419 protein-coding genes, 3 tRNA genes and 4 pseudogenes (2 of these 426 only partly in view) are annotated in these 456,570 nt (G+C 63.3%); 210 read left to right on the top strand and 216 right to left on the bottom strand.

Annotated features, from left to right (window positions below):
• Positions 1-120: the start of a protoporphyrinogen oxidase HemJ gene (gene hemJ, locus ACVWVY_RS06325; RefSeq protein ID WP_456625568.1), read on the bottom strand. The gene continues 327 nt to the left of window position 1, outside the view; only the first 120 of its 447 coding nucleotides appear in the window; the start codon lies at positions 118-120; its stop codon lies off the left edge, out of view.
• Between the two features lie 454 nt (positions 121-574).
• On the opposite strand from hemJ, the gene ACVWVY_RS06320 reads away from it, so the two are divergent.
• From ACVWVY_RS06320 to dnaQ, 4 genes are read left to right on the top strand one after another with little or no spacing between them, the layout of a single operon-like run.
• On the top strand, positions 575-1,414 hold the full coding sequence (locus ACVWVY_RS06320) for a pyruvate, water dikinase regulatory protein (protein WP_456625567.1): 840 nt from the start codon (positions 575-577) through the stop codon (positions 1,412-1,414).
• 10 nt (positions 1,415-1,424) lie between these two features.
• Entirely contained in the window at positions 1,425-2,033 is a 609-nt protein-coding gene (locus ACVWVY_RS06315) for a Maf family protein (RefSeq protein ID WP_456625566.1), read from the top strand.
• A gap of 27 nt (positions 2,034-2,060) precedes the next feature.
• Entirely contained in the window at positions 2,061-2,660 is a 600-nt protein-coding gene (coaE, locus tag ACVWVY_RS06310; RefSeq protein WP_456625565.1) for a dephospho-CoA kinase, read from the top strand.
• Positions 2,661-2,690: 30 nt separating this feature from the next.
• Entirely contained in the window at positions 2,691-3,389 is a 699-nt protein-coding gene (gene dnaQ / locus ACVWVY_RS06305; protein ID WP_456625564.1) for a DNA polymerase III subunit epsilon, read from the top strand.
• 44 nt (positions 3,390-3,433) lie between these two features.
• Here the strand turns inward: dnaQ and secB are convergent, their stop codons facing one another.
• Positions 3,434-3,910, bottom strand: a complete 477-nt coding sequence (gene secB / locus ACVWVY_RS06300; RefSeq protein ID WP_456625563.1) for a protein-export chaperone SecB — start codon at positions 3,908-3,910, stop codon at positions 3,434-3,436.
• A 440-nt stretch (positions 3,911-4,350) separates the two neighbouring features.
• Here secB and ACVWVY_RS06295 point away from each other — a divergent pair, with 440 nt between their 5' ends.
• Genes ACVWVY_RS06295 through ACVWVY_RS06285 form a run of 3 tightly spaced genes read left to right on the top strand, consistent with a single transcriptional unit; the run spans position 4,351 to position 7,224 of the window.
• Complete coding sequence (locus tag ACVWVY_RS06295; protein ID WP_456625562.1) at positions 4,351-5,055, top strand: Tim44/TimA family putative adaptor protein; 705 nt, start codon at positions 4,351-4,353, stop codon at positions 5,053-5,055.
• Positions 5,033-6,634 carry a murein transglycosylase A gene (gene mltA / locus ACVWVY_RS06290; RefSeq protein ID WP_456625561.1) on the top strand — a complete coding sequence of 534 codons (1,602 nt, stop codon included), beginning with the start codon at positions 5,033-5,035 and terminating at the stop codon, positions 6,632-6,634. Before ACVWVY_RS06295 ends, mltA begins: the two co-directional genes overlap by 23 nt.
• Positions 6,631-7,224, top strand: coding sequence for a Smr/MutS family protein (locus ACVWVY_RS06285; RefSeq protein ID WP_456625560.1), 594 nt, complete (start codon positions 6,631-6,633; stop codon positions 7,222-7,224). The genes mltA and ACVWVY_RS06285 overlap by 4 nt, the downstream gene beginning before the upstream one ends.
• Here ACVWVY_RS06285 and ACVWVY_RS06280 read toward each other — a convergent pair.
• The 6 genes from ACVWVY_RS06280 to hslV form a co-directional block, all read right to left on the bottom strand.
• Positions 7,221-8,345, bottom strand: coding sequence for a hypothetical protein (locus tag ACVWVY_RS06280; protein WP_456625559.1), 1,125 nt, complete (start codon positions 8,343-8,345; stop codon positions 7,221-7,223). The genes ACVWVY_RS06285 and ACVWVY_RS06280 overlap by 4 nt on opposite strands.
• 179 nt (positions 8,346-8,524) lie before the next feature.
• Complete coding sequence (hslU, locus tag ACVWVY_RS06275) at positions 8,525-9,826, bottom strand: ATP-dependent protease ATPase subunit HslU (RefSeq protein ID WP_456625558.1); 1,302 nt, start codon at positions 9,824-9,826, stop codon at positions 8,525-8,527.
• Between the two features lie 43 nt (positions 9,827-9,869).
• Positions 9,870-10,952 (bottom strand): hypothetical protein, encoded by a 1,083-nt coding sequence (locus ACVWVY_RS06270; RefSeq protein ID WP_456632118.1) that lies wholly within the window; start codon positions 10,950-10,952, stop codon positions 9,870-9,872.
• 66 nt (positions 10,953-11,018) lie between these two features.
• On the bottom strand, positions 11,019-11,630 hold the full coding sequence (locus ACVWVY_RS06265) for a DUF2585 domain-containing protein (protein ID WP_456625557.1): 612 nt from the start codon (positions 11,628-11,630) through the stop codon (positions 11,019-11,021).
• Positions 11,627-12,115 carry a GNAT family N-acetyltransferase gene (locus tag ACVWVY_RS06260; protein WP_456625556.1) on the bottom strand — a complete coding sequence of 163 codons (489 nt, stop codon included), beginning with the start codon at positions 12,113-12,115 and terminating at the stop codon, positions 11,627-11,629. Before ACVWVY_RS06260 ends, ACVWVY_RS06265 begins: the two co-directional genes overlap by 4 nt.
• Before the next feature lie 13 nt (positions 12,116-12,128).
• A complete protein-coding gene (gene hslV / locus ACVWVY_RS06255; RefSeq protein WP_214488186.1) occupies positions 12,129-12,680 on the bottom strand; it encodes an ATP-dependent protease subunit HslV in 552 nt (183 codons plus the stop codon).
• 244 nt (positions 12,681-12,924) lie between these two features.
• Between hslV and hisB the strand changes: the two genes are divergently transcribed.
• The 7 genes from hisB to coaA all read left to right on the top strand — a co-directional run bounded on the left by hisB (position 12,925) and on the right by coaA (position 17,641).
• On the top strand, positions 12,925-13,518 hold the full coding sequence (gene hisB / locus ACVWVY_RS06250) for an imidazoleglycerol-phosphate dehydratase HisB (RefSeq protein ID WP_108520057.1): 594 nt from the start codon (positions 12,925-12,927) through the stop codon (positions 13,516-13,518).
• Between the two features lie 39 nt (positions 13,519-13,557).
• Positions 13,558-14,091, top strand: coding sequence for a DUF2628 domain-containing protein (locus ACVWVY_RS06245; RefSeq protein ID WP_456625555.1), 534 nt, complete (start codon positions 13,558-13,560; stop codon positions 14,089-14,091).
• Positions 14,088-14,738: an imidazole glycerol phosphate synthase subunit HisH gene (gene hisH, locus ACVWVY_RS06240; protein WP_456625554.1), complete on the top strand. Its 651-nt coding sequence runs from the start codon at positions 14,088-14,090 to the stop codon at positions 14,736-14,738. The genes ACVWVY_RS06245 and hisH overlap by 4 nt, the downstream gene beginning before the upstream one ends.
• Complete coding sequence (gene hisA, locus ACVWVY_RS06235) at positions 14,726-15,475, top strand: 1-(5-phosphoribosyl)-5-[(5-phosphoribosylamino)methylideneamino]imidazole-4-carboxamide isomerase (protein WP_456625553.1); 750 nt, start codon at positions 14,726-14,728, stop codon at positions 15,473-15,475. Before hisH ends, hisA begins: the two co-directional genes overlap by 13 nt.
• Positions 15,476-15,485: 10 nt before the next feature.
• A complete protein-coding gene (gene hisF / locus ACVWVY_RS06230) occupies positions 15,486-16,262 on the top strand; it encodes an imidazole glycerol phosphate synthase subunit HisF (protein WP_456625552.1) in 777 nt (258 codons plus the stop codon).
• An 83-nt stretch (positions 16,263-16,345) separates the two neighbouring features.
• On the top strand, positions 16,346-16,669 hold the full coding sequence (locus tag ACVWVY_RS06225; RefSeq protein ID WP_456625551.1) for a phosphoribosyl-ATP diphosphatase: 324 nt from the start codon (positions 16,346-16,348) through the stop codon (positions 16,667-16,669).
• A 15-nt stretch (positions 16,670-16,684) separates the two neighbouring features.
• The gene (gene coaA, locus ACVWVY_RS06220) at positions 16,685-17,641 is read left to right on the top strand and encodes a type I pantothenate kinase (protein ID WP_456625550.1); all 957 of its coding nucleotides are present in this window, start codon (positions 16,685-16,687) and stop codon (positions 17,639-17,641) included.
• Positions 17,642-17,819: 178 nt separating this feature from the next.
• On the opposite strand, the gene ACVWVY_RS06215 is transcribed toward coaA, so the two are convergent.
• From ACVWVY_RS06215 to rsmI, 15 genes and pseudogenes are all read right to left on the bottom strand, one after another.
• Positions 17,820-20,054 (bottom strand): ATP-binding protein, encoded by a 2,235-nt coding sequence (locus tag ACVWVY_RS06215; protein ID WP_456625549.1) that lies wholly within the window; start codon positions 20,052-20,054, stop codon positions 17,820-17,822.
• A gap of 139 nt (positions 20,055-20,193) precedes the next feature.
• Entirely contained in the window at positions 20,194-20,661 is a 468-nt protein-coding gene (locus tag ACVWVY_RS06210) for a hypothetical protein (protein WP_456625548.1), read from the bottom strand.
• A gap of 255 nt (positions 20,662-20,916) precedes the next feature.
• Positions 20,917-21,609: a cytochrome c3 family protein gene (locus ACVWVY_RS06205; protein WP_456625547.1), complete on the bottom strand. Its 693-nt coding sequence runs from the start codon at positions 21,607-21,609 to the stop codon at positions 20,917-20,919.
• Positions 21,610-21,618: 9 nt separating this feature from the next.
• Positions 21,619-22,116, bottom strand: coding sequence for a nitrate reductase cytochrome c-type subunit (locus ACVWVY_RS06200; RefSeq protein WP_456625546.1), 498 nt, complete (start codon positions 22,114-22,116; stop codon positions 21,619-21,621).
• Positions 22,089-24,584 (bottom strand): periplasmic nitrate reductase subunit alpha, encoded by a 2,496-nt coding sequence (gene napA, locus ACVWVY_RS06195; RefSeq protein ID WP_456625545.1) that lies wholly within the window; start codon positions 24,582-24,584, stop codon positions 22,089-22,091. Before napA ends, ACVWVY_RS06200 begins: the two co-directional genes overlap by 28 nt.
• Before the next feature lie 3 nt (positions 24,585-24,587).
• The gene (locus ACVWVY_RS06190) at positions 24,588-24,851 is read right to left on the bottom strand and encodes a chaperone NapD (RefSeq protein ID WP_456625544.1); all 264 of its coding nucleotides are present in this window, start codon (positions 24,849-24,851) and stop codon (positions 24,588-24,590) included.
• Entirely contained in the window at positions 24,848-25,129 is a 282-nt protein-coding gene (locus ACVWVY_RS06185; RefSeq protein WP_456625543.1) for a 4Fe-4S binding protein, read from the bottom strand. Before ACVWVY_RS06185 ends, ACVWVY_RS06190 begins: the two co-directional genes overlap by 4 nt.
• A 5-nt stretch (positions 25,130-25,134) precedes the next feature.
• The gene (locus ACVWVY_RS06180; RefSeq protein ID WP_456632117.1) at positions 25,135-25,338 is read right to left on the bottom strand and encodes a nitrate reductase; all 204 of its coding nucleotides are present in this window, start codon (positions 25,336-25,338) and stop codon (positions 25,135-25,137) included.
• A 303-nt stretch (positions 25,339-25,641) separates the two neighbouring features.
• The gene (locus ACVWVY_RS06175; protein ID WP_456625542.1) at positions 25,642-27,180 is read right to left on the bottom strand and encodes a YifB family Mg chelatase-like AAA ATPase; all 1,539 of its coding nucleotides are present in this window, start codon (positions 27,178-27,180) and stop codon (positions 25,642-25,644) included.
• 183 nt (positions 27,181-27,363) lie between these two features.
• Positions 27,364-27,573, bottom strand: coding sequence for a hypothetical protein (locus ACVWVY_RS06170; protein WP_456625541.1), 210 nt, complete (start codon positions 27,571-27,573; stop codon positions 27,364-27,366).
• A gap of 232 nt (positions 27,574-27,805) precedes the next feature.
• Positions 27,806-28,777, bottom strand: coding sequence for an MBL fold metallo-hydrolase (locus ACVWVY_RS06165; protein ID WP_456625540.1), 972 nt, complete (start codon positions 28,775-28,777; stop codon positions 27,806-27,808).
• A gap of 218 nt (positions 28,778-28,995) precedes the next feature.
• A complete protein-coding gene (locus ACVWVY_RS06160) occupies positions 28,996-29,877 on the bottom strand; it encodes a hypothetical protein (protein WP_456625539.1) in 882 nt (293 codons plus the stop codon).
• A 206-nt stretch (positions 29,878-30,083) separates the two neighbouring features.
• Positions 30,084-31,032: pseudogene (gshB, locus tag ACVWVY_RS06155) on the bottom strand (glutathione synthase).
• A 32-nt stretch (positions 31,033-31,064) separates the two neighbouring features.
• Entirely contained in the window at positions 31,065-31,478 is a 414-nt protein-coding gene (locus ACVWVY_RS06150; RefSeq protein ID WP_456625538.1) for a YraN family protein, read from the bottom strand.
• Positions 31,465-32,418: a 16S rRNA (cytidine(1402)-2'-O)-methyltransferase gene (rsmI, locus tag ACVWVY_RS06145; protein ID WP_456625537.1), complete on the bottom strand. Its 954-nt coding sequence runs from the start codon at positions 32,416-32,418 to the stop codon at positions 31,465-31,467. Before rsmI ends, ACVWVY_RS06150 begins: the two co-directional genes overlap by 14 nt.
• 224 nt (positions 32,419-32,642) lie before the next feature.
• Here rsmI and ACVWVY_RS06140 point away from each other — a divergent pair, with 224 nt between their 5' ends.
• Positions 32,643-33,851: a penicillin-binding protein activator gene (locus tag ACVWVY_RS06140; RefSeq protein ID WP_456625536.1), complete on the top strand. Its 1,209-nt coding sequence runs from the start codon at positions 32,643-32,645 to the stop codon at positions 33,849-33,851.
• Positions 33,852-33,887: 36 nt separating this feature from the next.
• Here ACVWVY_RS06140 and hemW read toward each other — a convergent pair whose 3' ends face one another.
• The 3 genes from hemW to rph are packed head-to-tail and all read right to left on the bottom strand — an operon-like array spanning position 33,888 to position 36,407.
• Positions 33,888-35,060: a radical SAM family heme chaperone HemW gene (hemW, locus tag ACVWVY_RS06135; RefSeq protein WP_456625535.1), complete on the bottom strand. Its 1,173-nt coding sequence runs from the start codon at positions 35,058-35,060 to the stop codon at positions 33,888-33,890.
• Complete coding sequence (rdgB, locus tag ACVWVY_RS06130) at positions 35,053-35,682, bottom strand: RdgB/HAM1 family non-canonical purine NTP pyrophosphatase (RefSeq protein ID WP_456625534.1); 630 nt, start codon at positions 35,680-35,682, stop codon at positions 35,053-35,055. Before rdgB ends, hemW begins: the two co-directional genes overlap by 8 nt.
• Positions 35,683-35,693: 11 nt before the next feature.
• The gene (gene rph, locus ACVWVY_RS06125; protein ID WP_456625533.1) at positions 35,694-36,407 is read right to left on the bottom strand and encodes a ribonuclease PH; all 714 of its coding nucleotides are present in this window, start codon (positions 36,405-36,407) and stop codon (positions 35,694-35,696) included.
• A gap of 282 nt (positions 36,408-36,689) precedes the next feature.
• On the opposite strand from rph, the gene hrcA reads away from it, so the two are divergent.
• Entirely contained in the window at positions 36,690-37,778 is a 1,089-nt protein-coding gene (hrcA, locus tag ACVWVY_RS06120; protein ID WP_456625532.1) for a heat-inducible transcriptional repressor HrcA, read from the top strand.
• A gap of 118 nt (positions 37,779-37,896) precedes the next feature.
• A complete protein-coding gene (gene grpE, locus ACVWVY_RS06115) occupies positions 37,897-38,502 on the top strand; it encodes a nucleotide exchange factor GrpE (RefSeq protein ID WP_456625531.1) in 606 nt (201 codons plus the stop codon).
• Between the two features lie 16 nt (positions 38,503-38,518).
• Here the strand turns inward: grpE and ACVWVY_RS06110 are convergent, their stop codons facing one another.
• The 4 genes from ACVWVY_RS06110 to ACVWVY_RS06095 form a co-directional block, all read right to left on the bottom strand.
• The gene (locus ACVWVY_RS06110; RefSeq protein WP_456625530.1) at positions 38,519-38,944 is read right to left on the bottom strand and encodes a VOC family protein; all 426 of its coding nucleotides are present in this window, start codon (positions 38,942-38,944) and stop codon (positions 38,519-38,521) included.
• A 75-nt stretch (positions 38,945-39,019) separates the two neighbouring features.
• Complete coding sequence (locus ACVWVY_RS06105; protein ID WP_456625529.1) at positions 39,020-39,862, bottom strand: helix-turn-helix domain-containing protein; 843 nt, start codon at positions 39,860-39,862, stop codon at positions 39,020-39,022.
• Positions 39,863-39,889: 27 nt separating this feature from the next.
• Positions 39,890-40,603: a bifunctional nicotinamidase/pyrazinamidase gene (gene pncA, locus ACVWVY_RS06100; RefSeq protein ID WP_456625528.1), complete on the bottom strand. Its 714-nt coding sequence runs from the start codon at positions 40,601-40,603 to the stop codon at positions 39,890-39,892.
• Positions 40,604-40,704: 101 nt separating this feature from the next.
• Positions 40,705-41,664, bottom strand: coding sequence for a hypothetical protein (locus ACVWVY_RS06095; RefSeq protein ID WP_456625527.1), 960 nt, complete (start codon positions 41,662-41,664; stop codon positions 40,705-40,707).
• Positions 41,665-42,286: 622 nt separating this feature from the next.
• On the opposite strand from ACVWVY_RS06095, the gene dnaK reads away from it, so the two are divergent.
• From dnaK to ACVWVY_RS06055, 8 genes are all read left to right on the top strand, one after another.
• A complete protein-coding gene (gene dnaK / locus ACVWVY_RS06090) occupies positions 42,287-44,188 on the top strand; it encodes a molecular chaperone DnaK (protein WP_456625526.1) in 1,902 nt (633 codons plus the stop codon).
• A 144-nt stretch (positions 44,189-44,332) separates the two neighbouring features.
• Positions 44,333-45,466 (top strand): molecular chaperone DnaJ, encoded by a 1,134-nt coding sequence (dnaJ, locus tag ACVWVY_RS06085; RefSeq protein WP_456625525.1) that lies wholly within the window; start codon positions 44,333-44,335, stop codon positions 45,464-45,466.
• Positions 45,467-45,675: 209 nt separating this feature from the next.
• On the top strand, positions 45,676-46,278 hold the full coding sequence (locus ACVWVY_RS06080) for a class I SAM-dependent methyltransferase (protein ID WP_456625524.1): 603 nt from the start codon (positions 45,676-45,678) through the stop codon (positions 46,276-46,278).
• 47 nt (positions 46,279-46,325) lie between these two features.
• Positions 46,326-46,904 carry an NADPH-dependent FMN reductase gene (locus ACVWVY_RS06075; protein WP_456625523.1) on the top strand — a complete coding sequence of 193 codons (579 nt, stop codon included), beginning with the start codon at positions 46,326-46,328 and terminating at the stop codon, positions 46,902-46,904.
• A gap of 6 nt (positions 46,905-46,910) precedes the next feature.
• Positions 46,911-47,621, top strand: coding sequence for an orotidine-5'-phosphate decarboxylase (gene pyrF / locus ACVWVY_RS06070; RefSeq protein ID WP_456625522.1), 711 nt, complete (start codon positions 46,911-46,913; stop codon positions 47,619-47,621).
• Between the two features lie 27 nt (positions 47,622-47,648).
• Positions 47,649-47,951 carry a DUF1330 domain-containing protein gene (locus tag ACVWVY_RS06065; RefSeq protein ID WP_456625521.1) on the top strand — a complete coding sequence of 101 codons (303 nt, stop codon included), beginning with the start codon at positions 47,649-47,651 and terminating at the stop codon, positions 47,949-47,951.
• Between the two features lie 77 nt (positions 47,952-48,028).
• Positions 48,029-48,844, top strand: coding sequence for a 4-hydroxy-tetrahydrodipicolinate reductase (dapB, locus tag ACVWVY_RS06060; protein WP_456625520.1), 816 nt, complete (start codon positions 48,029-48,031; stop codon positions 48,842-48,844).
• Between the two features lie 25 nt (positions 48,845-48,869).
• Positions 48,870-49,493 carry a 2,3-bisphosphoglycerate-dependent phosphoglycerate mutase gene (locus ACVWVY_RS06055; RefSeq protein ID WP_456625519.1) on the top strand — a complete coding sequence of 208 codons (624 nt, stop codon included), beginning with the start codon at positions 48,870-48,872 and terminating at the stop codon, positions 49,491-49,493.
• A 102-nt stretch (positions 49,494-49,595) separates the two neighbouring features.
• Here the strand turns inward: ACVWVY_RS06055 and ACVWVY_RS06050 are convergent, their stop codons facing one another.
• Both ACVWVY_RS06050 and ACVWVY_RS06045 read right to left on the bottom strand, forming a co-directional pair.
• Positions 49,596-50,492 carry a methylated-DNA--[protein]-cysteine S-methyltransferase gene (locus ACVWVY_RS06050; protein WP_456632116.1) on the bottom strand — a complete coding sequence of 299 codons (897 nt, stop codon included), beginning with the start codon at positions 50,490-50,492 and terminating at the stop codon, positions 49,596-49,598.
• Positions 50,493-50,667: 175 nt separating this feature from the next.
• Positions 50,668-51,189 carry a DUF2244 domain-containing protein gene (locus tag ACVWVY_RS06045; RefSeq protein ID WP_456625518.1) on the bottom strand — a complete coding sequence of 174 codons (522 nt, stop codon included), beginning with the start codon at positions 51,187-51,189 and terminating at the stop codon, positions 50,668-50,670.
• A 22-nt stretch (positions 51,190-51,211) separates the two neighbouring features.
• Here ACVWVY_RS06045 and nth point away from each other — a divergent pair, with 22 nt between their 5' ends.
• The 6 genes from nth to ACVWVY_RS06015 all read left to right on the top strand — a co-directional run bounded on the left by nth (position 51,212) and on the right by ACVWVY_RS06015 (position 58,146).
• On the top strand, positions 51,212-52,012 hold the full coding sequence (gene nth / locus ACVWVY_RS06040) for an endonuclease III (RefSeq protein WP_456632115.1): 801 nt from the start codon (positions 51,212-51,214) through the stop codon (positions 52,010-52,012).
• Positions 52,013-52,078: 66 nt separating this feature from the next.
• Positions 52,079-53,230 (top strand): HlyD family secretion protein, encoded by a 1,152-nt coding sequence (locus tag ACVWVY_RS06035; protein ID WP_456625517.1) that lies wholly within the window; start codon positions 52,079-52,081, stop codon positions 53,228-53,230.
• Complete coding sequence (locus ACVWVY_RS06030) at positions 53,217-54,842, top strand: MFS transporter (protein WP_456625516.1); 1,626 nt, start codon at positions 53,217-53,219, stop codon at positions 54,840-54,842. Before ACVWVY_RS06035 ends, ACVWVY_RS06030 begins: the two co-directional genes overlap by 14 nt.
• A 180-nt stretch (positions 54,843-55,022) precedes the next feature.
• Positions 55,023-56,075, top strand: a complete 1,053-nt coding sequence (locus ACVWVY_RS06025; protein ID WP_456625515.1) for a type III polyketide synthase — start codon at positions 55,023-55,025, stop codon at positions 56,073-56,075.
• The gene (locus ACVWVY_RS06020; RefSeq protein ID WP_456625514.1) at positions 56,072-56,587 is read left to right on the top strand and encodes an isoprenylcysteine carboxyl methyltransferase family protein; all 516 of its coding nucleotides are present in this window, start codon (positions 56,072-56,074) and stop codon (positions 56,585-56,587) included. The genes ACVWVY_RS06025 and ACVWVY_RS06020 overlap by 4 nt, the downstream gene beginning before the upstream one ends.
• Positions 56,584-58,146 (top strand): DHA2 family efflux MFS transporter permease subunit, encoded by a 1,563-nt coding sequence (locus ACVWVY_RS06015; protein WP_456625513.1) that lies wholly within the window; start codon positions 56,584-56,586, stop codon positions 58,144-58,146. The genes ACVWVY_RS06020 and ACVWVY_RS06015 overlap by 4 nt, the downstream gene beginning before the upstream one ends.
• Here the strand turns inward: ACVWVY_RS06015 and ACVWVY_RS06010 are convergent.
• Complete coding sequence (locus ACVWVY_RS06010) at positions 58,143-58,895, bottom strand: sulfate transporter family protein (RefSeq protein WP_456625512.1); 753 nt, start codon at positions 58,893-58,895, stop codon at positions 58,143-58,145. The genes ACVWVY_RS06015 and ACVWVY_RS06010 overlap by 4 nt on opposite strands.
• A 140-nt stretch (positions 58,896-59,035) precedes the next feature.
• On the opposite strand from ACVWVY_RS06010, the gene ACVWVY_RS06005 reads away from it, so the two are divergent.
• On the top strand, positions 59,036-59,980 hold the full coding sequence (locus ACVWVY_RS06005; RefSeq protein ID WP_456625511.1) for a hydroxymethylglutaryl-CoA lyase: 945 nt from the start codon (positions 59,036-59,038) through the stop codon (positions 59,978-59,980).
• A gap of 100 nt (positions 59,981-60,080) precedes the next feature.
• Here the strand turns inward: ACVWVY_RS06005 and ACVWVY_RS06000 are convergent, their stop codons facing one another.
• Positions 60,081-62,483: a heavy metal translocating P-type ATPase gene (locus tag ACVWVY_RS06000; RefSeq protein ID WP_456625510.1), complete on the bottom strand. Its 2,403-nt coding sequence runs from the start codon at positions 62,481-62,483 to the stop codon at positions 60,081-60,083.
• A gap of 50 nt (positions 62,484-62,533) precedes the next feature.
• Between ACVWVY_RS06000 and ACVWVY_RS05995 the strand changes: the two genes are divergently transcribed.
• Positions 62,534-62,809, top strand: a complete 276-nt coding sequence (locus tag ACVWVY_RS05995; protein ID WP_426530364.1) for a metal-sensitive transcriptional regulator — start codon at positions 62,534-62,536, stop codon at positions 62,807-62,809.
• A gap of 26 nt (positions 62,810-62,835) precedes the next feature.
• On the opposite strand, the gene ACVWVY_RS05990 is transcribed toward ACVWVY_RS05995, so the two are convergent.
• The 5 genes from ACVWVY_RS05990 to nikR form a co-directional block, all read right to left on the bottom strand.
• Positions 62,836-63,054 (bottom strand): DUF2933 domain-containing protein, encoded by a 219-nt coding sequence (locus ACVWVY_RS05990; protein ID WP_456625509.1) that lies wholly within the window; start codon positions 63,052-63,054, stop codon positions 62,836-62,838.
• A 68-nt stretch (positions 63,055-63,122) separates the two neighbouring features.
• On the bottom strand, positions 63,123-63,806 hold the full coding sequence (locus ACVWVY_RS05985; RefSeq protein WP_456625508.1) for a hypothetical protein: 684 nt from the start codon (positions 63,804-63,806) through the stop codon (positions 63,123-63,125).
• The gene (locus tag ACVWVY_RS05980; protein ID WP_456625507.1) at positions 63,722-64,204 is read right to left on the bottom strand and encodes a saccharopine dehydrogenase NADP-binding domain-containing protein; all 483 of its coding nucleotides are present in this window, start codon (positions 64,202-64,204) and stop codon (positions 63,722-63,724) included. Before ACVWVY_RS05980 ends, ACVWVY_RS05985 begins: the two co-directional genes overlap by 85 nt.
• A gap of 33 nt (positions 64,205-64,237) precedes the next feature.
• Positions 64,238-64,891 carry an L-2-amino-thiazoline-4-carboxylic acid hydrolase gene (locus ACVWVY_RS05975; RefSeq protein WP_456625506.1) on the bottom strand — a complete coding sequence of 218 codons (654 nt, stop codon included), beginning with the start codon at positions 64,889-64,891 and terminating at the stop codon, positions 64,238-64,240.
• Between the two features lie 87 nt (positions 64,892-64,978).
• Positions 64,979-65,425 (bottom strand): nickel-responsive transcriptional regulator NikR, encoded by a 447-nt coding sequence (nikR, locus tag ACVWVY_RS05970; RefSeq protein ID WP_456625505.1) that lies wholly within the window; start codon positions 65,423-65,425, stop codon positions 64,979-64,981.
• A gap of 185 nt (positions 65,426-65,610) precedes the next feature.
• Here nikR and ACVWVY_RS05965 point away from each other — a divergent pair, with 185 nt between their 5' ends.
• Positions 65,611-67,761 (top strand): TonB-dependent receptor, encoded by a 2,151-nt coding sequence (locus tag ACVWVY_RS05965; RefSeq protein WP_456632114.1) that lies wholly within the window; start codon positions 65,611-65,613, stop codon positions 67,759-67,761.
• A 139-nt stretch (positions 67,762-67,900) separates the two neighbouring features.
• Here the strand turns inward: ACVWVY_RS05965 and ACVWVY_RS05960 are convergent, their stop codons facing one another.
• A complete protein-coding gene (locus ACVWVY_RS05960) occupies positions 67,901-68,884 on the bottom strand; it encodes a lipo-like protein (RefSeq protein WP_456625504.1) in 984 nt (327 codons plus the stop codon).
• Between the two features lie 189 nt (positions 68,885-69,073).
• Here ACVWVY_RS05960 and ACVWVY_RS05955 point away from each other — a divergent pair, with 189 nt between their 5' ends.
• Both ACVWVY_RS05955 and ACVWVY_RS05950 read left to right on the top strand, forming a co-directional pair.
• Positions 69,074-70,468 carry a flavin monoamine oxidase family protein gene (locus ACVWVY_RS05955; protein WP_456625503.1) on the top strand — a complete coding sequence of 465 codons (1,395 nt, stop codon included), beginning with the start codon at positions 69,074-69,076 and terminating at the stop codon, positions 70,466-70,468.
• On the top strand, positions 70,468-71,145 hold the full coding sequence (locus ACVWVY_RS05950) for a Dph6-related ATP pyrophosphatase (protein WP_456625502.1): 678 nt from the start codon (positions 70,468-70,470) through the stop codon (positions 71,143-71,145). The genes ACVWVY_RS05955 and ACVWVY_RS05950 overlap by 1 nt, the downstream gene beginning before the upstream one ends.
• A gap of 98 nt (positions 71,146-71,243) precedes the next feature.
• Here ACVWVY_RS05950 and ACVWVY_RS05945 read toward each other — a convergent pair whose 3' ends face one another.
• The 5 genes from ACVWVY_RS05945 to rpmI form a co-directional block, all read right to left on the bottom strand.
• Positions 71,244-72,014, bottom strand: coding sequence for a sulfite exporter TauE/SafE family protein (locus ACVWVY_RS05945; RefSeq protein ID WP_456625501.1), 771 nt, complete (start codon positions 72,012-72,014; stop codon positions 71,244-71,246).
• On the bottom strand, positions 72,011-74,419 hold the full coding sequence (gene pheT, locus ACVWVY_RS05940; protein ID WP_456625500.1) for a phenylalanine--tRNA ligase subunit beta: 2,409 nt from the start codon (positions 74,417-74,419) through the stop codon (positions 72,011-72,013). The genes ACVWVY_RS05945 and pheT overlap by 4 nt, the downstream gene beginning before the upstream one ends.
• Positions 74,416-75,498, bottom strand: a complete 1,083-nt coding sequence (gene pheS / locus ACVWVY_RS05935; RefSeq protein WP_456625499.1) for a phenylalanine--tRNA ligase subunit alpha — start codon at positions 75,496-75,498, stop codon at positions 74,416-74,418. Before pheS ends, pheT begins: the two co-directional genes overlap by 4 nt.
• Positions 75,499-75,696: 198 nt before the next feature.
• Positions 75,697-76,056, bottom strand: coding sequence for a 50S ribosomal protein L20 (rplT, locus tag ACVWVY_RS05930; protein ID WP_456625498.1), 360 nt, complete (start codon positions 76,054-76,056; stop codon positions 75,697-75,699).
• A gap of 78 nt (positions 76,057-76,134) precedes the next feature.
• Positions 76,135-76,335 carry a 50S ribosomal protein L35 gene (gene rpmI / locus ACVWVY_RS05925; protein ID WP_008539890.1) on the bottom strand — a complete coding sequence of 67 codons (201 nt, stop codon included), beginning with the start codon at positions 76,333-76,335 and terminating at the stop codon, positions 76,135-76,137.
• Between the two features lie 261 nt (positions 76,336-76,596).
• Here rpmI and ACVWVY_RS05920 point away from each other — a divergent pair, with 261 nt between their 5' ends.
• Entirely contained in the window at positions 76,597-77,028 is a 432-nt protein-coding gene (locus tag ACVWVY_RS05920) for a hypothetical protein (RefSeq protein ID WP_456625497.1), read from the top strand.
• 106 nt (positions 77,029-77,134) lie between these two features.
• On the opposite strand, the gene infC is transcribed toward ACVWVY_RS05920, so the two are convergent.
• Positions 77,135-77,674: a translation initiation factor IF-3 gene (infC, locus tag ACVWVY_RS05915; RefSeq protein ID WP_426538373.1), complete on the bottom strand. Its 540-nt coding sequence runs from the start codon at positions 77,672-77,674 to the stop codon at positions 77,135-77,137.
• Positions 77,675-77,898: 224 nt separating this feature from the next.
• Here infC and ACVWVY_RS05910 point away from each other — a divergent pair, with 224 nt between their 5' ends.
• Positions 77,899-78,693, top strand: coding sequence for an alpha/beta hydrolase (locus ACVWVY_RS05910; protein ID WP_456625496.1), 795 nt, complete (start codon positions 77,899-77,901; stop codon positions 78,691-78,693).
• Between the two features lie 137 nt (positions 78,694-78,830).
• Positions 78,831-79,301, top strand: a complete 471-nt coding sequence (locus ACVWVY_RS05905) for a nuclear transport factor 2 family protein (RefSeq protein ID WP_456625495.1) — start codon at positions 78,831-78,833, stop codon at positions 79,299-79,301.
• A gap of 9 nt (positions 79,302-79,310) precedes the next feature.
• Here the strand turns inward: ACVWVY_RS05905 and ACVWVY_RS05900 are convergent, their stop codons facing one another.
• The 3 genes from ACVWVY_RS05900 to ACVWVY_RS05890 are packed head-to-tail and all read right to left on the bottom strand — an operon-like array spanning position 79,311 to position 82,004.
• Positions 79,311-80,120 carry an acyl-CoA thioesterase domain-containing protein gene (locus ACVWVY_RS05900; protein ID WP_456625494.1) on the bottom strand — a complete coding sequence of 270 codons (810 nt, stop codon included), beginning with the start codon at positions 80,118-80,120 and terminating at the stop codon, positions 79,311-79,313.
• Positions 80,121-80,154: 34 nt separating this feature from the next.
• Positions 80,155-81,363: a tRNA epoxyqueuosine(34) reductase QueG gene (gene queG / locus ACVWVY_RS05895; RefSeq protein ID WP_456625493.1), complete on the bottom strand. Its 1,209-nt coding sequence runs from the start codon at positions 81,361-81,363 to the stop codon at positions 80,155-80,157.
• Complete coding sequence (locus tag ACVWVY_RS05890; protein WP_456625492.1) at positions 81,312-82,004, bottom strand: glutathione S-transferase family protein; 693 nt, start codon at positions 82,002-82,004, stop codon at positions 81,312-81,314. Before ACVWVY_RS05890 ends, queG begins: the two co-directional genes overlap by 52 nt.
• Positions 82,005-82,182: 178 nt before the next feature.
• Here ACVWVY_RS05890 and ACVWVY_RS05885 point away from each other — a divergent pair, with 178 nt between their 5' ends.
• Positions 82,183-82,989 carry an undecaprenyl-diphosphate phosphatase gene (locus tag ACVWVY_RS05885; protein ID WP_456625491.1) on the top strand — a complete coding sequence of 269 codons (807 nt, stop codon included), beginning with the start codon at positions 82,183-82,185 and terminating at the stop codon, positions 82,987-82,989.
• 117 nt (positions 82,990-83,106) lie between these two features.
• On the opposite strand, the gene ACVWVY_RS05880 is transcribed toward ACVWVY_RS05885, so the two are convergent.
• On the bottom strand, positions 83,107-84,087 hold the full coding sequence (locus ACVWVY_RS05880) for a complex I NDUFA9 subunit family protein (RefSeq protein WP_456625490.1): 981 nt from the start codon (positions 84,085-84,087) through the stop codon (positions 83,107-83,109).
• A 149-nt stretch (positions 84,088-84,236) separates the two neighbouring features.
• On the opposite strand from ACVWVY_RS05880, the gene ACVWVY_RS05875 reads away from it, so the two are divergent.
• Both ACVWVY_RS05875 and ACVWVY_RS05870 read left to right on the top strand, forming a co-directional pair.
• A tRNA-Leu gene (locus ACVWVY_RS05875) sits at positions 84,237-84,323 on the top strand.
• 88 nt (positions 84,324-84,411) lie between these two features.
• Positions 84,412-86,070: a tyrosine-type recombinase/integrase gene (locus tag ACVWVY_RS05870; protein ID WP_456625489.1), complete on the top strand. Its 1,659-nt coding sequence runs from the start codon at positions 84,412-84,414 to the stop codon at positions 86,068-86,070.
• A 99-nt stretch (positions 86,071-86,169) separates the two neighbouring features.
• On the opposite strand, the gene ACVWVY_RS05865 is transcribed toward ACVWVY_RS05870, so the two are convergent.
• The gene (locus ACVWVY_RS05865; protein WP_456625488.1) at positions 86,170-87,078 is read right to left on the bottom strand and encodes a hypothetical protein; all 909 of its coding nucleotides are present in this window, start codon (positions 87,076-87,078) and stop codon (positions 86,170-86,172) included.
• A gap of 120 nt (positions 87,079-87,198) precedes the next feature.
• On the opposite strand from ACVWVY_RS05865, the gene ACVWVY_RS05860 reads away from it, so the two are divergent.
• Positions 87,199-88,203 carry a hypothetical protein gene (locus ACVWVY_RS05860; RefSeq protein WP_456625487.1) on the top strand — a complete coding sequence of 335 codons (1,005 nt, stop codon included), beginning with the start codon at positions 87,199-87,201 and terminating at the stop codon, positions 88,201-88,203.
• Between the two features lie 135 nt (positions 88,204-88,338).
• Here the strand turns inward: ACVWVY_RS05860 and ACVWVY_RS05855 are convergent, their stop codons facing one another.
• Entirely contained in the window at positions 88,339-88,767 is a 429-nt protein-coding gene (locus ACVWVY_RS05855) for a hypothetical protein (RefSeq protein WP_456625486.1), read from the bottom strand.
• A 118-nt stretch (positions 88,768-88,885) separates the two neighbouring features.
• Here ACVWVY_RS05855 and ACVWVY_RS05850 point away from each other — a divergent pair, with 118 nt between their 5' ends.
• From ACVWVY_RS05850 to ligD, 3 genes are all read left to right on the top strand, one after another.
• Complete coding sequence (locus ACVWVY_RS05850; protein ID WP_456625485.1) at positions 88,886-89,128, top strand: helix-turn-helix domain-containing protein; 243 nt, start codon at positions 88,886-88,888, stop codon at positions 89,126-89,128.
• A gap of 98 nt (positions 89,129-89,226) precedes the next feature.
• On the top strand, positions 89,227-89,454 hold the full coding sequence (locus tag ACVWVY_RS05845) for a hypothetical protein (RefSeq protein ID WP_456625484.1): 228 nt from the start codon (positions 89,227-89,229) through the stop codon (positions 89,452-89,454).
• Between the two features lie 303 nt (positions 89,455-89,757).
• Positions 89,758-90,663 carry a non-homologous end-joining DNA ligase gene (ligD, locus tag ACVWVY_RS05840; RefSeq protein WP_456625483.1) on the top strand — a complete coding sequence of 302 codons (906 nt, stop codon included), beginning with the start codon at positions 89,758-89,760 and terminating at the stop codon, positions 90,661-90,663.
• Between the two features lie 69 nt (positions 90,664-90,732).
• Here the strand turns inward: ligD and ACVWVY_RS05835 are convergent, their stop codons facing one another.
• From ACVWVY_RS05835 to ACVWVY_RS05795, 9 genes are all read right to left on the bottom strand, one after another.
• Entirely contained in the window at positions 90,733-92,319 is a 1,587-nt protein-coding gene (locus tag ACVWVY_RS05835) for a hypothetical protein (RefSeq protein WP_456625482.1), read from the bottom strand.
• 161 nt (positions 92,320-92,480) lie between these two features.
• A complete protein-coding gene (locus tag ACVWVY_RS05830) occupies positions 92,481-92,945 on the bottom strand; it encodes a hypothetical protein (RefSeq protein ID WP_456625481.1) in 465 nt (154 codons plus the stop codon).
• A gap of 430 nt (positions 92,946-93,375) precedes the next feature.
• Positions 93,376-94,575, bottom strand: a complete 1,200-nt coding sequence (locus ACVWVY_RS05825; protein WP_456625480.1) for a hypothetical protein — start codon at positions 94,573-94,575, stop codon at positions 93,376-93,378.
• Between the two features lie 221 nt (positions 94,576-94,796).
• Positions 94,797-95,543, bottom strand: a complete 747-nt coding sequence (locus ACVWVY_RS05820) for a hypothetical protein (RefSeq protein ID WP_456625479.1) — start codon at positions 95,541-95,543, stop codon at positions 94,797-94,799.
• The gene (locus ACVWVY_RS05815; protein ID WP_456625478.1) at positions 95,543-95,920 is read right to left on the bottom strand and encodes a hypothetical protein; all 378 of its coding nucleotides are present in this window, start codon (positions 95,918-95,920) and stop codon (positions 95,543-95,545) included. Before ACVWVY_RS05815 ends, ACVWVY_RS05820 begins: the two co-directional genes overlap by 1 nt.
• Positions 95,921-96,121: 201 nt before the next feature.
• On the bottom strand, positions 96,122-96,820 hold the full coding sequence (locus ACVWVY_RS05810) for a recombinase family protein (RefSeq protein WP_456625477.1): 699 nt from the start codon (positions 96,818-96,820) through the stop codon (positions 96,122-96,124).
• A gap of 372 nt (positions 96,821-97,192) precedes the next feature.
• A complete protein-coding gene (locus tag ACVWVY_RS05805; RefSeq protein ID WP_456625476.1) occupies positions 97,193-99,709 on the bottom strand; it encodes an Hsp70 family protein in 2,517 nt (838 codons plus the stop codon).
• Positions 99,709-100,065 (bottom strand): hypothetical protein, encoded by a 357-nt coding sequence (locus tag ACVWVY_RS05800; RefSeq protein WP_456625475.1) that lies wholly within the window; start codon positions 100,063-100,065, stop codon positions 99,709-99,711. The genes ACVWVY_RS05805 and ACVWVY_RS05800 overlap by 1 nt, the downstream gene beginning before the upstream one ends.
• Positions 100,066-100,079: 14 nt before the next feature.
• Positions 100,080-103,010: a peptidoglycan-binding domain-containing protein gene (locus ACVWVY_RS05795; RefSeq protein ID WP_456625474.1), complete on the bottom strand. Its 2,931-nt coding sequence runs from the start codon at positions 103,008-103,010 to the stop codon at positions 100,080-100,082.
• A gap of 225 nt (positions 103,011-103,235) precedes the next feature.
• Between ACVWVY_RS05795 and ACVWVY_RS05790 the strand changes: the two genes are divergently transcribed.
• Positions 103,236-105,383, top strand: a complete 2,148-nt coding sequence (locus ACVWVY_RS05790) for a hypothetical protein (RefSeq protein ID WP_456625473.1) — start codon at positions 103,236-103,238, stop codon at positions 105,381-105,383.
• A 379-nt stretch (positions 105,384-105,762) separates the two neighbouring features.
• On the opposite strand, the gene ACVWVY_RS05785 is transcribed toward ACVWVY_RS05790, so the two are convergent.
• Complete coding sequence (locus ACVWVY_RS05785) at positions 105,763-106,413, bottom strand: GntR family transcriptional regulator (protein WP_456625472.1); 651 nt, start codon at positions 106,411-106,413, stop codon at positions 105,763-105,765.
• 206 nt (positions 106,414-106,619) lie between these two features.
• Between ACVWVY_RS05785 and ACVWVY_RS05780 the strand changes: the two genes are divergently transcribed.
• The 3 genes from ACVWVY_RS05780 (at position 106,620) to ACVWVY_RS05770 (ending at position 110,985) form a co-directional block, all read left to right on the top strand.
• Positions 106,620-107,999, top strand: coding sequence for an SLC13 family permease (locus ACVWVY_RS05780; RefSeq protein ID WP_456625471.1), 1,380 nt, complete (start codon positions 106,620-106,622; stop codon positions 107,997-107,999).
• An 81-nt stretch (positions 108,000-108,080) separates the two neighbouring features.
• The gene (locus ACVWVY_RS05775) at positions 108,081-109,454 is read left to right on the top strand and encodes a malonyl-CoA decarboxylase (protein WP_456625470.1); all 1,374 of its coding nucleotides are present in this window, start codon (positions 108,081-108,083) and stop codon (positions 109,452-109,454) included.
• Positions 109,455-109,464: 10 nt separating this feature from the next.
• On the top strand, positions 109,465-110,985 hold the full coding sequence (locus ACVWVY_RS05770; protein WP_456625469.1) for a malonate--CoA ligase: 1,521 nt from the start codon (positions 109,465-109,467) through the stop codon (positions 110,983-110,985).
• A 54-nt stretch (positions 110,986-111,039) separates the two neighbouring features.
• On the opposite strand, the gene ACVWVY_RS05765 is transcribed toward ACVWVY_RS05770, so the two are convergent.
• A complete protein-coding gene (locus tag ACVWVY_RS05765; RefSeq protein WP_456625468.1) occupies positions 111,040-111,273 on the bottom strand; it encodes a hypothetical protein in 234 nt (77 codons plus the stop codon).
• Positions 111,274-111,476: 203 nt separating this feature from the next.
• Positions 111,477-111,722: a hypothetical protein gene (locus tag ACVWVY_RS05760; protein WP_456625467.1), complete on the bottom strand. Its 246-nt coding sequence runs from the start codon at positions 111,720-111,722 to the stop codon at positions 111,477-111,479.
• A gap of 175 nt (positions 111,723-111,897) precedes the next feature.
• Between ACVWVY_RS05760 and ACVWVY_RS05755 the strand changes: the two genes are divergently transcribed.
• Positions 111,898-112,056, top strand: coding sequence for a hypothetical protein (locus ACVWVY_RS05755; RefSeq protein ID WP_456625466.1), 159 nt, complete (start codon positions 111,898-111,900; stop codon positions 112,054-112,056).
• A gap of 114 nt (positions 112,057-112,170) precedes the next feature.
• On the opposite strand, the gene ACVWVY_RS05750 is transcribed toward ACVWVY_RS05755, so the two are convergent.
• Entirely contained in the window at positions 112,171-112,755 is a 585-nt protein-coding gene (locus tag ACVWVY_RS05750) for a TetR/AcrR family transcriptional regulator (protein WP_456625465.1), read from the bottom strand.
• Between the two features lie 128 nt (positions 112,756-112,883).
• Between ACVWVY_RS05750 and ACVWVY_RS05745 the strand changes: the two genes are divergently transcribed.
• The 9 genes from ACVWVY_RS05745 to ACVWVY_RS05705 all read left to right on the top strand — a co-directional run bounded on the left by ACVWVY_RS05745 (position 112,884) and on the right by ACVWVY_RS05705 (position 121,883).
• Entirely contained in the window at positions 112,884-113,273 is a 390-nt protein-coding gene (locus ACVWVY_RS05745) for a DUF4267 domain-containing protein (protein ID WP_456625464.1), read from the top strand.
• A 169-nt stretch (positions 113,274-113,442) separates the two neighbouring features.
• Complete coding sequence (locus tag ACVWVY_RS05740) at positions 113,443-114,057, top strand: ribonuclease D (RefSeq protein ID WP_456625463.1); 615 nt, start codon at positions 113,443-113,445, stop codon at positions 114,055-114,057.
• 142 nt (positions 114,058-114,199) lie between these two features.
• The gene (gene lptC / locus ACVWVY_RS05735) at positions 114,200-114,928 is read left to right on the top strand and encodes an LPS export ABC transporter periplasmic protein LptC (RefSeq protein ID WP_456625462.1); all 729 of its coding nucleotides are present in this window, start codon (positions 114,200-114,202) and stop codon (positions 114,926-114,928) included.
• Positions 114,925-115,626, top strand: a complete 702-nt coding sequence (locus tag ACVWVY_RS05730) for an LptA/OstA family protein (protein WP_456625461.1) — start codon at positions 114,925-114,927, stop codon at positions 115,624-115,626. Before lptC ends, ACVWVY_RS05730 begins: the two co-directional genes overlap by 4 nt.
• A gap of 193 nt (positions 115,627-115,819) precedes the next feature.
• Positions 115,820-116,812, top strand: a complete 993-nt coding sequence (lptB, locus tag ACVWVY_RS05725) for an LPS export ABC transporter ATP-binding protein (RefSeq protein WP_456625460.1) — start codon at positions 115,820-115,822, stop codon at positions 116,810-116,812.
• A 196-nt stretch (positions 116,813-117,008) separates the two neighbouring features.
• Positions 117,009-118,664: an RNA polymerase factor sigma-54 gene (gene rpoN, locus ACVWVY_RS05720; RefSeq protein ID WP_456625459.1), complete on the top strand. Its 1,656-nt coding sequence runs from the start codon at positions 117,009-117,011 to the stop codon at positions 118,662-118,664.
• Between the two features lie 135 nt (positions 118,665-118,799).
• Positions 118,800-119,387 (top strand): ribosome hibernation-promoting factor, HPF/YfiA family, encoded by a 588-nt coding sequence (gene hpf, locus ACVWVY_RS05715; RefSeq protein WP_456625458.1) that lies wholly within the window; start codon positions 118,800-118,802, stop codon positions 119,385-119,387.
• 228 nt (positions 119,388-119,615) lie between these two features.
• Positions 119,616-120,077, top strand: coding sequence for a PTS IIA-like nitrogen regulatory protein PtsN (gene ptsN / locus ACVWVY_RS05710; RefSeq protein WP_108512713.1), 462 nt, complete (start codon positions 119,616-119,618; stop codon positions 120,075-120,077).
• A gap of 117 nt (positions 120,078-120,194) precedes the next feature.
• Entirely contained in the window at positions 120,195-121,883 is a 1,689-nt protein-coding gene (locus ACVWVY_RS05705; RefSeq protein WP_456625457.1) for a methyl-accepting chemotaxis protein, read from the top strand.
• Between the two features lie 211 nt (positions 121,884-122,094).
• Here ACVWVY_RS05705 and ACVWVY_RS05700 read toward each other — a convergent pair whose 3' ends face one another.
• The 8 genes from ACVWVY_RS05700 to ACVWVY_RS05665 form a co-directional block, all read right to left on the bottom strand.
• Positions 122,095-122,361 (bottom strand): BQ00720 family protein, encoded by a 267-nt coding sequence (locus ACVWVY_RS05700; protein WP_456625456.1) that lies wholly within the window; start codon positions 122,359-122,361, stop codon positions 122,095-122,097.
• Between the two features lie 49 nt (positions 122,362-122,410).
• Entirely contained in the window at positions 122,411-122,836 is a 426-nt protein-coding gene (locus ACVWVY_RS05695; RefSeq protein WP_027538067.1) for an Hsp20 family protein, read from the bottom strand.
• A gap of 194 nt (positions 122,837-123,030) precedes the next feature.
• A complete protein-coding gene (locus ACVWVY_RS05690; RefSeq protein ID WP_456625455.1) occupies positions 123,031-124,122 on the bottom strand; it encodes a sn-glycerol-3-phosphate import ATP-binding protein UgpC in 1,092 nt (363 codons plus the stop codon).
• A gap of 7 nt (positions 124,123-124,129) precedes the next feature.
• Positions 124,130-124,978 carry a sn-glycerol-3-phosphate ABC transporter permease UgpE gene (gene ugpE / locus ACVWVY_RS05685; protein WP_456625454.1) on the bottom strand — a complete coding sequence of 283 codons (849 nt, stop codon included), beginning with the start codon at positions 124,976-124,978 and terminating at the stop codon, positions 124,130-124,132.
• Positions 124,978-125,859 (bottom strand): sn-glycerol-3-phosphate ABC transporter permease UgpA, encoded by an 882-nt coding sequence (gene ugpA, locus ACVWVY_RS05680; RefSeq protein WP_456625453.1) that lies wholly within the window; start codon positions 125,857-125,859, stop codon positions 124,978-124,980. The genes ugpE and ugpA overlap by 1 nt, the downstream gene beginning before the upstream one ends.
• An 80-nt stretch (positions 125,860-125,939) precedes the next feature.
• Complete coding sequence (ugpB, locus tag ACVWVY_RS05675; protein WP_456625452.1) at positions 125,940-127,253, bottom strand: sn-glycerol-3-phosphate ABC transporter substrate-binding protein UgpB; 1,314 nt, start codon at positions 127,251-127,253, stop codon at positions 125,940-125,942.
• A 336-nt stretch (positions 127,254-127,589) separates the two neighbouring features.
• A complete protein-coding gene (locus ACVWVY_RS05670) occupies positions 127,590-128,795 on the bottom strand; it encodes a CaiB/BaiF CoA transferase family protein (protein WP_456625451.1) in 1,206 nt (401 codons plus the stop codon).
• 181 nt (positions 128,796-128,976) lie between these two features.
• Positions 128,977-129,402: an organic hydroperoxide resistance protein gene (locus tag ACVWVY_RS05665; RefSeq protein ID WP_456625450.1), complete on the bottom strand. Its 426-nt coding sequence runs from the start codon at positions 129,400-129,402 to the stop codon at positions 128,977-128,979.
• Between the two features lie 165 nt (positions 129,403-129,567).
• On the opposite strand from ACVWVY_RS05665, the gene ACVWVY_RS05660 reads away from it, so the two are divergent.
• Positions 129,568-130,026, top strand: coding sequence for a MarR family winged helix-turn-helix transcriptional regulator (locus ACVWVY_RS05660; protein WP_456625449.1), 459 nt, complete (start codon positions 129,568-129,570; stop codon positions 130,024-130,026).
• Between the two features lie 76 nt (positions 130,027-130,102).
• On the opposite strand, the gene ACVWVY_RS05655 is transcribed toward ACVWVY_RS05660, so the two are convergent.
• Together ACVWVY_RS05655 and ACVWVY_RS05650 are read right to left on the bottom strand one after the other, a co-directional pair.
• Positions 130,103-130,178: transfer RNA gene (locus ACVWVY_RS05655), tRNA-Ala, on the bottom strand.
• 65 nt (positions 130,179-130,243) lie between these two features.
• Positions 130,244-130,669 carry a TIGR02300 family protein gene (locus tag ACVWVY_RS05650; protein ID WP_247782187.1) on the bottom strand — a complete coding sequence of 142 codons (426 nt, stop codon included), beginning with the start codon at positions 130,667-130,669 and terminating at the stop codon, positions 130,244-130,246.
• Between the two features lie 143 nt (positions 130,670-130,812).
• On the opposite strand from ACVWVY_RS05650, the gene aroA reads away from it, so the two are divergent.
• Entirely contained in the window at positions 130,813-132,150 is a 1,338-nt protein-coding gene (gene aroA / locus ACVWVY_RS05645; protein WP_456625448.1) for a 3-phosphoshikimate 1-carboxyvinyltransferase, read from the top strand.
• A gap of 20 nt (positions 132,151-132,170) precedes the next feature.
• On the opposite strand, the gene ACVWVY_RS05640 is transcribed toward aroA, so the two are convergent.
• Complete coding sequence (locus ACVWVY_RS05640) at positions 132,171-133,160, bottom strand: Bug family tripartite tricarboxylate transporter substrate binding protein (RefSeq protein ID WP_456625447.1); 990 nt, start codon at positions 133,158-133,160, stop codon at positions 132,171-132,173.
• Between the two features lie 158 nt (positions 133,161-133,318).
• On the opposite strand from ACVWVY_RS05640, the gene cmk reads away from it, so the two are divergent.
• Positions 133,319-133,960 carry a (d)CMP kinase gene (cmk, locus tag ACVWVY_RS05635; RefSeq protein ID WP_456632113.1) on the top strand — a complete coding sequence of 214 codons (642 nt, stop codon included), beginning with the start codon at positions 133,319-133,321 and terminating at the stop codon, positions 133,958-133,960.
• Positions 133,961-134,005: 45 nt separating this feature from the next.
• Here cmk and ACVWVY_RS05630 read toward each other — a convergent pair whose 3' ends face one another.
• Positions 134,006-134,176, bottom strand: coding sequence for a hypothetical protein (locus ACVWVY_RS05630; protein WP_456625446.1), 171 nt, complete (start codon positions 134,174-134,176; stop codon positions 134,006-134,008).
• 488 nt (positions 134,177-134,664) lie between these two features.
• Here ACVWVY_RS05630 and rpsA point away from each other — a divergent pair, with 488 nt between their 5' ends.
• The 10 genes from rpsA (at position 134,665) to ACVWVY_RS05580 (ending at position 144,703) form a co-directional block, all read left to right on the top strand.
• Positions 134,665-136,365 (top strand): 30S ribosomal protein S1, encoded by a 1,701-nt coding sequence (gene rpsA / locus ACVWVY_RS05625; RefSeq protein ID WP_212417156.1) that lies wholly within the window; start codon positions 134,665-134,667, stop codon positions 136,363-136,365.
• Between the two features lie 191 nt (positions 136,366-136,556).
• A complete protein-coding gene (sppA, locus tag ACVWVY_RS05620) occupies positions 136,557-137,537 on the top strand; it encodes a signal peptide peptidase SppA (RefSeq protein WP_456625445.1) in 981 nt (326 codons plus the stop codon).
• A gap of 170 nt (positions 137,538-137,707) precedes the next feature.
• Complete coding sequence (locus tag ACVWVY_RS05615; protein ID WP_057837498.1) at positions 137,708-138,013, top strand: integration host factor subunit beta; 306 nt, start codon at positions 137,708-137,710, stop codon at positions 138,011-138,013.
• Between the two features lie 136 nt (positions 138,014-138,149).
• Entirely contained in the window at positions 138,150-138,542 is a 393-nt protein-coding gene (locus tag ACVWVY_RS05610; protein WP_456625444.1) for a lipopolysaccharide assembly protein LapA domain-containing protein, read from the top strand.
• Between the two features lie 90 nt (positions 138,543-138,632).
• Positions 138,633-139,292, top strand: coding sequence for a phosphoribosylanthranilate isomerase (locus ACVWVY_RS05605; protein WP_456625443.1), 660 nt, complete (start codon positions 138,633-138,635; stop codon positions 139,290-139,292).
• Entirely contained in the window at positions 139,289-140,506 is a 1,218-nt protein-coding gene (trpB, locus tag ACVWVY_RS05600; RefSeq protein WP_456625442.1) for a tryptophan synthase subunit beta, read from the top strand. Before ACVWVY_RS05605 ends, trpB begins: the two co-directional genes overlap by 4 nt.
• A complete protein-coding gene (trpA, locus tag ACVWVY_RS05595) occupies positions 140,503-141,339 on the top strand; it encodes a tryptophan synthase subunit alpha (protein WP_456625441.1) in 837 nt (278 codons plus the stop codon). The genes trpB and trpA overlap by 4 nt, the downstream gene beginning before the upstream one ends.
• 83 nt (positions 141,340-141,422) lie before the next feature.
• Complete coding sequence (accD, locus tag ACVWVY_RS05590; protein WP_456625440.1) at positions 141,423-142,364, top strand: acetyl-CoA carboxylase, carboxyltransferase subunit beta; 942 nt, start codon at positions 141,423-141,425, stop codon at positions 142,362-142,364.
• A complete protein-coding gene (locus ACVWVY_RS05585) occupies positions 142,361-143,701 on the top strand; it encodes a bifunctional folylpolyglutamate synthase/dihydrofolate synthase (protein WP_456625439.1) in 1,341 nt (446 codons plus the stop codon). Before accD ends, ACVWVY_RS05585 begins: the two co-directional genes overlap by 4 nt.
• Positions 143,702-143,962: 261 nt before the next feature.
• On the top strand, positions 143,963-144,703 hold the full coding sequence (locus tag ACVWVY_RS05580; protein ID WP_456625438.1) for a metallophosphoesterase family protein: 741 nt from the start codon (positions 143,963-143,965) through the stop codon (positions 144,701-144,703).
• 56 nt (positions 144,704-144,759) lie between these two features.
• Here the strand turns inward: ACVWVY_RS05580 and trxA are convergent, their stop codons facing one another.
• From trxA to ubiE, 11 genes are all read right to left on the bottom strand, one after another.
• On the bottom strand, positions 144,760-145,080 hold the full coding sequence (trxA, locus tag ACVWVY_RS05575) for a thioredoxin (RefSeq protein WP_016847387.1): 321 nt from the start codon (positions 145,078-145,080) through the stop codon (positions 144,760-144,762).
• Positions 145,081-145,185: 105 nt separating this feature from the next.
• The gene (gene addA / locus ACVWVY_RS05570; protein WP_456625437.1) at positions 145,186-148,683 is read right to left on the bottom strand and encodes a double-strand break repair helicase AddA; all 3,498 of its coding nucleotides are present in this window, start codon (positions 148,681-148,683) and stop codon (positions 145,186-145,188) included.
• Positions 148,677-151,823, bottom strand: coding sequence for a double-strand break repair protein AddB (gene addB, locus ACVWVY_RS05565; RefSeq protein WP_456625436.1), 3,147 nt, complete (start codon positions 151,821-151,823; stop codon positions 148,677-148,679). The genes addA and addB overlap by 7 nt, the downstream gene beginning before the upstream one ends.
• A 193-nt stretch (positions 151,824-152,016) precedes the next feature.
• A complete protein-coding gene (locus ACVWVY_RS05560) occupies positions 152,017-152,739 on the bottom strand; it encodes a nucleotidyltransferase family protein (RefSeq protein ID WP_456625435.1) in 723 nt (240 codons plus the stop codon).
• Positions 152,740-152,866: 127 nt separating this feature from the next.
• The gene (locus tag ACVWVY_RS05555) at positions 152,867-153,190 is read right to left on the bottom strand and encodes a PilZ domain-containing protein (protein ID WP_456625434.1); all 324 of its coding nucleotides are present in this window, start codon (positions 153,188-153,190) and stop codon (positions 152,867-152,869) included.
• Positions 153,191-153,280: 90 nt separating this feature from the next.
• A complete protein-coding gene (gene tsaE / locus ACVWVY_RS05550; RefSeq protein WP_456625433.1) occupies positions 153,281-154,801 on the bottom strand; it encodes a tRNA (adenosine(37)-N6)-threonylcarbamoyltransferase complex ATPase subunit type 1 TsaE in 1,521 nt (506 codons plus the stop codon).
• Entirely contained in the window at positions 154,798-157,317 is a 2,520-nt protein-coding gene (locus ACVWVY_RS05545) for an ATP-binding protein (RefSeq protein WP_456625432.1), read from the bottom strand. The genes tsaE and ACVWVY_RS05545 overlap by 4 nt, the downstream gene beginning before the upstream one ends.
• Before the next feature lie 173 nt (positions 157,318-157,490).
• Positions 157,491-157,949, bottom strand: a complete 459-nt coding sequence (gene dut / locus ACVWVY_RS05540) for a dUTP diphosphatase (RefSeq protein ID WP_456625431.1) — start codon at positions 157,947-157,949, stop codon at positions 157,491-157,493.
• Positions 157,946-159,370, bottom strand: a complete 1,425-nt coding sequence (coaBC, locus tag ACVWVY_RS05535; RefSeq protein WP_456625430.1) for a bifunctional phosphopantothenoylcysteine decarboxylase/phosphopantothenate--cysteine ligase CoaBC — start codon at positions 159,368-159,370, stop codon at positions 157,946-157,948. The genes dut and coaBC overlap by 4 nt, the downstream gene beginning before the upstream one ends.
• A gap of 58 nt (positions 159,371-159,428) precedes the next feature.
• On the bottom strand, positions 159,429-161,003 hold the full coding sequence (gene ubiB / locus ACVWVY_RS05530) for a 2-polyprenylphenol 6-hydroxylase (RefSeq protein ID WP_456625429.1): 1,575 nt from the start codon (positions 161,001-161,003) through the stop codon (positions 159,429-159,431).
• Positions 161,000-161,761: a bifunctional demethylmenaquinone methyltransferase/2-methoxy-6-polyprenyl-1,4-benzoquinol methylase UbiE gene (ubiE, locus tag ACVWVY_RS05525; protein WP_456625428.1), complete on the bottom strand. Its 762-nt coding sequence runs from the start codon at positions 161,759-161,761 to the stop codon at positions 161,000-161,002. The genes ubiB and ubiE overlap by 4 nt, the downstream gene beginning before the upstream one ends.
• A gap of 80 nt (positions 161,762-161,841) precedes the next feature.
• Between ubiE and mutM the strand changes: the two genes are divergently transcribed.
• The gene (gene mutM / locus ACVWVY_RS05520) at positions 161,842-162,723 is read left to right on the top strand and encodes a bifunctional DNA-formamidopyrimidine glycosylase/DNA-(apurinic or apyrimidinic site) lyase (RefSeq protein ID WP_456625427.1); all 882 of its coding nucleotides are present in this window, start codon (positions 161,842-161,844) and stop codon (positions 162,721-162,723) included.
• Positions 162,711-163,277, top strand: a complete 567-nt coding sequence (locus ACVWVY_RS05515) for a GNAT family N-acetyltransferase (protein ID WP_456625426.1) — start codon at positions 162,711-162,713, stop codon at positions 163,275-163,277. The genes mutM and ACVWVY_RS05515 overlap by 13 nt, the downstream gene beginning before the upstream one ends.
• A gap of 84 nt (positions 163,278-163,361) precedes the next feature.
• On the opposite strand, the gene ACVWVY_RS05510 is transcribed toward ACVWVY_RS05515, so the two are convergent.
• A complete protein-coding gene (locus ACVWVY_RS05510; RefSeq protein ID WP_456625425.1) occupies positions 163,362-164,132 on the bottom strand; it encodes a nucleotide-binding protein in 771 nt (256 codons plus the stop codon).
• Between the two features lie 245 nt (positions 164,133-164,377).
• Here ACVWVY_RS05510 and ggt point away from each other — a divergent pair, with 245 nt between their 5' ends.
• Positions 164,378-166,057 (top strand): gamma-glutamyltransferase, encoded by a 1,680-nt coding sequence (gene ggt / locus ACVWVY_RS05505; RefSeq protein WP_456625424.1) that lies wholly within the window; start codon positions 164,378-164,380, stop codon positions 166,055-166,057.
• A 205-nt stretch (positions 166,058-166,262) separates the two neighbouring features.
• A complete protein-coding gene (locus ACVWVY_RS05500; protein ID WP_456625423.1) occupies positions 166,263-168,365 on the top strand; it encodes a HAMP domain-containing methyl-accepting chemotaxis protein in 2,103 nt (700 codons plus the stop codon).
• Positions 168,366-168,385: 20 nt separating this feature from the next.
• Here the strand turns inward: ACVWVY_RS05500 and ACVWVY_RS05495 are convergent, their stop codons facing one another.
• Positions 168,386-169,765, bottom strand: a complete 1,380-nt coding sequence (locus ACVWVY_RS05495) for a serine protease (protein ID WP_456625422.1) — start codon at positions 169,763-169,765, stop codon at positions 168,386-168,388.
• 128 nt (positions 169,766-169,893) lie between these two features.
• Between ACVWVY_RS05495 and ACVWVY_RS05490 the strand changes: the two genes are divergently transcribed.
• On the top strand, positions 169,894-170,697 hold the full coding sequence (locus ACVWVY_RS05490; protein WP_456625421.1) for a HesA/MoeB/ThiF family protein: 804 nt from the start codon (positions 169,894-169,896) through the stop codon (positions 170,695-170,697).
• Here ACVWVY_RS05490 and ACVWVY_RS05485 read toward each other — a convergent pair.
• Entirely contained in the window at positions 170,685-171,323 is a 639-nt protein-coding gene (locus ACVWVY_RS05485) for a TetR/AcrR family transcriptional regulator (RefSeq protein ID WP_456625420.1), read from the bottom strand. The two genes, ACVWVY_RS05490 and ACVWVY_RS05485, sit on opposite strands and share 13 nt — an antisense overlap.
• A 106-nt stretch (positions 171,324-171,429) precedes the next feature.
• Here ACVWVY_RS05485 and ACVWVY_RS05480 point away from each other — a divergent pair, with 106 nt between their 5' ends.
• A complete protein-coding gene (locus tag ACVWVY_RS05480) occupies positions 171,430-172,506 on the top strand; it encodes a hypothetical protein (RefSeq protein WP_456625419.1) in 1,077 nt (358 codons plus the stop codon).
• Between the two features lie 66 nt (positions 172,507-172,572).
• On the opposite strand, the gene ACVWVY_RS05475 is transcribed toward ACVWVY_RS05480, so the two are convergent.
• Positions 172,573-173,580 (bottom strand): aldo/keto reductase, encoded by a 1,008-nt coding sequence (locus ACVWVY_RS05475; RefSeq protein ID WP_456625418.1) that lies wholly within the window; start codon positions 173,578-173,580, stop codon positions 172,573-172,575.
• A gap of 118 nt (positions 173,581-173,698) precedes the next feature.
• Between ACVWVY_RS05475 and ACVWVY_RS05470 the strand changes: the two genes are divergently transcribed.
• Positions 173,699-174,613, top strand: a complete 915-nt coding sequence (locus tag ACVWVY_RS05470; RefSeq protein ID WP_456625417.1) for a LysR family transcriptional regulator — start codon at positions 173,699-173,701, stop codon at positions 174,611-174,613.
• A gap of 170 nt (positions 174,614-174,783) precedes the next feature.
• Here ACVWVY_RS05470 and ACVWVY_RS05465 read toward each other — a convergent pair whose 3' ends face one another.
• The gene (locus tag ACVWVY_RS05465) at positions 174,784-175,785 is read right to left on the bottom strand and encodes a 2-hydroxyacid dehydrogenase (protein WP_456625416.1); all 1,002 of its coding nucleotides are present in this window, start codon (positions 175,783-175,785) and stop codon (positions 174,784-174,786) included.
• Positions 175,786-176,131: 346 nt separating this feature from the next.
• Here ACVWVY_RS05465 and ACVWVY_RS05460 point away from each other — a divergent pair, with 346 nt between their 5' ends.
• A complete protein-coding gene (locus ACVWVY_RS05460; protein ID WP_456625415.1) occupies positions 176,132-176,659 on the top strand; it encodes an SH3 domain-containing protein in 528 nt (175 codons plus the stop codon).
• Between the two features lie 139 nt (positions 176,660-176,798).
• Here ACVWVY_RS05460 and irrA read toward each other — a convergent pair whose 3' ends face one another.
• Entirely contained in the window at positions 176,799-177,290 is a 492-nt protein-coding gene (gene irrA, locus ACVWVY_RS05455) for an iron response transcriptional regulator IrrA (RefSeq protein WP_057854836.1), read from the bottom strand.
• A 335-nt stretch (positions 177,291-177,625) separates the two neighbouring features.
• Here irrA and fabA point away from each other — a divergent pair, with 335 nt between their 5' ends.
• The 3 genes from fabA to fabV all read left to right on the top strand — a co-directional run bounded on the left by fabA (position 177,626) and on the right by fabV (position 180,688).
• Positions 177,626-178,147, top strand: coding sequence for a 3-hydroxyacyl-[acyl-carrier-protein] dehydratase FabA (gene fabA, locus ACVWVY_RS05450; RefSeq protein ID WP_456625414.1), 522 nt, complete (start codon positions 177,626-177,628; stop codon positions 178,145-178,147).
• 63 nt (positions 178,148-178,210) lie between these two features.
• Positions 178,211-179,434, top strand: coding sequence for a beta-ketoacyl-ACP synthase I (fabB, locus tag ACVWVY_RS05445; RefSeq protein ID WP_456625413.1), 1,224 nt, complete (start codon positions 178,211-178,213; stop codon positions 179,432-179,434).
• An 84-nt stretch (positions 179,435-179,518) separates the two neighbouring features.
• Complete coding sequence (gene fabV / locus ACVWVY_RS05440; RefSeq protein ID WP_456625412.1) at positions 179,519-180,688, top strand: enoyl-ACP reductase FabV; 1,170 nt, start codon at positions 179,519-179,521, stop codon at positions 180,686-180,688.
• A gap of 69 nt (positions 180,689-180,757) precedes the next feature.
• On the opposite strand, the gene ACVWVY_RS05435 is transcribed toward fabV, so the two are convergent.
• The 3 genes from ACVWVY_RS05435 to ACVWVY_RS05425 are packed head-to-tail and all read right to left on the bottom strand — an operon-like array spanning position 180,758 to position 182,785.
• Entirely contained in the window at positions 180,758-181,354 is a 597-nt protein-coding gene (locus ACVWVY_RS05435; protein WP_456625411.1) for a glutathione S-transferase family protein, read from the bottom strand.
• Entirely contained in the window at positions 181,351-181,815 is a 465-nt protein-coding gene (locus ACVWVY_RS05430; protein ID WP_456632112.1) for a GNAT family N-acetyltransferase, read from the bottom strand. Before ACVWVY_RS05430 ends, ACVWVY_RS05435 begins: the two co-directional genes overlap by 4 nt.
• 43 nt (positions 181,816-181,858) lie before the next feature.
• Positions 181,859-182,785: a LysR substrate-binding domain-containing protein gene (locus ACVWVY_RS05425; protein WP_456625410.1), complete on the bottom strand. Its 927-nt coding sequence runs from the start codon at positions 182,783-182,785 to the stop codon at positions 181,859-181,861.
• A 100-nt stretch (positions 182,786-182,885) separates the two neighbouring features.
• Here ACVWVY_RS05425 and katG point away from each other — a divergent pair, with 100 nt between their 5' ends.
• Positions 182,886-185,036: a catalase/peroxidase HPI gene (gene katG, locus ACVWVY_RS05420; RefSeq protein ID WP_456625409.1), complete on the top strand. Its 2,151-nt coding sequence runs from the start codon at positions 182,886-182,888 to the stop codon at positions 185,034-185,036.
• A gap of 75 nt (positions 185,037-185,111) precedes the next feature.
• On the opposite strand, the gene ACVWVY_RS05415 is transcribed toward katG, so the two are convergent.
• From ACVWVY_RS05415 to rimP, 9 genes are all read right to left on the bottom strand, one after another.
• The gene (locus ACVWVY_RS05415; protein ID WP_456625408.1) at positions 185,112-185,861 is read right to left on the bottom strand and encodes a superoxide dismutase; all 750 of its coding nucleotides are present in this window, start codon (positions 185,859-185,861) and stop codon (positions 185,112-185,114) included.
• A gap of 222 nt (positions 185,862-186,083) precedes the next feature.
• Positions 186,084-188,237: a polyribonucleotide nucleotidyltransferase gene (gene pnp / locus ACVWVY_RS05410; protein ID WP_456625407.1), complete on the bottom strand. Its 2,154-nt coding sequence runs from the start codon at positions 188,235-188,237 to the stop codon at positions 186,084-186,086.
• Positions 188,238-188,555: 318 nt separating this feature from the next.
• Positions 188,556-188,825: a 30S ribosomal protein S15 gene (gene rpsO, locus ACVWVY_RS05405; RefSeq protein WP_074272228.1), complete on the bottom strand. Its 270-nt coding sequence runs from the start codon at positions 188,823-188,825 to the stop codon at positions 188,556-188,558.
• A 2-nt stretch (positions 188,826-188,827) separates the two neighbouring features.
• Positions 188,828-189,943 (bottom strand): tRNA pseudouridine(55) synthase TruB, encoded by a 1,116-nt coding sequence (gene truB, locus ACVWVY_RS05400; protein ID WP_456625406.1) that lies wholly within the window; start codon positions 189,941-189,943, stop codon positions 188,828-188,830.
• Positions 189,943-190,356: a 30S ribosome-binding factor RbfA gene (rbfA, locus tag ACVWVY_RS05395; RefSeq protein WP_456625405.1), complete on the bottom strand. Its 414-nt coding sequence runs from the start codon at positions 190,354-190,356 to the stop codon at positions 189,943-189,945. The genes truB and rbfA overlap by 1 nt, the downstream gene beginning before the upstream one ends.
• Positions 190,357-190,546: 190 nt before the next feature.
• Positions 190,547-193,204 carry a translation initiation factor IF-2 gene (gene infB / locus ACVWVY_RS05390; protein ID WP_456625404.1) on the bottom strand — a complete coding sequence of 886 codons (2,658 nt, stop codon included), beginning with the start codon at positions 193,202-193,204 and terminating at the stop codon, positions 190,547-190,549.
• Between the two features lie 77 nt (positions 193,205-193,281).
• Positions 193,282-193,962 (bottom strand): RNA-binding protein, encoded by a 681-nt coding sequence (locus ACVWVY_RS05385; protein ID WP_456625403.1) that lies wholly within the window; start codon positions 193,960-193,962, stop codon positions 193,282-193,284.
• A gap of 75 nt (positions 193,963-194,037) precedes the next feature.
• Positions 194,038-195,648: a transcription termination factor NusA gene (gene nusA / locus ACVWVY_RS05380; protein ID WP_456625402.1), complete on the bottom strand. Its 1,611-nt coding sequence runs from the start codon at positions 195,646-195,648 to the stop codon at positions 194,038-194,040.
• 3 nt (positions 195,649-195,651) lie between these two features.
• Positions 195,652-196,440 (bottom strand): ribosome maturation factor RimP, encoded by a 789-nt coding sequence (rimP, locus tag ACVWVY_RS05375; RefSeq protein WP_456625401.1) that lies wholly within the window; start codon positions 196,438-196,440, stop codon positions 195,652-195,654.
• A gap of 341 nt (positions 196,441-196,781) precedes the next feature.
• On the opposite strand from rimP, the gene ACVWVY_RS05370 reads away from it, so the two are divergent.
• Entirely contained in the window at positions 196,782-197,852 is a 1,071-nt protein-coding gene (locus ACVWVY_RS05370; protein ID WP_456625400.1) for a DUF2336 domain-containing protein, read from the top strand.
• Positions 197,853-198,050: 198 nt separating this feature from the next.
• Positions 198,051-198,899, top strand: coding sequence for a phytanoyl-CoA dioxygenase family protein (locus ACVWVY_RS05365; RefSeq protein WP_456625399.1), 849 nt, complete (start codon positions 198,051-198,053; stop codon positions 198,897-198,899).
• A gap of 131 nt (positions 198,900-199,030) precedes the next feature.
• Here ACVWVY_RS05365 and trmB read toward each other — a convergent pair whose 3' ends face one another.
• From trmB to miaB, 8 genes are all read right to left on the bottom strand, one after another.
• Positions 199,031-199,771 (bottom strand): tRNA (guanosine(46)-N7)-methyltransferase TrmB, encoded by a 741-nt coding sequence (gene trmB / locus ACVWVY_RS05360; protein ID WP_456632111.1) that lies wholly within the window; start codon positions 199,769-199,771, stop codon positions 199,031-199,033.
• Entirely contained in the window at positions 199,771-200,898 is a 1,128-nt protein-coding gene (locus tag ACVWVY_RS05355) for a M20 family metallopeptidase (protein ID WP_456625398.1), read from the bottom strand. The genes trmB and ACVWVY_RS05355 overlap by 1 nt, the downstream gene beginning before the upstream one ends.
• A gap of 99 nt (positions 200,899-200,997) precedes the next feature.
• On the bottom strand, positions 200,998-201,414 hold the full coding sequence (locus tag ACVWVY_RS05350) for a helix-turn-helix domain-containing protein (protein ID WP_456625397.1): 417 nt from the start codon (positions 201,412-201,414) through the stop codon (positions 200,998-201,000).
• Between the two features lie 249 nt (positions 201,415-201,663).
• Positions 201,664-203,250 carry an apolipoprotein N-acyltransferase gene (lnt, locus tag ACVWVY_RS05345; protein WP_456632110.1) on the bottom strand — a complete coding sequence of 529 codons (1,587 nt, stop codon included), beginning with the start codon at positions 203,248-203,250 and terminating at the stop codon, positions 201,664-201,666.
• A 20-nt stretch (positions 203,251-203,270) separates the two neighbouring features.
• A complete protein-coding gene (locus ACVWVY_RS05340; protein WP_456625396.1) occupies positions 203,271-204,389 on the bottom strand; it encodes a hemolysin family protein in 1,119 nt (372 codons plus the stop codon).
• Position 204,390: 1 nt separating this feature from the next.
• Positions 204,391-204,915, bottom strand: coding sequence for an rRNA maturation RNase YbeY (gene ybeY / locus ACVWVY_RS05335; protein ID WP_456632109.1), 525 nt, complete (start codon positions 204,913-204,915; stop codon positions 204,391-204,393).
• Between the two features lie 62 nt (positions 204,916-204,977).
• The gene (locus ACVWVY_RS05330; RefSeq protein ID WP_456625395.1) at positions 204,978-206,033 is read right to left on the bottom strand and encodes a PhoH family protein; all 1,056 of its coding nucleotides are present in this window, start codon (positions 206,031-206,033) and stop codon (positions 204,978-204,980) included.
• A gap of 4 nt (positions 206,034-206,037) precedes the next feature.
• Positions 206,038-207,474, bottom strand: a complete 1,437-nt coding sequence (gene miaB, locus ACVWVY_RS05325) for a tRNA (N6-isopentenyl adenosine(37)-C2)-methylthiotransferase MiaB (protein WP_456625394.1) — start codon at positions 207,472-207,474, stop codon at positions 206,038-206,040.
• Positions 207,475-207,662: 188 nt separating this feature from the next.
• Here miaB and ACVWVY_RS05320 point away from each other — a divergent pair, with 188 nt between their 5' ends.
• Complete coding sequence (locus tag ACVWVY_RS05320; protein ID WP_456625393.1) at positions 207,663-207,989, top strand: hypothetical protein; 327 nt, start codon at positions 207,663-207,665, stop codon at positions 207,987-207,989.
• A gap of 2 nt (positions 207,990-207,991) precedes the next feature.
• Here ACVWVY_RS05320 and ACVWVY_RS05315 read toward each other — a convergent pair whose 3' ends face one another.
• From ACVWVY_RS05315 to tsaB, 6 genes are all read right to left on the bottom strand, one after another.
• Entirely contained in the window at positions 207,992-208,741 is a 750-nt protein-coding gene (locus tag ACVWVY_RS05315; RefSeq protein ID WP_456625392.1) for a mannosyltransferase YkcB-related protein, read from the bottom strand.
• Entirely contained in the window at positions 208,742-209,935 is a 1,194-nt protein-coding gene (locus ACVWVY_RS05310) for a glycosyltransferase family 39 protein (protein ID WP_456625391.1), read from the bottom strand. It abuts the gene before it with no gap.
• 165 nt (positions 209,936-210,100) lie between these two features.
• On the bottom strand, positions 210,101-210,775 hold the full coding sequence (locus tag ACVWVY_RS05305) for an HAD family hydrolase (protein WP_456625390.1): 675 nt from the start codon (positions 210,773-210,775) through the stop codon (positions 210,101-210,103).
• 5 nt (positions 210,776-210,780) lie between these two features.
• A complete protein-coding gene (locus ACVWVY_RS05300; RefSeq protein ID WP_247782117.1) occupies positions 210,781-211,230 on the bottom strand; it encodes a Fur family transcriptional regulator in 450 nt (149 codons plus the stop codon).
• A gap of 52 nt (positions 211,231-211,282) precedes the next feature.
• Positions 211,283-211,765 carry a ribosomal protein S18-alanine N-acetyltransferase gene (gene rimI / locus ACVWVY_RS05295; protein WP_456625389.1) on the bottom strand — a complete coding sequence of 161 codons (483 nt, stop codon included), beginning with the start codon at positions 211,763-211,765 and terminating at the stop codon, positions 211,283-211,285.
• A complete protein-coding gene (gene tsaB / locus ACVWVY_RS05290) occupies positions 211,762-212,466 on the bottom strand; it encodes a tRNA (adenosine(37)-N6)-threonylcarbamoyltransferase complex dimerization subunit type 1 TsaB (RefSeq protein ID WP_456625388.1) in 705 nt (234 codons plus the stop codon). The genes rimI and tsaB overlap by 4 nt, the downstream gene beginning before the upstream one ends.
• Positions 212,467-212,873: 407 nt before the next feature.
• Here tsaB and ACVWVY_RS05285 point away from each other — a divergent pair, with 407 nt between their 5' ends.
• Positions 212,874-214,559, top strand: a complete 1,686-nt coding sequence (locus ACVWVY_RS05285) for a methyl-accepting chemotaxis protein (protein WP_456625387.1) — start codon at positions 212,874-212,876, stop codon at positions 214,557-214,559.
• Between the two features lie 108 nt (positions 214,560-214,667).
• Here the strand turns inward: ACVWVY_RS05285 and ACVWVY_RS05280 are convergent, their stop codons facing one another.
• The 4 genes from ACVWVY_RS05280 to murJ form a co-directional block, all read right to left on the bottom strand.
• Positions 214,668-215,237, bottom strand: coding sequence for a NifU family protein (locus ACVWVY_RS05280; protein ID WP_456625386.1), 570 nt, complete (start codon positions 215,235-215,237; stop codon positions 214,668-214,670).
• 115 nt (positions 215,238-215,352) lie between these two features.
• A complete protein-coding gene (locus ACVWVY_RS05275) occupies positions 215,353-215,847 on the bottom strand; it encodes a universal stress protein (RefSeq protein WP_456625385.1) in 495 nt (164 codons plus the stop codon).
• A 138-nt stretch (positions 215,848-215,985) separates the two neighbouring features.
• Positions 215,986-217,038 carry a tryptophan--tRNA ligase gene (gene trpS / locus ACVWVY_RS05270; protein ID WP_456625384.1) on the bottom strand — a complete coding sequence of 351 codons (1,053 nt, stop codon included), beginning with the start codon at positions 217,036-217,038 and terminating at the stop codon, positions 215,986-215,988.
• Between the two features lie 80 nt (positions 217,039-217,118).
• Positions 217,119-218,663, bottom strand: a complete 1,545-nt coding sequence (gene murJ, locus ACVWVY_RS05265) for a murein biosynthesis integral membrane protein MurJ (RefSeq protein ID WP_456625383.1) — start codon at positions 218,661-218,663, stop codon at positions 217,119-217,121.
• Between the two features lie 92 nt (positions 218,664-218,755).
• On the opposite strand from murJ, the gene ACVWVY_RS05260 reads away from it, so the two are divergent.
• The gene (locus tag ACVWVY_RS05260; RefSeq protein WP_456625382.1) at positions 218,756-219,757 is read left to right on the top strand and encodes an adenosine kinase; all 1,002 of its coding nucleotides are present in this window, start codon (positions 218,756-218,758) and stop codon (positions 219,755-219,757) included.
• Positions 219,758-219,914: 157 nt separating this feature from the next.
• Here ACVWVY_RS05260 and ACVWVY_RS05255 read toward each other — a convergent pair whose 3' ends face one another.
• A complete protein-coding gene (locus ACVWVY_RS05255) occupies positions 219,915-221,609 on the bottom strand; it encodes an AMP-binding protein (RefSeq protein ID WP_456625381.1) in 1,695 nt (564 codons plus the stop codon).
• A gap of 194 nt (positions 221,610-221,803) precedes the next feature.
• Positions 221,804-222,997 (bottom strand): serine hydrolase domain-containing protein, encoded by a 1,194-nt coding sequence (locus tag ACVWVY_RS05250; RefSeq protein ID WP_456625380.1) that lies wholly within the window; start codon positions 222,995-222,997, stop codon positions 221,804-221,806.
• A gap of 344 nt (positions 222,998-223,341) precedes the next feature.
• Here ACVWVY_RS05250 and ACVWVY_RS05245 point away from each other — a divergent pair, with 344 nt between their 5' ends.
• Both ACVWVY_RS05245 and ACVWVY_RS05240 read left to right on the top strand, forming a co-directional pair.
• On the top strand, positions 223,342-223,662 hold the full coding sequence (locus ACVWVY_RS05245; protein WP_456625379.1) for a hypothetical protein: 321 nt from the start codon (positions 223,342-223,344) through the stop codon (positions 223,660-223,662).
• A gap of 176 nt (positions 223,663-223,838) precedes the next feature.
• On the top strand, positions 223,839-225,332 hold the full coding sequence (locus tag ACVWVY_RS05240) for an NAD-dependent succinate-semialdehyde dehydrogenase (RefSeq protein ID WP_456625378.1): 1,494 nt from the start codon (positions 223,839-223,841) through the stop codon (positions 225,330-225,332).
• Positions 225,333-225,479: 147 nt separating this feature from the next.
• Here ACVWVY_RS05240 and ACVWVY_RS05235 read toward each other — a convergent pair whose 3' ends face one another.
• From ACVWVY_RS05235 to ACVWVY_RS05220, 4 genes are all read right to left on the bottom strand, one after another.
• Positions 225,480-226,283: a crotonase/enoyl-CoA hydratase family protein gene (locus ACVWVY_RS05235; protein WP_456625377.1), complete on the bottom strand. Its 804-nt coding sequence runs from the start codon at positions 226,281-226,283 to the stop codon at positions 225,480-225,482.
• Complete coding sequence (locus tag ACVWVY_RS05230) at positions 226,280-226,717, bottom strand: VOC family protein (protein ID WP_456625376.1); 438 nt, start codon at positions 226,715-226,717, stop codon at positions 226,280-226,282. Before ACVWVY_RS05230 ends, ACVWVY_RS05235 begins: the two co-directional genes overlap by 4 nt.
• Positions 226,718-226,770: 53 nt before the next feature.
• Entirely contained in the window at positions 226,771-227,688 is a 918-nt protein-coding gene (locus tag ACVWVY_RS05225; protein WP_456625375.1) for a phosphoribosylaminoimidazolesuccinocarboxamide synthase, read from the bottom strand.
• 69 nt (positions 227,689-227,757) lie between these two features.
• Entirely contained in the window at positions 227,758-228,675 is a 918-nt protein-coding gene (locus ACVWVY_RS05220) for a pirin family protein (protein ID WP_456625374.1), read from the bottom strand.
• 230 nt (positions 228,676-228,905) lie between these two features.
• Between ACVWVY_RS05220 and ACVWVY_RS05215 the strand changes: the two genes are divergently transcribed.
• The 3 genes from ACVWVY_RS05215 (at position 228,906) to ACVWVY_RS05205 (ending at position 232,191) form a co-directional block, all read left to right on the top strand.
• The gene (locus tag ACVWVY_RS05215; RefSeq protein WP_456625373.1) at positions 228,906-229,472 is read left to right on the top strand and encodes a GNAT family N-acetyltransferase; all 567 of its coding nucleotides are present in this window, start codon (positions 228,906-228,908) and stop codon (positions 229,470-229,472) included.
• Positions 229,473-229,549: 77 nt separating this feature from the next.
• Entirely contained in the window at positions 229,550-230,611 is a 1,062-nt protein-coding gene (locus ACVWVY_RS05210) for a helix-turn-helix domain-containing protein (RefSeq protein WP_456625372.1), read from the top strand.
• A gap of 149 nt (positions 230,612-230,760) precedes the next feature.
• Complete coding sequence (locus ACVWVY_RS05205) at positions 230,761-232,191, top strand: serine hydrolase domain-containing protein (protein WP_456625371.1); 1,431 nt, start codon at positions 230,761-230,763, stop codon at positions 232,189-232,191.
• A gap of 64 nt (positions 232,192-232,255) precedes the next feature.
• On the opposite strand, the gene ACVWVY_RS05200 is transcribed toward ACVWVY_RS05205, so the two are convergent.
• Positions 232,256-233,626: an MmgE/PrpD family protein gene (locus ACVWVY_RS05200; RefSeq protein ID WP_456625370.1), complete on the bottom strand. Its 1,371-nt coding sequence runs from the start codon at positions 233,624-233,626 to the stop codon at positions 232,256-232,258.
• Positions 233,627-233,762: 136 nt separating this feature from the next.
• On the opposite strand from ACVWVY_RS05200, the gene ACVWVY_RS05195 reads away from it, so the two are divergent.
• Positions 233,763-234,878, top strand: a complete 1,116-nt coding sequence (locus ACVWVY_RS05195) for an FUSC family protein (RefSeq protein ID WP_456632108.1) — start codon at positions 233,763-233,765, stop codon at positions 234,876-234,878.
• Positions 234,879-234,958: 80 nt separating this feature from the next.
• Here the strand turns inward: ACVWVY_RS05195 and ACVWVY_RS05190 are convergent, their stop codons facing one another.
• Genes ACVWVY_RS05190 through gyrB form a run of 4 tightly spaced genes read right to left on the bottom strand, consistent with a single transcriptional unit; the run spans position 234,959 to position 240,636 of the window.
• Complete coding sequence (locus tag ACVWVY_RS05190; protein ID WP_456625369.1) at positions 234,959-235,432, bottom strand: DUF2867 domain-containing protein; 474 nt, start codon at positions 235,430-235,432, stop codon at positions 234,959-234,961.
• Positions 235,429-236,835, bottom strand: a complete 1,407-nt coding sequence (locus tag ACVWVY_RS05185; RefSeq protein ID WP_456625368.1) for an MATE family efflux transporter — start codon at positions 236,833-236,835, stop codon at positions 235,429-235,431. The genes ACVWVY_RS05190 and ACVWVY_RS05185 overlap by 4 nt, the downstream gene beginning before the upstream one ends.
• Positions 236,836-236,890: 55 nt before the next feature.
• The gene (murA, locus tag ACVWVY_RS05180; protein WP_456625367.1) at positions 236,891-238,186 is read right to left on the bottom strand and encodes a UDP-N-acetylglucosamine 1-carboxyvinyltransferase; all 1,296 of its coding nucleotides are present in this window, start codon (positions 238,184-238,186) and stop codon (positions 236,891-236,893) included.
• Between the two features lie 14 nt (positions 238,187-238,200).
• A complete protein-coding gene (gyrB, locus tag ACVWVY_RS05175) occupies positions 238,201-240,636 on the bottom strand; it encodes a DNA topoisomerase (ATP-hydrolyzing) subunit B (RefSeq protein ID WP_456625366.1) in 2,436 nt (811 codons plus the stop codon).
• A gap of 312 nt (positions 240,637-240,948) precedes the next feature.
• Between gyrB and ACVWVY_RS05170 the strand changes: the two genes are divergently transcribed.
• Complete coding sequence (locus ACVWVY_RS05170; protein WP_456625365.1) at positions 240,949-242,835, top strand: acyltransferase family protein; 1,887 nt, start codon at positions 240,949-240,951, stop codon at positions 242,833-242,835.
• Between the two features lie 8 nt (positions 242,836-242,843).
• On the opposite strand, the gene ACVWVY_RS05165 is transcribed toward ACVWVY_RS05170, so the two are convergent.
• The 5 genes from ACVWVY_RS05165 to rpsT form a co-directional block, all read right to left on the bottom strand.
• Positions 242,844-245,021 (bottom strand): hypothetical protein, encoded by a 2,178-nt coding sequence (locus tag ACVWVY_RS05165; protein ID WP_456625364.1) that lies wholly within the window; start codon positions 245,019-245,021, stop codon positions 242,844-242,846.
• Between the two features lie 133 nt (positions 245,022-245,154).
• The gene (gene recF, locus ACVWVY_RS05160) at positions 245,155-246,294 is read right to left on the bottom strand and encodes a DNA replication/repair protein RecF (RefSeq protein WP_456625363.1); all 1,140 of its coding nucleotides are present in this window, start codon (positions 246,292-246,294) and stop codon (positions 245,155-245,157) included.
• Between the two features lie 220 nt (positions 246,295-246,514).
• Entirely contained in the window at positions 246,515-247,633 is a 1,119-nt protein-coding gene (dnaN, locus tag ACVWVY_RS05155) for a DNA polymerase III subunit beta (RefSeq protein ID WP_334391842.1), read from the bottom strand.
• Positions 247,634-247,910: 277 nt separating this feature from the next.
• Entirely contained in the window at positions 247,911-249,341 is a 1,431-nt protein-coding gene (gene dnaA / locus ACVWVY_RS05150; RefSeq protein ID WP_456625362.1) for a chromosomal replication initiator protein DnaA, read from the bottom strand.
• 1,325 nt (positions 249,342-250,666) lie between these two features.
• Complete coding sequence (gene rpsT / locus ACVWVY_RS05145; protein ID WP_456625361.1) at positions 250,667-250,933, bottom strand: 30S ribosomal protein S20; 267 nt, start codon at positions 250,931-250,933, stop codon at positions 250,667-250,669.
• 373 nt (positions 250,934-251,306) lie between these two features.
• Here rpsT and ACVWVY_RS05140 point away from each other — a divergent pair, with 373 nt between their 5' ends.
• The 4 genes from ACVWVY_RS05140 to ACVWVY_RS05125 all read left to right on the top strand — a co-directional run bounded on the left by ACVWVY_RS05140 (position 251,307) and on the right by ACVWVY_RS05125 (position 254,606).
• Positions 251,307-251,624, top strand: a complete 318-nt coding sequence (locus ACVWVY_RS05140; protein WP_456625360.1) for a hypothetical protein — start codon at positions 251,307-251,309, stop codon at positions 251,622-251,624.
• Positions 251,625-251,751: 127 nt separating this feature from the next.
• A complete protein-coding gene (gene msrA, locus ACVWVY_RS05135; protein WP_456625359.1) occupies positions 251,752-252,408 on the top strand; it encodes a peptide-methionine (S)-S-oxide reductase MsrA in 657 nt (218 codons plus the stop codon).
• Positions 252,409-252,541: 133 nt separating this feature from the next.
• Positions 252,542-253,282 carry a polysaccharide biosynthesis/export family protein gene (locus ACVWVY_RS05130; protein WP_456625358.1) on the top strand — a complete coding sequence of 247 codons (741 nt, stop codon included), beginning with the start codon at positions 252,542-252,544 and terminating at the stop codon, positions 253,280-253,282.
• A 316-nt stretch (positions 253,283-253,598) separates the two neighbouring features.
• Positions 253,599-254,606, top strand: coding sequence for a Bug family tripartite tricarboxylate transporter substrate binding protein (locus tag ACVWVY_RS05125; protein ID WP_456625357.1), 1,008 nt, complete (start codon positions 253,599-253,601; stop codon positions 254,604-254,606).
• Between the two features lie 60 nt (positions 254,607-254,666).
• On the opposite strand, the gene ACVWVY_RS05120 is transcribed toward ACVWVY_RS05125, so the two are convergent.
• From ACVWVY_RS05120 to ACVWVY_RS05110, 3 genes are all read right to left on the bottom strand, one after another.
• Positions 254,667-255,338, bottom strand: a complete 672-nt coding sequence (locus tag ACVWVY_RS05120; protein ID WP_456625356.1) for a dienelactone hydrolase family protein — start codon at positions 255,336-255,338, stop codon at positions 254,667-254,669.
• 61 nt (positions 255,339-255,399) lie between these two features.
• On the bottom strand, positions 255,400-255,744 hold the full coding sequence (locus tag ACVWVY_RS05115) for a hypothetical protein (protein ID WP_456625355.1): 345 nt from the start codon (positions 255,742-255,744) through the stop codon (positions 255,400-255,402).
• Positions 255,741-256,529, bottom strand: coding sequence for an alpha/beta fold hydrolase (locus tag ACVWVY_RS05110; RefSeq protein WP_456625354.1), 789 nt, complete (start codon positions 256,527-256,529; stop codon positions 255,741-255,743). The genes ACVWVY_RS05115 and ACVWVY_RS05110 overlap by 4 nt, the downstream gene beginning before the upstream one ends.
• A 306-nt stretch (positions 256,530-256,835) precedes the next feature.
• Here ACVWVY_RS05110 and ACVWVY_RS05105 point away from each other — a divergent pair, with 306 nt between their 5' ends.
• The 4 genes from ACVWVY_RS05105 (at position 256,836) to ACVWVY_RS05090 (ending at position 262,505) form a co-directional block, all read left to right on the top strand.
• Positions 256,836-257,327 carry a (2Fe-2S)-binding protein gene (locus ACVWVY_RS05105; RefSeq protein WP_456625353.1) on the top strand — a complete coding sequence of 164 codons (492 nt, stop codon included), beginning with the start codon at positions 256,836-256,838 and terminating at the stop codon, positions 257,325-257,327.
• Positions 257,324-259,606, top strand: a complete 2,283-nt coding sequence (locus tag ACVWVY_RS05100) for a molybdopterin cofactor-binding domain-containing protein (RefSeq protein WP_456625352.1) — start codon at positions 257,324-257,326, stop codon at positions 259,604-259,606. The genes ACVWVY_RS05105 and ACVWVY_RS05100 overlap by 4 nt, the downstream gene beginning before the upstream one ends.
• A gap of 349 nt (positions 259,607-259,955) precedes the next feature.
• Positions 259,956-261,053, top strand: a complete 1,098-nt coding sequence (locus tag ACVWVY_RS05095) for an HD-GYP domain-containing protein (protein ID WP_456625351.1) — start codon at positions 259,956-259,958, stop codon at positions 261,051-261,053.
• Between the two features lie 156 nt (positions 261,054-261,209).
• On the top strand, positions 261,210-262,505 hold the full coding sequence (locus tag ACVWVY_RS05090; protein WP_456625350.1) for a cytochrome P450: 1,296 nt from the start codon (positions 261,210-261,212) through the stop codon (positions 262,503-262,505).
• Positions 262,506-262,616: 111 nt separating this feature from the next.
• On the opposite strand, the gene ACVWVY_RS05085 is transcribed toward ACVWVY_RS05090, so the two are convergent.
• The 3 genes from ACVWVY_RS05085 to ACVWVY_RS05075 form a co-directional block, all read right to left on the bottom strand.
• Entirely contained in the window at positions 262,617-264,311 is a 1,695-nt protein-coding gene (locus tag ACVWVY_RS05085) for an amidohydrolase (RefSeq protein WP_456625349.1), read from the bottom strand.
• A gap of 126 nt (positions 264,312-264,437) precedes the next feature.
• Positions 264,438-266,018, bottom strand: a complete 1,581-nt coding sequence (locus ACVWVY_RS05080; RefSeq protein WP_456625348.1) for an AMP-binding protein — start codon at positions 266,016-266,018, stop codon at positions 264,438-264,440.
• 203 nt (positions 266,019-266,221) lie between these two features.
• The gene (locus ACVWVY_RS05075) at positions 266,222-266,641 is read right to left on the bottom strand and encodes a VOC family protein (protein ID WP_456625347.1); all 420 of its coding nucleotides are present in this window, start codon (positions 266,639-266,641) and stop codon (positions 266,222-266,224) included.
• A 150-nt stretch (positions 266,642-266,791) separates the two neighbouring features.
• Between ACVWVY_RS05075 and ACVWVY_RS05070 the strand changes: the two genes are divergently transcribed.
• The 6 genes from ACVWVY_RS05070 to ACVWVY_RS05045 all read left to right on the top strand — a co-directional run bounded on the left by ACVWVY_RS05070 (position 266,792) and on the right by ACVWVY_RS05045 (position 270,225).
• Positions 266,792-267,769, top strand: coding sequence for a Bug family tripartite tricarboxylate transporter substrate binding protein (locus tag ACVWVY_RS05070; protein WP_456625346.1), 978 nt, complete (start codon positions 266,792-266,794; stop codon positions 267,767-267,769).
• 95 nt (positions 267,770-267,864) lie between these two features.
• Positions 267,865-268,107 (top strand): DUF3551 domain-containing protein, encoded by a 243-nt coding sequence (locus ACVWVY_RS05065; protein WP_456632107.1) that lies wholly within the window; start codon positions 267,865-267,867, stop codon positions 268,105-268,107.
• Positions 268,108-268,263: 156 nt separating this feature from the next.
• On the top strand, positions 268,264-268,731 hold the full coding sequence (locus ACVWVY_RS05060; RefSeq protein ID WP_456625345.1) for an ArsR/SmtB family transcription factor: 468 nt from the start codon (positions 268,264-268,266) through the stop codon (positions 268,729-268,731).
• Entirely contained in the window at positions 268,614-269,075 is a 462-nt protein-coding gene (locus ACVWVY_RS05055) for an SRPBCC family protein (protein WP_456632106.1), read from the top strand. Before ACVWVY_RS05060 ends, ACVWVY_RS05055 begins: the two co-directional genes overlap by 118 nt.
• Before the next feature lie 24 nt (positions 269,076-269,099).
• Complete coding sequence (locus tag ACVWVY_RS05050) at positions 269,100-269,840, top strand: DUF899 domain-containing protein (RefSeq protein WP_456625344.1); 741 nt, start codon at positions 269,100-269,102, stop codon at positions 269,838-269,840.
• A gap of 28 nt (positions 269,841-269,868) precedes the next feature.
• On the top strand, positions 269,869-270,225 hold the full coding sequence (locus ACVWVY_RS05045; protein WP_334512970.1) for a DUF1428 domain-containing protein: 357 nt from the start codon (positions 269,869-269,871) through the stop codon (positions 270,223-270,225).
• A 12-nt stretch (positions 270,226-270,237) separates the two neighbouring features.
• Here the strand turns inward: ACVWVY_RS05045 and ACVWVY_RS05040 are convergent, their stop codons facing one another.
• On the bottom strand, positions 270,238-272,505 hold the full coding sequence (locus ACVWVY_RS05040; protein ID WP_456625343.1) for a patatin-like phospholipase family protein: 2,268 nt from the start codon (positions 272,503-272,505) through the stop codon (positions 270,238-270,240).
• Positions 272,506-273,027: 522 nt separating this feature from the next.
• Here ACVWVY_RS05040 and ACVWVY_RS05035 point away from each other — a divergent pair.
• The 3 genes from ACVWVY_RS05035 (at position 273,028) to ACVWVY_RS05025 (ending at position 276,778) form a co-directional block, all read left to right on the top strand.
• Positions 273,028-273,270: a hypothetical protein gene (locus ACVWVY_RS05035; protein WP_456625342.1), complete on the top strand. Its 243-nt coding sequence runs from the start codon at positions 273,028-273,030 to the stop codon at positions 273,268-273,270.
• A gap of 255 nt (positions 273,271-273,525) precedes the next feature.
• The gene (gene dctP, locus ACVWVY_RS05030) at positions 273,526-274,551 is read left to right on the top strand and encodes a TRAP transporter substrate-binding protein DctP (protein ID WP_456625341.1); all 1,026 of its coding nucleotides are present in this window, start codon (positions 273,526-273,528) and stop codon (positions 274,549-274,551) included.
• Positions 274,552-274,651: 100 nt separating this feature from the next.
• Positions 274,652-276,778 carry a methyl-accepting chemotaxis protein gene (locus tag ACVWVY_RS05025; protein WP_456625340.1) on the top strand — a complete coding sequence of 709 codons (2,127 nt, stop codon included), beginning with the start codon at positions 274,652-274,654 and terminating at the stop codon, positions 276,776-276,778.
• Between the two features lie 62 nt (positions 276,779-276,840).
• Here ACVWVY_RS05025 and ACVWVY_RS05020 read toward each other — a convergent pair whose 3' ends face one another.
• Positions 276,841-277,962 (bottom strand): amino acid ABC transporter permease, encoded by a 1,122-nt coding sequence (locus ACVWVY_RS05020; RefSeq protein WP_456625339.1) that lies wholly within the window; start codon positions 277,960-277,962, stop codon positions 276,841-276,843.
• Between the two features lie 4 nt (positions 277,963-277,966).
• A complete protein-coding gene (locus tag ACVWVY_RS05015; protein WP_456625338.1) occupies positions 277,967-279,154 on the bottom strand; it encodes an amino acid ABC transporter permease in 1,188 nt (395 codons plus the stop codon).
• Between the two features lie 102 nt (positions 279,155-279,256).
• Here ACVWVY_RS05015 and ACVWVY_RS05010 point away from each other — a divergent pair, with 102 nt between their 5' ends.
• The 5 genes from ACVWVY_RS05010 to ACVWVY_RS04990 all read left to right on the top strand — a co-directional run bounded on the left by ACVWVY_RS05010 (position 279,257) and on the right by ACVWVY_RS04990 (position 284,505).
• A complete protein-coding gene (locus ACVWVY_RS05010; protein WP_456625337.1) occupies positions 279,257-280,132 on the top strand; it encodes a MurR/RpiR family transcriptional regulator in 876 nt (291 codons plus the stop codon).
• Positions 280,133-280,137: 5 nt separating this feature from the next.
• A complete protein-coding gene (locus ACVWVY_RS05005) occupies positions 280,138-281,487 on the top strand; it encodes an aspartate aminotransferase family protein (RefSeq protein ID WP_456625336.1) in 1,350 nt (449 codons plus the stop codon).
• A gap of 13 nt (positions 281,488-281,500) precedes the next feature.
• Positions 281,501-282,514 (top strand): amino acid ABC transporter substrate-binding protein, encoded by a 1,014-nt coding sequence (locus tag ACVWVY_RS05000; RefSeq protein ID WP_456625335.1) that lies wholly within the window; start codon positions 281,501-281,503, stop codon positions 282,512-282,514.
• 55 nt (positions 282,515-282,569) lie between these two features.
• The gene (locus tag ACVWVY_RS04995) at positions 282,570-283,211 is read left to right on the top strand and encodes an aspartate/glutamate racemase family protein (protein ID WP_456625334.1); all 642 of its coding nucleotides are present in this window, start codon (positions 282,570-282,572) and stop codon (positions 283,209-283,211) included.
• 91 nt (positions 283,212-283,302) lie between these two features.
• Positions 283,303-284,505: a serine hydrolase domain-containing protein gene (locus ACVWVY_RS04990; protein WP_456632105.1), complete on the top strand. Its 1,203-nt coding sequence runs from the start codon at positions 283,303-283,305 to the stop codon at positions 284,503-284,505.
• Between the two features lie 15 nt (positions 284,506-284,520).
• Here the strand turns inward: ACVWVY_RS04990 and ACVWVY_RS04985 are convergent, their stop codons facing one another.
• Positions 284,521-284,835, bottom strand: a complete 315-nt coding sequence (locus tag ACVWVY_RS04985; protein ID WP_426530037.1) for a hypothetical protein — start codon at positions 284,833-284,835, stop codon at positions 284,521-284,523.
• Between the two features lie 213 nt (positions 284,836-285,048).
• Between ACVWVY_RS04985 and ACVWVY_RS04980 the strand changes: the two genes are divergently transcribed.
• Positions 285,049-286,746, top strand: coding sequence for a methyl-accepting chemotaxis protein (locus tag ACVWVY_RS04980; RefSeq protein WP_456625333.1), 1,698 nt, complete (start codon positions 285,049-285,051; stop codon positions 286,744-286,746).
• 51 nt (positions 286,747-286,797) lie between these two features.
• On the opposite strand, the gene ACVWVY_RS04975 is transcribed toward ACVWVY_RS04980, so the two are convergent.
• Positions 286,798-287,898 carry a transporter gene (locus ACVWVY_RS04975; protein ID WP_456625332.1) on the bottom strand — a complete coding sequence of 367 codons (1,101 nt, stop codon included), beginning with the start codon at positions 287,896-287,898 and terminating at the stop codon, positions 286,798-286,800.
• A gap of 389 nt (positions 287,899-288,287) precedes the next feature.
• On the opposite strand from ACVWVY_RS04975, the gene ACVWVY_RS04970 reads away from it, so the two are divergent.
• Positions 288,288-288,812, top strand: coding sequence for a copper chaperone PCu(A)C (locus tag ACVWVY_RS04970; protein ID WP_456625331.1), 525 nt, complete (start codon positions 288,288-288,290; stop codon positions 288,810-288,812).
• Positions 288,813-289,387: 575 nt separating this feature from the next.
• Positions 289,388-289,609, top strand: a complete 222-nt coding sequence (locus tag ACVWVY_RS04965; protein ID WP_456625330.1) for a hypothetical protein — start codon at positions 289,388-289,390, stop codon at positions 289,607-289,609.
• A gap of 309 nt (positions 289,610-289,918) precedes the next feature.
• On the opposite strand, the gene ACVWVY_RS04960 is transcribed toward ACVWVY_RS04965, so the two are convergent.
• Positions 289,919-290,146, bottom strand: coding sequence for a hypothetical protein (locus ACVWVY_RS04960; protein ID WP_456625329.1), 228 nt, complete (start codon positions 290,144-290,146; stop codon positions 289,919-289,921).
• 68 nt (positions 290,147-290,214) lie between these two features.
• On the opposite strand from ACVWVY_RS04960, the gene ACVWVY_RS04955 reads away from it, so the two are divergent.
• Genes ACVWVY_RS04955 through ACVWVY_RS04945 form a run of 3 tightly spaced genes read left to right on the top strand, consistent with a single transcriptional unit; the run spans position 290,215 to position 294,203 of the window.
• On the top strand, positions 290,215-290,883 hold the full coding sequence (locus tag ACVWVY_RS04955; protein WP_456625328.1) for a TetR/AcrR family transcriptional regulator: 669 nt from the start codon (positions 290,215-290,217) through the stop codon (positions 290,881-290,883).
• Positions 290,884-290,899: 16 nt separating this feature from the next.
• Positions 290,900-292,774, top strand: coding sequence for an adenine deaminase (locus ACVWVY_RS04950; protein ID WP_456625327.1), 1,875 nt, complete (start codon positions 290,900-290,902; stop codon positions 292,772-292,774).
• 22 nt (positions 292,775-292,796) lie between these two features.
• Positions 292,797-294,203 carry an NCS2 family permease gene (locus ACVWVY_RS04945; RefSeq protein ID WP_456625326.1) on the top strand — a complete coding sequence of 469 codons (1,407 nt, stop codon included), beginning with the start codon at positions 292,797-292,799 and terminating at the stop codon, positions 294,201-294,203.
• A 199-nt stretch (positions 294,204-294,402) separates the two neighbouring features.
• Here the strand turns inward: ACVWVY_RS04945 and ACVWVY_RS04940 are convergent, their stop codons facing one another.
• From ACVWVY_RS04940 to ACVWVY_RS04930, 3 genes are all read right to left on the bottom strand, one after another.
• A complete protein-coding gene (locus ACVWVY_RS04940; protein ID WP_456625325.1) occupies positions 294,403-296,031 on the bottom strand; it encodes an FAD-dependent monooxygenase in 1,629 nt (542 codons plus the stop codon).
• A 71-nt stretch (positions 296,032-296,102) separates the two neighbouring features.
• On the bottom strand, positions 296,103-296,264 hold the full coding sequence (locus ACVWVY_RS04935) for a hypothetical protein (protein WP_456625324.1): 162 nt from the start codon (positions 296,262-296,264) through the stop codon (positions 296,103-296,105).
• A gap of 208 nt (positions 296,265-296,472) precedes the next feature.
• Positions 296,473-296,549, bottom strand: a tRNA-Arg gene (locus ACVWVY_RS04930).
• Positions 296,550-296,722: 173 nt separating this feature from the next.
• Between ACVWVY_RS04930 and ACVWVY_RS04925 the strand changes: the two genes are divergently transcribed.
• Entirely contained in the window at positions 296,723-297,199 is a 477-nt protein-coding gene (locus ACVWVY_RS04925; protein ID WP_456625323.1) for a universal stress protein, read from the top strand.
• A 20-nt stretch (positions 297,200-297,219) separates the two neighbouring features.
• Here the strand turns inward: ACVWVY_RS04925 and ACVWVY_RS04920 are convergent, their stop codons facing one another.
• Entirely contained in the window at positions 297,220-297,627 is a 408-nt protein-coding gene (locus tag ACVWVY_RS04920; RefSeq protein ID WP_456625322.1) for a YccF domain-containing protein, read from the bottom strand.
• A gap of 139 nt (positions 297,628-297,766) precedes the next feature.
• Here ACVWVY_RS04920 and ACVWVY_RS04915 point away from each other — a divergent pair, with 139 nt between their 5' ends.
• Together ACVWVY_RS04915 and ACVWVY_RS04910 are read left to right on the top strand one after the other, a co-directional pair.
• On the top strand, positions 297,767-298,846 hold the full coding sequence (locus ACVWVY_RS04915; RefSeq protein WP_456625321.1) for an LLM class flavin-dependent oxidoreductase: 1,080 nt from the start codon (positions 297,767-297,769) through the stop codon (positions 298,844-298,846).
• A 160-nt stretch (positions 298,847-299,006) separates the two neighbouring features.
• Positions 299,007-300,941, top strand: a complete 1,935-nt coding sequence (locus ACVWVY_RS04910) for a patatin-like phospholipase family protein (RefSeq protein ID WP_456625320.1) — start codon at positions 299,007-299,009, stop codon at positions 300,939-300,941.
• Here the strand turns inward: ACVWVY_RS04910 and ACVWVY_RS04905 are convergent.
• The 3 genes from ACVWVY_RS04905 to ACVWVY_RS04895 form a co-directional block, all read right to left on the bottom strand.
• Positions 300,857-303,964, bottom strand: a complete 3,108-nt coding sequence (locus tag ACVWVY_RS04905; protein ID WP_456625319.1) for a bifunctional diguanylate cyclase/phosphodiesterase — start codon at positions 303,962-303,964, stop codon at positions 300,857-300,859. The genes ACVWVY_RS04910 and ACVWVY_RS04905 overlap by 85 nt on opposite strands.
• Positions 303,965-304,141: 177 nt before the next feature.
• A complete protein-coding gene (locus tag ACVWVY_RS04900) occupies positions 304,142-305,917 on the bottom strand; it encodes a putative bifunctional diguanylate cyclase/phosphodiesterase (protein WP_456625318.1) in 1,776 nt (591 codons plus the stop codon).
• A gap of 205 nt (positions 305,918-306,122) precedes the next feature.
• Entirely contained in the window at positions 306,123-307,085 is a 963-nt protein-coding gene (locus ACVWVY_RS04895; RefSeq protein WP_456625317.1) for a sensor histidine kinase, read from the bottom strand.
• A 224-nt stretch (positions 307,086-307,309) separates the two neighbouring features.
• Here ACVWVY_RS04895 and ACVWVY_RS04890 point away from each other — a divergent pair, with 224 nt between their 5' ends.
• On the top strand, positions 307,310-307,804 hold the full coding sequence (locus tag ACVWVY_RS04890; RefSeq protein ID WP_456625316.1) for a cupin domain-containing protein: 495 nt from the start codon (positions 307,310-307,312) through the stop codon (positions 307,802-307,804).
• Positions 307,805-307,954: 150 nt separating this feature from the next.
• Here ACVWVY_RS04890 and ACVWVY_RS04885 read toward each other — a convergent pair whose 3' ends face one another.
• Positions 307,955-309,331, bottom strand: coding sequence for a cytochrome P450 (locus tag ACVWVY_RS04885; RefSeq protein ID WP_456625315.1), 1,377 nt, complete (start codon positions 309,329-309,331; stop codon positions 307,955-307,957).
• A 245-nt stretch (positions 309,332-309,576) separates the two neighbouring features.
• Between ACVWVY_RS04885 and ACVWVY_RS04880 the strand changes: the two genes are divergently transcribed.
• Positions 309,577-310,392 (top strand): DUF4886 domain-containing protein, encoded by an 816-nt coding sequence (locus ACVWVY_RS04880; RefSeq protein ID WP_456632104.1) that lies wholly within the window; start codon positions 309,577-309,579, stop codon positions 310,390-310,392.
• Positions 310,393-310,465: 73 nt separating this feature from the next.
• On the opposite strand, the gene ACVWVY_RS04875 is transcribed toward ACVWVY_RS04880, so the two are convergent.
• Positions 310,466-311,707 (bottom strand): LLM class flavin-dependent oxidoreductase, encoded by a 1,242-nt coding sequence (locus ACVWVY_RS04875; RefSeq protein WP_456625314.1) that lies wholly within the window; start codon positions 311,705-311,707, stop codon positions 310,466-310,468.
• A gap of 173 nt (positions 311,708-311,880) precedes the next feature.
• Here ACVWVY_RS04875 and ACVWVY_RS04870 point away from each other — a divergent pair, with 173 nt between their 5' ends.
• From ACVWVY_RS04870 to ACVWVY_RS04855, 4 genes are all read left to right on the top strand, one after another.
• Complete coding sequence (locus tag ACVWVY_RS04870) at positions 311,881-312,045, top strand: hypothetical protein (protein WP_456625313.1); 165 nt, start codon at positions 311,881-311,883, stop codon at positions 312,043-312,045.
• Between the two features lie 59 nt (positions 312,046-312,104).
• Positions 312,105-312,584, top strand: coding sequence for a VOC family protein (locus ACVWVY_RS04865; RefSeq protein ID WP_456625312.1), 480 nt, complete (start codon positions 312,105-312,107; stop codon positions 312,582-312,584).
• Positions 312,585-312,714: 130 nt separating this feature from the next.
• Positions 312,715-314,121: an MFS transporter gene (locus tag ACVWVY_RS04860; RefSeq protein WP_456625311.1), complete on the top strand. Its 1,407-nt coding sequence runs from the start codon at positions 312,715-312,717 to the stop codon at positions 314,119-314,121.
• A 141-nt stretch (positions 314,122-314,262) separates the two neighbouring features.
• Positions 314,263-315,465: an extracellular catalytic domain type 1 short-chain-length polyhydroxyalkanoate depolymerase gene (locus ACVWVY_RS04855; protein ID WP_456625310.1), complete on the top strand. Its 1,203-nt coding sequence runs from the start codon at positions 314,263-314,265 to the stop codon at positions 315,463-315,465.
• Positions 315,466-315,491: 26 nt separating this feature from the next.
• Here the strand turns inward: ACVWVY_RS04855 and ACVWVY_RS04850 are convergent, their stop codons facing one another.
• Positions 315,492-316,166, bottom strand: a complete 675-nt coding sequence (locus tag ACVWVY_RS04850; RefSeq protein WP_456625309.1) for an MBL fold metallo-hydrolase — start codon at positions 316,164-316,166, stop codon at positions 315,492-315,494.
• A gap of 170 nt (positions 316,167-316,336) precedes the next feature.
• On the opposite strand from ACVWVY_RS04850, the gene ACVWVY_RS04845 reads away from it, so the two are divergent.
• Complete coding sequence (locus ACVWVY_RS04845; protein WP_456625308.1) at positions 316,337-317,947, top strand: alpha-amylase family glycosyl hydrolase; 1,611 nt, start codon at positions 316,337-316,339, stop codon at positions 317,945-317,947.
• Here ACVWVY_RS04845 and ACVWVY_RS04840 read toward each other — a convergent pair.
• Entirely contained in the window at positions 317,935-319,635 is a 1,701-nt protein-coding gene (locus tag ACVWVY_RS04840) for an alpha-amylase family protein (RefSeq protein WP_456625307.1), read from the bottom strand. The genes ACVWVY_RS04845 and ACVWVY_RS04840 overlap by 13 nt on opposite strands.
• A gap of 234 nt (positions 319,636-319,869) precedes the next feature.
• Here ACVWVY_RS04840 and ACVWVY_RS04835 point away from each other — a divergent pair, with 234 nt between their 5' ends.
• A complete protein-coding gene (locus ACVWVY_RS04835; RefSeq protein WP_456625306.1) occupies positions 319,870-320,685 on the top strand; it encodes an RMD1 family protein in 816 nt (271 codons plus the stop codon).
• Positions 320,686-320,744: 59 nt separating this feature from the next.
• Here ACVWVY_RS04835 and ACVWVY_RS04830 read toward each other — a convergent pair whose 3' ends face one another.
• Positions 320,745-321,866, bottom strand: a complete 1,122-nt coding sequence (locus ACVWVY_RS04830) for a vWA domain-containing protein (RefSeq protein ID WP_456625305.1) — start codon at positions 321,864-321,866, stop codon at positions 320,745-320,747.
• A gap of 157 nt (positions 321,867-322,023) precedes the next feature.
• Here ACVWVY_RS04830 and ACVWVY_RS04825 point away from each other — a divergent pair, with 157 nt between their 5' ends.
• On the top strand, positions 322,024-322,512 hold the full coding sequence (locus tag ACVWVY_RS04825; protein ID WP_456625304.1) for an MmcB family DNA repair protein: 489 nt from the start codon (positions 322,024-322,026) through the stop codon (positions 322,510-322,512).
• Positions 322,513-322,564: 52 nt separating this feature from the next.
• A complete protein-coding gene (locus ACVWVY_RS04820; protein WP_456625303.1) occupies positions 322,565-322,861 on the top strand; it encodes a hypothetical protein in 297 nt (98 codons plus the stop codon).
• Positions 322,862-322,973: 112 nt separating this feature from the next.
• On the opposite strand, the gene ACVWVY_RS04815 is transcribed toward ACVWVY_RS04820, so the two are convergent.
• Positions 322,974-323,528, bottom strand: coding sequence for an ActR/PrrA/RegA family redox response regulator transcription factor (locus tag ACVWVY_RS04815; RefSeq protein ID WP_057837596.1), 555 nt, complete (start codon positions 323,526-323,528; stop codon positions 322,974-322,976).
• 110 nt (positions 323,529-323,638) lie between these two features.
• Entirely contained in the window at positions 323,639-324,964 is a 1,326-nt protein-coding gene (locus ACVWVY_RS04810; protein ID WP_456625302.1) for an ActS/PrrB/RegB family redox-sensitive histidine kinase, read from the bottom strand.
• A 233-nt stretch (positions 324,965-325,197) separates the two neighbouring features.
• On the opposite strand from ACVWVY_RS04810, the gene ACVWVY_RS04805 reads away from it, so the two are divergent.
• The 6 genes and pseudogenes from ACVWVY_RS04805 to ACVWVY_RS04780 all read left to right on the top strand — a co-directional run bounded on the left by ACVWVY_RS04805 (position 325,198) and on the right by ACVWVY_RS04780 (position 331,593).
• Positions 325,198-325,995, top strand: coding sequence for an ABC transporter ATP-binding protein (locus ACVWVY_RS04805; RefSeq protein WP_456632103.1), 798 nt, complete (start codon positions 325,198-325,200; stop codon positions 325,993-325,995).
• Between the two features lie 47 nt (positions 325,996-326,042).
• Positions 326,043-326,810 carry an ABC transporter permease gene (locus ACVWVY_RS04800; RefSeq protein WP_456632102.1) on the top strand — a complete coding sequence of 256 codons (768 nt, stop codon included), beginning with the start codon at positions 326,043-326,045 and terminating at the stop codon, positions 326,808-326,810.
• A 126-nt stretch (positions 326,811-326,936) separates the two neighbouring features.
• Entirely contained in the window at positions 326,937-328,307 is a 1,371-nt protein-coding gene (locus ACVWVY_RS04795) for a polyhydroxyalkanoate depolymerase (protein WP_456625301.1), read from the top strand.
• A 197-nt stretch (positions 328,308-328,504) separates the two neighbouring features.
• Positions 328,505-329,355: pseudogene (locus ACVWVY_RS04790) on the top strand (M48 family metallopeptidase).
• Positions 329,356-329,652: 297 nt separating this feature from the next.
• Entirely contained in the window at positions 329,653-330,684 is a 1,032-nt protein-coding gene (locus tag ACVWVY_RS04785; protein WP_456625300.1) for an amino acid ABC transporter substrate-binding protein, read from the top strand.
• Between the two features lie 18 nt (positions 330,685-330,702).
• On the top strand, positions 330,703-331,593 hold the full coding sequence (locus ACVWVY_RS04780; RefSeq protein WP_456625299.1) for a L,D-transpeptidase: 891 nt from the start codon (positions 330,703-330,705) through the stop codon (positions 331,591-331,593).
• A gap of 39 nt (positions 331,594-331,632) precedes the next feature.
• Here ACVWVY_RS04780 and ACVWVY_RS04775 read toward each other — a convergent pair whose 3' ends face one another.
• Complete coding sequence (locus ACVWVY_RS04775) at positions 331,633-333,858, bottom strand: transglycosylase domain-containing protein (RefSeq protein ID WP_456625298.1); 2,226 nt, start codon at positions 333,856-333,858, stop codon at positions 331,633-331,635.
• Positions 333,859-333,999: 141 nt separating this feature from the next.
• Here ACVWVY_RS04775 and ACVWVY_RS04770 point away from each other — a divergent pair, with 141 nt between their 5' ends.
• On the top strand, positions 334,000-334,425 hold the full coding sequence (locus ACVWVY_RS04770; protein WP_456625297.1) for a DUF1330 domain-containing protein: 426 nt from the start codon (positions 334,000-334,002) through the stop codon (positions 334,423-334,425).
• Between the two features lie 169 nt (positions 334,426-334,594).
• On the opposite strand, the gene ACVWVY_RS04765 is transcribed toward ACVWVY_RS04770, so the two are convergent.
• The 3 genes from ACVWVY_RS04765 to ACVWVY_RS04755 form a co-directional block, all read right to left on the bottom strand.
• Positions 334,595-335,821, bottom strand: coding sequence for an ABC transporter substrate-binding protein (locus ACVWVY_RS04765; protein ID WP_456625296.1), 1,227 nt, complete (start codon positions 335,819-335,821; stop codon positions 334,595-334,597).
• 283 nt (positions 335,822-336,104) lie between these two features.
• Complete coding sequence (locus ACVWVY_RS04760) at positions 336,105-337,331, bottom strand: ABC transporter substrate-binding protein (protein WP_456625295.1); 1,227 nt, start codon at positions 337,329-337,331, stop codon at positions 336,105-336,107.
• A 130-nt stretch (positions 337,332-337,461) separates the two neighbouring features.
• Positions 337,462-337,824, bottom strand: a complete 363-nt coding sequence (locus ACVWVY_RS04755) for a DUF1304 domain-containing protein (protein ID WP_456625294.1) — start codon at positions 337,822-337,824, stop codon at positions 337,462-337,464.
• A 96-nt stretch (positions 337,825-337,920) separates the two neighbouring features.
• Between ACVWVY_RS04755 and ACVWVY_RS04750 the strand changes: the two genes are divergently transcribed.
• Positions 337,921-338,472, top strand: a complete 552-nt coding sequence (locus ACVWVY_RS04750) for a methylated-DNA--[protein]-cysteine S-methyltransferase (RefSeq protein ID WP_456625293.1) — start codon at positions 337,921-337,923, stop codon at positions 338,470-338,472.
• Positions 338,473-338,636: 164 nt separating this feature from the next.
• On the opposite strand, the gene ACVWVY_RS04745 is transcribed toward ACVWVY_RS04750, so the two are convergent.
• The 4 genes from ACVWVY_RS04745 to ACVWVY_RS04730 all read right to left on the bottom strand — a co-directional run bounded on the left by ACVWVY_RS04745 (position 338,637) and on the right by ACVWVY_RS04730 (position 342,093).
• Entirely contained in the window at positions 338,637-338,822 is a 186-nt protein-coding gene (locus ACVWVY_RS04745) for a hypothetical protein (RefSeq protein ID WP_456625292.1), read from the bottom strand.
• 350 nt (positions 338,823-339,172) lie between these two features.
• The gene (locus ACVWVY_RS04740; RefSeq protein WP_456625291.1) at positions 339,173-339,562 is read right to left on the bottom strand and encodes a response regulator transcription factor; all 390 of its coding nucleotides are present in this window, start codon (positions 339,560-339,562) and stop codon (positions 339,173-339,175) included.
• Positions 339,563-339,655: 93 nt separating this feature from the next.
• Positions 339,656-340,333, bottom strand: coding sequence for a response regulator transcription factor (locus tag ACVWVY_RS04735; RefSeq protein ID WP_456625290.1), 678 nt, complete (start codon positions 340,331-340,333; stop codon positions 339,656-339,658).
• A complete protein-coding gene (locus ACVWVY_RS04730) occupies positions 340,330-342,093 on the bottom strand; it encodes a PAS domain-containing sensor histidine kinase (RefSeq protein ID WP_456625289.1) in 1,764 nt (587 codons plus the stop codon). Before ACVWVY_RS04730 ends, ACVWVY_RS04735 begins: the two co-directional genes overlap by 4 nt.
• A gap of 747 nt (positions 342,094-342,840) precedes the next feature.
• Between ACVWVY_RS04730 and ACVWVY_RS04725 the strand changes: the two are divergent.
• The 7 genes and pseudogenes from ACVWVY_RS04725 to ACVWVY_RS04695 form a co-directional block, all read left to right on the top strand.
• Positions 342,841-343,012, top strand: a pseudogene (locus tag ACVWVY_RS04725) (MGMT family protein); the annotation flags it as partial.
• 91 nt (positions 343,013-343,103) lie between these two features.
• Entirely contained in the window at positions 343,104-343,514 is a 411-nt protein-coding gene (locus tag ACVWVY_RS04720) for a BlaI/MecI/CopY family transcriptional regulator (protein WP_456625288.1), read from the top strand.
• Positions 343,514-346,054: a M56 family metallopeptidase gene (locus tag ACVWVY_RS04715; RefSeq protein ID WP_456625287.1), complete on the top strand. Its 2,541-nt coding sequence runs from the start codon at positions 343,514-343,516 to the stop codon at positions 346,052-346,054. The genes ACVWVY_RS04720 and ACVWVY_RS04715 overlap by 1 nt, the downstream gene beginning before the upstream one ends.
• A gap of 221 nt (positions 346,055-346,275) precedes the next feature.
• On the top strand, positions 346,276-347,718 hold the full coding sequence (locus ACVWVY_RS04710) for a DUF1800 domain-containing protein (RefSeq protein ID WP_456625286.1): 1,443 nt from the start codon (positions 346,276-346,278) through the stop codon (positions 347,716-347,718).
• Positions 347,719-347,720: 2 nt separating this feature from the next.
• Positions 347,721-348,971 (top strand): DUF1501 domain-containing protein, encoded by a 1,251-nt coding sequence (locus tag ACVWVY_RS04705; RefSeq protein ID WP_456625285.1) that lies wholly within the window; start codon positions 347,721-347,723, stop codon positions 348,969-348,971.
• 212 nt (positions 348,972-349,183) lie between these two features.
• The gene (locus tag ACVWVY_RS04700; protein WP_456625284.1) at positions 349,184-349,390 is read left to right on the top strand and encodes a hypothetical protein; all 207 of its coding nucleotides are present in this window, start codon (positions 349,184-349,186) and stop codon (positions 349,388-349,390) included.
• 11 nt (positions 349,391-349,401) lie between these two features.
• A complete protein-coding gene (locus tag ACVWVY_RS04695) occupies positions 349,402-349,554 on the top strand; it encodes a hypothetical protein (protein WP_456625283.1) in 153 nt (50 codons plus the stop codon).
• Positions 349,555-349,709: 155 nt separating this feature from the next.
• Here the strand turns inward: ACVWVY_RS04695 and ACVWVY_RS04690 are convergent, their stop codons facing one another.
• Positions 349,710-352,505 carry a [protein-PII] uridylyltransferase gene (locus ACVWVY_RS04690; RefSeq protein WP_456625282.1) on the bottom strand — a complete coding sequence of 932 codons (2,796 nt, stop codon included), beginning with the start codon at positions 352,503-352,505 and terminating at the stop codon, positions 349,710-349,712.
• A 197-nt stretch (positions 352,506-352,702) separates the two neighbouring features.
• On the opposite strand from ACVWVY_RS04690, the gene ACVWVY_RS04685 reads away from it, so the two are divergent.
• The 6 genes from ACVWVY_RS04685 (at position 352,703) to ACVWVY_RS04660 (ending at position 357,812) form a co-directional block, all read left to right on the top strand.
• Entirely contained in the window at positions 352,703-353,677 is a 975-nt protein-coding gene (locus tag ACVWVY_RS04685) for an aliphatic sulfonate ABC transporter substrate-binding protein (RefSeq protein WP_456625281.1), read from the top strand.
• A 193-nt stretch (positions 353,678-353,870) separates the two neighbouring features.
• Positions 353,871-354,722: an ABC transporter permease gene (locus ACVWVY_RS04680; RefSeq protein WP_456625280.1), complete on the top strand. Its 852-nt coding sequence runs from the start codon at positions 353,871-353,873 to the stop codon at positions 354,720-354,722.
• Positions 354,722-355,507: an ABC transporter ATP-binding protein gene (locus ACVWVY_RS04675; protein WP_456625279.1), complete on the top strand. Its 786-nt coding sequence runs from the start codon at positions 354,722-354,724 to the stop codon at positions 355,505-355,507. The genes ACVWVY_RS04680 and ACVWVY_RS04675 overlap by 1 nt, the downstream gene beginning before the upstream one ends.
• Positions 355,508-355,565: 58 nt before the next feature.
• A complete protein-coding gene (locus ACVWVY_RS04670; protein WP_456625278.1) occupies positions 355,566-356,075 on the top strand; it encodes an OsmC family protein in 510 nt (169 codons plus the stop codon).
• 161 nt (positions 356,076-356,236) lie between these two features.
• The gene (locus ACVWVY_RS04665) at positions 356,237-357,046 is read left to right on the top strand and encodes a hypothetical protein (protein ID WP_456625277.1); all 810 of its coding nucleotides are present in this window, start codon (positions 356,237-356,239) and stop codon (positions 357,044-357,046) included.
• Positions 357,047-357,104: 58 nt separating this feature from the next.
• Positions 357,105-357,812, top strand: a complete 708-nt coding sequence (locus tag ACVWVY_RS04660; protein WP_456625276.1) for a GrlR family regulatory protein — start codon at positions 357,105-357,107, stop codon at positions 357,810-357,812.
• An 18-nt stretch (positions 357,813-357,830) separates the two neighbouring features.
• Here the strand turns inward: ACVWVY_RS04660 and mutS are convergent, their stop codons facing one another.
• Positions 357,831-360,566 (bottom strand): DNA mismatch repair protein MutS, encoded by a 2,736-nt coding sequence (mutS, locus tag ACVWVY_RS04655; RefSeq protein ID WP_456625275.1) that lies wholly within the window; start codon positions 360,564-360,566, stop codon positions 357,831-357,833.
• A gap of 238 nt (positions 360,567-360,804) precedes the next feature.
• Between mutS and pcaF the strand changes: the two genes are divergently transcribed.
• From pcaF to ACVWVY_RS04580, 15 genes are all read left to right on the top strand, one after another.
• Complete coding sequence (gene pcaF / locus ACVWVY_RS04650; RefSeq protein WP_456625274.1) at positions 360,805-362,013, top strand: 3-oxoadipyl-CoA thiolase; 1,209 nt, start codon at positions 360,805-360,807, stop codon at positions 362,011-362,013.
• 137 nt (positions 362,014-362,150) lie between these two features.
• A complete protein-coding gene (pcaH, locus tag ACVWVY_RS04645) occupies positions 362,151-362,852 on the top strand; it encodes a protocatechuate 3,4-dioxygenase subunit beta (RefSeq protein ID WP_456625273.1) in 702 nt (233 codons plus the stop codon).
• Complete coding sequence (gene pcaG / locus ACVWVY_RS04640; RefSeq protein ID WP_456625272.1) at positions 362,853-363,458, top strand: protocatechuate 3,4-dioxygenase subunit alpha; 606 nt, start codon at positions 362,853-362,855, stop codon at positions 363,456-363,458.
• A gap of 22 nt (positions 363,459-363,480) precedes the next feature.
• Positions 363,481-364,374, top strand: a complete 894-nt coding sequence (locus ACVWVY_RS04635) for a dioxygenase family protein (protein WP_456625271.1) — start codon at positions 363,481-363,483, stop codon at positions 364,372-364,374.
• Positions 364,375-364,403: 29 nt separating this feature from the next.
• On the top strand, positions 364,404-365,270 hold the full coding sequence (locus tag ACVWVY_RS04630; protein ID WP_456625270.1) for a sugar phosphate isomerase/epimerase family protein: 867 nt from the start codon (positions 364,404-364,406) through the stop codon (positions 365,268-365,270).
• 99 nt (positions 365,271-365,369) lie between these two features.
• Entirely contained in the window at positions 365,370-366,308 is a 939-nt protein-coding gene (locus ACVWVY_RS04625; RefSeq protein WP_456625269.1) for a LysR family transcriptional regulator, read from the top strand.
• 126 nt (positions 366,309-366,434) lie between these two features.
• Entirely contained in the window at positions 366,435-367,325 is an 891-nt protein-coding gene (locus ACVWVY_RS04620) for a shikimate dehydrogenase (RefSeq protein WP_456625268.1), read from the top strand.
• Positions 367,326-367,432: 107 nt separating this feature from the next.
• A complete protein-coding gene (locus ACVWVY_RS04615) occupies positions 367,433-368,569 on the top strand; it encodes an ABC transporter substrate-binding protein (RefSeq protein WP_456625267.1) in 1,137 nt (378 codons plus the stop codon).
• A gap of 93 nt (positions 368,570-368,662) precedes the next feature.
• Complete coding sequence (locus ACVWVY_RS04610; protein WP_456625266.1) at positions 368,663-369,538, top strand: branched-chain amino acid ABC transporter permease; 876 nt, start codon at positions 368,663-368,665, stop codon at positions 369,536-369,538.
• Positions 369,535-370,533, top strand: a complete 999-nt coding sequence (locus tag ACVWVY_RS04605; RefSeq protein ID WP_456625265.1) for a branched-chain amino acid ABC transporter permease — start codon at positions 369,535-369,537, stop codon at positions 370,531-370,533. The genes ACVWVY_RS04610 and ACVWVY_RS04605 overlap by 4 nt, the downstream gene beginning before the upstream one ends.
• Entirely contained in the window at positions 370,530-371,273 is a 744-nt protein-coding gene (locus tag ACVWVY_RS04600) for an ABC transporter ATP-binding protein (RefSeq protein ID WP_456625264.1), read from the top strand. Before ACVWVY_RS04605 ends, ACVWVY_RS04600 begins: the two co-directional genes overlap by 4 nt.
• 11 nt (positions 371,274-371,284) lie before the next feature.
• Positions 371,285-372,025: an ABC transporter ATP-binding protein gene (locus tag ACVWVY_RS04595; protein ID WP_456625263.1), complete on the top strand. Its 741-nt coding sequence runs from the start codon at positions 371,285-371,287 to the stop codon at positions 372,023-372,025.
• On the top strand, positions 372,022-373,893 hold the full coding sequence (locus ACVWVY_RS04590) for a bifunctional sugar phosphate isomerase/epimerase/4-hydroxyphenylpyruvate dioxygenase family protein (RefSeq protein ID WP_456625262.1): 1,872 nt from the start codon (positions 372,022-372,024) through the stop codon (positions 373,891-373,893). Before ACVWVY_RS04595 ends, ACVWVY_RS04590 begins: the two co-directional genes overlap by 4 nt.
• Positions 373,894-373,929: 36 nt before the next feature.
• A complete protein-coding gene (locus ACVWVY_RS04585; RefSeq protein WP_456625261.1) occupies positions 373,930-375,759 on the top strand; it encodes a tannase/feruloyl esterase family alpha/beta hydrolase in 1,830 nt (609 codons plus the stop codon).
• A gap of 54 nt (positions 375,760-375,813) precedes the next feature.
• Positions 375,814-376,734 (top strand): DMT family transporter, encoded by a 921-nt coding sequence (locus tag ACVWVY_RS04580; RefSeq protein WP_456625260.1) that lies wholly within the window; start codon positions 375,814-375,816, stop codon positions 376,732-376,734.
• 22 nt (positions 376,735-376,756) lie between these two features.
• Here ACVWVY_RS04580 and ACVWVY_RS04575 read toward each other — a convergent pair whose 3' ends face one another.
• The 3 genes from ACVWVY_RS04575 to ACVWVY_RS04565 are packed head-to-tail and all read right to left on the bottom strand — an operon-like array spanning position 376,757 to position 379,962.
• Positions 376,757-378,313 carry a DHA2 family efflux MFS transporter permease subunit gene (locus tag ACVWVY_RS04575; protein ID WP_456625259.1) on the bottom strand — a complete coding sequence of 519 codons (1,557 nt, stop codon included), beginning with the start codon at positions 378,311-378,313 and terminating at the stop codon, positions 376,757-376,759.
• Between the two features lie 4 nt (positions 378,314-378,317).
• Positions 378,318-379,490 (bottom strand): HlyD family secretion protein, encoded by a 1,173-nt coding sequence (locus ACVWVY_RS04570; protein WP_456625258.1) that lies wholly within the window; start codon positions 379,488-379,490, stop codon positions 378,318-378,320.
• Positions 379,483-379,962 (bottom strand): MarR family winged helix-turn-helix transcriptional regulator, encoded by a 480-nt coding sequence (locus tag ACVWVY_RS04565; protein ID WP_456625257.1) that lies wholly within the window; start codon positions 379,960-379,962, stop codon positions 379,483-379,485. Before ACVWVY_RS04565 ends, ACVWVY_RS04570 begins: the two co-directional genes overlap by 8 nt.
• Before the next feature lie 154 nt (positions 379,963-380,116).
• On the opposite strand from ACVWVY_RS04565, the gene ACVWVY_RS04560 reads away from it, so the two are divergent.
• Positions 380,117-380,602, top strand: a complete 486-nt coding sequence (locus ACVWVY_RS04560; protein WP_247521939.1) for a Fur family transcriptional regulator — start codon at positions 380,117-380,119, stop codon at positions 380,600-380,602.
• 34 nt (positions 380,603-380,636) lie between these two features.
• Complete coding sequence (locus ACVWVY_RS04555; protein ID WP_456625256.1) at positions 380,637-381,575, top strand: DMT family transporter; 939 nt, start codon at positions 380,637-380,639, stop codon at positions 381,573-381,575.
• 53 nt (positions 381,576-381,628) lie between these two features.
• Here the strand turns inward: ACVWVY_RS04555 and ACVWVY_RS04550 are convergent, their stop codons facing one another.
• Entirely contained in the window at positions 381,629-382,504 is an 876-nt protein-coding gene (locus tag ACVWVY_RS04550) for a sulfurtransferase (RefSeq protein ID WP_456625255.1), read from the bottom strand.
• Positions 382,505-382,769: 265 nt separating this feature from the next.
• Here ACVWVY_RS04550 and ispG point away from each other — a divergent pair, with 265 nt between their 5' ends.
• The 3 genes from ispG (at position 382,770) to ACVWVY_RS04535 (ending at position 386,529) form a co-directional block, all read left to right on the top strand.
• A complete protein-coding gene (gene ispG, locus ACVWVY_RS04545; protein ID WP_456625254.1) occupies positions 382,770-384,056 on the top strand; it encodes a flavodoxin-dependent (E)-4-hydroxy-3-methylbut-2-enyl-diphosphate synthase in 1,287 nt (428 codons plus the stop codon).
• 107 nt (positions 384,057-384,163) lie between these two features.
• Complete coding sequence (locus ACVWVY_RS04540; protein WP_456625253.1) at positions 384,164-385,057, top strand: TauD/TfdA dioxygenase family protein; 894 nt, start codon at positions 384,164-384,166, stop codon at positions 385,055-385,057.
• Between the two features lie 131 nt (positions 385,058-385,188).
• A complete protein-coding gene (locus ACVWVY_RS04535) occupies positions 385,189-386,529 on the top strand; it encodes a Rieske 2Fe-2S domain-containing protein (RefSeq protein WP_456625252.1) in 1,341 nt (446 codons plus the stop codon).
• 136 nt (positions 386,530-386,665) lie between these two features.
• Here ACVWVY_RS04535 and ACVWVY_RS04530 read toward each other — a convergent pair whose 3' ends face one another.
• Positions 386,666-388,273, bottom strand: coding sequence for a Na+/H+ antiporter (locus tag ACVWVY_RS04530; RefSeq protein WP_456625251.1), 1,608 nt, complete (start codon positions 388,271-388,273; stop codon positions 386,666-386,668).
• Positions 388,274-388,459: 186 nt separating this feature from the next.
• Here ACVWVY_RS04530 and ACVWVY_RS04525 point away from each other — a divergent pair, with 186 nt between their 5' ends.
• The gene (locus tag ACVWVY_RS04525; protein WP_456625250.1) at positions 388,460-389,824 is read left to right on the top strand and encodes an NAD(P)/FAD-dependent oxidoreductase; all 1,365 of its coding nucleotides are present in this window, start codon (positions 388,460-388,462) and stop codon (positions 389,822-389,824) included.
• Positions 389,825-389,828: 4 nt separating this feature from the next.
• Here the strand turns inward: ACVWVY_RS04525 and ACVWVY_RS04520 are convergent, their stop codons facing one another.
• Positions 389,829-390,206 (bottom strand): nuclear transport factor 2 family protein, encoded by a 378-nt coding sequence (locus ACVWVY_RS04520; protein ID WP_456625249.1) that lies wholly within the window; start codon positions 390,204-390,206, stop codon positions 389,829-389,831.
• A 102-nt stretch (positions 390,207-390,308) separates the two neighbouring features.
• Between ACVWVY_RS04520 and ACVWVY_RS04515 the strand changes: the two genes are divergently transcribed.
• Both ACVWVY_RS04515 and ACVWVY_RS04510 read left to right on the top strand, forming a co-directional pair.
• The gene (locus ACVWVY_RS04515; RefSeq protein WP_456625248.1) at positions 390,309-390,737 is read left to right on the top strand and encodes a GFA family protein; all 429 of its coding nucleotides are present in this window, start codon (positions 390,309-390,311) and stop codon (positions 390,735-390,737) included.
• Between the two features lie 241 nt (positions 390,738-390,978).
• Positions 390,979-392,742: a caspase family protein gene (locus tag ACVWVY_RS04510; protein ID WP_456632101.1), complete on the top strand. Its 1,764-nt coding sequence runs from the start codon at positions 390,979-390,981 to the stop codon at positions 392,740-392,742.
• 98 nt (positions 392,743-392,840) lie between these two features.
• On the opposite strand, the pseudogene ACVWVY_RS04505 reads toward ACVWVY_RS04510, so the two are convergent.
• Both ACVWVY_RS04505 and ACVWVY_RS04500 read right to left on the bottom strand, forming a co-directional pair.
• Positions 392,841-393,522, bottom strand: a pseudogene (locus ACVWVY_RS04505) (DUF1345 domain-containing protein).
• Between the two features lie 19 nt (positions 393,523-393,541).
• Complete coding sequence (locus ACVWVY_RS04500) at positions 393,542-394,462, bottom strand: polyprenyl synthetase family protein (RefSeq protein ID WP_456625247.1); 921 nt, start codon at positions 394,460-394,462, stop codon at positions 393,542-393,544.
• Positions 394,463-394,639: 177 nt separating this feature from the next.
• Here ACVWVY_RS04500 and mtgA point away from each other — a divergent pair, with 177 nt between their 5' ends.
• The 3 genes from mtgA (at position 394,640) to ACVWVY_RS04485 (ending at position 396,496) form a co-directional block, all read left to right on the top strand.
• Positions 394,640-395,311 (top strand): monofunctional biosynthetic peptidoglycan transglycosylase, encoded by a 672-nt coding sequence (mtgA, locus tag ACVWVY_RS04495; protein ID WP_456632100.1) that lies wholly within the window; start codon positions 394,640-394,642, stop codon positions 395,309-395,311.
• Positions 395,312-395,462: 151 nt separating this feature from the next.
• The gene (gene rpmF / locus ACVWVY_RS04490; protein ID WP_028347701.1) at positions 395,463-395,645 is read left to right on the top strand and encodes a 50S ribosomal protein L32; all 183 of its coding nucleotides are present in this window, start codon (positions 395,463-395,465) and stop codon (positions 395,643-395,645) included.
• Positions 395,646-395,779: 134 nt separating this feature from the next.
• The gene (locus ACVWVY_RS04485) at positions 395,780-396,496 is read left to right on the top strand and encodes a hypothetical protein (protein ID WP_456625246.1); all 717 of its coding nucleotides are present in this window, start codon (positions 395,780-395,782) and stop codon (positions 396,494-396,496) included.
• 1 nt (position 396,497) lies between these two features.
• Here the strand turns inward: ACVWVY_RS04485 and ACVWVY_RS04480 are convergent, their stop codons facing one another.
• The gene (locus tag ACVWVY_RS04480) at positions 396,498-396,782 is read right to left on the bottom strand and encodes a hypothetical protein (RefSeq protein ID WP_456625245.1); all 285 of its coding nucleotides are present in this window, start codon (positions 396,780-396,782) and stop codon (positions 396,498-396,500) included.
• 233 nt (positions 396,783-397,015) lie between these two features.
• Here ACVWVY_RS04480 and ACVWVY_RS04475 point away from each other — a divergent pair, with 233 nt between their 5' ends.
• A complete protein-coding gene (locus ACVWVY_RS04475) occupies positions 397,016-398,707 on the top strand; it encodes an EAL domain-containing protein (RefSeq protein WP_456625244.1) in 1,692 nt (563 codons plus the stop codon).
• A 207-nt stretch (positions 398,708-398,914) separates the two neighbouring features.
• Here ACVWVY_RS04475 and phaR read toward each other — a convergent pair whose 3' ends face one another.
• A complete protein-coding gene (phaR, locus tag ACVWVY_RS04470) occupies positions 398,915-399,514 on the bottom strand; it encodes a polyhydroxyalkanoate synthesis repressor PhaR (protein WP_212416920.1) in 600 nt (199 codons plus the stop codon).
• A 305-nt stretch (positions 399,515-399,819) separates the two neighbouring features.
• Between phaR and ACVWVY_RS04465 the strand changes: the two genes are divergently transcribed.
• From ACVWVY_RS04465 to yddG, 3 genes are all read left to right on the top strand, one after another.
• Positions 399,820-400,998: an acetyl-CoA C-acetyltransferase gene (locus ACVWVY_RS04465; RefSeq protein WP_456625243.1), complete on the top strand. Its 1,179-nt coding sequence runs from the start codon at positions 399,820-399,822 to the stop codon at positions 400,996-400,998.
• A gap of 207 nt (positions 400,999-401,205) precedes the next feature.
• Positions 401,206-401,931 carry an acetoacetyl-CoA reductase gene (gene phbB, locus ACVWVY_RS04460; protein WP_456625242.1) on the top strand — a complete coding sequence of 242 codons (726 nt, stop codon included), beginning with the start codon at positions 401,206-401,208 and terminating at the stop codon, positions 401,929-401,931.
• Positions 401,932-402,114: 183 nt separating this feature from the next.
• A complete protein-coding gene (gene yddG / locus ACVWVY_RS04455) occupies positions 402,115-402,981 on the top strand; it encodes an aromatic amino acid exporter YddG (protein ID WP_456625241.1) in 867 nt (288 codons plus the stop codon).
• Positions 402,982-403,068: 87 nt separating this feature from the next.
• Here yddG and ACVWVY_RS04450 read toward each other — a convergent pair whose 3' ends face one another.
• Both ACVWVY_RS04450 and gloB read right to left on the bottom strand, forming a co-directional pair.
• The gene (locus ACVWVY_RS04450) at positions 403,069-403,500 is read right to left on the bottom strand and encodes a cupin domain-containing protein (protein ID WP_456625240.1); all 432 of its coding nucleotides are present in this window, start codon (positions 403,498-403,500) and stop codon (positions 403,069-403,071) included.
• On the bottom strand, positions 403,500-404,267 hold the full coding sequence (gene gloB / locus ACVWVY_RS04445; protein ID WP_456625239.1) for a hydroxyacylglutathione hydrolase: 768 nt from the start codon (positions 404,265-404,267) through the stop codon (positions 403,500-403,502). The genes ACVWVY_RS04450 and gloB overlap by 1 nt, the downstream gene beginning before the upstream one ends.
• Positions 404,268-404,420: 153 nt before the next feature.
• On the opposite strand from gloB, the gene ACVWVY_RS04440 reads away from it, so the two are divergent.
• Positions 404,421-405,167, top strand: a complete 747-nt coding sequence (locus ACVWVY_RS04440) for a class I SAM-dependent methyltransferase (RefSeq protein WP_456625238.1) — start codon at positions 404,421-404,423, stop codon at positions 405,165-405,167.
• A 175-nt stretch (positions 405,168-405,342) separates the two neighbouring features.
• On the opposite strand, the gene ACVWVY_RS04435 is transcribed toward ACVWVY_RS04440, so the two are convergent.
• The 5 genes from ACVWVY_RS04435 to ACVWVY_RS04415 all read right to left on the bottom strand — a co-directional run bounded on the left by ACVWVY_RS04435 (position 405,343) and on the right by ACVWVY_RS04415 (position 412,592).
• Positions 405,343-406,092 carry a DUF4167 domain-containing protein gene (locus ACVWVY_RS04435; RefSeq protein ID WP_456625237.1) on the bottom strand — a complete coding sequence of 250 codons (750 nt, stop codon included), beginning with the start codon at positions 406,090-406,092 and terminating at the stop codon, positions 405,343-405,345.
• 488 nt (positions 406,093-406,580) lie between these two features.
• A complete protein-coding gene (gene prmC / locus ACVWVY_RS04430) occupies positions 406,581-407,507 on the bottom strand; it encodes a peptide chain release factor N(5)-glutamine methyltransferase (RefSeq protein ID WP_456632099.1) in 927 nt (308 codons plus the stop codon).
• Positions 407,508-407,613: 106 nt separating this feature from the next.
• On the bottom strand, positions 407,614-408,693 hold the full coding sequence (prfA, locus tag ACVWVY_RS04425; protein ID WP_456625236.1) for a peptide chain release factor 1: 1,080 nt from the start codon (positions 408,691-408,693) through the stop codon (positions 407,614-407,616).
• 54 nt (positions 408,694-408,747) lie between these two features.
• Entirely contained in the window at positions 408,748-411,015 is a 2,268-nt protein-coding gene (ptsP, locus tag ACVWVY_RS04420; RefSeq protein WP_456625235.1) for a phosphoenolpyruvate--protein phosphotransferase, read from the bottom strand.
• 323 nt (positions 411,016-411,338) lie between these two features.
• Positions 411,339-412,592: an aspartate kinase gene (locus tag ACVWVY_RS04415; RefSeq protein WP_456625234.1), complete on the bottom strand. Its 1,254-nt coding sequence runs from the start codon at positions 412,590-412,592 to the stop codon at positions 411,339-411,341.
• Positions 412,593-412,765: 173 nt separating this feature from the next.
• Here ACVWVY_RS04415 and ACVWVY_RS04410 point away from each other — a divergent pair, with 173 nt between their 5' ends.
• The 3 genes from ACVWVY_RS04410 (at position 412,766) to ACVWVY_RS04400 (ending at position 415,073) form a co-directional block, all read left to right on the top strand.
• The gene (locus ACVWVY_RS04410) at positions 412,766-413,245 is read left to right on the top strand and encodes a PH domain-containing protein (RefSeq protein ID WP_456625233.1); all 480 of its coding nucleotides are present in this window, start codon (positions 412,766-412,768) and stop codon (positions 413,243-413,245) included.
• 3 nt (positions 413,246-413,248) lie between these two features.
• Positions 413,249-414,016, top strand: coding sequence for a bifunctional 2-polyprenyl-6-hydroxyphenol methylase/3-demethylubiquinol 3-O-methyltransferase UbiG (gene ubiG / locus ACVWVY_RS04405; RefSeq protein WP_456625232.1), 768 nt, complete (start codon positions 413,249-413,251; stop codon positions 414,014-414,016).
• Between the two features lie 157 nt (positions 414,017-414,173).
• Positions 414,174-415,073, top strand: coding sequence for an EamA family transporter (locus ACVWVY_RS04400; protein ID WP_456625231.1), 900 nt, complete (start codon positions 414,174-414,176; stop codon positions 415,071-415,073).
• A 115-nt stretch (positions 415,074-415,188) separates the two neighbouring features.
• On the opposite strand, the gene ACVWVY_RS04395 is transcribed toward ACVWVY_RS04400, so the two are convergent.
• The 4 genes from ACVWVY_RS04395 to ACVWVY_RS04380 are packed head-to-tail and all read right to left on the bottom strand — an operon-like array spanning position 415,189 to position 417,644.
• On the bottom strand, positions 415,189-415,662 hold the full coding sequence (locus ACVWVY_RS04395) for a DUF1178 family protein (RefSeq protein ID WP_456625230.1): 474 nt from the start codon (positions 415,660-415,662) through the stop codon (positions 415,189-415,191).
• On the bottom strand, positions 415,659-416,537 hold the full coding sequence (locus tag ACVWVY_RS04390) for a carbon-nitrogen hydrolase family protein (RefSeq protein ID WP_456625229.1): 879 nt from the start codon (positions 416,535-416,537) through the stop codon (positions 415,659-415,661). The genes ACVWVY_RS04395 and ACVWVY_RS04390 overlap by 4 nt, the downstream gene beginning before the upstream one ends.
• A complete protein-coding gene (gene grxC / locus ACVWVY_RS04385; protein ID WP_456625228.1) occupies positions 416,534-416,806 on the bottom strand; it encodes a glutaredoxin 3 in 273 nt (90 codons plus the stop codon). The genes ACVWVY_RS04390 and grxC overlap by 4 nt, the downstream gene beginning before the upstream one ends.
• Positions 416,807-416,834: 28 nt before the next feature.
• Positions 416,835-417,644: a ComF family protein gene (locus tag ACVWVY_RS04380; RefSeq protein WP_456625227.1), complete on the bottom strand. Its 810-nt coding sequence runs from the start codon at positions 417,642-417,644 to the stop codon at positions 416,835-416,837.
• Positions 417,645-417,722: 78 nt separating this feature from the next.
• Between ACVWVY_RS04380 and ACVWVY_RS04375 the strand changes: the two genes are divergently transcribed.
• Complete coding sequence (locus ACVWVY_RS04375; protein ID WP_456632098.1) at positions 417,723-418,568, top strand: methyltransferase domain-containing protein; 846 nt, start codon at positions 417,723-417,725, stop codon at positions 418,566-418,568.
• Between the two features lie 123 nt (positions 418,569-418,691).
• On the opposite strand, the gene ACVWVY_RS04370 is transcribed toward ACVWVY_RS04375, so the two are convergent.
• Positions 418,692-419,636 (bottom strand): LysR family transcriptional regulator, encoded by a 945-nt coding sequence (locus ACVWVY_RS04370; RefSeq protein ID WP_456632097.1) that lies wholly within the window; start codon positions 419,634-419,636, stop codon positions 418,692-418,694.
• A 140-nt stretch (positions 419,637-419,776) separates the two neighbouring features.
• Between ACVWVY_RS04370 and ACVWVY_RS04365 the strand changes: the two genes are divergently transcribed.
• Both ACVWVY_RS04365 and ACVWVY_RS04360 read left to right on the top strand, forming a co-directional pair.
• On the top strand, positions 419,777-420,352 hold the full coding sequence (locus tag ACVWVY_RS04365; protein WP_456625226.1) for a hypothetical protein: 576 nt from the start codon (positions 419,777-419,779) through the stop codon (positions 420,350-420,352).
• 55 nt (positions 420,353-420,407) lie between these two features.
• On the top strand, positions 420,408-420,623 hold the full coding sequence (locus tag ACVWVY_RS04360) for a hypothetical protein (protein WP_456625225.1): 216 nt from the start codon (positions 420,408-420,410) through the stop codon (positions 420,621-420,623).
• A 22-nt stretch (positions 420,624-420,645) separates the two neighbouring features.
• Here the strand turns inward: ACVWVY_RS04360 and ACVWVY_RS04355 are convergent, their stop codons facing one another.
• From ACVWVY_RS04355 to ACVWVY_RS04345, 3 genes are all read right to left on the bottom strand, one after another.
• A complete protein-coding gene (locus ACVWVY_RS04355; protein WP_456625224.1) occupies positions 420,646-421,056 on the bottom strand; it encodes a (deoxy)nucleoside triphosphate pyrophosphohydrolase in 411 nt (136 codons plus the stop codon).
• Positions 421,057-421,071: 15 nt separating this feature from the next.
• The gene (argJ, locus tag ACVWVY_RS04350; RefSeq protein WP_456625223.1) at positions 421,072-422,313 is read right to left on the bottom strand and encodes a bifunctional glutamate N-acetyltransferase/amino-acid acetyltransferase ArgJ; all 1,242 of its coding nucleotides are present in this window, start codon (positions 422,311-422,313) and stop codon (positions 421,072-421,074) included.
• Positions 422,314-422,474: 161 nt separating this feature from the next.
• A complete protein-coding gene (locus ACVWVY_RS04345) occupies positions 422,475-423,395 on the bottom strand; it encodes a peptidylprolyl isomerase (protein ID WP_456625222.1) in 921 nt (306 codons plus the stop codon).
• 348 nt (positions 423,396-423,743) lie between these two features.
• Here ACVWVY_RS04345 and secA point away from each other — a divergent pair, with 348 nt between their 5' ends.
• Both secA and ACVWVY_RS04335 read left to right on the top strand, forming a co-directional pair.
• Entirely contained in the window at positions 423,744-426,581 is a 2,838-nt protein-coding gene (secA, locus tag ACVWVY_RS04340) for a preprotein translocase subunit SecA (RefSeq protein ID WP_456625221.1), read from the top strand.
• A gap of 283 nt (positions 426,582-426,864) precedes the next feature.
• Positions 426,865-429,297: a hypothetical protein gene (locus ACVWVY_RS04335; protein ID WP_456625220.1), complete on the top strand. Its 2,433-nt coding sequence runs from the start codon at positions 426,865-426,867 to the stop codon at positions 429,295-429,297.
• A gap of 256 nt (positions 429,298-429,553) precedes the next feature.
• Here ACVWVY_RS04335 and ACVWVY_RS04330 read toward each other — a convergent pair whose 3' ends face one another.
• From ACVWVY_RS04330 to ACVWVY_RS04300, 7 genes are all read right to left on the bottom strand, one after another.
• Entirely contained in the window at positions 429,554-429,889 is a 336-nt protein-coding gene (locus ACVWVY_RS04330; protein WP_456625219.1) for a GYD domain-containing protein, read from the bottom strand.
• Positions 429,890-430,368: 479 nt separating this feature from the next.
• A complete protein-coding gene (locus tag ACVWVY_RS04325) occupies positions 430,369-431,838 on the bottom strand; it encodes a L,D-transpeptidase family protein (RefSeq protein WP_456625218.1) in 1,470 nt (489 codons plus the stop codon).
• Between the two features lie 271 nt (positions 431,839-432,109).
• Positions 432,110-433,072, bottom strand: coding sequence for an acetyl-CoA carboxylase carboxyltransferase subunit alpha (locus ACVWVY_RS04320; protein WP_456625217.1), 963 nt, complete (start codon positions 433,070-433,072; stop codon positions 432,110-432,112).
• Positions 433,073-433,319: 247 nt separating this feature from the next.
• On the bottom strand, positions 433,320-434,084 hold the full coding sequence (locus ACVWVY_RS04315; protein WP_456625216.1) for a siderophore-interacting protein: 765 nt from the start codon (positions 434,082-434,084) through the stop codon (positions 433,320-433,322).
• 1 nt (position 434,085) lies between these two features.
• A complete protein-coding gene (locus ACVWVY_RS04310) occupies positions 434,086-434,694 on the bottom strand; it encodes a PadR family transcriptional regulator (RefSeq protein ID WP_456625215.1) in 609 nt (202 codons plus the stop codon).
• Positions 434,695-434,829: 135 nt separating this feature from the next.
• Positions 434,830-435,795, bottom strand: a complete 966-nt coding sequence (xerD, locus tag ACVWVY_RS04305) for a site-specific tyrosine recombinase XerD (protein ID WP_456625214.1) — start codon at positions 435,793-435,795, stop codon at positions 434,830-434,832.
• Positions 435,796-435,862: 67 nt separating this feature from the next.
• Positions 435,863-436,009 (bottom strand): hypothetical protein, encoded by a 147-nt coding sequence (locus tag ACVWVY_RS04300; protein ID WP_057860584.1) that lies wholly within the window; start codon positions 436,007-436,009, stop codon positions 435,863-435,865.
• Positions 436,010-436,152: 143 nt separating this feature from the next.
• Here ACVWVY_RS04300 and ACVWVY_RS04295 point away from each other — a divergent pair, with 143 nt between their 5' ends.
• From ACVWVY_RS04295 to ACVWVY_RS04285, 3 genes are all read left to right on the top strand, one after another.
• On the top strand, positions 436,153-436,788 hold the full coding sequence (locus ACVWVY_RS04295; protein WP_456625213.1) for a shikimate kinase: 636 nt from the start codon (positions 436,153-436,155) through the stop codon (positions 436,786-436,788).
• On the top strand, positions 436,785-437,927 hold the full coding sequence (gene aroB, locus ACVWVY_RS04290; protein ID WP_456625212.1) for a 3-dehydroquinate synthase: 1,143 nt from the start codon (positions 436,785-436,787) through the stop codon (positions 437,925-437,927). The genes ACVWVY_RS04295 and aroB overlap by 4 nt, the downstream gene beginning before the upstream one ends.
• A gap of 67 nt (positions 437,928-437,994) precedes the next feature.
• Positions 437,995-439,347: a hemolysin family protein gene (locus ACVWVY_RS04285; RefSeq protein WP_456625211.1), complete on the top strand. Its 1,353-nt coding sequence runs from the start codon at positions 437,995-437,997 to the stop codon at positions 439,345-439,347.
• A gap of 28 nt (positions 439,348-439,375) precedes the next feature.
• Here the strand turns inward: ACVWVY_RS04285 and pyrF (ACVWVY_RS04280) are convergent, their stop codons facing one another.
• The 3 genes from pyrF (ACVWVY_RS04280) to ACVWVY_RS04270 all read right to left on the bottom strand — a co-directional run bounded on the left by pyrF (ACVWVY_RS04280) (position 439,376) and on the right by ACVWVY_RS04270 (position 441,333).
• Complete coding sequence (gene pyrF, locus ACVWVY_RS04280; protein WP_456625210.1) at positions 439,376-440,278, bottom strand: orotidine-5'-phosphate decarboxylase; 903 nt, start codon at positions 440,276-440,278, stop codon at positions 439,376-439,378.
• 159 nt (positions 440,279-440,437) lie between these two features.
• Positions 440,438-440,881 (bottom strand): hypothetical protein, encoded by a 444-nt coding sequence (locus ACVWVY_RS04275; protein ID WP_456625209.1) that lies wholly within the window; start codon positions 440,879-440,881, stop codon positions 440,438-440,440.
• A 173-nt stretch (positions 440,882-441,054) separates the two neighbouring features.
• The gene (locus ACVWVY_RS04270; protein ID WP_456632096.1) at positions 441,055-441,333 is read right to left on the bottom strand and encodes a BolA family protein; all 279 of its coding nucleotides are present in this window, start codon (positions 441,331-441,333) and stop codon (positions 441,055-441,057) included.
• A 110-nt stretch (positions 441,334-441,443) separates the two neighbouring features.
• Here ACVWVY_RS04270 and ACVWVY_RS04265 point away from each other — a divergent pair, with 110 nt between their 5' ends.
• Positions 441,444-442,091, top strand: a complete 648-nt coding sequence (locus ACVWVY_RS04265) for a J domain-containing protein (protein WP_456625208.1) — start codon at positions 441,444-441,446, stop codon at positions 442,089-442,091.
• 172 nt (positions 442,092-442,263) lie between these two features.
• Here the strand turns inward: ACVWVY_RS04265 and ACVWVY_RS04260 are convergent, their stop codons facing one another.
• Positions 442,264-443,355 (bottom strand): citrate synthase/methylcitrate synthase, encoded by a 1,092-nt coding sequence (locus tag ACVWVY_RS04260; protein ID WP_456625207.1) that lies wholly within the window; start codon positions 443,353-443,355, stop codon positions 442,264-442,266.
• A gap of 73 nt (positions 443,356-443,428) precedes the next feature.
• Here ACVWVY_RS04260 and ACVWVY_RS04255 point away from each other — a divergent pair, with 73 nt between their 5' ends.
• A complete protein-coding gene (locus tag ACVWVY_RS04255; RefSeq protein ID WP_456625206.1) occupies positions 443,429-444,646 on the top strand; it encodes a citrate synthase family protein in 1,218 nt (405 codons plus the stop codon).
• Here the strand turns inward: ACVWVY_RS04255 and ACVWVY_RS04250 are convergent.
• A complete protein-coding gene (locus ACVWVY_RS04250; protein WP_456625205.1) occupies positions 444,604-445,263 on the bottom strand; it encodes a DedA family protein in 660 nt (219 codons plus the stop codon). The two genes, ACVWVY_RS04255 and ACVWVY_RS04250, sit on opposite strands and share 43 nt — an antisense overlap.
• A gap of 302 nt (positions 445,264-445,565) precedes the next feature.
• On the opposite strand from ACVWVY_RS04250, the gene cobS reads away from it, so the two are divergent.
• The 7 genes from cobS to ACVWVY_RS04215 all read left to right on the top strand — a co-directional run bounded on the left by cobS (position 445,566) and on the right by ACVWVY_RS04215 (position 453,405).
• Positions 445,566-446,564: a cobaltochelatase subunit CobS gene (cobS, locus tag ACVWVY_RS04245; RefSeq protein ID WP_456625204.1), complete on the top strand. Its 999-nt coding sequence runs from the start codon at positions 445,566-445,568 to the stop codon at positions 446,562-446,564.
• A 3-nt stretch (positions 446,565-446,567) separates the two neighbouring features.
• The gene (locus ACVWVY_RS04240) at positions 446,568-446,978 is read left to right on the top strand and encodes a GNAT family N-acetyltransferase (protein WP_456625203.1); all 411 of its coding nucleotides are present in this window, start codon (positions 446,568-446,570) and stop codon (positions 446,976-446,978) included.
• Positions 446,975-448,876: a cobaltochelatase subunit CobT gene (gene cobT, locus ACVWVY_RS04235; RefSeq protein WP_456625202.1), complete on the top strand. Its 1,902-nt coding sequence runs from the start codon at positions 446,975-446,977 to the stop codon at positions 448,874-448,876. The genes ACVWVY_RS04240 and cobT overlap by 4 nt, the downstream gene beginning before the upstream one ends.
• A gap of 4 nt (positions 448,877-448,880) precedes the next feature.
• On the top strand, positions 448,881-449,951 hold the full coding sequence (locus ACVWVY_RS04230; RefSeq protein WP_456625201.1) for an esterase-like activity of phytase family protein: 1,071 nt from the start codon (positions 448,881-448,883) through the stop codon (positions 449,949-449,951).
• 56 nt (positions 449,952-450,007) lie between these two features.
• A complete protein-coding gene (locus tag ACVWVY_RS04225; protein ID WP_456625200.1) occupies positions 450,008-450,970 on the top strand; it encodes a Bug family tripartite tricarboxylate transporter substrate binding protein in 963 nt (320 codons plus the stop codon).
• A 92-nt stretch (positions 450,971-451,062) separates the two neighbouring features.
• On the top strand, positions 451,063-452,175 hold the full coding sequence (locus tag ACVWVY_RS04220) for an NADH:flavin oxidoreductase/NADH oxidase (RefSeq protein ID WP_456625199.1): 1,113 nt from the start codon (positions 451,063-451,065) through the stop codon (positions 452,173-452,175).
• Between the two features lie 129 nt (positions 452,176-452,304).
• The gene (locus ACVWVY_RS04215; protein WP_456625198.1) at positions 452,305-453,405 is read left to right on the top strand and encodes an LLM class flavin-dependent oxidoreductase; all 1,101 of its coding nucleotides are present in this window, start codon (positions 452,305-452,307) and stop codon (positions 453,403-453,405) included.
• 127 nt (positions 453,406-453,532) lie between these two features.
• Here ACVWVY_RS04215 and ACVWVY_RS04210 read toward each other — a convergent pair whose 3' ends face one another.
• The 3 genes from ACVWVY_RS04210 to ACVWVY_RS04200 form a co-directional block, all read right to left on the bottom strand.
• Positions 453,533-454,657, bottom strand: a complete 1,125-nt coding sequence (locus ACVWVY_RS04210; protein ID WP_456625197.1) for a DUF2336 domain-containing protein — start codon at positions 454,655-454,657, stop codon at positions 453,533-453,535.
• A gap of 349 nt (positions 454,658-455,006) precedes the next feature.
• On the bottom strand, positions 455,007-456,293 hold the full coding sequence (locus ACVWVY_RS04205) for a DUF2235 domain-containing protein (protein ID WP_456625196.1): 1,287 nt from the start codon (positions 456,291-456,293) through the stop codon (positions 455,007-455,009).
• Positions 456,294-456,412: 119 nt separating this feature from the next.
• Positions 456,413-456,570, bottom strand: partial view of a transcriptional regulator gene (locus ACVWVY_RS04200; protein ID WP_456625195.1) — the final stretch only. The gene runs 169 nt beyond the window's last position; 158 of the gene's 327 nt are visible here — the last part of the coding sequence; its start codon lies beyond the right edge, outside the window — the gene reads right to left on this strand; its stop codon occupies positions 456,413-456,415.

Raw genomic sequence — 456,570 nt, 5'->3', positions numbered from 1 at the left:
CTCGCAATGGTAGACGAACAGCCGCGGCAAATAGAGCATGCCGGCCATCCAGGAGATTACCGCGATCACGTGCAGCGCCTTGATCCACGGATACGCCGTGATCGTGATCCACTCGTACATCGCAGTCGCCCGACCTTGCTCGTCCCTGAAACTTTCCGGCCCTCGCAGCGTTGCGAAGAAGCGCTGCCAGAGAGGGGACGCAAGACATATCCGCAAAGCACCGCTTCTCTAAACTAATAATTTTAGAATCTTAGGTTTGAGTCTAAGTGACGGTGATTATGACTCACACAAAACGATCCCGCATGTTTGCGAGGCTTGTTCACAACCTTCCCCAATTCCGGCGGAACATTGCCTCATACTGATAATGCCACGTGCATCAATTGCTTGCGCCGTTTCGTGGTCAGCTTATGAAGAGACAAATCCACACCTTCCCACTATCATGGCGATGAGCAGGCGGACTTGTCCTCTCGCGAGGCCCTGTGAAGAAAAGTCCGGGTTATCCCTGACGTGACGACCCAGGGCCAAATATCTTGGTTAAGCTCCACAGGGATTCACAGGATACACAGGGGTTCTGGTGCCCACGATCGGCAATTATTTTCATCTTCATCTGGTCTCCGACTCGACCGGCGAGACGCTGATCACGGTGGCGCGCGCGGTGGCCGCGCAATACGCCAATGTGACCGCGGTGGAGCACGTCTATCCGCTGGTGCGCAGCCAGAAGCAGCTCGACCGCGTGCTCGACGAGATCGAGGAGGCGCCGGGCATCGTGCTCTTCACGTTGCTGGAAAAGGATCTGGTCGGCCGGCTGGAGGGCAAGTGCAGGGACATCAACATCCCGAGCCTGTCGATCATCGGCCCGGTGATGCAAATGTTCGAGGCCTATCTCGGCGCGGCAACGACGGGCAGGGTGGGGGCCCAGCACGTTCTGAACGCGGAATATTTCAAGCGCATCGACGCCTTGAACTACACCATGATTCATGACGACGGCCAGCACGTCGAAGGTCTGGAAGACGCCGACGTGGTTCTGGTCGGCGTGTCCCGTACGTCGAAGACGCCGACCTCGATCTATCTCGCCAACCGCGGCGTCCGCACCGCGAACGTGCCGCTGGTGCCGGGCATTCCGCTGCCGCACCAGCTGGAGACGTTGAAAAAGCCATTGGTCGTCAGCCTTCATGCGACGCCGGAGCGGTTGATCCAGGTCCGGCAAAACCGGTTGCTGAGCATGGGCGCCGATACCCCAAACGATGAGTACATCGATCGTCAGGCGGTGACCGATGAAGTCGCCTACGCCCGGAAACTGAGTGCCAAATTCAGTTGGGCGCAGCTCGACGTGACGCGCCGCTCGATCGAGGAAACCGCCGCGGCTGTGCTCAAACTGTTCACCGATCGCCAGCGGCAGCGGCTTCCGGAATGATGTTTTCGCGATGACCATCTGGCGCGGAAAAGATCCGCTGATCCTGGCCTCGCAGAGCCGCGCGCGGCAGATGCTGCTTGCCAATGCCGGCGTTTCCTTTGAGGCCGTTCCAGCCGATATCGACGAACGATCCGTGCAGAAAAATTCCGGCCTTTCCGCGCCCGGCGAAATTGCGGGCCTCCTGGCGCGCGAGAAGGCGTGCTTCGTATCGTCAAAAAATCCCGGCCGTTATGTCGTCGGCGCCGATCAGACGCTGGCTTTTGGAAACCGTCTGTTCAGCAAGCCGGCCGGCCGCGCCCAGGCCGCGGATCAATTGCGCCTGCTTGCCGGCGGAACGCACGAACTGCATTCCGCCGTTGCAGTTGCCCGCGACGGCAAGGTAGTGTTTTCCGATGTTTCGGTCGCCCGCCTGACCATGCGCGCACTGACCGGGTCGGAGATCACAGCGTATCTGGACGAGGTTGGCGAGGCCGTGACTTCGAGCGTCGGGGCCTATCAGCTCGAAGGGCTCGGCGTACATCTCTTCGATCACTTCGAAGGCGATCACTTCACGATCCTCGGCCTGCCGCTGCTGCCACTACTTGCATTCCTGCGCCGCGAGCAATTGCTGGGAATTTGAGAGCATCCCTAAAGAGCAACAAACAACATGCGGATACTTGGACTGACCGGCTCGATCGGGATGGGAAAATCCACCACCGCAAAGCTGTTCGCAGAGGCGGGCGTGCCGGTTTACGACGCCGATGCGGCCGTTCACAAAATCTATGAAGGCGAGGCGGCGCCTGCGATCGAGGCGGCATTTCCCGGCACGACCGTCGATGGCAGGGTTGATCGCGCAAAGCTGTCCGCCAAGGTGGTGCACGATCCCGCGGCCATCAAGCAGCTCGAGCAGATCGTTCATCCGATGCTCGGCGCCTCCCGCCAGAAATTCCTCGCAGAGGCCGAAGGCGCCGGCGCGCCGGTCGTGGTGATGGATATCCCGCTATTGTTCGAAACCGGTGGCGAGAAGCGCGTCGATGCCGTCGTGGTGGTCACGACGTCTCCCGAAGCTCAGCGCGAGCGAATATTGGCGCGCGGCACCATGACGTCAGAGGCGCTCGACGGCATTCTGGCGCGGCAATTGCCCGACGCCGAAAAGCGCAAGCGGGCGGATTTCGTGGTGGATACGTCGCATGGATTGGACCCGGTGCGCACAGCCATCCGCGACATTCTGGCCGAGGTCGTTAAGATGCCGCAGCGGCGAACCTGATTCGCTTAAACCTCCGGTCTTAGAAGCTCCATGCGCGAAATCGTTCTCGATACCGAAACCACGGGCCTCGATCCGCTGCGCGGCGACCGGCTGGTCGAGATCGGCTGCATCGAGATCTACAACCGCATGCCGACCGGACAGACCTTCCACCGATACATCAATCCCGAACGCGACATGCCGGCGGAAGCATTTAACGTGCATGGCCTGTCCAGCGAGTTCCTTTCCAGCAAGCCGCTGTTCACAGAAGTGGTTGAGGAGTTCCTGGAATTCATCGCCGACGCGCCGCTGGTGATTCACAACGCATCGTTCGACATCAGCTTCATCAATGCCGAACTCGACCGCACCAAGCGGCAGCCGATTTCGCGCGATCGCCTGGTCGATACGTTGTTGTTGGCCCGCCGCAAGCATCCCGGCGTGTCGAACCGGCTGGACGATCTCTGCTCGCGCTATGCGATCGACAATTCCCGCCGCACCAAGCATGGCGCGCTGCTCGACGCCGAGCTGTTGGCCGAAGTCTATATTGACCTGATCGGGGCGCGGCAGTCGCAATTGATCCTGGCGTCGGAAACCCGCGTCACTGTCAGCAACGGATTTGGCGAAACGCCGCGCCGGCAGCGCGAGGTGCCGCTGGCGCCGCGAATCACCGACGCGGACCGCGAGGCCCATCGCGCCTTCATCGCCACTTTGGGCGACAAGCCGATCTGGAACGATTTTCTCGGAGCCGCCTAGCGGCGTTTGGCCGCTGGGCTGTCCTTGATTCGGAATCCCAGGATTTAGCTCGGCTTTGCGCCGGAAGCGGCCTGCCGTTCCATGTTCTGGCGGTACAGACCGACGAAATCGACGGGATCGAGCATCAGCGGCGGGAAACCGCCATCGCGCACCGCGGTGGCGATGATCTCGCGCGCGAACGGGAACAACAACCGCGGGCATTCGATCATGACCAGCGGATGCAGGTTTTCCTTCGGGACATTGACGATGCGGAACACGCCAGCATAGGCCAGCTCGAAGCTGAACATCACCTTGCCGGCGTTTTCAGCCTTGCCCTCGATCGAGAGCGTCACTTCGAACTCGTTTTCCGAGAGATTGTTCGCGGAAACGTTGATCTGGATGTTGATGGCTGGCTGCTGCTCTTGCGGCGCCAGGGAGGAGGGGGCGTTCGGATTCTCGAACGACAGATCCTTGGTGTATTGCGCCAGCACGTTGAGCTGGGGAGGGGCCTGTTCGGGAGGCGCGCCGTTGCCGTTGGTCATGAAACTCTCTCCTGAAGCTGGCGAGCGGAGCCCGTTTTCGTCTGAATTCGCTCGATGGGCGGGATGCCATTTCCGGGCGAGTGGCTATCATAGCCCCGCCACTTTCCACAAGGACGACGGTCCGGCCGACGCGACCCTCGGCGAAATGTGGCAGATATGCCTAATACGGTCCCGCCAGCAGCCCAGTACGTACCCTAAATAATTGAATACGCGTGATTTCCGGACAGGATCGGGTTTCCCCTCGACCCCAAAACGCGCTACAATTCACCCGCGCCAAAACGCGCCATTGGCCGGGCGTAGTTTCATGCCTACATGCTGCAGTCTCGATCGATGATGTAATCTCTGCCGTTCTCAGGGAAAACTCGTAAGAGAGCTTCTTGTCAGGGAACGCTCGACCGCCGGGCCCGTTGCCGGCGTTAGAACCAGAAAGCGAATACGACGTGGATATTTACACCATCATCTTCCTGGCGCTGGCGGTCTTTATCTTCCTGCGCCTGCGCAGCGTCCTCGGACAGCGCACCGGCAGCGAACGGCCGCCCTACGATCGCGCCGCGCCCAACGTCGTGCAGCGTACGCAGGATAACAATAATGTCGTTCCGATGCCGGGTGCGGTGATCGATCAGGCGCCGCTGGCGCCGAGCGCGGATGTCGCGCCGAACGACCGCTGGAAGGACGTTGCCGAGCCGGGCACCCCGCTTGCCGCAGGTCTTGACGGCATTGCGGCCCAGGACTCCTCGTTCGATCCCCGGCATTTCATCTCCGGCGCCCGCAGCGCCTATGAGATGATCGTGCTGGCTTTCGCCAATGGCGACCGCCGCGCGCTGAAGGATCTGCTGTCCAGCGAGGTCTATGACAGCTTCGATGCCGTGATCAAGGATCGCGAAAAGCACGAGCAGAAAACCGAAACGCGGTTTGTTTCGATCGACAAGGCCGAACTGGTGAGTGCGGACGCACGCGACCGGTCGGCGCAGCTGACCGTTCGTTTCGTGTCGCAGATGATCTCGGTCACCCGCGACAAGACCGGCGCCATTGTGGATGGCAATCCCGATAAGGTCGCCGATATCACCGATGTCTGGACATTCGCCCGCGACACGAGCTCTCGCGATCCGAACTGGAAGCTGGTTGGCACCGGAAGCGCGGCCTGACGCGCGACGCCTTGCGGGGCTCGCGTTTGGCGTGATCGCTTTGGCGTGTTCGCTGGCTCCGGTGGAGGCCCTTGCGGCACGTCGTGCGCGTTCGCAAAAGCCTGCGTATCCGCCGGCCGTCCGTCACCTGCCATATCCCGAGCTTGAATCCCCGTTTCAGATTAACGGCGGCCAGTATGCGCCGGTCGCCTGGTCCGAGATCGCAGGCTGGCGCGAGGACGATCATCTCGCCGCCTATAACGCGTTTCGAGTGAGCTGCAGGCCGATATCGGCGCAACGAACGCCGCCGGCCGATCCGAAGGCGCTCGGCACCTCGCTACGCGATCCCTGCCAGATCGCAAAAGGTCTCGAATTATCCGATGGACTGAAGGCCAAAGCCTTCTTCGAGGACCATTTTCTTCCCCTTCGTATTTCGCGGCTTGGCGAAGGCGAGGGCTTTGTCACCGGCTATTATGAGCCGATCGTCGACGGCTCGCGGACGGAGAACGAGGTCTACAAGGTGCCGGTCTATCGCCGGCCGTCCAATCTGTTCGTCCGCGGCACTACACAGGGCTCGGCCGGCTTGCCCAACAAGGGCCAGGTGTTCCGCAAGATTGGCCGCCGCAAGCTGGTGCCCTATTACGATCGCGCCGAGATCGAGGACGGCGCGATTGAAGGCCGCGGGCTCGAAATCTGCTTCCTGAAGGAACAAACCGACCTGCTGTTCTCGCAGATCCAGGGTTCGGCGCGGGTCAGCCTCGACGACGGCTCGACCGTTCGCATCAATTACGATGCCCATAATGGCTATCCCTATACGGCGGTCGGCCGCATCCTGATCGAGCGCAACATCATCCCCAAGGATCAGATGTCGATGCAGAAGATCCGGGAGTGGATGGAAGAGAATCCCAATGAGGCCGACGAGCTGCGGCGGCAGAACAAGTCCTACGTCTTCTTCCGCGAGGTGCAGCTTTCCGACAAGGACGAGGCGGTCGGCGCCCAGGGCGTGCCGTTGACGCCGGGCCGCTCGATCGCGGTCGATAAATCGCTGCATGTCTATGGCACGCCGTTCTTCATCGAAGGCGAGCTGCCAATCGAAACGGCTACATCAAAGACGCCGTTCCGCCGCTTGATGATCGCGCAGGATACCGGCTCCGCCATCGTCGGTCCCGCGCGCGCCGATCTCTATTTCGGCGCCGGTCTCGATGCCGGCAAGGTCGCCGGCCGCCTCCGCCACAATGCGCGCTTCGTCATGCTGGTGCCGAAGAGCCTCGATCCGCTGGCGCGCGGCCGCAAGATGCCGGTGCCCGACGCGCGGCCGTCGGAACAGATCGCAAAACTGTTCCCGCAAACCGCGCCGTTGAAAGATCCGTCCAGGGAGCAGGCGAACGCGGCGAAGCCGCCCGAGGTGACCGCGGCGACCAACGCCAGGCCTGCAGCTCAGGCAGCACCGCCTTCGCCAGCAGCGGCGCCTTCGCAAGCCCCGGCGGTCCAGGCTGCTGTGGCGAAGCCGGTGCCGCTTCCCGAGCCGCGGCCGAAAGTTGAAGCGGTTTCGGCAAAGCCGCATCAGCGTCATTTGCGCCGGTATCGCCATCCCCGATGAAACGCCGGTCGTCGAGCCTGATTCCCGAATTGCCGGAGCCGCCCCGACGCAAGCGCGGTCTGAGCGAGGAGGACCGCGCGCTGTGGGAGAGCGTCGTCAAGCAGGTCAAGCCGCTGCGCAAGCGGCGCGCCTCGAAATCGTCGGTCGCCTCGGCGGAGGTCGATACCAAAGCGGCGCAAAAACCCGCCGCTTCACCGAGGCACGTCGCGCCGGCGCGAATCGTCGCTCCCTCAAAACCAGAACCGCCACCGCTGGCGCCGATCGGCCGCCGCGAGCGGTCGCATCTATCGCGCGGGCGGAAGGAGATCGATGCCCGGCTCGACCTGCATGGCATGACGCAGACGAGGGCGCATCGGGCGCTGTTCGGCTTCCTGCAGCGCGCCCATCATGACGGGCTGACCTTCGTGCTGATCATCACGGGCAAGGGCAAGATCGGGCCGGAGTCCGAGCGCGGCGTGTTGCGCCGTCAGGTGCCGCAATGGCTCGGCCTGCCGGAATTCCGCTCGATGGTTGTCGGTTTTGAGGAAGCCCACATCGGCCATGGCGGCGAGGGCGCCTTGTATGTCAGGGTCCGGCGGTCAAGGCTCTAGAAGGGGCGCACGATCCCGACGCGCGGGATCAGAGTTACGATCCAGCCGAACACAGTCGTCTTCCGATCATCCGTCAGTATCGGCGGCGTGTCCTTTGCAGCCGGCAGCGCTTTCACCGCATGCAGGATCAGGAACAGGCACACCGCCCAGTTCGAAATCCAGCGAGAATAATCAAACACGATCGCGAACATGACGAGATAGCCGAGGCTGACCATCACGATCGCGGCGGTGACGATGTGGCGATGGGCATCAACGGAAAGCGCTGTGATCAGGCCGCGAAAATATCGCCAGAGCGGCGTGTGCAGCCAGATCAGGAGCGCAAACACCGGCACGCCGAGCAGGTTGTGCGGCAGGCGGGCCCAGGTATCCCAAATTTCCTTCGAGAGCGGCTGGTACCAGATGTATCCAAAGCTCAGCAGGTTCGCTTGCGATGGGTCCGCCATCCGGCTGTGCAGATGCGCGACAAACTCCGTCTCCGGCACGGGAACGGTACCGTAGAACTGCGCGGCAAGGAAAAGCGTACCCACCGCCCCGAGCGATGCAATACCGACGGCGACGTTCTGCCGATCGGCTCCGCGAACGAGATAATGCCGCAACACCACGATGACGGCGATCGTCGGCACGTACATCAAGAGATGAATGTGGTGGATCAGAACGAGTACGACCGAGAACACCGCGGCAAGCAGCACATAGGCGAGCGAGCGCGCTGGAATCAGCAGCAGGCAGATCGCAAACAGGCATCCGCAGATGTCGAAATGCCCGAGCGTATGCATAAAATTCTTCAGGAAGAACGGCGAGCCCGCCATGAACACGAACAGCGGCAGATGCTCTTGATCAAAACCAAACGTCCGCCGGAACAACTGGACGAACAGCGCTGCCGTGACCAGCCACACCGTGCCGGCCAGCGCGAACACCAGCCACACCGGCACCTTGGCCGTAAACAGCGAGACGATCGCGCCGATCAGGGCGCGCTTGGTGAAGCCGAAATGATAGTCGACCAGCAGATGGATGTAGGGAACGTAAGGCGGCAGCGCGATCTTGTGCCAGAACACCCCGATCAGCACGGCAGCATTGACGACCAGCATCAACCGCCAGGGGTTTTCCCATAGCCGCGAAATCATTCAGCACCCCGTCGTCCCTGCCTAGTGCGCAATTGCGCACGGGGCGCAGGGACCCATACCGCGGGATATATCGATAGGTCGCGGTGTGGATACCTCATAACACAACAAAGGCCGGTGGTTATGGGTCCCTGCGCCCGTGCGCAATTGCGCACTAGGCAGGGACGACGAGCGATCGGGGCCTACAAAATAAACCGGCTCAAATCGGCGTTCTTGGCGAGGTCGCCGACGTGCTTCTGCACGTAATCGGCATCGACCTTGATGGTCTCGCCATGGCGGTCCGGCGCGGCGAACGAAATCTCGTCGAGTACGCGCTCCATCACGGTCTGCAGCCGCCGCGCACCGATATTCTCCACCGTTGAATTGACGGCGACCGCGACGTCGGCCAGCGCGTCGATCGCGCCGTCGGTGATGTCCAGCGTCACGCCTTCAGTCTGCAGCAGCGCGACATATTGCTTGATCAGCGATGCTTCCGGCTCGGTCAGGATGCGGCGCATGTCGTCGCGCGTCAGCGCTTCCAGCTCGACGCGGATCGGCAGCCGCCCCTGCAATTCCGGCAACAGGTCCGAGGGCTTTGCGATATGGAACGCGCCGGACGCGATGAACAGGATGTGGTCGGTCTTGACCGCGCCGTGCTTGGTCGAGACCGTGGTGCCTTCGATCAAGGGCAGCAGGTCGCGCTGCACGCCTTCGCGCGAGACGTCGCCGCCGGCACGGCCGTCGCGCACGCAGATCTTGTCGATTTCGTCGAGGAACACGATGCCGTTGTTCTCGACCGCGCTGATGGCTTCCAGCACCAGCTGATCGCTGTCCAGCAATTTGTCGGATTCCTCGTTGACGAGAAGCTCATGTGAGCCTTCGACCGTCAGGCGGCGGGTCTTGGTTCGTCCGCCCATCTTGCCGAAGATGTCGCCGATCGAAATCGCGCCCATCTGCGCGCCGGGCATGCCCGGGATTTCGAACATCGGCATACCGCCGGAAGACTGTGTCTCGATCTCGATTTCCTTGTCGTTGAGTTCGCCGGCGCGCAGCTTCTTGCGGAAGGAGTCGCGGGTGGCGGGGCTCGACGCCGGTCCGACCAGCGCATCCAGCACCCGTTCTTCGGCGGCCTGCTGCGCGCGGGCCTGCACGTCCTTGCGCTTGCGCTCGCGCATCTGGACGATCGCGACCTCGACGAGGTCGCGGATGATCTGCTCGACGTCACGGCCGACATAGCCGACTTCGGTGAACTTGGTGGCTTCGACCTTGATGAAGGGCGCGTTGGCCAGCTTCGCCAGCCGCCGCGCGATCTCGGTCTTACCGACGCCGGTCGGCCCGATCATCAGGATGTTTTTCGGCAGCACCTCCTCGCGAAGCGAGCCGGTGAGCTGCAGCCGCCGCCAGCGGTTGCGCAGCGCGATCGATACCGCGCGCTTGGCGTCGGCCTGGCCGACGATGAAGCGGTCGAGTTCGGAGACGATTTCACGGGGAGAAAAGTCGGTCATACGCTTTGTACCATGGAGAGTGTCGTCCTATCGGGCGGTTCAATCATGCGAATTGAGTTGAGCGTGGCAGATACCGGGTGAGCGTCGACGGCACGATGCTCAGAATTCCAGCGCGCAGCGGCTTCCAGCCGGCGCTCAGCAACAGGACGAACGCACCGAGCACCAGTATGGTGAGCGGGATTGTCATGTCGGAAATGCCTGACTGCCGAATCAACGCCCAGAAGGCCACGCCAGCGTAGGAAAGACCTGAAACCAGCATCGCGCGACGGTCGATCAGAATGGCGACAAAGCTCAGTGCCAGAAACAGCGCCAGTATCAAGACGGCTGTGCCCTGATCGAGCTTTGAGGCTTGCGTCACCAGGCCACGGGTCACGGAGTGGACGATCAGCGGTGCGGCCAGCAGGTGCAGCCAGAACGCGACATCGGTTCGCCGTGTCCGCCGCTCCAGGTCGGCCATGTCGAACTGCATCGCCAAAGCGAAAACGGCAAGACCGCAAATCAAGATGGCCGCGTTATAGGCAATGGACGGCAGGTTCGGCGCCAGTCCGTAAAACAGGCTGAGCACGGTGGCTGTCAGGGCGGCGCAGCCGGCAGCAATGGTAATTGGCACTCGAAATCGCCAATAATGCAACGCGACCAGCAGCACGGTAATGAACGCAGCGCTGGCCACGATATTCGGTCGACTGAAGTAGATGTCGAGTAAGCGGCCCAGGCCGTGATAAGAAAAAGCAGTAGTATCGGTATCGATCGCATCGATCGCATGGCTGGCGGCGCAAAAGACTGCACACGCAAATACGACCAGAAGCACGATGCTGGGCAAGGCCATGCGCCGGATCCGGGTGAAGAACTCGGCAAGCAGCCACGCTGCAGCTGCTATTGCGGTGCTGGCGCCGAGCCCGCCTGCGGCCCGCGTCGCGAAAAATCCGATTGCGCCGAGAAACATGGCGAGGCCAATGGTGACGAAGACATCGCTGAAGCCGCCAATGAACCGAAGCTGCTCGTCGTCGGGCGAGGCGGGCAATTCAGGCGGACCGCCGGCATTTTCCAGCGCGCGCAGGCGCTCGGCCTGTTCGGCCGTGATAATGCCGCGCTCAACGCCTCTTGCCAAAATCTCGCTTGCAATCATCGACACGGAACCTCTGGAGTTAAGTAAGCCGGATCGGTGCTGTCGCAAGCAGCCGATGCCATCGCCTTAGATGATCGGCGGCCCACCTTGCCAAACCTTAATCGCCTCGAAGGGATGAATCAGCATGATGATGTTGAGCGTCAGATTGTCGCGAATGTGAAGCGCCAATATTAGCTCGAACAGGAACACGATCGCGACGGTGGCGACAATTGGAAGCCGCTTCGCCAGCAGAAAGCCGCCGATCATCGCAAGATTATCGGAGATTGAATTGACGATGCTATCGCCGAAATAATCCAGCGAGATCGTTCCGGCGCGGTAGCGGTTGATGATCCAGTCGGAATTCTCGACCAGTTCCCAGCCGCCTTCCAGCAGCATGGCGAGGATCAGGCGGCCCTGCCAGGCGAGGCGCGGGAACGCGAGGAAGGCTGCGCCATAGAACAGGATGCCGTGCAGGATGTGGGACAGCGTGTACCAGTCGGCGATGTGCTGCGAGTTTTCCGAACTCTGCACCACGCCGTGCCAGAGTTTTACGTAGCCACAGGCGCAGATCGGCAGGCGGCCCATCCCATACAGGATGGCGGCCTGGGTCGCGAGAATGCCGGCCGCAATCAGCAGCCAGTGCCAGGTCGAAAGCGTACGAATGGCGAGGGCTTTGCCGGCAAGATTGTCTGAGGTCATGCGTCACGCACCATCAAGAGCGCCGTACCATCGGGGGTGTCGACCAGATGCTGGCGGCGAAATCCAGCCTTTTCATAAGCGCGTATCGCGCGGCCGTTGGCTGGATCCGGATCGGTGATGACGCGTGGCGCACCGGTGGCCAGCAGCCGGTCGATGAAGGTTCGAATGAACGCGGATCCGTGACCGCGGTCGACCATGTCCTGCTCCCCGATAAACTGGTCGATTCCCCGCGTACCCCGGGGATGGGCGCCCAGTCCGTTTTCCGGCCAGACATCGGGATCGTAGCACTGCAGATAGCCGAAGGGGCGATCGTTCATCGCCACGACGAACTGCTCCATGGCTTCGACTTCGAGATCACCGCTGACGAGTTCGAATTGTTCTAGCGTATTGCCCCACCATTGCACGACATGCGGCTCCGCCAGCCAGCGTCGGACCAGCGGTAGATCGCTTGTCGTCATCGGGCGGAAAACATAGTCCGGCGCCATGATCGGGGCTCCCTCAGAGCGTTTCGATCGTGACGTTGCGGTTGGTGTAGACGCAGATGTCGGCGGCGATATCGAGCGCGCGGCGCACGATGGTCTCGGCGTCCTTGTCGGTATCGACCAGCGCGCGGGCGGCGGCGAGCGCGTAATTGCCGCCAGAGCCGATCGCCATCACGCCCGATTCCGGCTCCAGCACATCGCCGGTCCCGGTCAGGACCAGCGAGACGTCCTTGTCGGCGACGATCATCATGGCCTCGAGCCGGCGCAGATAGCGGTCGGTCCGCCAGTCCTTGGCGAGCTCGACCGCCGCGCGGGTCAATTGCCCCGGATATTGCTCGAGCTTGCTCTCCAGCCGCTCGAACAGGGTAAAGGCGTCGGCGGTGGCCCCGGCAAAGCCGCCGATGACGTCGCCCTTGCCAATTTTGCGGACCTTTTTGGCGTTGGCCTTGATGACGGTCTGGCCGATCGAGACCTGGCCGTCGCCGCCGATCACCACCTTGCCGCCCTTGCGGACCGTCAAAATCGTGGTGCCGTGCCAGATCGGCAGGTTGTTTTCAGATGCTTGCATGAATGGCCCTCGTTCCCGTCAGATTTAGGGGTTGGCGGGGAGGGTTACAATCGTAGCGTTTTCGAGCGAAGTGGGGACCGGTTCGCGTAAAGAAAACGCGTCAGAACAGATCGAGCCGGGATTCCGGTCACCATAGGTCGAAGTTCAGCCTCCAAAAGCGTCATCCCGCAGTAGCGAAAGCGACATCCGCCTGTTAAAAGGGCCGCGTTTTCGGCCCCCAGGCGGCCCAAGGGAAGCAGTTTTCATGCGCACAGCGTCCATCAAGCGCAAGACCAAGGAAACCGACATCGAGGTCGCGGTAAACCTCGACGGCACGGGCGTGTCCAAGGTTTCGACCGGCATCGGCTTTTTCGACCATATGCTCGACCTGCTGGCCCGGCATTCCCGCATCGACATCACGGTGAAGGCCGACGGCGACCTCCATGTCGATCATCACCACACCACCGAGGACGTCGGCATCGCGCTGGGGCAGGCCGTGAAGCAGGCGCTCGGCACCATGGCCGGCATCACCCGCTACGCCTCGATCCACATGCCGATGGACGAGACGCTGTCGCGCGTCGTGATCGACATTTCGGGCCGGCCGGTGCTGGTGTTCAAGGTCGATTTCCCGCGCGACAAGGTCGGTCAGTTCGATACCGAGCTGGTGCGTGAATGGTTCAACGCCTTCACGATCAACGCCGGCGTGACTTTGCACGTCGAGACCCTATATGGCGAGAACAGCCATCATATCGCCGAATCCTGCTTCAAGGGTCTGGCGAGGGCGCTTCGTGCCGCGGTCGCGATCGATCCGAGCGCGGCCGGCGAGGTGCCTTCCACCAAGGGTCAGCTCGGCGGCTGATTTCTTGTTCGCGTTTTTCGTTCGCGGCGGAGAGGTTCGATGCCGGTCTACACAGTGCATGCTCCCGTAGCCAACGGCGCCGATCTCGCGGCGACCGACAAGTTCGTCTTTGTCCGTGACGGCTTCCATTTCTGGGCGGCGGTCGCGAGCGTGATCTGGCTGTTGTGGCATCGGTTGTGGCTGGCGCTGATCGGCTGGATCGTTCTGATGGTCGCGATCCAGTTCGGGATGTCGGCGCTGGGCGCCAGCCGCGGCACGATCTTCGCCGTTGACGTCCTGATTGCGATCCTGATGGGCTTCGAAGCCGCCAGCCTGCGGCGGTGGACCTATTCGCGGCGCAAATGGCGCCAGCTCGATATCGTGGTCGCCGACGACGAGGAATCGGCCGAACATCGTTTCTTCGAGCGCTGGACTGCCCGGCAGCGTGGCTCGACCAACGACCAATGGGCGGTCGATCGCGGCGCACCCCCGCCGACCCGCAACATTCCGGGCCAGCCGTTCTCCAAGCCGCCGCCGCCATTGCCGCAGGGCGGGATCATCGGTCTGTTTCCAGAGCCGGGAGCGCCGCGATGAGCGTTGCGATCGTCGATTACGGCTCCGGCAATCTTCACTCGGCGGCGAAAGCGTTCGAGCTTGCCTCGCGGAGCATGCAGGATCCGCAGAAGATCATGGTGACGCGCGATCCCGAGGCTGTGTTTCGCGCCGATCGCATCGTGCTGCCGGGCGTCGGCGCCTTCGCCGATTGCCGCCGCGGGCTCGACGCGGTGGATGGCATGCTGGAAGCGATGACCGAAGCGGTGCGCGTCAAGGCGCGGCCGTTCTTCGGCATCTGCGTCGGCATGCAGTTGATGGCGACGCGCGGCAAGGAGCATGTCGTAACCGAGGGCTTCAACTGGATTGCGGGCGATGTCGAAAAGATCGCGCCGCGCGAGGAAAATCTGAAAATCCCGCACATGGGCTGGAACACGCTCGACATGATCCGCGAGCATGCAGTGCTGGAGCGGCTGCCGCTCGGGCCGAAGGGCCGCCATGCCTATTTCGTGCACTCCTATCATCTCAACGCCTCCAACGAGGCGGACGTGCTGGCGCGCGCCGATTACGGCGGGCCGGTGACGGCGATCGTCGGCAAGGACACCGCGATCGGCACGCAGTTTCACCCCGAGAAGAGCCAGCGTTTCGGCCTGGCCCTGATCTCGAATTTCCTGAAGTGGAAGCCGTGATTCTCTTTCCCGCCGTCGACCTGAAAAACGGCCAATGCGTGCGCCTCGAGCAGGGCGACATGGCGCGCGCGACCGTGTTCAACCTCGATCCCGCGGCGCAGGCCCGGTCCTTCGCCGAGCAGGGGTTCGAATATCTGCATGTCGTCGATCTCGACGGCGCCTTTGCCGGCAAGCCGATGAATGCGCTCGCCGTCGAGGCGATGCTCAAGGCCGTCACCATGCCGGTGCAGCTCGGCGGCGGCATTCGCGATCTCAAGACCGTGGAAGCCTGGCTCGACAAGGGCATCGCGCGCGTCATCATCGGTACCGCCGCGGTGCGCGATCCGGAACTCGTGAAGAACGCCGCGAAAAAATTTCCCGGCCGTGTCGCGGTTGGGCTCGATGCGCGCGACGGCAAGGTCGCGGTGGAAGGCTGGGCCGAAACCTCGCAAGTGACCGCACTCGAAATCGCACAGCGCTTCGAGGATGCCGGCGTCGCCGCCATCATCTTCACCGACATCGCCCGCGACGGCCTTTTAAAGGGCCTCAACCTCGATGCGACGATTGCGCTCGCCGAGCGCATCTCGATACCCGTGATCGCCTCCGGCGGTTTTGCATCCATGGAGGACGTCAAGGCACTGCTGCAGCCGCGCGCAAGAAAGCTCGCCGGCGCCATTGCCGGCCGCGCACTCTATGACGGCCGGCTCGATCCCGCCGCCGCGCTGACGCTGATCCGCAACGCACGCGCCGCGGCGTAGGAGTTTTCCCATGTTCAAGGTCCGCGTGATCCCCTGCCTCGACGTGAAAGACGGCCGCGTGGTCAAGGGCGTCAACTTCGTCGACCTGCGCGATGCCGGCGATCCCGTCGAAGCGGCGATTGCGTATGACGCGGCCGGCGCCGACGAATTGTGCTTCCTCGACATCACCGCCACCCACGAAAACCGCGGCACCATGCTGGATGTCGTGCGGCGCACGGCGGAAGCCTGCTTCATGCCGCTGACGGTCGGCGGCGGGGTGCGCACCATCGACGACATCAGGACGCTGCTGCGGTACGGAGCCGACAAGGTCTCGATCAATTCGGCCGCGGTCTCTAACCGGGAGTTCGTCAAGCAGGGCTCGGAAAAATTCGGCGAGCAGTGCATCGTGGTCGCGATCGACGCCAAGCGGGTCAAGCGCGCCGGCGGCGGCGAGCGCTGGGAGATTTTTACCCATGGCGGGCGCAACTCCACCGGGATTGACGCCATCGAATACGCGCAGGAAGTGGTATCGCTCGGCGCGGGCGAAATCCTGCTGACGTCGATGGACCGCGACGGCACCAGGCAGGGGTTCGACCTGCCACTGACGCAGGCTATCGCCGACAGTGTCCCCGTACCGGTTATCGCCTCCGGCGGTGTCGGCAATCTCGACCATCTGGTCGACGGCATCCGGCAGGGCCACGCCACCGCGGTGCTGGCGGCCTCGATATTCCACTTCGGCGAATTTACCATACGCCAAGCCAAGGAGCACATGGTGCGCGCCGGGCTGCCGATGCGGCTCGATCCCTGACGACTCCCCGTCACAAAAGTGCTAAGTCCTTGATCGGGACGGCGCCGCGGCCTTCGGCCGGGTGCGAGTGTTGAGTTCAGTTGATGCCGCGTTTCACGATCCATGATCTGGCCGCCACCATCGATGCACGGGCCGCATCGGGAGGAGAGGCGTCCTACACCCGCAAATTGCTCGACAAGGGTGCGGAGCACTGCGCCAAGAAGCTGGGCGAGGAAGCGGTCGAGACCGTGATCGCGGCGGTCGAGAACGATCGGGACCACCTGATCGCTGAAAGCGCTGACCTGCTGTTTCACCTGCTGGTGCTGTTGAAGGCGCGCGGCATCAAGCTCGACGAGGTCGAGGCCGCGCTGGCGCAGCGGACGTCGATGTCCGGGCTCGAGGAAAAGGCGTCGCGCAAGCGCGACTAGCTGAAGGGGCAGTTCATGGACATCCGGACCACCGAACAGCAATACAATCCCTACCGTATCTTCACCCGCGAGCAGTGGGCGCGATTGCGCGACGATACGCCGATGACGCTGGAGCCGGGCGAATTCGAGCGGCTGCGTTCGATGCACGACCGCCTCGACATGCTGGAGGTCGAGGACATCTACCTGCCGCTGTCGCGGCTGTTGTCGATCTATGTCGACGCTACCCACAGGCTCTACCAGGCGCAGCGCCAGTTCCTCAACATCCGGGACCGCAAGGTGCCCTACATCATCGGCGTCGCCGGCTCGGTCGCGGTCGGCAAATCGACCACCGCGCGCGTGCTGCAGGCGTTGCTGGCGCGCTGGTCGCCGCGGCCCAAGGTCGACCTGGTGACGACAGACGGTTTTCTGTTTCCCAATGCCGTGCTCGAGCGGCAGGGCCTGATGCAGAAAAAAGGCTTTCCCGAGAGCTACGACCTGCCGATGCTGCTGTCGTTTCTCTCCGACATCAAGGCCGGCCGCCGGCCGGTGCGGGCGCCGGTTTATTCGCATCTGGTCTACGACATCGTGCCGAACGAGTGGATCGAGGTCGATCGCCCGGACATCCTGATCGTCGAGGGCGTCAACGTGCTGCAGACCGGCCGCCTGCCGCGCGACGGCAAGGCGGTGCCTGTGGTATCCGACTTCTTCGACTTCTCGGTCTATATCGACGCCGAGGAGTCGGTGCTGCGCGAATGGTATGTGCGGCGCTTCCTCGCGCTCAGGGACACTGCGTTCACCAATCCCAAATCGTACTTCAATCGCTACGCCGTGTTGTCGGACGAGGAGGCCACGGCGACCGCGATCGCGATCTGGGAACGCACCAACCTCGCCAATCTCGAGGACAATATCTTGCCGACCCGGCCGCGCGCGACGCTGATCCTGAAAAAGCGCGCCGATCATCTGGTCGAGACGGTGGCGCTGCGGCGGCTGTAAATTTTCGTTCGTACGTGGCAAGCATTCGACCCTCATGGTGAGGAGCGCGAAGCGCGTCTCGAACCATGAGGCCACAGTGGGGCCTTCATCCTTCGAGACGCCGCTTCGCGGCTCCTCAGGATGAGGTCTGGCAGGAGCTGGTGGGCACGCTTCGCTTTGCCCACCCTACAAATTCGCTTCACGCTGCGATGTGCCGTGTCGCGACGAGGCCGGCGAGCGCCTCGGCGAGTTTTTCGCGGTCGAGCGGCTTGATCAAAAATCCGTCCATGCCGGCTTCGAAGCAGGCGTAGCGGTCTTCCACCAGCGTGTTGGCGGTGAGCGCGAGGATCGGCGTCCGGCCGCCCGGCTCGCCGGCCTCGAGGGTGCGAATTCGCTTGGTGGTTTCGATGCCGTTGAGCTGCGGCATCTGGATGTCCATCAGGACGAGGTCATAGGGGGTCCCGGCGGCTTTCGCCGACAGCCAGGACTCCAGCGCCTCGGCGCCGTTGGTGGTGATGACGGCGTCATGGCCGAGCCGGCCGAGCAGCGAGCGGATCAACAGCGCATTGATCTGATTGTCCTCGGCAACCAGGATCGACAGGCCCTTGGCCGACGGCGCGGCGGATGTCTCGATCGAGTCGATGGCCGGCTCCAGGCTCGGCGCCGCGACTTCCGGCGCGGTCGTCAGGCGGGCGGCGAGCGAAGCCGCGCGCAGCGGCTTGACCAGATAGCCGGTGAGGGCAGAGGCGGCGGACGGCTGTAATTCCTGCCGCGTCGCCGGCGTGAACATCACGATACGTTGCGTGGCATACAGGCGCGCGGCTTCGCCGAGCCGTTCGATATCGGCATGCCCCAGCGCGTGATCGATCAGCACGGCGTGCCAGGGCCGCTCGGGCAGCAGGGCTTCCGCGACATCGGCGTCCGATACCATGCAGGTCTGCCCGCCCCAGCGCTGCAGCCGCCGCGCGGTCAGCGAGGCCTCGATGCTCTGCGGCGAGACCAGCATGATCGACTGGCCGGAGAGATCGGGCACTGCGAAGGAGGTCTGTTCGCCGGCGGCGGCGGTGAGCGGGATCGACACTTCGAAGGTCGAACCGGCACCCGGCTGGCTCTCCAGCGTGATGCGGCCGCCCATGCGCTTGACGATGCGGTCGGAGATGCTCAGCCCAAGCCCGGTGCCGCCATAGCTGCGGGCGATCTTGTCGTCGGCCTGCTCGAACTCGCGAAAAATCCGCTCGCGGGCCTCGGGCGCGATGCCGATGCCGGTGTCGCGCACCAGGAAACTGACCTCATTGGGCCAGATGCCGGGCTCGACGATCAACGCGACGCCGCCGGTGGAGGTGAACTTGATGGCGTTGCCGGCGAGATTGAGCAGCACCTGCCGCAACCGCGCCGCGTCGCCGACCACGTGCATCGGCAGCCGCTCGTCGACATAGGCGGCGATCTCGATTTTCTTGGCCTCGGCGCGCGGCGCCAGCAATTCGGTGATGTCCTCGATCATGCCCGACAACGCGAACGGGCGATGTTCGAGATCGATCTTGCCGGCCTCGATCTTGGAATAGTCCAGCAGCTCCTCGATCAGCGAGAGCAGCGCGTCGCCGGAAGTCTTCACCGCCTTGACATAGGTCGCCTGTTCCAGGGTCAGCGGCGTATCCATCAACAGCCCGCTCATGCCGATGATGCCGTTCAGCGGCGTGCGGATTTCATGGCTCGCCATCGCGAGGAAGCGCGATTTGGCGCGGCTTGCCGCGTCGGCCTGGTCGCGGGCCTCGGCCAGCGCGCGCTCGCTTTCGGTGCGATCGGTGACGTCGCGGCCGACGCTTTGCATTTCCGCCGGTCCCCCGGCGTCGTTGCGGACGAGGCCCTCGCGCCACGCGATCCAGCGCGGGCCGAGCGGACCTGCGACCTGCTGGTCGTGAACGCGGGTGCCGTTCGGTTCGAGTGCGGTGTCGCCCTGTTCGAGAACTTCAAGCGCGAAGCAGGTGCCGATCAGCGCGTCGCTCGGCCTTTGCGCGAGTTCGCAATAGGCATCGTTGGCATAGGTGATGCGGCCCTCGGCGTCGCGCAGCACGATCAGATCGCCCTGCGATTCGAACAGGCGGCGGGCGCGCTGCTCGGCTTCCTGCAATTCCCAGTTCCGGTCGGCCAGCGCTTCATTGTGCAGGGCGACCTTGCGCATCTTCTTGCGCATCAGGCGGAGCCGGAAGCTGAAAGTGGCGAGCGCGACGCAGGCGAGCGCAAACAGGAAAGCGACGCCGATCGCAAACGCGTGCGGGTCATAGCCGGAATTTTCCGTCTTGCTTCCGGCAATGAATCCATAGGCGCCGCCGAACACGATCGAGAAGATCATGAAGGAGCGAAGCGTGAAGGTCAGCCAGGGATGCCGGCGGCCGAAACGGCGAAAGCGAAGTTTGATCCGGAAGGTCCGTCCCATCGCCAATGACCCTGAGATTGCTGTTGAACCAAGCCGGCGGCCGCCGTTTGTCTTGGACAGACGATGCGTCGCCGACATTGCAAAGTGCTTGAGGTTAACCGCGGTTGTCGGCCGCGATGAGAACATGGTGAATGAAGTGCTAAAGCGACGCCGCTTCGACGCGGTGGCGCTCGCCGCGGGCGCCGACGATCAGGGCTGCGGCATCGAGCAGCGAAAAGCTCTTCGAGGACACGAAGATCCGGTAGTCGGCCGGTCCGTCCCGCGAAAGATAGATCACGGGATCGGAGGGCGAGGGATTGCGGGAGATCGCGACCAGCCGCGGCGGGGCGCTGCTCTCGCAGGCGCCGGCCTCTGCCGTATCGACATCGTCGATCACGGTGAAGTCGGCCGCTTCCGCGCTGTCGGAAATCTGGACCCGCACCGTCGCGCGGGAAGGATCGCTGGTGAACCCGACATGCCGGTGCGCCTGCCAGGAGAGGGCGGCAATCTGGACGGGTGTGCCTGCGATCTCGATGCAGGCCCGGGGACCCGCCAAAAACTCGCCGCGTGCGAACAGGGCAACAATCGCCAGCGGGACAACCGAAGCCAAAATCTTCAAACGCAACATGACACGCTACCCACTCACCATAGGCCCGCGACAGGGGGCTTATGGTTGGCAGAGGGTAAAGGAAACTAGTTACCGAGGTGTTGACGCCGGTTGTTTTTGTGGAGCTCGGCAGCCTCGTGGCGAGTCCAGCGAAGCGATCCCTCGCCGCTTGCTCGATGATGGATGGTGGGCACGTCGCTTGCGCTCCTTTGCCCACCCTACGGATCCATATCGCAATGACGGCGTCGCTCGGTGCGAGCAACGCGCTAACGCGTATTACCGCTCCGACCCGGTCGCTGCGAGATATCGCATCAGTTCATCGCGCGGATTGTCGCGGAAGGTCTGGCGGTCCCGCATTTCCGGCGGGGCGCGCCAGCCCGGTTCGATGCCGGTCATGTCGGGGAGTTCATGCGCGATGCCCTTGTGGCAGTCGATGCAGGTCTTTTCGCCGGGGATGAGAAATTTGCCATGGATTTCCGCCGCCCGCCGCGTCTGCTTGGTGAAATCCATCGCTGCCGAGGAATGGCAGTTGCGACACTCGAGGGAATCATTCGCCTTCAATCTCGCCCACTCGTGCTTGGCGAGTTCGAGCCGATGATCCAGGAACTTCTGCCTGGTATCGATCCACCCGAAGATCTTGCCCCAGACTTCCTTCGACGCCTGCATCTTGCGGGCGATCTTGTCGGTCCAGTCGTGCGGAACGTGGCAGTCGGGACAAGTGGCCCGGACTCCCGAGCGGTTCGTGAAATGGGGGGTGCGCTGCAATTCCTGAAACACGTTGGCGCGCATTTCGTGGCACGACGTGCAGAACTTCTCGGTGTTGGTGATCTCGAGCGCGGTGTTGAAGGCGCCCCAGAACAGCACGCCGCAGACGAAGCCCCCGAGCGCGAGAAACCCCAGGCTCAAATGCGCGCTTGGACTGCTGGCGATGCGCCAGAACCAGATCAGGAGTGCCTTGAGCCGCTGCATTGAAGCTTCTCACTTCTTCTCGGGGCCGACGAGAAGCATATCCTTGAAGGTGCTCGGGACGAGCGGCTGTGCATCGGTTTGCTGGACGTGGCAGGCGGTGCAGAAATAACGGCGAGGCGTGACGTCGGCGAGAACCTGGCCGTTGCGATCCATGAAATGGGTGACACTGATCATCGGCGCACCGGAGCCTTCGGTGAACTGTCGCCGGTGACAGTCGAGGCAGCGGTTGGCTTTCAACGTGAGCTGATAATTATCGATGGAGTGCGGGATGATCGGCGGCTGTTCCGGATAGTTGCGCATCAGCCGCTTGTCATCGACGATCGGCCGCGCCAGAGGTGAGGCCGGCACGTCGCCCATTGGTGCTGCGGCGCCGGTCACCCGCGGTACGATCTGGGGCGCGTTCTGCGCGTAGATCGCGCCGCAGACGAACACCGGCAGGCCGCCGAGCAGCGCGCCCGCCAGCGCCAAGCGAAATCTCTTCAGACCGGGATGATTTTGACCGCGCATTTCTTGAAGTCCGTCTGCTTGGAAATGGGATCGGTTGCGTCGAGCGTCACCTTGTTGATGAGTTGGCTGGCATCGAACCAGGGAACGAAGACGACGCCGCGCGGCATCCGGTTGCGCCCCTTGGTGTCAACCCGGGTTCGGATTTCGCCGCGCCGCGACACCACCCGGACCTCGGCGCCCTGATTGATGCCTCTGGCGTAAGCGTCCTCGGCATGCATGAAGACCTGGGCGCCGGGATAGGCCTTGTAGAGTTCCGGCACGCGCATGGTCATGGAGCCGGAGTGCCAATGTTCGAGCACGCGGCCGGTGACCAGCCAGATGTCGAATTCCTTGTCGGGGGATTCGGCCGGCGGCTCGTAGGGCACCGCAATAATCCGCGCGCGCCCATCCGGCTGGCCGTAGAAGTCGACGCCCTTGCCCGCCTTGACGTAGGGATCGAGGCCTTCCCGGTAGCGCCACTTCGTTTCCTTGCCGTTGACGACAGGCCATCGCAGCCCCCGCACCTCGTGGAGGGTGTCGAAGTCCGCGACGTCGTGGCCATGGCCACGGCCGAACTGGGCGTATTCCTCGAACAGCCCCTTCTGCACGTAGAAGCCGAAAGCCTTCGCTTCGCGGTTTTCGTACTCGGCGGGAATTTCGGTGGCCGGGAATTTGTCCACATTGCCGTTGCGGAAGAGAACGTCGAACAGCGTCTTGCCGCGGTAGTTGGGATTCGCAGCCAGTATTTGCTCCGGCCACACCTCATCGGTGGTGAACCGCTTGGAAAACTCCATCATCTGCCAGAGATCGGACCGCGCCTCGCCGGGCGCGTCGACGAGCTGACGCCACACATGGGTGCGGCGCTCGGCGTTGCCATAGGCGCCTTCCTTCTCCACCCACATCGCCGCGGGCAGGACGAGGTCGGCGGCCATTGCCGTGACGGTCGGATAGGCGTCCGAGACGACGATGAAGTTGTCCGGATTCCGGTAGCCGGGATAGGTCTCGCGTGAACTGTTCGGCGCGGCCTGCAGATTGTTGTTCACCTGGATCCAATAGAAGTTCAGCTTGCCGTCGCGCAGCATCCGGTCCTGCTCGACCGCGTGGTAACCCGGCTTCTCCGGAATGATGCCGTGCGGAACGCGCCAGATTTCCTCGGCGTGCTTGCGATGCTCCGGATTGGTCACGACCATGTCGGCGGGCAGGCGATGCGCGAAGGTGCCGACCTCGCGCGCGGTGCCGCAGGCGGACGGCTGCCCGGTCAGCGAGAACGGCGAGTTGCCGGGTTCGGAGATCTTTCCGGTCAGCAGGTGCAGATTGTAGAGGAGCTGGTTGGCCCATACGCCGCGCACATGCTGGTTGAAGCCCATGGTCCAGAGCGACATCACCTTGCGCTTCGGATCGGCGTAGAGCTCGGCAAGCTCTTGCAGGAAACCGCGTTCGACGCCGGTGAGCTCGGAGACCTTCTCGAGCGTGTAGTCCTTCACAAAGGCGGCATAGGCGTCGAAGTCGATCGGCTGGGTCGCGCCTGCTGTCGCCGCGCCCTTGGCTTTGACCTCTAGCGGATGGTCCGGGCGCAATCCGTAACCGATGTCGACCGTGCCCTTCACGAAGGTGGTGTGGTTCTTGACGAAGTCCTGATTGACCCGCCCGGTCGTGATGATGTGGTTGGCGATGTAGTTCAGGATCGCCAGATCGGTGCCTGGCTTGAACACGATCGGGATGTCGGCGAGGTCCGAGCTCCGGTGTGTAAAGGTAGAAAGCACCGCGACCTTTACATGCGGATGGCTGAGGCGCCGGTCGGTAAGTCGCGTCCAAAGGATCGGATGCATCTCGGCCATGTTCGAGCCCCACAGCACGAACGCATCCGCCGCCTCGAAATCGTCATAGCAGCCCATCGGCTCGTCCATGCCGAAGGTGCGCATGAAGGCGACCGCCGCCGACGCCATGCAGTGGCGGGCATTGGGATCAAGGTTGTTGGAGCGAAAGCCGGCCCGCATCAGCTTGGTGGCGGCATAGCCTTCATAGACCGTCCATTGCCCCGAGCCGAACATGCCGAGCGCCGTCGGGCCCTTGTCCTTCAGCACCGCCTTGGCGCGTGCGGCCATGGTGTCGAAAGCCTCGTCCCAAGACACGGGCGTCAGTTCGCCGTTCTTGTCGAAGGCGCCGCCCTTCTTGCGCAGCAGCGGCGTGGTCAGTCGGTCGCCGCCATACATGATCTTGGAGAGGAAGTATCCCTTGATGCAGTTCAGTCCGCGATTGACCTCGGCGAGCGTGTCGCCGTGGGTCGCAACGACCTTGCCCGCCTTGACGCCGACCATCACCCCGCATCCGGTGCCGCAAAAGCGACAAGGCGCCTTCGACCATTTGAGCTCCAGCGATCCGATGCCGCCCGCCACCGGCTGCGCAGCCGCGGGAACGGTGATTCCGGCAGCCGCGGCGGCGACGGCGGCGGCCTGGGCCTTCAATAGTTCGCGTCGCGAGAGTGACATGTTCTAGTCTCCGATCTCGACGGGCCCATCGACCTGCTCGAACACCATGTTGGCCGACAGGACGCCTTGCCAGGATGCGATTTCGGCGAGACGGCCGCCGAGAATTCCGCTCTCGGCCGCCTCCATCACGATCACGATTTTCGACGCATCGCGTTGATGGACCTCAACGCCGGGCAGCGCAGCGAGCGTGCGCAGCACTTCGTCACGACGTTCCGGCAACACGGATACGACCGCGCTCGAAATGTGAATGGTGGCTTCCGCCGTCATGAAGCGTCTCCCTGACGCGCGGCGCCCAGCGTGATGGCCTCGCCCGGGCATGCGCCGACGCATTCGCCGCATCCCGTGCAGGCGGTTTCATTGACGATGGCCCGGGGTGGCAATCCAATGCGCGGAAGAAAGCGAATGGCTGAAGCAGAGCAGGCATCGCCGCAGGAGCGGCAGACGATGCCGGCTTCGGCGAGGCAGTCGCCGTTGATGATGGCGACCGGCCTGGAAAGGAGTTGACCGCGAAACAGCGCGCGGCGTGAGGGGCCTAAGCTTTCCATGGCGCTCATCCTCCCGGAGGGCCGGGAGGCCCCACGATCAGCTGGGTCATCCAGATGAGAAAGCCATATCCGCCGACCACGCCAACGGCGACAATCGGCCAGATGAAAGCGGCGATGATGGCGAACACAAAAAATTCCGCACGCCGGCTGGTCCCAAATGCGGACTCATGCGTCGGCTGCGTATCAAGCTTGCTTGACGTGTCGCCCATATAACGACCTGCCACTTTCAAAGTCGAACAGTGTCGAGCCGGCCGCACGCTCCCGTGCGGTACCAGTCAAACCTGTCATCTGCAATCGGATGGAACGCGCCATGCCTGCTCCATTGCAGGAAATGTCATTGCGCATGCGCAGCATAGATGCTGGCCGGCCAAGCCTTCATTGATCTGGATCAAACGCGAAGAACACAGGCTTGATGATTCGATGATATTTTTGCCGCACCGCAAGCAAGCGACAGTGCGACGCACTTGCTTCTTGCTTTACGCAAATGCGATCCTTCGGGTCTGGATCGAGCGCTATGCCGCGCGCCGCAAATCTTCAGCCAGCGCGCGATAGGACAGCGCCTCTGCCAGATGCAGCCGGCCGATCTTTTCCGCACCGTCGAGGTCGGCGAGCGTGCGCGCGACGCGCAGCACGCGGTGATAGCCGCGCGCCGTCAGCTTCATGGTCTCAGCCGCGTCGCGCAAAAGCTTTTGTCCCTGCGCATCCGGTTGCGCGATCGTCTCCAGCAGCGAGGCCGGCGCTTCGGCGTTGGTGCGGATATGCGGCATGCCGGCGGCAGCATAGCGCGCGAGCTGGAGGTCGCGGGCGGCCGCAACGCGGGCGGCGACTTCCGCCGATCCCTCCGAAGGCGGCGGCAGGATCAGGTCGGCGGCGGTGACCGCCGGCACCTCGATGCGCAGATCGATGCGATCCATCAGCGGGCCGGAGATGCGCATCTGGTAATCAGCAGTGCAGCGGTCGAGCTGCGCGCGCTTGCAGGAATAGCCGGGCTCATAGGCATGGCCGCAGCGGCAGGGATTCATCGCCGCGACCAGCATGAAGAGGGCCGGGTAGGTGACGCGGTGATTGGCTCTGCTCACCGAGACCTCGCCGTTTTCCAGCGGCTGGCGCAGCGAATCCAAAACGCGCGGATCGAACTCCGGCAGTTCGTCAAGGAACAAGACGCCCTGATGCGAGAGCGAAATCTCGCCGGGTTTGGCGCGCAGGCCGCCGCCGGTCAGCGCGGCCATGCTGGCGGAATGATGGGGCGCGCGGAACGGCCGCCGCGCGGTCAAGGCGCCGTCGCGGATTTGGCCGGCGACGGAGGCGATCATCGAGACTTCCAGCAATTCGGACGGCGACAGCGGCGGCAGGATCGACGGCAGCCGCGCCGCCAGCATCGATTTGCCCGCGCCGGGCGAGCCGATCATCAGCAGATGATGCCCGCCCGCCGCGGCGATCTCCAGCGCGCGCTTTGCACTCTCCTGGCCCTTGATGTCGCGCAGGTCGAGATGCGTCGCCTCCGGCTCGTGCACTTTCGGCTGCGGGCGCGACAGCACCTGCGCGCCCTTGAAGTGGTTGGCGATCTGGATCAGTGATTTTGCGGCGATGATCTGGATATCGGGGCTGGCCCAGGCGGCTTCCGTTCCGCACGCCGCCGGACAGATCAAGCCTTCCTCACGCGCATTCGCGCCGATCGCGGCCGGCAATACGCCGGCCACGGGCGCGATCGAGCCGTCGAGCCCGAGTTCGCCGAGCACGGTAAAGCCGTTGAGCGCGTCGGGCGGGATCGCGCCGATCGCGGCCATCAAGCCGAGCGCGATCGGCAGATCGTAATGGCTGCCTTCCTTTGGCAGATCGGCCGGTGCGAGGTTGACGGTGATCCGCCGCGCCGGCAGCGCCAGGCCAGAGGCGATCAGCGCCGAACGCACCCGCTCGCGCGCTTCCGACACAGCTTTGTCCGGGAGGCCCACGATCGCAAACGCCGGCAAGCCGGGTGCGACCTGCACCTGCACGTCGACCGCGCGGGCCTCGATTCCCTCAAAGGCTACGGTAGAAACCCGCGCAACCATGCCGCCCCTCGTGATGCAATCGAAGGTAGCGGGGAACCGGAGGGCAAGTCAAGAACATTAAGAGAACATAGTTGGTAGGTTTTAATTCCGCGTGTATGAACAGCGCGTCGCCACAACTTCTAGCCGTCAACAAATGCACGCCACGCGGTCTCCGAATAAGAGCTTCGGAGACCGGGTGTCCCCTCAATTCAGCTTCCCCGCCGCAATCGCAGCGGTGCTGCCTTGCGGCTGCTCCAGCATCTTCAATGCTGCATCGAGGCCGTTGCGCAGATTGATGGCGGCGTTGGCGTTGCAGCGCAGGCGGCCCGAGGAGATGAATTTGACCTCGGTCGATCCGTCAGGTTTCGGCACCAGAATGCGGGTCGCCAGCTCGACCTCGACCGCACCGTTCATGGTGCCGTAGGCGCCGACGATATCGAAATAGACCAGCGGGGCCGCGGCTCCGGTGTCCTCGTAGATCAGGTCGGACGGCTTGGCAGGCGGTTAGTCGGTCAATGGCCTTCTCCCGGATCGTGCGCAGAGGGTGATTCGCTGATCAAGACTTACGCGACCGGCCGTTCGATCCCTAACGAGAGAGGGGACATCCGGGGCCAGCCATGTCGACCGGCCCCGGAAATTCATTTCCTTAGAGCTCCATCTTCATCGGCTCGGGATAATAATGGAATCCATCGCCGGCCTTGGCGACGTGGCCGTAGCCGGGCCAAGCAAAGTGATAGGACATGACCGGGGTCTTGTTGGCCGCGATCGTGTCGAGCAACTTGACCCGGCTCGCGGCCGCCTGTTTCGGATCGGTGTCGTAGGAAAACTCCATCCGCGGCTTTTCGAGCAACAGCACAGCGTGGTGCGTGAGATCGCCGAGGAAGGCGAAGGATTTACCTGCCGACGTCACCATGAAGATGGTGTGACCCACGGTGTGGCCGGGGGCCGCGATCGCCTGCACGCCAGGCAGGAATTCCTGGCCGTCCTTGATGAATACGATGCGATCGCGCACCGGCAGCAAATTCTTGCGGGCGTGAACCACGAAATCCTTCAAGTCACTGCCGAGCTTGCCTTCATCGGTCCAGAATTCGAAGTCGCTCTGGGTGATGTAGTATTGCGCGTTGGGGAACAACGGCTTGTCGTCGGCGCCGACGATGCCGCCGATATGATCGATATGGGCGTGCGACAGCACCACAGCGTCGATATCGCCGGGCTTGATCCCGGCTTCCGCCATGCTCTTCTGCTGGCGACCGGTGGTCGGCCCGAACAATTTCGACGTGCCCATGCCGGTATCAAACAGGATCAGCTTGTCGCCGTTGTTCACGATCGGCGAGTTCTGCTCGAGCACGACATTGTCGGGATTGAGGAAGTTGTCGGAGAGCATCTTGCGCACTTCTTCATCGGGCACGCCAACGAAGGTGCCCTTGGGAGGGCCGAGCGGCAGCGTGCCGTCGGAGACGATGGTCACTTCGGCGTCACCGAGAACGAGGCGGTGCCAGTAGGGCGTCTGCGTGCCGAGTTTTGGCGCTTTCGCCAGCGCGCCGCCACCGAGAACGGTCGATGCGCCCAAACCGGCGCCAAGCGCAAGCAAAGACCGTCGTGAAACGTTCATCGTCATACGTCTTCCTCCAGTGTTTTTATGATTGTAGTTCGTCGCCCGGACGGATTCATCCGCAACTACAGGCTGCTCCCGCTTCCTGAAATTGGCAAGTGGGATGAGACCGCAGAGGTGAGATGCGTGAATGAGGTGACTGCGGATCGCCCGCGCAACGCGGACATCACGTCAAGCCGCGATGCCGCGACGCGCCATAAGCGCGATGATCACCGAATCGACGGCTACCAGTCGTCGTAGATCCACTCTCTTCGGAATCGAGGCCGCGCTCTCGCCCGCGGCCGCTCGACCAACCGCTCGGGCTTGCGCACGGTTGGAGCCGGCTGCGTCGTAGACTGTGACGAAGGCTGTGAAGACGGCTGTGAAGTAGGCTGTGTAGTCTTGGGCGGGTTCGGCTCGGAAACCGTCGCGAGCGCGCGTTTCATCTCTTCCTGGCTCGCCTTGAGCTCCCCGATGGCCTTTGAATTGTCGCTGGCGATTTGCTGCTGGCTCGCCTTGAGCTGTTCGATGTTTCGCTCCAGATTCGCGAGATCGCGCACGATCGTTTGCAGCAACTGCGTCTGATCGGGAGGCGCTGCGGGTGCCGTCGGCGCGGCGCCTTGCGGGGCGGCCTGAGCCAGGAGTGTTGCTTGCGGCGGTGTTGCTTGCGCTGGTGCTGACTCCGCCGCGGCCACTTGGAAGGTGGATGGAGCGGGTTGCGCGGGAGACGACGGATTTTCCGGCGGCAATGTTGGCGTTGAAGCGGGCTGCGGCGCCCAACGGGCGACGATCAGCGTGGGCCCGTCGCCATAGGATAACAGCAAAACCAGAAGGGCAACGACAGTGATGCACGCCGCCAGGGACAAGCCGACGAGCGTGAGGAGCGCCGGCCTTCCTCCCGGTGGAGGTTGCGGGCCAGGTTCGTGCGGGCCAAATTCGTGCGGGCCAGATCCTGCCGAAGGTGGACGCGCGTCATCACGCTCCATTTTTGCAAGCTGTTCAGTCAGACGCGTGAGCTGTTCGTCCGCGCGCTTGATCTGTTCGTGGGCGTGCGTGAGCCGTTCATCGGCGCCCGCGATCAGGGCGTCGTGGGGTTTGGTTTCTTTCGGATCAGGCGTGGAGTTCATTGGCGTTTCCCCTTTCCGTCCAATGTCATCCGAAGGCGGCGGTCGACTATAGCGCCCTGGAATCGGGCTGGCCACTGCCGGCGGCGCAGCGGCTCTCCCCTTCGGTTCCATTCAGCCGGCAGGAGGCGCACGCAATTCATCCCGCCCAGGTCAGGTCGCGTGAGGGCGCGCGCTGCGAATGAGGTGGCCGACAGGGCGCGAGGGAATTATTTTCCGCCGCGCTTCTTCTCGATGGTGTCCCAGATCATTCCAGCGACGTCCGGCCCGCCGAGCCGGGCAATCGCGCGAATGCCCGTCGGTGACGTCACGTTGATCTCGGTGAGGTTGCCGTCGATCACGTCGATGCCGACGAACAGCAGCCCGCGCTCGCGCAGCGCCGGACCCAGCGTGTCGCAGATTTCGCGCTCGCGCGGAGAGAGTTCCGTGGCCTGCGCGGCGCCCGCCGCGAACCATGTTGGAGCGCAGATCGTCCGGGGCCGGCACGCGGTTGACGGCGCCGGCGAATTCACCATCGACCAGGATGATGCGCTTGTCGCCGTGCTTCACCTCGGGAAGGAAGCGCTGGATCACCCAGGGCTCGCGGAAGGTGACCGAAAACATGTCGAACAGCGAGCCGAAATTCATGTCCTGCGGCATCACGCGAAACACCGCCGCGCCGCCATGGCCGTGCAGCGGCTTCATGACGACGGCGCCGTGCTGATCCCTGAACGAATTGATCTCGTCGAGGTCGCGCGAGATCAGCGTCGGCGGCATCAGATGCGGAAAATCCATCACGAACAGTTTTTCCGGCGCGTTGCGCACGGAGGCCGGGTTGTTCACCACCAGCGTCTTGGGGTGGATGCGCTCGAGGAAATGGGTCGAGGTGATGTAGGCGAGGTCGAAGGGCGGGTCCTGCCGCAGCAGGATGACGTCGAAATTGGTCAGCGGCTCGCGCTTCGCTTCGCCGAGCGTAAAATGGTCGCCGACCTCGTCGCGCACGGTGAGCTTTTGCACCGGCGCGATCAGCTCCTCGCCGCGCAGCGAGAGCTGGTCCGGCGTGTAGTAGGAAAGGCTGTGGCCGCGCTTTTGCGCCTCCAGGAGCAGCGCAAAGGTCGAATCGCCGCGGATGTTGATACGCGCGATGGGGTCCATCTGGACGGCGACATTCAGGTTCATGGGGAGGTCCGGGTCTCTGGAGGGAATTCTTTTTAAGGGCTGGCGTCGAATGCCGCTAACAGATGGCGTGGCAGACGCCGTGGCGCAATCAGGATGGCGTCAAATCGCAGCTCAAATTCGGCATGCTCGGGATGCGCCATCAGCCACCCTTGCGCGGCATCGATGATGCGCGCCTGCTGGCGCGGCGTCACGGCGTAGGCGGCGTCATCCAGGGTGGCACGGGCCTTGACCTCGATGAAGGCAATCAGATTGCGCTTCTTCGTCACCAAATCGATCTCGCCATAGGGCGTGCGGAAGCGCTTTGCCAGGATGCGGTAGCCCTTGGCCATCAGAAAGGCGGCGGCGCGGCTTTCGGCCGACAATCCGGTGCGGAAGGCGGCGACCCGCTCGGGCGCGGCAATCTTGCCGGACGCTTCGGGCGGCATGGCGCCGTCAGTCTTCGCCATGCTCGCCTCTGGCTTCTTTCGCGAGCTCCAGCGCGCGGGCGTAGACCTCGCGGCGCGGCCGCCCGGAAAGCTCGACCGCGTGCGCGACGCTGTCCTTGACGCTGTCGCGCGAAAGCGATGCACGCAGGAGGTCGTCGAGGTCGTGCTGCGTCATGACATGGGCATCCGCGCGCGGCGGGCCGACCACGAGGACGAACTCGCCGCGGGTTTCCAGTCGATCGGCGGCCTTCGCAAGATCTGATATCGGCGCGCGCGTGATCTCTTCGTGCAGTTTTGTGAGTTCGCGGCAGATCGCGGCGTCGCGCCCGGCCATGATGTCGGAAAGATCCGCCAGCGTCTCCTGCACGCGGTTGCCGGATTCGAACATCACCAGCGTGGCGTCGATCCGGGCAAGTTCCGTGAGCCGCGTCCGCCGCGCGACTTGCTTGGCCGGCAAGAATCCCTCGAAGAAAAACCGGTCGGTGGGCAGGGCTGCGACCGAAAGCGCCGTCAGTACCGAGGACGCGCCCGGCACCGCGATCACGGCGTGGCCGGCGGCAGAGACCTCGCGCACCAGTTTGAACCCGGGGTCCGAGATCAAGGGCGTGCCGGCGTCCGACACCAGCGCAATCGAGGCGCCCTGCGCCAGCTTTTCCAGGATTTTCGGCCGCGCCATCGCCGCGTTGTGCTCGTGATACGGCTTGAGCTCCGCCGAGATCGCATAGCGCTCGGTCAGCCGGCGGGTGATGCGGGTGTCCTCGCAGGCGATGATGTCGACGCCCGCCAGCGTCTCCAGCGCACGCAAGGTAATGTCGCCGAGATGGCCGATCGGGGTTGCCACCAGATAGAGGCCGGGAACCGGCTTCGGGGCATTCAGGACGTGGCCCTGAATCAAAAATGTTCTGTTGGCCGAACCCGGCTCGGTGTCAGACCCGTAGTTCGAACTGGGTTTTGCGCGCATAATGCCAATCTAAAGGGGTCTTGGTGCGAGCGCTATATCCGGCGGGATGGCGGCAAGACTGAAGTTCCCGCGACGTGCGGCGCGGTGGTAATCCTTTTGTTTTGGTTAACTAATTCTCGACAATATTGCAGAATCCCGCATTCGGGTTCAGTAGCGGTTCAGGTGCCTTGGCCCAGAAAGCCGGAATCCTGGCCGACGGCGGTCGGTCAAGAGATAGAGACAAGATGGTAGGCCCGCTCAATCGCAAGCCTGGATCCGCGGATCCTTGGCCGTCAGGACTGACCCGGCGGACGGCAGTCGGGCTTATTCTCGGTGCCCCGCTGCTCGGCGCCTGCGCCGGCGGGCCGATCTCGAACCCGTTCGCTACTCCCCAGCCGGAGGGACCCGCAGGCCCGCAGCAACAGCCGCTTGCCGTCGGCGACGGGCAGGTCAAGGTCGGGCTGATCCTGCCGCTCTCGGCCGCCGGCAATGCCGGCGTCGCCGCGCAATCGATGAAGAACGCGGCCGAGATGGCGTTGGCGGAATTCCAGAATCCGAACATCCAGCTTCTGATCAAGGATGACGGCGGCAGCCCGCAAGGCGCCCAACAAGTCACCCAGCAGGCGCTCGCCGAAGGCGCGGAAATCATTCTGGGTCCGCTGTTCGCAGCTTCAGTGCCGGCGACCGCGCAACTGACGCGCGCGCGCGGCGTTTCGGTGATCGCGTTCTCGACCGACTCAAGTGTGGCCGGACGCGGCGTCTATCTGCTCAGCTTCCTGCCTGAATCCGACGTCACCCGGATCGTCGATTATTCCGCCAGCATCGGAAAGAAATCTTTCGCGGCGCTGTTGCCGGACAACGCGTACGGCAATGTGGTGGAAGCAGCGTTCAAGCAGGCCGCCGGCCGCAAGGGACGCGTCGTCGCCTTCGAAAAATACAGCGTCGATCGCTCCGCGGCGGCGCGGACGGTGGCGCAGTCGCTGGGATCGGCGGACGCGCTGTTCATCGCCGACGACGGCGAATCCGTCGTGGCCTCGGTGGATGCCTTGGCCGCGGCGGGCGCCAACTTGCGCAACATCCAGTTGCTCGGCACCGGGCTGTGGGACAATCCGCGCGTCTATGCGAGCTCCGCGCTGCAGGGCGGGCTCTATGCCGCGCCGGACCCGTCGGGCTTCCGCGCCTTCTCCGGCCGCTACCGCGCCAAATACGGCGCCGACCCCGTGCGCACCGCAACGCTGGCCTATGACGCGGTCGCTCTCGTTGCCGCGCTGTCGAAGCAGGGCGCCCAGCGTTTTGCGCCGGAAACGCTGACCAACCCGTCGGGCTTTGCCGGCATCGACGGCCTGTTCCGATTCCGCTCCGACGGCTCCAACGAGCGCGGGCTTGCGGTAATGAAGGTCGCCAGCGGCGGCAGCACGCCGGTTGCGGGATCGCCGAAGAGCTTTGGGGCGTAGTTGTATGGGTTCCTGCTTTCGCAGCAACGACAGCCTTTACGCCGCGAGATCCGCGACCACCGCATCGAGCACGGGGAAACCGTCTTTGGTCACGCGCAGCCTGCCGTCGGCGTCGACGATGATGGCGCCTTCCTCGCGGAGCACGGCGATCCGGCTCGGGTCGAGCGCGCGGCCGGACAAGGCGGCATAGCGTTTGGGGTCGATGCCCTCGGCGAGGCGCAATCCCATCAGCAAAAATTCGTCGGCGCGTTCTTCGCTGTTGAGAAAATCGTCGGTGACGACGCCATGGCCGTTGGCCTCGACGCGCATCAGCCAGGCCTCGGGACGTTTTTCGGTCGCGATCGCGTGCCTGGTACCATCGATGTCCAGCCGCCCATGCGCGCCCGGGCCGATGCCGGCATATTCATCGCCGCGCCAGTAGACCAGATTGTGCTGGCATTCGGCGCCTGCGCGCGCGTGGTTGGAAATCTCGTAGGCCGGCAAGCCATGATGCGCGCAGACTTCCTGCGTCACGTCGTAGAGCGCACGGGCAACCGCCTCATCAGGTGTTTTCAATTTGCCCGCCGCATGCAGGCCGAAGAACGGCGTGCCTTCCTCGATCGTGAGCTGGTAGAGCGAGAGATGCTCGGCAGCTTCCGAAATCGCGAGCTTCAATTCGTCCGCCCACATCTGCGGCGTCTGGTCGGGACGGGCGTAGATCAGGTCGAACGAGTAACGATCGAACGCGCCGCGTGCGATCGCGACCGCATCCAGCGCTTCGCGCGCGCTGTGCAATCGTCCCAGCGCCTTCAGCGAGGCGTCATCCAGCGCCTGCACGCCGAGCGAGACACGGTTGACGCCGGCTGCGCGATAGCCGCGAAACCTTGTTGCTTCCACGCTGGTCGGATTGGCCTCCAGCGTCACCTCGACATTGTCGGCGACGCGCCAATGCTTGCCGATCGAATCCAGGATGGAGCCCACGGTTTGCGGCTGCATCAGCGATGGCGTGCCGCCGCCGAGAAAGATCGATGTGACGGTTCGACCAGGCGTGCGCGCCGCTGTGGTCTCGATCTCGCGCGCAAACGCACGGGCAAATCGCTCTTCGTCGATCGGCGCGTGACGGACGTGGCTGTTGAAATCGCAATACGGGCACTTCGACAGGCAGAACGGCCAGTGCACGTAGACGCCGAAGGCGGTCCGCTTCGGATAGTGGCGTTCGGCGCTAGCCAAGACAGATCTCCGCCAGTTTGACGAAGGCACGCGCCCGGTGCGACAGGCCGAGGCCTATCGGCGGCAGGCCGTGCTTTTCGATCGAGGTCATCTCGCCAAACGTCCGCGTGTGCCCATCAGGCTGGAACGCCGGATCATAGCCGAATCCGGCGGTGCCGCGCGGGGGCCATACCAAAGTTCCATCGGCGCGGGCCTCGACCTCCTCAAGATGGCCATCGGGCCAGGCGACGCACAGCGCGGACACGAAATGCGCCTTTCGCTTGTCCGGCGTGGTCGCGCCACGTTCCTGCAACAGGCGCTCGATCCGGCTCATCGCCGCCATGAAATCCTTGCCCTCACCGGCCCAGCGCGCCGAGTAGATTCCAGGCGCGCCGTCCAGCGCATCGACCACGAGGCCGGAATCGTCGGCAAAGGCCGGCAATTGCGCCGCCTGGGCGGCCGCGATCGCCTTGATCGCCGCATTGGCGCGAAACGTGTCTCCGGTTTCCTCGGGCTCGCCGAGGCTCAATTCGCCCGCGGAAACGGCGTCGACGCCATGCGGCGCCAGCAGTTCCCGCATCTCGGCGAGCTTGCCGGGATTGTGGGTCGCGATCACGAGCCGGCCGGTGATTCGACGGTGCATATGCGATCAGACTACGCGACGGCCATCTTCTGCAAGTCCACCAGACGCGCGACACCCTTGCGCGCCAGTTCCATCAGCGCGAGGAACTCGTCCTGCGAGAACGGCGTCTTTTCGGCGGTGCCCTGCACCTCGATGATGCGGCCGTCGCCGGTCATGACGAAATTGGCGTCGGTTTCGGCCTCGGAATCCTCGGCATAATCGAGATCCAATACCGGCGTACCCTGATAGATGCCGCAGGAGATCGCCGCGACATTGTCGCGCAGCACGTTGGCCTTCAGCATGTTGCGGTTTTTCATCCACGCGATGCAGTCCGCCAGAGCCACCCATGCGCCGGTGATCGAGGCGGTGCGGGTGCCGCCATCGGCCTGGATCACGTCGCAATCGACCGTGATCTGGCGCTCGCCGAGCGCTTCGAGGTCGACGGCTGCGCGCAAGCTGCGGCCGATCAGCCGCTGGATCTCGACGGTGCGGCCGCCCTGCTTGCCGGCGGCGGCCTCGCGGCGGGTGCGTTCCAACGTGGCGCGCGGCAGCATGCCGTATTCGGCGGTGACCCAGCCGCGGCCCTGGCCCTTCAGCCACGGCGGCAGCCGTTCTTCCAGCGTGGCCGTGACCAGCACATGGGTGTCGCCGAACTTCACCATGCAGGAACCTTCGGCATATTTGACCACGCCGCGTTCCAGCGACACGGGGCGCAGCTGATCGGGCGCACGGCGGCTTGGCCGCATGGGAAATCCTTTCGAAATCGAGCGAAAATTCGTTCGCGGTGCTTGTAGGAGGGGGCGTGCGCAGCGGCAAGGGGCTTTTGGCCCGGTTTGGGATAGAGGTCAGAACCGAACCTCTATCGCCTCGTTTTGACGCGTTTTCTGCGCAGATAAGTCTACGCAATCTGCGTAAACTTGATTGCTATGCGAACCGGCGGCCACTTCGCTCGAAAACGCTATCGTTAAACGGACGCTTGTCATTGGTCCCCTGGATCGACAAATTAGGGTGTTGGGAGGAAGTACTGAGTGGCCCACCACGATCCGATTGGCCTGATCGCGCCGCATGCCGGGCTCGCCCAGCTCAACGAGCGTTCACGCGACATTTTTCGTCAAATCGTCGAGAGCTATCTCGCGACCGGCGAACCCGTCGGCTCGCGCAATATTTCTCGCCTGATCGCGCTGCCGCTGTCGCCGGCCTCGGTCCGCAACGTGATGTCGGACCTCGAGCACCTGGGGCTGATCTATGCACCACATACCTCTGCCGGCCGCCTTCCGACCGAACTGGGCTTGCGGTTCTTCGTCGACGCGCTGATGCAGATCGGAGATCTCACCGAGCCCGAACGGGAATCGATCAAGAGCCAGCTCGCCTCCGTCGGGCGCGCGCAATCGGTCGAGGCCGCGCTCGGCGAAGCTTTGACGCGGCTCTCCGGCCTGACCCGGGCCGCGGCCGTGGTGCTGACCGCCAAATCCAATTCGCGGCTGAAGCACATCGAATTCGTGCGGCTGGAGCCGGAGCGCGCGCTGGTGGTGCTGGTCGGCGAAGAAGGCCAGGTCGAAAACCGCGTGCTGGCGCTGCCGCCCGGCGTTCCCTCCTCGGCGCTGACGGAAGCGACCAACTTCCTCAATTCGCGGATTCGCGGGCGGACGCTTGCCGAAGCGCGTCTCGAACTCGAAACCGCGCTGACGCAAAGCCGCGTCGAGCTCGATCAGCTGACGCAAAAGGTGATCGCGGCCGGCATCGCAAGCTGGTCCGGCGGCGACAACGACGACCGGCAATTGATCGTGCGCGGCCATGCCAATTTGCTCGAAGATTTGCACGCGCTGGAGGATCTCGAACGCGTCAAGTCGTTGTTCGACGATCTCGAGACCAAGCGCGGCGTAATTGACCTGTTGGGCCGGGCAGAGCGCGCCGAGGGGGTGCGGATTTTCATCGGATCCGAGAACAAGCTGTTCTCACTGTCCGGTTCCTCCACCATCATCGCCCCCTATAGCGACGCCGCGGGCCGCATCGTCGGCGTTCTCGGCGTGATCGGGCCGACGCGGCTGAACTATGCCAGGGTGATTCCGACGGTGGATTATGCCGCCCGGATCGTCAGCCGGATGCTGGGCGGCTAATCCGCCCCAAATTGACCCCAATCCGGTGTGGTTGCGCTTGATTTTCGGCCACTAAAGCACGATATCCGGCCCAGCAAATCCCCATCGAACCCAATACGTTTTTTGAGAAGGCAGTCTTATGACCGATCCCAACCGGCCGAGTGATGATGCGGTGAAACCGGCCCAGACCGGCGAGCCCGTGGTCTCAAAACCCTACATCATGCCCGACGATCCCGAGGAAGGATCGAATGAGGCCCTGACCAAGGAACTGGCCGAGGCGCGCGACAAGATGCTGCGCACGCTGGCGGAAATGGAAAACCTGCGCCAGCGCACCAGGCGCGAGGTGGCCGATTCCAAGATGTACGGCATCACCGGTTTTGCGCGCGACATTCTCGATATCGCAGACAATCTGCAGCGCGCGCTCGACGCGATTCCGGCCGAGGCCAGGGAGACCGCCGATGCCGGCATCAAGGCCTTCATCGAGGGCGTGGAGCTGACCGAGCGTTCGCTGCTCAACACGCTGGAGAAGAACGGCGTCAAGAAGTTCGATCCGTCGGGCGAGAAGTTCGATCCCAACTTCCAGCAGGCGATGTACGAAGTGCCCGACCCGTCCGTTCCGTCCGGGACGGTGGTTCAGGTCGTGCAGGCCGGCTTCATGATCGGCGAGCGCGTGCTGCGCCCGGCTCTGGTTGCCGTTTCCAAGGGTGGCGCAAAGGCCGCACCCGCGGCCGACGTCACGAACTAAGCCGGATTTACCAGGCCTACGGCTTATCGTCTGCCTTCGGCCAGTAGGTGCCAAAGCTCCAGAGATGGCCTTCCGGGTCCCGGCAGGCGAAGTCGCGGCTGCCGTAATCCGTGTCGTGCAGCGCCATCTCGATCCTGGCGCCGGATGCCTTGATCCTGGCGTGCAGCGCGTCGGGATCGTCGACGGCGACGTAGAGCGCGTCGGTGCGGCGGCCGCCGATATCGCCGACAAGTTTGCCGTATTCGTCATCGCGGCATTGGCCGAGCATCAGCAGCGAGGGGCCGTAGGCAAGTTCGGCATGCTGGATCGTGTCGCCGTTGCGATAGACGACGCGCTCGGTGAAGCCGACCACATCCTTCAGCCAGCCGATCATGGCCTCGGTATCCCGGCAGCGCATCGTCGGATAGATGCGCGGCGCTTCGGTTTCGCTTTGATGGGGCACGGAAAACCTCCTTTGTCAGATGCCGCGCCACTATGCGCAAGCGCGGCAGCGCCGGCTTGAAGATTTGTTACCCGGCTAAACGTCCAGCGATCGCACCAGACGGCTGTCTGTCAGCGCCAGCCGCCTAGCCCAGACCGTTGGCGACTCGCCGGCAAGGGTTGAAAATTCGCGGGCGAGATGCGCCTGGTCGGCATAACCGCTCTCGGCGGCAACCCCGGCCCAGCCGCGGGCTTCTCCTGAATGCGCCAGCCGACAGGCTTGATGGAAACGCATGATGCGGGCAACCGGCTTCGGCGCCAGACCGAGTTCAGATCGAAAACGGTTCACCAGGTGCTTGCGGCTCCAGCCGATCTCTTTCGCAAGCTCGGTTATGCGCGCGCCGCCCGCCGTTCGCGCCAATCGTCGATAGGCGAATTCGATTTCGGGTGACGGCAGGTGGTTGGCGCGATCAGCAACAAAATCCTCGACCAGATCGAAACGGTTTTGCCAAAGGGGCGTCGCGCCAAGCCGTTCGCGCAGTTGCCGGCCTTCGCGGCCCAGCACGTCTGACATGTCGACCATGCGCGCGGCGAGATCGACGACGGCGCTGCCAAAGAAGCGGTAGGCGCCAAGCGGCGTGAAATCCACCTGCACGCATTCGGCGCCGCCATCGGATTCGATCAGCACCGGGCCGGCATAAAGCCCGGCGGCGAAGCTCGGCTGTCGGTCGGCGGCATCGGGCTCGCGCCCGAGCGCGATCAGGAACGGCGTGCCGAAGCTGATGATCAGGGGTACCACCAGCGAGGCGGTTTCGCGCTGGGAAAACCGGCCACGCGCCGTTTCACGGTAACCGGTCATGCCCGAAACAAGCCCCGTCGTGCGTTGTGACGGCGCACGACGGGCTAACTCGAACGCGGACGGAGCCGTCAGGTCGGACATCCCTGACCTCTGCGAGAGGTGACAGCGTTAAGCCGCGATATCGCTGGACTTGATCCGCTTGACGCCAGCCTTGGTCATGTCGGTCCAGGCTTTTGCGAGCGAGCCCTGGGTATCGATGCCACGGCAGGCGTCTTCGATCACGTAGGTTTCAAAGCCCGCCTTGCGCGCATCGAGCGCACTCCATGCCACGCAGAAATCGGTGGCGAGGCCGGCGAGGAATACCCGCTTCACCTTGCGTGCCTTCAGGTACGCGGCGAGCCCCGTCGTGGTCTTGCCGTCAGCCTCGGTGAAGGCCGAATAGCTGTCCACGTTCTTGTTGAAACCCTTGCGGATGACGAGCCCGGCATGCGGGATCGCGAGGTCCTTCGACAGCGACGCACCCTCGGTCCCCTGCACGCAATGATCCGGCCAAAGCACCTGCTTGCCGTAGGAGAGATCGACGGTTTCGAACGGTTTTTTGCCGGAATGCGATGTCGCGAACGAGACATGGCCCGCGGTGTGCCAGTCCTGCGTCATCACCACATTGGCAAAGCCCTTGGCGAGCTGGTTGATGATGGGGACGACCTGTTCGCCGTCTTTGACCGCGAGGCTGCCGCCAGGAAGGAAACAGTTTTGCACGTCGATGACGAGCAGCGCGGAAGCCTCATCGGGCTTGATCGGTGCGGCCCAAAGCGCAGATGGCGCGAGGGCAGCGACGGACGTCGCGCCAAGAGCTGTCAGAACCAGCCTGCGAGTAAACATGATGCTCCTCCCCGGTTGTTGAAATTCGACGGGGAAAAGCTAGTTCCATTTGTGTACGAACGAAAGCCCGAAAATTCGGCGCGGCTGGCAAATTTCGAACATCAGCCCCGCGGATGAATTCCGTCGCGCACCGCGCGGAAGCGCGGAAAGGCCTTGGTCCAGTCGTCGCGCGGCGAAGAGCCGATGATGCGCATCGAGGTCTGGGCGCCGAACCGCAGCCACTGCACGATCGTAACCGGCGTATTGTCCTTGCCGCTGGTGGCGTCGATCCGCGTCTCGTAGCCGGGCTGGCCGTCGATGCGGACCGGCTCCGACATCGTGATCCTGCCGTCGCGCACGCCGGGAATGGTGGTCGCAATCTGCTGGGCAAAGCGGCCGCGATCATCGGGCGAGCCGGCCGTCGAGCCGATCAGGCCGATGATCATGAAGGGCGCGGCTTCGAAGCCGGCCTTTTCGTCGCTATCGGCGAGGATGAGGGCGGCGCCCGGCGCCAGCGTGCGGATGTTCTTGAAATTCGAGAGCTCGCTCATCTTGAACGGCATCAACCCGAGCTGCTCCTCGAGCGGCACCTCGGTACGGATCACGGCGGAAGCGAACATCTGGCGCACGGCGTCGTCGGTGTAGATCTTGGAAGCGTTCTCGGGCACCTGCACGGCGACATAGCCGGAGAAGGTGGGGCCGGGCAGGATCATCGAGTAGCGGCGCACATTGGCGCCGTCCTTGGCGTTTTCCTTGCCGTTTTCGACGGTGTAGTAGGCGAGCCCCGCCGCGGTCTCGATGCTCTCCGGCTTGATGCCGCCGGTGCCGCCCGGGTTGGCCTTGAAGGCATTGGCGACCTCGCCATAGGCTTCGGCGGGCAGGTCGGTGACCAGCACCTTGACGCCTTGGTCCTCGGTCTCGAAGCCGATGAAATTTCTGGCCTTGTTGAGGCCGACCAGTGGCGTCATGCCCACCCTGGCGCCCGGCGGGAAGACCGGGTCGGCGGCGAACGCGGACGAAAATACCGTAGAATTGGCGGCAAAGATCAGGGCAACCGCAGCGAAGTATCGAAGTAGCGTCATGAAGGATCTACCGGGTTTGCATGGGGGCCGCTCGGCGGTCCGACGATGCAGCTAGGAATCTCTCGTGGAATCTTGGAGCCAACCTTGGAGCCAACCTTGGAGCCGACCTTGGAGCCTTGGGGCACGACAGGGGTCGTTCCAGTCGGCCCGCTTTTAGCGGTTTTGATGTCCCTGCAACAGGGCAGGTTAGGGGATCGTTCCACCGTTACATTCCAATATGTCGGCCCTTTTGCAGGATTTGGCCCGGTATCCGAGCTCTTTTTGAGGCGCTTACAGCGGCCAAATACCGCTCCCCTTCCACGGCCAGGCCCTCGATGGGGAGGATTCCGCATGGCTGCGCAGCGCTCCGACGGCGCGCGCGAGGAGCGGCCTTGGATCACGGGCCTTGCCGATTTCTTAACGCCGCGCCAGGCACTGATGCGCCCCCGCCTCGGGCTGACACAATCTTTCAAACGTCAGCCTTTTCAGGCCCTAAGCTTGCGTTCGGTCCTTGCAGGCCCAACCCCCCCTCCTATATGAGGCTCACCGTCGCAATATCGCGAGTATTTGATAGTTGGGGGTTCGGTTAGGTGCGCCGTCCAGGGCCCAGCCAACCTGCCGCAACAAGAAGGATATGAGGACCATGGGAAAGGTCATTGGGATCGATCTCGGCACCACGAACTCGTGCGTCGCCGTAATGGATGGCAAGACTGCAAAAGTCATCGAGAACGCGGAAGGCATGCGCACGACGCCTTCGATCGTTGCCGTCACCGATGACGGCGAGCGCCTCGTCGGCCAGCCCGCCAAGCGCCAGGCGGTGACCAATCCCGAGCGAACGTTCTTCGCAGTGAAGCGCCTGATCGGCCGCCGCTATGACGACCCGATGGTCGAGAAGGACAAGAAGCTCGTCCCCTACAAGATCGTCAAGGCATCGAACGGCGACGCCTGGGTCGAAGCCGACGGCAAGACCTATTCGCCCTCGCAGGTCTCGGCCTTCATCCTGCAGAAGATGAAGGAGACCGCGGAAGCCCATCTCGGCCAGAAGGTCGAGCAGGCCGTCATTACCGTTCCCGCCTACTTCAACGACGCGCAGCGTCAGGCCACCAAGGACGCCGGCAAGATCGCCGGTCTCGAAGTGCTGCGCATCATCAACGAGCCGACGGCGGCAGCACTCGCCTACGGCCTCGACAAGACGAAAGCCGGCACGATTGCGGTGTACGACCTCGGCGGCGGCACCTTCGACGTCTCCATTCTTGAAATCGGCGACGGCGTGTTCGAGGTGAAGTCGACCAACGGCGACACGTTTTTGGGCGGTGAAGACTTCGACATGCGGCTCGTCAGCTATCTGGCCGATGAGTTCCAGAAGGAGCAGGGCATCAACCTGCGCAACGACAAGCTTGCCTTGCAGCGTCTGAAAGAGGCTGCCGAAAAGGCCAAGATCGAGTTGTCCTCGACCACGCAGACCGAAATCAACCTGCCCTTCATCACGGCCGACCAGACCGGGCCGAAGCATCTGACGATGAAGCTGACCCGCGCCAAGTTCGAAGCGCTGGTCGACGATCTCGTCCAGAAGACCATTGAGCCCTGCCGCAAGGCCTTGAAGGACGCAGGCCTCACCGCCGCCGAAATCGGCGAAGTGGTGCTGGTCGGCGGCATGACCCGCATGCCGAAGGTCCAGGAAGTGGTGAAGCAGCTGTTCGGCAAGGAGCCGCACAAGGGCGTCAACCCGGACGAAGTCGTCGCCATCGGCGCAGCCATTCAGGCCGGCGTGCTGCAGGGCGACGTCAAGGACGTGCTGCTGCTCGACGTGACGCCGCTTTCGCTGGGCATCGAGACGCTGGGTGGCGTGTTCACCCGCATCATCGACCGCAACACCACGATCCCGACCAAGAAGAGCCAGGTGTTCTCGACCGCCGAGGATAACCAGAACGCGGTCACCATCCGCGTCTTCCAGGGCGAGCGCGAAATGGCGGCTGACAACAAGGTGCTCGGCCAGTTCGACCTGATGGGTATCCCGCCGTCGCCGCGCGGCATGCCGCAGATCGAGGTGACGTTCGACATCGACGCCAACGGCATCGTCAACGTGTCCGCCAAGGACAAGGCGACCGGCAAGGAGCAGCAGATCCGGATTCAGGCCTCCGGCGGCCTGTCGGAAGCCGACATCCAGAAGATGGTCAAGGACGCCGAGGCCAATGCGGCCGAGGACAAGAAGCGCCGGGAGGCGGTCGACGCCAAGAACCATGCCGACGCGCTGGTGCATTCCACCGAGAAGGCGCTGGCCGAACACGGTTCGAAGGTCGAGGAAAGCGAGCGCCGCGCCATCGAGGATGCCGTCAGCGACCTGAAGGAAGCGCTGAAGGGCGACGATGCCGAGGCCATCAAGGCCAAGACCAACACCGTGGCGCAGGCTTCGATGAAGCTCGGCGAGGCCATGTACAAGCAGCAGGCCGAGGCGGACGCCAAGCGGGACGCTGCCAAGGATGACGTGGTCGACGCGGAGTTCACCGAGGTCGACGACGACAAGAACAACAAGAAGTCGGCGTAAGCGGGCTTTCGATCATGACCCTCATCCAAAAGAGCGCGCAGGCAGCGTTCGATGGGTGGGGGTCATTTTTCTTTAAGCCGAAGGCTGCATCTTTCGATTGAGCGTGCCTGCGGCATGAAGACGAATTTCGGGCGGGTTTGACTGATGTCCACCAAGCGCTGCTACTACGAAACCCTGGAAGTCGAACGGAACGCGGACGACGGTAAGCTCAAGGCGGCGTTCCGCAAGCTCGCGATGAAATGGCATCCGGACAAGAATCCGGGCGATGCCTCGAGCGAAGTCCGCTTCAAGGAAATCAACGAAGCCTACGAGGTCCTGAAGGACGGCGATAAACGCGCCGCCTATGACCGCTATGGCCATGCCGCATTCGAGCAGGGCATGGGCGGCGGCGGTCCCGGCTTCGGCGCCGGCTTCGCCTCGTCATTCTCCGATATTTTCGAAGACCTGTTCGGCATGGCCGGGCAGCGCGGGCGCGGTGGCGGACGCGAGCGCGGCGCCGACCTGCGCTACAACATGGAAATCACGCTGGAGGAAGCCTTTCTGGGCAAGACCGCGCAGATCGAGATCCCGGTCTCGGTCACTTGCGAGCCCTGCTCGGGCACCGGCGCCAAGGCCGGCACCAAGCCGAAGACCTGCTCGCACTGTGGCGGCGCGGGCCGAGTGCGCCAGGCCCAGGGCTTCTTCACGCTGGAGCGGACCTGCCCCAGCTGTCAGGGCCGCGGCCAGATGATCGAGGACGCCTGCCCGAACTGCGCTGGGTCAGGACGGGTCACGCGCGACCGGACGCTGTCGGTCAACATCCCGCAGGGCGTCGAGGACGGCACCCGCATTCGTCTGGCCGGCGAGGGCGAGGCCGGCGTCCGCGGCGGACCGCCCGGCGATCTCTATATTTTCCTGTCGCTGGCCACCCACGAGTTCTTCCAGCGCGACGGCGCAGATCTGCATTGCAGGGTTCCGATCTCGATGGTCGCAGCAGCCCTCGGCGGCGAATTCGAGGTCCCGACCATCGACAAGGGCAAGACCAAGGTCAAAGTGCCGGCCGGGACGCAGTCCGGCCGCCGTTTCCGCATTGCATCAAAAGGCATGCCGGTGCTCCGCTCGCGCCAGACCGGCGACATGTACGTCCAGGTCATGGTCGAAACGCCGCAAAATCTGACCAAGAAGCAGCAGGAATTGCTGTCCGAGTTCGAAAAGCTATCGTCCGGCGCCACGCAGCCGGAAGCGGCGGGCTTCTTCACCAAGGTCAAGGACTTCTTCGGCAACCGCGCGGGCTCCTGACCCCGCGCGAAGGCGAGCTGCGCAAAGCGCAGTTCTCGCCCGTCAGTCATGATTCATTCAGCTTGCACAGGGTCTTATCGCCGGATCGCGGGCACGTTGGCAGACCTAGCGTGTTACCGTTTGGCTTGACCATATCGCCGTCGACCTATACGTGTTTATGACTGTTTTCTGACATTCCCGCGCGTCAAGCGGGTCCCGCTGGTAGCGACATGCCTTTGCAATCGTCCGTGCGTGCGTTGAAGAAGCCTCTCCGTCTGGACGATGAGGTTCGCTTCCTTCGTTCATGGATCGAAAAGCCGCTGCACATGGGTGCGGTGATGCCGTCAGGCAAGTTGCTCGCCCGGACCATGGCGCAATATGTCAACGTCGATTCCAAGGGACCGGTGATCGAACTTGGTCCCGGGACCGGCGCGATCACCACCGCGCTGATCGAACATGGCGTCGACCAGAAGCGGCTGGTGCTGGTCGAATACAATCCCGGCTTCTGCGCGTTGCTGCGCGACCGCTATCCGCAGGCCAAGGTCGTGCAGGGCGACGCCTATGCGCTGCGCGACTCGCTCGGCGAGGTGCTGGGCGCGCCGGCCTCCGCCGTGGTCTCCGGCCTGCCGCTGGTGACAAAACCGATGCTGACGCGGCTGAAACTGATGCGCGACGCCTTCCTGGCGCTCGCGCCCGGCGCCCCCTTCGTGCAGTTCACCTATTCGGTCGCGCCGCCGATTCCGAAATCGCTGCCGGGCGTGTCCACAGAAGCCTCCGAGCGGATCTGGATGAACCTTCCGCCCGCGCGGGTCTGGGTGTATCGCAAGGGCTGATGCCACGTATTCGCGTGGCAGGATTTGCCCCGAATACGAATTCAAATATGTCCGCGCTGAAAATCCTCGTGATCCCGGGATCGCTCCGATCAGGCTCGCTCAATGCGAAGCTGGCCGCCGTTGCCGCGCATGCGCTGGCGCAGGAAGGCGCCGAAATCACCCGGATCTCGCTCGGTGATTTTCCGCTGCCGATCTATGACGGCGACCTGCAGGCCAAGTCCGGCGTGCCCAAGCACGCGGTCAATCTGAAGCGGATGATGGCGGCCCATCATGGCGTGCTGATCGTGACGCCGGAGTACAATTCCTCGGTGCCGGCGCTGGTCAAGAACACCATCGACTGGGTGAGCCGGGTGCAGGATTTGCACGAGACCCGTGGGCAGGTGTTTCGCGAGCGGGTGTTTGCGATCGCCTCCGCGTCCGGCGGGCGGCTCGGCGGCGCCCGCGCGCTTGCCGCGCTGCGGCTGATCCTGTCGGCCTGCCATGCCCAGGTAATCCCGAACCAGTTCGCGCTGTCGTTCGCCGACGACGCCTATGACGAGATGGAGCGCTTGAAGAATTCCGCTGATGCCGAGGCGCTGAAAGCGCTGGTGCGGCAGTTGATCGACATTTCCCAACGCATGATGTGAGGTGACATGCAGCCAGCCGATATCGCGCCGAAGGACCGCCTGATCGTCGCGCTCGATCTGCCCGGGGTGGCAGAGGCGGAAGCGCTGGTTGCGCGGCTCGGCGACAGCGTGAGCTTCTACAAGATCGGCTACCAGCTCGGCTATGCCGGCGGGCTGCCGCTGGTGCAGCAACTGGCGAAATCAGGCAAGAAGGTTTTCGTCGATCTCAAGCTGCACGACATCGGCAACACGGTGGCGCGCGGCGTCGAGAGCGTCGCCAAACTCGGCGCCACCTTCCTCACCGTGCACGCCTATCCGCAGACCATGAAGGCCGCGGTCGAGGCGCGCGCCGGATCGGGCCTGAAGATTCTCGCCGTCACCGTGCTGACGTCGTATGACGATGGCGACCTGCATGCCGCGGGCTATCGCCTCAACGTTTCGGATCTCGTCGAAGCGCGCGCGCAGCAGGCGCAGGTGCTCGGCGTCGACGGGCTCGTCAGCTCGCCGGAAGAGGCGGCCAGCTTACGCAAGATCGTCGGTCACCAGATGAACCTGGTGACGCCGGGCATTCGCCCGGCGGGGGCTGCGACCGGCGACCAGAAGCGCATCATGACGCCGGCGCGCGCCATCGCCGCCGGCGCGGACTATCTCGTGGTCGGACGCCCAATCACGGAAGCCGCTGACCCCAAGTCGGCGGCGGATGCCATTCAGGCGGACATCAAGCAGGCGTTGGCATAGTAGCGAAACAAAAAAACGGAGATTGAGATGGCCAAGGGATACTGGATCGCGCGCGTCGACGTGCACAATGACGAAGGCTACAAGGCCTATGCGGCGGCCAACCCGGCCATCTTCAAGAAATTCGGCGGGCGCTTCGTCGTGCGTGCGGGCAAATTCACGGCCATCGAAGGCCAAAGCCGCTCACGCAATGTGGTGATCGAATTTCCCGACTATGAGACCGCGCTGGCCTGCTACCACTCGCCGGAATACCAGGAGAACATCAAGGTGCGGCTGCCGCATTCGGTCGCCGAGCTCATCATCATCGAGGGCTATGACGGCCCGCAGCCCTGAGGGGCCGGACGAGTGGCCGGCCGTGCTTGGTTGCCGGAACAGCCTGCCCCGGCTATACCCCGTAAAGAGGTAAAGCCATGTCCGATATGCGATTGATCGTTGCGGGGGCCGGCGGCCGGATGGGCCGCGCGCTGGTGCGCGTCATTTCGGAAACGCCGGGTGCGCTGCTTTCCGGCGCGCTGGAAGCGCCGGGTTCGGAACTGCTGGGCAAGGATGCCGGCGTGCTCGCCGGCCTGCCGGAAAATGGCGTCAAACTTTCGGCCGACCTGTGGACGCTGTCGGCCAATGCCGACGGCATTCTGGATTTCACCGTCCCCGGCGCCACCATCGCCAATGTCGCAATCGCCGCCGAGCGCGGGCTGGTCCATGTCATCGGCACCACCGGTCTGTCGGCGTCGGACGATGCCGTCATCAAGAGCGTCACCTCGCGCGCGATCGTGGTGAAGTCAGGCAATATGAGCCTCGGCGTCAACCTGCTGGCGGCGCTGGTGAAGCGGGTCGCGCAATCGCTCGACCAGAGTTTCGATATCGAGATTCTCGAAATGCATCACAAGGCCAAGATCGACGCGCCGTCGGGCACGGCCTTGATGCTGGGCGAGGCCGCCGCCGCCGGCCGCGGCGTCGATCTCTATACCCATTCGGCGCGTGGCCGCGACGGCGAGACCGGAGCGCGGCGTCCCGGCGACATCGGCTTTGCCGCACTGCGCGGCGGTACTGTCACCGGCGATCACAGCGTGATCTTCGCCGGTGCCATGGAGCGGATCGAACTGACCCACCGCGCCGAGGACCGGACGATGTTTGCCCAGGGCGCCGTCAAGGCGGCACTATGGGCGCGGGGCAAGACGCCCGGCTTCTATACGATGACCGATGTGCTCGGGCTTGCCGACTTCTAGAAATCGAAAAACGGAAATCCTTTCAATGAGCGACCGACTTCTCGTGCTCGTGCGGCACGGCCAGAGCGAATGGAATCTGAAAAACCTGTTCACCGGCTGGAAGGATCCTGGTCTCACCGAACAGGGCATTGCCGAGGCCAAGGAGGCCGGCCGCAAACTAAAGGCCCAAGGACTGACGTTCGATGTTGCCTTTACCTCGGTGCTGACCCGCGCCCAGCATACGCTCGATCTGATGCTCGCCGAGATCGGGCAGACGGGATTGCCGACGACGAAGAATCTCGCGCTCAACGAACGCGACTACGGCGATCTCTCCGGCCTCAACAAGGATGACGCCCGCAAGAAATGGGGCGAGGACCAGGTGCTGGTCTGGCGCCGCTCCTACGACGTGCCGCCGCCCGGCGGCGAAAGCCTGAAGGACACGCTGGCGCGCGCGCTGCCCTATTACGTGCAGGAGATTTTGCCCGGCGTGCTGCGCGGCCAGCGCACGCTGGTCGCCGCCCATGGCAATTCGCTGCGCGCGCTGATCATGGTGCTGGAGAAGCTGACGCCCGAGCAGATTTTGAAGCGCGAGCTCGCCACCGGCGCGCCGGTGATCTATCGGCTCAATGCGGATTCGACGGTCGCGACGAAGGTTGATTTGGCGGCGTGAGATCAGAAGTAGGGTGGGCAAAGCGAAGCGTGCCCACCATTCAGTCGTCACCGGGATAGATGGTGGGCACGGCGCAAGAGCGCCTTTGCCCACCCTGCGAAGTCAATGCAGCCCGACCTGTCCCGCTTCCCAGCCGAGCATCGCCTGCTTGCGCGTGACGCCCCAGTGATAGCCGGTCAGCGCGCCGCCCTTGCCGAGCGCGCGATGGCAGGGCACCACGAACGACACCGGGTTACGGCCGACCGCGGCGCCGACGGCGCGCGACGCCTTCGGGTTTTTGATCTTGTTGGCGATGTCGGAATAGCAGACCGCGCGACCCATCGGGATTTTCAAGAGCGTCTCCCACACCCGCACCTCGAAATCGGTGCCGATCAGGACCACCCGCAACGGCTGGTCCGGCCGCCACAGGCGCGGATCGAAGATGCGTTGCGCGAGGCCGGCGGTGCCGTCGTGGTCCTCGACATAGGTCGCGTTCGGCGAGCGCCGCTTCATATCGGCGAACGCGACCGGCTCCTCGCCGGGATCGGCGAAGGCAAGCCCCGCCAGCCCGCGCTCGCTGGCGATCACGATCGCGGTGCCGAAGGGGCAAGCATGGAAACCGTAGCGCAGCGTCATGCCGGCGCCGCCGTTCTTCCATTCGCCCGGCGACATCGCTTCATGGGTGACGAACAAATCATGCAGCCGGCCCGGGCCCGACAGGCCTGAGTCGAGTGCGGCATCGAGCACACTGGCGGAATCGCGCAGCAGGCCCTTGGCGTGATCCAGCGTCAGCGCCTGCATGAACGCCTTTGGCGTCAGCGAAGCCCAGCGGCGGAACAGGTGGTGCAATTCATCCGGCGTCACCGCGGCGGCGTCCGCCATCGCCTCGATGGTCGGTTGCGCGCGCCAGTGCTCCGAGATGAAGGCGATGGCGCGGCGCACCGAGTCGTAATCGCGCAGCGCGGCGTTCTGGGGGCCCGACTTGGTCAGGCGCTGTTCTTGTATGGCTGTGATCATCATGGGGTCTGATTTAGGGCTCATGCGCGGTCCAAACCACCCGATTTCCGACAAGCCAAATTAGCGTTTTCGAGCGAAGCATGCCCTCGGACTTGATCCGGGGGTGGGAACCGGTTCGCAAGCTTGCGCAGATTGCGTAGACTTATCTGCGGTAGAAAACGCGTCAAAAAAGAAAGCCTTACGCGACCGGATTATATGTGATGCCGCGCTTGGCGGTCTGCAACGCCGCCAGTAAGGCTTTGGCAAAGCTCGCTTTTTCGTCCGGTCCCAGAAAATGGCCGATCGAGACCCGGCGGCCGCGGGAGACCAGATAAAGGTGCTCGATGCCGAATTCGGGGTCGCCGGTCTGTTCAAGCTGCACCCAGAGCGGATTGAACGACCATTCGATCAGACGGCCGCGATGGCTGACCCGCCGCACGCGCAATTCCGAGGGCGTTACCACGATATCCTCGGTGGCGTCAGCGCTGCGAAAATTGATCCTGAACGCCCAGTAGATGACAAGCACGTCGAGGCCGAAAAAGCCGAGCACCGGCCAGGCACCCATCAGCAAGAAGGCGATGCCGGCGACAAAGCTCACCGTGCCGATGAATGCCATCAGCACCAAAAAGCCGGTTCGGTTGAGCGAGCGATGCGGCGTCACCCGCGCCGAAAACAGTGTCGGCTGGTCGAGCGCCGGATCAAAGTCGTTGCCTGCGGTCATCGCGTATCAGTATATCCCGATCATGGCCAAAATCATCCGCTCACCCAGCGCAAAAAAATCGGGCATTCCGTTGGTGCCGAAGAAACCGGCAAAGCAGGTCGCCAAGAACGCCGTCAAGAAAGCCGTCACGTCTTCGCCCAAGCCGCCGGCGAAGAAGTCCCTGAAGCCGAAGCCTCTCAAGCCGAAACCCTGGACAGCGGCCGAGGTCCACGAGGCATTCAGTCGGTTTCGCAAAGCCAATCCGGAGCCGAAGGGCGAGCTCGAACATCTCAATCCCTATACGCTGCTGGTGGCGGTGGTGCTGTCGGCCCAGGCAACGGATGCCGGTGTCAATAAGGCGACGCGCGCGCTGTTTGCGGTCGCCGATACGCCGCAAAAGATGCTTGAGCTCGGCGAAGAGAAAGTGCGCGAGTACATCAAGACCATCGGGCTCTATCGCAACAAGGCCAAGAACGTCATCGCGCTGTCCGAAAAGCTGATTGCCGAGTTCGGCGGCGAGGTGCCGCGTACGCGGGCTGAGATCGAGACGCTGCCCGGCGCCGGGCGCAAGACCGCCAATGTCGTGCTCAACATGGCCTATGGCGAACACACCATGGCGGTGGATACCCATGTGTTCCGCGTCGGCAACCGCACGGGGCTGGCGCCCGGCAACACGCCGCTCGAGGTCGAGCTCGGGCTGGAAAAGGTGATCCCGTCCGAGTTCATGCTGCACGCCCATCACTGGCTGATCCTGCACGGGCGCTACACGTGTCTCGCGCGCAAGCCGCGCTGCGAGGTATGTCTGATCAACGATCTTTGCCGGTGGCCGGAAAAGACGGTCTGAGGCATGATCCTTTTCATATCCTGAGGGTCTTATTCGGCTCGCGGGAACGTGATTGAGGGGATTGCCGTGAGCGAACAGGATCAAGCGAGTCCGCCACCCGCAAGTCAGGCCCCATCGCCGCCGCTAGCGCCGGGTCCGAAGCCGCCGCCGGCGACAGGCGGCTTCTGGGGCCGCTTCACGATTCCATTGTTCGCGGTGCTGACGGCGTTTGCCTTTATCACGGCGGCGACGCTGCACTGGGATGCCTGGGTTGGCAGCGCCAAGATCCAGACCACCAACGACGCCTATATTCGTGCCGAGCTCACGCGGTTGAGCAGCCGGGTCGCCGGCGAGGTGATTACGGTCGCAGTGAAGGATTTCCAGCGCGTCAAGGCCGGCGATTTGCTGGTGCAGATCGACCCGGCCGACTACGCGGCCCAGGTCGCGCAGGCCGAGGCCAGCGTCGCCGCCGCGCAGGCAGCCCTCGACAATCTGAGCAATCAGGTCGAACTGCAATACGCGACGATCGCACAGGCCGAAGCACAGCTCGTATCCGCGGCGGCCCAGGAGGTCGAGGCGCGTCAGGAACAGGAGCGTCAGCAGTCGTTGTCGCAATCCGAGTCCGGAACGCGCCAAAGGCTTGAACAGGCGACCGCGGGGTTTGCCAAGGCGCAGGCCGACGTGCGTGCGAGCCGCGCCGTCATCGCCGCGCAACGTCACCAGCTCGAAGTGCTGTCGGGCACCAAGAAGCAGCGGGCAGCAGACCTCGAGGGCGCCAAGGCGACGCTGGCCGCGGCCAAGCTCAAGCTCGGCTACACCAAGATCGTAGCGCCGTTCGACGGCGTCACCGGCGAGCGGCAGGTGCAGCCGGGCGATTACGTCAATATCGGCACCAACCTCATCAATGTCGTGCCGCTGCCGAACGTCTATGTGATCGCCAATTACAAGGAGACGCAGTTGACGCGGGTCAAACCCGGACAACCGGTCGAGATCGCCATCGATAGTTTCCCGAACGAAAGACTACATGGTCGCGTCGAGCGGATTGCGCCGGCGAGCGGTTCGCAATTCGCGCTGCTGCCGCCGGACAATGCCACCGGCAATTTCACTAAGGTCGTTCAGCGGGTCCCGGTTCGGATCCAGTTCGACAAGAACCAGCCGCTGCTGGAACGCCTGCTGCCCGGTATGTCCGTCTTCACCCATATCAATACCGGCGAGGCGGGTACGGATGGCGGAAAATGACCGAGATCGCGGACCGATTTCGCGCGGCGGGATCGCGCCGCAGCCGCTGTTTGCGGTCGGCGCGGTGCTGCTCGGCGCGTTTCTGGCGAACTTCGACAGCCGGCTGACGACGGTAGGCTTGCCTGATCTGCGCGGCGCATTTTCGCTCGGCTTCGACGAGGGCGCCTGGCTCTCCACCGCGGGCATCGGCTCGCAGATATTCGTCGCACCGGCGGTGGCGTGGCTTGCGACCGTATTCGGGATGCGCCGCGTGCTCGGCATTCCGGCTCTGGTCTATTCCCTGATCTCGCTGCTGATCCCGTTCGTGCACAATTACCCTACGCTGATCACGCTTAGCATCGTGCATGGCATGCTGCTCGGCACCTTCGTGCCGGCGACACTGATGATCATCTTGCGCAATTTGCCGATCAAATGGTGGCTGCCGGCGATCGCGATCTATTCGATCAGGGTGGGATTCGCGCTCGACAGCTCTACCTCGCTGGTCGGCTTCTATGTCGATCATCTGGGATGGCAGTGGCTGTATTGGCAGGGCGTGGTGATAGCGCCGCTGATGGGCCTGATGGTCTATCTCGGTACGCCCAATGAGCCGATCAACCGTGACCTGCTGAGGCACGCCGACTGGGGCGGGATGCTGCTGCTCGGGGCCTCCGTCTCGATGATCTATGCCGGTCTCGATCAAGGCAATCGTCTGGACTGGCTGGAGTCGGGTACGGTGATGGCGCTGTTGCTCGCCGGCGGCGCGCTGCTCATCGCCTTTCTGATCAACGAGACGCTGGTTCACCAGCCCTGGGCCCACGTCAATGTGCTGTTCTCGCGCAATGTCGGGCTCTCGCTGGTCGCCATCCTGCTGTACACCCTGACAAGCCTCTCCAACTCGTCGCTGGTACCGAATTTCCTAAGCGTTGTTGGCCTGATGCGGCCCGAACAAAGCGGCGTGCTGCTCCTGACTTTTGGCGCCTTGCCCATGGTGGGGCTGGTGCCGTTCTCGATCATCCTGCTTCGGCATTTCGATGCACGCGCCGTGGTGGTCCTCGGCTTTTCGGCGTTCGCTGCCGCCAATCTGTGGGGAACGCAACTGACCCATGACTGGGCGCGCGGCGATTTCGCCGGCATCGTGATGCTGCAGTCGATCGGGCAGTCGCTCACGCTGTTGCCGATCATCATCCTCGCGCTGTCCAATGTGGATCCAACCCGCGCGACGGCATTCGCCGCCTATATCCAGATCATGCGGCTCGGCGGGGCTGAGATCGGCGTCGCGCTGATGGGCACATGGCTGCGCGTGCGCGAGCAGATCCATTCCAATTATCTGGGATTGCACGTCCAAAGCGGCGGCTTCGACGTGACGCGCCTGCTCAGTCAGCTCGGGGACTATTTTGCCAGCCACGGCGCGGGCGCCGCCCCGGCGCGGGCACTGGGGACATTGTCGGCGCGGGTCCAGCGCGAAGCCAACGTGCTAGCCTATATCGATGGATTTTGGCTGTGCTTCTCGCTGGCGATGGCGGCGCTGTTCTGCGTCGCCCTGATCACCCGCGCGCCACCCGGCCCCTTCACGCCGGCACCGTTCGGTTTCGCGAAAAATGTGCTGCGGAAGTGCGGGGTGGCCGTGTCGTAGTGGGTGACGCCGATCAACGCACCGACAACGCCTGCCGCCGCGCTGGCTCGATTGCGACATCAAAGGGCTGCATTCAAATTATAGTGAATGCCGAAAGCCGTTCGATCGCGGCAGTCGATGAAATATTCGCATGATCGCGCGGTTCTCACATGTTGGAGCACCGAAGGCGGGGACAGCGATATGAACCACACGGCCGCGCTGGTTTCGCTGGCGACTTCGATTCCGCCATATCAATTCCATCAGAAGCAAATCCTCCAGGCCGCGCACGACCTGCTCGCGGATCGTTACCCGCAGTTCGAGACGCTTTCGAGCCTGTTTGCCAATACCGGCATCCGCCATCGCTATGGGGTCAAACCCATCGAATGGTATCTCGAACGGCGCGGCTGGCCGGAGCGGACACAGGCTTTCCTTGAAGGCGCGGAATCCCTGTTCGTCGACGTCGCGCGCAAGGCCATCGCGCGTGCCGATCTCTCGGCTGGCGATATCGACACCGTCGTCACGGTATGTTCGACCGGCATCGCGACGCCGACGCTGGAGGCGCGCGTCGCCGGCAAGCTCGGCTTGCGTACTGACGTGTCGCGCGTGCCGGTTTTCGGTCTGGGGTGCGCCGGTGGCGTGTCGGGACTGTCGATCGCGTCGCGCCTGGCGCAGGCGCGGCCCGGTACAAACGTGCTGCTGGTCGCGCTCGAACTCTGCACGCTTGCGGTGCGCCACGATGAATTGACCAAGGCCAATATCGTCGCCGCCAGCCTGTTCGGCGACGGTGCGGCGGCCATTATTCTTCGCGCCGGTGACGGCGGCGCGACCCGGATCGAGGCGACAGGCGAAAAGCTGTGGCCCGACACGCTCGACATCATGGGCTGGAGCGTCGATCCCGAAGGATTCGGCGTTATCTTCCAGCGCACGATTCCCGATTTCGTTGCCGAACATTTCGGTCCCGCTGTGATCGAAATGCTCTCCCGGATGAAACTTTCTGCCGGCGATGTCGATCGCTTCATCTGTCATCCCGGCGGGACGAAAGTGATTGCCGCGCTCGAGCGCGCGCTATCGCTGGATCAGGGTACGCTCGATCACGAGCGCGAGGTCATCGCCGACTACGGCAACATGTCGGCGCCGACCGTTCTTTTCGTGCTGGAACTTGCCATTGAGCGAGGGTTGCCGGCGCGCTCGCTGCTGACCGCGCTCGGTCCCGGCTTCACCGCAAGCTGCGTCGCGTTGCGGCACGCCGCGTGAGCCTGGCGTCAACCATTCTCCTGCTGGTCACGCTGCAGCGATTGGGTGAACTCGTTCTGTCTCGCTACAACACAAGTCGGCTGCTGGCGCGCGGTGCGGTCGAGGTCGGCGCCAATCACTATCCGCTGGTGGTGTCGGTCCATGCGGCGTGGCTGATCGCCCTGTGGATCTGGGGCCGCGATCAGGACGTCATTCTCCCGGCGCTTGCGGGCTTCATTGTGCTGCAGGGCTTGCGGCTGTGGATCCTTGCCACGCTGGGACCGCGATGGACCACGCGCATCATCGTGCTGCCAGGTGAGCCGCTGGTTGTGTCGGGGCCCTACAGATATCTTGCGCATCCCAACTATGCGGTCGTCGTCGGAGAGATCGCGCTGCTTCCGCTTGCGCTGCATCTACCCCTGTTGGCGCTGATTTTTACCGTGCTCAACGCCGCGGTGCTCGCAATTCGGATTCGTATCGAAGCCCACGCGCTTTCCTCGACCGGCGGCCGGCTCGCACGCCGAGCCCAATGAGTAATCGGCAGGAGCCCCCGTCCGGCGCCCCGGTCGTCACGCCTTCGATCGGAACCTGGGCCGCCTTCCTACTGATGTGCCTTGGCATGTTCATGGCGATCCTCGACATTCAGGTGGTGGCGACGTCGTTGCCGGCTATCCAGCACGCGCTTGCGATTTCCCCCGATGCGATGAGCTGGGTCCAGACCGCCTATCTGATCGCGGAGGTGGTCGCGATTCCCCTGACCGGCCTGTTCACGCGCGTCCTGACCTTGCGGTGGCTGGTCGCCTCAGCGGTGGCGCTCTTTACCCTTGCATCGATCGGCTGCGCCTACAGTGGTGGCTTTGCCGTGCTGCTTGTATTCCGCGTGCTGCAGGGATTTGCCGGCGGCGTGCTGATCCCTGCGGTCTTCACCGCGGTATTCCTGCTGTTTCCACACAGGCTTCACGCCGTCGCCACCACGATCGGTGGGGTCGTCGCGGTGCTGGCGCCGACGGTTGGTCCGGTGGTCGGTGGCTGGATCACGGAGACGTGGTCATGGCCATGGCTTTTCCTGATCAACGTCATCCCCGGGCTGGTCGTGACCTCGGTAACGCCGTTCCTGCTGCCGCGCCAGGATACGGATTTCGCTGAGCTTGCGAAACTGGACAGCGGCTCGCTCGTGCTGCTGGCCGCGGCCCTGGTGGCCCTTGAGATCGGGTTGAAGGAAGCGCCTCATCATGGGTGGTTGTCACCAACCTGCATGGCCTTGCTGGCGGGAAGCGCGGTCGGCCTGGGCACTTTTGTTCATCGCAGCCTGGGCGCCGGGCATCCGGTGGTGCGGCTTGTTACACTGCGGCGGCGTTCGTTTGCGGTCGGCTGCGCGTTGAGCTTTTGTCTTGGCGTCGGTCTGTTCGGCTCGGTCTATCTGATGCCGGTCTTCCTCGCCTTCGTGCGTCGTCACGATGCCTTCGAGATCGGCACCATCATGCTGGTGACCGGCATCGCGCAACTCATTGCCGCCCCCATCGCCGCAATCCTGGAAAGCCGGATCGGCGCGCGGGCGCTTACCGGTGCCGGTTTCGCCCTGTTCGCGCTGGGGCTCGGCTTGAGTGCCTTTCAGCCGCGCACCGCCGATTTCGACGAGATGTTCTGGCCGCAGATCGTCCGCGGTGTCGCAATCATGTTTTGTTTGTTGCCGCCGACGCGCATCGCCCTGGGCGCGCTGCCCGAAAGTGAAGTCGCCGACGCCAGCGGGCTGTTCAACCTGATGCGAAATCTCGGCGGCGCCATCGGCATCGCGCTGATCGACACGATCCTGTATGGCCGCGTCGCAATGTATGCCGAGGATTTTCGCGTCCGCCTGCTGGCGGGAGACGTCAGCGCGGCGAAGGCGATCGGACTCGATCCGGCGCTGCTCGCCAACCGGCCGCCGGGTCCGCCCGACGCCGCCGCCGTCGCGTTCGTGCGGCCGATGGTCGAGAAGGCATCGCTGGCGCTCTGTGTCAACGAAGCCTGGTTGATGCTCGCCTGCGTGGCGATTGCGGGTGTGCTGCTGGTTCCGTTTGCGCGCGACAGGGTGGATCCAAAAGATAGTTAGATGGTGGGAACGCCGGTCCGCCGCGCCGGCTCGATCAGCTCGGGCCGCGGACCCGACAGCCGCTTGTGCATGTGGACCATGAAGGCCATGCCGAACACCGGCGTCGCCAGGTTGACGATCGGGATCGAGACGAAGGCCGCGATGAACAGGCCCGCGGTGAACACGGTGGCGGCATTATCCTTGCGCATCGCCTTGGCTTCCGCGGGCGAGCGGAAGCGCATCGCCGCGAGTTGGAAATATTCGCGGCCGAGCAGCCAGGCGGTGGCGATGAAGAAGATCAGAAAGCCCGCGCCTGCGAACAGCACGAATGGCAGCGCGATCAGATAGACCAGGATCGTCAGCAGCGCCGTCTTGATGCCCTCGGGGATCGCGACGCCGAGCGGCAGCGCGTCGCCGGGTCGCTCCGCCGGATAATGCTCGCGCTCGACATGCTCGGCGACGTCGTCGACGAATACGCTCGCAATCAGCGAGGTGACCGCCGGCATCAGGAAAATGCCGCCGAGCACGACACCGAGCCCGGCCGCGATCGAGATGATCCAGGCAAGGATGTTGAGCGTCGTGTGGAAGCCCGGCCCCAGCATCGCCTCGGCCCAGACTTCGCCTGACACGGCAAACCAGCTCAACAGCCGCTGCAAGCCGATGGCCAGCACCGTGATCAGCACCAGCGCCAACCCGATCGAGCGCCACAGGATGGTGCGCATCGGCGGCGACAGGATCTGCGAAATCGCCTTGACGGCGGCGTCCAACATGGCGGTTCTGCCTCTTGTGAAAAAGCCCTCGCGAGAGGTAGATACCGCCAAGGGTTTCGACAAGGGTTTCGACAAGGGCTTCGACAAGCGCCTGCCGGCCCCCCGGGGAAACAAGACTGCCGCCAAAAAAAGAGGTTGCCATGACCCGCGTTCAGGAACTCTATCCCGACAGCAAAATCATCCTGCGCGAGGTCGGCCTGCGCGACGGCCTCCAGCTCGTGAAGGCATTTCCGTCCACGGAAGCCAAGCAGCGCTGGATCCGCGACGAGTATGCCGCGGGCGTGCGGCACTTCGAGGTCGGCTCGTTCCTGCCGGCAAAGAACTTTCCGCAATTCGCCGACGTGCGCGGCATCATCGGGACCGTGGCCTCGCTGCCCGGCGCCTACGGCATCGCGCTGACGCTGAACGAGCGCGGGGTCAACGAGGCGCTGGCTTCCGGCGTCGCCGAGGTGGCGACGGTGGTCTCGGCCACGGAAGAGCACAGCCAGGCCAATGCCAACCGCTCGCGCGAGTCGGCGATTGCCAACGTCAGGCGGCTCTGCGAACTGCGCGACGCCAGCGCGCACAAACCGGTGGTGAACTCCGCGATCTCGATGGCGCTGGGCTGCTCGATCGTGGGGGCCGTGAATCCTGCGGAAGTCTTGCTGCTGACGGAAAAGCTGTTCGAGGCCGGCGTCGACATGGTCGCGATTGCCGACACCGTCGGTTATGCCGGGCCGAAGCAGGTCGGCGAATTGACCGCGGCTGCCGTGAAGATCGCAGGCTCAAAGCCGATCTGCATTCACCTGCACGATACAAGGGGCATGGGCATCGCTAACGCCTCCGCGGCGCTCGATGCCGGCGCTCGGGTGCTCGACGGGTCGCTCGGCGGCCTCGGCGGCTGCCCGTTCGCACCGGGCGCGACCGGGAACGTGGTGTTCGAGGACCTCGTGTTTCTCTGCGAGAGCAAGGGATTCAAGACGGGCATCGATATCGAGAAACTGATCGCGGTGCGCTCGATATTGAAATCGGAGATGCCCGGCGAGGCGCTGTATGGCGGACTGGCGCGCGCAGGCTTGCCGGGCGGGAGCGCGAAGGCAGCGTGATTTCTCTCCGTCATGGCCGGGCTTATCCCGGCCATCCACGTTCTTGATACAGAAGCAAAGTCGTGGATGCCCGGGACAAGCCCGGGCATGACGACCTTAATTACAATCTCGTCATCCGCAGCCGCAACGCGTTGCCGACGACGCTCACCGACGACAGCGCCATCGCGGCCGCAGCGATGATCGGCGACAGCAGTACCCCGAACGCAGGATAGAGGATGCCCGCGGCGATCGGGATGCCGGCGGCGTTGTAGATGAAGGCGAAGAACAGGTTCTGCCGGATGTTGCTCATGGTCGCCTGCGAGAGCCGGCGCGCACGGACGATGCCGACCAGATCCCCCTTCAACAGCGTGACTCCAGCGCTTTCCATCGCGACGTCGGTGCCAGTTCCCATGGCGATGCCGACTTCGGCGGCCGCGAGCGCCGGCGCGTCGTTGACGCCGTCGCCGGCCATCGCGACGATCCGTCCGGCCTTCTGCAGTTTTGCGACGACCGCGCTCTTCTGATCGGGCAGCACCTCCGCTTCGACGTCGGCAATTCCAAGGCTGCGCGCGACGGCGTTCGCCGTGGTCCGGTTGTCGCCCGTGAGCATGATGACCTTGATGCCTTCGGCCGCCAATGCCTTCAGCGCAGCCGGCGTTGACGCCTTCACGGGATCGGCAATGGCGAATAGCCCTGCGAGCTTGCCGTCGATCGCAATGTTGATGACGGTTGCGCCGTCCCCGCGCAGACGCTCGCCCTCGTCGTTCAGGGATCGGGCCTCGATGCCGAGCGACTGCAGGAAATTCGTGTTGCCGAGAACGACGGTCCTCCCGTCGACCTTGCCAGTGGCGCCTTTGCCGGTCGGCGAGTCGAACTCTTCCACCTTGCCGAGATCGAGATTGCGCTCCTTGGCCGATCGCACGATGGCGTCGGCCAGCGGGTGTTCGCTCGCCCGCTCGACGGTCGCAGCCAGCCGCAGAATTTCAGTCTCCGCGAATCCCGAGGCCGGAACGATTGCAACCACCTTCGGCTTGCCCTCGGTCAGCGTGCCCGTCTTGTCGACCACCAGCGTGTCGACCTTCTCCATGCGCTCCAGCGCTTCGGCGTTCTTGATCAGCACGCCGGCCTGCGCGCCGCGCCCGACGCCCACCATGATCGACATCGGCGTGGCAAGGCCGAGCGCACAGGGGCAGGCGATGATGAGGACGCTGACGGCCGCGACCAGGCCGAATGCCATGCGCGGTTCGGGTCCAAACCAGGCCCAGGCGCCAAACGCGATCAGCGCGACGACGATAACGATCGGCACGAACCAGCCGGAAACCTGATCGGCCAGCCGCTGGATCGGCGCCCGCGAGCGCTGCGCGTCCGCCACCATCTTGACGATCTGGGACAGCAGCGTGTCGCGCCCGACCTTGTCGGCGCGCATCACGAATCCGCCGGATTGATTGAGCGTGCCCGCAATGACCTTGCTGCCGGGCTCCTTGGTGACGGGCATGGATTCGCCGGTCACCAGCGATTCATCGAGCGAGGAACGGCCTTCGAGGATGACGCCGTCGACCGGCACCTTTTCGCCCGGCCGCACCCGCAGATGATCGCCGACGACCAGCGCGTCGATTTCCACCTCGTGATCGGCGCCATCGTCGCCGATCCGGCGCGCGGTTTTCGGTGCGAGCTGGAGCAGGGCCTTGATCGCGCCTGAGGTCGCCTCGCGCGCGCGAAGCTCGAGCACCTGGCCGAGCAGCACGAGCACGGTGATGACGGCGGCCGCTTCGAAATAGACCGCAACCGCACCGCCATGGCCGCGGAAGGTGGCCGGGAAGCTCCCGGGCGCGACGGTGCCGATGACGCTGTAGACATAGGCTACGCCGGTGCCCATCGCGATCAGCGTGAACATGTTGAGATTGCGCGTGACGAGCGATTGCCAGCCGCGCACGAAGAATGGCCAGCCGGACCACAGCACGACGGGCGTCGCGAAAGCGAACTGGATCCAGTTCGACAGCGTCTGATCGATCCAGCCATGGCCGCCGACGAGATGGCCACCCATTTCGAGGACGACCGCCGGCAGTGCGAGCACAAAGCCGACCCAGAAGCGGCGCGTCATGTCGGCGAGTTCCGGATTGGGCGGCGCATCGAGGCTCGCAACCTCCGGCTCCAGCGCCATGCCGCAGATCGGGCAGCTTCCGGGGCCGACCTGGCGGATCTCCGGATGCATCGGGCAGGTGTAGATCGCGCCTTCCGGCACCGCGGCTTTCGGCTTGCTGTCCTTTTCCAGATAGGAGACGGGGTCGGCGGCGAATTTGGTGCGGCAGCCGGCCGAGCAGAAATGAAAGGTCTCGCCGCGATAGTCGAAGCGATGCTTGCTGGTCGCGGGGTCGACGCTCATCCCGCAGACGGGATCGCGAACGGTTGCAGCGGCGTGGTCGGAATGGCTGTGACTGGCGTGGTCTTGCCCTGCGTGGCTGTGGCCGCCGCAGCAGGCACCCTTTGGCGCGCCGTTTCGGTCGGCGTTTTCATTCTTGTTCATCACTCGCTCCGGCGCTTGTAACCTATACCCTGTAGGGGTATATAGGCCCCATGCGAAAAGACATCAAGGCATCCTGTCAAAAACGTCTCAGCCGGATCGAGGGTCAGGTCCGCGGCCTCTCAAAAATGGTCGACGAGGACCGTTACTGCATCGACATCGTCACCCAGATCTCGGCGGTGCGGGCCGCGCTGCGACGCGTCGAAGAAGAGGTTTTGAAGGATCACGTGTCGCATTGCGTCGAACACGCGATCACCAGCGGCAACAAGGCGGATCAGCGCGAGAAAATCGCCGAGCTGATGGCCGTGATCGGCCGCTCCGACAGGTAGCATCGGCGGCATTTCATGTTGACGCGTCAACGAGGTTCAGTGGATCGGCTTGTCTCCGATCCGTGACCGGAATGATGGCGATGTCCGAAAAGATGCATCAACGGACATGCAAGCAGCAGCAAATAGGGCAGCGCGGCAAGGGCGTGACCCGTATGCGTCGCCAGCAAGTAGACGCCAAGTGCGGCCACCACAAGCGTTACAGCCAACCCCGACCTGGAGCCGAGAAAACCATTGAGCGCATGCATGGGCTTTTCCAATTATCGGTTTGCGCTCACCTGAATACCTTGCGGCGCTCGAGCTGATTTGAGCCAGATCAAGTGACGGACCATTCGACCTTCAGTCCACGCGTCGCGAGCCGCGACAGGAACGGGCCGGGATTGATCACCTGCTCGGGCATCCAGGCGCCGGGCTCCTTGATTTCTCCCTCGATCAGCGCACGCGCCACGCCAGCGGCTCCCGCGGCGGCGGCGTCTGCCTGAGTTTGACCGAACAACGTTGCATGCCGCGAATTCTGGCCGCGCCTGACATCGACGCGGAGCGCGAAAGGCGCGCCCTTGTCCGAAGGCGCTGCCTTGCGCTGCCGCACGATGGCACGGCGGATCGCTCTGCTCGCGAGGAGGTGCGAGATGCCGGTGTGTGCAACGACGGACAGTGCCTTCGATAGCCACCCGGGTTCGATCGCCAGCCTGGTGACGGCCGTCCTGACGCCCAGGGTGCTGGGATAAAGAACCTGATCCGAAAACGGAAACAGGTATGAGAGCCGGGCGCCAGCCGGCGGGGGGTATTCGACCAGACGGGGCGCGCTGAACGCGCCTACCGTGTGGTCCTTCCCGTCCACGTGGATATCGAAGGGCATCTCCAGTTCCTGGAGAAAATAGTCGAACGACGCGGGGCCGCTGACATCTCCAGCATTCAGCAGCAGCGACGTCTCGATCTCATCGACACCGCCGAGCGTATCGGCGAGCGCTCGCACGATGACATTCGAGATGCCGGGCACGAGTCCGTGCCCAGCACCAGCCGGGCTCCGGATGCGCGTGCGGCGGCATCAATCGTTTTATACCCGGCGCGGCGCCCAAGTTCGGTCAGGTGCGGCGTTATGTCGGTATACCGCAGCCCGCGCTCGATCGCGGTCCGGAGCAATGGTCGGCCCGGCTGATCGATGCAACTCACCACGACGGCAACACCCTCCAGCGCTGCGGCAATTGATGACGGCACGGTGACGTCGATGCTTCGTCCACGCGCGCCATGACCGATCGCGGCTGCGGCCTCGCCGGCCAGCGCCTGACGGCGGCCTGCGACAAGGACGCGGCCCGGATAGTCCGGCCCGAGCTCGGCCGCGATGCGCCGCCCAACGACGCCGTAACCGCCGGCAATCAGAATATCCCGATTATGCAAGCCGCGACTCCATCAGGTTTCGGGCCGTCCAGATCATCCGATGAAGTCCCACTTGAAAGTGCATTGCCTCGCGCCGTCCGCGATCCGATGCCCGGGGCCGTCGCGCGTGAAGATGACCTGATCCGGGAGATACGAATTGAAGGCGGCATTATCGATCTGGCAGATGACCGGCGTGAGTTCAGGGACTCCCATCGCGGTCGTGAGTTCGTGATAGAGGCACCGCGTGATCCTGATTTCAAATCGCCGCTCCGTCCGCTCCACTACTTCCAGGGTGTTCCAGCGTGTGGGCCCGCTCTGATTGACGACGATCTCTTCATCGCAGAGGTTCTGGAACGTGCGCTCTTCCTCCGTGGCGCGATAGGCGAAATTCCACTGCGCAATACCCCCGGTCAGGATCGCAACGCGCATGATCTCAAACGCCGGCTTCTGGCCGAGCTTCTCCTTCAAATTGATGTAGACCCACAGCAGCAGCGCAGACATGTCGACCAATTCGGCGGGAAAGCGCGGATCAATGGTTTTCCGGAACCGGTTGACCGTTAGTTTGCACTTCACGAGGAATAGCCAAGGGAAGCGGACCTTGCCGCGTAGCAAATGCAGCAAAATCGGCGTGGTAATCTTCCGCAGATCGAAATGAGCAGGGGGGTTGGTTGTTCGCGGCTTTACGGAGCCAACCTCGGTAAGCGCCATGTTGCCCTCCTCCGAACGAAGCGCAGGAATTTGCGGCTCAGAAAGCTATCTCGGGCGGGAGGCGGGCAGTTTGATCCAGATCAGCCGTCAGTCGTGGTGATGGCCGTGCTTGCGCACTTTCGGCTTCTTGTCGGATGCCGTCGGGATCATCACCACGCGGCCGTAGCGCACACCGCGCTCGGCGATGATGTGATCGGCAAAATGTTTCACCTCGCCACTGGCGCCCTTCAGCGCGGTAACTTCCATGCAGGAGTCATCGTCGAGATGGACATGCAGCGTCGCCAGCGACAGATCGTGGTGGCCGTGGAAATTCTGTATCAGCCGTTTCGACAGATCGCGCGCGGCATGATCGTAGACATAAACCAGCGCGGCGACGCATTGGCCTGAAGGCGTGGCATCTTCAGCGCCCTGCTGCAGCCCGGCGCGGGCGAGATCGCGGATGATCTCGGAGCGGTTCTGATAGCCGCGCACTTCCGCCGCCGCGTCGATCTCGGCGAGCAGGTCGTCTTCGATGGTGATGGTGATCCGTTGCATCCCAAATTTCCGTCCTGGCCTGGTATGACATTTCTATTGTATCATCATACCGGGCTTGCTAGCGTGATACCGGGCTAAGTTGAACTGATGCGGTCGCGCGGCGACTGTAGCAATTATCGTGCGAGGGCATGGCATTGCGTAAGGCTGTTTGGCGGATATTTTCCGCCGCCGCATCGCTGATTGTCATGGCGCCACCAGCGGACGCTCAGAGCGACGCGGCCGCCACGCCCAGCCATCTTCCCGCTGTGACGGTGAATCCTCCCGAGGCGCGGCCGCGCAGTCGGCCCAAGCCGCCGCGGCGTCTGCAGACCGCGCGAAATCCATCCGCGGTTCAGCCGAGCGCGCCGGTCCCACCGCAGGCCAGTGGCGGCGTGACGTCGGGATCTGCGACGGCAGGGCCGGCATACATGCAACCTACCGCGGCCAGCGCCATGACCATCAGCGGCGCTGAGGTGAACGCCCGGCCTTTCTCGCGCCCCGGCGAGGCGTTGGAGGCGGTGCCGGGGCTGATCGTCACCCAGCATTCCGGCGAAGGCAAAGCCAACCAGTATTTTCTGCGTGGCTTCAACCTCGACCACGGCACCGACCTCGCCATCAAGGTCGACGGCATGCCCGTCAACATGCCGACCCATGGCCACGGGCAGGGCTATGCCGATATCAATTTCATGATCCCGGAGCTGATCCAGTCGGTCAATGTCCGAAAGGGGCCGTACTTCGCCGACGTCGGCGACTTCGGCTCCGCCGGATCGGTCGCAATCGAATACGTCAGCAAGTTGCCAAAGAATATCGCCGAGCTGACGTTCGGCAGCTTTGGCTACCGCCGCGCGCTGGCGGCGGGATCGACGGCCGTGGGCGCGGGCACATTGCTCGCCGCCTTCGAAGGCGTTGCGTCCAATGGTCCGTGGGACGTGCCTGACAATGTGCGCAAGCTGAATGGCGTGCTGCGCTACAGCCAGGGCACCGCCACTGACGGGTTCACGCTGTCGGCGATGGCCTATTCCAACGGCTGGAATTCGACCGACCAGGTGGCGCAGCGCGCGATCGACCAGGGACTGATCGGCCGGTTCGGCTCGCTCGATGCAACCGATGGCGGCGTCTCGAGCCGGTTCTCGCTGTCGAGCAACTGGGCGCAATCGAGCGAACACGGGCAGAGCAAGATCAACGCCTATGTGATCAACTCGTCGCTGCGGCTCTACAACAATTTCACCTGTTTTCTCGACGATCCCGTCAATGGCGATCAGTTCAGCCAGATGGACCGGCGCACGGTCTATGGACTCAATGCCAGCCACGCCTTCGATGTGCGCGTCGGCGGCATTGAAACCCAGACCCGCGTCGGGCTGCAGACACGTGGCGACGACATCCGTGTCGGGTTGTTCAAGACCTTCCAGCGCGAGACGCTCTCGACTGTGCGCGAAGACAGCGTGCGGGAAGGCAATGTCGGCCTCTGGGCCGACACGACGGCGCGCTGGACCGACTGGCTGCGCACCACGGTCGGCATCCGCGAGGATTATTTTGCGGGGAGGGTCTTGAGCGACACGCCGCAGAATTCGGGAAACGCACAGGCGTCGATGACGAGTCCCAAGGCCGGAATCGTGCTGGGGCCCTGGTACAAGACCGAATTCTACGGCAATGCCGGCTACGGCCTGCACTCCAACGATATCCGGGGCGCGACGATCACCGTCGATCCGATCGACAAGGTGACGCCGCAGGATCGCGTGCCGCTGCTGGTTCGCTCGAAGGGCGCCGAGCTCGGCATTCGCACCAGGGCGGTCGAAGGCCTCACCAGTTCGCTCGCACTGTTCGTGCTGGATTTCGATTCCGAATTGCTGTTCGTCGGCGACATAGGCACGACCGAAGCCAGCCGGCCGAGCCGGCGCGTCGGCGTCGAGTGGACCAACCAGTACCAGGTGCTGCCGTGGATGCGGCTCGATCTCGATGTCGCCTATACCCGCGCCCGCTTCACCGATTTCGATCCGGCCGGCAACTTCATTCCGGGCGCGCCGGCGTGGGTGGCGAGCGGCGGCGTGACGTTCGGCGGTGACAGCGGCTGGTTCGGCGCGCTGCGGGGGCGCTATTTCGGTCCGCGTCCCCTGATCGAGGACGACAGTGTTCGTTCGCAGGCGTCGCTGATCTTCAATGCGCGGGCGGGTTACAAATTCGACAACGGCCTGCGGTTGCAGCTCGACGTGCTCAATCTCTTCAACGCGCGGACCAACCAGATCGAGTACTACTATCTGTCGCGGTTGCCGGGCGAGCCGATCGGCGGCATCGCCGACCGCCATGTGCATCCGGCCGAGCCGCTGGCGGTGCGGCTGACGCTGGCGGGAAGGTTTTAGCTTGTAGGGTGGGCAAAGGCGCGCAGCGACGTGCCCACCATCTATCCGGGTTGTTGGCGTGAAATGGTGGGCACGCGGAGCCTGTCATCGGGCGCGCATTCGCGCGACCCGGTGGCTTTGCCCACCCTACGAATCGTATCTACGCCACGACCTCCCGCGCCTTGTCGCGCGGCTTCATGCGGCGCTCCGGCCGGTGAACCGGGACATATTCGACGGCGAGATAATGTTCCGACACGGTGACGCGTTCGATCATCGTGGCTTCAACCGTCACTTCTTCAGCCGGAAGCGGCGCCTCTTCGTCAATCTCTTCAGGAGCAAGCGGCGGCGATTTGACCTCTGGAAAGATACCGAATTCGCCCGCTACCTCCGGGAGCGGCTTCTGCTTGTCGGCCCAGTGCAGCGCCGTGTAGTCGAAGCCGTGCACGATGGTGGGTTTGACGATTTCGAAATAGGGCGAGATGTCGAAATCACGCGGCATGTACAGCGAGGAATCGCGGATATGCAGGATCTCGCGCCGGGCCTTTCGCGAAGCGGCGCGGGTGATCTTGGGCAGGATCGGGTAACGCACGGCGTCGAACGCCTGCGCGATCAGCGCCGAGCAGATGATCTTGGTGGGATCGCCGGAACCGAACGCGATCATGCGGCGGCGCCAGCGCTGCGGCACCGGCAGCGGGATCAGAAAGCGCATCAGATCGACGATATTCTTGGTGTCGTAGCCGAAACCGATCCGGTTGATGGCGTAGCGGCACACCGTGGTGCGGTCCTCGTAGGACAGGCCGATCGGGCGGCAGATGCGGGTGTGATAGGGATAATATTTCGACAGCGGCGCCGAGGTCACGCCTTCGCCGATATTGGCCTCGATCAGGACATGCGGCTCGCCGTCGGGTTCGCAAGCGCCATCGACCGGGCCGACATAGAGCGCGCCGTGCGACCAGGTGGATTGCGTGAGGTATTTGATGATGCCGGAGATGCGGTTGTTGCCCTCGACCAGCAGCACATCGCCGGGCTCGATGACACCGCGCAGATGCTCGGGATCGCTGGGGGTGAACGGCTCATAGCCCGGGACTTCCTTCTGCAGGTAGCCCGCAATCAACTGGCCGATGGTGTCGAGCATTACGCCCATGAAACTCCCCTAGGGCGGGTTTTCTTCCGCTTTTTTTGTTTCCTTATCATGGTCGCAAGCCGTTTCAATTTAGTTCATGCTCCAAACGGATCAATCATGATTGATTTACCATGAGTGTTGCTGCGTCACGTGAGATGCGGCACAGTTCGCTAGCTGTTCTCGCTTTTTTCAGGCCCCGGAAACCATGACATGACAATGACCCGCCGCACCTTCCTGTCGGCGTCCGCAGGTCTGGCAGCGGTTCCGGTTTTTTTCGGGGGGCGAGCGGGCGCAGCACCCTTGCCGCGCGAGGCCGACATCGTCGTGATCGGCGCGGGTGCGGCCGGCATTGCTGCGGCGCGGCGGATCATGGCGGCGAACCGCAAGGTGATCGTGGTGGAGGCGGCGAGCCAGATCGGCGGCCGCTGCCAGACCGACGCTTCCACCTTCGAGGTGCCGTTCGACCGCGGCGCGCGCTGGATGCACAACCCCGAGACCAATCCGATGATCAAGCTGGCGCGTGCGGCGGGCCTCGAGATTACGACCGCGCCCGCGGGCCAGAAAATCCGTATCGGCCGCCGCAACGCCCGTGCCGGTGAGACCGAGCAATTTCTTGCAGCCCTCGTGCGCGCCAACCGCGCCATCGATGAAGCCGCGCGGCGGTTCGACGTCTCCTGTGCCTCCGTGCTGCCGAAGGATCTCGGCGACTGGGCCGACACGGTGGAGTTTGTGCTGGGTGCCAGTTTTTCGGGCAAGGATCTGAAAGACGTCTCCGTCGGCGACAAGTCCCGCGCGCAGGATCGCAATATCGCGATCGGCTGTCGTCAGGGATTGGGCGCGCTGATCGCGAAGCTCGGCGAGCAGGTGCCGCTGTCGCTGTCGACACCGGCCAATCGCATTGTCTGGAGCAACCGCGATGTCAGCGTGGAAACGCCGGCGGGCAGGATCGCCGCGCGTGCCGCCGTGGTCACCGTGTCGAGCAATGTGCTGGCTGCCGGCAATATCAAGTTCGCACCTGACATTCCGAAGCGCACGCTCGACGCCGCCTCGAAGCTCAGCCTCGGCAGCTATGACCGGATCGCACTGCAGATGGCGGGCAATCCGCTCGGCCTCGCCCGTGACGACGTCGTCATCGAGCAGAGCAATTCGACCAAGACGGCGCTGATATCAGCCAATATAGGCGGCTCGTCGCTCTGCACGATCGACGTCGCCGGCTCGTTCGGTCGCGAGCTTTCCGCGCAGGGCGAGAAGGCCATGGTGGCGTTTGCGATGGAATGGCTGACGAAGCTGTACGGCAGCGAGGCGGCGGCCGCGGTGAAGAAGTCGAGCGCGACGCGCTGGAACGCCGCGCCGTTCGCGCTAGGCGCGATGTCGGCGGCCGGTCCCGGCGGACAATCGTCGCGAAAGGTTCTGAGCGAACCGATCGGTTGCATGTATCTCGCCGGCGAGGCCACCCATGAAACGCTGTGGGGAACGATCGACGGCGCCTGGGAGAGCGGTGAGCGCGCGGCGGAAGCGGCGTTGCGGCGGATCGGAGCCTTGAAGGATCCGGAGCCGGAGGCGCGACCGGCGAAACAGCGGCGGCGAGGGTCCTCGACCAACTGATGTCACGCCCGAAAGCACTGATCTCCTGGTCGAGCGGCAAGGATTCGGCCTTCGCGTTGCACGAGGTGATGCGCGCGGGTGAATTCGAAGTCGTCGGCGCGCTGACCACGGTGACCGAGACGTTCGGCCGGGTATCGATCCACGGCGTCCGGCAGGAGATATTGCAGGCGCAATGCGAGGCCGCCGGCTTGCCGCAGCGGATCGTGCCGATTCCCTATCCCTGCCCGAACGAGATTTACGAGGCGCGGATGGGGGAAGCGGTCGCGCAGGCCGCGGCTTGCGGCATCACGCACATGATCTTTGGCGATCTGTTTCTCGCAGATATTCGCGCCTATCGCGAACAGAAGCTGGCAGGCACCGGCATCGCGCCGGTGTTTCCGCTGTGGGAGCGGCCGACGGCAGAGCTGGCGCAGGCGATGATCGCGAGCGGGCTGGAGGCGCATATCGCTACCGTCGATCTGCAGAAGCTGCCGGCGGAGTTCGCCGGCCGAAAGTTCGATGCAAGGTTGCTGGCCGATCTGCCCGAAGGCGTCGACGCTTGCGGCGAGAACGGCGAGTTTCACACCTGCGTGGTGGCGGGGCCGATGTTTTCGCGGCGGCTTGCGGTGACACCAGGCGAGCGCGTCGAGCGTGATGGTTACGCGTATTGCGATCTGGTGATGGGGACAGTGCCGTAGGGTGGGCAAAGGCGCGCTTGCGCCGTGCCCACCACCATACGCGCTACGCGTGAAATGGTGGGCACGCTTCGCTTTGCCCACCCTGCGCAGCTCACTCGTCAGCGCAGCACGCCATCCAGCGCCGGCAGGCCGAAGATGACGGCGGCGGCGATCAGCGCGTAGCAGATCGCGCGGAATACGGCTTCGCTGGCTTTGCCGAACAGCGAAGCGCCGAACCAGACGCCGATGCCGTAGATCGGACCGACCACCACTGCGAACTTGATCGCATCCATCGTGATCAGTCCCACCGCGGCGTAGCTGACGGCGGAAAAGAAATCCGACGCGCCGAAGAACAGCAGAATATTGGCGCGGGCAATCACGGACGGAAGCGGGCGGCCGAGCCAGTAGCCGACGATCGGTGGGCCGCCAGTCTGGGCCAGCCCGCTGCAAAAGCCGGCTAGTCCGCCGATTCCGACCGAGATCGCCGCGTGGTCCTTGCCGCGGTAGCGCCAGCCCGACAGCAGCAGCAACAGCAGCGCGAAGACGAAGGCGGAAATGATCAAGCGCGTCGTCACCGGTTCGAGCCGGCTCAGGAAATAGGTGCCGATGGGGACGCCGATCAGCGCGCCTGTGACCATGACCGCGGTCGCCTTGCGGTCGGCCTTTTCCCACGCGCCCGGCAACAGAGGCGCGGCGGCGATGAAATCGATGATCAGGAGCAGTGCCGCGACCAGCCGCGGGTCGGCGATCGAGCTTGCGAGCGGCATGAAGATCAGCGCCGAGCCGAAGCCGGAAAAACCCCGCGCCGTTCCCGAGACGAAGGCGACCGCAGAGATCGCGAGGGCGGCATTCAGGCTGACGTCGGAAGGGATGAGACCGAGAGGGCTCATCCCCGCAGCGTGCCGCCGGTTTTCTTCGTCACTTCGGCCACGATCTTCGCCGCTACCGCGTCGATCTCCTGATCGGTCAGCGTCTTCTCGCGCGGCTGGATCGTTACGGCGATCGCGATCGATTTCCTGTCGGGATCGATGCCCTTGCCTTCGTAGACGTCGAACACGGTCACGTCCGTGATCAACTTCTTATCGACGCTCTGTGCTAATCGCACGATGTCACCGGCCTTGACGCCGCGATCGACGATGAAGGCAAAGTCGCGTGACACCGGCTGGAACGCGGAGAGGTCGAGCACCGGCTTGGCCCGGGTCGGCTTCTTCTTGGCGTCGGGAATGCGGTCGAGGATGACTTCGAACGCCACCAGGGGGCCATCGGCGCCGAGCGCTTCCAGCGTGCGCGGATGCAGCTCGCCGAAATAGCCCAGCACATTCTGCGGGCCGATCTGGATGGTGCCGGAACGCCCGGGATGTAGCCAGCTTGCGCCGCCCGGCACAATCTGCAGCGCCTGCATCGGCGCGCCGGCGGCCGCGAGCACGGCGAATGCATCGGCCTTGGCGTCGAGCGCATCTGATATGGCAGAGCCCGACCAGTGCCGGCCCATGCCCTTCGAGGATGCAAAGCCGTGCCGCACGCCGGAGGCCGCGACGAACTGGTTCTCAGGCCTATCGCCCTTGAAGATCTGGCCGACCTCGAACAGCGCGACATCCTGATAGCCGCGGTTGGCGTTGGCCTGCGCGGCGGCGACCAGGCCCGGCAACAGACTCGGCCGCATGTCGGAGAGGTCGGAGGCGATCGGGTTGGCGAGCGCCAACGCGGCCTGTCCGCCGCCGAACAATTCAGCATGCGGCTTGGAAATGAACGACCAGGTCACGGCTTCCACCATGCCGCGCGCCGCCAGCGCGCGCTTGGCGCGGCGGGTGCGGAGCTGGATCGTGGTCAGCACCGGTTTGCGGGCGTCGACGCCGCGCCCGAACGGGGTCATCGGCACCTTGTCGACGCCGACGATCCGCACGACTTCCTCGACGATATCGGCCTTGCCGTGCACATCGGTGCGCCAGGAGGGGACGGCGACCTTCACCACCGGGCCGCTGCCGGCGACCATGAAGCCGAGATGGCCGAGAATGCGCCGCATCTCGACCAGCGAGACTTCGATTCCCGCCAGCCGCTTGACCTCGCTCAGCGGGAAATCGATGATGCGGTCTTCGCCGAAGGCATTGCCGACGACGATGTTTTCCGACGGCGTGCCGCCGCAGAGCTCGATGACGAGTTTCGTCGCGAGCTCGAGGCCCGGCACCATGAAGGCCGGATCGACGCCGCGCTCGAACCGATATCGCGCATCCGAATTGATGCCGAGCTTGCGGCCGGTCTGCGCGATGTTGATCTCATTCCACAGCGCCGATTCGATCAGCACGTCGGTAGTGTTTTCATCGCAGCCGGACGTCTCGCCGCCCATGATGCCGGCCAGCGATTCGACGCCGTGCTCGTCCGCGATCACGCAGATTGCGGGATCGAGCGTGTAGGTGCGCCCGTCCAGCGCCAGCAGGCTCTCGCCGTTCTTGGCGCGGCGCACCGTGAGATTGCCGTTCACCTTCTTCGCGTCGAACACATGCAGCGGTCGGGCGCGGTCGTAGGTCATGAAATTGGTGATATCGACCAGCGCGTTGATGGGGCGCAATCCGATCGACGTCAGCCGCTTCTGCAGCCACTCAGGGGAGGGGCCGTTCTTGACGCCGCGCACCAGCCGCAGCGCAAAGCCCGGGCACAGCGTGGCGTCCTCTACCGTCACCTTCACCGGGCAGGGGAATTCACCCTTGATCGGCTTGATGCCGGGGTCGATGAACTTACCCATGTCGGCGGCGGAGAGGTCGCGCGCGATGCCGTGCACGCCGGTGCAGTCCTGGCGGTTCGGCGTCAAATTGATTTCGAGCATGGGATCGCCGAGGCCGGCCCATTCGGCATAGCCCTTGCCGATCGGTGCATCGGCCGGCAACTCCATGATGCCGTCATGGTCCTCGGAAATCTGCAGCTCGGCGGCCGAGCACAGCATGCCGCGGCTCTCGACGCCCCTGATGGTGCCGATGCCGAGGGTGATGTTCTTGCCGGGGATGAAGGTGCCCGGCGGAGAGAACACGCTGACGAGGCCAGCGCGCGCATTCGGCGCACCGCAGACCACCTGCACCGGTGCGCCACCGTCGCCGGTATCGACCATGCACACCCGCAGGCGGTCCGCATTCGGATGCTGCTCGGCCGAGATCACCCGCGCGATGGAGAACGGCGAAAGCGCCTTCGCCTTGTCTTCGATGTTCTCGACCTCGAGCCCGATCATGGTGAGCTTGTCGGCGAGCTTTTCCAGCGGCTCGTCGGTGTCGAGATGTTCCTTCAGCCAGGAGAGGGTGAATTTCACGAGCTCAGCCCTCCCGCCAGCGTCGGGACGTCGAGCGGCTTGAAGCCGTAATGCGACAGCCAGCGCACGTCGTTCTCGAACAGTTGGCGCAGATCGGCGATGCCGTATTTCAACATCGCGATGCGGTCGATGCCCATGCCCCAGGCAAAGCCCTGATAGACGTCAGGGTCGATGCCGCAGGCGCGCAGCACGTTCGGATGCACCATGCCGCAGCCGAGAATCTCGAGCCAGTCCTCGCCTTCGCCGAACCGGATCTCGCCCTTGTCGCGCCGGCACTGGATGTCGACTTCGAGCGAGGGCTCGGTGAACGGGAAGAACGATGGGCGGAACCGCATGTTGATGTGGTCGACCTCGAAGAACGCCTTGCAGAACTCGTGCAGGATCCATTTGAGATGGCCGAGATGTGAGCCCTTGTCGATGACGAGGCCTTCGACCTGATGGAATTGCGGCGTATGCGTCGCATCGGAATCGATGCGATAGGTGCGGCCCGGGCAGACCACGCGGATCGGCGGCTTTTGGTTCAGCATCGTGCGCACTTGCACGGGCGACGTATGCGTGCGCAGCAGCATGCGCGAACCGTCTTCTCCAGGGTTGAAGAAGAAGGTGTCGTGCATCTCCCGCGCCGGATGGCCCTCGGGGAAATTCAGTTTGGTGAAATTGTAGTCGTCGGTCTCGATATCGGGACCTTCGGCGATCGCAAATCCCATGTCGGCGAAGATCGTGTTGACCTCCTCGAAGACCTGGCTGAGCGGATGGATACGGCCGGCTTCCGCGGGCGCCTCGCGCAACGGCAGCGTGACGTCGATGGTCTCGGAGGCAAGCCGGGCATCGAGTGCCGCCGATTTCAGGATGTCGCGGCGCGCGGAGAGCGCTAGGCTGACCTTGTCCTTGGCGAGATTGATCGCGGCGCCTTGCGTCTTCCGTTCGTCCGGCGACATCTTGCCGAGGGTCGCGAGCAACGCGGAGATCGAGCCCTTCTTGCCGAGCGCTGCGACGCGTACGGCTTCAAGGGCCGCTTCATCGCCGGCGGCGGCAATATCAGCGAGAATGTGGGATTCGAGTTGAGCTAGGTCGGTCATGGCGATCCTTTTGACTAGGATGCTAAAGCCGATGCTCCTAGCCCGTCATGCCCGGGCTTGTCCCGGGCATCCACGTCTTACAGCGTTTGCGAGAAGGAGGCGTTCGATGGCCGGGACGTCCAGCGCGAAGACGCGCTTCGCGCTTTTACCCGGCCATGACGACCTCAAAACATCGCAGAAGAACCGAGGGGCGACGGCTCAGGCCGCCAGCGCAGCCTTGGCCTTCTCGGCGATCGCCTGGAACGCCGCCGGCTCGGTGATGGCGAGATCCGACAGCACCTTGCGGTCGACCGTGATGCCCGACCTGGACAGACCGTTGATAAAGACGCTGTAGGTCATGCCGAACGGACGCACGGCCGCATTGATGCGCTGGATCCAGAGCGCGCGGAACGTGCGCTTCTTGCGCTTGCGGTCGCGGAAGGCATATTGGCCGGCCTTCTCGACCGCGGCCTTGGCGGTGCGGATGGTGTTCTTGCGGCGGCCGCGGAAACCCTTGGCGGCCTTGTAGACTTTCTTGTGCTTGGCGTGAGAGGTCACACCGCGTTTGACGCGAGACATGACTGCTATCCTTGAATTTTAAATCTGTGAGGGAACGCCGCGCGTGCGCGGCCGGCTGGAGCGTGAACGCGAGCGCGATCAGGCGTTCGGCAAGAAGTACTTCTTGACGTTGTCGCCGTCGGTCTTGAACAGCACGCGGGTGCCGCGGAGCTGACGAATCTGCTTCTTCGTCCGCTTGATCATGCCGTGGCGCTTGCCGCGCTGGGCGTGCATCACTTTGCCGGTAGCAGTCACCTTGAAGCGCTTTTTAGCGCCTGACTTGGTCTTCAGCTTGGGCATTTGGCTCTCCTATCGGCCACAGAAAAATGCGCCGGAGGGGCGCTTTTGCGGCTTAAAATGCTCGTTAGAGCGTTGAAAGTGCTCAGGTTTTCTCAAAACCGAGATAACCCGCACGGACATCGACACGGCAGCCCTTGATCAGCCGGGCGATGAAGGTCGGGCTTATGGCAGAGGAAGCGCCAATTGGCAATGATGAACCGCGGAGGGCCGTGCTGCTACCTACCGGATGACGTCATTAGCATCCGTCCGGAGGATGAACAAATGGCCCGTTTTCATCGATCGATTGCCCTTTTTGCTGAGTTCCCCCGCCTTCGCACCCAGCGCTGGCTTCCCCTGTTCGCCGCGCTGGCCGTCATGGCCGCGCCTGATGTCGCCGAGGCCGCGGCGAGGGGCGGCAAGGCCGTCAGAGCCTATGACGGCACCTGGAACGTGGTCTTCGCCACCACGCGGGGCAATTGCAGTTCCGGCTACAGCGTCCCCTTCACCGTCACGGGCAGCCGCGTTTCGTCGGCCGGCGGCGGCAGGGTTTCGGGTTCGGTCAATCGCGCCGGGGCGGTTGCGGTGAACGTTTCGGTCGGCGCATCCAGGGCGAGTGGCGGTGGCCGCCTCGCCGGCGCCTATGGTGCGGGCGCATGGCACGGCATCATCACCGGTGACCGCTGCAGCGGCACTTGGCAGGCCACGCGGAATTGAGCGTGGATGCCGTAGCCCGGATTGCGCTTCGCTTCATCCTGGCTACGGAAACGAAAAAGGCCCGCCGGATCATCCGACGGGCCGTTCTCAAATTCCAGTAACTCAATCAGCGCGGCGCCAGCACCATCACGACCTGGCGGCCTTCGAAACGCGCGTCCTGCTCGACCTTGGCGAACTCGGCGACGTCGGCCTTGACCTTGTCCAGAAGCTTGGTGCCGATTTCCTGGTGCGCCATTTCGCGGCCACGGTAGCGCAAGGTGATCTTGACCTTGTCGCCTTCCTCGAAGAACCGCTGCATCGCGCGCATCTTAACGTCGTAATCGTGATCGTCGATCATCGGCCGCAGCTTGATCTCCTTGATCTCGACGACCTTCTGCTTCTTGCGGGCTTCGGCGGCTTTCTTCTGCGCCGAATACTTGAACTTCCCGTAGTCCATGATCTTGCAAACGGGAGGATTGTTGTTCGGCGAAATCTCGACGAGATCCATGCCCGCTTCGAGGGCCATCTTGACGGCAACCACGGTCTCGACCGTTCCATGGTTGAGGCCGGTCTGATCGATCAGCTGGATCTGTGCGTTGCGGATTTCATCATTGGTGCGCGGCCCGTCTTTGGTTGCGGCGGGCGGGGCTCTGTTGGGACGGCGAATGGGTAACTCTCCAAAGTTGTGAAAGGAAGGCCGCAGTTTGAAGCAATACGCTGAGAACAGCAAGCGAACTCGCGGTCTGCGCCCGAAAACCGTCAAATGCGAGGCATTTCGGTCACGTCAGGCAAATATAGCTCGCAGGCCTGATGCGCAAGCAAAGTCCGGCCGCGCGCTTGACCGACGAAGCGGGCTCGCGGACAAAGCGGCAGGGCGGGAGTGACCGATCCATGACCAATTCAGCACCAATCGACCAGGAACCGACCTTTATCGAGGTGGGGGAGGGCAATGGCGGCCGCCGGATCGCGGTGCGCGCCCGTGCCGGCAGCGGGCCCGGGCTGTTCTGGCTCGGCGGCTTCAATTCCGACATGCGGGGTACCAAGGCGCTGGCGCTGGACGCCTGGGCCGCGGAACATGGCCGGGCCTGCGTCAGGTTCGATTATTCCGGCCATGGCGAATCGGGCGGCGCTTTCGTCGACGGCACCATCGGCCGCTGGCTGGAAGAGGGCGTCGCCGTGTTCGAGCAGTTCTGCCGGGGGCCGCAGGTCGTGATCGGCTCGTCGATGGGCGGCTGGATGGCGCTGTTGCTGGCGCGCGCCATCGCCAGCCGCGATGCGAAGGAGGCGACCCTCGCCGGGCTGGTGCTGATCGCGCCGGCGCCCGATTTCACCGAGCAGTTGATGTGGAACGCTTTCTCCGACGAGGTCCGCGAGGAAATCAGGACCAAGGGCGTGTGGATGCGGCCGTCGGAGTATGGCGACGGCGCGCCCTATCCGATCACACGTGCGCTGATCGAGGAGGGCCGCAACCATCTGTTGCTCGGCAGCGCCATCGAAGTCGGATGCCCGGTGCGCATCCTGCAGGGCGCGCAGGACCCTGACGTGCCCTGGCAGCATGCGTTTGCGCTGGCGCACCGGCTGCCGGCCGAGGACGTGGTGCTGACCATGATCCAGGACGGCGACCACCGCCTGTCGCGACCGCAGGATATTGCGCGGATCATGGCGGCGGTAGCTGAGATGGGGTGATCTGGCAGCATCATCCATAGTGTCATCATCCGCGAAAGCGGATGATCCAGCACGCCGCGCCCTCTCGATCAAAGTCGCCGTCTCTGGAATACTGGATTCCCCGCTTACGCGGGGAATGACGACCCGGGAGGCCTGCCATGAACCCATCCACCATGCTCCGCGCGTTCTGCGATGCCGTCGAGCAGCGCAACGGCAAGGCTTTCTCGGAACTGTTCACCGAGGGCGGTGTCTATCACGACGTGTTCTACGGCGCGTTCGAAGGCCGCGCGAACATCGCAGGCTTGATCGACGACTGGTTCTATCGCACAGCCACAGATTTCCGCTGGGACATGCACGATCCCGTCAGCGACGGACATACGCTGTACGCGCGCTACACCTTCAGCTACCGCTCGACGCTACCGGAGGCAGAAGGGGCGCGCGCGATGTTCGAGGGCGTCGCGATCATGCGGCTGCGCGACGGCAAGATCGCCGAGTACCATGAAGTGGCCAACACTGCGCCGGCGTTCGTCGACATCAAGTTTGCGCCGGAGCGGATCGCCAAGATCGTGGCGAAACAGGGCGCGGCGCTAAAGGCGCGGCCGGAGATGAAGCGGCATCTGGTGGAATGACGGATACGACTACGGCGGCGGCGGTACGTTGGTCATCGGCTTGCGCTGCGCCAGCGCCGCCACCGTGGAGGTCCCGATCGGGCCCTGCTCGTCATAGAGCCAGCATTCGCCGATCGCGATGCCGTCAGTGGCGTGATGGTTGACCACTTCGAAGCCGACCCATGGCGTTGCCGGAAGCCGGTGCAGATAGAGCGTGACGTCGCTGTTGATGTAGCCGAGCCCCTGATCGCCCGCATTGGCGAACGGGCTGGCGAAATCCGCGCCCGTGGCGACGTGCACGAAGGGCGACATCGGCACGCCCTCGACGAGTTCGCGCACCTCGCTCATCCACAGCCGCCGCGGCCCGAGCGAACCCATGTGGCCGACGATGGGCCGCGTGGTCCATTTGCCGTTCATGCCGAGCTTGGGATCGGTGGGCTTTGGAATTTCCGCGGGCTTCGGCGCATCCCAGTTCGGCGGCGACCAGACATTGCCCGGCGCGTTTTCCGTCTTGCGCAATAACTGGCAGGACGCGCGCGCCATGCGGGTGCCGCCACTGACAAACTCGGCTTCCACCACTTTGATGCGCAAGCCGTCGCGGACCAGCTTGGTCGTGACCTCGATCGGCGTCGTGGTGTTCGGCAGGCGGAACATGTCGACGGTGAGCCGCGCCGGCACGAAATCGTCGGAGCCGTGGCGCTGCTCGATCCCGTGGGCGAGCAGGCCGACAACGACGCGGCCGTGCAGGGAGTTGACGTCCCACGGACCGTTCGAGACGGGCGTGGGCATGAAGGTATCGCTGGTGCGATCGTGGGTGAAGAACGGCTGGTTTTTTGTCATGGCGTGCGACCATGGCGGATTTGGATGCGTGGAATCAAGGGCCAGCGCCTTGCAGATTCCTCATGCGACACCACTCCACGCGCACGTCGTCATCCGCCTCGGCGCCCAGCGCCTTCGCCGCCAGCGCTTCAAACCTCTCCCGCTCCACCAATTGCGACAGCGCCCATACCGCCGCGCCGCGAACCAGCGGGCTTGCATCATCCAGTAGTCGTTCGGCTTCAGCCGCCAGCGACGCGTCGTCGGCGTTGCCGATCGCGATCAGTACGTTGCGGACAAAACGGTCGCGGCCGACGCGCTTGACCGGCGATTTCGAAAACAGCGCACGGAATGCGGCGTCGTCGAGCCGCGCCAGCTCCGCCAGCGACGGCGCACGCAATTCCGCGCGCGCGGCCAGTTTCGCTTCGCGGCCTTCCTGCGCGAACTTGTTCCACGGGCACACGGCGAGACAGTCGTCGCAGCCATAGATGCGGTTACCGATGCTTTTGCGGAATTCGTGCGGGATCGGTCCCTTGTTCTCGATCGTCAGGTACGAAATGCAACGCCGCGCATCGAGCTTGTAGGGCGCGGGGAATGCCGCGGTCGGGCAGATCTCCTGGCATGCATTGCAGGAGCCGCAATGATCGCGGTCGGCGTCGTCGCGCGGCAGGTCGGATGCGGAAAAGATCGCGCCGAGAAACAGCCATGAGCCGAATTCGCGCGAGACCAGGTTGGTGTGCTTGCCCTGCCAGCCCAATCCCGCCGCCTGCGCCAGCGGCTTTTCCATCACGGCTGCGGTATCGATGAAAACTTTCACCTCTTCGCCTGATGCCGCCACCAGCCATCGCGCCAGCATCTTCAGCCGCTTCTTGATGACGTCGTGATAGTCGTCGCCCTGCGCGTAGGCGGAGATCGCGCCGCGCCTGCGTTGTGCGAGAAGCGCGAGCGGATTCTCGTCCGGCCCGTAGTTGAAGCCGAGCATGATGATCGAGCGCACGCCCGGCCACAGCACGCGCGGGTCCATCCGCCGTTCGGGCTGCGCCGCGAGCCAGTCCATGTCGCCATGCGCGCCGGCATCGAGGAATTCGCGGAAATATTTGCCGGCGTTGCCGATCGAATCGGGATCGGTCACGCCGAGGCAATCGAAGCCGAGCGTCTCCGCTTCACGCCGGAGCGCGGCCTTCAGATCGGCAGCGGAGAGTTTGGCGGCCTGGTTCAGAAGTCGAGGTCCACGTAGGTCCGCGACGCCGGCACGCCCGCCAGCCATTCGCTCAGCAGCGGGCGGAACGACGGTCGGGATTTCACCCGCGCGTACCACGCCTTTGCCGCCTCGTCCTCGTGCCATGGCACATCGCCCAGATAGTCGATCGCCGAAAGATGCGCCGCGGCGGCGAGATCCGCGTAGGTCAGCCGGTCGCCGGCGAGGAAATTCCGCGTCTGCGCCAGCCAGCCGATATAGGCCAGATGATAGCGTACATTGACCTTGGCCGCGCGGATCACGTCGGTTGAGGGCGCCCCGCCGCCATTCTCCTCGCTCATGAAGCGCTTGTAGATGCGCTCGGTCACCAGCGGGTTCGAGACCTCCTCGAAGAATTTCTCGTTGAACCACGCCATCAGCCGGCGCACCTCGACGCGCTCGGCCATCGAGGCCGGTAACAGCCGCCGCTCGCCCGCCTCCAGGCCGTGCGTCTCGTCGAGATATTCGGCGATGATCCCGGCGCCCGGAATCGGCGGAAAGCCGTCAGCCAACAACACCGGTGTGGCGGCCGCGGGATTGAGCACGAGAAACCCTTCGCGCCGCTCCCAGCCCCGCTCTTCCACCAGGCGCAGGTCGAGGCCGTGTTCGCCCAGCACCAGGCGAATGAAGCGCGAATGCGGACAGAACGGGTGATGATGGAGCGTGTACATGAAATCCCAAGGGTAAAATCGCGGCGACTAAAGGAACCCTCAAACCGCGTCAAGCGAATCGGGACACTAGCCAAGCAAACGCGCGAGACAATGGTGTTCTGACGTTTTTTTGCGATTGCGGCACGGGGGCGAATAGGCGAGAAGAGCGCGGCTTTTCCAGTCAAAATGGACCAACACCATGATGTCGGATGCAGTGAAGGCGGTGATTCTCGGCATCATCGAGGGTATCACGGAATTTCTCCCGGTTTCCTCCACAGGCCATATGCTGCTGGCGCAACGCTTCTTCGGCCTCGGCGAGGGTGCTTTCTGGCAGAGTTTTGTGATCCTGATCCAGCTCGGCGCGATTCTTGCGATCGTCGTGCTGTATTTCGCCAAGCTGTGGCGCGTGGCGCTCGGCATGTTCAGCAATCCGGACGACCGCCGATTCGTGATCGGCGTGCTGGTGGCGTTCCTGCCGGCAGTGGTCGTCGGCCTGGCTGTCGGCAAGTACATCAAGGAGCTGTTGTTCAATCCGTGGGTGGTGTGTTTCACGCTGATCGTCGGCGGCGCGATCCTGCTGTGGGTCGATCAGCTCGATCTCAAGCCGCACGAGGACGACGCCACGCGGTATCCACTGTTGATGTATCTGTGGATCGGCATCGCGCAATGCGTCGCAATGATCCCCGGCGTATCGCGCTCCGGCGCCAGCATCGTGGCGGCCATGCTGCTCGGTGCCGACAAGCGTTCGGCGGCGGAGTTCTCGTTCTTTCTCGCGATCCCGACCATGGTCGGCGCGTTCGCCTATGATTTCTACAAGAACCGCGGCGAGATGACGATCGATCACATCGGCGTCATCGCGATCGGATTCGTGGTGTCGTTCATCACGGCAATCATCGTGGTGAGGACGTTTTTGAACTACGTCACGCGCCACGGGTTCAAGTTCTTTGCGTGGTGGCGCGTCATCGTCGGCACGCTCGGCCTGATCGCGCTGGCGCTGGGGCGGTAAGCCCCAAAATTCGTAGCATTCGTAGGGTGGGCAAAGGCGCGCTTGCGCCGTGCCCACCATCTATCCCTTGGCGAGGTGAACGGTGGGCACGCTGCGCTTTGCCCACCCTACGAAAAGCTACGCGCTCTTGCGCTGAAACTGCCCGGCGGCGCGGAAGCGCCAGAGATATTGCGGGGCGACCGCTTCCATCGAATCGGGCGTGATGCCGAGGCCTTCCAGCGTTAGCCCGGCGGCCTTGGCGGCATCCGACACCACATTGTCCGATTGCAGCATCGCCACCTGGTCCGGCGTCAGCTTGAACGGCCCCGGCGCGAATTGCAGGAAATATGCCTGCAGCCGGGCCAGTCCGAACGGCAGCGACACCAGCATGCGCTTGCGCTCGGTGATCCCTAGAATGATTTCCATGATCTCGCGCATGGTCAGCACTTCCGGTCCGCCGAGCTCGTAAACCGCGCCGGGCTTCGTCTTGCCGTCGACGGCGTCGGCAACCGCACGGGCGACGTCGCCGACATAGGCCGGCTGCATCCGCGTCTCGCCGCCGCCGATCAACGGCAGGAAGGGCGATATCTGGGCCAAGCCTGCAAAACGGTTGGTGAATTGATCCTCGGGGCCAAACAATAGCGACGGTCGCAGGATGGTGGCCGAAGGCACGGCCGCCAGCACGGCCTGCTCACCAGCCGCCTTGGAGCGGCTGTAGGCCGAGGGCGCGTTCTCGTCGGCGCCGATCGCCGACACATGCACCATCCGCGCGCTGGCGGCGGCGGCGGTCCTGGCGATCGTCTCGGCCCCCTTGGCCTGTACCGCGTCGAAGGTCTGCGCACCGCTTTCGGCCAGGGTGCCGACCAGGTTGATCGCTACCTGCGAATCGCGCATGGCCGCCTCGACCGAAGCCGGATAGCGCAGATTGGCCTGCACGGCGTGGATCTGGCCGACCCGGCCGAGCGGCTGCAGGTACCCGGCCAGTTCCGGCCGCCGCACCGCCACCCTGATCCGGTAGTCGCGCTTGGCCAGCGCCCGGACCACGTTTCGCCCCAGAAACCCCGATCCGCCAAAAACCGTGACGAGCGTTTCCAGGTTCGATGCCGGGTACGATGTCATTGGTGTCAATTCCTGCCGGTCGAATTCGAGAGATTTCGGTGAAATTCAGCGGATTCGCGATACGCCAACCCGGCTCCGCTGTACAGCGGATTTGGTCGGCGCTGAAGCAATTTGACAAGCGTGCGACCGATCCTTACTAACCCGCCCGGGCCCAGGTGGCGGAATTGGTAGACGCGCTGGCTTCAGGTGCCAGTGGCTTAACGGCCGTGAAGGTTCGAGTCCTTTCCTGGGCACCACCCATCTATGGAAATTAAGCATTTCCAAATAGATCAGCCCAAACAGAGTGTTGCGTCGGCCCCGACTGTGTAACAATGGGGTGTAACATTGCTGTTCAGGGTTGTTCGGCCAATGCGCCGCGATGGGTCTCGATTTCCGTTTTTCGCACAGCGAATCCCTGCCGACGTTCGCGACAAGGCGATAGGCAATCCGCTCGCGATTCCGCTCGGTGATGGCTTCGTTTTCGTAACGCCTAGCGAGGGCGCTCAGGCCGTCCGATTCTCCATCCGCACGGCAGAGCCCAGCGAGGTCAAAACGCGTCAGGCGCTCGCAGCGGCCTATCTGGAGACCGTCTGGGAGGCGCTCCGCAACGACGCCCCCGCGCATCTAACGCACCGGCAGGCGACGGCCTTGGCTGGTGAACTCTATCGGGTCTGGGCAGACGGCGAGAGCCGTGCCCGGAGTGTTGCCATGGTTCACACGCCCGGGGTCGGCTGGGCACCGGACATAGATAGCCAGGACGAGCAGGAGGCCCATTGGGCTGCCGTCGTGGCAATGTGGGAGAAGGTCGGCAAGGACGGCGACCCCAAGCGACTGGAGAAGCCACTGGGGCCGATAGTGGACCGCCTCCTGCTGACAAAGGGCATCCGCCGCGTAGACAGCGAATCACGAGCCATGCTGCTCACCGCCTTTTGGATGGCGTTGCGGGACGCCTTCACGAGCCGCCAGCGCAATGCCGGAGGTGACTACTCGCCCGACCCGCAAGCGACCCGCTTCCCGGAGTGGCGGGCTCCGGCAGAGGCGACGAAGGACAAGCCCAAGAGTGGCGCCTCCAAGGATTCGCTCACCACCCTGGTGGAGGATTGGTGGAAGGAATCCAAGCTCGCTGGTCGTAAGCAGAGCACCTATGAGAGCTATCGCAACACAATGGCGAAGCTAGTGGCGTTCCTGAAGCACGACAAAACGAGCCGGGTGACGCCGGAGGACATTGTTCGCTTCAAGGATCACCGGCTTCAGGGCGGCGCCAGTGCGAAGACCGTGAAGGACAGCGACCTCGCGGGTCTAAAGACGGTTTTCGGCTGGGCCGTGATGAATCGACGGATGGCCAGCAATCCTGCAGAAGGGCTCACCATCAAGGTCGGCAAGTCGCGCAAGCTCAGGTCGAAAGGGTTCTACGACCAAGAGGCATCCGCCATTCTCAAACACGCCCGGAGTTTCATAGCGGGCAGGGAGGCTCCGAAGCTGGCGGCAGCCAAACGGTGGGTGCCGTGGTTGTGCGCCTTTACCGGGGCGCGGGTTGGAGAGATGCTTCAGCTCCGTAAAGCCGACGTTCGGCGCGAGGGCAAACATTGGGTTGTGCACGTGACGCCCGAAGCTGGCCCTGTGAAGACGGACGAGGCGCGGGACGTTGTGCTGCACCGGCAAGTCATCGAGATGGGCTTTCCGGAATTCTATGAGAGATCCAAGGGCGGCTATCTGTTCATTGACCCCAAGGCCGGTGAGCTTGGCGTCCGCAACGCGGTGAAGACAGCGCGTAACAAGGTCAACGCTTTCGTCCGAGAGGTAGTGAAGGACCCGAACGTTGATCCAAGCCATGGCTGGCGGCATCGGTTCAAGACCGTCGGTATCGAGCAAGAGGTCGCGATGCGCGTGCTTGACGCCATACAGGGGCATGCGTCGCGCAACGCCTCGGAGGATTATGGAGACGTGACGATCAAGGCGAAGGCGAATGCCATCGCGAAGTTTCCTAGCATTGACGCGAGATAAGGCGCCCTATTCGCAGCCAACGCAATGTCCCGATGTTGTCCACATCCTGTCGTCGTAATCCTAGCTGCAGATCAAACTGCCGGCGCCGCTTTGACGACTTTATGGAGCTATGAACGAGAAGCCCTCGCCGCTTTTGTAGTACACGCCCATATTGGCGGAACGGATCAAATGAAGAAGGTCTTGTCGCGGCATTGATGGCAGCAGAAGCGCCTTATGCTCTACGTCTCCGAATCTGCTGTAGTCAATCAATTGACCAATAGCCATGCGTATGGAGCCGCGCTCCACGGTACCCTTTGCTTCAATCAAAAGCTTCTTGCTCTTTATATAGAGATCGCAGAACAGCGGCTTGGCTTCGCCTACAGGTGTAATCTTGAGGCGGCGGGCCTCAAGGCCTTCAGCGTGAAGTAGAAAGTTGCAAAACTCCTCTACCAGGTTTGCTTCAACCTTCTCTGCTTCGTAGGGCTCACGACTGGGATTTACAAAGAACTTTTCTGAATTTGAAGCCTCGCGATCAACCTCGTACACGGAGTCGAAAGTCGGCAGAGCTGGACCAGTCTCTCCAAGAGGAGGCTGAACATCAAGAGGTCGGAGCCGGAATACGATCACGGCTCGTATGGGGCCGCCGCCTGTCTCCGGCGCGTCGTCCATATAAAACGGTAGTTCGTCAGAGACTTCGAACTCGCCGACGTAAATCACGAGTCCGCCCACACCTCGAAACAGTCGCAGATGGCGTCCCGTCTTCCGATGCTCAAGGATGGTTAGATTTCCCGACCGCATGCGCTGGTCGCCTTTTTGACCCTCGCCCGTGTAATGGTAACACCCGTCCGACTTCCAATCATCGATGTAGCCGTGTCGCCTGCCGACTTCCGGATCGGAAAACAGGAAAATATTAGGACTTTGAACAGACGGCCCGATCCCGCCCTGTTTTCTGCCTCCGAATGCGAGATGAAGCTCTTTGCGAACGATCGTTTCTCCTGGCGCCAGGGACCAGATTGGTTGCTCGGGCATTTTCCCTCTTGCATATTAGTTGGCAGATAACGTTCAACGGCTCTGGCTCGATCAAGCAAAAGCGAATCAAGCAGATTCGGTGCATGCTCGGTAAGCATAGTTCGCCTTCCGGAACTCATCATGAACAATCCAATTACGTTCGAAATAAAGAAGAACCCCATAGTCTACGGGGGAGGGCACACATTCACTTCCCAAGGGGGGATGGATAGAGGCGTCGCATACATTGAGAATGGCTTCTTTGTCTGCCTGTATGGATATCGTTCAGGGCTGCGAGGCATTGCCCCAGGCATCTCCTTCACGCAAAAGGCGGTAGGTCAGATTTCTGATTGGGTGAAGGAGACTTTCGGCGCTCACGGCATCAAAGAGATGAAACGGCGTCCGGGTGAGTGCACTAAATTGCTCTGGCGCCCCGGCATCGACGGTCGGGACCAAGTGTTAGAGACGTTGGTGCCTGACGTTGCCTTAATGAGTGAGGCCGGCGTTTCCCTTTCGCTCCTATTCTCTCGCTTCGAGGAAATCGCGCTTTTCATTCAGCCGGACGCGAACAATCTAGACACTTTCGGCCACCAGCTGCGGGAATTGCTCATCTTGGCATGCACTGAAGTAGAGTCGTCCCTAAGGGCCGTGTTTACGAGCGCAGACTCTTCTATATCGACAGACAGTCGATTAACGACACGAGACTACTATAAGCTTTGCGAGCCGCTCTTTCTGAAAGAGTACGAGCTCGAGTTGAGGCACTATCCTGGACTTCCAAAGTGCCGTCCGTTTTATGGTTGGGATGCTAGCAAGCCAACGCAGTCATTGCCTTGGTACGACGCCTACAATGCTGTAAAGCACGACCGCGCAAACATGCTGCATCGGGCATCGCTCCGGCATTGTATCGAAGCACTTGCAGCGGCAACGGCGATGTATTGTGCTCAGTTCTCAATTCCATCAGGGTTGGACTGGATGCATGATGCTGCGTTTGAACTGAACGATTGGTTCAAAGTTGAACTCGTCAACCCTGACCCTGCTTCGTTCTATATTCCACCGGTGCACGTGCCCTCGGAACGCGTAGCCGAGCTATGGTCCTTCGATGGTCGCAACACTGGCACTTGGAATCCAACCGCTCTCGACGTCGGCTGACGTTCTGGCTTGTTTAGTACGAATCTTTGGGGTCGGTAGCGCCGTTGCAAATCTCTATGCCGCGAAAGGGAGAAGTAGTACCGCCTTGACGATAGTAAGAATTTGCCTACGGTTTGAGCCGAGGTAGGTGGTCCGCTATCGGGTGTTGGCGTATTGAGCCGCTGATTCCTTGCACGCCGCAATCTTGGCACAAGCGAGGACGGCGCCGTCGCGTAGATAACTGTCATGCGACTGATCTTTGTGGTTCGCGTGAAGGTAGGCCCCGAGCAGGCCCGCGACGGCCAAGATGACGACGTAGCGGATGCGCTCAACGAACATCCTAACCCTCGGGTCCTTTTTGAAGCGATGGACCACAAGCAAAAAGATAGCCGGTGTGCTCACCAGTAGGATGATCATTTTGACGCTTCCTGAAGGAACGTCCAGATTGGTTAGCGCTCGCTGTTCGAGCCAAAGGCAGAGCCCGACAAATCCCCAAATGGTTGCCCAATAGCTGGCTAAGTCGAAGAGGGCCTTGATGGGGTCGGCCTCGTGTGACTTCGGGGCGGTGCTTTCGGTTGTGGCCATTCCAGCATTCCTCGGCAGACGGATCGAACAATTGTAGACGATAGTCATCACAACTCAACGGAAAAATGGGACTCATAGTCCGTAGACCGAAAGTCATCATCACGGCCTGCTTCGGTGGATGGAAGACGAGACAGGCATCATTGATGTAGTGGCAACGGCCGTGCGGAAAGCCCGCAAGGGTCTCCGGCTGTCCCAAGAGGATTTGGCCTTAGAGGCCGGCTTAGATCGCACCTACATCAGCCAGGTCGAGCGCGGCACCCGTAATTGCACAATAGTTGTTCTGGCCCGCTTGGCTCGTGCGCTGAAGACCACCCCAGACCGGCTTTTGCTGCCGCAAAAGAAAACGCGTGGCTCACAATAGAATTCGCCCGGTGTCATCCCCGTCACTTTCAACGCTGGCAACGAGCCTTGACTCAATGTTCTTGTTTCGTTCTTATGACGTCTCATCGTGAGTCGGCCATGGGACTTGATCCTATCCGTTTGGAAATCGAGCACATGCGCGTGCAGGTGGGGCGGCAGCGCAAGGAAATCTTGCAGCTCCAGCGGGCGGGAATTCCGATCGCCTCGGCCGAAGCTCTGCTACAGCGGATGCTGGATAAGATTGACCGGCTGTGTGCCGAACGGGATCGGCTAAAGGCTGAACTTCCAAAGACGAAAGGCAAAGTTCTCGGAGGTCGCAAGTGGTAGAGCGGCGTTACTACTCTGACACCGCTGACCATCCACCATGGATCAAGCGCACTAGCAGAGGTCCGGCAGAGGGCGATGCGGGAGGGCTGGTGCTATCAGCATGTCCAAGCGATCGCGGTCGCCATCGACCAATACGCCGAAGCTGCATTCGGTAACCGGGATTACTTCTTGAATAAACCTTACAGCATTGGTGGTGGCAGGAAGCGGCAAGTCCCCTAGATTGTTCGGGATTTCTGCGAAGTCGGTAAGAATGCTCGCCGTCGCCCTCCAAGCACGGCGGGCATTTTTATTTGTGAGCTTGCGTTGTCGAAGCGTATTTCCATGCCGGGGTTCATAAAACCTCAGCTAGCCATGTTGAAGTCGAAGGCACCGAAGGGCGACCAGTGGCTTCACGAGATCAAGTACGATGGCTATCGCGTCCAGGTGCACCTCAATCGCGGACGGAAGAAGGTCTATACCCGTAACGGACTCGACTGGACCAAGCGTTTCACTACCATTGCCGGTGCGTTGGACATCCCCGGCGAAGCCATTATCGATGGAGAGGTGGTGGTCGTCCATGAAGGCCGCACCAACTTTTCCGAACTACAGGCCGAGCTAGCAGCGGGCAGGCAGGACCGACTGGTCTACTACGCCTTCGATCTCCTCTGGAGAGATGGCGACCTACGCAACTTCCCGCAGAGTGAACGCAAGCAGGCGCTGCTGGACTTGCTCGGAGAGAACGGCATTGAACTGCCTGTCCTGTTCTCCGAACATCTGATCGGCGACGGTCAAAAGATGTTTGAACATGCTGCCAAGTTGAGCTGGGAAGGCATCATCTCGAAGCGGGCTGACGCACCGTACCGTTCGGAGCGGAATGAGAACTGGCTGAAGATCAAGGCCGTGCAGAAGGGGAAGTTTCCCGTCATCGGGTTTGTCAAAGACCCAAGTGGTGTTGCGGCGCTGTACCTCGGCAAGCAGGAAGGCAGTGAACTGGTCTACATGGGTAAGGTAGGTACTGGGTGGTCTCGCACCATCTCCAGCCAGATCAGAAAACAACTCGACACAGTGGTCAGCCCCAAGTCAAAGCTGACCCGCCCCATCAGGAAGCCGAAAGCGACTTGGGTCGAGCCAGAGTTCTACGCCGACGTGGAATACCGGGACATCACGTCGGAAGGCTTACTGCGGGCCAGTTCGTTCAAAGGGCTGACCAAAGGAACGGGCCGCACCTGACAACGTTCGTTCGCCATGAGCGAGACGACGCAATCCATCTTCGCGAACTCCCACAGCTCGAGACAGAAATCAAGCTGAGCTATCTATACTGCCCTCGCCAATGGACTTCAGCTCAGTCGGTGCCTCCGCAATGATCGAATTGTCCAACTTCGCTTTTTGTTTTGCTCGATCGACGAAGCGCTCGTATTCGATCGGGAAGTCGCGCACAAACGTGATCTCACATGGTGTCAGGGTCTTCGATTTCCATATGATTCGTCCCTCGCTGCTCTGTGGTACCATCTCGGCCACCGAGGAATGTACGAGCGTGATGTCTTCCATCTGGACGAAATTGACGCACAGGAAATCTACCTTGTCCGGAACCGGCCGCCCCGGTGGCCAATCTACAACGAAGCCGATTGGGTCCGCATCGGTAGGACTTGCAAACATTTTATCCAGTCTGACTAGTTCCGGTGCGATGCCTTCAAAGCCCTCGATGCCTACAACGGGTTCGGGAGCGCCAGCGAGCTTTAGCAGCCGTTGAGTTGCCTCGAGAGCGGCTTGTACCCTCTCGTATTCAAGCTGGCGAGCAGCATCGGGAAATCTCATGGGAAAAGATACTTCCGTTAGACGCTCCGGCTTCAGGCTCATCTCGGCACCGCGGCATAACGCAATGAGCATCCGGAAGAAATTGCGCCAGTCGTCAATCTTCAGGCGCGTCGCGCTGATAGCCTGCTCGTCCGTCGTAAATTGAATCTTTTTGCCGTGGATCAACAGTCGAAACAGTGGATTCTGTACCAATATCTTCAAGTGTTCCTTCGGCAAATTCGCCATAGGAGCGACCATTATGTCCGCTGAAAATGTTGCCGGGGGTGCCAGCGGCGTCTCTCTGACCGTCACGATGCAGGTGTCAGCCTTCCCAGGTTTCACACGCATGACTGACTTTGCGAAGTTCGGCTCGTTCAGCGACAGCTTGATGCCGAATCGAGTCTCGAACGCCCGACTAGCCGTGACTTCCAGTTCTCTCAAACCCAACAGCCCATCGACGAGCCCGTCCATGCTTTCGACTTTGAACGTCGTCGTCGCTTGAAATCGTCCCGGTTCGAAACCGAGATCTTGAAGTTGCTTCCGCTTCCTAGCGATATATTCGCCAAGATCGGGACCGCAGAACTCCGAAATGGCTAGCCTGAGTGCCTTTCCGGTCGGTTCGACCTTGCGACCCGACGTCGACGCTTTGAATGAAATGTATTTTTTATTGAGTTGGTAAGGCTTCGTGCCCTTGGCCTGCTCCCTCCGAAGGCGTTTGAGAATCGTCGCCAAGTTGTCATCCAGAATATGAACAAGATGTGCGGATACGAAATCTAGTTTATCGTTGACCTTGAAGACGTACACGAACGCCGGCTTTGGCTCCTTGGCCAGCCGCTCAGCGGCGGACAGGCGCATGCGAAATCGATCGTTCTTGTTCCACATCGTCTTGACCTGAACGTGGGCCGAGAGCGGCGTACGACGCGTATCAAGAGTCTCGCTGCCGCTTGGCGGCTGCTGCTCGAATTCGACGATATAGTCCCAGCCTGTCCGGTCGTGGTCGATCGAGGGATTACGGACGAGTTTTGTGTCGCTGCAGATTTCGGAAAAGCGCGCTTCGCCCTTCTTGCCGAGTTCGTCCGCGTTCAGTGTCAAAGCGATTGTTCCTGTCGATTCTGGTCGGGGATAATAGCACGACGATGGATGCTGTCGGCCTTCAGTGGACATCCCGGGACTGCGGGTTATGCCAGCTCATAACCCAAAGCTTATCTTCTGGGCCGGGTACACCAATGGCAGCTTTTGATCCAGAACGGACTTCAGCCTGCGATCTCGTATTCGAGCACAGTCCGCCGGACTTGATGTTCAGCACAGGCGGTGAATGCGGTGGATCGCCTTACGTATTCTCGAAATTCTGGCAGCTCCAATAAGGAATGACACCATTTGTTGCCATTACCTAACGACCTCAGCTCATCGTCCGCTTCGAACTCGAACGTGAGACTCAGTTGCCAAATGTCTTCGTCCTCAGCGTTCTCGTACACGATGATTTGCCGCGTCAGGTTGAAGGCAAACTGCTCACCCGTTCCCCAGTCGAAGGTCCCCCACTGGAAAAGAAGCATATCCGCGTCTTCATGTTGCTCAAATACACGCCCGCTTGGCCTCTGGTCCCGGTAGAAATCGAAAACCGCCTCACAGCCGTCGATCAGGTTAAGGTCATGCTCATGCAAGCCCCTGCTGCGCAAGATTGCTTCGAATTCCTGGCGAGCATTCTGTGGGTTAAACATCGGAGCACTCCTTCCTACCATTGTGGACGTCCGCCCTTGGCCTTAGCGGACTGTCCATTGCGCCAGTAAAAGTATCGTAGCGCCATCGTCGCATCGTCTGATGGCTCTCGAGCCTTCGTGCCCGGGGGATGGAGGTCATCCCCTGACGTCCCGACCTGCGGGTGCTTTGGGTTATCCCCTGCGAGGGACAACCAGGGACGGTGGATGGCGCCGCATCCCCTTCCTCAATGATTGCCTTCGGGTTGGAGCCTGTTGGGCGAGGGGAGCCCTTCGAGGGGGGACATTCAGGCGTTCCTTTAGGGGGAGGTGATTGTCATTCACCATTCCCAAAGGCGGCTCCTTAGAGGCCGCCCTTAGAGCCGCCCTTACTCAGTTTCCTCCCTCTACGTTTCTCCCTCCATTAGCGGAGGCGTAAGGGCCTATGTTATTGTTATTTTGGGGCTTTTTCGACTGAAACTATCGCGCAGCGTGAGCCCGTCCACTTCTCAAAAGCCGCCTGCATAGTGTGCGCGGCAAAGTCAGTCTTCGATTCGGCGACCAGGACTGCGTCATGGAGCGGCAACGCGGTAACTCCGGCGCCAAAAAGATGAGTGATGACCTCAATCAGCATATCGCTTTCAATGCGCATCAATTGGAAGCCAAGCCCAGTGCCGAACAGGTGCGCGACAGGGGCGTGCTTCGCGGCGAGCATCTCGACTGCCTTCCGAATCGTTGTGCCATCTGGAAAATGCTGACGCGTGTCCTCGGGCCAGTTCTTTAGCGGACCTTCGGAAAACAGCATCGCGTTCATAAGCTTTTTCCAGCCATCCCGGCCGGTTCCGTCTCCCGCCACATTATAGATGTCGCCTTCGGGCTGCTCTTCGCCCGCCCGCACATAGGCAAGACGCGGGAAGAGCTGTCGGTAATCAACGTCGGCAACATGCTCGCCATCGATGCGGATGCGCTCGAAGCGCTCCGCCCGCTCCATTGACATCCAAAAGCCGCCCGCGAGGCGGCCACCGTGCTGCCACTTGGCATTGTTGAAGATGCGCCGGAGAGAGCGTCGGTAGGGCGCAACGATCTGCCCGTCCTTGCCCAGCGAAAGGCCGGAGCTTGATCTCGTGATCTCGATATCGGCATCCCGTAGGAATTTGTTGATGCGGCGGACTTGTCCTGCCAATCGCTTTGTTCGGTCGCTCGCCTCGTATGGGATGGCGGCGGCACGCCCATCTTCGTCCTTGCCTTCTTTCAGGATGATCAGCGTTTGGGCGTCTATCTGATGGACGCTGCGCCAATCTGGCGGTGCAAGTGGAAGATGCTCCCCAAGACTGTCTGACGGCTGAATGAGCGAAGGCATCTTCGTTCTCTCGGATACCCTGTAGCCGCGCCGGTCTTCCTCGATCAGGCCACACGACGCCATGAGGTCAATCGCCGTCAAGAAGTGCTTGCCATAGACCGGATTCGCGGTGGCGTATAGGAAATCGTGCGACCGAGGCACGGCAAGCTTAGCATCAGAGCCGGTGGCTTTGAGCAGGAGGAGATTGCAGGCTAGCGCCTCAACCGCGACGTAGAACTTTTTCTCGTCAGCATCCTTCCGCGCTCGCTGCCTGCGGCCGCTCACGGACTCATGATCTAACAGAACATCGCCCATCCTTTTGACCGTAGAACGAAGATCAGCAGTCCCCGCGCGAAATTGCGGGTCGAACCACATTGGCCTGGGCGGAGGGGTCATCGGCTGTCGGAGGGCTTACTTGTCGTCCGTGTTCAAAGTGACCGGCCTAAACGTTGAATATGTGCGCACCGTCACCATCCGACCTGATGTCTCGCGAAAGATATCGTGCCTCGTGAATACTGAAGTAGGAATTTGCTCGCCTAAGGCAACGCCGGATGGCGGCCATATCGCTTGATCTTGAGCGCAAGAACGCCCGCAAGGTGCTTCTCAACGACCCACTCGCAAGGTTCTTCGAGCATCCGACCCATCGCTCTCAGTACAGGCCCAGAGGACCTAGGAAAGGCGTGGAGTTCGGTCCGTCGCGGGCGGCCTTGGTGATCCTGAAATTCCCAAACCTTATGAGTGCCGCTCGCAAGTCGGTGAATGGCCTTGCAAATCTGGACTGTCCGAAACTCCTTCGTCCGATGCGACTTGGGATCTTCCTCGATGAGCGCGGTGACAGCCAGGACAATCGAAACAATGCGCTCAGGCATAATGCCCGCGACCCGCAGCCGCGCCAAACCGATTTTCGCCCGCTTGGCTGCCGACATGCCCTTGAGCCGTGTGGCAATCTCCACCGCGCCAGCTTCCTCTGAGGCTGCGCCCACGGCGGCTAACGCTGTCGCGATGAATTTGTCTGCGCCTGCACGGGAGCGGACATACGAGGTTGCTGCCGCAAGATACGGCTTCAACTCCGCAGCGCTGTAGGTGCCGTGCCAATGACTGCCATGACGGGCGCGATGCTCGACATGCCGCCTGCAAAAGTGGGTAGCAAGCCCGACACCGGCCGCCCGCATGGTGGGGGCACCGCAAGCTCGCCCGGAGACCGGGTCGGGAATCGTGCAGCGAAGGGCGAAGGCCGAACCATCACCCAATCGCCGCTTCATGAGAGAGGCAGAGCGTTGCATCACAGTTCTTCTTGCCGAGCGATCTTCAGTTTGCCCGACAAGCCCAGCTTCTGTCTCAGCTTGTGGAGTTGATCTCGCTTCTGCCGGAACGCGTGCCGCCGATTAGTCAACATCCGGCCTGCGACGAGGTTCTCTAGCGTGACCAGTTCCTTCCCGACGAGCACCAACTCATACTGAAGTCTCTTTGAGTCGCCGCGATTGTCGAACGGTCCTGTGGGTCTCCGATCGATGGCCAGAATCGAGCGGATCACTTCGAGGCGATCCAGATACGCTGTCTTGAAGCGCACGAACATCGTGTTCTTCTTGATGCCTACTTGCCCGAAGCATTCCATCATTCCGGCAAGATGTCTTACGTCACCATCAGTCACGTTAAGCATTTTCATCGTCCTATTGTTTAGCGCGACTTAAGCGGAAGACACGTGACCTCCTATCGCGACAGAGCAGCGACAGTGCTGCACCGAAGATATGGAGATTCGATCGCGCAGTGCCAATGGATGCGGAGATAAAATGCACTCTGATTATAGTAAGTTCGACTTCCTGATTCCAAAATCGTGCCAACAGTTGAGCGCCGTGCGATGCTAAGCTCTGCCGGTCAACCGTGCTTGTATGCGGACCACCTGCGGTGCTGACCACGTGCTTCCCCCACGCGCCGTGGGTATGCCTCTTGCTGTAAGTGCTCGTGCTAACTCAGTAGGAGAGGATGCACCATCGGCACGTAGCTCTTCGAGTACCTGAGCTAGGTCGTTCGCCCTTCGTTGCGCCTGCATTACTTGGACCTGCCGTCCTCTCGCCTTAGCCGTGGTGGATAGATGGGTCCCGCGATTGCCTCCAAGCCGTTGCCCCCGTGCCTTAGCTGCGGAGAGAGCAGCCTTGGTACGTGACGAGATCAGTCCGGCCTCTAGCTCCGCGACCGCCGCCATTTGTTGGAGCATGAAGCGCCCCGTAGGTCCCTCGATGGCGGGGAGGTCTGCGAACCTCACATCAACTCCTGCCTCCAAGAGCCGCGACAAGAAGCCTACGGAGCGGGTGAGCCGATCTACCTTAGCCACCACCAGGGCGGCTTGATGCACTCGCGCTGCGGTTAGAGCTTGGCCTAGGGCTGGCCTATCACTCCGCTTCCCGCTCTCCACCTCCGTGAACTCAGCTACCACCCTCGCTCTGCGATCACCGAGATAATGAGCTACGGCCGTCCTCTGTGCTTCGAGGCCTAGGCCGGATGCTCCCTGCTTCCGCGTAGATACTCGGTAGTAAGCGACAAACCGTCCCTTCGCCTTCATGTCTTCCACCCTCGCTACCTCAAAACCACTTAGTCAACGTCCGTTGACACCATTGTTAGTGACGCCAGATTCGGCCGCCAACTGGAATTGAGTGCGTCCTATCGACTCAGGACAGGCATCGTGAGCAGCGACAATTTGCTCCCACCGCGCGACACTTAGAGGGGCCGGAGCGTAGCTAGTGTGTGAGGTGAAGGACGCTTCAGAAGTTGGCTCGGGGTATGGGGGGAAAGCTGCAAGCCGCCGCCACGAGGTCACCTCTTAGATAAGGTACCCCTAACGCATTTCGGCCGGGCCCCCGCCATTGATTTGAAATGTTATCCAGGACGCCGCTAAGGCGAGGGGTCTGATTCCCATGTCCCTTGGATGGCCGAGTCAATCACGCGCTATGCCGGAAGGGATTTCGCCCCTTCCGACTTCCGACGCGACAACCATATTGTCAGATAGCCTGAATGTGATCTCGCGAAGAGTGTCCGGATCGCTTTTTTGAAGCGCCGCAACTCCCTGTCGGACAAGGTCATCATGCAGTTGCTTGTCGATGGCAGATTCGCGGTCATCAGCGAGTGACTCAAAGCGAACGATCCAAAAGTCAGGCAGCTTTGCTAGCGAGCCGAAGACAATGCTTCTCGCCTCGTCAAGAGAACGTTGAGCGTCAACTATCGCGTGAGAGCCGGGCCGAGTAAGCGCGTCTCTAGCCAATGCTGCTAGGCGCTGAACTTGTGTATTCGTACGTTCGTCGAGAACAGAGGAGACACTAAGAGCAAATCCCTCAATGAATTGATCGATATCAGCACGCACACTATTGCGGATGAACTCCGGCCTATTCCTTATTCTTGCCACCTCTTGTCGTACCAGACGGGCGTCCTCCGAGACGTTTCTGCGTGTATCTGCATCGATAGCCAGCTCAAGCGTCCCGCGAAGTTTCCCCATCCTTGATCGCAAGTCTCGCGAAAGATCTGAAACGTCGGGTCCGAGCGCTCGTTCGAGGCCGTCTATATCCTCACGCGCCTTTACTAGTGACTCGGATGCAAGTCGTTGTCCCTCAGAACCATCGTAGCTGCGATGGCCCTCAGCTGAGACATACATCTTCCCGGTCTCGTAAGTTTGACTAATCTTTGAGAATTCGAGTTTGCAGTTGAACAAACCGTTCTCGTCGATCGACCAATGAATGATAACTGGGTCGCCTCGTCGAATTATATCACCGGCCGCCAAGTCGGACGCAAGAATCCGGATGCCGCCAACCGCTAGGTTTAGCGATGGATCGAAAACATCATCGGCCTGCTCATATACTTCGAAGTCAAGATAATCGTCACTTCCAGACCGTAAATCCTTTGAAGCGCGGAATTGCTCTGCGCCTTTCTTTGGCAGAACGGTTCCTCGTTTAACGAGTGTATGAAGCCTGTTCTGATCAAGGCCCGAAGCGTTATCTAGTACTTTCACCGCAAGATTGTGTGTCATAGGCATGCCCGCCGCGCTCGCGTCGGACCGAAACACCAAAATATCAGTATGGGCAGTGTTTCCCCTGGAATCCGTGACTTCCGCGATAAAGCGGTTCTCCCCGCGCTGAGCCAGCGGTATGTCGCGAATTTCCGTAGTGCTCTGCAAGTCGTAGTTTCCGGAAGCCCAGCCGCTCTCACTTTTCAACTGCAAACGCGAGCCAGAAAGTTGAGCCGAATCTTCCACGCGAACTCGAAGTCGAAAGTTGGAAGATGAAATGCGCGCCGGATAATCGAACCGTACGTCGCTGACTTTTGCCACGGCGCGGCTTCCTTTCGGACTGGCACCGTCCTTCGTCCATTCACGACTCTCCGCAAAAATGGCGGCGCCTACGGCAACTGACGTCATGGGGTCGGTGTCAAGGTCGACCCGAAGTCCAAGCTGCGAGGCAATCCTTTCGCGAACGATCGGCATGCGACTGGGACCGCCAATAAGTACTATTCGGTCGATATCATCCAGGCCGTATCCCGCATCCTTGATCAAAGTCCGGCATAGTTCGATTGAGCGATCAACTTCATCGACGACAATTGCTTCAAGTTGACTTCGGTCAATTTCAACATCGAGATAGATGTCCGTTCCATTGCGATCTCTTGCGCCAATCTGGCTTTCATCAGCGAAGATTCGATCTTGCGTTTGGGTGGACAGAGCGATCTTCGACATCTCGGCCCGATAGTGCGCTACCCGAATGAGGCGTTGGTGCTTCTCATCACGCTGGAAGTCGTCGGCCAAGGAAAAGTTTGTGAGAAGCCACGGCCTCACAATCGAATTGACGATGGCTCTGTCAAAGTCTCGGCCGCCAAGCATATTGATGCCAGCATGCGCAATCACTGTGGCAGAACCTGATATGGTCTGAACGATCGCCGCATCGAAGGTGCCCCCTCCCAGATCATAAACAAGGAACTGACCATTCTTGTTCGAAGAGCGAGCTATCGAAGCCATGGCTGCCGCAATTGGCTCTTGCAGCAGTGCGACTTGAGAGAGGCCCGCGCTCGCGGCAGCACGCATGGTTGCTTCAAACTGCATTTGATTGAAGGCGGCGGGAATGGTCACGACAGCGCCTTCGATGTTGAAATCACCGGCGCTCATTCGAGCCTGAGCCAGCAAAGCCTTTATGACCTCACAGCTAGCTTCTTCAGGCGTTATCGCGGTGCCGTTGGCAAACCGAATCGGGCTCGATGTGCCCATCAGACGCTTAAAACCTTGGGCCACACTTTCTGGCGAAAAGGCTGCTTGATCATAAGCTCTCTTGCCGACCAGCATCCCACCCCGACGATCCACCATAATCGCGCTAGGAAGCACGTCGGTGCCTTCGGGTGTCTTAAAGTGGCGAAGCTCTCCGCGGCTATTGCCAACTATCGCCGAGTTAGATGTACCTAAATCAATGCCCAAATACATTATTGCTGATCCTTCTTCTCAACGAGAAAAACTTTCCCCGTAAGCACGACTTGGTCATTCAGGATTACAGTCGGCTCTAAAGTGCGCTCTATAATGCACAGCGCGTCGGAATTCACGTCCTCCGCGTTCACGGCGGTGACTGGAAGATTGATCTCAAACTCTGCACCGTCGAAAGTAGTGATCTTGATTCCTGCGCGGTCTAGAATTGTGTCGAGCTTACCGTTGGCGTATCGAGCTTGTGCATGGAGGCGATTGTGATGCGCTTCCGGCGTTAACGCGATACTCCGCTCGAAAGCTCGCACAAGCTTCCAATATTCCGATGCAAGTTCGGCAACGTCATGCTCGCGGAGCAGCATATCAGATGATCCTCTCAGCCAGGGCATCGCAAATACTTGGTCGAGCCTTTGACACTAGACCACGTTAGAACTTCGTTCAGGCGAATAAGGGTGATGTTTGTTTTTCGGACTTCTCCAGCGATGGTGCACACGGCCGCGACTTTCCAGCTGACACCGGAGCCAGAGAACGATTGAAACTCACATCGTGAACCGTCTGTTTCCGCGCCCTTCGTCGTGATCGTCACGACAAGCGCATCTGAGCCTGCGGAAGCACCTTGACACGCTTTGGCATCGGTCGTCCAAGCGCCCGCTACGCTTGCCGAAAATGCAGCCTCAATATCGGCCGGGGTGCTCGGCGCGGCGGCTGCCATGAGGGTTTGTTCGGTTATGAAGTCCCACACGTCGTCAGCGGCAAGCCCGTTCCTTGTCTTGAATTCCTTCAAGGCATCCCGCGAGGCCGCGCTCCAAAGGTTATTATTATTGGCCCTGTAATATCCAAGCTCCCGCAGCTTATTGTGTAGGCGAGCAGCATCGTTGCGGTTCAGTGGATTGATGGATGTGCCTGCTCGCGGCGCGTAATAAGATTCTTGGCTGGGGTCGGCACTTGGTTTTGCTCCTGGAGGAGCGCGGAGGGCTGCTGCCGAATGCAAACGTTCAGCCGAAGAACCATCATAGTTATCGTCTGGAGACAGGCCGTTTGCTGATTTAAACGCCTTTAATGCGCTACGAGATTGAGGGCCCCAGACACCATTTATCGGTCCGCGGAAGAAGCCCAAGTCAAGTAGGCGTTTCTGGGCTGCGATAGCTATATCAAGATTGAGTAGGTCTGTGGCGGAATCGTCTTGCATTCGGGCTTCAGGCTTAGCCACGGGCGCTCCCATTATTTCGGGCGGAAGCTGAGCCAGCGGGGGCGATTGGCCACTAGGTCGTGCCTCAAACGGTGAGGATGATCCGATGCCAGGAATGATAGGAGGTGGAGGACGTGATCGCCAAGAAGACGTTATGCGGCGACCATCTTGGCTTAACAGAGTTGCTTTGCTTCTCACTTCTTCTTCAACGACACGCAAGTCGCTTTCCTGATATCGAAAGTTCGAGCAACGCGCGTTGTAGTCGTCGGCAAGTTTATTGAATTCGTCGGTCTCGTATGGGCCCCGTAAGTCTCCTTCAATGCTTTTCAGTCTAGCTTTCTGATAGCGGCAGTACCTGATATTCGCACGTGAAAGGAGATTGCCCGACCCGATAGGGGGCTTGATTTCCGACGTATCTACCGGTTCAGTTTGCGGGGTCGGAATTCTGATATTAGAAAAATTGTCTGCGTTTGTGCGAGGCGGGGTCGATGGGAAACTCGGCTGAACAGGACGAGATGAAGAACTTGAGCCGGAACTAGAGGGACCCGAATTGTTCGAAATACTCGCGACTAGTAACACGAGGCCTATCACGCCAAAGAAGCCCCACTTAATGTATCGACCGTTTCTTTGACTTTGTAATTTGAGCTTGAGTTGATTGTAGACCGCCCGGTCTTCCGCTGAGAGATCGATCTTCAACAAGTCGTCTAACGCAGCTAGAGCAGTTGAAGTCTCCCCAGCTTCTACCAGTTTCAACAGTCGCTTTTCTTTTGCATTCTTTGTGGCAGCGAAAAGGTCTTCTCGGAGGGTCCCAGCAAGTTCGGCGGAGATGCCCCCGTCGCTTGCCAAACGCAGTAGCTGCTCGATGATTACCTTGGCGGCAACCGGCGAGTTCTCTTCATTGTTCAGATTGATTGCGAGGCCGCGTAACAATATCCAAGGGAGGTCCGCGAACTTCGTTTGGCTGAGTCCGTCCAAGGCTGTAGAAAAGAGAAGCCATAGATCGCGAGCTTCTCCTTTCGCAGAGGGACCGAAACCACCACTTTCTAGGTCCGCTGCGATGGTCCATTTCGAAACGCGATCAACGAAATCCTTCAGCGGGACTATTCTTCTTTCGGTAATTCGGTCTCTGAGTACCTCGTCGTCCTCGGCCAACTGCTCAGAGGCTCTTGGGAGCGATTCAAATGCTTTGGAGGCGACTTCTGAAATGGCAAGCGCCGAAATAAAATCCTCATGCTGATTAGCGCGATCGAGGCAAAGAGTCCGTATTGTGAAGTAGAGCTGACGAGAGCGAGGCTCGTCGCGCCCTTTGCTCGCCTCGGATTCAATGAGTGGCCGAGCTAAATTGATCCACTTTTGCAGATAATTTGACAGCGTGTTGATATCGTCTTTCGTCGCCGGCCTCGATTTCAAATCCGCAACACTAGCGGCTATGTGCTCTTCAACTTCTCCTAACTCAGAGGATGCAAACTGGGCGTACGATCTCAACAGCCTATCTAGCGCGTGCAGCCGGTCTTCGTCGGGTTGGGCTAAAATTCGTCTGGTACAATCGCGAAGTGGTGCAGCGGCTGCCTTGGCACTCTTCAATCCCCCTAGCAGCGCTTTGACGTGTTGCTCGTGGAGCGTTTCGAGCGCCTCCTTGACGGTTTCCAAAGATGGGCTCACGACGCCAGCTTGCCGTCTGACCGATTGGATTTTCGTGAAGATGTCGGCCGGCGCCGTGTGAGCTTGGGCGTCCAGAATCGAAAAGAGGATGTCGCTCGATGCCGGCGAGCGAGAAGCTAGTTCTGTCAGAATGTTTGACCTTGAGAGCGGGGCCGCTCTTTCGGCTTCTTTGAGAAGTGTATTCGGCGAGGCTTTCAATGCCGCCACGAGTCGAGCGACTTGATTCGGCGGGCTATCGAAAAGATAAGAAAGCTCCGCGTTGGTGCGCTGCCGAGGATTGATTAGGGCCTCACGGGCTTCTGCAATGACACCTTCCGATATCTCGGCATCAGCTAGGGCGTCCTCGACCGCCTCTGTAATTCGATCCAAAGACGTGCTCGGGTCGACCTTAAGAACAAAGAACGGATTTTTGAGCAACTGAAATGTTCTAACGTCACCTTCCAGAATGTCGGTCATGCTCTGGCCCCCGCCCGTGAGCGTATGCAACCGGAAGGCGTTTTTGAAGTTAAACTTTCAGCCCAGCGACTCCGAAGGCGTCTAGCGACAGGCACGAGGTAACATCTCTGGTTTGACACCCCAAAAGCTTTCCGTCCCGGCAAGGCCGCCGTCCACAGATCTTAGATAAAAGGCAATATTGGTCTACAATGACCGGTTGAGTGAGTCGGGCACAGGGAAGCTGGGATGAGCAATGTCACTCGTCGTGCATTAAGGGTCTACGCCGCGCTTAATGAGCTGAAGGGCAAAGAAAACGATGACGTGCTTGACGCGCTCATTCCATTCTTTGAGCCGATTTTGGCGGTCATGGACGGGAAAGTGTTTGACCCGCACCTTTTCTCAGCAGGTGTCCGAAGGCTTTATCGCTGGCGCTTCACAGGTGATATTGCCGCTACATTCATCCCCCGACTTGAACGACGGGGCTTTCTTAAGCAACAGGCTCGTTCCGCCGCCGGCGTCATCTACTTAGTGCAGTACAGCGAAAAGCCCGTTGAGGCATCGCCAGCGCTTTTGACCGCCTTCGAAAAAATCATAGATGAGTTCGAAAAGTTTCCACCAAAGGTCACGGACCTACTTTCCTATACAAAGACAAGAGAAGAACTCAAAGACATACTCATTCGATTTTTGGTCATGATGGATGCTCCGGGACAAGGGGCGTTTGCACCTCAGTTAGGAGAACTGGAGCCCGGTGGAGCCGCGGTGGAGGTTTTGGCGGGTCTTGAAGAGGGCGGGCATCCTTTAGATTCCAATGACCGTTACATGTGCGCCAAGTTCGTGCAGCAGCTTATGAAACGAAGGCCAGAATTTGTCCCTCACTTGACCCGGCTCAGCTCGATTGGCCTGCTTGCTGAAGTGGTCGAAGATTTTTTGAAACCCACGCACGTAGAAACTAAGACTGACTTGACGGTTATCCTAGATGCACCAATCGCATTGGATTATCTCGGTTGCTCGGGCAAAGCGCTCAAGGATGACATTGCTACAATCGTCTCCGCATTAAAAGACGTGGGCGCTACGTTTGTCGTGCTCCCGGCAAGCTGCGTGGAGATGCAGCACAATCTAAAAAGCATGCTGTCGTTGCCTCCTGAGCTTCGGCGAGGCTACACCCACAACGCAATGCTACGCAAAGAGGTCGCTGGAGATTTCGTACGGGCCGTTATGAACCAGCCCGAAACCGCGCTCAGTAGCGCTGGGATTACGGTTCGACAAATATCGCTCGACACCTATCACCATGCACATAAGTATTTTACGCAGGAACAATTCGATGACTTTCTCGGAAGCATCACATGGGGCAACAACATAAATGCTCGCGAGCATGACGCTACTTGCGCTGCCATTGTGATGCGGCTGCGGGAGGGGCGACAGAGCGCAGACGTGTTCAAGACGCGTCACGTCTTGGTCACTCGCAATCCATCCTTTGTGAGGCATGCCAGAAACTACTGTCTGCAAAGCCGGATGATCAATTCGCTCCAAGAGGGACCTGTAATTCACGCTCGTGAGCTTGCGACGACGGCCTGGTTGAGAACGGGCTTGGGCGCAAGCGAAACGATCCCGCGAGGCCATCTCATCGCAACGTGCGACCGGGTCCTACAAGTTCGCCCCGAAGTCAGAAACGCTCTCGCAGCCCAACTAGCCATCGTAACTCCTGATCGGATCGAACAACTCAATCTTCTAATGCAAGATGCCCGCAGCGTTCAGAAGCTGGCGGACGAGACGCTGAATAATGAAAGTGTTGTGACGGCGGACAACGCGGAGCGCCTTCTAGACGTTATGCGCGAAGCTACGGCCGAGGAACTACGCCAACAGCATCAAGCAGAGATTTTACGGCTCAAAACGGAGAGCGCTGCTAACGTGGAGGCGTATAAAGAGGCGTCGCGCTCAGATTCGGAGCGGGTTAACTCCCAGTTAGATCGCTTGACCACTGAAGTTGCCGCCCTTCAGCAGCGCAATGCTGACGCCGAGGCCCTCGTCAATTCTCAAGTGCGCGGTGTGGTGGCGGCCGTAAACCGCAGAGCGATAGCTATCGAGATTGTCATCGGCGCAATTCTCCTTGCGCTTGGAGCGGTCGGTCTTTTGAACGTGTTCACTGGCGCGCTCCACGAAAATGTTGTTTGGGGAGCGGTATTGCTCGCCTTCGGTGCGGTTGGCTTTGTGAGGGTGTTCTTCGCACTATTGGAACGGCCGATGCCGGCGCTGGCCACGGCCCTCAATTGGTATTGCCGCCGTAAGGTCAGGAAGCAGCTCCTGCAATTAGGCCTTTCGGACGCCGGTGCTTCGCTCACCTACAAAGGAGGGCGCATCGTTGACGTAGAGGGCAGCAAAAAGCCCGCCTCCTAACAGCGGGCTCCTCACCTGACGGATGACCGTTTACGGGTCAGCCCTCATTCTCGGTCAACTAGATCGAAACCTGTTAGTTCCAGCAGCGCCGAGAGATGCTGTAACAGGACTGTGTAACAACGTCTCGACAACGAACCAAAAAGGTGATATAAATCAATCTCTTGCAGATCGGACCCGCCAATCCTTTCCTGGGCACCAAGTGCCCTTGCCCATGATTCGCGAAAAATGCGGGCTCTTGATCCGCTGACCGGTAACACAAACCGGGACTCAGCGCGCACGAGCCATCGAATGTCGGGCAAAGGCTCGACTTTCGAAGTTGTTGCGCAAAACGTTGCGTCTAGCCCTGACACCCTGCTGCAGACCGGGTGCGCTCGCACCGTCAGGCGACAGCGGCATCGAAGCTCGTAATGAAGTCGGACAGACGCTCGCCCTGGATCAGTATGTGATCCCGCAGGCATTGCTCCGCCCTCGCAGAGTCGCCAGCGACGATCGCATCGACGATATTCTGGTGCTCGTTAAATGAATGCGCGACACGTTGGCGAGCGCGCAGTTGCAAACGGCGATATGGCTTCAGGCGATTGTGAAGCTGACGGGCCTGCTCGGCGAGATAGCCGTTATGGCAGGCCTCATAAATCGCGTCGTGGAAGCGCTCGTTGGCGTAATAGTAGGCATCCGAGGCTCCGTTCTTCGCTTCCTCGGCGCACGCTCGATGAGCCTCGAGCAGCCTGCTGCGCTGTTCATCCGTGATTCTTCGGGCGGCGAGGGCGCCGCACATGCCTTCGAGCGCGGCCATCGTCTCGAACCGCTCAACAACTTCCTTGAGGCTAAGGCTCACGACGAACGCGCCGCGGCGGGCGTGCAGTTCGACCATACCAATCGAGGCGAGTTGCATAAGCGCTTCGCGGATCGGGGTACGTGACACCCCGAACCGATCCGCCAAGCTCTGCTCATCAAGACGGTCGCCCGGCTTGAAGTGCCCCGTGACGATGTCCTGCTCAAGTTGATCTCTCAAAGTTTCAGCGCGGCGCATGTCCTTCCCCGAAAACAGGTTTTGCATTCTAGCGGGACCGTCGGTGATTTTTCAATCCCATTATTGTATGCAAGACTGTTGACTTATAACACAAGACGACGTATCCGGTGTGCAACGATAAAAAGCCGGCCTTACGCCATCCGCCGCCGGGGACACCTCGGCCAAGGGCAGGGCCTTCCTCAGGAAACGTTCACGGGAAACGCCAAATGACAGCACAGATGGTTTCGATCTACGCGCTCTGCCTGATGTTCGTGGTGGCCACTATCTGGCCCGTGAACATGGGCGTGCTGGCCTTTGTCGGCGCTTTTCTGGTCGGCACACTCGCAGCCGGTATGTCCAGCAAGGACATCATCGCTGGCTTTCCCGGCAGCTTATTCTTGACCCTGGTCGGCATCACCTTCTTGTTCGCGATCGCGCAGAACAACGGCACCATCGACTGGCTCGTCCGGCTGGCCGTCAAGGCGGTGCGCGGCCGGATCGCAGCGATCCCGTGGATCATGTTTGGCATAACAGCCGCCCTCACCGCAGTCGGCGCAGTGAGCCCGGCTGCAGTGGCAATCGTCGCGCCCATCGCGCTGGGCTTCGCAGCGAAGTATCACATCAACCCGCTGCTCATGGGTCTCCTGGTGATCCACGGTGCGCAAGGCGGCGGCTTTTCCCCGATCAGCATCTACGGCGGCATCACCAACACCATCGTGATGCGGGCCGGGCTCCCCGTCGACGAACTGTTTACGTTCTTCGCGAGCCTCGGCGTGAACTTCGCAGTGTCCCTGCTCCTGTTCTTTCTCATGGGTGGACGCAAACTGCTTTCCGTAAGAGCTGACTTTGCCGAGGCCGGCACCGTCCCCTCCGTCCGGGTGGCAGTCGCACAGCAGGGCCCGCAAGCCTTCGGCGATGCGGAGGCGGAAGCGCTCACAGAAGAGCGGATGCTTGAAAAGGGACGCGGTGATCCCTTGGTGGAAGTTGGTGCCGACGAGGAGCCCGATAACAGCTCCCAGACCTACCGAATGCTCACGTTGGCCGGTCTCGTCGCGTTGGCCGTTCTCGTGCTGGCATTCAATCAGGACATTGGCTTCGTCTCGCTCACAATCGGCCTTGGGTTGTCGCTTATCGCGCCGAACCTGCAGAAGCGCGCTATCGGCCAAGTGAGCTGGCCCGAGATCATGCTGATCACGGGCGTCAGCACGTATGTGACGGTTCTGGAAAAGATGGGGACGATCGCCCTTGTCGGTGACAGCGTCGCGGGTCTCGGCTCGCCTCTATTTGCAGCTTTGCTACTTTGCTTCATCGGCGCAGTAGTATCGGCGTTCGCCTCTTCGACAGCGGTCCTGGGTTCGCTAATTCCACTCGCGGTGCCACTCCTGCAAGCAGGCACGGGCGTGAATCCGGTCGGCTTCGTCGGTGCGATGGCGGTATCCTCGACCATCGTTGATGTCAGTCCGTTCTCGACGAATGGCGCCATAGTACTCGCGACCGCGAAGGGCATCGACCCTCAAGCGTTCTTTCGCAAACTGCTGGGTTACGGAGCCTTGGTGACGGTCGTGGCACCAATTGTTGTCTGGCTAATCTTCATTCTGCCCGGTTAGCGCATCGGCCTTTCGACACCGAGGCCGGCCTTAAGCCGTCCTCATGATTGCTGACGTAGCACCAGTAAGGATCGAGGTCCCATGAGCACGAGATTCTTTCAAGACATGTTGGGCAGCATCGCCGAGCGTGGTCGCCAACTCATCGACCGCTCGTCCGCGCGAGACGTCGGCAAAAGCAGCCGCAAGGGTTCGGAGAGACCATCTGACAGCATCGAGGAGCTGTCCCGGGCCCTGCTGTCTGGAAGGGGCGAAGCTTCCGGCGTCGCCCTGGCTCGGCAACTGCTCGATCGCTACACGGGCCTTCCCGTATCCGACCGCATCAAGTTCTTCCAGCTGCTTGGCCGCGACTTCGGACCCGACCAGCCAGCGCTTCGCGCGGCCTGGAACGAGTACGACAAGAACCCGAGCCCGAAGAGACTACGCGAACTCCTCCGCGCGGTCGAACCGCCGCGTCAGGAGTTATTCCGACGCCTGAACCTCGCTCCTGGGGGCACCAGTGCACTGGTCCAGATGCGCCTTGACCTCGTCGAGCACGGCGGCAAGGCCCCAGAACTCGCCAGCGTTGACGATGATCTCGTCCACCTTCTGTACTCATGGTTCAACCGCGGCTTCCTGATGATGCAGCGCATTAGCTGGTCGTCACCCGCCGACATCCTCGAACGGATCATCCGCTATGAGGCGGTGCACATGATCCAGGGATGGGACGACCTCCGCCGGCGGCTCCAACCGCCCGATCGTCGGTGTTATGCTTTCTTCCATCCCTCACTGGTCGACGAGCCGCTGATATTCGTTGAGGTGGCGCTGGCGAAGGAGATCCCGTCATCCATCCAGACGATACTTGCGGACGATCGCCAGGTCATTCCCGCTGAAGAGGCGACGACAGCGATCTTCTATTCGATCAGCAACTGCCAGCCCGGCCTGCGTGGCATCTCGTTCGGCAACTTTCTGATCAAACAGGTGGTGGAGGATCTTTCTAGCGATCTGCCGTCGCTCAAGACGTTCGTCACGCTCTCACCGGCGCCTGGTTTCGGTTCCTGGCTCAAGCGTGTCGCCCAGAATCCACGTGAAGCCGATCTCGAGGGGATCGACACTGCGGCGATGGCCCGCCTCGAGGATCCGGATTGGCATCGGGAGCTGGCCTTTGCCGAACGTCTTCGCCCGCAACTCATGGGCTTGGCCGCGACCTATTACTTGAAGGCCAAAGCGAAGAACGGGCAGCCGCTCGATCCCGTCGCCCGCTTCCATCTTGGCAACGGCGCCCGATTGGAGCGTCTCAACTGGCTCGGCGATACATCGCCCAAAGGCCTGCAAGAGGCGGCTGGCCTGATGGTCAACTACCTCTACGACCTGAACACCATTGAGGCCAATCACGAGGCCTATGCCAACCAAGGCGCGGTTGCGGCATCGCCCAGCGTCGAACGTCAACTCCGCGAGTTCACATCCACTGCCGCTTGAGAGGTCCGTCATGTCTGGGAATCTGTTTACGATCTTCAAGAATCGTTTTCCTGCCGATCTGTCGAAGGTCTTCTTGTGGCGGCCGGACGGCTCCGCGCTCAGCTATGCGGACCTGGCCGAACTCTCCGGACGCTTCGCAAACGCACTCAAGAGCCTTGGCGTAAAGCCGGGTGACCGTGTGGCGGCACAGGTGGAAAAAAGCGCCGAGGCACTACTGGTCTATCTCGCGGCGTTGCGGGCAGGCGCTGTCTACTTGCCACTCAATTCAGCGTACACCGCGAGTGAAATCCGGTATTTCCTTGGCGATGCCGAGCCGACGCTCTTCATCTGCCGACCCGAGTCCGCCGCAGAGATGCAAGTTGTTGCGACTGAGGTGGGCGTGCCACGGATCGAGACACTCGGATCGAACGGAGAAGGCAGCCTGATGGAGGCCGCCCGGGCACAATCGCCCGCGTTCGAGGATGTCGAGCGTACGCGCGACGATCTTGCCGCCATCCTCTACACCTCCGGCACGACCGGTCGCTCGAAGGGCGCTATGCTCAGCCATGGCAATCTCGCCTCGAACGCTGAAGTCCTCCGCGATCATTGGCGCTTCACGCCCGAGGACCGGCTGCTTCACGCCCTGCCGATCTTCCACACCCATGGCCTCTTCGTCGCGACCAACGTTACGTTGATGACGGGCAGCTCGCTGATCTTCCTTCCAACCTTCAATGCGGAGGAAATCGTACGCCTTCTGCCACAAGCAACCGTCATGATGGGGGTGCCGACGTTCTACACGCGGCTTCTGGCCCGCGACGACTTCGGGCGAGACCTCGTCGCGCACATCCGCCTCTTTGTGTCCGGCTCGGCGCCACTTTCCGCCGAAACGCATAAGGAGTTCGGGGAGCGCACCGGCCACGCCATTCTTGAGCGCTACGGGATGACGGAAACGAACATGAACACGTCAAACCCATACGATGGGGATCGTATTCCCGGCGCCGTTGGGCTGCCGCTCCCCGGTGTCGAGATCCGCATCGCGGACCCGCAGACCGGCCAAGCGATGCCCGACGGAGAGGTGGGCGTGATCGAGATTCGCGGACCCAATGTGTTCAAGGGCTACTGGCAGATGCCGGAGAAGACGCGTGATGAATTTCGCGAAGACGGCTTCTTCATATCCGGCGATCTCGGACGCATCGACGATCGCGGGTATATTTGGATCGTGGGGCGGGCCAAAGACCTGATCATTTCGGGAGGTTTCAACGTCTATCCGGCTGAGGTAGAGGCTGCCATCGAGGCCTTACCGGGCGTGACCGAATGCGCGGTCATCGGCGTGCCTCACGCGGACTTCGGTGAAGGCGTGGTCGCCGTTGTCACGCCGAAGCCGGGGGCGATCCTTGAGGAAAAAGCCATTCTCGCAGCGCTTGCCAATGAACTCGCCAAATTCAAGCAACCAAAGCGAGTTTTTATTGCGACCGAGCTACCCCGCAATGCAATGGGCAAAGTTCAGAAAAAGGATTTGAGAGAGCAGCACGCGAAGACGTTCGATCGCTAGTCTCAAGCGGCGCAGCCGGTCGCAGATCGGTGACCGGCTGCGAGGTGAACGTGCCTAGCGTACCGGAACACCAAAGCGCCATGAGAACTGGTGATCGAGATCTTCGTCCACGTCTCCGCGGAAGCGCGTGTAACGGGCGACTTCGAAGTTCTTCGTATCGTGGCAGGCACTCCCCAGAGCGGCCAATGCATGCCGCAGAAGTCCCTGCCTGGCGTCGTACATGGGGTGCGTTGGTCGGTCTTCGCGCGGGGAATTGCTCGCCAAATCGGCGGGACGTTGAGTAGTCATGGTGATCTCCAAGGTGTCGAGCCTTGGGCGAGCCTCCAAATGTTCTTTCCATTAACGTAAGGACGATTTGCTGCACTGCAAGCGATTCGCCGTGGAATTGGTCGCTGTGAGGTGCGCTGGGTTCGGGGCGCCGGACCACCATGTCTGCGGGCGGACATCTTCTGAAGCGTGAGCGCGCTTGCGATGACGCGCTGGATCGGCGGCTATGCCGCCGGATCCTGATCGGAGTCGTGCGTGTGTCCGTCCGGGCCGCGGCTGAACACGCCATAGTTGCTGGATTTCATCCCGCCGCTGCCGTCGGCGGCAATGACCGTCAGGCCCATCTTCAATAGCTCGCGCACCGCCGCTGCCCGCGTCGGCATCCGGTGTTTGAAGCGGAAATCGTCGATCGCCGTCAGCTCTTCCGGCGAGAGCATCACCTGTAGTCGCTCACCGCGCATGTCGGACATCGAAAAAACTCCAAATGAGTTCATTGAGTAGTTTACTCAACACTTGTCCTTGGCGCTGGTTCCATCAAACGAGATTCAAGCGTCAAGTTAGCTAAATACTTTAACAAAAACAATAAGTTAATGGTTGATTTATGATTTGCGGGAGCGCATGATTTCGGGTGTGGAGTACGCCCCCATGACCGAGAACATCAAGTTGCCGCGCAAGCTGTCCGAAGAGCGGAAGCCGCCGCCTCCGCGACGGCCGAGCCATGCGGACGTCATCGAGCATCTCGACCGCTGGGCCAACAGCCCGGGGCTTCAGCCGCCGACATCGTCCGAAGAGAAGAGGGCCTGAGCCTTGAAAGCAGGCTGAACTCTCCATGATCCGCGAGCAGGAAGTCTCAAGCGTAGGCGGCCATCACTTCACGCGCTCATTGAAAATGGGCTCGATACAAAACAATCGCGGGATTCAATTCGCGCTCTTTGCCGCGAACGCCAGCAGCCGCACCGCTTCTTCCGCGCGCTGGATCGGCACCAGGCTACGATAGGTTCGCGCCAGTAGCAGCGCGCCTTCGAGCTGGCTGAGGACCATCGTGGCGACCAGATCCGCGTCGCCCGACGTCAGGCCGAAGCGGAACAGCCCGCGTTTGATCTCCAGCTCCCATTTCTGGAATGCGGTTCGGGTCGCTGCGCCCAGCACCTCGGATTGCGCGGCTGTTTCAAGTGCCGTGGTCGCGATCGGGCAACCCTCCCTGTAATCGGAGCGTTCAAGGTCCGATGCCATGGCGCGGACGATGCGGACCAGAAAGCTTTCGGCGCTGTCGGATTTTTCCGCGGCCTGCACGATGGCCTGGCGCACGGCTTCGCCGGCAAGCGACAATGCGCCTGCGCCAATCTCCTCCTTGCCCTTTGGGAAATGAAAATACAGCGACCCGCGCGGTGCACCTCCGGCCGCCAGGATGTCGTGCAGCGCGGTGCCGTGATAGCCCTGCTGGCGAAACAGCTTGACCGCGGCGGTCAGTGTTTTCCCTTTGGAATCATCAGCTTTTGCCATGCGCGAAAATATCAATTGCAAATAAGTATGTCGACCTTCATAGTATGTATATCAACATATATATTCCGAAAAAAGCTGATCCACCCGTGGCTTCAGCAATTTTCCGACTGCGGACGGGAGGGATCGATATGAAGAGGTCGCTGGACGTTGCGGCAATCGTACTGACCGCACTGCTGTTACTCGCATTCGCGGCCCTGTCATTGCGCGGCCTGATCGCGCCGGAACAGGCGTCGGCCCGTTTCGGCGCGCCGGTTGCCGATGCCGCCGGCAGCCTGTTTTATCGGGTCTACCTGTCACGCAATCTCGTCATCGTCATTACCGGCGCGATATTCCTGCTCACGCGACAATGGACACCGCTCGCCATTCTTCTGACTGTGACGACGGCCCTACCGGTGTTCGACATGACGGTACTGTCTTCGAACGGCGTGACCCCGCCGGTCTTTCACCCGCTTGCGTTGGCGCTGATCGCAATCACCGCCGCGCTGGCGTGGCGAAGGGTGGCCGCCGGCAAGGGCTAGTGTCCGCGCCATCGAAGGGCGCTTCCGGCAAAATAGCCATCCGCCTGAGGCCAAAAACCGCTGCGAAAAGCCGGTCTTTGCGGTTTTGGTGGCAGCCAGCCGCTCGCCTCGCGCGGTTTTGGGCGCTAGTGTTTCGGTCGAATCGACTGATGACACGAGGCTTTCCTACATGACCATCCGCCTGCATCGCGGCGATCTGCCCGATTTGTCCCGCTACAAGGATTCGGTGGCGATCGATACCGAGACCATGGGGCTCAACCCGCATCGCGACCGGCTCTGCGTGGTGCAGATGTCGAACGGCGACGGCAGCGCCGACGTCATCCAGATTCCCAACGGCCACACCGACGCGCCGAACCTGAAGGCGCTGCTGGCCAATCCGAACGTCACGAAAATCTTTCACTTCGCGCGGTTCGATCTGGCCGCACTTTACAACGCGTTCGGCGTGATGCCGCAGCCGGTCTATTGCACCAAGATCGCTTCGCGGCTGACGCGCACCTATACCGACCGGCACGGCCTGAAGGATCTGGTGCGCGAAGTCCTCAACATCGACCTGTCGAAGCAGCAGCAGTCGAGCGACTGGGGTTCGGCGAGCCTCAGCGAGGCGCAGCTCGCTTATGCCGCGTCCGACGTGCTGCATCTGCACGGCTTGCGCGAGCGCCTCGATGCCATGCTGGCGCGCGAAGGCCGCAACGAACTGGCGCAGGCCTGTTTCGACTTCCTGCCGACCCGCGCCAAGCTCGATCTCGGCGGCTGGGAGGCCGAGGACATCTTCGCGCATTCGTGACCGGGACCATTTGAAGCGGTACGGCTGCCCGCTTCCGCCCCGTTTCGGTCACACTCATCGCGCGTGTTCGGGCTGCATAATCCTGCGATTGCGGGTAGAATGACGCTTCCTTGGCGTCATGGCGCCCCCTCTTGGAGCCCCGGTGAACTCGGTACAGAACCCAGCCTATGTCACCGGAATGGAGGCCCGCTTTGCGGCGGCCGCCCGCCACAGCCGGATGGTGCGGATGCTGCGGGTCGCGGTCCCGGCGGCCGTGTTGCTGGCCCTGGCCAGCATCGTCCTGATCCAGGTCTTCGTGAACCCGTTCCAGACGGGGCTGAAGTTGCCCGTCGACATCAGCAATCTCGTGGTGTCAGGCACCAAGATCACCATGGAAACGCCGCACCTTGCGGGTTTCTCGACCGATCAGCGTCCCTACGAAGTGTGGGCCAAGTCCGCGATCCAGGATCTGACAGACCCTGACCATGTCGAACTCAGGACGCTGCGCGCCAAGGTCATGATGGAGGACAAGAGCACGGTGACGATGGATGCGCGCACCGGATTTTTCGACAGCAAGCAGCAGATGCTGGACCTGCGCAAGGACATCTTCCTGCAATCCTCCACCGGCTACGAGGCCAAGCTTTCGCAGGCCTATATCGACATCAACAAGGGAACGGTGACGTCGGACGAGCATGTCGACGTCAAATTGCTCAACGGGACGCTCACCGCCGACCGGCTCAGGATCATCAACAGCGGCGAGATCGTTCGTTTCGAAGGCAATGTCGTGATGAACCTGATCATGGAAAGCCCTGCGGCGCCCGAGCCCGAGCCTGAACCGGCGCCACCACCGAGGACACGGTCCGTCACCGGCAAGTCGTCAAACACGAAATGAAATTTATGATGCAGTTCCTCTCGCGCAGTTTTGCGGACGCGGCGCTTGCGCTCGCGTTGATCGCCTCCGGCGACGCCTTGGCGCAAGGCGCCATGTCGGGCGTGCCGAACGCGATGCAGGGCTTTTCGCAGAACCGCGACCAGCCGATTCAGATCGAGGCGGCGTCGCTCGAAATGCGCGACAAGAAAAAGGAGGCGACCTTCTCCGGAAACGTTAAGGTCGTGCAGGGCGACACCACCATGACCTCGAAATCGCTGGTGGTGTTCTACGATTCCGGCCCGGCGCCAGCGACGCCTGCGCCGGCCGCGCCCGCCGCACCGAAGGGATCGAAATCCGGGCCGATGCAGTCCGCAACCCCCGGCCCCGGCGGCAGTTCGTCGATCCGCCGGCTGGAAGCCAGGGGCTCTGTCGTGGTCACGCAGAAGGACCAGGTCGTGACCGGGGATACTGCGATCTTCGACACGCGGGCCAACCTCATCACCATGGCCGGTGGGGTCGTGCTCACCCAGTGCAAGAACGTGCTCAAAGGCGACCGCCTCAAGGTCGACATGACGACCGGCGTGTCGCGCGTCGAATCCGACGGCGGCAAGGTGCAGGGCATGTTCATCCAGGGAGAGAATTGCGGGTCGGGATCGGGCGGGTCGAAGCAGGCTCCGGCTCCGGTACAGATACCGTCGCTGATCCCTGGTAAAAAATAATATAGATCAATGCCTTGAAGAATATTTGGGGCCGCTACGGTTGAAGCCGGTAGCGCGAGCCTGTATCTACTGGGCAGGGCGCACGGCGGGTGTTTCGCTGGGCAGGGGACATCCATTCATTCATGTTCGCCAGCGAAGCGATTCGCCGTCGGACGCGTCGCGGAATCACCGTGAAAGGCGTAAGCGAAGCGGGATGGTGGATTTATTCGGCATGTTCCGTCGACGCCCCGCGAAACGCGGTGCCCCCGGGTTTGCGCGTTCGCGCGACGACATCACCACGCTCGGCGATTCCTTCGGCGACATGCTGACGAGCCCGGTGCGTGATGCGCCGTCGAAGGCGCGTTCCGCCGCGCTGCCTGGGCTGGAATTGCCGCCTGACGTCGAACCGCCGCGCGAACCGCGTCCACGTGCGCAACCCCGTCCCAAGGCCAATGGCGGCGAAGCGCCGCGCCCGGTCAAGCGGCCCGGCTTCCTCGCGGTGCATAGCGTGGAAAAGAGTTTCGGCACGCGACAGGTGGTGCGCGGCGTCAGCATCTATGTCCGCCGCGGCGAAGCCGTCGGCCTGTTGGGTCCGAACGGCGCCGGCAAGACCACGGTGTTCTACATGATCACCGGGTTGATCAAGGCGGATCGCGGCGCCATCGAACTCGACGGCCACGACGTGACCAGGCTGCCGATGTATCAGCGCGCGCGGCTCGGCATCGGCTACCTGCCGCAGGAAGCCTCGATCTTCCGCGGCCTCACCGTCGAGCAGAATATCCGCGCCGTGCTCGAGGTCGTCGAGCCCAACAGGAAGAAGCGCGAGGCGGAACTCAATTCGCTGCTCGAGGAATTCAACATCACGCGGCTGCGCAAGTCGCCATCGATCGCGCTGTCCGGCGGCGAGCGCCGCCGCGTCGAAATCGCGCGCGCGCTGGCGACGCGCCCGAACTACATGCTGCTCGACGAGCCCTTCGCCGGCATCGACCCGATCGCGGTCGGCGACATTCAGGATCTGGTCCGCCACCTCACCAACCGCGGCATCGGCGTCCTGATCACCGACCACAATGTGCGGGAAACGCTCGGCCTGACCGACCGCGCCTATATCGTCTATGCCGGGCAGATATTGACCGAGGGCAGTCCGGAAGAAATCGTCAACGATCCGGATGTACGCCGCCTTTACCTTGGCGAGGAATTCCGGCTTTAGCCAAACGGTGCGACGGTTTGGCGATAAAGTATTGCTTTCACTTGTGAATTTAACGCGCGGCCGACCTGAACCCGGGTTCCCATTTTAGCGGATCGCGCTATAGCCCAATTTTTGCATCCGTCAAGCCGTGTACAAGGGCCTGGGACTAATATAAGCAAGAATCGGACCAACTTTCAGTGGATCGGTTCTTGGCTTCATGGCGCTAACGCAGAGATTAGAGTTCCGTCAGTCGCAGTCGCTGGTGATGACGCCGCAACTGATGCAGGCGATCAAGCTGCTGCAATTGTCGAATCTCGACCTGTCGGCCTTCGTCGAGGAGGAACTGGAGCGTAATCCGCTGCTGGATCGGGCCAGCGACGGCCCCGAAGCCCCGGTGGCGGGCGAGCCGGCCACTGAGCGTGCCGAATTCTCCGATTCGGGCGATTCCGGCAGCTATGGCGACGAGGGCGGGGATACCTTCGATATGGCGTCAGGTTCCGCTGGCGAGGCCTTCGAGCCCGGCCAGGAGGACTGGCTGAACCGCGACCTCGGCAGCCGTACCGAGATAGAGCAGACGCTGGACACCCCGCTCGACAACGTTTTTTCCGAAGAGCCGGCCGAAGCCGCCGCCCGCGTGGCGCAGGATGCGGCACCGACCGCCTACACCGAATGGGGCGGCGGCGCCTCCAACGACGACGACTACAATCTGGAAGCCTTCGTTGCCGCCGAGGTGACGCTCGGCAGCCACCTTGCCGAGCAGCTCGCGGTGGCGTTCAGCGGGCCGGCGCAGCGCATGATCGGGCAGTATCTGATCGATCTCGTCGACGATGCCGGCTATCTGCCGGCGGATCTGGGGCAGGCCGCGGAGCGGCTGGGCGCCTCGCAGGCGGACGTCGATGCCGTGGTCTCAGTGCTGCAGAAATTCGATCCGCCCGGCGTCTGTGCGCGGAATCTGAGCGAGTGCCTCGCAATCCAGCTCCGCGAACTCAACCGCTACGACCCCGCCATGCAAGCGCTGGTAGAAAATCTCGATCTCCTGGCCAGGCGCGACGTCGCCTCGTTGCGAAAATTGTGCGGCGTCGACGACGAAGACATCACCGACATGATCGGTGAAATCCGCCGCCTCGATCCCAAGCCCGGCCTGAAGTTCGGTTCGGCGCGGACGCAAACCATGGTGCCGGACGTCTATGTGCGGCCCGGCCCGGACGGCGGCTGGCATGTCGAACTCAACAGCGACACGTTGCCGCGCGTGCTGGTCAATCAGGTCTATTACACCGAGCTGTCGAAGACGATCCGCAAGGACGGCGACAAATCCTATTTCAGCGACTGTCTGCAGAACGCCACCTGGCTGGTCCGCGCGCTCGACCAGCGCGCCCGCACCATCCTGAAGGTCGCCACCGAAATCGTGCGTCAGCAGGACGGCTTCTTCACGCATGGCGTCGCGCATTTGCGGCCGCTGAATCTCAAAGCGGTGGCGGATGCGATCCAGATGCACGAATCGACGGTGTCGCGGGTAACCGCCAACAAATATATGGCGACGAATCGCGGCAGCTTTGAATTGAAATATTTCTTCACCGCCTCGATCGCGTCGGCCGACGGCGGCGAGGCCCATTCGGCGGAGGCGGTCCGCCACCACATCAAGCTGTTGATCGACGCGGAAGCGCCCGCTGCGATCCTCTCCGACGATACCATCGTGGAACGATTGCGCGAATCCGGCATTGATATTGCCCGCCGCACGGTCGCGAAATACCGCGAAGCCATGCGCATTCCTTCCTCGGTGCAACGCCGCCGCGACAAACAGAGTATGCTCGGTAACGCGCTTTCAGCCCCTGCCACCTCCTCCGACCGGTCCCGCGATACGGCCCCGGCCTGATTGCGTTCGTCCCAAATCGCGATAATCTCGGTTCCCCGCCAGCGCAGCTCCAGGAAAGGGGGCACCGGTTCATCGAAAGGACTCACCCTCCAACATCAACAGCCTGAGTAGTCGAGGAATCAAGCGAGGCATCAAATGACCCTTCGAATCTCCGGGAAAAGCATCAGTGTCGGCGACGCGCTTCGTTCGCGCGTCAGCGATCGCACCGATGAGGTCCTGCGAAAATATTTCGACGGCAACTATTCCGGTCACATCACGCTGAGCAAGGATGGTTTCGGCTTCCGCACCGACTGCGCACTGCACTTGGATTCCGGGATTACGCTGGAGGCCGATTCGAACGCAACCGATGCCTATGCCAGCGCGGATCAGGCGCTCCTGATGATCGAGAAGCGGCTGCGCCGCTACAAGAGCCGGCTGAAGGACCGTTCGGCCCGCAAGACCTATGCCGCCAACGCGGCGCTGGCGGATATCGACGCGCCGAGCTACGTGATCGAGGCGCCGGCGGAAGGCGACGAGGAGGTCACCACCTACAGCCCCGTCATCATTGCCGAGGCGACCACCTCGCTGAAGCGGCTTTCGGTCAGCGAAGCGGTCATGGAGCTGGATCTGACCGGGGCTGCCTGCATCGTGTTCCAGCATGGCTCCAGCGGCCGGGTGAACATCATTTACCGGCGCACGGACGGCAATGTTGGATGGGTCGACCCCCCGGCGGTTACCCCTTGAGATATATGCCGGCAAGAATTGACGCCCATGGCCGCCCTCCCTATGGTCCGTCGCCCGTAAGGTTAGAGTGCAGGAACCCATCGTGGGAGTTGGCACCGGCCATGGGTTGGAGTAGAAGCCCACCAAATCGGGACCCGGGCCTAAACCCGCCTCCCGTCTCACCTTCTTGAAGCCTCGGCTCTAGAACCTATCTCGCAACCTGACGGTTAATTCACCTCGGAACGCCCCATGACGATTACCGATCTGGTCGCACCCGAGGCGATTCTCCCCGCTTTGAAGGTCATCAGCAAGAAGCAGGCACTGCAGGAGCTCGCGGCGCGCGCCTCCGCCTTGACCGGACAGAACGAACGCTCGGTGTTCGAGGTGCTGTTGCAGCGCGAGAAACTGGGCACCACCGCAGTCGGCTACGGCGTCGCCATTCCGCACGGCAAGCTGCCAAAGCTGGAAAAGCTGTTCGGGTTCTTTGCCCGGCTGGAACGCCCGATCGATTTCGAGGCGATGGACGGCCAGCCGGTCGACCTGATCTTCCTGCTGCTGGCGCCGGAAGGCGCGGGCGCCGATCACCTGAAGGCGCTGGCACGAATCGCGCGGCTGTTGCGCGACCAGGACGTCGCCAAGAAGCTGCGTGCCTCGCGCGATGCCCAGGCGATCTATTCGGTGCTCGCCCTGCCGCCGGCGAGCGCGGCCTAGTTCCTTCGGCTGGAGCAGGCGATTCCCCGCCGGGTAGTACGCCGGGTAAACGCAATTTTAAGCTAAATGGCAGTTATTGCGTTCGCTGGGATTTTTATTCACCCGGAGAACATTGCCATGACGCAGCGGCTGACGATTTCGCGCGCGATATTGATTTTTGGACTGGTTACCGCATTAGGCCTCGGTGCCGTGATTGCCACCAGTGTTTACGGGCTGTCGCAGCTCAAGGTCGGCGGCCCGCTCTACAACCAGCTCAAGCTCGGCAACGACCTCATCGCCGACATCCTGCCGCCGCCGGAATACGTCATCGAAGCCTATCTCGAGGCTACCCTCGTGCTGCACGATCCGGCGCAGCTTGCGGCGCACCGCGACAGGATAGCGCAGCTCAAGAAGGAATATGACGAGCGCCACGAATTCTGGGTGAAGTCCGATCTCGAGCCGACACTGAAGACCAAGCTCGTGGAAAAATCCCACAACCAAGTGCAGCGCTTCTGGACCGCGATTCAGGAAGGCTTGCTGCCCGCATTATCCAAGGCCGACAGTGCCGCGGCGACGAAATCCTACGCGGAGATCGCCGCACGTTACGCCGCGCACCGCGCCATCATCGACGACATCGTCAAGCAAACCACCGATCAGAACGCGGCGACGGAGGTTGCTGCGACCGATCGCGTCAGCATGTTCACCCTGCTGCTGTGGGGTGTTTCCGCGGTGGTGTTTCTCATCATCGGTGCGGGCATCTTTGGCGTGGCATTCGGCGTGATTCGTCCGATCGCGGCGATGACTGCCGTGATGAAGGGGCTGGCCGGCGGCGACCTCGATGTTTCGGTCCCGGCGCTCAGCCGCGGCGACGAAGTGGGCGCCATGGCGCGCGCGGTCCAGGTCTTCAAGGACAACGCGCAGCGCGTTCAGTCGATGGAGCAGGCGCAGGCCGGCTTGAAGCTGAAGGCGGAAGGCGATCGCAAGGCCGCGATGCAGCAGATGGCGGACGGTTTCGATTTCGCGATCGGAAAAATCATCCAGACCGTATCGACCGCCTCGTCCGAACTCGAATCATCGGCCGGACAGCTCACCAAGACTGCCGAAGTGACCCAGGTGCTTTCGGCAACCGTCGCCTCCGCATCGGAGCAATCCTCGGCCAACGCGCAGTCCGCCGCGGCGGCCGCGGAAGAGATGGCCTCGTCGGTGTCGGAGATCAGCCGCCAGGTGCAGGATTCGCACAAGATATCGCGCGAGGCGGTGAGCCAGGTCGAGCAGACCAATGCGCGGATTGCCGATCTCGCCCAGTCCGCCAGCCGGATCGGCGAAGTGGTCAAGATGATCAGCGCGGTCGCCGAGCAGACCAACCTGTTGGCGCTGAACGCGACGATCGAGGCGGCGCGCGCCGGCGAGGCGGGACGGGGATTTGCCGTCGTCGCCTCCGAGGTCAAGGCGCTTGCTGCGCAGACCGCGAAAGCGACCGAGGAAATCTCGGAGCAGATCGGCCAGATGCAGTCGGCGACCAATCAGTCGGTATCTGCGATTGCCGAAATCGGCGGCACGATCGGCCGCATCGCGGAAATCTCGCAGGCGATCGCGGCAGCCGTGGAAGAGCAGGGCGCCACGACGCAGGAAATCTCGCGCAACGTGCAGCAGGCCGCGCAGGGCGCCACCCAGGTCGCGGGCAGCATCACCGACGTCAACCGCGGGGCGACCGATACCGGTTTGGCATCGACGCATGTGCACGGGCTGGCCCGGTCCCTGCTGGGGCAGAGCAATCATCTCAAGGGCGAGGTGGAGAAATTCCTCTCGACCGTGCGCGCGGCGTGAGGTTCTCGGCGAGCGCTCTCGCGGCGAATGCATCTCCGTATTCAAAGCAGGCAAGTCTTGAAGCGCAAAAAAATACGCGGGCCGATCCCAAGGATCGTGCCCGCGTATGATGAACTCTCGTTGCGGCCTCAATCAGCCGTCAATTCAACGACTGCCGAATTGATGAAGCAGCACGCGCTGCGTTAGCGACGACAGCAGCACGCGCCGCGTGTCAGTGCACGCTGACGGCCTGAAGCTCGTTGCTCCATGCATTGGCGATCGCAGCCTCACGGCTGTCGGTCAGCATGATCGGGGTGCCGTCGGCGGCATGCAGCGCGAACAGCTTCAGCCCTGGCGCGATTTTCGGCGCCTGCGGAAACAGCCCCGGCACGTCCTCGGAACGGACTTGCTTCACATAGGCGATGTGGCCTTCACCAAGATGGGCCAGCGCCTCGACGGAAACCTTTTCAGGTTCGAACGTAACACTCACTTCACTCATGGTCTCGACTCCTTCTGGGTCTAAGCGGTCGAGTCCGCTACTTGTTCCATTATTCGTGCTCATTGATAGCAATTGTCTTAACGACCCTTTCAGGCTCTGGCCTGGCGAGGTCGATGGACAACAGCCCGTTCTTCAGATCCGCGCCCAACACATGCATCCCCTCCGCCAGCACGAAGGTGCGCTGGAAGTGGCGCGCGGCGATGCCGCGATGGATGTACTGCCGGGCCTTGTCGTCCTGCTGGCGGCCCCGGATCACGAGCTGGTTTTCCTCAATGGTCACATCGAGTTGGTCGCGGGTAAAACCCGCCACCGCGAGCGTGATGCGCAAGCGCTCGGGCTGGCCGTTGGCACGGTCACACCGCTCGATGTTGTAGGGAGGATAACCGTCGGCGCCTTTGACGACGCGATCGAGCGCACGCTCAATTTCGTCGAACCCAAGCAGGAACGGACTGGATAACGAAGGAACACGAGACATTACAAAGTCCTCTCGAAGCGACTTTGAGGGGCCCTTGCGGCGCCCCATTCAACCGGCCGGCCGACTTGCCGTCCGGTCACCAGGGAATATGGGGGTGATTTGGGGTGGGTTCAAGCGCCTCTGAAAGCTGCGTAAATCGGCCGCGGCGGGCTCTTTCGGCGCCAATACGGCCGGTTCGCTTCCCGGAGCGCTACTCAGGAACCAACCCGCTTGCGGCCGTCGGCGGTAAATAGATGCAGCTTGTCGCTGGCGGCCACCGCCCTGATTCGCTCGCCGATGGCCGGGCCGACGGCGCCGGGAATGCGCACGATGATCTCGCCTGGCGGCAGTTCGCCGGGGTTGGCGGCGACGCCCTGAACTTCCTGCTGTCTGGCGCCGTAAATAAAAGTTTCGGCGCCGACGCGTTCGATCGCTTCCACGGTGAGCCCGAGCGCCACGCCGCCGGAAACCGTTTCGTTCGTGATGACGAAATCCTCAGGGCGAATGCCGAGGATGCCGGCCTCGTTGATTCTGATGTCGCCGGCCAGTTGCGATTTGATCTCGTCGGAGCGCAACGGCATCAGATTCATCGGCGGAGCGCCGATGAAGGAGGCAACGAAGGTAGTGGCGGGCTTCTGGTAGATGTCGAGCGGATTGCCGATCTGCTCGACCTGACCGCCGTTCATCACCACGAGAATATCGGCCAGCGTCATCGCCTCGAGCTGGTCGTGGGTGACGTAGATCGAGGTCGTGGAGAGGCGGCGCTGCAGTTTGCGGATTTCGACGCGCATGGCGATGCGCAGCTTGGCGTCGAGGTTCGACAGCGGCTCGTCGAACAGGAATACTTTTGGCTGCCGTACGATGGCGCGGCCCATCGCCACGCGCTGACGCTGGCCGCCGGACAATTGCCGCGGCTTGCGCTCGAGCATCGCGCCGAGTTCGAGAATGCGCGCGGCCTCCTCCACCCGTGTCTTGATCTCGGGCTCGGCCATGCCGCGGTTGCGCAGGCCGTAGGCCATGTTGTTGTAGACGCTCATATGCGGGTAGAGCGCGTAGTTCTGGAACACCATCGCGATGTCGCGATCGGCCGGCTCGATCTGGTTGACGACGCGGCCGCCGATATCGATCTCGCCGCCGGTGATGGTTTCCAGGCCCGCGACCATGCGCAGCAGCGTGGACTTGCCGCAGCCGGAGGGGCCGACCAGCACACAGAACTGGCCGTCGCCGACACCGAAATCGATGCCCTTGATGGCTTCAAAACCGCCGGGATAGGTTTTTCTGACTTTGCGCAGCGTGACGTTGGCCATGACTACCTTACTTCTCCGTCTCGACCAGGCCGCGCACGAACAGCCGCTGCATGAACACCACGACCGCGACCGGCGGCAGCATCGCCAGGATGGCGGTGGCCATCGCGAGCTGCCATTCGGCGAGTTCGTCGGTCGTGTACAGCATCTTCTTGATGCCGGTGACGATGGTCTGCATCGAATCCTGCGTGGTGATCAGAAGCGGCCACAGATATTGATTCCAGCCATAGATGAACTGGATCACGAACAGCGCGGCGATTGTCGTCACCGACAGCGGCAGCAGCGTATCCCAGAAGAAACGAAAGGGACCGGCGCCGTCGATCCGCGACGCCTCCAGCAGTTCTTCGGGGATGGTCATGAAGAACTGCCTGAACAAAAGCGTGCCCGTGGCGGATGCGATCAGCGGCAGGATCAGCCCGGCATAGGTGTCGAGCATCTTCAGGTCGGCGATCACCTTGTAGGTCGGATAGATGCGCACCTCGACCGGCAGCATCAGCGTGATGAAGATGATCCAGAATGCGGTCTTGCGGAACGGAAAGCGGAAATACACCACGGCGTAGGCCGACAGGATCGAGATGAAGATCTTGCCGACCGCGATGCCTATCGCCGAGATGAACGAATTCAACAGCATCTGGCCGACCGGCTCGCGTATGGCGCGCGCACCGCCGACGAAGATGGCGCGGTAGTAGTTCTCCAGCGCATGGCCGCCTGGCGCCAGCGGCATGTTGCCGCCGACCACGGTGGCGGCGTTATGGGTGGAAGCAATCAGCGCCAGATAGACCGGAAAGGCGACAATGAAGATGCCGAGCGTCAGGATCGTGTAGGCGATGATGTCGCTGAGCGGGCGGTGCTCGACCATCAGTACTGCACCTTGCGCTCGACATATTTGAACTGGACCGCGGTGAGCGCGATCACGATCACCATCAGCACCACCGATTGCGCGGCCGAGCCGCCGAGATCGCCGCCCAGGCGTCCGTCGGCGAACACCTTGTAGACCAGCGTGGTGGTCGCGCCGGCCGGGCCGCCGCCGGTGACCGCGTCGATGATGCCGAAGGTGTCGAAGAAGACGTAGACCACGTTGACGACCAGGAGGAAGAACGTGGTCGGCGACAGCAGCGGAAAGGTGATGGTCCAGAACCGCCGCATCGGGCCCGCGCCGTCGATCGCGCCGGCTTCCAGCACGCTTTTGGGGATCGATTGCAGGCCCGCCAGGAAGAACAAGAAATTGTAGGAAATCTGTTTCCACACCGCGGCCATCACCACCAGGCACATGGCGTGGTTGCCGTTCAACAGCGGATTCCAGTCGAAATTCATCCAGCGCAGCGGCCGCGCCAGGGTCCCGAGGGTCGGATGGAACATGAAGATCCACAACACGCCGGCGACCGCTGGCGCCACCGCATAGGGCCAGATCATCAGCGTCTTGTAGGTGCCGGCGGCTTTCAGGTTCTTGTCGGCCTGGGTCGCGAACAGCAGGGCAATCGAAAGCGACAATGCGGCGACCAGCGAGGAGAAGATCACCGTCACCAGCATCGCTTTGTAATAGGCGGGATCGGCGAACAGGCTCTGGTAATTTTCCAGCCCGACAAATTCGGAATTAAGTCCGAATGCGTCCTCGCGCAGGAAGGATTGCCAGACCGCCTGGCTCGCCGGCCAGTAGAAGAATACGAATGTGATGATGAGCTGCGGCACGAGCAGCAAATATGGCAGCAGCCTGTTGTTGAAGACGACCGACTTTTCCATCTAGGGCGCTTTACAGCCTTCCGCGCTTAGGTGGCAGACCGGCTCCCCTTCCAGGGTGGAGGGGAGCCAATGCCGATTGTCTACTTTGCCGTCTTTTCGAATGTCCGCAACATCGCATTGCCCTTGGCGACGGCATCGTCAAGCGCTTGCTGCGCGGTTTTTTGTCCGGCGAGGGCGGCTTCGATCTGCTCGGCCCAGACGTCGCGCATCTGCACCATGTTGCCGAAGCGCAGGCCGCGCGAATTCTCGGTCGGCTCCTTGTTGGTGAGCTCCTTTAGCGGGGTCTGCAGGGTCGGGTTCTTCTCATAGAATCCGTCCTTGATTGACTTTTCATAGGCCGCCTTGGTGATCGGCAGGTAGCCCGACTTCTGGTGCAGGTCGGCCTGGCGATTGGTGTCGGACAGGAAGGTGAAGAATTTTGCCACGCCCTTGTATTCGTCCGGCTTCTTGCCGCCCATCACCCACAGCGACGCGCCGCCGATGATCGAGTTCTGCGGGGCGCCCGCGGCGTCCGGATAATAGGGCATCGGCGCCGAGGTGAAGTCGAACTTCGCCGTGCTCTTGGCGGTGCCGTAATAGCCCGACGAGGTCAGGAAGATCGCGCATTCGCCGGAAGCGAAGCGGGCTTCGCTTTTGTTCTCGCGACCGGAATAGTCGTAGGTCTTGTCTTTCTGCAGGTCGATCAGGTTCTGCAGATGCTTCACATGCAGCGGCGAATTGAAGGACAGGACCGTGTCGAAACCGTCGAGGCCGTTGGCCTTGGTGCCGATCGGCACGTTGTGCCACGCCGAGAACTGCTCGATATGCGCCCACGACGCCCAGGCGTTGGAAAATCCGCAGGTCTCATGACCGGCGGCTTTCAACTTCTTCGCGGCGGCGAACACGTCGGGCCAGGTCTTCGGAATGTCGGTGATGCCGGCCTTCTTCAATTCGTCCTTGTTGATCCACATCACCATCGAGGAGGAATTGAACGGGAACGACAGCATGTCGCCCTTGGCGGTCGAGTAGTATCCGGTGATGGTCGGCAGATAGGCCTTCGGGTCGAACGGCTCGCCGGCATCCTTCATCAACTGGTAGACCGGCTTGATGGCACCGGTGGCGCTCATCATGGTGGCGGTGCCGACTTCGAACACCTGAATGATGTGCGGCGCCGTGCCGGCGCGGAACGCGGCGATGCCGGCGTTCATGGTGTCGGGATAGCTGCCTTTGAAGGTCGGGACGACCTTGTAGTCGGACTGGCTGGCGTTGAACTCTTCGGCGAGCTTGTTGACGACATCATTGTTGGCGCCGGTCATGGCGTGCCACCACTGGATCTCGGTCACGGCGTAGGCGGGCGTCGCGAGAGCCAGTGCAACCGTCACTGCCGCCGCTGCGCCGAATTGTCGAACTGCCATTGAATTCCTCCGGGTTGGGACCGCCACCTTCGTTTCGCGCGATAACAGCGCCGGATGACGTGCAAATGACCGTATATGCGAAAGGATGGTATCGGGGAAGCGTGCGTGGAGGGAAGCAGGAAAATAGGCGAAGGCCACCACGCTCGTCGCCCCTGCGAATGCAGGGGCCCATACGCCGCGGCCTTTGTGAGGGGCTCACGGGGAGACGGTTCTCGAACAAGTTCGCGGTGGCGGTCGACCGGGGAAAACGTCAAGCACCACGCGCCATCGATGGATCACGCGGTATGGGCCCCTGCTCCCGTGCGCAATTGCGCACTAGGCAGGGGCGACCAGAGGTTACCGCTTGCGTTCCGACCCGCAGACCGCGCCCTTGGCGACCAGCGCTTCGATCTCGCTCTTCGAGTAGCCGAACTCGCCGAGCACCTCTGAAGTGTGCTGGCTGAATTTCGGCGGCGTGCGGCGCAGGCTCGGCTTGGTCCGCTCCAGCCGGATCGGCGAGGCGACGCCCTTGTACCAATCCTTTTCGATGATATCGCCGCGATGCAGCGTATGCGGATTGGTCAGCGCCTGATCGATCTTCTGCACCGGGCCCGCCGGCAGTCCGGCCGCCAGCAGCCGGTTGCAGAGCGGTTCGGCCTCGTGCTGGCTGAATACGGCCGCGAGTTCGGCGCGCAACGCATCGCGGTTGGCGATGCGGTCCTTGTTGCGGGCAAAGCGCGGATCGGTGCCAAGCTCGGGCTTGCCGATTTCCTTCGCCAGCTTGCGGAAGGTGCCGTCATTGCCGACGCCGATGAAGATGTTGTCGGTCCTGGTCGGAAAGATCGCGTACGGCACGAGGTTGGGATGTTCGTTGCCGGTCAATCCCGGCGGCTTGCCGTGCATGAAATAATTCGCGGTGTGCGGATGCATGATCGCAAGGCCGGTTTCATACAGCGTGGTTTCGAGAAACTGGCCGAGACCCGAACGCTGCCGCTCCGATAGCGCCATCAGGATGCCGATCGCCGCATAAAGCCCGGTGGTGATGTCGACCAGGGGAACGCCGATCCGCATCGGGCCGCTTTCGGGCGAGCCGGTCGCCGCGATCATGCCGGTCATGGCCTGAATGATCGCGTCATAGCCGGGATTGCCGCCGCGCGGGCCGTCGGCGCCGAAGCCGGAAATCCGGCAATGCACCAGTTTCGGGAATTTCGCGCGCAGCACGTCGTTGCCGATGCCCCATTTGTCGAGCGTGCCCGGCTTGAAATTCTCGATCAGGACGTCGGCCGTCTCCAGCATCTTCATCAGCACCGCGCGGCCGGCTTCGGAGGCGAGGTCGAGCCCGATCGAGCGCTTGTTGCGGTTGATGCCGACGAAATAGGCCGCGTCTTCCTCGTGGAACGGAGGTCCCCAGTCACGCACTTCGTCGCCGGCCGGCGGTTCGACCTTGATGACGTCGGCGCCGTGGTCGGCGAGGATTTGCGTGCAGTAGGGGCCGCCGAGCACGCGCGTGAGATCGACGACGCGCAGGCCGGTCATTGCGCCGGGAGCGGCTACAGGACTCATGGACAAGAACCTTCGCTCAAGGAGAAAATCGAAGTCTTGAGCTAGCGGTCTTCAGGCGCGGCGGCAATGGCGTCCCGCGCACAGGCGCATGACGCCACCGCCGTAGCAAAGCTTGCGGAAAATTCCGTGAGGCGCGCGAACGGCCCGCCGGCATCAGCGGCGGGCCGTTCGAATCCCCTCGTCAGACGACGGTCAGGCGGACATCGATGTTGCCGCGGGTGGCGTTGGAATACGGGCACACCTGATGCGCCTTCGCCACCAGCGCTTCCGCTTCGGCCTTGGGAACGCCTGGAAGTGACACGGCGAGTGCGACGTCCAGTCCAAAGCCGCCCTCCGAACGCGGGCCGATGCCGACGGTCGAGGTGACGGTGGCGTCCGCGGGTACCTTCGGGCCGCCCTGCGAAGCGACGAATTTCATCGCGCCGATGAAGCAGGCGGCATAACCGGCCGCAAACAGCTGCTCGGGATTGTTGCCGGCGCCACCGCCGCCGCCGAGTTCCTTCGGGGTCGCGAGCTTGACGTCGAGGGCGCCGTCGAGGGTGGCTGCGGTGCCATCACGGCCGCCGGTGGCCTTGGCGCTGGTCTTGTAGAGCACGTTCACGGACATGTGGTTCTCCCTTGGGTTTGCCGTTTTGACGAACGATGTATTGCACACAATTCGATTGTGCGCAATCTAAATTATTGCAGGCTGCACGATTTAATTGTATGCAATTGAAATCAAACGCTTAGCCACCATATCAGTGTCTGGGCGCTGCTCGTTGACGAGGACGTGATGGCCAGGAAATCTTCAGCGGACTTTCCGCTCCGGCTCGATAATCAGATTTGCTTCGCGGTGTATTCCACCGCGCACGCGTTCAACCGCGTCTACAAGCCGTTGCTCGACAAACTCGGCCTGACCTATCCGCAATATCTGGTCATGCTGGTGCTGTGGGAGCGCGACGGCGTGCCGGTGAAGGACATCGGCGAGCGGCTGCTGCTGGATTCCGGCACGCTGACGCCGCTCTTGAAGCGGCTGGAGGCGGCCGAGCTGGTCAGGCGCACGCGCAGCACCGAGGACGAGCGGCAGGTGCTGATCGCGCTGACGCCAAAGGGCGAGTCGCTCAGGGAGAAAGCGAGAGCGGTGCCGCAATCGATTCTCGCAGCCTCAGCCTGCACGGTCGGAGAACTCGTGGGGATGAAGAACGAGATCGTCGCGCTACGCGATCGGTTGAATGCGGTGTTGGGGGAGTAGGCGAGGGCACCAAGTCCCGCCGAGGCCCGCCGTCGCCCTTCGGGCTATGGTGAGGCAGCCTTCGCTACGCGAAGGCTGGTGGAGCCAGGCGGGATCGAACCGCCGACCTCTTGCATGCCATGCAAGCGCTCTCCCAGCTGAGCTATGGCCCCGTAGAATCGCAGCGCCTCAAATCAGCGTGCGGGCAATGACCCTGAACCACAGTTCAGGGCCGATCTCAAGTCTCTTCGTCACCTCCGACATCACCGATGATGTCAGTGACGTCCTCATCGCCCTCTTCCTCGTCGGGAATGAAGGTGGAATCGTCGTCGTCATCGCCTTCGATGGTCTCGTCGATCTCGATGTCGTCTTCCGATTCGGGAACCACGGCCTTGACCTTGCCGGTATTCTCCTCGGCGTCGGCCTCCTCGAGCGAGACCAACTCTTCGGCCTCTGCGGCCTCCGGCTGATCGGCAGCGGCGGTGGCCGAAGCGGCAGCCGCGGCGCGTGCGGCATCGCCACGGGCGGCCCGCGGTGGCGCAATCGGCGCAATCGGCACGACCTCGCCAGTGTAGGGCGAGATCACCGGGTTCTTGTTGAGATCATAGAATTTCTTACCCGTCGTCGGGCAAATGCGTTTGGTTCCGAGATCGGATTTGGCCACGTGTGGATCCTGGGAAATTCTGAAAAACGGTGCTTCACTTGGCTAGTTGAGAGGCCGGTGTCAATAGCGGTTTGTCGCATTTGACGGCAGCGTGACGCCGTGGGGCCCATGTGGTACTGCCGCCCCCGCAGAGGACCCCAATCTTGACCCATTCGGCCACCCAAACCCCGCTGGAATCCCGCGCAAGCGGCCCTTTGAGCGGTAAAGCCCGCGTTCCCGGCGACAAGTCGATTTCGCACCGCGCCCTCATCCTGGGGGCGCTTTCGGTCGGCGAAACCAGGATTTCGGGCCTGCTCGAGGGCGAAGACGTCCTAAATACCGCCAAATCGATGCAGGCGCTGGGCGCCAGGGTCGAGCGAACAGGGCCGTTTGCCTGGCTGGTCGCCGGCGTGGGCGTGGCGGGCTTCGCCCAGCCGGCCTCCCCGCTCGATTTCGGCAATTCCGGCACCGGCTGCCGGCTGGTGATGGGGGCGGTGGCGGGTTGCCCGATCACTGCCGTGTTCGACGGCGACGCCTCGCTGCGGTCCCGCCCGATGCGCCGGATCCTCGATCCGCTGGAACTGATGGGGGCCAAGGCCGGTGAGGCCAAAGAAGGCGGCCGTCTGCCGCTGACGCTGCACGGCGCCCGCGATCCCGTGCCGATTCTCTACCGGACACCCGTGGCCTCGGCCCAGATCAAGTCGGCGGTGCTGCTGGCGGGACTTGCCGCGCCCGGCGTCACGACCGTCATCGAACAGGAAGCCAGCCGCGACCACACCGAGCTGATGCTGAAACATTTCGGCGCAGAAATCGTCTCCGTCAATGAAGGCAGCCATGGCCGCAAGATCGCGCTGACGGGCCAGGGCGAACTGCACGGCGCCGACGTCGTGGTGCCTGCCGATCCGTCATCTGCGGCATTCCCGATCGTGGCGGCGCTGGTCGTCGAAGGCTCGGACGTGACTTTTTCCGATGTCATGACCAATCCGCTGCGCACCGGCCTGTTCACGACGCTGCGCGAGATGGGCGCTTCGATCGAGGAAAGCGAAGTCCGTGGCGATGCCGGCGAGCCGATGGCCCGCTTGCGCGTGCGCGCGTCCAAACTGCGCGGCGTCGAGGTGCCGCCCGAGCGCGCGCCCTCGATGATCGACGAATATCTGGTGCTGGCCGTGGCAGCTTCCTTCGCCGAAGGCACCACCATCATGCGCGGCCTGAAGGAATTGCGCGTCAAGGAATCCGACCGGCTGGAGGCCACCGCCGACATGCTGCGCGTCAACGGCGTCAAGGTCGAGGTCGCGGGCGATGATTTGATCGTCGAGGGCCGCGGCCATGTGCCCGGCGGCGGCCTCGTCGCCACCCACATGGATCACCGCATCGCGATGTCCGCGCTGGTGATGGGTTTGGCCGCCGACAAGCCGGTCAAGGTCGACGACACCGCCTTCATCGCCACCAGCTTTCCGGACTTCATCCCGATGATGCGCTCGCTGGGCGCGGAGTTTTCGTAAGACGCCGGTGCTTGCGGGGTTCAGGACGGCGCAAGCCCGAGGCTCGTCACCGCCTCGAGCCAGACCGGCCATTCTTCCTTGTACAATTTTTGCGTCTCCTCGAACGTCATCGCGGTATCGTCGACGCCGAATGATTTCATGAGCTGTTGCACCTTTTCGGTCTTGCCGCCGGCGACGAGAAGCTTTGACAGCTTCTGAATGACGGCTGCCGGCGTGCCGGTGGGCACGGCGCAGCACTGGAAGCCGGTCAACTGGAAGATTCGCGATGTTGCGCCCTGCTCCTTGAAAGAGGGGACATCCGGCAATGTCGACATGCGTTTGCGCGAGACGGCGACAGCGTGGCCGCGGCCGCTCTGCAGGACGGACAACGCCGCGGAGTAGCTGCCGTGGGCGCCGTCGATGAATCCGCCGGCAAGGTCGGTCCACATCGGCGCTTCGCCGCGATAATGGACCGCTTCCATCTTGAGGCCGTACTGCTTGTTCATTTCGGCGACGGCCATGTGCGCGTATGAGCCCGCGCCGTAGGTGCCGACGTTGACCTTCTCGGCCTTCTTCGCGTAGGCGACAAATTCGGCGAGGGTCCTGGCGCCGGTCTTCTCGCCGGCCACGAACGGCAGGCTGCCCGCCGGCATGATCGAGACGAGGACGAAATCCTTTTCGGCGTCGTAAGGGATGTCCTTGATCAGCACGCGGTTCATGATCATGGTCGTCGAGATCGTGAACATCAGCGTGTAGCCGTCGGGCGCCGCACGCTTGGCTTCAGCCGCCGCGACCGATCCCGAGGCGCCGGCCTTGTTTTCCACCGTCACGCTCTGGCCGGTCTCGGACCGGATATGTTCGCCATAGGTGCGCGCGAACAAATCGGTCTGCCCTCCGGCCGGATAGCCCGCGATGATCTTGATGGGCTTGATTGGCCAGTCGGTCTGCGCATGCGCCGAAGACCCGATCAGCGGGATCGCGGAGGCGGCCGCGGCACTGCCGATAAAACGACGTCGTGAAATGGCGCTCATCGTATCCCTCCAGCCGGTGCTATTTCTGCAGATCCTTGGACGGAATTCCCGGGCAGGTTTCAGAATAGAGGCGGCCGACGGCCGGGGCGAGGAACATTTGGACGCATCTGCGTCTCCGCGGCCTTGACCGCTTGGCCGCTCTGTCGCACATGGCTCCCATGATCATCGCCATCGACGGACCGGCGGCATCCGGCAAGGGCACGCTCGGCAAGCGGCTCGCCCACCATTACGGCTATCGTCACCTCGACACCGGGGTGATCTATCGCGCGGTGGCGAAAGCGCTGCTGGATGAGGGGTTTGAGCTCACCGATGAGGCGCGGGCGGTGGCGGTTGCCATGGAGCTCGATCCCGAAAAATTCGGACATCCCGAGTTGAAGTCGCAGCGCATTGGCGACGCGGCGTCAGTCGTGTCGGCGATTCCCGCCGTCCGCGAGGCGCTGGTCAATTTTCAGCGCCAGTTCGCGGCCGATCCGCCCGGCGCCGTGCTCGACGGGCGCGACATCGGAACCGTGATCTGCCCGAATGCCGAGGTGAAGATCTTTGTCGTGGCCGACCCGCATGTGCGGGCCCGCCGTCGGACGCTGGAAGCGCTGTCGCGTGGCGAAGCCGCCGATGAGGCGATGGTGCTGGCCGATATTCTCAAGCGCGACGAGCGGGACAAGAACCGCGCCGCTGCGCCGCTCAAGGCGGCCGAGGACGCCCATATCCTCGACAACTCAAATCTCGACATCGAGGGCGGCGTTCGGGCTGCCATTGCGATCGTCGAGGCGGTCCGCGCCGGGCGGGGAAGTTCTCGGTAGCCCGCGTCAATCCGCGGTGGCTGGCCCCCGAGCCAAAATCTTCGATCAGTTCTTTGAGCGCGCGCGGTCGAACGGCAATTGCTGTTCGGCCATCATGACGGGCTTCGACTTGGCAGCGGCAATCGCCTTGTCGGTCGCAAAAGCGCCCGGCTTGCCGGCAACGGCCGTGGCGACGGTAAAGACGGCGATGGCGGCCACAGCGATCAAGCTCTTCATGGGGCACCCCTGTTTCTGGACGGTGCCATCCTTTGGGGCGGCGCTTAAGGCGGGGTTCCATCCCGCCGAGGGCAGCGGAGCTTTCGCTTCATGCAGTCAACAAGGCGTTGAAAGCGCGGGCCGATGGTTGGCGTCCGTAATCCTTAAGAGCCCGTAAATGGGGCATTTCCGGCTTGCCGAGAATGGCCCTTGGGGCTATATCCACGCCCATCCGGGCCGCCATCGATAAGATCAGGGCTGTCCGAGCGGGCCGGCGGGAGGTTTGAACCCCCGCCGTCATTGGAGGAAAGCCCGCTCCAGGTTCTTGAAGTCGATACGCTCGTTTCAGGCTCCGGATAAATCATACGTATCGAACGTGCAGGCTTGCTGCCGGCCCGCTGTTGCGCCTCCCGCAAACAGCGGTCGTCAGGATTTGCGGACCCCTGACACTTCACGCGCGATGCGCCCTTTAACCCGGACGGCCGGCAATATCCCGCATTGGAGAACAAATGGCTTCGACTGCTGCTTCTTATAATCCTACCCGTGACGATTTCGCTGCAATGCTGGACGAGTCCTTCGCCGGCGGCAATCTGCAGGAAAGCTCCGTCATCAAGGGCAAGGTAGTTGCAATTGAAAAGGACATGGCCGTCATCGACGTCGGCCTGAAGACCGAGGGCCGCGTCGCGCTGCGCGAATTCGCCGGCCCCGGCCGTGAAAGCGATCTCAAGGTTGGCGACGAAGTCGAGGTGTTCCTCGACCGGATCGAGAATGCGCTCGGCGAAGCCGTGCTGTCGCGCGACAAGGCGCGCCGCGAGGAAAGCTGGGGCAAGCTCGAGAAGGCCTTCAACAACAACGAGAAGGTTCACGGCGTCATCTTCAACCAGGTCAAGGGCGGCTTCACGGTCGATCTCGACGGTGCCGTTGCCTTCCTGCCGCGCTCGCAGGTCGATATCCGCCCGATCCGCGACGTCGCGCCGCTGATGAACAACTCGCAGCCGTTCCAGATCCTCAAGATGGATCGTCGCCGCGGCAACATCGTGGTGTCGCGCCGCACGGTTCTCGAAGAGACCCGCGCCGAGCAGCGCCAGGAACTCGTGCAGAACCTCGAAGAGGGTCAGGTGATCGACGGCGTGGTCAAGAACATCACCGATTACGGTGCGTTCGTTGATCTCGGCGGCATCGACGGCCTGCTTCACGTCACCGATATCGCCTGGCGCCGGGTCAACCACCCGACCGAGGTGCTCACCATCGGCCAGACCGTGAAGGTCAAGATCATCAAGATCAACCACGAGACCCACCGCATTTCGCTCGGCATGAAGCAGTTGCTGGACGATCCGTGGCAGGGCATCGAGGCCAAGTACCCGCTGAACGCGCGCTTCACCGGCCGCGTCACCAACATCACCGACTACGGCGCGTTCGTCGAACTGGAGCCGGGCATCGAAGGCCTGATCCACGTCTCGGAAATGTCGTGGACCAAGAAGAACATGCACCCCGGCAAGATCGTTTCGACCTCGCAGGAAGTCGAAGTGCAGGTCCTCGAAGTCGATTCGGTCAAGCGCCGCATCTCGCTTGGTCTCAAGCAGACCATGCGCAACCCCTGGGAAGTCTTCGTCGAGAAGTTCCCGGTCGGTTCGACCGTCGAAGGCGAGGTCAAGAACAAGACCGAGTTCGGTCTGTTCCTCGGCCTCGACGGCGACGTCGACGGCATGGTCCATCTGTCCGACCTCGACTGGAAGCTTCCGGGCGAGCAGGTCATCGACAACTTCAAGAAGGGCGACATGGTCAAGGCCGTGGTGCTCGACGTCGATGTCGAAAAGGAGCGCATCTCGCTCGGCGTCAAGCAGCTCGAAGGCGACCCCTTCGCCGAGCCGGGCGACGTCAAGAAGGGCGCGGTCGTGACCTGCGAAGTGCTCGAAGTGAAGGAAGCCGGCATCGAGGTGAAGATCTCGGGCACCGACTTCACCACCTTCATCAAGCGCTCTGAACTGGCCCGTGACCGCAACGATCAGCGCGCCGAGCGGTTCGCCGTCGGCGAGAAGGTCGATGCCCGCGTGATCCAGTTCGACAAGAAGGCCCGCAAGGTGCAGGTCTCGATCAAGGCGCTGGAAGTCGCTGAAGAGAAGGAAGCCATCGCGCAGTACGGCTCCTCCGATTCGGGAGCGACGCTGGGCGATATTCTCGGCACCGCGCTCAAGAACCGCGACAAGTAAGCGTTCGCTTATCTCGCTGCGACATCAGGCCCCGGTTTCGACCGGGGCCTTTTTCTTCTTCCCTTCTCCCACAAAGGGAGAAGAGAGGCAGGGCCTTGTTTTCTTCAAATTGGGTCGCAATTGATGTAATCAGATAACGCTTCGATAGCGCTGCGGATGCCAAACGCGCGGGACACTTCAGGAGAATTTCGATGTCGCTCGATTCGGACGTGATCGTCGATCGCCGCAGGATCCGCCGCAAGCTGACCTTCTGGCGCGTCGCGGCTGGCCTGGTTGCCATCGCGGCGATCGTTACCGTCGGCGCGATCGCGACAACGAGCGGGCCAACGGCGCTGGCGGCATCGGGATCGATCGCGCGGGTCAACATCGACGGGCTGATTCGCAGCGACCAGCAACGGGTCGAGGCGCTGGAGCGGCTGGAGAAGTCGAACCACGCCGCCGTCATCATCCACATCAATTCGCCGGGCGGCACCACGGCCGGCTCCGAGCAGCTCTATGACGCGCTGGTGCGGCTGAAAGCCAAGAAGCCGTTGGTGGTGGTGGTTGAGGGGCTCGCCGCGTCGGGTGGTTACATCACGGCGATCGCCGCCGATCACATCGTCGCCCGCCAGAGTTCGCTGGTCGGTTCGATCGGCGTGCTGTTCCAGTTTCCGAATTTCACCGAGCTGATGAAGACCGTGGGCGTCAAGGTCGAGGAGGTGAAATCATCTCCATTGAAGGCTGCGCCCAACGGTTTCGAGCCGACCAGTCCCGAAGCGCGCGCTGCGCTCGACGCGTTGGTGAAGGATTCCTATGCCTGGTTCCGCGGTCTGGTGAAGGAGCGGCGTGGCATGGACGACGCGCTGCTCGAAAAGGTCGCGGACGGGCGGGTCTTCACCGGCCGTCAGGCGGTCGAACTGAAGCTGATTGATCAACTCGGCGATGAAAAAGCCGCCGTTGCCTGGCTGATTGCTGAAAAGAAGATCAAGAGCGACCTGCCGGTGCGCGATTTCAAACTGACACCGCAGTTCGGGGACCTGACGTTCCTGCGCGCGGCAGCTTCGATCACGTTCGATGCCCTCGGCTTGGGTTCCATCGCGCGCCAGATCGAGCAGGGCGGCGTCGCACAGGCAGTCGATCAGCTCGCGCTCGACGGCATGTTGGCGCTGTGGCGCCCCGCAGCCGCCAACTGAGCCGCGCCGGCTGCGCTTCGTCACATTCTCCCGCACTGCGGGTGTTGCCGCATAGCCTCTTTGCGCCCTTTGTGACGTGGTCTGCGATGCCCAAAAGTGATTTAGCGTCTTGACAGATCAAGGTATTTTCACGGAAATGGATATCCGCACGATCCCGGATCCCAACTTCGATGATCAAATCCGAACTTGTTCAGCGCATCGCCGAGCACAACCCGCACCTCTATCAGCGGGATGTGGAGAACATTGTGAACGCGATTCTCGATGAGATCGTGGCGGCCCTGGCGCGCGGCGACCGTGTCGAGCTGCGCGGCTTCGGCGCTTTCTCGGTCAAGCATCGTCCTGCCCGTGCAGGGCGCAATCCTCGCACCGGCGCGCATGTGCCGGTCGACCAGAAGAGCGTGCCGTTCTTCAAGACCGGCAAGGAAATGCGCGAGCGGCTGAACCGCGACGACAGCTCGCCCGAGGCCGGCGCGTAATCATCGCGTTTTCAAGCGAAGTGGACCCGGTTCGCGTAAAGAAAACGCGTCACTGAAAAACTCTTCGGATTTAACTAGTTGTAGCCGTGTTGCAGGGTTTGATCCCTGCCGTTTCCCATCACTACGAGAGATGGTCATGCGAAAGTTTCTCACGGCGCTGGTCGTCATTCCCCTGGGCCTCATCTTCATCGTCTTTGCGGTCGCCAACCGCCATTTCGTGACGGTGTCGTTCGATCCCTTCAATTCGACCGATCCGGCGATAGCGGTGTCGATGCCGCTGTTCGCCGTGATCATTGCGGTAGCCATTCTGGGGGTGGCGGCGGGCGGCATGGCGACCTGGTTCCGCCAGCGCCACTGGCGGCGCGCGGCCCGCCAGCACGAGGCCGATGCCCGCCGGGCAAGGGCGGAGACGGCCGATTTGCGGGCTGCGGCGGCGGTTTCCCGGGTCGGCCAGCAGCGGCTTCCGGCGCCGTCCCAGTACGGCATCTATGGGGCCGCAGGGCGAGACAAGCAGGGCGCGACGTTGTAGAACCCGCCCCGCCAGCTTGTTCCAATTTGCCTGTTCCAATTCGCCTGTTCCAGTTAGTCCTGGCGGCACTGGATCCGCCCCTGAGAGACCATGTCCCTGCTCGTCAAAATTTGTGGCCTGTCCACGCGCGAGACGCTCGACACAGCGCTCGAGGCGGGTGCCGACATGGTGGGATTCGTGTTCTTCCCGCCGTCGCCGCGCCACCTCAGCCTCGAGACCGCGCGCGAGCTGGGCCAGCAGGCGAAGGGCCGCGCGACCAAGGTGGCGCTGACCGTCGATGCCGATGACGCGACGCTTGAAAACATTGTCGAGACGCTGCGGCCGGATCTCCTGCAATTGCACGGCAAGGAAACCATCGCGCGCGTACGCGACATCAAGGCGAAGTTCGCGCTTCCGGTCATGAAGGTGATTGCGGTCGAGACGGCGGCCGATCTCGCCGTGCTGCCGGGCTATGCCAGCGTCGCCGATCGCATCCTGTTCGACGCCCGCGCGCCCAAGGGCGCCACCCGCCCCGGCGGGCTGGGGGCCGTGTTCGACTGGCACGTTTTGGAAAAGCTCGATCTCCAGCTGCCCTTCATGGTTTCGGGCGGGCTTAGCGCCGACAATGTCGCCGAGGCCATTCGCGTGACCCGCGCCGGCGGCGTCGATGTGTCCTCCGGCGTCGAAAGTGCGCCCGGCATCAAGGATCCCGAGATGATCCGCAATTTTGTTCGCGCTGCGCGCGCCACCGAAGAATTGATGGTCCGATGAATCCAAACCTGCCCAATTCATTCCGCACCGGCCCCGACGAGCGCGGGCATTTCGGCATTTTCGGCGGACGCTTCGTCGCCGAGACGCTGATGCCGCTGATCCTCGATCTGGAAAAGGCCTATGCCGATGCCAAGGCCGATCCGGCGTTTCAGGCGGAGATGAACGGCCACCTCAAGAACTATGTCGGCCGGCCGTCGCCGCTCTATTTCGCCGAGCGACTGACCGAGCACCTCGGCGGTGCAAAAATCTATTTCAAGCGCGAGGAGCTCAACCACACCGGCTCGCACAAGGTCAACAATGTGCTCGGCCAGATCATGGTGGCGCGCCGCATGGGCAAGAAGCGCATCATCGCCGAGACCGGCGCGGGCCAGCACGGTGTTGCCACCGCGACGTTGTGCGCGCGGTTCGGGCTCGAATGCGTGGTCTATATGGGCGCGGTCGACGTCGAGCGTCAGCAGCCCAACGTGATCCGCATGGAAATGCTGGGCGCCAAGGTGGTTCCCGTTCAGTCCGGCGCGCGCACGCTGAAGGATGCGATGAACGACGCGCTGCGCGACTGGGTCACCAATGTCCACAACACCTTCTATTGCATCGGCACGGTGGCGGGTCCGCATCCCTATCCGATGATGGTGCGCGACTTCCAGTCCATTATCGGCATCGAGACGCGCCAGCAGATGCAGGAGGTAGAGGGCCGCCTGCCGGATTCGCTGGTCGCCTGCATCGGCGGCGGCTCCAACGCGATGGGACTGTTTCATCCCTTCCTCGACGATTCCTCCGTCGAGATTTTCGGTGTCGAGGCCGCCGGCCACGGGCTGACACAGCTCCACGCCGCCTCGATCGCCGGCGGCCGTCCCGGCGTCCTGCACGGCAACCGCACCTATTTGCTGATGGACGAGGACGGCCAGATCCAGGACGCGCATTCGATTTCGGCAGGACTGGATTATCCCGGCATCGGCCCGGAGCATTCCTGGCTGCACGAGACCGGCCGGGTCAATTATCTCTCCGCGACCGACGAGGAAGCGCTCGCGGCGTTTCAGTTGCTGACGCGGCTTGAAGGCATTCCTCCGGCATTGGAGCCGGCACACGCGATCGCCAAGGTGATGGAGCTTGCGCCAAAACGTCCGCGAGATCACCTGATGGTGGTCAATCTTTCCGGCCGCGGCGACAAGGACATTCCGCAGATCACGGAAATTCTGAAGGGCAGGAAGAAGTGACCACCCGTATCGACGCAAGATTTGCCGAACTCGCCAAGCAGGGCCGCTCGGCGTTCGTCACCTTCGTGATGGCCGGCGATCCGGACCCTGCGACGTCGCTCGACATCCTCAAGGCGCTGCCGAAGGCCGGCGCCGACGTCATCGAGATCGGCATGCCGTTTACCGATCCAATGGCGGACGGGCCGTCGATCCAGGCGGCCGGCTTGCGCGCGCTGAAGGCCGGCATGACCCTGAAGAAGACGCTGGAGATGGTCCGCGGCTTCCGCACGGACGACAACACCACGCCGCTGGTGCTGATGGGCTACTACAATCCGATCTACATCTACGGTGTCGACAAGTTCCTCACCGATGCCAAGACCGCCGGCGTCGATGGGCTGATCATCGTCGACCTGCCGCCCGAGGAAGATACCGAGCTTTGCATTCCGGCGATGAAGGCGGGACTCAATTTTATCCGCCTGGCGACGCCGACGACCGACGACAAGCGCCTGCCGGCGGTGCTCGCGAACACCTCGGGCTTCGTCTACTACGTCTCCATCACCGGCATTACCGGCAGCGCCAGCGCCGACACCAAGGCGGTCGGCGAGGCTGTCGCCCGCATCAAGCGGCACACCGAGCTGCCTGTCTGCGTCGGCTTCGGCATCCGCACCCCGGATGCGGCGCGCGCGATCGCGGAGAATGCCAATGGCGCCGTGGTCGGCACCGCGCTGGTGGATGCGCTCCGCGCCAGCCTCGATACCGAGGGGCGCGCGACCCCCAGGACCGTTGGCGCCGTAGCCGATCTGGTGGCCGCGCTGGCGCAGGGCGTGCGGGGAGCAAAACAGGCTGCGGAATAGGCCACAATTGCGGCGGCTTGCCGGGCTAGGTCCGGATCGCCATATGAATCAGCTGATGCGTTAACCGCATTTCGGAGCGAACCATGAATTGGCTCACCAATGTCGTCCGTCCAAAAATCCGCAGCATCCTGCGCCGCGAGACGCCGGAGAATCTGTGGATCAAGTGCCCGGATTCCGGGCAGCTCGTGTTCTACAAGGACGTCGAGGCCAACCAGTTCGTCATCCCCGGCTCGAACTACCACATGCGCATGGGCGCGGCGGCGCGGCTGAAGTCGATCTTCGACAACGAGACCTGGTACGACATTGCGCTGCCGGAAGTGACGGCCGATCCGCTGAAGTTTCGCGACGAGCGCAAATATGTCGATCGCATCAAGGACGCGCGCGCCAAGACCGGGCTGAACGACGCGATCAAGGTCGGCTACGGCAAGCTGGAGGGCGCCGGCGTCGTCGTCGCGGTGCAGGATTTCGACTTCATGGGCGGCTCGCTCGGCATGGCCGCGGGCGAGGCGATCGTGCGCGGGCTCGAGCTTGCGGTGGAGAAGAAGTCGCCGTTCATCATGTTCGCGGCCTCGGGCGGTGCGCGGATGCAGGAAGGCATCCTGTCGCTGATGCAGATGCCGCGCACCACCGTCGGCGTGCAGATGCTGCGGGAAGCGAAGCTGCCCTACATCGTGGTGCTGACCAATCCGACCACCGGCGGCGTCACCGCCTCCTACGCCATGCTGGGCGACGTGCAGATCGCCGAGCCCGGTGCGCTGATCGGCTTTGCCGGCGCGCGCGTGATCGAGCAGACCATCCGCGAGAAACTGCCGGAGGGATTCCAGCGCGCCGAATATCTGCTCGATCACGGCATGATCGACATGGTCGTGCATCGCCACGAGATGCGCCCGACACTGGCAAGGCTGTGCCGGCTCTTCACCAAATCCCCGGCGCCCGAAACAGCTTCAAAGCCTTCGCCGCAGGTTACGGACCCGGCCCAGATCGTCTCGGCGCCGGAAGCCGTGCCGGCTGCGCCCCACGCGTGAACCTGCCTGCCGCCAAACCCCGGCCGCTCGGTGAATTGATCGCGCGGCTGTCTGCCTTGCATCCGAAGCGCATCGATCTCAGCCTCGATCGCATGCACCGCCTGCTGGCGCGGCTCGATCATCCGGAAGCCACGTTGCCGCCGGTGATCCATATCGCGGGCACCAATGGCAAGGGTTCGACCATCGCTTACCTGCGCGCGATCCTGGAGGCCGCAGGCCTGTGCGTGCACGTCTACACCTCGCCCTATCTGGTGCGGATCAACGAATGCTTCCGCATCGGCGAGAAGGGCGGCGGTCGGCTGGTAAGCGATACCGAGTTGCGCCGGGTGCTGGAGCATTGCGAGCAGGTCAATGCGGGCGAGCCGATCACGATTTTCGAGATGGAGACCGCGGCGGCGTTTTGCCTGTTCGCGGAGCATGAGGCCGATGTCGTGCTGTTGGAAACCGGCCTTGGCGGGCGGCTCGACGCCACCAATGTCATCGCCCGGCCGATTGCGACCGTCATCACGCCGGTCAGCATGGATCACACGGAATTCCTCGGCAACTCGCTGACCGCCATCGCCGGCGAGAAGGCCGCCATCATCAAGCGTGGCGCACCGGTGATTTGTGCCGAGCAGGCGCCCGAGGCGATGTCGGTGATCGAGGCGGAAGCGAAGCGCATGCGCGCGCCGATGCATGCGGCGGGACAGCAATGGCATGTCGGCGTCGAGCGCGGGCGGCTGGTCTATCAGGACGAGCGTGGCCTGATGGATCTTGCGGCGCCAAAGCTGTTCGGGCGGCATCAGTTCGACAATGCGGGTCTTGCCATCGCAACGTTGCGAGCGATCGAGACGTTCAAAATCGGGATGCCGGCTTTCGAGGCCGGCATCGTCGGCGCCGAATGGCCGGCGCGGATGCAGCGGCTGGTCGCGGGCGCGCTGGTCGATCAGGGGCCGAAGGGGGGCGAGATCTGGCTCGACGGCGCGCACAACGCAGAAGGCGGACGCGTCACGGCTGCGGCGCTCGGCGATCTCGAAGAGCGGGTATCGCGCCCGCTGGTGGTGATCGCGGGCATGATGGCGAACAAGGATGCGGGCGCGTTCCTCGCCAATTTCGCCGGGCTGACGCGCCACATCGTAGCGATACCGATTCCCGGCCGCGACAACGCGATGCCGCCGGACCGGCTGGCAGATGCGGCGCGCGCACTCGGCATGCGGGTGGAAAATGCGGCAAGCGTCGAAGCCGCGCTACAGGCGCTGTCGCGGCTGGCCTACGAAGTGCCGCCGCGTGTCCTGATTACCGGTTCGCTCTATCTCGCCGGCCATGTGCTTGACATCAACGACACACCGCCGGGATAGCGTGCGAAGAAAATAAATGGCCGCTGAAATTGCTTCCAGCGGCCGCCCGGGAAGAAATATCGATTGTTTATGAATTCTCCAGCCCCGGTCACCTCAAATTCTAGCCAAGACGCGTGTGCGCCGCGAGTCGGAACCCGGGTTCCGTCACATAACCAAAGGGGTATGTTGCAGGTTGGCCTCACCCAAATGAGGTAGATCGCCATAGCATCGTTCTTGCTGGTTGCATGACGTCCCTCATCGAAAGCTGGAATGGAAATCAACATGCGTTTTGCCGCCATTGCCGATGTGCACGGAAACTATCTCGCGCTGGAAGCCGTGCTGGCCGATATCCGCGCACAGGGAATCAGCGACATCGTCAACCTCGGTGACATGGCGAGCGGGCCGCTCGACGCGCGGCGAACCATGGACGCGCTGATGGCGCTCGACGCTGTTCACGTGCTCGGCAATCACGATCGCTATCTGATCGACCGGCCACCGGAGAAGATGGGATCATGGGATCGGCCGGCGCATGCGCAGCTCGAACAGCGCCATCTCGATTGGTTGCGCGCGGTGCCGAAGACCGCCGTGTTTCGCGATCAGGTCTTTCTCTGTCACGCCACGCCTGACCATGACGAAGTATACTGGCTCGAGACGGTTTTGCCCGGTGGGGTCGTGCGAATGTCATCGCTGGATGCAATCGAGAATCGTGCGCACGGCATCACACGGTCTCTGATCCTCTGCGCGCACACCCATCTCGCCCGCGCGGTCAGGCTTGGCGATGGCCGATTGATCGTCAATCCCGGCAGCGTTGGCTCGCCCGGCTATCGCGATACTCATCCGTTTCCGCATGTCATCGAGGCCGGCACGCCGGACGCGCGCTACGCCATCCTCGAACTTGTCGATGGCGTCTGGCGCGTCACGTTCCGGCATGTGCCGTATGACCATGATGCGATGGCGGCACTGGCGCGGCAGAACGGTCAGCCGGAGCTGGCGTCAGCGCTGGCGACGGGGTGGATACACTGAAAACAAAACGGCCGGCTATTCGCCGGCCGTTGTCGAAAAAATTCTCAGAGAAACTATCAGACCGCAGCGGTGATCCACTGCTGCAGCTTTGCCTTCGGCGCGGCGCCGACCTGGCGGGAGGCCATCTCGCCGCCCTTGAAGATCATCAGGGTCGGGATCGACATCACGCCGTATTTCGAGGCGGTCTTCGGGCTTTCGTCGACGTTCAGCTTCACGATCTTGACCTTGTCGCCCATGGCGCCGGAAATCTCGTCGAGCGCGGGCGCAATCATGCGGCAGGGGCCGCACCATTCGGCCCAGAAATCGACGACCACTGGCCCGGTCGCCTTGAGCACTTCGGCTTCGAAATCGGCGTCAGAAACCTTGCCAACGGCCATGGGAATTACCTCGTTCAGTTAGGAATTAAGGGGCGCGGGATGAGAATCGCGCCGTGGATGATAGGGTCAAACCTATGAACGCGATCCTGCCGGGTCAAGCACGGCTCACGTCGAGATGATGGATGCCCGCTCGGCTTCCAGCGCGGGGGTGGAAATCTCCATCAATTCAGCGATTTCGGTCCAAAGCAGCGCGGTTCGAACCACCCGCTGGGGATAAAGCTTGGCGAGCACCGCCCGGTACAGCGCGAGCTGGCGGACGTAGCCCCTCGGCGCCTCGTCAGGCCGGCGCGGGGGAGCATGGTTGGTCTTGAAATCGACGATCAGGACCTCGTTTTCGGTGACGACGAGGCGGTCGATCTGCCCGGATACCAGCACCGGCCGGCCGCCCGGCCGCTCCAGCCGGCCGACGATCGAGACTTCAGCGCGGCTACCGGGGGCGAACACCGGCGCGAAACGCTCGTCTGCGATCAGGCTCAGCGTGCTTTCGGCCAGCGCCTGCCGTTCCGCCTCGGTCCAGCCATCGGCGTTGCGGGCCAGATAGGCCAGCGCGGTCTCGCGGCGGCGCGGGGCCGCGATATCGGGCAGCGATTGCAGCAGCCGGTGCACCAGCGTGCCGTGCTGCAGGGCGCGCGCGCGTTGCGTGAGCGATTCGGCCGTGCGTACTGGATGGCGCTCGCTGTCGGCGGGGTCCGAGGGCCGCAACAGACTTTCCGGGGAAATCTCCGGCTGGGCCGGGGTCAGCAGCCAGCTGGGCAGCACCAGCGGCATTGGTGGAGACGGCTCCGCAACAGGAGCGGCCGACGGCGCGGCCTCCTCGGGGCGCGCATAGCGTTTCACCCGTCCTATGGCAGTCTCGATCTCCTGAAGCTGCAAGGTGGAACCGGCGAGCCCCTTGGTGATCAGATCGTACCAGGACTGCGGCCGGACGCTCCTCATGTTGCCGGGCAGGCAACCGCCGACGATCAGGCGGTCGGCGGCGCGCGTCATCGCGACATAGAGCAGGCGGCGGTATTCATCCTCGGTATCGCCGAGCATCGCCGCGCGAGCCGCGACGACGGCCGGCGGATCCTCAGCCTTGCGGCCGGCCCAGACCACGACACCGGGCGCATGCGGACCGGCATTGCCCTGCGGCAAATGGATGAGCTTCAGCCGCTGCGTATCCGAGGGCGAGGTCGTGGTGTCCACGAGGAAGACGACGGAAGCCTCCAGGCCCTTGGCGCCGTGCACTGTCATGACGCGGACCTCGTCGCGCGAGATTTCCATGTCGCGCTTCACTTCAAGGTCGGCCGTGCGCAGCCACGCCATAAAACCCTGCAGCGAGGCCGGCGCCTTGCGTTCGTAGTTCAGCGCCAGTTCCAGAAATTCGTCGAGCGCGTCGTTTGCCTCATGTCCGAGCCGCCGCAGGATTCGCGCGCGGCCGCCGTCGCCGCCGAGCAGCCAGGCATAGAATGCAAATGGCGTCTCACTGGCGAAGCGGCGTTCGCACTGTTCGAGCCGCCACAGCGCGTCCCGCAACCGGCCATCGGCCGCGGCGCGCGCGCTCAGTGCCGCGCGCAACGATCCCTTACGCTGCCAGGCGACCTTGAACAGGTCGTCGTCGCCAAGGCCGAACAGCGGGCTCTTCAGCGCCACCGCCAGCGCCAGATCGTCCTGCGGCAGCAGCAGCGCGTCGGCGAGGTTCATCAGGTCGATGATCGCGATGTGCTCGGTCAGCTTGAGGCGATCGGCCCCGGCGACCGGAATGCCGGCGTGCTTGAGCGCCTGGATCACGGCATCGAACGCATTGCCGCGCCGGCGCACCAGCACCAGCATGTCGCCATAGCGCAGCGGCCGACGGTCGCCTTTGCTGCCGGTCATCACACCGCTGCCGACCAGCGTCTTGATCTCGGCCTGAATGCGCCGGGCAAGCTTCACCTCGGGGCTGGTCGCGGCGACGCCGTCGAACGGCGCGCGCCAGCCTTCGATGTCCTGCCTGTCGTCCGTTTCAGCGAGTTCCCAGAGATCGATCTGGCCCGGGCCAGCGTCGGCCAGCGCGTGATGGATCGGATTGCCGATATCGACCGCATGAATGCTGCGAAAAATGTCCTGCTCGCGAAACACCTGATCGACCGCATGCAGGATCTCCGGCCCCGACCGGAACGAATAAGTAAACGACACCGGATCGAACTTCAGTCCGGCGCCCTCGAACTTCCGCTGCAATGCCCGGCGGCGAAGGTCGAATTCGCGTGGCGCGGCGCCCTGAAACGAAAAGATCGACTGCTTCTCGTCGCCGACCGCGAATACCGTGCGTACCACGCCGTCGCGCGCGCCTGCGCCCGAGGTGAATTCGGAGATGATGTGCGCGACGATGTCCCATTGCCGCGGGCTCGTATCCTGCGCCTCGTCGATCAGCACATGGTCGACGCCGCGGTCGAGCTTGTAATGCACCCAGCCGGAGGAGACGCGGTCGAGCATCTCCAATGTCTTGTCGATCAGGTCGTCGTAGTCGAGCAGGCCGCGTTCCTGCTTCTCGCGGCGATAATTGGCAGCCGCGGCCGTGGCGATATGCAGCAGCGCCTCGGTGCGGTCGCGCGCCACCACCGCGCGGCGGCGTTCGATCAGGGGCAGGATTCGGCGGGCTTCCGATTCAACCAGCCGGCCTATGGCCGGATTGTTGTCACAGAATTTCTTGGTCACCACCGATTTGCGGGGCGTGCGATCGGCGTCTGTGAGGAATACGCCGAGATACTCGTCGACCTGCGCCGCGCCGGTGAACACCAGCGCGCCGCGCAGCCGCGCCGCCTGGTCCTGATCGGTCTTGCTTCCGGTTTCCAGAACCAGGGCGATGTCCTGCCATCGCGATCGCGCCAGGTTGGGGCCGTCGAGGATATCACGCTCGACATCCTCGATCCGATCGCCGGGGTTCACGCCGAGAGCCGCGGAGATCTGCGCGGCAGCGGCGTGCGCGCTGCCGGCGGCGTCGGTCCACGCCATGAAGTGATCGCGGCTGAGGCAGGCCTCGCGCACCACGTCCTTGAAGGTGACGTCGGCCGCGCTCGCCATCGCCGTCATCAGCGCGCGGCCCGTCGCGCTGTCCGGATGGCGCGACGCCTCGAGGAAAACCCCGAGATTGGCGCGCTCCATCATCTCGTTCTGGTCGCGGTCGTCGAGCACGGCGAAGCGCGCCGGCACATTGGCCTCGAACGGGAACTGCTGCAGCAGCCGCGTGCACAGCGCATGGATGGTCTGCACCTTCAGCCCGCCCGGCGTTTCCAGCGCGCAGGCGAACAGCTTGCGCGCCGATTTGCGCAAGCGCGCGCTGGGATTGGGAATGCCGGCATCGCGGATCGCCGCGTCCAGTGCGTCGTCGTCAAGCGTCACCCAATGGCCCAGCGTGGTGAACACCCGCTCTGCCATGTTGGCGGCGGCTGCTTTTGTAAACGTGATGCAGAGGATCTTCTCCGGCGCCACGTCGTTGAGCAGCAGCCGGATCACCCGCTGCACCAGCACATGGGTCTTGCCCGATCCTGCATTCGCCGAAACGAAGGCGGAAGCCGCTGGATCGGACGCGCGCGCCTGCGTGGCGCGGACGGCGTCGGGAATGATGCGGGCAGCCTTCACCATTCCTCGATCCCCAGTCCGCCGGCCGCCGACCATTCCTTGATGCGGGCGAGATCGTCATAGGCGCCGTAGCGGTTCGACCACATCGACAGGTTCAGCGAAGTGTAGGCGGTCTCCTCGTTCTCGAATTTGCGGATCAGCGCTTCAAGCTGTTCAAGGGCGTAATCGGCCGCTTCGTCCGGCCGCTGCGGCGTATCGTTGTTCCTGATTTTCAGCTCCAGCGAGCGCTGCTCGCCGGGTGGATTGTTGCCGCTGAGCCTGACATAGACGAGTTCGCCGACGGATGAGCCGGCATGGATATTCTCAAAGCCGCCTTCGCGCAGGATCGCGGCCTCCAGCGTCAGTTGCGGCGACAGGCCCATGCGCACCTGCTTGCCGGTCGGCGGTTGGCCGGTCTTGTAATCGAGGATCGCAAAGCTGCCGTCGTTGCGCTGCTCGATCCGGTCGGCGCGCGCCGAAAGCGTGAAGATGCGCTCGTTGTCGAGCGGAATCTTGATCTCGCCCCTGATCTCGGCGGCGATTTTCTCGATCTCGTCGCGCCGCGCCACCTCCCAATCGGCAAACCATGCGGCGATGCGTTGAAACCGCGGCCACCACAGCGCCCGCGCTTCGGGACGCTCCATCAGCGGTGCAAAGTATTTTTCGCCGATGCCGCGCAGCACCAATGCGGGGTGTGGCGGAAGCGCGTCCGCGAATTTTTGCGTGAACTCGCCGAGCGCGCCATGGATTGCCGAGCCGCGATCCGCCGCCGACAGCGGCATGTCCACGGGGTCGAGCGGATCGAGGCGCAGAATATATTTCGCGTAGATCGTATAGGGATCGCGCAGCCAGTCCTCGATCGCCGTGACAGACAATTTCAGCGGCCGCGTCGCGACCGGCGGCTTCGGCGCGGGCTGCGCGATCGGCTCGACCGCATCGGGCTGGTCCAGTTCGGCGGCGAAGCGGACGTAATTTTCACCGGCACTTTTGGCTGCGTCCCACCGCGCTTCGCCGGCGACGGCCTCCAACCGGTGCAAAAAGCGCGAGGCGACCGCCGGCGCGCCGCCGACCTTGGCCGAATGGGTCAGGATCACATCGTCCGTTCCCAACAGTTGCGCAAAATCGTGCGCGGAGAGGCCGATGCGCCGTTCCGGCAGATCGAGGCCGAGTTCATGGCGCATCGGCCGGCTCAGCCACGGATCGACCCGCGGCGCCGGCGGCCATACGCCCTCGACCAGTCCGCCAAGGATGACGCGGTCGGATTCAGTCAGCCGCGCTTCGAGCTGGCCGTAGATGTGCAGTTGCGCGCTCGACGATTCCGGCCGCCGCACCATGCGATCGGCATAGGCGGTCTGGAACACATCGGGGTAATCGCCGAGCTGGACCATCAGGCCGCTCGGCTTCTGCTCGGCAAGCAGGTCGTCGAATGCCGCTGACAATGCCGCGCCTTGCGCTTCCTCGAAGACGATTGCAACGCCGTTTTGATCCGAAGACAGCGCGGTCAGTATTTCGCGATGGCGTTGCGCCAGTTCGGCGAAATCGAACGGTTTTGACGAACCCATGACTTCCAGCGGCGCCAGTGCCTTCTGCAAAGCCGCGATCAGCGCCTGCGCCGCGTCGAGTTCGTCATCCCTCAACTTCGCGCGTGGCTCGGAGGCGTGAAGCGAGGAGGTCTCGTGGCTCCGGAGTTTTTTGAGCTCGACACGGAAGCGATCGAAGTCGCGCGCCAGTCCACCAGTTCCTGCTTGCGGCCGGGTGCCGCGCAGCAGCGCCAGTTCGAGGATTTCGATGGCGTGCTTGAATGCGCCGAATGCGCCGCCGAGACGAAACAGCGGATGCTTCAAGAGCGCGAGCAACGTCGGCGGCTCCAGCCCCTTGCTGGCTGCTTCCGCGGCGAGGCGGGCAAAAATGCCGCTTGGCGTGTCCATCAGCGCGTCGCCGCCGGAATCGTCGAATTCGAGATTCCAGCGCCTCAGCGCCGCCATCACCCGCCGCGCCAGCGCGCGATCCGGCGTCACCAGTGCTGCCGATTTGTCCAGATGCCGCGCCTCGCGCATCGCCACCGCGATCGCCAGCGCCTCCATCTCCGAGTTGGGGGCCTCGACGACGGCAAGCTTCGTCATGCCGCCTGCAATCTTTAGCGAGACATCCGGCTGGGCCAGACGATCGTGCCATTGTTCGGTCGCGCTCGACGGCCGCATTGTCTCGGACACCAGCACGTCGCGCCCGTGCTGTGCCGGCGTACCCAGGATTTCGACGTCGCTTCGCTTGATGCCGAAGCGGTCGAGCAATCCGTGCATCGCAAATTGCGGATGGTTCGAGGAGGGCTGCGTGGTGAACTTGCCCTGCGCGTCCCTGACGCCGCCGATGGTCTGCCAGGCTTCCTCGTCGAGATCGGTGTCGAGCCCCGGCAGCACCACCGCGCCCTGCTTCAGGCCGGCCACGGCGTTGAGGAATTTTGCTGTCGCCGGCATCGAACCGGTCGAGCCGGCTGCAACCACCGGCCCCTGGTGATGCGCGGTCAGGCGCGCGGCTTCCGCCTCGATCAGGCGGTCGCGCCGTTCGGCGGGCTCGATCCTGCCGATCTCCTTCAGATGCTCCGGCCATGCCTTGCGCGCGATGCGCAGGAATTCGAGTGAGTGCTGCCAGTATTTGTCGAACTGGTCGGGCACCAGCCTGTCGAGCGCTTCCCAGGCGACGCCGCGCGTCACGATGTCGTCCATCAGCCGTGCCAGGTCGCCGGCCAGCGCCAGTGTCGAGGCCGGGCCGCCGACCACGAGCGGCGCCGAGACGGGGCTCTTCGCCCATGCCGCGACCAGATGCGCCAGCGTCAAGCGGCGCTCCAGTTCGCCAAGCCGCGGCGGAATGTCGAGGGGCGCTACGCCGCTGAATTGTTCGGCGCCTTCCGCAAACGCCAGCTCGTCCTCGTCGATGTCGCCGAGCGCCACGATGCGCGGCAGGATCGCGGCGTCCGTCTTCAATTCATCGAGAAAGATTTCCCGCGCCAGCCTTCCTGCGCGCCGGGTCGGCAAATAGAGCGTCGCCGTGGCCAGATTGAGAGGATCCCGGCGCGCCTCGAAGCCCTCGACCAGCCGGCCGTCGACCAGCGCCGCGATGACGGTGCGCAGGAACGGCACGGATACGGGAACGCTGAAAACGAGCATGGGCTTCCTGATTCGAGGTCAGGCGCAATATAGGGAGGTAATCAGGGAAGGTCATGCGGGTGAGGGCGCCAGCCGCCCCAAATACACATCGTCGGTACCCGCGAAGGCGGGTGACCCAGTATTCCAGAGACAGTAGTGAAGAATCGAGAAGCCGCGGCGTACTGGATGCCCCGCCTTCGCGGGGCATGACGACCTAAGCCACGCTTTCCAGAAACGCCTCTTCCGCGGCCTGCACCGCGTCGGGGGTTCCGACATGCATCCAGACGCCGTCGAGCCGCAGGCCGAACAGCCGTTCCTGCCCGTTGGCGCGGTCGAACATCTTGGTCAGGGAAAACTCGCCGGCGGGCGCGTCGGCAAACAGCGAGGGCGACATGATCGCCGCACCCGCATAGACGAACGGCACCACCTGGTGTTCACGCCGCTTGCGCAGTGCGCCGTCCGGCAGCATGGCGTAGTCGCCGCGGCCGGCATAGCCGATGCTGCTGGTGGTCGGCGCCATCAAGAGCAGGATGTCCATCCGATCGGGATCGAAGGCTTCGGCGAGCCGCGCCAGATTGGGGCGCACGCCGTCGATCCACATCGTGTCGGCGTTGAGATGGAAGAACGGCTCCTGGCCGAGCAGGGGCAGCGCCTTCACGACAGCGCCGCCGGTGCCGAGCACGACGTCGCGTTCGTCGGAAATGATGATGCGGGGCTGGGCACGGCTCGCGGTGTGCTGGATGATCTGGTCCGGCAGGTAATGCACGTTGACCACGGCTTCGCTGACGCCGGCACCGGCGAGCTTGTCCAGCACGTGATCGAGCAGGGGCTGACCGGCCACGCGCACCAGCGGCTTCGGCATATGGTCGGTCAACGGGCGCATGCGCAAACCGAGACCGGCGGCAAGGACCATGGCTTTGGTGGGCGTAACGGACATTCTTGGGATTTCTCTTGGAATTTCTCGAACCACGGATCATACCACGGCGACTGGCTTGAACCAGCAATCATGAGGCCTTAATGGCCGCACATGACGGCCGTACGACGGCCGCCGCCGCTGCCAAACCTCAGACTTCGGCGTCCTCGGCCCCGCGCTTGGCCGCCCGCTTTTTCTTGTCGCCCTGCTTCAGGAAGTTGACGCCGATCTGATCGCCATTGACCCAGGCCAGCTCGCAACGCCGATAGGCCAGCCCCGTGGACGACAGCAGCAGGAAGAATTCCTTCAGATGCAGCCCCTCGACCGAGCCTTCGACTGTCAGCTTGGCGCCGGTCTCGGAAACGTCTTCCATCACGCAGTCACGCCGCCAGGTGCCGTCGATTCCCATCATGTGCGCCGCAAAGCCGCGCTCGAATACGACTCGATCTCCCTTGCGCCGTTCCGCCGTCGCCATGGCTGTTTTCCCGTGTCCAACTGACTGCCCCATGCCTCCGCTGCATGGGCCCGTTCCAGATTAGATGCGGGGTGGCTAACAGGAGGTAAATCAGGGAACCGGCGGCGGCACGTTGGCGGCATACCATTGGCGAAATGCCGATAGCGCCGGATGCGCCAGCGAGCGGCTGAGGTAGGTCCAGATCCGGGGCTGGTGGCGCAGATATTGCGGCTTGCCGTCGCGCCGGTTGAGCCGGGCGAAGGTGCCGAGCAGGCGGGTATTCCGCTGCGCCGACATGATGGCGTAAAGCTCGGCGAAGCTGGCCGGATCGAACCGACCGTCCGCCGCGCGGCGCGCCTTGATGTAGCGGGTCAGCAGCGTCAACTCGAGCTGTTCGGCAACGTCGAGCCGCGCGTCCTGCAGCAGCGACACCAGATCGTAGGCGGCGGGGCCAAGCACGGCATCCTGGAAGTCGATGATGCCGACGCGCAAGATCCCCGTGCGCTCGCCGAGCCAGATGATGTTGGGCGAATGAAAGTCCCGCATCACCCAGGTTCGCGGCGCAGCCGCCGGCTTCTCCAGCAGCGTTCGCCACATCGTGACGAATTCGTCGCGCTGTTGCTGGCTGACTTCAGCACCGCGGTCCGGCAGATACCATTCGAGCATCAGGCTGATCTCGACCAGCCATGTATCGATATCGTAGACCGGAATCTGGTATGAGCCCTGCGGCCCCAGCGGCGCGGTTTCGGGCAGCGCTTTGCGATGCAACTCCGCCAGCATGTCGGTCGCCGCCTCGTAGCGCTCGACGATCGGCTGCGGCGGATCGCCTTCGACGACGCCGGCGGTGCCAAAATCCTCGGTGATCAGGAAACCGGAATTCAGATCGGCGTGGCGGATCGCGGGCGCGGAGAAACCGTGCGCGCGCAGGCCGTTGTCGATGGCGACGAACGGCTTGACGTCCTCGGCGAGATGAACGGCTGCGCTGTAGGATTTTCCGCCATAGATCGCCGGCCCATCCGGACGGCGCGGCGAATTCATCAGGATCGAGGTGCCGTCGTCGCGGATCAGCCGCGCATAGGAGCGTGTCGAGGCGTCGCCCGGCATGCGTTCGCGCGCCGCATCCAGGAAGCCGGCATCGCCAAGAAACTTTCGCAAGCCCTGCAGTCGCGTTACCTGCGCCGCTGCCTTGCCATAACCGGTGATCTCGGCGGCGCGCGCGGTGGACCCGAGCGCCGGGCGATGGCTGAAGGCGATGTCGATGCGGTCTTCGGGCAGTGCATCGGGCGCGCGCTCCGGCCATTCGATCAGCGCCAGCGTGCCCTCCGGCAGCGGCGACAATCCGATTTCCTCCAGCTCGCTCGAATCATTGATCCGGTAGAGATCGGCGTGAAGAAGCGGGAACGGCAAATCGTAGCTCTGCGCCAGCGTGAATGTCGGGCTTGGCACTTCGAGCACGGGATCGTTGGCGAGATAGCGGATCATGGCGCGCGCCGCCGCGGTCTTGCCGGCGCCAAGATCGCCCGAGAGCGTGATGACGTCGCCAGGGCCGACCAGCAGCGCGAGGTCGGCCATCAGATGCGCCGTCGCAGTCTCGTTCGCCAGCGCCACCGTAAATGTCACGGGCGCGGTCATTCGGCGGCGTTGCGGTGCGCGTTCTGGTCGATCGGAAAGTCGCAAGTGACCGTCGTGCCCTTGCCGACCACCGAATCGACACGCACCTTGCCGCCGTGCAGTTCGACGAAGGAACGCACCAGCGACAGGCCGAGGCCGGCGCCGCGGTGACGGGAGCCGTGGGAGTGGCTCTCGAACCAGTTGAACACCTTGTCTTTCACGTCAGCCGGAATGCCGGGGCCGGAATCGCTGACGGTGAAGATCACGCGATGCTCGGTCCGCCGCGCGCTGATCGTGACCGCGGCATCGTGCGGCGAGAATCCGACGGCGTTGGCGAGCAAATTATAAAGCACTTGCACCACGCGCCGCTCGTCGCCGGTGAAGTTGCCGATATTCGAATCGATATCGACCTTGAGTTCGATGCGGTCGGTCGCCAGCCGGTCCTGAATGCCTTCGGCTGCGGCCTGGATGGCTTTTTCGATATTGACCGGGCCGAGCTCGAGCTTCATGGCGCCGGCATCGATGGTGGCGAGATCGAGGATGTTGTTGGTGAGCGCCAGCAGCGCGTTGGTCGATTTGGTGACGTAGTCGAGATACTCGGCCTGCTTCGGCGTCAGCGGACCGGTCGAGGGGTCGCTGAGGAAATGCGCAAAGCCGATGATGGTGGTGAGGGGGGCGCGCAGTTCGTAGGAGACGTGGTGGACGAAATCGACCTTCATCTGGTCGGCGGCTTCCAGCGCCTCGTTGCGTTCGCGCAGCGCCCGCTCGACATTCTCGGTGTCGGTGATGTCCTGCAAGGTCAGCATGGTCGCGCCGTCCGGCAGCGGCATGGTCGCGCAATCAAGCACGCTGCCGTCCTTGCGCTCGAGCTTCAGCGATACCTGCGCGCGGTTGTCGATTCCCGTGATCGCTTCGCGCAGCGCCCGCCAGGTCAGCGCGTCGTCGAACAGCGGCTTGCACCAGGCCTCCACCGCCTCGATATGCGGCTGTTCCTTCAGCGCTTCCGCCGACAGCTTCCACATTTTTTCAAAGGCGGGATTGAACAGTTCGACCCGGCCATTGCTGCCGAACACCGCGACGGCTTCGGCCAGATTGTCGAGCGTTTCATGCTGAACCCGGGTCAGCCGGTCGAACCGCCGTGCCAAATCGAGGCTCTCGGTGACATTGTCAAACAGATAGGTGACGCCGCCTTCGAGATTAGGCGTAGTGACGACGCTGAGCGCGCGACCGTCGGGCAGGAACCAGGTGTAGTTCTCCGGTTCGACAGCGCTGTAGGCTTTGTGCAGCTTGGCCTTCCAGGCCCGGAAATCCGGCTGCTCCGGCAGTTTACGCGCCGCGCGCAAGCGATCGAGCACGCTTGAATCGTCGGGATTGGAATCGAGGAAGGCCTGATCGAGGCCCCACAGCCGCCGGTAGGATTCATTGTAGAAGGCAAGCCGCCGCTGGCCATCGAACACGGCAACCCCCGAGGACAACTGGTCGAGGGTGCGGCGATGGGCTTCCGCCATCCGCTCCATGGCGTCGCGCAACGCGGTCGCCTCGCTGGCGTCGATGGCGATGCCGGCGCTGCCGCCGCTGAGCTTGAGCGCCTGCACGTCATAGATGCGCCGCTCGCCGCCGACTACGATCGGCAGCCGCGCGCTGAAGGTGGCATTGTCGTTCAGCACCCGGCCCATCTCGGCGCGCTGGTCGTTCTCCAGGAGTTCGAGGCTGCGGTAAATCGTATCCGCGAGGCTTGCGCCCTCGGTCGCCCGCACATAGGCCGCGTTCGCGTAACGCAGATTGCCTTCTGCGCTCTTGGCCCAGATCGGCCAGGGCGCCGCGGCGGCGAAGTCGCGCAGCAACTCGGTCTCCTCCAGAAGCGTCCTGTAGCGGAGATTGGACTCGGCGAGGTCGCGGCGCAACCCGCCGAGTTCGCGAATCCGCACAATGGCTTGCCCGCCTATGGCGCGGCCCATCGCTTCGATGGCGCGGCCGTTCGAGGTGGAGAGATTGAGCAGAAAACCTTCGCCGGCCTCGCGCAGCGCGTCGACCGCATGGTCCATCTGCAGCGCCGGTTCCGGCGGCAGCCAGGTTCCAAAGGCGAGGATGCGTTGCGGCGAATTCGACAGCGCGTCCTGCGAGACCAGAAGCGAGGTGTCGCCGCTGATCTGGGGCCGGTTGTCGCCCGCGGCCCAGGCGATCAAGATCTGGGGCTCGGCGAACAGGAGCGCGCGCAGCCGGTCGGCCTGCACCTGCAGGTCGGCGATGTCGGAGCGCAGGTTGAGTTCCATTCGGGAGGCCCGAATCCGCGTGCGCATCAGCAGGATCGCAGCCAGCACGGTAAAGCAGAGCAGCGATAGCGCCGTCGTCAGTACCGCAAATTCCTGGTGATTGAGGTCGAACAGGGCGGAAATCGTCTGCGTGATGGTCAATTCAGTGGCCAGCGCGGATTCCGGCGAGGCGGAGAAGGTGGTGGCGAGCGCAATCACGCCGCAGCGCGCCAGTGAGGTGCACGACAGCAGGGTTCGACGCATCGCCGCGACTACGCCCGACATTATTTGCCCCAAAAACGCACGACTATGGGCCCGGCGCTACCCCCGCCGTGCACACGAATCGGGTCGAGAGTATCCCCTTCGGGAGTCGACCGGTAAGAGTCCAGACCGTGAACGCAAATTTGGCTGTGAAGAAATCGGCAGGGTGCCGTTGAGAATCGTCTCCACTAAACGATTCAGCGTCCAGTCGAGCCGAAACCGCCGCTGCCGCGGTCGGTTGCTGCAAGCGAGGTCACCGGCACCAGTTCCGCCTGCACGACCGGCGCAATCACCATCTGCGCGATGCGTTCGCCGCGGCGGATCGGAAACGGCGCATCGCCATGGTTTATCAGCAGCACGTTGATCTCGCCGCGATAATCCGCATCCACCGTGCCCGGTGAATTCAGCACGGTAACGCCGTGCTTGGCGGCAAGCCCGGAGCGCGGCCGAACCTGCGCCTCATACCCGGACGGCAGCGCGATCGTGAGCCCGGTCGGTACCATCGCGTATTTGCCCGGAGGCAGGATCAACGGCGTGTCCGCCGGCACTGCCGCGAGCAGGTCGAGCCCGGCGGCATCAGCGCTTTGATAGGCCGGCAGCGCGAGGCCTTCGGCGTGCTGCAATTGACGGATGTCGACCCTCACTGTCGCGCTCACGAATTCTTCTCCATGCTCTTCGCAATCTTCGCCACCAGTTCGGCGGCGACCTGCTCTTTGGTCATCACGGGCCAGGAGTCCACCTTGATATCCTTGCCCTCGTGCGTCAGCAGATGAACGGTGTTGCGATCGCCGCCCATCACGCCGGTTGCGGGCGAGACGTCGTTGGCGACGATCCAGTCGCAGCCCTTGCGTGCGATCTTGGCCTTGGCGTTGTCGATCAGATGCTCGGTCTCGGCCGCAAACCCGATTACCAGCGGCGGGCGCCTGTCTTTCAGTTTCGAAATCGTCGCGAGAATGTCTGGGTTTTCCACCAGTTGCAGCGGCGGCATCCCGGCTGCGGTCTTTTTCAGCTTCTGCTCGCCTTCATTGACGACGCGCCAGTCGGCAACGGCGGCGGCGAAGATTGCGATATCGGCCGGCAAGGCGGCGTCCACCCGATGCAGCATGTCGCGCGCCGACTCGACACGGATCACGGTTACACCCGGGGGATCACGGAGTTCGACGGGCCCGGAAACCAGCGTGACGTCGGCGCCCGCGGCTTGCGCGGCGGCGGCGATGGCAAAACCCTGCTTGCCGGAGGAGCGGTTGGCGATATAGCGCACGGGGTCGATCGCCTCATGCGTCGGCCCGGCTGTGATCAGCACGCGCTTGCCCGCCAGCGGGCGCGGTCGCGGCGGGCGGAGAATGTCGACGGCGGCGGCCGCGATTTCGATCGCCTCCGACATCCGCCCGACGCCGGCCTCGTTGGACTCAGCCATTTCGCCGGCGCCGGGGCCGATCATATGGATGCCGTCGCGCCGAAGCTGCAGCACGTTGCGGCGGGTGGCGGCGTTGTTCCACATCAACGGGTTCATTGCGGGCGCCAGCAGGATCGGCCGGTCGGCGGCCAGGAGGATTGCGCTGGCGAGATCGTCGGCGTGGCCCTGCGCCATCTTCGCCATCAGGTCGGCGGTCGCCGGCGCCACCACGATCAGATCGCATTCGCGGGCGAGGCGGATGTGGCCGGCGTCGAATTCGCTGCCGGGGTCGAACAGATCGGTGTAGACGCGCTCATGCGACAGCGCGCTGGCCGAAAGCGGCGTGACGAATTGCTGCGCGGCCTTGGTCAGCACACAGCGGACGTCGATGTGGCGCTCCTTCAGCCGCCGGATCAGCTCCAGCGATTTGAAGGCGGCAATGCCGCCGCCGATGATTAAAGTGATGCTGGCCTGGCCGATCGCGGGGGCGTTGCGCGGTACCGGGCGTTCAGCCGGAGTGGATGACGAGGTCAATGACGCGGTTGGCGCCGGGCTACCCTCGCAATATTCGCGCAGGATCACCCGGACTTCCTCCTCGACCGAACGGCCGTTCTTGGCCGAGCGGAGCCGCAGGTAGGACTTGATGGCGTCGTCGAGTTTTCGGATGGTCAGGCTGGCCATCGGCGGCCTCCCAGCAAGGATTGCCATCAATGATAGCAAATCCGTGCTGTCATTGCAATCATAGCTGCCGGATAGCGACCAGAATTCCGATAAAGGTCGCGGCGATGACCCAGAGCGCCACCGTCCTCCAGCGGCTCTTGCGGCCCTCGGCGCGCCCCATGGCTGCGATCGTCTCCGGCGACAGCGTCAGGCCCTCCCGGGTCATCTTCTCCATGTTCTCCAGCACTGCAACCGCCCGTGAGGCGATCGTCGGCAAGCCCGACATCACGCGGCCGAGTTCGCCCGCGCCGGACATCGCACCCTGAATCCGACCCAAGGGACCGAGATTGCGCTCGATCCATTCGCGAACCACGGGATCGGCGACCTTCCAGATATCGAGTTTCGGATCGAACCCCCGCGCCACGCCTTCAACCACCACCATCGTTTTCTGCAGCAGGATCAGTTCAGGCCGGGTCTGCATATCGAACAACCCGGTGACTTCGAGGAGAAGCGTCAGCAGCTTCGCCATCGAGATTTCTTCGGCGGTACGGTTGTGGATCGGCTCGCCGATGGCGCGGATGGCTTGCGCAAAATTCTCCACCGAGTGATGGCCCGGCACGTAGCCTGCCTCGAAATGGACTTCGGCGACGCGGCGATAGTCGCGCGTGATGAAGCCCAGCAGAATTTCGGCGAGGAACCGCCGCTCCTTCATGCCGAGCCGGCCCATGATGCCGAAATCGACCGCCACCAGCCGGCCGGCTTCATCGAGGAACAGATTGCCGGGATGCATATCGGCATGGAAGAAGCCGTCGCGCAGCGCATGGCGCAGAAAACTCTGGATCACCTTGCGGCCGAGGTCGGGCAGGTCGACATGCGACGCTGCGAGGCGGGCGTGGTCGTTCAGCGCGATGCCGTCGATCCACTCCATCGTCAGCACGTTATGGGTGGTGCGGTCCCAGTCGACGACAGGCACGCGGAAATCCGGATCGTCGGTTGTGTTCTCCGCCATCTCCGACAAAGCGGCCGCCTCAAGCCGCAGGTCCATCTCCATCGCGACCGAGCGCGACATCGTGTTGATGACCTCGATCAGCCGCAGCCGCCGCGCTTCCGCCGAATGCGCTTCCGCACTGTGCGCGACGAAGAAGAAATCGCCGAGGTCGCGGCGGAAACGCGAGGCGACATTGGGCCGGAGCACTTTCACCGCGACCGATTTACGAACGCCGTCCCGTTCGGTCTCGCCGCGATGCACCTGGGCGATGGAAGCGGCGGCCACCGGCGGGCCGAGGCTGACAAACGCCTGCGCCACAGGGCGTTCCAGCGACTGCGCGATGACGGCCTCGGCTTCACTTTGCGAAAACGGCGGCAGCCGGTCCTGCAGGCTTTCCAGGTCGCGCGCCATCGCGACGCCGACCACGTCGGGCCGGGTCGCCAGAAACTGCCCGAGCTTGAGGTAAGCGGGGCCGAGCCGCGTCAGCGCGCGCGTCAAACGCGGGCCGGATTTGGCGCCGGGACGTTCGATCAGCCGCGCCAGCCGCAGCGCCAGTTGTCCGGGCGGCGGCACGAGACTTGGGTCGACGACGCCGAACACGCCTTCGCGCGCGAACACGTAAGCGGCGCGGACGAGCCGCGCGATGTGAGTCGCCGCAGAAATCACAAACGCCAGCCTGAATGCAACGCCACGATGCCGCCGGAGAGGCTCTCCCACTTCACCCGCGAAAAGCCGGCGTCGCGGATCATCTCGGCAAATGCATTGGGCCGGGGGAATTTCCGGATCGATTCGACGAGGTACTGATAGGATTCCGCATCGCCCGTCACGGCGCGGCCGAGCGGCGGGATCACCTTGAACGAAAAGAAGTCGTACAGCCGATCGAGCCCGGGGACGTCGACGGTGGAGAATTCCAGGCACAGGAAGCGGCTGCCGGGCCGCAGCACGCGATAGGCCTCGCGCAGCGCGGCATCGATCCGTGGCACGTTGCGGATACCGAACGCGATGGTGTAGGCGTCGAAGCTGCGGTCGCCGAACGCCAGCGCCTCGGCATTGCCCTCGACGAAGGAAACCTGCTGGTCGAGATGGCGCGCCACGGCCCGGTTGCGGCCGACGTCGAGCATATCGGTGTTAATGTCACAGACGGTGGCCCCGAAGCCTGTGCCTGCCGCCTCGGCCGCGCGGAAGGCGATGTCGCCGGTGCCGCCCGCGACGTCGAGCAGCGCAAACGGCGCATCGTCCTTTGGCGGGTTGAGCGTATTGATCATGATGTCCTTCCAGACCCGGTGCAGGCCCGCCGACATCAGATCGTTCATCAGGTCGTAACGGGAGGCCACGCTGTGAAATACGTCGTTCACCAGCGTCTGCTTATCCCCCAGGGGCACGTCCCTGAAGCCAAAATGGGTGGTTTGACCCGGCCGATCCATCAACTTTACTCCACTACCCGGACCATAGCGCGCCCGCCGCAATGGCGCTATCACGTCACCTCCATAAGGTGAATGCCTGCATGCCTGAATTGCCCGAAGTTGAGACCGTCCGCCGCGGCCTGCAGCCCGCCATGGAGGGGTCGAAAATCCTCAAAGCGGAAGCCCGGCGCAAGGATTTGCGGTTTCCCTTTCAAAAAGACTTTATCGCACGGCTGGAGGGCCAGACCGTGACCGGCCTCGGCCGCCGCGCTAAATACCTGATGGCCGATCTTGGCTCCGGTGACGTGCTCTTGATGCATTTGGGCATGTCCGGCTCGTTCCGGGTGCTGGAAGGCGGCGGCAACAACACGCCGGGCCAATTCCACCATCCGCGCAGCGAGGATCGCGCGCACGACCATGTGGTGTTTCACATGTCATCGGGCGCGGCGATCGTGTTTAACGATCCGCGCAGGTTCGGTTACATGAAGATCATCGCCCGCAACGCGCTGGAGGACGAGCCGCTCTTGAAGGGTCTCGGCCCGGAGCCGCTCGGCAATGAATTCGACGCCGCGATGCTGGCGCGCTCGTGCTATAACAAGAAGACCAGCCTGAAGGCCGCGTTGCTCGACCAGCGCGTGGTCGCTGGCCTCGGCAATATCTATGTCTGCGAGGCGCTGTTCCGGTCGCATCTGTCGCCGCGACGGCTGGCGGCGACACTGGCGACAAAAAAGATAGAGCCGACCGATCACGCGGTGCGGCTGGTGAATGCGATTCATTCGGTGCTGAATCAGGCGATCAAGGCCGGCGGCTCCTCGATCAGCGATCATCGGTTGACCTCGGGCGAACTCGGCTATTTCCAGCATTCCTTTCAGGTCTATGACCGGGAAGGCGAGAAGTGCCAGACCGCCCGTTGCGGCGGCATCGTCCGGCGCTTCGTTCAAAACGGCCGCTCGACCTTCTGGTGCCCGAAATGTCAGAAATAACCATCACGCCGACGTTGCAGACGGAGCGACTTATCTTGCGGCCGCTCGCGCTATCAGATGCGCCGGCGATCCAGCGCCATTTCAACAACTGGAACATCATCCGGCATCTCGCGCAGGTCGTTCCCTGGCCATATCCGGAGGACGGCGCGGAGACTTTCATCGCGAGGGAGCTGGAGAAAGTCGCCGCGGGGGAAGAGATCTATAATTGGATGCTGGTGCTGCGCGGCGGCGATGGCGAGGCGATCGGGAATATTCGCTTTCGCCCCGGGGCGGACGATGCGAAGGGCAACCGCGGCTTCTGGCTCGCGGAGCGCTATTGGAATCAGGGCCTGATGACCGAAGCCGTCTCGGCGGTGAACGATTTTGCCTTCCGCACGCTCGGGATCGAGCGCTTCCACGCCTGCAACGCGGCGACCAACGTGGCGTCACGCCGGGTCAAGCAAAAGACCGGCGCCGAACTTGTCGGCTACATCGAGCTTGCCCATCACAGTGGTCAGACGCTCGCGGAAAAATGGCGCGTGACACGGGAGAACTGGCTGCGCCGAAATCCGTAGCGAAGCGAAGCAATCCAGCCGGGGCTGGTGGTCTGGATTGCTTCCGCCTTCGCCTCGCGCATTTACCTTGCGCGAAGCGGGATGTCAGACGCGAGCGGGGGTTCTCAGGAAGAGTGCGCTGTCGGCGTCGAAAGACGGGAGCGCAGCCCATTTAGGAATAATTGCGGGTATTTCCACGAACTCCTCGATGATCGGTTCGTCAGTAGCCGCAACCGCATTGCCCAGCCGCGATTCGGTCCACTGCCACAGGGCGCGCATTTCCTCCGCGGAATTGCCGCCCGGCGCATGTTCGCAGACGGAGAGGCCGGCGCTCAGCGCGTCCTGGTGATCGTTGCGCATCACTATGAGGGGTTTGGCAACGATATCGGCGGCGTCGAGCGCAGCCTCGTTGCCCAGCGCATTTTCCGCGCCGGCGAGGCGGGCCGCGGCCCGGATCGGGGTCTGGTTCAGGACGTAGGCGAACGGCTTGTGCCAGGCCCTGATGACGCGGAGCGTCGCGGCGGTCGCCTCGATATCGGCGATGCTTGGTCGCGTCGGAATCAGGCAGAAGTCGGAATAGCGGATGGCCGAATTGGTCGCGGCGCTTTCGCCGCCGGCGGTATCGACGATCGTCACCGCAGCGCCGTCCTGCGCGAGCGATTGCAGGCGCCGTTCGAGCTCCCGGGCGGCATAGATCGGCTCGACGATCGGCGCGGCATAGGGACGGCGGCGCTTCCAGTTCGAAACGGTGCCCTGGGGGTCGGTCTCGATCAGTCGGACATTGTGGCCGGCCCGGATGGCGGCGAGTGTAAGGCTGATGGCAAGCGTGCTTTTTCCCGAACCACCCTTCTGGGTGGTCAATACGATCGTCGGCATTTCAGGTCCTCTGGATGGCTTTCAGGCATTTGGATTACGCCACACGAGCTGCGCCGCATTCTGCGACGCCGAGTTACGCGCTCGTTCAGACGTGCCCAGCCCGATCCAAAGGTCAGGGGATCGCGGTTGTCCGAATCAGTCAGGTTGCAATGATGCCCGATTCTGGAATTGTGGTCATCCGGGCAAATACTGCCGGGCGGTGCATTTGTGCCCGGTGAAAACCACAGCAAGAAGCGGGAAACAGCATGACGGGTTATTGGCGGGATCGCGCGGCCACCGGTTTTCAGTGTCAGAAGCGGCCGGCAACCGGGAGCCGCGGCATGGTGGTCAGCAATCATCCGCTGGCATCGAATGCAGGCGCGGAAATGCTGGCGGCCGGCGGCAACGCCATCGATGCGGCGATCGCGACGCTGTTTGCGCTGACGGTGGTCGAGCCGATGATGGTCGGCATCATCGGCGGCGGCATGGCACATGTCCGGCTGGCCGACGGCAGCCATCGCTTCGTCGACGGCCAGAGCACCGTGCCGCTGGCGGTCAGGCCCGATAGCTACACGTCGAAACCCGGCTCGGCGCATGACGTGTTCGATACAACAGGCGACGAAAACCTGACCGGCCCGAAAGCCGTCGCCGTGCCGGGCTCGCTGAAAGCCTGGTGCGAGACGCTGCGGCAATTCGGCACCATGTCGCTCGCCGACGTCATGCAGCCCGCGATCAAGCATGCTGCGCGGGGTTATGCGGTGACGCCCTACCTGCACGAATGCATTTCGGACAGTGCCCGGGAGATGCTGAAGGACAAGGCGATCTCGGCGATCTATCTGCCCGAGGGGACGCCGCTGAAAACCGGCGAGCGCGTGGTGCAGTCGGAATATGCGGAGACGCTGCGCTACATTTCGCAGCATGGCGAAGCGGCGCTGTATCACGGACCGCTCGGCGACATTCTCGTCGATTACATGAAGAAGAACGGCGGCTTCATCGCCCGCGAGGATCTGGCGACCTACAAGACGGTCGAGCGCCAGCCGATCCGCGCCGATTATCGCGGTTGGGAAATTCTGGGGCCGCCGCCGCCCGCGGCCTCCGGCGTGCACATCGCGCAAATGCTCAACATTCTCGAAGGCTATGATATCGCAAAGCTCGGCTTCGGCTCGGCCGCCACGATCCATTACCTCGCCGAGGTGCTCAAGATCGCCTTCGCCGACCGCGCGGCCGCAAGCGGCGATCCCGACTTCATCAACGTACCGGTCGAGCGCCTGACCTCGAAAGCCTATGCCGACGAACGCCGCCGCGCGATCGATCCAAACCGCGCGCAGGCATGGAGCGCCGGCGTGGCGCAGCTCGAAAGCGCTGATACCACCCACATGACCGCGGCGGATGCGTTCGGCAACGTGGTCGCGACCACCCAGACCATCAACAATCTGTTCGGCGCCAAAATTCTGATTCCCGGCCTCGGCGCTATCCCGAACAATTACATGAACCTCTACGATCCCCGTCCCGGCCACGCGCTGTCGCTGGCGCCGGGCAAGCGTGTCACCACCTCGATGTCGCCGATGATGGCGCTTCGCGACGGCAAGCTCGTCTATGCGCTCGGCCTGCCCGGGGGAAAGCGGATCTTCCCGAGCGCGATGCAGGCGTTGATCAACCTGATCGACCACGGCATGAGCCTGCAGGAGGCGGTCGAAGCGCCTCGGGTATGGACTGAAGGCAACGCGCTCGAAGTCGAACGAGCGGTGCCCGACGCCGTTCGCGCCAAACTTGTCTCGATGGGTCACAAGGTGCTGGCGGTGCCGACGGTTGCCGGCGGCATGAACGCGATCCAGTTTCACGAGGACGGAACGATGTCGGGCGCGGCGTGCTGGCGCGCGGACGGCACGCCGATCGGAATCGCCGGCGGACTTGCGCGCGCTGGCGTGAGGTTCGGGCTTGCATGATCGCAGCATCCGCATCCACTGCTCCGCGCGGCTTTGTGTATTCCACGTAGCAGTCTTAACTCCGTTGTTTTGCGGGAGATCGCGCGCTTGTCGTGAGGGAATTGCGTACTAGTACGGTTCGTCTATTTGTTTTTTGTTCACGGTAACGGCGGAACCTTGATGTGCTTCTCAGCACTGGCGCTGACGCATCGAAAGGGATCGAGCCGTGACACTCCTGAATCTGAACATTCGAGGGCGTTTGATTCTGGGTTTCAGCGTGCTCTGCGCGCTGCTGGCCATCGTGGTCGGTACCACGATCGTCAAGGTTGGCGCGGTCAATGAATCCACCAACCGGAACGTCAACCTTCGCGTACCGACCGCGATGGCCGCAAGCGACGTGGTGGCGGGGGTCTATGCCTCGCTCGCCTCGCTGCGGGGCTGGATGATCACCGGGAACGATTCGTTCAAGACCGAGCGCACGATGCTGTGGAAGGAAATCCAGCGTCATGGCTCCAGGATGGACAGCCTGTCAAGCCACTGGACGGTCGAGCAGAACAAGGCGGACTGGAAGCAGGCCAAGCCGCTGCTCGATGAACTGCGCAGCGCGCAGGACAAGGCCGAAGCGATTGCCCACACTATCGACGAACAGCCGGCCGCAAAATTGCTCGCCACCGAAGCCGCGCCGCTGGCCAAGATCATGCTGCAGAAGGCGACCTCGATCATTGATGAGGAAGGTAGCATCACCTCGACCGATGCGCGCAAGAGCCTGCTGATCGGCTTTGCCGACCTGCGCGGTAGCATGGCGATGGCGATCGGTGCGATCCGCGCCTATCTCCTGACCGCGGACCTGGTCTTCAAGAAGGAGTTCGAGGAACTCTGGGCGCTCAATCAGAAAAAGTTCGAGGCGCTCGCGACGCGGCGCTCGGAAATGACGAGCGCCCAGCAGAGCGCCTTCGACGCGCTGGTTGACGCCCGCGCCAAATTCTCGCCGCTGCCGCAGAAGATGTTCGATATCCGGGCGTCGGACCGCTGGAACATGGCGCAGTGGTTCCTGACCAACGAGGCGGCGCCGCGCGCCAACAAGCTTCTCGATATTTTCGCGGGCGCAAAGGACGCCGCCGGCGCGCGTTCGGGCGGTATGGTTTCGCGGCAGCAGGACAATCTGAACCGGGATGGCGATGCCGTGCTCGCAGAGACCAGCTTCCTGATGACGCTGCTCTGGGTGCTGCTTGGTGTTGGCCTCGGCGTCGCGGTGACGGTCGTGTACCTGACCAATCGCTCGATCGTTCCGCCGATCCTCCAGATGGTCGGCGCCATGGGGCAGCTCGCCGGCGGCGATCATTCGGTCGCCATCCCCGCCACCGACAAGAAGGACGAGATCGGCCTGATGGCGAGAGCGGTCCTGATCTTCAAGGAGAACATGATCAAGGCCAAGGAGCTTGCCGACAAGGAAGCCGAGGCGATCAAGGCGCGCGTCGTGCGGGCGGCGCGGGTCAACGAATTGACCCAGGCGTTCGACGCCAGCATATCGACCGTGCTGCGCTCGGTGGCATCGGCCTCGACCGAGCTGCAGGCGACGGCTTCGTCGATGACGGCGACGGCGGAAGAAACTTCCAGCCAGGCGACCGCCGTGGCGGCTGCGACCGAAGAGGCTTCCACCAACGTGCAAACCGTCGCGGCGGCTTCCGAAGAGCTGGCGAGCTCGGTGACCGAGATCAGCCGCCAGGTGGCGCAATCGGCTGCCATCGCGCAGAAGGCCGTCGAGGAAGCCGATCGCACCAACACCACGGTGCAAGGCTTGTATGACGGTGCGGCCAGCATCGGCGACGTCGTCAAGCTCATCAACGACATTGCGTCGCAGACCAACCTGCTCGCGCTCAACGCCACGATCGAGGCCGCGCGTGCCGGTGAGGCGGGCCGCGGATTTGCCGTGGTGGCGTCCGAGGTCAAGAGCCTCGCCGAGCAAACGGCGAAGGCAACGGAACAGATCGGCGCGCAGATCGCCGCGATTCAGAATTCGTCCAGCGACGCCGTGACCGCGATCCGGGGGATCACGTCGACGATCTCTGAAATGAACGAGATCGCTTCCGCGATCGCCAGCGCCGTCGAGGAACAGGGCTCGGCCACGCAGGAAATCGCCCGCAACGTGCAGCAGGCGGCGCTCGGCACCGGTGAAATCTCGGCGAATGTGGTTGGCGTCCAGCAGGCCGCCGGTGACACCGGCGCCGCCGCACATCAGGTGCTGCAGGCGTCCAGCGAGCTGTCGAGACAGTCCGAGACGATGCGCGGCGAGGTCGAAACCTTCCTCAACAACATCAAGGCTGCTTGATCCCCGACATTTGCGGGCGCTTATTTCCTGACGCAGATCACGCGAACGACCGACGCCTTGGCGTCGGTCGATCCCCCGGCCACATTCACGCCATTGGCCTTGAGAAAGTCGCGCAACGTTTCGGCGGTCACCAGCACCGCCTGCGCCGCCGGTGCGCCATTGGCGAGCCCGGCGACCTGAACCGGCTTCAACAGCGCGACGCCGGCGAACCTGCCGTCGTCATCCTGCGCGGGTGCGCCGGAAAAGCCGAGCGACGGGGCGGGCGTCAGCGCGATATTGCTGCCGCCGCCAAGCTGGGCGACCGAAGCCTTGAGGCTGGTCACCGCGGCGCCGCCGCCCTGGTTCTGCGGATCGGCAATGCCGGTAAGGTCGAGCGCCGTCTTGGTGGCGACGTTGGCGAGATTGAGCGCTTTCAGCCCGCGCGCACCATAGATGCGCAGCAGCGCGAGATCGTGCTGCTTGTCCTCGGCGACGCGATCGGCATTGCCAAAACCCGCAATCGCGACCGTGAGGCAGCCGTCGGTGATCTGGCGGTCGGCAATGATCGCGCCGTCGTCACCGACGACGAGGCCGGTGCCGTATTCCACCGTCTTGCGCGGCGGAGGCCCGGCCATTTGCACGGCAGCCGGAAACGCATTGAACGCGCTCGACATCGCGATCACGACCGGTTCCACGGTATTCTCGGTCGCCTGGTCGTAGAGGATGGTGAGGATGCGGACTTCGTCGCCCTTGAACGTGCCGCGCAGATAGAATTTCTTCAGGCCCTGCAGGCCCGACAGCACGAAGAAGTCCGGCTTGACCACGGTGTAGTCGATGTTGCGCCCCGGCTCTTTCTTCTCGCGCTCGGCGAGCTTCGCCGTGACCGGGCCGGCTTCCTTGCGCCGCGCCAGTTGAATCTGGATCGTGCCGGTCGGCGAGGTCCATTTGGTGCCGTTGGCGTCGCTGGCCTGCTGCGGCACCAGCTTGGTGGGGATGCCCAGCCGCACGCCGGTGCCGGGATCGGTGACGATCTTCCAGCCGACGCTTTCCTGCTTTTTCCTGGCGGTATCCGCCAAGGTGCCGCGCTCCTGCGGATTGAGCACGCCGGTCTGCTTAGCCCCGAGCGATTTCTGGAATTCCTTGATCGCATTGACCATGCGCTCGCTGACGTCGCCCGTGAGGGCGCCATTATACTGCCCCACCCAGGCGAGGTCCGACTGCAGCGCCAGCCGCTCGGCCTGCGCCATGGCATTGGCGGTTTCCTCCGGCTTCTGCAGCGCGGGACGGATCGGTATGGTCGTGACCGTTTTTGGCTTGGCGCCCACTGTCGCGGGCGGCGTCATCTGCGCCTGCGCGGAGACCTCCGAGACGGCAAAAACCGCGGCGGCCACCATCAATGTTGCCGAAAGCACCGATCTCATGACAAATCCAGAAGAATTCAGGAGTGGAGTATAGGAGCGCTCATTGACGTCCCGCCAATTAAGCACATCTGCTTGGTCGGCAACAACCGCGCCCCGGTTCAGGAACCGCGCCAGGAAATAGATCGACCATGCTGACGGCCGACGAACTCGAACGCTACGCCCGCCATATCGTGCTGCGCGAAGTCGGCGGCCCCGGGCAAACCGCGCTGAAGGAGGCGTCTGTGCTGGTGATCGGCGCCGGCGGCCTCGGCGCGCCTGTCCTGATGTATCTGGCCGCCGCCGGTGTCGGCACGCTCGGCGCGGTCGATGACGACATCGTCTCGCTGTCCAATTTGCAGCGCCAGATCATCCACACCACGCCCGACGTCGGACGGCGCAAGGTCGACAGCGCCGCCCAGGTCATTCACGCGCTCAATCCGCATGTTCATTTCGAGGCGCATCCGGTGCGTCTCGACGCAAAGAATGTGATGTCGCTGATCGGCGGCTACGATCTCGTGCTCGACGGCTCCGACAATTTCGAAACGCGCTATCTGGTTTCCGATGCCTGCTTCTTTGCCGGCAAACCGCTGATCACGGCGGCGCTGGGCCAGTTCGACGGATCGCTGACCACGATCCGCGCGCATGAACATGGCGCCGACGGGGAGTTCAATCCGACCTATCGCTGCCTGTTTCCCGAACCGCCGCCGCCCGGCACCGTACCGGCTTGCGCCGAAGCCGGCGTCATGGGCGCGCTGGCAGGCATGCTGGGCTCGATGATGGCGCTGGAGGCGATCCGCGAGATCGTCGGCTTCGGCGAGAGCCTGGTCGGACGGCTGGTGATGGTGGACGCCCGCGCCATGCGGTTTGAAACCTTGCGCTACGCGCGCGATCCGCAAAACCCGCTCAACGGCGATAAGCCCACGATCACTGATTTGAGCGGCTACGCAGCATAGGCACGCATCAGGCGCGTCACGGCTCGCCTGGCGTGCCGATCGATCTCCTCGCGACCCGGAGCGGGGATCGTGCCCAGCAGCGCGCGCATGAAGAGTTCGCCCTGCAACAGTCCGATAAAGCTGTGTCCGAATTCGGCGCGGTCGTCGATCTCGATCAGCCCCTGCTTCAACAGCCGCGCCACGATCGCGCGGACGCGCTCCATGCCGTGATCCCGGGTGAAGGCGCTGTAGGTGCGGCCGACCGCGGACAGCCGGTCGCCCTCCGCGACCGCGATTCGGAACAGCGCCAGCTTCTTCGGCTGCAGCATCAGCGCGAGCAATTGCGCGGCAAAACGATGCAGCGCGGTCAAGGGATCGAGCGTTTCGTCCGCGGCAATGGCATCCAGCGCATCGGTGCCCTGCCGGGTCGCCCAGGCCATCAGCGCTTCGAACAGCGCCTCCTTGCTGGGGTAACGCGCATACAATGTTGCCTTGGACGCGCGCGCCCGGCTCGCGACGTCGAGCATCGTCGCGCCATAAAAGCCTTTTTCCGTGAAGACGTCGAAGGCGGCCCGCAGGATCTCCTCCTCGCGCGCCGGAGTTTCCTCCGGCGGCTTCGCCACCGCCGCTCCAGCCGAACGCTTCATTCTCGTAGCCTGCCTTGACTGAGTACCCATGGGTACTGTATAGCCAGTACCCATGGGTACTCAAACCGATTACGCACGATTATCGCGCGGCGAAGGGTGGAGTTTGATGAGTACGGATCCGTGTGCCAGCGAGGCGGGCATCGTTCTGCCTCCCGGCCTGTTGCAGCCCTTCCTGCTTCGGTTTCGGCGCGAAGACCTGCACATCATGGCGTTCTTCAGCGGCCATCCCGACTATGAGGCGGTGGAAGCCATGATCAGCTGTCGCGCCGATGGCACGCCCTCGATCCGTGCGATCCTGACGCGTCACGACCAGAGCCAGATCGATCACGTCAACGACGACGATCTGTCCGCTGAGGGACATGGCGTTGCCCGCCAGACCTGCCGCCGCGACATCGTGCTAGCCGTCGACGCCCCGCCGGGAAGGCGGCACGCGCGGCTGGAATTTCGCTCGCATGCCGATGAGCCTGTTGTGCTCGACATCACGACCGTCGACGAGCCGGATTTCAAGCGCGGCGGCGTCTCCGATCCCGGCAGCCACTCGCCCAACACCAGCCTGCCGCTGATGCGGCGGCGCGCCAGTACGCTCGCAGGACCGCAGACCGCGGTGTTCGTCGGCGACAAGCGTTTTGAGGTTCCCGTCAAGATCAGCGCCGGGCCCTTCGTCGCGCATGAAGGTTATTTTACCGAAGGACACTTGTTTGGGGCCATACGCGCCGGAACGATCAGCTATCGCCTGAAGACAAGGCCCGCCCGAATGTCGGTCGGAGAGCAATGGATTCTCGAGGGCGATGGCCGGGTCATCATCTATCGCATCGAGAGCAATAAGCCGGATGGAAGGCTGCGCATCGCGCGAATGGATACGCCCGCCGAATCAATTGAAGCCTTCGCGGCCGGCGACGGGTTGCGGATCACCCGGATCGGCAGTCTCGCGGATGGGAAGCCTCAGGGCGGGCTCGATCTCGCATTCGATGAAGCCGGGCGCTTCAGCCTCGCGATGGAAGGCGAGACGATCGTATCGGGATCGGCAGCGACGAAGCGAGAGGCTGGGGCGGCCATCATCACCCTTTCACCAACGCAGCCGGATTGGGCCGTGGCGAGACAAGTTCGCGTTGCCTGCTCCCGCGACGGCGATCTCCTGACCGCGGTGACGACGATCGGCCGCAGCCAGCCCGCTCAACCCTAACGCTCCGGGGCGTCGTCGATTTGAGCGGGCCTCGCCGGTCAGGATGCCTTGATTAAGAAGCCTTGATTAGGAAGCCTTGGCCGGCTTCTCGCTATCCATGTGTGCAAGCTGCGCCTCGGGATAGCGTGCCCCTGCCGCGGCGCCTGGCGGAAAAGCCTTGGCGAGCGCGGCAAGGTGCGCATCCGTCAATTTGATGTCGAGCGCGCCGAGCGCCTCGGAAAGGCGGTCGCGGCGGCGGGCGCCGACCAGCGGCACGATATCGTTGCCCTGCGCCGCGACCCAGGCAATCGCGACTTGCGCCGGCGATGCAGCAATTTCGGCTGCAATGGCGCGCAGGGAATCCACCAGTGCAAGATTTGCGTCGAGATTGGAGCCCTGGAAGCGCGGGCTCATCTGACGAAAATCCTGCACGGCGGAGCGTTCCTTCGACCAGTGGCCGCTGATCAGCCCGCGCGCCAGAACGCCGTAGGCGGTGATGCCGATTCCGAGTTCGCGGCAGGTCTGGAGGATGTCGCTCTCGATCCCGCGCGCGACGAGCGAGTATTCGATCTGCAGGTCGACGATCGGATGCACCGCGTGCGCCCTGCGAATGGTGTCGGAGCCGACCTCGGAAAGCCCGATATGCCGGATCCAGCCGGCCTTCACCATGTCGGCCATCGCGCCGACGCTCTCTTCGATCGGCACATCCGGATCGAGCCGCGCCGGCCGATAGATGTCGATTGTCTCGACGCCGAGCCGCTGCAGCGAATAGGCGACAAAATTCCTGATCGCCGCCGGGCGGCTGTCGTAGCCGAGAAAGCCCTTGTTGGGATCGCGCAGCGCGCCGAACTTGACGCTGATCTGCAGACTGTCGCGATTGCGCCCCGTGAGCGCTTCGCGGATCAGCATCTCATTGTGGCCCATGCCGTAGAAATCGCCGGTATCGAGCAAAGTGATGCCGGCATCGAGCGCGGCATGGAGGGTGGCGATGCTCTCGCTGCGGTCGGCCGGTCCGTAGAAATCCGACATGCCCATGCAGCCGAGGCCGATGGCCGAGACGGCTGGACCTGTCATGCCGAGTTTGCGCTTTTCCATGGTGGTTCTCCTCGTAATCGGCAGCGAATTCGCGCCGGGGTGACGAGGCTGATATGCGCCCTTTCCGATAAAGCGATAAGCTGGACAATCGTAAATAGCTTGTTCAGGATATCGAACAATGAAGAATTTCGACCTCCGCGACCTCGATGCGTTCGTCGCCGTGGCGCGCACCCGGAATTTCCGGCGCGCCGCGACCGAGCAGGGCGTCTCCGTCTCGAGCCTCAGCCAGCGGCTGCGTGACATGGAGGAGCGGCTCGGCGTCCGCCTGATGAACCGCACCACGCGCAGCGTAGCGCTCACCGAGGCCGGTGAATTGCTGCTGGCCCGTGTCGGCCCTGCCATGTCGGATGTCGGCGCGGCGCTGGATCAGGTGCGCGGCCTGCGGGCCGTGCCGTCGGGGCGTCTGCGCATCAATGCGCCGCCGCCGGCGATCGATCTGGTGCTGGCGCCGATGGTCGCGCCGTTTCTTGCAGCCCATCCCAAGATCGATCTGGAGATCGTCGGCGAGAGCTCGTTCGTCGATATCGTGGCCGGAGGCTTTGACGCCGGCGTTCGCTATGGCGAGCATCTGGCGCAGGACATGATCGCCGTCTCGCTCGGCGCGCCGCAGCGCTACGCGGTGGTGGCGTCGCGCGAATACGTCGCGCAGCATGGCAGCCCGAAACATCCGAAGGACCTGCTGGAGCATTCCTGCATCCGCACCCGCTTCGGCAGCGGCGCGATGCTGGATTGGGAGTTCGAGAAGGGAGGGCGTGTCGTAAAGGTCTCGCCGCCGGCCAAGCTGATTGCGACCTATCTCGGCCTGGCGCTGCGCGCGGTCCATGACGGCACAGGATTCTGGCTGACGTTCGAGGGATACGTTCGCTACGGCATCAAGTCCGGCGCGCTGGTCAGCGTGCTCGACGATTGGTGCGCGCCGTTTCCGGGACCGTTTCTGTATTACCCGAGTCGCCGACAACCGCCGCCGGCGCTCGCCGCGTTCGTGGCTTTCGTTGCGGAATGGCGGAAGCGGGAGCGGCGGAAGAGCAAGTAATTCGTCGGCTCACTCCGGCCATCTCGCCGCTCCGGCTCTGCGCCTCATCCTGAGGAGCGCGTCTTCGCGCGTCTCGAAGGATGAAAGCCCGGATGCAGCAGCGGGGGCTACATGGTTCGAGACGGCGCTGGCGCGCCTCCTCACCATGAGGATTGGGTGCGGTGCCCGATCTAGAGCATGCTGGGCAGCACGCGGTCCGGCGGCTTGTGGTTGTCGAGGAAGGTCCGGATATTGATGATCACCTTCTCGCCCATCTCGACGCGGCCTTCGACGGTAGCCGAACCCATGTGCGGCAGCAGCGCTGCCTTGCCGGCCTTGGCGAGCCGCACCAGCTTCGGATTGACCGCGGGTTCGTGCTCGTAGACGTCGAGGCCGCAACCGGCGATGTCGCCGCTTTCGATCAGCTTGATCAGCGTGTCCTCGTCGACCACTTCACCGCGAGCGGTGTTGACCACATAGGCGTCCTTGCGGATCAGCTTCAGCCGCCGCGCCGAAAGCAAATGGAACGTCGCCGGCGTATGCGGGCAGTTCACCGAGATGATGTCCATCCGCGCCAGCATCTGGTCGAGGCTTTCCCAATAGGTCGCACCGAGTTCTTCGGCGATGACGGGCGCCACGGGGCGGCGGTTGTGATAGTGGATCTGCAGGCCGAAGGCGCGCGCCCGGCGGGCCACGGCCTGGCCGATGCGGCCCATGCCGATGATGCCGAGGCGCTTGCCGCCGATGCGGTGGCCGAGCATCCAGGTCGGCGACCAGCCCGGCCAGTGCTTGCCCTCGGTCAGGATCGAGGTGCCCTCGATCAGCCGGCGCGGCACCGCGAGAATCAGCGCCATGGTCATGTCGGCGGTGTCTTCGGTCAGCACTTTCGGCGTGTTGGTCACCGTGATGCCGCGCGCATGCGCCGCCGTAACGTCGATATTGTCGACGCCGTTGCCGAAATTGGCGATCATGCGAAGCTTGCAGTCGGGATGCTTGAGCATCTCCTCGTTGATCATGTCGGTGACGGTCGGCACCAGCACGTCGGCGGTGCTGACCGCGTCCGCGATCTGTTCCCGCGTCATCGGCGTGTCGTCGAGATTCAACCTCGCATCGAACAGCTCGCGCATCCGGGTCTCGATCGAGTCCGGGAGCTTGCGGGTGACGACGACGAGAGGTTTTTTCTTAACCGACATTTCCTGCTCTCATGAGACAACGGCTCGCCGGAGCTCTCCGTTCAGACCTCATTAACCCGGTTGTTCGACACTGCTGACGCCACGCGGTCCCGATGTCCCGCTGCATCTTAGGTAAGTCCTTGGGTTCCCAAATACTTGCCTCGGATTTTCAGCGGAAAATTCGGGCGTTCTTGTTCTCAACGTTCTGTCCTCTCTACCAGAAGGCCGGGCCAAGACAAGAACCCCTCGGAAGTCACAATCCGGAGATGGACCAAGCGGGGGCACGGGGTTTGGGGTTTTCGGGCGTTAGCGAGCGGTTTCAACTCGAGGAATTTGGGTTGTGACTATCTCGGCAGGAGACGAGTTGATGGCGTTGGGGCGTTTCTGTTCGGTGGCGGTGCTGGCGGGGTGCTGGCTTTTGGCATCGGTCAGCACAGGGTTTTCGGCCAAGGATTCGGCCATCACCACAAGCGGCCTGCCGGTGCCGCGATATGTCAGCCTCAAATCCGACCATGTGAATGTCCGGGCCGGTCCGACCAAGGATAACGATGTCGCCTGGATCTATACCCGCTCGGGCCTGCCGGTCGAAATCACCGCCGAGTTCGAGAATTGGCGCCGCGTGCGCGATTCCGAGGGCTCTGAGGGCTGGGTCTATCATTCGCTGCTGTCCGGCCGCCGCACTGCGGTCGTCACCATGAAGACCAAGGACGAGCTTGCGTCGCTCTATGATCGTCCCGATCCGACCAGCGCGATTGCGGCCCGCCTGCAGGTTGGCGTCGTTACCCAGGTCAAGAAATGCTCCAATGGCTGGTGCCGCGTGATCGGCAACGGCTTTGACGGCTGGATCGAACAGCAGCGCCTGTGGGGCGTCTACGCGGATGAGAAGGTGGAGTGAGACGCGCTAGCGCGTCTTGCGCAGTCATTCGTAGGGTGGGCAAAGCGAAGCGTGCCCACCATTTCTTTCGACGGTTTTAAATAGACGGTGGGCACGGCGCGAACGCGCCTTTGCCCACCCTACAAATTTTATACGGAGATCAGCGCTTCTTGCGCAGGCGCACGACCATGTCAACGCGCGCGATTTCGTAGCCTTCCGGCACGTCCGGCATCTTCGACAGCACCAGGTGCGGATCGGGGATGTCGACGAGCTCGTGGTTGTTCTCAAGATAGAAGTGGTGGTGCGCGGTGACGTTGGTGTCGAAATAGGTCTTGGTGCCGTCGACCGAGACCTGGCGCAAGAGACCCGCATCGGTAAGCTGATTGAGCGTGTTGTAGACGGTCGCCAGCGACACCGGAACCTTGGCCAGCGTCGCTTCCTCGTACAGCATTTCAGCGGTCAGATGGCGGGCGCCCTTGCCGAACAGCAGCCAGCCCAGGGCCATGCGCTGGCGCGTCGGCCTAAGGCCGGCGGCCTGCAGCATTTCATTGACGTCGTGCCAGGGACAACCGGTCAACGCCGGCTGATGTCCGGCGGCTCGGGCGGCCGGATCGATACCGTCGTCGTTCGGGGTCGGGGCTTGGTCGTTCATGTCCACTTCTGGTACCACGCGCTAACTTGGGCAATATTCTTGCCCAATATAAAAGGAAATCAGGTACATGCAAGTTTTTCGCAACTAGAACCGGCCCAAGGTTAAGAGGAACCAGCGTGCAAACACGGCGTTTTAGCCCGTTCCAGTGCTTTGCCGGGCCCCGGTGCCTATGTTACAGAGCGCGCGGACCACATATGCGAATTCGGCAGAGGCTAATGCCGATTGCACCCTAAGTAGCGCCAATTTGCGGGAAACAAGAGTTCTCCCGTAGGGAAACGGGTCCGGTTCGCTCAGAAAGCGCTCCATCGGGACATCTAAGGCAGAGGCGGGATACGATGCTGGATCGGCGCAGCGGTTATGAATTCGAGGACTTGCTGGCCTGCGGCCGTGGCGAGATGTTCGGCCCGGGCAACGCGCAACTGCCGCTGCCGCCGATGCTGATGTTCGACCGCATCACCGAAATCTCTGAAAAAGGCGGGGAATTCGGCAAGGGTCTGATTCGGGCCGAACTCGATGTGAAGCCGGACCTGTGGTTTTTCGGCTGCCATTTCAAGAACGATCCGGTCATGCCGGGCTGCCTCGGCCTGGACGCGATGTGGCAGATGGTCGGCTTCTACCTCGGCTGGAGTGGCGGCGAGGGGCGGGGCCGGGCGCTGGGGCTGGGGGAATTGAAGTTCTCCGGCCAGGTGCTGCCGAATGCCCGTAAGGTTGTGTACAACATCGACATGAAACGCGTGATGCGTTCAAAGCTGGTGCTTGGCGTTGCCGACGGCTGGCTTTCCATGGATGGCGAGATTATCTATCGCGCCAAGGATCTGAAGGTCGGGCTGTTCAAGCAGGGCACCGCGCCTGTCTGAGCGACGCGATCACGTATTCAAAATATCTTCACGGACAAACGGAAACGGCAGGGCGAGGCGATCATGAAGCGGGTTGTCATAACGGGGATGGGCATTGTCTCGTCCATCGGAAATAACACCCAGGAAGTGCTTGCGAGCCTTCATGAGGCGAAATCCGGGATCACGCGCTCGGCTAAATACGCCGAGATGGGCTTCCGTTCGCAGGTGCAGGGCGCGCCGACGCTCAATCCGTCCGACGTTATCGACCGGCGCGCGATGCGCTTTCTCGGCGAGGGCGCGGCGTGGAATCACATCGCCATGGAGCAGGCGATCCAGGATTCCGGACTGTCGCCCGAGGAAGTTTCCGACGTCCGCACCGGCATCATCATGGGCTCTGGCGGACCGTCCGCCCGCACCATCGTCGAAGCGGCCGACATCACGCGAAGCAAGGGCCCCAAACGCGTCGGACCGTTCGCGGTGCCGAAGGCGATGTCGTCGACGGCGTCGGCCACGCTTGCGACCTGGTTCAAGATCAAGGGCGTGAACTACTCGATCTCCTCGGCCTGCGCGACCTCGAACCATTGCATCGGCAACGCCTATGAGACGATCCAGATCGGCAAGCAGGATGTGATCTTCGCCGGCGGCTGCGAGGAGCTCGACTGGTCGCTGTCGGTCTTGTTCGACGCCATGGGCGCGATGTCCTCGAAATACAACGACACCCCCGCCACCGCCTCGCGCCCTTACGACATCAGCCGCGACGGCTTTGTCATTGCCGGCGGCGCCGGCGTGGTGGTGCTGGAAGAACTCGAACGTGCCAAGGCGCGCGGCGCGCGCATCTATGCCGAAGTGGTCGGCTACGGCGCGACATCGGATGGTTACGACATGGTCGCGCCGTCGGGTGAGGGCGCCGAGCGCTGCATGCGCATGGCGATGTCGACCGTGAAGACCCCGATCGATTACATCAACCCGCACGCGACCTCGACGCCCGCCGGCGATCCCCCGGAAATCGAGGCGATCCGAAAAGTGTTCGGCACCGGCGACAAGTGTCCGCCGATCTCCGCGACCAAGGCGCTGACCGGCCACTCGCTCGGCGCGACCGGCGTGCAGGAGGCGATCTATTCGCTTCTGATGATGAACAACGGCTTCGTCTGCGAGAGCGCCAACATCACCGAGCTCGATCCGGTGTTTGCCGACATGCCGATCGTGCGCAAGCGCATCGACAACGCCAAGCTTGGCACCGTGCTGTCGAACTCGTTCGGCTTCGGCGGCACCAACGCCACGCTGGTGTTCAAGCGGATGGATGCGTGATTTCGTTCTTGCCTCTTCTCGCTTGCAGTGAGAGCTCGGCAGGCAGCGGATGGTGACTTTGCAACAATCCGAAACGGGGTGGGCATGATTATCGAACCGCGCGTGCGAGGCTTCATCTGCACGACCGCACATCCCGTCGGCTGCGCCACAAATGTCCGCGAGCAGATCGCTTATGTTCTCCGCCAGGGGGCTATTCCCGAGTGTCCGAAGCGCGTAGCCGTGGTGGGCTGCTCGACCGGTTACGGCCTCGCCAGCCGTATCGTCGCAACCTTTGCCGGCGGCGCGGACACCATCGGCGTGTCGATGGAGCGCGAGCCTTCCGCGACCAAGAGCGGCAGTGCCGGCTGGTACAACAACCGCGCCTTCGAACTCGAGGCCGGCAAGATCGGACGTGCTGCCGTCACGCTAGAGGGCGATGGTTTCTCCGACGAGTTGAAGAAGGCCTTCATCGAGCGCGTGCGCGAAAAGTTCGGCCAGCTGGATATGCTGGTCTACAGCATGGCCGCGCCGGTCCGAACCGACCCCGACACCGGCAAGACCTGGCGCTCGGCGATCAAGCCGCTCGGCGCTCCCGTCGAGATCAAAACACTCAACACCGAAACCGGCGAGGTCTTCGAGACGACCATTGCGCCGGCGAGTGAGGATGAAGCGACCGCCACGGTGGCGGTGATGGGCGGCGATGACTGGAAGCGCTGGATCGACCAGCTCGCGGACGCCGGTGTCCTGGCGCCCGGCTTCCGGACCCTCAACTACACCTATATCGGCAGCGAACTGACCTGGCCGATCTACTGGAATGGCACTCTGGGTCGCGCCAAGGTCGACCTCGACCACAAGGCGGAAGCGATCCGGGCCCGGCTCGGCCAGGACGCGGCCCGCGTCGTGGCACTCAAGGCCGTGGTTACCCAGGCGAGCTCAGCCATTCCGGTGGTGCCGCTCTATGGCACGGTGCTGTTCAAGGTCATGAAGAAGCTCGGGCTCCACGAAGGATGCATCGAACAGATCGATCGCCTGTTCCGGACGCGCCTTGGCAAGGGTGTCGACGTTGACGAAGCCCAGCGCATTCGCGTGGACGATTGGGAGCTTTCGCCCGAAGTCCAGGCGGAGGTGTTGCGACGATGGCCGCTGCTCTCCACGGAAACGCTCAGCGAACTGGCCGACCTTCCGGAATACCGGAGCCAGTTCCTTCGCCTGTTCGGATTCGGCATCGACGGCGTCGATTACGCGCAGGACGTGGACCCTCGCGTCGTGACGTGAACCGTTCGGGAAGCGGCTCTACTTTGCATGGGGTTGTTTTCGCGATTTTCTGTCCGGGCTACGTTAACTTCACCCCGCCGCGATTTTCTCCGCGCGCTGGAACGCCGGGCGCGCCACGCAGCGGTCGATATAGGCGTCGAACGACGGCCGCGGCGGCACCATCTTGAACATCCGCACCGCGAAGTTCAGGCCTGAGCCCAACATGATGTCGGCGGCGGAAAACTTCTCGCCGAGAATCCATGGGCCCTTCTGCACGGCGGCATCGAGCACGTCGAAGGTCTGCGTCGCACTGCCCCACGCCGCCGTGCTCGCCGGCACTTCCAGCTTGGTGAAGAGCTGGATCAGCGCCGGCTCGATGCAGCTTGGCGAAAAGAACAGCCACTGCAGATATTTCGCGCGCAGTGGATCGGTTGCGGCCGGCGCAAGATTGGTTTCCGGATAACGGTCGGCGATGTAGGCGCAGATCGCGGCCGCCTCGCCAAGCGCAGCGTCGCCGTCCTTCAAGCCCGGCACCTTGCCCATCGGGTTGATCGCGAGATATTCCGGCGCCTTCTGTGCGCCGGTCGAAATGTCCGTCAGCACGCGCTCGTAAGGCAGCCCGGTTTCTTCGAGCAGCCAGATCGCGGAGATCGAGCGGGAGCGGGGCGACCAATAGAGTTTTATCATCGTGCGATTCCTTTTTTCTTCCATCGATAATACTTCATCACGCGGCCCATCCTCGGCTCGACCTGCTCCTTCTCGAACACAAATCCCTCGCGCTCGTACCAGCGCCATGCCTTTTCATTCTCGCGCACGCAGCGCAGCCAGATTTCATCCGGTAATTGTTGTCGTGTGAAGGCAAGCAAACGCCGCCCGAGTCCGTCGCCCTGATATTCCGGCGCGACGAATAGCATGTCGAGATAGCAGTCAGGCAAATGTAGCGCGAGCATCGCCGCCAATTTTCCGTTGTCGTCGGCGACGTAAAGGCTCCAGCCCCTCTCGACTTCCATCGAAACACGCGCGCGCAATTTTGCCAGCAGGGCGTCGCTGGCGTCTTCCAGCCCGGTCGAAACCCAACTGTCCATCCAGACGCGCGCGATCTGGTCATACTCGTCGGGTCGGGCGGGTCGGATGATAGTTTGTGGCAAGGTCAGTATCTCCCGAGGCACTTGCCTCGTCAGGCCCGTCATTTCATTTCCGCGCTGGCGATTTCGCCTTGCGCTGTTCGCGCAACGCGTCGGCTGCGAGGCAAACCACTTCGGAGATCTGCTGAAGTTGTCCGGCCAGCGGACTTGTCCTGCGCCAGACCATGCCAATGGTTCGCGACGGCTGCGGATTCCGGAAGCGCGCGACCGAGACCGTCGCCGAGCGTGTTTCCACCGCGACCGCCATTTCCGGAATCAGCGTGACGCCGATGCCGGCGCCGACCATTTGCACGAGCGTCGACAACGAGCTTGCGTCCAGCACTTCCCGTGGCGGCGACTGCATGTTGCAGAACGACAGCGCCTGGTCGCGGAAACAATGTCCCTCTTCGAGCAGCAAAAGCCGCATCTCGCGCAGCGTCTCGTGGCTCGGCACCGGCGTTCCCTCGTCTTCGCCCGGCCGCACCAGCAGGAAATTCTCCGAGAAACACACGACTTCGGTCAGCGAAGGTTCGGATACCGGGAGTGCCACGATCGCCGTATCCAGCCGGCCTTCGACGACTTCCTTGATCAGCTTGGGCGTTAGCGTCTCACGGACATGAATGTCGAGTTCCGGATGCATGCGCGCGAGGTTTTCGATCACCTTCGGCAGCAGATAGGGCGCAATGGTCGGGATCATGCCGATGCGTAAGCGGCCCGCGAGCCGGTCACGCGAAGCGCGCGCGAAGTCACCGAGTTCGTCGACCGAACGCAGGATGTCGCGGACACGCTGCACGATCTCTTCGCCGAACTTCGTCAGCGTGACCTGCCGCGCGCTTCGCTCCAGCAGCACGCCGCCGAGGATTTCCTCCATTTCCTTGATCTGCATCGACAGCGCCGGCTGCGAGATCGAACATGCCTCCGCCGCGCGTCCGAAATGGCCGTGACGTGCCAGCGCATCGAAGTAGCGAAGCTGTCTGAGCGTCGTCTGGATCATCAGGTCATCTTATCGGTTCGATCATTAAAATCAACTTTACCTGATGGTATGCGGTGCTTAGATTGCCTCCAATCCGACCAGGAACCATCAGGAGACGACCATGGATGATAAAACCAAATGCCCGTTCACGGGTGCACGCGGACGTGCGAACCGCGACTGGTGGCCGGACGCGCTGGACGTTTCGGTTCTGCACCGTAATTCCACTCTGTCCGATCCAATGGGCGAAGCCTTCGACTACGCCAAGGAGTTCAAGACGCTCGACCTCACCGCCGTGGTCAAGGACCTGACGGCGTTGATGACGGAATCGCAGGACTGGTGGCCGGCCGATTTCGGTCACTATGGCGGTCTGATGATCCGGCTGGCGTGGCACAGCGCGGGCACCTACCGCATCACGGATGGCCGCGGCGGCGCCGGCGCGGGTCAGCAACGCTTCGCGCCCCTGAACAGCTGGCCTGACAACGCCAACCTCGACAAGGCGCGCCGGCTGTTGTGGCCGATCAAGCAGAAGTACGGCCGGAAACTCTCGTGGGCCGACCTGATGATCCTCGCAGGCAACGTCGCGCTCGAATCGATGGGCTTCAAGACCTTCGGCTTCGCCGGCGGCCGCGCCGACGTCTGGGAGCCCGAAGAGTTGTTCTGGGGTCCTGAAGGCACGTGGCTCGGCGATGAGCGCTACAGCGGCGAACGCCAGCTCGCCGAACCGCTCGGCGCCGTGCAGATGGGCCTCATCTACGTCAATCCGGAAGGGCCGAACGGCAATCCGGACCCGCTCGCGGCGGCCAAGGACATCCGCGAAACCTTCTTCCGCATGGCGATGAACGACGAAGAAACGGTTGCCCTGATTGCTGGCGGCCACTCCTTCGGCAAGACCCACGGTGCCGGCGATCCGTCGCTGGTGGGCGCGGACCCGGAAAGCGGTGCGCTGGAGGATCAGGGCCTCGGCTGGAAGAGCAAGCATGGCACCGGCGTCGGCGCCGACGCCATCACCGGCGGCCCGGAAGTCACCTGGACCCAGACGCCGACCAAGTGGAGCAACCTGTTCTTCAAGAACCTGTTCGAAAACGAATGGGAGCTGACCAAGAGCCCGGCCGGTGCGAAGCAGTGGAAGGCGAAGGGCGCTCAAGCCACGATCCCGGACGCCTACGACACGTCGAAGAAGCATGTGCCGACCATGCTGACGACCGACCTGTCGCTGCGCTTCGACCCGGCCTACGAGAAGATCTCGCGGCGCTTCCTCGAGCATCCGGACCAGTTCGCGGACGCGTTCGCACGCGCCTGGTTCAAGCTTACGCACCGCGACATGGGCCCGATCGCGCGCTACCTCGGCCCGCTGGTGCCGAAGGAAACGTTGATCTGGCAGGACCCGATTCCGGCGGTGGATCATCCGCTGATCGGCGAGGCTGACATCGCTGCGCTGAAGGCGAAGATTCTTGGCTCCGGCCTGTCGGTGTCCCAGCTCGTCTCGACCGCATGGGCGTCGGCGTCGACGTTCCGCGGCTCCGACAAGCGCGGTGGGGCGAATGGCGCGCGCATTCGTCTCGCGCCCCAGAAGGACTGGGACGTCAACCAGCCGGCCGAGCTCAAGACGGTCCTGCAGAAGCTCGAAGCGATCCAGAAGGAGTTCGGCAAGAAGGTTTCACTTGCCGACCTGATCGTTCTCGGCGGCAGTGCTGCGGTCGAAAAAGCCGCCAAGGACGCCGGTGTCGATGTGAAGGTGCCCTTCACGCCGGGGCGCGCGGATGCGTCGCAGGACCAGACCGACGTCGAATCCTTCGCGCCGCTCGAACCGCGTGCCGACGGCTTCCGCAACTATGTCAACGGCAAGAAGCATCAGTTCATGGCGCCTGAGGAGGCGTTGGTGGACCGGGCGCAATTGCTGCGGCTGACGGGACCTGAGATGACGGCTCTCGTCGGCGGCCTGCGCGTCCTCGGCGGGAATACGGCTAACTCCAAGCACGGCGTGTTCACCAACAAGCCGGGCACGCTGACGAACGACTTCTTCGTCAACCTGCTCGACATGGGCACGCAATGGCAGCCCGCCGGCGCCGACGGCGCGTATGAGGGCCGCGACCGCAAGACCAATGCGGTCAAGTGGACCGGCACCCGCGTCGATCTGATCTTCGGTTCACACGCGCAGCTCCGCGCCTTCGCGGAGGTCTATGGCTGCACGGACTCGAAGGAGAAGTTCGCCAAGGATTTTGCGGCGGCATGGACCAAGGTGATGAACCTCGATCGGTTCGACATCGCCTGAGCACTTTGCGGAAACGCAATGATCAAAACAAAGGGCGGCCGAAAGGCCGCCCTTTTTCGTGGTGCTAAATCCTGATCACGTGCCGAGCGTGCCGGCCTTCGCCGCCGCATAACGCTCGGCGATCTTGGCCCAGTTCACCGTATTCCACCACGCCTTGAGGTAATCCGCGCGGCGGTTCTGGTAGTTCAGATAATAAGCGTGCTCCCAGACGTCGTTGCCCATCAATGCCCGCTTGCCGTCCATCATCGGGTTGTCCTGGTTCGGGCGGGTCTCGATCGCGAGCTTGCCGTCCTTGGTGACCGTCACGAACACCCAGCCCGAGCCGAATTGGCGGCCGCCGGCGGCGTTGAAGTCGTTCTGGAATTTTTCCATGCCGCCGAGGTCCTTGTCGATCGCGGCCAGCACCTCGCCCTCGGGCTTGCCGCCGTTCGGGCCCATGATCTCCCAAAACATGGTGTGATTGGCGTGGCCGCCGAGATTGTTGCGGACGGTGAATTTGATGCTGTCGTCCAGCGCATTCAGATTGCCGAGGACGTCCTCGATCTTCGCCGTTCCCAACTGCGGGTTGGTCTTGGCGACATTGTTGAGGTTGGCGACATAGGCCGCGTGGTGCCTGTCGTGATGGATTTCCATCGTCTTGGCGTCGATATGCGGTTCGAACGCATTGGTCGGATACGTAAGCGGCGGCAGCGTGAACGGCCCGGTTGCGGCGGCTGGCGCCGGGGCCGGAGCCGCAGCCTGCGCGAAGACGATACGCGGCGCTGCTGCCGCGGCAGCTATTCCGGTTGCAGCCAGCATCAGATGGCGCCGGGACATGGATAACATCGGTTTTCTCCTTAACCTGTGAATGAACTGGTTGGGTATCTGTGACGAGACGCCGTTAGGCCGCTGCGCGCGACAAGCTACGGGCGACCGCCGGGATCGGGTTCCAATTTCTGTCACCTGCGGCGGAATGGCGCAGGTGCCTCAATACTCCCAGTGTAATGCAAGCAGATAACAAAAAAGGGCGGCCTTTCGGCCGCCCTTTGTTCACATTCCAGCGATGCCTTACTCGCCGGCAGCTTCGCGCTGCGGCGCTTCCGCCTTCTGCTTGGCCTCGAGGTCCTCGCCGGTCGCCTGATCGACCACCTTCATCGACAGCCGCGTCTTGCCGCGGTCGTCGAAGCCGAGCAGCTTGACCTTGACCTTGTCGCCTTCCTTGACGACATCGGAGGTCTTCTGCACGCGCGCCGAAGCGAGCTGGCTGATGTGGACCAGGCCGTCCTTGGCGCCGAAGAAGTTCACGAACGCGCCGAACTCCATCACCTTGACCACCGTGCCTTCGTAGATCTGGCCGATCTCCGGATCGGAGGCGATCGACTTGATCCACTTGATCGCGGCCTTCATCGCCTCGCCGTCGTTGGAGGCGACCTTGACGGTGCCGTCGTCCTCGATGTTGACCTTGGCACCGGTCTTCTCGACGATCTCGCGGATCACCTTGCCGCCGGTGCCGATCACTTCACGGATCTTGTCGGTGGCGATCTTGAAGGTCTCGATGCGCGGCGCGTATTCGCCGAGCTCGGCGCGGGCATTAGTCAATGCCTTGGCCATTTCGCCGAGGATGTGGATACGCCCGTCCTTGGCCTGGCCGAGCGCGACCTTCATGATCTCCTCGGTGATGCCCTCGATCTTGATGTCCATCTGCAGCGAGGTGATGCCCTGGTCGGTGCCGGCCACCTTGAAGTCCATGTCGCCGAGATGATCCTCGTCGCCGAGGATGTCGGACAGAACCGCAAAGCGCGAACCTTCCAGGATCAGGCCCATCGCGATACCTGCGGTCGGCCGCTTCAACGGCACGCCCGCATCCATCAGCGCCAGCGAGGCGCCGCACACCGAGGCCATCGACGACGAGCCGTTGGATTCGGTGATCTCGGAGACCACGCGCACCGTGTAGGGGAATTCGTGGTGCGGCGGCAGGACGGGGTGGATCGCGCGCCAGGCGAGCTTGCCGTGGCCGATTTCACGGCGTTTGGTGCCGCCCATACGCCCGGTTTCACCGACCGAATAGGGAGGGAAATTGTAGTGCAGCAGGAACTGCTCCTTGTAGGTGCCCGACAAGGAGTCGATGTACTGCTCGTCCTCACCGGTGCCGAGCGTGGTCACGACCATCGCCTGGGTTTCACCGCGGGTGAACAACGCCGAGCCGTGGGCGCGGGGCAGGATGCCGACTTCGGCGATGATGTTGCGAACCGTTTTGGAATCGCGGCCATCGATGCGCTTGCCGGTGTCGAGGATGTTCCAGCGAACGATCTTCGATTCGAGTTCCTTGAACACGCCGGCGATGCGCAGCTTGTCGTATTTCGGCTCCTGCCCTTCCGGGAAGTAGTGCGCCATCACCTTTTCTTTGGCCTTGCCAACCGCGGCATAGCGGTCCTGCTTGACCGGGATCGCGTAGGCTGAGCGCAGGTCCTGCTCGATCAGGCCGAGCATTTCCTTCTCGATCGCGCTTTCGTCGATGATCTTGACGTCGCGCGGCTCCTTGGCGGCCTTCTCGGCGAGATCGATGATCGCCTTGATCACCGGCTGGAAGTGCCGGTGGCCGAACATCACGGCGCCGAGCATGATGTCTTCGTTGAGCTCCTTGGCTTCCGATTCGACCATCAGCACGGCGTCGGCGGTGCCGGCGACGACCAGATCGAGCTGGGTCTCGACCATCTCGTCGAGCGTCGGGTTGAGGATGTATTCGTCGTTGCTGAAGCCGACGCGCGCGGCACCGATCGGGCCCTTGAAGGGCGCGCCGGATATCGTCAGCGCGGCGGAAGCTGCCACCAGCGCCAGGATGTCGGGATCGTTCTCCATGTCGTGCGACAGCACGGTGACGATCACCTGGGTTTCATTGCGCCAGCCTTCGACGAACAAGGGACGGATCGGACGATCGATCAGGCGGGAAACCAGCGTTTCCTTTTCGGTCGGACGCCCTTCGCGCTTGAAATAGCCGCCGGGAATGCGGCCCGCGGCATAGGTCTTTTCGATGTAGTCGACGGTCAGCGGCAGGAAGTCGACGCCTTCGCGCGGCGCCTTCGCGGCGACGACAGTGGCGAGCACGACGGTCTCGCCGTAGGTGGCGAGCACGGCGCCGTCGGCCTGACGGGCGATCTTGCCGGTTTCCAGCTTGAGGGGACGTCCACCCCAGTCGATCTCGACGGAATGCTTATTGAACATATCGGTTTCTTTCATGGGTTCACGAGAGAGCGGGGCCCAAAAACACAAAGACCATGCGCAAGATTGCGGGACGCTGATCGCAATGCGAGATCAGCGTCCGGCGATCCTGCCATGGTCTTCATCTTTCGGATGGCGTCCATCCTCTCGGCAGTCACGGGCACCTTGCCCTGCCCAGCGGCCGGATTGCTGCTGGACGTTGTCGAGCATGATCCTTTCGGGATGATGCTCTTGCGCATGATCGTCTCCGAATAATTCGGAGTCCGTTTGTTCGGAAGATCATGCGAAAACGCGCGCAAGCAGCGCGCGTACACTCTCAAATCAACGACGAATGTTATGCTTTTCGAGCAACGCCTTGTAACGCGCCTCGTCCTTCCGCTTGATGTAATCGAGCAGAGAACGGCGTGTTGCGACCATTTTCAAAAGACCCCGGCGCGAATGATTGTCCTTCACGTGGGATTTGAAGTGCCCGGTGAGATTGTTGATGCGTTCCGACAGGATCGCAACCTGAACCTCGGGCGAGCCGGTGTCGCCGGCCTTGTTGGCATTCGTCTTGATGACTTCCGCTTTGCGTTCGGCGGTAATCGACATCGTCAAACTCTCTCATTGCTGCGACCGGGACTGGCAGTCAGCCCGGTCAGGTTGAACACGCGCTTGGGGATGAGTTCGCCATTGCCAATTTCAGCAAGCGCCAAAAGACGGCCTGCCACCGTGACATAGACTGTGCCGCTACTATTGGGCGCATCCCGTCCGCGCAACAAAACGGCCTGGCCCCGGTGGAGCCTTGCCGCATCAGCCCGTGTGACGGCCAGTGCCGGGATGTCGTCCAGCGCGGTCTCAACGGGCAAAAGCGCGTCGGCGAGGCTTCCCCCGCCAGACGCGGCTCTATTGCATAAAGCCTCCAACTGTTCCAGCGGAATCATGTCCGCCTCCCGGAATGGGCCCACCAAGGTCCGCCGCAACGCGCAGATATGGCCGAAACAGCCCAGAATCCGGCCGATATCGCGGGCCAGCGCCCGGACATAGGTTCCCTTGCCGCACTCCGCCTCGAACACTGACTGTCCGTTATCCTCATGTTCTACAAGGGTTAATTCGTGAATCTCGACCGGGCGGGGCTTCAGTTCGACGGTTTCGCCGTCCCGCGCCAGGTCATAGGCACGTTCGCCCTGGACCTTGATCGCCGAATATTGCGGCGGGATCTGCTCGATCGGGCCGGTGAACTGCGGCAGCAGGGCCCGGATAGCGTCGGCCGACGGCCGGAGCTCGCTGGTTCGGGTTACCCGGCCCTCGGTATCGTCGGTATCGCGCTCCTCGCCCCAGGCCACCGTGAAGCGGTAGCGCTTGCGGCCATCCATCACGAAGGGAACCGTCTTGGTGGCCTCGCCGAGCGCGATCGGCAGGCCGCCGGACGCCAGCGGGTCGAGCGTGCCGGCGTGGCCGGCGCGCTTGGCCTGGAACAGCCGCTTGAGCACGGCAACCGCGTGCGTCGAGGTCATGCCGATCGGCTTGTCGAGCACCACCCAGCCGTGAACGTCGCGCTTGTCGCGCCGCGGCTGGTTGTTCTGGCGCGGCTGCTTGTTGTGGCGCGGATCATTGTTGGCGCGACGTTCGTCGCCGCCGCGCGATTCATCTGAAAAAATATTTTTTTCGGCGTCGTGCGAATCGGCAGTTTGCTCCGCGATCACGCCGTTGGCGGTGGGCATCGTCATCACTTGTCGTCCGAATCGGGTGCGATATCTCTTTGCACCGCAGGTGTTCTCAGTAATTTCTCGATCCGTTCCGCTTCATCGAATCGTTCGTCGACGCGAAAGCGAAGGTCAGGGGCAAATTTCAGGTTAACGCGGTGAGCAATCTCGCCGCGCAGGAATTTCTTGTTGCGCGCGAGCGCCGCGAGCACGACATCGGTATCGCGGCCGCCGAGCGGCATCACGTAAATCGTCGCTAGCTTCAGGTCAGGCGACATCCTCACCTCGGGAACGGTGATGATGTGGCCCTCAAGGTCGGGGTCGTGCACGTTACCCTGCGACAGAATATCGGCGACGGCATGGCGCACGGTCTCACCGACGCGCAATTGCCGTTGCGAGCCGCCGGGCGCGGAACCTTTGGTATGATGGCGAGGCATTTTCGTCTTTCAAAGCCGTTATGCCCGCGCCGCAGCCAACTTTAGGCAGGCTGCGTAAACTTGCCTGCGCGCGAGCAATCACGTTTTTGCTTTTGTCTATCAAGGTCAGGACGTGGATGGCCGGAACAAGTCCGGCCATGACGCCTCATTTTCAGTCAATAGGATCCGAGGCTCTTCGCAAGATTTGGACTTACAAAGAGCGCTGGATGGTCTCCACGCGATAACACTCGATCACGTCGCCGGGACGCATGTCGCCGTAATTCTCGAACGCCATGCCGCATTCCTGACCGGACTGCACTTCCCTTACTTCGTCCTTGAAGCGCTTCAGCGTCGAAAGCTTGCCTTCGTGCACGACGACGTTGTCGCGGATCAGGCGCACATTGGCGCCGCGTTCCACGGTGCCGTCGGTGACGCGGCAGCCGGCGACCTTGCCGACCTTGGAAATGTTGAACACTTCCAGGATCTGCGCATTGCCCAGCATGGTTTCGCGCAGTGTCGGCGCGAGCAGGCCGGACATCGCCTTTTTGATGTCGTCGACGAGATCGTAGATGATGTTGTAGTAGCGGATCTCGATGCCGTTGCGCTTGGCGGCGGCCGCGGCTTCCTTGTTGGCTCGCACCGAGAAGCCGATGATCGCGGCGTTGAAACCTTCCGCCAACGTGACGTCGGATTCGGAGATGCCGCCGACGCCCGCATGCAGGATACGGGCGGCAACTTCCTCGGTGCCGAGCTTCTCCAGCGATCCCAAAATGGCTTCGAGCGAACCCTGCACGTCGGCTTTCACGATCAGCGGGAATTCCTTGCGGCCCGCGGTCTTGAGCTGCGACATCATCTGCTCGAGCGAGCCGCGCATGCCGGAAATCGAGGCGGCGGCGTTCTCGCGCTTCTGGTGGGCGCGGTAGCTTGTGACCTGGCGGGCGCGGGCTTCGTTCTCGACCACGGCGAGGCGGTCGCCGGCTTCCGGCGGGCCGTTGAAGCCGAGCACTTCCACCGGCACCGAAGGTCCGGCCTCGTCGAGGTTCTCGCCCTGGTCCGAAATCAGCGCGCGGACGCGGCCCATTTCGGCGCCGGCCACGATGATGTCGCCGACCTTGAGCGTGCCGCGCTGAACCAGCACGGTGGCCACCGGACCACGGCCGCGATCGAGCTTGGCTTCGATCACGGTGCCTTCTGCGGGGCGCTCCGAATTGGTCTTGAGGTCGAGCAGTTCGGCCTGCAGCGCGATCATCTCGAGCAGCTTGTCGAGATTGGTCTTGTTCTTGGCGGAAACCTCGACGTCGACGACTTCACCGCCGAACGATTCGACCTGCACCTCGTGCTGCAGCAGTTCGGTGCGCACGCGTTCCGGCTTGGCGTCCGGCTTGTCGATCTTGTTGATCGCGACGATCATCGGAACCTTCGCCGCCTTGGCGTGGTTGATCGCCTCGATCGTCTGCGGCATGACGCCGTCATCGGCCGCCACCACCAGGATCACGATATCGGTGACCTTGGCGCCGCGCGCGCGCATCGCGGTGAACGCGGCGTGGCCGGGCGTATCGATGAAGGTGATCTTCTTGCCGCTTTCCGGCGAGGTGACCTGATAGGCGCCGATATGCTGGGTGATGCCGCCGGCTTCGCCCGACACCACGTTGGCGTGGCGAAGCGCGTCGAGCAGCGAGGTCTTGCCGTGGTCGACATGGCCCATCACGGTGACGACCGGCGAGCGCGGCTCGGTATCGGTGGAATCGTCGACCACGTCGAACAGGCCCTCTTCGACGTCGGACGCGGCGACGCGCTTGACGGAGTGGCCCAATTCCTCGGCGATCAGCTGCGCGGTATCGGCGTCGATCACGTCGGTGATCTTGTGCATCGCGCCCTGCTTCATCAGCATGCGGATGACGTCGACCGCGCGCTCGGACATGCGGTTGGCGAGTTCCTGGATCGTGATCGCTTCCGGGATCGTCACCTCGCGGATGAGCTTTTCCTTCGGCTCGTTGGCGGCGTGTCCCTTCAGGCGCTGGGTGCGGCGGCGGAACGAGGCGATCGACCGCTCACGGACGTCGTCGGCGTTGAGCGCGGTGACCAGCGTCAAGCGACCGCGTTCCTTCGCGGGTGCCGGCTTGTGGGTGGTCTTGGGGGGCGTGACGGGGCGCATGGCGCCGCCGGGGCCGCGGCGAATCTGGCGCGGGCCTTCGTCTTCATCGGAACCGTCGGCAGCAACGCCCGGGGCGCGCGCGGGCGGCACCGCTGCAGCCGGACGGGCGCCAGCCGGGCGGGCTGCGGCCGGTCGGGCCGTAGCGGGCGCCGTCGCCGCCACCGTCGCGGGCTTGGCCTCGGCCTCGCCAAATCGCTTCTTGGCCTCGACTTCGGCCTTGCGCTTGGCTTCCTCTTCCACGCGGTGCCGTTCTTCCTCGGCCTTGCGGCGGGCTTCGGCGGCCTCGCGTTCGGCCTGTTCGATGCCTTCACGGCTGGCGCGGCGCTTGGCTTCTTCCTCGGCCAGCCGCCGTTCCTCGACTTCGCGCACTTTGGCGTCGGCCAGCGCGCTGGCGCGGGCGGAACGCTCGTCTTCCGTCAGCGTGCGCAGCACTACGCCCGAACCGCTGCGCGGCGCGGCCGGCGCTGCGGGGCGGGAAAGGGGGGCCTTTGCAACTGGCGCCGCCTTGGCGACGACCGGCTCGGGCGCATGCGTTTCGGTCGCGGGCGCATCGCCGCCGACGCGACGCTTGCCACGCTTTTCGACCACGACCTGCTTGGTCCGGCCATGGCTGAAGCTCTGGCGCACGGTGCCCGTCTCGACCCGCGGCTTCAGCGTCAAGGTCTTGGTCGGAACACTCAGAGTCTTGTCGCCAGGCGTTTTGGTATCAACCATTCAGCAGTCCTAATCTCGTTACGCTGTGCGTATCCGCACATTCATTGAAGCAAGGCTTCGGAACCAATCGTCGTCAGTCAGAATTTCTGGCCGCCATCCCCGGTCTTGTCGTCGTCGTCCATCCGGTATCGAACCAGGATCTGGCAGCGCGACAGGAACGTTTTGCTCGCCGGGCCCGCGAGCAGGGCTGCATGTATCACATTTGCCCGCCCCAGTGCCAAATCCAATTGTGCCGAGGTTAAAGCGGTAATGATCGGTAAACCTCGCGATTCACCGATATTTCCGGTCCTTTGCCCGGCGATAGCGTCCAATTTGCGGATTCCGTCGGCGGCGCCGTCGGAAGCGTGAATCAGGGCTCCGGCCCTGCCCTGTTCGAGCAGGCCCTCGACCTTGGCAAAGCCGGAAATGACCTGACCGGCCTTGGCCGCCATGGCCAGCGCCTCGGTGCAGCTTCGTTCCAGCAGGGCCTCGGTATCGGCGGGAAGGGTCGCCGCGGCGCGAACGTCGCGCTTGAACCCTCGGCTAAATTGGTGACGCCGTACCGCTTCCGCAACGGTCCGGCGCGAGGCCTGGACCCACAGGCCGCGGCCGGGCAGCTTGCGCTTCAAGTCGGGGATTACTTCACCCGACGGGGCGACCACAAACCGGATCAGCTCGTCAATCGGGTGCACCTCGCGACTGACCGCGCACATCCGCATGGTCGCGGACTTGTCGGTCCGCGGCCCATGGTCGAGATCGGGGTCAGCCAAAGCGAGCATGCCTGTCTAGTGGCTCCGGTCATCTGCGCACGGTCGGCGCGCAGAAAGGATCTTCGTTTCTGCGGAACACCCGCATTACGCCGTCTGGTCTTCGGTGGTCTCGGCCGTCTCGGACTGTTTGGCGAGTTCGGCCTCGGTGATCCAGCCGGCAATGACGCGGGCCTGCATAATCAAGCGTTCGGCATCGTCGCGCGAGATCTCGTTGGGGTCGAGAATGCCGGGGAACTTGGTCGGCTCGCCGCCTTCCTTGCGCTCGGTCCACCCGACCAGATCGTCGGTCGCGCAGCCCGCCAGATCCTCGACGGACTTGATGTCGTTCTCGCCGAACTTGACCAGCATCTTCGAGGTCACGCCGGGCACCGTCTTCAAAGCATCATCCACGCCGAGCTCCTTACGCTTGTTTTCCAGCTCCGTTTCGAGCTGTTCCAGGTATTCTCTCGCCCGGCTCTGCAGCTCGTTGGCGGTTTCCTCGTCGAAGCCTTCGATCCCGGCCAGTTCCTTGGCGTCGACCAGCGCGAGTTCCTCGACGGAGGTGAAGCCTTCAGACGCCAGCAACTGGCCGACGACTTCGTCGACATTCAGCGCTTCCATGAACACCCGCGTGGAGTTCTCGAAGTCGGCCTGTCGGCGCTCGGATTCTTCCTGCTCGGTGAGGATATCGATATCCCAGCCGGTCAGCTGCGAGGCGAGGCGGACATTCTGGCCGCGGCGGCCGATCGCCAGCGAGAGCTGGTTGTTGGTGTCGGGAACCACGACCTCGATCCGCTCGCGGTCCTCGTCGATCACGACCTTGGCGACTTCGGCAGGCGCCAGCGCGTTGACGACGAAGGTCGCGATGTCGGGCGACCACGGGATGATGTCGATCTTCTCGCCTTGCAGTTCGTTCACCACGGCCTGCACGCGCGAGCCGCGCATGCCGACGCAGGCGCCGACCGGATCCACCGAGGAATCCCTTGAAATCACGCCGATTTTCGCGCGCGAGCCGGGGTCGCGGGCGACCGCCTTGATCTCGACGATGCCGTCATAGATTTCCGGCACTTCCTGCGCGAACAGTTTGGCCATGAATTGCGGATGGGTGCGGGAGAGGAAGATCTGCGGTCCGCGGGTTTCGCGGCGGACATCGAAGATGTAGGCGCGGACGCGGTCGCCGTTGCGGAACACCTCGCGCGGCAGCATTTCGTCGCGGCGGATGATGGCTTCACCGCGGCCGAGGTCGACGATCACGCTGCCATATTCGACGCGCTTGACGACGCCGTTGACGATATCGCCGATGCGGTCCTTGAATTCCTGGTATTGCCGGTCGCGCTCGGCCTCGCGCACCTTCTGCACGATCACCTGCTTGGCGGATTGCGCGGCGATGCGGCCATATTCCAGCGGCGGCAGGGTGTCGGCGATGGTGTCGCCGACCTGGGCGCCCGGGTTGGCGCGCTGCGCGTCCGCCAGCGAAATCTGGTTCGAGGAGTTCTCGACCTGCTCGACGACAAGCATGTGGCGCGACAGCCGCAGCTCGCCCTTCTTGGCGTCGATCTCGGCGTGAACGTCGGTCTCGCTGCCGTAACGGGCGCGGGCCGCCTTGGCGATGGCGTCTTCCATCGCAGCGATCACGATCCCACGGTCGATCGACTTCTCGCGGGCGACCGCGTCTGCGATCTGCAGCAGTTCGAGTTTGTTGGCACTGACGGCCATGGCCTAGTCTCCTTCAGTAGGATCGAAGTCGCCCCTGCGCAGCCGTTCTGCGGCGAGGCGGTGTTTCTTTGTATTGGTCGGCTCCGGCTTCTTGCCGGGCTTGTTATCAGACTTGTTATTAGACTTGGGCTTCGGCTTGTTGCTCTTGGCCGGATCGCTCTTCTTTGCGTGCGGCGGAGATGGCGGCGCCAGCCCGAGATTCTGCTTCAATTCGCGCTCGGCCTGCTTGCCGCGCCGCATCGATTCCGCAATCAATTCGTCGGTCAAAACCAGTCGCGCGTCGGAGATGTCCTCCATCACCAGCAGCACATCGGCATCTTCGCCCGCGCGTATGTCATCCCGATGTAGCCGCACGGCCTCGCCTTCGACGCCGGCAAGGAGCCCGCGGAAACGCTTGCGGCCCTGATGGGCGACCGCCATTTCGATTTTCACGAGATGACCGCTGAAACGCTCGAAATCGGAACGACGTACCAGCGGGCGATCGATGCCCGGCGAGGATATCTCAAGCCGGTAGGCGCGCTCGATCGGGTCGGCGACGTCGAGCACCGGCGACAGCGCCCGCGAGATCGCCTCGCAATCCTCGATCTGCATCGTGCCATCGGGCCGTTCGGCCATGATCTGGACGGTGCAGCCAGCCTCGCCTGAAATCTTGATCCGGACCAGCCGGTAGCCCATTCCCTGCAAAACCGGTCCGGCCACCGCCGATACCCGCGCGGCCGCGCCCGGCTCGACGACGAGACGGGGCTCGGCCAAGAGGTCGGCATCCACGGAACCAGCAGTTGGATCGGTCATGTCCAGGGTCAAAAGCGTCTTACTTGCATGGGTTTAGGCCGGGCCTTAACCGGCGGTCCAGCCGGTTCCCCGAACCGGGCCTTGAAGACCCTTCTGGGCCAGGCTCGTTCAGGTAATAAAAAAGAGCGGGTCCCGGGGGGCCCACTCTCAATACGCGATCGTATGAGAACCATAAGTTGCCGCGGATATAGCGGTTTTTGCGCAATCCGACAAGGCCCGAGGGTCGCGTTAAGTCCGATTTTGCCAAGCTTTGAGAGGGGAGGCAAAATCTAACCCTTCATTCACGAACGCTACCTAGATTTCCCGAAAATCAGCCAATTCGGCCGGTTTGGATGGGGTTTATGATAATTTCACCGTCGCTGATCCCGGAACTCGACGACATTGTCAGTCGTGGCGACCCGAAGCGCCGCGCCGATGCCGCGCGCCGTATCAGCGAGCTGTTCCTGCAGGGCGCGGCGAGCTTCCGCCCCGATCACGTCGACCTGTTCGACGGCGTCCTGACCAGTCTCGTCCCGCATGCTGAGATCGCCGAGCGCGCCGAACTGGCCGAGCGGCTGTCGGTGCTGGCGAACGCGCCGCGAGGTCTGGTCGGCCAACTCGCCCATGACGATGAAATTGCCATTGCCGGCCCGCTGCTGCGACATTCCCCGGTCGTCGACGAAAAGATGCTGCTCGAAATTGCGTCGATGAAGGGCCAGGGTCATCTGCTGGCGATGGCGGAGCGGCCCACACTCTCGACCGATCTCACCGACGTCATGGTCGCCCGCGGCGACCGCGCCGTCGTCAGGCGCGCCGCCGGCAATGCGGGCGCAGCCTTCTCGGAGGATAGCTATTCCACGCTGATCAAGCGCGCCGGCCAGGATGGTGTGCTGACGATCAGGCTTGGCCAGCGCGACGATCTGTCGCCTACGCAATTGAAGGATCTGCTCTCCGGCTCCATCGACGTCGTTCGTCGCCGCCTGTTCCAGGTCGTCAAACCCGAACGGCAGGCCGACATCAAGCAGGCGATGACGGCCATCACCGGCCCGTCCGAACGCGAGGAGCGGCGCGACTTCATGGCGGCGCAGCGCACCGTGCTGAAGCTCCACCGCGAAGGCATGCTCGGCGAAGGCGCGTTGCTCAATTTTGCCAGGGCCTTCAAGTACGAAGAGTCGGTCGCCGCGTTGTCGGCGATGACCGGCGTCAAGGTCGAAACCCTCGACCGCCTGATCTCTGGCGACCGCTACGATCCGATCCTGATCGCCGGGAAATCCATCGATGTCGAATGGGCGACCGTGCGCGCGCTGATCCTGCTTCGGCTCGGTCCGAACCGGACGGCGTCCCCCGCCGACATCGAAAATGCGCGGGTCAATTACGTCCGCCTGATGCCCGCGACCGCCCAGCGCGTCGTCGCGTTCTGGAAGACGCGATAATCCGGACCTGACGCGTTCTCTCCGTCATTGCGAGCGAAGCGAAGCAATCCATGCCTAAACGCGGGGGAAGATGGATTGCTTCGCTTCGCTCGCAATGACGGCATGAGCGGAAACCATTTCCCAAACATCGAAACAGCGGTCTATCCTGCGTACGGAAGGCGCGGCACAGCGTACGACAATGTACTTCGGGAGCCCGACATGCTGACGGACGCGGCGGTTCAAGCCCATGCGGACAGGATCCGCGGCGACGGTTTCACCGTCATCGAAGCTGCGGCGAGCGCCGAACTGGTCGAAGGCTTGATAACGGCGCTGCAGCACGTCGAGCGCGAGCATCGTCTCGGTCCCGCCAGAACGTCGTTCGAAGGTTTCAAGACCGTCCGTATCAACAACCTCCTCACCTATGACGATTTGTTCTGGAAAGTGCCGCTGCACGACAACGTGCTGCCGGTGGTGGAGCGCGTGCTGGACAAGGAGTGCCTGTTGTCGTCGTTCTGCTCGCTGGTGCTGGGACCCGGGCAGGAGGCGCAGCCGATCCATGAAGACACGCAACTGATTCCGCTGCCGCGCCCGCACATTCCGATCACCATCAATGCGATCTGGGCGTTGTCGGATTTCCGCGCGGACAATGGCGCGACGCGGATCATACCGGGCAGCCACAAATATGAATCCTCGCCGGAATACGGCCGGGAATACGACGCGGTCACCGCGACGATGAAGGCGGGCAGCGTGATGCTGTTCGACAGCGCGCTGTGGCACGGCGGCGGCGCCAACGACAGCGACGAGCGGCGCTTTGCGTTTTCCTGCGCCTATTGCTGGGGCTGGATGCGGCAGCAGGAGAATTTGCAGCTCGGCATTCCCCAGGAGACGGCAAAGCGCTTTCCGCGGCGCTTGCAGGAATTATGCGGCTACAGCGTCTACAAGGGACAGTTCGGCCACATCGACAACCACGACCCGATCGAACTGTTGGGCCGCGAGCGGGGAAAGCGGATGGTGTGGGAAGCCACCGACGCGAGGAAGGCGAAGATGGAGGAAGCGGCAAAGCGGTGACGGTTGCCACAGCGCGGCCTCGTGGTTCGAGACGCGCGGCTTTGCCGCGCTCCTCACCATGAGGATTTCGGACCTCATCCTGAGGAGGCGCGCAAGCGCCGTCTCGAAGGATGAAGCCACCGAATTGTCCCCTAGCCCATCCGCCGAAACCGCAAATACGCCGCCACAAGCCCCTCGCGTTCGGCTTTGCGGCCGTAGCGCGTCATGGTGTAGCCGTCCCACGGTTGTCGCCAGTCGATTGCGCGCTCCGCGGTCCAGAGAAAATCGGAGCTGCGCATCAGATGCGCCAGCGTCCAGGCGCAATAATCGTCGATGTCGCTGACGAAGCGGAATTCGCCGCCATCTTTCAAGACGCGCGCCATCGCGTTGACCGTAGCGTCCTGCACGAAGCGCCGCTTCCAGTGCCGCCGCTTTGGCCAGGGATCGGGATGGATCAGGTCGATTCGAACAAGCGAACGCGGCGGGGCCCATGCCAGCAATTCCGCGGCGTCGCCGGCATAGAGTCTGACATTGCTGATGTTGTGCGTCTCGATCTGCGTCAGGATCTTGGCCATGCCGTTGACATAGGGCTCGCAGCCGATGAACCCGATGTTGGGAAGGGCTTGCGCCTCCGCGATCAGATGTTCGCCGCCGCCGAATCCGATTTCGAGCCTGACATCCTCGATGTCGCCATCGAACAGGTCGGCAAGCCGCGCCGGTGCGGGCGCGGCGATGTCGAGCGCCAGATGCGGCAGCAGATTGTCGATCAGGTCGGCCTGATGGATGCGGAGCTTGTGACCCTTGCGGCGGCCGAAGAACGAGCCATGCGCATGTGCCGATGCGCCGTCATCCGGCGGCGTGTCGCGGTCGCCGGTATCGCGCGGGGCAGTCATCATCGCAGCGTCTGGTACAGCCGGTACAACAGCCGTGCCCTCGGCTCGATCGAGGAGATGTACATCTGCTCGTAATGGGTATGCGCGCCCTGGCCGTCGACGCCGAGCCCGTCGAGGGTGGCCGTGTGTGGCGCGGTGAAATTGCCGTCGGAGCCGCCGCCGGTCGATGTATCGACCAGGTCAAAACCGATCTCCGCCGCAATCGTCCTGGCATGCTCGTAGAGCGCCGCGCCGGCATTGCTCTTTTCGTAAGGCGGGCGGTTCAATTCGCCGATCACCTTGACGGTGACGCCCTCGGTGCGCGATTTGAGATCGAGGATTTTCGCCGTGAGCTCCTCCGAATCCGAGATCGTCGGCACGCGCAAATCGACCTCGGCATAGGCCTCTTCCGCAATCACGTTCGGTTTGGTGCCGCCGCGGACCACGCCGACATTGACGGTGATGCCGCGCGCCGGATCGTTCATCGCCTCCAGCGTTTGAATGACATTGCCGAGTTCGCGGATGGCGCTGCGGCCGTCCTGCGGCCTGGTGCCGGCATGCGAAGGCACGCCCTTGATGAAGACCTCAAAGCGCCCGACACCCTTGCGTCCGGTCACGATCTTGCCGCCGTCGCGCGCCGGTTCGGTGACCAGCACATATTTCGCCTTCCGCCCCTCGCTCTCAATCAGCCCACGCGACGTCGGGCTGCCAATCTCCTCGTCAGAGACATAGAGCTGGGTGATGCCGAGCGGCGGGCGCGCGCCCTCGGCGCAAACCTGCCGAAACGCATGATAGGCGAGATAGGCGCCGCCCTTCATGTCGTAGATGCCCGGGCCGAAAGCGCTGTCGCCCGAAATCCGGAACGGCAGGCGTTCGATGAAGCCAAGCGGATGCACCGTATCGAGATGGCTCAGCACCAGGATTCCCGGTGCGTCCTGCCCCCATGATGAGCGCGCCACCAGATGATCGCCGCAGCCGGAGTGACCGGCGATCCGCTCCACGGTCGCAGCCAGGCCGCGATAGCCTTCAGCGACGAGGTCGGCGAGCTGGTTGACCTGCCCGGGCGCTTCGGTCGGGGTCTCGATCTCGACCCAGCGGCGGATGCCCTCGAGGATCGGCGTGGCATCGAACGGGTTGGCTGTCGTCATGTCGTATCCGATACCGCGTCATTTCGCGATGCGCAATTTCGCAGCGGGAAATAATGGCATATTCCAGAATACGAAATTCTCAACCGGTGCTGATGAAAATCAGCGCTGGTCGGGGCCGTCGCGCGATGCGATCTGCTCGACCAGTTCGACGATCGAGCGCCGCATTTTGGAATCGCCGATGCGCGTGAACGCGCGCGTCAGTGCGAGACCCTCTGACGTGGCGAGGAAATCTGACACGTAGGCCGGGGAGGCGCCTTCGCCGAAGCCGTTGCCATTGATCGCGCCACTCGGCCCGCCATCGAACAGAAACGACACAGGTACCTGCAATATCTCGGAGATTTGCTGCAGGCGGCTGGCGCCGACCCGGTTGGTGCCTTTCTCGTATTTCTGCACCTGCTGGAAGGTAAGGCCGAGCGCTTCGCCCAGCTTTTCCTGGCTCATACCCAGCATGATGCGGCGCATCCGAACGCGGCTCCCGACATACTTGTCAACGGGATTGGGCGCTTTGGTGGACATCTGCATCGCTCCTGGGATCGCGCGCCGGGAAAGAGGCAGTGGAAGGACAATGCCTCAGACGCGCTGCTGTGACCGTCATATCCTGCTCGGAGGATCGGGTAGAATTGCGGACGATCTGAGCAGCGGAAGTGACTGGTTGTTGTTCTTAGCTTGCAACCGCAGAAAGCGAATCGCAGGCTGTCTGTCAACTGGTGGAACCACGCAGTTAGCGTTTTTTAGTAAACCAGCAACAACTAGCGATGCGGAATCTCAGGCAGTGTGCTTTGCGGAGCGGCGTCTGACGACGAGCAGCAGGGCGGCGGCCACGATGAGGGCAGCCGGGATATCTCCAAGGCGAGCATAAACCGTCGGCGGCAGCGCCGTCGGCAGGCCGGCGTCCAGCACGCCTTCGATGCCGAGGCCGAGCCGTGCGACAATACGCCCCGAGGGATCGATCACCGCGGAGATGCCGGTGTTGGCGGCGCGCACCATCGGCAGCCCTTCCTCGATCGCACGCAGGCGCGCCTGCTGCAGGTGCTGGTAGGGACCGGTCGAATTTCCGAACCAGCCGTCATTGGTCAGGTTGACGATCCAGCCGGGGCGATCGTCGCGCGCTGCCACATTTCCGGGAAAAATCGCCTCGTAACAGATCAGCGGCAGCGCGCGCGGCGCATTCGGTATCTCCATCGTGCGGCGCCGCGTGCCCGGAATGAAGCCGCCATGCACCTTGGTCAGCTGCACGAAGCCGAGCTTTTCCATCCACTCCTGAAACGGTAAATATTCGCCGAACGGCACCAGATGCAGCTTGTCGTAGACCGACAGCACGCCACCGTCATGGTCGATCGCATATATCGAGTTGTAGGCACGGGTGACGCGGGCGCCGGGCGGTCCGTCCGGGGCGCGCACCGAGCCGGTCAACAGCACCGTGCCCTTGGGCAGCAGCTCGGCAATCTGCGCCATCGCATCGGCCTCCCGCGCCAGGAAGAACGGGAAAGCCGATTCCGGCCAGATCAGGATCTGCACGTCGCGCACGCCGGTGGATTGCGGTCCCGAAGCGCGGTCGGACAGCGCAAGGTATTTCTGCATCACCTCCGCCTTGGCGGCGTAGTTGAATTTGACGTCCTGCTGCAGGTTAGGCTGCATGATGCGCAGCTTGACCTTGGTCAATTCGGTCGGCTGCAGCGACAGCCGAACGGCGCCGTAGACACCCATCGCGACCAGCAGCGACAGCGCCGCCACCGGGGCGATCCAGGGCTTTCGGCCGCGTGAAGACCCGTCGATCAGCGCCGCAGGGCTGGCAAAGATGGCAACGCTGAGGAAGGTCATGCCCCACAGCCCGATCAGCGAAGCCGTCTGCGCCAGCGCCAGCGGCTCCGACAGCGCGTAGCCGAAGGCATTCCAGGGAAAGCCCGACAGCACATAGCCGCGCAGCCATTCGCTGACCGTGAGCCCGATCGCGAGCGCCAGCACCCGCGAGGCATCCCGCGTCCAGATCAGCCGCGCCAGTGCGAAGCCGAGCGCCGGAAACAAGGCAAGATAGGCCGGCAGGCCGAGCACCGCGAACGGCATCAGCCAGGCAAAGGTCGCTGCATCGACCAGGAAAGCGTTGCCGGTCCAGTAAAGCCCGGGCACGAAATAGCCGAGCCCGAACCAGAAGCCCGACATCGCCGCCGCCGGCACACCGCGCCGTTTTCCGGCCGCCGCTCCGTCGATCAGCCAGACTGCGACCGGAAAGGTCACGAACAGCACCGGCCAGGCATTGAACGGCGCCATCGCAAGCGCCGACAAGGCGCCCGCGACCAGCGCGATGATCGCGCGCTTCCAGCCCCAGGCAAGGATGATCGAAAGTCCCGCCATGCGGAATTTACTGGTCGGGATCACTGCGAGCCGGCTCCATCGCCAGGAGTCGGCGGCGTATTGTCATTGGTCGGCGGCACGTTGGTATCGGGTGCGGCCTCGCGGCGGCTTCGCTCGCGCGTCGCGCGCGTCGCCGGACGCTCTTTCCGAATCCCGATCCGCAGGCGCTTGACCCGCCGCGGATCGGCATCGAGCACCTCGATCTCGAAATTGCCCGGGCCCGCAATGACTTCGCCGCGCACCGGCAGGCGGCCGACCTGTGACACCAGATAGCCGCCGAGAGTGGCCACTTCCTCGCCGGCCTCGCCGGTGACGAATTCCTCGCCGATCATCTTGCGGGCATCCTCGAGGCTGGCGCGGGCGTCCGCGATGAATGCATTGTCGCCCTGCCGGATGATCGACGGCGGCTCGTCGCTGTCGTGCTCGTCGTCGATCTCGCCGACGATCTGCTCGACGATGTCCTCGATCGATACCAGCCCGTCGGTGCCGCCATATTCGTCGACCACCAGCGCCAGATGGATGCGCGAGGCCTGCATCTGCGCCAGCAGGTCGATCGCCCGCATCGACGGCGGCACATACAACAGCTTGCGGATGATGTTGGCCTCCGCCAGCGGCAATGCGAGGTCGACCGCGCGCAGGTCGAGGCCCGCCGGGAACGGCTTCTTGCGCTTCGGCTTGGTGGTGTCGCCGACCCGCGCCTTTGCGGTCATGAACGCCAGGAGGTCGCGGATGTGAACGATGCCTTCGGGGTCGTCGAGCGTTTCGTCGTAGACCACGAGCCGCGAATGGGCCGCGCTTTCGAACAGGCTCATTAGTTCGCCAAGCGGAATATCCCGCTTGACCGCGACGATGTCGGCGCGATGCACCATCACATCGGCGATCCGCCGCTCGTTCAGGCCGAGGATGTTGCGCAGCATGGTGCGCTCGATGGCGGAAAAGCCGACCTCGTCCGGCGTGGAGGCGTCGAGCACGACCTGAAGATCGGCGCGGACCGAGCCGGCCCTCCAGCCGAACAGCGTGCGGATCGCCCGCAGCAGCCAGTTGTCGGCAGCCGGGCGCAGCACCTCGCCTTCCTTCACCACCGCCGGCAGGTTGGGCGTGTCGCGCGGATTGTCCTGAACTGGGTCGGAGTCCGGCATTTCAGTCCACCCGCTCCCGGTCCGAATACGGATCGGGAATGCCGAGCTGGGCGAGAATCTCCCGTTCGAGACCTTCCATGGCTTCGGCGTCATCGTCGTTCTCGTGGTCGTATCCGATCAAATGCAGGAACCCGTGGACCGCAAGATGGCTCAGGTGATGATCGAACGGCTTCTCCTCGTCATCGGCCTCTTTGCGTGTGGTCTGGTAGGCGATGGCGATATCGCCGAGCATCCGCGGCGCGTCGGCAGGCGCGCCCGCGGTCGGCTGCAGCGCCGGAAACGACAGCACGTTGGTCGGCTTGTCGATGCCGCGCCAGTTATTGTTGAGCGTGCGGATGCCGGCATCGTCGGTCAGCATGACCGCGAGCTCGGCGTCGCCGACATCGGCATCGGCGATCTCGGCCGCCGCATGGATGGCGCGATGGATCACCGCCTCGGCCTCCGGCTCGGTCTGCCAGCAATCGGCGACGACGAGAACTTCGGTGAAGGGAAGTACGGACGACACGAGCGTTCCAGCGCTTTGCATTGCAATGTTCGGGTTGCGGCCCGGGCCTGCCTGCGGCAGGTCCAGCGCCGACGATTTCTGGGTCAAGATTTGTTGGTTGCCGGTTTTTGCGGCAATCCCTCATAGGCGGCGACGATCCGCGCCACCAGTTCATGGCGGATGACGTCCTCCGCGGTGAATTTCACCTGCGCAATGCCCTCGACGCCGTCGAGCAGCTTGACCGCTTCGGCAAGCCCTGAGGCCTGTCCGTTCGGCAGGTCGACCTGCGACGGATCGCCGGTGATGATCATGCGGCTGTTCTCGCCGAGCCGGGTCAGGAACATCTTCATCTGCATCGAAGTGGTGTTCTGCGCTTCGTCCAGGATGATGACCGCGTTGGTCAGCGTCCGGCCACGCATGAACGCCAGCGGCGCGATCTCGATCTCGCCGGCCTGCAGCGCGCGTTCGACGATGCGCGAATCCATCAAGTCGTAAAGCGCGTCGTAGATCGGCCTCAAGTAAGGATCGACCTTTTCCCGCAAGTCGCCGGGCAGGAAGCCGAGCCGCTCGCCGGCCTCGACCGCGGGCCGCGTCAGGATGATGCGATCGACTTCCTTGCGTTCGAACAATTGCGCGGCATGCGCCACCGCAAGCCAGGTCTTGCCGGTGCCGGCGGGGCCGACGCCGAACACCATTTCGTGGCGCTTCAACGCGCGGATGTAGGAATCCTGCGCCGCCGTGCGCGCCCGCACCGGACGCTTGCGCAGGTTGATGGTCTCGAACGAGGTCTTGGCGGCCTTGGGATCGAACTCGAACAGCGAGCCCTGTGCCAGCACAGCGCGGATCGCGCCTTCGACTTCGCCCTGCGACAGGTCGTGTCCCTGCACGGCCTGCGCATAGAGCGTCTCCAGCACGCGCCGCGCGGCGTCGCAGCCGTCACGGGAACCGGCGATGGTGATGTGGTTGCCGCGGGAATCGACCACGATGCCGAGCCGCCGTTCGACCAGCGCCAGGTTTTGACCGTAGGGGCCGACGAGCGCGGAAGCGGCGCGGTTGTCGTCGAAGTCGATGACGACCTGGGTTTCGGGCGGAACTTGCATGTCGCGGTCAAATTTGCGGCTAGGAGCGAGCGAAGGCGAATCCGATGCGCTTTTGGGCAAGGGTTCAGGCTCCCTGGGTTTCTTGAGATGAACTGGTTTCGTGAGAAGAATGGGTCATGGTGGAATGCGTTGAAGACACTGGCCGCGCCGCAGCGCCGGCGAGTTCGCCGAGCAGGCTGTAGCGCTCGAGGCTCTCGATTTTGACCGGCAGCACCTGTCCGATGATGTCAGGTGAGGCAAAGACATGCGCCGGCTGGAGATACGCGGTGCGGCCGACGATCTGGCCGGGATTGCGGGCCGCGCGTTCGAACAGCACATCGACGGTGTTACCAATCATGGCCTTGTTGAAGGCCGATTGCTGGCTGTCGATCAATTCCTGAAGCCGCACCAATCGCTCGTCCATTTCAGCCGCTGACACCGTCTCCTGCATGTCCGCCGCCGGCGTGCCGGGCCGAGGCGAATATTTGAACGAATAAGCCCCAGCGTATCCGATTTGCATGACAAGCGCGAGGGTCGCCGCGAATTCTCCCTCGGTTTCGCCGGGGAAGCCGACGATAAAATCCGATGAAAAAGCAATATCTTGGCGCGCGGTACGAAAACGGTCGATAACGCGGCGATAATCATCGGCGGTATGCTTGCGGTTCATGGCTGCCAGGATCCGGTCGGAGCCGGACTGCACCGGAAGATGTACAAACGGCATCAGCGCGGCGAGATCGCGATGGGCTGCAATGAGCGAATCGTCGACATCGCGGGGATGGCTGGTCGAGTAGCGCAGCCGCACGATACCTTCGATTTCGGCAAGCCGATGCAGAAGCCTGCCGAGCGGCCAGCTCCGTCCGTCCGGGCCTTCGCCGTGATAGGCGTTGACGTTCTGCCCAATGAGGGTGATCTCGCGCACGCCGTTGTCGGTGAGCCGCTTCACGTCGTCGACGATCTTCGCCACCGGGCGCGAGAGTTCCGCGCCGCGCGTATAGGGCACGACGCAGAAGGTGCAGAACTTGTCGCAGCCTTCCTGCACGGTGACGAAAGCGGAGATGCCGCGCGCGCGGATCGCATCCGGTTTGGGGGCGGGGAGGAAACCGAATTTGTCCTCGACCGGGAATTCGGTTTCCAGCGCACGGCCTTCGCTCTTCGCGCGCGCCAGCAATTGCGGCAGATGATGATAGCTTTGCGGCCCGACCACGACGTCGACCGTTGGCGCGCGGCGGATGATCTCCGCGCCTTCGGCCTGCGCGACGCAGCCCGCGACCGCGATGCGCATATCGCGCCCCTGGCGCGCCGCCTCATCCTTGGCGACCCGCAGCCGCCCGAGTTCGGAGTAGACCTTTTCGGAAGCCTTTTCCCTGATGTGGCAGGTGTTGAGGATCACCAGATCCGCATCCTCGGCGCTATCGGTCTCGACAAAGCCCTCGCCCGCCAGCGTGTCCACCATGCGTTGCGCATCGTAGACGTTCATCTGGCAGCCATAGGACTTGATATGCAGCTTGCGCGGCGGATTCATGGAACCTTGGGTGCTGGGGGCGCCAATCCGGCGTCAGGGGTCAATTATAGGCTAAGGAGCTGGAAATCCAGCGCCATAGCCCTCATTCCGAGGCGAAAACCTTGCGCTTGCTGGCGCGATGGCCTGTTATCCATCTCGTTTTGGAACAAGAATAGTCGCGCAAATTAGCAAACCGGGGGAATTGCATCATGTCTCGTTTCGCCGCAGCTCTATTGACGTGCATCACCGCCGCGGCACTTGCCGGTAGTGCTGCGTTGATGCCCACGACCGCCGAGGCTGCGCCTGGGAAGCCTGCGCCCGTGTCCAAGGCTGACAAGGCCGCGCTGAAGACGGCCATTGGTGCATGCAAGGCGCGGGCGAAGGGCGAGAAGGTGAAGTGGCTCGCGCGCCGGAAGTACGTCAACAATTGCGTGACCGAGGCGCTTAAGGGCCATCCCCACATCGACGTCATGGATGTGCTCAAGAATCATCCCGATATGAAAGATCTTCCGACGGAGAAATACGACGCCAGCTAGATCTATCGGGGGTTCTGACGAGCGGCCTCTCCCGGCAGGTTCCCGCTTGCGTTATCCCAGAGGTCGAACAGTTCGGGCGGCGGAACCTCCACCCATTCATTGCCGAGGTTGATGCGGTAGGGGGTGCCGGCCGATGCGGACAGGCGCCACAATTTTGGATCGACGGGACGGCCGTTGGTGCGGACCCATCGCGCGATCGGATCGAGCGCCGCCGCCTGCTTTGCAGGCGCGAGGGTAAATCCGCCGAGCATCACGAAACGCAGTTGCCTGTCCGAGGCCAGCCGTTCGACGTCCGAAGGCGTCAGAATTGGATCGTCGCCGAGATAGCCGCCGATGGCCATGACGGGCAGGCCGGTTGAGATAATGAGCGGCGCAGCGACGTTGGCGTTGGGGACCGCGACGAGAAATTTTTCCGCGTCGCGATTGGCCACCAGGTAGCTGGAGAGCTTCTGGCGGGCGGCGTCCAGCCGCGATGTCCTCAATGCCTGACGCTCGGTATCCGACGGCGCGAGCAAAACGGTCATGTTGGCGACCGGCGCCGCGATGTTCGGGCGCCTCAGGACGACGCTCGCGGCGGTCAGAACCGGCGCAACGAGCAGCGCGCCGATGGAAGCGCCCGCGAACAGTTTTGCGAAGCTGCTGCCCCGCTGCGGCAATGCATAAAGGACGGTCGAGCCTATCACGGCGATTCCGATCGACGTCAGCCATGTCAGGCTGAGCCAATCGGATCCGATCGTGGCGGACGGCGCCATTCAGAGATAGAACTGCCAGGCGGCCGTGGCTACGACGGCGAGCGGCAGGTATATCCGCCCCGGTCTGCCCGCTTTCCACCTCGACCAGAGCCTGGCGACAGCGATGCCGGAAAACACGGCGAGCGGCGGACCAAGCACGGCGACGTAGTAGGTATGGATCAATCCGCCCGCAAAGCTGAGCACGATCCAGTACATCACAAGCCAGCCGCTCCACACGCCGGCGCTGATGCGGCGTGACACGGGCGCGCCCGGACCCCATGCATCCGACCAGGCGAGAACAAGGCCCGCGAGCGCGAGCGGCAGCAGCCAGGCGAACTGCGCCGCCGCCCGCGGCCGAAACAGGCGGAGCGGGCCGGTCGGCGAGTCGTCGGTCATAACAGGCTGTCGGACTTCCGTGCTTGCAGGCGTCGTCTGGTCGATGGCGGGTGCGGAAATCGCAACGAAGCGGGCCGCGCCATTGTGCACCAATGCAAGCTCCAGCATGGAGTTGTGTTTGGTACTGCCCGCATAGGGCCGGTCGCGAGCCGGCGTGAGATCGAAGAAAACAGCCCATGACAGCGAGACGGCGACGAGCACGAGGCCCGCGATGGCTTGTCGAGCGAGATGCCAGGTGACGGGAGCGCCCGGCCGCGCGAGGCTGAACGTCAAGGCCAGCACCGGCGCGAGCACCAGCGCAGCACCCATCTTGACGTTGAAGCCGATGCCGATCGCGGCCATCGCGGCGCACAGCAGCGCGAGCCGACCGGTTTCGGCTGCCCGCATCGCGAGCCACACGCCGGCCAGCAGCACCAGGATGAGACAGCTCTCTGTATTGTTGGAACGGTCGATGGCGACATTGACCGGGCTCAGCGCGAGCGACAGCGCGGCGATGGCCCCGGCCGTCCCGCCCCAATATTTCCGCACCAGAACGTAAACCAGGAGGACCGCGGCCAATCCCGCCATCACCTGGGCGAACAGGATAGAAAGCGCGGAAAAACCGAGCAGCTTGGCGCTGGCGACCTGCAGCCAGATCGCCACGGGCGGCTTGTCGATGGAAACAAACCCTGCGGGGTCGAACGCGTTGAAGAGGAAATTGTGCCAGCTATCCAGCATGCTGCGCACGCCGGCGGCGTAGTACTGCCTTCCAAAATCGTTCTGCGAAAGCTGCCAGGTTCGCGCAAGCGCAGCCACCGCCACGATGAGCGAGAGTGGCAAGACCGTCTTCAATATTTGGCTGTGGGTTAATTTCAGGTGCGCCGCTCCCCTCGCGCAGGGTCACCTGAAAATATCACCAGCGGGTTTCGCGGCCAGTTAACTCGCGGCAAGATTGTTTGACCTGATGCCTGCAGCGACGCCGGACTTCAACTCTGCGGTGCGAAGCTAGTCGGCCTTTCGACCGATGCGCACAATCAGATCGGGCAGTGTTCGCATATCGTCGAAGGTCAAGGCGGCCCCGACTGCGCGCAGACTCTCGCCGTGGCCGGAGCGGCAGTGGCTGCCGCCGTGAAAACCGAGCACGGTCATTCCCGCGGCGACAGCACCCGAGATGCCGGCGACGCTGTCCTCGATCACGATGCAGCGTTCCGGCGCAACGTTCATCTTGCTGGCCGCAAACAGAAACAAATCCGGCGCGGGTTTGCCGTTCACGACCTGCGAGGACGAGAAGATATTCGGCGCAAATCGATCGTAAAGGAGAGTGCGGCCAAGGGTGAGGCGCATGCGTTGCTGCGATCCGCTCGACGCGACGCAGACCGGCTGGACGATGGCATCGAGTGCGGCGTGAATGTGCGGCACAGCTTCCAGGTCGGCTTCGAACGACCGGAATTGCTCGTCCTGCAATTGCACATGAAAATCGTCGGGCAGGGCGCGGCCGAGTTCGGCCTCGACTTCCGAATTCGCCTGGCGCGTCGAGCGGCCGAGGAAGCGGTCGAACACCTGTTCCTGCGTGATCGGATAGCCGTGGCGGCTGAGAACTTCGGCATGCGCGCGGCATGAAATGGCTTCGCTGTCGACCAGCACGCCGTCGCAATCGAAGATGATGAGATTTGGCGTCACGAAAATCAGGTTTTGTCTTCGTCGAGCGGGACGCAATACAGTTCCAGCCGGTGATCGACCAGCTTGTAGCCGAGTTTGCGGGCGATCTCGGCCTGCAATTTCTCGATCTCCTCGGAGGTGAACTCGATCACCTTGCCGTCGCGCAGATTGATCAGGTGGTCGTGATGGCTGTCGGGCATCTGCTCGTAGCGCGCCCGCCCCTCGCGGAAATCGTGCCGCTCGATGATTCCGGCATCCTCGAACAGCTTGACGGTGCGGTACACGGTCGAGATCGAGATCTTGTCGTCGACCGCGACACAGCGCCGGTAAAGTTCCTCGACGTCGGGGTGGTCGACCGAATCGGCCAGCACGCGCGCGATCACCCGGCGCTGTTCGGTCATGCGCATGCCGGTGGCGGCGCAGCGGGCCTCGATACCGGTATTTTTATGCGCAGGCGGCGATTTCAGTGCGGGCATGGTCTCAGGGCCTTCGGACGCAGGTCGGGGGTCTTTTGCCACCCAGCGCATGTTACGACAAGTCACGCCGCATCAGAAGTGCATTCAATTGCTCGCCGCCGGGCTGCTGATAATAGCGTTCCCGGCGGCCAACGACCTCAAATCCGGCCCATTCATACAGGCGCCGCGCCGGCTGATTATTTTCTTCGACCTCGAGGAACACCTTGCGTACGCCGCGGCCCGCGAGATGACCGAGATGCGTCAGCAATAGGTTACGCGACAAGCCACGGCCACGTTGGGTCGCATCGATGGCGATTGACAATAACTCCGCCTCGTCGGCCGCCATGCGCGACACCGCAAAGCCGATGATCTTGCGCCCACGTCTCAGCCGGTGAACGAGCGTGTTGCGCTCGGTCAGCATGACCTCGAATTCGCCTTCGCCCCAGCCGCGGTGAAACGATGCGCCATGCAGTTGCGCCAGACGGAGGGCGTCGCGTTGATTCGCCGGTTCGATCACGGCCGTGCCGCCGCGCCACCACTCGGAGAGCCATGTCATCGCGATGCCGGCGGCTGGGCTGCGCCGGACAGCGGATCCTTTGGCGGCTTGGCATCGGGCGCGCGCAGATAATAGGGCCGTGCCGGTGAGCTCTCGGGATTGACGGCGGCGCCCAGCCACGCCACCCAGGCGATATCGGGCGCGGCCTGCTGATCGATCTTGCAGGGCGGCGCTGCATCGGCCGGCCAGCGGTCGGCCAAAATCTTCGCCGCATTGCCGACCAGATGTGGCGCATCAAGGCGCGCCGCGTCGAGCGCTTCCGCGATCGGCGCGACCTTCGGCTTGATCAATGAACTGCCGTCGCCGCCGATCACCTGGAAATAGACATGATCATGCCGCGCATCGATTGCGGCGAGCACAGGATGAGGTCCGCTATTCTCGCTGACGATGGGGGCGGCAAAAGCGGTCAGTGTCGTCACGCCGACGACCGGTTTGCCGGCTGCGAGCGCAATGCCACGGGCTGCGGAAAGGCCGACGCGCAATCCGGTGAAACTGCCGGGGCCGGTCGTCGCGGCGATGCGGTCGAGCGCGGCAAAGGCAACGCCTGACGCCTTCATCACACGCGCGATCAGCGGCATCAGCGCTTCGGCATGGCCGCGCTTCATCGCCTGCGATTCTAACGCGATCACGCCGCCTGCGCTGGTGTCGAGCACGGCCGCGGCGCAGGCATCAAGCGCGGTATCGATGGCGAGGATGAGCATCGGGCTACCTATAGCGTTTTCGAGCGAAGTGGACACCGGTTCGCGTCAGGAAACGCGTCAAAACAAGAATCCAGAGCCCGGTCCTGATTCGATCGGAACCGAAAAAAGGGCTCTCGAGATTCTCCCGCTGACTGGAAGATTTCGTCGCCGGTTTTGCGTGCTTTCAGAATGGCTTCTCCGCAATTCCGCTCGGCGCCCCGGTGGCCGGTTTGCGCGCCCCATTTTGGAAACCTGACCGGGCCAATACAACTTCTGGGAGACTAACCCATTGAAAATAAAGGGAATTAACAAAGAATTAGCCATCCGATGCGACAATCTTCCACGTGGAAAATACGGGTCAATGGCGATCCGGACGATGCACCTTCGGCAGATCAAGCCACGCTCGTTTCCAGAACGGAGAATTTTTTATGCGTTTGTTGAAGAGCAATTCCGCCGCGCGTGAGGCGCTGGCGCAGGCGATCGCCATGAGCAGGTCGCAGGCGGTGATCGAGTTCAATATGGACGGCACGATCGTCACCGCTAACCAGAATTTCCTCGACACGATGGGATATCGGCTCGACGAAATCGTGGGCAAGCATCACCGGATGTTCGTGACGCCGGAACAGCGCGACAATCCGGACTATCATGCATTCTGGGCGAAACTGAATCGCGGCGAATATCAGGCCGCCGAATACAAGCGTGTCGGCAAGGGCGGCCGCGAAGTGTGGATTCAGGCGTCCTACAATCCGATCCTGGACAGCGCCAACAAGCCGACCAAGGTGGTCAAGTTCGCCACCGACATCACCGCGCGCAAGATCCGCAACATGGAAGATGCCGGCAAGATCGCGGCGATCGCCCGGGCGCAAGCCGTGATCGAGTTCAATCTCGACGGCACCATCATCACCGCAAACAATAATTTCCTTGGCGCGCTTGGTTACTCGCTCGCCGAGATCCAGGGCAAGCATCATCAGATGTTCGTGGCGCCGGCCGAGCGCGACAGCGCGGCCTACCGCGAATTCTGGGCAAAGCTCGGCCGCGGCGAATTCCAGTCGGCTGAATACAAGCGCTTCGGCAAGGGCGGCAAGGAGATCTGGATTCTTGCGTCCTACAACCCGATCCTCGACGACACCGGCAAGCCGTTCAAGGTGGTGAAGTTCGCTTCCGATATCACCGAACAAAAGTTGAAGGCGGCGAATTTCGCCGGACAGATCGAAGCGATCGACAAGTCGCAGGCGGTCATCGAGTTCGGTATGGACGGCAAGGTGCTGACCGCGAACCAGAACTTCCTCGGCGCGCTCGGCTACACGCTGGCCGAGATCGAGGGCGAGCATCACAGCATGTTCATGCCGCACGATCAGCGCGACAGCGACGGCTATCGCGCGTTCTGGGCCGCCCTGAACCGCGGCGAATTCCAGTCGGGCGAGTATGAGCGGGTCGGCAAGGGCGGCCGGCAGATCTGGATTCAGGCTTCCTACAACCCGATCCGCGACCTCAACGGCAAGCCCTACAAGGTCGTGAAATACGCCACCGACACCACGGCGCAGGTGATTGCGCGGATGCGCGGCGAGAAGGTTCGCGGCTTGATGGAGACGGTCGCCGCCGGCGCCGAGGAACTCAACGTGTCGGTGCGCGAAATCTCCGACGCCATGGCGAAATCGAAAGAAACCGCGCATACGGCGGTCGGTCGCGTCGACGCTGCCGACCGGCAGGCGCAGCGCCTGACGGAGGCGTCGGAATCGATGAGCAGCATCGTGCAGCTGATCGGCGCGATCACCGGCCAGATCAACTTGCTGGCACTGAACGCCACGATCGAATCGGCGCGGGCCGGTGAAGCCGGCCGCGGCTTCGCCGTGGTCGCGTCCGAGGTGAAGGGTCTCGCCAACCAGGCCAAGCAGGCTACCGACAAGATCGAGCAGGAGATCGGCAATCTCAACGGCATCTCCGGCGATGTCGTTGCGGCTCTCACCTCGATCAAACAGGCGATCCAGGATGTCAGCGAGTACGTGACGTCTACGGCCGCGGCCGTTCAGCAGCAGAGCGCGGTGACCAGCGAAATGTCCGAGGGCATGCAGCGCGCGGCCGCGGAGGCCGCCGGCATCGGGCAGGCGGCGTAGCGAGACGCTTCGTAGGGTGGGCAAAGCGGAGCGTGCCCACTACTACCTGCGTCACTCTTGATGGTGGGCACGGCGCAAGCGCGCCTTTGCCCACCCTACGGCACCGACTCACATCGGCCGGACTTCGACCACGTCGGGCACGAAATGCTTCAGCAGGTTCTGAATGCCGTGCTGCAATGTCGCTGTCGATGACGGACAGCCGGCGCAGGCGCCCTTCATGTTGAGGTAGACGACGCCGTCCTTGAAGCCGCGGAAGGTGATGTCGCCGCCGTCATTGGCGACGGCGGGGCGCACCCGCGTCTCGATCAGATCCTTGATGGTCGCGACCGTATCGGCGTCGGCCTCGCTGAAGAACTCGCCTTCCTCGTCGGTGGCCTCGTCATTGCCGGCAATCCCGTCCGCCAGAAGCGGCGCGCCGGACATGTAGTGCTCCATGATGGCGCCAAGGATCGAGGGCTTGAGGTGCTGCCAGTCGCCATCCGCCTTGGTCACGGTGACGAAATCGTAGCCGTAGAACACACCGGATACGCCGGGAACGTCGAACAGCCTTTCGGCGAGCGGCGAGCGGCCGGCGGCTTCGCGGTTGGCGAATTCCATCGTGCCGGTGTCGAGCACGGTGCGGCCCGGAATGAATTTCAGGGTGGCGGGATTGGGCGTGGCTTCGGTCTGAATGAACATTGTTTTTCTCCGGCGTCGCCGGTTCAAGGCCGGCGCGTGAGCTTCCCTTAGCAGATGGCGACCGCGGACGCACGGTCAAGGGGGGCAATCAGAAATTCCTTAAGCCCATCAAGCCTTAAGACAGGGCGTCGATGTCAGGATCGCTGAGATCGCCGGGCACGATGACGACCGGAATCGGGAACGAACCGGTGACCTGCGCCACCATGCTGATCAACGGGCCGGGGCCCTCGGGGCCCGGATTGGCCGCCAGCACCAGCATCGAAATATCGACGTCCTTGTCGATCACGTCGAGGATCTGGGCGGTCGGGTCGCCCTCGCGAATCACCCGTTCCGGCGTGATCGCGGCAATGCCGTTGGCGCGCCCTGAAGCGCGGTCGAGCGCCTCATTGGCGGCGTCCTCGGCCTCGGCGCGCATCAAATCGGCGACCCCCAGCCATTGCTGGTTCTGGTCCTCGATTTCGATGATGCGCAACATCACCACCCCGCCGCCGACGCGGATCGCCCAGCGGCTGGCGTAGTAAACCGCGCGATCCCATTCCGCGGTGTCGTCAACGATGACAAGGCATTTTGGCTTGTGACCCGTCTCGTAGCTTCGTCGCTGGGTGGTCATGCATGTCCCGGTGCTGCGCCAAACCGCCGCATGCTGCCACGGCGCAGCCGCCTTCGACAAGCGGCGTCGCGGTGCCTCAGTCGCGCGGCGATGGAATCTTGCCCTCCAGGGGAGGGTAAACACCACCTCGGATACGTTCTAGCTCTTTCGGATGAACCCGACGATGTCCCTGGCCGCACGCATGGTTTCGTCGGCGATGACGCGCGCCCGGTCGGCGCCGTCGACCAGGATTTTGTCGACATGGCCGGGGTCGGCGACCAGCCGTTTCATCTCGGAAGCGATCGGCGAGAGCTTTGCGACGCAAAGTTCCACCAGCGCGTTCTTGAAGCTGGAGAACTGCCCGCCGCCGAATTCCTTCAAAACGTCGGCCTTGCTGCGCTCGGAAAGCGCCGCATAGATGCCGACCAGGTTGTCAGCCTCGGGCCGGTTCTCCAGGCCCTTTTCTTCCGACGGCAGCGGTTCCGGATCGGTCTTCGCCTTGCGGATTTTCTGCGCGATGGTGTCGGCGTCGTCGGTCAGGTTGATGCGCGAATTGTCCGACGCGTCCGACTTCGACATCTTCTTGGTGCCGTCGCGCAAGGACATCACCCGCGTCGCGGGGCCGACGATAAAGGGCTCCGGCAGCGGAAAGAACAGGCCGTCATTGGAGCCATGGCTGCGGATCGAATCGGCAAAGTCGTTGTTGAATTTTTGCGCGATGTCGCGCGACAGCTCCAGATGCTGCTTCTGGTCCTCGCCGACGGGCACATGCGTGGCGCGATACAGCAAAATGTCCGCCGCCATCAGCACCGGATAATCGTAGAGCCCAACGGACGCGTTCTCGCGGTCCTTGCCGGCCTTCTCCTTGAACTGGGTCATGCGGCTGAGCCAGCCGACGCGCGCGACGCAGTTGAAGATCCAGGCCAGTTCGGCATGGCCGGAAACCTGGCTCTGGTTGAACACGATGTGCTTCTTCGGGTCGATGCCGGCGGCGATGAAGGCTGCTGTCACCTCGCGGGTGTTGCGGGCGAGCTCCGCCGGGCCGCCCCAGACGTCGACGCCTTGCGTGATCGCGTGCATGTCGACGACGCAGTAGATGCAGTCATGGGTTTCCTGCATCTTCACGAAGTTGACGATCGCGCCGAGGTAATTGCCGAGATGCAGATTACCCGTCGGCTGGACGCCGGAAAAAACCTTTTCAACAAAAGCCATAGTCAGCTTCCTCAAGGATCCAATTTCGGATGCCTGTTTCGCGCTGTCGTTTGCCACGCAGGGGCTGTTGGCGCAAGCGGCTAGGGGGCGGATTGCCTGAAGGCGTTAACCGCCTCGCGCCAGCCGGTGACGCCGAAAAGCCGCAAGAACAGGCCGTAAATCGCAATTCCCACCGCGATCACGGCAAGCAACAGGACGGCCTCCACGAGGCCGTGCGCGCCGGAGGCGAGAGCCGGCAGCGACCGTGTCGCCAGCCACAGCATCGCGCCCATGGCGAGTGCGGCGAGCGCGATGCGCGGCAGCCGCCGCAGCGCTTGGCTATCGATCGAAAACCCAAACGTCTCCGCGCCACGGCGGATCAGGCTGAACGCCATGCCCCACGCGCCAAACGCAATCGCGGCTGCGATGCCCTCGGTGCCGTACCAATGGCTGAGCAGGAAGGCTGCCGCGACCGCCAGCACGACGCCCTTCAGCGCCGACACCAGCGGCGTCATCGTGTCCTCGCGCGCGAAGAACGCCGGCGACAGCGCTTTCACCAGCACATGGGCCGGCAGCGCCAGCGTCAGCCACATCAGCGCGCGGGCCGTCGCTGCGGTATCGTCAGCGGCGAAGGCGCCGTGCTCGAACAGCAGCCGCACGATCGGCTCGCTGAGCACGATGAGCCCCAGCGTTGCCGGCAGCGCCAGGCCGACCGCGAGTTCGAGGCCGCGCGATTCCGCGTGCGCGACGGCGGCGTGATCCTCGGCCCGTACTGCGCGCGATAATTCTGGGATCAGCACGGTGCCCATGGCGACGCCGACGATGCCAAGCGGCAGTTCGACCAGGCGGCCCGCGAAATAGAGCCACGACACCGCCGATGGCGACGCCGACGCGATGATCGCGCCGGCGACCATCAGCAACTGCGGCGCGCTCGACGCCATCATGCCGGGTGCGGCCTTGGCGAGAAAGCCGCGTATTTCCGGATCGAATGAAATCCGCAAGGGGGCGGCGATGTTGCCGCCACGGCGCAGCACCAGCACCGATAGCTGAAGCAAGCCGGCAACACCGACGGTCGCTGCGACGATTTGCGCGGCTTGCACCGCATCCGGCCGTATGGCGAGCAGTGCGACCATCACCGCGATCAGCGCGATGTTGAACAGCAGCGGCGAAAACGCCGTGATTGCAAAACGGCCTTGCGCGTTCAACAGCGCCATCATCACGGTCACGGGACCGGCAAAGGCGAGGTACGGCAGCATCAGGCGGGCGTTGTCGGTGGCGAGCTGCAGCGTCTCGCTCCCGGCAAACCCCGGCGCCAGCGCGGTCATGACGAGCGGCATCACCAGCGCGAGCACCGCTGTGGCTGCGATCAGCGCTGTGGTCACGGTGCCCAGCACGCGGCCGGCGAACGCCGCCGCGGCCACCGGCCCATCGTTTTCACGCACCCGCAACCATGCCGGCACCAGCGCCGCGTTCAGCCCGCCCTCGGTCAACAGCCGCCTGATGACATTGACCAGCTGAAACGCCGCCAAGAACGCATCCGCGACGGCGCCCGCGCCGAGCAGCGCGGCAAGCGCCGAATCGCGTACGAATCCAAGCAGCCGCGAGGCCAGCGTTCCGGAGGATACCGTGAGAAAGGAGCGGATCATTCGTACCCTATAGCAGCCGCATAGCTTGCTGGCGCGGGGCCGATCTGGTAGGCCGCAGCCTTTCGCACAACGCCGTAAACAGGACGCATTCGATGACTGACGCAAAATACGACGTTCTCGGGATCGGCAATGCGATTTTCGACGTGCTGGTGCAGACCGACGAGGGGTTTCTCGCCCGCCACGGCATGACCAAGGGCGGCATGGCGCTGATCGACGAGGCCCGCGCCGCCGCGATCTACAAGGACATGGGCCCGGCGACCGAGATGAGCGGCGGCTCCGGGGCCAACACCATCGTCGGCCTTGCCAGTTTCGGCGCCCGCGCGGCCTTCATCGGCAAGGTCAAGAACGACCAGATCGGCGGGCTCTACACCCACGACATCCGCGCTGCCGGCGCAGCCTTCGAGACCAGGGCGGCGGAAAGCGGCCCTGCCACCGGCTGCTCCTACATCCTGGTGACGCCGGACGGCGAGCGCACCATGAACACCTATCTCGGCGCCGCGCAGGACCTTAACCCCTCAGACATCGATGAAGCGCAGATCGCAGCCTCCAGCATCGTCTATCTCGAAGGCTATCTCTGGGATCCGAAGAACGCCAAGGAAGCCTTCGTCAAGGCCGCGGGCATCGCGCACGGCGCCGGCCGCCAGGTGGCGCTGACGCTGTCGGATTCGTTCTGCGTGGATCGCTATCGCGATGAGTTTCTCGACCTGATGCGCAAGGGCACGGTCGATCTCGTGTTCGCCAACGAAGCCGAACTGCATTCGCTGTACCAGACCTCGGATTTCGACGGCGCGCTGAAGCAACTGCGCGCGGATACCAAGCTCGGTGTCGTTACCCGCAGCGAGAAGGGCTGCGTGGTGGCCGCGAAGGATGGCGTCACGTCAGTACCGGCCCTCCCGATTCAAAAGCTCGTCGACACGACGGGCGCCGGCGACCTCTTCGCCGCCGGCTTCCTGTTCGGCTTGGTGCGCAACGCCGGCTATGAGGCGGCGGGCCGGCTAGGGGCGCTGGCGGCGGCCGAGGTGATCCAGCACATCGGCGCACGGCCGCAGGTGTCGCTGAAGGAGCTGGCGCAGCAGAACGGGTTGCCGGTTTAGAGCGAAGGTTTCTCAGTTCGTCATGGCCGGGCTTGACCCGGCCATCCACGTCTTCCTGACTGATAGTCAAGACGAGGATGCCCGGGACATCCAGCGCGAAGACGCGCTTCGCGCTTCAGCCCGGGCATGACGGATAGTTGTTGGCTGGGCCCGCGCCTTACGCCGTCTTCGCCGCTTTCAGCCCCAGCTTCGTTTCCACTGTTTCCCGCATCAGAAACTTCTGGATCTTTCCGGTCACCGTCATCGGAAACTCATCGACGAACTCGACATAGCGCGGGATCTTGTTGTGGGCGATCTGGCCGTGGCAGAAGGCGCGGACGTCCTCAGCAGTGAGCGTTTCGCCCGGCCGGGTGCGGATCCAGGCGCAGAGCTCTTCGCCGTAGCGATCATCGGCGACGCCAAAGATCTGCACGTCCTGGATTTTGGGATGGCGATAGAGGAATTCTTCGATCTCTCTGGGATAGAGGTTTTCGCCGCCGCGGATCACCATGTCCTTGATGCGGCCGACGATGTTGCAATAGCCCTCGGCGTCGATGATCGCGATGTCGCCGGTGTGCATCCACCCCTGCGCGTCGAGCACGTCGGCGGTCTTTTCGGCCTCGTCCCAATAGCCCAGCATCACGCTGTAGCCGCGGGTGCAGAGTTCGCCGCGCATCCCCCGCGGCACCACGCGCCCTTCGAGATCGACGACCTTGACCTCGACATGCGGATGAATGCGGCCGACGGTGGAGACGCGGCGTTCCAAGGGATCGTCGGTCGAACTCTGAAAGCTGACCGGCGAGGTCTCGGTCATGCCGTAGGCGATGGTGACTTCGCCCATGTTCATCTCGTTGTTGACGCGCTTCATCACCTCGATCGGGCAGGGCGCGCCCGCCATGATGCCGGTGCGCAGCGATTTCAGGTTGAAGCGCGAAAATTCGGGGTGATCGAGTTCGGCGATGAACATGGTCGGCACGCCGTAGAGCGCGGTGCATTTTTCCTTTTCGATCGTCTGCAGCGTCGCCAGCGGATCAAAGCCTTCGCCGGGATAGACCATGGTCGCGCCGAGCGTGACGGAAGCGAGATTGCCCATCACCATGCCAAAGCAGTGATAGAGCGGCACGGGAATGCAGATGCGGTCCTTCTCCGTCAGGCGCATCGCGCGGCCGACGAAATAGCCGTTATTGAGGATGTTGTGATGCGTCAGCGTCACGCCCTTCGGCGAGCCCGTGGTGCCGCTGGTGAACTGGATGTTGACCGCATCGTCGAACTGCAGCGTCCTGGCAAGTTCGGCAAGCTGCTCGCGGTGTCGCGCGCCGCCCATTTTCGTCACGTCCTCGAAGGCGAGGGTGCCCGGACATTTGGGGCCGCCGATCTGGATCACCGCGCGCAGCTGCGGCAGCCGCGCCGCCTGCAATTCGCCCGGCCGCGATGCCGCGAGCTCCGGCAGCAGCGTGTTCAGCATCTCCATGTAGTTCGAGGTCTTGAAGGCGGTCGCGGTGACGATCGCGGCGCAGCCGACTTTAGCCAGCGCGAATTCGAGCTCGCTCAGGCGGTACGCGGGATTGATGGTGACGAGAATGAGCCCCGCTTTGGCGGCAGCAAATTGCGTCAGCGTCCATTCCGGGCGATTGAGCGACCACACCCCGATCCGCGCGCCGCGCTCGAGGCCGAGCGCGAGAAAGCCCACCGCCAGCGCATCGACGCGTTGGGCAAACTCTTTCCAGGTCCAGCGCACGTCATGGCTCGGCGAAACCAGCGCCTCGCGATCACTCCAGCGCGCGGCGGCCTGATCGAGGCAGCGCCCGATGGTGTCACCGAGCAGCGGCGCGTTGGCGGTGCCGCAGACGTAGCTGTTGGTGGTGTCGGTCAAGGCGGGGTTCTCCGGGTATGAGATCTATAATTACGAGCTTAGCAAGGTTGGGAATCTGCAAGTGTGAGGTGGGCACTTGCGAGAGAAAAAATGCGCCGCGCCCTCTCGCTGACCCTCCCCCGCGAGGGGGAGGGAACGGAGGGAATGCGCCGTGACGCCCGAAGAGGAGGGACGGATCACGGCGCTTTTTGCGATCACGCCGCGCGCTGGCCGCTGCCCGCATCGAGCCCGGCATAAACGCCGCGTTCAAACCCCGCAAAAGCTTCCAGGGCCTTGCCATCGACGAACGGCAACAGCTGCATCAGGATCACGCCGGCGACGTTGCGCGCCGGATCGATCCAGAAATAGGTGTTGGCGAGGCCGGCCCAGGCGAGGCTGCCGGCGCTGCGGCCTTCCGCCGTCTTGGCGGTGTTGATCAGGAAGGAGAGACCCCACTTCTTGACGATATCCGGATAGAGATCGACATCGTTGGTGTACATGGGCGCCATCGTCGTCATCTTGCCGATGGTGAGATCGCCGATGTGGTTCTGGCTCATCAGCGCGACCGTCTCGGGCTTCAAGAGCTGGTTGCCGTTGCCGCGGCCCTTGTTGAGGATCATCTGGGTGAACTTGATGTAATCGGCTGCCGTGCCGTAGAGGCCGCCGCCACCCATGTGAAATTCCGGATTCTGTTCCAGCTCGAACGGAATCGGCGCCAGCGATCCGTCCTCGCCGCGCGCATGCATGCCGACCAGCCGCTGGCGCATCGAGTCCGTGATCTTGAAGCCGATGTCGTTCATGCCGAGTGGCGCGAAGATGTTATCGCGCAGGTAAGCGTCGAGCCGCTTGCCGCTCGCGGCTTCCACCGCCTTGCCGACGAAATCGATGTTGATGCCATATTCCCAGCGCGTACCGGGATCGGACATGATCGGCCCCTTCAGCGCAGCGTTCAGGCAGGAGAAGATGTTCGGGGTTCCGGTCTTCTCCTGGTATTTCCCCATGTCGCCGTTCCACACGTCGTAGCAGAAGCCCGCGGTGTGGGTCATGAGATGACGCAGCGTGATCGGCTTCGTGGCGGGACGCAGCTTTGGCTCGCCGCTGGCGTCAAAACCTTCCAGCACTTGCGGCTTGGCCAAATCAGGCAGCAGCTTGCCGATCGGCTCGTCGAGCGAAAGCTTGCCTTGTTCGACGAGTTGCATGCCGGCAGTGCTCGTAATCGCCTTGGTCATGGAGGCGATCCAGAACGCGCTGTCGGCGGTCATCGGATCCTCCTTCGACAGGTCGCGCTTGCCGAACGCGCCCTGATAAATCACCTCGTTGCCGGTCGCCGCCATCGCGACCACGCCGGGAATCTCCTTGGCCTCGCATTTCTGACGCAGCATCTGATCGATCTGGGCTTTGCTTTGCATAGGTCACCTCCCGCTTTGTTTTTTATGGAAGTGGAACGATCTTCCTCCCGGCCGCCTTATCCCGCAAGCGGCCACGCGATCTCGTGATCGGCAAAGGGGGCTTGGCGTGGCGTGGGCAGGGGTCGCAATCCATCCGACACAAAACTGCAACACCCGGCCGCAATCCGCGGTGGATGAATTGCAATGGCGGTGACCGGATTAACCATCCACGATATCGTGATTTCGCCACGATTCCCGTCGCCGATTTTTTGCAGTAAAGCGTTCAGATTCCAGCACAAACGTTGCTCGTTGGCTGGATCAATTGACGAAAATTGTCTTATTTCCGACGTTCTTGAAGGTGCGCAATGATTTCGACTTGGAGTGAATGGAGGCGCTATCCCCGTCCCGGGCGTGGCGAAAATATCGAAGCGCCGATTACACCCGGCCTCTACGAAGTCCGCTATGCCGGCACCGGCGCGCTGCACTCCTTCGAGGCGGTCGATAACGTCGCCCAGGCGCTGGCGCAGCTATCGGTCGGGTCCAAATCCTGGTTCGGCCGCCGCGACAATGCGAAGCTGCCCGACCTCGAATACCGGACGTGCGCGACCTCTTCGAAGGCCGATGCCAAGGCCGCCGCGCAACGCATGATCGGCCGCCGCGAAACCTATATGAGCGGCGCGGCCTGATACGTCGCGTTTTCCAGCGAAGTGGCTCCCGGCTCGCGTCAGAAAACGCGTCAAATACCGGGCTGGCGCCCGTCCTCGACATTGGTTGAAGCAGGGTTGCCTCGGCCGGCGGTGCATTGCTGACGATACGGGCCTATACTCGGATCAATATCCCAGGAAAATCCGAGGAGTACGCCATGAACCCGCCCGTCGCCGCTCGCGCTCAAGCCTCGCAGCCCTCGCTGCACGACCGCCTCAAGGACCCCTCGCTGCTGCGAGACCGCTGCTACATCGACGGCGCCTGGGTCGGCACGCCATCGCGTCCCGTCACTAACCCGGTCAACGGCGTGGAACTGGCAAAGGTGCCGGCGTTGAGCACCGCCGAAGCCACCCAGGCGGTGGAAGCCGCCGGAGGCGCGTTCCCGGCCTGGGCCAAGCTCACGGCAAAACAGCGCTCCAATACCTTACGAAAATGGTTCGACCTGATCATCGCCAACCGCGAAGACTTGGCCCTGATCCTCACCTCGGAGCAGGGCAAGCCGCTGGCGGAAGCGCTCGGCGAAGTCGATATCGGCGGCGCCTATGTCGAATTTTTCGCCGAGGAAGCCCGCCGCGTCTATGGCGAAACCATCCCGACCCAGCGTCCCGATGCGCGCCTGCTCGCGATCAAGCAGCCGATCGGCGTCTGCGGCGCGATCACGCCGTGGAATTTCCCGTGCTCGATGATCACCCGCAAAGTCTCGCCGGCGCTCGCCGCGGGCTGCACGGTGGTCCTCAAGCCCGCCAACGAAACCCCGCTGACGGCGCTGGCGCTGGTGGCGCTCGCCGAAAAGGCCGGCGTGCCGAAGGGCGTGTTCAATATCCTGACCGGCAATTCGTCCGCGATCGGCAAGGTGCTGTGCGAACATCCGGCGGTACGCTTCGTCGGCTTCACCGGCTCGACCGAAGTTGGAAAAATCCTCTACAGCCAAGCCGCGGTCGGCGTGAAGAAGCTCGGCCTGGAGCTCGGCGGCAACGCGCCGTTCGTGGTGTTCGATGACGCCGATATCGATGCCGCGGTCGAAGGCGCGATCGTCTCGAAATACCGCAACATGGGCCAGACCTGCGTTTGCGCCAACCGGCTCTATGCCCAGGACAAGATCTACGACCAGTTCGTCGAAAAGCTTTCCAAGAAAGTCGCGGCGATGAAGATCGGCGACGGCACCGAAGCGGGTGTGGTGCAGGGCCCGCTGATCAACATGGAAGCGGTCGACAAGGTCGAGAAGCACATTGCGGACGCGGTCAAGGGCGGCGCGAAAATCGTCACCGGGGGAAAGCGCCATGCGCTCGGCGGCAGCTTCTTCGAGCCGACGGTGCTTTCGAATGTGAAGCCGGATGCACTGGTGGCGCACGAGGAAACCTTTGGCCCGCTGGCGCCGGTGTTCCGCTTCAAGGACGAGGCCGACGTGATCGCGATGTGCAACAACTCGCCGTTCGGCCTCGCCTCCTACTTCTACTCCCGCGATCTCGGCCGCGTCTGGCGCGTCGCCGAAGCGCTGGAATCGGGCATGGTCGGTGTCAACACCGGCCTCATCACGACGGAAGTCGCGCCCTTTGGCGGCGTCAAGGAGAGTGGCCTTGGCCGCGAAGGCTCCCATCACGGCATGGAAGAATATGTCGAGATCAAATACGTGATGATGGCGGGGGTGTAGCTCTCTGTCGTCCCGGACAAGCGAAGCGCGATCCGGGGCCCATAACCCCAGGCTGTAGTTGTTTAGAAAAGCTGGAGCCACAGCCTGGTGTTCAAAACAGGCAACGGTGGTTATGGGTCCCTGCGATCGCGGGGACGACCGCTCGCATCAATCGCTTGCGTCACTCGCAAACGCGCCGTGGCGGCCCACGCCGGAGGCAAACCGCGTCGCGCCCGACAGCGTTTCGCCCGAGGCGATCACCTCCAGCCCGCCGCGCATTTCGTTGGCGATCGCCTCTTCCTCGGAAAGGTCCCATTGCCGCAGCGCCGACAGCCGGTCCGCGCGCAGGCACTTTTGCGGAAACTGCGCAATCTCCCGCGCCAGCGCGATGGCCTGCGCCGTCGCTTCGCCCCGGCCTACGACGCGATTGGCGAGACCCGTGCGCAGCGCCTCCTGTGCGCCGACCGGCCGGCCGGTGAGGATCAGGTCGATCGCCTGCGAATGGCCGATCAGCCGCGGCAGGCGAATGGTGCCGAGGTCGATCAGCGGCACGCCGAAGCGGCGGCAGAAAATGCCGAAGGTGGCGTCATCCGCGACCACGCGCATATCGGCCCACAGCGCCAGCTCCATGCCGCCGGCCACCGCAAAGCCCTCGACCGCCGCGATCACGGGTTTTGACAGCCGCAGCCGGCTCGGCCCCATCGGCGCAATCGAGCCGTGGCCGCCGAGCTCGCGCTTCTTGTTGGGATCGCCGGCCGCCACCGCCTTGAGGTCGGCGCCCGCGCAGAAGTAGCCGCCGGTGCCGGTGAACACCGCAACCGACGCCGCATCGTCGGCATCGAATGCCAGGAACGCATCATAGAGCTTGCGCGCGGTGGCGCCGTCGACGGCGTTGCGGCAATGCGGACGATTGATGGAAACGATGGTGATGGGACCATCGCGTTCGACCAGCACGCTGTCGGTCTCGGTCATGTCTGCACTCCCGCGTTAGGTTGAAGTAGATCCCAGAGGTTGCCGTAGAGATCCCTGAAGACGGCAACGGTGCCGTAGCCTTCTACCTTTGGCTCCCGGACAAAGATGACGCCTTTGGATTTGTAGGTGTGAAAGTCACGCCAGAAATCGTCGGTTTGGAGGAAAAGAAATACGCGGCCTCCAGTCTGATTTCCAATGCGAGACGCCTGCACGTCATCTACCGCCCGCGCAAGCAGCAGCCGTGATCCGGTCGAACCCCGCGGGGCCACGACGACCCAGCGTTTGCCTTGCGCGGGAATCGCCGTGTCTTCGATCAGGGCAAATCCGAGTACATCGACATAGAAATGAATTGCCTCGTCGTAATCGCGCACCACGAGAGCTATTTGGCCAATTGTCTGCCCCGCTACGACGGGCTGATCGTCTGCTCCGGTCATATTCATCCTCAATCACGGGATGATGATTTTCGTTGGCTCGGATCGGTTGGTGTTCAGGGGATTTTGAGTTCCGTCCCCGTGACCCGCCGATACGCCTCCAGATAACGCTTGCTGGTGGTGTCCACCACGCTCTCTGGCAACGGTGGGGGCGGGGCGTCGCCGTTCCAGCGGCCCGCGCGGCGCTCGGCGTCGAGATAGTCACGCAGCGGCTGCTTGTCGAAGGAGGGCTGCGGCCGGCCGGGCTTGTAGACGTCGGCGGCCCAGAACCGCGAACTATCAGGCGTCATCACCTCGTCGATCAGGATGATGCGGCCGTCGGCAGCCCTTCCGAACTCGAACTTGGTATCGGCGATGATGATGCCCTGATGGCGCGCGATCCGCTCGCCGAAATTATAGACCGTGCGCGCCATGCTCTCGAGTTTTTCGGCGACGTCGTTGCCCAAAATCTCGCGCACCCGGGCGACCGTGATGTTTTCGTCGTGGCCGGTCTCGGCCTTGGTGGCCGGGCTGAAGATCGGCGCGTCGAGCTTTTCGCTTTCGACGAGGCCGTCTTTCAGCTGCTCGCCGGCGAGCGTGCCGGACGCGGCATATTCCTTCCAGGCCGAGCCCGAGATGTAGCCGCGGATCACGCATTCCACCGGGAATACGGTGGTGCGCCGGCACAGCATCGCGCGGCCGAGAATGTCGGCGCGATGATTTTTCAGCTCGGGCACCTCGCGGATGATCTCGTCGGCATCGGCGCTGATCATGTGGTGCGGCACCACGCCTTCGAGCTGGCGGAACCACCACGCGCTGATCTGCGTCAGCACCGCGCCTTTCATCGGAATGGTCTCGGCCATCACGACGTCGAACGCGCTGATGCGGTCGGTGGTGAGCAGCAGCACGCGATCGTCGCCGACGGCATAGATATCGCGCACCTTGCCGCGGCCGATCCGTGGCAAGGGCAAATCGCTGGCGAGCATCGCGTTCATTCGGTCAGGCTTTCGAGCGGTCGTCCTCGCGCAGGCGCGGGGGTGCAAATTGGTAAACGGAGCAATAGCTCACTCCGGCAGCGGAATGAACTCGTGTTCCTGCGGAACAGCTGCAAACCGGCCGGTTTTCCAGTCCTGTTTGGCCTGCTCGATCCGCTCCTTGCTGGAGGAGACGAAATTCCACCAGATATGCCGCGGCCCCTCCAGCGCGTCGCCGCCCAGAAACATCATCCGCGTCGGCCGCACGGCTTTCACGGTGATGCGGTCGCCGGGCCGGAATATCAGCAGTCGCGGCCCCTCATAGCGCTCGTTGGCAATTTCGACCTCGCCATCGACCAGATAGATGGCGCGCTCTTCATGGTCGGGGTCGAGCGGGACGCTGGTCCCGGCCTGCGCCGTCACCTCGGTATAGAACCACGGCGACACCATGCTGACCGGCGATTTCACGCCAAAACCACTTCCTGCGATGATGCGCGCGGTGAAGCCGCTCTCCGTCACCGTCGGCAGCGCCTCGGCGGCGTAGTGCTGGAAGGACGGCGCGATCTCTTCCGACCCCGCCGGCAGTGCGATCCAGCTTTGCAGGCCCAGCATCTTCTGGCCATCGCGACGCTGGACGTCGGGCGTGCGCTCGGAATGCGCGATGCCGCTTCCTGCCGTCATCAGGTTCATGGCGCCGGGCTGGATCTCCTGGATGTTGCCTTCGCTGTCGCGGTGCATGATCGAGCCGTCGAACAGATAGGTGACAGTGGCAAGGCCAATATGTGGATGCGGGCGCACGTCCATGCCCTTGCCGGCCAAGAACTGCATCGGACCGAAATGATCGAAGAAGATAAAGGGGCCGACCATCTGCCGCTTGCCATGTGGCAGCGCGCGTCGCACCACGAAGCCATCGCCGAGGTCGCGGGTGCGCGGCACGATGATGAGGTCAAGCGCGTCGCAGGTCTTGGGATCGCCGAGCACGGGATCGTTGGAGGGTTGCCAGCTCATGGGGGACTCCTTCAAGTTTGTGCGATCATAGCAGAAACTGCGGAATGGACTATGGGCGACGAACCTCTCCACGTCATTGCGAGCGAAGCGAAGCAATCCATAGCGCCGCTTGCCGAGAGATGGAATGCTTCGTCGCTTGCGCTCCCTGACGCAAACGCTACGCGTTTGTCGTAGGCAATGACGGCAGTAAGCACCTGAGTAAAGAACAGAGAAAATAAGGCAGGAAACCCATGATCCCTCCACTCAAGCCCGGCGCCAGGCTGTTGAAGGTCGACGGCCCCGTCATCGAGACCGCGCGCCTGATCCTGCGGCCATGGCGCAGCAGCGACGTTGCCGCGAATACGACGATGCTGTCCGATCCCGGTACCGCGCGTTACATCACGTCCGACGGTGTCGCGATCACCACGGAAATCGGAGGCTGGCGCAACGCCGCGGTGATTTCGGGGCATTGGGCACTCCATGGTTTTGGCATGTTCGCCGTCGAGGAAAGATCGAGCCGCCGCTATATCGGCCGCGTCGGTCCATGGTGCCCGCCGGGCTGGCCGGGTTTCGAGGTCGGCTGGGGTATCGACCGCGAATACCGCGGCAAAGGTCATGCGGTAGAGGCGGCGCGGGCGTCGATCGACTGGGTGTTCGCGACATTTGAGATCGACGAGATCATTCATTGCATCGAAGCCAGTAACGAGCCGTCAAAGAGCGTCGCACGGCGGCTGGGAGCAAGGCATGATGGCGAAGTTGATCTATCCGGCAAGGTCAATGAGCGCTGGGTGACCTCGCGGGCCACATGGAAAGGCTGATCGGCGTAAATTGAACGACGCGAAGATTCGCACTAGATTGACGATGCGCGGATGACCGCGCGAACGGACCCGATCGGATGATGCTTTCCACCATCGACATTGCCTTGCGCGGCGCCACCGTGGCGCTGCTGCTGGTGTTGGCGGCGTCGCTGTTTCGTGGTTTCGGAACCGTGCTTGCCGGACGGCTCGCAGCCGCCTTCGCCTTGGGCGCGGCGGCGCATGCCGTGAGCTATTCGATCGGTGCAACGCCTCCAGTGTCGCCAGCGCGTGCGCCTCTGATCGCGCTATCGACAGGCAATGTCGTGGTGTTCTGGCTGTTCACGCGGGCGCTGTTCGATGAAACGTTCAAGCTGCGCTGGTGGCATGCGCTGGTTTGGGTGGCGGTCGCCGTCTTCAGTTTCGTCAATTGCATGTGGCTTGCGCCGGCATCCGGCGCACGGCTGTCCATCATCGCGATCAATCTGATTGCGCTTGGCTTCATTGCGTTGGCCGTTACGCAGACCGTCGCCTCCTGGTCGTCCGATCTGGTCGAACGCCGCCGCAGCGTTCGTGTGTTTATCGTCAGCGCCGCGGCCCTCTATGGCGGGCTGAACGCGGTGCTGCAGATCGCGATGTCCGGCAGCGGCAGCGCTGAAATCGCCAACACGGTGAATTTGGCCGTTCTGGCCGGTGTGGTGGCCGCGATCTGCTATGCGATGATGCGCGTCGATGGCGCGGATCTGTTCCCGGCCGCGCCTGAAATTCAGGCCGATGTCAGCGATGTAACGATCGTCGAATCCAGCGCCGCCGACCGGAAACTCATCGACGCGCTGATGCGGTTGATGGCCGACGAGCGCATCTATCGTCACGACAACGTCACCATCGGCACGCTGGCGACCAAGCTTGGGATCCCCGAATACCGGCTGCGGCGGCTGATCAACCAGCGGCTCGGCTACCGCAATTTCAATGTGTTCCTCAACGAGCACCGGATCGCCGAAGCCAAGGCCGCGCTCGCCGACCCAAGCCAGGCCGAAGTCCCCGTGATTACGATCGCGATGGATGCCGGCTTCCAGTCGCTCGGGCCCTTCAACCGTGCGTTCAAGGCCACCACGGGCGTCACGCCCACCGAATACCGACGGCTCAAGGCCTCGGCGGCCTGATCTTTATGTAATTGTAATTACGTCATTATTTTGGAATCGGCGAGCCGCTTCCAGGTTCGGCCAAGGCGATTTCCAAATCCGGCGAGCCGCGATCGATGCGCTCGCCATCATGCCCGGCACGCGCTGATGCGTCATGCCGGAGGCCCCCCGTGAAACGACGAAATTTGATCCTCATCCTTGCCAGCACCACTGCGCTGAGCGCGCTCGCGCTAACGGCTGCCCGCGCCCGCGACGTGCCAAAGGTCGCGACCGGCTTCGTCGCCAACGTGGTCTGCACCGAGGCCTTCGTCTCCGGCCTCGACCCCGCGCGCGTGTTCGCCGAGACCACCTCGGCCATGCCCGGCACCGGGCTGATCTCCTGGGCGCTCGATTATCGCGTCGACCGCGCGCGCAAGGACGTCACGGTGACGCTGTTCGGGCTGGGCCGGAGCCGCGCGGTCTACCGCGGCGAAGGCCTAGGGTGCTATCTCGATCACGGCGGGGCGGTCGCCGACATCTCGGGGTCGGCGCCCGATGCGAAGGCGGCGCTGCTGCCTGACATCGCTGGTCCATCCATTGTCGCGCCGCAAACGCAACAACTGGCTGCGGCGCTCGACCGCGCCTTTGCCGAGCCGGACAAGTCGACGCCGCGCCATACGCGGGCGATCGTGGTCATGAAGGACGGGCGTGTCGTTGCCGAGCGTTATGCCGACGGCGTCGGCATCGAGACGCCGCTGCTCGGATTCTCCGCCACCAAATCGGTGATCTCCGCGCTCGCCGGCGTCCTCGTGCGCAAGGGCGCGCTGAAGCTGCACGAGCCGGCGCCGATCGCAGCGTGGCAAGGCGCCGATGATCCAAGGCGCGCCATCACGCTCGATCATCTGATCCGCCACACCGCTGGCCTTGCCCTCGGCAGTTCGTTGCAGGCGTCGCTGGCGTCCGCGCTGGAGCCGGTCAACCGCATGAAGTTCATGGAGCCGGATATGGCCGCCTATGCGGAGAGCATGCCGCTGCAGTCAGCGCCGGGCACCGCATGGAATTATCACGACGGCAACACCGTGATCCTCGGTCACGTGATCCGTCAGGCTTCTGGCGGCAGCGCATCCAAAATGATGCGCTTCGCGCGGCAGGAATTGTTCGATCCGCTCGGCATGCGCAACGTGACGATCGAGTTCGACGCGTCGGGCAATGCGGAAGGGTCGAGCCAGATGCTGGCAAGCGCGCGCGACTGGGCGCGTTTCGGCCAGCTCTATCTCAATGATGGCTTCGCCGGCGGAAAACGCATCCTGCCGGAGGGATGGGTAAAATACTCGGCAACGCCGACGCCGAACGCCTGGGTCGGCCAGGGCGCGGGTTTCTGGACCAATCTCGGCGACAGCTTTGGCGCGACCTACCGCACCGAGCACGGCTGGCCGCGCGATGCGTTCTTCGCCAAGGGCACGATCGGGCAATATGTGATCATCGTGCCGTCCGAACGGCTGGTGATCGTCCGGCTCGGCCGCTCGCCGAATTGGCCACCGGAGGCTGACGGTGTGTTCGAGTTGGTGCGCGACGTGGTTGCGGCGACAGGCACCAAGGGAAAGCTGGCGGGAGCGAATTGAACATTACTCGGCGAACCCTCCCTCTCCCACAAGGGAAGAGGGGGACAGCGCCGATGCGGCGCTCTTACTGCCGCCCCAACTGCGTGGCCTTCTCGACGCGATCGAATCTCTCCAGCGACAGGATCGCGTCGGCGAGCTGGTCAGCGCGGCCATTCAGCACGGGGCGGGCGAGGGTGAGGAATTTTTGCTGCATCGCCTGCGCGTCTGGAAATGAGTTCGGCTCCCCGGAGGGATCGGCATAGAGCCGCTCATGCACGCCGTCGTCGGTGGTGATGGAAACGCGCGCGCCAAACGGATGCGTGCGACCGATCTCGAGGCGATCGTCCTGCACCACGTCGAACTTGTCGGCGAGCGCATTGACAGCGGCATCGCCGAGCCGGTCGTAATCGTCCCAACCAAAGCTGCCCTGGTCGAGCGCCAGCGCGCCGGTGAAGAACATCGAAAACTGCCCACCGACGATCGAGGTCGGATGGCGCTTGGTGGCGGCGTCGCCGGTCAGTGTGATGCCGTTGCGATGGAGACCGATTTCGACGCGCTTGATCTGGTCCGGCGTCAGATTGTGCTCCCGCCGCATCGCGATCAGCGCATCCAGCGCCGCATGGGTATAACGGCAGCTCGGATACGGCTTCACGCCAATCTTGAGCGTCTCATAGGTCTTGCCGAGTCCGGCGACAGCCTTGTCGGGATGCGCGTCGTCGCTGTAGCCGACCAGAAGGCCATGCTTGCCCTCGACCGATTCGCTCGAACCGACAAAATCGTTGCGCGCCAGCGTGGCGGCGATGACGCCGTTCATCGCGGCGGCACCGACCTGATAGCGCTTGTTCCAGGCGCCGTTGACCAGGAACTGCAACGAGCCGGCGGCCTGGCTGCCGGACACGCCGAAGGCAGATATGATCTGGTCCTTCGACAGGCCGAACAATTTGCCGGCGGCTGCCGCTGCGCCATAAGTTCCCGCCGTCGCGGTCGGATGAAAACCGCGCGCATAATGCGAGGTCGGATCGAGCGCGTTGCCGAGCCGGCAGCACACCTCATAGCCGGCCACGATCGCGGTCAGTACTTCGCGCCCCGACGCGCCGACCATTTCGCCGACCGCAAATGCCGCCGGCACCACGGGCGCGCTCGGATGCAGCGAGGAGTCCGCATGCGTGTCGTCGAAATCAAGCGAATGGCCGAGCGCGCCGTTGAGCAGAGCGGCGACCGCGGGCGTCCAGGTTTTGCTGTCGCCGAACACGGTGGATTCGCCCTTGCCGTCGAGCGCCAGCGCCTCCAACATCCCGAGCAGCGACGCCGTGGACTCCGCATCGCGCCGCGCCCGGATCGCGCTGCCGAGGAAATCGAGCGTCAGCACCTTGGCGCGCTCCAGCACCTCGGGCGGGATGTCCGCAAATTTCAGGTCGGCGACATAGGCTGCGAGCGTTGCGGTTTCGTTGGCCATCGTGTTTCCTCGTATTTGCCGGGCAGGGTAGGCGGGCTGATTTTGGCTTTCAAGCCGCCTTCCGGCCGCGGGCATCAGCTATGCTCGGCGCCGTCTAGCACAGGGGCGGTCTACAGATTCCGGAATGCGGCGCATGATGGCCTTCGTAAAACGCATGCTTGGATCGTTCCGCGGCCGCAAAACGCAATTGTCGCTGGCGGTCCGGCTCGCCGTCGCCGCGGTCGCGGCCTATGCGATCGCCAGAGCGCTGCATCTGATGTTGCCGCTATGGGCGGTGCTGACTTCACTCATCGTCACCCAGATGAGCGTCGGCCGCTCCTTGAAGGCGACCCGCGATTACATGCTCGGCACGATCGGCGGCGCGGTCTATGGCGGCGCCATCGCGATGCTGATCCCACATTCCGGGGAAGGTGGACTGCTGGCGCTGCTGGTGCTGACGGTGGCGCCGATGGCTTTCATCGGCGCGATCAATCCCAGCCTGAGCGCCGCCACGGTGACGGCCGTGATCGTGCTGCTGGTTCCGGCGATGAACCACGCCAATCCGCTGGATTCTACGCTCGACCGGCTCTTCGAGGTCACCGTCGGCGCGCTTACCGGGCTGGTGGTCTCATTCCTGGTGCTGCCGTCGCGGGCGATCAGCCAGATCCGCGTCAATGCGGCGCAGATTCTGGAACTGCTGGCTGCGGCATTCGCCGAATTGCTCGCGGGCCTGACACGCGGGCTCGACAACGACGCCCTGCACCGCATCCAGAGTGGGCTCGGCACCGCGCTGACCAACCTCCATGCGACCGGGCTGGAAGCCGAGCGCGAGCGTGCGGCGCACCTCTCCACGGGACCGGATACCGGTCCATTGCTGCGCACCCTCCAGCGCCTGCGCCACGATGTCGTGATGATCGGTCGTGCCAGCGTCGTGCCGCTGCCGGCCAATGTGCAGGCAAGGCTGGCGCGGCCGCTGTCCGATGTCAGCAGCGCGATCGTCGACTACATGCGCGCGGCGGCCGCATCCCTGCGAAGCGGCAGCGGTGCCGTGGATATTCGGCCCGTCGATGCGGCGTTGCAAGCGTATGCCGCCGAAGTCGCCGCGCTGCGGAGCGAGGGCTTGATCCGCGGCGTGCCCGTCGATGTCGCGGAGCGGTTCTTCGCGCTGGGATTTTCGCTGGACCAGATGCGGCAGAACCTGAACGATCTCGATCGCTGCCATGCCGATTGGTGCGAGAAGCCGGCTACAACGGCGGCCAGTGCGAAGGGCTAGTCGACCCAGTTGGCAAGAAAACGGGGATCGCGGTATCGCGCGCTGTGGGTCCGGATAGTGCTAGCAGACCTTCCCGCGTCTCAGCCCGCCACCTGGCGCAACAGGGCCGGCACGATCAGCCGGTGAAACGGCACGATGATCGCGAGATAGGTCCGGCCGAACCAGTTGTGCGTCTTCACGAGCGTCGTCGCGGTGACCTGCCTGACGCCGCCGGGCGCCGTCACGTCGACGACGACGCGAAAATCCAGATGGCGATCGTTGAAGCCGGCGATGAGGCGTTCCGGCGTTTGGCTCACGACCGGAAATATTCCGATCATGTCTTCGGGCGGGACCAAGCCCGCACCCGACGTTTTCAGCCCCAGCGGCGCTACCAGCAGATTGCGCAACGACAACAGCGCCTCGGCCCACCGCGGCTGACGCGCCAACATGCGCTCTGCTGCACGCCGCGCGTCGAGATCGCGATCCCTGACTTCAACGCGGAAGGTGTCGGCGAACTGCGCGCCGGCCAGCAGCGCACCGGTGTCGGCAGGCGGGGTGATCTCGTGGACTTTCATTGCAATTTGAGCCTGTTTGCGAGTGAGCGGAAGCGTAGCAGCAGAAGGACGGCATAGATGGCGGTTCCGATCGACAGCCCGATCCAGACGCCGACGGCGCCTGACGATGTCCAGAAGCCGAGCCAGCAGGCGCACGCGAAACCGATCAGCCAGTAGCTGAGGATCGCGAACAACAGTGGTATTCGCGTGTCGTTCATGCCGCGCAACGAGCCGGCGGCGACGGTCTGGATGGCGTCGGCGATGAAGAAGGTCGATCCGACCAGCAGCAGCGTCGCAGAGAGTTCGGCGGTCGCGTCGGTGCTTTCGCCCAGGAAAATCTCCGCAATGCCAAAGCGGCTGACGATCACGGCGACGGTCAGGACCGCGGCGAGAACGATGCCGAGCCAGGTGGCGACGTAGCCGGCGCGCCGGACCGCGCCGGCGTCGCCGCGGCCGATGGCGTGGCCGACGCGCACGGTCGCGGCCATGCCGATGCCGAACGGCACCATGAACAGGATGGCCGCGACCTGAAGCGCGATCTGGTGCGCCGCCAGCGCGGTGGTGCTGATCAGGCCCATCAAAAGGCCAGCGGCGCCGAACAGGCCGTATTCAAGCAGGAAGGAGAGCGAGATCGGCGCACCGATGACGATGAGTTGCCACATCAGTTTCCAGTCGATGCGCCAGAAAAAGCCGAACACATGATACTTCCGGAACGGCCGGCGGTACGCGGCAAACCACACGGCGGCCAGGAACGTGCCGAGATTGACGATGGAGGTCGCCAGCCCCGCGCCGAACAGGCCAAGCTCGGGCAAGCCGAACGCGCCATACAGCAGGAGATAGACCAGCAGCGCATTGGCGGGGATCGCGGCCAGCGTGATCCACAGGATCGGTTCAGGGCGGTTGATCGCGCTCATGAAGCCGCGGATCGCGAGGAACCACAGGGCAGGCAGGATGGTCCAGACCAGACCGGCCAGATATTCCTGCGCCAGATGCGCGGTCATGGGGGCCTGACCCAGCATCAGCAGGACCTGCTCGGCCCAGAACCGCAGCGCCATCAGCGGCAGCGAGATCAACAGCGCGGCCCAGAGGCCGACGCGGAGCGAACGGCGGATCAAATGCGGCTTGCGCGCGCCAAAAGCCTGCGCCGCCAGCGGCGCGACCGCCGACACCAGGCCCATGCCGAAGGTGAAGCTGACGAACAGCACGGTATGCGCCAGCGACGCCGCAGCCACGGCCTCGGCGCCGAGGCGCCCGATCATGGCGATGTCGGTCGTCATCATCGCGATCTGCCCGAGCTGCGTCAGCGCGATCGGCACCGCGAGTTTTAACGTCTCGGCGAGTTCGATGGCGAGATGACGGCCGGGTACGGCCGCAGAGGCTTGCGGCGCTACGGATGCGCGTTCAATTTTTTCGATCGAGGTCATTGCAACAGTCTAACACGGCCGAGGGTCGAAAAGGTGACGCCGCGGCTGCGGCCTATCAACCGGTTCGCGCCGGAACGCGGGTGATCCTGGCGCCCAGCGCATTGAGCCGTTCCTCGATGCGCTCATAGCCGCGCTCGATCTGGTCGGCGTTGTTGATGGTGGAGGTGCCTTCAGCGGCGACCGCTGCCAGCAGCATGGCCATGCCGGCGCGGATGTCGGGGGAGGTCATCGGCGCGCCGCGCAGCCGGCTAGGGCCCGCCACGATCGCGCGATGCGGATCGCACAGCACGATGCGGGCGCCCATCGAGATCAGCTTGTCGACGAAGAACATCCGCGACTCGAACATTTTTTCGAACATCAGGATGACGCCGTCGCATTGCGTTGCGGTGACGATCGCAATCGACATCAGGTCGGCCGGGAACGCCGGCCAGGGCTGGTCCTCGAGTTTCGGCACATGGCCGCCGAAATCGTCGTGAATCTTCATGGTCTGGCCGGAGGGCACCACGAGGTCGTCGCCCTCGACGCCGCAAACGATGCCGAGCCGTTCAAATCCCATCCGGATCGAGCGCAGATGCTCGACGCCGGCCTTCGCGATGCGCAGCGGCGAGCGCGTCACGGCGGCGAGCCCGATCAGGGAGCCGACCTCGATATGGTCGGGCTGGATCGAATAGCTGGTGCCGCCAAGCGTCGCCGGGCCGTGCACGATGATGGTGTTGGTGCCGATGCCCTCGATCTTGGCGCCGAGTGCGACCAGGAAATGCGCGAGGTCCTGCACATGGGGCTCGGAGGCGGCGTTGCGCAGAAAAGTGGTGCCGTGGGCGGCGACGGCTGCGACCAGCGCATTCTCGGTGGCTGTGACGCTCGGCTCGTCGAGGAATACGTCGGCGCCCCTCAATTTGGTCGCGCGGAATTCCAGCCGGTGCGTCGCGGTGACGGTGGCGCCCAACTGCTCGAAGGCGAGGAAATGCGTGTCCAGACGCCGCCTGCCGATGACGTCGCCGCCGGGCGGCGGCAGCGCCACCTCGCCGCAACGGGCCAGCAGCGGCCCGGCCAGCAGGATCGAGGCGCGGATCCGCGCGCAGAGTTCGGGGTCGAGATCGGCGGCGCTGATGTCCTTGGCGTGGATCGCAAGCGTGTTGCGTGCTGTCCATTCGGCCGAGGCGCCGACCGAGCGGATCAGTTCGACCAGCGTCTCGGTGTCGCGGATCCGCGGCACGTTTTCCAGCGTGACCGGATGCTCGGTGAGCAGGGCGGCGGCGATGATCGGCAGCGCGGAATTCTTGTTGCCGGACGGCTCGATCGTTCCCGCGAGCCGGTGGCCGCCTTCAACGATGTATTGAATGGGCGACACGGGTACTCGATGCCTCACACGTCGACGTTGGCGCTGAGCGAATTATCCTGGATGAATTCACGGCGCGGCTCGACCACGTCACCCATCAGCTTGGTGAAGATGTCGTCCGCCTCGTCGACCTCCTTGATCTTCACCTGCAGCAGCGAGCGTTCGTTGGCGTCGAGCGTGGTTTCCCAGAGCTGGCCGGGGTTCATTTCGCCGAGGCCTTTGTAGCGCTGCAACGCCACGCCCTTGCGGCCGGCGTCGGTTACCGCCTCGAACAGGCTGACCGGCCCGTGGATCGCGGTCTCCGCATCCTTGCGGCGCAACAGGCCGGGCTTCGGGTAGGCCTCCTGAAGCCTGGCCGCGTAGTCGTCGAGCTTGCGGGCGTCGGCGGAGCCGAGCAGGGCGTCGTCGATGATGGCGACGTCCTTGACGCCGCGGATGGTGCGCTCGAAGGCGAAGCCTTCGCCTTCGGCAAAACGGCCGACCCAGCCGCGCTCGACCTCGTCGGCCAGCGCATCGAGCCGCTTGGCGATGTAGTCGGCGGCGGCATTGGCGGTGGCGATATCGCCGGTGATCTTCGGGCTCAGGACGCCGGCGATCGCCGCCTGCTCGACTACCTTGCGGTTATAGCGGCTGTGCAGATTGTTCAGGATGCCGCGAATGATGCGCGCGTCTTCCACCAGCGACAGCAGGTCGCGGCCGGCGCGATCCGATCCCGCCGCCGGCTTGAAGACGCAGTCGTCGAGGCCGGTTGAGATCAAATAATCTTCCAGCGCGCGCTCGTCCTTCAGATACTGTTCGGACTTGCCGCGCGTCACCTTGTAGAGCGGCGGCTGCGCGATATAGAGGTGGCCGCGGTCGATCAATTCGCGCATCTGCCGGTAGAAGAAGGTCAACAGCAGCGTGCGGATATGGGCGCCGTCGACGTCGGCGTCCGTCATCACGATGATCTTGTGGTAGCGCAGCTTGTCGGCCGAGAAGTCGTCGCTGATCCCGGTGCCGAGCGCGGTGATCAGCGTGCCGATCTGCTCGCTTGACAGCATCTTGTCGGTGCGGACGCGCTCGACATTGAGGATCTTGCCGCGCAGCGGCAACACCGCCTGGAATTCACGGTTGCGGCCCTGCTTGGCGCTGCCGCCTGCCGAGTCACCCTCGACGATGAACAATTCCGACTTGGCCGGGTCTTTCTCCTGGCAGTCGGCGAGCTTGCCGGGCAGCGAGGAAATGCTGAGCGGGCTCTTGCGGGTCAGCTCGCGCGCCTTGCGCGCGGCTTCGCGGGCGGCGGCCGCCTGGATCACCTTGCCGACGATGACCTTGGCTTCGCTCGGATGCTCCTCGAACCAGGCCGCCAGCGCCTCGTTGAGGACGTTCTCGACCACCGGGCGCACTTCCGAGGACACCAGCTTGTCTTTGGTCTGCGAGGAGAATTTAGGGTCGGGCACTTTCACCGACAGCACGGCAGTGAGACCTTCGCGGCAATCGTCGCCGGTCAGCGCGATCTTTTCCTTTTTCGCGTTGCCCTCGGCATAGCCGTTGACCTGGCGCGTCAGCGCGCCGCGGAAGCCGGCAAGATGGGTGCCGCCGTCACGCTGTGGGATGTTGTTGGTGAAGCACAGCACATTCTCATGGTAGCTGTCGTTCCACCACAAGGCGGCTTCGACGCCGATATCGTTCAATTCCGCCCGTACCATGATCGGGGCGGGCACGATCGCCTTCTTGTTGCGATCGAGATATTTGACGAATTCCTCGACGCCGCCGGCATATTGCATCACCTCGCGCTTTTCGACCGCGTGGCGCATGTCGGACAGCTGGATGTTGACGCCGGAATTGAGGAACGCGAGTTCGCGCAGGCGATGCTCGAGCGTGGCGAAATCATACTCGACATTGCTGAAGGTTTCAGGCGAGGCGAAGAACGTCACCTCGGTGCCGCGCTTGCCGTTGGCGTCGCCGACGATCTCGAGCGGGGCGACCGCATCGCCATGGGCGAATTCGATGTAGTGCTCCTTGCCGTCGCGCCAGACACGAAGCTGCAGCCTGCTGGACAGCGCGTTGACGACGGAGACGCCGACGCCATGAAGGCCGCCGGAAACCTTGTAGGAGTTCTGGTCGAACTTTCCGCCGGCGTGGAGCTGGGTCATGATGACCTCGGCCGCGGAGATGCCTTCGCCCTTGTGAATGTCGACCGGAATGCCGCGGCCGTCGTCGCGCACCGTCACCGAGCCATCGGCATTGAGGATGACTTCCACGGCTGTAGCGTGGCCCGCGAGCGCCTCGTCGATGGCGTTGTCGACGACCTCGTAGACCATGTGGTGGAGGCCGGAACCGTCATCGGTGTCGCCGATATACATGCCCGGCCGCTTGCGCACGGCGTCGAGCCCCTTCAGCACCCGGATCGATTCCGCGCCATATTCGACCGGAATTGGATGCTCAGTATCGGCAGGTTGCTGCCGGGCAGGTTCTGTCATGTGAGGCCTTCGAGAGTGTCCCGAATCAGCTGCGCAATATGAGGCGCTGATTGATCTATTTGTGCCATGAAAGAGGCATTGCGCCTAGCGCAATATCTCAGTCCGCAAGTTATTGAATAAATGGCGATTTTTTACCCTTTTTCAAGGTCTCCGAGGGGCGATTCTGGAGGCTTCGAAAAGCGCGATTCGGGGCTGATTCTGTGGTCCCAGCCGTCGGATTTTTGGCTGCCGCCGCGGACCTGCTAGAGAGAGACGGCGCGGCACCTGTAGTCGTTGTCCGCCGTTCACAGCGATCCCGAGCCAGTGTCTCCATTGTCCTCGCCTTCCCCAAAATATCGGCCCGATGTCGACGGCCTGCGGGCCATCGCCGTGATGCTGGTGCTGAATTTCCACGCATTCCCGGATGCCATGCCGGGCGGCTTCATCGGCGTCGATGTTTTCTTCGTGATTTCGGGCTTCCTGATCACGGGCCTCATTACGCGCGAACTGGAACTCGGTCGTTTCAGCCTGGTCGAGTTCTACAACCGTCGGATCCGGCGCATCTTCCCGGCGCTGATCGTGGTGCTCTGCGCGACATTGGCGCTGGGCTGGTTCTGGATGCTGCCGCAGGCCTTTGCACAGCTCGGCAGCGACAGTTTCGCCAGCGCGGCGTTTTTGGCCAATATCGCGCTGTGGCTGCAGTCCGGCTATTTCGACGTCGAATCCGCCAAGAAGCCGCTGCTGCATCTGTGGTCGCTCGGCATCGAGGAACAGTTCTATCTGGTCTGGCCGCTGCTCCTGATGCTCGCAGCCCGACAGCGAATGAGCATTATCGCAATGGCTGCGATGCTCGGCATCGCCTCGTTCCTGCTCAACGTGGCATTGATCGGCTCAAATCCGATCGCGACTTTCTATCTGCCGTTCACGCGCGCGTTCGAATTGCTGACCGGTGCGGTGCTGGCCTGCGGCTGGATCAACATCAATCAGTCCAGCGCGGCGAGCAGCCGGCGCGCCTGGATCGGTGTGGCGCTGATTGCCGCGGCGGCCGTCATTCTCGACAGCCAGCGCGCCTTTCCGGGCTGGTGGGCGGTATTGCCGGTCGCCGGTAGCGCGCTTCTACTGTCCGCGCCGTCGGCATGGGTGAACCGGGTGGTGCTGGCAAGCCCGCCCATGGTGTGGATCGGGCTGATCAGTTATCCGCTCTATCTCTGGCACTGGCCGCTATTGGTATTCGCAGGGATTATCAAATTCGGTCCGCTGACGCTGCTGGAGCGCCAATTGATATTGCTCGCGAGCGGGCTCTTGGCCTGGGCGACCTATCGATTTGTCGAAATACCGTTCCGCTTCGGCGTCCCGACCCGACGCAAGATGCTCAGCCTCGGGGCCGGCATGGCGATGGTCGCGGTCGCAGGGTTTGCCGTCATTTCGGGGCGCGGCTTCGACTTCCGGCTGCCGCCGGAAATCCGTGCCATGGCCAGCGTGCCGACCGAGAGCTTCAAGTGGCGGGTTCATGAATGCCTGCTCGACCTGAGCAAGGAAACAAATTTTGCCGACACTTGCGTCGAGCGCGATCGGCGCCCGCTGGTTCTGATTTGGGGCGATTCGACTGCCGGGGCCCTGCTGCCCGGTCTGCGCAAGGCGCAGGAGACGCGAAATTTCGGCATTGCGCAGCTGACCTCCAGTTCCTGCATTCCGGCGCTGAACGCCGACATTGTGAGCACGCCCGGCTGCCGCGCGATGAATGACAAGGTCTTTTCGCTCATCCGGCAGATCAAGCCGGATATCGTCTTGCTCCACGGGACCTGGGAAAAACATCTCGACAATGTGGCTGAGTCGGTGGTCGCGCTGAAGAAGGAGACGAATGCGCACGTCGTTGTTCTCGGAGGGGTGCCGGCGTGGAGACGCGGGCTCCCGTCCGAGGTGCTGAGGTATTTCATCCTCCATCGCACGCTGATCCCGCAGCGTTCGCCCGCTGCCGCACAATCGTCGGCCTACGACGCGGTCATGCGCGCCAGGCTCGAGCCGCTCGGTGCGGAATTCATCTCTGCGTCGGACGTCTTTTGCAACGCGCAGGGTTGTCTGACCCGCATCGGCGATGCGGCAGCGGACATCACTGTCAGCGATCAGGTCCACATCACTGAAAAGGGATCGGTGTTTCTGATCGCATCCATCATCGACCGCCTGCTCGCCGGCGCGGCGCCTGTACCCAAGGCGCGTTGAGGACTGTATCAATACATCTGCAACGGCAGCACGTCGCCCATGGGCCCGATCATCACGCCCCAGGTATCGCCGGCGCCGATCTCGATCTGGTTGTTGCGCGCGGGGCCGCCCGCGATCTTCAGCGCATACTGATATTTGCCCGGCGGCAGATCGATCATCGGAGGTCTTAGCGATTGCGGTCCGCCGGCGCCGGCCGCGATCTTGATCGTCTGCTTGTTGATTGAAACCGTGGCGTCGCTCTTGCCGACATTGCCGAACAGCAGCTTGGACTGGCCGGGCTTCGGTACCACGTCGGCCTTGGCGGCTGCGGCCGGATATTTCTGGGCGAGATTGATCGAGGTCTCGTCCTTGCTGCGGCTGAGTTTCAGCGTCGCCGGTCCGTCGGGCGAGGTGAACGCCAACTGCACCTGGTCAGGTTTCACGATGGCGCCTTCCGCCGTCTCCTGCCAGCCGCGTTTGCCGAGTTCGCTGCGGTAGAAGACCAGCACCGAATTGAGCGTGGCGGGAACGCTGGCCTCGAGCTCCCTGCGGAATGGTGCGTCGCTGCCGGGCATCTTTCCGGTTCCGATCGCGCGCATGGTGCGCTTGCTCGGCACCGGCAACGGCGAATCGGGTTCGGCTTCGAGAACCTCGTCGGCAGCCTTGGCGGGTTCATTGGAGGCCGAAGCGCCCGATCCGTCGGCCTTGGCGGCCACTTTTTGGTTCGCCATCACCAGGCCGGCACCATCGGCGCTGACCTTGACCTTGGGGCCCATCTGCATGGCGGTGAGCGAGAACGCCTTGCCGCCTTTGGAAAAGTCCATCACGACCATGTTGGCCTGATTGATGACCGAGGGGCGCTCCTTCCAGCCCTGCGACTTCAGCGCGCCACGATAGAATGCGGCGATCGCCTTCACGCTGGAGGCGGAATCGAATCCAAGCCTGCCGTCGGCGCCGTCGAATTCCACGTTTTCCGCGTTCTCCGGCAACGGCACCGGGGTTGCGCTGTCGGCCAGCGCGCGCAGCGGCGCATCCGAGAGATTGGCGGCCTGCGCAACCCGCCGCGCCTCGTCGGCGGCGATCACCTGCTTGGCCATCGCTGCGGCATCGCTCATGAACTTGTCGTCGGCCTCCTTTTTCGCCCTGGCGCGCGCGGCCAGCGCCGCTTCCTTCACTTGCGTGGCGAGGCTGACAACGGTCAGATCGTATTTGCGTCCGAGCGTCAGCGTTGCGGTCTGCTCGGCGGAGGAGAAATTCAGCGTGACGTTATCCGGCGTGACGACGGCGCCCTTCGTCTCTTCGATCCAGTTGCGGCTTGCGAGTTCGCGGCGATAGAAGGCAAGCGTTGCGGGAAGCTCGGCGATAACGGCGACCTCCATCTGTCGGCGGACAGAGTCGGAGCCGCCCAAACTCTTCGCGGTCTTGGTCGGTTTTGGTCGCGGCAGGCCGGCCATCTCGGAATCAGCCTCCAGCGTTGGCGGCAGCGCGAACGGCGCGACCTGGATTTCCACGCCGGTTCTGCCGTCGTCGCGACGTAGCAGCGTCAGCATGATCGGTCGCTGCCGGTAGAAACCCTCGCCATCGTCATGGCTGTAATAGGCGCGGATGCCGTTCTGGATCGTCTCGCCAAGCTCCGCGTTGGGCCAACGCGCCGTGGCATCGGCGGCGGAGAGCGGTTTCCAGCCGATCGCGGCCATCTCCTTGCGGAAGAAGTCGAGCGTTGTGTCGAAGGCGGCAGGTGCGATGCAGCCGAGATAGGGCCGGTGCTGGTCGAACACGATGCCGGTCGCCTCAGGCGGGAACGGTACGTTCGAGGTGATGCGGTCGGCGCTGTAGTACACAACCGATTGGTCGGGGCGGCCGAGGCCTTGGGTGAAGTGTATGCTGAGCCCTTGCTGGGCCTTCTTGAAAGTCAGAATGGTGCTCTTCTCGTCCAGCGGCCGCAAAAATTGCACCCAGCCGTCGGCGGCGAGCAGCTTCCTGGTGGCTTCGGTCGTGATCGCGACGACGGTGCCAACGCCGTAGCTCAGGCTATGGGACTGGGTGCGCGAGGTGTCTTCCACGGCGCCTTCCAGACGCGGCAGCGTGCGGACGTCGACGATGCCGCTGTCGGCTTTGGCTGCCAGCGGCATGCTGGCGCCGATCAGGAAAATCAGCGGCAGCAGCTGTTTTCGGGCCGCGATGATCCCGCGCTTGGTCCTGGGCATTTTCATCTCCGGTATTCGATTGGTTCGCCATTTTCGGCCGCACGGCCGCGAGGGCTCCGACGTTTTAACGCCGCTTCCGAAAGCTAGTCGTGCCGGTACTGGGTTTGGTTCAAGCGAGGCTGGTTCGCAGGATTCAGCCGCGGCGGCTCACCTGACCGGCTTCCACGTCGAAAATCTCGCCCGCGGCGCCAATGTCGACGAAGGCGGCAGGATCGGCCCCGGTCATCCAGACCTGCGCGCCAAGCTTGGCGAGTTCATCGAACAGCGCCTTGCGCCTGTTGGGATCGAGGTGGGCGACGACCTCGTCGAGCAGCAGCAGCGGCACAATGCCGGTCATTTCGGCAACCAGCGTGGCATGGGCCAGCACCAGCCCGATCAGAAGCGCCTTTTGCTCGCCGGTGGAGGCGTCGCGCGCCGGCATGTTTTTGGGCGCGTAAACCACCTGCAGATCGGTCAGATGGGGACCATCCAGCGTGCGCCCGGCGGCGGCGTCGCGGGCGCGGCTGGCGCGCAGGATCTCGCGATAGCGATCCTCGACAGCGGTCGCGGACTCGTTCACCAGCGCGTTTTCCATCCAGCCGTCGAGCATGATCTGTGCGGACGGGAACGCCGAAGCCGCCCCGCGTTCGCGCAGCATGGCCGCCAGTCGTGTCACCGTCTGGCCGCGGGTGGCGGCGACCGCTACCGCAAGTTCGGCGGTTTCGCGCTCGATCGCGTCGCACCAATGGTCGTCATAGTTGCGCACTTCGAGCAGGCGATTGCGCGAGCGCAACGAGCGCTCCAGCGCCGAGACGCGGCTGGAATGTTCGCTGTCGATCGCCAGCACCAGTCGGTCGAAGAAGCGCCGCCGTTCGGACGCCGCGCCGAGAAACAGCCCGTCCATGGCGGGTGTCAGCCACACCATCCGCAAGTGATCGCCGAAGGCGGTTGCCGAGCTCACGGGCTCGCGGTCGATCCGGCAGCGCCGGCTGGTCGACGCTGCCTCTGCGGCGGGCGCATCGATGCCGGTGCCGAGCGTGGCAAGCCCCAACGCACCCCCGACCTCGGCCGATACCGCCCAGGAGCCGTCGCCCTGGTTGTCGGCGACATCCTCCAGCGTCGCGCGCCGCAGGCCGCGTCCCGGCGACAGAAACGAGATCGCCTCCAGGCAATTGGTCTTGCCGGCGCCGTTCGGCCCCACCAGCACCACGACATCCCCCCGCGCCTGCACGCTCGCCGCGCGGTAATTGCGGAAGTGCGTGAGGGAGAGGCGTTGGATGCGGGAGGGGGTCATGCCATGCTGTCATTGCCGAGGAGTCGGAAAAGTGGCGGCAGCCTCTGCTGTCATCATCCGCGAAGGCGGATGATCTAGTACGCCGAGCTGCTCGAATTTTTAATGGCGCCGGCGATTACTGGATACCCGCTTTCGCGGGTATGACAGCCGCATTCTTGTCGGGCGCCACCCTCTTCCACAAGGGGAGAGGGGAGATCGGCGTCCGTGTCGCACGAGGCCGTCACACCCGCATCGGCATCAGCACGTAGAGCGCGCCCTTGTTGTCCTTGTCCTGCACCAGCGTCGGCGAGCCGGGATCGGCGAGGCGCAGCACGGCGACTTCGCCTTCGATCTGGGCGGCGATGTCGAGCAGATAGCGCGAGTTGAACCCGATATCGAGTGCGTCGGAGGCGTATTCGACTTCCAGTTCTTCAGTGGCGCTGCCGGAATCCGGATTCGTCACCGACAGCACCAGCTTGCCGGGGGACAGCGCGAGTTTCACCGCGCGCCCGCGCTCGCTGGAAATGGTCGAGACGCGGTCTACCGCGGCCTCGAAATCCTTCTTGTCGACGATCAGTTCCTTGTCGTTGTTCTGCGGAATGACGCGGCCGTAATCCGGGAAGGTGCCGTCGATCAGTTTCGAAGTCAGCACGACGTTGCCGAGGGTGAAGCGGATCTTGCCTTGCGACAGTTCGATTTTGACTTCGGCTTCGTTGTCCTCGATCAGCCGCTGTACCTCGCCGACCGTCTTGCGCGGCACGATCACGCCGGGCATCCCGGTCGCGCCGGAGGGCAGCGCCAGATCGATCTGCGCCAACCGATGGCCGTCGGTTGCCACGCCCCGAAGTGTCGCCGCCTTGGCGCTGCCGGCCGTGTGCAGATAGATGCCGTTGAGGTAATAGCGGGTCTCTTCGGTCGAGATCGCAAACTGCGTGCGGTCGATCAGGCGCTTGACGTCGGCCGCGGCCAGCGAAAACGAATGCGTCATGTCGCCGGCGGCAAGATCCGGGAAGTCGCTTTCGGGCAGGGTCTGCAGCGTGAAGCGCGAGCGGCCGGCGCGGATCGCCAGCACCGCACGGTCGCCGTCGGCTTCCAGCACGATCTGCGCGCCATCGGGCAATTTGCGGACGATGTCGTAGAACATATGCGCCGGCACGGTGGTGGAGCCGCCGGTCGCGGTTTCCGCCGCCAGCGTTTCGGTCACCTCCAGGTCGAGGTCGGTCGCCTTCAGCGACAGCCGGGCGTTTTCGGCGCGGACCAGCACGTTGCCGAGGATCGGGATGGTGTTGCGCCGCTCGACCACACGATGGACGTGGCCCAGCGATTTCAGCAGTTGCGCGCGTTCGACGGTGACCTTCATTGCATTACCCGCCAGAGATGGAAAAGCCGGGCGGCCCGTAAGGCAGCGCCGCGGCATTGGAAACCCGAAAAGCCGGATCAGGATCGGATTTGATCAAACCCCCGGGGGGACCGCAAGGTGGCGCGGATGGGCCGCCGGTGCAAGGGAGGCGGGACCCCGTTCCCCACTTTTGCGGCGAAAAATGGCGTCAGAAAAAAATTCTCCCGCCCCTGGGATCAGGGGAGGGAGAGGTTGGGGAGGAGCCAAGTTCTGAAGTCGGGTCCTGATCTTGCTGTCGCTATTCCTGCAATTGCCGCTTCAGCGATTCGACTTCTTCGGACAGCGCGGTATCCCGGGCCACCAGTGCCTCGATCTTGCGCACGGCGTGCAGCACCGTGGTGTGGTCGCGTCCGCCGAACCGGCGGCCGATCTCGGGCAGCGAACGCAGCGTCAGCGTCTTGGCCAGATACATCGCGACCTGACGCGGCCGAACCACGTTCGCGGTCCGCCGCGACGACAGCAGGTCCGAACGGCTGACATTGTATTGCCGGGCGACCACCCGCTGGATGTCCTCGATCTTGATCCGCTTCGGTTCCTGCGGACGGATCAGGTCGCGCACCTCGCGCTCGGCCATTTCCAGCGTCACCGGCTGATTGTTCAGCTTGGAATGGGCGAGCAGGCGGTTGATGGCGCCTTCGAGGTCGCGGCCGTTATGGGTAATGGTGCGCGCCAGATAGTCCAGCACCGCTTCCGGCACGTCGAAGCTCGCGTGATGCGCACGCGCAGCCGCCACGCGCGACTTCAGGATTCCGAGCCGCAATTCTTCGCCGAGTGAACCCATCTCCACGACAAGGCCGCCAGCCAGCCGCGAGCGCACGCGGTCGTCGAGGCTCTCGAGATCGGACGGCGGTCGGTCGGCGGCAATCACCACCTGGCGGCCGGCATCGATCAGCGCGTTCAGCGTGTGGCAGAACTCGGCCTGGGTCGATTTGCCCTGCAGGAACTGCAGATCATCGATCACGAGCACGTCGATGCCGCGCAGCGCTTCCTTGAACGCCAACGCCGTCTGCGTCTTCAGTGCGGCGACGAAGCCGTACATGAACTTCTCGGCGGTAAGATAGAGCACCTTGCGTTCGCTGCCGGAATTGCCGGCCCACGTCACGGCCTGCAACAGATGGGTTTTGCCGAGGCCGACGCCGGCGTGAATGTAGAGCGGGTTGAACATTACGGGATCGCCGCGGCGTCCTTCGGCGACCTGGCGCGCGGCTGCATGGGCCAGCGTGTTGGAGCGACCGATCACGAAGCTTGCAAAGGTCAGGCGCGGATCGAGCGGCGAGCCGCCGAGCGCATCATGGCTGGCCGAGACCGGCGCCGTCGCCGTCGCGCGCAATTCCGGCGCGGGCCGGCCATTGGCGTGCTCGATGCGGCGCTGATCGGCCGGTGCGGTGGCTTCCTTGGCGGGCGCGGCGCAGCGCATCGCGGTGCGCACGGTGAGGTCGATCCGGTGCACTTCCGGCATCTCGGCCTGCCAGCAGGTCAGGACACGGTCGGCGTAATGCGCCTGGATCCAGCTCTTGAGGAACCGGGTCGGAACCGACAGATGCACGCTTTCGTCCTGCACGGCTTCCAGGTCCATGCGCGCGAACCAGCTCGTATAGACGTCCTCGCCCACAGTCGTCCGCAACCGTCCCTTCACGCGCGACCAACGATCCTGTTCCGTATTTGTCATTGTCTGAGAACTTTTCTGAAAGAGTAATGGTGTTAGCGAAATCGGCCGACGCGCTGCCTTGCAGGTTTCCTGCGAGACGTGACCTCGACGCGGAGCTTCAACCACCAGACAAAGATCAGACGTTCGGCGGAATCGCCGTTGCTCGGATCAAAGGCTGGATGGAGTGAGAGGCTACCGCGAGGTCAGCGCGTACTCGACGGTCCAGCCGGAGTTCGCGCGGGTGGATGACTGAATACGTCGTCCTGGGATTCAGAAACGGTATCGATGGAAATGAGTGTGCCGAATGTCGCGTTGATTCCGTAAAGCATAGTACCTCCCCCTCTCACCGCGAGAACGCGCGGCGAGCAATCACACCAGTGTTTTCAAAGCCAGTCTGCCGCTACCGAACATCCGCTTGTCCGACCGCTGCGCCGCCGCGTATTTCAGTCTGTCGTCTTCAACACGTTCACGATCTCCGCGTTCCCAATCGTTGCATCGCCGGCAAGGCATCTTGGTTCCCCTTGCCTTATTCCCCCTTGTCCGGAGCGCGCTGAACGCGAGCACCACGCTGGGAAATTTAGACACAAAACAACCGTTCTCATATTGCTATGAGTTACCAACTCAGCTTCGCTTGGAAAGCGTCGCTAACGCGCACACCGCCGCCGATTTGCACGTCCGCTCTTGGGTCTCATACCGCGCTGGTCAGGAGAGCCTTGGGCGTCGCGAACGAGTAACAAATACACCAAGCGCGATTTCTGACAATCCGTGATTCGACGACGTGGCCCGACTCTTCGGCGGTGTTGCAACACTGCAATTGCGAAACTCCACACCAAGTTTTTGAATCAGCGCACAGAATCGCGCGGCGCCGACAAGCGTGACAATTTTCGCTGCACTCGCAAAATTTTTTAAGAAACCGTTACAATCGTGGTTACCGCGACCAGTTTTCGAAACGCTTGTACTCGCTATGTGGATAAGTGATTAGCGAGGCGATGTTTTTCGGAATTGTTTTTCAGGGTAACCCGTGCCGGAGCGATGCGGGCGGCAGAAACTGGCTTCGGATTGTCGGCCGTAGCGCTTGCGTTTCTCGCAAGTGCGCACAGCAACGCCGGTGCAATAAATTGCACTACGTAAAAATACGGGCGCCAGAAATGTGACACGTACGAGGATGCGCAGCAACGGGACAATTGAATTGTCACAGTCACACGGTTCAGTGTGAGCCCGAAATGCAACAGGATGCACGTGCGTAGTGAAATGGATTTTCCGGTTGGCGCGCGCACGCTCCGCCATGACAGAAAAACAAAAGCCCGGCGAAGCCGGGCTTTTGACGAATATAAATTTCTGTCAGTTCACTTCGCGAGCTTGGCGATCGCGTGCGTCAGGCGCGACACCTTCCGGCTCGCATTGTTCCTGTGAATGATGTTGCGCTGCGCGGCTTGCATCAGTTCCGGTTCCGCATTCTTCATCGCCTTGAGCGCCGCCTCGCGATCGCCGCTCTTGATCGCCTCCTCGACGGTGCGAACCGCGCCACGCATCTGAGTGCGGCGCGACTTGTTGACGATGGTGCGGCGGGCAATCTTGCGGGTCGCCTTTTTGGCGGAAGTGGTATTGGCCATGTTCTCAACTATCCTTCGGCTGTCATCGCTCGGTTGGTCGGGCTTGAGCGCGCCGGCCGTTCAAATTGCGTGATCGACGCTGGTGGTGTTTTCCAGGGTGTTCTGTCGTAAGCCGTTCTTGAGGATGCCGTAGACGGAAGCCAAAATGCTCCCGAGGTCGGCGCTGCTCAAAGAACAGCGGCGGCGGGATTGCGCCCGCCGCCATTGGGGGTCTTATAGAGGGCGCGTCCTGCACCGTCAACGCCTTCCGCCCTCCCCGAAACACCGGGAAGGGAGCCGGAAATGGCGGGTAAGGTGCTGATGAGGTTGAATTTCCGGGGTGCCCCCGGTATTGGCTGACGGCCTTCCGGGGCGACAGATATTAAGGTGACCCATGATCCGCGGTTTTTTCCGGCTAATCGGCCTGCTGCTTCTGGCCGGCGGATTCATCTTTATGGTCTATGACGGTGCCCGTTTCGTCGCTGACCAGACCCTGCGGTTCACCCGGTTCGGCCAGTTCTGGAACGACGTCCATCAGTCCAGCCAGCTTGCATTCCGGACCTGGGTCGAGGGTACCGCGCCCTGGCTCTGGAACAGCGTCATCAAGGTCTTGCTGGATCAGCCCGTTTTTGCCGTGCTGGGCGCGGTCGGCATTCTGCTCATGATCCTGTTCCGGCCCCGCAAGCCATTGATCGGCTATTCGCGGGACTGACCCGCCCGTCGCCCGCTCGCGGTGCGCGGCGTAACAGGGCTGCGGCATCCGGCGTAAAGACATATATAGAAGTCCAACCGGCCGACGCCGTTGTCGCGTCCGCCGATGTCTCGCCTGGAGGTATTCCATGTTGTTCATGCGCAAGACCACCGCGTTGCCGAGCGCAGCCGAAGCGCTGCCGGGCCGTGCGACCCCGATACCGACCGCCACCACGCATTTCGTCAACGGCCGCAAGCTGCAGCCGCCCTATCCCGCAGGCCTTGAGCAGGCGGTGTTTGGCCTCGGCTGTTTCTGGGGCGCAGAGCGCAAGTTCTGGGAACTCGGTGACGGCATCTATGCGACTGCCGTCGGCTATGCCGGCGGACACACGCCCAATCCGACCTATGAAGAGGCCTGTTCGGGCCGCACCGGTCATACCGAAGTGGTGCTGGTCGTGTTCGATCCGAAGAAGATCTCCTACGAGCAGCTCCTGAAAACGTTCTGGGAAAATCACAACCCGACGCAGGGCATGCGCCAGGGCAACGATGTCGGCACCCAGTATCGCTCGGCGATCTACACCTTCGGCGATGCGCAGCGCCAAGCCGCCGATGCGTCGAAGGCAACGTACCAGAAGGCGCTGGCGGCGAAGGGTCTCGGCGCCATCACCACCGAGATCGCGCCGTCGGGCGAATTCTATTTCGCCGAGGACTATCATCAGCAATATCTCGCCAAGAACCCGGCGGGCTATTGCGGATTGGGCGGCACCGGCGTGTCGTGTCCGATCGGTGTTGGCGTGACCGCCTGATTGATGTTCTCACCCTCGCCCCGCAAGCTCGGGGCGAGGGTGTCTCGTTTGCGCAACCCCTGATCGCAAAAAACGCTTTTTTAACCATACCCGGTGCAAGACTGGAGTTGTCTCGTTCTGAGGGATGGCTCTGGTGCGGGTTGTGCGGGCGTTTCGAATACCGATCACTGCGATCATCATTGCGCTCGCTCTATCGGGCTGCATGCGCACGACCGGGCCGGTCGCGGTTGGGCCGCAACGCGATCTCGATTCAATCGCCTATGGCCAGCCTGACAGCCCACCGCCGCAGGCGATCGCGGTCGATTCCGGCGGCGGCGCCGTCGGCGCGCTTCGCGCTGCCTTCGCTGCGGCACCAGCACCCGTCATCCTTGCCGCACCCGTGGCCGATGTCGAACCGGTGCCGGTGCGATACGACGCGGCCTATCATCTCGATGCCGGCGACAGGCTGCGCGTCGTTGTCTACGGCCAGGAAGGCCTGACCAACACCTACGCGATCGACGCCGGCGGCTCGATCACGATGCCGCTGATCGGTTCGGTGCCGGCGCGCGGCCGCACCACGGCCGGACTGGCGGCGGCGATATCGGCCAAGCTGCGCGCCGGCTTCATCAGGGAGCCGTCGGTCGCAGTGGAGATCGAAGCGTATCGGCCGTTCTTCATTCTCGGCGAGGTCGCAGCCCCCGGGCAATATCCGTACGTCCCCAACATGACGGTCGAGAGCGCGGTGGCGATCGCCGGCGGCTTTTCTCCGCGCGCCCGCCGCGATAGCGTCACAGTCACCCACACGGATGCCTCGGGAACCGCACGCTTCGTCGTGCCGCCCGGCACGCCGCTTAGCCCAGGCGATACCGTGCTCGTCAGCGAGCGCTGGTTCTAGGCGTGACGCGTTTTCATCGAATGGTCATTGGGCCGGCCCTTTCTTGAGCCGTCGTGTCAGGCAATTGCCGCGCATTTGACCAAGAAAATTCATCATCCGTTTTCACGCCAGCGGAGTCTGCGCTCTGCATCTAACTTGCAGTGGCGGAAATGCGGCTTCACACGCGCGCGGAAGTCTTGGGTTGCGATAAATTAGCGCTATTCGCTGACTACGTTCGAAACCTTGTTCCAAGTTGCACTGCAGCGATGTAGAAGAACGTCGTCTGATCTAGGCGCGCCGGTTTGTCGGTTAGGTGCCTGCAATCCGGAGTATGACCATGAACTATCATTTGCCGGTCCGCATGGCGCGCGCGGCGACCGCGGTAGCTTTGCTCGCGTCCATCGCCGCGTCGGCCCTGTGCGCCTCTTCGCATCCGGCATCGGCGGCGGACGCCTATCCGAGCCGGCGGATCACCTTCGTCGTGCCTTATCCCGCAGGCGGCGCTACCGACGTCCTCGCCCGTTTGCTTGCCAACAAATTGCAGGAGTCGTGGAAGCAGACCGTCCTCGTCGAGAACAAGTCGGGCGGCGGCGGCGTGGTCGGCAACGACTACGTGGCCAAGGCGCAGCCCGACGGCTACACCGTGCTGGTCGCTATTACCCAGATCATTCAGGCGCCGAGTCTCGTTGGCAAGCTGCCGTACGACGTCTTCAAGGATCTCGCGCCGGTCACCCAGGCCGCGCTGTCGACCATCGTTCTGGTGGTCCCCGAGCAGCAGCCGATCAAGTCCGTCAAGGAACTGGTCGATTATGCCAAGGCCAATCCCGGCAAGCCTTACGGTACCTTCGGCAACGCCACGACGTCGCATCTCTACGGCGAACTCCTCAAGAAGGTCGCCGATGTCGACATGACCCACGTTCCCTATCGAGGTTCGGCTCCGCTGACGAACGACCTGCTCGCCAACACGGTGAATTCGTCGTTCGTCGACCTGACCACGGCCTCCCCGCAAATCAAGGCGGGCAAGCTCAGGCCGTTGGCGGTTGGCGGCGAGAAGCGCAGGAAGGCGTTGCCCGATGTGCCGACGATGGCCGAACTTGGTTACCCCGGCTTTGAAATCGAAGGCTGGCTCGGCGTGTTCGTGCCCGCCGCAACGCCCAAGGAGATCGTGGCCAAGCTTTCGGACGAACTCGCCCGCATCATCGCGTCGCCCGAGGGCGTCGCCGGGATCGAGACGCTCAGCCTCGTGCCGGTGGGTGGATCGGCGGAAACGTTCGAGAAAGTCTTGCGCCGCGACTACGAGAAATGGGCCGATGTCGTGAAGGCAACCGGCGTCAAGGGCGAGTGAGGTCCCTGCATCGTCGTTCCGGGTTCGCGCGATCGCGCGCCCCGGAATGACGACGGATCGTCACTTCAAATGCTTGGCGAAAAACGCCAGGCTGCGCGGCCAGGCGATGTCGGCGCTGGCCTTGTCGTAGCTGGCGCGCTCATCGCAGTGAAAGCCGTGCTGTGCGCCGGGATAGATGTGGACTTCGACGTCAGGCCGCTTGGCCTTGATGGTCTCGACATCGGTCAGCGGAATGCCCGCATCCTTTTCGCCGAAATGCAGTTGCGTGGGCACTAGCGGCTTGTCGTCGGCGAAACGAACGACGGCGCCGCCGTAGTAGCCGACCGCGGCTGAAAGGCCCGACAGCTTGGTCGCCGCCGCATAGGCGATGCTGCCCCCTAAGCAGAAGCCGATGATGCCGACCGGGCCGACATCCTTCACCGCATCGATCGCGGCCTGGGTATCGCGCAGCATCGCGGCCCAATCCGGATTGGCGACGAACTTCCGCGCGTTGGTCACTTCGTCAGGCGAATAGCCACTGGTGAAATCAGGTTCGATGCGATCGAAGATCGATGGCGCAATCGCGACATAGCCTTCGCCCGCCAGCCGGTCGCAGACCGAGCGGATGTGGTGATTGACGCCAAAGATCTCCTGGATCACCACGATCGCCGCTTTCGGCGCGCCCGCAGGATCGGCGCGATAGCCGCCCAGTTTGAAACCGTCCGAAGCCGTCAGTTTGATATCCTGTCCCACGGGTCATCCATTCATGTTTGAGCGTTGCACGAAGTCGATTGAATGAAGATTGGCGAAGGGGCTACTGCCACATCCAGTTGTGGCCCCAGTCGCCCTTCCAGCCGGCCAGCCTGCCTTTGCGGAATTGCAGAAAGAGCCGGTCCTTCTTGTAAAACAATCCGCTGCCGCCGATGTTGCGAAACGCGAGGAAGATTTCCTCGCCCGGACGTCCCCGGACATAATTGAGCGGGGTGCCGAGCGCAGCTGCCGCTTCGTCGGCGCCCATGCCGAACGCCAATGGCGTGTTGTTGGACAGCGTTTCGGTGAAGGGCGGCGGGTAGGGCCCGCCGATCGGCGGCAGCTTTTGCGCGGCAGCGTTCGTGAAACTGCCTGCGATCAAAGCGAGAGCCATGGCAGCTGTCTTCATGACGCGGCTTTCCGTGTTGACTTGGTGTCAAGGCTGTCGAGGAACGGCAGCACGGCGTCGATGAAGGCCTGCGGCTGATCGATGTTGACGGCGTGGCCGGCGGCCGGGATCACCACCTTCTGCGCGCCGGGAATCTTGGCCGCCATGTAGTCGGAGGCGGCGAGGAATGGCGTATCGTCGGCGCCAACCACGATCAGTGACGGCACCTTGATGTCAGGCAGGGATTCGATCACGCGGGCATCGCGCTGGGTCAGCATGCCGCGCGCGGCGCGCGCCAGTCCCGACGCATCGCGATGGGTGACGCTGGAGCGTTCCCTGCTGGCGGATTTCAGAACCTCCAGTCCCTCGCGCTGGAAGCGGTCGCCGGTGTCATGCGCGCGCTTGTTCCAGACCTCGCGGGCGTCGTCCTTCTTGAAGCCCGGGCCGGTGTCGATAATCAGGAGGGCGCGGACGCGGTCCGGATGGGCGCGATAGAACGCCAGCGACATGTAGCCGCCCAGCGACAGCCCGCCGACGATCGCCTGCTCGGCGCCGACGGCGTCGAGCAGCGCCGCCATGTCGGCGACCGTCAGCGCTTCGCTATAGGCCGAGGTATCCTCGGGGTAACCGGACTGGCCATGACCCCGCATGTCCCACAACACGAGTTTGTGATGTTTCGACAGGTGCGCGATCTGGCCCTGCCACATCCCACTGGTCGATGAATAGCCGTGCGTCAGCAGCAAGGGTGGGCCGGAGCCGTGGACCTCGTAATGGATGCGGACTCCGTCGCGATTGATGGTTGGCATTCCTGTTCTTCCCGAAGCAACGACGCCTAATTCCGCCCTCGCTCTATCCTAGCGCGATCCGTTCGCGGTTGGGAAATGCGGAAACGGAAGATGCGTCTGCGACGATGAAGGTGATTGGCGTGTCGACGACAAAGCCTTGCCGCAGCGCACAATGCTATTCTCTTCGAACGATTCCAAATTGGATTGCCTCCGGGAAAGTTCGGTATCATTCTGCGCGCCAACTGGCATCGACCCGGTGGGTGCCAGCCAAATACCCAAAGTGAGATGCCGCCGTAAGCGGCTTCATACGCCGGAGGGGAAGCGCCAATGCCTAATCTGAATATCAACGGACGGAATATGTCCGTCGAGGCGTCGAACGATACGCCGCTGCTCTGGGTCATCCGCGAGCAATTGCAGATGACCGGTACGAAATTCGGCTGCGGCGCAGGTCTCTGCGGCGCCTGCACGGTTCACGTCAACGGCGAAGCCGTTCGCTCCTGCCAGACTTCCATCAGCGACGCGCTCGGCAAGAAAATCACCACCATCGAAGGTCTGTCCGCCAAGGGCGATCATCCCTTGCAGAAGGCCTGGATCCTCGAGCAGGTCCCGCAATGCGGCTACTGCCAGTCCGGTCAGATCATGCAGGCGGCATCGCTGCTCTCCAAGAACCCCAATCCGACCAAGGATGAAGTGATCGCGCATATGGACGGCAATCTGTGCCGCTGCATGACCTATTCGCGCATTCAGAAGGCGATCATGCGCGCTGCATCCGAAATGCGTACCGCCTCCAACGCCGGCACCGAGCGGAGGGCAACATGAATACGCACGTGAAAATCACCGACAGTGCGGCCACCGATCTCAGCCGCCGTTCGTTCCTGGTCGGCTCCGCCGCCACGGGCCTCGTGCTCGGCTATGCCGCCGTCCCAGGTATCGATCAGGCTTTGGCCGCGCCTTCCGCTTTCGAACCGAGCGTGTGGTACTCGATCGGTCCCGACGGTCTCGTCACGGTGACCTGCGGCAAGGCCGACATGGGTCAGCACATCGCTTCGACGATGGCGCAGATCGTTTCCGAAGAGCTCGGTTCGAGCTGGAAGGACATGCGGGTCCAGCTTGCCTCCAACGATCCGAAATTCAACGACCCCGTGCTCGGCGCGCAGATTACCGGCGGTAGCTGGAGCACGATGATGAATTTCGATGCGATGAGCCGCGCGGGCGCCGCGGGGCGTATGGCGTTGACGGAAGCCGCCGCCGCCTCGATGGGCGTGCCGGCCGGCGAACTGGTGGTGCGCAACTCCACCATCTCGCATCCGAAGTCGAAGAAGTCGATGAGTTTTGCCGACATCGTCAAGAGCGGCAAGATCACCAAGACCTTCACGCCGGATGAACTCAAGGCGATCAAGCTCAAGACGCCCGATCAGTACACCATGGTCGGCGTCTCGGTTCCGCAGCTCGATATCCCTCCGAAGACCAACGGCACGGCGAAGTATGGCATCGACGTCATGCTGCCGGGCATGGCCTATGGCAAGGTGGTCACGCCGCCGGTGCGCTATGGCGCCACGGTGAAGTCTGTCGACGACAGCGCGGCCAAGAAGGTGCCGGGATTCCTCAAGGCCGTCACGCTCGACGACAAGACCGGAAGCACGACCGGCTGGGTGGTGGCGGTGGCCAATACCTATGCCAACGCCCGCAAGGCGGCCGACGCGTTGAAGATCACCTATGACAACGGCCCGAACGCCAAGGTGTCGAGCCAGTCGTTGGTCGACGAGGCGAAGCGGCTGCAGGCGCTCGACGATTCCGGGCAGTTCTTCGTCAAGGACGGCGATACGGCGGCGGCCTTCGGGACCGCGGCGAAGGTGTTGGAGGCCGAGTACACCACCAGCATCAACATCCACGCGCCGCTCGAGCCGATGAACGCCACGGCCGAGTTCAAGGGCGACATCCTGCACATCTATTCCGGCAATCAGTTCGCGACGCGCTCCGGCGCCATCGCGGCGGGAGCGGCCGGGATCGATCCCAAGTTTGTCGTGATGCATCAGATGTGGTTGGGCGGTGGCTTCGGCCGGCGTCTCGACGCCGACATGATGGTGCCCGCGGTGCAGGCGGCGAAAGCTGTCGGCAAGCCGGTCAAGGTCATCTACAGCCGCGAAAACGACATGACCATGGACTATTCGCGTCCGCTGACCTTCCAGAAGGTGAAGGCGGGTCTCGATGGCGATGGCAAGCTGATCGCGCTCAATCACGACGTGGTCTCGGCGTGGCCGACCCAGCGATGGGGGATCCCCGATTTCCTGTCGCCGTCGGTCGACAAGAAGGGACCGCTCGACGCGTTCACCGTGAACGGTGCGGACTTCTTCTATTCCGTGCCCAATCACAATGTCCGCGCGATCAAGAATGAGATGGCGCACAACGCCACTCCGTCCGGGCAGTTGCGCTCGGTGGCGCCGGGCTGGACCTTCTGGGCGGTCGAAAGCATGATCGACGAACTTGCACACGCGGCCGGCAAGGATCCCGCGCAGTACCGCATCGCGTTGCTGGACGGCAAAGGCAAGAATGACGGCGGTGCGCAACGCCTGCGCAACACGCTGCTGGCGGCGATGGGCATGGCCGGCTACGGCACCAGCAAATTGCCGAATGGCGAGGGCATGGGCGTCGCCTGCGTCTCGTCGCAGGAGCGGGCAACCGCAAGCTGGACCGCCTGCGTGGCCCATGTTGCGGTGTCAGCCTCCGGCGAGGTCAAGGTCAAGAAATTGACCGTGGCCACCGACGTCGGCATGCAGGTGCATCCCGACAACATCCGCGCCCAGGTCGAGGGCGCGGCATTGTGGGGCCTTTCGCTCGCCATGTATGAAAAGGCGACGCTGAAGGATGGCGGTATCGAGCAGACCAACTTCGATACCTACACCCCCTTGCGGATGAGCCAGACGCCGGAAGTCGCCGTCAACGTCATCGCCAACGGCGAGAAGCCGACCGGCGTCGGCGAACCGGCGGTAACGGTGATCGCGCCTGCGCTCGGCAACGCGATCTTCAACGCCTGCGGCGCGCGCATCCGCTCGCTGCCGATCACGGCAGAAGCGGTGAAAGCGAATATGAAGGCGTAAGACGCACGCGTCATCAGTCGATGCATAATCCGCCGGGGGCAACGCTTCCGGCGGATTTTTTTATGACCCGATCTCGTCATGCCCCGCGAAGGCGGGGCATCCAGGACGCCGCGGCCTTCGAGGGTAACTATAACAGTCACGGCGTACTGGATCATCCGCTCCAGTGCGCAATTGCGCACAAGGCGGATGATGACAGTGGGGGATGTGCGCGGGTGCGGCGCATCACGAACAAGATCGCTAAAATTTTAGCGTTCGCGGTAGTCTAGATTCATGATCCCTCTTAAGCCGCAAGGAACGCATTCTCCGCTAGCCTCAGTTGCAAGTGGTCAACGCTAGGGGTCTGGGGTTTATGACATCGGTAGCCAACAAGACTTCGACCAAGCGCCGGCTGTTGCTGGCTTCGGATCGGAGCGATCAAAGCAGCGAGCTCGCCAGCATTCTGCGATCCGTCGGTCAGGTCGACACCATCGCGACATCCGACATTCCCGACGCGCCGGAGCGCGACCTGGCAGGTATCGTGGTCGACATCAACCTGCGTTCTGCCGAGAGCGTGCAGCTGGTGCGCAACAAGCTGCGCGCCGAGGCCTATCGCGAAATGCCGCGGCTGTTCGTGCTGGCGGATGCGCTGCATCACGGATCGATGCAGGCCTGGGCGCTGGGCGCCACCGACACCATCGCGCGACCGTTCGATGCGCAAGGCATCCTGCAGCGGATTCGCGCCGCGTTTCCGGACAGCGACGGATATGACGAGACCGATCGCGGCAAGGTTCTGAACAGGGGCGTTGAAGCGGCGCATGCCGTGATGGTCAAGATCTTCGAAAAGCTTCCGGCCGGCGTTCCCCTGAAATTCAGCGACATCATCGAGGCGGAGAACAAGATCCTCAAGGCGATCAAGCATTCGTCCCTGCGGGAATGGTTGACGACAGTCGGCTGCCATCACGCCGGCAGCTATCGCCATTGCCTCTTCGTCACCGGCTTTGCGGTCGCCTACGCGCAGCATCTCGGTATGCGCGAGGACGACCAGCGCCGTCTTGCCCGTGCCGCGCTGCTGCACGATGTCGGCAAGGCGTTCATTCCGGTGACGATCCTCGACAAGCCGGGCCCGCTGACGCTGGAAGAGATGGAAGAGATGCGCCAGCATCCGCGCCGCGGCTATGATGCGCTGTCGGCTCAGGGCGGCTTCCCGCCCGAAATGCTCGACGTGGTGCTGCACCACCACGAATTTCTCGATGGCACCGGCTATCCCAACGGCCTGAGCGGCAAGCAGATCAGCGATATCGTGCGGCTGACCACGATCGTGGATATCTATGCCGCGCTTGTCGAGAAGCGCGCCTACCGGCTGCAGTTCACCCACGCCCGGGCCTTCGGCATGATGGAAGAAATGGGCGACAAGATCGACCAGCATCTGCTGCACGCCTTCCGCCCGGTGGCATTCGGGTATTATTGAGCCCGCAGCCTCCCGCCATCATCGCCCGCGACAAACGCGAAGCGTTTGCGCAAGGGGGCGTTAGCCGCTCAACGCAAGCTTCCGGCCAAGCAACCGCCTAATTGTCGGTGATCATCGGCGCGCACGCACGCGTTAAGATGATGACGGGGAAGATCCATGGCTACGACAGCGACCTCAGGCGGCAATGTCGACATTCCCACCGATATTGCGGCTACGCTCGTCAACCCGGCCGCCTATGCCGACCATCGCATTCATGACAGCTACCGCTGGCTGCGCGCCAACAACCCGCTCGGGATCGCGCGGCCCGAGAAGTTCGACCCGTTCTGGGTCGTGACAAAGCACGCGCATATCCAGGCCGTCAGCCGCCAGAACGAGCTGTTCCACAATGCCGACCGCCCGACCACGCTGACGAACCAGGCGGTGGAAGAACGCGTGCGCAAGATCACGGGCGGGCCAAATCTGGTGCGCTCGCTGGTGCAGATGGATGCGCCCGATCATCCGAAATACCGGGCGTTGACGCAGGGCTGGTTCATGCCGGCCAATCTCGGAAAGTTCGAGGTGCGCGTGCGCGAGATCGCGCGTGCCACCGTGCAACGCATGCTCGACAAGGGTGGCGCCTGCGATTTCGTCGCGGACGTCGCCCTCGGCTATCCCCTCCATGTCATCATGGAAATTCTCGGCGTGCCCGAGAAGGACGAGCCGCGAATGCTCAAGCTGACTCAAGAGCTGTTCGGCCCGCAGGATCCCGACACGGCGCGGATCAGGGAGCAGCTCACGGCCGAGCAGTTCTCGGGGATGATGCAGTCGGTGGTGGCTGATTTCGGCGCCTATTTCCGTGCTATCACCGAGGACCGGCGCCGCACCCCGCGCGACGATCTCGCCACCGTGATTGCGAACGCAAAGATCGGCGGCGACTACATGCCGGATCATGACGCGACCAGCTACTACATGATCGTCGCCACCGCCGGCCATGACACGACGTCGTCCTCGACCGCCGGCGCGATCTGGGCGCTGGCGGAAGACCCCGCGCAATTTGAAAAGGTGAAGGCCAATCCCGAACTGATCCCGGGTCTCGTCGACGAGGCCGTCCGCTGGATGACGCCGGTCAAGCATTTCATGCGTTCGGCCACAGCAGACACTGAACTCGGCGGTCGCAAAATCGCAAAGGGCGACTGGCTGATGCTGTGCTACGCGTCCGGCAATCGCGACGAGGACGTGTTCGAGGAGCCGTACCAATTTCGCTGCGAGCGCAAGCCGAACCGCCACGTCGCGTTCGGCTATGGCGCGCATCTGTGCCTCGGGCAGTATCTGGCGAAACTGGAGATGCGGATCCTGTTCGAGGAGCTGCTGCCGCGGCTGAAATCGATTGCCCTCGACGGCGAGGTCAAGATGACGCAGGCCACCTTCGTCAACGGACCGAAGAAATTGCCGATCCGTTTCGAGGTGAATTGAGCGATCTGCGTAGGGTGGGCAAAGGAGCGCTAGCGACGTGCCCACCATCTCATGCGCCGTCATCGATGAATGGTGGGCACGCTGCGCTTTGCCCACCCTACGCACTGTGCGCTAGCGCCGCCCCTCGGCAAACGGCGACGCCGCGTACACCACCTTGCCGCCGACCATCGTCAGCACCGATTTGATCCTGCCGATCTCCTTCACGGGCGCCGTCATGTAGTCCGCGGACAGCACCGCGAGGTCGGCTAACTTGCCGGCCTCCAGCGTGCCGCGCTTGTCGTCGTCATTTGCCATGAAGGCGGTGTTGCGGGTGTACATTTCCAGCGCCTGGCGGCGGCTGGGCGCTTCCTCGTCGCCGCGGGTTTTGGTGCCGCCGATCGTGGTGCCGTCGAGATACCATTGCAGCGACACGAAGGGATTGTAGGACGACACGCGATGCGCGTCGGTGCCGGCGCCGACCACGAGCCCGAGCTTCATTGCAGTTGCGATCCGCGGCATCGCCTTGGCCTGTTCGACACCGACCTCCTTCTGCAGCCGCTCGCCGCCGAAATAGAGCCCATCCTGCACGCCCCAGACCAGGCCGAGCGCCTTCATCCGCTTCAAGCTGTCTTCAGAGGCCGTGTAGAGATGCAGCACGGCCCAGCGCAGGTCGCGCACCGGAAAGTCCTTGTTGATGTCTTCGACCACGTCGAGCAGGTCGTGGACGGTGCGGTCCGGGTTCCAGTGCAGCTGGATGGTGTAGCGCTTTGACGCCGCCCAGCGCAGCAGTTCGGCAAGCTTCGCCTTGCCGTCGGGCGTGATGTCGCCGTCGGTCCAGTCGGCCCAGATCAGGATTTCGCCGGGGCCGTTGAAGTGCAACATCGCGTCGCCAAATCCTGGTGGCGAGAGTTGCGTCAGGTTCTGCAGGTCGGCGAGCTCGCTGCCGGGCTTCGGCGCGCAGAGGTGATAGGCGACGCGCACGGTCAGCTGCTTGTCCTGCCACAGCCGGAACACGGCCTGGTAACTCGCCGGATACATGCTGACGCCGCCGCCGTCGACAATGCCGGTGATGCCGAGGCTGTTCATCTCGCGGAAGAATTTTTTGGAGCCGTCGATCTGCTGCTCCATGGTTGGCTTCGGCAGCTTGTCGAAAATCCTGCCGAGCGCGGCGCCGCCGGCGTCAATGATGCCGGTTGGCTTGTTGTCGCTGTCGCGCGCGAGCTTGCCGCCGGGCGCCACATCGTTGTCGTCGCGGACGTTCAGCGCCTCCATCGCCTTCGGCGACAGCAGCAGCCAGTCATAGAGGTGCTGGATGTAGACGGGATTGTCGGGCGCAACTGCTGCGACCTCGGCCGGTGTTGGCCGGCGCTTCTCGGCAAACTGCTCCTCGGTCCAGCCGCCGGCGACGACGATCCATGATCCGGGCTTCTGCGTCTTTGCAGCCTGGCCGATCTTCTCCAGCGCGTCTTTCAGCGTGGGCACGCCGATCCAGTTTACCTCGGTGCCGAAGGTCAGCGCGGCGCGGACGCCGTGGATGTGCCCGTCGGTGAGCCCGGGAATCACGGTGCGGCCATCGAGATCGATCAGCTTCGCGGTTTTGCCGGCGAGCTTCTTCATCGCAGCTGAAGCGCCGGTCGCGAGGATCTTGCCATCGGCGATCGCCACGGCCTGCTGCGTCGAGAAATCCTTGTCGACGGTGAGGATTTTGCCGTTGAAGAGAATCGTGTCGGCGGTTTGGGCCGCCGCCATGCCGGCCGGCGACGTCACGATGAAGGCCGCCGCAAAATAGCAAGAAACCCTCGTAGAATTCGACCTCAGCCCCGGCATCGCGCGCTCCCCTGTGTTTTTCTAGTTGTTAAATTTCTCTCCCCGTCATTGCGAGCGGAGCGAAGCAATCCATACTTGCTTTGTAGCCCGATGGATTGCTTCGCTGCACTCGCAATGACGAAAGCTTCACCCCAGCATCTTCCGCAATTCCGCCTTCGCCACCTTCTCCAGTGTCGAGCGCGGCATGTCGTCGACGAAGTGAATTTCGCGCGGCACCTTGAAGTCGGCGAGGGCGTTGCGGCAGGCGGCCATCACCTTGTCATGCAGGTCGGCCGGTGCGCCCTTGACACCGGCATGCGGAATGATGAACACGACCGCCACTTCATCCAGCATCGGATGCTTCTTCGCCACCACCGCGGCCTCGCGCACGCCGGGCACGACGGCAATCACCTGTTCGATCTCGGACGCCGCGACATTCTCGCCGCCGACCTTGAGCATGTCCTTGGTACGGTCGCCGAATTTTATGAAGCCGTTATCGAGCATGGTGACGCGGTCGCCGGTGATGAAATAGCCGTGCTCGTCAAAGCTCTCGCGCGTGGCCTTTTCGTTGTGCAGATATTCTGAAAACAGCGATAGGCCTGGAATGCCCTTGATCAGGAGATTGCCGGTGCCGCCGGCCGGCGTCGGCGTGCCGTCGTCTTCGGTGACGCGAATCTGATATTCCGGTGCGGGTCGGCCGATCGACATCGGTGTGTTGGGCTGGTCGACCTCGCCGACGATGCCGTGGGTGATGGTTTCGGTCATGCCCCACCAGCCGATCATCTTGATGCCGAAGGCGGCGAACGGCGGCGGCTCGGATATCGCGGTGCCCCAGAGCCGGAACTTGTGGTCTTTGGGAATCTCATGTTCCAGCAGCGCCTTCATGCAGAAGGGGATCGTCGAGGTCCAGGTGCAGTTGTGTTCCAGCGCCACGCCCCAGAACCGGCTCGCCGAAAACCGCGGCTGGATCACGCAGGAAGCGCCGACCCACAGCGTCGCCAGCATCGAATAGGCCAGCGCGTTGGTGTGAAACAGCGGCAGATAGGTCTGGTGCACGTCATCGGCGTGCAGATCTTCATGCGCGGCGTTGATCTTGGCGCCCCACAGCGCATTGGCATGCGTCCACAGCACCGCCTTCGGCCGCGAAGTGGTGCCCGAGGTGTATTGAACGCTGCACGGCGCCAACGGGTCGGCGGCGCGGCGCGGCCGGTCGGCGCTGTCGGCGAACAATGATTCGAAACGGTCGCCGCGTGGCGCGCCTTGCGCAGGCGTACTTCCGGCATCATGCGAGGTCACGGCGATCCAGCGCAGGCCGCGGCAATTGGCCGAGATCAATTCGGCATAGGCGGGCTGGGTGATGGCGGCGACGGCACCGCAATGGCCGGCGAAGTATTCCATTTCCGCCGCCGCCGAGCGGGTGTTGGTGGTGACTGCGATCGCGCCGAGTTCGACACAGGCAAACCAGGCCAGAACAGCCTCGATGCAATTGTCGAGATGAATCAGCACATATTCGCCCGGCTTGATGCCGCGTTTGACGAGGCCGGCGGAAAGTGCGCCGACGCGCTCGTAAAACTCGCCGTAGGACCAACTCCGCGCCGGTGCCTCGAACGGCGCCCAGATCAGGAACGGATGGTTGCGGCGGCTCTCGGCGCGCATCCGCAGCAGCCACGGCACGTCGAGCCCTGCGAACGGTCCGACAATGCCCGGCGCAGCTTGCGAAAGTGGCATGAAATTCCTCCCGTGCAGCTCTGACTGGCTGCCTTGGTTTTTGTTGGGAGTAGTTCTGCCATTGGATGGCGCGATGGGCAAATAGGGAATTGCCGGCCCTTCCGCGTCATTGCGAGGAGCAAGGCGACGAAGCAATCCATCCATCGGTTATGCTGCGCGATGGATTGCTTCGCTTCGCTCGCAATGACGGGGAGGGAGCGGTGCTAGCGCGCCCCATCCTCATACGACGAAATCTCGATCAGACTGCCATCGGGATCCCGGCAATAGACCGAACGCAGCGCGCCGCGGGCGCCCTGTTTGGCGACCGGGCCTTCCTCGATTTTGACCCCGTTGGCTTTCAGGTGCGCCACCACTTCGTCAGGCGTGCTTGACGTCAGGAAGCACAGATCGTCGCTCCCGGCGGCTTCGTGGTCGGCCGTGAACCACTCGACCTTGTCCGCGCCGCGCGGCCGCACGTTGATCTTCTGGTTGCCGAACACCAGCGAGGTCCGCGGCGTTTTGCCCGGGCCGGGATCGAACACCTTGACCTCCATGCCGAGAATCTTGCGGTACCACTCGGTGGAACGCGCCACGTCGGACACATTGATGACGAGATGGTCGAGCGCGTTAACCCTGACAGACATGCCTTATCCTTTCGTCGCGGTCGGCGGCGCCGGGTCGCACTGGCCGCACCTGACTTTGTTTGTTACAACGCGGGCCGCGTTCGGTTCAATAGAACAGCGCCTCAATAGAAACGGACCGGGTTCTTAATCCCGGCCTCCAAGGAGAGTTTTATGATTTCACGTCGCACCGCGATTTGTCTGGCCGTGATCGGCCTTTCCACGGCCGCTTCAATCGGCAGCGTTTCGGCGGCGGAATATCCGACCCGGCCGGTGAGATGGGTCGTCGGATATCCGCCGGGCGGCGCGACCGACATCATCGCGCGGCTGATCGGCCAGCGGCTTTCCGAGCGGCTCGGCCAGCAATTCGTGATCGAGAACAAGCCCGGCGCCGGCAACAATATCGCCACCGAATCCGTCATCAACGCCGAGCCCGATGGCTACACCGTGCTGCTGGTCAATCCGGCGAACTACATCAACGCCACGCTCTATTCCAACCTGAAATTCAACCTGGTTCGCGATATTGCGCCGGTCGCGGCGTTCAACCGTGTGCCGAACGTGATGACGGTCAACAAGGACGTGCCGGCCAAGACGGTCGCCGAGTTCATCGCCTATGTGAAGGCCAATCCCGGCAAGGTGAACATGGCGTCATCCGGCAATGGCACATCCGTGCATCTGTCGGGCGAAATGTTCATGGCGATGTCGGGCGCCAAGATGCAGCACGTGCCCTACCGCGGCGCCGCGCCCGCGATCACCGATCTGCTCGGCGGCCAGGTCCAGGTGATCTTCGACAACATGCCTTCCATCCTCCAGCACGTCCGCGCCGGCTCGGTGCGGGCGCTGGCGGTTACCAGCGCGACGAAGTCGTCGCTGTTGCCTGACGTGCCGGTCCTTGCCGACACCATCCCCGGCTACGAGGCGAGCGCGCTGTTCGGCATGGGGGCGCCAAAGAACACCCCGAAGGAAATCATCGCCAAGCTGAACAAGGAGATCAACGAGGTGCTCGCGGAACCTGCGACCGCGGCCAGGCTGATCGATCTCGGCGGCGAACCGCTGATCGGAACGCCGGAAGCGTTCGGCGCGATGATTGTGGCCGAAACCGACAAGTGGAAGAAGGTGATCGAGGACGCCAAGGTCGAAAAAGTGCAGTGATCTACCTCACGGAACATTGGCGCGGCCGCGGTGTTTTATCGAAAAGGCGACGCGGCTGTTGCGTCACGTGAAGGAGATCGAAGATGCGCAATGCAATGTTAGCGATATTGGCGCTGTCGGCGGCGACAGTCACCACGGTGGCGGGTAGCTCGCCGGCGGCGGCGTACGATTATCCCTATTGCCTCCAGGGCCGGGGCGTCGGCATCCCCGGCGACTGCTCGTACACCAGCTATAACCAGTGCATGGCGTCGGCGTCCGGACGGGCGGCCTACTGCAATATCAATCCGCGCGTTGCCTTCGGACAGCAGCGGCGGATGCGGGTTTATCGGGACTATTGATCGAGGCTCGCGAATTTTTCTCGGGATGGCCGGACCGACGCGCGAACGCTATTGCGCGGAATGATCCGGCCATTCATCCCTCCGCTGCCACAACTCTCGACTTCGTGACGCAAACGCCGGCTTGACGGCGTTTCTTTTGCGTCTATACTAAACCATATGGTTAAGTATCAAGAGCAGATTCTGGACCGCACCTTTGCCGCACTTGCCGATCCGACTCGGCGCGCGCTGCTGGCGCGGCTCGGCGATCGTGAAAGTCTTTCGGTCAGTGAGCTGGCGCAGCCGTTCTCGATGTCGCTGCCCGCGATCATGAAGCATCTCGATGTGCTGTCAGACGCCGGCCTGATCGCGCGCGAAAAGACCGGCCGCACGGTCGCATGCCGGTTGACTGCCCAGCCGATGGAGCAGGCGATGGACTGGCTCAATCGCTACCAGCGCTTCTGGTCCGACGCTCTCGACCGCCTTGCCGCTTTTGTGGAGGAAGACCCATGGCCGCCCAGTCAAGCCCTATCAAGTCAAACGCCCGCGATGCCGAGCCCGCCGAGCGCCCCAGCCTCACGCTCAAGCGCCGGCTCAACGCGGCGCCCGAAAAAGTCTACGCCGCGTGGGCCGACCCGCAAAAGCTAGTACAGTGGTTCGGACCCGGATCGGTTGAGGAGGGCTCGGTCAAGGCCGATATCGATCTGCACGTCGGCGGCCGCTACCGCATCAGCTTCAACGCCAAGGGCACGTATAACGAGGTCGGCGGCGTCTACCGCGAGGTCGTTCCGAACCAGCGGCTGGTTTTCAGCTGGGCGTGGCATTCCACGCCGGAGCGGGAATCGCTGGTGACGGTTTCGATGAAGCCGGAAGGCAGCGGTACGCTGCTCACGTTCCTCCACGAACAGTTCGCCGATGTGGCGGCCCGCGACAATCACGAGCGCGGATGGACGGAACTTTTGGCCAAACTCGAAAGCTACCTGGAAAGCTAGTTGGCCTGAACACAGGAGCCGCCCATGCAACCGCACACTATCGTCTCCCGCGAGGAATGGATCGCCGCCCGCAAGACTCACCTCGCGCATGAGAAGGAATACACCCAAGCACGCGAGCGCCTAGCCGAGGAGCGCCGCGCGCTGCCATGGGTCAAGGTCGAGAAGGATTATGTGTTCGACGGGCCTGATGGAAAGGTGTCGCTGGCCGACCTGTTCAAGGGACGCAGCCAGCTCGTGGTGCAGCACGTCATGTTCGCGCCTGATTGGAACGATGCCTGCAAGAGCTGCTCGTTCTGGGCCGACGGCTTCGAGCGCATGATCCCGCACCTTGCCGCCCGCGACACCACGATGGTCGCGATCTCCCGCGCGCCGTTGCCAAAGCTCACCGCGTTCAAGCAGCGGATGGGCTGGACGTTCGATTGGCTGTCGTCAGGCGCTAACGCGTTCAACTACGATTACGGCGTTTCGTTCACGCCGGAACAAATCGAGAGAGGCGGCAACTACAATTTCGGAACCACCCCGTTCGGAAGCGAGGAAGCGCCCGGAATCAGCGTGTTCTATCGCGATCAGGCCGGCAACATCTTCCACACCTATTCCTGCTACTCGCGCGGCCTCGACATGATGAACGCCGCCTATCACTACCTCGACCTGACCCCGCTCGGGCGTCATGAGGAAGGCCTGCCCTATCCGATGGACTGGGTGCGGCTACGTGACCAATACCAGCCAGCGCCGGTTCAGGCATCCTGTTGTCATGGCTCGCAATGACGCCGGAGAAAAAGAGGAAAATTCCCCCATGCCTTACGTCGATGGCTTCATCGTTGCCGTACCGAAGAAAAAGCTCGAAGCTTACGTCCGCCTTTCAAAGAAGTGCGGCAAGGTCTGGCGCGAATACGGCGCGCTGGATTATCGCGAATGGGTCGCCGATGACGTCAAGGTAGGCAAGCTCACCTCGTTCCCGCGCAGCGTCAAACTGAAGCCGGGCGAAACGGTCGTGTTCGCTTGGATCACCTACAAGTCGCGCGCCCAGCGCGACAAGATCAACGCCAAGGTGATGGCGGATCCGCGGCTCAAAGAGATGACGGACGGGCCGCCGCCGTTCGACGGCAAGCGGCTGATCTACGGCGGCTTCGAGAGCCTGGTGAAGGTATAGTCGCCGCTGGAACTATTTTCGCTTGGCAGGGATCACCGGGTCTTCTCCCTGCGATTTGACATTGGCCTTGAGCTCGTTGAGCACGGCATCAAGCTGATTGTTGTTTTCATGCAGGTTGGCAGCGGCGGTAAGAAGGTCGTCCGTCAACGTCCGCCTCATGCCCGGTGCGTAGTTCCGTTCGTCCAGAAAATGTTCGATCTGGTCCGTCGTCGTGTTGATGGCGACGTCCATGGCGTCGCGCGTTCCCTGGGAGAGCGCCCAGCTCATTGCAGTGTACCAGTTGCTTTTCAAGGGCCTGAGATCGAATGAGTAGAGCCTGGCGTTGCCGAGCCCCGAAGCCGACTCATCGGATATCCGCTTGGCACCCAGTACGCCGCGCGCGCTACGGGTATGGTAGAGGCCGCCGATGACCGAGGTCACTTCCAGAAGCAACGGCGAGCGCGACTGTGATTTGGGTTCCTCGACCGAAACGAGTGCGGTTCCCTCGTGTCGAGCGAGATCTTCATCACGCATGGTGTCGTCGTTCAGGATCTCTACGACGATGATGCGACGCTGCGGTTGCATGATGCGGCGCAAGTAGCGTGCGAGATCGTAAACCGTCTCCATGCCGCCATTCTCGAAGTAGCCGCCGTCGATAATGCGTCCGGTGATCTTGTCGCCGTTCACGAGCCGGCCGGGGGGGCTGACGACGGTAAAGCGGGCCGAGTTCAATACGGCGGTCGAGGCGCGGATCGGAGCCGGCGCGAGTTTATAGAAATCATAGGTGTCCTCGAACACCGATGGCTCTATTTTCACCGGCGCAGTGATGATCCGTTTGCCGCTTTCGACATGGGTTCCGTTCGCGAGCACGATCGGGACCCATCGGCCGCCGTCCCCGTGTAGCCGCGACTTGCTCCATATCTCGGTATACTCGTCGGCAAGCCGGGTCGGCTTGGGGCAGGGTTCCTGCTTGCATTGTTTGGCACTTTGCTCCCAGCCGAGTTCAAAGGCTTCTTCCAGGGACGTGGCGCGGTCCGGAAGCAGCGGTGCGGGCAGGAAGCGTTGGATCATGTCCGGAAACAACAGGGCGCCGACCGCCGGCCCGAGATAGTCTTGTCCGAAGAAGGTCTGGACGAAATTCAGCCGCGCGTTCGCGGCGCCAGGCTGCGCCTCACTCTCCATCGGACGGTCGGCCAGCCATGCCGCATAGCCGATGGCGCCGAGCGCGCCGCCGGACACACTGCTGATCGCAAACACATGGTCGGAGAACTGGCCATTGCTGCGATTGTCGAGGGCGCGCAACACGGTTCCGGTCCAGTAGGCGGCGCGCGAAGCGCCGCCAGCGGCTGCGACGAGAATGAGCGGTTCGTCGGGCTTGCGGTCCTTCTCCCAGCGCCGCAACGCGTCCTCGACGCCTGGCCGTTTGGCGCTATCCATCGCCACATCAAGCGCGCGTACCCGGTGATTGTCGTTGACCAGGCTGAAAAGCACGAACGCCAGACCACCGAGTATGATGACCGGAATATTCTGGCTGCGGGTCTTCGCGATCAGGTAGCTGGTGAGCGGAATGATGCAGCCGATGGCGCCGTAGGCAAGGGCCGCCGGGCCGACGATCCAGGCAAACTCGGTGCGCCAGCGCGGGATCAGAAGCAATACGAAGGTCAGCAATGATACCGCGATCGTCGTGCGGACAAACCAGACGTCGCCCTGAACCAGATTTTTGCCGCGATCGACCTCCTTGTACGTCTTCGGGGCGTTTTCTGCAGTGAACCAGGTGGTTCGGTAGGCGAAGAACCACAGCAGGAGCCCCGCTGCGGCCGCAAAGCATAGCATCCCGAGCCATGTGTCCGAGATGCCATGACGTGCGCTGAGCGGCATTGCGACGACCGCGGCCAGCAATGGCAACACGCCGAAGCCACGGCGCGCGAAGAGAAACCAGCGCGGTTGCTGCTGGTCGCCCTTGTCGCCGGTCTTGTACAGGAGATTGGCCCAGTACCAGGCGTTGATCCCCGACCAGGCACAGGCCAGCATGAACGCAAGCCATCGCCAGATGATCGGCAGGACTTCACGCAGGATTTCGCCTTTTAGCGGCCAGTTGCTGATGACAGCGTTGGCGGAATCGACCAAACCGCGAATGACATCGCGGCCCTGATCGAGATAGAGCAAGGCGAACCCGCCTGCCAACAAGGATATGACGATGATTCGAAGATCTTCGAGCGGACGGTAGAAATCCTTGATGCATTCGATGACATGTCCGAGCCAGTCGGTGAACGATTGCATTGGTGCCTGAAAGAAATTCATGGCGTTCTATCCTGATCTGAAATTGCGAGGCATCCGATAAAATACGCGGAACGATGGCGGTCTCTGCTAAACAGTAACAAGAAACGGCGTCCGCCACTTCAAACGCGGAGCGGGAGCAATGTTTGTTCAAATGACGAGAAGCGCTGTAATTGCGTGAAAGAATAGTTCAACCGATGCGGCGTGGTCAACCATGCCGGGTCTCGTCGGTCTAAAAACTTCGAAGGCCGTCTGTGCGTCTCGCGACGCAAAATGGCGAGACCGCCGGCCAGGCAGTGACGTTCGCTTCAAGCCTGCGGATAACTGGCCGCGGCCGGTGGACGTCCACCCCCACAACGAAATATTCAGTGCTCACCGACTGCCAGAACAACAAGAAGCGTGTGGCGGTCCGAGGCGCAGGGTGTGAGTATACAGGTTACTATTCTAAAAGTTTTGGCCAGTCACGACAGCGGCAGAGCGACAACAGATTCACTCAAGAGAGACATTGCCATTCTCGCCACCAGCGGTCCTGAGTGGAGCGCGCGGATGAGGCGTCTCGCCGGACGGGTTCAATCCATCGATATTCTCGCCAGCGGCCATGTGCTTTGCGATCGCGACGGCTGGCAAATCACCGCCGAGGGGCGGGATTTCCTGCGTGCGCTCGAGGCGGTGACGCAGGACAACCGGCTGGCTGAAGCCGGACCGTGCGACCCGGAAGGCGAGAGCGCCGAGCGCCCGCGTGCGGCGCTGATCGTCGTCGGTCATCGCTTCAAGGCCCGGCGGCGCTGACGACGCGCTCGCCGGATTTTCAGGTTCGATCGCGGCCTCGCGGAGAGAATGATGACCATCATTCCGTTCAGCGGGAGGAGGCCCGCATTTTGAACGGAGCCTGCGTCAGGCAGGGTTTACCCGCGATTAATTCGCCAAAGGTAGGTTGACGCCGTCAAGGACCCGCCCATGCGACCGACAGGTGCTGCGAGCTGAAACTCGACAACTGACGGTGATCAAGGAAACAGAATGTTCTCCCGCACCAGGATGCCATCCGTGGCCACAGCCCTGCTTGGCCTCGTTCTCCTCTCCGCTCCTGCCTTCGCCGCTGACGTGGTGCTGCGCTTCGGAGCCATCAACATCGAAAACTCCCTGGTCTACGAACAGATCCTGCTGCCGTTCGGGAAGGCCATCGAGGAGGAATCCGGCGGGCGCATCGAAGTGGCGCTCAAACCGCTTGGCGGATATGGCAAGCCGGCCGAACTGTTCACGATGGTCGAGAAGGGAAGCATCGAAATGGCGGCGACCGTGCAGGGTTACCACCCCGGCCGCTTTCCGCAGTCGTCGGTGATGGAACTGCCCTTTATGTTCGATAACTCGATCGCGGGCACCTCGGCGATGATGTCGCTCTACAAGGAGGGCCTGCTCGACAAGGACTACGCGTCGGTAAAGGTGCTTGGCCTCTATGTGCTGCCGCCTTATCCGATCTTTACCACCGGCAAGAAGATCCAGTCGGTCAAGGATTTCCGCGGCCTGCGCATGCGCACGCCGAGCACGACCGTCGGCGTGGCGCTGGCCAAGCTCGGCGCGGTGCCGCTTGGCGTTCCCATCAACATGATCGGCGACACCATCGCCAGCGGCTATGTCGACGCCATCGCCTATGGCTGGGATTCCGCCACCACGACCAAGGGCGCCGCCGGCAAGTTTCTGTCCGATCAGCTTAGCGTCGTCGTCGATGCGCGGCTGGCTGCGCCGGCGCTGATGATCGTCATGAATCGCGCCAAATGGGACGCGATGCCCGACGACCTCAAGAAGATCATCGAAAAGCACTCTTCCGATCTGGCGATGGGCAACGCGCGCATCCGCGAGGCGCTGGAAGCTGCCACCAAGAAGAAGATGGAGACAGATTCGCGCTTCACCGTGCTCTCCTTCAGCGACGAGCAGCGCGCCGAGTTGCAGCGGGTTACCGCACCGGCCGTGGCGGAATGGAAAACCAACATGGCAAAGCTCGGCATTGACGGCGAGCGGCTCTACACGCGCGCCAGGGAATTGATCCAGCAATACAAGGTTGCCACCAGGTAGATCATGATCCGGACCGGTACGGCCGCGTTAGCGAAAAGTGGGCACCGGCTTTCCGAACAAGATCATGCTCAATAGCGCTCAAGAATTGAGGAAACAGACCGTGACATCAGCTCGCAAACTCGGCATCCGGGCCAAGCTTTTCTTCGCTTTCGCTGCGGTATCGGGAACCACGGTTATCGCCGGCGCCGCCGCCTGGCTGATGTTCTCGCAGGTTCGCGATCTCTTCCATGGTGTCGCCGGTCGCAACATTCCGGAGATTGTCGAGACGCTGGGCTTGCAAACAGATACCCAGGCGCTGGCAGGTTCGGCGCCGACGTTGCTGGCGGCGAAATCGCAAGGACAGCGGCAGCAGGAAATGACCGCGCTGAAGGCACGTCAGGACGGCATCGCGAAGCGGCTTGACGACATTGCCCGCAACCAGTCCGATCGGGAGGCGATCGATCGGCTGAAGAAGTTGATTGTGGCGATGAACAGCAAGCTCGGCGCGCTCGACGGGGCGGTCGATGATCGTCTCAAGCTCAGCGCCCGTGGCGAAGAGATCGTGAAGGCGGCCCAGAATACCCAGACCAAGCTTAACGACGTGCTGCTTCCGGCCGGTGAAAAGGCCCAGGCCGACATCACCATGGTGTCGATGACTCTTGGCGGCGATGCCAACCAGACGATGATGACGCTGCTCAAGCTGGTTTCGACCCAGGTGCCGGTGTCGCAGGGCTTCGCCGACCTCGTCGGCTACGTCAACCTGGCGTCGAGCCTGTTGGACCGCGCGGCGGTCGCGCCGAATGCCGAAAGCGTTACAGCGCTGGAGAAGAATTTCAAGGCGATGTCGGCCAAGGTCGAAGAGAAACTCGATATCGTCAATACCCTGCAACCGACCGAAGGCCTGCCCAAGGCGGGGGAAGCCTGGCTGAAACTCGGCTCGGGCGAGACGATCTTCGAGACGCGCCGCAAGGAACTCGTCGCCAGCCAGCTTGGGCAGAAGTTGCTGGATGAGACGCGCGGCCTGACCGACGAACTTGCGAAGGAAGTCGCGGGCCAGGTCAAGGCGGTCACCAACAAGACCAAGGAAGCCACCGACCGTTCCGACGAGGCGATCAGTTTCGGGACCTTCGTGATGCTGATGATCGCAGCGTTCAGCGTCGCCGGCGCCGCCTTGTTCGTCTGGTTCTATATCGGCCGCAATCTGGTGGCGCGGCTGGTCGGCCTGGAGAAGACCATGACGCGGCTCGCAGGCGGTGACCTCTCCGCCGAAGTCGACACCAAGCGCGGCGGCGATGAGATCGGCCAGATGGCGAAAGCGCTTGCGGTGTTCCGCGAAGGCATCGTCCAGGCCGATGCTGCTGCTGCCGAAAAGGCCGCCGAGCAGGAGGCGAAGCAGCGGCAGGCCGCGCTGATCGATCAGTTGACGCGCGAGTTCAATGACGGCGCGACCAGCGCGTTGTCCGCGGTGTTCACCGCCGCCTCGCGCATGAAAGGGTCGGCGGAGAAGATGTCGAAGGTCGCAGCCCAAGCCAAGGAACAGACCGGCGCCGTCGCGTCCGCTTCGGAGCAGGCTGCCGCGAATGTTCAGACGGTGGCGTCGGCGACCGAAGAGCTTTCGAGTTCGATCAGCGAGATTTCCCGCCAGGTCGGCGAATCCACGCGGATCGCTGCCGAGGCCGTGGAACAGGTGGCAAAGAGCGAAGTCACGGTCACCGAGCTTGCCAACGCGGCCAACCGTATCGGCGAAGTGGTCGGGTTGATCAACACGATCGCTGCGCAGACCAACCTGCTGGCGCTGAACGCGACCATCGAGGCCGCGCGCGCGGGCGAGGCCGGCAAGGGATTTGCCGTCGTTGCTTCCGAGGTCAAGAGCCTCGCCACGCAAACGGCGCGCGCCACCGAAGGCATCACCGCGCAGGTCTCCGCCATTCAAGGCTCGACCCAGGAAGCGGTGGATACCATCAAGGGGATCGGCCAGATCATCGACAAGATGTCGGAGATCGCCACGACTGTCGCTGCCGCGGTCGAAGAGCAGGGGGCGGCGACGGCGGAGATCGCACGCAACATCCAGCAGGCGGCCTCCGGCACGCAGAACGTCTCCAATAACATCGTCGGCGTCTCGAACGCGGCCAACCAGACCGGCGAGACGGCATCCGATGTTCTGCAATCCTCCGACGGACTGGCGGCGGAGTCGGAAGCACTCAGCAACGAAGTCGGCCGCTTCCTGGCCCGCATCAAGGCCGCGTAAGCCGCCCCGGACAGCGTTCCCGGCGCCGTGTTTGGGTGTTGCCGTTCAGGGCAGATCCGCCGTCAGCCCGGCCGTGCCTGCGCCTCCAGGCTGCGGCTGTAGCGCGACATCGCAAAGCAGAACACGAAATAGATCAGCCCTACGAACACGTAGACTTCGATGCTGAACGGCTGCCAGGCGGGATCGATGATCGAGGTCTTCGCCGTCGTCAGCAGGTCGAAGATGCCGATGATCAGCACCAGGCTGGTATCCTTGAAGAAGGCGATGAACGTGTTCACCAGCGGCGGGATGACGTGGCGGATCGCCTGCGGCAGGATGATCAGGCCATTCTTCTTCCAATAGGAAAGCCCGAGCGCGTCGGCGGCGTCGTGCTGCCCTCTCGGAATGGCCTGCAGCCCGCCGCGGACGACTTCGGCGAGATACGCGCCCGCGTACAGCACAAACGCGATCTGTGCCCGCAGCAATTTATCGATGTTGACGCCGTCGGGCATGAACAGCGGAAACATCACGCTGGCCATGAACAGCAGGCTGATCAAGGGAACGCCGCGGATCAGTTCGACATAGAGCACGCAGAGCGAGCGGATCGCGGGAAGTTTTGAGCGGCGGCCCAGCGCCACGACGATGCCGAGCGGAAAACCGAAGGCGAGCCCGAACGTTGCCAGGATCAGCGTCACCGGCAGACCGCCCCAACGGTCCTGCGACACATAGGTTAGTCCTGCGATGCCGCCCCACATCAGCACGCCGATCAGCATCAGTGCGGCCGCCCACACCGCCACCAGTTCCTTGCGCCACCAGCTCCGCCGGCTCGATACATAGAACAGTGCAATGAAGGTCAGGCACACCAGCGCCGGCCGCCATTGCTCGTTGAACGGATAGGTGCCGAACAGGATGAAACGGTATTTTTCGGGGATCACCGCCCAGCAGGCCCCGAGCCCGCGGATCGACCGGCAGGCGCCGGTCTGATCGCCGGGCACCGACCAGATCGCATTCCAGTAGCCCCATTGCACGAGGCTCACCAGCGCCTTGCCGAGCAGTGTGATCAGCAGCAGGGAGATCACCGAGGACGTGACCGAGGCGAAAAGATTCGTGCGCAGCCAGCGGATGACGCGCCCGCCCGGGACCTTGCGCGATCGCGCGCTGCTGAACGGCAGCGGATTTTGCGGTGCGTCCGATATCGATGTCATGGGATCAGCGCTCCACCAGCGCGATGCGCGCATTGTACCAGTTCATGAACAGGCTGATGCCGAGGCTGATCGTGAGAAACACCATCATGATGAGCGCGATGGCCTCGATCGCCTGACCGGTCTGGTTCAGCGTCGTGTTGGCGATCGACACTACGTCCTGGTAGCCGACCGCAACCGCCAGCGAGGAATTCTTGGTGAGGTTGAGGTACTGGCTGGTCATCGGCGGAATGATGACGCGCAGCGCCTGCGGCAACACGATGCGCTGAAGTACAAAACTCCGGCGCAGGCCGAGCGCGTTGGCGGCGTCCCATTGTCCTCTGGGGACGGCCTGGATGCCGCTGCGGACGATCTCGGCGATGAAGGCCGATGTGTAGGTGACGAGCGCGATCAGCAGCGCGAAATATTCCGGCGCCAGCGTCAGCCCGCCGACGAAATTGAATCCGCGCAGCTCCGGCAGCGTGATGGTCCATGATGCGCCGAGCCCGAACGACACCAGTGCCGGCAATGCCACGAGCAGGGCCAGCGCGTACGGCCAGAGCTGACGCACCTTGCCGTCCGCCATCTGCCGCGCCATCAGTTGCCGCCGCAGCAGATAGAGCGTGATCAGCCCGGCGATGACAGCCGCGATCACCCAAAGATTTGCTTCCGCGATCGGGACGGATGGCAGCACCAGTCCCCGGTTGGAAAGAAACACGCCCTCGATCGGCTTCCATGCGCCACGCGCCGCCGGCAATCCCTGCATCAGCACGTACCAGAACAGCAGTTGCAGCAGCAGGGGAATGTCGCGCAGCAGTTCGACATAGACGGCGGCCAGCCGCGACAGCAGCCAGTTCGACGACAGCCGCGCGACGCCGACCAGTGTGCCTATCACGGTGGCCAGCACGATGCCGATGACAGCGACGCGCAGCGTATTGACGATGCCGACGATGAAGGCGCGGACGTAAGGGTCCTTCGGGCTGTAGGCGAGCCAGGTGTCGGCGATCGGCATCCCGGCTTCGCGGCCGAGAAAGGCGAAGCCTGTCGAGATCCGGCGTACCGAGAGATTGTGCAGGGCGTTCGACCACAGGAAGGCGACGATAGCGACCGCGATCCCGACCACCGCGACCTGCCAGAGAAGGCCGATGATCTGCTGGCGGTTCAGCGAGAAACGCAGCCGCCTGCGGCGTGGGAGGTCGGGCGTGGATGTCGTCACAGCACAAGGATCCTTCTGGCAACAGCGATCTTCGGCCATGCGTCCTTAGGGGAACGCGTTTCAAATGTTGCACCAAAATAGGATATGTGCAACATATGTTTCATGGCGCAGCCGCAACCGAAGTCCTCGCCGCTCAATGAACTGTGCAGTGCCCTGCCGTCGCTTCCGGCGCGGCTGCAGCATGTCGGGCGCTTCGTTGCCGCCAATGATTACGACGCCACCACGCGTTCGATGCGCGATCTGGCCGCCGAGGCCGGCGCCGATCCGGCTTCCTTCACGCGTCTGGCGAAGGCGTTGGGCTATTCCGGATGGGACGAGTTGCGCGCCGCGTTGACCGAGGCGCGCCGGCCGGCGCCAGCCCAGCCGTTTTCGGCCCGCACCCGCGCTGGCCGCAAAGGGCCGCACACCGAAATATCGCTGGTCGCCGACAAGCTGGAAGCAGAGGCAGCAGGCCTTGCGCGCATTTCCACGGATTCCGTGGCCGAAGCCGCCAAGGCCTTGCATGCCGCGCAGCGCATCTGGATCGCCGGCTTTCGAAGCTGCCGCAGCGTGGCCGAACTGCTCAATTATCAGCTTCGCCTGTTTCGCTCCGGCGAAGTGCAACTGGTCGGTGGCTCCGGACCGGAAGATCTCGACCTCGGCGCCTTCCAGCGCAGCGATGCGGTCGTGGTCATCGGCTTTGCGCCCTATTCCAGGGCCAGCGTGCTGTCGGCGCGCGCGGCGCATGATTCCGGCGCCACGCTGGTCGCGATTACGGACGCGATCAACGCGCCGATGGCGGAGGGCGCCGACCATCTGCTGCTCTATGAAGCCGCCGCATCACCTGGATTCTTCCCGAGCCTGACCGGCGCCATTGCGATTGCGCAATCGCTGGCCGCGGTCACCTTCGTGCTGGGCGGCGCGAGCGCAAGGCGGCGCCTCGAGGAGACCGAAGGCCGGCTGGCCGCGATGTCGCAGTATGTTGCCGAGAAGGATTGACCGTCATGAGCATCAGCAAGAGCCGGGTGCTGCATCGAAGCCTGCGTGAAACCCCTCCCAAGGCGATTGGCGGCGAGGGCATCTGGCTGATGGGTGAGGATGGCCGCCGGATTCTGGATGCGTCCGGCGGCGCGGCCGTCTCCTGTTTGGGCCACCAGCACCCGCGCGTGATCGAGGCAATGTCCCGGCAGGCGTCGAAGCTCGCTTATGCCCATACCAGCTTCTTCTCATCGGAGCCGGCCGAAGCGTTGGCCGACAATCTCGTCGGCCATGAGCCTGGCGGGCTGGGCTACGCTTACTTCGTCAGCGGCGGTTCGGAAGCGATCGAAGCCGGCATCAAGCTGGCGCGGCAGTATTTTATCGAGATAGGCCAGCCGCAACGCCGGCACTTCATCGCGCGCCGCCAGAGCTATCACGGCAATACGCTCGGAGCGCTGGCCGCCGGCGGCAACGCCTGGCGCCGCGAGCCCTATGCGCCGCTGCTCTCTTCGGCCTTCAGCCATGTGACGCCGGCGTTCGCCTATCACGAAAAACGCGACAGCGAATCCGAGGTGGATTTCGTCGCCCGCCTTGCGGCCGAGCTTGAGGCGGAATTCCAACGTCTCGGCCCGGAGAACGTGGCGGCGTTCATCGCCGAGCCTGTCGTGGGCGCGACCGCCGGCTGCGTGCCGGCCCCGGAGGGATATTTCCGCGCCGTCCGCGAGATCTGCGACCGGCACGGCGTACTCCTCATCCTCGACGAGGTGATGTGCGGCATGGGCCGCACCGGTACGCGCCACGCCTGGGAGCAGGAAGGCATCGCGCCCGATATCCAGGCGATCGCCAAGGGGCTCGGCGGCGGTTATCAGCCGATCGGCGCCATGCTTGCGAGCGGGCGTATCGTCGATGCCGTCCGCGATGGTTCGGGCGCGTTCCAGCACGGCCACACCTATCTGGCGCACCCGCTCGCCTGTGCCGCGGCGCTCGAGGTACAGCGGGTGATCGAGGACGAGCAATTGCTCGACAGGGTCAAGATTCTCGGCGCTCAACTCGAGCGGCGGCTGACCGAGCGTTTTGGCAATCACCGGCATGTCGGTGACATCAGGGGCCGCGGCCTGTTCCAGGCCATCGAACTCGTCGCCGACCGTGCCACCCGCGCGCCGTTCGATCCGGCGCTGAAATTGAACCAGCGCGTCAAGGCGGTCGCGTTCGAAGGCGGGCTCGGCTGTTATCCCGCGGGCGGATGCATGGATGGCCGCAGCGGCGATCACGTCCTGCTCGCGCCGCCCTATATCGCGACATCAGATGATATCGACACGATCGTCGACAGGCTGGGCCAGGCGGTCGACGTAGCCTTGAAGAGTGTGGGTCATTAGCAGGAGGAGCAGTATGAAGAGGATTTTGATCGCTACAGGCTTGCTCGCCGCGTCATACCTGACGGTGCAGGCCGCTGCGCTGGACACCGTTAAACAGCGCGGCACGCTGGTGTGCGGCGTCAGCGCCGGTTTTGCCGGCTTCTCGACGCCGGACTCGCAAGGCAACTACAAGGGGCTCGACGTCGACTATTGCCGCGCCTTGGCGGCCGGCGTGCTCGGAGATGCCACAAAAGTGCGATACGTCGCGCTGACAGCGCAGAACCGCTTTACCGCCCTGCAATCGGGCGAAATCGACGTGCTCTATCGCAACTCGACCCAGACCTATCTGCGCGGCACGACGCTCGGGCTGCGTCAGGGCCCGGTCAATTTTTACGACGGCCAGGGCTTTGTCGTGCGCGCCGACGCCGGCGTGAAGGACATCAAGGGCCTGAACGGCGCCACCGTGTGCGTTGCGCAGGGCACGACTCATGAGGTCACGCTCGGCGATTACGGCCGCGCCAACGGGATCGAATGGAAGCCGCTGGTGTTCGACCGCACCGACACCATGTACCAAACCTTTTTCGGCGGGCGCTGCGATGCCATGACCCAGGACGCATCGGCGCTGGCGGGCGCCGTGACCACGGCGGCCTCAAACCCCGCGGACTATGTTGTCCTCCCGCAAACCATCAGCAAGGAGCCGCTCGGGCCGTTCACCCGCAACGGCGACGAGGTGTGGACCGACATCATTGCCTGGCTGCATTACGGATTGATCGAGGCAGAAGAACTCGGCGTCACAGCCGGCAATGCCGACGAGATGGCGAAGTCCAGCGGCGTTCCGGCCATCCAGCGGCTGCTCGGCACCTCAGGCGATCTCGGATCGCGGCTCGGCCTCGACAACAAATGGATGCTGCAGGCAATCAAGGTGGGCGGCAATTACGGCGAGATTTTTGAGCGCAATGTCGGCAAGGCGAGCCCGCTGAAGCTCGATCGCGGCCTGAACGCGACCTGGAACAAGGGCGGCCTGATGTACGCCCTGCCGTTCAAATAATAATCACGCGGCGGCGCGGGTTGACACCAGCCGCGCCGCAGCCAGACTGATCCGCATGCGCATTACCCTGGTCCATGCCCTGAAACATTCGATCGTGCCGATCGAGGCCTCCTTCGCCCGGCTTTGGCCGGACGCCCGTTTGATGAATCTGCTCGACGACAGCCTGTCGGCCGATCTGGCGCGGGATGGCGGGCTCACCGACGCCATGACCGAGCGCTTCCTCCGGCTCGGGCGCTACGCGGCCGGCACCGGTTCGGATGCCATCCTGTTCACGTGTTCGGCCTTCGGCCCGTGCATCGAAGCGGTTGCCCGTGCGCACGCGCCGATGCCGGTGCTCAAGCCCAACGAAGCGATGATCGAGCAGGCCATCGCAAAGGGCCGCAAGATCGGTTTATTGTCGACGTTTCCCCCGACATTGGCGTCGATGCCGCCGGAGTTTCCGCTGTCGATCGAACTGGTGCCGAAACTGGCGGAGGGCGCGATGGCCGCGCTCGATCGCGGCGACCGCGCGACGCATGATCGTTTGGTCGTCGAAGCTTCAAAAGATTTGCGCGATTGCGACCTGATCGCGCTGGCGCAATACAGCATGGCGCCCGCGGCGGAACGGGTCGCCGAGGCAACCGGGCGGCCGGTGCTGACGACGCCCGACAGCGCGGTAATGAAATTGAAGGGAATGCTTGCCGCCGGCCGCACTTAGAGGTTCCAGGCGTTGAGGGAGCGCGATGACAGTGCGGTTCAGTCGACGCGATACGTTGTTGCGAACGGCAGCCGTCGCCGCGGCAGGCCTGATGTCAGGCGCGGCCATTCCCGGCCGTGCTGCTCCGCTGCGCACGCCGTCCCATGGCGGGGAAATCGACGCCATTCTGCAGGCTCGGGTCGATGCGGCAGACGTACCGGGCGTTGTCGCCATGGCCGCAACCGAGCACTCGGTGATCTATCAGGGCGCATTCGGCGCGAGAAGCAGGGGCACGGCTGCCAGGATGTCGGCCGACACGGTGTTCAGTATCGCGTCAATGACCAAATTGCTGACATCCGTCGCGGCGCTGCAGCTCGTCGAGCGGGACAAACTCAAATTGGATGAGCGGGCGGCAGGAATTGATCCGACGCTCGGGTCGCCTCAGGTTCTCGATGGTTTCGATGCGCAAGGAGCCCCGCAACTGCGCGCCGCGCGAAAGCCTGTCACGCTGCGCCATCTGTTGACGCACACATCCGGGCTTAGCTATCAGCTTTGGGACACGAATGTCGTTCGCTACGGCAAAGCGTCTCGCAACGATCCGGCGCTGCCGCGTACGCCGCTGATGTTCGATCCGGGTACCAGGTGGGCCTATGGCGCCAGTCTCGACCGGGTCGGCCGGCTCGTTGAAATCGTCAGCGGGCAAAGTCTGGATCGCTATTTTCGCGATCACATCCTGGGTCCACTCGGGATGAACGACACGGCTTTCTCGCTCACCGAGAAGCAGCGCGCCCGCCAGGCAAGTCTGCATTTGCGCAAGGCGGACGGGGCGCTGGTGCCGCAGCCTTTGGTACGACGAACGGAACCGAAAGTGATTTCTGGTGGGGGTGGCATCTATTCCACAGCGCCGGATTATCTGACTTTGCTGCAGGCGCTGTTGAATGGCGGCGCACTTGCCGGGAAGAGCATCCTGCGGCCGCAGACGGTTGCGCTGATGTCCACCAATCAAATCGGTAACCTTGACGCCGGAATTCTCAAGACAACAAATCCGGCGTTGTCCGAGAACGTCGATTTCTTCCCGGGAGTCCGGCTGCGGTGGGGGCTTGGCGATATGATCAACATCGATCCTGTGCCTGATGGGCGCAGGGCAGGCAGCCTGACATGGGCCGGGCTTTACAATACCTACTATTGGATCGACCCGGCGTCGCGTGTCGCAGGGGTGGTCATGATGCAGATATTGCCGTTCGCCGACCGCCGCGCGCTTGATGTCTATCGTCTATTCGAGCGCGGCGTTTACCGTGCCCATCGGGCCGCCTGAGCGCAAGCGGCCGCTTCAATCGTCCTTCTTCTTGGCAGGCTTTTTCGCCGCCTTCGCAGCAGCCGCGGCTTCCTCGGCCGCGTTCCGGATCGCCCGGGCGTAACTATCGGCAGTGTTTTGCGCCGAATTCTGCAGCCGCTTGGCCGCGGCCGCGCCAAGCTCCATCGTGCTCTTGGCGATCAGCCGGAACTGGTTCCGGGTCTCCTTGTCCTTGGCCTTGGCCGCGCGGGCCATGATCTGGTCGCGCCGTTTCTTGACGGCGGCCATCAGGCTCTTGTTCTGCGCTTTTGCGATTTGCCGGATGAAAATGTCGAGATCGGCTTCAGCCATTATGGGTCACTCTTAGCGCGCCATGCGATTCCGCACGGTGCGGGGATCATTGGCGCGTCTTGTTGGAAGGATGGGCGCCATTGTGTCGCCGCGGCGCGGTCATTTCAAGCGCCGATTCTCGCGATCGGACGCTGCGGACCATCCGCGCAACCCGATAACAATCGATTAACGTTGTATTGGTACGAATCTTCAACCAACAGGAAGGCCAGTGGCATGCGCAACCTCACCGTCTATCAGCGTTTTGCGATGATCATTGCGGCGCTGACAATGGTGCTGTTCGCCGTCTCCGCCTTGCAGATCCTGGTGTTGCGCGATGCGACGCTCGACGAGCGGCGCACCACGGTTCGCGGTTTCGTCGAAGCGGCGACGAAAATTCTCGCCCACTATGAAGGCGAGGCCAAGGCCGGCAGGATCGAGCCGGACAAGGCCCGCCAGATGGCCTTCGCCGCGATCAGTTCCATGCGCTGGGGTGAATATTCGGACTATATCGGCGTCTACGGGACGGGCAGCTCGGATGCGGGTGTCACTTACGTCCATGCCAATCCGAAATACATCAACGTCAACCGTTGGGACTTCAAGGACAAGAGCGGCAAGCTACTGATCCAGGACATCGTGCGTACCGCGCGCGCCGGGGGTGGCTTTGTCGAATATCTGGCGCCGCGGTCGGCCGGTGGCGACGAACTTCGCAAGCTCTCTTATGTCGGGGCCTTTGGCACGGGCGATAAGGCTCTCGCGCTTCAGGCCGGCGCCTATGTCGACGATATCGACGCCGTGGTCTTTCGCCGGATGATGTGGGCCGGGATCGCCGGATTGGCCGGGCTTGCCATCGCGGCATTCGCGGCGTTCTGGCTTGGCCGCGGCCTGGTCGGCCCCCTCAACAGAACCTGCGCGGTCATGGACGAACTGGCCAAGGGCAATCTTGCAGTCGACATTCCGTTCGTCGACCAGACCAACGAGGTCGGCCGGATTGCACGAAGCCTGCAGGTCTTCAGGGATCATTTGGTTGAAACGACGCGGTTCCGCACCGAGCAGGAAGCGATGAAGGTCCGTTCCGCCGAGGAGCGGCGGACGGATCTCGCCCGCATCGCCGACGATTTCGAGCGCAGCATCGGCGGGGTGATCCGGGGCACCGCCACCGCCGCCGACGAGCTGCAGGATTCGGCGTCGTCGATGTCCACGATCGCGGTGGGGACGACGGATCAGAGCGCCAAGGTCGCGGCCGCGGCCGAGCAGACCGCGGCGAACGTTCAGACCGTTGCGGCCTCGGCGGAGGAGCTGTCGTCCTCGATCCAGGAGATCTCGCGCCAGGTCACCCAGTCTTCGTCCATTGCCCAGAACGCGGTCGGGCAGGCCGGCCGGACCGAGGCCATGGTCGGACGCCTGGTCGAGGCCTCCCAAAAGATCGGCGAGGTCATGGCGCTGATCCAGACCATTGCGGGACAGACCAACCTTTTGGCTCTGAACGCCACCATCGAGGCCGCCCGGGCCGGCGAGGCCGGCAGGGGGTTTGCCGTCGTCGCCAACGAGGTCAAGGCGCTGTCGTCGCAAACCGCCAAGGCCACCGACGAAATCACCAGCCAGATCCAGGAAATTCGCGATGCGACCGGCTCGACGGTCAACGCCATCCGCGAAATCGGCACCACGATCGGGCAGATGAATGAAATCACCGGCTCCATTGCCGCAGCCGTCGAAGAGCAGGGCGCTGCGACCAACGAGATTGCCCGCAGCGTGCAGCAGGCGGCACAAGGCGCCCAGGAGGTGATGCAAAACATCACGGGCGTCCGCGAAGCGTCGAGCAAGGTCAACGCTGCCGCGACCCTCGTGTTGAATGCAGCAGCCCAGCTCACCTCGCAATCCGAGCAACTCGAAACCGAAACCGGAAAATTCCTCGGCAATATCCGCGCGGCGTGACGCGCGGCAGGCGTGAGCTTGCTCGTCATGCCCGGCCAAAGGCGCACAGCGCTAATTCAGCCGCGCGCCGATTCCCGTGAGCACGCGAAAATCGGGCTTGGACTGAATGCCGTTGTGCTGGTTGATGACCGGCACGCCGACGGAGACGAAGCCCGAGAAGCGATCGAAGCCCACGCGCACGCCGGGTGAGAGATAGACCGTGGTGCCGCCCGAATTGGGATCCGCAATGCCGGCGATCTTCTGCTTGTCGTGCCATTCGCCATTGAGCTCGAGAACGAGGTCGAGCGTGTAGGGCGTCTTCTTCATGTCGCTGTGGTCGTGATTGGCGTGATAGAGACAGTGCTCCTGCAGCTGGTTGCGGGGCTGCATGCAGTATTCGTGCAACTCCGTTTCTTTCGTCGAGCCGGTGGCGCCGACCAGGCGATACGACACGGCGGTGCCGAACAGGAAGCGGTCGCCGAGATTGGTGTTCTGCGTGCCGGTGCTGATCAGATAATAGAGGCCGCTCACGTCGAACGACCAGCGGCCCGTGCGCTTGGTGAAGGCGGCGCCGAACAGGCCGTCCCACGAGCCCGAGCCCGGCTGAAATTCGGCTTCGAACAGCTGGCCGAAGTTGTCGCGCTGGCTGGTGCTGCCGGTCGGCGCCTTGAAGCCGAACAGCACGGCGGCTGACGTTCCGGTCTGCGCGTTGTTGTGGAAGCGGTATTGCCCGAGCATGGTCACGTCGCCGAAGCCTGCCGAATTGCCGCGCCGGTTGATGCCGTCGGGACTCATCAGGCTGCTCATGTCGCTCGTATTCATCATGCCCATATGGCCGCCGCTCAGCATGTCTTCCCCGGGTTCGCTGATACCCGAGCGGCGGACGCCGGCGGCGCGAACGCCAACGGTGAAGTCATTGGTGATGCCGTAGGCGGCCGAAATCGAGATGGCGTCGATCGAGCGGATCGAATGCGCATGCGTGCCCTTGGCTGCGGCGGCGAGCAGGTCGGCGTCGCTGAGCTGGCCCAGGCGGATGAATTCGTAGCGGACCGATGCGGCGATCAGCCCTTCGGAAAGCGTGTCGGCCGAGATGGTGTTGATGGGCCCGCCGCTACCGGTATTGCCGCCGCCGCCGGGATGATGCGCCTCCGCAGGCGCTGCGAGAAAAAACATGAAGGATGAAATGACACCGGCCGCGGGCCGTTTAAGATACGCACACACATACGCCCCCATTCACTGATGTCCGACGATTAGCCATCGCAATCAGGCGCGAGATTGACTGGATCGTGCGAGAAGCGCGGCCTGCTCGCGACGGAAGGGAAGCGGAAAAGCGAGGGCGATATCGCGAGCGCGGCATCGGTGTGGCTGTCGCGTGGTAAGCGAATGGCGAGAGAGGCTCGGCCCCATTGCCGGTTGTACTTCAGATTGTCTCGCGCCTCGATACGGTGGTCGCAATCACGTCCGGCGACAGCCGCAATCGCGGCGAGCACCGGCCGTAATCGCGTCTGATTGTTTCTCTAAATGCCTTAACGGTCCAGCGCGCGTATCGGAGTAGGACAATCATGACAACCATCGTCAGAGATATCTTTGTGTTTATTACAACGGCCATTTTTGTCGCAGCCGCAGTGCTGATTACGAGCGGGGCGCGCGCGCACGAGTTCAAGGTCGGCGCCCTCGACATCGCTCACCCCTGGTCGCGCCCGACCCCGAAAGACGCCAACATTGCGGGCGGCTATCTCATCATCACCAACAAGGGAAAGACCGCGGATCGCCTGATCGGAGGCACCTCGCCCGCGGCGGGCCAGATCGAGGTGCACGAAGTGGTCGATGTCGACGGCATGACGAAGACACGCCCGCTCGCGAACGGCATCGAGATCAAGCCCGGCAAGACCGTAGAGCTCAAGCCCGGCTCGCTTCGTATCGTGCTGCTCGGCCTCAAGGAGCCATTCCAGATTGGCCAGAAGATCAAGGGCACGCTGGTGTTCGAAAAGGCCGGGCCGGTCGAGATCGTCTACAACGTCGAGGAAAATCCTGGAGCCGCCGTCAGTGGCGTCGCTGGTGCCAGTGCGCAGCACAAGCACCACTAGAGCGCGCCTTGGCGTGCTCTGCCTGGAAAGGGCTCGCTACCCCTAAGCAGGAGCGTCGCCGCGTGTTCGGCGTCGCGCGCCGGACGAACAACCCCGGGCCGTCGCGATCGGCGATGGCTGGTCTCGAACGCATCATTCCTCAGCCAGGATCCTGACCAGTGTCCAGCCCGAACCAAATCTCAGCCGTCACCCCGGCCAGCCTGCAATCATCACCGCAGAGGCGAGCGGCCTGGCCGTTCGCGGCCACGCTCGTGTGCGCATCGCTGCTCGGGATCGGACTGGCATATTGTACCCGTACGCTGCTGCCTGCATGGGAGCTTGATGGGGGTGGCGCGTTTTTCCTGTCGAACATTGTCTGTTCGAGCGGCAATTCTTCGACCCCGCCGCAGACAACGCGCACGGGCGAGTAGAGCAGCCGCGCTTTTCGGACTCCGAGGGGCTGCGCCGCGTCCGCCCGTGAGGGGCCGCCGTCAACGGTTCGGAAACCACACGTTCTCTCTTCCAGTCCCGCTAACTAATCGAAAATCGTTGTGTCGCAAATTCGTGCCCGGGAAAAGGAATGGGGAGATCCGAGCATGAACAGCCTGGCCATCATGGAAAACGTTCGCCGATACCGCACCATCGCGTCGTTGTACCGCCAAACCGCGGCCTTCCGGCCGCTTCATAGCGGCTCGCTCCTGGCGCAAGCCAGGGAATGGGAGCATCGCGCCGTCGCCGAGTTGGAAGCCTATTATGAGGCTTTCTGTTACGCGGCGTCAGGCAATGCCCCGACCCACTCGGCGAGCTACGCGGCGTGAACTGACGGCAGGCGCTCCGGAAAGGGGCGCGCCTGGAGTTCATTAAGAATTGCGGCGGCGTGGGGAGAGATCGGCCCACAGCCAGCGTGCCTCCGCCGCTCAGAACGCCGCCCGCAATTCGAGGGCGCCGCCATTGTCGGTGCTGTGGCTCCCGAAACGGCGTCATGGCTGAGGCGCAGACTGAAATTGTTGCCTTGCCAAACGTCGAAGCCGGCGGAGACTTCGGCCAGGGTCTGATCGAGCAGCGAAGTGTCCGTGAAGGGCGCAATGACCGCCGGCGAGCCCACGAAGCTTGCCATCGCTCTGAAACTATCCTTGCTCACGAAGCGAACGCCGGCCCGTACATAAGGCCGGCACTGCGTCCCGATCTCCACCGTCGGTGCGATGGCTCAGATGGGTGAGCAGGATCAGCTCTAGCCTGGGTGTTTCGCTGATTGCTTTTGCGTAGGCATCGAGAATGGCCTGCCTGGTGGCGGCTTCCGGCAGGGCGATCTTGAAAACGCCGATGCCGCGCCGATCTTTCAGCCACTCGCGCACAGTCTCGCGGCATCGATGCCTCAAATCTCGCCTTGCCGTCCCAGGCCGGCCGATGTCATAGTTATGACATGAGTGCAGTCAAACGACATAGCTCAGATCTGCGCGACGAGTACGCCGCGCTGACGCGCCAGCGTATCGTTGCCGCCTTTGTCGAGTCCCTCGAGGACGAGGCGGCCGACGATGTGTCGATGGCGGCGGTCGCCAAGCGTGCCAATGTCGCCGAGCGCACCATCTACCGGCATTTCAAGACCCGCGCGGAGCTTCTCGCGGCCGCGGGCGAATGGGTCGAGAACAACGTCTTCGGCTACGTTCCATTCACGTCGCCGGACGAATTGCCCGGCATCTTTCGCAAGTTGTGCCGGAGTTTCGATCGTCATCCGCACCTCGCGCGCGCTATCGCACTGACGCGCGTCGGCCGCACCGTGCGGGCCGGCTTCCGGCAGCGTCTGATCGAACATCATCGCGAGGCGATGGCGCCTCTCGCCCGGCATTTGAAGCCGAAGGATGTCCGCCAGGCCGAGGCGCTCGCGGCCTATCTCAACAATGTGCTGGCCTGGAGTGCCCTGCGGGAGGATTTCGGCATGTCCAGCGCGGAGATCGCCGATGCGATCGAGTGGGCGCTGACCACGCTGTTGAAGGATGTCCGCCGGCGGGATGCGGCCGCGGCGCGACTGTCTTCCGGCAAGGGCGGCCGATCGCAGCGGAAGCGAACAACTGGCGCGAAAGCGCCGGCGTAGCAGCAGGACAACAGTCATGGCAGCCTTGAACGACATTCCGAACGATCTGCTGATCGATGCGGCCGATGAGATTCGCATCCGCCAGGATCTGGTACTGACGGCGCTCGGCCGCCGCCCGGCCGATCGCGCCTTGCGGGTTGGGCGCCTGCTCGATGTGCACAGCCGCAGCTGGAGCGAGGATCAGGAGATCGTTTTCAAGGGCCGCCGGATCGCCTGGGTGGGGCCGGCGGGCAGCTATCAGGGTGAGGTCCGCGAGCGCGTGCACCGGGCGGATCTCGCGGCCGTTCCGGGTTTCGGCGAGGTGCACAAGCACATCGAAAGCTCGCATCTGACGCCGGAATGGGAAGCGGCGCTGGTGCTGCCGCGCGGCAATACCTGGACCTGTGAGGCCAGCCACGAATTTTCCAACGTTAACGGCGCGCGCAATCTCGAATTCTGGTTCGAGGCGCGAAAACGTGGATCGCCGCTAAAAATCTTTCCGCAGCCCGGATCGGCGGTGCCGCCCACGGCCTATGAGTGGGGCGGCGGCTGGTACGGCGGCGAGGAGCAGGCGCGCTTCATGGCCGAAAGCCTGATGGTGACCGGGCTCGACGAAGTGATGGATTGGCCCGCGGTGTGGAATCCGGACAACCCGTCCTACACGCGGATCTGGGCCATGATCGAGGCGACGTTTGCGGCGCGCGGTGTCGTCGAAGGGCATGCGTCGGGCTTGCGCGACCTGCCGTCGATCAACGCCTTTGCCGCCGCCGGGCTCGCCTCCGACCATGAAGTGCAGACGCCGGAGGAAACCTGGGACAAGCTGACGCGCGGCCTGTTCGTCGAATTGCGCGTCTATGCCATGGCCGAGATCGTCGCCTGGCTGCTGGCGAAGGGGCTGCAGGACTGGTCCCAGATCGCGTTCACGACCGACGATCGCAGCGCCAGCCACACGCTCGAAACGGGCGCGAGCGACCACAATGCGCGGGTCGCGATCGAAGCTGGCCTTCAGCCTGAGATCGCGATCCAGTGCCTGACCATCAATCCAGCGCGTCACATGCGCCTCACCCCGTATGTCGGCAGCCTGTCGCCTGGCCGCTTCGGCGACGTCGTGCTGCTGTCGGATGTCGGCAAGCTCACCATTGCCGAGGTGTGGGCCGACGGCGCCCAGGTGTCGGACGGCACGCGCTACACCGGCGCGGTTCCGGAGATTCGATGGCCGGAATGGGCGACCAAAACCGTCAACGTCAATCGCAAGATCCAGCCGCAGGACTTTGCGATTGCCGCGGAGCCCGGTCGCGACACCATGAAGGCCGCGGTGATCCGGCCATTCCACTGGCATCCTGATTTCTACACCCTCGAGCTGCCGGTGCGCGATGGCGCCGTGCAGCGGGACGAGAGCGAGGCCATCACCAAATTCGCCATCGTCGATCGCTTCTCCGGCGAGGGCCGCGTCTCGAAGATGTTCTGGCGCGGCTGCGGGCCGCGCACGCCGGAGACCGCGGTCGCCTGCTCGGTTGCGCACGACAAGCACAACATCTGGGTCGTCGGCTCCTCCGATGCCGCGATGGCCAAGGCTGTCAATGCCCTCATCGAAATGCAGGGCGGCTGGGCGCTGGTGCGCGAGGGCGAGCTCGCCGCCACCGTCCGCTTCGAGGTCGGCGGCTTGATGAGTTGCCGTTCCGCCGAGGCGCTCGATGCCGACATGCAGGCGCTCTACGCCGAGGGACGCAAGGTGGACTGGATGTACGAGCCGACGTTCCGGCCGCGCTGGTACCCGGGATTTCCGGAGCGGTTGATGTTCGCGACCCTGACCTGTGCGCCGTGGAGTTGGGTGCTGGTCGCGCCATGCGAGCAGGCCCCGCTCGGCTTCATCAACGTTCAGACAGGCCAACCGCACCCGGTGGTCTGGTGACGGCAACGATCGGAGGGACACCATGAACGAGATGACGCAGACACGCTTGGCCTCCGATCCGACTGCACCGAATCCCTCATCAGATTCGACTGCTGCGAATCCGATTGACGGCTTCTTCCGCCTGACCGAGCGCGGCACCAGCATCACCCGTGAGGTCGTGGCCGGCGCGACCACCTTCGCGGCGATGGCTTATATCATTGCGGTGAACCCTGCGATCATGTCGAATGCAGGAATGGATCGTGCCGATCTCGTCAGCGCCACGGCGCTCGCGGCGATCTTCGGCTGCGTCGTGATGGGGTTGAGCGCCAATCTTCCGCTCGCGGTAGCGCCAGCCATGGGCTCCAATATCATCTTCACCTATGTGCTGGTGAAGCAGATGGGCGTGCCCTGGCAGGCCGCGCTCGGCATGGTCGCGTTCACCGGCGTGCTGTTCCTGATCCTCAGCCTTTCCAGGCTGCGCGAGCGTGTCGCAAAGGACGTTCCGGAAGCGCTGAAGATCGGCATCCAGGCCGCGGTCGGCACCCTCATCGTGTTCATTGCGCTACGCGGCGCCGGGTTCGTCGTGCAAAGCCAGACCACCTACATCACCATGGGATCATTGCGCAACGCGTCGGTGCTGCTGACGCTGGCCGGCCTGCTGCTTACCCCGGTTCTGGTGGCACGTCGCGTTCCCGGAGCCCTCATCCTGTCGATCGCTATACTGACTTTGATTGGCTTTTTCGTTCCCGCGGGGAATGGCAAGATGGTGACCTCCATGCCCTCGGCCATCATGGCCTGGCCGCGCTGGCCGACCAGCACCTTTATGGCGCTCGATGTCGGCTACCTCTTCACCCATTTCCTGGTGGCCTTGCCGCTGCTGTTCTATTTCCTGTGCGCCGAATTCTTCTCGACGCTCGGCACCCTGATCGGTGTGACGGGCGCCGCCAATTTGCGGCGGCCCGACGGGTCAATTCCAAATGCCACCGCTGCGTTTGCCACCGATGCGACGGCCACGATCGTCGGGCCGCTGCTCGGCACCTCGGTGGTCACCGCCTACATCGAATCCATCACCGGCGTGCAGGCCGGCGGGCGCACCGGCCTGACCTCGCTGACGGTTGCCGCTTTCTTCTGCCTGGCTCTCTTTTTCTGGCCGATCTTCGTGATCATCCCACCGCAGGCGACCGCGCCTGCCTTGGTGCTGGTCGGCGTGCTGATGATGCAGGGCCTCGCCCGCATCGACATGACGGACCTCGGCAATGCGGTGCCCGTCGTGCTGACGCTGCTGGTGACGGTCTTGACCAATAACCTCATCAACGGAATGGCGCTGGGGACGCTGAGCTATATTGCGCTGGAGGTCACCATGGGCCGCCGGTCGCAGATTTCCGCGATGGTCTGGGGCTTGGGCGTGGTGTTTATTCTCTACGCGATCGTGACGGCGCAGATCATGTGAAGCGACGCGATGCGGCCGCGCCGGATCGCCATGGTTCGATCGATGGGGCCGTTCTGGACGGTTACCGCTGTGGGCGCAGCGTTCATGTCGGCGCGGCGCGTCATCGCTGAAGGGCTTCGCGGGGGCCCGGTTACCGTTCGATTGCGGCCATTTCGATAAGGGAACGCCGCGATGGGCCAATTTCAGACTTCAACGGGCTTTAAGAGAAATCCTTCTGGCCGAGGCAGCGGGCAATAATCGCGTCGGCGTCGTCACCAGCGTTCCGGCCTCTCCAGGCAACATGCTGATCGGGCCGCACGAGCAACTGCGGCGCCCGATAGATGTGCTGGAGGCCGGGTTGATCGATGCGTACAACTTCGAGCGGCATTCCACGGCGCATCGCAGCCGTCACCAGTTCGGCATCAGGGGCTGCTCCAAACGCGATAAGCGTGAACCAGGGGCCCAGCCGATCGAATAAGGCGCTGCCGTCGGCGAGGAGAATACTTGGCAGCCGAGCTCCTGGCGCCGCTGTGGGAACGTACCGCACGGGATCGTCCGATATCTCCGCATCCGTCTCCGCGCATACGATGGGCGATCGCGGGTACGCATAGCCCAGTTCGATCCCATAGCTCTCGTTCTCCGCATTGCCCAACGCTGCGATGCGGGCGGCGAGCTCCGCCCGGCGACTGTCGGATTCGGCCGAAGGCTCGTAGACGCAATCGCCTGCGTCGGCGTATGCTTGCGCGATCGCCATGCGCACGTCGGTGTGCGTACCCGAGGCCTGGCGGTTGCGGAGGCCGACCGGGCGCCGCTCGGCATCGTAGGAGGCGAGCAGAGTCGGTCCGCCGAAGCCACGCACCAGCGCCGCGAGCTTCCAACCGAGATCGCAGGCATCGCCGATGCCGGTATTCATGCCATAGCCGCCCGTCGGGATATATTGGTGCGCCGCATCGCCGGCGAGAAACACGCGTCCTTGTCGATAGGTCTCAGCTACCAGCAGGTGCGGGGTCCACGGATTGGCAAGGATGATTTCTCGGGGGATGGATCCACCCATAAATCGAGTGAGCAGGGCATCGGGATCGACCCGATCCAGATCATCGCCGGGCTTTGGACGCGTATGCAGTGTCCAGTATTCGACGTCGTCTTGCGCGATCAGCGTTCCGCGCGGCGACTGGTAGTGCCAGGCTATGCCCCAGCGTTGCAGTATGTCGCGTGCCGACGAGCGGAAATGTACCATGTAGCGCTGCGCGACGCGGGCCTGGCCCTCAAGCTGGATGTCGAGGCAGCTCCGCACGCGGCTCGTGCCGCCGTCGCATCCGGCAAGATAGGCACAGCGTATCGTCTCGGTGCGCCCGGTCGCTGTCTCGCGCACAACTGCAGTGACGCCGTCGGCATCTTGCTTGCAGTCCTCGAAAGCCGTACCGAACCGCGAGAGAACGAGCGCTTCGGCCTCCACGGCGCGCTTGAGCGCGGGCTCGATGAGGACCTGCGAGACGCGCATGGCGGGTTCAAGTGGCTGGCTACCGTCGTTGTGGCGTGCGATCTCGGCCCGCTTCTCGATTACGCTGGGGTAGCGGAACCGGTGCAGTTCGTGGCCGGCCATGGTCGTGACCCAGGCAACGTCAAAGCAATGCCGCTCCGGCACCGCCACCATGCGCAGGGATTGCGCGAGCCCAAGGCGGCGGAAGAGCTCCATCGAGCGGACATTGGTGATGTCCATCTTCGGATGCTGCGTGGTATCCAGATTCCGCTCGACCACCATCGCCTGCACGCCGAGGCGGGCCAGGGTCAGCGCCAGGGTCATGCCGACCGGGCCTCCGCCCGCGATCAAGACAGGGACGAAACGCATTTCAGTCGCGCCTTTGGCCGAGCGGGATGCAAAGCACAAGCGTCGTGCATGCTAGCTAGCACATTATTGAATTAGACGTGCATGCTTCCCCCAAGCGTCTCGAACAAATCCTGGCGCGCCTGCTCGACCGCCGTGAAGAGCGCGCGAAGCGCCGGACGGTGCACATCGCCGAACTGCGCAAGCGCGGTGCCGAAGCAGACGCCAAGCTCAAGCGGCTCTACGACGCGATCCAAAACCGAATTGCTGACGCCGATCCGATGCTCAAGGAGCGTGTGACCGGGCTGAAGACCATCCGCGACCAGGCCCGCGCGCTCGCCCAGCGCGTGGAAGTCGATGCGAAAGAGTTCGCATCAAGGGGTCGAAAAGCGTGCTTCTGCGCAAGCTTGTCGCCGCCTCAAGCGCAAAAACGGCAGGTTTGGAGTGCCCGGTTCTGTACCGAAGTGGCGCACCCGACACGATTCGAACGTGTGACCTTTGCCTTCGGAGGGCAACGCTCTATCCAGCTGAGCTACGGGTGCTTCGGGGGTTCATTTAGCCGATTGGCCGGGCAGGGGCAACGGCCCTTGCAGGGGGCGGGGAGACGAAGGTGGCATAAGGCGGACCGCGTTCCCCATGCAAAATTCCGATCCGTTCCGGCCAATTGGTGCTACTCTTGGTGCCTTGATCTTCTCGCCATCGATGGGGACGTCCGATGTATAAGAAGGTTCTTCTCGCCTATGACGGTTCGGTCGAGGGGCGGCGCGCGTTGCGGGAGGGCGCAAAGCTCGCACAACTCTGCCGTTCCGAGGTGTTTTTGCTGGCTGTCGTCGAGGTTTCCTCGATCATGACGCCCGAGGCCGGGCTCACGATCCCGATCGAGCTGCAGACCGAGGATTACAAGGCCATCCTGAACGAAGGCACCGAGCGGCTGAAGGCGCTGGGATTTTCGCCGACCGCGCGGCTCGAGGTCGGCGATGCCGGGCAGAAAATAGCCGAAGTCGCCGAAGAAATCGGCGCACATCTCGTTGTCGTCGGCCATCGCCCGCAGGGGACGCTGGCACGCTGGTTCGGCTCGATCGGCAGCTATCTGGTCAAACGCCTGCGCTGCAGCGTGCTAGTGGCCCAGACCGAGATCAGCGACGCCGAGTTCGAGCGGCTGAAGCCGGCGGAAACGGCAGCTTCGAGATAGTCCAAAGGCAGACCTGAGCTTTAATTCGTGGGGACGATGATCTTGCCGATCGGCCACAGCGCGATGCCGGCAAGTTTCAAGTGCGCCCAGGCAAAGGGAATGCCGATGATGGTCACGGCCAGCAATACGGCCGTGACGAGATGCCCGAGCGCCAGCCACCATCCCGCCAGCACCAGCCAGATGATGTTGCCGATCACCCCGAGCGGGCCGGTGCCGATATCTTCCTGCCCGCTATAGGCGTCGCGGGAGATCGCCGTGAAGCCGAACGGGAACAAGGTGTAGGCCGCGATGTTGAATGCGGCCCGCGCCCAGGGAATCCCGATGATCGTGATCGCCATGACGACGGCGGCGACCAGCCAGCCGAACGCCATCCATGCGCCGCCGAGAACGATCCAGATGATATTGAGCAGCAGTGAGACCGGTGACATGGCTGAAACTCTATCTTGGCGTGGGCGCGATTGAAATCCAAAATCGCCTGCAACCGGAACCCGATTGCCCCTCGCTTCGCAACCGTTAAACTCATCGGCCGAACGGTCCGGCAACAAGTATCGACAGGGAGAAACGTTCATGCGTCCGCTCGAATTCGGCTGGTATCTGCCCACGCATGGCGACACCACCGCCTATGGCCTGATGGATGCGCAGATTCCGGGCTCTCCCGAACTGTGCGACCGCGTGGTGCAGGCGGCGGAAGCGGCCGGTTTTGAGTATCTTTTGATCCCGGTCGGCTCGGTGTGCTGGGAAGCGTGGATCACGGGCGCGTTCATGGCGGCGCGTTCGTCCACCATCAAGCCGCTGATTGCAGCAAGGCCCGGCTACATCAACCCGGTGCTGCTGGCGAAGATGATCTCGACCTTCGACCAGATGTCGGGCGGGCGCATCTGCATCAATCTGATCGCCGGCCAGAACGAGAGCGAGGTTGAAGGCGAGGGTTTGCGCTACGCCAAGGAAGAGCGCTACGCGCTGATGGAGGAGGAAGTCTCGATCCTGAAGGCGCTGTGGACCACGCGCGGACCGGTCAATTTCGAAGGAAAATTTCACAAACTTTCGGCGGCGCACATCAAGCCGCGCCCGCACCAGCAGCCGTTTCCAAAATTCTATCTCGGCGGCGGCTCGCGCCAGGCCTGGGAATTGTCGGCGAAGCATTCCGACGTGCATCTGTTCTGGGGCGATCTGCCGGAAAAGATCGCCTCGAACATTGCCGAGATCAGGCAGATGGCGCGCGCGCATGGCCGCGAAAACGACATCGGCTTCGGCATGCGGCTGCAGGTGATCTGCCGCGAGAACGAGGCGGACGCCTGGGAGGCCGCTGATCAACTGGTGCGTCACGCCACCGAGCGGCAGAAGCAGGAGATCCAGACACTTTACAACAAGTCGGAAGCGAACCTGCGCGTGCAGCAGCTTGCCCGCGAGCATGGCGACCTCCTGCTGCCGCATCTGTGGACCGGCATCACAAAAGTCCGCCCCGGCGCCGGCATCGCCGTGGTCGGTAATCCCGCACAATGCGCCGACACGCTGCAGCAATTCATCGATGCCGGCTGCCATTCCTTCTGCCTGTCCGGCTATCTGCACGACGAGGAGGCCGAGCGCTTCGGCCGCCTGATCCGGCCCATTCTGGCCGAGAATAATCGCGGCCGTTGGGCGGCGTAGCGCAGGATTGGCTGCGGCAGCCATGTTGCGGTGCATCCGTCGGGGCCGTTTGACGCCGGGCGTATTGCTGCGGTGCGTTCGGCTGCGGCCTTGATATCGCTCGCGGTGGTGTGGGCCCGGCGCTAAGGTCGTGCCCGAGAATTCAACTGGGTACCGCCAAATGAGTGGATCGAGCTCGGTACTTGCGTGGAGCTCCGCGCTGGAGGAGTTCGCGCTGTTTCGAACGCTCAGTTCCGAACAGCGGCTGAAGGTTCTCAGCGCCTTGGTCCGCCAGGATCTGGTGCGCGGGCAGATGCTGGTCACGCAGGGCGGGCCGTCGGATTCGCTTTTTCTGGTGCTGCACGGTGCGCTCGCGGTGCGCAAGACCGGCTATAGCGAGCCGATCGCCGAGCTTCGGGCCGGCGAGCTGGTGGGCGAGATCGGCTTCTTCGCCGATGTCCCGCGCACGGCTGATGTGATTGCCATCCGCGACACCAGCGTGCTGGCATTGACGCGTCCGGCCTACCAGAAGCTCGTCGAGGAAGCCCCCGCCATCGTCGAGGCGCTGCTGGCTGCGCTGGCCCGGCGGTTCGCCAAGGAGACCGCGCGCATCGCGCCATTCCCCAGCTCGCCGAAGGCGCGCACCGTAACGCTGATCGACGGCGGACTGGAGCCGCTGCCGGGCGCTTTCGATCGCCGGATGCGCGAGGGGCTCGCCGCGATCGATGCCGAAATTATCGACGCCGCCCGCCTCCAGGCGATGTTTCCCGGGCGTACGCTCGATGCCCATGACGTCACCGAATGGCTCAACAAGCTCGAACACACGGCGCCGCTGGTGGTCTATCTCGGCGGCCGCGACGCTTCGCCCTGGGCGCGCAAGGCCATCCGTCAGGCCGACATGGTCGTGTTCGCGTGCCGCGGCGACGCGCCTGCCGCTGCATTGACCGAGATCGAGGCCTTTGCCTGCGAGGTTCATTCCGTTTCGGCAAGACGTCTCGTCCGCGTTCATGACCATCGAAGCGGCGAGGTCTCTGGCACCACGGCCTGGCTGGCCCGGCTGCCGGCCTTCATGCATCACCATGTCGCCCTCGAAGATCAGATCGATATCGACAGCCTTGTCCGCTTTCTGTGCGGCCGGGCTGTCGGCTTCGTCGCCGCCGGCGGCGGCAGTTTTGGGACCGCGCATGTTGGAATCTACAAGGCCTTTCGCGAACGCGGCGTGATGTTCGATATCTTTGTCGGCACCAGCGTCGGCTCCGCCATGGTGGCTGGCTTTGCCAAGAATCTCGAAGCCGAGCATCTCGAGCGCGGCACGCACGAGATCTTCGTCAGGAGCAGAAGCTTTCGCCGGCCGACCTGGCCGCGCTATTCGCTGCTGGATCACAAGGCGTTCGATCGCGCGCTTGCCGATCAGTACGGCCCCGACTGCCGGATCGAGGATTGCTGGCGGCCCTTTGCGGCCGTCGCGACCAATCTTTCGACCCACAATCTCGAATTGATCCGGACGGGGCCGATCTGGCAGGCGGTGCGCGCATCGAGCGCGATCCCCGGGCTGTTGCCGCCGTTCTACACGCCGGAGGGGGCGATGCTGGTCGATGGATGTCTCATCGACAATGTCCCGCTGGCGTCGATGCACCAGCTCAAGAGCGGTCCCAATCTGGTCGTGCATTTCGGCGAGCCGGCGGCGGAGATGTTCGACGTCGATTATGCGGCGCTGCCGGGACGGTTCGAGCTGATCGCCGCGATGCTGACGCCGTTCCGCAAGAAGCTGCTGCCCGCCGCACCCAGCGCGGTGAACGTGCTGTGGCGAAGCCTCGTGGCGCATCAGCGCTACGATACGTTGCCGGTCGGGCCGTTCGATACGGTGATGCGGCCGCCATCTCCGGACGGGATCGACGTGACGGATTTCGATCGCCACACCGAGATCTTTGAAGCCTCTTATCTCTGGGCCAAAGAGGCGATTGCGGCGCTGGAGGCGGGAGGCAGTTCGGCGATTGCCGCGTTACTTGATCCCGGCGCGCTGGAACGGCGTCAGGCGACGGCAGTCACAGCTTCCAATCGCGCGCCCAGCAATCGCCTGGCCTCGGCCGCCGGCCTGGGCGCGCTGAACAGATAGCCCTGCATCTGGGTGCAGCCGAGCTGGCGCAGCATGTCGCGCTGCTGCTCGGTCTCGACGCCTTCGGCGGTCGTGGTCATGTGGCGGGCTGCGGCGATGTTCACCACCGCCTGCACGATCGCGGCCGAGCCGTCGGCCTCGATGTCGCTGATGAAGCAGCGGTCGATCTTGATCTTGTCGAACGGGAACCGCTTCAGATAGCTCAGCGAGGAGAAGCCGGTGCCGAAATCGTCGAGCGCGATGCGCACGCCGATGGCGCGGAGCTGATGCAGGATCGCCAGCGCGCTTTCGTCGTCATGGATCAGCACCGCCTCGGTGATTTCGATCTCGAGCCGGTCGGCCGGCAGGCCGGAGGCGGCCAGCGCGCCCGTGATCCGCAGCGCCAGCGTCGGCGACTTCAACTGGATCGGAGAAACGTTGACGGCGAGCCTGACCCGCGACGGCCAGCCGGCCGCTTCCGTGCAGGCGGTCTGTATGACCCAGTCGCCGAGTTCGTTGATCAGGCCGGTGTCCTCTGCGACCGGGATGAATTCCACCGGCGAGATCATGCCGCGTTCGGGATGTCGCCAGCGCAACAGCGCCTCGCAACCCGTCACCTCGCCGCTCGCGAGATCGAGCAGCGGCTGATAGTGGATTTCGAAGGCGCCGTCGGCCAGCGCCTGCCGCAGATCCTGCTCCATGGTGAGCCGCGCTTTGGCGCGGGCATCCATGGCAGGCTCGAAGAAGCGATGGATCCGGCGTCCCTCGGCCTTGGCGGCGTACATCGCAAGGTCGGCGTGCTTGATCAGCTGGTCGAGTTCGGTGCCGTCCTCCGGCGCGAGCGCGATGCCGATGCTGGCGTCGGTCGAAAGATGATGTCCGAGGCATCGATAAGGCCGGCGTATCGCCTCGTAAATACGGGTCACGAATTCCTCGACGTCGGCGCGGCCGCCGACTGCGGCTTGAATCACCGCAAATTCGTCGCCGCCGAGGCGGGCGATGAGATCGCCCGGCTTGATGCAATCCTTGAGGCTGGTCGCAACCGCCTTCAGAAGTTCATCGCCGACATGGTGTCCAAGCGAGTCGTTGATGCCCTTGAATTCGTCGATATCGATATAGAGCAGCGCGAATTGCTGGCCGCGAACGGCCTTGCGAAGCTCGCGCTCGATCTGCTCGCGGAACAGCACCCGGTTCGGAAGGTCGGTCAGCGCGTCGTAATGCGCCAGATGCGCGATCTTCTCGTTGGCAAGCCGGCGCTCGGTGACGTCGTCGACGACGTTGATGATGTAGCGCGCCTGACCCGCCGCATTGCGGATTCCGAGTCGCTTGGAGGTGATGTAGCGCGGGCCCATCCCCTGGGTTTCCCAGACGTGCTCGTCCTTGAACAGGCCGTCGGGAGATTGCAGCGTTCGCTCCTCGTCGGCCGCGATGAGCTCGGCGGCGGGCTTTGGAAAAAGGTCGAATGCCGTCTTGCCGATGATCAGGTCGCGCGAAATTCCGAACTGGGCCTCCGCCACGCGGTTGACCAGCAGATAGCGCCGGTCGTGCACATCCTTCACGGTGATCTGCGACGGGATGTGATCGATGATCTGGCTCAGGAAGGCGTAGTTGCGGTCGCGCTCCTGCTCGAGGTTGAGCCGCTCGGTGATGTCTTCGATGGTGGCGACCCAGCCGCCGTTCGCAAGCGGCCTGCTGACGGCCAGAAAGGCGCGTCCGTCCTGGCACTGCATGACGCTGTGGGTGACCTGCCCGCGCGCGACGTTTCGCATGACAAGGGAGCAGAACGCATCGACGTCGCCATCGAACGATCCGTTGTCCTTGCGATGCTGCATCAGGTCGCGGAAGTGGCAGCCCGGCTTCACGATGTCGGTCGACAGGTCGTGCATTTCGACATAGCGCCGGTTGAAGGTGACGAGGCGCGCCGAGGCGTCGAACGTCACCAGGCCCTGGATCATGTTGTTCAGCGCGGTGTCAAGTCGGCTTCGTTCCGCTTCCAGCCGTTGCTGCGCCTCGCGGCTTTGGCGGGTCATCTGCCTGATGATCAGGAACAGGATCAGCGCGATCACCGCCGCAGCCAGCGTTGCCGCGATGACCAGGAACCGGGTTTGTTCGCGCCAATCGGCGAGCGCGGCGGTAACCGTGTTGGTTGCGACCACGGCGCCCGAGTAGTGCCCGAGCGGCGCTGCAGAACCCAGCCTTTCGGTCCGGTCGACCAGGCTTTGCACGCGGAGCGTCTGCGGGGTGCCCCGCTCCCGGACCTGCTGCAGCAGCGGCGCCGTCGCGAAATTCTGGCCGATCAGGCTGTCGACCCGCGGATAGCGCGCCAGCAGGGTGCCGTCGGCATGAAACATCGAGATGGCGGCGCCGGTTCCGAGCGCGACGGAAGCAAAGAATTTTTCGTAGTTGGCGGGGTTGATGCGCCGTGTCATCACGCCGAGGAAGATGCCGTCTTCGCCGCGCAATCGGTGGGCGATGACGGAATTCAGATTGCCGTTGATATAGCTGCGAACCGACTCGGTCAGAATGGATGGCGATCGCGAATCGAATTTGAATTTCTTGAAGTAGGCCCGCTCGGAAATGTTGAGGGGTGGCGCCGGCAGCGGCCGCGACCAGCTGATCATGTCGCCATTGGAATCGAAGATGGAGATGTCGCCGAGATAGGACAGGACGCCCGCCTTGGATCTCAAGATCTCATGCGCTTCGGAGTTCGCGACATGTTTCCGGAATTCCTTCTCCGAGGCGATGCCGGAAATTTGCAGCCGGGAGATCACGTCGTCGGCGAGCGTGTCGGAGTCCTCGAACTGTTGGTCGAAGTGACGGGCAAGCAGGAGGACGGTATTCTCCAGCTCGCGTTCGCTGTTGAGAAGCGCGCGCTCGCGGAATTCATCGGTCATCATGATGGTGCCGACGAAAATCGCCGAGACCAGCAACCCGCCGCAAAGAGTCAGCCACAACACCGGGCCCCGGATGGTCGCGGCAAGGTGCCGCCCGGTGGCTGCGGTTCGAGCCATCATGCCGTTCAGGTGGTGAAACAGACCGCGCATTTCTCCCTTCTCCCGGGGACATGCATACGATGGGCGGATGTCATAAGCCGTTAGGAAATCCAGTTACCTAAGGCTTAATCGCGTTTCCTTCCCGCGCGATCGCGCGACGAAGCGGTATTCTGCTGCTGCTGCTGTTCTGTCGGCGGAGACGAGGCGCCCGCCCGCGGCAGGCACCCTTCAGCGGCGATAGCCGCCGGCGCGCGAATAGATGGGACGGTTTTCCTGTGCCGGCCGGCTGGCCTGGCTGGCGCGCGCCTCGCTGGCGCGCGGGGTTACCAGCTTGAGGTCTTCCAGGAAAGTCGGCCTCGAGAAGTAGAAGCCCTGGGCGTAGCGAATCTTGGTTGCTGCCTGCAGATAGGCCAGTTCCTCGAAGCTTTCGAGCCCTTCGGCGATCACGGTCATGCCGAGCGCTTCGCTCAGAGACTCGATCGCTCGCAAGATGCCCTGGCTGCGCGGTCGCCTATGGATGTCGGTGATGAAGGAGCGGTCGATCTTGATCTCGTCGGCGGTAATGTCGGCCAATGCCGACAGCGACGAATAGCCGATGCCGAAATCGTCGATCGAGATCTTGACGCCGAGCTTGCGGAAGATCGGCAGGATCTCGTCCTGGAAATGCGTCTTGGCGACGAAGGCGTCTTCGGTCACCTCGATCATGAAGCGCGCCGGAAATCCGGTGGCCTCGATCGCCCGTGCGAACGGCCGCATGAATTCGGGATTGCCGGCCTGCTTGGCCGCGACGTTCATGCTGATCGTGGTGTCGGGGCCGAAGGTCTCGTTGATCAGGTCGATCGACTTGACGATCTCCGCCAGCACCAGATGGGTCAGTTCGTCGATCAGGCCCAGTTCGGTGGCAAGGTTGATGAAGGTGCTGGGGGCCTGAATCACCCCATCGTCGTCACGCAGGCGCACCAGCGCCTCGACGCCAATGATCTCCTGGGTCCGGATATCGACCTTGGGCTGGAAGGCGCAGCAAAAGCGCTTTTCCAGGATAGCCAGCCGCAGCGATTGCTCGATCTTCATCCGCGCCAGCGCCTCGCGCTCCATGCTGGCGTCGAAGAACGCCGCGGCGCCCTTGCTGCCGTTCTTGACGCGGTACATCGCGATGTCGGCGTTCTGGCGCAGCACTTCATAGCTGCGCCCGTGTTCGGGATAGAGGCTCACGCCGATCGAGGTCGAGGCGAATATCTCGGACTGGTCGATGAAGAACGGCGCCTTCAGCCGCTGCAGGATGAAGTGGATGAACTCTTCGACCTCGGCGTCGTTCTGGATCGGGTTGAGCAGCAGCACGAACTCGTCGCCGCTGATCCGCGACAGGATGTCGGAGTCGCGCAGGTCCAGCCCCAGCCGCTTGGCCATCTCCACCAGCAGTTTGTCGCCGACCGGATGTCCATAATAGTCGTTGATGTGCTTGAAATTGTCGATGTCGAGAAACGCCAGCGCGAAACGGCCTTGTCCGTTGTCGTACTTCAGGAGGCTGTTGACGCGATGCTCGATCACGCGTCGCGTCGGCAGGCCGGTCAGCTCGTCGTAATAGGCGGAGCGGAACAGGTGATCCTCGAACGCCTTCTGCTCGCTGATGTCGGTCGAGCTCGAAATCAGCAAATTGCGCCCGGCGACCTGGATGGGCCGATGCGAGGTGAGAAACACCTGCTTGGCCGGACCGCCGGCAATGGCTTCTTCCAGCACGGCCGGGCGGCCGGTACGCAGCAATTCGAGGCAGGTTTCGCGGCGGTCGCTCAATTGCGAGGCCGACGGCGCGGCAGCGGCCGCCTTCAGGAGGGCAGTCGCGGCATCGTTCATCAGCACGAACTCGCCGTGCTCATCCTGAACGGTCACGCCGGCCGGAAGTAACCTGAGGACATCCCGCAGGATGTTCAATTCGGTTTCAAATATGCTTTCATCACTGGCCTGCGTCGCCGCCGTCTGAAAGTCGTGTTTGTTGGGACTATGCATGCCACGGAGCTTGGCAAAGTCCCTTGTAACATTGGTTAAGCGGGACTGCGAAAAACCGTAACAACCGTAGAAGTCAGCGATTTCCACCGGCGTTGGACTTGATCGTCATTAACAGAATGTCAACGCCAATGGAGAGGGCCGCGTGCGAGGTGAATGTCGGTTCACGCGTTTTCGCGACGGAGACGGGATTTCGCTGGAAAACACGCTAATTCGCGGGAAGCCGGCATTGCATCGTGCAATGAACGCCGGTCTTGAGGAAGCGGATCTCGGTCTTGCCGTCGAACGCGCGAAGCGCCGATTGCAACAGTTTGGTGCCGAAGCCCGCCGGGCCGACGTTTTCGACCACGGGACCTTCCGTTTCATCCCAGGTGACGTTGAGGCGGCTCTCCGACACCGACCACGAAACCTGCAACAGCCCGCGGGCCGAAGAAAACGCGCCGTACTTGCCCGCATTGGTGGCCAGTTCGTGAAAGATCAGCGCCAGGCTGACCGCCAGCTTGGCCGGCAGGAATAGTGGGTCGCCGTTCAGATTGAACCGGACATGGCCGTACGGGCCGAGTTCGGAATGCAGCATATCCTTGATGTCGCAGCCGCGGCCGTCCAGCCGCGCGATCAAATCGTCGGTCGCCGACAGCGCGCGGAGGCGGCTATCGATGCTGCCCCAGATCTGCGGCTGGTTCTGCAGCACTTGATGCAGCACGGCGTGGATTGTCGACGTCTTGTTCTTGAGCCGGTGCTGCAATTCCTCGACCAGCAGCTTGCGGTATTCCTCTTCCCTGACCAGGCGCTTCGAATCTTCCCGCTGCTGCGCGACGATCGTCCGGTAATGCTCGACGCCCCAGATGGCGAACCCGCAAACCGCCCAGAACATCAAGAGCAGCGCAAGCCGCGCGGAATCGGCAACCGCGCTGCTGAAATTGACCGCAACGCCGAGCACGCCACCCGCGATTGCCGTCGCGATCCCGATCCGGGCGCCGCCGACGGCGGCGGCCAGGAACACCGCCGGGAAATAGGGCGTGAAGAATACGTCGGGGCGGATCTGGGCTATGCCCCACCGGGCGATTGTCGACAAAGTGAGACAGCCGGCCGCGAAGACCGTGCTGAAAAGCAGCGAGGGCTGGGAAATTCCCTGCCAGCCATGCCTGAACTCTTCGACCAATTTCTTCATCGGGATTGTCACTTCACGTGATCAGCGAATCTAAAATATGGCCGAACTTGACGGAATCCCGGGATTTCAGCGTGAACGGAGGCTGTCCAGCCGGATCGGCGGGCAGGTGCACGATGGAACAAGCTCGCTTGCGTTGTTCCCGACGGCCGAGGATATTGGATTCAACTGCGTTTGTCGCAGGCCATGACGGTGAGACTTTTTGGGCGACACAAGGGGAGACGCAAATGTCCGTGGCATCCAGATCATCGCAGCAGGGCGACTTTCGCCCGTTTTACCTCGCCATCATCGCCGGCCTCGCCTGCGCCTTCGTCATCGGCAAGGCGCTGCCGACGACCATCGACGCCGTCTCGGCCATCATCGAGCCGCTCTGCGCCAACAGCGTGACCGGTTCGCAGGATGTCGTCGAGCCGATCTCCTCGCACGCGCTGCCGAACGTGCCAGGCAAGCGCGTGACGATCGTGCGCGTGTTCTATGGCCCTGGCGGGTTCACGCCGGCGCACCAGCACGCGGGCTCCGTCACCGCCTACATCACCAAGGGTGAAATCCGTTCGCAATTGGCCGGCGGACCGGTCGAGACGTTCGGCGTCGGGCAATCCTTTTTCGAGCCGCCCGGCGCGACGCATCTCGTCTCCGCCAATGCCAGCATGACCGAGCCGGCTGAATTGATCGCGGTGTTCGTGGCTGATGAAGGCGCGCAACTCACGACGCTCGTGAAGTGATCCGCCGGAATCGTTGGGTGGGCAAAGCCACCGGGTCGCGCGAATGCGCGCCCGATGACAGGCTCCGCGTGCCCACCATTCAAAGCAGCGATCCTGGACGGATGGTGGGCACGGCGCGTTGCGCCTTTGCCCACCCTACGCGCACCGAATTTAAATCGCCTTCAACACCACCCGCAAGCCATCCCGCGGTTTCGGGATCGGCCACATCTGCCAATCCGGCTTGTAACCGGGCTCCAGCGACACTTCGAGATTTTGCAGGAAATGCCGCGCAAAACATTTCGCCTGCATGTAGGCGAAGTGCAGGCCGAGGCACATATGCGCGCCGCCGCCATACGGCACCCACGCGAAACGATGGCGGTTGCGCTGCGCCTCGTCGGTGAAGCGCATCGGATCGAATTTTTCAGGTTCGGGCCAGATGTCGGGCATGTGGTGGGTGAACAGAGGATTGACGCCGACCATGGTGCCGGCGGGGATCGCATAGCCCTTGAAGGTGAAGTCCCTGATGGCGCGGCGCGGCATCGAGGGCACCGGCGGCTTCAGCCGCAGCGCTTCCTTGAAGGCCATTTCCGCAAGCGGCATGGCTTCGAGATTGTCGAAAGTCATGGGCGCTCCGGCCGCAATTCCGAGGCTCATGACCTCGTCGCGCAGCTTTTGCTGCCACTCCGGATGGGCCGCCAGTTCGCCCACGAACGATGTCAGCGACGAGGTAAGCGTGTCGTGCGCCGCCATCATCAGGAAACTCATGTGATCGACGATGTCCTGCGTCGAGAGCAGCGCGCCGTCCTCATGGGTTGCCTGGCACAGTTGGGAGAACAAATCGTCGCCGCCGCCTTTCGCGCGGCGGAGCGGAATCTGTTCGGAGAAATAGGCGACGATGCGCTTGCGGCCCTTGACGCCGCGCGCCATCTGCGTGCCGGGCAGCGGCTTTCGGATCACGGCGACCGAAGCCGCCACCATGTCGACGAAGGCGCGCGTGATCTCGTCGACCTCGGGGCCGATAGCGGCGCCGAGAAAGGACGTCGCCGCAAGGTCGAGCGTAAGCTGCTTCATCGCGGGATAGAACAGCATCGATCCGGGCTGGGCCTTCCACTGCGCCACCCGCGCCGCGATGCCGGTGTCGAGGTCGGCCAGATACGACTTCATCGGGCCGGACTTGAAGGCGACCGACAGCGCGCGGCGGTGCAGGCGATGCTCCTCGAAATCCAGCAGCATCAGCCCGCGCGGAAACAACAGCCCGAGAATCCGTCCCCAGCCGAGCGTCGAGGAGAACTGCTTGGCCTGGTCGAACAGCACAAGCTCATTGGCATCGGGCCCAAGCAGCACGAGGCTGGTCTCGCCAAACAGATGGCTGCGATAGACCAGGCCATATTTTTTGGATTGCCGTTCGACCTGTCCCTTGGGGTCGGCCAGCACCTCCAGCGTCTTGCCGATCAGGGGCCAGCCCTCGTCGCCCGGAATATGCGTCAGCGAATTGCGCCGTGGCGGGGTGAACGTATAGACGGGGGAAGCAACACTCTGCATCGACATGGGTTATTGCTCCGGTTTAAGTCTCGCAAATCGCGGATATTATCCATCGGATCGGCGGCTTTGTCGCGGACCGAATATCGCGGCGCGGGGATCGCTTGCCCGGTCAATAAAGCCTTGTTTCGCGGCAGCGTATAGCACGAACGTGTGACGGGATGCCTCGGGGGCCGGTTCAATTGGTGCCATGGCGCCCGAAGGCGTGCTATCGTGTCCCAAAATCAAGCGTATCGGGGGGAGTTATGCCGAAATTGTTTCGTATTTTCGCGGTCGCCGTCATCGCACTGGGCGGGATACCGGTCGCTGCGAGCGTGGCAAATGCGCAGACCAAGCCTGTCGTCACGACGCTGGGGCCGGATTTCCCCAAGACCGAAATCTTCATCGGCAACAGCTTCTTCTACTACAACAACAGCATGCACAGCCACGTGCTCGCGATGCAGCGGGCCGCCGACCCCGCCAACAAGCAGGCCTATCGTGCCACCTCGGTCACGATCAGCGGCTCCGGCATCGACTGGCATGACGTCGAAAGCTACTTCCGGCCCAAGGCGGTCGGCTCCTATTCGTTCGACGAACAGAACAACATCATCTTCAACAATCTCGACAAATTGTTCGACGTCGCCATCATGATGGATTGCAGCCAGTGCCCGATCCATCCCGCCCTGAAGACGGTGTTCACTGAATATGCGAAGAAGGACAGCGACATCGTGCGCGCCAAGGGCGCAAAGCCGGTGTTCTTCATGTCCTGGGCCTACGCCGATAAGCCGGAAATGACGGCGCAACTGGCCGAGGCCTATACGATCGCCGGCAATGAGAACAATGCGCTGGTGATCCCGGCGGGCCTCGCGTTTGCCAAGGCCGTCAGCAAGCAGCCCGAAGTCAATCTCTACGCCATCGACAAGCGCCATCCGAGCGCGGCCGGAACCTATCTGGCGTCCTGCGTGGTGTTTGCCGCGCTGACCGGTCGCTCGCCGGTCGGCAACAGCTATCTCGCCAACATCGACGCGCAGACCGCGGCGTTCCTGCAGAACGTGGCGTGGGAAACCGTGCAGGAATATTACGGGAAGTAGGCGCCTCCGAATGAAAACGGCGCGGATTGCATCCGCGCCGCATCATTTCAATCTTCTGTCTTGACGTCCGCCGTTACGCCTTGCGCTTGGCCGCTTCCTTCTGCAGGTCCGGCGCGTTGATGGTCGGGATCGCGACCCGGCCCGGGCCGGTTTGGGCAAGCGCGGCGGCGGCCTTTTCGTTTTCCATGATTTTCGCCATCACGGCCTGACCCGCACGCTCGAACACCGCCCGGTTCTCGATCAGGAATGTCTGCGACTCGCGAAGACCTTTAACGTAGCCGTTGATTTCCGGGATCACGTAGCGCGCCACCATGTCCCAGCTCCGGCGGGTATTTTCCGGGTTGGCCCAGTCGTGCACAAAGCCGATGATGGTGCCGACGCCGCCCGAGACCTGCATCAAATTCTTGATGGTTTTGACCAGATCGTCCGGCGTGCCGATGGTGGAGGCGGCATTTTCGCCGCCGGCGGTCTTCTCGATCGCATCCTCGGGCGAGGTGAACGGCTCCAGCCCCGGCCGCTGCAGCGTGCGGACGTTATATTCATTGTGCCAGCGCATCAGGCCGGGACCGGCCTCGCGCTGTGCCTGTTCGCGGGTCTCGGCGATGTGCCAGGAAAGCAGCACGCGCCAGTCGGAGCGACTGACGGTGGTGCCGGCCTTCTTCGCGGCGTCCTCGGCGAAGCCCCATTGTGTTGGCAGCGCCATCAGGCCCTGCGTCGACATCGAGCCGAGCGAGATAATGCCGATGCCGTATTTGCCGGCGAGCGTCATGCCCGACGGCGAGATCTGCGACGCCACCACGAACGGCATGTCTTCCTGCAGCGGCAGCAACTGCAACGCGGCGTCGTTCATCGTGAACCAGTCGCTCTTGGCGGTAACGCGCTCGCCCTTGAACAGGCGGCGGATGATCGCGATCGCCTCGTCCTGGCGGTCGCGCTGCGTCATCGGGTCGATGCCGAGCGTATGCGCGTCGGATGCAAGCGCCCCGGGTCCGGAGCCGAAGATGGCGCGGCCGCCGGTCATCCAGTCGAGCTGCACCATGCGTTGGGCTACGTTGTAGGGGTGGTGATAGGGCAGCGAGACCACGCCGGTGCCGAGCTTGATGCGCTTGGTGCGTTCGCCGGCAGCCGCCAGGAACATTTCCGGCGAGGCGATCATTTCCCAGCCCGAGGAATGGTGTTCGCCGCACCAGAACTCGTCGAAGCCGAGCACATCGATCTGTTCGACGAAATCGAGATCGCGACGGAACTGCAGCAGCGGATTCTCGCCGATCGGATGATGCGGAGCGAGGAAGGCTCCGAACTTGAGGCGCGCCATTGGGTTTTCTCTCCGGACTTATTGTTCTTTGGATTTGCTCGGCATCAAACCTACGGGGCGGGCAGGGGCAAGGCAATCCTGAGAACCCCGCCACCAGCGCATGGTTGTCGCGCGGAGGCGGCTGACTTACCGTCGCCCGGAATTAGCTGCCCCTCTTGCCGCGGAAGGCCAAGATGAAGCTCGCCAAACCCCGCATCGACATCGGCTTTGCCACCAACAACGCACCGGCGGCGCTGGCATTCTGGCAGAACGAGATCGGTCTTCCCTTCGACTACACCCAGCCGCGGTCCGCCGCGGCTACAAGCAGCACCGCCACGATCTCTGCGGCTCGATCCTGAAAATCAACCAGGTCTATGAGCCGCTGCCCGACAATCCGCCGTCCGGTTATCGCGAGCTGTTGATTGCGCGCGATGGCATCGCGACGCCGCGGCCGATGATCGATCCGGATGGCAACCGCGTCTCGCTGTTGCCGAAGGGCATGTTTGGAATCGAACGCATCGGCATCCGTCTTGGCGTTCGCGATGTCGAGGCACATCGCCGCTTCTACAGCGAGGCGCTTGGATTGCCGCAGGGCGAACCGGCCGATGGCGCGATGACCTTCCTTGCGGGCGACACGGTGCTGATCGTTGAGCAAGCGGCGGATGCGCCCGACGATGCAGCCTTCGACGGCGAGGGTTGGCGCTACATCACGTTCCAGGTCTTCGAGGTCGATCGCGAGCACGCCTCCGTACTGGCCCATGGCGGCCGCGAGGCGCGCGCGCCGGCCACGCTCGGCAGCACCGCGAGGATTTCGATGGTGCGCGATCCCGACGGCAACTGGATCGAGCTGTCGCAGCGCGCCTCGCTGACGGGATCGCTGGAGCCATCGACCGCGTGAGGCGCCAGGCTGTCGCCTATGCCCCGGCGGCCGCTGGGCAGGAAAGATCGCTTACCTCCGGGGTAATCGCTGACATGACCGAAGCCTGAGATCATCCAGCGCAACGCTTCGCGGACCAGGGCCCGTTTCCATGCATCAGATCGTCTCAAATCCCGTCGACACGTCCCGCCGCTGGTGGGTGCTTGCGACCGTCGTCGCGGCGCAATTCATGTTCGGGGTCGACGCCTTCATCGTCAACGTCGCGATCCCGACGATAGCGGCCGAACTGCACGCGAGCGCGGCGCAGATCGAGGCTGTGATCGCGATCTACCTGATCGCCTATGCCACGCTGGTCGTCACCGGCGGGCGGCTCGGCGATATCTACGGCGCGCGGAACGTGTTCATATCAGGCGTCGCGGGCTTCACCGTCACCTCGCTGTGGTGCGCCCTGGCGCAATCCGGCCCTGAACTGATCGCAGCGCGGCTGGCGCAGGGCGCGACGGCGGCGCTGATGGTGCCGCAGGTGCTTGCCACCATTCATCTACTATTTGCGGATGCCTCGCGGGCCCGCGCCTTCGGCATCTACGGCATCGTGCTCGGGCTGGCCGGCGCCGCAGGCTTCCTGCTCGGCGGCATTCTGGTCACGCTTGATCTGGCGGGGCTCGGTTGGCGTGCGGTGTTCTTTGTCAATGTACCCTTCGGGGCTGTCATCATCGCCGCGGCCTGGAAAATCATGCCGAGCTTTCAGCGCCGGGCCGGCACACGGCTGGATATTCCGGGTGCGATCGTGCTGTTTACAGGCCTGCTGTGCCTGATCGGCCCGCTGCTGTTCGGGCATGATCTGCACTGGTCGCCCCTGACGTGGCTGGCGATGGCCGCAGGCGTCGGCATTGTCGCCGCGTTCCTGCGGCTCGAGCGCTCGGTCGCCCGCCGTGGCGGCATGCCGTTGATCGATCTCGCGCTGCTGTCGGACAAGGCATTCATGCGCGGGCTGGCCGCCGTGTTCTTTTTCTTCTTCGCCAATTTGTCGTTCTATCTGGTCATGACGATGTACATGCAGAAGGGGCTGCAGATTCCGCCGCTGCAGGCCGGCCTGGTCTTCCTGCCGCTGGCGCTTACCTTCGTGATTGCCTCGCGTCATAGTGGCATGCGCGCCAAACATCGCGGCACGCTGGTGCTGATCGAGGGCTGCGCGGTGCAGATTGCCGGCCTTGCGGCTCTGGTGATGGCGATCGAATGGATCGATACGCCGTCCGCGATGGTTCTTGCCCTGATGCTGACGATCTTCGGCTACGGCCAGGGGCTCGTCATGGCGCCATTGTCGAGCGCCGTGCTCTCGACCGTGAAGCCTGTGAGCGCTGGCGCAGCCTCCGGCATCTACGGCACGACGGCGCAGATCGCGAATGCAGCAGGCGTCGCGGCGATCGGTGCGGTATACTTCGCCATCGAATCGAATCAGTCGGCTCGATCGGCGCTGCTTGCCGCATGCGCGTTGTTTGCGTTGTCGATTGCCGCCTGCGCCGCATTTCTGACATGGATGCGTCGTGTCACGGCGTGACAAATTAACGTCATCTGCCAAAATTTGATTGTGGGGAATGACAGTGCACGGCCTTTTTATTTTGCAGTGCAGCAACTATCTGTTCTGAGTAAAGTTGAATTAAGAACAATCGCCCCACACACAATCGCCCCAGGAGCCCTCTTGTCGCTCGCGAAGAACGTCGAATTCTTGAGCCATTTCCCGAAGCTGAATGGGTTCAATGGCTTGGGAATCTATGGCCGAACCGCTTCGCCGGCGGGGCAGAGTCCGCTCGTGGAAATCAGCGAATTTGGCACCAATCCCGGCGCGCTTAAAATGTTCGCCTATGTGCCGGAGCAATTGCCGCGTGCGCCCGCGCTCGTCGTCGTCCTGCACGGCTGCGGCCAGACTGCGGCCGCTTACAATTTCGGTACCGGCTGGTCGACGCTGGCCAAGCGCTACGGCTTTGCGTTGCTGATGCCCGAACAGCAGGGCGCCAACAACGCCAACACCTGTTTTAACTGGTTCAATCCGGGCGATGTCGCGCGCGGCCGCGGCGAAGCCGCTTCGATCCGGCAGATGGTCGCGCGGATGGCCACCGATCACAAAATCGATCCCCGCCGCATCTATATCACCGGCCTTTCCGCCGGCGGCGCGATGACGTCGGTGATGCTGGCGACCTACCCGGAAGTGTTCGCGGGCGGCGCCATCATCGCCGGCCTTCCGTTCGGCATCGCCAGCAATGTCCGGGAAGCGCTCGGCGGCATGATGCAGTCGACATCGCGCCCCGCCGGCAAATTGGGTGATCTGGTCCGCAAGGCCTCCAAGCACAAGGGTCCATGGCCGAAAGTGTCTGTGTGGCACGGTAGCGCCGACCGCACCGTGAACCCCGGCAACGCCAACGAAATCGTCAAGCAATGGCTCGACGTGCACGGCCTCCCGGCAGCGCCGATGTCGGCCGTCGATGTCGACGGCCATCCGCGCGAAGTCTGGTGGAACGCCGACGGCGAGACCGTCGTCGAGTCCTACACCATCACCGACATGGCCCATGGCACGCCGCTGGGCCTGGCCGGCAATGACGAGCCCTATGGCGCGGAAGGCGCGTTCCTCATCGAAGCGGGAATTTCCTCGTCCTATCACATCGCTGACTTCTTCGGCCTCACCGAGCGCGTCAGCGAGACTGCAGAGCCCGTGGTCAAGGCGCCGGTCACGCCGTCGGCTGCGACCGCATCCCTGCAGTCGTCCGATCTCGCTGCCACGCTCTGGTCGAAGTCCCACAAGCCGGTTCGCCAACCCAAGCCAGCGCCACGCGAACCCAAACGCCGCGGCATCGATGTCGGCGCCGTCATCACCCGTGCCCTGACGGCCGCGGGATTGATGAAATAGCCGCTCCGGCCTTCAGCCCAGCGGAATCAAATTCCGATCTCGCCGGTGATGAAAGGATTGGTCATCCGCTCCTGGCCGATGCTGGAGCCGGCGCCATGGCCGCAGATGAAGCCGACATCGTCGCCGAGCGGCAGCAGCTTCTCCTTGATCGAATTGATCAGCGTGGCGTGGCTGCCGCCGGGCAGATCTGTCCGCCCGACCGAGCCGTTGAACAGTACGTCGCCGACATGGGCGAAGCGCAATTCCTTGTTGAAGAACACCACGCTGCCCGGCGAGTGGCCGGGGCAGTGCAGGATGTCGAAGGTGAGATCACCGATCGAGACCTGATCGCCTTCGTCGAGCCAGCGGTCGGGTCCGAAATTGCGCACGCCGGTCATGCCGAAGCGCTCGCCGCTGCTCACGACATTGTCGAGCAGATATTTGTCGGCGATGTGCGGGCCCTCGATCTTCACCTGCAGCGTGTCGCGCAAATCGGCGGCGCCGCCGACATGGTCGATATGGCCGTGGGTGAGCCAGATCTTCTCGACCGTGACGCCGGCCTGCTTGATCGCTTCCAGAATCTTCGGAACGTCCCCGCCGGGGTCGATCACGACGGCCTTCTTGGAAGGTTCGTGCCAGATGATGGTGCAGTTCTGCTCGAACAGCGTCACCGGCACGATCATCGCGCCGGCTTTCGCCTGGGTGTCGGTTTGCTCTGTCATATCAGCAGATTGCCGATTTTTCGGGTTTCGCCAAGAGAAGAATCGAAGGAAAAATCGAGGGATGGGCCCGGAACAAACCGGCAGGGCGTCATACCACTAGCTTAAATCAACTTGAACCTGTCGCGGGCCTCGGCGTTGCCCCGCCTGGACATCCAAAGGCGATCTCCCGCATGGACCAGAGCGACAAGGATTGGTGGCGGCATGGCATTTTTTATCAGGTCTATCCCCGCTCGTTTGGGGATAGCGACGGCGACGGGATCGGCGATCTCAAGGGGATCATCGCGCGTTTGCCGTATCTGAAGTCGCTCGGGGTCGATGCGGTCTGGCTGTCGCCGATCTTCCCTTCGCCGATGGCCGACTTCGGTTACGATATATCCGATTATACCGGCATCGATCCGTTGTTCGGGAATATGGAAGATTTCGACGCGCTGGTGACAGCGGCGCATGAGAACGGCCTCAAGATCATCCTCGACCTCGTGCCCAATCATACCTCCGATCAGCATCCCTGGTTCGCGGCGGCCCGAAGCTCGCGCGATAATCCGAAACGTGACTGGTACATCTGGCGCGATCCGGCGCCGGATGGCGGGGCGCCGAACAATTGGCTGTCGGAATTCGGCGGCAGCGCGTGGCAGTACGATGAGGCGACCGGCCAGTATTACTACCACGCCTTTCTCGCCGCACAGCCGGATCTGAACTGGCGCAATTTCGCCGTGCGCCAGGCGATCTACGACGTGATGCGGTTCTGGCTGGCCAAGGGCGTCGACGGCTTTCGCGTCGACGTGATCTGGCATCTGATCAAGGACGCCGACTTCCGAGACAACCCGCCCAATCCGCATTACCTCAACGGCCGGCCGCCGCACGAGCGGATTTTGACGCGCTATTCCACCGACCAGACCGAGGTGCATGAGGTGGTCGCGGAAATGCGCCGCGTTACCGATGAATTCGAAGCCCGCGTCCTGATCGGGGAAATCTATCTTCCGCTCCACCGTCTCGTTGCCTATTACGGCAATGACCTCGGCGGCGCGCATATGCCGTTCAATTTCGCGCTGCTGTCGACGCTGTGGAGCGCGCGCTCGATCGAGCGGATCATCGCCGAATATGAGGCGGCGTTGCCGGCAGGGGCTTGGCCGAACTGGGTGTTGGGCAACCATGATCGTCCGCGGGTGGCGAGCCGGGTTGGACCCGACCAGGCCCGGGTGGCAGCCATGTTGCTGCTGACCTTGCGAGGCACGCCGACGCTCTACTACGGCGACGAGATCGGGATGCGTCAGGTCGTGATCGCGCCTGAGCAGGTGCGCGATCCCTTTGAAAAGAACGTGCCCGGCATCGGCGTCGGCCGCGACGGCTGTCGCACGCCGATGCAATGGGATGCCACGGCGTGCGCGGGATTCTCCACGGCCAAGCCATGGCTGCCGCTGGCCGACGATCATGTCCGGGAGAACGTTGCCAGGCTGCAAGCCGATCGCGGCTCGATTCTCAATCTCTACAAGGCGCTGATTGCGCTCAGGAAGGAAACCCCGCAGCTGGTCAGGGGGACCTATCGGCCGATCGCGGCCCAGGGCGACGTCCTGCTCTACCGCCGCGAATGCGAGAGCGGCGCGCTGTTGGTTGCGCTCAACCTCGGCGCCGCGCCGGTCTCGATCGCGTCGAGTTCGATCGGCGTTGGCCACGCCATCCTGTTATCGACCTTCCTCGACCGGCGTGGCGAGGAGGTGCTGGGTGCGCTCGAGCTGCGTGCGAATGAAGGCGTCATCCTGGGCGCCACCGGTCATGTCGGATGACCGGCGCCGCGCGGGGTTTTCGTATCGATATCGCTGCGCTTGAGCAGGTAGTCGAGGCCGCCGACGCGATACCAGTGATAGCCATAACCTTCGAGCAGCAACGTATGCCGGCCGCGCTTGTCGGCCTTGCTGTGAGTTTCGGCTAATAGGTTGATCAGAAGCTTGCCGGTTTCGCCGGGAAGCCCGACCGAGAAAGTGACTTCGCGCGGCTTTTCGTCGAGATTGTGCACGAACAGCACCGAGTTATTGCGCCAGTCGTAGCGGATCACGAGCACCGCGGGGTCGCGGGTCGCGATCACCTTGAAATCGCCCCAGCCGATCTCGGGCACCTCCTTGCGCATCCGGACGATTCGTTCGGTCCAGTTCAGCATCGAGTTGGGATCGCGGCGCTGCTTTGCGGCGTTGACGTGTTCGTAGCTGTAGGCGCCTTTATCGATCACCGGCATGCACGGCCGGTCGCCTTCGGTGAAGCCGGCATGCGGTTCGGTCGACCATTGCATCGGCGTGCGGGCGCAATTGCGTTCGGGCAGATCGAGATTATCGCCCATGCCGAGTTCGTCGCCATAGCGTATCACCGGCGTCCCCGGCAGCGTGCACATCAGGCTGTAGGCCAGTTCGAGCCGCCGCTGGTCGCCGCCCAGCATCGGCGCGAGGCGGCGGCGGATGCCGCGATCGTAGAGCTGCATGTCCTTGTCGGGGCCGAACGATTTGAACACCGCGGCGCGCTGCGCCTTGGTGAGCCGGCCGAGATCGAGCTCATCGTGGTTGCGCAGGAACAGGCCCCATTGCGCGGTGGCCGGGCGCGGCTTCGTCGCCTGCAGCGCTTCGGCCAGCGGACGGGAGTCCGCCGCGGCCAGCGCGTAGAACAGATGCTGGTTGACGTGGAAATTGAACATCATGTGCATGCGGTCGCCGTCGCTGCCGAAATATTCCATGTCGGTCTTCGGCAGCACATTGGCTTCGGCCAGAATGATGGCGTCGCCCTGCCGCCATTGCAGGAATTCGCGGAACGCGCGCAGCATGTCGTACTGTTCGACGGCTTTACGAACCTTGGCGCCCTTGGTCGCGATCACGAACGGCACCGCATCCATGCGGAAGCCGGATACGCCGAGCTGGATCCAGAACCCCATGATCTTGAGGATCTCGGCCTGCACCAGCGGGTTCGAGGTGTTGAGATCGGGCTGGAAATCATAGAAGCGATGGAAGAACCAGGCGCCGGCCTCCTTGTCGCGCGTCCAGGTCGATTTCTGCACCCCCGGAAACACCATGCCGGTATTGGCGTTGGCCGGCTTTTTGTCAGACCAGACGTACCAGTCGCGATAGGGCGAATCCTTGGAACGCCGCGCCTCGCGAAACCAGGGGTGCTGGTCGGACGTGTGGTTGACGACGAGATCGATAATGATGCGGATGCCGCGTTGCCGACAGCCATGGGCGAATTCGACGAAATCGCCGAGCGTGCCGTAGCGCGGATCGACGCCGTAATAGTCCGAAATGTCGTAGCCGTCATCCCTGCCGGGCGAGGGCTGAAACGGCATCAGCCAGATGGCTGTGATGCCGAGTCCGTGCAGATAATCCAGCCGGCGCAGCAGGCCCTTGAAATCGCCGACGCCGTCGCCATTGGCGTCCATGTAGGTGCCGACCGAAAGGCAATAGATAACGCCGTTCTTGTACCAGAGGTCATCGATCATGCGCAGGCAACCCTCATCGGCCCGCCGCGCGATGCCTCAGCGGCTGGATGATAAGCGGTGAGGGGCTTGCAGGTTCCGGCGAAAATGGGTCGTCCTGCCTGGGGCGCAGTTGTGTGATTGACACGGCTCCATGATAGGATTGCGCGTCGTTTGACGGTTTGGAGCGCGGCGTCCGCGATCGCGTCCGCCGGTCAGCTTCGGGCTTTCATCGTGGTTTGGGCAGTTGGGGATTCCATGAGCCAGGCTTCTGCATCCCCGCTGGTCGGGACCCGTATCACGGCCCGCGCCTTCCTTGTCAGTGAACGCCTGAACACGTCGGGCCTTGAGCGCGGCGATGTCCTCGCCACGATACCGCTTGCGTTTCGTGTCAATGCGAATGGCGTCGCGGTTCTGTTCCGCTATGGCGTAGTGGTCCTCATCGGGCTGAATGCGCTGGAAGAGGAGGAATTCCTTCGCGGCCTCGACCAGCGCATGACAGGCAAGTTTGCCCGGCGTGACGAGGAAATCGCAATCATCGAACTGGCCCCGGAAAAGGAGGACCAGATTCCACCCGGCGGGCCGATTTGCCTGCAAAGCCTTTCGCCCGAGCGGTTGGTCCTGATCGGCGAGGCGCTGGCGAAGAGCGTCGTTCTGGCCCGGCACGAACGCGAGGTCGCCAGTGTCTTTGATACGACCGAGCCGTTCGCGCGGGAACTGGCGCGGAGCGGGCGTATGCGCGGCGGCCGCCGCTCGATCCTGCAAAATATCGGCAACGCACTTTTGGTGCGGCACCGGGTGTCGGGGCCGGTCGAAGTGGAAGAGAAACCCGACGTGCTCTGGGACAAGCCGCATCTGGAGCGGCTGTATGCCCGGCTGGAGGACGAGTACGAGCTCAAGGAGCGCGCGGAATCGCTGAACCGCAAGCTCGCCGTCATCGCCGAGAGCGCGCAGGTGTTGACCGATATCATCGACACGCGGCGCTCGCTGCGACTCGAAGTGATTATCGTGCTCTTGATCCTGTTCGAAGTGATCATGACGATCTATCAGCTCGCCGTGGGCCGGCACGCCTGAGCGGGGCCGTCATTCCGGGGTCGATGCTTCGCGTCGCCGCGGAATGACGGTTGTTTATGTCACCGCTTGATCTGCGCCTTCAGCGTATCCTCGACGACACGGTCGAACGACGAGGCCTTCGGCGGCGCCTTGGCGCGCTGGTCGGCGACGTATTTGTCGCGTTTTGCCACCAGCGCCGAGAGTTTTTCATTGAGCGCCTTGCGCTGGCTCATCTGCTTGTTGACTTCCTCGCTACGTTGCTCGGGCTTCATCGCGCGCAGATTATCCGGCAGGTCTTCGTCCTTGATGGTGGAAAAGCTGCTGCGGCCGGCCGAGACGTCGGCGACGAGGTCGCCATCGCCGGTCACGGCTTCGGACGTCGCCTTGGAACGTTTGTTCAGATAGCTCGCCATCTCCGAGGCCTGTGCGGGCGCGGCGGCGGCAACCTCGGACAATTGCTTGGTCTTGCCCTCGGTGCGCTTCTGCATCGCGCGCGGCCCGTACGGGATCACGGTGCCGTTGATTTCCCGCTGCAGGATGATGATTTCCTCGTCGTAAGGCGTTTCGATGATGACCACCTGGCCGCCGTCCTGCGGGATCGGGATGAAGCGGCCGTTGCCGTTCTGGGCGATGTCGCGCCAGACCCGCTCGGTGTCGCGGGCGTCGCCGGCCAGCACCGCGTTGACGATGATATCCTTCTGCTTGGCCACCGACAGCGTGACCGGATATTTGGTGTCCTGCGCGTAATCCATGTGCGGCGGTGCGTCGCCGACCAGGAACACGATCCGCCTGGTATCGCCGCCAGAGGTCCATTGCAGCTTGTTGACGGCCACATCGAGCGCCTCGTTAACGCTCTCCGGCCAGTCGCCGCCGCCGCGGGCCTTCAGTTCCAGAAGGTTGGCGTAGAGATCCTGAATGTCACGGGTGAGCTCGACCTTTTTCGTGACGTAGTCGTCGCCGATGTCGCGATAGGCGACGAGGCCCATGCGGATGTCGGCGTCGGGATTGGAATCGACGATGGCGGTCGCGATCGACCAGATCTTGCGCTTGGCGCCTTCGAGCAGGCCGCCCATCGAGCCCGTGGTATCGAGCACGAAGGCGACTTCGACGGCGGGCTTTGCAACGGCCTGTGACAGACCGGAGGCCAGGGGAAGGGTGGCGAGAGCGAATGCGAGCGAGCGAAGTGTAATGCGTGACTTCATGGATTTCCTCCAGATGTTTCGTCCCCTCGGAACCCGGGTTTCAGCGGCTTCGCGGGGGGCGATGGCCGAAAACAAGGCGGGCTGGGGTCGAAATTGCGGCTGACGTTGCGCTGGTCCGCCTGTTGGACGGTCCGAAATCGGTTATGGTTCGAACGCCATGGAATCATCACCCGCCCGTCAGATCGGCCTCGTGCCTGCGCCAGACCGCCGCCAGTCGGAGACTGCGTTGGCAATCGCGCGCGGCACCGCACGGCTGTTACGGTCGTTGGGCTTTTCCTGCATCAGCGAGCTGCCGCTGCCATCAGGGCGGCGCGCCGATCTGGTGGCGCTGAACGAAAAGGCCGAGATCTGGATCGTCGAGATCAAGTCGTCGGTGGAAGATCTACGCGCCGACCAGAAATGGCAGGACTACCGGATGCATTGCGACCGGCTGTTCTTCGCCTTTACGCAGGACTTGCCTTGCGAGATTTTTCCGCAAGACACCGGCCTGATCATCGCCGACGCCTACGGCGCGCATCTGCATTGCGAGGCCCCCGAACATCGCCTGCCGGCGGCCACGCGCAAATCGATGACGGTGCGCTTTGCGATGGCCGCCGCCCAACGGATCAACCGCCTGGTCGACCCGCAAGGGCACGGGGAGTTCTAAAGCGTCGTTCTCATGAATTTAGAATCGGAAGATGGCGAGAGATTATTCCGGGTTGAAGCATCACGCCAAGGTTCACAGCTTTCGCATAGCGACGGCGATTGGCGCGTGGATCGTGATCGTAGGCATCTTCTATTACCGGCCCGACTGGCTCAAATGGGGCCTGCGCGGAGCAACGCACGGGATTGAAGCCATCGGCGACTCGCTGCCGTACCCCTGGGGAGATCGCATCGAGATCGTTCTGCGGGAGCTGGGCGGCATCATCTGGCTGCAAATCACCGCCGTCATCTTGCTGCTGCGGCTTGTCTTGTCGAGCATCGCATTGGCGTGGCGGTCTCGGCGCGGCCGCTAAACTGCAGCCGTAGGGTCGGCAAAGCGCAGCGTGCCCACCATCCAAGACAAATGTCGCGGAGAGATGGTGGGCACGCTGCGCTTTGCCCACCCTACGAGTCCGCGGCGTGCTGCTACCGCGGCGCGCGCTTGGCAAGAATGCGCTGCAGGGTGCGGCGGTGCATGTTGAGCCGCCGGGCGGTTTCGGAGACGTTGCGGTTGCACATCTCGTAAATGCGCTGGATGTGTTCCCAGCGCACGCGATCCGCCGACATCGGATTTGACGGCAGCTCGGATTTCTCGGTGCCGCTGGCGAGCAGCGCTGCAACGACGTCGTCGGCGTCGGCAGGTTTTGAGAGATAATCCACCGCGCCCATCTTCACCGCCGTGACGGCGGTTGCGATGTTGCCGTAGCCGGTCAACACGATGGTGCGCGCGTCGGGGCGCTTGCGCTTCAGCGCCGACACCACGTCGAGCCCGTTGCCGTCGCCGAGCCGCAGATCCACCACCGCGAAGGCCGGCGCGGCCTTGTTGATCTGCGCCAGCCCGTCGGACACGGTGTCGCAGGACGTCACCGCGAAGCCGCGGGTTTCCATCGCGCGCGACAGGCGCTCCAGAAACGGCTTGTCGTCCTCGACGATCAGCAGCGAGCGGTCGGAGAGATCGTTCAGTTCGGCGATGGCGTTCAAGTCGGCTATCCCCCGGGGTTGCGGATACAGGGTATGATATAGAGCATATGGCGCGGCAGTTTTGCACTGCCAAGGCCCCCTCGGGCCTTTCCCCAATGTCTGGGACGGTTCTAATCCGCTGGCCCGGCAGGGCTTTCGTCGGTTTCGAAGCGGGGGCGGGGCCAGGCGATCTGCACCACGGCGCCGTGATCGGGAAAGGTCCGGTTGGAGAAGGAGACCTTGGCGCCGGTTCGTTCCAGCAGCGTGCGGGCGATGAACACGCCAAGGCCGAGGCCGGCGCGTTCGCGGTGAGCCTCATCGGCGCTGCGGCGCCTTGATAAATAGGGTTCCCCGATCCGTTTCAGCATATCGGGCGCGATGCCCGGGCCGTCGTCCGAGATGATGATTTCGACGGTATCGGCGTTCCACCAGGCGTCCACCTCTACGGTCGTCCGTGCGAAATCGACGGCATTCTCCAGGATGTTGCCGACGCCATAGAGGATGGCCGGGTTCCGCGCGCCGACCGGTTCCCGCGTGGCTGCGACAGCTAGCCGCACCTTGATCGCGACGTCGAAATCGCGATGCGGCGCCACCGCCTCCTCGATCAGCGTCGACAGCGGCATGCGATCGAACGGCGCGCCGGAGGAGGAAAGCTGGGTAATCTTGGCCAGGATGTCGCGGCAGCGCTGCGCCTGCTCGCGCAGGGTTTTCAGATCGGACGCCAGGGGGTCATTGCTGTCGATGGTCTTTTCCAGCTCCCGCGAAATCAGGAAGATCGTCGACAGCGGCGTGCCGAGTTCATGCGCGGCGGCAGCCGCGAGGCCATCGAGCTGGGTCAAATGCTGCTCTCGCGTCAGCACCAGCTCGGTCGCGGCCAGCGCATCGGAAAGTTTTCGCGCCTCCTCGGTCGCCTGAAACGCATAGAGGCTGGTGACGCCGATCGCGAGCACGATCGAGAGCCAGACCCCGAACAGATAGATCGGCGGCAGCACCAGCGGGTCTTCGCTGTCCCAGGGGAGCGGCAGATGGAAGAACACCAGCGCCGAAGCGCAGGCGACCGCGAGCAGGCCGAGCCCGACCGTCATCCGGATCGGCAGCACCGTCGCCGAGATCAGGACCGGGGCGAGGAACAGAAACGAAAACGGGTTCTGCAATCCCCCGGTCAGGAACAGCAGCGCTGCCAGTTCGACGATGTTGAGCGCGAGCAGCGCCGCTGCATAGACTGGCTCCAGTCGCTGCATCGGGTTGAAGGCAATCTGCATTGCGAGATTGAGCAGCGCCGAAATGCCGACGATGCCAACGCAGGCGACGGCGGGGAAGGCGAATTCCAGCCCATGCGCCACGATGAAGATCGCGGTGAGCTGGCCAAGTGCTGCCAGCCAGCGCAGCCGGAGAATCGTATCGAGACGGACATAGCGGTGCGGAAGGCGGAAATCGGAGGCGTCGACGTCGGTCATTGCTGGAGTTTAGCCGCGCAGGCGTGCGATCACAAATGAGGAGCGGGGCTTTCATGGTTCGAGACGGCGCTACTCGGCTCCTCACCATGAGGTCTAAGAGCTCGAGGCAACAAGGTTCTCAGACCTCATCCTGAGGAGGCGCGTAGCGCCGTCTCGAAGGATGAAAGCCCGGCTGCTGCCCAAGGACAAAGCCTTGCGCTATCAGCCCTGATGGCCCAATGAACGTCCCTGAAATGGTCAACAGCGACGCCACGCCAGCACAATCGCCCGCGGCCGGGCCGGAAAGCTCCGCCGCGATCGATGTCGCGCATCTCATAAAACTCTACAAAACCACCCGCGCGGTGGATGATGTGTCATTCCGGATCGCGCGCGGCAGCATCACCGGCCTGCTCGGCGGCAATGGCGCCGGCAAGACCACGACGATCGCCATGATCATGGGGCTGGTGCTGCCGACCTCGGGGCGCGTGCAGGTGCTCGGTCATGCGATGCCGGAGCAAAGTGCCGAGGTGCTCGGCCGGATGAATTTCGAGAGCCCCTATGTCGACATGCCGATGCGGCTCACGGTGCGGCAGAACCTCACCATCTTCGGCCGGCTCTATGCGGTGAAGGATCTCGCCGAGCGCATCGAACAGCTCGCATCTGACCTTGATCTCAAGGATTTCCTCGACCGCGCCAACGGAAAACTCTCGGCCGGGCAGAAGACCCGCGTCGCGCTGGCGAAGGCGCTGATCAACCAGCCTGAACTGTTGCTGCTCGACGAGCCGACGGCTTCGCTCGACCCTGATACCGCCGACTGGGTGCGGCAGCATTTGCAGGATTACCGCAAGGCCCATGACGCCACCATCCTGCTGGCGTCGCACAACATGCTGGAAGTGGAGCGGCTGTGCGACCGCGTCATCATCATGAAACGCGGCCGCATCGAGGATGACGACAGCCCCGACCAGATCATGGCGCGCTACAACCGGAACACGCTGGAAGAAGTGTTCCTCGATGTCGCGCGCGGACGGGTAGCGGAGGGGACATCGTCGTGAGCGAGATCACAGCCCATCGCGCCATTTCCTGGCACCGTATCCAGGCGATGGTGCTGCGCTACTGGTATCTCCTGATGTCGTCGTGGCCGCGCCTATTGGAGCTGATCTATTGGCCGGCGCTGCAGATCATCACATGGGGCTTTCTGCAGAACTACATCTCGCAGAACGACAGCTTCTTTGCGCGTGCCGGCGGCACGCTGATCGGCGCGGTGATCCTGTGGGACATCCTGTTTCGCGGCCAGCTCGGCTTCTCGATCTCGTTCCTCGAGGAGATGTGGGCGCGCAACCTCGGCAACCTGATGATGAGCCCGTTGAAGCCGATCGAATTCCTGATCTCGCTGATGATCATGAGCTTGATCCGGCTTGCGATCGGCGTGATCCCGATGACGCTGCTGGCGCTGTTCTTTTTCGATTTCAATTTCTTCGCGATCGGGCTGCCGCTGATCGCGTTCTTCTGCAATCTGATCTTCACGAGCTGGTCGGTCGGAATTTTCGTATCCGGCCTGGTGCTGCGCAACGGCCTCGGCGCCGAGAGCATCGTCTGGACCCTGATGTTCGGGTTGATGCCGCTGGCCTGCATCTATTATCCGGTCGCGGTGCTGCCCGGCTGGCTGCAAGCCATCGCCTGGACGCTGCCGCCGACCTATGTGTTCGAGGGTATGCGCGCGCTCTTGATCGATCACGTCTTCAGGGCCGACCTGATGGTTTGGTCGCTTGGTATCAACGCGGTGCTGCTCGCTGCCTCCTTTGCGATCTTCCTTGCCCTTTTGCGCAGCGCCAAACACCACGGATCTTTGCTCGGGGGTGGCGAATAAGTCACAGATTCCCGTGGATTTGCGGAGTTTTCGGCTCTTATACGTCTGGATAGGAGCCTTCGGTGCATTGACGCATTATTACGCATTCTGCACTATGCTGCGGCGCAAACAGAGGTCAGAAATAAAATGCCGATTGGTGAGTTTGGCGGCGCACCGCCACTAGTGGCCGAAGGCAGTCCGGCGCTTACGACGCCGATGTACTGGATGTACGAACTGGGCCACGCGTCGCTCAATCCGGCACGTGCCGTGACCGACGCCACCAAGATCCTGTTTCAAAACCCGCTGAATCCCTGGTCGCACACGCAGTTCGGCAAATCGATCGCCGCGGCCTGCGAATTGTTCGAACGCACCACCCGTCGTTACGGCAAGCCCGAATGGGGCCTCGACACCACTGAAGTCAACGGCGTGCGCACGCCGGTCGAAGTCCGCTCGATCTGGGAAAAGCCGTTCTGCCGTCTGCTGCATTTCGATCGCAAGCTGACCCGGCCGCTGCGCAGCCCCCAGCCGCGGGTGCTGATCGTGGCGCCGATGTCCGGCCACTACGCGACGCTGTTGCGCGGCACGGTCGAGGCGTTCCTGCCGACGCATGAAGTCTACATCACCGACTGGTCCGACGCGCGGATGGTCCCTCTCACCGAGGGCCGCTTCGATCTCGATGACTATGTCGATTACGTCATCGAGATGCTGCAAGTGCTCGGCGGCAACATGCATGTGATCGCGGTGTGCCAGCCGTCGGTGCCGGTGGTGGCCGCGGTTTCCGTGATGGAAGCCGCGCGCGATCCCTTCGTTCCGCTGTCGATGACGCTGATGGGCGGCCCGATCGATACCCGCCGCAACCCGACCTCGGTGAACAATCTCGCGGCCGAGCGCGGCATCGAATGGTTCCGCAACCATGTCATCACCAAGGTGCCGTTCCCGCATCCCGGCGTGATGCGCGATGTCTATCCGGGCTTTTTGCAGCTCTCGGGCTTCATCACCATGAATCTCGATCGCCATACCGACGCGCACAAGGCCCTGTTCAACAATCTGGTGAAGGGCGACGGCGACATGGTCGACAAGCACCGCGAATTCTATGACGAGTATCTCGCGGTGATGGATCTGACGGCTGAGTATTACCTGCAGACCGTCGATGTCGTGTTCGTCAAGCACGCGCTGCCCAAGGGCGAGATGACCCATCGCGGCAAGCCGGTCGATCCCTCGCAAATCCGCCGCGTGGCGCTGATGACGGTGGAAGGCGAGAACGACGACATCTCCGGGCTTGGCCAGACCGAAGCGACGCACGCACTGTGCCCTGCAATTCCCGATCATCGCCGCGTGCATTACGTGCAAAAGGGCGTTGGTCATTACGGAGTGTTCAACGGTTCGCGATTCCGTTCCGAAATCGTGCCGCGCATCTCCGATTTCATGATGTCGGCGGCTAATTCTGTGATGTCACCGGCCAATACCAAGATGTCAGCGGCCAAGACCAAGCCAACATTGGTCCGTGCAGCGGAGTAGTGCCCGGGCGGCATCGATTCTGACGCCCCCGATAAGTTGCTGAATAGATTCAAACATTCCAGTTTTCGGCCGAATCAAGGGGTGAGTTCAGACTCACTCCTTGAGGCCGTTTTTGGCCCCCGGTTCCAGCCAAAATTTTGGGTTCCAGCCCCTGCCGGTAGGGGCCATTTCGCTCTAAGCCCCTGTATATTGGGCAAATGATTTGTTTTTGCGCCGGGCGATTTAGATGAGATTTCCTTGGGGGCGGATATGGCAGAATCCGGGCGAACTCGTACTCCCCGGACTCCAAGACATGGCTACTCGCGCCCTCCTCTATCGGCGGCCCGCCGAACCCGCGACTCTTTTGGTCAAGCACGGCTCGCAAGTCTTTGCGATCCGGCTGCGCCGGCACCGCCGCGCGCGGCGATACACCTTACGCATCCATCCGACCGACCGCGAGGCCATCCTGACCATGCCGCCGCGCGGCACGCTCGTGGAAGCCAAGGACTTTGCGCAGCTTCATGGCGGCTGGATCGCCGCCCGTCTCGGACGTTTGCCGAAGGCCGCGCCGTTTCAGGCCGGCACTGTCATACCGTTGCGCGGTGTGCCGCACCGGATCGTGCATCGCGCGGGCGAGCGCGGCACGGTGTGGACCGAAATCCGCGACAGCGGCGAAAGGATTCTGTGCGTGGCCGGCGACGCCGACTACATGGACCGGCGCGTCCACGACTTTCTCAAGCGCGAAGCGCGCAAGGACCTGCATAAGGCATCGCTCGCCTATGCGGCGGATCTCGGTGTGCGGGTCAGGCGGGTATCGATCCGCGACCAGTCGAGCCGCTGGGGATCGTGCACCTCGGCCGGCTCATTGTCGTATTCCTGGCGATTGATCCTCGCGCCGCCCTATGTGCTGGACTACCTCGCCGCCCATGAGGTCGCCCATCTCGTCGAGATGAACCACTCGCCCAGGTTCTGGCGCGTCGTCGGCCGTATCTGCGACCATGTCGAACGCGCCAAGCGCTGGCTCGACACCTACGGCAACGACCTGCATCGCTACGGGGTCGAGGATTAGGATATCTTGTCGTCCCTGCGCCTGTGCGCAATTGCGCGCACTAGGCAGGACGACGCAGAACTCCGCATCAGGCGCCGCGCGCCCTCGCAAAGGTGGCCGACGGGGCTCACCGAACCGACGCCGATAGATTGCTGCAAAGCGTCCGAAATGGGTGAAGGCACGGCGGTCAGGCCAGGCCCGGCTTCCGGCCGTGCACCATCCCACCCAGGAAGGCATTGGGAACGCTTTCGATTGTGTTAGCCTGCTGGCGTCCCTTCGGCTGAAGAACGTGTCAGAGCCACCGATCGCGAGATCCAAATGCCTGATTTCAAGAAACAGACCGTGATCCTTCCGATCCTCGCATTGCTAGCCTCAGTTCTTGCGGGTCTTCCAGCCGGCGCGCAGACCCTGAAAGCCGTCAAGGATCGCGGCGCGCTCAATTGCGGCGTCAGCCAGGGATTGCTGGGCTTCTCCAGCACGGACGACAAGAACATTTGGACCGGCTTTGACGTCGACATTTGCCGTGCTGTAGCGGCGGCGATTTTCGGCGATCCCGCCAAGGTGACGTTCATGCCGCTCGATGCATCCGCCCGCTTCGCGGCGCTGCAGTCGAACCAGATCGACGTATTGTCGCGCAACTCGACATGGACGATGTCACGGGAAAGTTCGCTCGGCCTGATGTTCACCGGCATCGCCTATTACGACGGCCAGGGCTTTCTGTTGCGCCGGGCTGCCGGGATCGACACCGCCTTGCAGCTTGGCGGCAAGACGGTTTGCGCCCAGACCGGCACCACCAGCGAACTGAATCTGACGGACTATTTCCGCGCCAACGACATGGAACTGAAGGTTCTGGCCCTCGGTACGGCGGAAGAGAGCCTGAAGGCCTATGACGATCGTAAATGCGACGTGCTGACAAGCGACGTTTCGCAGCTCTACGCCGAGCGCCTCAAGCTGTCAGCGCCCGACAGCCATATCATCCTGCCGGAAGTCATTTCAAAGGAGCCGCTCGGGCCGGCGGTGCGGCAAGGCGACGACCAGTGGTTCAACCTGATCAAGTGGACGCTCTATTCGTTGATCAATGCCGAGGAACTGGGCGTCAAGTCGGCGACGATCGACGAGGCCGTGAAATCTCCCAACCCCAATATAAGGCGGCTGGTCGGCACCGACGGTGAATTTGGCGAGCAATTGGGCCTTGCAAAGGACTGGGCCGCGCGCGCCGTCCGCGCGGTCGGCAATTACGGCGAGATCTATGAAAGAAACATTGGATCGCAGTCCAGGCTCAGCATCCCGCGCGGACTGAATGCGCTCTGGACCCAGGGCGGAATTCAATACGCGCCTCCCGTAAGGTAAATCTTCAGGGGTCAGATCATGACCGTGGATTATTATTCGTTGCTGATGAAAGCGGTTGCGGGCAAGGACAGCGTCGCCCGCGACCAGATCTACAAGGACGCCTTCAGCCTCATCACGCGATCCCATCTCACGCGCGAGGCCGCCTCAGCTCATGCCGCCGCGCTCGAAGACGCCGTCCGGCGGATCGAGGATGACATCGCCGCGGAGGAGGCGAACTCCGCAGCGGCCATCAGCGAAGTGTTGTCGACAGGCAGGAACTGGAAGCCCTACGTCATTGGCGCCGGTGCGATCGCGGTCGTCATCGCCCTGTCGGCTTTGGTCTACGGCTTTGTCGCAACCAAAGGCCCCGCCATCGTCGCAGCCGGCGTGAAGGCGCCATCGCCGAACGCGCAGCGCGTGCGCGAAGATGTCGTCATGACGGACCTGAAGCCCGGCGTGGATGGCGGCTCTTCGGGCGAAGGCCTGCCATTTGCGCTGCAGCGGCAGGTGGTGTTCTACCGCACCACCGTCGTTCCCGGTTCGATCGTGGTCGATCGGGAAAACCGCTTTCTCTACCTGATCGACTCCAATAATTCCGCGCGCCGCTACGGGATCGGAATTGCACAGGAATGCCTGAAGGGAGGCAGCCTCTCTCGGGTCATGAACAAGCTTGAATGGCCTGACTGGCGGTCTTCCGGCGCGAACACGAAGGACGCTGACGCGTTGCTCGCGGCGGCCGGCCGTCCCGGCAGTCTGCTGGGCGCCCGCGCGCTGCTGCTGGACAAGCCCGGGCTGCTCATTCACGGCACCAACTCACCCAAGACCATCGGCCATCTGGTCGCGTCCGGATGCATCCGACTCGTGAACGACGACGTCGAGGATTTGTACCGGCGCGTTTCAGTGGAAACGCGGGTCGTCTTTGCCAGCTAGCGGTTCGTCGTTCATCTGCAAGCGCGGCGCAACGGTGCTTTATCGTCCGAATAGCCGATCCATCAGCCAGCCATCCAGTCCCGCTGCCGCTTCCGGGCGTGCCGATGGATTGGGGGGCGGTGCGGAGGTTCGGGCCGGCGGTGGCCGATATCCGCCGCCCGACGCAACCGGCGCGGACGGGCCTGGCGCGGCGCTGGCCTGCGATGCGGTCTGGACCAGGTTCGACATGAAGCCGCCGCGCTGCGAGTTCGGCAGGCTCGCCACCGGAACGCCCTGATGCGCCGTGCGCATGAAGCGGGTCCACACTTCCACCGGCAGGCCGCCGCCGGTTGCCTTCTTGGTCGGTGAATTGTCGTCATTGCCGAGCCAGACGCCGGTGACGAGGTTCGCCGTATAGCCGATGAACCAGGCGTCGCGGAAATCCTGGCTGGTGCCGGTCTTGCCGGCGGCCATCCAGCCCGGAATCTCCGCCTTGCGCGCGGTGCCGGACAGCAGAGTCTCCTGCATCATCGTGTTCATCATCGCGGCATGGCGCGGCTCGATCACCTGGGCGAGCTGATCGGGCTGCCGCACGTAGAGCAGCTTGCCTTCGTTGGTGCGGATCTTGGTCACGACATGCGGGGAGACGCCGAGCCCGCCATTGGCAAACGGCGCATAAGCGCCGACCAGTTCGATGACGGAGACTTCCGAGGTGCCGAGCGCGATCGAGGGATTGGCCTCGAGCTTCGATGAAATGCCGAGCCGGTGCGCGGTCCGCACCACGTTCTTCGGCCCGACTTCGAGGCCGACCCGCACCGCGACCGTGTTGAGCGACATCGCCAGCGCCTGTGTCAGCGTCACCGCGCCGAAATACTCATGCGTATAGTTCTCCGGGCGCCAGCCCTTGAGATCGAGCGGCGCATCCTGGCGGATCGTTTCCGGGGTCAAGCCGCCTTCGATCGCGGTCAGAAAGATGAACGGCTTGAACGCCGACCCGGGCTGGCGCTTGGCCGTCACCGCGCGATTATACTGGCTGTCGGCATAGTTCCGCCCGCCCACCATGGCGCGCACCGCGCCCTCGGGCGTCATCGCCACCAGGGCGCCTTGGGTGACGTTGAATTTCACGCTCTTCGCGGCCAGTTCGTCGATGATGGCGGCTTCCGCCACGCTCTGCAGCTTCGGATCGATCGTGGTCTCGACCACGATGCTCTGGTCGATCTGGCCGACCAGATCGTCGAGCACCTCGCCGATCCAGTCGGCGACGTAATTGACTGTGCCGGCGCCGGCCGGCTTTACGTTGTAGGAGGGATGTCCGATCGAGGCCTTGGCCTGGGCGCTGGTGATGAATTTGTTCTCCGCCATCGCCGCGAGCACGATTCCGGCGCGCGCTTCCGCGCCTTCGGGGTTGCGGTTCGGCGCCAGCCGCGACGGCGATTTGACGAGGCCCGCCAGCATCGCGGCTTCCGCGACCGTGACGTTCTTGGCGGATTTACCGAAATAGCGCTGCGAAGCGGCCTCGACGCCATAGGCACCGGAACCGAAATAGACGCGGTTGAGATAGAGCTCGAGAATTTCGTTCTTGGAGTGCTTGCGCTCCAGCCACAGCGCCAGCTCCACTTCCTGCAGTTTGCGCGCCATGGTGCGCTCCTGGGTCAGGAACAGGTTTTTCGCGAGCTGCTGCGTCAGCGTCGAGCCGCCCTGCGAGACGCCGCGATGCAGGACGTTGGCGACGGCGGCGCGCGCAATGCCGACGGGGTCGACGCCGTAATGCGAATAGAAGCGGCGGTCCTCGATGGCGATGAACGCTTTCGGCAGATAGGGCGGCAGGTCCTTCAGCGCGACATTGGTGCCGGCCATTTCGCCGCGCGAGGCCAGCACGCTGCCGTCGACGCCTGTGATCTGGATGGTCGGCGGCCGCTTTGGAATTTCCAGCGACTGGATTGCCGGCAGATGCGCGCCGACCCAGATCACGACGCCGATGATCGCGATCGTCGCCCACAGGCCGAGTACCGCGCCCCAATAGATCAGCCGGCCGAACCTGAACCGGCCGCGCGATTTCGCACGCCGCTTGGCACCACTTTTCGCCGCGCGCGGCTTGCGCTCGCGCGGCGGTGGCTCGTCGTCGTCCTCATCGGGCTTGCGCTTGGGCACTGGTTTCATCGGTTTGTCGTCGTCGACGGCGGCCGGGATGCGATCCGCAGGTGAAAGCCGCAAGTCCGCGAGCGCTGCCGGAAGCCCGAACAGCGGCTCTTTGCGTCCGCCGCTCTTTTTCCGTCCCCACGCCATGACAAACGCCGTTCACACCCGTCCCGCCACACGCTAGCGGGGGCTGTTTAAGGCTCGGTTACGGAAAGGTTAATGCGGGATTAGGAGGTGCGGCGGGGCCATACTAAGATGGCCGCCGTAGCGTTCTCGGGGAAAAGCCGCATGGGCCACATCGATCCGACCAAAGAAGTGTTCGCGCAATTCAAGGCCAATGACCGGCCGGGGCCCATCCACATGCTCAATCTGGTCCGCTTACGCGCGCAGGCTGCCTATCCCGACGGCCGCAAGGCAACCGGCGCGGAAGCCTACGCGGCCTATGGGCGCGAAAGCGGCCCGGTGTTCGAACGGCTCGGCGGCCGCATCGTCTGGCAGGGCAGGTTCGAACTGATGCTGATCGGGCCCGAGTCGGAGCGCTGGGATCACTGCTTCATCGCCGAATATCCAAGCGTCGCGGCCTTCGCCGACATGATCCGCGATCCCGTCTACCGCGAAGCGGTGAAGCACCGCCAGGCGGCCGTCGAGGATTCCCGCCTGATCCGGCACGCAATGCTGCCGGTTGGCAAGACGTTTGGCGAGATACCGAAGTAGAGATCCGTAGGGTGGGCAAAGCGCAGCGTGCCCACCATCTCTCCGAACAGTTGGTGATAAATGGTGGGCACGCAGCGCTTTGCCCACCCTGCGACGCCGAAAAAAATCGGCGGCCCCGAGGGGCCGCCGATCGCTTCTTCCGCCGATCGTTTCGATGGGGTCGCCGCGGCTAGCCCGCAGGACCTGCGTCCTCGAGGATCGGGCCGAACAGTTCCCAGCGCTCGCCATTGAACCGCATCATCTGCAACTGCTTGTTAACGCGATAATCGGTCGGCGACGTGTTGGCGACGATGCCCGGCAGGTTCAGATCGAGCGGCACATCCTTCAGGCTGGTTGCCACCTTCATGACGTTCTCGCGGGTGAGATTGTCGCCGCACTTTTGCAGCACGTAGATCATCAACTGCGAGGTCGAGTAACCATAGGAATTGAAGCTCGAGTCCTTGTCGCCGTCGGGATAGTACTTCGCCATGAACTCGAAATACTTCTTCATGCCAGCATCGTCTTTCCAGGTCGGATCGAGCGGATCCTTGCCGTAATTGACGCTGATCACACCCTTGGAGGCTTCGAGCCCCGCCGGCTTCATGACGGCGCCGACCGAGGTCGCATTGATGTCGAGGATGTGCACCGGCTTCCAGTTGAGTTCGTAGATCTTCTTGATCGCCTGCGCTGCCTGCTTGGGCGTCGTCGCCGAGAAGAACAGGTCCGCACCGGCGTCCTTGATCTTGAGGATCTGCGAATCGATGGTCGGGTCGGAGACTTCGTAGGAGGCTTCCGCCACGATCATCTTGGCCGCCTTGTCGCCGAGGCCGGCCTTGATGCCGTTCAGGTAGTCCTTGCCGAGGTCGTCGTTCTGATAAAGGATTCCGATCTTGGCGTTCGGATATTCCTTGATGATGTACTGGCCGTAGATGCGTCCCTCGACGAAATAGTTGGGGTTGAAACCCATCGTCCAGGGGAAGTTCTTCGGGTCCGTGAACTTCGATGCGCCGGTCGCGGCGAACAGTTGCGGTACCTTCTTCGAGTTGAGGTACTTCTGCACGGCGGCGTTCGAGGGCGTACCGAGCAGCTGGAAGGTAAGCAGCACTTCGTCGCTTTCGACCAGCTTGCGCACCTGCTCGACCGCCTTGGGCGGCGAGTAGGCGTCGTCATACTGGATCAGGTTGATCTTGCGGCCATTCACGCCGCCCTGATCGTTGATCATCTTCATATAGGCGGCCTGGGTCTTGCCGATGGTGGCATAGGCGGAAGCCGGTCCGCTGAATGGATTGGTCTGGCCGATCTTGATCTCGGTATCGCTCGCGCCGGTGTCGTATTTTTTCTGCGCTGATGCCGCCGAGACCGACAGCGCAAGTGCGAGCGCCGTGCCTGTGGCCAGATGGAAAAAACCCTTCCTCATATCCTTGCATTCCTCATGTTGTCATTGAACCGATGATCTTGCCGCGGCTTCGTTTCGCCGACGGATGTCATCGCTGCCACAATAGTGGCGGAAGCCATGTTGCAATGCAAGGCATCCAAAAGCCGGGTTTCGGGTGTCAGGTTCCGTCTGCTCAAAAAGAATCCACACTTGGGGTCAGCCATAAAATGATGCACGGGTGCGGGCAGGGAACATCACAGGGCTCAAAACAAAGCCGCCGGCATGTGGGACGCCGACGGCTTCAGTCTTGAATCGGGGCAATTCACTAACCGGCAGGTCCGGCGTCCTCGATGATCGGGCCGAACAGTTCCCAACGCTCGCCGTTGAACTTCATCATCTGCATCTGCTTGTTGATGCGGTAGTCGGTCGGCGAGGTGTTGGTGACCATGCCGGGCAATGACAGGCTGCCGGTGGCGTTCTTCAGGCTGGCTGCCTGCTTCATGATGTTTTCACGGGTGAGATCGTCGCCGCATTGCTGCAGGATATAGACCAGCAGTTCCGCGGTGGAATAACCGTAAATGTTGACCGTGTTTTGCTTGTCGCCCTCAGGATAATATTTGTCCATGAAGGCGAAATAGGCCTTCATGCCGGCGTCGTCCTTCCACTGCGGATCGCCGGGATCCTTGCCGTAGGCAGTCGAGATGATGTCCTTGGAGATGTCGAGGCCAGCGGGCTTGAGCGTGGCGGAGATCGGGCTCGCATTGATGTCGAGGATGTGAACCGGCTTCCAGCCGAGGTCAGCAACCTTCTTGATCGCCTGGGCGGCAAATTTCGGCGTCGAGGCGTCGTAGAGCAAGTCGGCGCCCGCGGCCTTCAGCCTGACGATCTGCGAGTCGATGGTCGGATCGGTGAGTTCATAGGAGGCTTCGGCGACGATCATTGTCGCGGCCTTGCCGCCGAGGGCTTCCTTCAGGCCGGTGATATAATCGCGGCCGAGATCGTCGTTCTGGTACAGGATGCCGATCTTGGCGTTGGGATGGTTCTTCAGAATGTACTGCCCGTAGATGCGCCCCTCGGACTGGTAGTTGGGGTTGAAGCCCATCGTCCACGGAAAATTCTTCGGGTCGGTGAATTTCGATGCGCCGGTCGCGGCGAGCAATTGCGGCACCTTCTTGCCGTTCAGATATTTCTGCACAGCCGCATTCGACGGCGTGCCGATGATCTGGAAGGTGAACAGAACCTCGTCGCCCTCGACCAGCTTGCGCACCTGTTCGACGGCTTTCGGCGGCGAGTAGGCGTCGTCATACTGGATCAAGTTAAGCTTGCGGCCGTTGATGCCGCCCTGCTCGTTGATCATCTTGAAGTAGGCGGCCTGCGTCTTGCCGATGCCGGCATAGGCCGACGCCGGGCCAGAGAACGGAACGGTCTGGCCGATCTTGATTTCGGTATCGCTCGCGCCGGTATCGTACTTCTTCTGCGCACTTGCAGATGTCGCCGATAGCGCGATCGCAACCGCCGCGCCTGCAAGCAGATGAAGAATGCCACCTCTCATGTCGCTGCCTCCGTTGTATTGACCGGTGATCGTGTCCGGTCATCGGTTCGGATGGCCAGCCGTCATCGTTACCAGGGAGTGTGGCGGAACGGATTTGGCAACGCAAGGCAGTGACGGAAAGGTGAGCCCGTCAAGCCAGCCAGAGCAGGACCAGGGCGAGCGCCGCGGGCGCCGCCTGCACATAGAGGATCCGGCGGCTGACCGTCGCCGCGCCATAGGCGCCCGCCACGATCACGCAGAGCAGAAAGAACGCTTTGATCTGGAAGGCGAAGGCCGGATTGGGGTGGAACAGGCCCCAGAGGAGGCCCGCGGCGAGGAAGCCGTTATACAGGCCCTGGTTGGCGGCCAGCACCGCGGAGTCCCTTGCCTTCTCGATTGGGTTGCGGAAGATCTTCAGGCCCAGCGGCTTGTCCCAGAGAAACATCTCCAGCACGAGAAAGAACACATGCAGCGCGGCAACCACCGCGACCAGAATGTTTGCGATGAAGATCATGTTGCGGTCCCCCAACCGGCAGCGGAATTCGGGTGGACGCTAACACGACGCGCGTGAAAAGTGCGGGTGCCTGTCGATATTTTTCAGGGATTGACGATGCCAGAGAGCTTCAACCTCGACCGCCTGCCAACGCCCATCGGGACGGCGCTGCTAGTCACCGATGCGGACGGCGTGCTCCGCGCGCTGGACTGGCAGGATTATGAGACGCGCATGAAGCAGTTGCTGCGCCTGCATTATGGCGCGGTGAACTTGAAGAATGCGCCGGCGCCGCGCGAACTGCGCGCCGCATTGACCGGCTATTTCAAGGGCGACCTCGACCGCCTCGCTGCGATCGAATGGCGCGTCGCCGGCACGCCGTTCCAGCAAAAGGTCTGGAACGCGCTGCCCGGGATTCCTGCGGGCACGACGCTGAGCTATGGCGCGCTCGCCGCGAAGCTACGGATGCCCAAAGCCGTCCGCGCCGTCGGCCACGCCAACGGCTCGAATCCGATCAGCGTCGTCCTGCCCTGTCACCGCCTGATCGGCGCCAACGGGTCGCTGGTGAAGTACGGCGGCGGGCTGGAGCGCAAGCGCTGGCTGCTCAAGCACGAGGGCGCCCGGATTCAAGAAAGGGTGCGGGTCGATCAAGCGGCTGGAAGCTGCGCTTGATTGACCCGTCATGGGCTAATCGAGACTTCGCGTGTTTCGCATGTCCCGCACGATATAGATGAACACAAGAATCGTGGGTGCCCAGGCCAGTATTGCCCCAACCAGCATCGCATGTACTGTCGTCATGATCGCTCCTTGGGTGTCCGCTCCACCCCGTAGCTGGATCAGCTTCTTTCCGCGACCGACGGTTGAGGGAAATTGTAGAGCCATTTCCAATAGGTCCGGTTGCGCTCCTGCTGCCGCTTGTAGATCTCGCGGCACTTCGCCGAGCAAAATTGCTCGAAGTACCAGCTACGCCGGACCAGCCCGAAGGGGCGCTTGCACTCGGGATTTCCGCAGCAGTTTGTCATGACGCAGCCTCCGCGTTCGCGCGTCGAATCCAGCGAATGAAAATCTCCTGGCCTCGATGGAGGCAGAGCCGTCCGCAGTAGTATTCACGCGCAAGAGAAATAATCTTGGGATTTTCACTGTCGCACTGAGAACACCGTGGTTCTGTACGCATGGCGACCTCCTTCTGAGGAATTGCCAGTACCGATCAAATTGTGTGCTGCATTTTCTCGGCCCTCGCTAACTCGAGGGGCGACGATGGCCCGACTCTTGCGCCCGTTCCCGGCCGCTATCAACTTGTCTAGATGTTTGGCGGGGTCATCCTTGCGTATAGCCGGCCCGCAGCATCAGCGCAGCGCCGACCCGATGGGGGTCATCCGCGCTTTGCCATGCCTTTTCCTGCCAGGGCGGCATCGAGGCATGCGATCAAGACTTCCCCGTCGAAGGGTTTGGTCAGGTAGCCGACCGCCCCGGCCCTCAGCGCGCGCGCGCGATCGCTCTCGACGGAGAAAGCGGTGATGAAAATAAACGGCAACCTGTGTCCCCGGGCAAGCAGCTGGGCCTGCAATTCGAGTCCGCTCATGTTAGGCATTCTGATATCGGTGATCACGCACGCTGTGTCACAAAGGTGGGACGATCGCAGGAACTCCTCGGCAGACGCGAATGTATGGACGGCGTAGCCAAGCGATCTCACGAGATTGTGGGTCGCGCCGCGAACGGACCCATCATCGTCGATGACTGAAATTACCGGTGGGTTGGACACAACGGTCCTTCCTGGGGACGACCAGAGGGTGTCGCTTGCTGCACAGCCGCGGGATGAGAGAGTGCGTCCGAAATCGGAGTCGGAGAATCATACTTAGGTTTGCGGCCCGCCGGATCCGGATCCGGGCCCGATCCCGAGCATCTCCGCCATTCTCACCAGATCGGGCAGCGACTTCGCAGCCATTTTTCGCATGATGTGCCCGCGGTGTATCTTCACGGTGATCTCAGCAATGCCGATTTCGGCGGCAATCTGCTTATTCATGAGGCCGGCCGTGACCAGCGCGATCACCTCCCGTTCCCGGGGCGTCAGGGTCGCGAAGCGAGTATGCAGGCCCGAGAGGATTTTGGCTTCATCGCGGCTAACCCGGTCGCGTTCGATTGCCGTGGTCACGGCATCCAGCATGTCCTGGTCGCGGAATGGCTTGGTCAGGAAGTCGACGGCTCCGGCCTTCATCGCCCTGACCGTCATCGGGATGTCGCCGTGACCCGTCATGAAGATGATCGGAATGTTAATATCGGCCTTCGCCAGCTCGGCCTGAAAGTCGAGGCCGCTTAGCCGGGGCAACCTGATGTCGAGGATCAGGCAGCTGGCGACGTTCGGAAGCTTGCTCTGCAGAAACTCGTGAGCCGAACCGAACACTTCGACCCGCAAGCCCACGGACCGAAAAAGGTTGCGCAGGGCGTCACGCACCGATGCGTCGTCGTCGACAACGAAGACGACCGGCTCCTCGGCGCTTGCGAGGGTTTGAGGCGATTCTGGGCGGCCGGTCACGTATTGTCCTCCTGATACAATGGCAAGGTGAACTGAAACGTCGCGCCGGGACCGGTATTTCCGGAGGCCGACAGCCGTCCTCCGTGTGCGTCGACGATCGAGCGGCAAATCGACAGGCCCATGCCCATGCCGCCGGACTTGGTGGTGTAGAAAGCATCGAACAGCCGATCGACATCCTCGGCGGCCACGCCGACACCGCAGTCGCTCACCATAACCAGAACCTGGCCTGTCTCATCCTGTCGCGTCCGGATTACCAGCTCGCGCGGCCGGTCCGTGACCGGCTGCATCGCTTCAATCCCGTTGATGACGAGGTTGAGGATGACTTGTTGCAACTGGATCCGGTCGGCGAGGACCGGGGGAAGGGCAGGGGCGAGTTCCAGCCGCAGCGCCACCTGGTGACTGAACAGCTCATGCTGCACGAGGCTCATGACCTCGTTGACGACTTCATTGATGTGGAGCGCTTTCCGATCGGTGGTCTTGTTCACGAGCGCGCGGACGCGCTGGATGACTTCGCCCGCTCGATTGCCGTCATTGATAATTGACTGCAGGGTGGCGCGCGCTTCGTTCAGGTTGGCCGGGTCGCGGTCGAGCCAGCGCAGGCATGCGGCGGCGTTGGTGACGACGGCGGCGAGCGGCTGGTTCACCTCATGGGCGATCGACGCGGCGAGCTCGCCCAGCGCAGTCACGCGCGTGACATGCGCGAGATTCGCCTGCGCTTCGTGCAGTTCGGCTTCGGCTTCCTTGCGGGCCGTAACGTCCGAAACTGCCCCTACAAAATCGATGCCGCTCGATGTATCCTTCACCGCATGGCCCCTGACGTGGACATGCTTGACCGAGCCGTCAGGCATCAGCAGCCGATAGCCATGCTCGAAGTCCTTCCAATCGCTCAACGCACGCCCGGTGATCCGTAGAACGCGCGCGCGATCATCGGGATGGATGCGTTGGATCACGGTGGCCCGCTTGATTGAAGGCGCCTTGTCGAATCCAAAGATTCTGAAGGTTTCCTCCGACCAGATGATTTCGTCGCTGCCGGCGCACCAGCCAAAACTGCCGGTGTGGCTCAATCGCTGGGCTTCGGCCAGATACATTTCGCTCTGCCGCAGCGCATTTTCAGCCTGTTTGCGTTCGGTGATGTCCTCGCACGCGATCAGGACGATCAATTGATCGTCCAGTCGCCGCACGGCCTTGGCGTTTTCACGAACCCAGAGCGACGAGCCGTCCTTGCGAACCTTGCAGATCTCCCAACTGTGGGTTTGGCCGATATTTTCCAGGCATATGGCAACGTTGCTCTGGGCCACAGGTCGCTCGTCGGCGGGGAAGACTTTCAGCACGGATTGCCCGAGCAATTCGCTGACGGAGTAGCCGAGTTGCGCGGCGCCGAATGTGTTGACGGACAGGACGGTCCCGGCCGCGTCGACCATGAAATACATCACTGGGTTGTGCTCGAATACCTCCTTCCATTGCGCTTCGCTATGACGCAGCGCTTCTATCGCGTGTTGTTCGGCTCGCGCGCGGCCGTGGAGCACGGCTTCCATCTGCCTGCGGGTCGTGCCCACCCGGAGCATCATGATCAGGGAGGCGATAAGCGATGCGATGAGCAATACGACGGCGGTCAAATAGGCGGGCGCCGCCGGTGCGGGGCCGAGAACAAGCCAGATGAAAGCTGCCATCGTCAACGCCAGCACCACGCTACCCAACAGCCAGTGCTCGGCTGAGCGCCAGGATTTCATGGTCTGGTTACGCATCATCGGCAGCATCATTCGGCCACCCTGGGCCCGCTGCGTCGCTAGGTGATCTCTACCATCAGCGGCAACAACGTCGCCCTCCCACGGGGGGCATACTAGCAGCTTTTGGACGCCCGGAAGGATAATCCGGAGACGTAAAGGTCGGGGCGGTCCTCGCGTGCACCGATGCGCTACCGGCGAGTGCGACATTCCGATCACTCGCCCCGGCTGAATATCCCAAACCTAGGTATGATGCTGCCAACCGAATGTAACGTGTGGATCAACCTCCGTTCAATGGTCGGTTTCGTTTCAATGATGAAGCTTATCGGGTAACCCAGTGGCACCAGAGTTTTCTGGAATTGCCCGCGGGAAGGCCGTCACGCGCGACCTCCAACCGGACGTCGCGCCGAACGCAAGCATCTCGTCGCAGTTGTCAAACCCGTTACCCGGCGCTCGTCGAACGCAAATCTGGGGATTGATATGCCGAAAGCACATCTGCGCTTGATCCTTTGCTCCGATGACGTCGGACCCGAAGCAAGGCGCCGGAGACACGACCGCGGCTTCCGGCCTTCCGTGATCGATGGTGGCAAGCGGGCAATCGCCGTGCCGGCAGGGGACCCATGGCAAGCTTTGCTCGAACTGTTCGATCTGGGTCTTCTGGTTTCCCGGACAAATTATCTTGCCTTCGTCACGGCGAGTCTGACAGCTCTCGAACTCCACGGTTGGGCTGATCCCAAACAGGCCAACTAGAGTCGCGCCCACGCCACGCGAACTGCTTCGGTAGGGACCACGCCGAGCTACGGCGATGGCCGCGAAGCTTGCAATGCCGCGCGGCGTCGGCCACGCCTTGGGTTCGAATCCGATCAACGCCGTCCTGCCCTGTCACCGTCTGATCGGCGCCAACGGTTCGCTGGTGAAGTGCGGCGGCCAATCGGACCGGCGTTGGCCGGCGCGGCGCGGCCATTCCAGCCGGAATAGCCGTTGCGGATTCCGGCCACGTGTGCGACGCTCTGTAGCATTGAGGCCCGAGATCGCAAGGTAGCACCATGGATGACAGCCTGCCCGAACTGGGCGACCTCGAACGCGAGGTCATGCAACTGGTTTGGGCCAATGGTCCGGTGACGGCCGAGGCCGTCCGCGAGCGGCTTTCCCGTCCGCTCAAGGAATCGACCGTCCGCACCGTGCTGCGACGATTGGAAGACAAGGGCTACACCACGCATACGGTGGATGGACGCACCTATGTCTATCAGGCTGCGGAGCAGCGTGGACGGGTTGCTGCAAAAGCTGTCCAGCGCATTGTCGACTGGTTCTGCAACGGCTCCGTCGAAGAAGTCCTGGTCGGCATGGTGGATACGGCGATGCTCGACCAGCGTCAGTTGCGCCTGCTGGCCGATCAGGTTGCCAAGGCCAAAGAGAAGGCCGGGGAGAAGGTCAAGGCGAAGGGAGGGAGGAAATAATGCTGGCGATTCTGGCGGAGTCGGCGCTGCGCGCCCTGCTTCTCGGAGGCGTCGTTTGGCTTGGCTTGAATCTCATGCGGGTACGGAATCCGCACGTGCACATGACCTGCTGGGCCATGGTGCTGGTGGCGTCATTGGCGATGCCGCTGTTGATGCGTTGGACCACGGTGACCGTCACCGTGAACGCGTTGCCGGTGCCGGCGGCGGAACATTTCTGGCCTGCCGGCAGCCCGTGGAGCGGCGCGTCGACGGAGCCGCTGAACGACGTGCTCGCGACAGGGCAGAGCATGCCCGCCGCTGTCGGCGGTACGCATGCCGAAGCGATGAACTGGCTGGCGCTGGCCACGATTGTCTATGCGCTGGTTGCCGGCCTGCTGTTGTTGAGGCTGGCGGTCGGCCTTTATCTGACCTGGCGTCTGGCCCGCGCGGCCAAGCCGATGCGCGCGCCTTGGACGGCCGACTGGAGCGTGCGCGTGAGCAGCGTGATCGCCGGGCCCGTCACCTTCGGATCGACCATTCTGCTGCCGCCGCAATGCTTCGACTGGGATGTGCGCAAGCGCCAGGCCGTGCTGGCGCATGAGGGAGCTCACGTCGCCAACCGCGATTTCTATCTGCTGCTGCTCGCCTCGCTCAATCGCTCGGTGTTCTGGTTCAGTCCGTTCGCGTGGTGGCATCTCACCCGGCTGGCCGAATTGGCCGAAATCATCAGCGACGCAACGGCGCTCGAAGTGGTCGAGGACCGGCTGTCCTACGCCGAGATTCTGCTCGATCTTGTGCAGCACGTTCGACGGGCGCCGGCCGGCATCGAAATGGCAAGGGCGTGTACGGTGCGCAGCCGGGTGGAACGCATTCTCGCTGCAACCACGGCCCCTGCGAAGCTGGGCTGGGGCAAACGCATCGGGACCGCAGCCGTCATTCTGCCGATTGTCATCGTCTCTGCCGGCTCGATCGCCTATCGCACCGCGCCGGTGTCTTCGCCGTCGCAAGAGCACTCGACCGCGCCTGCGACGGCAGTGCGCAAGCCGCAGTCCGTCTCCTTCTATTCATTGGGCCGCGCGTCGATCTTCACCGTCTCGCGGGACGGCGACGAGTTGTTCGGCCAGGTCAGCGGGCAGCGAAAGCTCCGCTTGGCCGCGGCGGGCGATGGTACCTATTCCTACCCGGCGCCGGCCGGCCCGATCCTCGTGGCCGCCGGCGGTGAGCGGCAGCCGGATGGCCCGGTGCTGAGCCAGAATGGCCGCGACATCAGCGCCATCAAGGTCGCCGAATTGTCGTCGCAGAGCGTCGAGGCCGATGCGGGCCTGCTGGATTCATATTGTGGTTCCTACAATCTGGGACTTGGCCGGGTGCTCACCATTACCCGTGAGGGTGAACGGCTCTCTGCGCAGGAGACCGGACGGCCGAAATTCGAGATCGTGGCGCGCGGCGTCGATGCCTTTGCCAGCAGCCACGACGATCTGGTTGTTTTCCTGCGCGATGGTCAGGCCAAGGTGACCCAGGTGCTATTGCACGAGCCGGTGTACGGTACCCGATTGGCGGCGCGGGTCGCCGCCGCCAGGGCGAAGGCGATCGAGGAAGACTTCGCGCGCCGGATCGCAGCGGCGCCGGATCGATTCAGAGAACAGACCCCGCGGCCGGGCAGCAAAGAGGCGGTCTTGCGAGGGATCGACGACCTGCAACGTGGTGCCCCCAATTACGAGCGGATGAGTACGTCGCTGGCGGCCAAGATCCGTCGCCAGGAGTCCGAGTTGCAGGCCATGTTCAAGGCGTTCGGCGCGGTGGAATCGATCTTCTTCCGCGGCGTCAGTCCGGGTGGCTACGACATCTACGGCGTGAAATTCGCCAATGGCGTCGCGGAATTGCGCATCCTGCTGGCGGCGGACGACAAGGCCGACGATGTCATCTTCCGGCCGGATGGCAACAACAAGCCCGGTGGCATCGTCGCCTGTTCGGAGGAAGGCAGCCTCAGAGCCACAGCCGAAACCGCGCCGATCAAGGTGCTGATCTACAATGGCAGCGGGAGCGACCTTCAGCTCTTCAAGCTGGACGCGGAGGGGAAACGCGCGGCCTTTGGTACAATCGGCGAGGAAATGACGTTTCCGGTCACGACCTATGTCGACAGTCCATGGATAATCGCCGATCGGTCGGGGAAGTGTCTGGAGATCGTGCTGCCCGGGCAGCAAACGCGCTTTCACACGGTCGAGGTGAACGGCCGGCCCGGCGGCGCAGTGCTGCCGCGCACCGTTCCGCTGGCCGGCAGTGAAACGACGCTGCGCGGATACATCGAGGCCGTTGGCCGCGGCGAGCCGGACTACGATCGCATGACGTCCGAAGTCGCGGCGCAGACGCGCCAGCAGCTTTCCTTCAACCAGGCGATTCTCTCCAGGCTCGGCGCCCTGCGCGCGATGTCGTTCCGCGGCGTCTCAGGTCTCGGCAGCGACGTCTATATCGTCCAGTTCGCCAATGGTTCGGCGGAGTGGCGGATCGGCCTGGTCAAGGACGGCACGATCGGACGGATTGCGCTGGGTCCGCAGTACTGATCGGCGGCTTCATCCTTCTCCGGAGGGGTGAAGGTCTGAGACCCTCACGATGATGGGCGCGCCGCCACCGCGCCTGTCCGGAAGATGCTTCGCACCGCCGAGCTAACCGCGATGCCCGCATTTCCAACCTGAGCGAGCCGTACTCAATCGCGGCTTGCATAGTCGGTTCTTAAGTGTTACAAATCGTAGCACTACAGATCGTCGCATCCTCGGGTGTTGCCATGAGCCGTTCTGCAAAGGCTGAAGCCGCGCTGGCCCTCCATCGGTTCGGGATGGGGCCGCGTCCGGGATCGATTACGGCGATCGAGGCCGACCCGCGCGGCGCGCTGATCGCCGAACTCGATCGTCCCGCGATCAGCGAACTCGCTGCCGCCAATCTGCCTTCGAGCGCCAAGGCCTTCCGCGCGGTAACCGACGCCTATGCCAAGCGGCAGGCCAAGGCGATCGTCGCCAAGAAAGAACAGGACGCCAAGCGCAAGCAGATGGCCGAGGCGTCCGCCATGATGGAAGGCGCCGCGCCTGTTCCGGACGAGATGGCGCAAAAGGCGGCCACTGAGGCCATCCCCGATCCAGGCCGGCCGATCTATCTCGAAGAGGCGCGGATTCGCATCGCGAGCGCGCTCGGTGCCGAGATCGGTTTTGTCGAGCGGCTGGTCTGGTTCTGGTCCAATCATTTCTGCGTCTCGGCCGACAAGATCCGCAGCATGTCCGGCGCTTACGAGCGCGAGGCCATCCGCCCTCACGTGCTCGGCCGCTTCACCGACCTGTTGCTGGCGGCCGAGGGCCATCCGGCGATGCTGTTCTATCTCGACCAGACGGTTTCGATGGGCGCGAATTCGACCGCCGGCCTCAACCGCAGCCGCGGCCTCAACGAGAATCTCGCGCGCGAGATTCTCGAGTTGCATACGCTGGGCGTGCGGACCGGCTATTCCCAGGATGACGTCATCGGCTTCGCCAACATTCTCACCGGATGGACCTTGGTGCCGCCCGGCGACAATCCCGAGCACGGCGGCGAATTCACCTTCAATCCCCGCCTGCACGAGCCCGGCGCACAGAGGGTGCTGGGAAAATCTTACGACGACGAGACGGTAGAGCAGGGGCGTGCCGTGCTGCGCGATCTCGCCGCCAATCCTGCAACCGCTACGCATGTGGCAACCAAGCTGGCCCGCTATTTCGTGGCCGACATGCCGCCGCCTGCACTGGTGGAAAAGATGGCGAAGGCCTTTCTCGATACCGGCGGTGACCTCAAGCAGGTCGCCAGGGTGATGGTCTCGTCCGACGAAGCGTGGACGCAACCGCCGGCCAAGCTCAAGCGGCCGGGCGAGTGGGTGGCTGGCATGGTGCGCGCGACCGGGCTCACGCATGCCGACCCCACGCGGTACACGGATGGACAGGTCCTGCTCGGCGAACCGCTGTGGCGTCCGCCGTCGCCCAAGGGTTTCCCGGACGATGAAGCGTCCTGGATCGACGGCTTGGGACGGCGGCTCGACGTCGCCAATAATTTCGCCGAGCGCATCGCAGGCACGACCGATCCTCAGGATGTCATCGAGACCGTGCTCGGGTCACAGGTGTCGCCGGAGGTGAAGCAGGCGGTTGGCCGCGCCGAGAGCCGTCCGCAGGCGCTGGTGCTGCTGTTCATGTCGGCCGAATTCCAGAGGAGGTGAGCATGACCTTTCGCCACCATCTGCCAACTCGCCGCGAGGCGCTGATCGGCGCAGGCAGCCTGTTCGCATGGAGCCAGATGCCGAGGCTCGCACGCGCCGAGGGCCGTGATCCGCGCATGCTCGTCATCGTGCTGCGGGGCGCGCTCGATGGCCTCGGTGCGGTCGCCCCCATCGGCGATCCCGACTGGGTCGGCCTGCGCGGCGACCGCGCGCTCGTGCTCGACGGCAAGCCGCCGGCTCTGCCGCTCGACAGCTTCTTCGCGCTCAATCCCGCGATGCCGAACCTGCACCGGCTCTACAAGGCGCAGCAAGCGACCATCGTGCATGCGACCGCAACGCCCTATCGCGAGCGCTCGCATTTCGACGGCCAGGACGTTCTCGAAAGCGGCATCGCGCGGCCGGGCGCCGTCGACACCGGCTGGCTCAACCGCGCGCTGACCGAATTGGCGTCGGACGGCCGGGTCGATCCGCGCGGTAGCCGCGTCCTAGGTGTGGGCTCCGTGACCCCGCTGGTGGTCCGCGGCCGTGCGCCGGTGCTGTCCTGGGTGCCACAAAAGCTGTTGCCGGCCAACGAAGATATCCAGGCCCGGCTGCTCGATCTCTATAAACACACCGATCCGAAACTGGCGGCCGCGCTCGAGGCAAGGATTCGTCTCGCCGCGCTTGGCGCCACAGGACTATCGGATGCAGCCATGGTCGACGGTGCCGCGCTTGCAGTTCCTGGCATCGCCGGGGTGCGGGCCTATTTTGCGGAAGCCGCCGGCACCGCGGCGCGCTTTCTGGCCAAGCCCGACGGCCCGCGGGTCGGCGCGGTCGGCTTCATCGGCTGGGACACCCACATCAACGAGGGCGCGGCCTCCGGTCAGCTCGCCAATCTCCTCGGGGCGCTCGACGGCGCGCTGGCGGCGATCGAGACCAGCATGGGCGACGCCTGGCGCGAGACGGTGGTCGCCGTCATCACCGAGTTCGGACGCACCGCGCGCATCAACGGCACCAACGGCACCGACCACGGCACCGGCACCGTCGCGTTTCTCACCGGCGGCGCCTTGCGGGGCGGGCGCGTGATCGCTGACTGGCCGGGATTGAAGCAAGCCCAGCTCTACGAGGAACGCGACCTCAAACCCACCACCGATCTGCGCGCCGTGCTCAAGGGCCTGCTCCGCGATCATCTGAGAGTCGACGAGCGTGCGCTCGCCAACACCGTGTTTCCCGACAGCATCGGCGTCGCGCCGATTGCGGGTCTGGTTGGTTAGTCATCTGGTTGGTTAGGCAATCGAGGAGATAATGCCGTGAAGAGGAGGTCTGCCATGAAGTCGCTAGCCAACGTCCCGTCGGGCGCCGTTTCCCCATCATGGGCGTTTATGTCGGCCCCTGCAGCGGCAGGCACTACGCCGGAATGCGGAAGATGTAGCGGCGCTCGCGCCATTGGTTGAATGTCTCCTGCTTCCGCATCCCGGCGTTTCCTATGTCGATACTCACAGGCCGCGAGCTCGAATTCCTCACCAGCCTGAATGGCAGCTGGGCGAGGCTCTATCGCAACGAGCTCGCGCGTCTCCTGCACAAGGTTGACGACCGATGCGACGCCCACCACGAAACCCATTCCATCATTCCGATCTCGGCGGCCCCTTCCTCGCGTTCGCGCCAAGATTCTGTGACGACGACCAAGACGTAACGCGAGGGCGATTGTCGGACGACCACCTGCCTTACCCGACGCGCCATCAGCGGTCGTCCATTCTCTCGCTGCTGATCGATGCGCTGCGCTATCGAAGGCATCGTGCTGTGGCGCGGCCGACCGTCGCCGACCCGGCCAAGCCAGACGCGAACCAGGACCCGTAAGGCCGCTGGTCACCCGGTCGTCCCTGCGCGCTCCTACAAAGAGGGCGGGAAGTTATCCGGCAAACCCCGGGCGCAACGCGCCGCGAAATCGCGGACGCATACTCGGCCGTCATTCCGCGGTGCAATTGCGCGCCGGGGAATGACGGGTAGAGAAATCACACCGCCGGCTCCGCGACGTTGTCTTCGCTGGAGAGCAGGTGAATCAGCGCGCTCTTGATCGCGGCTTGCCGGGTCGGCGCGTTGATCTGGGCGCCGAGCAGATCCGTCACGTAGAACACGTCTCGGGCGCGTTCGCCGAAGGTCGCGACATGGGCCGAGGCGATGTTGAGGTTCAGCTTCGAGATCGCGGTCGTCAGTTGGTACAGCAGGCCGGGGCGGTCGAGGCCGGAAACCTCGATCACGGTGTAGCGGTCCGACCACTGGTTGTTGATGGTGACCTCCGGCTCGACCACGAAAGCGCGCACCTTGCCGCGGTTGGCCGCCTTGCGGGCAACCACTTCGGGCAGGCGCAATTTTCCTTCGAGCACCTGCTCGATCATCTCGCCGATCCGGGTGGCGCGGCGTCCCTCGTCCTCGTCGCGGTCGTATTCCCTGGAGATTGCGATGGTATCGAGCGCGCGGCCGTCGGTGGTCGTGTAGATCTGCGCGTCGACGATGTTGGCGCCGGCGGATGCGCAGGCGCCTGCAATGATCGACAGCAGCCACGGATGGTCGGTCGCCAGGATCGTCAGTTCGGTGACGGCGCGTGCCTCGTCGAAACCGACGTTGATCGCAAGCTGGTGGCCTGCCTGTTCGCTGGCGCGGATGAAACGCGCCTGGCGGATTTTTCGTTGCAGGTCGACCTTGAGCCAGTAGGCGGGATAATGCCGCCCGATATAGCCGTTGAGCTCAGCTTCCGGCCACTCGTTGAAGGCGGCGCGGAATTCGGATTGCGCCACCGCAATGCGCTGCGCGCGGTTCACTTCCGAGAAGCCGCCGGTCAGCGCCGGCTCGGTCTCATAATACAGCGTGCGCAACAACTGTGCCTTCCAGCCGTTCCAAACGCCGGGTCCGACGCCCCTGATGTCGGCGGTGGTCAGGATGGTCAAAAGCTTCATCTGCTCGACGGATTGCACGACGGCGGCAAAATTTTCGATCGTCTTGCGGTCGGAGAGATCGCGCGACTGCGCCACCGTCGACATTGTGAGGTGCTCTTCGATCAACCACGCCACCAGTTCGGTGTCGGCGACGTTGAAGCCAAGCCGCGGGCACAGCCGCCGCGCCACCCTGGCGCCCGCGATCGAATGATCCTCCGGCCGGCCCTTGGCAACGTCGTGCAGCAGCGTGGTGATGTAGATCACCGCGCGATGCTCGGGCTGGATCTTGCGGAACAGGTCGCTCGCGACCGTGAACTCGTCATTGCCGCCGCGTTCGATCTCCTGCAGGTGGCCGATGCAGCGGATCAAATGCTCGTCCACCGTGTAATGGTGGTACATGTTGAACTGCATCATCGACACGATCTTGCCGAAGGCGCGGATGAAGTGACCGAGCACGCCGGTCTCGTTCATCCGCCGCAGCACGATCTCGGCGTTATCCGAGGTCAAGATCTCCATGAACAGCCGGTTGGCTTCCGGATTTTCGCGAAGCTGGGCGTTCACCAGTTTCAGCGAGCGCGTCACCGTGCGCATCGCATCGGGGTGGAAGGCGAGGTTGTTCTTCTGCGCCAGCTGGAAGATCCGGATCAGATTGACCGGGTCGTGCTTGAAGACGTCGGGCGCCGCGAGGTTGATGCGGTTGTTGTCGATGATGAAGTCGTCGCTGTCGGGCACCCGCCGCCGCTTGGTGCCCGGCCGCAGCCGCGCCACCATGCGGCTCAGCACCGGCGCGGGCTTGGCCTGCTCGTCTTCCAGCTTGGCGCACAGGATCGCGGTCAGGTCGCCGACGTCCTTGGCGACGAGGAAGTAGTGCTTCATGAAGCGTTCGACGTCCTGCATGCCGGGATGCGAGGTATAGCCGAGCCTCACCGCGATCTCGCGCTGCATGTCGAACGACAGCCGCTCCTCGGCGCGCCCCGAGACGAAATGCAAATTGCAGCGCACCGACCACAGGAAGTCGGCGCAGCGGCGGAAGGTGCGGTACTCCTGCGCGTCGAACACGCCGCGTTCGACCAGCTCGTCGGTCTCGCGCACGCGGTAGACGTATTTGGCGATCCAGAACAGCGTGTGCAGGTCGCGCAAGCCGCCCTTGCCGTCCTTGACGTTGGGTTCGACCAGATAGCGCGATTGCCCGGCGCGGCGGTGGCGTTCTTCGCGCTCGGCCAGTTTGGCGGTGACGAATTCAGAAGCGGTGCCCTGCACCACGTCCTTGTCGAACCGCGCGACCAGCTCGTCATAGAGCGGCTGGTCGCCGGTCAGAAACCGCGTCTCCAGGATCGCGGTGCGGATCGTCATGTCGCCGCGCGCCTGGCGGATACATTCGTCGACCGAGCGCGTGGCGTGGCCGACCTTCAACCCCATGTCCCACAGGCAATAGAGAATGGCTTCCGCGACCTGCTCGCCCCAGGCGGTCTGCTTGTAGGGCAGGATGAACAGCAGATCGATATCGGACTCGGGTGCCATCAGGCCGCGGCCGTAACCGCCGGTGGCGACCACCGCCATGCGCTCGGCGCCGGAGGGCACATGCGAGCGATAGAGGTGCCGTGTCGCGGCCGAGTAGAGGATGCGGATGATTTCGTCCTGCATGAAGCACAGCCGTTCCGCGCAGCGGCGGCCGTTGCGATCCTTCAGCAGCACGGCCTGTGCGGTCGCGCGTGCCGTGATCATCTCGGCCTTGAGCAATTGCGCCAGCGCGGAGCGAAACACGTCCTCGCGGCCCGCATGTTTTTCGGCCAGGGCATCGACCGCCGCGGTGATCCGCGCGGTATCGAAACGTTCATCCGCTCCGGAGCGGTCCTCAGTCACGACGCTATCCATGATCTATCCCGATATCGGACGGCGCAGGGGCTGTCACGGGCGATTGTCAGGCAAGGGTAATTCTATGCTGGATTCCGAGCCGCTTGGGCAAAGCTGTGCTGACTCCGTCGCATTGACGGTATGTATTTTCTCGTTGCGTTGCAATCTAACATATTGAAAATCAAGGACGATTTTCAGTGCATCAGGGAGGGACGACCATGCCCAGGATTTCACGGCGCGCCATGGCTGCAATCATCGCGGTCTCGACCTTGCTGCCCGGCGCGGCTTTTGCCGCCGACGCGCTCAAGGAGATTCGCATCGACTGGGCGACCTACAATCCCGTGTCGATGGTCCTCAAGCAAAAGGGCTTGCTGGAGAAGGAATTCGCCAAGGACGGCATCAGCGTCGTCTGGGTGCAATCCGCCGGTTCCAACAAGGCGCTCGAATTCCTCAACGCCGGTTCGATCGATTTCGGATCGACCGCCGGCTCGGCGGCGCTGGTTGCCAGGATCAATGGCAACCCGATCAAGTCGATCTATGTCTATTCGCGGCCTGAATGGACCGCGCTGGTGACATCAAAGGATTCCAAGATCGCGGCCGTTGCCGATCTCAAGGGCAAGCGCGTCGCGGTGACCCGCGGCACCGATCCGCACATCTTCCTGGTGCGCGCGCTGCTCGGCGCCGGCCTCACCGAAAAGGACATCACGCCGGTGCTGCTGCAGCATGCCGACGGCAAGACCGCGCTGATCCGCGGCGATGTCGATGCCTGGGCCGGTCTCGACCCGATGATGGCGCAGGCCGAAGTCGAGGAGGGCGCAAAGCTGTTCTTCCGCAAGGCCGATGCCAATACCTGGGGCATCCTCAATGTGCGCGAGCAGTTTTTGAAGGATTATCCGGACGCCGTTCGCCGCGTGCTCGCGGTGTACGAGGAGGCGCGCAAATATTCGCTGGCCAATTACGACGACCTGAAGAAGACCTTCATCGGCGTGACCAAGCTGCCGGAAGCGGTCGTCGACAAACAGCTCAAGGAGCGCACCGAGCTGACCCACAGCCGCATCGGCGCAGCGCAGCGCGAATCCATCCTCGCCGCGGGTCTCGCATTGCAGCAGGCCGGTGTCGTCGACGCCAAGGTTGACGTGAAGGCGACGCTTGATGCGCTGATCGACGACCAGGTTCCGCTGCCGACGAATTGAGGAAAGTGTTGGCGTCGTCCCTGCGAACGCAGGGACCCATACGCCGCGGCCGTCATTGTGGTTCTCGATGGCTATCACCTTCCTTCACTACCAAAGCCGGTGGTTATGGGTCCCTGCTTTCGCAGGGACGACGAATGGATAGAGGCGCGATCAAACCCCCACCTTGCAATCCCGCGCGAGAAGCGTTCTTGCTATGGCCATGACCGTTGAACTCCCCGCGTTGGAACGCACCGATGCGACGACGCCGCAAGCATCGTCCGCGCGGCTGCGCCGCTACGCGCGGCCGGCGCTCGGGCTGTTGCTCCCGGTCGGGCTGGCGCTGTTCTGGGAAATCTGGGTCGGGCTCGGCTATTCCACCGGCCGCTTGGTGCCGCCGCCGACCAAAATCTTCGCCACCGTGATGGAACTGGCGAAGAGCGGTGAGCTGTCGCGCCACATCGCGGCGACGGTGACACGCGTCGCCGCCGGCTTCGGCCTCGGCGTCGCTGCCGGAACTGTCCTCGGTGCGATCTCCGGCTATTGGGGCCTGGCGCGGCAGTTGCTCGATCCGACCGTGCAGGCGCTGCGCGCGATTCCATCGATCGCCTGGGTGCCGCTGTTCATCTTGTGGCTCGGCATTTTCGAGACTTCGAAGGTCGCGCTGATCGCGGTCGGCGTGTTCTTCCCGGTCTATCTCGGCGTGATGGGCGCGATCCTCTCTGTCGACCGCAAGATCGTCGAGGTCGGCCGTATTTTCCGCCTGAGCGGCCCGGCGATGATCCGCCGCATTTTGCTGCCTGCGGTGTTGCCGGCCTACGTCGTCGCATTGCGTGTGGGGCTTGGCCTGGGGTGGATGTTCGTCGTCGCGGCCGAGTTCATGGGCGCGTCCGAAGGCCTCGGCTATCTCCTGATCGATGGTCAGCAACTCGGCAAGCCGGCGCAGATCGTGGCGGCGATCGTGATCTTTGCGATCCTCGGCAAGACCACCGACTGGCTGATCGAAATCGCCACCGCGCCCTTGCTGCGCTGGCAGGATGCGTTCGGCCGCCAAAGTGGAGCCGCGTGATGCTGGCGCTGGATAGAGTGGGCAAAACCTATCCCAACGGCGTCCACGCGCTGGAGCGCTTTTCGGCCGACATCAGGCCTGGCGAAATCGTCGCCATCATCGGCGGCTCCGGCTGCGGAAAGTCGACGCTGCTGCGCGCCATCGCCGGCCTCGACCGGGCCAGCACGGGCACGGTGACGCTGGACAATACGGCGATCACGGCGCCGCACGCCAAAATCGGAATCATCTTCCAGGAGCCGCGATTGCTGCCCTGGCTCAGCGTCGCCGACAATATCGGCTTCGGCCTGACGGATCTGCCGGCCGATATCAGGCGTGAGAAGGTTTCGCGCGCGCTGGCGCGAGTCGGTCTTGCCGACAAGGCAAAAGCCTGGCCGCGCGAACTCTCAGGCGGGCAGGCGCAGCGGGTGGCGATTGCGCGGGCGCTGGTGCCGCAGCCGGAAGTGCTGCTGCTCGACGAGCCGTTCTCCGCGCTCGACGCCTTCACGCGGCGCGACCTGCAGGACCATCTGCTCGATCTCTGGAACGACACCCGGCCGACCCTCGTTCTGGTCACGCACGACGTCGACGAGGCCGTGGTGCTGGCCGACCGTGTGCTGGTGATGCGGCCGCGGCCGGGCCGGCTGTTCGAGGCGATCAGGATCAATCTGGCGCGTCCGCGCGATCGCGCCTCGCCATTATTCGAAAATTTTAAGCGTCATGTGCTGACCTCGCTCGATCGCTCGCTCGACCGCAACGTGCCCGATGCCGACCCAAAAACCATGGCCGGCGAAGCGATGTGGTGGTGACACGGGCGCAATTTCCCACTAAATCCGGCGTGGCAAGAAGAACAACCGGGAGACGAAGATGGACGCCGCCGAACTTCGCGCGATGCAGGCCCCGATCAAGGAACGCTACAAGTCCGATCCCTCCGCCGCGGTCATTACCCTGAAAGCCAAAGGCTCGATCGACAATGAAGGCATCGCCTGCAAGGTCGAGACCGGCCGCGCGCTGGCGGTAGCTGGCCTCCACCCCGCCACCGGTGGCTCCGGGCTGGAGCTCTGCTCCGGCGACATGCTGTTGGAAGCCCTCGTCGCCTGCGCCGGCGTGACGCTGAAATCGGTCGCTACCGCCGTCGATGTTCCCCTCAAGACCGGCAACGTCATCGCCGAAGGCGACCTCGATTTTCGCGGCACGCTCGGCGTCGACAAGGAAGCTCCAGTCGGTTTCGAGGAGATCCGCCTGCGCTTCGAGGTCGGCACCGACGCGCCACAGGACAAGCTCGACCTGCTGCTAAAGCTCACCGAACGCTATTGCGTGGTCTTTCAGACCATCAAGAACGGCCCGAAGGTTTCGGTGTCGATGAAGCGGGTGTGAGGCAATCTCCGGTGTCGTCCCTGCGAAAGCGGGGACCCATAGCCACCGGCGCCAATGGGTGCTGGAAGTATCGACCACGCATCTTCCAAAATCGAGAAGCCGCGGCGTATGGGTTCCTGCGCCCGTGCGCAATTGCGCACTAGGCAGGAACGACAGCTAGCATGTCCCCCGAACTCGCCTTCATCCTGACGCTCGCGCTGCGCATGGCGTTCGCCGCGGCGTTCGTGGTGACGGCTTCGATCGTCACCGAACGCTCGGGCCCGGTGATCGGCGCGCTGATCGCGACGCTACCGATCTCGGCGGGGCCGTCCTACGTGTTCCTCGCGCTCGATCACGACGCGGCCTTTATCGCCGAGGGCGCGCTGGCAAGCCTGCCGATCAACGCCGCGACGATTTTTCTCGGGCTGACCTATGTCGTGCTGGCGCAGCGCCGCGGCGCGCTGCTCAGTTGCCTTTCGGCGGTTGCCGTATGGCTCGTGCTCGCCGCAATCATCCGCTCGGTGCAATGGTCGTTGGCCGGCGGGCTGATCGCCAATGTCATCGCCTACGCCATCTGCGTGCCGCTGCTCGCCCGCTACCGCCACGCCAAAATGCCGCCGGTCAGGCGCCGCTGGTACGACATCCCGCTACGCGCATCGCTGGTCGCAACACTGGTGGCGACGGTGGTCACGACGTCGAGCTGGGTCGGGCCCAAGGTGAGCGGCATGATCGCGCTGTTCCCGATCGTGTTCACTTCCATGATGCTGATCCTGCACCCGCGCATCGGCGGCCGGCCGACCGCCGCCGTGCTCGCCAACAGCGCCTGGGGCCTGATCGGCCTCGGCATTGCGATTGCGGTGCTGCACGTCGCGGCGCTTCAGTTCGGTTCGGCGGTGGGGCTCAGCCTTGCACTCGCGACCTGCATCGGATGGAACCTGGGCCTGTGGTGGCTCGGGCGCAGGAAGGCCGCACGCACCGAGCCGCAAGTTTGATGGTTACCGACCGCGAGGAGACCCGCTAGACTGGCGGCGGGACGGACGAGGGCGCGCGGTGGAGGGTCTATACAAGGTCGAATACGACATCAGCGGCGGCACCGGCCGCAGCGTGCTCTACGCTCATGCCGGAACAATGCTCGGCGGCAATACGGCCTTCGCCCATTTCGGCACCTACGAAAATGTGGACGGCGAAATCATTGCCGGGCTCAGAACCCGGCGCCACAGTCCATCGCCGCACCGAAGAAACCTGGTCAGTTCCGACGCAGTCACAATCAGCATACGCGGCAGGCCGCAGGGCGACGTCTGGCACTTCGCGGGCTCCGTCATCGAAGACGCCGGCTCGGTGTTCCGCGCGGTCATGACGCCGCTCGGCAATGACGACATCCCGCCGCCGGGGCCGGTCGGCGATGGCGGCATCGTCAGCGGGCTTTACTCGATCGACATCCGGATGCTTGATGGCATCGCCGGCGGGCAAACCGGCGTGATGCTCCTGAAAGACGGTCGGATCCTCGGCGGCGACGCGTTCTTCTATTATCTCGGCGCCTATAGCTCCCTGAACGGCCGCTGGAAGGGCGAGTTCGTCAACCAGGAGCACACTCCGGCGAGGGACGAGCATCCGCTGTTCGGCGGTCATGAGGTCGGCATCGGATTCTCGGGCCGCTGCCGCGCCGAGGGTGCAGAGATCGAGGCAACTGCATTGGTTGGCAAGCGCAGCATCCGCTTCGCGGCCACGTTGAAATTGATCCAGCCCTTCGCCGGGTGAGGGCCGCTCGCCGCTCTGTCACCCCTTTGGTAGCTTTGCCTTCAGCGCATACAACGCCTCGAGCGCCTCGCGCGGCGACATCTCGTCGGGATGCAGCGCCTTCACCGCTTCCATCATCTGCTCGGCCTCGCTCGGCGGTGCGGGTTCGGCGGCGGCACGGGAGGGGACGGCGAACAGCGGCAAATCGTCGGCGAGGGCACGTGCGGTCTGGCCGCGATCCTGCGCCTCGAGTTTCGCCAGCACCGACTTGGCGCGCGTGATCACCGCCGGCGGCAGGCCTGCGAGCTTCGCGACCTGGATGCCGTAGGAGCGGTCGGCGGAGCCCGGCAGCACCTCGTGCAGGAACACGACGTCGCCCTGCCACTCCTTGACGCGCACGGTGGCGTTGAACATCCGCGGCAGTTTGGCCGAAAGCGCAGTCAGCTCATGATAATGCGTGGCGAACAGCGCGCGGCAGCGATTGGCTTCATGCAGATGCTCGATTGCGGCCCAGGCGATCGACAGGCCGTCGAAGGTGGCGGTGCCGCGACCGATTTCATCGAGGATGACCAGCGAGCGTTCGCTGGCCTGGTTGAGGATGACGGCGGTTTCGACCATCTCGACCATGAAGGTGGAGCGGCCGCGCGCGAGATCATCCGCCGCGCCGACGCGCGAGAACAGGCGATCGACGACGCCGATCCGCGCGCGCGACGCCGGCACGTAGGAGCCGATCTGCGCCATTAGTGCGATCAGCGCGTTCTGGCGCAGGAAGGTCGATTTACCCGCCATGTTGGGCCCGGTGATCAGCCAGATCTGGCCGGATTTTTGCGCAGGCCCCGGCGAGAGATCGCAGGCGTTGGCAATGAACGGCTGGCCGTCGCGCTTCAGCGCCTGTTCGACGACGGGATGCCGGCCACCTTCGACGGCAAAGCCGAGCGAGCCATCGACCTCTGGCCGCACGTAATTGTCGTCGACCGCAAGTTTCGCCAGCGCGGTCGCGACATCCAGCAATGCGAACGCATGCGCCGCGGCGCGCAGATCGTCGCTTGCCGCCAGCGCCATCGCGCAGAGCCGCTCGAAAATTTCCAGTTCGAGATTGAGCGCGCGGTCGCCGGCATTGGCGATCTTGGCCTCGATCTCGCCGAGTTCGGACGTCGTGAAACGAACCTGGCCGGCCAGGGTCTGGCGATGGATGAAGGTCGCGTTGAGCGGCGGCGCCATCAGTCTGTCGCCGTGCTGCGCCGTCACCTCGACGAAATAGCCGAGCACGTTGTTGTGGCGGATCTTGAGCGCCTTGATGCCGGTGTCCTCGGCATAGCGCGCCTGCATCGCGGCCACGACGAGGCGGGAGGCGTCGCGCAGATTGCGGCTCTCGTCGAGTGCGGGTTCATAATTCTCGCGGATGAAGCCGCCATCGCGCTTGATCAGCGGCAGTTGCTCGGCGAGCGCGCGCTCAAACTCGCGGGCGAGGTCGCGCGAGGGACGGCGCAACGCCTCCATCACGGCCACGATTTCGGATGGCGGCGCTTCGAGCTGCGCCAGCCGCGCCAACGCCGCGTCGGCGGCCAGGATGCCGTCGCGCAGGCCCGCCAGATCGCGCGGACCGCCGCGTCCGACGGACAAGCGCGCCAGCGCGCGCGACATGTCAGGCGCGGCCTTGAGCGTGGTGCGGACATCATCGCGCGCTGCGCTGTCGGCGACAAACGTCCCAATTGCATCCAGCCGCCGCGCGATGCCCGCGCTGTCGGTGAGCGGGGCGGCGAGGCGTTGGGCCAGCAGCCGCGAGCCGGCGGCAGTGACCGTGCAGTCGATCGCATCGAGCAGCGATCCGCGCCGCTCGCCGCCCAGCGTCCGCGTCAGTTCGAGATTGGCGCGGGTGGCGGGATCAATCGCCATCGTGGTGCCGGCGGCCTCGCGCGCCGGCGGCGACAACGGTGGACGCTTCCCCACCTGCGTGCGGTCGATATAGGTGACGGCGGCGGCCGCCGCGGTTGCCTCCAGCCGCGACATCGCAGCGAGGCCATCCATGGTCGCGACCGCGAAATAGTCGCACAGCCGCCGCTCGGCGGTGGCGCCGTCGAACACGTCGCGGGTCAGCGGCGTCACCGAGGGCAGTTCGCGCAGCGTCTGTCCAAGTTCCGCATCGCCATAGAGCGCATCGGTGACGATGACCTCGTTCGGATTGATCCGCGCCAGCGTCGCCGCCAGTTCCGCGGTCGCGCATTCCGTCACCATGAATTCGGACGTCGAGATATCGATCCACGAAAGCCCGACGCGGTCGCCGCCGCTCGATCCGCGGGCGCGCGCGATCGCCAGCAAGTAATTGTTGGTGCGCGCATCCAGCAGCGTGTCTTCGGTCAGCGTGCCCGGCGTCACCAGCCGCACCACGCCGCGGGCCACGGGGCCCTTGTTGCCGCGGGCGCGGGCGGCGGCCGGATTCTCGGTCTGCTCGCACACCGCGACGCGATGCCCGGCATTGATCAGGCGATGCAGATAATCCTCGGAGCGCTCCACCGGCACGCCGCACATCGGGATGTCCATGCCCTGGTGCTTGCCGCGTTTGGTCAGCACGATGCCGAGCGTTCTGGAGGCGATCTCGGCGTCCTCGAAGAACAGCTCGTAGAAATCGCCCATCCGGTAGAACAGCAGCAGCCCGGGATGGGCGGCCTTGATCTCAAGGTACTGTTCCATCATCGGCGTGACGCGCGAGTTGGCGTCAGCGGCGGGTGCGGCTTCGGGAGGCGCGGGGGCGGGGATGGATTGCTGGATCGTCATTGTGGCGCAAACTACAAAATTTTGCTCCCCGGTCCTATTCCCATACCCGCGTTCTCAGAGTTTTCCACGTCCGGTGCCCTCAAGTTCATCACGCCAGCGTTGAGGGCATGACGGACCTCCCGCGAAAGCACTACCCGGGAACGATGCCTCAATTGACCTGCCGCGGGCACGCTCCTAAAACTCGCCGACAGTTCCGTAGGGCTTAACGCCTAAAGCACGGCATTCAGGGAGAGATTCTATGCGTGATGTATTCATTTGCGATGCCGTCCGGACCCCGATCGGCCGTTTCGGCGGCTCGCTCGCCAAGGTGCGCGCCGATGATCTGGCCGCCGTGCCGATCAAGGCGTTGATGGCGAAGCATCCCAATCTCGACTGGTCGCAGGTGGATGAGGTGTTTTTCGGCTGCGCCAACCAGGCCGGCGAGGACAACCGCAACGTGGCGCGGATGGCGCTGTTGCTGGCGGGCATTCCGGAATCGGTTCCCGGCCAGACCCTTAATCGGCTCTGCGCGTCGGGCCTCGATGCGGTCGGCGCCGCGGGCCGCGCGATCCGATCAGGAGAAATCGATTTCGCGATTGCCGGCGGCGTCGAGTCGATGACGCGCGCGCCGTTCGTGATGGGCAAGGCGCCTGAGGCGTTTGCACGCTCGGCGGAGATTTACGACACCACCATCGGCTGGCGCTTCATCAATCCCTTGATGAAGGCGCAGTATGGCGTCGATGCGATGCCGGAAACCGGCGAGAACGTCGCCGAGGAATTCCAGGTGTCGCGGGCCGACCAGGATGCGATGGCGATCCGCTCCCAGCAGCGCGCGGGCGCTGCGATCGCGGCCGGCTATTTCGCCGAGGAGATCACGCCCGTCTCGGTGCCGGGCGGCAAGGCTGGCCCGATCACCGTCGACAAGGACGAGCATCCGCGGCCCGAAACCACATTGGAGAACCTGACGAAACTGAAGCCAATCGTGCGCAATCCCGGCACGGTGACCGCTGGCAATGCCTCCGGTGTCAACGACGGCGCGGCCGCGATGATCCTGGCGTCGGAAGCCGCTGTGAAGAAGCACGGGCTGACGCCGCGGGCGCGCATTTTGGGCCTCGCCTCGGCCGCGGTGCCGCCGCGCATCATGGGCATCGGCCCGGTACCGGCGACCAAGAAGCTGATGGAACGTCTCGGCATCAAGATCTCTGACTTCGATTTGATCGAGCTCAATGAAGCCTTCGCCTCACAGGGCATAGCCTGTCTGCGGCAACTGGGCGTCAAGGACGACGCCGACTTCGTCAACCCGCATGGCGGCGCGATCGCGCTCGGTCATCCGCTCGGCATGAGCGGCGCGCGGCTGGCGTTGACGGCGGTGCACGGCATGGAGAAGCGGGGCGGCAAGCTTGCCTTGGCAACCATGTGCGTCGGCGTCGGCCAGGGCGTTGCGGTTGCGATCGAAAAAATCAATTGAAACAAGTATTTGGGAGAGTGAAAAACAGCGCTTTCCCAAATTAGTTATGTCCTATAATGATCTGGCGGCGCGCGGCTGGGCGACAAAATTGCAAAGCAATTTCGCGCCGCGCGCGCGATGCGAGGGAGAAATTCGTCATGACATTGGTCTATCCAGTGCAAAGTCTCGCGGCGCATCCGCCGCGGCTGTCCCCCGCCTACAAGAGCACGGTCAAGCGCTCGCCCTCGAAGCCGCTGATTCCGATGCGGCACACGCTGTCGGAATTGACCGGGCCGGTGTACGGCCACGAGACGGTGCGCGAGAACGATCACGACCTCACCGTTCAAGGCAAGGCCGAGCCGATCGGCGAACGCATCATCGTGCACGGCCATGTGCTCGATGAAGACGGCCGTGGCGTGCCGAACACGCTGGTCGAACTCTGGCAGGCCAATGCCTGCGGCCGTTACGTGCATGTCGTCGACCAGCATCCCGCGCCGCTCGATCCGAATTTCACCGGCGCCGGCCGCGCGCAAACCGACGCCCAGGGCTATTACCGCTTCGTCACCATCAAGCCCGGCGCCTACCCCTGGGGTAATCACCACAACGCCTGGCGGCCGGCCCACATCCACTTCTCGGTGTTCGGCCACTCCTTTGTCTCGCGTCTCGTCACGCAGATGTATTTCCCCGGCGATCCCTTGTTCCCGTTCGATCCGATCTTCAATTCGGTGACCGACGAGAAGGCGCGCGACCGGATGATCTCGTCGTTCGATCTGGAGAATACCAAGCCGGATTGGGCGCTGTGCTACCGCTTCAACATTGTGCTGCGCGGGCGCAACGCCACGCCGATGGAGAACAAATAAGTGCAACAGGCCAAACCGGACGGGGTCACTCCGTCGCAAACCGTCGGTCCGTATTTCGCCTACGGCCTGACGCCGGGCGGCAAATACGAGTGGAACGACACGTTCAGCAATAATCTCGTGACAGCGGATACGTCGGGCGAGCGCATTCGCGTCGAGGGTCAGGTGTTCGATGGCGGCGGCGAGGTCGTGCCGGATTGCATGCTGGAGATCTGGCAGGCGGATGCGCAGGGCCGTTTCTCGGACCCGCAGGACAAGCGGGCGCTGCCGAACTCGACGTTCAAGGGGTTCGGCCGGATCGGCACCGATGCGAACGGCGGTTATACCTTCGACACCATCAAGCCTGGTCAGGTCGCCGATCCCGACGGCAAGCCGCAGGCGCCGCATATCGTCCTCGCCGTGTTCGCACGCGGCATGCTCTTGCACAATTACTCGCGGATCTATTTCGACGGCGAGGCCACTAACGCCGCCGATCCGGTGCTCGCGCTGGTGCCGGCCGACCGCCGCGCCACGCTGATCGCGACGCGCCAGCCGGGCGGCGGCAACGCCGTCTACCGCTTCGATATCCATCTGCAGGGCGACAAAGAGACGGTGTTCTTCGACGTGTAACTGTGGCCGCCGGGGGTGCAGAATGATCATCGGGCGTCAGCAGGATGTCACGGTTGCGGCGACTTCCGTGATGGAGCGGACGTCCGATCCGCGGTTGCGCGCGATCATGGTGTCGCTGGTCCAGCACCTGCACGGTTTCGTCCGTGACGTAGGGCTGACCGAAGCGGAGTTCCGCGAAGCCACAGCGATTCTCGCCGAGATGGGCCGGCAATCGACCGATACGCACAACGAAGTCGTGCTGATGGCGGGCTCGCTCGGCGTTTCCTCGCTGGTCTGCCTTCTGAACAACGGCGACCAGGGCAACACCGAAACGGCGCAATCGCTGCTCGGGCCGTTCTGGCGATTGAACTCTCCCCGTACTGAAAACGGCGGCTCGATCGTCCGGTCCGAAACGCCGGGCGCGGCCCTCTTCGTCACCGCGCGTGTCGTGGACCATGCCGGCAATCCGGTTGCCGGGGCGGAGGTGGACGTATGGCACGCCTCGCCGGTCGGTCTTTACGAGAACCAGGACCCCGAACAGGCTGAGATGAACCTGCGCGGCAAGTTCACGACCGATGCCGATGGTCGCTTCGCCTTTCGCTCGGTGATGATGGTCGGCTATCCGATCCCGACCGATGGCGTGGTCGGGCGGCTGTTGAAGGTGCAGGACCGGCATCCTTACCGGCCGGCGCATCTGCATGCGCTGATATTCAAGCCGGGATTCAAGGTCTTGATCTCGCAGGTCTACGATCCCGCCGATCCGCACATCGGCAGCGACGTGCAGTTTGGCGTCACCAAGGCGCTGATCGGCGATTTCGTCCGTCATGACGAGCCACATCCGATCGCGGCGGATGTTCGTCCGCCCTGGTATTCGCTCCACCATGTCTACAGGATGGAAGCGGGCGAGGCCGTATTGCCGCGCCCACCGATCAAGTAGGGTGTAGCGCGTTTTCCAGATTCCCGGCGATGCCCGTCGCCGCCCTGCCACGCAAACGCCATTGGCGCCGGACCATCATGCCATCGTTCTCCCTCGCCGCGCTGACCGTCCTCGAACTCGCGCCCCCTGCGTTGATCGACGTCGCCGCAGCCTGCGGCTATCAGCAGGTCGGGCTCCGGCTGCTGCCTGCTATGCCAGGCGGCGTTGCCTATCCGCTGATGGAAGACGAAGCGGGCCTGAAGGAGACACTCGCCCGGCTGGATGCGACCGGCATCACCGTGGCTGACCTCGAAGTGGTCGCGCTCCGGCCGGAAACCGAGGTCGCCGCATTCTCTGCCTTTTTCGAGACCGGCGCACGGCTCGGCGCCAGGCACATCCTGGTCGCCGCCTACGATCCCGACCTCAGCCGGTTCAGGGATCGCTATGCGGCATTCTGCGAGGCCGCGGCCCCCTACGGGCTGTCCGCCGATCTCGAATTCATGCCATGGACCTACGCGCCTGATCTATCGACCGCGAGCAGCATTGTCGCGCAGGCAGGCCAGCCAAATGCCGGGGTGCTGGTGGATGCGCTGCATTTCGACCGGTCACGGAGTTCGATCGACGAACTCGCGCGCGTCCCCGCGCACCGGCTGCATTATTGGCAGATGTGCGACGCCCCCGCCGAGCGGCCCACCACGACGGAAGCCATGATCCATGCCGCCCGCCACGAGCGGATGTTTCCGGGCGAGGGCGGCATCGATCTCGTCTCGCTGACGCGCGCCATGCCGGCGGATATCACGATCAGTATCGAGGTCCCGACCGCCGAGCTTGCGAAGACGATGGATGCGAAGGCCCGGGCGCAGCGCGCGCTAACCGCCGCCAGGAATGTGATTGCCGGATCGCGCGATGGTGCCTGATCGTCAATTTCCAGGCCGCCGGAGATTTTTCTCCGGACTGGCCGGCGCGCCGATCGATGATGATAGTATCTCGCAAGTTCATCCGCGGAGCTGCCGTACATGATGACGCTGCGCCAGGTCGAGGTGATCCGCGCCGTGATGGTGACCGGCACGATCGGCGGCGCGGCGAGGCTTCTGAACGTGTCGGCGCCCGGTATCAGCCGGCTGGTGAAATACACCGAAAAATCCCTGGGCGTTCGCTTCTTCCAGCGCCAGAATGGGCGCTACTTCCCGACCGCGGAAGCCCGCAACATCTTCGAGCAGATCAACGGCGTCTACGAGAAGATGGATGATCTCACCGAGATCATCTCCAAGATCGGACGCGGCGACCTGTCCGAGCTGCGCATCGGCTCGGTGCCGAGCATCTCGCAGGTCATGGTGCCGCGCGCGATCGAGCGGGTGCGGCGCCGCTATCCCGAATTGCGGATCGACATCAACATCCTCAAGATCGAGGAGGCCGTCGATTATCTGCTGCTGGGCCGTGGCGATTGTGTTGCCATGAGTTATCGGCTCGACCATCCCGGCCTCGATTTCCTGCCGCTGGCGTCGGGCGAATTGTTCTGCATCGTGCCGGCGGGGCATGAACTGGCCGGATGCAAGCAGGTCTCGGCCGCCGAGATCATCCGCTATCCCCTGATCGGCATCGATCCCAACGATCCCTATGGACGGATCATGGCGGAGATATTTGCGCGCAACAAACTCGCCTACGACATCACCATCCGCGCGCGCTTCGGCACCACCGTGTGCGCGCTGGTCAAGGCCGGCCTCGGCATTGCCGTGATCGACCAGTTCACCGTCGCCCATGGCGGCTATCCCGGCGTCGAGTTGCTCAGGATTGTCGAGCCGACCCGGTTCGACACTTACATTGCGGTGAAACGCGGCGCGCCGCTGTCGCTTCACATCGAGCATTTCATCGAATGCCTGCGCTCGGAAATGCGGGCGGTGGGGCCGGGCAAGGGGTCGCCGCGAAAGCCCAATTCCAAGGGCCGCAAGAAATAACATAATGTTATCTATCCGGCATAAATGGGTAATTGTGTTAGGTCGGCAAACCGCTATCGTCCGGGCGGCTCGGGGCGTATCCCGAACCGACCGCCGCCAACGCGCATTGGGACCGATGACGAGATCATGAGCCCCGCCGCCCGACCTCCTGCTCCGGCCGACCGCCGCTTTCTCACCGGCCTGATCGGCGCGCCGATCGCGCATTCGGCGTCGCCGGCGATGCATGAGCGGGCTGCTGAAGCGCTCGGCGCACATTGCCACTATCAACTGATCGAAGTCGCCGGTGCTGGACACGAAGAGTTGCGGCTGCTGCTCGACGGCGTGCGTCGTCTGGGTTTTGCCGGCGTCAACGTCACCTTTCCCTACAAGGAGGCGGTGGTCGCCCTGCTCGACGAATTGTCGCCGGGCGCGCAAGCGATCGGTGCGGTCAACACCGTCGTGGTCCGCGATGGCCGGCTGATCGGACATAACACCGACACCACGGGATTTGCCCGGGCGATCACCGAGCTTGTCAGTGACCCTGCGCAGAGCACGGTTGCGGTGATCGGCGCAGGCGGCGTCGGCAAGGCGATTGCCTTTGCGCTGGCCGGGATCGGCGTCGCCGAGATCAGGATCTTCGACACCGACCGCGCCAAGGCTACGCAACTCGCCGGCCAGATCGGGAAGCGCGGCAAGGCAAGTGTTGTCGGCAGCGTCGAGGACGCGATGCGCGGCGCCACCGGGGTCGTCAACGGCTCGCCGGTCGGCATGCTGCCGAACCGCGGCACGCCCGTCCCGGACGCCCTGCTGCACAGGGGCGTGTGGGTCGCCGACGCGGTCTATACGCCGCTCTGGACGCCGCTGCTGAACGCCGCAAAGGCAAAGGGCGCCGAGGTCATGACCGGGCGCGAGCTCGCGATCTATCAGGCCGCGGACGCATTCGAACTGTTCACGGGATTGAAGCCATCGGCCGTCGAGATGGGAAATGCATTCGACGCCGTAATGGCCAAGCGCTACGCTAAGGTGAACGCAGCCTAGAGCATGATCCGGAAAAACGGGTACCGGTTTTCCGAAAGGATCATGCTCAAATCAAAGAACGCGGCCGGTTACAAGGCCGCTTGTTGTAACGAGAAGAGGGGATGGAAATGAGATCTGGAATTTTCGCAGGACTCCTGCTTGCTACCGTGTCGGCCGTGGCCGCATTCGCGCAAGGTGCGCCGATCAAGCTCGCCAATGTCGCCGAACTGTCCGGCGGCGGCGCCACCGTTGGCACCAACTGGAAGAACGGCATCGACCTGGCGATCGAGGAGATCAACGCCAAGGGCGGGTTGCTCGGCCGCAAGCTCGAAGTGACGCATGCGGATTCGCAGTCGAATCCCGGCGTCGCGCGCGCGCAGGTGCAGAAGGCGCTCGATAACGAACCCTACGTCCTGCTCGGGCCCGGCTATTCCGGATCGGTCAAGGTCACTTCGCCGCTCGCCGCCGAAGCCGGCATCGCGCAGATCATGGGTGGCGAGGCCGCCGAATTGACGCAGGGCGGCAACAAGTTTCTGTTCCGTACGTCGTTCGGGCAGCAATCCTCGATGCCGAAGGTTGCCAAATACATCAACGACGAGCTGAAGGCCAAATCGGTCGCGATCGTCTGGGTCAACAACGATTTCGGCAAGGGTGGCCGCGACGTCATCACCAAGGAATTCGCCAAGTACAACATCAAGGTCGCGGCTGACATCTCGACCGAAGCCGGACAAGCCGATTTCGCCGCCGACGTCAGCAAGATCAAGGCCGCGGCGCCGGATGCGGTGTTCGTCTATGTCAACGAGGAAGAGAGCGCGCGGATGCTCAAGGAGCTGAAGCGCCAGGCGATATCAGTGCCGCTGATGGGCGAGACGACGCTGGTCGGCCAGAAGGTCGTCGAACTCGCCGGCGATGCCGCGAACGGCGCGCGCGGCCATGTTGGCCTGACCACCGATGCGCCGGTCGACCTGATCAAGGCGTTCCGCGAGAGGTTCTCCAAGAAGTACAACTACGTCCCCGATCATAACGGGCTGAAGGGCTATCTCGCGATCTACATGATCAAGGCCACCACCGAGAAGATGGGCAAGGTCGACGCCAAGGCGTTCGCCGACAATCTGCACGGCCTCACCATCAAGGCCGCGAGCGAGCCCGGCATCCTGATGGATGTGACTTTCGATGAGAAGGGCGACATCGACCGCCAGGGTTTCCTGGTCGAGATCGTCGACGGCAAGCAGGTCGTCAAGCAGGTGCTGCCGAAACTGAACTGAGCCACGACGGGGCGTGCGCTTGAGCGAGCGCCCCCGAGATCAGCACGGTGAAACGATTGACGCCGTCCGCATGTGACGGGTGAGGGGAGGAGCATGTCCAATCTGCTCGATCTGCTCGTGGCAGGTCTTGCGACCGGGGCGATCTACGCCCTCGTCGCAGTCGGTTTCACGCTGCTGTGGCAGACGTCGCAAACCATCAATTTCGCGCAGGGCGAATTCGTCATGCTGCCGGCGTTCCTGATGCTGGCGGTGATGCACGCCGGCGCGCCATTCTGGCTCGCGATCATTCTCGGCATCCTGCTATCGCTGCTGCTGCTCGGGCTCGGCTTCAAGCTGCTGCTGGTCGACCCGATGCTGCGGCACGGTGTGTTGCCACTGGCGATTGCGACCATGGCACTGGCGATCGGCATGAAAGAGGCGGTGAAGCAGTTCTTCAGCGCAGAAGCATCGCCGTTCCCCTCCATCGTGCCGGCCGGTGACGTCTCGATCCTCGGCCGGGTGGTCTCGTTGCAGAGCATCGGCGTGCTGGCACTCGCGATTGCGGTGGTGATCGGCCTGACTGCGCTCCTGAACCGCACCTCGATCGGCCATCAGATGCAGGCGACCGCGCAGAACCCGACGGTCGCCCGCATCATCGGCGTGCCGGTCGAGCGCATGATCCTGATGACTTTCCTGATCAATGCGTTTCTGGTGGCGCTGGCCTCGCTGCTGATCACGCCGATCTATCTGGCGAAATTCTCCTCCGGCGAAGTGCTGGGGCAGGCCGCCTTCATTGCGGCGATCGTCGGCGGCTTCAACCAGGTGCGCGGCGCTATCGCCGGCGGGCTCTTGATCGGTGTGGTCGACAATCTGTCGGCCGCCTATGTGTCGACGCAGTACCGCGCCGCGGTGCCGCTCATCCTCCTGATCGTCATCATCCTGTTCCGTCCGCAAGGCCTGCTCGGCCGGCCTGAGGAGCGCACGGTATGACCGCAACGGGCAAATATTTGCGCATCGCGCTCGGGATCGCCGTCATCGCGGCGCTGATCATCGTGCCGATGAATTTCAACCGCTACGGCCTCTACATCCTGAGCCAGTGGGCGGTGATGACGATCGCGGCGATGGGGCTAAACCTGACACTGGGCTATGCCGGCCAGGTCTCGCTGGCGCAGGGTGCGTTCGTCGGCATCGGCGCCTATGCGGCGGCGATCATGACCACGCAGGGCATGCCGCTGGTGGCCGCGCTTGGCGTCGCCATCGTGCTATGTTTTGCGATCGGCTGGATCCTGGGTTATCCCGCGCTTCGTGTGCAGCATCATTATCTTGCGTTCGTGACGCTGGCGTTCTCGACGCTCGCGTTCCTGGTGTTCCGCAATGAGGACTGGCTCACCAAGGGCATCTACGGCATCTCCAACATTCCACGGCCGAACGTCATGGGCTTTGCGACCAACCGGCCGCTGCCGTTCTATTATTTCTGCCTCGGTTCGCTCGGCATCATCTCGCTGGCGATGTGGTGGCTGATCCGCTCGCCGTGGGGCCGCGCCTTCGTCGCGTTGCGCGAAAATCCGGTGCGGGCGCTGTCGCTCGGTATCGACACGCGACGCTATACGCTGATGGCGTTTGCGATGGGATCGGCGCTGGGCGGCGTGGCCGGCACGCTCTATGCGCCGCTGACGCAATATATCGATCCGGTTCCGTTCAACCTCTCGCTATCGCTCGACCTCTTGATGATGGTGATCGTCGGCGGCTCCGGATTCTTCTTCGGGCCGTTCCTCGGCGCGATGATTGCGGTGCTGCTGCCGGAGTGGCTACGCTTCACGCAAGGCTATTACCTGATGCTCTACGCGGTCGCCGTGATGCTGCTCCTGATCTATTCGCCGACCGGCATCCTCGGCATCCTCGATCGCTATCTGGCCGAGCGGCGCACCAGGGCGGCGTCGGCGCTGCGCGCAGTCGCCAAATCCCGACTGGAGACGGCGCCATGACCGCGGTCCTCGAAGTCAGCGAAATCAAGAAGAGCTTTGGCGGCATCAAGGCCGTCGATGGCGTCAGCTTCGACGTGCAGGAGGGCGAGATCCTCGGCCTGATCGGCCCGAACGGCTGCGGCAAGTCGACACTCTTCAACTGTATCCTCGGGCAGCTCACGCCGACCGATGGTGAGGTGAAGGTTGACGGCAAGGTCGTCACCGGATTGCGGCCGTCGGAGCTCAATCGTTTGGGCGTCAGCCGCACCTTCCAGCTCCTGCAGGTGTTTCCGAAGCTGTCGGTGCGGGAGAATCTCATCCTTGCCGGGCAGGAGCATCAGGGCAACATGGCGTCGCGGCTGTTCGGCCCCTCCGATGCCGGACTATCGGCTGCGGCCGATCAGATGATCGGCTTCTTCAAGCTCGATCATCTTGCCACCGAAGCCGCGGGCGGGCTCTCTTACGGCCAGCAGAAACTGCTCGATGCCGCGATGGCGTTCATGGGCGGTCCGCGTCTGGTGCTGCTCGATGAACCCGCCGGCGGCGTCAATCTCACCATGCTCAGCGATCTCAAGGAGCGGCTGGCGGCGATCAACCGCGAGAAGCGTGCCACTTTCGTGGTGATCGAGCACAACATGGAATTCGTGATGTCGCTGTGCACGCGCGTGATGGTGATGGCGGAAGGCAAACTGCTGGCGATGGGCACACCAAGCGAAGTCCGCGCCAACCCCGCCGTCATCGAAGCTTATCTCGGCCATTGAGGGATCGATCCATGAGCGACGCCATCCTGGATGTTCAAGGCCTCGTCGGCGGCTACGGCAAGATGACGATCCTCAACGGCACCACCTTCTCGGTGCCCGCAGGCTCCATTACCACCGTGATCGGCCCAAACGGCGCCGGCAAATCCACCGTGTTCAAGGCGATCTTCGGCCTGCTGAAGCTGCGCGAAGGCAGGGTGATATTCAAAGGGCGTGACGTCACCGGGCAAAGCCAGCGCGAATTGCTCAATGCAGGCGTCTGCTACGTCCCGCAGGGACGCAATATCTTCCCCGAGCTATCGGTACGCGACAATATCCAGCTTGGCGCCGTCGTCGCGGGTAAGGACATCACCGACCTGCCGGCCCGGATCGAGGCGGCGCTCGACAAGTTCCCGGCGCTGCGCAAGAGGGCAACGCAACAGGCGTCCACGCTGTCGGGTGGCGAGCAGAAGCAGCTTGAAATCGTCCGCGGCCTGCTGCTCAATCCGCAACTGGTGCTGATCGACGAGCCGTCGATCGGGCTTTCGCCGCTGATGGTGCAGCAAACCTTCAACATTCTGAAGGATCTCCGCGATCGCGGCGTGTCGATCCTGATGATCGAGCAGAACGCCCGCTCGGCGCTGGAGATTTCCGATTACGGCATCGTGCTCGAACTCGGCCAGACCCGGCTTGTCGACACCGCGCAGCGCGTGCTGAACGATCCCCGCATCGGACAATTGTTCCTGGGCGGCGCCATGACGGAGACTGCCGCATGAGCAAGCACTCGATCGCCACCGTTTCGCTCAGCGGCGCACTCGACGAAAAGCTGCGCGCCATCGCCGCCGCCGGCTTCGACGCCGTCGAGATTTTTGAGAACGACCTGCTGTCGTTCAGCGGCAGCCCGCGCGACGTCGGCCAGATGTGCCGGGATCTCGGGCTGTCGATCTGCGCTTTCCAGCCGTTCCGTGACTTCGAGGGCATGCCGGAGCCGCAGCGTGCGCGCAATTTTGCACGCGCCGAGCGCAAGTTCGACCTGATGCAGGAATTGCAGACCGACCTGATGCTGATCTGCAGCAATATTTCACCGGCCTCGCTCGGTGGTATCGATCGCGCGGCGGGCGATTTCCGCGAACTGGGCGAGCGCGCCGCGGCGCGCGGCCTGCGCGTCGGTTATGAGGCGCTTGCCTGGGGACGTCACGTCAACAACTACCGCGACGCCTGGGAGATCGTGCGGCGCGCCGATCACAAATCGATCGGTGTCATTCTCGACAGTTTTCACGCGCTGGCACCGTCGTTTCCGACCATGCCGATTCAATCGATCCCGGCCGACAAGATCTTTCTGGTGCAACTGGCCGACGCGCCGAAGCTCGGTCTCGACGTGCTGTCCTGGAGCCGGCATTTTCGCTGCTTCCCGGGGCAAGGCGATCTGCCGGTCGCCCAATTCGTGGAAGCCGTGCTCGCCACCGGCTATGCGGGGCCGCTGTCGCTGGAGATATTCAACGACCAGTTTCGCGCCGGCTCCGCAGTCCGTACGGCGACCGATGGACTGCGCTCCCTCATCCTGCTCGAGGATGACGTCCGCGGCGCTGCGTCCGCCGCTCCGGCAATGCCGCTGCAGCCGAAGGCGAAGAGCCGCGGGGTCCGCTTTATCGAGTTCGCCGTCAGTGAAGAAAAATCCCGCGACCTTGCAGCGTTGTTCGGCCGGCTCGGTTTTCGCAAAACCGGCGCGCATCGCAGCAAGGATGTCGAACGCTGGTCGCAGGGTCATATCGATCTCGTGATCAATTGCGAGCCGGACGGCTTTGCGCATTCGCACTTCGTCGCGCACGGTCCCGGCGTCTGCGCCGTCGCCATAGACGTGGATGACGTCGGCAGCACCATGGCGCGGGCGGAGGCGCTGAAGGCGCGGACCTTCTACCAGCCCGTCGGGCCCGGCGAACTCGAGATTCCGGCGATCCGCGGCGTCGGCGGCAGCCTGCTGTATTTCCTGGAAGAGGCCGGCAAGAACTGGGATCTCGATTTCGAGCCGCTGCGCAGCGATGCGGCGAGCGATCGGCTCGATGCCGTCGATCACATCTCGCAGTCGATGCCCTATGACGAGATGCTGTCGTGGCTGTTGTTCTACACCGGCATTCTCGATCTGGAGCGCCTGCCGCAGATGGAGATCGCGGACCCGGTCGGGCTGGTGCAGAGCCAGGCGCTGATCAATGGTAATCAGGGCCTGCGCGTGGTGCTCAACGGCTCATCCGCCACCCGCACGCTGTCGGCCCGCTTCATCCACGAATTCTTCGGCTCCGGCGTCCAGCACGTCGCGTTCTCCTGCAACGATATCTTTGCGGCGATCGCCGACATGCGCGCACGCGGTGCAGACTTCCTGAAGATCCCCGACAATTACTACGATGACATCGAAGCCAAATACGGCCTCGACGCCGCGACCATGACTGCCCTTCGCGACAACCAGATCCTCTACGACCGCGAAGGCGACGGTGAATTCTTCCAGGTCTATACCCACGCCTTCGACGAGCGGTTCTTCTTCGAGATCGTCGAGCGCCGCGACTATCACGGCTTCGGCGCCGCCAACGCCGCGATTCGGCTCGCGGCCCAGACCCGCGAATCGCGGCCGCTGACCATGCCCAAGGCCTGACCTGTACAACAAGAAAATCAAAAGGGAAGTGAAACGATGTCGATCGCGCGAGGAACGAACATCACCGCGGCGCTGCTGTTGGCCGCCTGCTGCCACCTGACACCGGCGCTGGCCGATCCGCTTTCCTGCGATGATGGCATCAAGACCGCGTTTCGCCCCGACGCCGATACCTCGGTCATTGCGGTGCGGCTGGTGAAGAAGGGCGAGGAGCTGAAGGCGCCGGATGCGCCGCAGCCGGTGACGGCGGCGGCCGATCTGTGTCTGGTGAAATTGCTGGTTGGCCCCGGCGCCACGGCGGAAAAGGACAAGAACGCGCGCTCCTGGTCGGAAGGCATCGGCATCGAGGTCTGGCTGCCAACGCAGGCGAATTGGAACGAACGTATCCGCAATTACGGCGGCGGCGGCTGGGTCGGCGGCGGTCATCGCTATGCCGACAAGATCGGCAGCAAGGTGCCGGCGATCGTCAATGCCAATATCGGCTACGCGTCGGGCACGACGGATGCGGGCCAGCCCTGGTACCAGGATGGTTCGTTCGCGTTTCTGTCCGATGGCAAGGTCAATTCGGAATCGCTTCGCGATTTCTCCGTCCGAGCCATGGTGGAGCAGGCCGTCAAGACCAAGGCGCTGGTCAACCTCTATTACGGCAAGGCGCCGAAATATACCTATTACGACGGCCATTCGCAGGGCGGCCGGCAGGGCATGAAGCTCGTGCAGGAATACCCCGAACTATACGACGGCTACATGATCGCGCAGCCGGCGCTGAGCATCGCGAAATTCGGAACGGCGGGGCTCTATCCCCAGATCGTGATGAAGACCGAGCTCGGCTTCACCTCGGCGAACAAGGCGGAGGCTACAGCGTTTGCCGCCAAGGTCGCCGCCGCCAACAAGCGCGCGGTTGCCGCCTGCGACAAGGCGGGTCTCGGGTTCCTGCTCGATCCCTTCTCTTGCGACTACAATCCCGCGCGCGACGCCGACATGCTGTGCGCCGGCGTGGCGGGCGAGGGTGTCACCGGAAGCAATGCCGATGCCGCAACCTGCATGAACCTCAAGGAGGCGAACGCGCTGAACAGGATCTGGTATGGCGCCACCGGCGATGGAAGTTTCGATGCCGCGCAGAGCGCGGACGCGCGGTCCGGCAAATCGCTCGGCAAGAACCAGCTCTGGTGGACCTTCACCAAGAGCACCGCCATCGGCAACCAGATCACCAGCGCCTCTTCCTACGGCGTCGCCTTGGCGCTGCAGGATGTCAGCTACGCCTCCGACGCCAGCACGGCGTCAGGCGATCCGATCGCGAACGGCTCGACTGGCGCACGCAATAAATGGCTTGAACTCGATTACACTGGCCTCGCCGACGCCGTGAACAAGGGCGTTGCGTTGCAGCCGACGCTGTTCAGCGACCTCATCACGGACAAGGCGGACCTTGGCAAGCTGCGCGATCTCGGCCGCAAGGTTATCGTCTATACCGGCCTTGTCGACGACGCGATCCCGCCTGCCGGCAATATCAATTATCACGAGCGCGTGGTGGCGGCGATGGGCGGGCCTGCGGAGGTGCAGAAGTTCATGCGGATGTATTTGCTGCCAGGTTCGGCGCACTCTTCGCAAGGCCGGGCCTACACGGTTGGCGGCAAGAACGACACCGTGCCGCTGCCGAAACTGCCAGGCAATGCCAACCAGACGCCGACGCGCGAACAGGACCAGTTCTTCAACGCGCTGGTGGATTGGGTCGAGAAGGACACCGCGCCCGGCGAAATCCTGCTGACGTCGCGCGACAACAGCGTCAGCTATCCCGTCTGCGTCTATCCGTTGCGGACGACGTGGAACGGCAACGGGGACGCAAAACAGGCGGCGAGCTATGGCTGCCGTTAAGTCGGCGGGATAGGATGGTGTGTCGTCGGCAGGGACGCCAGCACCGGATTGAGCATGATCGAACCCAAGGAAGCCGCCAGCAAGGCACGCGAAGTGCTTGGGCTAATCGGTTTTCTGCTAATCGCCACCGCTCAGGTCTCCAACATGATCCTGGCGCGTGGCGTTGCCGGAAGCGTTCCGCCGTTCTCGATCGCGTTTTTTCGCTGGAGCATCGTGGCGCTCGGCCTGCTGCCGGTCGTCGTGATGGCCCTGCGGGAAAAACCCGGCGTGTTGCACGGGCAGACGCTCGGCATCGTCGCGGCTGGTTTTCTCGGCATGTTCATCTGCGGCGGCCCGGTCTACGTCGCCGGCGTTACGACCTCGGCGATCAACCTGGCGCTGATCATGGCGCTCGCGCCGCTCGCGGTACTGCTGTTTTCTTTCGTGTCAGGCCAGGAAGCCATTCAGCGAAACCAGATCATTGGCATGCTGCTGTCGTTGGCGGGCGCAGCGCTGATCATTATCAAGGGGCAAGCCGCAGTCGGGGCCGGCATAGCGGTAGGGGACCTGCTCGCGCTGATGGCGATGCTGGGATGGGCCGGCTACACCCTGCTGCAGAACCGGGTCGGCAGTGGCGTGAGCTTTCTGGCGCGGATTGGTCTGTTCGCGGCGGTGGGCGCGCTGTTCTCGCTGCCCTTCGCCATCCACGAAATGTGGTCCGCACCATCAGCCGCGTTCAGCGGGCGCGCGGCGCTGGTCTATCTCTTCGCAGGATTGGTCCCGGGCCTTTTTGCCTATTCGGCCTACGCCTATCTCGGCGCGAAGTTCGGCGCGGTGTCGACGTCCCTGAGTCTCTATCTGGGCCCGATCGTCAGCGCCGTGCTGTCGATCATATTTCTTGGCGAGGCGCCGACCGTGATCCATCTGATCGGCGGCGCTCTGTCGCTCGGCGGCATGTGGTTGAGCCTGCAGGCTAAGCAGGGCAGGCCGCAATAGCCCGCCGCTCGCCTGGCCGGCGCTACTCCATCACCGCATGGTCCGGTGCGGCCGACTGGGCGCGCAGGGCGACCTTGGTCGAGCCGATCATGATCGCAAGGGGGATCGCGCAGGCAGTAAAGATCATCACCATCTGGTAGTCGTGCGAGAACGCGATGATCTGCGCCTGCACCTTGAGCATCATGTCCGCCATGGCGCGGCCCTGGTCGGTGGCGAGATCGATCATGCCGCGGACCGCAGGCATCTGCAGGGCGTGGTTGAACGGGTTGATGTGTTCCGACAGGACCGCATAGGTGTAGCGCGTGCCCTGCGTCAGTTGCGCGATCACGAGCGAGATCCCGATCGAGCTTGCGACATTTCGCATCAAGGTCAGCATCGAGGTGCCGTCAGTGCGCAGATGATTGGGCAGCGTCAGGAACGCCACCGTGGAGAGCGGCACGAACACCAGGCCGAAACCGAAGCCCTGCACCACGCTGATGATCACGATCTCGGTCACGCCGGTCTGGTCGGTCCAGCCGGTCATATAGAACAGCGAGGCCGCGGTCAGGCTGAGGCCCGAGATGATCAGCGTCCGCGCTTCGATATGGCGCATCAGGCGGCCGACCAGCATCATCGCCACGAACGTGCCGCAGCCCCGGCTCGCCAGCAGCAGTCCGGCGGTGATGATGGGATAGCCGATCACGTTCTGCAGGAAGGGCGACGACAGCGCCATGGTCGAAAACAGCACAAGGCCCATCACCGCCATGAACACGCAGCCGCCGACGAAATTCTTGTCCTTGAACAGCGCGAACTGGATGAACGGCTGTGGCGTGGTCAGAGAATGCGCCAGGAAATAGTAGAGGCCGATGGCCGATATGATGAACTCGGCGATGATCTCGTTGGATTCCAGCCAGCCGAGCTGCTCGCCGCGGTCCAGCGCAAGCTGCAGCGCGCCGATGGCGATGGCGAGCGCCGTGAAACCGAACCAGTCGAAGCGCAGTTCGAAGGCCTTCTTCGTCTCGTCCATGAAGATCATGAGGCCGAGCACTGTGAAGATGCCGAACGGCAGGTTGACGAAGAACACCCAGTGCCAGGAATAGGTCTCGGTCAGCCAGGCGCCGAGCGACGGGCCCATGATCGGTCCCATCATCACGCCCATGCCCCAGATCGCCATCGCCTTGGCGCGCTCATGCAGCGCGTAGGAGTCGAGCATCACCGCCTGCGACAGCGGCACCAGCGCCGCGCCGAACACGCCCTGCAGCAGGCGGAACACCACCATCTGGGTGATGTCCTGCGCCAGCCCGCACATTACGGAAGCAATGGTGAAGCCGGCCGAGCAGATGATGAAGATACGCTTGCGGCCGAAGCGGTTGGCGATCCATCCCACGGGCGCGGTCATGATCGCGGCGGCGACGATGTAGGAGGTCAAGACCCAGTTGATCTGGTCCTGCGACGCCGACAGCGTGCCCTGCATGTAGGGCAGCGCGACGTTGGCGATGGTGGTGTCCAGCGCCTGCATGATCGTTGCCGTCATGGCGCAGATCGTCACCATGTTCCGGCGCAGACCGGGAACGGCAGCCGATGGTGCGCCCGTCGTCATGGCGTTAATCGTGGTCCTGGTTGGCGACCGCCGGCGACAGCCCGAGCATGGCCGGCAGCGAGCGGCGATGGTTGGTGTCGATCGTGGCGTAGACGCTCATGCCCGCCTTCAGCTTGCGGACGAACTTGTCGTTCTTGTCGAAATAGATCCGCACCGGCACGCGCTGCACCACCTTGACGAAATTGCCTGACGCATTCTGCGGCGGCAGGATCGCGAATTGCGCGCCGGTGCCGGGCGAGAGCGATCCGACCGTGCCCTTGAACAAATGATTGGGGAAGGCATCGACCTCGAGCGTGACGGACTGGCCGACCGCGACATGGGTGAAATCGGATTCCTTCGGGTTGGCATCGACCCACGGATTGGAGGTGTCGATGATGCTGAAGACGGGCGCGCCCGCCATCACGAAGCGGCCGAGCTGAATCTGATCGACCTGCGTGGCGATGCCGGCCATCGGCGCGCGCATCACCGTGTGGTCGAGATTGCGCTGGGCCTGATCGAGCGCAGCCTTTGCCTGCGCGTAGGGCGGAAATTCGCCGAGCGGCAGCTCGGGATTGCCGAGCAGTTGCGCTTTTGCGGTGGCGATCTTCTGCTGCAGCAACTGGAACTGGGCGCTCGCGGTGACGAGGGCGGTGGAAGCATTGTCGAGGTCGAGCTGCGAGCCGAAATTGTTCTTCACCAGCGCTGACTTGCGCTCGACGTCGCGCCGCTTCAGGTCCATGCCCTGCTGCGAAAGCTCGCCCATCTGGCCGTAGATCCGCAAGTCGGCGATCAGATTGTCATAGGTGACGTTGGCCTGCGCGAGGCTGGCCTTGGCCTGCGCCACGGCCAGGCGGAACGGGACGGGATCGATCTCGAACAGCACGTCGCCTGGACCAACCTGCTGGCCCTCTTTCACGACGACCTTCTCGATCTTGCCGGAGATGTCAGGCGTGATCAGAACCTTCTGCGCGCCGACATAGGCATCGTCGGTGGTCACGTAGCGGCCGCCATTGAGATAGAACGTCACGCCGGCCACCAGCGCTACCAAAGGCAACACCACCAGCAGCAGGAAGCGGCGGTAGCGGCGCATGCCGGCCATCAAGCGGCGACGCGGTTCTGCGGCAACTTTCGGCCGGGACGTCGGTGACGCCGGACTGTTCTTCTGCTCGGGCGGGAATTTGAGCACGGGATCAGCCATAGCGCTGCTCCTTTCGCGGAGGTTCGTTCGCCGGATGCTGGATCGCGTTGCGAACGTTTTCCTTGATCTGGTCGAGTTGGGCGAGCAGGCGGTGGGCATCGGCAGGATTGATGCCGTCGAGCGCGGTCGCCGTCAGTTCGGAGCGAAGCCCGGCGAGCTTGCCGAGCAGCGGCCGCGCCGCCTTGCGCAGATAGAGGCGGTTGACGCGGCGGTCTTTTTCGTCGCCGCGGCGTTCGATCCAGCCATTGTCGCAGAGCTTGTCGATCAGCCGCGTCAGCGTGATCGGCTGCATCTCCATTTGTTCGGCGAGTTCCGACTGTTTCAGGCCCTCGGTGCGCTCGACCTTGGCCAGAACCGCCCATTGCGCGCGGGTGATGCCGTAGCGCGCCGCCTGTCGGTCGGCAAAGGCGCGCACCATCCGTTGCACCTCGCCGAGCGTAAACAGGAAGTTCATATCCACGGAACCGCGCATAGCCACTGCCTCCATAAGCTAGCGATATAATAAGCTTGCTTATGAATTCCGCATGGCGCGTTTAACAATGGCCTGATCCGCTTCCAGCACATGGCTGGGAACCGCGGGCGGCCGGGCTTTGGGATTGGCGTTCAAACTGCTACAAAAGCGGAATATGACCCTGACCAAGCCGACATTTCCCGCGCCCGACCACGATCACGGCCGCTGCACTGCGGAAGCGATGGCGCATGCCGAAGAGGTTTGCGCGCGGCGGACGCAGAAATTCACCCCGATCCGGCGCCAGGTACTGCAGGCGCTGCTGTCGAGCCACCGCCCGCTCGGCGCCTATGAGGTGATCGACGAACTCGCCAAATCGATGCCGCGGCCGGCGCCGATCACGGTCTACCGCGCGCTTGATTTCCTGATGGAGAACGGCCTCGTCCACCGCATCGAGAGCCGCAACGCCTTCCTGGCCTGTGCGCATGACCATGACGAGACCTCGATGGTGGCGTTCCTGATCTGCGATCACTGCGGTTCCGTCGGCGAAATTCCCGCCGCCCCCGTGGCGCAAAGCCTCAACGCGGCAGCGCGCGCGTCGGGTTTCGCGCCAAAGCTATCCGTCGTCGAGATCGCCGGCACCTGCGCGCATTGTCAGAAATAAGAGAACACGGCGGATAAGCCGGCCACGAGGATCGATGTCGTCCAAGCCAGGAGTATCCTCCGCCGGGCGTGCGCTCACACCGGGCGCCATCGCCTTGATGGTGATGCTGTGCCTGAGCTGGGGGTTCAACCAGATCGCGGTGAAGCTGGTGTTGCCGGACGTGCCGCCGATGCTGCAGGCATTGAGCCGCTCTGTCGGCGCGCTGCCGGTGTTGCTCGCGATCGGCTGGTTTCGCGGGGTGAAATTCTTCGAGCGCGATGGGACGCTGTGGTCCGGCGTGAGCGCTGGCGTGATCTTCGGCATCGAATTCGTACTGATCTATCGCGGCCTGCAACTGACATCGGCGTCGCGTGCCGTGGTGTTTCTGTACACGGCGCCGTTTTTCGTCGCGCTCGGCTCGTATGTCTTTCTCGGCGAACGGCTGCGGGCGCCGCAATGGGGTGGCCTGGCGCTGAGTTTCGCCGGAGTCGCGCTGGCGATCGGCGTCCCCCAGGCCAACGTCGACGCGAAGGTCTTGCTGGGCGACCTCCTGATCGTCATCGGCGGCGTGCTCTGGGCTGCCACGACGCTGATCATCAAGACCACGGCGCTGATCAAGGCTCCGCCGGAAAAGGGGCTCGGCTATCAGGTGGCGCTATCGATCCCGATTCTCGCTGCTGCCGCGTGGATATCGGACGAAGCCATCACCCACGTTCCCGGGCCGCTGTCGCTGTCGCTGCTGGCCTATCAGGCGTTCTGGGTGGTGGGTCTGACGTTCCTGTTGTGGTTCGCCCTGGTGAAAACCTACTCCGCCAGCAAACTGTCCGCCTTCACCTTCGTCACGCCGCTGTTCGGCGTCGCCGCCAGCTATTTCATCCTGCATGACACGCTGACCATCGCCTTCGGCGCCGCGGCGCTGCTGGTCATTGCCGGGCTTTATCTGGTGAACAAGCCGGATCCGAAGGTGGGGCCGGATCCGAACGTGCCGGCGTAGCGCTGCCGTCATTGCTTCGTCGCTATCGCTCCTCGCAATGACGTGGAGAGAGCCTAGCCCGTCTCGATCGGCAGCGTGGTGTCCTTGGCCCATTCGCCCATCGAGCCATCGTAGAGCGTGAGGTTGTCGTAACCGAGGCGGTGCAGCAGGAACAGATCGATCGTCGCCGAGATGCCGCCGCCGCAGTAGGCCACCACGCGCTTGTCTTTGGTAATGCCCTGCGCCTTGAATTTGGCTTCCGCTTCGCCAAGCGGGACGAAGGCCTTGGTCTGGGGATCGAGCAATGTGGCTGCCGAAACGTTGCAACTGCCGGGCACGCGGCCGGGCTGGCCGTAGCGGCTGGGCTCGAGTCCCTTGTGAAACTGCGGGCCGAGTGCATTGACGACGACGGTGCCCTGTTCGGACGTGGCCGCGAGCGTTTCATGCTTGCCGACGAAAAATCCACCCCTGGGTTTTGCCGTGAAGGTCGTTGGTGGATATCCCTTCGCCGGTCCGGTTTCGAGCGGACGGCCTTCGAACTTCCATTTGTCGAGGCCGCCATCGAGCACCACGACGTTCTCGAAGCCGAGCGATGTGAGCATCCACCAGAACCGCGTCGCCCACATCGGCGTGCCGATGCTGTACAGCACCGCCCGGCTGCCGTTGGACAGGCCGTGACGGCCGAACGCCCGTTCAAGCAGCGCGACATCCGGCATCATGAAGCGAAGCTCGGTATTGGGATCGGAAAATTCGCCCTGCAAATCCAGAAAGTCCGCGCCCGGAATATGCCCGGCGTCGAACGTGTGACGTCCGGGCACGGCGAGATAGGGGAGGGCAGAGCCTTCGGGCGCGGGTTCGAGATAGGTGGTGCAGTCGAACAGGCGCAGGTCGGCCTGGCCCAGAATATCCGCAAGTTCCGCCGTAGAGATCAGCCCGTTACGCCCCGGCATTGTTGGCCTCCCGTTATTTTAGCCAGATGCTAGAGCCCGCATCGGGCTATGAAAAGGCGGCCGGGAGGTGCTCTCGCCCTTTCAATTCGGCGATTCCTGTCCAATATAGCGGTTAACGGAAGACGAGGTCTTTTGCCCTGCTTTTGGCGGCCGTATCTGTCCTAAGCTATTGAATATACAACGTAAAAGCCACCGTGTGACGAGGCGCACTGCGCATTCGCCGCCCTCTTGGTGTATGTCATCAAAATCTGATATTCGAGGCCCCATGAACAAGCCCGAAATAATTCCGCAAGACGACGTCGCTGGCCCCAAGGCCCGGCATAAAACCACCCAGGTCATGGTCGGCAATGTTGCCGTCGGCGGGGGTGCGCCGATCGTCGTGCAGTCGATGACCAATACCGACACCGCCGATGTCGATGGCACGATCGCGCAGGTCGCGGCGCTGTCGCGCGCCGGATCGGAAATGGTGCGCATCACGGTCGATCGCGATGAGGCCGCCGCCGCCGTTCCGCACATCCGCGATGGCCTGCGCAAGCGCGGCATCACCACGCCCCTGATCGGTGACTTCCACTATATCGGCCACAAGCTGCTCGCCGACTATCCGGCCTGCGCCGAGGCGCTCGACAAGTACCGCATCAATCCCGGCAATGTCGGCTTCAAGAACAAGCGCGACACGCAATTCGCCGACATCATCGAGATCGCCAACAAGAACAACAAGGCGGTCCGTATCGGCGCCAACTGGGGTTCGCTCGATCAGGAGTTGCTCACCAAGCTGATGGACGAGAACACGGCCTCGAGCGACCCGCGCGATGCACGCGCGGTGACCCGCGAAGCCATGGTGCAGTCGGCCTTGCTGTCGGCGGCGCGGGCGCAAGAGCTCGGCATGCCCAAGAACAAGATGATTCTTTCGGCGAAGGTTTCCGCCGTGCAGGACCTGATCGCGGTCTACCAGACGCTGGCCTCGCGTTCGGACTATGCGATCCACCTCGGCCTCACCGAAGCCGGCATGGGATCAAAGGGCATCGTGGCGTCGGCCGCGGCGCTCGGCATCCTGCTGCAGGACGGCATCGGCGACACCATCCGCATCTCGCTGACGCCAGAGCCTGGCGGCGACCGCACGCTGGAAGTTCAGGTCGCGCAGGAACTGCTGCAGACCATGGGCTTCCGCACCTTCGTGCCGCTGGTCGCTGCGTGCCCCGGCTGCGGCCGCACCACCTCGACCACGTTCCAGGAACTGGCGCGCTCGATCCAGGATTTCATCCGCGAGGAGATGCCGGGCTGGAAGACGCAATATCCCGGCGTTGAAACCCTCAACGTCGCGGTCATGGGCTGCATCGTCAACGGCCCCGGCGAATCCAAGCACGCCAATATCGGCATCTCGCTGCCCGGCACCGGCGAAGCGCCGGCAGCTCCCGTGTTCGTCGACGGCAAGAAATTCCGCACCCTGCGCGGGCCGGGCATTGCCGCCGATTTCAAGGCGCTGGTGATTGATTATATCGACCAGAAATATGGCGCGGGCGCCAAGGCGCCGGAGACGACGGCGGCGGAGTAGGATCTCTCCGTCGTCCCTGCGTTCGCAGGGGCGACGGGCGATGTGCATTGCACTTCGTATCGCCCGAGCTACGATGATCCCAATCAAGAACGGTTGGGAGAATGCCCATGTCTTCGTTGTCCGGCAAGCAAGGCCCGCGCTATCGGCACATCGCCGGCGACACCGAGCCCTACGAGACGATCCGCGTCGAAAAACTCACCCCGATTATTGGCGCGGAAATCTCCGGCGTCGATATCGGCAAGCTCGTCTCCGACGACGCGCGCTCCAATCTCCAGATAGATGAAATCCATCGCGCGCTCGCCGAAAATCTCGTGATCTTCTTCCGCGACCAGCACATCACGCCGGCCCAGCACCTCGCCTTCGGCCGCAAGTTCGGCGAATTGCATGTGCACCCGGCGGCGCCCAACGAGGGCGACCCGGCGCTGATGAAAATCTACGCCGACAAGGATTCTCCGCGCGCCAATGGCGAGGGCTGGCACACCGACGTCTCTTGCGACGTCGAGCCGCCGATGGGATCGATCCTCTATATCAAGCAATGCCCGCCGCGCGGCGGCGATACGCTGTTCGCCAACATGTACGCCGCCTATGAGGCGCTGTCCGACCGGATGAAGGCCTATCTCGACGGGCTCACCGCGCTGCACGACGGCGAGCAGACCTACCGCGGACTCTACGCCAATTACGGCATCTCCGACCGGGTGGAATATCCGCGCGCCGAGCACCCCGTGGTGCGCACCCATCCGGTGACGGGCAGAAAGGCGCTCTACGTCAACCGCGGCTTCACCCGTTTCATCATCGGCATCCCCCGCGACGAAAGCGACGCCATGCTGGCCTATCTCTACCAGCACGCGGAGAACCCGCTGTTCCAGTGTCGCTTCCGCTGGTCGGAAAACGCCATCGCTTTCTGGGACAACCGCTGTGCCCAGCACCGCGCGATGTGGGATTACTGGCCGCATACGCGGTCGGGCACGCGGGTGACGGTGAAGGGGGAGCGGCCGGTGTAAATTTCGCAGGGCGGACGGTCGGCGAGCCCGCCCTGCGCAGTCGCTGTGCGGCTATGCTGCATTCGCGTTGACGCCTCGCCCGACCTGCGCCAAGCTTGACCACAATCAAAACAAGAATCCGGAGGTCACCCATGCTCCGCGCAGAAGACAACAAATTTCTCACCGAGAGCGGTGCAGGCACCGGCATGGGCGAATTGCTCCGTCGCTTCTGGATCCCCGTGCTGTTGTCCGAAGAATTGCCGGAAGCCGACGGTACGCCAAAAAAGATCGTGGTCATGGGCGAGGAGCTGCTCGCCTTTCGCGACACGCGCGGCGTGGTCGGCGTCATCGATCAGTATTGCCCGCACCGCGGCGCCAATCTCTGGCTCGGGCGCAACGAGGAATGCGGCATCCGCTGCGTCTATCACGGCTGGAAGTTCGACACCGATGGCGCTTGCGTCGACATGCCGACCTCCTATCCCGACCTCAACGCCAAGGACCTGATCCGGATCAAGTCCTATCCGGTGCGCGAATGGGGCGACATGATCTGGGCCTATATGGGCCCGAAGGATCAGGTGCCGGAATTGCCGGATCTGGAAATGGCGCTGGTGCCGGCCTCGCACCGCTATGTCACCAAGAAATGGCAGGACTGCAACTGGGTGCAGGCGCTGGAAGGATCGATCGACACCGCACATTTCACCTTCGCGCATCTCTCCTTCGAGAAGGAAGAGAACGAAATCCTCGACATCAAGAAGCACTTTGTGAATCCGCTGGTACGGGTCGCGACCGACCATATGCGCTGGATCGCCGAGGACCCGCGCCCGGTGATCAAGATCAATCCGCACGAGGCCGGCCTCACGGTCGCCGGCGGACGGCTCACCGGGACCGACAACATTTATTGGCGCATCGCCCAGTTCCTAATGCCGGTGCATGCCTATGCGCCGAGTTCGATGCCGGGTGAGAATATTTTCGGCCAGAGCTTCATTCCGGTGACCGATACCAGCTGCTGGATCTACACTTATGCGTGGAATCCGGAACGTCCGCTGACGCAGGCCGAGCGCGATGGCTATGACCGCGGCAACGGCGTGATGTCGGAGGTCGACGAGAATTATATCCCGCTGCGTAACAAGGCGAACGACTACCTGATCGATCGCAAGCTGCAGAAGACCAACAGCTACACCGGTATCAAGGGCGTATCCGAACAGGATGCCGCCGTGCAGGACAGCCAGGGCCCGATTGCCGACCGCACCCGTGAACATCTCGGCCCGACCGATCTCGGCATCATGCATTTCCGGAAATTGGTGATGGACGCCGCCCGTGCGCTGCAGAAGGGTGAGGCGCCGCCGCATCTGAAGCATCAGGATCGTTATGCGGTGCGCTCCGGCGCCTGCGTCACCAGCAAGACCAAGGACCTCACCGCGGTCATGATCGAGCGCTTCGGCGACGCGGCGGGCTATGTCGGTCGTCCCGGCAGGAATGCGGCGGCGGAGTAGGCTGAACTCCAACCGTCGTCATTGCGAGCGAAGCGAAGCAATCTATCTCACGGGTCGACGAAACAAAGGATGGATTGCTTCGTCGCTTCGCTCCCTTGCGCAAACGCTTTGCGTTTGTCGCAGGCAATGACGACCTCTACAGCGGTATCTTGCGGTACTCCCGGTTGCTCAAACTCGCTTCCTCCAGGTCAAGGTCGCGTTCGATCCGTCGCCTGGTTTCGTCGGTGATTTTGCCATCGCGCAACAGGATGTGGATGAATTTTCGCTCGGTTGCGATCAACTCGCGCGTTAGCGCAGTGCCGGCCGCCGAGACATCGTGGGCGTCGGGATCGAGCACGTCAGGGAGCTGGTTGCTGCGGACTTCGTGACGGGCGCGCAGCAGCTTGACGACTTCGTCGGAAAGTTCGCGGTCGTCGGTGATGGCGTCGAGCGATTTGAGCGCCGCGTCGAGCGCCTCGCGGCGCGCCGCGATCTCCGCTTCATGTTCCGCGACGTGCTCCTTGTGGCCGTCCTTGGTGACCCCGAGCCATCGCACCACGGCAGCCAACCCCGACCCAAGTCCGACCAGCGTGATGAAGATGACGCCGAAGGCGACGAACAGGATCATGTCGCGGTGGGGAAAGCCCTCACCGTTGGGCAGCGCTAACGGCAACGCCAGCGCCGCGGCCAGCGACACCGCGCCCCGTACGCCGGTGAAGGCAACGACGAACGTTGTCTGCCAGGACGGAGCGGGATCCCGTTCACGAATTTGCTTGCTGAGCAGCCGGGGCAGATAGGTTGCGGGATAGACCCAGGCAAAGCGCGCGACGATGACGATGACGGCGACCAGCGCGGTGGTGAGCAGGATGTCCTGCAGCGGAAACGCTTTCGATTTCTCGAACAACAGCCGCATCTGGAATCCGGTCAGCAGGAACAGCAGGCCCTCGACCATATAGATGACGAGGTCCCAGAAGAAGATGCCCTGCAGACGCGTCGCGGACGAGATCAGGAGCGGCCCGTTCCAGCTTATATAGAGCCCGCAGGCGACGGTGGCGATGACACCGGATCCGCCGAGATGCTCCGGGACCCAATAGGCGAGATAGGGCGTGATCAGCGACAGCGTGATCTCGACCTGCGGATCGCGCGCGCGGTGCCGTGCGCGCAAGGAGAGCCAGCCGACTGCCAATCCGAACAGGATTTCGCCGACGACAATGGCCGCGAAGGTGCCGTTTGCCTTCGGCAGCGAGAACATGCCGGTCGAAATCGCCGCCACCGTGAACCGGTAGAGGATCAGCGCGGTGGCGTCGTTCGCCAGCCCTTCGCCCTCGAGTACAACCAGAATACGGCGCGGCATTCCGAGCCTGCGGGCAATGGCCAGCGGCGCCACGACATCCGGTGGCGCGACGATGGCTCCGAGCAGGAAGCCGATGCTCCAGGGCAGCCCGATCAGGTAATGCGTGGCGGTCGCGACCGCGCAAGCGGTGAATATCACGCAGCCGACGGACAGCAAAATGATCGGGCGCAAATTGGCTTTGAACTCGCGCCAGCTCATGGCCACGCTCGCGGAATAAATCAGCGGCGGCAGGAATACCAGCAGTACCAGCTGGGGCGGCAATTCCACCGTCGGCATGCCCGGCACGAAGGCGAGCGCGATGCCGGCGAGCAGCAGCAGGATGGCCGGTGCGACATTGATTCGGCGCGCCAGCAGCGCGGTCCCTGCCAGTACGGCGAGCAGGATCAAAAAGATCTGAAACGTGGCTTCCATGATTGCCCCCTTCGCAGGGAAAAACCGCGAGGTCAATGCGCAAGCGCGCGTACTCACGGATGAAGGGCGAAGGGGTTTCAGGCCGTCCCTGACAAATTTGTGACGTCAGCATCAGAACCCGCCCGATCATTCCTCCGTACCAGCAAAGACCCTGCGCTGGCAGGCGGAGAGGGCGGGAGTTTTGCAATGAAACATATTGGTCAGCATGCCATTGTGATCGGCGCCAGCATGGGTGGCCTCTTGGCCGCGCGGGCGCTGTCGGATTTCTACGCCGTCGTCACGGTGCTGGAGCGCGATGCGTTTCCGCAATCGGGTATTGCGCGCAAGGGGGTGCCGCAGGGGCGCCATGCGCATGGCCTGCTGGCGCGCGGCCGGAACGTGATCGAGAATTTCTTCCCGGGCTGGACCGATGAGGTCGTCGCCAGCGGCGGTGTCAGGGGCGACATTGCCGGCGACGTCAACTGGATCGGCCATGGTGTCACCATCAAATCGGCTCCGAGCAATCTGGTCGGATTGCTGGCCCCCCGTCCGGTGCTGGAAGGCCATGTGCGTCGCCGCCTGATGGCCTTGCCGAATGTGCGCGTGATCGAGAATTGCGCCGTGCAAGAACTGATCGCCGACGACAACAGGGCGACGATCAGGGGCGTGCGCGCCAGAATTGGCAGCGGCGCCGAGCACAGCATCACGGCCGATCTCGTGGTCGATGCGTCCGGCCGCGGTTCATCGAGCCCGGCCTGGCTCGAGAGTTTTGGTTTCGCCAAGCCGGAAGAAGAGCGGATCGAGATCGGGATCGGCTACACCACGCGCCTCTATCGCCGCCGTCCGACCGATCTCGACGGCAAGCTTGCGGTCGTGGTCGCCGGCAGCGGGCCGAACTGGCGCAACGGCGTGGTCCTGTACCAGGCCGAGGACCGCTGGATCGTCTCGATCGGCGGCTATTTCGGCGACCATGCCCCCGATGACGACCAGTTGTTCGCCGCCTATGCCGGCTCGTTGCCGACATCGGACATCTACGACATCGTTGCCCATGCCGAGCCGCTCGGCGATTTCGTCCGCTATCGCTATCCGGCGAACCTGAGGCGGCGCTACGAGCGGCTGGCGGAATTTCCAAAAGGCTATCTGGTGTTCGGCGACGCCCTGTGCAGTTTCAATCCGGTCTACGGCCAGGGCATGCCAGTGGCGGCGCAGGAAGCGATGCTGTTGCGCGAATGCCTCGGTGCCGGCGAGGCCGGCCTGGCGCGGCGCTTCTTCGCCCGCGCCGCCGCCGTGATCGATACGCCCTGGGACATCGCGGTCGGCAATGATTTGCGGCATCCGAAGGTCGTGGGGCTGCGCCCGCCGAAAGTGCGCTTCATCAACTGGTATATCGGCAAGCTGCACATGGCCGCGCGTTACGATGCAAAGCTGGCGACGGCCTTTCTCGAGGTCGCCAATCTGGAAGCGCCGCCGACACGGCTGCTGCAACCGGCCGTCGTGATGCGCGTGATCCGGGGCAATTTTGGCCGCCGCAGGGGCGGCACGGAGGCCGCACCGGCGGGGGCGCAGGCCTGAGCGGCTATTGCTCGCGCAGATCGTAGCGGTAGGATTTCGAGACGATCTTCCAGCCGTCGCTCAGTTTCATCGCCACCAGATAATCGGTGAAATAGCGCGGCGGCAGCTGGCAGCGCACCTTGATGAAGGCGGTTTGGTCATCGGAGCGGTCGATCGTGACGATGAAATCCTCGCGCGGCTTGCCTTCAGCCTTGGCGGAGGGGCGCTTGCGCACGCGATCGAGCCAGTCCGGCACGGTCAGTACCTGCAACTCGCCCTTCTCCAGCCAGCGCAAATCGGCGCTTGTGTCGAAGATCGCGCCGAGCTTTTCGGCATCGCCCTCATAAAGGCCATCGAAATAGTTCTTCACCACGGCTTCAACGGTCGATCGGTCGTGACTCACGGCGGCTCCTCCCGGCGAAAAGAAAATTTGTTCGAACTGAACTAAGCCACGAACCGCTTCATTGCGCTAGGCTGGCCTCATCACGGTTGCGAGGAGTTGCAGGTGGCGGGTTCAACAAAATCGAATGCTCGCATTCTTGTCGGAGAATGCTTTTGCCGCGCGGTCGGCTATGCCGTGGCTGACGAATTCGGCTACGCCTTGAACTGCCACTGCTCGAATTGCCGGCGCACCACCGGTGCGGCGTTCAAGCCATTCGCCGGCATCGCGCGCGACAAATTCAGCGTCACCAAGGGCGAGGACGATCTCATGATCTATGGCGAGGAGGCCGGCCACGACGCGCATTGCCGGAAATGCGGCTCGCTGCTCTATTCGGTGGTGCGTGAAGGCGCTTTCGTCCATGTCGCCATGGGCACGCTGGTCGACGATCCCTCGATCCGCCCGACCGCTCACATCTTTGTCGGCTCCAAGGCATCGTGGTTCGCGATCACGGATGACCTGCCGCAATACCGGGAGCATGTCGTGCCGCGTTGAGCGGCTCATGCCGCTCCGGGAATAGATGCTCGTCGCCGGAGGTTTATGTCCGGACGGGAACCCGGCGGAAAAGGGGACCCGACCATGGCCGAACCGACGGGCCGCTGGCCCGACTAAGGAAAAGGCGATGGCGCGATTCACATCCGCGTGGATCGTGACTTAACTCACAAAGCCGGGCTGTGGCTTCTGGTAGGCAGACCGGTGTGGTAAAAAGGTACGAGGCTCCGGAGGAGTCATGATGATGTCAGGATCGCTAAAATTGTGCCGATGGGCACTTGCCGCCGCCGCCTTCCTGCTGGTGAGCGAGCCGGCGTTTGCCGAAAAGCGCGTGGCGCTGGTGCTGGGTAATTCCAACTACCAGAATGTCGCACCGCTGGCCAATCCCGTTAACGACAGCGCCAGGATCGCGTCAACTCTGAAGGACGCCGGCTTCGATGTCGTCGATTCCCGGCGTGACCTGCCGGCGGCCGAAACCCGTCGCGCGCTGCGCGACTTCGCCGATCGCGCGCGCGATGCCGATATCGCGGTGGTCTATTACGCCGGCCACGGCATCGAGGTGGACGGCGGGAACTACCTGATCCCGGTCGATGCGCGGCTGGAACGCGACACCGACATCTATGACGAAGGCCTCTCGCTCGACCGCATCCTGATCGCGATCGAGCCGGCCAAGAAGCTGCGGCTGGTAATTCTCGACGCCTGCCGCGACAATCCGTTCGCTCGGACCATGAAGCGCACGGTCGCTTCGCGCGCGATCGGGCAGGGTCTCGCCAAGGTCGAGCCGACCAGCCCGAACGTCTTGATCGCCTATTCGGCCAAGGCCGGCTCGACGGCCGCCGATGGCGACGGCAAGAACAGCCCGTTCACTTCAGCGTTGTCGCGCCATCTCACGAAGCCCGGGCTCGACGTGCGCCGGGCCTTCGGCTTTGTCCGCGACGAGGTGCTCAAGACCACGGGCAATAAGCAGGAACCCTTCGTGTATGGTTCGCTCGGCGGCGACGACGTGCCGTTGGTGCCGGCGCCCGTGGCGGCGGCTCCTGCGACGCCAGCTCCCAGCGCACAGGCCGAAGCCCGCCGCGATTACGAACTCGCGCTGCAGATCGGCAACAAGAGCGCGCTCAACGCCTTCCTCGGGCAATATCCCGATGGTTTCTACGCGAGCCTTGCCAAGCTTCAGCTCGACAAGATCGCCGCCGAGGAAACCCGCGTCGCCGCGACCGAAAAAGCGCGGCAGGCCGAGCAGGAGCGGGCACGGCTCGCCGCCGAAGGCGCCCAGAAATCGCAACAGGCAAAGGCCGAAGCGGAAGCCAAAGCCGCCGAGCAGGCGCGCATCGCGGCTGAAAAGGCCAAGCAGGTGGCGCAGGACCAGGCGGCTGCGGCCGAACAGAAGCGCGTCGCCGCCGAAAGCGCCGCCGCCGACAAGGCGTCCGCTCCAGCCCCCGCTGACAAGGACAAGGCGGTGAACGTTGCCGCGCTCGCCGCGGGGCCCCCGCAAGCCGACGTCACCAAGTCGGTGCAGGCTGAATTGCGGCGTGTCGGCTGCCTGAGCGGCAGCGCCGATGGCAACTGGAACAACACCTCGCAGCGGTCGCTGACGCAGTTCAACCGCTATGCCGGAACCAGGCTCGACACCAAGGTCGCCAGCGTCGATACGCTCGATACGATCAAGCTGAAGTCGTCGCGGGTGTGCCCGCTGGTCTGCGAACACGGCTTCCAGGCCGATGGCGAACGCTGCACCAGGATCACCTGCGCCGAGGGCTCATTCCTCAACGACGACAATGAATGCGAGAAGCGTCGCGCCAAGAAGCCGGTCGCAACGCGCGAAAGGCCGGAATCACGGCGCGTTTACGAAGCAAGGCCAGCTCGGGAACCAAGGCAGGTTATCGTTAGGCGTTCTCAGGGACCGACCGGTCCAGGGATGTCGTCTTCAGGCCGGCCGCTTACCGGCCTCGAACGGCAGCAGGGTTGCAATAGCTATCAGGCCATCATGTCGGGAGTCTGCCCGTAGCCACAGCGGCGCTTTATCGAACACGCTAGGCCCCGGCTCATCTCTGTCTTGACGGCAGAGGGGGCCGGGTTCCGGTTCGAGGCCGGGACCACAGGGAGTCAGATTGCACTCCCGGCGATGTTGACCATCAACGCGATCAACGCAGTGTTGAACACGAACGAGATGATGCCGTGCACGGTCGCGGTGCGGCGGATGATCTTGTCGGTGATGCCGACGTCGGAGACCTGCGCGGTCATGCCGATCACGAACGAGAAATAGACGAAGTCCCAATAGTCCGCCTCGACATGGGTGTCGCCGCTCGGAAACTGTAAGCCCCCCGGGCTTGCGAGCGCGGTAGAACTCGTGCGCGTAGTGCAGCGCGAAGGCGGTGTGAACGGTCGCCCATGACAGCACGATCGTTACCGTGGCCAGGATCAGCCCGGCCGGGTTGCCCTTCGAGGCGCCGAGCTCAAACACGATGGCGGCAAGACTCGCGAAGGCGCCGAGCGCGGTCAACAGCAGCAGCAGGAAACGCCCGTCGTCCTGCAACACCGCGCTGCGCCTGATATGGGCGACGTCACAGCGCAGCATCACGACATAGGCGAGTACGAGGTACAGCGCGGCGAAGACGTCCCAGCCGACGACAAGCCGCGTCGGCAGCCGCAGCGTGCCGGGTAGCAGGAAGAACGCGATGACGCCGACCGCGAGCGCAATGAAGGTGCGCGGCCGCCCGTAAACCACGCGGACCGGCAGCGGCAGATTGCGGAACCGAACAAGATGCTCGTCGAACTCCTTGCTCATCCGCTGCCTTTGCTATGCGCTAGTTCTTGCGCTCCGCGACAAAGCGCGCGGCTGCCCGCAATACATCGCCTTTTGCGCCAAAGATCGAAAGTGCTGAATCGGCCCGTGCCAGCAGATCGCGCACGCGCTGCTTGGCGCCGTCGATGCCGAGCTGGGTGACGAAGGTGGTCTTGCCGAGCGCCGCATCGGCGCCGGCCGGCTTGCCGAGCGCCGCGGCGTCGCCCTCGACGTCGAGCAGATCGTCGGCGATCTGAAACGCTTCGCCGAGCGCGCGGCCGTAATCATCGAGCGCCTGATATTCGCTCGGCGTGGACTGGCCGAGGATCGCGCCGGCGATGCAGCCATAGCGCAGCAGCGCACCGGTCTTCATCTGCTGCAGCCGCGCCACGTCGACCGGTTCGCGGTCGCCGAACCGGCCTTCGCCCGCGAGATCGAGGATCTGGCCGCCGACCATGCCGCCGATGCCGGAGGCGCGCGCCAGCGCCCGCGTCAGCAGCAGGCGGACGGTGGCGTCCTTGTGGATCTCGTCGCGGGTGACGATGTCGAACGCCAGCGTCAACAGCCCGTCGCCGGCGAGGATCGCGGTGGCGTCGTCGGTCTTCTTGTGCAGCGTGGGCCGGCCGCGGCGCAGGTCGCTGTTGTCCATCGCCGGCAGGTCGTCATGGATCAGGGAATAGCAATGGATGCATTCCAGGGCCGCGCCGACCAAAAGGGCGGCCTCGCGCGGAACACCGAACACGGCCGAACTTTCAGCCACCAGAAAGGGGCGCAGCCGCTTTCCGCCGCCGAGGCTGGAATAGCGCATCGCGTCCATCAGCCGCTTCGGCCGAACGATCTCGTCGGGCAACAGCGTGTCGGACAACAACTGCGCCAGCAGGGCTTCGGTATCGTCCGCGGTCTGGTCCAGGCGTTTGGCAAAATCGGCAGTGGGGGTCGACATTAAGAATAGCTCCAGATCAATTTGGCCGGACAATCGTTGATGGCAACGGCTTCGTCAATTCCATGACCCCGGTCACAAAAGCGCTGGAAAACGCACGAAATATCATGGAGATGTCACGTGGGTGGGGCCAATTCATCGGCCTCGGGCCGGCTTGGGCTCAACCGGAAGCATCCAATTTTGCGCATTGTCCGAATTTTGCTGCTGATCCTGCTTGCGGTGCTGTTGCTGCCCTATCTGGTGACGCCGTTCTATCGGACCGGCCATCCGGTGTCGGCGCTGATGGCCTGGCGCTGGCTCAAGGGCGCGCCGGTGTCCCGGCAATGGGTCGATTTCAACGCGATTTCGCCTTACCTGCCGCGCTCGGTGGTGGGCTCCGAAGACGCCAAATTCTGCAGCCATCGCGGGGTCGATTGGGGCGCGCTACAGGATGCGATGGACGATGCCGAGGACGGTGAGCCCGCCCGCGGCGGTTCGACCATCACCCAGCAGGTGGCGAAAAACCTGTTTCTGTGGCCGGGCCGCAGCGTGGTCCGCAAGGCGCTGGAACTGCCGCTTGCGATGTGGATCGATCTCGTGTTGCCCAAGCAGCGGGTCCTGGAAATCTACCTCAACATCGCCGAGCTCGGCCCGTCCGGGCAGTTCGGGGCCGAGGCAGGGTCGATATATGCGTTCGGCCGCCCGGCCGCGTCGCTTTCGGCGCGCGAGGCCGCCCTGTTGGCGGCGATCCTGCCCAATCCGGTCAGGCGCAGCGCCCGCAATCCCGGTCCCGGGGTACGTCGTCTGGCCGGGACCTATATGGCGCGGGCGGGCGCAGTACAGCGCTGCTGGAGCGAAAATCGTGCTTTTTGAGCCAATTTTCGGCCCCTTTAACCGCACGCTGGCCTAGCTTTACGCCATCCCATCCTCTATAAGCGCGGCCTTATCGGCATCGCAGCCCGCGCGCAGCGCTGGGCCGTCCGGTTTCGGACGATGCCTCCGACAACACCCCTAGAGGACCGTTATGGCCGTTCCCAGAAGAAAAACATCGCCCTCGCGGCGTGGCATGCGCCGCTCGGCGGACGCGCTGAAGAAGCCGACCTATGCAGAGGACAAGGATTCCGGCGAACTGCGCCGTCCGCACCACCTCGACCTCAAGACCGGCATGTACAAGGGCCGGCAGGTGCTGAAAAAGAAGGAATCCTGATCGGGTTCGAGGATAAGGCGCCGCTTTTCGCGGCGTCTGCCCGAATTTGGCCAACGAGTGGGCCAACGGTTCCATTGGGTGAAGCGCTGCTTCGCCCAGGGGACAATCCGATTTTCTAGGAAGGCGCGATACCCATGGTTGGTTTTCCGCTACTTCTGATTCCACTCGCGATCTACAACATCATCGTCTTCCTGATGCCCGACCTGTCGTTCACCGATCCGTTGGTGAAGCTGACGTTGATGTCGGGTGCGGACTGGTCGGTGACGCTGAGCGACGTGCTGCTTACACTCGCCATCCTGTTGCTGCTTGCCGAAGTCATCAAGGGCGCGCGCCCCGGCGCGAAATATCTCACCGACCACCTGCTGTCGCTGATCGTGTTCGGCGCGGCGGCGGCCGAATTCCTGCTGTGGCCGAAATTCGCAACCTCGACCTTTTTCCTGATGACGGCATTGTCGCTGGTGGATTTCCTCTCCGGCCTTGCCTTGCGAACGCGGCGCCGTGCAGTTGCGGTGGTAGCGGCGGCACCTGCGCCGCCACCAAAAAGCGCCGAAAAGGTCGAGACACCGGCGGCGGAGCCCCAACCGGCCCCGGTGCCGGCAACGCCACCGGCGCCTGCCGTGCCAACTGTGCCGGCGGCAACCTCTGTCGCCGAATCCGTGCTGCAGGATCATCCCGAACCGAAACCGGTGCAGCCCGCCGTCGCGCCCGAGACGGCTCCGGTCGTGCCCGAGGCGGCCCCGCCGAAAACGCCTTCTCTGGAAGCCTCGTCACCGGAGATCCCGTCGCCGGGAATACAGCCGGTCAGCGGCCCGCAGCCCTCGCCGCCATCGCCGGACAAGCCTCAGCACTGATCTAGATGGTTTGCCGCGTCCGGAAGCCGGTGCCGCAACGCCGGATCTGGCTGGCGCCATAGGCCGTCTGCGCATCCGCCAGCGAAGCCCGCCGCAGGCGGCAGGTTTGCGGCGCCTGGTCGGCGGTCGCGATCAGCTGGGCGACGAAGGTTGGATCGGGCCGCGGCGCCGATCTGGTCGACCAGTGCACGGACTGGGTCACCGGCACCAGCTCGGTGCAGGCCGGCTCGTCGAGGTTGACGAACTCGCCGTCCAAAATTTCGTCTGATCGATCGATATCCAGCATCGCACACCGTAACCGTAACCGGTTAACTGTCACGTTTCGGGACATTACGCCCCACTGCGATCTGACTTCGCAAGCCCTATGCCGCGCCCTCCCGATTCGTTCCCACCGGTTTTGGAGGTCCGTGAATCATGGTTTCCGGATTATTTATGAACTTGGCCTAGTCTCGTCTTCGAATGAGCCACTATCCTCAGGCGATGGGAATCACCCACGGTGTCCCGAATCGAGGCGTCCTGATGCCCCCTGTCCCGCAAGCCTCCAGCATCCTTGCCTCGCTAGGTCAGGCGGCCTTCCTCTGGGACCTGACAGCGGACACCATGGTCTGGAGCGACAATGCCGGCGCGGTCTTCACCGATATTCCGGCGGAGGCGCTGGCCAGCGGCTCCGGCTTCGCCAGGCTGATCGAGCCCTCCCGTTCGATCCGCAACGAGGCGCTCGCTCAATCGGCGCCCGCGCGGGGTGACGAAGGTGTCGCCTACCGGATCGAATATGGCATACGGGCCGCGGCCTCCGCGCCCATGATTTGGATCGAGGAGACCGGTTGCTGGTTTGCAGGGCCGGACGGCAAGCCGGTGCGGGCGCAAGGCATCGTCCGCGTCAACAACGAGCGCCACGCCCGCGACGAACAGCTGATGCGGCTTTCGCGGCACGATCCGCTGACCGGTGAACTCAATCGCACGCATCTCGTCGCCTCGCTGGCGGAAACGATCGAAGAAACTATGCGTTTCCGATCGTCCTCCGCCTTCATGCTGATCGGCATCGATCATCTGGCGCGCGTCAACGACGCCTTCGGCTTCGACGTAGCGGACGCCGTGATCGCCGAGGTCGGAAAACGCATCCGCGCCAAACTGCGCGGCGGCGACGTGCTCGGCCGGTTCTCCGGCAACAAGTTCGGGCTGGTCTTGCGAAATTGTACGGTCGACGACACCAATACCGCCGCCGAGCGCTTCCTCGCGGGAATCCGCGACGAGGTGATCCCGACCAAATCCGGCCCCGTCTCGGTGACGGCCTCGATCGGCGCGATCACCGTCCCGCGCTACGCCCGCAATGCCGATGAGGCTGTCAACCGCGCCCAGGAAACGCTCGATGGCGCCAAGCGCCGCCGCGCCGGTTCGTTCGCGCTGTGGCGCCCGAATGTCGAACGCGATGCGCAGCGCCGCGTCAACATCCGCGTCACCGACGAGATCGTCACCGCGCTGAACGAGCGCCGCATCGTCGCGGCGTTCGAGCCGGTGGTCGAAGCGCGCTCGCGGCAGCCGGCGTTCTACGAGTGCCTGGTGCGGATGGAGCAGGAGGACGGGCAGGCGCTGCTGGCCCCCGACATCGTTCCGGTCGCCGAGCGATTGGGGCTGATCCGGCTGGTCGACCACCGCGTGCTCGAACTCGCGGTCGCCGAACTTGCGGCGTCGCCGAACGTGCGGCTCAGCCTCAACATCTCGCCCGACACCACCATGGACCCGGATTGGTGGACCGGAATCGAATCGCTGATGCTGGCCTATCCCGGCGCCGGCGAGCGGCTAATCGTCGAAATCACCGAAACGGTTGCGATCCAGGATATCGACGATGTCCGAGGCTTCGTGACCCGCTTGAAGAATTTCGGCAGCCAGATCGCGATCGACGATTTCGGCGCCGGCTACACTTCGTTCCGAAATTTGCGCAAGCTCGGCGTCGATATCGTCAAGATCGACGGCGCCTTCGTGCAGAACATCGCACGCTCCGCGGACGATCGCGCCTTCGTGCATACGCTGATCGATCTGGCGAACCGCCTGCAGATCAAGACGGTGGCGGAATGGGTGCAGGACGAGGAAGCCGCCGTGATGCTGCGCGAATGGGGCTGCGACTACATCCAGGGCCGCCTGATCGGGCTGGCCTCGCCGGAACGGCCGTGGGCTGTGGCGGGTGATACGGCGCTGCCTGCGGCGGGTTAGCTAGCTCTTTCCGCCCGTCGTCCCTGCGTTCGCAGGGACCCATACGCCGCGGCTGTGGAAATGGGCACACTGCAAGAAGCTTTGTCGCAGCAATCGACAGCGGATGCCGAACGCAGCAGAGCGTCAACCACCGTGCATCATCGATAGATCACGCGGTATGGGTCCCCGCGTTCGCAGGGACGACAGCGGAGAGGGGGCCGAAGAGCTCTACTCTTCCTTCTTCGGCTCTTTCGACATGCGCTCGAGGCGTTCCTGCATGTCCTTCATCTGGCGGCGAAGATCATCGATATTGTCTTCGTCGGGCGCCGGCTCCGGCGCCTTCTCCGGCTCGGACGACGTCGATCCGGCGCGCGGCGGCACGAACGGCTTGAACATCGAGAACGTCTGCTGAAACAATTCCATGTTGCGGCGGACATGTTCCTCGAGTGGCGCAAACGGCGTTCCACTGAATGTGTTGGTGAGCTGCTTGCGGAATTTTTCCTGTTCGCGCGTCAGCGTGTCGATCGACTGTTCCAGATATTTCGGCACCACCATCTGCATGCTGTCGCCGTAGAAGCGAATCAATTGGCGCAGGAAAGTGGTGGGCAACAGATTCTGGCCGGCCTTGTTTTCCTGTTCGAAAATGATTTGCGCCAGCACCGAGCGGGTAATGTCGTCGCCGGTCTTGGCGTCATAGACGAGAAAATCCTCGCCATCCTTCACCATCGCCGCGAGATCCTCGAGCGTCACATAGGTGCTGGTGCCGGTATTATAGAGCCGCCGGTTGGCGTACTTCTTGATGGTCGTAGGTTGGTCTGACTTTGCCATAAGCTCACACAATACACCGAGAGCGGGGAACCCGACGGCATCGCCGGCGGGCAGACGAGCAACGCAACGCAGCAAAGTAAGCATTTTCAATGCGGTTCGGCTACCGTTTTGTGCGGCACGGTTAATTCCAAGGCATGGACGCTGCTATGGAAACCTTCGCGAGGATTAATTTGAATGCGCCGCGGAAGGAATTTAGGCCTTGGCCGATTGACATGGGTCAACGGGGTTAACAGGATAAGGTGAGAGACAGGCACGCCATCCGGCCGCCCGCCGTCAAAAAGAAACCTCAACCTCAGGAGATGTCCATGTCAGACGATGTCGTCATCGTCAGCGCCGCCCGCACCCCGGTCGGCAGCTTCAACGGCGCATTCGCCACCACCCCGGCGCATGACCTCGGCGCCATCGCCATCAAGGCAGCGCTGGAGCGGGCTGGCATCGAGCCGGGCCGCGTCTCCGAAGTCATCATGGGCCAGATTTTGACCGCGGCCCAGGGCCAGAACCCGGCCCGCCAGGCCTCGATCGCCGCCGGCATTCCGGTGGAAAGCCCGGCCTGGGGCGTCAACCAGCTCTGCGGTAGCGGCCTGCGCACGGTGGCGCTCGGCTATCAGGCTCTGCTCAATGGCGATTCGGAAATCGTGGTCGCCGGCGGCCAGGAATCCATGAGCATGGCCCCGCACGCGCAATATCTGCGCGGCGGCGTCAAGATGGGCGGCCTCGAACTGGTCGACACCATGATCAAGGACGGCCTCTGGGATGCCTTCAACGGCTACCACATGGGCAACACCGCCGAGAACGTCGCCCGGCAGTACCAGATCACCCGCGCGCAGCAGGACGAGTTCGCGGTTCACTCGCAGAACAAGGCCGAGGCCGCGCAGAAGGCCGGCAAGTTCAAGGACGAGATCGTCCCCGTCACCATCAAGACCCGCAAGGGCGACATCATCGTCAGCGACGACGAATATCCGCGCCATGGCGCCACCATCGACGCGATGGCGAAGCTGAAGCCGGCCTTCGAGAAGGACGGCACCGTCACCGCCGGCAGCGCGTCCGGCATCAATGACGGCGCCGGCGTGGTGGTGCTGATGACCGCCAAGCAGGCCGCCAAGGAAGGCAAGAAAGTACTCGGCCGCATCGTGTCGTGGGGTCAGGCTGGCGTCGATCCCAAGATCATGGGCACCGGGCCGATCCCGGCTTCCCGCGCCGCGCTGAAGAAGGCCGGCTGGAACATTGCCGACCTCGATTTGATCGAGGCCAACGAGGCGTTCGCAGCGCAGGCCTGCGCGGTCAACAAGGATCTCGGTTGGGATACCGGCAAGGTCAACGTCAATGGCGGCGCGATCGCGATCGGCCACCCGGTCGGCGCATCCGGCGCGCGCGTGCTGGTGACGCTGCTGCACGAGATGCAGAAGCGCGACGCCAAGAAGGGCCTCGCCACGCTGTGCATCGGCGGCGGCATGGGCATCGCGATGTGCATTGCACGCGACTGAACTAAAGGCAGAGTGACTGGTTGAATGATGAAAAGATCATCTCGCAACCGCGGCTCGAATTGTTAAAGATGAAATGCCCGGTCTCGCGCCGGGCATTTTCATCTCTGTAAGCGTTTTCCAACGACGCTTTCAAACCTAAGGCTGAGCTTCGTCAAAAGACCGGGACAATTCCGGCTTACAAAGAAGACCACCAAGGAGGACTACGACATGGCACGTGTTGCATTGGTTACGGGGGGTACGCGAGGCATTGGCGCTGCGATTAGCAAGGCGCTGAAGGCTGCGGGCTACAAGGTGGCGGCGAGCTACGCCGGCAACGACGCCGCCGCCGAAAAATTCAAATCGGAAACCGGCATCCCCGTCTACAAATGGGACGTCAGCTCGTTCGACGCCTGCGCCGAAGGCATCAAGAAGGTCGAAGGCGACCTCGGTCCGGTCGACGTGCTCGTCAACAATGCCGGCATCACCAAGGACGGCGCCTTCCACAAGATGACGCTGGATCAGTGGAACGCAGTGATCAACACCAATCTCGGCTCGCTGTTCAACATGACGCGCCCGGTGATCGAGGGCATGCGCGCCCGTAAATTCGGCCGCGTCATCAATATCTCCTCGATCAATGGCCAGAAGGGCCAGTTCGGCCAGGTCAACTATTCCGCGGCCAAGGCCGGCGACATCGGCTTCACCAAGGCCCTGGCACTGGAGAACGCCAAGGGTGGCATCACCGTGAACGCGATCTGCCCCGGCTACATCAACACCGAAATGGTGCAGGCGGTGCCGAAGGACGTGCTGGAGAAAAGCATCCTGCCGTTGATCCCGGTCAACCGCCTCGGCGAGCCCGAGGAAATCGCCCGCGCGGTGGTGTTCCTCGCCGCCGACGAGGCCGGCGGCATCACCGGCTCGACGATGACGGTCAATGGCGGGCAGTACATGGTGTGATCTTGTCTCGTCATTGTGACGGGCGAGGCACCACGGATCGAATGAGGCGTTATGCCCGGGCAGAGGCGCGTTTTCGCGCTAGATGTCCCGGGCATCCACGTCTTTAAAACCATCCAACGAAAAGGACGTGGATGGCCGGGATAAACCCGGCCATGACGGAAGAAGCCGGTCATTGCCGAACCCATGACTCCCCGTGCCGCTACGCTGATCGGACTGACCGCGATCCTGATGTGGTCGCTGCTGTCGGTGTTGACGGTTGCGACCGGAAAGATCCCGGCGTTCCAGCTCGCGGCCATGACGTTCGGGATCGGCGCGCTGGTCGCCTTCGCTAGCTTCCTATTCCGGCCCGCCGCCTTCAACGCGCTCAGGCAGCCGCTGGTCGCCTGGGTCGTTGGCGTCGGCGGCCTGTTTGGCTATCACGCACTGTATTTCCTCGCGCTTCGGTTCGCGCCGCCTGCGGAAGCGGGTCTGCTGAACTATCTCTGGCCACTTCTGATCGTGCTTTTCTCCTCGCTGTTGCCGGGCGAGCGATTGGCGCCGCATCACATCATCGGCGCGCTGCTCGGGCTTGCCGGCACCGTGTTGCTGTTCGCCGGCAATGGCGCGAGCTATGCGCCTGGCCAGATACCGGGCCTGGCCGCAGCCTTCGTTGCCGCCTTTGTGTGGGCCGCCTATTCGGTGATGTCGCGCAAGCTCAAGGCGGTACCGACCGACGCGGTGGCCGGCTTCTGTCTCGCCACCGCGCTGCTGGCCGCGCTCGTGCATGGCATGGTCGAGACCACGGTGTGGCCTGAGACCGTCGGGCAGTGGCTGGCTATTATTGCGCTCGGCGTTGGTCCTGTTGGCGCCGCGTTCTTCGTCTGGGACATCGGCATGAAGCGCGGCGATATCCGTGTACTCGGCGCCGCGTCCTACGCGACGCCGTTGCTCTCGACTGCGTTTCTGATTTTTGCGGGCTTTGCGCAGCCGACCGCGACGATTGCGATCGCAGCGGTGCTGATCGCGGGTGGCGGATTGATCGCGGCCAAGGATATGGTTTGGAGGAAGTAGGGTGGGCAAAGCGAAGCGTGCCCACCATTCAAAGATACGTGTGTGGATAGATGGTGGGCACGCTGCGCTTTGCCCACCCTACAGACTTCACGTAGGCTCCCAATCCATCGGCGCTAATTCAAACTTCGAAAACTCGAACCCGGGTGCCACCGTGCAACCGACCAGCGTCCAGTCGCCATTGCTCTCGGCGGCCTGCCAGGCATGCGGCGGCACGATCGCCTGCGGCGCTTCACCGGCGGCGAGATCGGGGCCGAGCATCAGGCTGCGCTGCCCGTTATCATCAGCGATTTCCAGCGTCAGCGCGCTGCCCGCGTAATAGTGCCACGTCTCCACGGCATCGATGCGATGCCAGTGCGAGCGTTCGCCGCGTGCAAGCAGAAAATAGATCGCGGTCGATCGCGAACGTCCATCGGCGTCCACGCTGATATCGCGAAACGTCTCGCGATAGTGGCCGCCTTCCGGATGCGGCTTCAGGTCGAGCCGCGCGACGATCTCGGCGGCTTCTTTCGGCAGTGTCATCAGGACTTGTTCTTGCGTTCGCGGAGCTCGCCGAACACCTTTTCAGCACTCGCGCCCTTCATGTGCAGCTTGGCCGCCACCGACGGTTCGTCGGCGCGCAGGAAGACGTTGGCTTTCTTCTCCTCACCCAGCAGCACCGGGATCGTCGGCTTGTTCTCGGCGCGCAGCCGCGTCACTTCCTCGGCGCGCGCCTTCAGCGCGGGGTTGTCGCCATCGACCGTGAGCGCGAACTTGACGTTCGACGCCGTATACTCGTGACCGCAATAGAGTTTGAAATCGTCGGGTAGCGCGCGCAGCTTCAACAGCGAATCCCACATCATCGGATAGGTGCCTTCGAACACCCGGCCGCAGCCGATCGAGAACAGCGTGTCGGCGGCAAACACCGCCTTTTCGGTATCGAACACGTAGGAGATATGATCGAGCGTATGGCCGGGCGTTTCCAGCACCCGCGCCAGCAGGCTGCCCACCTTGATCACATCGCCATGGGCCGTGCGCAGGTCGACATTGGCGATCTTGGTGGACTTGTCGTTGGGGGCTATGACCCGGCAATTATATTTCTGCTTCAGTTCGGCGACGCCGCCGACATGGTCGTGATGGTGGTGCGTGACGAGAATATCCGTCAGCGTCCAGCCCTCGCGCTCCAGCGCCTTGATGATCGGGGCGGCTTCCGGCGCGTCGATCGATGCAGTGGCCTTGGTCGCAGGATCGTGGATCAAATAGCCGAAATTGTCGTTGAGGCAGGTGAATGTGCGAATTTCCGCGGCCATGATAGCTCCGTGGTTAAGGCTTTCGGCGCCTTGAAAACCGGTTTCCACTTTACCGGATCGTGCTCCAATTCCCCAGAAATATGGCGTTAACGCTTGCGCGGCAATGCCATTTTCAGCGCGCCGCAATGAAACACGGTGTGGTAGATTGCGCTCATGACCATCGACGTCATCGATCTCCGCGATTTCTATTCGAAGCGCCTCGGCATCGTGGCGCGGCAACTGATCAACCGCGGCATCCGGGCGCGCTGGCCCGACGCGACGGGGCAGCGCGTGCTCGGGCTCGGCTACCCGACGCCCTATCTCGGCCTGTTTCGCGAGGATTCCGAACGCTGCATCGCCTTCATGCCGGCGGCGCAGGGCGTGCTGAAATGGCCGACGGCGCGGCCCGCGCTGGCGACCCTGATCGATGAGTTCTCAATGCCGCTGCCGGACGCCGCGGTGGACCGCATCCTGATGGTTCACGCGCTGGAAATGTCCGACGATCCGGAGCGCCTGCTGCGCGAAGTGTGGCGGGTGCTGGCGCCGTCGGGCCGCCTGATCGCGGTGATTCCGAACCGGCGCGGCGTGTGGACGCGCACCGACAATACGCCGTTCGGTCACGGCCGGCCCTATTCGCGCGCGCAGATCACGCAGTTGCTGCGCCAGACATGGTTTACCCCGGCCTCGTGGGGCGAGGCGCTCTTCCTGCCTCCGGTCGGCAATAGCTGGTTCCTGCGCTCGGCCGTGGCGTGGGAGCGCGTTGGAGCAGCACTGTCGTTGCCGTTCGCCGGCGTGCATATCGTGGAGGCGACCAAACAGGTCTATCGCGCGATCCCTGCGGGCCGCGAGCGCACGCGGTTGATTCCGTCGCTGGAGCCGGTGCTGGTGCCGTCGTCGACGGCGACAAGGGATAAGGCGTAGTCTCTCGGTTTGTCGTCCCCGCGAACGCGGGGACCCATAACCACCGTCAGTAGTCATTTAAAAAGGTCGTCAACCTGCGTGCTTCAAAATGAAAGCCGCAGCGACGCGATGAGCGCAATTGCGCTCACGCTAGTGGTCCCTGCGTTCGCAGGGACGACGATCGTGAGTGAACTACCTACTCATTCCCCGGATTGAAATCTTCGCTGGGGGCGGCCGGCGCGGCCATGCCCTCGGGACGCGGGCCATGCGGCCGGCGGCGCCGGCGCGGGAAACGCTCGCCGCCACGGCCTTCTTCATATCCGCCGGGTGCGCCATTCACCTGCGGCTGCGGGCCGGTGATGAAGGAGGGCAGGCGATCGACGCCGCCGGTATCGGCAATCACCGGCTGTGGCTGGGGTTGCGGCTGATATTGCGGCTGCGGACGGTGCTCGCGTTCGCGATGGTGTTCGCGCGGCTGCTGGTCGCGGTAGGGCTGACTGTCACCGCGCTGCTCGCGCGGATTGTTGTCGCGGATGAAGGGTTGCGGCTGTTGCGGAACGAAGCCCGGCTCCTGGCCGAAATGCGAGAAGCTCTCGCCCTCGTCGTCGCCGTCTTCCGTCGCCGGCTGAGCTTCGTTGTCGATGCGCGGTTGCGGCTGGTTCTGCCGGAACTGCTCCTGCGCGGCTGCGATCAGGCGGAAATAATGCTCGGCGTGCTGGTAATAGTTCTCGGCCGCCACCGGATCGCCGGAAGAGCGCGCGTCACGCGCCAGCTGAACGTATTTTTCGGCGACGTGCGAGGCGGTGCCGCGGATTTTGATATCGGGTCCGTTCGATTCGAACACCCGGGTCATCGGGTTTTGACCGCGCCGGTTATTATTGTTGTTGTTGCTATTGTTGTTGTTATTCCGGTTACGCATCCGCTTGTTGTTCTGACCGTTTCTCATGTCTCGCCTTTATTCCAGCCCTGAAGTTATGCAGTTGCCGTCGTAGCCTGATCCGACCCGGCGCGCTCGGACGCGCCGAATCACGATGCCGTTCAGATTCATGTCGTCGATTTCGCCAACCATCGCGTTCAACAAAGACGCGTTCCCCAACCGGCGGCGTACATTCGCCTGCCGGACCAAATCATTCAGCCTGCCAAAACCAGCCCGATCGTCTTGCGTGACGGCTTCGCGTGATCAGCTGTTGCGTAAGTCTTCAAGCGCAATATCAGGCTTTCGTTCGCTTTGCGGTCAAGAGCAGCACAGCTCCAGCTATTGCGCTCAATTCGACCTGCGTTTTGGAACCTTTCACTCGGCGGGCTCTCGTTTCGAGAACTCTGGCCTCCACCCGTGAAACCTACGGGGCCAGCGACCCTGGACCGACGTTGTGGACGGAACGTAGTCGCTCCCGGGCAATATTCCAAGGGGTTTTTTTGCGTTCCAAAAGGACTTTATCGGGCCATTTTGTGGCCCGCGACGGCCCGGGGAATGCCCGCCAGATCGGCTTTGGGGGTGGTCGCAGGCGTTAACCCGGCATTCGTCATAAAAGCTTCAATGGGCCCGCTTTGGCCTTGCCCGGCTTCCACGACAAGATGGCCGCCCGGCGCCAAAAGGCGCGCCGCCTGCGGAATCAGCGCGCGGTAGGCGTCGAGCCCGTCGGCGCCGCCATCGAGTGCGGCCAGCGGATCGTGATTTCGAACCTCCGCCGCCAGACCGTCGATGTCCATGGTGCGGACATAGGGCGGATTCGACACGATCAGATCGAACGGGCCGCTTAGTCCGGTTGCATAATCGCACGCGATGAACGTTGCGCGATCGGAGAGGCGCGCGCGCGCGGCATTGGCGGCGGCGGTTTGCAGGGCATCGTCTGCAATGTCGGTCCCGAATCCTGTCGCCGCCGGCAACTCGGACAGCAGCGCCAGCAGGATTGCGCCGGAGCCGGTGCCGAGATCGGCGATGCGCAAGGGGCGATCGAGGCCGCCGGCGCGCAACAGTTCCAGCGCCAGTTCGACCACCGTCTCGGTGTCGGGCCGCGGCACCAGCGTCGCGGCCGAGAGCCGCAAGGGCAGCCCCCAAAACTCCTTCTCGCCGATGATGCGCGCGACCGGTTCTCCCGTGAGGCGGCGGCGGGCGAAATCGTCGAGGCGCGCCGATTCGTCTGGGGTGAGTTGGCGCTGTGCGGCCGATATCAAGCCGGTCAGGTCGAGGCCAAGGGCATGGCCTGCCAGAATGCGCGCGTCTAGTTCGGCGGATTCGATCGAGGCGGATTTGAACTGCGCGGCGAGGGCACGCCGCGCGGTCTCGACCGTTTGATCGGCAAGATCGTTCACGTGGCGCACCACAATCTCGATGTCGTCCCTGCGAACGCAGGGACCCATAACCACAGGACGTTGTTGTGATGGGCGGTCTCAGCTCCGACCACCCACATCGAGAGGCCGCGGCGTATGGGTCCCTGCGTTCGTAGGGACGACAGGCGGATGGTCCTCACGCCGCCGCGCCTTGTGCAGCAAGCTGCGCGGCCTGGTGCTCGGTGGTCAGCGCATCGGTCAATTCGCCCAGCGCTTCGCCCGTAATCACCTGCGGCAATTTGTAGAGCGTCAGGTTGATGCGGTGGTCGGTGACGCGGCCTTGCGGGAAATTATAGGTGCGGATGCGCTCGCTTCGGTCGCCGGAGCCGACTTTCTCCTTGCGGTCCGCGGAGCGCGCCGCGTCGACGCGCTGCCGCTCGGCGTCATAGATGCGCGAGCGCAGGATGTTCATCGCGGAGGCGCGGTTCTTATGCTGCGATCGGCTGTCCTGCATCATGACCACGATGCCGGTCGGGATGTGGGTGATCCGGATCGCGGATTCGGTCTTGTTGACGTGCTGGCCACCGGCGCCTTGCGCGCGCATGGTCTCGATCCGCAAATCGTCGGTCTTGATGTCGACATCGACATCCTCGACCTCGGGCAGCACGGCGACCGTAGCCGCTGACGTATGAATGCGCCCCTGCGTTTCGGTGTCGGGCACACGCTGCACGCGGTGCACTCCGGATTCGAATTTCAGTTTTGCGAACGCGCCACGGCCCTGCACTTCGGCGACGATTTCCTTGTAGCCGCCCATGGTGCCCTCGGAGGCCGAGATCACCTCGACCTTCCAGCCCTGCAGGGCGGCGAAGCGTTCGTACATCCGGAACAGGTCGCCGGCGAACAGCGAAGCCTCGTCGCCGCCGGTGCCGGCGCGGATTTCCAGGACCACGTTGCGGTCGTCCATGGCGTCCTTCGGCAACAGCGCCACGCGAATTTTCTGCGATAGCTCGGCGACACGTGTCTGCAGCGTCTCCAGCTCGGCTTCGGCCATGCTACGCATTTCGGGGTCGGTGCCGGAATCCGCCAGCAAGGTTTCAGTATCTGCGATCTCGGCCCGTGCGGCGCGGTAGGTCTTCACGGCGTCGATCAGCGGATTGAGTTCGGCGAGTTCGCGCGTGATCTGGACGTATTTATCGGAATTCACCTGGCCCAACAGCTCGGCCTCCAACGAGGCGTGGTGAGCGAGCAGGATATCTAGTTTGGCTTCGGGTAGCATGGCGTGGTTCTCAAGGACCGAAAGGAAAGGCTAAGTCGTCGGGACAGAGCCTCGCTACAACGACAACCCCTCGGCTTCCGCGAATTCCGTCAGTTTCTTCCGGATCGAAACGCTGCCGGCAGGCGCCTCGAGCAGCGGCATCATGACCGCCTCGGCCTTCCTGGCGTCGAGGTCGAGAATCATCGCCTTCACCGGACCGTGGGCGGTGGCCGACAGCGACAGCGAGCGGTAGCCCAGTGCGATCAGCGCCAGCGCGCCGAGCGGCTTGGAGGCCATTTCGCCGCACAGCGATGCCGTCTTGTTCGCTGCCTGCGCCTTGCGCACGATGTCGCGCAGCGCACGCATGATCGGTGCCGACATGGTGTCGAACCGCTCGGAAACCTTGGCGTTGCCGCGGTCGACCGCGAACATGAACTGGAACAGGTCGTTCGATCCGACGGAAACGAAATCGACCTTCTTCAGGAGTTCGTCGAGCTGATAGAGCAGCGCCGGCACCTCCACCATGGTGCCGACGTCGATCCGTTCCGGCAGCGCATGGCCGTGCTGGCGCAGATAGGTCAGCTCGCGTTCGACGATCGCCTTGGCCTGGTCGAACTCGGCGACATCGGAAATCATCGGGAACATGATCTTCAGCGCGCGGCCGCCGCCGGCCCGCAGCAGCGCGCGGATCTGGCCGCGCAGTAAGCCCGGCCGGTCCAGCCCGAGCCGGATCGCCCGCCAGCCGAGCGCGGGATTTTCCTCGACCACGGTCTCCATATAGGGCAGTGCCTTGTCGCCGCCGATATCGAGGGTGCGGAACGTCACGGGCTTGGAGCCGGCGGCATCCAGCACCGTGCGATAGAGCGCCAGCTGGTCCGAGCTGCGCGGCAGGCTCTGGCCGACCATGAACTGCAACTCGGTGCGGAACAGCCCGATGCCGGCGCTGCCGGTGTCGTCGATATGCGGCAGGTCGATCACGAGGCCGGCATTGATCATCAATTCGACCGGCTGGCCGTCCTTGGTGACGCAAGGCCTGTCGCGCAGCGCCGCATACTGCGCCTGCCGTCGCGCGCGAAAGCGCACCCGCTCGGCATAGGCCGATTCGATCTCGGCCGAGGGGCGGACATAGATCGAGCCCGAAGTGCCGTCGACGATGATGGCGTCGCCGGGATCGGCGATGCCGGGGGCGTTCGGCACTTCGCCGACGGCGGGAATGCCGAGCGCGCGCGCCACGATCGAGACGTGGGAATTTGCGGTGCCTTCCTCCAGCACCAGACCGCGCAGCCGCTTGCGATCGTAGTCGAGCAGGGCGGCAGGCCCCATCGCGCGTGCGATCAGGATGGCGTTCTCGGGAAGCTGCTCACGCGACGGCGCATGATCCTGCCCCACCAATTGCCGCATCAGGCGATGGCCGAGGTCTTCCAGATCGTGCAGGCGGTCGCGCAGATAGGGATCTGTCGAGCGCAACATGCGTGCACGGGTATCGGACTGCACGCGTTCGACGGCGGCTTCCGCCGTGAGGCCGGTGGCGACCGCCTCATGCAATTTGTGCGACCAGCCGTGGTCGTTGGCGAACATGCGGTAGGCTTCCAGCACGTCACGATGCTCGCCGCCCTCGGCGACGTCGCCGCGCTCCAGCATGCGGTCAAGATCGGCGCGCAACTTGGCCAGCGCCGCGTCGAGCTTCTTGATTTCCTTCGGCAGGTCTTCGGCGATGTAGTTGGTGATGACGACGCGCGGCTCGTGCAGCACGACATGGCCGAGCGCGATGCCGTCGGACAGGATTGCGCCGGTCTTGTGCAGGGAATGCCCCGCCGCGGGTTCCGCGCCGGGCTGCGCCAGCGCCGCCAATTCGCCGGAGGCGATCATTTCCGCCAGCACCATGGCGGTGGTCTGCAGCGCCTCGACCTCTTCCTCGACATAGGTGCGCTTGGCACGGTTCTGGACGACCAGCACGCCGAGCGTGTTGCCGGCCCTCAGGACCGGCACGCCAAGGAACGAATGGTAGATTTCTTCGCCGGTTTCAGGCCGGAACGAGAACGCCGGGTGGCTTTGCGCGTCCGAGAGGTTGAGCGGGCTCGCCTCGCTGGACACGAGGCCGACGAGGCCCTCATGCGCGTTTAGCACCGTCCGGTGCACCGCGTCGCGATTCAGGCCTTCGGTGGCATAGAGTTCGAGGGTGTTATCGATGCGCAGCACATAACAGGAGCAGACCTCGGCCACCATGTTGGCCGCGATCAACACCACGATCTTGTCCAGGCGTTCCTGGGCCGAGACCTTCTCCGCCATGGTTTCGCGGAGCCGTCTCAACAAGACGCGGGGGCCTCCCGACGCGCTCCGCATGTGCTGGTATCCTCCCCCGCGAGTCCAGGCCGCCTGGTGGCGGCGGCTGGCGTGAAACGCACGAAAAACAACAATTTTATTCATTCGGCGCGGCCGCAGGCACCTGATCCCGGCCGAATCGGGATCGCCAAACCGTGGCGCAGTTTGCGGCAACCCACCTCACAGGCCGTATAGCCAATCGAGGCTTGTTTTGCCAAGCAAAACGCCTGCCAGAACCAATAACGTGTGTGTCAGCGCCGATGCTGCGCCAGCGAAGCGCGTGGTGTGCCAAAACGCGCCGGTTTGGCGATCAGACCATGCGCTAAATTTGAGAGAAAATCGTTCTAAGTCTGGTCGAGCCCGTAGAGCGTGTGCAGCGTTCGCACCGCAAGTTCGGTATAGGCGGCGTCGATCAGTACCGAAAACTTGATCTCGGAGGTGGTAATGGCGCGGATGTTGATATTGCGCTCGGATAGCGCCTTGAACGCCTTTGCCGCGACGCCGGCATGGCTGCGCATGCCGCTGCCGATCACCGAGACCTTGGAGACGTCCGTGGCGCTGTCGAGCCTGGCATAGCCGATCTTGCCCTTCGACGAGGTGATGGTGTCTCGGGCGCGGTTATAGTCGGAGGCCGGAACGGTGAAGGTGAGGTCGGTGGTCTTGCCGTCCTCGGAGACGTTCTGGACGATCATGTCGACATTGATGTTGGCGTCGGCCAGCGGCCCGAAGATCGCGGCGGCCACGCCCGGCTTGTCCTCGATCTGGCGCAGGGAAATCTGGGCTTCGTCCTTGGTGAAGGCGATGCCGGTGACGACGTGGCTTTCCATGATTTCCTCCTCGCTGCAGATCAGCGTGCCCGGCGGTGTGCCGTTGGGGTCGATATCCTCGGGCTTGTCGAAACTGGAACGGACGAACACCGGCATGTTGTACACCATGCCGAGTTCCACCGAGCGCACCTGCAGGACCTTGGCGCCCAGCGAGGCCAATTCCAGCATGTCCTCGAACGCGATCTTGTCGAGCCGCCGCGCCTTGGGAACCACCCGCGGATCGGTGGTGTAGACGCCGTCCACGTCGGTATAGATGTCGCAGCGGTCGGCGCGAATCGCGGCCGCAATGGCCACCGCCGAGGTGTCCGAGCCGCCGCGCCCGAGCGTGGTGATTCGGTTGGTCTGCGGATTGATGCCCTGAAAGCCGGCGATGACGGCGACTTCCTTGCGATCGGCGAAACGGTTGCTGATCTCCGTGCCGTCGATCTCGAGAATCCGCGCCGAGGCGTGGGCGTCGGAAGTCTTGATCGGGATCTGCCAGCCCTGCCAGGAACGGGCCTGGATGCCCATGCCCTGCAGCACGATCGCGAGCAGGCCCGAGGTCACCTGTTCGCCCGATGCCACCACGGCGTCATATTCGCGCGCATCATGCATCGGCGAGGCGTCGCGGCACCATTCCACGAGCTCGTTGGTCTTGCCGGACATGGCCGACACGACGACAGCGACATCGTGTCCGGCGTCGACTTCGCGCTTGACGTGACGCGCGACGTTGCGGATTCGATCGATATTGGCGACGGACGTACCGCCGAATTTCATCACGAGGCGGCCCATGACGACGCGTGCATTCCCTGTGAGGATAAGTAAGGTGACCCGCGCGGAAAGTGGAGCGCCCGGGCCGAAAGCGGCGTATACATAGCGGCGCGGTCCGGAGCAAGCAACCAGCTTCGTTTTCGGCCCAAAATAGCGCAAATGGCTGTAGTAGCGGGTTAATTCAGGGCGGGCGTATGGGCCGGTATATCGACGACATCCTGCAGCCTGGCGAGAAGGTGCTGTATTCGACCAACGCGCACTGGATATTTTTCCTGCCGGCGATCATCGGCTGGATTCTAGTGGGCGTACTCCTGGTGGTCTCGGGGTTGGTGCCGGCGGGCCCACCCGTACTGATCTGCCTGTCGCTGGCGGCGATTGCAGCCGTCGCCGCGTTGTACAAGACGGCAACCGCCTGGTTCCATCGCTGGACCACCGAGACCGACGTCACCAATTTCCGCGTCGTCCACAAGACCGGCTTTGTCAAAAGGCAGACGTTCGAGATGAGTGTCGACAAGGTTGAGAGCGTGGACGTCGACCAGAGCATCCTCGGTCGCATTCTCAACTACGGCGACGTAACGGTCCTGGGGGTCGGCGAGGGTGGAAAGACCCTCGATATGATCGCTTCGCCACTGTCGTTTCGCAATGCCATCACCGCACGACCGGCCGGTACGTAAACAATGGCTATGCAGCAAAATTCCTCCGCCAGTCTCTCCGGCACCGGCTCCACGGTCGACCCGGCCGAAGTCGCAAAATTTTCAAAACTGTCCGACGAGTGGTGGGACCCCAAGGGCAAGATGGCCCCGCTGCACAAGATCAACCCGCTGCGGCTCGCCTATATCCGCGACGCCGCATGCCGCAAGTTCGATCGCAACGCCAAGAGCCTGAGTTGCCTGTCGGGCCTGCGCATCCTCGATATCGGTTGCGGCGCAGGTCTGCTGTGCGAGCCGTTCACGCGGCTGGGCGCGCAGGTGATCGGGATCGATCCGTCCGCGACCAACATTGCCGCCGCCAGGCTGCATGCCGACAAGGGACATCTGTCGATCGACTATCGCTGCACCACGGTCGAGGCGATCGACCTGCGCGAGCGCTTCGACATCGTGCTGGCGATGGAGGTGATCGAGCATGTCACCGATGTCGGCGCCTTCCTTTCCCGCTGTGCGGCCATGGTCAAGCCGGGCGGGTTGATGGTGGTCTCGACCTTGAACCGCAACTGGAAGAGCTTTGCACTCGCGATCGTCGGCGCAGAATATGTGCTGCGCTGGTTGCCGCGCGGTACCCATCAATGGGACAAGTTCGTCACGCCCGACGAACTCGCCCAGCATCTCGCCAACAACAAGCTCGCCATCACCGAGCAGGCCGGCGTGGTCTATAACCCGCTCGCCGACCGATGGAGCATCTCGTCCGACATGGACGTGAACTACATGGTGGTGGCCGAGGGGGCGTGAGTTGATCCCAGCCCTAGCCACATAACCGGTGTCGTCCCTGCTTTCGCAGGGACGACAGCAGCTTTGTGGCGTGCGCGCAATCCTGTCATGACGCCGGTCCTGTTGACCGCGCCAATCCCACCCGGCACGGTGCGGCAGGTTCCTGCCGGTACTCCCCATGCTCTCCGTCGCCTCACTCTGGATTCCCTTCACCATCATCGCTGCGCTGGGCCAGGTCGCCCGCAATGCGATGCAGCGGTCGTTGACGGGGCCGCTCGGGACCTGGGGCGCGACCAACATCCGTTTCCTGTTCGGCTTTCCGTTCTCGATCATCTTCTTTGCGGTCGTGGTGGCGGTGACCGGCGACCCCATACCGTGGCCGACGGCGGTGTTCTGGCCGTGGTTGCTGCTGGGCGCGCTGAGCCAGATCGTCGGCACAGGCATGATGCTGCTTGCGATGAATGACCGTTCGTTCGTGGTCACGACGGCTTATCTGAAGACCGAGGCGATCCAGACTGCGATCTTCGGATTCATCTTTCTCAGCGACCATTTGACGGTGCTGAAGGTGATCGCGATCCTGATCGCGACCGCCGGCGTGGTCATCGCCGCGCTACGACCTGGCTCCGAGAAGGGCTTTGCGGATCTGAAACCGACACTGCTGGGCCTCGGCGCCGCGGCGGCATTCGCCCTGTCGGCCGTCGGCTTTCGCGGCGCGGTCATCGTGGTGCCAGGCGTCTCCTTCGTCACCGCGGCGTCCTACACGCTGGTGTTCGGCCTGTTCGTGCAGACACTGGTGTTGACGATCTACCTCCTGTTTCGCGCGCCGGACGTGCTCAGGAAGATTCTGGGACTGTGGCGGCCCTCGATGCTCGCGGGCTTCATGGGCGCGTTCGCCTCGCAATTCTGGTTTCTGGCGTTCGCGCTGACGGCGGCTGCAAACGTGCGCACGCTGGCGCTGGTTGAGGTGCTGTTTGCGCAGGCCGTGGCGTATTATTCGTTCAAGCAGCCAATATCGGCGCGGGAGCTGATCGGCATCGTGCTGATCGTCGCAGGCGTTGCGCTGCTGGTGGCGGCCTGATTCAGGATTAGTAGGGTGGGCAAAGGCGCGCTCGCGCCGTGCCCACTATTCTTGATCGCGCGAGACAATGGTGGGCACGCTTCGCTTTGCCCACCCTACGGATTCGCGCCGCGCATCAATTCCGGTCTTCCGGCAGCACCGGCAGCGGGGAAACCTCGACGCCCTCGTCGATCAGCGCGCGCGCCTCGTCCGGCGAGGCCTCGCCGTAGATCGGGCGATGCTCGATGTCGCCATAGTGCATCTTGCGCGCTTCGTTGGGGAAGCGCTCGCCGACATTGTCGGCGGTCTTCACGATATGATCGCGCAATTCCTTGAGCTTGGCGCGCAGTTCGCGCTCCTGCGCCATCAACAGCGGCGTCGATTCCGATGACGTCGTCACTTCCGCGGGCGCAGCCGGCGCAGGCGCGGCGGCCTCGCGGCCCTTCTTGGTCACGATCTGCGGGGCCATGATGGCGCGCTCGACCTTCACCGAGCCGCAGTTGGGGCAGCTCACCAGCTTACGCTTTTCCTGGCTTTCATAGGCCGCGGAGCTTTGAAACCAGCTTTCGAACGCATGGCCCTTCTCGCAGCGAAGGTTGTAGCGGATCATGCCGAACCCCGGACCAGGTGCAGATGCTCCGGGCCGGCCTTGGGGTCGGCGATACCGAAGCGCCTGCCATGCTGCAGCGACGGCACGGTTTTCCGCGCCGTCTCGACCTTGGATGTATCGATCTCCGCAAGGAACACGCCGGGCTCGACTCCGCCCTCGGCAAGAATCTCGCCCCAGGGCGCGATGATCAGCGAATGCCCGTAGGTCTCGCGCTTGTTCTCGTGCATGCCGCATTGCGCCGCCGCGAAGACGAAGCAGCCGTTCTCGATGGCGCGGGCGCGCAGCAGCGTATGCCAATGCGCTTCGCCGGTCTTTCTGGTGAAGGCTGAGGGCACGGTGAGGAACGACGCGCCGGCTTCAGCCAACGCGCGATAGAGCGCCGGAAAACGTACGTCGTAGCAGATCGTCAGCCCGATCCGGCCCCACGGCAGGTCGGAGATGACAGCCGTCTCGCCCGGCTGGTAATTGGCTGACTCGCGATAGCTCTCGCCGCCGGGCAGATCGATATCGAACATATGGATCTTGTCGTAGCTGGCGAGCAAATTGCCGTCAGGCCCGATCAGGAACGAGCGGTTGACGGCGCGCTCCGGCGAATAGCGCAGTGCCAGCGAGCCGATATGGAGATGGATCTTCAATTCCGCCGCCAGCGCGCGATAGGCCATGAGCGAGAGATCGTCTTCTTCAGAGACCAAATGCTCGAACAGCGCCTTGCGGTTCAGTTGCATCATGTTGCTCACCTCGGGGGTGAGCACATAGTCTGCGCCTTGCGCCGCCGCCTCGCGGATCAGCTTGGTGCCTTGCTCGAGGCTCGGCTCGGGCAACAGCCCGGTGCGCATCTGCACCATGGCGGCGGTAAAGGTCGAACCAGCGCTCATGAGGAGGCCTTTTCTCCCGCCAACATGGCGTCGAGCTTGCCCGCGCGATCCAGCGCGTAGAGCTCGTCGCATCCGCCGACATGGGTTGCACCGATGAAGATCTGAGGAAAGGTCGAGCCGTGGCCTGCGCGATCGTACATCTGCTCGCGGTAGGCCGGGTCGGTGGCCACGTTCAATTCGGTGAACGCGGCATTCTTGCGCGTCAGCAACGATTTGGCAGCGGTACAATAGCCGCAGCCCGGGCGGGTGTAGATTTCAATGGCGGTCATGGCGCGCTCTGGTTCGGAAGTACTTGAATTATATGGGAGCGCGGTGGGTGTCCACAACCCGCGCGAATACCAGCACGTCGACCTGCGCGGCCTTGGCGCGCAGTAGCGCCCGGGCGCAGGCGTCCGTTGTGGCGCCCGAGGTCAAGACATCGTCGATCAGGATGATGCGGCGGCCCTGGATATCAGCCATGCGATCGGCGGCGACCTTGAAGGCACCCTGCACATTGCTGGCGCGCTGCGCCCGGGACAGGCCAATCTGTTGTTCGGTCGCGCGAATGCGGCGGAGCGCCTCAGAGGCCAGTTTGACGCCGGTTTGCTGCGAAATCACCCGCGCCAGCGCGCCGGACTGGTTGTAGCGGCGGCTCCAGCCGCGCCGCCAGTGCAGGGGTACCGGCACCAGCACATCAGCCTCGTCGAGCAATTCCCGACCCGCGCGGGCCATCCAACGGCCCATCGCGGGCGCCAGATCCGTGCGGTCCTGGTATTTCAGCGAATGAACCAGCGTGCGGGCGACGTCGTCATAGCGCACCGCAGCGCGGGCGCGCTGGTACGCCGGTGGGCTGGCGATGGCCTCCATCGACAGCAATTCGGGACCCGGATCGTAGACAAAGGGAATGCCGAGCCGCGGACAGAACGGCGGTGCGATGAACGACAGTTTTGCCCAGCATTCCGCGCAGACGCCCTCGCCATCGACCGGCTCGCGGCAGGAAACGCACAGCGTCGGCAGCGCGATGTCGAGCGCGAGTTTTGGAAGATGCGCGAACGCGTCGCGGCAGGCGCTCAACGCGCCGCGCAGGTGGCTGACGATGGAGCGTGGTGGTGATGCCTCGGCGTCCATCGGGCGAGGCTAGCGCCGGCGGGCGGCGTGCTCAAGCGCAGGATTGCCAGAGAGAGCGGAACCAGCGTACCAACCGGCATGGTTTCGAACCCGACCGCCGCACCGATCCTGTTCGACCGCGCACTCTTGCGCGCGCGGATGGAACGCGCGCGGCGTGTCGGCCCGGTGACGTTCCTGCTTGATCGTGTCAGGGAGGACATGGAGGAGCGGCTGGCCGCGGTGATGCGGAATTTTGCCGATGTCGCCGATATCTGGACGCCGGACGAATTGCTGCGAAAGCCCATCGCTGATCGCTTCCAGTCGATCAGGCGCCTCGATCCCGATCAAATGGAAACGGTGGGCTTGCCGCCGCAATCGATCGATCTCGCCATCTCTGCGCTCGCGTTCCAGTTCGTCAACGATCTGCCCGGCGCGCTGGCGCAGATTCGCCGCGCGCTCAGGCCCGACGGGCTGTTGCTGGCGGCAATGATCGGCGGCGATACGCTGACGGAGCTCAGGCAATCTTTTGCGGCGGCAGAAGCCGAGTGCGAGGGCGGGGTATCGCCGCGCGTCGCGCCGTTTGCGGATTTGCGCGATATCGGAAGTCTCTTGCAGCGTGCCGGTCTTGCGCTGCCGGTCACCGACGTCGACCGCGTCGTGGTGCGCTACGACAGCGCCTTTGCGCTGATGGCCGATCTCCGGCGCATGGGCGCGAGCAATATTCTGATCGAGCGGCGGCGTACGCCGACCCGCCGCGCCACCATGCTGCGGATGGCACAGATCTATAGTGAGCGGTTCGCGGATGCCGACGGCCGCATCCGCGTCACCTTCGATATCGTCTGGCTATCCGGCTGGGCCCCGCACGACAGCCAGCAGAAGCCGCTGAAGCCGGGCTCGGCGAAAGCCAGCCTTGAAGCTGCGGTGAAACGGCAGTCAAACACCTAGGGCTGGGCTCATTAGAGCGCTCCAGCGAAGTGCACACCGGCTTGCGAAGCAAACGCATCAGAACAAGAATCTAGATTTCCGTTCCGATGCAATCGGAACGGAAATGGCTCTATCGCGAGGCGATTACCCCTTCGTCTCCTCCGGTTTCGGCAAGGGCGGTACCCGCTTTGCAAACTCGCGTCCAGGGTAGTGACGGCGGCAATAAGCGACGAGTTCGTCGATGAACGATTTGGCATAGGGCGCCAGAAAACGCTGCGGGTCCCAGGCCACCACGGTCCATCGCCCGATCGGCGCGCCGCTGTGCACCAGCGGCAAGGCGCGGACGCCAGCAGGTGGGACCTGGACGTTTGACGGCACGATAGCAACATCGTTGCTGGTTCTCGCCAGTGCGAGGAGTGTGTGAGGGGCTGCACTTTCGAGAATGACGCGCGGCTTGATATGCGCGACATTGCAGGCTGCATCGAACCATCCGCGAGATGCGTAATCCCGCCGCAGCAGCAGCAGAGACTCGTCGGCGAGTTCGGCAAGCTCCAGTTTCCTGCGGCTTGCGTAACGGTGGCTTGGCGAAACCACGGCAAGCAGATGGACCGGTGCAAGCAACCGCCGGTGATAGGCATCATCAGCGGCTGGAATGAGGGCGAGGTGAATATCGCCGCGTTCGAGCCGATCCGGAACGCGGGCGCCACCATCTTCGACCAGGTGGATATCCACGGATGGGTGTCGGCGCCGATAGGACGGCAGAAAATCGGCGAGCACTGTCTCCATGTGTTGGGTGCTGCTACCAACCCGCAACGTGCCTGCCTTTCCGACTTTCAGCGCGCGTGCACGCTCACCGAAGGACTCGATGTCCTGCAGGAGCCGGCGACCGCGTCGCAGCAAGTCCTCGCCTTCGGATGTCAGTTTGATCCGGCGGCCGACGCGATCGAACAAGGGAATTCCAAGCTCGGTCTCGAAAGCCTGAATTTGGCGAGAAGCGGCCGGCTGGCTCAGGTGCAGCCGTCCTCGAGCGAGGGCGAAGCCCCCAGCTTCCGCAATGACGACGAACGTTTGCAGGTGTCGAAGATTCATTTCAATGCAAGCCATGCATGAATTTGAGCATGATAATTGCATTGGACACATGAGACAAGCTGCTCCAAGCTTCTCGAAGCATCGGCACCGTCACCGCTGGCGGATGATCGAGCAGGCTTCGTCTCGCAAGGGCGACCGCGATGTTTGGAACCGAGCAATTCATCGCCGACTGCCGGGCAGCTTTCGCAGCAGACACGACCCATAAGGCAATTCGCGAGGCCGTTGCTCGCGCGATGTCCGAGCCGGCGGCGGTGCTGAGAGGGCTCGGTGAGCCGACACGCGCCGGAATCCGCGAACTTTTCCATTCTGATTCCCTGACGATCCTCAATGTGGTGTGGGCGCCGGGCATGATGGTGATGCCTCACAACCATCGCATGTGGGCCGTCATTGGCATTTACTCGGGCCGGGAGGACAACGTCTTCTGGCGACGCATTCCAGGCGACCCGAACAGGATAGAGGCCGCCGGGGCAAAAGCCTTGTGCGAGAAGGACGCCGTGGCGCTCGGTCCGGATGTCATCCACTCCGTTATCAATCCGATTGATCGGTTGACCGGCGCGATCCACATCTATGGGGGCGGCGATTTCTTCGCCGCAGAGCGCAGCGAATGGGATTCGTTGACGCTGGATGAGCACCGCCACGACCGCGAACGGACGCTCCGCATGTTCGAACAAGCGAATGCGCGTTACGAGGCAAGTCTGCGCGCGAAGGCCAGCTGAGCCCTGGGCACAGGGAAAGTAGAAGTGCAATCCGTAGCATCGCCGGGAGGATGGCATGCAGACGATGACGATCCCGCGTCGCCTCGCCGTAGCCGATGGCTTGGTCGCTCCCGGGTTCGTATGGTCTGCGCTGGATTGTCCGACCGGCTACGTAACCAAATACGCCCCCGAAACGGGGATTTTCAGCGGAAGGCCGATCCTGCTCGGGCGCCTCTCCGTGCACGCCGTCAGGATTTTGGTCGATCAGCAGGTTCAGCTCGGAAACAAATAGAGTTTGCGGCTGTCGGAAATGTCTACATCAGCAAATCGATCAGATGCGGGATCAGCGGAATGTCTGCGGGCGGCATCGGGTAATCGCGCAGCTTGTTGGCGCGGACCCAGGCCAGTTGCTGGCCCTCGCGCGCGATAGCCAGGCCTTCCCAGCGCCGGCAGATGTACAGCGGCATCAGCAAATGAAAGCCGTCATAGGCGTAGCTCGCAAAGGTCAGCGGCGCCAGGCACGGCTCGCTGACGTCGATCCCGATCTCCTCATGCAGTTCGCGGATCAGCGTCTGCTCCGGCCGTTCGCCGGGCTCGACCTTGCCGCCGGGAAACTCCCACAGGCCCGCGAGCGCCTTGCCCGGTGGGCGCTGTGCGATCAGCACGCGCTTGTCGGCATCGACCAGAGCGCAGGCGACGACGAGGGTGAGCTTGATGTCAGCCATGCGCCGCTGTCTCGCTCATGACCGGTAGTCGCCGTTGATCGCGACATATTCCTTGGTGAGGTCGCAGGTCAGCACGCGGTCGCGGCCCTTGCCGAGGCCGAGCGTGACCTTGATCTGGATCTTCGGGTTCTTCATCACCTCGGAAACCTCGGCCTCATTGTAGGACGGATCGCGCGCGCCACTCTTGGCGACGCGAATGCCGTTGAACGAGATCGAAAGCTTGTCGCGGTTGGCGGGCTCGCCGGCCTTGCCGACCGCCATCACCACGCGGCCCCAATTGGCGTCCTCGCCGGCGATTGCCGTCTTCACCAGCGGCGAATTCGCGATCGACATTGCGATTTTGCGCGCCGAGGCCTTGGTGGTCGCGCCTTCGACAATCACCTCGACCAGCTTTCGCGCGCCTTCGCCGTCGCGGGCCACCTGTTCGGCAAGATCGGCCAGCACCTCGCGGAACGCCTTGGCAAAAGCCTTCAGGCGCGGATCGCTGGCGCGGCTGATCTTTGGCGCGCCGCCGGCAGCGGCTGCGCCGGTAGCGAAGGCCAGCAGCGTATCCGACGTCGAGGTGTCGCTGTCGATGGTGACGGCATTGAAGGTGTCCTCGACGCCGCCCTTGAGCAGTGCCTGCAGCACGGCGGACGACAGCGGCGCGTCGGTGAACACAAAGGACAGCATGGTCGCCATATCGGGCGCGATCATGCCGGCGCCCTTGGCCATGCCGTTGATGGTCACCTTGGTCTTGCCGAGTTTCACCGTGGCGGTCGCGACCTTCGGGAAGGTATCGGTGGTCATGATGGCCTTGGCGGCGGCCATCCAGTGGTCGGGCGTGGCGGCCTCTGCCAGCGTCGCCAGCACGCCGTCGAATTTGGTGGCGTCGAGCGGCTCGCCGATCACGCCGGTGGAGGCGAGGAACACGTCGCCGGTGGTGCAGCCCACGGCCTTCGCGGCGGTTTGCGCGGTCAGCGCCGTCGACTGCTTGCCGGTCTTGCCGGTGAAGGCATTGGCGTTGCCGGAATTGACCACCAGCGCGCGGGCTTGTCCGCGGCCGAGCTTGGCGCGGCACCATTCAACGGGAGCAGACGGGCATTTCGATTTGGTGAAGACGCCGGCGACCGTGGTGCCCTTGTCCATGACGGCGAGCAGCACGTCGGTACGGCCCTTGTAGCGGATGCCGGCGGCGGCGGTGGCGAGCTTTACGCCGGCAATCGCGGGCATTTCGGGGACATCGGTCGGGGCGAGGGGGGAAATGGTGGTGGACATGCGGGCACCTTCTTCGACCAGATCAACCATAGCCGGACCTGCGCCGGCATCGACGTCTTGAGGGCCTAGCAACCAGTCCCCGGACATGGAATGGCCGGGCGCTTCGGCCCGGCCATGACGATGGTCAATACTATCGGTTCCGCAGAAGGGACAGCGATTTTTTACTTCTTCGCCGGCGCCATCTTGGAATCCGCGGGCTTTGCGGCATCCGGCTTGGCTTCGGTCTTGGCGGCTTCCGCCGGCTTGTCCATGCGCTCGACCTTGGCGGCTTCGCGCAGCTTGGCGACGTACTCGGCCTGGGCCTTGCGCGTCACATAGGTCTCGATCTGGGCCTTGACCTGCTCGAAGTCGGGGGCCTTGCGGGCGCGCTTTTCCTCGACCTTGATGATGTGCCAGCCGAATTGCGACTTGACGGGGTCGGAGACCTTGCCGGGTTCGAGCACGAACGCGACGGCGGAGAATTCCGGCACCATCTGTTCCTTGGTGAAGAAGCCGAGATCGCCGCCATCGGAGGCGCCGGGGTCCTTGGACTTCTTCTTCGCCAGTTCGGCGAAGTCGCCGCCCTTCTTAAGCTCTTCCGCGATCGCCTTGGCCTCGTCCTCGGTCTCGACCAGGATGTGCCGGGCGTGAACTTCCATTTCGCCGGTAATCTGCTTGGAGGCCTCCTCATAGACCTTCTTCATGGCCTCTTCGGTGGTCGCAGCCTTGCCCTCGGTGGCGAGCAGGCTGTCCATCAGAAGGCGGCTGCGTGTGAACGCCAGGCGCTTCTTGAAGTCCTCGGAGTTCTCGACTTTCTTGTCCTCGGCGGCCTTGGCGACGATTTTCAGGTCGATCAGGAAGGCCAGCACATTGTCCTTCTTGGTCGCCGGGTCCATCTGGGCGAGGCTGGGGCCGAGTTCCTCTTCGGCGAGGGCGACGTCGCTCTGGCGGATCTCGACACCGTTGACCTTGGCGAGAACGGGGTTGTCCTGGGCACGAACCGGCAGGCCGGCGGCCAAAATCGCAGCCAGACAGGCCGTGGCGGCCAGGGAGGCGAGGCCGAAGCGCAGGCCGGTTTTCGTTTCCGGGAACGAGGTGGTCATGGAAAATCCTTGTCTTGAAGAAGGGGGCGGCAAAGGCGGCGGGACACTCGCCCAATCATACGGCCTTGGCAACGCGAAAAGTCTGTCAAAATGATGAATTCGTTGACAGATGGACCCACGTTGACAAGGCCCCGACCCAGCCATATCTGTGCCGGAACCTCCAGCGGCGATAGCGCTTATTTTGCTGCGCTTTTTGCCGTTGAACCTTGGATTGCTTAATTCCCACTCATTAGGCGGATGATGCCCCGGAACGGGTATTTGCCGCGATGTGTCACGGTGAGTTGATAGGCAACCTGGTGGTCCACGGCACGGCTCGCAACGCAAGTAACGGCAAAGGCAGGAATTGGCATGATCGGCGCGCTCGCCCGCAAGTTTTTCGGCTCCGCCAACGACCGGCGGGTGAAGGGTTATCAGACCCGCGTCAACGCCATCAACGCGCTTGAGCCCGAGCTCACCGCGCTTTCCGACGAAGCGCTGAAAGCCCGCACGGCCGAATTCCGCCAACAGCTCGCCGAAGGCAAGACGCTCGACGACATCCTGGTGCCGGCCTTCGCCACCGTGCGCGAGGCCGCCAAGCGCACCCTCGGCCAGCGCCATTTCGACGTCCAGCTGATCGGCGGCATGGTGCTGCACGAGGGCGACATCGCCGAGATGAAGACCGGCGAAGGCAAGACGCTGGTGGCCACGCTCGCGGTCTATCTCAACGCGCTGGCCAGCAAGGGCGTCCACGTCGTCACCGTCAACGATTACCTCGCCCGCCGCGATAGCGAATGGATGGGCCAGATCTACCAGTTTCTCGGGCTAACCGTCGGCGTGATCGTGCACGGGCTCGACGATTCCGAGCGCAAGGAAGCCTATTCGCGCGACATCACCTACGGCACCAACAACGAATACGGCTTCGACTATCTGCGCGACAACATGAAGTACCGGCTGGAGGACATGGTCCAGCGCGGCCATTTCTACGCCATCGTCGACGAAGTCGACTCGATCCTGATCGACGAGGCGCGCACGCCGCTGATCATCTCCGGTCCGCTCGACGACCGCTCGGAATTCTACAACACCATCGACACCTTCCTGCCCAAGCTCGACAAGACCGATTACGACGTCGACGAGAAGCAGCGCACGGTGACGCTGACCGAAGCCGGCATGGAGAAGATCGAGACGCTGCTGCGCGACGCCGGACAGCTCAAGGGTGATTCGCTCTACGACGTCGAGAACGTCTCGGTCGTTCACCACATCAACCAGGCGCTGCGGGCGCACTCGCTGTTCACGCGCGACAAGGACTACATCGTTCGCGACGGCGAAGTCATCATCATCGACGAATTCACCGGTCGCATGATGCAGGGCCGCCGCTATTCCGAAGGACTGCACCAGGCGCTGGAAGCCAAGGAGCACGTCCAGGTCCAGCCGGAAAACCAGACGCTGGCCTCGATCACCTTCCAGAACTATTTCCGGATGTACGAAAAGCTCGCGGGCATGACCGGTACGGCGCTGACCGAAGCCGACGAACTGTTCGACATCTATAAGCTGGAGGTCGTGGAAATCCCGACCAACGTGCAGGTGGCGCGTCTCGACGAGGACGATGAAGTCTACCGCACCCAGAACGAGAAATACGCCGCGATCCTGGCTGAGATCGAACGCGCCAACAAGCGGCTGCAGCCGGTGCTGGTCGGCACCGCCTCGATCGAGAAGTCGGAGGTGTTGGCCGATTATTTGAAGAAACACGGCTACAAGCAGATCGATTTCGGCGCGGAATCCGGCATGGAGAAGCTCTACGCCGCGGCGCGGGCGGGCAAGCCTGCAAAGCTGTTTGCGGTCCTGAACGCGCGCTTCCACGAACAGGAAGCCTATATCGTCGCCGAAGCCGGCGTCCCCGGCGCGATCACGATCGCGACCAACATGGCGGGTCGCGGTACCGACATCAAGCTCGGCGGCTCGCTCGAGATGCGGATCCAGCAGGAGACCGCTGACATCACCGACGAGGCCGAGAAGGCCGCCAAGATCGAGCGGATCAAGGCCGACATCGAGCGCTTCCGCGAGATCGTGCTGAAGGCCGAGGACGTCGTTGAAGTCGAGCCCGCCAAGGGCAGCAGGCCGGCCAAGACCATCACCAAGCCGGGCGGGCTCTACATCATGGGCTCCGAGCGGCATGAATCCCGCCGCATCGACAACCAGTTGCGCGGCCGTTCCGGCCGTCAGGGCGATCCCGGCCGCTCAAAATTCTTCCTGTCGCTGGAAGACGATCTGATGCGGATCTTCGGATCCGACCGGCTCGACAGCATGCTGCAGCGGCTCGGCCTGCAAGAGGGCGAGGCCATCATCCATCCCTGGATCAACAAGGCGCTGGAAAAGGCGCAGCAGAAGGTCGAAGCCCGCAACTTCGACATCCGCAAGAACCTGCTCAAGTTCGATAACGTCCAGAACGACCAGCGCAAGGTGATCTTCGATCAGCGCGTCGAGCTGATGAAGAGCGACAGCGTGGCCGACATGGTCGCGGACATGCGTCATGACTTCATCGACGACATCGTCGTCAAGCATGTGCCGGAACACGCCTATGCCGAGCAGTGGGATGTCGCGGGCCTCAAGGATGAGTTGAAGCGCGTGCTCGACGTCGACCTGCCGGTCGAGGAGTGGGCCAAGGAAGAGGGCATTGCCGACGAGGAATTGCTGACGCGGATCGAGCAGCGCGTCGACGAGCACATGGCGGCCAAGGTGGCGCAATGGGGCCCCGACGTGATGCGCTACGTCGAGAAGACCATTCTGCTGCAGACGCTGGATCACCTCTGGCGCGAGCACCTTATCATGCTCGATCATCTGCGTCAGGTGATCGGCTTACGCGGCTATGGCCAGCGCGATCCGTTGCAGGAATACAAGTCGGAAGCCTTCGGCCTGTACGAGGCAATGACCGCGCATCTGCGCGAGGCGGTGACGGCGCAATTGATGCGCGTCGAGATCGTGCCGCCGGAAGAGCAGCAGCCGGCGCTGCCGCCGATGGAAGCGCACAAGTTCGATCCGAATACCGGCGAAGACGAGATGGCGTTCGCCAGCGCCTCGCTGGTGCCCGAGACCGCTGCCGCCGACCGCGACCCCAAGAATCCCGCAAGCTGGGGCAAGGTCGGCCGCAACGAGGATTGCCCCTGCGGAAGCGGCAAGAAGTACAAGCACTGCCACGGCAAATACGGCTGAGCCCACTCTGCCGCATCGGTGGGCGGGGCTTCTACGCCGCGCCCGCCGGCTTCTCACCCCTCGGTTTCGTCTGACGGCTGAACTCGCGCTTCGAGGGCGCGATATCGCGCCGGCTCGGCCGATTCGGGATTGAGTGACGCGGCGATGCCCGCAAGCGCCCGGTCTTTGAGGGCATGTAACGGGTTGTTTAGGAAGTTATGTCCAATTTGGCGATTGCGCACTGCGCGAATGGCCACGGCGCACCCATAGGATCCTTCCCGGGGCTCCATCAGAGGACAGCGTCTTGCAATCCATATCCAAGATTAACGGCCGCTATTACCTGGCGATCTTCGTGCTGGCGTCCGCGACGCTATCCTACCAGATCCTGATAACGCGCTTCTTCAGCGTGATGCTCTATTATCATTTCGCCTTCGCCGCTATTTCACTCGCCATGCTCGGGCTTACCCGCGGAGCGATGGAGGTCTACGGCAAGCCCACACGTTATACGTCCGAACGGGTTGGCGTCGAATTCGCACGCCACGCATCGTGGTTCGCACTCAGTAGCGTTGGCGCAATGGTCGTGCTCCTGTGCACGCCGCTCATAGTGCCCACCGACGCCGTGACGGTCGTCCTTGTGCTGGCAATCCTCGCCTTCGTGTGGCCTTTCACCGAAGGTGGCGTTTGCATAACGCTCTTGCTGACCCGTTTGCCATATAGCGGCGGATGGCTCTATGCAGCCGATCTCCTGGGGGCCGCAGTTGGTTGCCTCGGCGTGATCTTTCTGCTGCTGGTGATCGATCCCGTCAGTGCGACATTATGGATTGCAGCCCTCTCTGCCGGCGTGGGCTGGATTGTCATCCGGAACAGCGACGAGGTCCGTACCCTTCGCTTGAGCGGTGCTGTCGCGTTGGCGATGGCCGCTGCGGCCATGGTGCATACCGGCCTCGACCTTACCGGCAACAGCCACCTCGGCGTGTTCTGGGCCAAGGGTGAGGAACAGGCCGGTACGCTGTTCGAGCGCTGGAATACCTATTCACGGGTTCGGGTGAAGGAGTGGCCCGAGAAAACCCCGGTCGGCTGGGGATTTGCCCGCCCGTCCGATGCCAGGGTTGACCAGCATTACATCGATATCGATGCCGATGCAGGCACGGTCATCACCAGGCACGACGGCGACATCGGCAAACTCAGCTACCTGAAAGATGACGTCATCAATGGTGCCTACCTGGTGCAGCCGGCAGCCGACGTCGCTGTCGTCGGTGTTGGCGGCGGCCGCGACATCCTTTCTGGACTGGTTTTCGGCGCCAAGCAGATTCGTGGCATCGAGATCAATCCGGCGATCTTTGAGGTGCTCACCGAAAAATTCGCCGGTTTTGCCGGCCATCTCGAGCGCCAGCCCGGCGTTTCCCTGGTCAATGCCGAAGCGCGAAGCTACATCAACCACTCGCCCGAGCGCTACGACCTGGTTCAGATTTCACTCATCGATACCTGGGCGGCGACGGCGGCGGGCGGCCTGACGCTGACGGAAAACCGCCTCTATACCGTCGATGCGTGGGATGATTTTTACCGCGCACTGAAGCCAGGCGGGCTGCTGTCGGTCTCGCGCTGGTACAAGGGAGACAAGTACCGCAGCGAATTCTATCGGCTGGTCGCGATCGCAGCCAGCGCCTTGCAGCGCAAGGGCGTGCCGGCCGCCGAGCTCCGGCATCATGTTGTCGCGCTTAACGTGGGCAACATCGTAACGGTCATTACGCGGCCCGACGCGTTCACCGATGCGCAATGGCAGGAGGCTCGCGGAAGGCTCGAGGCGCAGGGATTCAAGATATTCCTGGGGCCGGACGTCGCCTTCGATGCCATCACCTCGACGTTGCTGTCCGACAAGGCGGACGCGGCATTCTTCGATTCCCTGCCGGAGAACATCGCTCCATCGACAGACGACAAGCCGTTCTTCTTCTTCACTTCCCGCCTCGGCGATCTCACGAACATGTATCCGTGGGGAGCGATGGACAACAATGTCGCGGTCAGCATGACCGGCTTGCTCATCATCGTCGCGCTCCTTGCCTGCGGATACTACATCGTGCTGCCCTTCCTTGGACTTGCGAAGCGGATGCCGTTGTCGACGCTGACGCCGCCGATGGCCTATTTCAGCGCGATCGGGATGGGCTTCATGCTGATCGAGATCTCGCAGATGCAGCGCCTGATGGTCTTCCTCGGCCATCCCGTCTACGGGCTGAGCGTGGTGCTGTTCACGATTCTTCTTTTCGGCGGCATGGGCAGCGCCACAGTCGGCGCGGATACCCCTCGGCCGCGTGCCATCGTGTGGAGGGTGACGGTCCTCCTGATCACCATCGTGGCAGCCGGGCTGCTAACGCCACTGGTCACCACTTGGACGCGGTCGCAACCAACCGACATGCGCATTCTGGTTTCCGTCCTGCTGCTGGCGCCCCCGGCGTTCTGCATGGGGATGATGTTTCCGCTCGGCCTCAATATCTGGCGCCGTCATGAAGCGCTGTTGCCGTTCTTCTGGAGCACCAACGGAGTGACGTCGATGCTGGCGTCGGTGCTGGGTATGGCCCTGTCGATCCAGTTCGGCATCGCCAAGACCTATGCGCTCGGCGCGTGCTTCTATGTGGTCTGCGCCATCGCGATCGTCGCAAGCCGACGGGCTGACCTCGTCGCGCCTGCAACCAAGCCGGTCACCGGCGTCGGCCTCGTGCCACAGGATGAAACGGTTTCATGACTCGACCGCGCTCTGAGCCGCGGGCGTCGTTGCGATAAATTGTCAGGGAATTCCGAAGTCGCCCGCTTGCGTTCGCGGGCATGACGACGCTTGGGTGCGGCAGCAAGTGAAGCCGTTAGTTCACAGCCCCGAAGCGGCTGTCGAATGAGTTCGTCGACCCCACGACAACATTGGTGGCGGGGGATCGACCGCCACCAATGTTTAGATGAGCATGTCCGGCGGCCGTCAGCACCAATGCCGGAGCCGCACCGGTCATTTAGCCGCCGGGCGGCTTGTACGAGCTACGAAGCTGGGCCGCTTTTTGCCGAACTTGCACGATTTCGTCCTGCGTCCAGAGCCGCGTGAGGCTTACATTGTGCATGGCGCCGGCTGCGATCACGGTGCCTGATATCGCCGGTGCTGAGCTGGGATCGGGCACATCGAAGATAACGAGGACGCCGGGCCCGTCGGTAGCGGTGCTATACATCGAGAGCAATTTGCCGCCGGCCGCTTCGACCAGCTTTTTTGCTGCTTCGTAACGACTGACTGTGGGATTTTCCATAATGCCGTTGAGAGCTTTTGGCGTGTATTGTCCGGTCATACAAAAATGCATCATGTCCTCCTGTTGGGGCGTGTTTGATCGATGAGGCGCTAGCCTCTCTTCCGGCTCAAATGAAAAGCGAGCCGGCCCAAAACCTGGAGATGAAGGAATTTAGCCCCGCCGTGGGCATGATGCCGCTAATACGCCGCGGGCCTTCGGCACTACCCGCTGGCGGCCTGTGGTTAGCCTACATCAACTGCATACCACGCGGAAGAAGTCATGCATCGGCGGCGAAAGCATTCTGTTACCAGCAAGCCAGTCCGAGACAAGCGCCAATGACACACTCAAAAGTTTGGGGCGCTGCGAAGCACAGCGGGAAAATGAAGACGCATTGTTGAGCAGCGTAACGGATCAGGCGTCATCACCCGCGATGAGCAGACGAACCATTGCACCACGCTGTCTGTGTTGAATTCACCGTCACTAATCGCAAATGCGCTCTCGCGACACATGACGGCTCTTGTTGTTCAGGAGTCTGCGAAGGCGCGTCCCGCTTACTTCACAGCGCCGAAGCGGCTGTCAAATGAGTTCGGCGGCACGATCGGCGCGGAGCCCGACACCTGATTGTCCTTGGCGGCGGGGGCCGGAGCTTCCGACACAGACGGTCTCAACGACGGGCGGGCGGCGGCCTGTTTGGCGTCCTGTTTCGGCGCCGTGGCCTTCGGCGCGGTTGCGTCCGGCCGCGGCGGCTCGTTTCGTTTGGCTTCGTTCACCTTCGGCTTCGAAGGCGGCGTGCTTGCGGTAGCTTCAGCCGCGCCGCCAATACCGACCTTGCGGGCGAGGTTGGAGAAGAACCCTTCATCCTGGGCCGCCGGCGCTGCATTGGCGACGCGCGTTGGCGCCGCGGCAGGGGCGGGCGCCGGGGCTGCGGCAAGCTTCGGCGGTTCCGGCGCACCCATCAGCAGATTATCGGAGGGCGCCTTGGGCGGATTGACGTGGGAAGGAATGGTGCCGGGGGCGCGCGCCATCAGCGACAAGGAGCCGTCGCCGGCTTCCGAAAGACCGGTGTTACCGTCGGGTACGCGCGCGGCGAATACCCTGTGCATGCCGCCGTCGATGCCGGTGTTGGTGCGGGCGACTGGCGTTCCCTTGGCAATCAGCCGCGCGGTCTCGGCGAGGTCGGTGGCCTGCTTGTCGCGCACGGCGTCGGCGACTTCGTCGGGAATCACATAGGCCGGGCACTTGGCCGAAGCATCGAACACCAGGTCACGTGTCGCGTTCGGCGCTTTGACGGCATCGAACACGTATTTCTTTTCGCAGAAATCGACCTTCGGCTCCTGCTTCGTCACCTCGAAATGATCATTGCCTTCCTTGATCATCTTCCAGAACGGCATGTTCGGATTGTTGCGGTGCTTGGCCATGTTGGCCGCCGTCATCTTGAACGGATAGGCCTGCAACTGGAACGATTTCTGGCCGCCGAAGAAGGATTCGCGACCCAGCGAATAGATTTCCGCGATCTGCTCGTCGGTCATCGCGTAGCAGCCGCGCGAGGAACAGTCGCCATGCACCATCAACTGCGAGCCGGTGCGTCCCAGCGCCTTGTCGAAGGCGTTCGGATAGCCGGTGTTGAAGGAGAGATAATAGGCCGACTGCGGGTTCATCTGCGCCGGCGAGATCGTATAGAAGCCTTCCGGCGCCTGGCGGTCACCTTCGCGGACCTTGGGGCCGAGATCGCCCGACCAGCGGCAGATCGGATATGTCTTGAGCAGCGCAAAACGGCCGGAGCGATCCTGCTTCCAGATCTCCAGTTCGGCTTCCTGCTTGAACAGGCGAACCAGGATCGGCGACTGCAGATCCATGTCTTTCGCCGTCATGTCGGCGATCAGCTTTGGCGGGACCGGCTGGTTGGCCTTGGCGTTATTGGCCAGCGAGATGTCTTCGCCGTTGCAGCTTGCCAACAGCGCGCCTGCGCCCGCGAGGGCAGCCGACGTGACGAGCGCGCGAACCAGCGAACGGTTAATCAAAGGCTAAGCTCCACACCCACCGGGCATTTTCGCACCCCAAATCACAGCGAACATGTCCTGAAGCCAATGCATAAAATAGTACCCTTTGACCTTCTGCGCCGCAACCCGAACGCGATGCGCCGGCCGCTTCCACAGCAGGCATGGTCAATAGAGTTTAAAGACCGCGTCTGGGCCTAATTAGGGCCGAATCAAGTGATCCGATGAAATAAAGCACCATTAAGGCGGCGCTAACGAAGGGGGATGCCGGCCCGGCCTACCCCAGAAAGGCCAATCAGCCGAGCTTGCGGCCGATATCGAGAAACTTTTGTCGCCGCTGCCGGCGGATGCCATCCGCGTCCAGATTGCGGAGGTCGTTGAAGGCCTCGGCGATCGCGTCCCCCGTAGCCGAGATCATAGCGGTGGAATCGCGGTGGGCGCCGCCGGAGGGTTCTTTCAGGATCTGGTCGATCACGCCGAAGCGCAGCATGTCCTGAGCCGTGATCTTCATGCCGTTGGCGACTTCCTGGGCCTTGGTGCCGTCGCGCCACAGGATCGAGGAGGCCGCCTCCGGCGAGATCACGCTGTAGATCGCGTGTTCGAACATCAGCACCTTGTTCGCGGTGGTGATGGCGATGGCGCCGCCCGACATGCCTTCGCCGGTGATGATCGCGACATTGGCGACGCCGAGCGAGAGGCATGTGTCGGTCGAGCGTGCAATGGCTTCCGCAACGCCGCGTTCCTCGGCGCCGATGCCGGGATAGGCGCCGGCGGAATCGACGAGCGACAGCACGGGAATGCCGAAGCGATCGGCCATCTCCATCAGCCGGACGGCCTTGCGATAGCCTTCGGGGCGCGCCATGCCGAAATTATGCTTGATGCGGCTGTCGGTGGTGGCGCCCTTTTCCTGGCCGACCACGCAGATCGGCTCGCCGCGGAAGCGGCCGAAGCCGCCCACCAGCGCCTCGTCCTCGGCGAATTTGCGGTCGCCCGCCATCGGCGTGAATTCCGTCATCAGCGTGTTGACGAAATCGGTGAAGTGCGGGCGCTGCGGATGACGCGCCACCAGCGTCTTCTGCCATGGCGTCAAATTGGCATAGAGGTCGCTCAGCGCCTGGGACGCCTTGTCCTCGATGCGCGCGATCTCGTCGCCGATGTCGCTGCCGGACGCCGCCAGCGCGCGCAGTTCATCGACCTTGGCCTCTAGTTCGGCGACGGGTTTTTCAAAGTCGAGATAGCTGCGCATCTGATCCGGCATCGAGACAATATAGGTAACAACGTGCTTTGAGGCGAAGCGGTTTCGATTCGCTTAAGGAAAGCACGCATCTTCAATGATTTAGCGTGCATCTCGGTCCGGATGACCCGGTTTGCCGAAAGCGCGCCAAACGGGCCGCGGGCGGGAGACGGCTGTTTCGGGGGAGACGCCGCGGAAGTCAAGGCTGCAGGCGCATCTTCGGGGAGGGATGGACGGAAGGATGCCTTCGTCGCCGGCCGGGACAACCCGGTCAATCCTCGATCTTTTCGTGGGCGTCAGCGTGCCCATGCTTCCAATAGCCCGCTGCCTTGGTCCATTGCCGCGGGTGCCCCAGGTCCTCGATGATATAGTTTCGCACACTGCGCGCGACGGACGCTTCAGCGGCGATCCAAACGAAGCCTTCGCCGTTCGGCAGCGCGTAGTCGGCAAGCGCCGTGCGCAGCAGCGACGCATCGTCCGGCGACCCGTTTCGCGCAATCCAGCGCGGCGTCCAGGTCGCCTTGGTCCGGAAGTCCAGGATTTCATCAGCTTCCATCAAGACGAAGGTGGTCACCGGCACGTCGGCGCGAAGCTCTTCCACGCGACGTCCGATCGCCGGAAGCGCAGTTTCGTCGCCGATCAACAGATACCAGTCGAAATCATCGGGCACGACAGTGGAGCCCCTTGGACCGCCGATTTCCAGCGTGTCGCCAATCTGTGCCGATGTCGCCCAGCGCGTCGCAGGACCGCTCTCGTGGAGTGCGAAGTCGATGATCAGCGTTCCCTGGCTGCTATCGAACCGGCGCGGCGTAAAATCGCGCATGCAGGTTTCCCGTCCGTCGGCGTCTCCGCCGACGGCAGGAAAGAACAGTTTGACGTGATCGTCATGCGAGGCGCTCACGAAATCGTGCAGGTCGGGTGAGGTGAAGCCGAAGCGCAGCATGCGCGGCGTCAACAGCTCGATGGAGGATACGATCAACACCCGTCGACGAAGTTCGTGGCGGACGCGGGTGTTCGTGTGACGCTGCAGACTCATGTTACAGACGCTCGATCTTTCGCGCCGCCTCATCGATCAGTTCCACCGCTTCGTGCATCCGCTCCTTGTCGAGGCCTTCGCCGAGCCGGCTCAACAGCACGCTGCGCAGATTATGCATCGCACGGCGGATCGGAACGGCGTCGGTGCGCTGGCGCATCGCAGCAAGCGCATCCAGCCGCGCCAGCATCGCGGCGACCTCCGCGTGGTGCTCCGCGAGATGGGCGGTGCCTTCCGGCGTGACTGCGAACAGCTTTCGCGCGCCCTCGGCCAGTTGCTCGTCGATCAGCCCCATTTCGCTCAACATCGTCAGCGTCGGATAAACGATGCCTGGGCTCGGCGCATAGGCGCCGCCGGTTCGTTCCTCAATGGCGCGAATCAGGTCGTAGCCGTGGCGGGGCTTGTCGGCGATCAATTTGAGCAGCACGAGGCGCAGTTCGCCCCCGTCGAACATTCGCCGCCGTCCGCCGCCGCGTCCGAAGCCCTGGTCGTCTTCGCTCCAGCCTCTTCCTCCTTCACCGCGGCCGAACCTGCCGCCGCGCGGTGATGCGTAATGGCCGCCCAAGCCGCGGCCGTGGCGGCCCTCACGCATCGCGTGTCTGAATCCAAACATGTTTTCTTCCTTTTGTTTGGTTATGATCAGTCTAAGATATATCATAACTATCGGCAGGCAAGTAGAAAAGATAGGTCATAGATTAGAAAAGATATATCTTGACTGTGGGCAGCCGTTTTGATGCGACCCGTGACTTTAGATCTTTTCCGCCAGCGGATGCAGGTCGCGCACCAGGCTTTTCAGCCGTTCCTCGACCACATGGGTATAGATTTGTGTGGTCGAGATATCGGTATGGCCGAGCAGCGTCTGCACGATGCGCAGGTCCGCGCCGTTATGCAGCAGGTGGCTGGCAAAGGCGTGGCGCAGCACGTGCGGCGAGACCAGCCGCGGCGCCAGGCCCGATGCCGCCGCCAGCTCCTTCAGGTCGCGCGCAAAATGCTGCCGCGTCAGATGGCCGCTCTCGCCAAAGGAGGGAAACAGCCACTTTGACGCGACGGCGTTTTTCTTCTTCTCGGGCTTGAGCGCTTCGATCGCGGCGAGATAGTCGGCCATCGCCTGCCGCGACGCTTCGTTGAGCGGCACCAGCCGTTCCTTGTTGCCCTTGCCGCGCACCACGATCATGCGGGCGTCGCGCCGCGAGGCCGACAGCGGCAGCGCCACCAACTCCGAGACGCGCAGGCCCGTGGCGTAGAGCACTTCCAGCAGGCAATACAGCCGCATCGCGCGCAGCCGCTGCTGCGGCGAAGCGTTCTGGCCTAGCGTCAATTCCTTGGCCCGCGTCAGCATGCGGTCGACGTCCGCGATCGACAGCACCTTCGGCAAGCCCCGGCCGCGTTTCGGGCCGGACAGGATCGCCGCCGGATCGTCACTGCGGATGCGCTCGTTCAGGAGGAAGCGGAACAGATGCCGCATCGCCGACAGCCGGCGCGCCACGCTGGAGGATTTGAAGCCGCGGGTGTCGAGGTCGGCGAGGTAGTCGCGCAGCTCATCCGTCCCGGCGCCGGCAAAGTTCTGTCCCGTGCGGCCGAGAAATTCGGAAAAGTCGGTGAGGTCGCGGCGATAGGCGTCGAGCGTGTTGTCGCCCGCCCCCTGTTCCGCCGCGAGCATGTCGAGGAACAGGTTGGTCAGTTTGGCGTCTGTGGCCGTCTTGCTGGAACGCATTTCCCCCGACATCCCATTACGAGATGCCGCTCCCCGAATTCGTCTCTCACAAATCAGACGATAGCGGCTATTTCTTGAGGAACTTGTCTGCGGGGATGGTGACTGTCATTTCCCGGGGTTTTGGGGTCACGAAATTCGCCAGCGCGAAAATGGCGCCATAGATCACCCCGGCAATCACGCCGACGACCGTCAGAAAGCGGAACAAACTGGGCATAGGGGGCTCAGGGCGGCGAATTAACCAATGAAATCATCCAACATGTTCCTATCCCCGTGGCAAGAGTCTCTGGCGGGGGCGTCAATGGGGGTAGTATAGGTGTCGCAGCGCGGAACAAGTCCCGCAAAACCGCAGAGTTTTTGATGTCCGAGACCGCCGCACCGGCACAAGCGAGCTCCCCCCAGGAGGCCGACATCACGTCGGCGCTGGGAAGGCGTTCGGTCGTGCTGGTCGGCATGATGGGCGCCGGCAAGTCCACCATCGGGCGGCGGCTGGCGGCCCGGCTCGGGCTGCGATTTTTTGACGCCGACGTCGAGATCGAAGTGGCCCACGCCGGCATGACTATTCCGGAAATTTTTGCGACCCATGGCGAGCCCTATTTTCGGGACGGCGAGGCGCGGGTGATCGCGCGGCTGCTCGACGGCGGTCCGGCCGTGATCGCCACCGGCGGCGGCGCCTTCATGCGTGAGGAGACCCGCAACCGCATCCGCGACAAGGCGGTCTCGATCTGGCTCAAGGCGGATGTCGACGTGATCATGAAGCGGGTCAAGCGCCGCGCCGACCGGCCGCTGCTGCAGACCGAGGATCCGGTTGCGACCGTCAGCCGCCTGCTCGAAGCGCGGGAGCCGGTCTATCGCACCGCCGACCTGACGATCAGCTCGCGAGACGTGCCGCACGACCGCGTCGTCGACGATTGTATCGATGCCCTGCGCGCCCGGCTGTGCGCCGGCGCGCCTGCTGCCCAGCCGACAACCGACGGGATGAGCGTTACGCCATGACTGCGCCCCTGAAACATTCCGCCGATATCACGGTCGACGTGGCGCTCGGCGACCGCGCCTATGACATCGTCATCGGCCGTGGCGTGCTGGCGTCGCTCGGCGCGCGCGTCGCCGCGTTGTGCCCGGGCGTGCGGACCGCGATCGTCACCGACCGCACCGTGGCAAAGCACTGGCTGGAGCCAACCGAGCGTTCGCTTGCCGAAGCCGGCATTCCAACCTCGCGCGTCATCGTCGAGGAAGGCGAAATGTCGAAGACCTATGCAGGTCTCGAAAAGGTCTCTGAGGCGCTGATCGCGGCGAAGATCGAGCGCAACGATCTGGTGATTGCGCTCGGCGGCGGCGTGGTCGGCGATCTGGCCGGCTTTGCGGCGGCGATCCTGCGCCGCGGCGTCGATTTCGTGCAGGTGCCGACCTCGCTTTTGGCGCAGGTGGATTCCTCGGTCGGCGGCAAGACCGGCATCAACTCGCCGCAGGGCAAGAACCTGCTCGGCGCGTTCCATCAGCCGGTGCTGGTCATCGCCGATACCTCCGTGCTGGACACGCTGTCGCCGCGCCAGTTCCGCGCCGGTTACGCCGAGGTCGCCAAATATGGCGTGCTCGGCGACGAAGCCTTTTTCACCTGGTTGGAGGCCAACCACGCCGACATCTTTTCCGGCGGCGCGGCGCGCGAGCACGCGATTGCGACCTCCTGCCGAGCCAAGGCCGCGATCGTCTCCCGCGACGAGCGCGAGAACGGCGAGCGCGCGCTGCTCAATCTCGGCCACACCTTCGGCCATGCGCTGGAGGCCGCGACCGGCTTTTCCGATCGCCTGTTCCATGGCGAAGGCGTCTCCGTCGGCATGGTGCTGGCTGCGGAATTTTCCGCCAAGCTCGGCATGATCGCCGAGGCCGATGCCGCCCGCGTCGAACGTCATCTTGCTTCCGTCGGCCTGCCGACCCATTTGCAGGACATCGCGGGCTTCGCCCAGGAGGGGTTGGCGGATGCCGACGCGCTGATGGCGCTGATGGCGCAGGACAAGAAGGTCAAGCGCGGCGAGCTCACCTTCATCCTGCTGCAGGCGGTCGGCCGCGCGGTGGTCGCAAACGACGTCGAGCCGGCGCTGGTGCGCGATTTCCTGCAACAGAAGTTGTCGGGATGAGAACGGGATTGTCGGGACGCAGTATGGGCCAAGCGTCGCGCGGGGCCGGGGCCGTCACGAGGCATATATGAGCTCGACTGCGTCCAATCTGCTGCTCGCGATCCTGCTGCTGGCCGCCAACGCGTTTTACGTGGCCGCCGAGTTTGCGCTGGTCAAGAGCCGCGGGTTTCGCATCAGGGCGATGGTCGAGCAGGACCGGTTCGGCGCGCGCCTGCTGCAAGGCATGATGGGCAACATCGAGGCCTATCTCGCCTGCTGCCAGCTCGGCATCACCATGGCCTCGCTCGGTCTCGGCTGGGTCGGCGAACCGACCGTGTCCGCGCTGCTCGAGCCGGTGCTGATGCCGCTCGGCATGTCGGAACGTACCCTGCACTTCGTGTCGTTCCTGGCGGGCTTTCTCGTATTCTCCTCGCTTCACATCGTCATCGGCGAGCAGGTGCCGAAGACGCTCGCGATCCGCCAGCCGATGCCGGTCTCGCAATGGATCGCCTATCCGCTCCATTTGTCCTATCTGGTGTTCTATCCGCTGAACTGGCTGCTCAACACCGCATCGCGCGGGATATTGCGCATGCTCGGCGTCAAGGAATCCTCACAGCACGAAATTCTCACTGACTCCGAGATCGAAGGGTTGGTGGAAGAATCGGCTGTGCATGGCGGGATCGAGAGCGGCGAGGCCGAGTATATCCACAACGTCTTCCGTTTCGGCGATCTCGCCGTGTCCGACGTCATGGTCCACCGCACCGCGATGGTGCTGATCAACGCCGACCTGCCGCCGGACGAACTGGTGCGCGAGGTGCTGGCGACCGAATACACCCGCATCCCGCTGTGGCGCGAAAAGCCGGAAAACATCATCGGCGTGCTGCACGCCAAGGATTTGCTGCGCGCGATCCGGGCCTCCGACGGCGATACCTCGCGGATCAACGTTTCGGCGATCATGCTGCCGCCGTGGTTCGTGCCGGAGATGCGGCCTCTGTCCGAACAGTTGAAGGCGTTCCGCCGCCGCAAGACCCATTTTGCGCTCGTCGTCGATGAATACGGCGAAGTCGAGGGCATGGTGACGCTGGAAGACATTCTGGAAGAAATCGTCGGCGACATTTCCGATGAGCACGACGTCGTCGTGGCCGGCGTCCGCGCCCAGAGCGATGGCTCCGTGGTGGTGGACGGTTCGGTGCCGATCCGCGATCTCAACCGCGCGATGAACTGGCATCTGCCGGACGAGGAGGCAACGACCGTCGCAGGCCTCGTGATTCACGAAGCCCGCTCGATCCCCGAGCGGGGCCAGAGTTTTACCTTCCATGGCTTCCGCTTCCGCGTGCTGCGGCGTGAGCGCAACCGCATCACGGCGCTCAAGATCGCGCCGGTGCCGCGCGAAGCCGAGGGCGAGGATCCGAAGCCGAAGCGGGCGGGGACCGCGTTCTAGCAGCGCGGTCGTCGGCTTGCGCCGAACGTCAGGCCGGGATGGCGCGATTGCCGGGATAGTCATAGGCAATCGCCGCCTTGAAGTCGGCGATCCTGTCGATGATGAGCTCTCGATAGTCTTCGGCGGAAATCCCGCGATCCCGCACCAGCGTCAAACCGCGCGATACCGGAATCAGCAGGTCGCCTGGCGAGTCGCCGCGCAAGGAGTGAATGGCTGCGGCGTCGCCGCCCTGCGCGCCAAGACCGGGCGCCAGGATGATCGAGCGGGGCAGCAATTGCCGCAGACGCCGGCCCTCGTGCGGCACCGTCGCGCCCACCACGGCGCCCACGGCATTCAGCCGGGAATAGCTGTTGGCGTTGGCTCCCATGGCGGCAATGAGATCGGCGAGGCGATCCGAAACAAGGCGATTGCCGGTCATCTTGTCCTGCAGCCAGCCCGCGCCGGGATTGGACGTTCGACAGAGCACGAACAGGCCCTTGCCGAAACGATTGGCGCATTCGACGAAGGGCTCCAGCGTATCCGGCCCCATCAGGGGATTGACGGTCAGGCAATCGGCTTCAAAGTCGCCGCTGCCGCCGGCCGAGGCGGGGGTCAGGTAGGCGCGGGCATAGGCGGAAGCCGTCGCGCCGATGTCCCCGCGTTTGGCGTCGAGAATGACACCGATGCCCGCCGCCCGTGCTTTCCTGATGCCGGCGGAGAGCGCCGTCAGACCCGTCAGTCCACACGCTTCGAAATAGGCCGACTGGAATTTGACGAAGCCGACGCGTCCCTCGATGGACTCGATCATGAAATCGACGAACCGCCCGATCCACTGGCCGTCGTGGCCGAAACACTCGGGAATATCGGCAAGCGAGGGGTCGATGCCGGCGACAAGGTCGCCAAATTTAGCGACGTTTCTTTCGACGAGCTCGATCCATGAAGGAAATTCCATCCTTTGCCTTCCCGGGAAAAGACGCTGACTTTGATCCTGAAGATCCGAATAGCATTTCCGCTTGGCAAAATGGAATGAAGTTCGAATTGCACACTGTTGATTGCTCCGGGCCGCACCGCTGTGTGGCTCCGGCGTCAGCGCGTTTCCCCAAAGCCACGGCTATTCGATATCGATGCTGATGCCGCTGAGCTTCCACTGGCCGTCGGACGGGATGAAGCCGAGCTGGTATTTCACCTTTTTGGGCGTCGTGTCGAAATGGCCCCTCAGGCGCAGCACGCCTTTGTCGTCGATCTTCGCGTCTTCATCCGGAATGACCGGGCTTGCGACGATCGCGTCGAACACGGCGTGCTTCTCGACCAGGTCCTTGAACACGGCCCGCAGCTTGTCGGGCGGAAACTGATCGCGGAACGGCTTTGAAATCCTGGCATGCAGGACCGTGAAATTATCCGATGCCACCGCGTCGTTGAGCGTCACCAGAATGCTCTTGATCAGCACTTCCTGGACAAAGGGGCTCGGCATATCGAGCGCGTGCGCCCTGATCGGGGAGACCGCAACCAGCAGCGCCACGGCGGCTGCCCATTGGAAGCGTGCCCAATACCGCATCGGACGACCCCATCGACCTGCGACGGCATCGGGGTCAGCCCGACCCCGCGTCCGAACGGAACCTGATCCCTCGCTAGGGCGATTGTCTCATAGTTGCGAAAATGGTTCTACCGCCGCCGCCGATCTTCACAGGAAGCTGGATCACCTCATATTCTTGCGGCAGGTTTGCCAAATTACCGCCCGGCGGTTTCTCCCGGCGCCTGCGCCTTGATGGCGAGCGCATGGACGGAGCCCTTGAGTTCCGCTGCCAGCGTCGAATTTACCATCCGATGGCGCTCGATCCGGCTCTTCCCTTCGAAGGCCGGAGATACGATATTGACCCTGAAATGCGTCTCGCCGCCAGGCTGGTGGCCCGCATGGCCCTCATGCAGATGAGATTCGTCCGTGACGTCGAGGCTTTCCGGCAAGAAAGCTTCACGCAACTTGTTTATGATAGCGTCCCTGGTGCTCATGATGGCGGCAGATAATTCTGTTGTCAGCTTTTCGTCAATGACGCATCCGAACGGAGGTATTCGCAATGTCAAGACTTGAAGCCTCGGGCATTGCGTAGTCAAAGTCAGCCATGGCAATTGATTCATCCAAATTCTTCGATTCCATTCGCATCAAGCCCAACAAGCTGAGCGCGAAGCAGCAGGCGCAGGCGCGCGAGGAAGCCGCCATGTGCGAATGGGCGGGCTGCCCGAACAAGGGCCCGCACCGCGCGCCCAAGGGCCGGGAGAATTCGCGGGAGTATTTTCACTTCTGTCTCAATCACGTCCGCGAATACAATCAGAACTACAATTTCTTTCAGGGCATGAATGCCGACGCCGTCGCGCGCTACCAGAAGGATGCGCTGACCGGCCATCGCCCGACCTGGAAGATGGGCGCCAACACCGCCGGCAAGAAGGGCAAGCAGGCCGCCGAGGATTTTGACGGCGCCTCCGATCCGTTCAGCATGTTCTCCGAGCTTAACGGCCGTGGCCGCTGGCGGCCCGGACCGGGCGCCGAGGCCAAGGCCGAAACCCGCAAGGTGATGAACGCCGAGCGCAAGGCGCTGCAGGTGATGGGCCTCACCGCCGAAGCCACCCTTGAGGACGTCAAGGCGAAATACAAGGCGCTGGTCAAGCAGCACCATCCCGACGCCAATGGCGGCGACCGCTCCACCGAGGACCGCCTGATCGAGATCATCAAGGCGTATAATTATCTGAAGACGGTGGTGCGCGGCGCGTAGTTTCCGTGGTCCCTGCGAACGCAGGGGCCCATACGCCGCGGCTTCTCGATGTGATTCCGCTGGTCGACGGCCTTCGCGCCATAACTCAAGCCTGTGGTTATGGGTCCCTGCGTTCGCAGGGACGACAGCGGAGATAATGGCTCCGCCGTCGCTTTTCTAACGCTTCCCCCACTCACCCCGGCATCGGCCCAATATAAGCCGAACTCGGCCGTATCAGCCGTCCGCCGCGCTGCTGCTCGCGGGCGTGCGCGGTCCAGCCTGCGGCGCGCGCGACCGCGAAGATCGGCGTAAATGCCTGCCGCGGGATCTTTAGCGCGTCGAGCAGGATCGCGGTGAAGAACTCCACATTGGTGTCGAGCGGGCGCTCCGGATTTTTCCGCCGCAGGGCGTCGCGGATATAGGCCTCGACCTCGCCCGCGAACGGAAGGTCGCTGCCGTCACCGGCAAGCCGTTCGATCGCGCCCTTCAGCACGTCGGCGCGTGGATCGCGGACGCGATAGATGCGATGACCGAATCCCATCAGCCGCTCGCCGCGGGCCAGCGCACTGTCGACCCAAGGCTTGATGCGCTCGGTTGAGCCGATTGCATCCAGCATTTCCAGCACCGGCTCGGGGGCGCCGCCATGCAGCGGCCCGGTCAGCGCGCAATAGCCGGCGGTGACGGCCGCGAACAAATCCGCCTGTGTCGAGGCCACCACGCGCGTCGCGAAGGTCGACGCGTTCATGCCGTGGTCGCACACCGTGACGAAATAGGCGTCCAGCGCCGCCGCCTCGCGCGCATCGGGCTTGCGGCCCAGCATCATCGACAGCGTGTCGGCGGCATGGCTCGCCGTTGGATCCGGTGCGACGGGGTCGTTGCCCTTCACACGCTGGACCAGCGCGCCGGCGATCACCGGAAACGCGCCGACGATGGTGGCCTCATGCGCAAGACCCGCTTCCGCGCGCAGCCCCGCAATCGCGGCGCGAAAGCCGTCGACGATCGAAAGACCGCGGGTGATGCCGAGCAGGTCCGGCAGCCGGGCGAAGGCGCGTTCGCGGCCCGCTCCGAGGGCGGCCCGCACAGCGGCTTCGCCGACCGGCTGGCCGGTTCCGCCGCTCCACAGCCGGGCGGTCACGCCCTCAAAGCCGGTCTTGCGGGCGAGGTCGCCGACCCGCTCGCCGGCGATGATCAGTTCGCCACGCTCGCCATCGACATGGCTGAGCACGGTTTCGGCGGCGGGAATCCCGTCCAGGCCGATCGGGGTCTTCGAAAGCTGCATATTCATGACGACTCTCCTTTGTCGGTTCCAAAGGTCGGGCCTCTCGACAGATTGATCAATCTTGATTATGTAAATCAATATGAAAAAATCCGCCGGCCTTTATCTCTCGGCCCGCGAGGCCTCCGCCGAACTCGCGATCTCGCAGGCAACGCTCTACGCCTATGTCAGCCGCGGTATGATCCGCTCGGAACCGTCGCAGGATTCCCGCAGCCACCGTTATCGGGCGGAGGACGTCCGCACGCTCAAGGAACGCCGCGCCCCGTCGCCGGAGCCGCGGGGCCTGCGCAGCTTCGACGCCGATCTGCCGGTCATGGATTCGGCGGTGGCCACCATTACCGAGGACGGGCCGATCTACCGCGGCGTCAATTGCGTCGACCTCGCCGAACGCGACACGCTCGAACATGCCGCGACCTTGTTGTGGGATGTCGCCGGCGCCGATCCGTTCGAGCAGGACAATTGCCCCGTCGTGTCGGACGAAATGCGCGCGGTCGCTGAAGCCACGCGCCGGGCCAATGCGATCGATCGGGCCATCGCCGTGCTGGCGCTCGCGGCCAGCGCCGACCCGCGGGCCTTCACCCGCGCCCCCGAAGGGCGCGCGATGCTTGGCGGCCGCATCATTCGGCTGGTGGTCGCGACCATGCTGAACGCGAAATCATCGGCAAAGCCGCTGCATTTGCAGATCGCGCGCGTGTGGGCGCCGGATAACAAGTGCGCCGCCGATTTGATCCGCCGTGCGCTGGTGCTGCTGGCAGATCATGAACTGAATGCCTCGACCTTCACGGTGCGCTGCGCGGCTTCGACCGGCTTGAATCTCTATGACTCGATCATCGCCGGTCTGGTGGCGCTGAAGGGTCCGAAGCACGGCGGCGCCGGCGTGCTGGCGGCGCAGCTTCTGAAGACGCTCGCCAATGGCGAGGTCGCTCCCGTCATCCGTGAGCGCGTCGCGCTCGGCGAACGCTTCGCGGGCTTTGGCCATGGCGTCTACAAGCATGGCGATCCCCGCGCGCGGGCGCTGCTGGAAGCGCTGGCGCGCTCGGGCGCGGAGCGCAAACTCACCCACGAAATCCCTGAGCGCATTGCAGAGGCGACCGGCGAGTTCGTTAATATCGACTATGCCCTTGCGGTGCTGGTGCACACGCTCGGCCTGCCGCCCGGCCATGAACTGGTGCTGTTTTCCATGGCCCGCACGGTGGGTTGGATCGCGCATGCCTGCGAACAACTGCGGCATGGCCGGTTGATCCGGCCCCGTGCGCGCTACGTCGGCCCTGCACCGGGGCGCAGCCCCGTCCGGGCCTGACGGCGGCGCAGTGTCCAGACGCCGAGTGCGATGATCGCCGCCGCGAACACGGCCAGCATCCACAGATGTTTGCCGATGTGCTGGTGGTGCGGCAGGCCGGCATAGTGGTGTAGCGCCGAGACCGCGAACACGCCCGGCAGCACATGCGTGCAAGCCCAGGCGAATACCGCAGGAATATTGACGCCGAAGAACAGGATGGGTGACATGCCGAGCGCGCCCGCTGTCACCGGCACGAAGGCACGGATCGGCGGCACAAAGCGCGCGAACAACACGGCCAGCGTTCCCCAGCGATGGAAGAACGCCTCGCTCTGCGCCATGACGCCCGGATATCCCGACATCGGCCAGGCACCCAGAATTTCGCGTTGCGAGCGATGGCCGGCCCAGAACGCCGAGCCGTCGCCGAGCACGGCGCCGGCGATCGCCGCCGCCAGCACGCCCCACAGCTTCAGTTCGCCACCCGGCACCAGCGCGCTCAGGGCAAGGATGAGGGTCGAGCCCGGCACCAGCGCCCCCGCGACCGGGACCGCCTCCAGCAGGGCCGCGAGAAACAGCGTCAGATAGGCCAGCCACGGATGGGCCGAAACGAATGCAATCACGGGATCGAGGAATGAAGTCACAATCTTGCTGTCCGGTAAGGGGGCCAGAACCAGAGCTACCAAGCCCGGGCAGGGGCTGAAAGTGCCGGCCAGCCTCCGGTTTTAAGCCTGGCGGGGCGACCAAGGCGGCGAAAGTGCGGCGTGATTCGCAGGGCAGCCCTCCAAAAACCTGATACACGACCTATCTCAATGATAAGGCAACGGAACTTTGATTGCGCCGCGGGCTTCTGCCGGCCCGTGCTCTCTGCTAAGTTCGCGTTAGCCCCCATCCGCAGCCATTCAACAGATCTGGTTTCGGGAATGCCCGGGATCTCGGAGGATTGATGACGACCGCCGCCATGAGCAAAGTTACGGAGCCCGCCGGTTTGCCTGATATGAAGGTGTCGGTCCGGCAGGTTTTCGGTATCGACAGCGATCTCGAAGTGCCGGCCTATTCCGAAGTCGACCCGCATGTGCCGGAAGTCGATTCGGATTACCGCTTCGACCGCGCCACCACGCTAGCGATCCTCGCCGGTTTTGCCAAAAATCGCCGCGTCATGGTCACCGGCTATCACGGCACCGGCAAATCGACCCATATCGAGCAGGTCGCAGCAAGGCTGAACTGGCCGTGCGTGCGCGTCAACCTCGACAGCCACATCAGCCGTATCGACCTCGTCGGCAAAGACTCGATCGTCGTTCGGGACGGCAAGCAGGTCACCGAATTCCGCGACGGTATTTTGCCGTGGGCGCTGCAGCACAACATCGCGCTGGTGTTCGACGAATACGACGCCGGCCGCCCCGATGTGATGTTCGTGATCCAGCGCGTGCTGGAAGTCTCCGGCCGCCTGACGCTGCTGGACCAGAACAAGGTGATCAAGCCGCACCCGTCGTTTCGCCTGTTCTCGACCGCCAACACGGTCGGCCTCGGCGATACGTCGGGCCTCTATCACGGCACCCAGCAGATCAACCAGGGCCAGATGGACCGCTGGTCGATCGTCACCACGCTGAACTATCTGGCGCATGACGAGGAAGTCGAGATCGTTCTGGCGAAGGCAAAGCACTACCGCACGCAGGAAGGCCGCGACATCGTCAACAAGATGGTGCGGCTCGCCGATCTCACCCGTAACGCATTCGCCAATGGCGATTTGTCGACGGTGATGAGCCCGCGCACGGTGATCACCTGGGCCGAGAACGCCGATATCTTCAGCGACATCGGCTTTGCGTTCCGCGTCACCTTCCTCAACAAGTGCGACGAACTGGAACGGCCGCTGGTCGCTGAATTCTATCAGCGCTGTTTCAATCAGGAGCTTCCCGAGAGCTCGGTGAACGTGGCGCTCAGCTAGCTCATGGCGAAAATTTCCGTCGAGCGCACCATTGGAAAAACCAAGAAGGCGGTGCTCGGCGGACTGATCGGTTACAACACCGAAAAGATGGGGAAGCAGAAATACAAGCGCCTCGCCATCTCGCTGCGCGACGGTGACCAGATCGTCGGCGGGATTGTCGGCGAAGTCTGGACCACGGTGCTGTTTATCCAGCTGTTCTGGATGGAGCAGAAACTGCGCGGCAAGGATTACGGGACACGACTGATCAAGGCGATCGAAGACGAGGCAAGAAAGTTTGGGGCCACGCGGTCTTATCTCGACACGATGAGTTTTCAGGCGCCGGGTTTTTACCGCGCTTGCGGTTACGAGGAATTCGGTTCGATCGAAGGTTATCCTGAAGGCGTCACGCGGCACTGGTTTACGAAAGCGCTATGAGCACATCCAACTCCAAATTCCGTACCGGATCCAAGGAAGCGCCGACCGAGCCCTTCAAGCGCGCGGTGACCTCCTGCCTGCGTGCGATCGCAAAAGCGCCCGAACTCGAAGTGACGTTCGCGGCCGAGCGCCCCGGCCTCGCGCCGGGCAAGGCGCGGCTGCCCGAGCCCGCCCGCAAGATGACCAAGCGGGATGCGGCTATCGTGCGCGGTCATGCCGATTCGATCGCGCTGAAGCTCGCCTGTCACGATCCAAAAGTGCACCGCAAGCTGATGCCGGGAAATCCGCAGGCGCGCGGCGTGTTCGAGGCGGTGGAGCAGGCCCGCGTCGAGGCGATCGGTTCGCGCCGGATGGCGGGCGTGGCGAAAAACCTCACCGCGATGCTCGATGATCATTTCCATCGCGGCAAGTATGACGAGATCACGGATCGCGCCGATGCGCCGTTATCGGATGCGCTTGCGATGCTGGTGCGCGAGCGGCTGACCGGCATGGCGCCGCCTACGGCCGCGAAAAAGATGGTGGATCTCTGGCGGCCGGTGCTGGAAGACAAGATCGGCGCCCGGCTCGACAAGCTCAGCCGCGTCACCGAGGACCAGGCGAAGTTCGGCGATCTCGTGCACGATTTGCTCTCGGCGCTCGATCTCGGCGACGAGCGCGATGCGGACGCCGATGACGACGAGAACGACGAGAATCAGGACGGCGAGAACGATCAGTCCGGAGCCGAGGGCTCGCCCGATTCCGACGCGGCGCAGGAAATGAGCGCCGACCAGGCGCAGGCTTCCACCGACGAAATGTCGGAAAGTGCGATGGAGAGTGCGCAGGCCTCCACATCAGATACATTCGATGACGGCGAACTCGGCGACGACGAGACGCCGGGCGAGGCTACGCGGCCGAATACGCGCGGCGCCAACGAGCCGCGCGGGCCGGAATATCATGCCTTCGCGCCGAAGTTCGACGAGGTGATTGCGGCCGAAGATCTCTGCGACCATGACGAACTGGAACGCTTGCGCTCCTATCTCGACAAGCAGCTCGCGCATCTGCAGGGCATCGTCGCGCGGCTCGCCAACCGGCTGCAACGTCGATTGATGGCGCAGCAGAACCGGGCCTGGGAGTTCGATCTGGAGGAGGGCATCCTCGATCCGGCGCGGCTGTCGCGCGTGGTGACCGATCCCTATCACCCGCTCTCCTTCATGCATGAGAAGGAAGCGACCTTCCGCGATACGGTCGTGACGCTGCTCTTGGACAATTCCGGCTCGATGCGCGGCCGCCCGATTACGGTGGCGGCGACCTGTGCCGACATTCTCGCACGCACGCTGGAGCGCTGCGGCGTCAAGGTCGAGATTCTCGGCTTCACGACACGCGCCTGGAAGGGCGGGCAGTCGCGCGAGGCGTGGCTGGCCGCCGGCAAGCCGGCCAATCCCGGCCGTCTGAATGATCTCAGGCACATCATCTACAAATCCGCCGACGCGCCGTGGCGGCGCGCGCGCAAGAATCTCGGCCTGATGATGCGCGAGGGGCTGTTGAAGGAGAACATCGACGGCGAGGCGCTGGACTGGGCGCACAAGCGGCTGCTCGGCCGGGCCGAACAGCGCAAGATCCTGATGATGATTTCGGACGGTGCGCCGGTTGACGATTCCACGCTGTCGGTCAATCCCGGCAATTATCTCGAGCGGCATCTGCGTCACATCATCGAGGAGATCGAGACCCGCTCGCCGGTCGAACTGATCGCGATCGGCATTGGTCACGACGTCACGCGCTACTATCGCCGAGCCGTCACCATCGTCGATGCCGAGGAGCTCGGCGGCGCCATCACCGAAAAGCTCGCCGAATTGTTCAGCGAGACCCACGGCGCTGCGCCCACCTCGGGCCATCACCGGCCGCGCCGCCTGCACTCGTGAGCGCATGCGCCCGCCCTTAGGCCGCCGCCGCCTCTTGAAATATGCCGCGGCGGCGTTTTCGGTGGCGGCCGTACCTGCGGCGGCGCTGGCGCAAACGGCCGTCCAGCGGCCGCCGAAGCCGGCCGTTCCCGACGAATTCTCGGTCACGACCCCGGTCTCAATCGAAGTCAATGCCCGGCCGCTGCCCTCGTTCGACACCCGCGACCGGTCGCGCGTGCGGTTTGGCGAGCTCGAATACCGCAGCGGACTCATTCTGACCTCGCGGTTTCGCGGCTTCGGTGGTTTGTCGGGTCTCCGCCTTGATGCAAAGGGCGATCGCTTCATCGCGATCAGCGACAAGGGCGGCTGGTTCACGGGGCGCATTGTCTACAAGGGCCGCGAGATGACCGGGCTCGACGACGTCGAGGCCTCGCCGATGCTCGGTCCCGACGGCAAGCCGATCACCTCGCGCGGCTGGTTCGATACCGAGGCGCTCGCGCTCGACGGCTCGCTGGTCTATGTCGGTCTCGAGCGCGTCAACCAGCTGCTGCGCTTCGATTTTGCCAAAGGTTTTACGCACGCCCTTGGCGAACTCGTTGCGCTGCCGCCGGCGGCGCGCAAGCTGCCCAACAACAAGGGGATCGAGGCGCTGGTGATGGTGCCAAAGAGCCTGCCGTTGGCGGGAACGCTGATCGCGATCTCCGAACGTGGGCTCGACGCGCAGGGCAACATCATTGGCTTTTTGATCGGCGGCAAATCGCCCGGCCAGTTTTCGATCCACCGTACCGACAATTTCGATATCAGCGACGCGGTGCTGCTGCCGTCAGGCTCCCTGTTGCTGCTGGAACGCAAATTCTCCTGGATCGGCGGGGTCGGCATCCGCATCCGTCGCGTCCCGCTTGCCTCGCTGGCCCCCGGCGCTGTCATCGACGGGCCTTCGATCTTCGAGGCCGATCTTGGCCACGAGATCGACAACATGGAAGGCATCGACGCCCACGTCACGCCGGAGGGCGAAACGGTGCTGACGCTGATCTCCGACGACAATTTCTCGCTGATCCAGCGCAATCTGCTGCTGCAGTTCACGCTGGTGGAGTGACCGGCGAATACCGGAACGGTTCTTGCAACGCTTCGGCCGATGAAACGGAGCCTTTGATGAACAAGTCCCTTCGCGTTATTTGCGTATTGGCCAGCTTCTGGACGGCCTCCACGGCGCATGCCGACAACTGGCCGTCGCGGCTGATCAAAGCGACCATTCCGTTCGGCCCCGGTAGCGCGGCCGACGTGGTGCCGCGGCTGGTGTTCGAACGTCTCTCCGCCGAACTCGGCCAGCCGATCGTGATCGAGAATCGCGCCGGCGGCGGCGGCGTGCTCGGTTCGGCGCAGGTCGCCAAAGCCGATCCCGATGGCTACAGCATTCTCGCCCAGTCGTCGGCGCTGACGATTGCGCCGGCGATTTTTCCGAGCGCGAGCTTCGACGTCAGCCGCGACCTCGCCTCGGTGCTCATGATCGGATCCAGCGCCAACGTGATGATCGTGCCGAAGGAGCGGTCCTGGAAAGCCATCCAGGACTTCATCGCGGACGCCAAGGCCAAACCCGGCTCGATCTCGTTCGGTTCGGTCGGCATCGGCAGCGCCGTGCATATCAGCGCCGAGAAATTCCGCCTTGCCGCCGGCATCGAGGCCACGCATGTGCCGTATCGCGCCGGCCCCGAGGTGATCGCCGATATCCTGGGCGGGCGGATCGACCTGTATTTCTGCCCGCTCGCGACCGCGCTGCCGCTGATCCGCGAGGGCCAGGTCCGCGCGCTCGTGGTCTCGACGCCAAAGCGCGTCGCCGATCTGCCTGACGTGCCGACACCGGTCGAGATCGGCTTGAAGGACGCCGACAGCGTGATCTGGTTCGGCGTGTTCGCGCCGGTAAAGACGCCGCGCGAGGTCGTCGAGAAGCTGCATGCGGCTGGCAAGAAGGTGCTGACCGATCCGGCGATGCAGGCGAGCCTGAAAAAGCTCGGCATCGAGCCGATGCCGATGAAGCCGGCCGAGATGGACGACCTCGTCAAGCGCGAGACGGCGGCCAATCTGGAGCTGATCAAGGCCGCGGGCATCAAGCCGTAGGGGGAGGGTTGCAATCCCGGCGGGTTGAGGAGAGGGGAACGGCTCGCTAGACATGGCGGGTCGCTTTCCCTCCGGTCCGGATGCCCCAGCCCATGAGCGCTTTGTTTACCCCGATCAAGCTGCGCGGCCTCCCGCTTGCCAACCGCATCATGGTGGCGCCGATGTGCCAGTACTCGTCCGTCGACGGCGAGGCCAATGACTGGCACTTCACCCACGTCAATTCGCTGGCGCTGTCGGGCGCCGCGATCTTCTGCATCGAGGCGACCGCGGTGGAGGCGATCGGCCGCATCACGCCCGGCTGTCTCGGTCTCTACAACGACGCCACCGAGGCCGCGCTGAAGCCCATTCTCGCCTCGGTGCGCAAGCGCTCGAAGGCTAAGGTGATGATCCAGCTCGCGCATGCTGGCCGCAAGGCCTCGAGCCACACGCCATGGGACGGCGGGCAACTGATCCCGCTGGCCGAAGGCGGCTGGCGGGCGGAGGGGCCTTCGGCGATCCCGCACAAGGAGGGCGAGACGCCGCCGCTCGCGTTCGACGCGGCGGGATTGAAGCGCGTGCGCGACGCCTTCGTGGCCGCCACGAAGCGCGCCGAGCGGCTCGGCATCGACGCCATCGAGGTGCACTCCGCGCACGGCTATCTCCTGCATCAGTTCCTGTCGCCGATATCAAACCGGCGCACCGATCAGTATGGCGGCTCGTTGGCTAATCGCATGCGCTTTCCGCTCGAGGTGTTCGACGCGGTGCGTGCGGCGTTCCCGCACGACAAGCCAGTGGGATTGCGCGTCTCCTGTACCGACTGGGTCGAGGGCGGCTGGGATCTTGAGCAGACGATTCAATTTGCGCACGAACTCAAGGCGCGCGGCGTCGACTGGATCGACGCCTCCTCGGGCGGCGTGTCGCCGTTGCAAAAAATTCCGCTCGGCCCCGGCTACCAGGTTCCGTTCGCGCAGGCGATCCGCGAGGCGACGGATCTCACCACCATCGCCGTCGGCCTGATCACGGAAGCGAAGCAGGCCGAGGAGATCGTCGCCTCCGGCAAGGCCGACATGGTCGCACTCGCCCGCGCCATGCTCTACGATCCGCGCTGGGGCTGGCATGCCGCGGCCGAACTCGGCGGCGAGGTTTTTGCCCCACCGCAATACTGGCGCTCGCAGCCCTCGACGCAGAAGGCGCTGTTCGGCGCCACCACGTTCGGGACGAGGTAGCGCGTCACTCCGCCGCGCGAACTTCTGCCCATCCGATTCGACATATCTCGGCCATACGCCTCGCATGCTATGCTCTCGCTTGCGCGCGACAGACGCGCTTTCAAAAAACGAACAGCGAGAGGACACCCCATGGAGATCGGATATTTTACGATGCCGTCCCATCCGCCGGAGTGCGGATTGAAAGAGGGTCACGACTGGGACCTGCAGACGCTGCGATGGCTCGATGAGCTCGGCTATCAGGAAGCCTGGATCGGCGAGCACCACACTGCGCCCTGGGAACCGCATCCCTCGCCCGATCTCCTGCTGGCGCAGGCGTTTTTGCAGACCAAAAATATCCGTCTCGGCCCCGGTGGTTTCCTGCTGCCGTATCATCACCCGGCCGAACTCGCCAACCGCGTCGCGATGCTCGATCACCTCTCCGGGGGACGGCTGAATTTCGGCGTCGCGGCATCGGGCCTGCCGAGCGACTGGGCGATGTTCAACGTCGACGGCATGTCCGGCCAGAACCGCGACATGACCCGCGAGGCACTGGAGATCATTTTGAAGATGTGGACCGAGGACGCACCCTGGACCCACACCGGAAAGTTCTGGACCGTGAGCAAGCCCGACACCATGTTCGACTTCCTCAAGCCCCACCTCAAGCCGGTGCAGGCGCCGCACCCGCCGATCGGCGTCGCCGGCCTGTCGAAAGGTTCGGACACGCTCAAGCTTGCGGGCGAGCGCGGCTTCATTCCGATGAGCCTCAACCTCAACCCGGCCTATGTCGGCAGCCACTGGGAATCGGTTGAGATCGGTGCTGCCAGGACCGGACGCAAGCCCAATCGGCAGGACTGGCGGCTGGTGCGCGAAGTCTTCATCGCCGACACCGACGAAGAGGCATGGCGGCTGTCGGTCGGCGACATGATGGGCCGGATGATGACCGAATATTTTCTGCCTCTGCTCGGCCATTTCGGCTTCAAGGATTATCTGAAGGCCTCTCCCGACGTGGCGGACAGCGACGTCACCGCCGAATATTGCGCCCGCAACAACTGGATCGTCGGCTCGCCTGCGACCGTCACCGAGAAGATCGAAAAAATCTATCACGAGGTCGGCGGCTTCGGCACGCTCCTGGTGTTCGGCTTCGACTACAAGCACAAGCCGGAGGCGTGGCACAATTCGCTGCGCCTGTTGAAGCAGGAAGTGATGCCACGGCTGAAGCATCTCGACGCGGGCCTGACCAAGGCGGCGTGATTCGCGTACGTCATTGCGAGGAGCGAAGCGACGAAGCAATCCATATCGCAGCATAACGGATAGATGGATTGCTTCGCTGCGCTCGCAATGACGGAGAGGTGCGTCGCCGCTCGCGCTTCGCCCTCCCTCAACCCGTTTTCGGCGGTGCGTCGGCGGCGCGGACTTGCCAGAATTTCAGCAGGCGCCGGGCGCTTTCGACCGTCAGCTTGCCGTATTGCTCCTTGGCTTTCGCCAGTTCAAGGCGGCCCATGCTGCCCGAGGCGAAGCGGCTGTCGAGCACGGCTGCGACCGTATCCCAATTCAATCCGGCGACGCGGCAGGGGATCAGCACGCCGTCGTCGCGCAGGCTCTGCATGACGGGGCGGATCACATCGATGGTCGAGCCGGATAATTCGGCCAGCGCCGCAACCGTCTCGGCGTATTTCCGCTCTTTCGCAAACGCCAGCAACTCCGGCTCGCTGAGCTTGCCGTGTTTCGCAAGTGCTGCGACGAAGCGGCGGGCCGCGTTGAAATCGCGCGTGCGCGACATTTCGCGGTTGGCGCCGGCGGCGGCGACGGCGATCGCGCTCCTGATATCCTCGAACAGATGCGGCGGGGCGCGCGACAACAGCCGCGTGCGCACGGCCTCGGTGGCGCTGCGCAACAATTGCTGGCGCTGCTCGGCCGGCAGGTCGACGCGAATGCCGGTCTCGACCGCCAGATCAGGATCGCTCTCCGCCTGCTTCAGCACGACGGCATAGCCTGAAGCCGACATCCGCGCGCCGGGATTGGTGACGAGCCGCCGGCTGACGGAAGGGTAGTGCCGCTTCAACAGCGCATCGGTGACGATCTCGGTCAGCCACCAGCGCCCGGAGATCGCGAGCAGATGCTGCTCGCCCTTGGTTTGCGCGAGCGCGACCAGATCGTCGGCCGAAAGCCGCGCCGATTCGGTCAGCACGGGCCGCGCGATCGAAATCTCGTCATTCTGCGCCAGGCGGCGGACCACGGTCGCCGGCGCCTGCTTGATGGAAGCGAGCTGCGTGCTCATTTCGGCGAGCGCAATGCGCGCCGAGACATCGGCCAGCGCGCGCAGCTCGACGGTGCGGATCAGCCGTTCCAGCACGTCGCCGAACAGCTCGATCTGTTCGCCGGAATAGCCGTCGGCGGACACCAGAAACAGGTCGGTGACCTGCCTCAGCGTATCCAGATGTTTTTCCGTCGAGCCGGCCTTGATGGCCGCCTCGACTTCGTCGGCGATCGATCGTTCCAACATCGCTCGTCCTGAGCGTTTCAAGCCGGTTCTGGCAGCGGAGCGTTGAGAATAGGGGGCAGTGTTGAACGATCCGTAAACCATTTGGGTCGGGAGGCGGCGGGAATGGGGCCGTAAGATTGCGGGGGTGCTAGGCCAGTGGCCGAGCGGTGCGGCGCGGCTTCCGTAGGCGGCAACGCCGCGCGTCTCGAACCACGAGGCCCCCCGCTCTCTCCACGTCATTGCGAGCGCAGCGAAGCAATCCATCTATCCCCGCGTTGAACCATGGATTGCTTCGCTTCGCTCGCAATGACGAACGGATAGAGTGACGCCGTGAATGGTGGGCACGCTTCGCTTTGCCCACCCTACGAAACTACGCATCCTCTTCCACCTCTGCGGACGCATGCGCCGGCGCCGCTGGCATTGGAAACTTCTCGAAATGCTTCGGCAAGTTCACCGGCCGGTAGCTCGGCATCGCGTCCATGCGCTCAAGCGCGGATTCGTGGATCATCGCGCCGTCGGGAATGAAGCGCGGTTCGGCGTCGGGGATGTAATAGCCGAAATGGACTTTTCGAGCCGGCCATTCCTTGTAGGTCGCGCTCTTCGGAATGTATTCGAGGATCCACCACGGGCCCTTCAGCGAGGTGTGCAGGTCGCCGCGCACGTCAGGCACGACATAGGAGAACGGTGAGCCCTTGCGCTGAATGCCCCAGGCGAGCTGGTTGACGGTGGCCTGGTTGACCTGCAGGCCGCATTTCGTCGCCTCGTCGATCATCCAGAGCAGCGGATATTTGGAGAGCCCGCTTTGCCTTTCCGGATAGCCGCCGCCGATATCGGCATGGACGCCTGCGAACCACACCTGCAAAATATCCTGCGGCTCGGCATGCGCGTCGTTGAAGCGGTTGTGCTTGTAGGTCTGCGGGTCGTCCCACTTCTTGAGGCGGAACATGCAGCGCCGCTCGTCCATCGAGATCGCCTGCCGGAACGTCTGCACGCTCGGGTTCACAAGCGTGAATGCCAGCTCCTCCAGGCTCGGCCAATAGAAGCGATCGGCCCGCGGCACGATCACGCTCGCGACCGTATCCCAGACGCCGACAAAGCGGATGGTGGGCCAGCGCGTCGAGGTGATGCGTGCGAATTGCGCGGCGTTGTCGAAGGCGGTCTGCGGAGCTGCGTCTTCCGCGGCGGCGACATCGACGGCCGACTTGATCTTCGCGCGCAGCTTCGGCGCCTCGTCGGAGGAGAACTGCTTGTAGGCGATCAGGCCTGAGCCCGCGAGATTGACCTGCTCCGGCGTGATCAGGCCGACTTTATGAATGAGCCCCGCCAGCACCCGCACGGTATAGGCGCCGCGGGAAAAGCCGAACAGGTAGATCTGGTCGCCGGCCTGATAGGTGTGGACCAGGAAGGAATAGGCCGCGAGCACGTTGTCATCGAGCCCATAGCCGGTGGCCAAGCCCAGGATGGCGTTGAAATCCTGCTTCAATTTGTGCCACGGGTCCGGCCGCTCCAGCGTGCCGACCCCCGGATCGTAAAACACGAGCTGCCGCGGCTGTGTCTTCTCCGTCTTGCGCAGGCAGCGATAGAGCTTCAAGACGTTGGAAATGTTTTCGGAAATCTCGTTGCCGGTGCCGTCGCAGCAGATGATGATATTGCGCATGGTAGTATTCCCCCGACGCTACCTAGGCGAGTATAGCTGATTTCGGGAATTTTGTATGACGCCGCGAGCGCCTAACGCGCGTCATCCACGGCATTTCGGGGCGTGAGATTGGAGCCTCTTCAGGCTGCCTCGGTGACGGCGCGAATCTTCAGGTGCACCCCGGTTTCTTCCTGCAATGCGCCGATGACGCCGAGCAGGTTCTCGGCGGTGGGATTGCCGTCCGGCCCGAACATCCGCATCAGGCTTTTCGGCGAACGCTTGAGCACCACCCCCAGCC

The sequence above is a fragment of the Bradyrhizobium sp. URHC0002 genome (assembly GCF_054059515.1).
Note: the sequence above shows the minus strand (reverse complement) of the source record. Positions and strands in the feature narration are given on the sequence as shown.

Coding starts and splice junctions, on each gene's coding strand:
- ACVWVY_RS06315 (WP_456625566.1), top strand. CDS start 1,425: ATGACCATCTGGCGCGGAAAAGATCCGCTGATCCTGGCCTCGCAGAGC.
- coaE (WP_456625565.1), top strand. CDS start 2,061: ATGCGGATACTTGGACTGACCGGCTCGATCGGGATGGGAAAATCCACC.
- dnaQ (WP_456625564.1), top strand. CDS start 2,691: ATGCGCGAAATCGTTCTCGATACCGAAACCACGGGCCTCGATCCGCTG.
- secB (WP_456625563.1), bottom strand. CDS start 3,910: ATGACCAACGGCAACGGCGCGCCTCCCGAACAGGCCCCTCCCCAGCTC.
- ACVWVY_RS06285 (WP_456625560.1), top strand. CDS start 6,631: ATGAAACGCCGGTCGTCGAGCCTGATTCCCGAATTGCCGGAGCCGCCC.
- ACVWVY_RS06280 (WP_456625559.1), bottom strand. CDS start 8,345: ATGATTTCGCGGCTATGGGAAAACCCCTGGCGGTTGATGCTGGTCGTC.
- hslU (WP_456625558.1), bottom strand. CDS start 9,826: ATGACCGACTTTTCTCCCCGTGAAATCGTCTCCGAACTCGACCGCTTC.
- ACVWVY_RS06270 (WP_456632118.1), bottom strand. CDS start 10,952: ATGATTGCAAGCGAGATTTTGGCAAGAGGCGTTGAGCGCGGCATTATC.
- ACVWVY_RS06265 (WP_456625557.1), bottom strand. CDS start 11,630: ATGACCTCAGACAATCTTGCCGGCAAAGCCCTCGCCATTCGTACGCTT.
- ACVWVY_RS06260 (WP_456625556.1), bottom strand. CDS start 12,115: ATGGCGCCGGACTATGTTTTCCGCCCGATGACGACAAGCGATCTACCG.
- hslV (WP_214488186.1), bottom strand. CDS start 12,680: ATGCAAGCATCTGAAAACAACCTGCCGATCTGGCACGGCACCACGATT.
- hisB (WP_108520057.1), top strand. CDS start 12,925: ATGCGCACAGCGTCCATCAAGCGCAAGACCAAGGAAACCGACATCGAG.
- ACVWVY_RS06245 (WP_456625555.1), top strand. CDS start 13,558: ATGCCGGTCTACACAGTGCATGCTCCCGTAGCCAACGGCGCCGATCTC.
- hisH (WP_456625554.1), top strand. CDS start 14,088: ATGAGCGTTGCGATCGTCGATTACGGCTCCGGCAATCTTCACTCGGCG.
- hisF (WP_456625552.1), top strand. CDS start 15,486: ATGTTCAAGGTCCGCGTGATCCCCTGCCTCGACGTGAAAGACGGCCGC.
- ACVWVY_RS06225 (WP_456625551.1), top strand. CDS start 16,346: ATGCCGCGTTTCACGATCCATGATCTGGCCGCCACCATCGATGCACGG.
- coaA (WP_456625550.1), top strand. CDS start 16,685: ATGGACATCCGGACCACCGAACAGCAATACAATCCCTACCGTATCTTC.
- ACVWVY_RS06215 (WP_456625549.1), bottom strand. CDS start 20,054: ATGGGACGGACCTTCCGGATCAAACTTCGCTTTCGCCGTTTCGGCCGC.
- ACVWVY_RS06210 (WP_456625548.1), bottom strand. CDS start 20,661: ATGTTGCGTTTGAAGATTTTGGCTTCGGTTGTCCCGCTGGCGATTGTT.
- ACVWVY_RS06205 (WP_456625547.1), bottom strand. CDS start 21,609: ATGCAGCGGCTCAAGGCACTCCTGATCTGGTTCTGGCGCATCGCCAGC.
- ACVWVY_RS06200 (WP_456625546.1), bottom strand. CDS start 22,116: ATGCGCGGTCAAAATCATCCCGGTCTGAAGAGATTTCGCTTGGCGCTG.
- napA (WP_456625545.1), bottom strand. CDS start 24,584: ATGTCACTCTCGCGACGCGAACTATTGAAGGCCCAGGCCGCCGCCGTC.
- ACVWVY_RS06190 (WP_456625544.1), bottom strand. CDS start 24,851: ATGACGGCGGAAGCCACCATTCACATTTCGAGCGCGGTCGTATCCGTG.
- ACVWVY_RS06185 (WP_456625543.1), bottom strand. CDS start 25,129: ATGGAAAGCTTAGGCCCCTCACGCCGCGCGCTGTTTCGCGGTCAACTC.
- ACVWVY_RS06180 (WP_456632117.1), bottom strand. CDS start 25,338: ATGGGCGACACGTCAAGCAAGCTTGATACGCAGCCGACGCATGAGTCC.
- ACVWVY_RS06175 (WP_456625542.1), bottom strand. CDS start 27,180: ATGGTTGCGCGGGTTTCTACCGTAGCCTTTGAGGGAATCGAGGCCCGC.
- ACVWVY_RS06170 (WP_456625541.1), bottom strand. CDS start 27,573: ATGAACGGTGCGGTCGAGGTCGAGCTGGCGACCCGCATTCTGGTGCCG.
- ACVWVY_RS06165 (WP_456625540.1), bottom strand. CDS start 28,777: ATGACGATGAACGTTTCACGACGGTCTTTGCTTGCGCTTGGCGCCGGT.
- ACVWVY_RS06160 (WP_456625539.1), bottom strand. CDS start 29,877: ATGAACTCCACGCCTGATCCGAAAGAAACCAAACCCCACGACGCCCTG.
- ACVWVY_RS06150 (WP_456625538.1), bottom strand. CDS start 31,478: ATGGCGAAGACTGACGGCGCCATGCCGCCCGAAGCGTCCGGCAAGATT.
- rsmI (WP_456625537.1), bottom strand. CDS start 32,418: ATGCGCGCAAAACCCAGTTCGAACTACGGGTCTGACACCGAGCCGGGT.
- ACVWVY_RS06140 (WP_456625536.1), top strand. CDS start 32,643: ATGGTAGGCCCGCTCAATCGCAAGCCTGGATCCGCGGATCCTTGGCCG.
- rdgB (WP_456625534.1), bottom strand. CDS start 35,682: ATGCACCGTCGAATCACCGGCCGGCTCGTGATCGCGACCCACAATCCC.
- rph (WP_456625533.1), bottom strand. CDS start 36,407: ATGCGGCCAAGCCGCCGTGCGCCCGATCAGCTGCGCCCCGTGTCGCTG.
- grpE (WP_456625531.1), top strand. CDS start 37,897: ATGACCGATCCCAACCGGCCGAGTGATGATGCGGTGAAACCGGCCCAG.
- ACVWVY_RS06105 (WP_456625529.1), bottom strand. CDS start 39,862: ATGTCCGACCTGACGGCTCCGTCCGCGTTCGAGTTAGCCCGTCGTGCG.
- pncA (WP_456625528.1), bottom strand. CDS start 40,603: ATGTTTACTCGCAGGCTGGTTCTGACAGCTCTTGGCGCGACGTCCGTC.
- ACVWVY_RS06095 (WP_456625527.1), bottom strand. CDS start 41,664: ATGACGCTACTTCGATACTTCGCTGCGGTTGCCCTGATCTTTGCCGCC.
- dnaK (WP_456625526.1), top strand. CDS start 42,287: ATGGGAAAGGTCATTGGGATCGATCTCGGCACCACGAACTCGTGCGTC.
- dnaJ (WP_456625525.1), top strand. CDS start 44,333: ATGTCCACCAAGCGCTGCTACTACGAAACCCTGGAAGTCGAACGGAAC.
- ACVWVY_RS06080 (WP_456625524.1), top strand. CDS start 45,676: ATGCCTTTGCAATCGTCCGTGCGTGCGTTGAAGAAGCCTCTCCGTCTG.
- ACVWVY_RS06075 (WP_456625523.1), top strand. CDS start 46,326: ATGTCCGCGCTGAAAATCCTCGTGATCCCGGGATCGCTCCGATCAGGC.
- pyrF (WP_456625522.1), top strand. CDS start 46,911: ATGCAGCCAGCCGATATCGCGCCGAAGGACCGCCTGATCGTCGCGCTC.
- ACVWVY_RS06065 (WP_456625521.1), top strand. CDS start 47,649: ATGGCCAAGGGATACTGGATCGCGCGCGTCGACGTGCACAATGACGAA.
- dapB (WP_456625520.1), top strand. CDS start 48,029: ATGTCCGATATGCGATTGATCGTTGCGGGGGCCGGCGGCCGGATGGGC.
- ACVWVY_RS06055 (WP_456625519.1), top strand. CDS start 48,870: ATGAGCGACCGACTTCTCGTGCTCGTGCGGCACGGCCAGAGCGAATGG.
- ACVWVY_RS06050 (WP_456632116.1), bottom strand. CDS start 50,492: ATGATGATCACAGCCATACAAGAACAGCGCCTGACCAAGTCGGGCCCC.
- ACVWVY_RS06045 (WP_456625518.1), bottom strand. CDS start 51,189: ATGACCGCAGGCAACGACTTTGATCCGGCGCTCGACCAGCCGACACTG.
- nth (WP_456632115.1), top strand. CDS start 51,212: ATGGCCAAAATCATCCGCTCACCCAGCGCAAAAAAATCGGGCATTCCG.
- ACVWVY_RS06030 (WP_456625516.1), top strand. CDS start 53,217: ATGGCGGAAAATGACCGAGATCGCGGACCGATTTCGCGCGGCGGGATC.
- ACVWVY_RS06025 (WP_456625515.1), top strand. CDS start 55,023: ATGAACCACACGGCCGCGCTGGTTTCGCTGGCGACTTCGATTCCGCCA.
- ACVWVY_RS06015 (WP_456625513.1), top strand. CDS start 56,584: ATGAGTAATCGGCAGGAGCCCCCGTCCGGCGCCCCGGTCGTCACGCCT.
- ACVWVY_RS06010 (WP_456625512.1), bottom strand. CDS start 58,895: ATGTTGGACGCCGCCGTCAAGGCGATTTCGCAGATCCTGTCGCCGCCG.
- ACVWVY_RS06005 (WP_456625511.1), top strand. CDS start 59,036: ATGACCCGCGTTCAGGAACTCTATCCCGACAGCAAAATCATCCTGCGC.
- ACVWVY_RS06000 (WP_456625510.1), bottom strand. CDS start 62,483: ATGAACAAGAATGAAAACGCCGACCGAAACGGCGCGCCAAAGGGTGCC.
- ACVWVY_RS05995 (WP_426530364.1), top strand. CDS start 62,534: ATGCGAAAAGACATCAAGGCATCCTGTCAAAAACGTCTCAGCCGGATC.
- ACVWVY_RS05990 (WP_456625509.1), bottom strand. CDS start 63,054: ATGCATGCGCTCAATGGTTTTCTCGGCTCCAGGTCGGGGTTGGCTGTA.
- ACVWVY_RS05975 (WP_456625506.1), bottom strand. CDS start 64,891: ATGGCGCTTACCGAGGTTGGCTCCGTAAAGCCGCGAACAACCAACCCC.
- nikR (WP_456625505.1), bottom strand. CDS start 65,425: ATGCAACGGATCACCATCACCATCGAAGACGACCTGCTCGCCGAGATC.
- ACVWVY_RS05965 (WP_456632114.1), top strand. CDS start 65,611: ATGGCGCCACCAGCGGACGCTCAGAGCGACGCGGCCGCCACGCCCAGC.
- ACVWVY_RS05960 (WP_456625504.1), bottom strand. CDS start 68,884: ATGGGCGTAATGCTCGACACCATCGGCCAGTTGATTGCGGGCTACCTG.
- ACVWVY_RS05955 (WP_456625503.1), top strand. CDS start 69,074: ATGACAATGACCCGCCGCACCTTCCTGTCGGCGTCCGCAGGTCTGGCA.
- ACVWVY_RS05950 (WP_456625502.1), top strand. CDS start 70,468: ATGTCACGCCCGAAAGCACTGATCTCCTGGTCGAGCGGCAAGGATTCG.
- ACVWVY_RS05945 (WP_456625501.1), bottom strand. CDS start 72,014: ATGAGCCCTCTCGGTCTCATCCCTTCCGACGTCAGCCTGAATGCCGCC.
- pheS (WP_456625499.1), bottom strand. CDS start 75,498: ATGACCGACCTAGCTCAACTCGAATCCCACATTCTCGCTGATATTGCC.
- rplT (WP_456625498.1), bottom strand. CDS start 76,056: ATGTCTCGCGTCAAACGCGGTGTGACCTCTCACGCCAAGCACAAGAAA.
- rpmI (WP_008539890.1), bottom strand. CDS start 76,335: ATGCCCAAGCTGAAGACCAAGTCAGGCGCTAAAAAGCGCTTCAAGGTG.
- ACVWVY_RS05920 (WP_456625497.1), top strand. CDS start 76,597: ATGGCCCGTTTTCATCGATCGATTGCCCTTTTTGCTGAGTTCCCCCGC.
- ACVWVY_RS05910 (WP_456625496.1), top strand. CDS start 77,899: ATGACCAATTCAGCACCAATCGACCAGGAACCGACCTTTATCGAGGTG.
- ACVWVY_RS05905 (WP_456625495.1), top strand. CDS start 78,831: ATGAACCCATCCACCATGCTCCGCGCGTTCTGCGATGCCGTCGAGCAG.
- ACVWVY_RS05900 (WP_456625494.1), bottom strand. CDS start 80,120: ATGACAAAAAACCAGCCGTTCTTCACCCACGATCGCACCAGCGATACC.
- queG (WP_456625493.1), bottom strand. CDS start 81,363: ATGGCTGGCGGGCGTGCCGGCGTCGCGGACCTACGTGGACCTCGACTT.
- ACVWVY_RS05890 (WP_456625492.1), bottom strand. CDS start 82,004: ATGTACACGCTCCATCATCACCCGTTCTGTCCGCATTCGCGCTTCATT.
- ACVWVY_RS05885 (WP_456625491.1), top strand. CDS start 82,183: ATGATGTCGGATGCAGTGAAGGCGGTGATTCTCGGCATCATCGAGGGT.
- ACVWVY_RS05880 (WP_456625490.1), bottom strand. CDS start 84,087: ATGACATCGTACCCGGCATCGAACCTGGAAACGCTCGTCACGGTTTTT.
- ACVWVY_RS05865 (WP_456625488.1), bottom strand. CDS start 87,078: ATGCCCGAGCAACCAATCTGGTCCCTGGCGCCAGGAGAAACGATCGTT.
- ACVWVY_RS05860 (WP_456625487.1), top strand. CDS start 87,199: ATGAACAATCCAATTACGTTCGAAATAAAGAAGAACCCCATAGTCTAC.
- ACVWVY_RS05855 (WP_456625486.1), bottom strand. CDS start 88,767: ATGGCCACAACCGAAAGCACCGCCCCGAAGTCACACGAGGCCGACCCC.
- ACVWVY_RS05850 (WP_456625485.1), top strand. CDS start 88,886: ATGGAAGACGAGACAGGCATCATTGATGTAGTGGCAACGGCCGTGCGG.
- ACVWVY_RS05845 (WP_456625484.1), top strand. CDS start 89,227: ATGGGACTTGATCCTATCCGTTTGGAAATCGAGCACATGCGCGTGCAG.
- ACVWVY_RS05830 (WP_456625481.1), bottom strand. CDS start 92,945: ATGTTTAACCCACAGAATGCTCGCCAGGAATTCGAAGCAATCTTGCGC.
- ACVWVY_RS05825 (WP_456625480.1), bottom strand. CDS start 94,575: ATGGGCGATGTTCTGTTAGATCATGAGTCCGTGAGCGGCCGCAGGCAG.
- ACVWVY_RS05820 (WP_456625479.1), bottom strand. CDS start 95,543: ATGCAACGCTCTGCCTCTCTCATGAAGCGGCGATTGGGTGATGGTTCG.
- ACVWVY_RS05815 (WP_456625478.1), bottom strand. CDS start 95,920: ATGCTTAACGTGACTGATGGTGACGTAAGACATCTTGCCGGAATGATG.
- ACVWVY_RS05810 (WP_456625477.1), bottom strand. CDS start 96,820: ATGAAGGCGAAGGGACGGTTTGTCGCTTACTACCGAGTATCTACGCGG.
- ACVWVY_RS05805 (WP_456625476.1), bottom strand. CDS start 99,709: ATGTATTTGGGCATTGATTTAGGTACATCTAACTCGGCGATAGTTGGC.
- ACVWVY_RS05800 (WP_456625475.1), bottom strand. CDS start 100,065: ATGCTGCTCCGCGAGCATGACGTTGCCGAACTTGCATCGGAATATTGG.
- ACVWVY_RS05795 (WP_456625474.1), bottom strand. CDS start 103,010: ATGACCGACATTCTGGAAGGTGACGTTAGAACATTTCAGTTGCTCAAA.
- ACVWVY_RS05790 (WP_456625473.1), top strand. CDS start 103,236: ATGAGCAATGTCACTCGTCGTGCATTAAGGGTCTACGCCGCGCTTAAT.
- ACVWVY_RS05785 (WP_456625472.1), bottom strand. CDS start 106,413: ATGCGCCGCGCTGAAACTTTGAGAGATCAACTTGAGCAGGACATCGTC.
- ACVWVY_RS05780 (WP_456625471.1), top strand. CDS start 106,620: ATGACAGCACAGATGGTTTCGATCTACGCGCTCTGCCTGATGTTCGTG.
- ACVWVY_RS05775 (WP_456625470.1), top strand. CDS start 108,081: ATGAGCACGAGATTCTTTCAAGACATGTTGGGCAGCATCGCCGAGCGT.
- ACVWVY_RS05770 (WP_456625469.1), top strand. CDS start 109,465: ATGTCTGGGAATCTGTTTACGATCTTCAAGAATCGTTTTCCTGCCGAT.
- ACVWVY_RS05765 (WP_456625468.1), bottom strand. CDS start 111,273: ATGACTACTCAACGTCCCGCCGATTTGGCGAGCAATTCCCCGCGCGAA.
- ACVWVY_RS05760 (WP_456625467.1), bottom strand. CDS start 111,722: ATGTCCGACATGCGCGGTGAGCGACTACAGGTGATGCTCTCGCCGGAA.
- ACVWVY_RS05755 (WP_456625466.1), top strand. CDS start 111,898: ATGACCGAGAACATCAAGTTGCCGCGCAAGCTGTCCGAAGAGCGGAAG.
- ACVWVY_RS05750 (WP_456625465.1), bottom strand. CDS start 112,755: ATGGCAAAAGCTGATGATTCCAAAGGGAAAACACTGACCGCCGCGGTC.
- ACVWVY_RS05745 (WP_456625464.1), top strand. CDS start 112,884: ATGAAGAGGTCGCTGGACGTTGCGGCAATCGTACTGACCGCACTGCTG.
- ACVWVY_RS05740 (WP_456625463.1), top strand. CDS start 113,443: ATGACCATCCGCCTGCATCGCGGCGATCTGCCCGATTTGTCCCGCTAC.
- ACVWVY_RS05730 (WP_456625461.1), top strand. CDS start 114,925: ATGAAATTTATGATGCAGTTCCTCTCGCGCAGTTTTGCGGACGCGGCG.
- lptB (WP_456625460.1), top strand. CDS start 115,820: ATGGTGGATTTATTCGGCATGTTCCGTCGACGCCCCGCGAAACGCGGT.
- rpoN (WP_456625459.1), top strand. CDS start 117,009: ATGGCGCTAACGCAGAGATTAGAGTTCCGTCAGTCGCAGTCGCTGGTG.
- hpf (WP_456625458.1), top strand. CDS start 118,800: ATGACCCTTCGAATCTCCGGGAAAAGCATCAGTGTCGGCGACGCGCTT.
- ptsN (WP_108512713.1), top strand. CDS start 119,616: ATGACGATTACCGATCTGGTCGCACCCGAGGCGATTCTCCCCGCTTTG.
- ACVWVY_RS05705 (WP_456625457.1), top strand. CDS start 120,195: ATGACGCAGCGGCTGACGATTTCGCGCGCGATATTGATTTTTGGACTG.
- ACVWVY_RS05700 (WP_456625456.1), bottom strand. CDS start 122,361: ATGAGTGAAGTGAGTGTTACGTTCGAACCTGAAAAGGTTTCCGTCGAG.
- ACVWVY_RS05695 (WP_027538067.1), bottom strand. CDS start 122,836: ATGTCTCGTGTTCCTTCGTTATCCAGTCCGTTCCTGCTTGGGTTCGAC.
- ACVWVY_RS05690 (WP_456625455.1), bottom strand. CDS start 124,122: ATGGCCAACGTCACGCTGCGCAAAGTCAGAAAAACCTATCCCGGCGGT.
- ugpE (WP_456625454.1), bottom strand. CDS start 124,978: ATGGTCGAGCACCGCCCGCTCAGCGACATCATCGCCTACACGATCCTG.
- ugpA (WP_456625453.1), bottom strand. CDS start 125,859: ATGGAAAAGTCGGTCGTCTTCAACAACAGGCTGCTGCCATATTTGCTG.
- ugpB (WP_456625452.1), bottom strand. CDS start 127,253: ATGGCAGTTCGACAATTCGGCGCAGCGGCGGCAGTGACGGTTGCACTG.
- ACVWVY_RS05670 (WP_456625451.1), bottom strand. CDS start 128,795: ATGAGTCCTGTAGCCGCTCCCGGCGCAATGACCGGCCTGCGCGTCGTC.
- ACVWVY_RS05665 (WP_456625450.1), bottom strand. CDS start 129,402: ATGTCCGTGAACGTGCTCTACAAGACCAGCGCCAAGGCCACCGGCGGC.
- ACVWVY_RS05660 (WP_456625449.1), top strand. CDS start 129,568: ATGGCCAGGAAATCTTCAGCGGACTTTCCGCTCCGGCTCGATAATCAG.
- ACVWVY_RS05640 (WP_456625447.1), bottom strand. CDS start 133,160: ATGAGCGCCATTTCACGACGTCGTTTTATCGGCAGTGCCGCGGCCGCC.
- cmk (WP_456632113.1), top strand. CDS start 133,319: ATGATCATCGCCATCGACGGACCGGCGGCATCCGGCAAGGGCACGCTC.
- ACVWVY_RS05630 (WP_456625446.1), bottom strand. CDS start 134,176: ATGAAGAGCTTGATCGCTGTGGCCGCCATCGCCGTCTTTACCGTCGCC.
- rpsA (WP_212417156.1), top strand. CDS start 134,665: ATGGCTTCGACTGCTGCTTCTTATAATCCTACCCGTGACGATTTCGCT.
- sppA (WP_456625445.1), top strand. CDS start 136,557: ATGTCGCTCGATTCGGACGTGATCGTCGATCGCCGCAGGATCCGCCGC.
- ACVWVY_RS05615 (WP_057837498.1), top strand. CDS start 137,708: ATGATCAAATCCGAACTTGTTCAGCGCATCGCCGAGCACAACCCGCAC.
- ACVWVY_RS05610 (WP_456625444.1), top strand. CDS start 138,150: ATGCGAAAGTTTCTCACGGCGCTGGTCGTCATTCCCCTGGGCCTCATC.
- ACVWVY_RS05605 (WP_456625443.1), top strand. CDS start 138,633: ATGTCCCTGCTCGTCAAAATTTGTGGCCTGTCCACGCGCGAGACGCTC.
- trpB (WP_456625442.1), top strand. CDS start 139,289: ATGAATCCAAACCTGCCCAATTCATTCCGCACCGGCCCCGACGAGCGC.
- accD (WP_456625440.1), top strand. CDS start 141,423: ATGAATTGGCTCACCAATGTCGTCCGTCCAAAAATCCGCAGCATCCTG.
- ACVWVY_RS05580 (WP_456625438.1), top strand. CDS start 143,963: ATGCGTTTTGCCGCCATTGCCGATGTGCACGGAAACTATCTCGCGCTG.
- trxA (WP_016847387.1), bottom strand. CDS start 145,080: ATGGCCGTTGGCAAGGTTTCTGACGCCGATTTCGAAGCCGAAGTGCTC.
- addA (WP_456625437.1), bottom strand. CDS start 148,683: ATGGTGAAGGCTGCCCGCATCATTCCCGACGCCGTCCGCGCCACGCAG.
- addB (WP_456625436.1), bottom strand. CDS start 151,823: ATGCTCGTTTTCAGCGTTCCCGTATCCGTGCCGTTCCTGCGCACCGTC.
- ACVWVY_RS05560 (WP_456625435.1), bottom strand. CDS start 152,739: ATGTCCGTTACGCCCACCAAAGCCATGGTCCTTGCCGCCGGTCTCGGT.
- ACVWVY_RS05555 (WP_456625434.1), bottom strand. CDS start 153,190: ATGGCGACGGCGGAACGGCGCAAGGGAGATCGAGTCGTATTCGAGCGC.
- tsaE (WP_456625433.1), bottom strand. CDS start 154,801: ATGACCGCGCCCGTGACATTTACGGTGGCGCTGGCGAACGAGACTGCG.
- ACVWVY_RS05545 (WP_456625432.1), bottom strand. CDS start 157,317: ATGTCGGGCGTAGTCGCGGCGATGCGTCGAACCCTGCTGTCGTGCACC.
- coaBC (WP_456625430.1), bottom strand. CDS start 159,370: ATGGCCAGCCTGACCATCCGAAAACTCGACGACGCCATCAAGTCCTAC.
- ubiE (WP_456625428.1), bottom strand. CDS start 161,761: ATGGATCGGCCGGGTCAAACCACCCATTTTGGCTTCAGGGACGTGCCC.
- mutM (WP_456625427.1), top strand. CDS start 161,842: ATGCCTGAATTGCCCGAAGTTGAGACCGTCCGCCGCGGCCTGCAGCCC.
- ACVWVY_RS05515 (WP_456625426.1), top strand. CDS start 162,711: ATGTCAGAAATAACCATCACGCCGACGTTGCAGACGGAGCGACTTATC.
- ACVWVY_RS05510 (WP_456625425.1), bottom strand. CDS start 164,132: ATGCCGACGATCGTATTGACCACCCAGAAGGGTGGTTCGGGAAAAAGC.
- ggt (WP_456625424.1), top strand. CDS start 164,378: ATGACGGGTTATTGGCGGGATCGCGCGGCCACCGGTTTTCAGTGTCAG.
- ACVWVY_RS05495 (WP_456625422.1), bottom strand. CDS start 169,765: ATGAGATCGGTGCTTTCGGCAACATTGATGGTGGCCGCCGCGGTTTTT.
- ACVWVY_RS05490 (WP_456625421.1), top strand. CDS start 169,894: ATGCTGACGGCCGACGAACTCGAACGCTACGCCCGCCATATCGTGCTG.
- ACVWVY_RS05485 (WP_456625420.1), bottom strand. CDS start 171,323: ATGAAGCGTTCGGCTGGAGCGGCGGTGGCGAAGCCGCCGGAGGAAACT.
- ACVWVY_RS05480 (WP_456625419.1), top strand. CDS start 171,430: ATGAGTACGGATCCGTGTGCCAGCGAGGCGGGCATCGTTCTGCCTCCC.
- ACVWVY_RS05475 (WP_456625418.1), bottom strand. CDS start 173,580: ATGGAAAAGCGCAAACTCGGCATGACAGGTCCAGCCGTCTCGGCCATC.
- ACVWVY_RS05470 (WP_456625417.1), top strand. CDS start 173,699: ATGAAGAATTTCGACCTCCGCGACCTCGATGCGTTCGTCGCCGTGGCG.
- ACVWVY_RS05465 (WP_456625416.1), bottom strand. CDS start 175,785: ATGTCGGTTAAGAAAAAACCTCTCGTCGTCGTCACCCGCAAGCTCCCG.
- ACVWVY_RS05460 (WP_456625415.1), top strand. CDS start 176,132: ATGGCGTTGGGGCGTTTCTGTTCGGTGGCGGTGCTGGCGGGGTGCTGG.
- irrA (WP_057854836.1), bottom strand. CDS start 177,290: ATGAACGACCAAGCCCCGACCCCGAACGACGACGGTATCGATCCGGCC.
- fabA (WP_456625414.1), top strand. CDS start 177,626: ATGCTGGATCGGCGCAGCGGTTATGAATTCGAGGACTTGCTGGCCTGC.
- fabB (WP_456625413.1), top strand. CDS start 178,211: ATGAAGCGGGTTGTCATAACGGGGATGGGCATTGTCTCGTCCATCGGA.
- fabV (WP_456625412.1), top strand. CDS start 179,519: ATGATTATCGAACCGCGCGTGCGAGGCTTCATCTGCACGACCGCACAT.
- ACVWVY_RS05435 (WP_456625411.1), bottom strand. CDS start 181,354: ATGATAAAACTCTATTGGTCGCCCCGCTCCCGCTCGATCTCCGCGATC.
- ACVWVY_RS05425 (WP_456625410.1), bottom strand. CDS start 182,785: ATGATCCAGACGACGCTCAGACAGCTTCGCTACTTCGATGCGCTGGCA.
- katG (WP_456625409.1), top strand. CDS start 182,886: ATGGATGATAAAACCAAATGCCCGTTCACGGGTGCACGCGGACGTGCG.
- ACVWVY_RS05415 (WP_456625408.1), bottom strand. CDS start 185,861: ATGTTATCCATGTCCCGGCGCCATCTGATGCTGGCTGCAACCGGAATA.
- pnp (WP_456625407.1), bottom strand. CDS start 188,237: ATGTTCAATAAGCATTCCGTCGAGATCGACTGGGGTGGACGTCCCCTC.
- rpsO (WP_074272228.1), bottom strand. CDS start 188,825: ATGTCGATTACCGCCGAACGCAAAGCGGAAGTCATCAAGACGAATGCC.
- truB (WP_456625406.1), bottom strand. CDS start 189,943: ATGACGATGCCCACCGCCAACGGCGTGATCGCGGAGCAAACTGCCGAT.
- rbfA (WP_456625405.1), bottom strand. CDS start 190,356: ATGCCTCGCCATCATACCAAAGGTTCCGCGCCCGGCGGCTCGCAACGG.
- infB (WP_456625404.1), bottom strand. CDS start 193,204: ATGGTTGATACCAAAACGCCTGGCGACAAGACTCTGAGTGTTCCGACC.
- ACVWVY_RS05385 (WP_456625403.1), bottom strand. CDS start 193,962: ATGCTCGCTTTGGCTGACCCCGATCTCGACCATGGGCCGCGGACCGAC.
- nusA (WP_456625402.1), bottom strand. CDS start 195,648: ATGGCCGTCAGTGCCAACAAACTCGAACTGCTGCAGATCGCAGACGCG.
- rimP (WP_456625401.1), bottom strand. CDS start 196,440: ATGACCGATCCAACTGCTGGTTCCGTGGATGCCGACCTCTTGGCCGAG.
- ACVWVY_RS05370 (WP_456625400.1), top strand. CDS start 196,782: ATGATAATTTCACCGTCGCTGATCCCGGAACTCGACGACATTGTCAGT.
- ACVWVY_RS05365 (WP_456625399.1), top strand. CDS start 198,051: ATGCTGACGGACGCGGCGGTTCAAGCCCATGCGGACAGGATCCGCGGC.
- trmB (WP_456632111.1), bottom strand. CDS start 199,771: ATGACTGCCCCGCGCGATACCGGCGACCGCGACACGCCGCCGGATGAC.
- ACVWVY_RS05355 (WP_456625398.1), bottom strand. CDS start 200,898: ATGACGACAGCCAACCCGTTCGATGCCACGCCGATCCTCGAGGGCATC.
- ACVWVY_RS05350 (WP_456625397.1), bottom strand. CDS start 201,414: ATGTCCACCAAAGCGCCCAATCCCGTTGACAAGTATGTCGGGAGCCGC.
- lnt (WP_456632110.1), bottom strand. CDS start 203,250: ATGGCGGGACTTTCGATCATCCTTGCCTGGGGCTGGAAGCGCGCGATC.
- ACVWVY_RS05340 (WP_456625396.1), bottom strand. CDS start 204,389: ATGCCGGACTCCGACCCAGTTCAGGACAATCCGCGCGACACGCCCAAC.
- ybeY (WP_456632109.1), bottom strand. CDS start 204,915: ATGCAAAGCGCTGGAACGCTCGTGTCGTCCGTACTTCCCTTCACCGAA.
- miaB (WP_456625394.1), bottom strand. CDS start 207,474: ATGAATCCGCCGCGCAAGCTGCATATCAAGTCCTATGGCTGCCAGATG.
- ACVWVY_RS05320 (WP_456625393.1), top strand. CDS start 207,663: ATGTCTCGTTTCGCCGCAGCTCTATTGACGTGCATCACCGCCGCGGCA.
- ACVWVY_RS05315 (WP_456625392.1), bottom strand. CDS start 208,741: ATGGCGCCGTCCGCCACGATCGGATCCGATTGGCTCAGCCTGACATGG.
- ACVWVY_RS05300 (WP_247782117.1), bottom strand. CDS start 211,230: ATGCCCGCACTGAAATCGCCGCCTGCGCATAAAAATACCGGTATCGAG.
- rimI (WP_456625389.1), bottom strand. CDS start 211,765: ATGACATGGCTCTCCGAGTGGTGGCGCGGCGGCACGGCCGTGATCGAA.
- tsaB (WP_456625388.1), bottom strand. CDS start 212,466: ATGCTCATCCTCGCCATCGATACCGCGCTTGATGCCTGCGCCGCGGCC.
- ACVWVY_RS05285 (WP_456625387.1), top strand. CDS start 212,874: ATGCGTTTGTTGAAGAGCAATTCCGCCGCGCGTGAGGCGCTGGCGCAG.
- ACVWVY_RS05280 (WP_456625386.1), bottom strand. CDS start 215,237: ATGTTCATTCAGACCGAAGCCACGCCCAATCCCGCCACCCTGAAATTC.
- ACVWVY_RS05275 (WP_456625385.1), bottom strand. CDS start 215,847: ATGACCACCCAGCGACGAAGCTACGAGACGGGTCACAAGCCAAAATGC.
- trpS (WP_456625384.1), bottom strand. CDS start 217,038: ATGGCTTTTGTTGAAAAGGTTTTTTCCGGCGTCCAGCCGACGGGTAAT.
- murJ (WP_456625383.1), bottom strand. CDS start 218,663: ATGATCCGCTCCTTTCTCACGGTATCCTCCGGAACGCTGGCCTCGCGG.
- ACVWVY_RS05260 (WP_456625382.1), top strand. CDS start 218,756: ATGACTGACGCAAAATACGACGTTCTCGGGATCGGCAATGCGATTTTC.
- ACVWVY_RS05250 (WP_456625380.1), bottom strand. CDS start 222,997: ATGCAAAGCAAAGCCCAGATCGATCAGATGCTGCGTCAGAAATGCGAG.
- ACVWVY_RS05245 (WP_456625379.1), top strand. CDS start 223,342: ATGATTTCGACTTGGAGTGAATGGAGGCGCTATCCCCGTCCCGGGCGT.
- ACVWVY_RS05240 (WP_456625378.1), top strand. CDS start 223,839: ATGAACCCGCCCGTCGCCGCTCGCGCTCAAGCCTCGCAGCCCTCGCTG.
- ACVWVY_RS05235 (WP_456625377.1), bottom strand. CDS start 226,283: ATGACCGAGACCGACAGCGTGCTGGTCGAACGCGATGGTCCCATCACC.
- ACVWVY_RS05230 (WP_456625376.1), bottom strand. CDS start 226,717: ATGACCGGAGCAGACGATCAGCCCGTCGTAGCGGGGCAGACAATTGGC.
- ACVWVY_RS05225 (WP_456625375.1), bottom strand. CDS start 227,688: ATGAACGCGATGCTCGCCAGCGATTTGCCCTTGCCACGGATCGGCCGC.
- ACVWVY_RS05220 (WP_456625374.1), bottom strand. CDS start 228,675: ATGAGCTGGCAACCCTCCAACGATCCCGTGCTCGGCGATCCCAAGACC.
- ACVWVY_RS05215 (WP_456625373.1), top strand. CDS start 228,906: ATGATCCCTCCACTCAAGCCCGGCGCCAGGCTGTTGAAGGTCGACGGC.
- ACVWVY_RS05210 (WP_456625372.1), top strand. CDS start 229,550: ATGATGCTTTCCACCATCGACATTGCCTTGCGCGGCGCCACCGTGGCG.
- ACVWVY_RS05200 (WP_456625370.1), bottom strand. CDS start 233,626: ATGGCCAACGAAACCGCAACGCTCGCAGCCTATGTCGCCGACCTGAAA.
- ACVWVY_RS05195 (WP_456632108.1), top strand. CDS start 233,763: ATGGCCTTCGTAAAACGCATGCTTGGATCGTTCCGCGGCCGCAAAACG.
- ACVWVY_RS05190 (WP_456625369.1), bottom strand. CDS start 235,432: ATGAAAGTCCACGAGATCACCCCGCCTGCCGACACCGGTGCGCTGCTG.
- ACVWVY_RS05185 (WP_456625368.1), bottom strand. CDS start 236,835: ATGACCTCGATCGAAAAAATTGAACGCGCATCCGTAGCGCCGCAAGCC.
- gyrB (WP_456625366.1), bottom strand. CDS start 240,636: ATGACAGAACCTGCCCGGCAGCAACCTGCCGATACTGAGCATCCAATT.
- ACVWVY_RS05165 (WP_456625364.1), bottom strand. CDS start 245,021: ATGCCCAGGACCAAGCGCGGGATCATCGCGGCCCGAAAACAGCTGCTG.
- recF (WP_456625363.1), bottom strand. CDS start 246,294: ATGACCCCCTCCCGCATCCAACGCCTCTCCCTCACGCACTTCCGCAAT.
- dnaN (WP_334391842.1), bottom strand. CDS start 247,633: ATGAAGGTCACCGTCGAACGCGCGCAACTGCTGAAATCGCTGGGCCAC.
- dnaA (WP_456625362.1), bottom strand. CDS start 249,341: ATGACAAATACGGAACAGGATCGTTGGTCGCGCGTGAAGGGACGGTTG.
- rpsT (WP_456625361.1), bottom strand. CDS start 250,933: ATGGCCAATACCACTTCCGCCAAAAAGGCGACCCGCAAGATTGCCCGC.
- ACVWVY_RS05140 (WP_456625360.1), top strand. CDS start 251,307: ATGATCCGCGGTTTTTTCCGGCTAATCGGCCTGCTGCTTCTGGCCGGC.
- msrA (WP_456625359.1), top strand. CDS start 251,752: ATGTTGTTCATGCGCAAGACCACCGCGTTGCCGAGCGCAGCCGAAGCG.
- ACVWVY_RS05125 (WP_456625357.1), top strand. CDS start 253,599: ATGAACTATCATTTGCCGGTCCGCATGGCGCGCGCGGCGACCGCGGTA.
- ACVWVY_RS05115 (WP_456625355.1), bottom strand. CDS start 255,744: ATGAAGACAGCTGCCATGGCTCTCGCTTTGATCGCAGGCAGTTTCACG.
- ACVWVY_RS05110 (WP_456625354.1), bottom strand. CDS start 256,529: ATGCCAACCATCAATCGCGACGGAGTCCGCATCCATTACGAGGTCCAC.
- ACVWVY_RS05105 (WP_456625353.1), top strand. CDS start 256,836: ATGCCTAATCTGAATATCAACGGACGGAATATGTCCGTCGAGGCGTCG.
- ACVWVY_RS05100 (WP_456625352.1), top strand. CDS start 257,324: ATGAATACGCACGTGAAAATCACCGACAGTGCGGCCACCGATCTCAGC.
- ACVWVY_RS05095 (WP_456625351.1), top strand. CDS start 259,956: ATGACATCGGTAGCCAACAAGACTTCGACCAAGCGCCGGCTGTTGCTG.
- ACVWVY_RS05090 (WP_456625350.1), top strand. CDS start 261,210: ATGGCTACGACAGCGACCTCAGGCGGCAATGTCGACATTCCCACCGAT.
- ACVWVY_RS05085 (WP_456625349.1), bottom strand. CDS start 264,311: ATGCCGGGGCTGAGGTCGAATTCTACGAGGGTTTCTTGCTATTTTGCG.
- ACVWVY_RS05080 (WP_456625348.1), bottom strand. CDS start 266,018: ATGCCACTTTCGCAAGCTGCGCCGGGCATTGTCGGACCGTTCGCAGGG.
- ACVWVY_RS05075 (WP_456625347.1), bottom strand. CDS start 266,641: ATGTCTGTCAGGGTTAACGCGCTCGACCATCTCGTCATCAATGTGTCC.
- ACVWVY_RS05070 (WP_456625346.1), top strand. CDS start 266,792: ATGATTTCACGTCGCACCGCGATTTGTCTGGCCGTGATCGGCCTTTCC.
- ACVWVY_RS05065 (WP_456632107.1), top strand. CDS start 267,865: ATGTTAGCGATATTGGCGCTGTCGGCGGCGACAGTCACCACGGTGGCG.
- ACVWVY_RS05060 (WP_456625345.1), top strand. CDS start 268,264: ATGGTTAAGTATCAAGAGCAGATTCTGGACCGCACCTTTGCCGCACTT.
- ACVWVY_RS05050 (WP_456625344.1), top strand. CDS start 269,100: ATGCAACCGCACACTATCGTCTCCCGCGAGGAATGGATCGCCGCCCGC.
- ACVWVY_RS05045 (WP_334512970.1), top strand. CDS start 269,869: ATGCCTTACGTCGATGGCTTCATCGTTGCCGTACCGAAGAAAAAGCTC.
- ACVWVY_RS05040 (WP_456625343.1), bottom strand. CDS start 272,505: ATGAATTTCTTTCAGGCACCAATGCAATCGTTCACCGACTGGCTCGGA.
- ACVWVY_RS05035 (WP_456625342.1), top strand. CDS start 273,028: ATGAGGCGTCTCGCCGGACGGGTTCAATCCATCGATATTCTCGCCAGC.
- ACVWVY_RS05020 (WP_456625339.1), bottom strand. CDS start 277,962: ATGACATCGATATCGGACGCACCGCAAAATCCGCTGCCGTTCAGCAGC.
- ACVWVY_RS05010 (WP_456625337.1), top strand. CDS start 279,257: ATGGCGCAGCCGCAACCGAAGTCCTCGCCGCTCAATGAACTGTGCAGT.
- ACVWVY_RS05005 (WP_456625336.1), top strand. CDS start 280,138: ATGAGCATCAGCAAGAGCCGGGTGCTGCATCGAAGCCTGCGTGAAACC.
- ACVWVY_RS05000 (WP_456625335.1), top strand. CDS start 281,501: ATGAAGAGGATTTTGATCGCTACAGGCTTGCTCGCCGCGTCATACCTG.
- ACVWVY_RS04995 (WP_456625334.1), top strand. CDS start 282,570: ATGCGCATTACCCTGGTCCATGCCCTGAAACATTCGATCGTGCCGATC.
- ACVWVY_RS04990 (WP_456632105.1), top strand. CDS start 283,303: ATGTCAGGCGCGGCCATTCCCGGCCGTGCTGCTCCGCTGCGCACGCCG.
- ACVWVY_RS04985 (WP_426530037.1), bottom strand. CDS start 284,835: ATGGCTGAAGCCGATCTCGACATTTTCATCCGGCAAATCGCAAAAGCG.
- ACVWVY_RS04980 (WP_456625333.1), top strand. CDS start 285,049: ATGCGCAACCTCACCGTCTATCAGCGTTTTGCGATGATCATTGCGGCG.
- ACVWVY_RS04975 (WP_456625332.1), bottom strand. CDS start 287,898: ATGTTTTTTCTCGCAGCGCCTGCGGAGGCGCATCATCCCGGCGGCGGC.
- ACVWVY_RS04970 (WP_456625331.1), top strand. CDS start 288,288: ATGACAACCATCGTCAGAGATATCTTTGTGTTTATTACAACGGCCATT.
- ACVWVY_RS04965 (WP_456625330.1), top strand. CDS start 289,388: ATGAACAGCCTGGCCATCATGGAAAACGTTCGCCGATACCGCACCATC.
- ACVWVY_RS04955 (WP_456625328.1), top strand. CDS start 290,215: ATGAGTGCAGTCAAACGACATAGCTCAGATCTGCGCGACGAGTACGCC.
- ACVWVY_RS04950 (WP_456625327.1), top strand. CDS start 290,900: ATGGCAGCCTTGAACGACATTCCGAACGATCTGCTGATCGATGCGGCC.
- ACVWVY_RS04945 (WP_456625326.1), top strand. CDS start 292,797: ATGAACGAGATGACGCAGACACGCTTGGCCTCCGATCCGACTGCACCG.
- ACVWVY_RS04940 (WP_456625325.1), bottom strand. CDS start 296,031: ATGCGTTTCGTCCCTGTCTTGATCGCGGGCGGAGGCCCGGTCGGCATG.
- ACVWVY_RS04925 (WP_456625323.1), top strand. CDS start 296,723: ATGTATAAGAAGGTTCTTCTCGCCTATGACGGTTCGGTCGAGGGGCGG.
- ACVWVY_RS04920 (WP_456625322.1), bottom strand. CDS start 297,627: ATGTCACCGGTCTCACTGCTGCTCAATATCATCTGGATCGTTCTCGGC.
- ACVWVY_RS04915 (WP_456625321.1), top strand. CDS start 297,767: ATGCGTCCGCTCGAATTCGGCTGGTATCTGCCCACGCATGGCGACACC.
- ACVWVY_RS04910 (WP_456625320.1), top strand. CDS start 299,007: ATGAGTGGATCGAGCTCGGTACTTGCGTGGAGCTCCGCGCTGGAGGAG.
- ACVWVY_RS04905 (WP_456625319.1), bottom strand. CDS start 303,964: ATGCGCGGTCTGTTTCACCACCTGAACGGCATGATGGCTCGAACCGCA.
- ACVWVY_RS04900 (WP_456625318.1), bottom strand. CDS start 305,917: ATGCATAGTCCCAACAAACACGACTTTCAGACGGCGGCGACGCAGGCC.
- ACVWVY_RS04895 (WP_456625317.1), bottom strand. CDS start 307,085: ATGAAGAAATTGGTCGAAGAGTTCAGGCATGGCTGGCAGGGAATTTCC.
- ACVWVY_RS04890 (WP_456625316.1), top strand. CDS start 307,310: ATGTCCGTGGCATCCAGATCATCGCAGCAGGGCGACTTTCGCCCGTTT.
- ACVWVY_RS04885 (WP_456625315.1), bottom strand. CDS start 309,331: ATGTCGATGCAGAGTGTTGCTTCCCCCGTCTATACGTTCACCCCGCCA.
- ACVWVY_RS04875 (WP_456625314.1), bottom strand. CDS start 311,707: ATGGCGCGCCTCAAGTTCGGAGCCTTCCTCGCTCCGCATCATCCGATC.
- ACVWVY_RS04870 (WP_456625313.1), top strand. CDS start 311,881: ATGAAGCTCGCCAAACCCCGCATCGACATCGGCTTTGCCACCAACAAC.
- ACVWVY_RS04860 (WP_456625311.1), top strand. CDS start 312,715: ATGCATCAGATCGTCTCAAATCCCGTCGACACGTCCCGCCGCTGGTGG.
- ACVWVY_RS04850 (WP_456625309.1), bottom strand. CDS start 316,166: ATGACAGAGCAAACCGACACCCAGGCGAAAGCCGGCGCGATGATCGTG.
- ACVWVY_RS04845 (WP_456625308.1), top strand. CDS start 316,337: ATGGACCAGAGCGACAAGGATTGGTGGCGGCATGGCATTTTTTATCAG.
- ACVWVY_RS04840 (WP_456625307.1), bottom strand. CDS start 319,635: ATGATCGATGACCTCTGGTACAAGAACGGCGTTATCTATTGCCTTTCG.
- ACVWVY_RS04835 (WP_456625306.1), top strand. CDS start 319,870: ATGAGCCAGGCTTCTGCATCCCCGCTGGTCGGGACCCGTATCACGGCC.
- ACVWVY_RS04830 (WP_456625305.1), bottom strand. CDS start 321,866: ATGAAGTCACGCATTACACTTCGCTCGCTCGCATTCGCTCTCGCCACC.
- ACVWVY_RS04825 (WP_456625304.1), top strand. CDS start 322,024: ATGGAATCATCACCCGCCCGTCAGATCGGCCTCGTGCCTGCGCCAGAC.
- ACVWVY_RS04810 (WP_456625302.1), bottom strand. CDS start 324,964: ATGACCGACGTCGACGCCTCCGATTTCCGCCTTCCGCACCGCTATGTC.
- ACVWVY_RS04805 (WP_456632103.1), top strand. CDS start 325,198: ATGGTCAACAGCGACGCCACGCCAGCACAATCGCCCGCGGCCGGGCCG.
- ACVWVY_RS04800 (WP_456632102.1), top strand. CDS start 326,043: ATGGTGCTGCGCTACTGGTATCTCCTGATGTCGTCGTGGCCGCGCCTA.
- ACVWVY_RS04795 (WP_456625301.1), top strand. CDS start 326,937: ATGCCGATTGGTGAGTTTGGCGGCGCACCGCCACTAGTGGCCGAAGGC.
- ACVWVY_RS04785 (WP_456625300.1), top strand. CDS start 329,653: ATGCCTGATTTCAAGAAACAGACCGTGATCCTTCCGATCCTCGCATTG.
- ACVWVY_RS04780 (WP_456625299.1), top strand. CDS start 330,703: ATGACCGTGGATTATTATTCGTTGCTGATGAAAGCGGTTGCGGGCAAG.
- ACVWVY_RS04775 (WP_456625298.1), bottom strand. CDS start 333,858: ATGGCGTGGGGACGGAAAAAGAGCGGCGGACGCAAAGAGCCGCTGTTC.
- ACVWVY_RS04770 (WP_456625297.1), top strand. CDS start 334,000: ATGGGCCACATCGATCCGACCAAAGAAGTGTTCGCGCAATTCAAGGCC.
- ACVWVY_RS04765 (WP_456625296.1), bottom strand. CDS start 335,821: ATGAGGAAGGGTTTTTTCCATCTGGCCACAGGCACGGCGCTCGCACTT.
- ACVWVY_RS04760 (WP_456625295.1), bottom strand. CDS start 337,331: ATGAGAGGTGGCATTCTTCATCTGCTTGCAGGCGCGGCGGTTGCGATC.
- ACVWVY_RS04755 (WP_456625294.1), bottom strand. CDS start 337,824: ATGATCTTCATCGCAAACATTCTGGTCGCGGTGGTTGCCGCGCTGCAT.
- ACVWVY_RS04750 (WP_456625293.1), top strand. CDS start 337,921: ATGCCAGAGAGCTTCAACCTCGACCGCCTGCCAACGCCCATCGGGACG.
- ACVWVY_RS04745 (WP_456625292.1), bottom strand. CDS start 338,822: ATGACAAACTGCTGCGGAAATCCCGAGTGCAAGCGCCCCTTCGGGCTG.
- ACVWVY_RS04730 (WP_456625289.1), bottom strand. CDS start 342,093: ATGATGCTGCCGATGATGCGTAACCAGACCATGAAATCCTGGCGCTCA.
- ACVWVY_RS04720 (WP_456625288.1), top strand. CDS start 343,104: ATGGATGACAGCCTGCCCGAACTGGGCGACCTCGAACGCGAGGTCATG.
- ACVWVY_RS04715 (WP_456625287.1), top strand. CDS start 343,514: ATGCTGGCGATTCTGGCGGAGTCGGCGCTGCGCGCCCTGCTTCTCGGA.
- ACVWVY_RS04710 (WP_456625286.1), top strand. CDS start 346,276: ATGAGCCGTTCTGCAAAGGCTGAAGCCGCGCTGGCCCTCCATCGGTTC.
- ACVWVY_RS04705 (WP_456625285.1), top strand. CDS start 347,721: ATGACCTTTCGCCACCATCTGCCAACTCGCCGCGAGGCGCTGATCGGC.
- ACVWVY_RS04700 (WP_456625284.1), top strand. CDS start 349,184: ATGTCGATACTCACAGGCCGCGAGCTCGAATTCCTCACCAGCCTGAAT.
- ACVWVY_RS04690 (WP_456625282.1), bottom strand. CDS start 352,505: ATGGATAGCGTCGTGACTGAGGACCGCTCCGGAGCGGATGAACGTTTC.
- ACVWVY_RS04685 (WP_456625281.1), top strand. CDS start 352,703: ATGCCCAGGATTTCACGGCGCGCCATGGCTGCAATCATCGCGGTCTCG.
- ACVWVY_RS04680 (WP_456625280.1), top strand. CDS start 353,871: ATGGCCATGACCGTTGAACTCCCCGCGTTGGAACGCACCGATGCGACG.
- ACVWVY_RS04675 (WP_456625279.1), top strand. CDS start 354,722: ATGCTGGCGCTGGATAGAGTGGGCAAAACCTATCCCAACGGCGTCCAC.
- ACVWVY_RS04670 (WP_456625278.1), top strand. CDS start 355,566: ATGGACGCCGCCGAACTTCGCGCGATGCAGGCCCCGATCAAGGAACGC.
- ACVWVY_RS04665 (WP_456625277.1), top strand. CDS start 356,237: ATGTCCCCCGAACTCGCCTTCATCCTGACGCTCGCGCTGCGCATGGCG.
- mutS (WP_456625275.1), bottom strand. CDS start 360,566: ATGACGATCCAGCAATCCATCCCCGCCCCCGCGCCTCCCGAAGCCGCA.
- pcaF (WP_456625274.1), top strand. CDS start 360,805: ATGCGTGATGTATTCATTTGCGATGCCGTCCGGACCCCGATCGGCCGT.
- pcaH (WP_456625273.1), top strand. CDS start 362,151: ATGACATTGGTCTATCCAGTGCAAAGTCTCGCGGCGCATCCGCCGCGG.
- ACVWVY_RS04635 (WP_456625271.1), top strand. CDS start 363,481: ATGATCATCGGGCGTCAGCAGGATGTCACGGTTGCGGCGACTTCCGTG.
- ACVWVY_RS04630 (WP_456625270.1), top strand. CDS start 364,404: ATGCCCGTCGCCGCCCTGCCACGCAAACGCCATTGGCGCCGGACCATC.
- ACVWVY_RS04625 (WP_456625269.1), top strand. CDS start 365,370: ATGATGACGCTGCGCCAGGTCGAGGTGATCCGCGCCGTGATGGTGACC.
- ACVWVY_RS04620 (WP_456625268.1), top strand. CDS start 366,435: ATGAGCCCCGCCGCCCGACCTCCTGCTCCGGCCGACCGCCGCTTTCTC.
- ACVWVY_RS04615 (WP_456625267.1), top strand. CDS start 367,433: ATGAGATCTGGAATTTTCGCAGGACTCCTGCTTGCTACCGTGTCGGCC.
- ACVWVY_RS04610 (WP_456625266.1), top strand. CDS start 368,663: ATGTCCAATCTGCTCGATCTGCTCGTGGCAGGTCTTGCGACCGGGGCG.
- ACVWVY_RS04605 (WP_456625265.1), top strand. CDS start 369,535: ATGACCGCAACGGGCAAATATTTGCGCATCGCGCTCGGGATCGCCGTC.
- ACVWVY_RS04600 (WP_456625264.1), top strand. CDS start 370,530: ATGACCGCGGTCCTCGAAGTCAGCGAAATCAAGAAGAGCTTTGGCGGC.
- ACVWVY_RS04595 (WP_456625263.1), top strand. CDS start 371,285: ATGAGCGACGCCATCCTGGATGTTCAAGGCCTCGTCGGCGGCTACGGC.
- ACVWVY_RS04590 (WP_456625262.1), top strand. CDS start 372,022: ATGAGCAAGCACTCGATCGCCACCGTTTCGCTCAGCGGCGCACTCGAC.
- ACVWVY_RS04585 (WP_456625261.1), top strand. CDS start 373,930: ATGTCGATCGCGCGAGGAACGAACATCACCGCGGCGCTGCTGTTGGCC.
- ACVWVY_RS04580 (WP_456625260.1), top strand. CDS start 375,814: ATGATCGAACCCAAGGAAGCCGCCAGCAAGGCACGCGAAGTGCTTGGG.
- ACVWVY_RS04575 (WP_456625259.1), bottom strand. CDS start 378,313: ATGACGACGGGCGCACCATCGGCTGCCGTTCCCGGTCTGCGCCGGAAC.
- ACVWVY_RS04570 (WP_456625258.1), bottom strand. CDS start 379,490: ATGGCTGATCCCGTGCTCAAATTCCCGCCCGAGCAGAAGAACAGTCCG.
- ACVWVY_RS04565 (WP_456625257.1), bottom strand. CDS start 379,962: ATGCGCGGTTCCGTGGATATGAACTTCCTGTTTACGCTCGGCGAGGTG.
- ACVWVY_RS04560 (WP_247521939.1), top strand. CDS start 380,117: ATGACCCTGACCAAGCCGACATTTCCCGCGCCCGACCACGATCACGGC.
- ACVWVY_RS04555 (WP_456625256.1), top strand. CDS start 380,637: ATGTCGTCCAAGCCAGGAGTATCCTCCGCCGGGCGTGCGCTCACACCG.
- ACVWVY_RS04550 (WP_456625255.1), bottom strand. CDS start 382,504: ATGCCGGGGCGTAACGGGCTGATCTCTACGGCGGAACTTGCGGATATT.
- ispG (WP_456625254.1), top strand. CDS start 382,770: ATGAACAAGCCCGAAATAATTCCGCAAGACGACGTCGCTGGCCCCAAG.
- ACVWVY_RS04540 (WP_456625253.1), top strand. CDS start 384,164: ATGTCTTCGTTGTCCGGCAAGCAAGGCCCGCGCTATCGGCACATCGCC.
- ACVWVY_RS04535 (WP_456625252.1), top strand. CDS start 385,189: ATGCTCCGCGCAGAAGACAACAAATTTCTCACCGAGAGCGGTGCAGGC.
- ACVWVY_RS04530 (WP_456625251.1), bottom strand. CDS start 388,273: ATGGAAGCCACGTTTCAGATCTTTTTGATCCTGCTCGCCGTACTGGCA.
- ACVWVY_RS04525 (WP_456625250.1), top strand. CDS start 388,460: ATGAAACATATTGGTCAGCATGCCATTGTGATCGGCGCCAGCATGGGT.
- ACVWVY_RS04510 (WP_456632101.1), top strand. CDS start 390,979: ATGTCAGGATCGCTAAAATTGTGCCGATGGGCACTTGCCGCCGCCGCC.
- ACVWVY_RS04500 (WP_456625247.1), bottom strand. CDS start 394,462: ATGTCGACCCCCACTGCCGATTTTGCCAAACGCCTGGACCAGACCGCG.
- rpmF (WP_028347701.1), top strand. CDS start 395,463: ATGGCCGTTCCCAGAAGAAAAACATCGCCCTCGCGGCGTGGCATGCGC.
- ACVWVY_RS04485 (WP_456625246.1), top strand. CDS start 395,780: ATGGTTGGTTTTCCGCTACTTCTGATTCCACTCGCGATCTACAACATC.
- ACVWVY_RS04480 (WP_456625245.1), bottom strand. CDS start 396,782: ATGCTGGATATCGATCGATCAGACGAAATTTTGGACGGCGAGTTCGTC.
- ACVWVY_RS04475 (WP_456625244.1), top strand. CDS start 397,016: ATGCCCCCTGTCCCGCAAGCCTCCAGCATCCTTGCCTCGCTAGGTCAG.
- phaR (WP_212416920.1), bottom strand. CDS start 399,514: ATGGCAAAGTCAGACCAACCTACGACCATCAAGAAGTACGCCAACCGG.
- ACVWVY_RS04465 (WP_456625243.1), top strand. CDS start 399,820: ATGTCAGACGATGTCGTCATCGTCAGCGCCGCCCGCACCCCGGTCGGC.
- phbB (WP_456625242.1), top strand. CDS start 401,206: ATGGCACGTGTTGCATTGGTTACGGGGGGTACGCGAGGCATTGGCGCT.
- yddG (WP_456625241.1), top strand. CDS start 402,115: ATGACTCCCCGTGCCGCTACGCTGATCGGACTGACCGCGATCCTGATG.
- ACVWVY_RS04450 (WP_456625240.1), bottom strand. CDS start 403,500: ATGACACTGCCGAAAGAAGCCGCCGAGATCGTCGCGCGGCTCGACCTG.
- gloB (WP_456625239.1), bottom strand. CDS start 404,267: ATGGCCGCGGAAATTCGCACATTCACCTGCCTCAACGACAATTTCGGC.
- ACVWVY_RS04440 (WP_456625238.1), top strand. CDS start 404,421: ATGACCATCGACGTCATCGATCTCCGCGATTTCTATTCGAAGCGCCTC.
- ACVWVY_RS04435 (WP_456625237.1), bottom strand. CDS start 406,092: ATGAGAAACGGTCAGAACAACAAGCGGATGCGTAACCGGAATAACAAC.
- prmC (WP_456632099.1), bottom strand. CDS start 407,507: ATGGGTCCCTGCGTTCGCAGGGACGACATCGAGATTGTGGTGCGCCAC.
- prfA (WP_456625236.1), bottom strand. CDS start 408,693: ATGCTACCCGAAGCCAAACTAGATATCCTGCTCGCTCACCACGCCTCG.
- ptsP (WP_456625235.1), bottom strand. CDS start 411,015: ATGCGGAGCGCGTCGGGAGGCCCCCGCGTCTTGTTGAGACGGCTCCGC.
- ACVWVY_RS04415 (WP_456625234.1), bottom strand. CDS start 412,592: ATGGGCCGCCTCGTGATGAAATTCGGCGGTACGTCCGTCGCCAATATC.
- ACVWVY_RS04410 (WP_456625233.1), top strand. CDS start 412,766: ATGGGCCGGTATATCGACGACATCCTGCAGCCTGGCGAGAAGGTGCTG.
- ubiG (WP_456625232.1), top strand. CDS start 413,249: ATGGCTATGCAGCAAAATTCCTCCGCCAGTCTCTCCGGCACCGGCTCC.
- ACVWVY_RS04400 (WP_456625231.1), top strand. CDS start 414,174: ATGCTCTCCGTCGCCTCACTCTGGATTCCCTTCACCATCATCGCTGCG.
- ACVWVY_RS04395 (WP_456625230.1), bottom strand. CDS start 415,662: ATGATCCGCTACAACCTTCGCTGCGAGAAGGGCCATGCGTTCGAAAGC.
- ACVWVY_RS04390 (WP_456625229.1), bottom strand. CDS start 416,537: ATGAGCGCTGGTTCGACCTTTACCGCCGCCATGGTGCAGATGCGCACC.
- grxC (WP_456625228.1), bottom strand. CDS start 416,806: ATGACCGCCATTGAAATCTACACCCGCCCGGGCTGCGGCTATTGTACC.
- ACVWVY_RS04380 (WP_456625227.1), bottom strand. CDS start 417,644: ATGGACGCCGAGGCATCACCACCACGCTCCATCGTCAGCCACCTGCGC.
- ACVWVY_RS04375 (WP_456632098.1), top strand. CDS start 417,723: ATGGTTTCGAACCCGACCGCCGCACCGATCCTGTTCGACCGCGCACTC.
- ACVWVY_RS04370 (WP_456632097.1), bottom strand. CDS start 419,636: ATGAATCTTCGACACCTGCAAACGTTCGTCGTCATTGCGGAAGCTGGG.
- ACVWVY_RS04365 (WP_456625226.1), top strand. CDS start 419,777: ATGTTTGGAACCGAGCAATTCATCGCCGACTGCCGGGCAGCTTTCGCA.
- ACVWVY_RS04360 (WP_456625225.1), top strand. CDS start 420,408: ATGCAGACGATGACGATCCCGCGTCGCCTCGCCGTAGCCGATGGCTTG.
- ACVWVY_RS04355 (WP_456625224.1), bottom strand. CDS start 421,056: ATGGCTGACATCAAGCTCACCCTCGTCGTCGCCTGCGCTCTGGTCGAT.
- argJ (WP_456625223.1), bottom strand. CDS start 422,313: ATGTCCACCACCATTTCCCCCCTCGCCCCGACCGATGTCCCCGAAATG.
- ACVWVY_RS04345 (WP_456625222.1), bottom strand. CDS start 423,395: ATGACCACCTCGTTCCCGGAAACGAAAACCGGCCTGCGCTTCGGCCTC.
- secA (WP_456625221.1), top strand. CDS start 423,744: ATGATCGGCGCGCTCGCCCGCAAGTTTTTCGGCTCCGCCAACGACCGG.
- ACVWVY_RS04330 (WP_456625219.1), bottom strand. CDS start 429,889: ATGCATTTTTGTATGACCGGACAATACACGCCAAAAGCTCTCAACGGC.
- ACVWVY_RS04320 (WP_456625217.1), bottom strand. CDS start 433,072: ATGCCGGATCAGATGCGCAGCTATCTCGACTTTGAAAAACCCGTCGCC.
- ACVWVY_RS04315 (WP_456625216.1), bottom strand. CDS start 434,084: ATGAGTCTGCAGCGTCACACGAACACCCGCGTCCGCCACGAACTTCGT.
- ACVWVY_RS04310 (WP_456625215.1), bottom strand. CDS start 434,694: ATGTTTGGATTCAGACACGCGATGCGTGAGGGCCGCCACGGCCGCGGC.
- xerD (WP_456625214.1), bottom strand. CDS start 435,795: ATGCGTTCCAGCAAGACGGCCACAGACGCCAAACTGACCAACCTGTTC.
- ACVWVY_RS04300 (WP_057860584.1), bottom strand. CDS start 436,009: ATGCCCAGTTTGTTCCGCTTTCTGACGGTCGTCGGCGTGATTGCCGGG.
- ACVWVY_RS04295 (WP_456625213.1), top strand. CDS start 436,153: ATGTCCGAGACCGCCGCACCGGCACAAGCGAGCTCCCCCCAGGAGGCC.
- aroB (WP_456625212.1), top strand. CDS start 436,785: ATGACTGCGCCCCTGAAACATTCCGCCGATATCACGGTCGACGTGGCG.
- ACVWVY_RS04285 (WP_456625211.1), top strand. CDS start 437,995: ATGAGCTCGACTGCGTCCAATCTGCTGCTCGCGATCCTGCTGCTGGCC.
- pyrF (WP_456625210.1), bottom strand. CDS start 440,278: ATGGAATTTCCTTCATGGATCGAGCTCGTCGAAAGAAACGTCGCTAAA.
- ACVWVY_RS04275 (WP_456625209.1), bottom strand. CDS start 440,881: ATGCGGTATTGGGCACGCTTCCAATGGGCAGCCGCCGTGGCGCTGCTG.
- ACVWVY_RS04270 (WP_456632096.1), bottom strand. CDS start 441,333: ATGAGCACCAGGGACGCTATCATAAACAAGTTGCGTGAAGCTTTCTTG.
- ACVWVY_RS04265 (WP_456625208.1), top strand. CDS start 441,444: ATGGCAATTGATTCATCCAAATTCTTCGATTCCATTCGCATCAAGCCC.
- ACVWVY_RS04260 (WP_456625207.1), bottom strand. CDS start 443,355: ATGAATATGCAGCTTTCGAAGACCCCGATCGGCCTGGACGGGATTCCC.
- ACVWVY_RS04255 (WP_456625206.1), top strand. CDS start 443,429: ATGAAAAAATCCGCCGGCCTTTATCTCTCGGCCCGCGAGGCCTCCGCC.
- cobS (WP_456625204.1), top strand. CDS start 445,566: ATGACGACCGCCGCCATGAGCAAAGTTACGGAGCCCGCCGGTTTGCCT.
- ACVWVY_RS04240 (WP_456625203.1), top strand. CDS start 446,568: ATGGCGAAAATTTCCGTCGAGCGCACCATTGGAAAAACCAAGAAGGCG.
- cobT (WP_456625202.1), top strand. CDS start 446,975: ATGAGCACATCCAACTCCAAATTCCGTACCGGATCCAAGGAAGCGCCG.
- ACVWVY_RS04230 (WP_456625201.1), top strand. CDS start 448,881: ATGCGCCCGCCCTTAGGCCGCCGCCGCCTCTTGAAATATGCCGCGGCG.
- ACVWVY_RS04225 (WP_456625200.1), top strand. CDS start 450,008: ATGAACAAGTCCCTTCGCGTTATTTGCGTATTGGCCAGCTTCTGGACG.
- ACVWVY_RS04220 (WP_456625199.1), top strand. CDS start 451,063: ATGAGCGCTTTGTTTACCCCGATCAAGCTGCGCGGCCTCCCGCTTGCC.
- ACVWVY_RS04215 (WP_456625198.1), top strand. CDS start 452,305: ATGGAGATCGGATATTTTACGATGCCGTCCCATCCGCCGGAGTGCGGA.
- ACVWVY_RS04210 (WP_456625197.1), bottom strand. CDS start 454,657: ATGTTGGAACGATCGATCGCCGACGAAGTCGAGGCGGCCATCAAGGCC.
- ACVWVY_RS04205 (WP_456625196.1), bottom strand. CDS start 456,293: ATGCGCAATATCATCATCTGCTGCGACGGCACCGGCAACGAGATTTCC.